Raw genomic sequence first — 461373 nt, 5'->3', positions numbered from 1 at the left:
TCGAAGGCGCCGGCGACGAACATCCGGCTCCGACCGGCCGACAGGCCGCTTCCGTTGTCGACCCAGCCGGTGAACGTGCCGTCAGTGCCGATGGTGAACGTGCCGTTGTGGAAGACGAGGCTTCCGGTCGCCTGCCCGGTGGGGAAGGTGAACCGCATGATCCCGGCGTGGTCGGTGGGCGACACCTCCGCGACCAGGCCGTTCTGGAGCGTGACCCGGTAGAGGTCCGGCTGTGCCGTCTCGTCGTCGTGGCGGAAGGCGACCGCACGGCTGGCCGGCTGACCGGTGAACGGCCCGCCACCGACGACCGGCATGACCGACATCTGGTTGCGGTCACCCATCCACGGGCTCGGCTCGTGCGAGATCGCGAGGCCCTGGAGCATCGGCAGGTTGGCCCCGTTGTTGACCCGGTGGTACTCGTACTCCCACGAGTTGGAGGTCGCGTCGGTCACCGGGGTGAAGAAGTTGAAGCCGTTCGGCACGGCGGTGATCGGCAGGTTGTTGCCGCGCGAGAAACCGCCGGTCGAGTTGGTGCCCCGTCGGGTGTCGACGTAGTTGGTCAGCTTCGAGCCGTCGATCGACGCCGGTGCGGCAGTCAGCTCGATGTCGTCGAGCCAACCCTGGAACCGGGTCGCCCCGGTGGCCTGCGGGTTGTCGTACGCGAGCAGGATGCGGTCGATCGTCTTGCCGCGCGCGACGGTGCCGAGGTCGGCCTGCACCAGGTTCCACTGGTCGGCGAAGAGCACCTTCGAGGCGCCCTGACCCGCGCCCGTGAGCGGGTAGCCGTGCTGGTCGGCGGGTGAGCGGCCACTCAGGTAGCTGCCGTCGGTGAAGTGCAGGTCGACGGCGGCGTAGGTGGACGGGTACCTGCCGTCCCCGTTGGTGAACTCGGGGAAGATCTTGTACGACAGTCGGGTCTTCGGCCCGACCGGGATGGTGACGTCGAACAGCTTGTTGGTCGCGTACGACCGGCCGTCGCCCTCGGCGCCGCCGGAGTAGCGCAGCGCGGCCAGGCCGGTGAACCCGACGTCCGGCTTCGTGGTGTAGCCGCCGTTCGGGCCGGCGGTCGCCACGCTGACCATCGGGGTCGCCGGTGGGCGGACGTCCGAGCCGTCGCTGATGTTCCAGTCGGCGAGCTGCACGAGCGAGTCACCGGAGTTCGCTGTGACGTTGAGCCGGTAGAAGCCGTAGGCGTTCGTGTTGGTGAAGCTGTACGTCTTGGTGGCGAAGCGCCCGCTGAACTTCTCACCGGTGCGCTTGTCCAGGTCGGTCCAGGTGTTGCCGTCGTTCGACCCCTGGACGACGAAGTCCTTCGGGTCACGGGCCGGTGCGTCGTCGGCCGCGGTCAGCGAGTAGCGCAGCACCGTCGCCGGCTTGGCGAGCTGGTAGGTGACCCAGCCGGTGGACGCGAACACGAGCCACTTGGTCGACGGATCGTCGTCCTTGAGGTTCGCGGCGACCTCTCGCGGTGGGTTCTCGGCGCTCGCGGTCACGGCGCTGACCTGGCCGAGCAGGCTGCCGGGCAGCGTGGCGACCTTGCCGCTCAGGTTGGCCTGGACGGGCTTTCCGTTCGCGCCGACCTCGACGGTGCTGGCGGCGGGCTGCGGGTCGGCGGACTCGAACGAGGAGGTGAAGTTGCCGGGTGGTGCGGGGGTGGGGGCGGCGTTCGCCAGGGGCGCGGCGACGAGCAGGCCCAGCGGTAGCAGGGCGGCTGTCGTCGCCGCTGTCAGGCGGCGAGAGTGGGGGCGCGCGAGGGCTATGTGCGACATGGGGGACGGAGCCTTTCGACTCGAACCGGGTCGAGTACGTCGAACGTCTGGGCAGAGTGGAGCGGATGGTGGGGCGCCCTGACATCGTTGTCATAAGAGTTCGTGAGCAACGGGAGTCGGGGCGGTGGACTGTCGCTGATAGTTCCGGGCGCAGCACGGCCGTGTCAACGGGTTGACAGTGCCGAAACGGCCGCCGCCCCACCCGGGCCCGGCGACCGATGTGCCGGGCCTCGACTCCGTCCGACGACGTACGCCGAGGCCCGGCCACGGATCAGCAGTAGAGGTTGGCTCCGGCGGACACGCCGAGAATGCCGACGAACTGCTGGTACCTGGTGACGCGACTCTGCACCTGGGCGGGGTTTCCGCCGTTGCACTCGATCGAGCCGTTGATGCTGCGGATGGTCTGCCCGAACCCGGCGCCGTTGACCATCGCGTTGTGGGCGGTCATGGTGCCCGGCCCGTTCTGGGTCATCCAGTACCAGATGCCGGTCTTCCAGGCCACCGCGGCGTCGGTCTGCACCAGCCACGGGTTGGTCAGCAGTGGCAGGTTGAGGGCGTTACCCGCGGCGTTGTAGTTGAAGTTCCAACTGAGCTGGATCGGCCCCCGCCCGTAGTAGGCGGCCTGCCCCGCGGGGCAGCCGTACGGCTGGCCGGGGTCGCAGTAGTGCGGGTAGTTCGCGGTGTTCTGCTCGACGATGTGCACGAGCCCGCCGGTCTCGTGGTACACGTTCGCCAGGAAGGCCGCGGCCTCCTGCCGCTGGACGGTGGCGCTGCCGCTGCGGGCGAACGCCGGGTAGGCGCTGAGCGCGGCGACGAGTCCGGAGTACGTGTAGAACGAGTTGCGACCCGGGAACATCTGGTTGAACTGGGCCTCGGTGACCACGAAGCCGCCCGGGTTGGTGGGCGGGGTGGTGGGTGGCTGACCGCCACAGGTGTAGGGCTCCCAGTACCAGGTGCTGACGATGGGGTCGTACCCGGGATTGTCGTGCTCGGCGATGTAGTAGAGACCGTTGGTGTATCGCACGATCGCCCCGGTGGCGTACCAGGTCCCGGCGGTCCAGTTCGGGTAGCTACAGGTCCCCCCGGTGGGCGGCGTGGTGCCCCCTCCGCACGCGCCGAGGTCCTCCCAGACGCCTGTCGTGCCCGGCGGCGCCTCGTTCTGGGTCCACCACTTCGCCCGGTAGTTGCGGCCGTTGTGGGACACCTGGGCGTCTCCCCAGTAGACGGCCGACGCCTGCCACGATGCTGAGCAGGCCGCCGCCGAAGCGGACGTGGCCGGGATGACCGCAACCAGTCCACCGGCGACGATCAGTGCCACCAGCGCGACCAGCGCGCGCAGTCTCGTCATGTGATCACTCCTTCCTGGGAATCCAGTGGTCGACACCCGAGTCGGATATCGACAGGAGTGACTGTAACATCATCTGTTCACACTCTTTACTATTCCGTTCGGCCAGCGTGACGGCAGCCCCGGTGATCCACGGTCGATACTTCCGGTGACTTTCCGGATCATGCTGTGGACGGACTCGCCGATCGTCGTGATCGAGACACCTCGAAGACTCCAATCCCACCGAACGCTCCTGGCCAACTCCTGGACAGCCTCCTGACTTGTTACGGGGATGTTCCGGAAGTTGTTGACGCGTTGGAATTCTCGCTGCAATACTCCGATCCATTCAGATCAATGCGATCGGCTTCGTTGCGGTCTCGGCTCCACCACCTAACACTCATCCACACCTGTCCGGACCGTGCTGCCCGCACACCAGGGCGCGTCCGGGCCTGCGCGAAGGGGCACCAGATGAGCAGGCTCTTCCCCCGCACGGCCCTGTGGTCGAGGCGGTTGCGCGCGGCGCTCGCCGTCCTCGCCACAGCAGTCGCCATGTGCGGCGTCGTGCTCGCGGCCACCTCGACCCCGTCGAGCGCCGCCACCTGCAACGGCTACGTCGGCCTCACCTTCGACGACGGGCCGACCGGCAGCACCAGCGCGCTGCTGAACGTGCTGCGCACCAACGGCGTACGGGCCACGATGTTCAACGTCGGACAGAACGTCCAGAACAACAGGTCGGCCGCGCAGGCCCAGGTGGCCGCCGGCATGTGGGTCGCCAACCACAGCTGGAACCACGCCCACATGACCTCGATGTCCCAGGCCCAGATGCAGTCGGACCTGTCCCAGACCAGCTCGGCGATCCAGTCGGCCACCGGCAGTCGGCCGACACTGTTCCGGCCGCCCTACGGCGAGACCAACTCCACCCTGCAGTCCGTCGCGTCGTCACTGGGCATGCGCCAGGTGCTCTGGGACGTGGACTCCCAGGACTGGAACGGCGCCAGCGTCAGCCAGATCGTGGCCAACGCGAGCCGACTCCAGGCCGGCCAGGTCATCCTGATGCACGACGGGATCCAGAACACCCGCGACGCGATCCCCCAGATCGTGGCCAACCTGACCAGCCGCAACCTGTGCCCCGGCATGATCTCGTCGTCCACCGGCCGCGCGGTCGCGCCCGACGGCACGACCCCGCCGCCGAGCAGCCCGCCGCCGAGCACCCCGCCGCCCTCCGGCGGCACCTGCACCGCGACCGCCACGACCCCCAACGTCTGGGGCGACAGGTACAACACGTCGGTGACGGTCAGCGGCGCCAGCACGTGGACGGTGGTCGTGGCCATCACCTCGCCGCAGCGGGTCTCCACCATCTGGAACGGCACCGCCACCTGGGACAGCAGCGGCACCGTCATGACCATGCGATCCAACGGCAGCGGCAACACCTTCGGCTTCACCACGATGACCAACGGCAACAGCAGCGCCCGCCCGCAGATCCGTTCCTGCACCTCGGGCTGACACCGCCGAGGTTGAGTCGTGCGCGGTGGGTGCGCCCGGCACCCACCGCGCACCTGCGGCCCGGCGCGCGGACCAGACCGCACTAGCCTGCACTGATGCGACACACCCTCACCCCTGGGGACGACAGCCTGCACGGCCACTTCTCCCCCGATCTCCCACCGGTGCTCACCATCGACCCGGGCGACACGGTCACCTATCGCACCCTGGACTGCTGGTGGTCCGCCGGCCCGTACCCCGGCGGAGCGAACCGGGACCGGCCGCGGGTCGCGCAGCACCGACCCGACCACGGCCACGCGTTGGTCGGTCCGGTCAAGGTCCGCGGTGCTCGCCCCGGTCAGACCCTCGCGGTACGCGTCGACGCGGTCATCCCGGCCACCTGGGGAACCACGGTGGCCGGCGGCTGGCCCAGCGGGTTCAACGAGCGCTATGGCGTGCAGGACCAACAGGTGGTGCACGCCTGGACGCTGGACCCGGTGACGATGACCGGACGCAACCAGCATGGCCACACGGTGGCGCTGCGGCCCTTCATGGGGGTGCTCGGCATGCCACCCGTGGAGCCGGGACGGCACTCGACGATCCCACCGCGCCCCTGGGGCGGCAACCTGGACTGCCGGGACCTCACCGCCGGCAGCACCCTCCTGCTGCCGATCCCGGTGGACGGCGCACTGTTCTCCGTCGGCGACGGGCACGCGGCACAGGGCGACGGCGAGGTCGGCGGCACGGCGATCGAGTGTCCGATGGACGAGGTGACGCTGACGTTCGACGTCCGCGACGACTTCCCGGTCACCGGCCCGGTGGCCCGTACCCCGGACGCGTGGCTGACCCTCGGCGTCGGCGCGTCCCTCGACGACGCCACGTTCACAGCCCTGGACGCGATGCTGACCCTGATGCAGCGCCTGCACGGGCTCAGCCGCGCGGACGCGGCGGCACTGGCCAGCATCGCGGTCGACGTGCGGGTGACGCAGATCGTCAACCAGACCGTCGGCGCGCACGCGGTGCTCCGCGACGACGCGCTGCGCTGGCCGGACGCCGGTTCTGTCGGGGGTAGCCGTTAGCGTGTGGTCACTGTCGCCGCGCCGGCCGGATCGCGCCGCTCGCTGACCCTCGGAGGCCCCCCATGTCCCAGGAGACGACCTACCTCGAACTGTCCGAAGTGGACGGTGCGCACAAGTTCTACGAGGTCATCGTCGACAACGCCACACTGACGGTGCGCTACGGCCGGATCGGCGACCAGGGGCAGGTCAAGGCGAGCGCCTATCCGGACAACGCCCGCGCCCGGGCCGCCGCGGCGAAGAAGATCGGGGAGAAGGTCCGCAAGGGCTATGCGCCGGCGGTCCCCGGCGTCCGCCAGAAGCGCACCGTGTCGCGGCGGCAGATCGTGAGCACCCGTTCCACCGCCCACACCGCCCCGGTGCTCTGGCGCTACGACTCCGGCGCCCCCGCCTTCGGCATCTTCGTCGACGGGCAGCACTGCATGGTCGGCAACGAGCACGGCGTCATCACGACGCTCGACCACGACGCGCGGGTGCGCAGCCAGGTCCGCCTTCCCGACGGAGTGAAGTGCATCGTCGCCGACGACGCCTGGATCTACGCCGGCTGCGACGACGGCAACGTCTACGACCTGTCCGGCAAGGTGCCCCGGGTGGCGTACGCGATCGCCCCGGAGATCGACATCTACTGGCTGGACATCCACGACGGCGTCCTCGGCGTCTCGGACGCCGACGGCGGGATCACCGCCGTCGACCACGAGGACGAGTTCCTGTGGCGTCGCCCCGGGCGGGGGCGTTCGGCCTGGATGGTGCGGTGCGACGACGACGCCATCTACCACGGTCATTCGCAGGGCGTGACCGGCTACGAGTGGCGTACCGGCGGCGAGCTGTGGCACACCCGTACCGGTTCGGTGCTCTTCGGCTGGCAGGAGCACGGCAGTGTGTTCGCCGGGACGGGCACCCACGAGGTGGTGCGTCTGTCCAAGTCGGGTCGACTCGAACGCACCTACCGCTGCGACGCACCGGTCTTCTCCTGCGCCACCGCCGAGGGCGGCCGGTACGTCTTCGCCGGCGACAGCCAGTCCTCGATCTACTGCTTCGACGCGGCGGGCACCCGGCTGTGGAAGCTCGGCACCGGCTGCGGCTCGGCGTACTCCATGCAGTACCACGACGACCGGCTCTACGTCGTCACCACCGGCGGCCACCTGGCCTGCATCGACGCGAGCGAGCCGGCGATCCGCGCGGCGCAGGCCGGGGACGTGCCGCAGGTACGCGACATCAAGGCCCCACGCCAGGCACCCCAGCCGGCGCAACCGACGATCGTCGAGGTGACGAGCGACTCGGGCGGGGGCGTCATCGTGCAGTGCCTGGACGACCGGGGAAGGTTGCGGGTCCAGGTGCTGTCCGACGGCTACCGGCGCGACTGGTCGGTGCAGTTCCCCAAGGGAATTCGCGAGCCGGGCGCCCGCTATCTGGTGACCGAGGTGCGGGAGTCCAGCCGCGGTGGTTACTACCGCGCGTACGGCGACATCCGTCGCCTGCGCTGAGGGCGGCGCACCGCCTGTACCCGACGGGTCTCCTGTCGCGTAAGTCCGTGTCGTAGGGTGCCGGCATGGCGCACCCCGTCCGGGCCATCGGCGACGCCGACAGTGCCTGGTGGGCCGGCCCGCCGACGCGGCGGGTGAGTCACCTGCCGGGCGTCGACCCGGAGCTGCTGCGGGTGGCGCTACGAGTGGCATGTCCTGGGCGCGGCGTGCCGGCTGGATCTGTTTTGGCCCGCGGAGGGTCTTGCGGTCGAGGTGGACGGCCCGGAGCATCGTGGGCGAATCGCTTTCACCAACGATCGGCGGAGAGACGTGCAGCTGCGACTCCTCGGGCTGGACGTGCTCCGCTTCACCAACGAGCAGGTGCTGACCGACGCGCCGGCGGTGGTCGACGGGATCCGTCGGCTGCTGGCCCGGCGACGTGCGGACGGCACGCACCCCCACGGAGATGAGACATCATGACGAGCCCGGCGGACGTCCCGCACCTGACACCGAACCAGATCAACGCCCTCGTGGTGCTGATGGTCGAGGCGCGCCGACTCAGCAACGTCGAGCTGCGTGAGCTGGCCGGTTTCACACTCACCGGCCAGGACAACAAGAAGCTCGTCGACCTGGGCCTGGTGGACACCGACCGGACGCACCGGCCGTTCGCGCACGAGCTGACCGAGGAGGGCTGGCGGGTGGCACGCCAGCTGCACACCGCCACGCCGCCGAAGCAGGGCGGCTCGACGACCCGGTCGCTGTTCGTCGTCCTGTCCAACCTGCACCGTTCGCTGGACCGGCTGCGGGTCAGCCACGGCGACTTCTTCAAGCAGACCGGGGCAACGGCGCCGGCGGCCAGCGCGCCACCGCAGGAGGCACCGGCGACCCCGGCGGCGGCACCCGTGTCCGCGGCGGAGGTGGAGGCGCTGGTTCGTTCGGCGTACCGGGATCTGGCCACCGCGCCGGGCGCCTGGGTCGGCCTCGCCGACGTCCGGGACCGGCTCGCCGACACCGACCGGGCCGCCCTGGACGCGGCGTTGCGGGCGATGGTCGGCCGGGAGGACGTCCGCATCATCCCGGTGGCGAACACCAAGTCACTGACCGCACGGGACCGGGCCGCCGCCGTCCGGATCGGGAACGAGGACAACCACGCCCTGGCGATCGGCCCGGCATGATCTCCGACGACCAGCGGGCCGCGCTGGAAGCGGTGAGTCTCAACCCGGCGGTCACCCCGGACGACGTGTGGCGACCCAGTCCACACAACGTGCCGGAGCTGCACGAGAAGGTGGCCGCGGAGATCCTGCGCGGGGTGGCGCGGGCCCGCACCGACGACACGAGCATGCCGCTCGGCGTGGCCATGCAGGGCCGCGCGGGCGCCGGCAAGACGCACCTGCTCGGGGCTGTCCGCGAACAGATCCAGCGCGACGGCGGGTACTTCTTCCTTGTCGACATGGTCAGTGGCAAGACGTTCTGGGAGAGCGTGGCCCTGGCCCTGGTGGAGGGGATGGGCCGCGCCCACGTCGGCTGGGGCACCCAGCTGAAGACCTTCCTGCGTCGACTCACCACCCAGCTCGGCCTGCCGTTGGAGGTCCGCGACGCGGTCGCCGGCACCCGACCGGTGACCCGGGCGCAGCTCGACACCTTCATCTGGGCGCTGCGTGAGCGCGATCGGGAGGTCGGGCGGGACGCTCAGGACACCGCTCGGGCGCTCGTCCTGCACGGCGCCGTCGACTTCGAGGCGCAGGACGTCGGTTACGCCCACCTGATCTCCGAGCCCGGTGACCCGGCCGCGCGGGCGGCGTGGGGGCTGAGTGCGGCGATCCGCACCCCGCAGCAGGTCGTGCAGGACATCTCCCGGCTGATGGCCCTTGCCCTGGACCCCACTGTCATCGCCGTGGACCAGCTCGACACGCTGTTCGCCCAGACCAGCACCTCACTGCTCAACCATCATCAGGGGCTGGAGGACGCCCAGGCCAAGGTGCTCGGCCCGATCGCCGACGGCCTGCTCAAGCTCCGCGACATCACCCGCCGCACGCTCGTCGTCGTCTCGTGCCTGCCGGACACCTGGGTGCTGATGACCCGCACCGCGCCCACCCCGGTCGGCGACCGCTTCCGTACCTCGACCCTGCCGGACCGGATCCCCACCCCGGAGATCGGGCAGGCGATCGTGGCGAAGCGCCTCTCCGCCGCGTTCGCGGGTATGTACTTCGGGCCACCGCACCCCACCTGGCCGATCGCCCCCGCCGCCTTCGCCGACGCACCCACCCTGACGCCGCGCGCCCTGCTCCGCCGGGTGGACCGCCACATCGCGTGGTGCCGTGACCGCGACGAGGTGGTCGAGCTCGACCGGCTCATCGAGGGCGCCGACTCGACGCCGACGGTGAGCACCGCCCGTGGCGCCTCCGGTGACCCGACGACGGACGAGCGCCGCCTGCGCGAGTTGGACGCACGGTTCGCCGAGCTGGTCGAGGCGGCGGACGTGTCGGGCGCCGTCGACCCGGCGGGCGAGGACGAGCACATGCCGCCGCTGCTCGCCGCCGGCCTGGCCGCCTGGATCGCCGAGCAGGCGCCGACCGGCGCCACCTACAAGTACGATCCGCCGCCCGGGCGCAAGCCCGCGCTGCACGGGCGGCTGATCGAGGTGCTCGACGAGGCCACCGAGAACGAGGCGCACTGGTGTTTCCGGGCCATCGCGCACCCCAACGCCGTCGCCGTCACCGCCCGGGTCAAGGCCGCGTGCACACTGGCCGGGTTGGACCGGGACCTGCCACAACGGCGGTTGATCCTGCTGCGCAACGGTCCGTGGCCGACCGGGAAGCGTACGACCGAGGTGTTGACCGGCTTCGACGCGGCCGGCGGCCTGCGGTGTGCCGTGTCGGAGGCGGACCTGCGGGTCTTCGCGGCGCTGCGGGTGATGGCGACCGAGCCGTCCACCGCCCTGCAGGAGTGGCTGGTGGCCCGTCGTCCGGCCAGCGGCACCGAGCTGTTCCGCGCGGTCCTGCCGGGGCCCGACGGGACGGGCGGCGGTGCCCCGCCGACGACGCCTGACGACGGCGAGCCACCGTCGGTCGGCCCCGAATCCGACCCGACAGACGTGCCGGTCGCCGACGTGGCGGATGGTCCGTCGACCGGGCCGGGACCCGCTGACCCGGTCGACCACACGGTCGACGCCGGCGGTCGGGCCGTCAGGCTGGGGCGGACCGTCGGCGGCGGTCACCAGTTCACGGTGCCCCTGGAGTCGCTGCGCCGCCACGCCGTCGTGTTCGCCGGGTCCGGCTCGGGCAAGACCGTGCTCATCCGTCGGCTGGTCGAGGAGTGCGCCCGCGAGGGGGTCTCCGCGATCGTGCTCGACCCCAACAACGACCTGGCCCGGCTCGGCGACGCGTGGCCCGAGCCGCCGAGCGGCTGGGGCCCCGGCGACGCCGAACGCGCCGCCGACTACCTCGCACACACCGAGGTGGTGGTGTGGACGCCACGGGTCACCGCCGGTCGGCCGCTGAGCTTCCAGCCGCTGCCCGACTTCACCTCACTGCGGGACTGGCCCGACGAGTTCGACCAGGCGGTCCGCTCCGCCGTGGAGGCGCTCGCGCCACGGGCCAGTGTCGACAGGTCGAGCAGGCTCGCCCAGCAGGGCAAGGCCGTCCTCACCGAGGCCCTCCAGGCGTACGCCCGCAGCGGAATGGTGGGCCTGCCCGGCTTCACCGAGTTCCTCGCCGACCTGCCCGAGGGGGTCAGCCGGCTGGCCCGCGCCGGGAAGCTCGCCGAGGAGCTGGCCGAGGCGCTCAAGGCGGCGATGGTCACCGATCCGCTCTTCGGCGGGGTCGGCGCGCCGGCCGACCCGGGGCTGCTGCTGACGCCGTCGCCGGGTCGGCGGGCTCGGGTGTCGGTGATCAGCTTCGTCGGCCTCACCTCGGATCAGGAGCGACAGAGCTTCGTCAACCAGTTGCAGATGGCGCTCTTCGCGTGGATCAAGCGGCACCCCGCCGGTGACCGACCGCTGGGTGGGCTGTTCGTGATGGACGAGGCGCAGACGCTCGCGCCGTCGACAGGCACCACGGCCTGCACCGCCAGCTCGATCGCGCTGGCCTCGCAGGCCCGCAAGTACGGGCTCGGGCTGGTCTTCGCCACCCAGGCGCCCAAGGGTCTGCACAACCAGATCTCCGGCAACGCGACCACGCAGTTCTTCGGTCTGCTCAACGCGCCGGCGCAGATCGACGCGGCCCGGCAGCTCGCCGAGGCCAAGGGCGGGCGGCTGCCGGACATCGGCCTGCTCAACAGCGGTGAGTTCTACGCCGCCGGGGAGGGATTCTCGTTCGTCAAGGTCCGCACCCCGCTGTGCCTGACGCACCACCCGAAGGCGCCGTTGACCCCCGAGGAGGTCGTCGCCCGCGCCCGCCCGGCTGGGTAGCCTGGGGCCATGATCTTCATTACCGCCAAGTTCCGGATCCTCGCCGAGCACGCCGACAGGTGGCCGCAGATCGCCGCCGAGTTCACCGAGGCGACCCGGGCGGAGCCGGGCTGCCTGTGGTTCGACTGGTCCCGCAGTCTGGACGATCCGACCGAGTACGTGCTGGTCGAGGCATTCCGCGACGACCAGGCCGGCGCTGCCCACGTCCAGTCCGCCCACTTCCGCACCGCCCAGGAGACCCTGCCGCCGCACCTGGCCGAGACGCCGCGCATCGTGAACGCCACAGTGCCGCAGGCAGACTGGTCGCTGCTCGGCGAGATGGCCGTCCCCGAGGGCCGCTGACCACCGCCGCCCCGCGGCACGAGACCCGTCGGTCAGCGCCGCCGGTCCCCGGTCCGCAACCCGCCGTCAGCGCAGCCGGCGGGCGGTGAAACGGGCCGGCGGGTCGGCGATCACGTCCTGCGCCGCGATCAGCTGGATCTCCCGGGTGCCCGCCGCGAGAGTCGCCTCGAGCACGGCGTAGACGGAGGCGATGGTGCGTTCCAGCGCGGTCGCGGGTGAGCCGGTCGTCCACAGGTGCGCGAGGTACAGCGCCGCGGTGACGTCGCCCCCACCGTTCGGGTTGATCGGCAGCAGCGGCGTGGTCACCGCCCAGGCGCCCTCGTCGGAGACCGCCACCACCTCCAGCGAGTCCGGCGGCAGGTCGCCGTGCAACACGCTCGTCACCAGGACGTGCCGCGGCCCGGTCGCGCGCACCACGTCGACCGCGTCGAGCACCTCGGCCAGCGAGTTCGTCGTACGGCCGGCGAGGAAGTCCAGCTCGAAGTGGTTCGGCGTGATGATGTCGGCGCGGGGCACGACGGTGTCCCGGAGGTACTCCGGAATTCCCGGCCGGACGAACATGCCCCGACCGGCGTCGCCCATCACCGGGTCGCAGCAGTACACCGCGGCCGGGTTGCTCGCCTTCACCGTCGCCACCGCGTCCAGGATCACCGCGCCCATGGCCGGGTCGCCCTGGTAGCCGGAGAGCACCGCGTCGGCACCGCCGAGGACCCCACGGTCCTCGATGCCGGCGATCACCTCCGCCACGTCCGCCGCCGGGAGCATCGGGCCCCGCCACGCGCCGTACCCGGTGTGGTTGGAGAAGTGCACAGTCAGGACCGGCCAGACCTCGTGCCCGAGGCGTTGCAGAGGAAAGGCCGCCGCCGAGTTGCCGACGTGGCCGTAGGCGACCGACGACTGGATGGACAGGATCTTCACCGGCCCATCATCGCCGCTGCGGCCGGCGCGGCAGGGACGGCCCACCGAATCTGTCGGGTGGCCCACTCGCCGGCGACCCCTCGGGACGGTACGAACGGGCGGCCCGGACCGTGCCGTCCGGGCCGCCCGAGTTTCTCGTACGGTCAGCCGCCGAGGCTCGCCGCGGCCGAGGCGATCGACGAGGCGAAGTAGCTCACCTGGGTGTAGACACCCGGGTAGTTGGGCCGGGCGCAGCCGTTGCCCCAGCTGACGATGCCGACCTGGATCCAGGCGTTGCCGGCGTCGCGGCGGAACATCGGGCCACCCGAGTCACCCTGGCAGGTGTCAGTGCCCCCACTGGCGTAGCCGGCGCAGATCTCCTGGGCCGGGATGAGGTCCCCGCCGTAGTTGGCGTTGCAGGTGGAGTCACTGACGAACGGAACTGTCGCCTTGAGCAGGTACCGCTGCTGGCCGCCGCCCTCGCGCGCGGCGCCCCAGCCGGCGACGGTGAAGGTGCCGCTGTCGTACGCGGTCGTGCTGGCGATCGGCAGCGTGCTCAGCCCGGTGACCGGGCTGGCCAACCGGATCAACGCCCAGTCGCGACCGGCGCCGTTGTAGCCGGGGGCACGGTAGACGTAGTTGGACCGGACGGTGATCCGGCTGGACGACTGGAGGTCGACCGCCCCGAGCGTCGCGGTGATGCTGGTGTTGGTGCCGGTCGACCCCACGCAGTGGGCCGCGGTGAGCACCAGGCGGGGGCTGTACAGCGCCCCGCCGCAGCCCATCGAGAGACGCACCATGAACGGGAACTCGCCCTGAGCGGCGCGGGTGCCGCCGACGACGTTCGGCGTCACGGGGTTGTCGGCCGCGGCGGCCGGCGCGGTGAGGGTGAGGCTGGCCGCGGTCACCGCGGCCAACGCGGTGGCCAGCAGGCCAGTGAGGGTACGCCAGCGAACCATGCATTCCTCCGCATCAGGATGGCACGCCTCGTGAGCGCACCCCAGTCGAGATAGCGGTCATCATATTGAGATATATGGATCTAGCGGGTCATCCTCTCTGGGTCGTACCACGAAGGTTATGGATCTCGCCGACGGGCGGACGACCAGTCGTCAGGCGTCCGGCGTACCGGTGCTCTCCCGGCGGATCAGCTGGAACGGCGTCTGCACGGTCAGCGGCCCCGCGACCTCGGCGCCCTCGATGCGAGCGACGAGGCGACGCACCGCGAGTCGGCCGATCTCCCTCTTGTCCGGGGCGATCGTGGTGAGGGTCGGGGCACTGAACCTCCCCTCCTCGATGTCGTCGATCCCGACCACCGCGACGTCCTCGGGCACGCGGTGGCCGGCCTCGGCCAGCGCCCGCAGCGCACCGATGGCGACCAGGTCGTTGTAACCGAACACCGCGTCCGGCGGGTCACCGAGGGCGAGCAGGTCCCGCATGGCCCGCTTGCCGTCGAGCCGACCGAACGCGTCGGTGCGGGCGACCAACCGCGGTCGGTACGGCAGGCCGGCGGCCGCCAGGGCCTCCCGGTAACCCCGGACCCGCAGGTGCGCCGACTGCCGGTCACCGCCCGGGGTGGCGCCGATGAACGCTATCCGGCGACGGCCGATCGCCACGAGATGCCGGATCGCCGCGTGGCTGGCGGCCACGTTGTCGATGGCGATGTGGTCGTGCGGTACGTCGTAGACGCCCTCGCCGATCAGCACGAGTGGGCTGTCGGCGGTGCGGGCCAGCACCTCCTCCCGGCCGATGCGCACCGGACTGAGGATCAGGCCGTCGATGATGCGTTGCCGGGAGCCGTCCAGCAGCGCCAGCTCCGCGTCCCGGTTCGCGGCGGTGTTCTCCATGACGAGCGTGTAGCCGAGCGCGGCGGCCTCGGAGATGGCGATCTCGGCGAGCTCGGCGAAGTAGGGGTTGGTCAGTTCCGGGACGGCCAGGGCGATCAGGCCGGTACGACCCCGGCGGAGATGCCGGGCCCCGAGGTTGGGGCTGTAGCCGAGTTCGTCGATCGCCTGTTGCACCCGTTGTCGGGTCCGCTCCCCCACCGGCCGGTACCCGTTCACCACATTCGAGACGGTGGCCAGCGAGACACCGGCGCGCCTGGCGATGTCCTTCAGGTTGACGCCCATCCCCCAACCCTTTCGCGAATTCGACCGGCGGGCCGACAAGGCATTGATGAACAAGCATTGACGGGATGCCCGTCGCGGCTCTATAACGTTATACAGGCGACGATGGATGTCAATATGCCGGTCGCCGTTGGCGTGTGGAAATCCCACCGACATCCGTCGCTGACGCCCGTCCCCCCGTCAATGAGCACCCGATGCCCACCACCCACGCGCCTCGGGCCTGGCTGCACCGCCCGCGGCGACTCGTCCCCCCGGAGACGGCATGACACGTCACGTCCCCATCCGCCCCGCCCTGCCCCTGCTGCTCATCCTCGCCCTGGTCGCCGGCGTTCTCGCCGCGCCAGCCCCGTCGGCGTACGCCGCACCGGCCAAGACGCCGCCACTGACCACCCCCTGGACCAGCCAGGCCCTGGCCGGCACACCACTGCCCGAGTACCCGCGACCCCAGATGACGCGGCCGGACTGGCTCAACCTCAACGGCGAGTGGCAGCTACGCCAGTCGACGACCGACGACGCCCCGCAGTTCGGCACCAACCTGCCCGAGCGGGTCAACGTGCCCTTCCCGGTGGAGAGCGCCCTGTCCGGCATCCAACGGGCGGCCAACGACAACCGCAACTACCTGTTCTACCGACGCACCGTCACCGTCCCGGCGAACTGGTCGGGTCGGCGAACCCTGCTGCACTTCGGCGCCGTCGACTGGCAGAGCACCGTCTGGGTCAACGGAGTCCGGGTCGGTGCGCACACCGGCGGCTACGACGCCTTCACCTTCGACGTCACCCCCCAGCTCACCGCTGGGACGAACGAGATCGTCGTCAAGGTCTGGGATCCCACCGACACCCGGCAGAACGGCAGCCTGCCCGCCATCGGCAAGCAGACCAAGACACCCAGCGGGATCTTCTACACCCCCAGCTCCGGCATCTGGCAGACGGTGTGGTTGGAGCCGGTACCCGCCGCCTCGATCAGCAGCGTGGACGTCTACCCGAACCTGAGCAACAACACCCTGCGGGTCCGGGTCTTCACCCGAGGCGACGTGAGCGGGCACAGCGTGCTCGCCGAGGCGCTGAACGGAGGATCCGTGGTCGGCTCGACCACCGGCGGCTTCACCGACTTCAGCGTGCCGGTGCCCAACGCCCGCCGCTGGTCACCCGACGACCCGTTCCTCTACAACCTCCGGGTGACCCTGCGCAACGCCGCGGGCGCCACAGTGGACCGGACGACGCACTACTTCGGCATGCGGGAGATCACCACCGGCCTCGTCAACGGGGTGCTGCGCCCCAAGCTCAACGGCCAGTTCGTGTTCCAGGTGGGCACGCTCGACCAGGGCTTCTGGCCGGACGGGCTGTACACCGCGCCGACCGACGCCGCCCTCGCGTTCGACCTGCAGAAGCACAAGGATCTGGGCTTCAACATGGTGCGCAAGCACATCAAGGTCGAACCGCAGCGCTGGTTCTATCACGCCGACCGGCTCGGCCTGCTGGTGTGGCAGGACATCCCGTCGCTGACCGCGCAGAACGTCGACCCCACCGACGCCCAGCAGGCGCAGTTCGAGGCCGAGGCACGCGAGATCGTCGACGAGCACCGCAGCTCACCCGCGGTGATCGCCTACACGCCGTACAACGAGGGCTGGGGCGAGCGGTCCCTCGCCGACACCCGGCGGGTCGCGCAGAACATCAAGAACCAGGACCCGACACGCCTGGTCAACCCGCACAGCGGCCACAACTGCTGCCAGTCCCTCGGCAACCCCGGCAACGGCGACATCGACGACTGGCACGTCTACCTCGGACCTGACTCCCCCGTACCGTCGAGCAGCCGGATCGCGGTGCTCGGTGAGTTCGGCGGCCTGGGCCTGCACACGCCGGGCCACGAGTACAGCCCGAGCGGCAGCTTCTTCGCGTACGAGTGGCAGTCCAACTCGACCGCCCTCACCGACAGGTACGTGGGGTTGGTGCAGGGCAGCCAGAACCTGATGATCGGCAAGGGGCTCAGCGCCTCGATCTACACCGAGATCACCGACCTGGAGGGTGAGCTGAACGGCTTCCTCACCTACGACCGGCAGGTGATCAAGATGGACCAGGCGCGGGTGCGCGCCGCCAACACCGCCCTGATCAACGCCTCGAAGAGCATCGGCAGTTCAGCGCCCGTCGCCCTGCCGGTCAACACCCGACGGTCGTTGCAGGTGACCACGCCCGGCTTCACCAACCGATACCTGCGCCACCAGGACAGCCTCGCCTACACCGAGGTGGTGGACGCCGCGAGCCCCAGCCTGCTCAAGGCCGACGCCACGTACACCATCCGACCCGGCCTGGCCGGCACCGGTTGCTACTCGTTCGAGTCGGTCAACTTCCCCGGGCAGTACCTGCGTCACCAGAACTCCCGGGTCCGCAACTCGCCGGACGACGGCTCCGCGTTGCTGCGGGCCGATGCCACCTGGTGCGCCCGCACCGGGCTGACCGGCACCGGCGTGTCGCTGGAGTCGTACAACTTCCGAGGCAAGTACCTGCGGCACTACAACGCGGAGGTCTGGCTCAGCAACGGCGTCGGCGGCGACGCGTACAACACGCCGACGTCGTGGACCGCGGACAGCACCTGGGGCATCGCCGCCCCGTGGGCGCCGTGACCACTGCACGCTGACCGGGTCGTCACGACCCGACGGCGCGCGGGGGGTTCCCGCCTCGGCTGGGACCCCCCGCGACGCGCGGACGGTGCCGCGGGGCCGGCTCCCGCCGTCAGCGTCGGCCCCTCTCCGTCGGGGTCGACTCCTTGCGCCGCAGTCGGTGACCGGACTCCCGCGTCACCCGTCGTCCCGGGGGTCGTTTCCCCGGTCATGAGAGAAAGCGGCGAGTCGATTCCACCGCCCGGCGGGGTCGACTCCACGGCAAGGACCGCGCCGCAACTTGCATCTGGCCAGGTTCACTCGTCTGTTGCAACACGCAATTATGCCGAGCAATAAATAGACGAAAACCAATCTTGACTTGTGCGGCCGGCCAGCGCACCGTAAAGAGCCAGAGGCAGATGCACACCATTATCGGCCCGGCTGAAGTGGATCGCCAAATGGGGCGCTGCCGGTTTCGCGCCGCGTGCACCAGGAGGCTTTTCATGCGGTTGAATCCGTTCACCGGGGTCTATCTCACCGACCCGGCAAGCATGTGGCGACGCATTCTCGACGATCCCGACGGGGTGCACTACGCCGAGGATCTGGGCCTGTGGTTGGTCAGCAGGCACGCACACGTCCGGCGGGCCCTCGCCGATGCCACGACATTCGCCAACGCCCTCACCCTCGCCCCGGTCTACGAGGTGTGCCCGGCGGCACTGAACGTGATCATGCAGATCGACGCGCCACCCACGACGGCCGCCGCTGACCCACCCGCGCACCCGCGCACCCGCCGGGCCCTGCGGGCGACCTTCGCGAACACCGCCGAGCGGGTCGAGGCCGAGTACGGCGCGATCGTCCGACGCCGGGTCGACCAGCTGGTGTCCCGTCTCGCCGCCCGCCAGGGCGACCAGGTCGACCTGATCCCGGAGTTCGCGACCGAGCTTCCCCTGCTGGTCGTCCTGGACATCCTCGGGGTGCCCGACGCTGACATCGGGCGGATCCGGAACTGGGCCGACGGCCAGATCGCCCTCATCTGGGGGCAGCCGGACCCGGCCGAGCAGGTACGCCTGGCGCAGGGCCTGCTGGAGTTCTGGCACTACTGCGAAGATCTGGTCCGCCAGCGGGTGGACAGTGGACACCGGGGCGACGACTTCATCAGTCGCGCCCTGGCCTACCGGGACGACGACGACAGCGTGCTGACGGTGCCCGAGGTGGCGAGCCTGGCCTTCAACCTCCTGGTCGCCGGCCACGAGACCACCGCCGGGTTGCTCGCGCACGCCCTCGACCAGGCCCTGTCCACGCCCCAACGCTGGTCGGCGATCGCCGCGGACCCGGGGCTCGTCCCCGCCTTCGTGGGGGAGACGCTCCGGTTCGCGCCCGCCATCGACGGTTGGCTGCGGGTGACCACCCGAGATGTCACAGTGGGAGCGGTGACGATCCCCGCCGGGGCGCGCTGCCTGCTGTTGATCGGAGCGGCGAACCGGGACCCCGCGGCGTTCCACGACCCGGACCGGTTCGACCCACACCGGGCCGATGTGGGCAATCACCTGTCGTTCGGCCATGGTCCGCATTTCTGCATCGGTGCGGGATTGGCGCGACTTGAGGCCGGGATCGCCCTCAGCCGGCTCGCCGACGCCATTCCCGGCCTACGGCTGTCACCGGAGCAACATCGCTCGTACAAACCCAATGTCGCGTTTCGTGCGCACCGCACACTGCTCGCGATAATCGATATCCCGGAGCCCGCGGACGCGCCGGGGGCACGGGACGGGGCGACGGCCGAAGTGCACGCCGCCTGAGAAACCGCCAGCACCAGCGGTGCTGACCTGCGTACGGGTCGAGGATGGGGTGGGGCGGCGTTGCCGGCCCCACCCGGCGCACCTCGGCGCCGGCACCGGGCCCGGCAGGCACCTTTCACGCTTTGCCCGACGATCCATGCCGGTGAACGTCTTCACACCCCACACGTCCTGGGTTAAGAATTGCCCTCTGTGAATGTTCAGCTCATCGGCCAATCTCAATCTGGCGTCCGCTGCTGAATGTCCGTTCCACGAAGGTGAGCGCATGGAGCACACGTCCTCGTCGAGCTCGGCTCACTCTGCGGCCAGTGAGCGGTTCCGATGGGAGTTGCGCAACTGTCGCGTCCAACGGGGCCTGACCCAGCGTGCCCTGGCGGATCTGGTGCGGTTCAGCCGGGAGACGGTCGCGGCGGTCGAGTCGGGTCGCCGGTTCGGCAGTCACGAGTTCGCGCTGCGCTGCGACGACGTGCTCGGCACCGGCGGCAGGCTGGCCGGCCTCTGGCCGCAGGTCGCCGCCGAGCAGTTGGCTGCCGACGGTCGCCGGGGCCCACGCGCTCCGGAACCGGCCCGGCTGGACCGGCCGGTGCCACGTCAGCGTGGGCGGCGTGACGCGCGCGACCCGGGCGCCGTGGTGGACGCGATCGATGAGCTGCGTGAACTGATCGGCCAGGTGCTCAACGGCCAACCCGAACCGGACGACCCGGAGCGGCGGCACCCCTCGGCCGGACCCCTCGACAACCAGCGCTGACCCGTCTGATCCGGGACGATCTCGCGGCGTCACCGGTCGCTGACTTTGGGTACAGATGCTGGTACGGGCAGTTTGTACCACGGCCAGGTCTGGTCTACGAGCGCGGCTTCCGGCCGAATGGGACTTGCATTCGGCAACGTGCGGATAGACCGTCATCGACGAGTCGTGGGAGTCAATCTTGGCGTCGAGCACCCGGTCCCACGCGGCCAGACCCTACCCGACGCGCCGACGCGGTTGGAAGATAGCCGGCCGGATGCGCCTCATCGTCGCGGCCCCACTCGTCGCCGTGATCGGCTTCGCCGGTCTCGCGCTGACCGAGAGCGCACGCCAGACGGCCCGTGCCAGCGACCTGCGGATCCTGGCGCAGGTCGGTGCCGAGGCCGGCGACCTGGCCTACCGGCTGCAACGCGAGCGCATCGCCGCCGCCGACCTGCTCACCTATGCCCGACCGGAGCAGCAGGACGCGTTCAGCGCGGAGATGGCCGCCACCGACGACGCCGTCGCCCGCTACCGCGGACAGCGGGACCGGCTGTCCTCCGCCAACGACGCCAACCCGGCTCTCCTGCGGCGCATCGACGAGGCTCTGGACGGCCTCGCTCCCCTGCGTACCCAGGTGCGCACCGCCACGCACGCGTCGGTGTCGGCGATGACCTTCAGCTACCGCATCGCGATCGCCGACCTCATCAACTTCCGGGAGAACGTCTCACACGGCGTGGTGAACGCCCAACTCGCCGACGGGATCCGGGCCTCGGCGGCGCTGTCGAAGACGGCCGAGGCGATCGGTCAGCAGCAGGTGGCCGTGCTGCGCGCCGTCGCGGGCGGCGAGCTGACCCCGGCCATGCAGCAGGACATCACGGCGGCCCGCACCAGCTACACCGAGTCGAGCCTGTCGTTCCTGGCCCTGGCCCCGCCCGAGTGGAGCCTCTGGTGGGAGCAGGCCGGCACCGGCAAGGAGGCGCTTGCCCTGCAACGGATGCAGGACGACGTGTCCCGGGCCCAGCCGGGGTCACGGCTGCAACTGGAGACCGGCGCGTGGGTGTCCACCACGCAGACGCGCGCCGCCCGTCTGGCCGACCTGCGCGCCCGGGTCGACGACGCGGTCAGCGACGACGTTCGGGCCGCGCACGCCGACCAGCGCCGCCGGGCCGTGGCCGAGGCCGCCAGCGTCCTCCTCGCCCTGGTCCTCACCGCGTTGGTGACGTGGGCCGTCGCGCGGCAGATCACCCGACGGCTGCGCCGCCTACGGGACGCGGCCAACGCCGTGGCGTTCGAACAGCTCCCCGCCGTGGTGGCCCAGCTCCAGCAACCCGGCAGCGCCACCGTCGACCCACAGAAGCTCGCCCGCCAGCAGTCCAGCGCCGCCCTCGAACCGTCGAGCGACGACGAGATCGGCGAGTTGGGTCAGGCGTTCAGCGCCGTACACCAGGCCGCCGTGCGGACCGCCGCCGAACAGGCATTCATGCGCGCCAACACCGCCGACATCTTCATCCACCTGAGTCGCCGCGAACAGCGACTGGTCGACGCGGTGCTGGCCCAGGTCGACCTGGTCGAGCGGGACGAGACCGACCCCGACCGGCTCGACCAGCTCTACACACTGGACAACCTGGCGACCCGGATGGGCCGGATCAACGCCAGCCTGCTCGTGCTCGGCGGCGTCGGCGTCGGTCGCGTACGCCAGCGGGACGTCCCCCTGCAACAGGTGCTCCAAGCGGCGCTGTCCCAGATCGAGCACTACGCGCGGGTCCGGCTCGGCATGATCGACGGCGACGTCGCCGTGGCCGCCAAGACCGTCGACGAGGTCGTGCACCTGCTCGCCGAACTCATGGACAACGCCACGACGTACTCGCCACCGGGCAGTGAGACCTGGGTGAGCGGCCGGAGCCTGGGTGACCGCGTCATCGTCCAGATCAGCGACGAGGGTGTGGGGCTGTCCGCGCAGCGGATGCAGCAGCTCAACGAGCTGCTGGCCCGACCACCGGCCATCGACGTGGCCGCCGTACGGGCGATGGGCCTGGTCGTCGTGGGCCAGCTCGCGGCCCGGCTGGGTGCCAGCGTCCAACTGCGACGCGGGCCCCGACGCGGCATCCTCGCCGAGGCGACACTGCCCGCGGCGATCATCCGGTCTCTGCCACCGGAGGAGTACCTGCTCGCACCCGGCCGGCTGTCGCGGCGGGCGGCGCGGACGACCAACCCTCCACCGCCGTACCAGCCGCGCCCCGAACCCACAGTCGGACGCCCCGCGGCCGAACGGACCCTGCCGGCGGCGCCGGTCTTCCGGCCGGCTCCCCCACCCCCGGACCGGGGTGACGCGCCCACCGAGGAGCTCCTCATCTTCGAACAGGTCAACCACTGGTTCCAGAACGACGTCGTCGACGGCCAGAACGGCCAGAGCGGCCAGCAGTGGTCCAGCCCCGCCGACGACGCCTGGCGTGCCGCCGCGCAGGTGCACACCCCCGAGGTCGCCACCACCACCAACTCCGGCCTGCCCAAACGGCAGCCGCAACGGCACCTCGTGCCCGGCGGTGTGACAGTGCCCCAGCAGCAGCAACGCTCCGAGTACCGCGACCCGGCGCAGGTGGCGACGGCGATGGCCGCGTACGCGCGGGGTGTGGCGAACCGACGGCGGACCCCGATCAACCTCGGCAACAAATGACGCGACAGGAGAGCACGTGACCGACCAACAGGATCTCGGCTGGCTGCTGGACAACTTCGCCGCGCGCGCGACCGAGGTCAGCCACGCGATCGCCATCTCCAGCGACGGCCTGATGGTGGCCGCCACCCGCGACCTGCCACCGGACCGGGCCGACCAGTTGGCCGCCACCGGTAGCGGGCTCGTCAGCCTGCTGCGGGGGGCGGCGGCCTTCTTCGACGCGGGCGCGGTGATCTCCAATGTCACGCAGCTCGAGGGCGGCTTCATGTTCTCGATGGCCTTCAACGACGGCGCCTCGCTGCTGGTGCTCGCCGCCCCCGAGTGCGACGTGGGCAAGGTCTCCTACGAGATGACCGAGCTGGCCAACCGCATCGGGGACGCACTGACCCCCGCTGCCCGAGCGGCGCTCGCCCGCAGCCGCTGACAACCCCGGCGCCCCCACGCCGGAGACCCCTTCCCCTTCCTCTGGAGTTAGACATGCCTCTCACCAAGCCTTGGCGCAGCCGTGCCCTGACCGCCGCGCTGCTCGCGGCCGTGCTGACCACCAGTACGGCCTGCGGTGACGACGCCCCGGGCACGAGCGCCGGCGGCTCGATAAAGATCGGTCTGCTCGCGTCGCTGTCCGGGACGTACCAGGCGGTCGGTACGGAGATCCGCGACGGCTTCCAGCTCTACCTGGACACCCACGACGGCAAGCTCGGCGGCCGGCAGGTCGACCTCATCGTCGCGGACGAGGGCAACGGCGCCCAGACCGCGGTCCCGGCGGCGACCAAACTGCTCAAGCAGGACCGGGTGTCCGCGCTGACCGGCATCGTCGGCGGCGGTTCGGTCGCCGGAGTCACCCCTCTGCTCAACGAGACAAAGGTGCCCCTTGTCGGCTCCAACGGCCGGCCGGAGCTCAAGGACGTCTCCCGGGTCTGGCACACCTCGTACCTCTCGGACGAGCCCGGGGAGGCGATCGCCCAGCACGTCCGCGACAACGTGAAGGGTTCCGTCTACGCGATCGGCCCGGACTACCAGGGCGGTTGGGACGAGCTGCGCGGTTTCACCGACACGTTCGGGAAGATCGGCGGGAAGCTCGCGAACGCCGACGGCAAGACGACCTTCACGCCGTTCCCGGCCACCACGAACTTCCTCCCGTACTTCGCCCGCATCAAGGCCTCGGGCGCGGCGGCCGTCTACACCTTCTACGCCGGCAGCGCCGCCGTCGACTTCGTCAAGCAGTACGCGCAGTCCGAGATCAAGGACGTCCCGCTGTACGCGGCCGGGTTCCTCACCGAGGGCGGGGTACTCAACGCTCAGGGCGACGCGGCCCGGGACATCTACTCGGTGCTCAACTACTCGCCCGACCTCGACAACGCGGAGAACCGCGCCTTTGTGGCCGCCTGGAAGGCGAAGCACGACGGGTCCCCGACGACCTACGCGCTCGCCTCGTACGACGCGGCTGCGGTCCTGGACCGGGCGATCGGCGCCGCCGGCAGCGACCCGACCCCCGAGGCCATCAACACGGCCATCGGCCAACTCGGCCAGATCGCCAGCCCGCGCGGCACCTGGCAGTTCTCCACCACCACGCACTCCCCCGTACAGAAGTGGTACCTGCGGCAGGTCCGCCAGGACGGCCGGGCGCTGTCCAACACCGTCGTGGGCGACCTCGCGACCGTCGGCCGGTGATAGCGGTGGCGGCCGGCACGAACCGGATCGACCCGTACCTGATCCCGGCGCTGGACGGAGTCGCCTACGGGCTGCTCGTGTTCGTCGCCGCGTCGGGCCTGGTCTTCTGTTTCGGCGTCGCCAACATCCTCAACCTGGCGCACGGCCTGCTCTACGCGATCGGCGGGTACACCGCCGCGGCGCTGCTCGACGGCGGTTGGGCGAGCCTGGCGTTGGCGCTGGCTGTCGGTGTGCTGGCCGCCGCCGCGGCGGGGGTGCTCCTGGCCGGCCTGCTCACACCGGTCGCCACCGGCAATCACCTGAGTCAGGCGCTGCTCACGTTCGGGGTGGCGTTGGCCGGCGGCAGCCTGCTCGTCGCCGGCTTCGGACCCGACGACCCGCAGGTCCAGGTGCCCGCCGCCCTGGAGGGTTCGGTGGTGGTCGCCGGTCACCGCTACGCCGCGTACCGGCTGGTGTTCATCGTCGTCGCCGCGCTGCTCGCCGCCGCGCTCTACCTGGTGGTACGACGCACCAGGGCCGGGATGCTGGTCCGGGCGGCCGTCGACGACCCGGAGATGGTCGCCTGCCTCGGCGTGAGTCCGGCGCGGATCCGGGCCGGCGTGCTCGCCGCCGCCGGTGCGCTGGCCGGCGCGGCCGGGGTCCTCGGCGCGCCCATCATCGGCCCCGGCACGGACACCGCCGACACCGTGCTGCTGCTCTCCCTGGTGGTCGTCGTCCTCGGTGGTCTCGGGTCGATGGCGGGCACCCTGCTGGCCGCGCTCGCGATCGGCGAGATCCAGACGCTGGGAGTGGCGCTGCTGCCGTCCGCCGCGCCGTTCCTGCTGTTCGCCGCCATGGCGGCAGTGCTGGCCGTGCGGGCGCGCGGCCTGGCCGGCAGATGGAGGGCGGCGACGTGAGGGGCGAGGTGATCCGGCGGGCACGGGGCGGGATCGCCGCGCTCGTCCTGGTCGGCCTGGTCGTGGCGCCCTGGGTGGTCGACGACTACACCACGGCGATCCTCGCCCGGACGCTGGCGCTGGCTGTGGTCGGGGTGAGCGTGGCCCTGCTCACCGGCGTCGCCGGCATGCCCACCCTCGGGCAGACCGCACCGTACGCGGCGGGCGCCTACGCCTGCGCCGTGGTGGGCAGCCGGATCTCCGACATCGGCGTCGTGCAGCTCGTCGTCGCGGCGGGCGCCGGGGCGCTGCTGGCCGCGCTCACCGTGCCGCTCGTCGTGCACGCCCGAGGGGTGGTCGTCCTGATGATCACCCTGGCCATCGGCGAACTCGTCGTTCTCGTCCTCGGGCGGTGGCGGTCGGTGACCGGCGGCACGGACGGGCTGGCCGGCATCCCCGCGGTCCGACCGTTCTGGGGGCTGCCGGCTCTGGCCAGCGATCAGGCCCGGTACCTGTACGCCCTGGTCGTCGTGGCCACGCTTGTCGGCGCGGTGCTGGTGCTGCTGCGTACCCGGGCCGGGCTGGTGCTGCGTGCCGGCCGCGACGACGAGACGCGGCTGCGCGCCAGCGGTCACCGGGTGGCGCTGCACCTGTCCGGCGCGCACATCGCCGCCGGGGCGATCGCCGGTGCCGGCGGCTCGCTCCTGGTCGTCGCCCAGCAGTACATCTCCCCGGCCGATTTCGGCTTCGACACGTCCGCCCTGCTGCTGCTCGGTGTCGTCATCGGTGGCACCGCCTCGGTGGGCGGCGCCCTGGTCGGCGCGGCGTTGGTCATCGCCGTCCGGGACTGGCTGTTCGGGGTGCTGCCCGGCCACGCGCCGCTGGTGCTGGGCGCGCTGTTCGTGGCGACGGTCTACCTGCTGCCCACCGGTGTGAACCGGGCACGGGGCCGGCTGCGCCCGCCGGGCGAGCCGGCGCACCAGCCGGACCCGCCATCCGCCCAGGAGCAGGCCACCGTCCCGGAGCTACGCCGATGACCAGCCTGCTCGACGCCCAGAAGATCAGCGTGCGGTACGGCTCGCTCGCCGCGCTCGACGGCGTGGACCTGTGCATCCACGACGGCCAGCGGCACGCGCTGATCGGTCCGAACGGGGCCGGCAAGACGACACTGCTCAACGTGATCGGCGGGTCCACGAAACCGCAGCGCGGCACCGTCCGGTTCGACGGACGGAACGTCGGTCGGCTCGGGCCGGCGGCCCGGGCGCGGCGGGGCATCAACCGCATCCACCAACGACCCGCGGTCTTCCCCACGCTCACCGCGACGGAGAACGTCGTGGTGGCCGCGCTGCCCCGGGTCATCCCACGCCGCCGCTGGTGGCCGGGCGGACGCCGACGCGCCGCGCAGCACCTGGCCGGTCCCCTGCTGGATCAGATGGGGCTCACCACCGTCGCGGCGGTGCCCGCCGGGCACCTCGCGCACGGGCAACGACGCCAGTTGGAGATCGCGATGGCCCTGGCCGGTCGCCCTCGCCTGCTGCTCCTCGACGAACCGGCGGCCGGGCTGTCCGCCATCGAGGTCGGCCGGCTGGTCGAGTTGCTCCAAGCGCTGCCCAGAGCGGTCGCGGTGCTGCTTGTCGAACATCGACTGGACCTGGTGTACGCCCTCTCCGACACGGTCACGGTGCTGCGTGACGGTCAGACCCTGGCCGCCGGAACGCCTGACGAGATCCGTACCTCGCCGCTGGTGCGGCAGGCCTACGCCGACGGGGTGGCCTGATGCTCACTGTGGATCGTCTCTGCGCCGGCTACGGCGGGGGAATCGTCCTGCACGAGGTCAGCCTGCGGGTACGCCCGGGCAGCATCCAGGCGGTGGTGGGCCGCAACGGGGCGGGCAAGAGCACGCTCGTGCACACCATCGCCGGGCTGGTCCGAGCGTCCAGCGGTCGCATCGAGATCGGCGGTGTGCACGTCGCCGGCCGACAACCGCATCGCATCGCCCAGTCCGGCGTCGGTCTCGTGCCGCAGGGCCGACGGGTCTTCTCGAGGTTGACCGTGGCCGAGCATCTGCACCTGGCGGCCGCGCCGTGGCGGGCCCCCGCCTCCGGCGGCGAGGGCTGGACTGTCGCCCGGACCCTGGAACTGCTGCCGAGGCTTGCGGTGCGGCTGCGCCACCGTGGCTGCGAACTCTCCGGCGGCGAGCAGCAGATGCTGGCGATAGCCCGCGCGCTGCTCGGCCAACCCCGGGTGCTGCTGCTCGACGAACCGTGTGAGGGTCTCTCGCCCGATCTCGCGGCGCGGGTCCGCGAGCTGGTCAACGGTCTCGCCGCCGACGGCTTGACCGTGCTGCTCGTGGAGCAGCAACTCCAGCACGCCATCGAGGTCGCGGACCGGGTGGCGGTGCTGGAGTACGGCCGGGTGGTCTATGACCGGCCGACCGCCGAGGCCCGCCGCGATCCGGCCCCACTGGCGGCGATGTTGAGCGTCGCCGCCGTTGCGCCACCGCCGGCCAACCGATCGACCCCTCGGCTCTGGGCCGACACCCCGTAGTCACCCGACCCTTCTCGAGTCACCCGACCCTTCACGGAGAGGTAGACACCGATGACAACCGCTACGAGCGATGACACGTACACGTTCGACAACGGCGCACCGGACGCCGTTCCCCAGATGCACGCGCTGGAGTCCTTCCTGGACCCGATCACGACGCGTCGCCTGGCCCGCCCGGTGCTGCGACCGGGCGCGACCTGCTGGGAGGTCGGGGCGGGTGGCGGCTCGATGGCCCGGCGGATCGCCCGCGCGGTCGGCGACGACGGTCAGGTGGTGGCCACCGACATCGACCCCACACACCTGGTGGCCGAGGGCAACCTGCACGTACGCCAGCACGACGTGCGCACCGAACCGCCACCCGGGGACGCGTTCGACCTGATCCACGCCCGGCTGGTGCTGCTGCACCTCCCCGATCGACGACGGGTCCTGCGCACCCTCACCGGCGCGCTGGCGCCCGGCGGGTGGCTGGTGGTCGAGGAGTTCGACTGCACCGCGCCGCAGCGGGTGCTGACCGCGCCCAGCGACGACGCCGCGAAGCTCTTCGCGCAGGTCATGGACGCCATGATGGGTGTCCTTGAGGACCATGGCGCCGACCTGGGCTGGGCACAGGACGTGCACACCGAGATGGCCCTCGCCGGTCTGACCGACCTGGACACCATCACCCACTCGCAGAGCTGGGCCGGCGGGTCGACCGGAACGTCGCTCTACGAGACCAACTCCCGCCAGTTGGAACCGGGCCTGCTGGCCGCGGGGCTGTCGTCCAACCAACTGAACGCCTTCCGCCGGCTGCTCCGTGATCCAGGGTTCGCCGTCATGTCCTACCACTTCGTCTCCACGCGGGGCCGCCTGCCGAGCTGAGCAGGTGAACCACCGCGCGGAGCGCGGTCGTGCCGTCCGTACCTCTCCCGCCCGCAGCACGCCCCCGCTGCGCTCCGGACAGCGCTACGACGGTTGTCGACCGCACCGGCCGGGCTCCCCGCAGGGGAGCCCGGCCGGTCCGCGCCCGAGGCCCTCGCCCCGTCCCCGCGATCTTGCACATACTGTCCCGACAAAAGGTGCATCCAGCTCTTTTCGACGACTCAAAGCGCAAGATCGGCGCAGGCAGGGCCGGGCGTGGGCTCGGCGCGGCGGTGTGTCAGGGCGTGTCGGTGGCGTGTCGGGGCGGTGTCAGCGCGCCCGCGCAGACTGTTGGACATGACAGCTGACCTGGTGATCGAGGCCGAGGGCCTCGTGAAGACGTTCGGGAAGACGAGGGCGCTACAGGGCGTGGACCTCGCCGTTCCCCGCGGGACGGTGCTCGGGGTGCTCGGCCCCAACGGCGCCGGCAAGACCACCGCCGTGCGCATCCTCTCCACCCTGCTCACCCCGGACGGCGGGACCGCCCGAATCGGCGGTTTCGACGTGGTTCGGGACGCCGAGCGCGTTCGGCAGAGCATCGGCCTCACCGGCCAGTACGCCTCGGTCGACGAGGACCTGACCGGGCGGCAGAACCTGGAGCTGTTCGGCACCCTGCTGGAGCTGGGGCGCGCCGGCGCCCGGCGGCGGGCCGCCGAGCTGCTCGACTGGTTCGACCTGACCGATGCCGCGAACCGGCCGGCCAAGACCTACTCCGGCGGCATGCGGCGACGGCTGGACCTGGCCGCCAGCCTCGTCGGCTCCCCCGCCGTGATCTTCCTGGACGAGCCGACGACCGGGCTCGACCCGGCCAAGCGCGAGGACATGTGGGACGTGGTCCGCTCGCTTGTGAACAACGGCTCGACGGTGCTGCTCACCACGCAGTACCTGGAGGAGGCCGACGCGCTCGCCGACGCGATCACGGTGATCGACCATGGCCGGGTCATCGCGCACGACACCCCCGAAGGGCTCAAGCGGGTGGTCGGTGGGCAGACCCTGGAGGTCCGGCCCTCCGACCCGGCGCAGCTGCCCCGCACCGCGGAGATCCTGACCCAGGTCGGTTCCGGCGCCCAGGCCGACGAGATCCGCAAGGGCGTGCTCGCGGTGCCGGTCAGCGACGACGCGGCCCTGACCGAGAGCGTCGCCCGGTTCGCCACCGCCGGCATCGCGGTCACCGAACTCTCCCTGCACCTGCCGAGCCTCGACGAGGTGTTCTTCACCCTCACCGGGCGTACGGCTTCCGTTGACGACACCACCCGCCCCACGGAGGTCGCGGCATGAGCACTCTGACCGACACAGCGCCCACGAGAAGCCGCGTGCTCTCGAACTCCGCGCCGAACCCGCGGCCGTTCCGGCTGGTCCGGCACTCGTTGGCGCTCGCCAAGCGCAGCCTCATCAAGACCTGGCGTACGCCCGAGGCACTCATCGACGTGACCCTGCAGCCGGTGCTGTTCCTCATCATCTTCGTGTACGTCTTCGGCGGCGCCGTGGCCGGATCGACCCACGACTACCTGCAGTTCCTGTTGCCCGGCATCCTGGCGCAGACGATCGCGACGGGCGCCATCGCGATCGGCGTCAACCTCAACACCGACATCGCCAAGGGCATCTTCGACCGGTTCCGGTCGTTGCCGATCCCCCGCTCCGCACCACTTGTCGGCGCGGTCCTCGGCGACGTCGTCCGGTACGTCATCGTCACCGTGTCGACCCTCGCGATCGGCTACGTGATGGGTTTCCGGATCGAGACCGACCTGTTCCGGGCGGTCGCTGGCTGTCTGCTCGCGGTGCTGTTCGCGCTCTGCCTGAGCTGGCTGCCGGTGCTCGTGTCGATGAAGGTGCGGACCGCGGGCGCCGTGCAGGGTGTGATGTTCGCGCTGATCATGCCGCTGAGCTTCGCGTCCAACGTGTTCGTCGGCGCCGACACCCTGCCCGGCTGGATGCAGGCGTTCGTGGACGTCAACCCGATGACGCACCTGGTGGCGTCGGTACGCGGGCTGTTCCTCGGCACCCCACTGGGCAACCACGTGTGGTGGACGCTCGCCTGGTGCGCCGGCTTCGTGGCGGTGTTCATGCCGCTCGCGCTACGGGCGTACCGCAAGAAGATCTGAGTCAGGCGAGCAGGTCGTCCATCAGCTCGCGGATCCGGCTGACGGCCGCGGCGGGCGGCCGTTCGCGCCACGCGGCCAGTAACGGCTCACGCTGCTCCTCGTCCCCGAGGATGGCGTTGAGCCGTTCGCCGTTCTCAAAGGGGAAGAACATCTCGATCTGGGTGCCGATCCGCTTCGCGAGGACGAACAGCTCGCGGGCGGTGTCGAGGTCGTCCCGGTACGCCGCGAGTTCCGCGCCGCCCGACGCCCACGCCCCGATCACCGGCAGGTCCCGTGAGGTCAGCGCGTCCTCGCGGGCGAGCGACAGCATCGTGGCCGCCTGGACGGTGGCGTCCGTGCCCGTTGCCCACCCGGTCTGGGCGACCCGCAGGTAGATGATCGCCACCGTGGCCCGGAGCATCACCCGCGGCTGCGGCTGCGGCCCGGTCCAGCCGGCGAGGATGCGACTCGCCTCGTCGGCGTGGGTGAGCGCCTCGTCGTACCGCTGGCGCTGCCAGGCGAGGTGCGCCAGGCCGAGAAGCGCCTGCCCGGCGTCCATCTGCTCGGCCTGGCCCAGTGCCGCCGTCTCGCCCAGTCGCCGCTCCGCGTCCGCATCACCGGTGAGGGCGAGTTGCACGTCCAGCCGGACCCGGATCGACCTGGCGTCCTGCGCGGCACCGACGAGTTCCATGTGCTGAACGCTGCGAGTCAGCCACTCGGCCGACCGGGCATCCCCGCCCGGGACCAGGAACTGCCCGACGGCACCCGCCGCCATCGCCATTCCCCAGTGGTCACCGGCGGCCTCAAAGCGGTGGTACGCCTGCTCGGCGTCGCTGATCGACGCCTCCGGCAGGCCACCGTTCTCCCGTACCGCCGCGCGCGCGAACAGCCCGAGCCCCTGCACGTACGGGTCCGGGTGCGCGATCATCTCCGTCGCGCTCTTCAGGCTCTGCTCCAGATCGGACGCGTCGAAGCCGGGCAGCGCCGACGCGAGGGCGGCCAGCCGGGGCGACACCTCGGCGGGACGTTCGGCCTGGAGCGTCCGTAGGGCACGCCGGGCGAGCACGGCGGGCCGCAGATCGGCGCTGACGCCGGCGTTCACGCTGATCACCAGGCACGTCCAGGCCAGCCGGTCGGCGTTGGGCAGTGGCCGGCCGCTGGCCGCGCCGCGCAGGATCGCCGACCGCAGCCGCCGCTGCGGGTTGTCGATGTGCAGCAGCCCGCGCGCCCAGGCGAGGACCTCAAGGTGCAGGCCGCGCACCGACCAGAGGTGGAACAGCGCGGTGGCGACGTCGACCGAGGCCGGCTCGTCGTCCTCTCCCATTGCCCACCGCAGGCCCGCGACCAGGTTGTCCTGCTCGGCGGCACAACGGTGCAGCGCCTCGACCTGACCGGGGCCGATGAAGCGGCCGGCGAGCGCGACGGCCTGCTCCCGCGCCCACCTGACCAGGCCGGCCATGGCCTGATCCCGGCCGTCGACGGCGTCCAGCCGGGCCTCGCCGTACTCACGGACCGTCTCGAGCATCCGGTAGCGCGGCGGACCGTCCCCCTCGACCAGGGTCAACAGGGACTGTTCCACGAGTGTCGCCAGGCCCCGACGCACGTCCGGGGCCTGTGCGACGGCGGCGGCGAGGTCGGCGGTGAACGGAGCGGGAATGACAGCGACCCGCTGCAGCAAATCGCGGTCCTCCTCGGCGAGGAGTTCCCTGCTCCAGTCGACAAGCGCCCACAGGCTCGCGTGCCGCTCGGGCAGGCCGCGCAGGGCGTCGTCGAGCAGCGCGAACCGGTCGGTCAGCCCGGCGAGCACGTCGTCGATCGGCATGTGCCGCAGTCGCGCGGCGGCCAGTTCGAGCGCCAACGGCAGGTTGTCGAGCCGGTGGCACAGGGCGAGCGCCCGCTCGGTGTCCCAGGTCGGCACGGCACCGCCGGCCCGTGCCCGGGACTCGACAAGCGCGAGCGCGTCGGCGTCCGGCAACGCGGTCAGCCGGTGCACCAGTTCGCCGACCAGGCCCAGTGGGGCGCGGCTCGTCGCGAGCACCGCGACCTCCGACGAGGCCACCGCGACCAGGTCCGCGACGACGACGGCCACCGCGTCGAGCACGTGCTCGCAGTTGTCCAGCACGATCAGCCCGTCCAGGTCCGGTGCCACGGCGCGCAGCCGCTCCTCGGGGCTGAGGACCCGCCGTTCCAGACCCAGGTTGCCGCCTGTCGCCGTCGAGTCCGCACCGCCGAGCGCGGCGAGCACAGTGGGCAGCACCTCGTCGGGCGAGCGCAGGCCGGCCAGTTCGATCACGCGTACCGCCTGCCCGGCCGCCGCCGTTCGCCTGGCCACCTCGGCGGCGAGGCGGGTCTTACCCGCACCGCCGGTCGCCACGATCGTCACGACAGGTGTCTCGGTGAGCGCGTCGGTGACGGCCTCGACGTCCCGCTCCCGCCCGACGAGGGCGGCCATGGGACGGCGCCACGCCGCGGGCAGCGTGATCCGCGCCGGTTGCCGGGGCGGCGCCACGACGGGCGGGGCGGTGAGTTCACCGCGCAGCAGCGCCAGATGGACGCTCGTGATCACCGGCGACGGGTCAGCGCCGTACCGGTCGGCCAGGTCAGCGCGCAGCCGCTCGACCACCTCCAGCGCCTCCGCCTCCCGCCCCTGCGCGGCAAGCACCCGGACGAGCAGGGCGGCGGACGGCTCGTCCGGCGGCGTACGCGCGACGAGGCGGCCCAGGTCGACCTCGTCGAACGGGCCCACACCGGCGAGTGCCGCCTGCGCCCGCAGCGCGGCGACCTCCGCGAACAGGCGGGTCTCCTCGGCGCTGACCAGATCCGGCACCTCGGGGAACAGGGCACGCGCCTGATCGGCCAAGCCCCGGGCGGCACTGATGTCACCGCAGCGGAGCACGTCGCGCGCCTGGTCGACGAACGCGCGCGCCTCGGCCTCGTCGACGGTGATCTCCTCGGCGGGCAGACGGTATCCGCCCGGCACCGCGACCACGGGCAGCCCGAGACGGCGCACCCTGGACACGAGCGCCTGGACGGCGCCTGTCGCGTCGTCCGGCGGCGCGCCGTCCCAGACGGCGTCCACCAGCAGGCTCACGGAGACCGCCCGCCCACGCGCGTCGACGAGCGCGCGGAGCACAGCCGCGAGCCGTTCACCCCGAACGGGCTGGCCGTCGACGGCGAGTGGGCCGAGGGTCGCGATGTGCACGGACCCAGCATCCCCCACGCGCGCACGGACCCGACGACCGCCGGTCCGCCAGGCTGATCACGGCCTCGCGACCGGCTTGACAGGTCGTCATTCCGTTAGGTTAGCCTAACCTCATGCAGAACGAGTTGGCGTCGGCCAACGGGGGGCGCAGCCTGTCCGGCGCCGACCTCCGTCTGGGCTATCACGGTGTGCCGGTCGTGCACGGTGCCGTGATCGACCTCCGCGCTGGTGCCGTGACCGCACTCGTGGGACCCAACGGCAGCGGCAAGTCCACGCTGCTGCGGGCCCTGGCCCGGCTGCACCCGATCGAGGCCGGCACGGTGCACCTCGCCGACGGCGTCGTGGCCGCCAGCCTCGCGGCCCGGGAGTTCGCCAGGCGGGTCACCCTGCTCGCCCAGAGCCGGCCGGTGCCCAGTGGGGTCACCGTCCGCGACGTCGTCGGCTACGGCCGCCACCCCTACCGGGGGCGGTGGCGCACGGAGGACCCGCAGGGCCCCTCCGCCATCGCACGCGCCATGGACGTCACCGGCGTCGCCGCGATGGCCGACCGCCCTGTCGACGAACTCTCCGGAGGCGAGTTGCAGCGGGTGTGGTTGGCCACCTGCCTCGCCCAGGACACCCCGGTTCTGCTCCTCGACGAGCCCACCACGTTCCTCGACCTGCGATATCAGGTGGAGATCCTCGACCTGGTCCGTGACCTCGCGGACGATCACGGCGTCGCCGTGGGCGTCGTGCTGCACGACCTCAACCAGGCAGCCGCCGTGGCGGACGAGGTGGTCCTGTTGCACCAGGGCCGGGTCCGCGCCACCGGCACCCCGGCGGCGGTGTTCACCGAGAACGCCCTCACCGAGACCTACGGGATCCGCATCGAGGTGACCACCGATCCGGTCAGCGGACTGGTCACCACCCGCCCCGTCGGGCGGCACCAGATCCGCGCCCTGGTCTGAGCACCCCCATCCCCAGCAGAGAAAGTCCGTCATGACCCGTACCCGTTTCACAGCCCTCATCGCCGTCGTGGCCGCGCTGACGCTCGGCGCCTGCGGCACCACCGAGAAGGCCGCGGCCCCCGAGACCTCCCCCTCGGCGGCCGGCGGCCCGGTCACCCTCACCGACAGCCGGGGCAAGCAGATCACCCTCAAGGCCCCGGCGACCAAGGTCGTCGGGCTCGAGTGGGGCGAGGTCGAGATGCTTGTCAGCCTCGGCGTCATGCCCGTCGGTGTCGCCGACCCCAAGGGCTACGGCACCTGGGTCACCTCCGCGAAGCTCGACCCGGGCGTCAAGGACGTCGGCACCCGCGGCGAGCCCAGCGTCGACTCGATCGTCGCCCTCCAGCCCGACCTCATCGTGATGGAGGACGACCGGGGCGCCAACATGGTCAGCCAGTTGGAGAAGTACGCCCCCGTCGTGGTCGCCAAGGGCAGCGACGCCACCGACAACCTCGGCCGGATGCGCACCGACCTCAACATGATCGCGAAGGCGGTCGGCAAGACCACCGAGGCGGAGAAGCTGCTCGCCGACTTCGACGCGGCCCTCGCCGACGGCAAGAAGAAGCTCGCCGACGCCGGTGCCGCCGGCCGACCGTTCGCCATCGCCGACGGCTGGAAGGAGGGCAGCACCGTCAGCATCCGGATGTTCGGCAAGGGCGCGCTGGTCTCCCAGCTCGGCATCCAGCTCGGCCTCACCAACGCCTGGACCGGCAAGACCGATGAGGTGTGGGGCCTCGGCCAGACCGACGTCGAGGGCATGACGGTCCTCAAGGACCCGAACATGCACCTCTTCTACAACGCCTCCGACGGCGACGACGTGTTCGCCGACGGTCTCGCCAGCAACGCCATCTGGAAGTCGCTGCCCTTCGTGCGGCAGGGCAACCTGCACAAGATGCCCAACGGCATCTGGACCTTCGGTGGTCCGCTCTCCGCCAAGCAGTACATCGACGAACTCGTCAAGACGTACACGGTGTGAGTGTGCTGAACGCACCCCCACGCCCGGAGTCGGCCACCCGGCCGGCTCCGGGCGGACGCCTGGCCGTGCCCCGCGTCGCCGGTGTCTTCGTCGTCGCGATCCTGCTGCTGCTCGTGGTCGGCGCGGTGCACCTCACCCAGGGCACCTCGAACGTCGGCGCCCTCGACCTGCTGCGGCTCGCGACCGGCGCCGACGACGAGGCGGCCCGCGTCCTGATCGCCTCCCGGCTGCCCCGGCTGCTCGCCGGGCTGGCCATCGGCGTGGCGCTCGGCTTCGCCGCGGCGGCGTTGCAGTCGATCGCCCGCAACCCGCTCGCCTCCCCCGACACCCTCGCTGTCAACGCGGGCGCCCACCTGGCGATCGTCGCGGTCGCCGCGTTCGGCGTCTCGCTGCCCGCGCTGCCCGCCGGCGGCCTCGCCTTCTGCGGCGGGCTGGCCGCCGCCGGCCTGGTGATGGCGATGTCCTCGGGTGGGCAGGCCGGCACCACCCGGCTGATCCTCGCCGGCTCGGCGACCGCGCTGGCGCTCGGGTCGGTGACCACGCTGCTGCTGCTCCTGTTCGAGCAGGCCACCATCGGGCTGTTCGCCTGGGGGAACGGCTCGCTGGTGCAGAGCGACCTGACCGCGCTGACCCAACTCGCCCCGGTGATCGTCGGCGCCGTCATCGTGCTCGTGCTGCTCGGACACCGCCTCGACATCCTCGCCCTCGGCGACGACACCGCCACCGTGCTCGGCCTCGACGTGCGGCGCACCCGGCTCATCGTCATGGTGCTGGCCGTGCTGCTCTCCGCCGCTGCCGTCACCCTCACCGGCCCGGTCGGCTTCGTCGGCCTGTGCGCCCCGGTGATCGTCCGGCTGCTCGCACCAGTGGTGCCGGGGGTGCACCGGCACCGCATCCTGCTGCCGTTGTCCGGCATCGCCGGGGTCATCATCGTGCTCGGCTCCGACGTGCTGCTGCGGGCGGTGATGGGCGGGCAGGCCGGCGTCGACATTCCCACCGGCGTGGTCACCACCCTGTTCGGCGCGGCGATCCTCATCTGGTTGGCCCGCCGGCACCGCGACGCCGGTCCCACCCGCCGTCCGCCCGGCGGGCACGCCGCCGTTCGTTCCGCCGCCTTCCACCGGGGCGTCGTCGCCGTCACCGCCGTCGTGACCGTCTGCGCCGTGGCGGTCGGCATGCTCGCCGGGGACACGTGGGTGCTGCTCGGCGACGTCGCCAACTGGGTCAACGGCAGCACCGGACCCGCGTACACATTCGTGCTGGACCAGCGGTGGCCGCGCGTCGCCGCGGCGGTCCTGGCCGGCGCGGCGCTCGCGGTCGCCGGCACCACAGTGCAGGCGGTCTGCCGCAATCCGCTGGCCGAACCCGGCATCCTCGGCATCACCGCCGGCGCCGGGCTCGGGGCCGTCTCGCTGCTCACGTTCGTGCCGCTGGCCGGGGTGTGGGCCGTCTCGGGCGTCGCCGGGCTCGGCGCGATGCTGGCGTTCGCCCTGGTCTACGGCCTGGCCTGGCGCGGCGGGCTGAGCTCCGACCGACTGGTGCTGATCGGCTTCGGCGCCTGGCAGGGCGGCATGGCGGTCATCACCTACCTGGTCGTCGCCTTCGACCCGTGGAACACCGGGAAGGCGTTGACCTGGCTGTCCGGCTCCACCTACGGGCGCATGCCGAGCCAGGTGCTGCCGGTGCTGATCGCCCTGCTGGTGCTCACCCCGGCCGTGGTCGCCGCCCGCCGGGAACTCGACCTGATGGCGCTGGACGACGACACCCCCCGGGTGCTGGGCGTCCGCCTGGAACGCACCCGGTTGATCGCGCTCGGCGCGGCGGCGCTGCTCACCTCCACCGCCGTCTCGGCCGTCGGGGTCATCGGCTTCGTCGGCCTGGTCGCCCCGCACGCCGCGCGGGCCCTCGTCGGCGGGCGGCACTCCCGGGTGCTCCCGGTGGCCGCCCTGCTCGGCGCGGCGCTGGTCAGCATCGCCGACACCCTCGGCCGGACGGTCATCGCTCCGGCCCAGGTCCCCGCCGGTCTGGTCACCGCCATGATCGGCGCCCCGTACTTCGTCTGGCTGCTGTGGCGATCCCGCGCCGTGGCGAGCACCACCCGGTAAACGCCCGCCCCCGAGTCGAGAGAGGCCCCCATGACCGAGACCCTGCCGATCGCCCCGTGGCGCGTGTTCGCCGTCACCGTCCGCGCGGTACGCCGGCTCAGCCCGTCCTTCACCCGGGTGACCTTCACCGGGGCGGACCTGGACCGCTTCGCCGACAACGGTTACGACCAGCGGATCAAGCTGGCGCTGCCGCTGCCCGGCCAGCACGGGGTGACCCTGCCGGACGGGGCGGACTGGTACGCGCAGTGGCGGGCCCTGCCGGAGAACCTGCGCAACCCGATCCGTACCTACACGGTGCGGGCGGTGCGACCGCACCTCGCCGAGGTCGACGTCGACCTCGTGCTGCACGGCGACAGTGGCCCGGCGACGCGCTGGGCTCGGCGGGCCAGCGTCGGCGACGAGATCGCCCTCGTCGGTCCGGACGCCGGCTACGACGGCAACCACGGCGGGGTCGAGTTTCGACAGTCGACAGGCGGCACCCTGCTGCTGGCCGGGGACGAGACCGCGGTGCCGGCGATCGGCAGCATCTGCGAGCGGCTCCCCCTGGACGCCCGCGGCACCGTCGTGCTGGAGGTCCCCGACGCCGCCGACGTGCTACCGCTGGTCGCGCCCCCCGGCGTCGAGGTCCGCTGGCTGGCCCGGGGCGCCGACGGGTACGGCAGCCGGCTGGTGCCCGCCGTCGTCGCCGCGGCCGGGGAACTGCTGACCCCCGGCGCGTCGAAGGCCGCCCAGCCCGTGCCGGACGTGGACCTGAACACCGAGATCCTGTGGGAGGTGCCCGAGGAGGTGGCCTCGGCGCCGCTGTACGCGTGGCTGGCCGGGGAGGCCGGCGTCATCCGTACCCTGCGCCGGCACCTGGTCGCCGAGCGCGGTCTGGACCGGCGATCGGTGGCCTTCATGGGCTACTGGCGTCTCGGCCACGTCGACGCCGACTGACAGATCTGCGAGCCGCACAACACGGACAGCCGCGAAGTGCGTCGAAGGCCGTGAGGCGCGTACCGTTTCGGGTCGGACTTGGGGCGGGCCGGCTGGAGCCGGCACGGGATACGGGACGAGACAACGACGCATGACGGTGGACAACATTACCGAAAACGGTCAAGAAGGTATTGACCGAAGCCGGCTGGAGGCCTGCCTCAGCGTCTTCGAGGCGTTGGAGGCGCTGCCACCCGACCACCCCGACGTGGTGCGGGTGCAGCGGGCCACCGCCCGGCTCTACAAGGTGATCAAGCAGCGGCGGCGGGAGGAGCGGCGGGACGCCATCCTCGCCGCCGACCGGGCGGTGACGGAGGCCACCGCCACCGGCGCTCCGGGGCGGATCGACGACGAGACGCAGGGCATTCCGCTCGCCACCTCCGTCGCGGGTGAGACGGCGGGCTTCCTGCACAACCCGCGCGGCTGCTACGTCTGCAAGCAGCGCTATCGCCAGGTGGACGCGTTCTACCACCAGCTCTGCCCGTCCTGCGCCGCACTCAACCGGGAACGCCGCGACGCCCGTACCGACCTGACCGGCCGGCGCGCGCTGCTCACCGGCGGCCGGGCCAAGATCGGCATGTACATCGCGCTGCGGCTGCTGCGCGACGGCGCGCACACGACGGTGACGACCCGGTTCCCGCACGACGCGGTCCGCCGGTTCGCCGCGATGCCCGACAGCGGGGACTGGCTGCACCGGCTGCGCATCGTCGGGATCGACCTGCGCGACCCCGCCCAGGTGATCGCTCTCGCCGACTCGGTGAGCAGCCAGGGCCCCCTCGACATCCTGATCAACAACGCGGCGCAGACCGTCCGCCGGTCCCCCGGGGCGTACGCGCAGCTCATCGCCGCCGAGGCCGCGGCCCTGCCGGACGGCCCGCTGCCGGAGCTGCTCACGTTCGCCAAGCCGGACGGCCAGGGCGGCCCGGTCGGCAGCCTGACCGCCGGGCCACAGTCGACCGCACTCACCCCGCACGCGCTCACCGCACTGGCACTGACCAGCGGCTCGGCCTCGCCGGAACGGATCGCGGCGTCCACGGCCATCGACGCCGGGGGTCTCGTGCCCGACCTCGACTCGGTCAACAGCTGGGTCCAGCGGGTGCAGGAGGTGGACCCGGTCGAGCTGCTCGAAGTGCAGCTGTGCAACGTCACCGCGCCGTTCGTGCTGGTCAGCCGGCTGCGCCCGGCGATGGCCGCCGCGTCGGCCCGCCGCAAGTACGTGGTGAACGTGTCGGCGATGGAGGGCCAGTTCGGCCGCGGTTACAAGGGGCCCGGGCACCCGCACACCAACATGGCCAAGGCGGCGCTGAACATGCTCACCCGCACCAGCGCCGAGGAGATGTTGACCGACGGCATCCTGATGACCAGCGTCGACACCGGCTGGATCACCGACGAACGCCCCCACCCGACGAAGATGCGCCTGGCCGACGAGGGCTTCCACGCCCCCCTGGACCTGGTCGACGGCGCGGCCCGGGTGTACGACCCGATCGTCCGCGGCGAGCTGGGCGAGGACCTGTACGGCTGCTTCCTGAAGGACTACGCGCCCTGCGCCTGGTGATCGCCCCGCATGAGGATGATCGCCCGCCACCACAAGGAGAAGAAACATGTCAGCTGACCGTGAATCGTGGCCGACGCTGGACGAGCTGCTGCACGAGGAGAACGAGCTGGAGCTCGCGGGCCTGTCCGAGACCGACGCGTACGAGCTGGGGATGCTCGCCGTCGCCGCCGCGACCGAGCAGCGGCTGCCGGTCTCGGTGGGCGTCTGGCGGGCCGGGCGGCAGCTGTTCCACTGTGGCCTGCCGGGGTCGACGGCGGACAACGACGCGTGGCTGCGCCGCAAGGGTCGGGTGGTGATGCGGTTCGAGCACTCCTCGCTCTACATGGCCCGGTTGTGCCAGGACAAGCAGGTGACGCTGGCCGAGCGGTTCGGCCTGCCGGCCTCGCGGTACGCGGCGGCCGGGGGCGCGGTGCCGCTGCGGGTGCGCGGCACCGGTGTGGTGGGCTGGGTCGGTGTCTCCGGGCTGCCGCAGCTGGACGACCACCGTTTCGTGGTCGACATCCTGCGCAAGCTCCCCCGCTAGGGCGTTCCCGGCGGCCTCCTGACGAGGCCGCCGGGTCACCCGATCAGTGTGCGCGTCGGTTGGCGCGCAGGGCGTCCAGGAGGACGCGGGGCCGGGCCAGCGAGCCCGGATGCGCGCGCATGGAGACGACGTCGTTGAACCGCCGCGCGGTCGTCACGTCCGTGACCGTCGCGGTGATGATCTGCCTGCTGGCCCAGCTGGAGAGCCGGTAGCCGCGCGGGTAGGGGCCGTCGACGTGGGGCAACGCCAGGTCCGCCGAGGTTGAGAGTGACCAGGCGGCGTCGACCACGACCTTCTGCAGTGCGAGGTAGTGGCGCGCGGGCGCCCGCAGATCCGGGCCGGACCGGAGGTACGTCGAGAGGCAGGCCGCGTGCAGGGCTGCCGCCGTCATGCCCTGCCCGTACACCGGGTTGAACGACGCGACGGCGTCACCGACGCTGACCAGGCCGGCCGGGAACCGCTTCAGCGCGTGGAAGTCCCGTCGCCGACTGTCGGCGTGGTGGTAGGTCTGGACGTCGCCGAGCATCTCCTGGTCGGCGACGTCGCCGAACTCCGGTGGGAACTGCTCCCGCAGGCGGCGGACGAAGTCCTCGGCGGTGCGCCCCGGGCGGTCGTTGCCGTAACCGGCCATCATGGCCATCCACCGGCCGTCCTCAATGGCGAAGAACGCGGCCCCGGCCACGTCCACCGCCGTCTTCGGCGTGTTCAGCGCCAGCACGACAGTCGAGGCCGGGTCGACCTCCGGACGGCGGAAGAGGGCTGTCGCGTAGTTGAGGTGCACGGTCATCCGCCGGGTGACCGGCCGGTCCCAGTCCGCCCGCTCCAGCCAGTCCGACAGTTTGCTGGACCGCCCCATGGCGTCCACCACGAGGTCAGCGCGCTCGACACCGGGCACCCCGCCGACGTCGCAGCGGACCCCGGTGACCACTGTGCCGTCGAACACGAGGCCGGTGGCGCGGGCGGTGATCGTCTTGACGTTCGGCAGTCGAAGCACCTGCTGGCGGATCAGGCCCTCCAGGAGCGGCCGACTGCCCGCCAGGCTGTCGGCGTCGTCAGGGACGACGACCTTCGGACGGCCGTCGAGGTAGTTGCGCCGGGCCGGGGGCGGCGCCTCGACCGCTCCGCGCGCCAGTGCCTCGTCGCGGAAGCCGGGAAACATCCGCTCCAGCTGGAAGAGGCCGCCGGGCAGCAGCGCGTGCAGCTGTGTCCCCTGGGGTACGCCGGGCCGCGCGCCGGTCACCTGCGGGTCGTCCCGGTCGATGATGAGGACGGTGTCGGCGTGGTCGGACAGCACCCGGGCGGCCAGCAGACCGGCGACACTGCCGCCGACCACGACGGCCGTACCCATGATCGGGGAGGGCTGGTCAGGGGGTCGCGCCGCGTTCAGCTCAGCGAAGACCCGGGACGGGGAGAGGGACATCGTGCTCTCCAAGGGGGTAACGAGGTGTGTGCCCTCCCCGGTGACTGTCCGTGCCCGTGCGCGGACAGACCGGTGGACGGTCGTTCGACGTGATGCCCGCCGATCGTCGCACAACCGCCCGAACGTCAACCGGCTGTGTCCGGCAGATGACCACCTGTTGGCCGACGGGCCGGACGGGGTCGACGTTCGGACGGGTGAGGTGGCGCGCCAGCGGGCCGCCTGCCACGATCTCCGGCATGCCCGTTGCGCGTCGCACTCTGCTCGGGGCCGGCCTGGCCGCCGCGACCTCCGCCCTCACCGGCTGCGGTGACAACAGCGCGCCGGACCCCGGCCCGGCCGGTCCCGGCGACGCGGTGGCCGGAACGGACGCGGCCGGGAACCGGGTCGGGTTCGGTTCGGCGGGGAACCCCAGGTCGCCGTCCGCCGCACCTGCTGCGCCGAGCGACGACACCCCACCAGCCGGTCAGGCCCGCTACGCGCAGGACGTGACAGCCCTGCTCCGGCGACACCTGCCCGCCACACCGCAGACCGTCGAGCACAAGGGCTTCCCCGGTGCGGTCGCGCTCGTGCTCGTGGACGGGAAAATGACGGTGCACACCGCGGTCGGTGAGGCAGTGCGTTACGGGGCGGGCCCGAAGCTGCTCGCGGCGAGCCAACGCGTCCCGATGCGGCCCAACGCCATCTTCGACCTCGCCTCGGTCACCAAGGTGTACACGGCCATCCTGCTGTTGCAGCAGGTCGACAAGGGGCGGGTCGACCTCGGCGCTCCGGTGCGCGACTACCTGCCCGCCTTCACCGGCACTGGCAAGGAGCAGATCACCGTCGAGATGCTCCTGACCCACACCAGCGGCCTTCCGGTCGGCGCCAAGGTCACCGGTCTGCCCGACAACGCGGCCCGGTGGAACGCCGTGCTCACCACGCCGCTGGTCTCCGGCGCCGTGCCCGGGAACACGTTCCGCTATTCCAGCGTCGGGCTCATGGTCGCCGGCAAGATCGTTGAGAAGGTCACCGGCCAGCGGCTCGACCAGGCGCTCCGGACCAACCTCACCACCCCGCTCCGCCTGCGCGACACCGGCTTCAACCCCAACAGTTGGGTGTCCACCACCTCCAGTGCCCACCGCCTGGTCGCCACCGACGCCCGCTCCTCCCGGGGTCTGCTGCGTGGCACCGTCCACGACGACGTCGCCAACCACCTCGGTGGCATCGCCGGTCACGCGGGCATCTTCGCCTCCGCGAGCGATCTCGCGGCCATCGGTCAGATGCTCCTCGACGAAGGCACCTACCAGGGCAAGCGGATCCTCGCCGCGGCGACAGTGCGGCGGATGCTCAGCAACCACAACGCCGGCAAACCCGCCATCGACCCCGAGCGACCCAACCGGACCTCGGCGCACGGCCTCGGGGTCGTCCTCAACCAGAGCTGGTTCATGGGGAAGCTCGCCTCGGCCCGGACCTTCGGCCACACCGGGTTCGCCGGCCCCTCCCTCCTGGTCGCGCCCGACCGCAAACTCGTCCTGGCGCTGCTCACCAACCGCGCCCACCCCAACTGGAGTTGGTCGAACCCCGACCCGGTCCGCGCCGCCGTCGGCGACCTGCTCGCTGCGAAGGTCAGCTGACCGGTTGCTGTGGACCATCGCGCCGCACCCTGACACGATACTTGCGCTAGTAGTGCAAATACTTCGTCCGTCAAGGTGGAGGATCGATGCACACATCTCGCCGAAGGCTGCTCTCCGCGCTGGCCGGGGTCGCGCTCGCGGCCAGCCTGTCCGCCGTCGCCGTTCCACACGCCGCCGAAGCCGCCGCCACATCGACGTACCGTCCAGTCATCTTCGTGCACGGCAGTGCGGGATCGGCGGCGCAGTTCGAGACCCAGGCCAAGCGGTTGGCCAGCAACGGGTACCCGATCGACATCATCGAAGCCCACGAGTACGACTCCCCGAACATCGCGGCGATCCTGCCTCAGGTGCACGCCGGGCTCGACGCGCGGATCTCCCGCCTGCTGGCGGCCACCGGCGCGGACCGGGTCGACCTCGTCGCGCACTCGCTGGGCACCTTCGTCACGCAGGGCTATCTCAGCAGCTCGCCGGAGCGGGCCGCCCGGGTCGCGCACTACGTCAACCTGGACGGGCGCACCGCAGCCACCCCGCCGGGCGCGGTGCCCACTCTCGCCATCTGGGGCGAGGGCGATCCGGCTCGCGCCATCGCCGGCGCGACGAACGTGCACCTGCCGGACCAGTCGCACACCCAGACCGTGTCATCGGCGGAGTCGTTCGCCGAGATCTTCGGTTTCCTCCAGGGCCGCGCGCCCCACACGACGCGGATCGTGCCCCAACTCTTCGGCACCGCCCAGGTCTCTGGCCGCGCCGTGCTCTTCCCGAGCAACGTCGGCGTCACCGGTGCGACTCTCGAGGTCTACCCGGTCAACCCGCTGACCGGCGGCCGACTGTCCCACCGGCCCGCGCACCGGCTGTCGCTGGGCGGCGACGGCTCGTTCGGCCCCATCGCGGTGCTCGCCACGGCCCGCTACGAGTTCGCCATCGTGCGTCCGGGCGCCGCGACGCACCACTTCTACGTCCAGCCGTTTCTCCGCTCGGACTCCTTCGTACGCCTCGCGACCAGCGTGCCGGGCGAGGGCCTCAGCGGCCTGGTCGACACCAGTGACAGGCACACGGCGCTCACGATCCAACGGCAGAAGGAGTGGTGGGGCGACCAGGGTGACGCCGGCGACCACCTGTGGATCAACGGCAGGGACGTCCTGAACGCGGCGAACACACCGCGCGCCAAGAGGACGATCGGCATCTTCGCCTTCGACGACGGCAGCGACGGCGTCACGGACCTGACGACCCCGTTGCCGGAGTTCTTCAGCCAGACCTTCATCACCGGCATGGACGTCTTCATCCCGGCCACACCAGCGCGGCTCGGCCTGGTACGGATCACCGTGGGCCAACGGGGCGGCGGCTACGAGGTGATCAACGTGCCCAACTGGAGATCGAGCACCGACCGGGTGACGGTCAGCGTGGACGACTTCTGACCGCGTCTCTCGCGGGCGGCCCGGCCACCTCAGGTCCAGACGGTGGCCGGGACAGCGGTCAGACGGTGGCCGGGACCCGCTCGCGCACTCGTCGTCCGACGGCGAAGCTGACCAGGCCCAGGATCAACCCGACGACCGCCAGGACGACGCCCACCCGGGCCGGCGCGAGGTAACCGAGTCCAGCGGCGATGGCGACGCTGCCCAGGGCGGCGCCCAGACTGTTCGCGATGTTCATGGCCGACTGGTTGATCGCCGCGCCCATCAGCTGCGCTCCCGGGGCGACGGTGATCAGACGCGCCTGCAGGACCGGACCGAGATAGAGGCTTGTCGCTCCGACCAGGAACGCGCCCACGAACAGGCCGACGTGAGTCGACGCCACGAGGCTGAACACGGCGATGCTCACGATCATCGCCACGAAGCCGATGACCATGCTCCGCTGCAGGTCACGGTCCGCCAGCCAGCCGCCCAGGGCGTTGCCGACCGTCATCCCGAGACCCACCGCGACCAACGCCCACGGCACCGTCGCGGCGGCGAGGCCGGTGACATCGGTGGTGACCGGCGCGATGTAGGTGTTCACCGCGAAGAACCCGGCGAAACCGACAGCGCCGGTCGCGGCGACCAGCCAGACCTGCGAGGTCCGCAGGGACCGCAACTCGGCGGCCGGCGAGCCGTCGACGGCTGCGGCGACCTCCGGAACGACCGCCAGCACCGCCAACAGGGTGAGCAGGAAGAAGCCGGCGATGACCAGGTACGCGACACGCCAGTCAACCGCCTGCCCGAGCCGCGTGATGAGGGGTACGCCGACCAGGTTGCTCACGGTCAGACCGCCGAGCACTGTGGCGAAGCCACGGGCCTCGTTACCGGGGCCCATCAGGGTCGCCGCGAGCAGACCGGCCGCACCGAAGTACGCGCCATGCGGCAGCGCCGCCACGAACCGGGCCACCAGCACCAGCTCGAAGGTGGGGGCGATCGCGGATGCGACGGTGCCGACGGCGAACAGCACGAGCAGCCCGAGGACGAGCTTCTTGCGGGGCAGGCGGGCGCTCAAGGCGGCGATCAGCGGCGCGCCGACGACCACGCCGAGCGCGTACGCGGTGATCATCCAACCGGCACGGGCGACCGCGTCCGAGGACGACTGCGCGTACTCCTGTGGGAGCAGATTGCGGGCGATGTCGGGCAGCAGCCCCATCGCCACGAACTCGGTCAGGCCGACCGCGACGCCACCCAGTGCCAGAGCGGCCAGCGCCGCCAGCCGTCGCCCTCTACTCAACTCGATCACCGAAAAAATTTAGCAACAGCGTTGCGTAATAGGGTGGTGAGATGACTCGCGTCACTGCCGACGTCACCTTCCTGCGCGGCTACAACCAGGCGATGGTCATGGCCGTGGGGCGTACCGCCCGCACCTTCGAGCGCGCGACAGTGGTCGAGGCCACCGGCCTGACACCACAGGCGGTCTCCAAGGTCATCGCTCGGCTGACCGCCGACGGCCTGATCCGCCCCGCCGGTGTCCGGCGTCCGGGCATCGGCAAGCCCGCTGTCGTCTACGAACTCGTACCGGACAGCCGGTACGCGATCGGCGCCCACGTGGCCCGGCGCACGCTGCGGCTGGTCCTGGTCGACCTGGCCGGCACCGTGCACCACTCGGCGGTCAGCCCGCTGGCCCGCGACTTCACCCCGGGGCAGCTCCTCGACGCCCTGAGCGCTGGCATCGACACGATGGCCGGCATCGACGACCTGCGGGGCCGGCTCACCGGGCTGGGCATCGGCATGATCGGCCCACTCGACCACGCCAACGGCCTGGTCCGGGACGCCCACGGCCTGCGGCACTGGCACGACGTACCGCTGCGCGAGATCGCCGAGAAGCACCTCGGCCTCCCCGTCCACCTGGACAAGGACGTCACCGCGGGGATCACGGCGGAGGCCTGGCGGCACGGCGCCGCGTTCGGCGACGCGGCTCTCATCATGGTCGAGTCCGGCATCGGCGGGGGCTTCTGGCTGGGCGGCGCGGCCCACCGGGGGGCGCACACCAACGCGGGCGAGTTCGGCCACACGGTCGTCGACCTGACCGGACCCCTCTGCGTCTGCGGCCGCCACGGATGCCTGGAGATCGTGCACCACCACGCCGCCGAGGCCGGGGACGTCGCACACGCCGCCCGCGTGCTGGCCGTGGGCGTCGTCAACCTGCTTCAGACCCTCGACCTCGCCCACGTGGTGCTGGCGGGCGCGGACCTCCTCCGGCACCCGCAGACCTATCTCGCGGCGGTCACCGAGGCCGTCCAGGCGGACGCACGGCGCGCGACCTGGCTCAGGACGAGGGTGGCCCTGTCCAGCCTGGGCGCGGACGTGATCGCCGCGGGCGCCGCCATGCAGGTCCTCGACCAGCACTACGGCATCCCGGAGCTGGCCCACTCCCTGGTCGTTGACGGCTGAGCAGTTCGACACGCCGAGCGCTGCCCTGCTGGGCTGCCACCGACCGTCGCGGTGTCAGACGGCGGCGGGTGGTGACAGCGTCATCTTCTGCCAGTTGCGGAACACGAAGCGGTGCACCGATTTCAGCCCGACCCAGAGTGCCGGCTCCAACGCGACGCGGCCGTACCCACGGACCGTCACCGTCGTGGTCCGGGTGACCCGCGTGCGACCGTCCACCTCGGACAACTCGAACAGGTCCCCGAGATGGTCGACGAAACGGTGGAAGTGCAGGTCCGTCGACTCCATGTGGAACGCCAGCCGGCTCGGTGGCTCCCACACGGTGATCCGCTGTCGCACCACGCCCTGTTCCGAGACGCACTGCCGGGTGGCACCGATCTCGCCGGGGCCGTCCGGCAGTCGACACGATGTGGGTCGCGGCGTACCCAGGTAGAACACCGGGCAGCGCGGCTGCAACTCGAGGCGCGAGTCGCAGAGCGCCGGCCACAACACGTCGGGCGGGTGTGGCATCGTCCATCCGGTCCGCACGATCATGCCCACACTGTAGGTCGGGCACCGCGGACGGCACATCGGCAGACCGGGTCGGTACCCACGCGTCCCTGGCCGACGACCCGAGCGCCTTCTACGCCGCGACGGCTCGGTGGCTCACTGGCAGACGCGCCACTCGCCGTCCTCCTTGACGAGCGCCATCCCCTGCGTGAACGTCGCGCCCGTCGCCTCCTGGACCATCTGGACAGTGACGGTCCCGGTGACCTGCCCGTTGTGGTTGTTGACATTCACACCGGTGATCTCGTAGCTGCTGATTTTGAGCTGCGCGGCCTGGACCCGGGCGAAGTCCTCCTGCGTCATGGTGTCGCGCACCCGGTCGCACAGCCGCCCGTACGCGCTCGGGTAGTTGCCGGCCTGCACATCGTCGATGTACGCCGACGCGGCCGCCCGGGTCGGCTCGACGGCGTCCTTGACACCGCGGTAGAGCCAGAACCCGACGCAGACGCCAACCACGCAGCACACCGTCAGCAACGCGCCGACGACGATCAGGACCGTACGAAGCGTCCGGTTGGGACTCGGCTGGGGAACCATTATCGGCTCGTACGTCATGGCCCGGAGGGTAGGGACGTCGGGCAAGCGGCGAGGGCTTGCCCGACACCCGGTGGTTCAGCCTCCGGAGACGGACGGACCAGGCGTCGGCGAGGCGCCGACGACCGCGCGGGCGGGCGGCGCCGACGCCGGGGCCGGGCGGAGATCCGCGGGTACGGGCAGCGCGCTGCCCCTGACGAACTGGCCCCAACTGGTGTTCCAGGCCGTCCAGCCGTTGCCCGGCTGGAGCCGGACCTCGGTGCCGGTGAAGGTGACGAGGTCGCCTACCCGGGTGACGCCCATCAGCCAGTCGGCGTTGGCCGCCGAGATGTTCGTGCAGCCGTGCGAGACGTTGCGGTGTCCCTGATCCGACACCGACCAGGGCGCCCCGTGGATGAACTCGCCGCCCCAGGTGAGCCGTTGCGCGTCCTGGACGTTCACCACGTAGCCGCCGTTCGGCTCGCCGCGCGTGTCGAACGTGGTGTGCTGGTGCTTCTCCATGATCACCATCTTGCCGCTGGACGTGGGGGTGCTGCGCTTGCCGAGGCTGACCGGGATCTTGCGGATCAGCTTGCCGTCCCGCAGCACACGCATCTGCTTGGTGGCGTTGTCGACCTCGAGCGCCACCTGCCGTCCGATCCTGGACGTCGCGGTGCGGTCGGCGTCACCGATGTGGCTCTTGCCGATCGGCAGGCCCTCCAGACCGGCGCGGACACTGATTGTCGTGCCCGGTCGCCAGAAGTCGGGAGCCCGGTAGTAGACCTGGCTGCCGTCGTCCACCCAGGACCAGGCACCCGGCTGGGGCGGGTTCGTCGTGACGAACAACCGACGCTGCACGTCGGCGCGGGCCGCCCTGGCGATGGGCGGGTCGAAGCCGACGGTCACCGGCATGGCCGTGCCGTACGTCTGCTTGTCGGCGAAGTACAGCGTGCTGGTCACCTGCGGCCTCGTCGATGTCGCCGCGGTGGTGAAGGTGGTGGTGCGGGTGGTGGTCCTCCCGGAGTCGCCGGTGGCGGTCACCGCCGCGGTGTAGGTGTGCTGCGGCCGCAACGGAGCGGCCGGCACCCAGGCCGAGCCGTCCTCCCGTGGCTCCGCCCTGACCAGGGCGCCGTTGTCGTCGAGGAGGCGCACAGCGGTGATCTTCCCGCCCCGGACGAGCGGCACGACCTCGGCGCTGAGTGGCACGTTCCGGGACAGGTCGGCGGGCGTGAGGGTCAACTCCGGCGAAGGCACCACCCGCTCGACGGGCCGCGCGGCGGGCTTCCGCTCGGCGGTACACCCGCCGAGGACCAGGGGTGTCGCCGCGACGGCCACCGCCACGAGCGCCATTCGCCTTCGCAACCTCATCCAAACGCCCCCGGCTCCCGTGTGCTCCGTGGCGGCAATTCTCTCCACGCCTGCGGCACCGTGCGCTGTTTCCGGGAATCACGCCGCGAAGGAGGGATCAGGACAGCCCGACCGGCACCCGGGCGGCCATCGGTCGGCCCACCAGCCGACGCAGGGCAAGGTATCCGACGCAGCCGAGGCAGAGGTCGAACGCCGCGTTGAGGAACGCGGCGGCCAGTGCCGCACCTGTCGCGGCGAGACCGAGCGCCGGCACACCAGCCAGGTTTCCGGTCGCCGCTGCCACCACGAAGATCAGGCCGACGAGCTGCGCGAACCGTACCGGAGCCGCCGGTTCGAGCTCGGTGGGCGGCGCGACCCGCGGCGCGACGACTGTGCGGTAGAGCATCCCGTACGGACCGATACGGGGGTTGGCGGCGGTCACCGCGAAGATCGCCGCCTGGACGATCAGCAGCAGGTTCGAGCCGGTGACGAGGGCGACGGCGAGGACTGCCGTGGTGATGGCGGCGGCGAACCGGGGCGCGCGAGGGTCGAGCAGCATGTCTGGAGTTCCGTTCGGCGAGGACGCCGGGCGCAGGAGGGTGGGTGGGGCCCGGCGGAGTCGGAAGAGGGCTCAGGCGCAGTGAAGCGCCGTACAGAGGCTCGCCGAGAGCCGGCCGTGGTCCACGGTCCGCCTACGGATCAGGACGGTGCTGGTCAACGCCGCGCCGGTCATCGCGCGGCTCCGGCGACCAGCGGGCGGAGCGCCGCCATCAGCTCGTCGCGGCCCGGCACCCCGGAGACGCGTTGGACGATTCGACCCTCGGCGTCGACCACCAGCACCGTCGGCGAACGCCAGATCGCGAGCGCACGGACCTCGTCGAGGTGCCGTTCCGCGTCGATCTCCATGACCGTGATCCCGTCGACGCGGCCCTCGACCTCGGACAGGAGGCGGCGGGTGGCCCGGCAGGGGGCGCAGATCGCGGACGAGAACTGGACGAGGGTGACCAGCCCGGGGCGTACCCCGAGTGCGGCGAGCGGCACCGAGTCGGGGTCGACGTCGCCGGGCCGGTCGTCGCCCGAGACCGGGTGGATCCGGCCGTCGCGTCGGCGCCACCACCAGCCGAGGACAGTCGCGAGGGTGAGCACGCCGATGACCACCAGGAGGCCGGTCAGGTCGAAGTGCCGCACCGCCCAAGCCTGCCACAGCCCGCGGCCGGTGACCCTCCGCCGGTGGGATGAGCCGCGCCACGTCGATCTGCCGAGCGGTCTCGCCCCGGGAATGTGTCATTCAGCCAACCACTCAAGAATGTGGAGTGCCGCCGCAGCCGTCGATTACAGTTTTTGGAGAAAAAACAGAGAATTGAGATTGAGACGACATCGTGGCGGCTCCGCGCAGCTGACCAGGCAATCGCTGAGCGATATTTAAGGGAGAATTAATCGTTTCAGTTGGAAACGAGCAGGGGGTCAACTCGTATTCTTCGTTCTCGGAAGAAAGGTGCACCCCCGTTGATAAATCTCCGATCCACCCCTCGACACCGTCGTTCCGTCACCGCCCTGCTGCTGGTGAGCGTGGCGCTCGCCGGCGGATGCAAGGAGGCGCCGGGCACCCCCGGTGCATCCGGCCCGTCCAGCGACACCGGCATCGGCTCGTCCGGCCCGGATGCGCCGACGGCCACCGCCCCCGGCGACCCGTCGGCCACGCCGAGCGCCCCGGGCACGTCGGCCACCCCGTCCGCGCCGGGCAAACCGGCGACCCCGGCGACCAGCGCCGCCCCGCCCACCGCGTCCGGTGGCTGGATCACCATCGACGCCGCCGCGCAGGCCGCGGCGACGAAGGCGTTCTTCGCGCGCAAGCCCAAGCCGGTGACCGGCAACCCGGTCAAGGTGCCCGAGTTCAACGTCGGCTGTACGACCAGTCACCACAACAGCGACGACCCGATCGTGCTGCCCAAGCTGGTGGGCGGATCGCACAACCACACGTTCTGGGGCAACAAGTCGACCGACGCCAACTCGACAGCCGAATCCCTGCGGGCGTCGAAGGCGACCACCTGCAACTCGCCGGACGACCAGTCCGCCTACTGGGTGCCGACGATGTACCAGAACGGCAAGGTCGTGGACCCGAAGGAGGTGACCGTCTACTACGGTTCCCGACTGAAGGACCCGAGCAAGACGCAGCCCTTCCCGTTCGGCCTGCGAATGATCACCGGTAACGCCAAGAACCAGGTCGACACCCCGGACAAGCAGGGCAACCACTTCTGGTGCGCCGGCATCGGCGGCGAGATCGGCCGCAGCGCCGACAAGACCTTCCCGGTCTGCGCCAAGACGGCGAACATCGTCCGGCAGATCACCTTCCCGGACTGCTGGGACGGCAAGCACCTCGACAGCCCCGATCACAAGGCGCACATGGCCAACGGTGACCACACCGGGGCGTGCCCGAAGAGCCACCCGGTGCCCGTCCCGTCGGTGTCCTTCGTGATCTCGTACCCGTTGAGCGCGAACACGGACGGCATCACCCTCGCGTCCGGCACGTCGTTCTCCATGCACGCGGACTTCTTCAACGCGTGGAAGGACGAGGCGCTCGCCGCACGGGTGCGCAACTGCCTCGACCAGGGCGTGAAGTGCAACTCGGCAGGCAACTTCTAGCCGACCCGGTACGACGGCGGCGGCCGGTCACCCCCACGGGTGACCGGCCGCCGTCGCGTCGATCGGCTAGAGCCGGGCCGCGCCCGCCTCGGTGGCCTCCTGCACCGCCGAGGTACGACGGACCTCGGCCCGCTGGTCGCCGGCGTCCTCCCGGTCCGGAGCGGCCACCCGGGCCGACCGGTTGGTGGTCGCGGCCGCCTGGTCACCGGTCACGCCGCCCCGGATCCGGTTGTTCGCGGCCACCTGGGCGGCCGGATCGTTGGACGTGACAGTCAACTGGCCGTTGATGATGTTGTCGTCGACGGTGACGCCACCAGTGGTGCTGGTGACGCTCACGTCCCCACCCCAGTAGCCGCCGGAGGGGCAGCTGTCGAGGGCGCCGTTCGGGCCGAGTTGCACACCGCCCAGGTTGCCGGCGAAGGTGGCCCGGCCCTGGACCGCACTGCCACACACCACACTGCCGGTGGCGCTGTTGAGCACCGACAGCGTGCCGTCGACGAACGAGTCGTGCAGGTCGGTGTAGTAGGTGCCGGTGCTGCTGAGATTGCGCTGCACCTGGGTGCCCCGGTCGAGCCGGACCTCACCGGCACTGACGTTGACGTGCCCGGTGACCGTCGACGCCTCGGCGAACAGGAAGCTGTCGATGGTCGTGGTGCCCTTCGGTCGTACGGTCACGGTGCCGGTGCGGGCGTCCTTCAGGAAGATCCCGTACCCACCGGCCGCGAGCACCACCTGGCCGTCGACTGTCGTCTCGGTCGCGTCGAGGTAGCCGTCGGCGGCGACCCGTACCTCACCGCTGACCCGGCCACCGGTCACCACCAGGTTGCCGCCGGCGGCGACGGTGACGTTGCCGGTGATCGTGGTGCCGGTCAGCGCGCAGGACTCGCCGGCGGGCACGAGCAGATCGTTGGGTACGGTCACCGCGCCGCCGGTGCCGATGCAGTGGGTGACCAGGTCGGCGTGTGCGGTGGGCGCCACGGCCAGCACCGAGGCCGCGATGACGGCGCTCACGGTGGCCAGCTTGGCGACGGTACGTCCGGGCATCGTTGTACTCCCTGTCGATGAGGTTCGAGGACTCATGCGCCGACGTCCGATCGGGCCGCGGCCCGGACGATGGCGCCCTGCTGCCGCCTGTCGAGCGTGCCGCCGGTCACGAGCGCGGCGGTGACCGCTTCGACGTGCCTGACGAATTCGGCGTGGCCGGGGTAGTCGGCGTGTTCGTCGATCAGATCGTTGATGGTGCAGCCGTCGCCGGTGTCCACGTTGGCCACCCCGGTGTCACCGCCGTCGATGATCACGGTGGCCCGGGTGTCCGAGTCGGGGCAGCGGTCGGTGCCGTCGGCCACCACCGTGAACGTCGCGGACTGCTCGGTGGAGGAGTTCCCCGCCGTGTCGGTGGCCCGGTACCGCACTGTGTGCGCGCCCGGCGTGCGGACGGCGACCGGAGCCGCGTACGCCGTCCAGCCTGCGGCGTCGAGCGCGTACTCGATGGTCGCCACACCCGACTCGGCGTCGGTGGCCGTGACGGTCACGGTCGCGCCGCCGACGTACGCGCCGTCGTCGTTCCGGTCCCCGGCCACCGTGGCGGCGACAGTGGGTGGCGTGGTGTCCTCGGCCTGCGGCTCGACGACGGTGAAGTGGGACATCTGCTCGGCCGACGTGTTGCCGGCGGTGTCGGTCGCCCGGTAGTGCAGCATGTGCATCCCGGCCGTGCTCACCACGATCGGGTTCGTGTACGCGGTGAAGGCCGCCCCGTCCAGCGCGTACTCGATGGTGGCGACACCGGATCCGCTGTCGGTGGCGGTCAGCGTGGCGGTGGCCGTACCGATGTAGTTGCCGTCGCCGTCGCGGTCGCCGGTCAGTGCGGCCGCGACCACCGGCGCGGTGGTGTCCTGCTCCCCCGGCTCGACGATCCGGAACGACACCGAGCCGACGGCGCTGGTGTTGCCGGCCTGGTCGGTGGCGCGGAACTGCACCGCGTGGTCCCCGATCGCGGTCACCCGCACCGGCTCGGTGTACGGCTGGTAGCTGGTGTCGTCGACCTGGTACTCGACGGTCTGGACCCCCGAGCCGGCGTCGGTGGCCGTGACGGTCACCGTGGCCGCGCCGAGGTAGTTGCCGTCCTGGTCCTGGTCGCCCGTCACCGCGGCGGTCACGGTCGGGGCGGTGGTGTCGCCGCCACCGCCGCCCTCGGTGACCACCAGCTCACCGACCATGGAGCTGTGGCCGGGGATCGAGCAGAAGTACCGGTACCGGCCCGGGGTCAGCGTCACTGTCGCCTGGTGCCGACCGTCGTTGGCGTCGAACGGGCTGGCCAGGATGTTGACTGTGACGTCGTGGTTGTAGCCCTCGGTGCTGGTGTCGAAGGTCAGGGTGTGCGGCATTCCGGTGGTGTTGCCGGTGGCCGCGCTGTTCTCCCAGATGATCGTGGTCGCCCCGGCCACCGCGGTGGTCGGCGCGGACTTGTAGCGGGTGATGCTGTCGTCGGCGGTCCAGGTCAACACCTGATCCGCGGCACGGGGGGCGGCGGAGGCGGGCGCCACCGCCCACGGGATCACCGTGAGCAGGAGCGCCGCCAGCGCGGCCGTCAGTCGTCGGGTCATCGTCACTCCTAGAGTTCCCGCGCGCGGACGTTGCGGAACTCGGCCAGGTCGTTGTCACCGTGGTTCTGCAGACCGATGAAGCCGCGGAGGAACTGCCGCAGGTCGGTCGGCGGGTCGCCGGCACGCGAGGACTGCTTGCCGGGCGTGTTGTCGAACTCGTTGATCACCACGCCGTTGCGGATCATCGTGTAGTGCTGCCCGACGGCGCGGATCTCGTAGTCGTTCCACTCGTTCTTCGGCGTCACGCCGGCCTGGGCCAGCGGCACCGGGTCGAAGTTGTAGACCGAGCCGGTCTTCTGCGGCTCACCGGTCTCACCGTCGTAGATCTGGATCTCGTGTCCGCAGTAGATCGCCATCCAGGCGGTCGAGGTGCGGGCCGACCCGATCGTGCCGCAGCTGCCCGGTGGTCGCTGGTCGAGGGGAGTTCGCAGGTCCGGGAACCGGATGAACACTCCGGTGTTGGCCCTGCCGGTGCCCGGCGCGATGTCCCGGAACTGCAGCTTCAGCGAGAAGTCGCCCAGCTCCTTGGTATGCCAGAGCATCCCCAGACCACCGCTGGGCCGCAGCGACCCGTCCGGCTGGATCGCGAACGACCCCGTCGGCGCCTGCTGCCAACCGCGCAGCGACTCGGCGGTGCCGTCGAAGAGCGGCTCGTACCCGGTGTGGCCCTCTCGGCCGATCTCCGACGCGGCGGCCAGGCGGGTGAGGGTGCCCGCTTCGCGGCTGCTGAGCAGGTCGTCGTCCTGCAACGCGCGGGCCACGGCGGTCACGTGCCGGACGAAACCATTGTGGTCGGCCCAGGTGCTCTCGTCGTCGATCAGGTCGTTGGCCGTGCAGCCCTGCCCGACCGTACGACTGGGCACCCCGGTGTCCGTGTCGCCGAGCCACACCGTCGACCTGTCGTCGGGCACCGCGCAACCCACAGTCACAGTGGTCTGCACCGTCTCCTTCTGACCGTCGGCGTACGTGACGGTGAGCTTCGCGGTGTAGGTGCCGACCGTGGCGTACGTGTGCCGGGGGTCCGCCTCGGTCGACGTGGCGCCGTCGCCGAACTCCCAGCGGTGGCTGACGCCGCCGGAGCGGGAGCCGGTGAAGGCGATGGTCAGCGGCTTGTTCTGCACGGCGACCGAGTTCGCCGTCGGCGCCGGGGTGGGGGCCCCGCCGGTGTAGGTGACCCGGATCAGCTTCTGGTTGGCGTGCAGGCTGAAGAACCCGCCGCCGTAGTCGAGCAGGTAGAGCGCGCCGTCCGGGCCGAACTTCGCGTCCATCCAGCTCTGCAACCGGGTGTCACCGTTGCCACCCGGGATGATGGCCCGCAGCGACTCGGCGTACACCGGTGGGGCGGCCTGCGGCACGCCGGCCGGGTCGACGGTGACCGCTACCCGGTTGGCGGCGTTCGACTGGTCGCCGATGAACCACTTGCCGTCCCAGTGCTCCGGCCAGGCCACGCCGCTCTTGGTGTCGACGAGGCTGCGGTGGTACGTCGGGCCGGACATGATGGCCTGCCCGCCGCCGCGCAGGTACGGCTGGGTGTAGGTGGCGTCGGCCGCCACGTAGGTCGGGAGGCCGCTGCCGTCGGTCCGCTTCGGGAACACCGGGCCGCCGCCGTCCGGCGAGTACCAGATCATGTTGTCCCGGGCCGCCGGGATGTCCACCAGTCCGGTGTTACGCGGCGATTCGTTCTTCAGGTTGTCGCAGTCGTACCAGCCGGTCAGCACTGTCGCGTCGGTGGTGCTGCGGTCGCGGTACGGCTGCCGGTTGCCCATGCAGTACGGCCAGCCCTGGTTGCCGGCCGAGGTGATGATGGTGGCCGTCTCGTACTTCGCCGGGCCCAGGGTGGGGCTGGGCGACGAGGCGTCCGGGCCGACCCAGCCGGCGGTCAGCCACTGGTGCACCGGGTCGATCTGGAGGCGGGCGATGTTGCGCACGCCCATCACGTAGATCTCCGGCCGGGTCTTCTCGGTGCCCGGTGGGAACAGGTTGCCCTCCGGGATGGTGTACGTGCCGTCCGGCTCCGGGTGAATCCGGATGATCTTGCCGGCGAGGTCGTTGGTGTTACCTGACGTGCGGCGGGCGTCCTGGAACGAGATCCCCTGGTACTCCTGGGTCCAGTTGTTGCCGGCGTAGCCCTGCGACCCCTCGGAGGAGTTGTTGTCGCCGGAGCCGACGTAGAGGTTGCCCTTGGCGTCGAACGCCATGCCGCCGCCCGCGTGGCAGCAGCTGTGGATCTGCACGGGGAACTGCAACAGGTCCTTGCGGGTGGCCTGGTCGATGGTCTGCGCCTGACTGTCGTAGGTGAACCGGGAGACGGTCCGCTGACCGACCCGCTTCACCCGGTCGACCGAGTCGTGCGGCATCCAGTAGACGTAGAGCCACCCGTTGTCGGCGAACGCGGGGTCGGGCACGATGCCGAGCAGGCCCTCCTCGTTCTTGACCAACTCGGAGCCGCTGCCCCGGTTGCCCATCACCTCCAGGGTGGTGAGCAGCTTGACCTGCTTGGTACGCGGGTCCCAGGAGTGGATGGTGCCGCAGCCCAGGCCGACCTTCGGGTTGTTCCAGTCCGCGATCGGGCCGCTCGGGCAGGCCGCCTTGCCGACGTAGAAGACAGTGCCGTCCGGCGCGATGGTGAGCCCGTGCGGCTCGCCGATCTGGTCCAGCTGCCCGGTCTGGTTGGCGGCGGTGAGTCGCTCCACCTTGTAGTTCGCCGCGATGGTGGCCTGGCAGTCGCCGCGTACGCGACCGGTGGTCCAGTTGAGGGCGCCGGCGAGGTGGGTGCGGAACGCCTCCTCACCGTAGCTGCCCTCGGTGTGGCCCATGCCGGTGTAGAACGACCGGCCGCCGTCGTAGTCGCGGCACCAGGACACCGGGTGGAAGGCGCCGTTGGCGGCCGCCCCCGCGTTGTAGTGCCGTTCCTCGACCTGGGCGAGAGTGTGCACGGTGCCGATCGGGTTCGGGTCCCAGTTCTCCCAGCGGTCGGACCGGGTGAGGGTCATCGGCAGCGACGCCGTGGCCGGGTGCTTGCGGTCCAGGATGTTCACCACTGCGCGGTTCACCGCGGGCGGCTCCGGTGCGGTGGTGCTGCCGGTGAACAGGCGCAGGTCGGCGAGCTGGACCAGCGGCTCACCGCTGTTGGCGGTGACGTTCAGCCGGTACCGCGTGAACTCCTGCGGCGTGGCGATGTCGAACCGGCGGGTCTGGAACCGGTCCGGGAAGGTCTGCCCGGTGCGGCGGTCCAGGTCGGTCCAGCTCTGCCCGTCGGTGGAGCCCTGCAGGGTCCAGTCCTTCGGGTCTCGGCCGGCGGAGTCGTTGGCCGACGTGAGCGCGTACCCGGTGATCCGCTTCGGTGCGCTCAACTCGTACGCCACCCAGGCGGTCGGGGTGCGGACGAGCCACTTCGTGTTGGCGTCGCCGTCGGTCAGCTTCTCCTTGGTCTCGTTGGGCGGGTTCTCGCCGCTGGCGGTTACCCGGGCCACCGGCTCGGCCACCGGGATGGCGCCGGCCGGGCGGGTGCCGATCAGCCCGGTGAACCAGGTGGAGTCGACCTGGGCGCGGGCGGCGTCGGCGATGCCGACGAAGCCGCCGCCGGCCTTGACGTAGCTCTGCAGCGCCGACTCCTGGTCGCGGTTCAGCGCGGCGCCCGTCGCGGAGAGGAAGACCACGCTGCGGTACGCGGACAGCCCGGCCGTGGTGAAGGCACCCGGGTCCGTGGTGGCCGTGACATCGATGTCATGAACGGCACCAAGCTGTTTGATGGTGTCCACCGCGCGAGAAACCGGGTCCTGTTGCTCGGCCACCGGGCCGTGGAACACCAGGACCGCGGTCTTCTGCGGCTGCGCCGCCTGTGGGGCGGCCGCCGTTCGGGGTGCGGCCGCGGCCGCCGTCGTCGTCGCCGGGATCAGTGTCGCGAACGCCGCTACCGCGGCGAGGGTTCGTCGTAAGTTTCTGGTCATGCCCGTCCCCACTTTCGGTTCGGTCAGCTTCCGTGCGTGTGGGTGTGGCCCTGGAACCGGTGGATCGCCTCCTCGGCGCCCGGCGGCATGCTGCCGTCGGCGTTGCGTACCAGGAAGATTCCGGCCATGCCGCCGTCGGAGTGCGTCTGCACGTGGCAGTGGTACATCCACGCGCCGGGTCCGACGCCCTCCCCGGCCAGCACCTGGAAACCGAACGAGCTGCCGGGATTGAGGTCCTTGTTGTCGACCACCAGGCTCGGGTCGCTCGGCCCCTCCAGCATCCCGGTGCGGTTGTCCGCCCAGCGATGCGCGTGCAGGTGGAAGGTGTGGAACAGGTTGCCGTGGCCGATGGCGATCCACTCGACACGCTCGCCCAGGTTCGCCTCGAACATCGGCGTCGCCGGGGCCATCTTGTTGTTGATCATCATGTCGTGGAACACGGCCGTGAACTGCTTCGACGGCAGGATGTCGCCCCGCCGCCGCACGATCAGCGCCCCGTACAGTCCCTTCGCGACACCGCCGGTGCCGTGGTCGGTGCCCATCGCGTGATCGTGGTAGTGCCAGTAGCCGGCGCTGCCCGGCATGTACCGCCGGCCTGCGGCGGCCACCATCTCGTGGGAGCGCCAGACGTACGTCCGCGTCTCGCCGGGATTGTTGAACGAGGCGTTGAACGGGCTGCCGTCGGATTCGGTGCTGTAGTCCACCCCGTGCGGGTGGATGGAGAGCCGCTGGCTTGTGGTGTTGACCAGGGTGATCTCCAGGGTGTCGCCCTCGTACATCTCCAGGATCGGACCCGGAACGGTGGCCTGGCCGGGTGCCAGGCCGTACCCGAACAGGTTGCCGGGCAGCTGCTCAGCGTAGATAGTGATCTTCTTGGTGACGCCCGCGGCGGCCCGCGCGGGGCTGCCTCCGAACGCGGCGCCGATCGCCGGGGCGGACGCGCCCAGCGCTCCGGCGGCGAGCGCTCCGCTGGCGATCAGCGATCTGCGGGACAGGTGGCGGTGGGGGCCGCCAGCGTGATCGTCCATGGGTCTCCGTTCCCAACCGGACGAAGACGCGACGAGGACAGGGTGCATCGACCCGAGCACGGGGGCGGTAGCACGACTGAGGGTGAGGCTCGTCGCGAACTTTGCTCGGAAGGCTCAGAACTTTCGGTGGATGACAGCAACTTATGTAATCCATCGACGAAAGTACAGGTCTGATTGCAAAAAGATTACCTTGACATCACGACGTCCGTCGATTGACATGAAGCTGACACGCAGGCCGTCGACCGACAGGTCCTCGACCGGATCAATCGCGGGCGGACGCCGCCGCGCCGGCATCGGAGCAGCGCACAGAATGACGCCGGGCTGCCGTCGATGAGGCAACCCGGCGCACAGGACGTACCGGAGCGGCCGTCAGAGGTTGTGGCGGTCGTCCGCCGGCAGGATGGGGGCCGGCGGCGGCGCGGGCGACTGGTCCGGCTGACCGAGCTGGGCGACCCGGGTCGGATCGAGGACCCGGGCGAGGAACGCGCGGGTCCGCTCGTGCTTCGGCGCGCCGAGCACCTCCTGCGGCGGCCCCTGCTCGACCACCACCCCACCGTCCATGAAGACGACCCGGTCGGCGACGTCACGGGCGAAGGCCATCTCGTGCGTCACCACCATCATCGTCATGCCGTCCTCGGCCAGTTTGCGCATGACGGTGAGCACGTCGCCGACGAGTTCCGGGTCGAGCGCGGAGGTCGGCTCGTCGAAGAGCATCAGCTTCGGCTCCATCGACAGCGACCTGGCGATCGCCGCCCGTTGCTGCTGACCACCGGAGAGCTGCGCCGGAAAGGCGTCGGCCTTGTCGGTCAGCCCGACCCGCTCCAGGTTGGCCCGCGCGATCCGCTCGGCCTCGGCCCGACCTCGCCGGAGCACTCGCCGCTGGGCGATGGTGAGGTTGTTCAGGACGGTCAGGTGCGGAAACAGGTTGAACGACTGGAAGACCATGCCGATGCCGCGGCGGACCGCGTCGATCTCGACGTCCGGGTCGGTCATCTCGACCCCGTTCACCCAGATCTTGCCGGCCGTCGGCTGCTCCAGCAGGTCGACGCAGCGCAGCAGCGTCGACTTGCCGGAGCCGGACGGCCCGATGACGCAGACCACCTCGCCCTGGCCGACCTCGAAGTCGATGCCCTTGAGCACCTCGAGCGGCCCGAAGGACTTGTGCAGGTCGCGGATCTCGACGGCGGGGCGGGATGGGGTGGTCGTCATGGAGGTCACCGAGCCTTGGCGTAGCGGAGTTCGAGGCGTCGTACCACCTGCGACAGCGGCAGGGTGATCACCAGGTACGCGAGGCCGGCCACCAGCAGCGGTGTCGCGTTCACCCGGTCGTTGAGCATGTCCCGACCGAACTTGGTGATCTCGATGGTCTGCGCCGTCACACCCAGCACGTAGGCGAGCGACGAGTCCTTGGTGAGCAGGATGAGCTCGTTCGTCAGCGGTGGGATCACGATCCGGAACGCCTGCGGGATGACGATCGTGCGCATGGCGGTGAAGTGCGACATGCCGAGGGTCCGCGCCGCCTCCATCTGCCCCTTCGGCACGGCCTGGATGCCGGCCCGGATGGTCTCCGCCATGTACGCCGCGGCGGTCAACCCGAGGCCGATCGCGATCGAACCGAACACCCCTCCCGGAATCTCACGCTCCGGAAAGGCGATCGGGATGCCGTACCCGACGAGGAAGAGCACCAGCAGCGCGGGCAGACCCCGGAACAGCTCGATGTACGCCGTCGCCACCCAGCGGTACGGGGCCACCCGGGACAGCCGCATCAGCGCCAGGATGGTGCCGAACACGAGGCCGAAGGCGAACGCGCCAAGCGTGTAGAGGACTGTGTTGCGCAGCGCGACCGTGATGATCGTCGGGAACATCGACTTGATGATGTCGACGCGGAAGAACGCGTCGGCCAGCCTGTCCCAGTCCGCGGCGACGAGCACCGTGGCGATGATGGCGATGAAGACCAGGTACTGGAGCCCGAGGGACAGCCGCTCCCGCTGGCGGCGTCGCAGCTTCACGTTCGCTCGTTGCCTTCCCGGAGGTTACCGACGTCGGAGGGCGCGCGGGACGCGCGCCCTCCGGTACTGCGCGGTGTTCAGGCGCTCGGCCGCTTGCCGATCCACTTCTCGTAGATCGTGTTGTAGGTGCCGTCCTGCTTGGCCTTGGCCAGCACCTCGTTGATCTTCTTGAGCAGCTCCGGGTTGGCGTCCTTCTTCACGGGGAAGCCGTACTGCTCGCCGGTGTCGAACTCGGCGGCCACCTCGAACCCGCCCGGGTTCTTCTTCAGGTACTCGGTCCAGACCGGCAGGTCGTTGATGGCGGCCTCGACCTGGCCGTTGGCGACGGCCTGCTGCAGGGCGGCGAGGTCCTCGAACTCGACGAGCTTCAGGCCCTTCTCCGCCTCGAGCTTCTTGGCGTAGTCACGACCCGTGGTGGCCGCCTGGACGCCGAGCTTCTTGCCCTTGAGGTCGTCGAGCGACTTGTACGTCTTGCCGGTCTTCACCAGCATCGCCTGGGTGGCGTCGAAGTAGGGATCGGAGAAGTCGATCACCTTCTTCCGCTCGTCGGTGATCGTCATGCCGGCGGCGGCCGCGTCGCACTTGCCGGTGTTGAGGTCCTGGCCGGACTTGATCCCCTCGAACGGGGTGTCGATGATCGTCTGCTCGACGCCCAGCTCCTTGGCGACCAGATCCATGATCTCGACGTCGAAGCCGGTCACCTTGCCGCTGGCGTCCTTGGACTGGAACGGCGGGTACGGCAGGTGGGTGCAGACGGTCAGCTTGCCCGCCGCGACCAGCTTGACGCCGCTCGCCTGGACCTCACTGTCGTCCTTCTTCGCGCAACCCGCGGTCAGCGCGAGGGCGGCGACGGCCACGACGAGGCCGGCCTGACGGACGGCGCTTGGGAACCTCACGGCTGTGTCCCTCCGATTCGGCTTCCATTGCATAGAAAGCCAATCTGGTTCATAGACTTTGCGATAAGCGACCGTACCCGATTCGGCGCGCCGTCCCCAGATCACGCCGCGACCGCTCGACCGACACGGCACACCGGCCCCTGACGGCAAACCCGACACAAGCGCAGCAAAGGTTCTCAGCCACCGGTTCCCTCGGCCGCCCCGTCCGGGGTGAGGGCCCCTCCGTGCGGGTCTGTGTCCAGGAACACGTGTTGGTGGCCCTGGCCGGCGTCGACGCTGATCTGGTCGAGCTGGGTCGCCGCGACCGACCAGATCGTCGCGGCCTCGGCCGCCTGCCGCGCGGTGACGTCCAGCAGGGCCGCACGCTGCGCGGCCGGCACGCCGGCGGCCAGCGCGTAGGCGTCGACGGCCAGCGACGCCTGCTGGACCGCTCCGCGCAGACCTCCGCGGGCCACGTTGGTGGCGGTGGTTCCCGAGGGCGGGTCGGCGAACGGCTCGGCCGCCTGCCGCATGACCTCCTGCCACTGGCGCGCCTTCGCCGCGTCCGGCGCACCTCCGCCGGTCGTCTCCGTCTTGATGGCGGCCAGGACCGGGGCGACCTGGTCGCGAACACGGCGGGCCGTCCCGATCAGCTCCGTGATCTGCTGGGCGTCCCGCTTCGCGTCCGCCTCCTTGATGTTGGCGATGGCCGCCTCGGTGGCGTCCGGACGGCCCAGCTGGTAACCGACCAACCCACCCAGCAGCGCGGTGACCAGTGCGATGGCGCCCGCCACGGCCGCGAAACGCGCTGTACGGCCACGCCGCACATCGGCCTTGTCCAACAGGTAGGAGGGTCGGCCGGTGCGGCGCGCCATCGCATCTCCTCACATCGATGGTCTGGGGGCCACAGGGTAGCTGTCCTTCCGGACGTCCGTCGATAGTTCCGACCGGCTCACCAGCTGCCGGCCTCGCCCGCTCCTCCGGTGGCGACTTATACGCTTTGAGCGTTTTGTCCGCTTTTGGTGCTTATCGTGTTCCTTGCGCCGCTGGCACCGGCCCACGACAACCAACCGCGTTGCACCGAGGAGGACAAGTTGAGTGAACCGACAGGGATGGCAATGGAGAGATCGAGCAGTCGAGGCCGCCGACGCAAGCTGAAGGCCATCCTGGCCGGAGGGATCGTCCTCGGCCTCGGAGCGACGATCACCCTCGCCGCCTGGAACGACTCGGAGTACGCCACGGGCACGTTCACGGCGGGCACGTTCAGCATGGAGGGCAGCACGAACGGCACCACCTACGCCGAGCACCCCACCGCCGGCACGGCGGCCGCGTTGACCTTCAGCACCGGCTTCGACGACATCAGCCCGGGTGACGTGGTCGCGGCACCATTCGCCGTTCGCCTGACCGCGGCCACGACGTACGACGCGACGGTCACGGTGGCGTCGGCGACCCCCGCTCCGCCCGCCTTCGTCGGCCTCACCTACGGGATCGCGACCGTCCCGGCCTTCGCCGACTGCAGTGCGACACCCACCACCCCGACCTGGATCGTGGCGCAGGGCACCCCGCTCAACTCGGTGGCCGGTGCCGTGCCGTTCAACCTCACGCAGGGCACCCCTCCCACGACGCCTGGCGCTGCGGTGAACCTCTGCTTCGTCGTGACGGCGGGCGGCACTCTGGTGCAGGGCACGTCGGTCACGGAAACCTGGCAGCTCCTGGCCGAGTCCGTCTAGGTGGTGGCCGTGGTCAACCGTCGGAAGCCGGCCGGGACACCACGGCTTCGCCGGACCCGTGCCGTACTCGCTGGCGCCCTCGTTCTCGGCCTGGGAACGACGTCCACGCTCGCCGCGTGGACCGACAGCGAGTACGGCACCGGGTCGTTCGGCGCAAGCGTCTTCGGCACCGAGTCGCAGACCGCCTCCAGTAGTTGGGCCAGCCACACCCCGGTGGCGAACGCCGCGACGCTGGCGTTCAACGCGACGGCGATGTCCCCAACGGTGTCGTTCTTCGCCTTCATCGACATCCGCACGACCTCGACGACGAACGTCGGTGGGACGGTCGCGCTGACGAGTTCGTCGAACAACTCCGGTGCCCTGCTGCCCGCCCTCGAATACCGGGCGGTGCGGACCGCCACCACCAGCACCACGTGTGCCGCCGCCGCCTTCACCGGTTCACCCACCTGGATCGTCGGGCCCAGTTACTCGGCCGTCACCGCGGTTCCCGGCTCGCCGGTCTCGTCGACCATCACCGTGCCGGCCGGCGCGACGCCGCAGCTGCGGTTCTGCTTCGAGGTCCGGGTCCAGTCCGGCGCCAGCAACGCGTACCAGGGCACGACCGGGGTCGTCACCTGGGAATTCACTGCCACATCTACGTAAGGATCTTCAGATGGCGGGACGCGCACGTCGACGGCAAGGCACTCTCGCCCGGGTCGGCGACCTCGTGCTGACAGTGCTCGCCATCGGTGGGACGGCGTGCGTTGTCCTCGTCCCGCTGGCGTTCTTCTTCGACATCTCGCTCATCCTGTTCAAGACCGGGTCGATGAGTCCGACCATTCCCGCCGGGTCACTGGCCGTGGTGCGGGAGATCCCCGCGTCCGAGGTCGATGTGGGAGACGTCGTCACCGTCGACCGCACGCCGCTGCCACCGATCACCCACCGGGTCGTCGACATCGCCAACGGCGGCGGTCCCTATCGCCTGCTCACCCTGCGGGGGGACGCGAACGAGTCCAACGACGCCGCACCACACGCGGTGAGCCACGTACGGCTCGTGGAGTGGTCGGTGCCCAGGCTCGGGTACGCGGTGCGGGCCGTGTCGAACGTGTACGCCACGAGCCTGATCACGATCGGGGCCGCCGCGATCGTCACCTGGGCGTTCTGGCCGCGCGGGGGCGAGCCGCGGTCGCGACGCAGGACGTGGCGCGGTCGGCGGCCGGGCTTGCCCGCGCCGGACGAAGCGGGGACAGAGCCTGAGGTCGACACTCAGCCGAGCCGCTCCGGAGCGGGTGGCGACTCGACCCTGGGGCGCATGTTCGTCGTGTTGGCGGTGCTGCCGGGCGTCGCCGCCGGGGTGCTGGCGACGCCCGGCCAGGCACGCGCGGACACCACCGAGGAGGTCGTTCGAAGCAGATACCTCACCCTGGTCTCGATCGGCGACACCGATCGCATGACGAACCTGGCGCCGGACCAGCCCGTGCCCTGGGAGGTGGGTGTCTCGGCACATGCGAAGCAGCCCGGGGTGGTCACCATCTCGCTGTCGGCGCTGGGCCCCCTCACCGTCCGTCCGGACGGACTGCAGGTGATGGTCGCCATCTGCGCCATGCGGTGGGTGCGGGGTGCCTGCCCCACCGGCCAGGGTGAGCAGGTTCTCGCCGACGGTCCGGCCACCAGACTGGCCGCACACCCGATCACCATCAGCTCGATGCGCTCCGACCAGCAGCGTTGGGTGCTCGTCACCGCGAGCCTGCTCGCCAACTCGGTGGCCTCGGGATCGGCGGACCTGATCGTCACGGCGACCGGATTCGGCGACAGCGCATCGGCGGGCGGCACGGTCGGCCCGCTCCCGAGCACCGGAACCAACCTGTGGACACCTGTGCTCGCCGGTGGCGGTGCGCTCTTCACCGGCCTGCTGCTCATGCTCGCCACGCGCCGGCACCGGATCAGAGTGCGGCAGCCGTGAGGCGTCCGCGGCTCACGGCCCTGCCAGCCGGCGAGCTGGCCCGGGGCGTTCGGCGGCGCTGGCTCGCGAGCGCTGTCGCCCTGCTGCTCGTCAGCACCGTCGTGCTCGCACCACCACAGTCGACACTGGCCGCCTGGACCGACACCGAGTACGGCAGAGGTTCCCTCCAGGCCGGCACGGTCAACCCACCGACCAACCTGCAGTGCACCGCGGGCTTGGCCACCCCGCCGACCTTCACCTGGACCCTGCCGGTCGGCGGCCTGACCCGCAGCGGCTTCACGTGGTCGCTGTCCGGGGGCTTCACCGGTGGCGGAACTCTCGGCGCCAGCGCCACGTCGGTCACCATCGCCGGCGGTTTGCTGGGCATCGGAACCGGCACCTTCAGCCTGGTGGCGAACGGCCCTGGCGGCTGGACGTCGACGCCCGTCACCGGCACGGTGGGCATGCTGACGGCAGTGATCTACACCTGCAGCGTGCCCTAGACGGGGTAACTCCACTCGGCCAGCGGCTTCTCCAGCACCCGTTCGATCGCGGCGAGCTGCGCCGGGCTGAGTTCGTACCGGTAGGCCTCCGCCCGACCCACTGTGAAGTCGTACCGCGAGAAGCCCTTCTCGAAGGCGCTCGACCAGCTCAGGCCGAGGAAGTCGAGCATCCGTCCGACCTGCTCGCGCGGCTGCTCGACCAGGTCCTCGTAGCGTACGTCCAGCCACTGGTCGGCCGGGTGCCGCAGCCGAGCCTGCGCGAAGGCGTCCATCAGCATCTTCCAGCCCAGCGCGGCGAGCACCGGGAACGAGCGAGCGGACTCGACCCACTCCTCCCGCAGATCGGTGGGGAGCGGCCCGTAGATCCAGTTCTCCGGCCCGCGCCAGCCGTCCCACCAACCCATCTGGAGCCACGAGTTGGCCACCGCCCGGCCGTCACGCACCACGTTGACCACCCGCAGATCCGGGTACGCGGCGTGCAGCAGACCGGTCCGTGGCCACCCGGTCACGTGCTGCACCAACTGCTGACAGCCCTGCCGCGCGATCCGCTCGTCGAAGAAGGTCCGCAGCCGTCGGGCCACGAACGGCGTCAGGTCCTCGGCCACCAGGTCCCGGCACGGTCGGGAGAAGCCGGCCAGCACCTGACGGTCGAGCAGGTGGTACGCCTCCGACGGCGCCACCCGGAGCCGGCCCCGCTCCAGCAACCGTCGACTGTGTCGCAGCGAGGTCATCCCCGCCGGGCGCGGCGCCGAGCGTCGGTAGAGGGCGCCGTTGAACCTGCCCTTGGGGTTGAGCCGCGCGAGTTTGTCGTCCAGGCCGGAGACGAAGCCGACTGCGGGGTGCCGGGAGAGCAGTTCCTGGACCAGGGTCGAACCGCAGCGACCGGTGCCCACCACCAGTGAGAGCATCGTTCAGCCTTCCTGCCGGGTGGCGGGTGACGGGGCGACGACCGGGTCCGCGGCGAGGCGGGCGGCCGGAGGGGTGGCCGCCGGGCGGCGCATCGGGTAACCGAACCGGGTCAGGGCCACGGCGGTCAGCCCGGTCACCACGGCGTACGCGCGGGTGGGGAGCCCGGTCAGCCACTCGGTGTCGGCGACCACGTCGACCAGCCCGGTGCGGTGCCGCGACGGATTGCCTGCCACCGAGTGGGTGGGGGTGAGCCGCACCGTGGCGGGTGTCGGGAACGGAAGCTCGTCGGGTGTCGCGCCGACGAAGCCGGCGATCCGGGCGGTGGTGCCGGCCGGGTCGGCCACGAAGTCCTCGTACCGCACCCGCAGGTAGCGGCCCGGCGTGCGACGGCGGCCACCCCACAGTCGAACGGTCGCACTGTTCCAGACCAGCCAGAGCAGCGCGGCCTTGCCGACGGGTGGGCGGCTCATCAGCCGGTCGTCGGCGCGCCCGTCCAGCGGGCGTCGGCGACGCCAGGAGTACGCGGTCGCGCGCGGGTCGCGCACCACGTGCAGGACGTACAGGTCGATGCCGGGCAGGCTGCCGAGCAGGGCGCCGTACAGCGGCAGCTTGGAGGAGTCGACGATGATGCCGTCCGACCGGCCGGCCAGGGCGTGTTCGGCGATCGAGGCGTAGAGCCGGGCCAGGTGCGTGTCGTCGGGGTGGCCCACGACCGGCGGCTGCCCCCGACGCTGGCGGCGCAGCAGTGCGGGCAGCCCCCGCAGCCGCAGCCGTCCGGCCAACCGGGCGGCGATCCCGGCCGGGTCGGCGTCGGTCAGGTCGGCGCGTACGCGGGTCCAGAGCGAACAGTCCGTCACCGGGGAACCGCAGCCGCAGGGCCGGTTCTCCAGGATGCCGCGCCGCCACAGGTACCGCAGCTCGCCCGCCGCGAAGAAGCCCGGCAACTGTCCCAGGACCGTGGTCACCAGCGTGCTGCCGCTGCGACCACTGCCGGCGAGGTAGAGCACCCGCACCTGGCTCACCGGGCCGCTCCCCCACCGGCTGCGGCCCGGTCGGCCCGCCGCGGCGACGCCAGCGCCTCGGCGGCCTCCGCGTACAACCCGCGGATCCGGTCCAGGTGCCCCTCCGGAGCGAACTGAGCGGCGATCTTCGCCCGGCCGGACCGGCCCATCAGGTACGCCCGCTGAGGGTCGGCCAGGATGTCGTTCAGCGCGTCGCCGAGGGCCGTGGGCTGGTCGGCGGCGACGATGCGGCCGTCCACCTCGGGCTCGACCAGCTCGGGCAGCCCACCCAGGTCGGTGGCGACCACCGGCACACCGCAGGCGAACGCCTCCAGCACCGCCATCGGTTGGTTCTCGTGCCAGCGTGACGGGACGGCGACCACCGCCGCCGACCGGATCAGCTCGTGCAGGCGCGGCTTGTCGAGACGTCCGTGGAACCGGACCCGGCCGGGCACCCGCCGCGCGGCGAGCGCCTCCAGCTCCGGGCGGGCCGGGCCGTCTCCGGCGACGTCCACGCTGACCCCGTGCGGCAGCGCGGCGGCCGCCTCGATCAGCACGTCGACACCCTTCTCCGCCGCCAGCCGGCCGGCGAAGACGACACCGCCGCCGGGCGTCTGCTTGGCCGCGACGCCGGTCAGGTCGACGAAGTGGTTGACCACCCGCAACCGGTCCGGGTAGACGCCCGCGCGGCGCATCACGTCGGCCAGGAAGTTGCTCGGGCTGACGAAGAGCTGCACCGGGTCGTACGCGTTGAGCTGTCGGTGCAACCAGGACTCGACCGCGAGCAGTCCGCTGCGGGACAGCGATCCGTCCTTGCAGCGGCGGCGCGCCGCCTGCAAGGGACCACCTGTGACGCACGCCTGGCAGGGACGGCCCCGGTCCAGCAGTTGGTAGCTGGGGCAGGCGAGCTTGTAGTCGTGCATGGTCAGCACACACGGCACACCGGCCGCGCGGGCCGCGGCGAGCACCGACGGGGAGAGCTGGTGGTAGACGTTGTGCAGGTGCAGCACGTCCGGCCGAAAGTCGTCGATCACCCGGGCCAGCCCGCGGCGGCTCGTCGGTGACCACAGCATTCGGCCGACGGCCACCGCACGGGGCCGCAGCCCGCTCGGCGCCGGCTCCAACTCCACTTCGGACGGGAACCGCGCGGCGTACGGCAGTGGCGACTCGTTCTCCGGGTGGCTCATCCCGAAGTAGGCGACCGTGTCGCCGGCAGCCCGTTGCAGGTCGGCGAGGTCGAGCAGATACCCCTCGGCGCCGCCACGGCGGTAGAGGAACTTGTTCACATGCAGCACGCGCATCGACTCGGCCTGCTCACGTCGATCGGGCGAACCGGGCCCGGAGGTGATGACCGGGGTCTGCCCGCCCCGGCCACGGCTCACGGTATGCAGGGCTGGTCGGCGAGTCCAGCTCACGTTTGGCATGTGGCTGAACGGGTGATCTTCGTCTGCCCGTGCGGTCCGTGGCCTGGCTTCCCGCCATGATCTCCCGATAGCCTGGCTGCCGCCGGTCGCACCCGCTCTCCACTGGGCCGGGCCGGTGCCCGACGAGGAGGACCCGTGGCAGCCGACGACGAGGTCTCCGCGCTCGCGTACACCGCCCGCAGGGTCGGGCGGCATCTGCGCTGGGCGCGTACCGAGGGAATCGGACGGTTGATCGAGGAGGACCGCCTCAACCCGGTCGACCGGATCGGCACGGCCCTGGCGAAGCGACGCTGGCGACGGCGGGCCGGCCGGGCGCCCGGCTCGGCGGTGCCGGTCTACCTCGTCGGTCTGCAACGCTCCGGCACGAACATGCTGGTCCGGGGCCTGGACGCCGCACCCGAGGTCGAGGTCCGCAACGAGAACGACAGCACCCTCTTCCACCGCTTCCAGCTCCGCCCGGACGCCGTGCTCACCGCCACCGTGCAGCGCAGCCGTCACGCGTACGTCCTGGTCAAGCCGCTCTGCGAGAGCCACCGCGTGGACGAGTTGCTGGCCCTGCCGGGGCTGACGCCCGGGCGGGCGCTCTGGGTCCACCGTGATGTCGACGACCGGGCCCGTTCCGAGGTCGCCAAGTTCGGCGACGCCAACCTCCAGGCCCTGCGGGCGATCGCCGACGGCAGCATCGGCCGACGGTGGCAGGGGCAGCGCCTCGACGCCGACACCGTCGAGCTGATCCGGGCCCACGACCCGCAGCGGTTGGATCCGCACAGCGGCGCGGCGCTGTTCTGGTACGTCCGCAACTCGCTGGTCTTCCAGCTCGGCCTGGACCGGCGGGCCGACGTGCTGCTCTGCCGCTACGACAGCCTGGTCGCGGACCCCGCCGCGCAGCTCCGGCGGCTCTGCGCCTTTCTCGACTTCCCCTACCATCCCCGGCTGCACGCGCACATCGCCAGGCGCGAGTCGCACGGCGCGGTGGGCCACCGGCGGCTACCGATCGATCCGCGCGTCCGGGCTCGCTGCGACGACCTGACCGACCGACTCGACCGCGCAGCGGCCGACGCCCGATCCGAGACGACGAAGGCGGTCGACAGTGGCTGAGACCGGAACCCGTACCGCGCCGATCTTCCTGGTCGGGTGCCAGCGGTCCGGCACCACGATGGTGCGTCTCGTCCTGGACTCGCACTCACGGATCAGCTGCGGCCCGGAGACCCGGTTCCTGCCCGACCTGCGACGGATCGTCGGCCGGGACTGGGAACGGCTGGCCCGCTTCGGCTTTCCCCGGGAGGACTGGCTGCGCCGGATCCGGGACTTCTTCGGTGGCGTGCACGCCGACTACGCCGCGGCGCGGGGCAAGACCCGGTGGGCCGACAAGACCCCGCTGTACGCGATGTCGCTCGACTTCGTCACCGAGGTCTTCCCGGACGCCCAGATCGTGCACCTCATCCGGGACGGACGCGACGTGGTGGTGTCCCACCGCAAACGGTTCGGCTACTGGTCCGCGGTGAAGTGCGTGGTGAAATGGCCGCGCTACATCCGCGCCGCGCGGGCGGTCGGCGCCACCCTGCCGGCGGACCGCTACTACGAGCTGCGGTACGAACAGGCGGTCGGCGAGCCGGAGAAGGCGATGCGGGGCCTCTTCGAGTTCCTCGGCGAGCCGTGGGAGGACGGCATCCTCGACTACGACAGCAAGCAGCACGACGTGGCGCAGAAGTACACCACCGAGGCGGAGCGACGACGGGCGGCGGTGGGCGACACCGCGCCGATCTACGGCTCCCGGGTGGGCAGCTACCGTCGCGAGCTCGACCCGTTCCTGCGCCTTCTGGTCTGGGTCTTCTCCGGGCCGACCCTGCGCGCCCTGGGCTACCGGTGACCCGCCCGTTCCGGCTGCGCGCGGTCGCCGCCGCCGTCGCCGCCACGCTCCTGCTCACCGCCGGCTGCACCGCCCGCGACGACGACCCGCCGCCGGCCGCCACCCCCTCCGCGACGACGACACCCGCAGCCACCGGCACCGTCGGCGGGGCGCGCAACCCGTTCGGCGCGCACTGGGACTGGTCGCGGTACCAGCAGTTCTCGCCGTACCTGCGCCAACTCGCCGGTTCGGCGACGTACGAGGAGATCTCCTGGTGCGAGATCGAACGGGCACCGGGGCAGACGGACTGGGCCGGGTTGGACGAGATCGCCACCCGCAGCCGGGAGCTGGGCATCACCCTGCACCTGAAGATCCGTACCGGGGTGTGCTGGGCGACCGGTGGCACCGCCCGCCACACCCGGGGCGCGGCGAACAAGACCGAGTCGGCGATGCCCACCGACCTCGCCGCGTACCAGCGGTTCGTCCGCTCGGTGGTGCAGCGCTACGGGCCGTACGGGGTGCGGGAGTACGCCATCGAGAACGAGGTCAACGCGCCGAGTTACTGGGCCGGCAGCCCCGAGGAGTACGCGCGGCTGGTCCGGGCCGCCGCCGAGACGATCCGCGCGACCGACCCGAAGGCGCTGGTCGTCGACTCCGGCATCAGCAGCGTCGCGTACGGCATGGGTGTCGCCGACCGGCTGGTGCGCGCCGGTCGGGTGCCCGAGGCCCTCGCCGCCTACCAGGCGTACTTCCAACGCCGGGTCGGCACCCGGGGGCAGCAGATCCCGGTGGTGACCGGGGAGGCGCAGCTCCGCAGGGCGCTCGGCACCGAGACCAACAGTCGAAGCCTGCGCTTCCTGGCGGTGACCGAGTCGCTGCTGACCGACCGCACCGTCGACGTCCGGCAGGTGCACTTCTACGAGCACTTCAGCGGGGTGGCGTCGCTGCTGGACTACCTCCGCGCGACCACACCGGCGGGCACCCCGATCCAGGCGTGGGAGGTCGGGCAGTTCTGGCGCGACGGCGAAGGTGACCCGGCCAGCCGGGCGGCGGAGATGGTCAAGACGGTCACCCTGCTGGCCGCCGGCGGGATCGGCGAGGTCAGTTGGCTGCCGTTGGCGTACAACCCGAACAACGCGGCCGGCAGCGAGGTCCGCTACGGCCTGCTCGACCCGGACGGCACCGAACGCGAGGCCGGCCGGATGCTGGCCGCCCTGGCCGACGCGGCCCGGGACGCCACGGTCACCCCGTTGCCCGCCTCGGTGGCCGCCAGGCTGAACGGGGTCGCGTTCGTCAGCGGTGGGCAGAGCACGCTTGTGCTCTGGTCGGCGTCGAACACGCCGGTGACCGTGCCGGCGGCCCCCGGCGGGCGGACCGGCGCGGTGGGTTCCCCGCTGCGCGCGGCCGGTGGCGGCACCACAGTGACCGACGTCCCCGTGCTGCTCCGCGCCGACCAGCCGGTGGACCGGATCCTCGCCGCCGTCGGCTAACGAACCGACCAGGGATCGGGCCAGTCGAGCAGGGTGGCCAGGCGGGCGTTGTGTGGCGCGAAGTGCGCGCGCAGACGCTCCCGCAGGGCCGGGGTGAGCTGCGAGACGCCGTGGTCGACGCGACGGGTGTGCCGGGTGAACGCCTCGGGCGTGAAGGCCGGCAGACCGACGAAGCGCAGGATGTCGCCGTACGTGCCCGCCGGGTCGGCGTGCAGGTCTTCGGTACGGGCGACGTGGATCCGCTCACGCGGAACCTGCGCGAACCACCTGTCCAGCTGCTCGGCGTAGCGGCCCCGGGCCGCGTACGAGTGGTTGCGTAACGCCCGGTGGGCGGCGCTGGTGTCCGGGCCGCCGCGCGTCGCCCGGGCCAGCCGCTCCTCCTCCGCGTCGAGGGCGTCGGCGAAGGAGAGCGGCTCGGCGCCGTACGAGCGGGTGTGCAGGTAGTGCGAGTACGCCCGCTGCACCGGGTCACGCAGCAGGACGACGAAGCGGGCCTGCGGCAGGGTCGCCGCGACCCGGGCCGGCACGCTCGGATGGAACAGGTAGTAGGGGCTCGCCTCGAACGTCCGCTCGCCCGGGGCGAGACGCGGGAAGTGCCCTCGGTACCACCGCGCTCCCCGACCGTGGTGGACGCTGAAGTACTGCAACTCCTTGCCGCTGGCCGTCCGTACCCGGGGATGCGCGGCGAGGTGGTGGTACAGCGACGTGGTGCCGCAGCGCTGCCCACCGATCACCAGGAAGTCGGGCAGCGGACCGGGCTCGCCCGGTCGCGCCGCGCGCCCCCACGCCCGCGCCGCGCGTACCCCACGGCGCAGCCGGTCGGTGACCTGACGCCGCGCGACGCCGGTCACGAGCGCACCCCGCTGCCCACGACGACATCGGCTCCGCCGTCGGCGGCGGCGCGTCGACCACCTCGGCGGGTCACCGAGCGCAACACCATGACGTCCTCCCGACTGAGCCCGAGGGCGAGCACGGCGGCGAGGTACGCCGCCCCGATCGCGGCCAGACCGACCACGAGCTGCGCGGTCCAGCCCTCGACCAGCCAGCGCACCCCGAACCCGACGCCCAACGCGACCAGCGCGGCGACCAGGCCCTTGACCATGCCCACCGTGACCGGCACGGTGTGCACCCGCGCGCGCACCTGCCAGACCCGGGCGATGTTCACCGCCGCCAACGAGACCGCCCAGGCCACCGCCGCGCCGAGGATGCCGTACGCCGGGATGAGCCAGAGGTTGAGCAGGACGTTGAGCAGCAGGGCGGCGAGGTTGTCCGCCATGTTGACCGAGACCCGGCCGGACATGTTCAGCAACGTCCCGCAGGGCCCGGTCGCGGCGTTGACGAGCTGACCGAGCGCCAGCACGACAGTCACCGCCGCGCCGCCGGCCAGACCCGGCCCGCCGACCAGCCGCAGCAACTGCTCCGGGAAGACCAGCAACGCCACGAAGGCCGGCAGCGACAGCCGGAGCACCCAACCGGTCGCGACCCGGTAGATCCGGCGTACCTCGTCGAGTCGGCCCTGGTGGTAGAGGTGTGCCAGGTGCGGACCGAACGACGCGTTGACAGGTGCCAGCACGAACACCGCGATAGTGACCAGCCGGGTCGCCACGTGGTAGACGCCGATCGCGTCGGGACCGTAGTCGAAGAAGCCGAGCAGCAGCGCGTCCACCCAGATCAGCCCGGTGGACGACAGCGAGGAGACCCAGCTGACAGTGGAGAACCGGAACAGCTCGCCGGGCCGGTACGCGGGCCGGGCGGCGGGCACCCGGCGCACCATCCGGGCGAGCGCCACCAGGGCGAACGCGGCGGCGCTCCAACTCGCCGCCACCAGCGCCCAGAACGCGCCGGTCAGGCCCGTCCCGAGGGCGAGCGCCAGCGCGGTGAGCACCAGCCGGGCGGCCGGCTCGTAGACCTGACCGATGAGCGCGTACGCCCGTTGCGTGCGCCAACCCCGGGTGGCCGCGAGCGCGGCCTCGCAGACGGTGGCGGCGGGCAGACACAGCGCCACCAACCGCAGCCCGATGGTGAGCTGCGGGTCGTGCAGGGCGTCGGCGAGCCACGGCGCGCCGACCGCCAGACCGAGGGCGATCACTGTGGACGCCACGGCCGAGATGCCGACCCCGAGCCGGATCGCGCCCCGGAGGGCGGCCGGCTCGTCGTCGGCGAGATGCACCGCCACGAACCGGGTCAGCCCGGCCCGGAAGCCGGAGAGCGAGAGCAGCCCCAGCAGCGACAGGACGGCGTAGACCTGGGCGTACCGGCCGAGTTCGCGTACCCCCAGGGCCCGGGCCAGCAACAGCATGACCAGGAAGAGCGCCACCTGGCTGAGCACGGCGCTGGCCAGGTTCAGCACACCGCCGCGTGCCATGCCGCGTACCTGCTGGTCGCCGGCCTCCGGCGCGGCCGGCGACCGGCCGGTCACCCCGCCCACCCGGCAGCCCGCTCTCCGACGGTCACGGCCGTGCCGCGGTCACGGTCTCCGCCGGCACCGAGGGGGCCGCGGTGGTCGCCGCCGGGGTCGCCGGGCGGGCGGCGGCACGACCCCGCGAGAGCAGTTCGAGTACGCCCACCAGCAGCACGCCGAGCAGCAGACCCGCGCCGCCCACCGGCAGGGCGGTGCGCACCAGCTCCGTCATCCGGCTCACCTCGTGCGCCTCGCCGATGCTTGTCACCTGCTTCGGGTCGGCCGCCTGGGCCTGCGCCCGCGCCGCCTGCAACCCCTCCCGGGCCTGGGACAGGGCGTTGGTAGCCGCGTCCCGCTGGGCGATCAGGGCCTGGTAGTCGGGGAGCTTCGGCCCCAGATCGTCGAGCTTCTTCTGAGCGGCGGTGATCGCGGCGGTCGCCGCGTCGACACCTCGGCCGTTGCCGACCGCCTGCATGGAGAGCTGCTGCTGGCGAAGGCTGGTCAGCTCGCCCAGCGTCGCCTGGTAGATCCGGTCCGGCTGGGAGACCTTGTTCGCCTTCTCCCACTCCCCGATCGCCCTGGTCGCCGCGGTGACGTCGGCGTTGGCCGCCTCGACCTCGCCGGTGGCGATGCCCACCTGGGAGGAGAAGAGGAAGGCCAACGCCCGGGTGGTGGTCGCGGTCAGCACCGGCCCGACAGTCGCCCGGTCACCGGCGGTGTACGTCACCTCCAACTGGCTGCTGGCGCCGACCTGGGTGATGGCGAGCCCGTCGCGCAGCCGCTCCGGCGACACCCCGGTGTCACCTGCCACGTCGGCGAGGACCCGGGGCGAGGTGACCGCCGCGCCGAACGCCGCGACGAACTGGTTCGCCGCCTGCGTGCCCGTGTACTGCGTTCCGGCCGCACCGCCCACCAGCGCCGGCGCGGCCACGTACGCGGTTCCGCTGAACTGCTGTGGCGCGAGCAGGACGATGGCGGCCGCGGCGCCGGTGGCGAGCACCGGCACGCCCACGAGTACCCAGAGGCGCCGCCGGGCGACCCGCAGGTAGTCGACGATCTCCACTTTTTCCCCAATGCTGTCGTTCAGTCAAACCGGGACGGACGTGCGTCGTGGCTGCTCGCCGGTCAGGTTCGGGGCCGGTTGGCGGGCGATCGCGCTGGCCGCCGCGGCGAACGCGACGAAGTACCAGAGGGTGACCACGTTGGAAATGACGTTGGAGGCGGCGCTGACCGCCACGAAGGCTGCGGCGCAGCCGGTGAACCCGACCGCGACACCACGTTCGAAGCTGCCCGGAGGCGCCCGCCGCAGCGCGGTCCGCGCGGTGTGCAGGAAGGCGACGAGCATCAGCAGGTACGCCCCGAGGCCGAGCAGACCGGTCTCCACGTACGCCCGCAGGAAGTCGTTGTGCGGCTTCTTCGCCTCGTCGGTCTCGCGCTGGGTCATGTTCGGGCCGATGCCGGTCACCGGGTTCCGGTCGGCGAGCGTGACGATCTCGGTCCAGTAGCCGATCCGCCACGCCAGGGTGTTTCCGGTCGGGTCGCCGCCCACCGCGCGCGACGTACCGAGTTGGGCGAACCGCTCACCGACGGCGGGCACCAGGGCCACCCCGGCGACCGCCACCACGCAGAGGGTGACGAGCATCCGCTTGCTGCGATGCAGCGCCGCGACCACCACCAGGCCGATCGCCGCGCCGAGCAGGGCGCTGCGGGTATTGGTGAGCAGCAGGAACAGCAGCGAGAGCGCGAGCAGCACCCCGAGTGACGCCCGCAGTCGACGGCCCAGGAAGCGGTACACCGCGAACCCGAAGATCACCATGAACATCAGGTAGCGACCGAACGTGGTCGACTGACTGAACGTGCCGCTGATCCGGGTGAAGTCACCCTTCACCTCGGCCGGCGGGCTGCCCAGCAGCGACAGGACGACCGTGTAGCCCAGCGCCAGCACCAGCGAGGCGTAGCAGGCGAGCAGGACCCGACGGATCGCCGCGGTGTCCGGCATGAGCTGTTCCAGCACCACGAACATCACCACCACGGTGAGGATCCGCAACGCCTCCAACAGGCTGTTCGCCGGCCGGCTGGCACCGAGGGCGCTGACCACGCTGCTGGCGCCGACGAGCAGCATGGCCCAGCTCAGCGGGGAGCCGCGCAGTCGCCCGTGCCGGCTGAGCTGTGCGGCCAGCCAGAGCCCGGCGGCGAGGAGGAACAGCACCGCGAGCAGGGTGGACGGATCCACCGCCCGGGCCGATCCGGCGGAGTCGGCCTGGCCGGCGCTCGGGCCGGTCAGCTTGAACAGGTCGACGCACGAGCGCACCGCGAGCATCAGCAGCACGTACCCCGCGAACCGGGTCAGCGCGAGAACGGCCACCGCGATCCCCGCGACCGCCGCCAGCGGCAGCACCATGCCCCGACGGTCACCGGCCGCCATCGAGACACCCGCGACCACCGCCACGACCGCGGCGGCCAGCGCCGCGCCGCCGGTGAGGAGGCGGGTCGGGTCGAGCCGCCTGGTCCTGAGCGGAGTGACCTGCTGCGTGTGTTGTTCCACTGATCCCACTGAACTGAATCGGCGCTGCCCGGCCGCTGCCGGGCGCGGCCAACCGATGTCCTCCCGGCACAAGATCGGTTCAATCTAGTCCTGTCACCCTGACGGCAGAAGGGGCCGTTGCGCCGACTGCCGCGTCCTCCGCGGGGCCGACCCGACGCTCCCCCGGCGAACGCCGCCCGGTCAGTCGGCGGCCACCGCGAGTCGTGCCCTGGCCCGTCGGCCCGGCGCCGGGGCCAGGCGCAGGTAGAGGCGCTCCAACTCGCGGGCGGCGGTGTCCCAGCTGTACCTCCCGGTGACCCGCTCACCCAGTGCCACGGCGCCGGCCCGTTCGCCAGGCAGGTCGGCGAGCAGCGACGTCAGCACCCGGACCAGGTCGTCCTCGTCGCCGTCGCGGAACAACCGCCCTCCGGCGGCGTCGGACCTCAGCACCTCGACATGCGGTGCGATATCACTCGCGACCACCGGCAGCCCGTACGCGGCCGCCTCCAGCAGCGTCAACGGCAGTCCCTCCAACCGGGACGGTTGAACGAAGCCGGCGGCCCCGGAGTACAGCTCGGCGAGCAGGTCGCCGTAGGCGAACCCGGTGAAGACGATGCGGTCGTCCGCCCCGGCTTCCCGGCGCAGCCGGTCCACGAAGTCGTCGGTGAACGACGACCCGCCGACGATCGCCAGGCGCATCGGGGTCTCGGTGCGGCGGAAGGCCCGGATCAGCAGGTCGGCCGCCTTCTCCGGGACCAGTCGACCGACAAGCAGCAGGTAGCCGCCGGGAGTCAGCCCGAACCGTTCCTCGATCTGACGGGTCCGCGCCGGTCGGGCCGGGTTCACGCCGTTCGGGATATAGGTCGTCGGGCTGCCGAACCGGGTGCCGTAGTGGGCGGCGAGCCCCTGGGAGACCGCCACCCGCTGGTGCGGGACGTACCCGCTGAGCCAGTGTGCGCTGCCCAGCACCGCCCGCGCGGCGAGCCCCCACTTGCCCCGCTGGTTGTCCAGCCCGTGCACGGTCAGCACCACGCGTGCGCGGGACAGGGCGCGCGGGAGGGGGGCGACCAGGGCCGGCCCGAGCCCGTGGTAGTGCACGATGTCGGGCCGCGCGGTCATCGCCGCGATGGTCGAGGTCGCGGCGTGCACGATGGCGTCGAGGTGCTTGCTCGCGATCGTGTGGGTCTGGCGCAGCCGTACGCCCCGGTAGCCGTCGGCGGGTGTCTCGCCGTAGCTCCGGCGGCAGTAGACGGTGACCTCGTGCCCGTAGCCGGCGAGCCGACTGGCCATCTCCTCCACGTGCCGTTCGATCCCGCCGTAGGTCGCCGGTATCCCCTTCTGGCCGATCATCGCGATCCGCAGCGGACGCCAGGCCGTACCGGTGTCGGCGACGTCCGCTCCGGACGACCGACTGGAGACCACCCGCTGTCGGGGGATCGCAGGGCTTCCGGCGTGCTGGTCCACTTCCTCGGCCTGCAGGTCGGGATGGGCCACGTTGACTCCCTGCGTGACTAGGTCCGCGCCCGCCGCCCGGGCAGGGTCAACACCTTGCCATGGATGGGCCCGTCCGCCAGCTGATCAATAAGACAGGAAAATCATCCATGGGATTCATTGCGGAGGGAATGGCACCGGGGTGACATCGAGGTGGACGGTGCCGGGGCCGCGTCGAACGGCACGCAGAGGGCGACGAGCCCCGGTCGATCAATGCTGGATCGGCCGGGGCTCGTCGGTGGTACCTGTCAGGCGAGATCGAACCTGTCGAGCTCCATGACCTTGGTCCAGGCGGCAGCGAAGTCCGCCACGAACTTGTCGCGGGCGTCCTGGCTGGCGTAGACCTCCGCGAGGGCGCGCAGCTGCGAGTTGGACCCGAAGATGAGGTCGACCGCGGTGGCGGTCCACTTCACCTCATCGGTGGCCAGGTCGCGGATCTCGTACACGTGCTCGTCGGACTTCGACGCGCTCCACCGGGTACCCGGCGAGAGCAGGTTGGCGAAGAAGTCGTTGGTGAGCACGCCCGGCCGGTCGGTGAGGACACCGTGCTGGCTGCCGCCGACGTTGGCGCCGAGGGAGCGCAGACCGCCGATGAGGACCGTCATCTCCGGCGCGGTGAGGTTGAGCATGTAGGCACGGTCGATGAGCAGCACCTCCGGCTGGGTCTTCTCGCCGGCGCGCAGGTAGTTACGGAAACCGTCGGCGCGCGGCTCCATGACCCGGAACGAGTCGGTGTCGGTCTGCTCCTGGGTCGCGTCGGTGCGGCCCGGACGGAACGGCACTGTCACCTCGACGCCGGCGTCCCGCGCGGCCTTCTCCACGGCCGCCGAACCGGCGAGCACGATCAGGTCGGCGAGCGAGATGCGCGCTCCACCAGCGGCGTTGAACTCCTGCTGGATGCCCTCAAGGGCGGTCAGGACGGTCGCCAGCTGCTCGGGTTGGTTGACCTCCCAGCTGCGCTGCGGCTCGAGGCGGATGCGCGCCCCGTTGGCACCGCCGCGCTTGTCGGTGTGCCGGAAGCTCGCTGCGGAGGCCCAGGCGGTGGAGACCAGCTGGTCGACAGTGAGACCGGACTCCAGAACCTTCGCCTTCAGGGTGGCGACGTCGGCGTCACCCACCAGCTCGTGGTCGACGGCCGGCACCGGGTCCTGCCACAGCTGCGGCTCGGCCACCCACGGCCCGAGGAAGCGCTCGATCGGGCCCATGTCGCGGTGCAGCAGCTTGTACCACGCCTTGGCGAAGGCCAGCGCGAACTGGTCGGGGTTCTCCAGGAAGCGGCGGGAGATCTTCTCGTACGCCGGGTCGACGCGCAGCGACAGGTCGGTCGTGAGCATCGTGGGCCGGTGCTTCTTCGCGGGGTCGAAGGCGTCCGGAATGATCGCCTCGGCGTCCTTGGCGACCCACTGCTTCGCGCCACCGGGGCTGGTGGTGAGCTCCCACTCGTAGCCGAAGAGGATCTCGAAGAAGCGGTTGCTCCACTGCGTCGGCACGTCGGTCCACGTCACCTCGAGACCACTGGTGATCGTGTCGCCGCCCTTGCCGCTGCCGTGGTTGCTCAGCCAGCCCAGGCCCTGCGCCTCAAGCGGGGCACCCTCGGGCTCCGGGCCCACGTGGCTGTCGGCGACGCCGGCACCGTGGGTCTTGCCGAAGGTGTGACCACCGGCGATGAGGGCAACGGTCTCCTCGTCGTTCATCGCCATCCGGCCGAAGGTCTCGCGGATGAAGTGCGCCGCCGCGGCCGGGTCCGCGTTACCGCGCGGGCCCTCCGGGTTGACGTAGATGAGCCCCATCTCGGTCGCGCCGACGCCGGCGGCCATCTCCTTCTCGGAGGCGTAGCGCTCGTCGCCCAGCCAGGTGTCCTCCGGACCCCAGAAGATCTCCTCGGGCTCCCAGACGTCCTCGCGACCGAAGCCGAAGCCGAAGGTCTTGAAGCCCATCGACTCCAGGGCGACGTTGCCGGCGAGCACGAGCAGGTCGGCCCAGGAGATCTGCTGGCCGTACTTCTGCTTGACCGGCCAGAGCAGCCGGCGGGCCTTGTCCAGGTTGGCGTTGTCCGGCCAGCTGTTGAGCGGCGCGAACCGCTGACCGCCGTCGCCGGCGCCACCCCGACCGTCCTCGATGCGGTACGTGCCGGCGGCGTGCCAGCTCATCCGGATCATCAGACCGCCGTAGTGGCCGAAGTCGGCCGGCCACCAGTCCTGCGAGGTGGTGAGCACCTCGACGATGTCGCGCTTGAGGGCCTCGACATCGAGCTTCGCGAACTCCTTGGCGTAGCTGAAGTCCGCGCCCAGCGGGTTGCCCTTGGACGAGTGGGCGTGCAGCACCGAGAGGTCGAGTTGGTTGGGCCACCAGTCCCGGTTGGTTCGCGGACGACCGCCGGTCTTCGGGGTCGGCGAGTCGATCGCCGGGTTCTCACTCTCGCTGCCGTGCGCGGTCACCGAGTCGTGCGCGACCGGGCAGCCGGCCGCTGCCTTCTGGTCCACGCCCTGCGCACTGGTGGGGCCGTTGTCCTGGGTGTCGCTCATGTGCTTCCTTCCGAGCTTGCGGATCTCTGGGGCGTGCGTTCGGTCGCGCAGTCGGGGCAGGTGCCCCAGTAGACGACCTCCGCCTCGTCGACCACGAAGCCGTGGTCGCCCGAGGCGGTGAGACAGGGGGCGTGGCCGACGGCACAGTCGACGTCGGCGATGGCGCCGCAGGAGCGGCACACGACATGGTGGTGATTGTCCGAAACCCGGGACTCGTAGCGGGCGGTCGCCCCGGCGGGCTGGATGCGCCGCACCAGACCGGCGTCGGTAAGCACCCGCAGCACGTCGTAGACCGCCTGGTGGGAGACCGTGGGATGATCCGCGCGGACCAGCCCGATCACCGCGTCGGTGCCGATGTGCGGGTGGTCGCGCAGCGCCGCGAGCACCGCCAACCGGGGCCGGGTCACGCGCAACGAGACAGCACGTAGCTGTGCCTCGAAGTCGGACATCACGGGTACGAACACTAGCTCACTATTTTGGAACGAATCAAGTTTTGCGCCACCCGAGGTACCCCAACGGTGGACGATTCACCCGAGGTTAACCTGCTGGAGGAAAAAAACCGGACAGCCATGTCGAGAAGTGCTGACCAGCTTCGTCCCCGAAGTGAACGCGACCACGACGGGTCGCAGCCAGCACCAAGGAGCATCACGATGGCCAAGTACCTGCTGCTCAAGCACTACCGGGGCGCCCCGGCCGCGGTGAACGACGTGCCCATGGCCCAGTGGACGCCGGCGGAGATCACGGCCCACGTGCAGTACATGCGCGATTTCGCGGCCCGACTCGAGGGGACAGGCGAGTTCGTCGACGCCCAGGCACTCGCCGCCGAGGGGACGTTCGTCCGGTACGACGGCGAGGGCCGCCCGCCGGTCACCGACGGCCCGTTCGCCGAGACCAAGGATCTCATTGCCGGCTGGATGGTGATCGACGTCGACAGCCACGACCGGGCCGTCGAGCTGGCCGGGGAGCTGTCGGCCGCCCCCGGGGCAGGCGGGAAGCCGATCCACGAGTGGCTCGAGCTGCGCCCGTTCCTGAGCGAGCCGCCCACCATCACGGAGTGACGACTCCGATGGATGAGACGCTGCTGCGGAACCTCACGCCGAGCGTCATCGGGATCCTCGTCCGCCGCGGAATCGACTTCGCGGCGGCCGAGGACGCCGTGCAGGACGCGCTGGTCGAGGCGGTCCGCGTCTGGCCGGCCGACCCGCCGCGCGACCCGAAGGGCTGGCTGACCACTGTGGCGTGGCGACGGTTCCTCGACACGGCCCGCGCCGACGCCGCCCGCCGTCGGCGTGAGGATCTGCTCGACGAGGAGCCGGCGCCCGGGCCCGGGCCCACGCTCGACGACACCCTTCAGCTCTACTTCCTGTGCGCCCACCCGTCGCTGACGCCGTCGTCCGCTGTCGCGCTCACGCTGCGCGCCGTCGGCGGGCTGACGACCCGTCAGATCGCCCAGGCCTACCTGGTGCCCGAGGCGACCATGGCGCAGCGGATCAGCCGGGCGAAGCGCACCGTCTCCGGGACGCGGTTCGACCGACCCGGGGACGTCGCCACCGTGCTGCGCGTCCTCTACCTGGTCTTCAACGAGGGTTACTCCGGCGACGTGGACCTCGCCGCCGAGGCCATCCGGCTCACCCGGCAGCTCGCAGCCGCGATCGACCACCCTGAGGTGGCGGGGCTGCTCGCCCTCATGCTCCTGCACCACGCCCGGCGCGCCGCCCGGACCGCGCCCGACGGCGCCCTGGTGCCGCTCGCCGAGCAGGACCGCAGCCGCTGGAACACCCTGTCGATCGCCGAGGGCGTCGAGATCCTGCAGGCGGCCCTCGCCCGCGACCAACTGGGTGAGTTCCAGGCCCAGGCCGCCATCGCGGCGCTGCACGCGGACGCGCCGACCGCCGCCGAGACCGACTGGGTGCAGATCGTGGAGTGGTACGACGAACTCGCGCGCCTGACCGAGAACCCGGTCGTCCGGCTCAACCGCGCCGTGGCGGTCGGTGCGGCCGACGGACCCCGGGCCGGCCTGCGGGCGCTCGCGGCGGTGGACGACGCGCTGCCCCGGTACACGGCGGTGGCGGCGTACCTGCACGAGCGCGACGGCGACCTGACAACGGCGGCGCGCCTGTACGCCGAGGCGGCTCGGCAGGCTCCCAACCTCGCCGAACGCGAGCACCTGACCCGCCAGGCCAGCCGGCTCAACACCCTCGGGCACGGCTGACCCGTCGCGCATCGGGGGGCGCCCGCTCCACTCCGCTCGCACTCCCGGTAACCGTGGCCGGAAGTCTCCGGAAATTTCGGCGGCCTTCACCCGGACCCCGATCGGCCATCGAGAGTCCGCGATGACCGCCCTGACCTCTGATCGACTACTGACCTGTATGGATGCCGCTCGGCGATGACAGCGGCGTTGCAGCCCTGTTTCCGAAAATTGTTGACAAGTGGACGGCCGGGTTAATACGGTCCCCATCGACGACACTCGATTGTCGTCGGCGCCAGCCACCACGACCCACTTCTCCGGTTGTCGTGCAGGACGACCGGCCCACCACCACCGAGCGGTACGACGCCGTGGCCGACACCTGACCACCGGCAGCCTGCCGAGGCGTACCGCGCCGCTGGCCCCCGCCAGCCGTCACGAGGAGGCAACAGTTCCATGACCGACACCAGCTTCACCAAGCCGAGAAGGCGCGGCCGCATGCGGTTGCTCCTGGGTGCCGCCTGTGCCGCCGTCGTGGCGGTCGCCGGCACGATGACCGCCACCAACGCGTACGCCGAGGCCGACCGGACCCTCACCTCGAACCTCACCGGCACGCACAACGGGTACTACTTCTCGTTCTGGAAGGACAGCGGCAACGCCAGCATGACGCTGCGCGCCGACGGCCGATACACCAGCAGCTGGGACAGGAGCACCAACAACTGGGTCGGCGGCAAGGGTTGGGCCACCGGCAACCGGCGGACGGTCAGCTACTCGGGCAGTTACAACCCGGGCAACAACAACACCTACCTCGCCCTGTACGGATGGACGCGCAACCCGCTCATCGAGTACTACGTGGTGGAGAACTTCGGCACCTACAACCCGAGCAGCGGCGCGCAGCGGATGGGCACGGTCACCACCGACGGCGGCACCTACGACATCCTCCGCAGCCAGCGGGTCAACGCCCCGTCGATCGACGGCAACCAGACGTTCTACCAGTTCTGGAGCGTCCGCCAGCAGAAGCGCTCGAGTGGCACCATCACCACCGCCAACCACTTCGACGCCTGGGCCCGCGCCGGCCTGAACCTCGGCAGCAACCACAGCTACCAGGTCATGGCCACCGAGGGCTACCAGAGCAGCGGCAGCTCCGACATCACCGTCCGCGAGGGCGGTGGCAGCAACCCGACGTCCGGGCCCACCACCGGCAATCCGGGGACCGGCAGCTGCAACGCGACGATCTCCGCCGGTCAGCAGTGGGGTGACCGGTTCAACCTCAACGTCGCGGTCAGCGGCACCAACAACTGGGTCGTCAGCCTCGGCCTCGGCGGCGGCCAGAGCATTCAGAACAGCTGGAACGCCTCTGTCAGCGGCAGCAGTGGCACCGTCACCGCGACGCCGAACGGCAATGGCAACAACTTCGGCATAACGGTCATGGCCAACGGTAACTGGACCTGGCCGACGATCAGCTGCCGTACCAGTTGACAGTGCGCAACTCCTGACACCACCTCTGGCGTGGCGGCCGAGGCCGCCACGCCAGACTGGTGTCGCTAGACCTCCGGTGCCGCAGTCTGCTCCGCTGCCGGCGCTCCCGGAGACGGCTTCTTCGTCTCCTCCGCCGCCGGCTCCTCCTCGGGCTCCTCCGACGCCGTCCCGGTCGGTGCCGGCGTCGTTCCACCCGTCGGGGCCGTGGTCGGGTCCGCCTGGGGGCTCTCGGACGAGGTGGGCTCGGACGCACCCCCGCTGCTGTCGCCGGGCGGCGTCGACTGGCCGACCGGCCCCGTACCCGCCGAAGCACTGGCCGTCGGAGTCGGGGAGCCGGACGCCCGGACCGGCAGGCCCGCGGAGTTGCGGGTAGCGGGTTCTCCGCCACCGACGCCGGGGCCGGGCCCGCGCTGCGACGGGCCCGTCGGCGACACCGCCGGTGGCGTCGACGATCGCCCGCTCGGGCCCGTCATCATCCCGATGGGATCGGCTAACACCAGGACCGCCGCCGCGGCGGCCATCGACCCGAGAACCACTGCGAGCACCTTCGGCCCGGGGCTACCCGGACGCTTCGCCGCGCCGCCGACGACCGAGCCCTGGACGTCCGTGCGGTCGACCGGCGCGCCGACAGCCGTCCGGACCAGTTGCAGGGACGGATCCGCGAGCATCTGGGCCGCGGTCGCCATGGTCGCCGCCGTCGCGAAGCGGCGGGTGGGTTCCTTGGCCATCGCGGTGGCGACCAACCGCTGGACCGCCTCCGGAACGTCCTCGGGCAGCGGCGGCGGCTCCTCTTCCAGATGCCGCAGCGCCACCGCGACCGCGTTCTCGCCCTGGTGCGGAGGCCTGCCGGCAAGACAGTGGTAGACCACCGCACCGAGCGCGTAGATGTCGATCGCCGGGGTGGTCTCGCTCCTGGTGACCTGCTCGGGTGCCATGTAGAGGGCGGTCCCGACGACCTGGTTCGTGCCGGTCAGGCTCGCCGCCTCCTGGGTCACCGCGACGCCGAAGTCGACGAGGACCACGTGCCCGTCCGGCTCGATGATCAGGTTGTTGGGCTTGACGTCCCGGTGCACGACGCCGGCGTCGTGTGCGGCCTGAAGCGCACTGGCGGTCTGCGCGGCGATCGACATCGTCTCGGCCACACCCAGCCGGCCCACCTCGGCGATCCGCTCCGACAGGGGTTGCCCCTGCACACACTCCATGACGATGTACGCGAGGACCGGCGCGTCGGACCGGGACACCTCACCGTAGTCGTAGACCTGCGCGACACCCGGGTGACGCAGGGCCGCCATCGCCCGGGCCTCGCGACGGAACCGTTCACCGAAGCCGGGATCGGTGACCAGCCGAGGTCGCAGCATCTTGATCGCGACGCCGCGGCCCAGGGTTTCGTCGACCGCGCGCCAGACGTCACCCATTCCACCGCTGGCGATGCTCTCGACCAGACGGTAACGGTTTCCGACGACTTCCCCCACAATCGGCATGACACCGTCGGTACCCCGGACTCCTCGATCTCAAGCACCGCGACGCCGGCCGAGCTCCTCATCGCCGTCCGCGGCAGCTGGCCCCGCCGCTTCCGACGGGGCCAGGTCGACCGATCGCGGGTCCGGTCAGCTGTTCAGCCTGGCCAGCAGGGCGGTGGCCATGCCCTGCTCACCTCGGGCGTTGGGGTGGAACGGCGCGGCCGAGTTCTGCGGCACCAGGCCCTCGATCCAGCGGGTGCCGCTGCCCTTGCACGCGTCGCGGCCGATCGACGGGGTGTAGACGTCGGCGTAGGTGGCGCCGTTGGCGCTCGCGGCGCTGGCCAGCATCGCGTTCAGTGACTTCTCGATGGCGCGCAGGTACGGCACGTCCTGGTAGGCGATCGGAACGACGGGCCAGCAGCCGTAACCGGTGTCCGGCAGGATCGCCGGATAGCCGAGCACCACGACCCGCGCGCCCGGAGCGGCCTGGCGGACCGCCTGCAGCACCGCGGTGACCTTCGGTGTGGCGGCGACGATCCGCGCCTGCAACTGGTCGACGCCTCCGGCGGTGTACCGGTTCTTGCACGGAGATCCGAGCGGGCTGCTGACGCTGGCCTCCGCACAGTCGCCGATGATGCCGGAGAAGCCGATGTCGTTGCCGCCGATCTGCACCGTCACCAGCGCGGTGTTCGACGTGACCGCGTTGAGCTGCGGCGGCAGCGTGATGCCCAGTTGGCCGCTACCGCCGTAGAGGATGTCGTCAGTGGTGGCGCCGGAGCAGCTCACGTCGGCAAACGACGACGAGCCGGCGGACGCCGCCACCAGCGACGGGTAGTTGCGGTTGGACCGCAGGCAGTTGAGGTCGACCTGGGTGGGGATCAGCGGGCCGGCGGTGTACGAGTCGCCCAGCGCGACGTAGCGGCCGGTGGGCACAGCGGCGCTGGCGGGTGTGGCGACGGTGAGCAGCACGCCGGCGGTGGCGAGGGCGAGTGCGGCCAACCGGGTGGCTGCCCGCAGGAGGGGCAGGCGGGGACGGGTCATGGCGCCTCCCAGGAGGGATCACAGGGGTGGTGGTGCCCGAGATCCTGTCGCCGCCGAGGTCAGACGTCAATATCGATGAGCCTCACTAAATGCCTGCCCGAAGTGTGGGATGAATCGGTGGCGGTCAATCAAGCGGCGCATACCACCGGGCGCCGGTGACCCGGATCCGCCGGGACTGCTTGCGATTCCACTCCACCCGCATGCCGTGCTTGCGGAGCACCGGGAACGCGATCTCGTCCAGCAGTCGTTCCAGGTCGGCCTGGTAGCCGGCCTGCTGCTCGGCCTCCGACAGGGCGGCGTAGGCAACCTCGTCGAAGTCCGCCGGGGGGTAGGCGCCGTAGCCGAGATACACCTCGCCGTCCTCGCTGGCGAGCAGCGACTCGGTGTCCTGCTGGTGGTACCAGAGAAAACCGTGCCAGTGCCGGGAGTCGTCCCGCTCGTCGTGGATCTCGGCGTTCGCGCAGGTGCCACAGCAGCTGAAGTTCTCCCGGGCCAACACCCCCAGCTCGTTGAGCTCGACGAAGGCACGGGTGAGGTTGCCGCGCACCTCACCCCACTCGCGCTGCTGCCCCCGCCGAACAGCCAACGCCGACTCGTACGCCGCCCTGAGCTCGTCGTCCGTGGCGCCACAGCGCTCGTCGGCGTCGTCGAAGAAGTCGACGAACTCGTCCGCGTCGGCCTCACCCCGCACGACCCAGGCCCACAGCTCGCCCTCGATGGCGGCGCGGCCCGGCTCGGGGATCCGGTCGGTGAGGAAGCTGACGCCGGCAGGGCGATCGTTGTACGTCCACTCAGTCACGACGAGATCTTCACATGGGCGTACGACGAGACCGGTCCGAGAACGACAGGCGCGGCGAAGGTCCCGAAACGCGCACTAGTTTCCGGCCGGCACCTGGTCCCTGACCTCGTCGTAGCCGACCGGCTTCGGCGCCGCGGTCGGCGCGTAGATCACGCGAAGAACACCCGTCGGGAAGGCCTCCGAAGCCACGAGTCGCAGGTGATACGCCGGGTCGCCCTCGTCGAACAGCTTGCGGCCCTTCCGCGCGGCCACCGGATGCACCAGCAGGCGCAGCTCGTCGAGCAGGCCCGCGGCCAGCAGTTGCTGCACCACGGAGATCGACCCGGGGATGAGGATTCCCTTGACGCCGGCGTCGGCCTTGAGCGCGGCGACGGCGTCGAGGAGGTCCCCGTTGATCAGCTCCGAGTTGCGCCAGGAGAACTCCAGCGGCTGACGCGAGACGACGACCTTGCGTACGTCGCCGAGTCGCTTGGCGAGCGGCGCGTCGTCCTCACCCGCGGCCTCACGGTCGGGCCAGGCCCCGGCGAAGCTGTCGTACGTCTCGCGGCCGATGAGCAGCACATCGGCGGTGTCATAGTCCTCGGTGACGGCGCGGCCCATGTTCTCGTCGAAGTACGGGAAGTGCCAGTCAGGATCGATCTCGGCCACGCCGTCGGCCGAGATGAACAGGGTGGAGATGACAGTTGCCATCGCGGAGGCCCCTTCGAGTCGGGTGATGTCGGTGGATCGACCGGCGCATCATCCCAAACTCGTCGGCCACAGGCCCGTCCCGATGACGCATGTCGTATTCCGTCTTCGCCAGCCGTACGCGTCTGACTAGGGGAGCACGAACAGCGCGGGCCGTGGAAGACCTGCCATGAGCGGCCACGCACCCCCTGCCGATCACCGAAGACGGATTGCCGTTTCCACGGGAGAGCTCCGCTTGACACGACGTGGACATACTGAGGGCGTCAGTCAGTTCGCAGATAGCTGCTGACCCTCGTGGCGATTCAACGGTGGGGGGTACGAGATGCGATGGCTCATCGTCCTGATTGCAGTATTGGTGGTCATCTCGGCAGTCTGGCTGTGGCGCCGATCCCGCAGCATGTCACCCGACGCCGACAGCCGAATCCGTGATCTCCGGGCATCGGCTGACGCCCGGACGCGGCTTGATGAACACCGCAATCCCTCCCCGGGCAGCGCCGGAAGCGGCAGCGGCGGCGTGGGTGGCGCCATCGGTTGACCTCACCCTGCCTCAGACGACCGTGAGGGTGAGGACACCGAACTGGTCGCCCCGCTGCACGAAATGCGGCAGATAGAACTTCCACGTCACCGTCAGCTCGCGCCCGGCACGCATCGAGGCCGGCACCTCGGCGACCATCTCGAACACGGCGCTGCCGCCGGCGGGGATCTGCGTGAGCGGTCGACAGTTCAACCGGTACAGCTGGGCCGAGTTCACCGCGTCGTTGGTCGCGTCGCCGAGAGAGAACCGCTCCATCAGGTAAGCCGGACAGGGATCCAGCGCGAGGGGCCCATCGGTCGGATTGCCGAGCGTCACCCGGAAGGTGGCCCGCGATCCGGCCACTGCGGTTGACGGCCCCTGCACGGCGACGGTGAGCTGGTCGAGCGGCGAGGACGGCGGCCTCGACACCACCGCCGGCTCGGTGAACCCGCTCGCCGACAGCGTCCCCCGCGCCCGGGGGTTGACCCCCTCCCCCTGCGGACAGGCCGGACGCTCCTTTGCGGTGACAGGTGCGCGCAACGTGCCGCCGTCGTGCGGCAGCTCGATCGCGAGCTCCAACGGCCCGCCGGTCGGCCGACAGAATGGCCCGGACCAGTCCAGGCGCAGGCTGGCGTGGCCGCCGGCAGGCACGGCGACCACCCGGGTCTGGCCCTCCTCGTTGATGCCGTGGGTGTAGAGCATCGGGATCTCGCGGCCGCCGGTGCGCATGGTGGTGGGCACCTCGCCCTGCAGGGTGCACTCCACCGTCGACGAGTTCCGCACGTCCACCTCGCCGATCAGTTTGCCGATGGCGCTGTCGAAGCCCCGGGGCGTCTCACCGCCGGTGCCGGGCCGCGTCCACTTGGTGAGCCGGCCGGTCAGTTGCTCCGCGCGGCACGGCTCACTGCCGGCGGCCGGCTTCCTCGGCTCGGCGGGGCGGCCGTTGAAGTCCTCATCCGTGATTTTCAGGTCGGCCCAGGGGACGCTGCCGTCGGCGAGCAGTTCGGTGGGCACCGGCTCCGCGACCGTCGGGGCCGGGCGACCCGGCTGGGCGTTCGGCTCGGCGCACGCCACAGCCACGGCGAGGACGATCAGCAGTGGCACCATTAGTCGACGCATGCCGTCACCCTCACACGAACGGACGGCACCTGACCTGAGTAGCCGTGCTCAGCGATGATCGGTCTCCGCTGGGCCGGGGGCGTCGGCGATCGACACGGGAGTGCCGAGCTCGACGGTACGAGAGACGGTGCACAACCTGTCGTGCGACTGCTGCAGCGACCGGGGCAGCGCCGCACGGGCCTGGTCGCCGTCCGCGCCGTCGGGGAACGTCACGGTGAACTCGACCCGCAGGTTGCGCATCCGGTTTCCGCCGGCCTCGTCGCGGATCTTGTCACCGGTGACGGCGACGGTGAACTCGGTCGGCTCGGCGCGACGGCTGGTGATGTGGTCCACGTCCACCGCGGTGCAGCCGCCGATGGCGGCCAGCAGCAGCTCCACCGGCGTGAAACTGCCGTCCTCACCCGTGCCCAACGACACCGACCCGCCACGGACATTGCGCACGACGTAGTTGCCCAGGCTGGTGCGCTCGATCTCCACCGAGCGGAAGGTGTCGTCAGTCATGACAGGAAACTACCGGTATCCGCGATCAGGAGTACATGAGATGCAGGGTCATCCCGGCGTCAGCGTGCGCCAGGTTGTGGCAGTGGTTGGCCCACATTCCCGGGTTGTCGGCCCGGAACGCCACCTTCCACACCTCGCCCGGACGGACGTCGAACGAGTCCAGCCACAGCGGGCTTCCGCCCGCCGGCTTCCCGTCGCGGGCCAGCACCAGGACGTGGTGGCCGTGCAGGTGCCACGGGTGCACGGTCTGCGACCGGTTGACGATCGTGAACAGCACGACGTCGCCCCGGCGTACGACCTGTGGAGGGATGTCCGGGTCGGCCGCGCCGTTGACGGTGTGGGCGTACCTCGGCAGCAGTTTGCGGAGGTCGAGGCCGCGGTCGAGGACGAGGGTGAACGTCTTGTCGAACCGGGACCAGGGCACCGGGGCGGTCGCGCCGTAGTCGAGCGGATCGAGCACCGGCCAGCCGCCTGTCGCCGTCGACACCGGGCCGGTCGAGTAGACGGCCCGTCCATCGACGAACAGCGCCACCGGGGTCGCCGGCGCGTCGAAGACCAGGTCGTAGCGGCCTCCGGCCGGGATCAGCACGGCGGTGTCGACGAGCGGGGTCGGGCCCCGTAGATCGACGCCGTCGATCGCGGCCACCCGGAACGGGGTCCCGGCCAGGGCATAGCGGTGCGTGGTGCTGTCGGTGTTGATCAAACGCAACCGCACAGGTACGCCGGCCTCGACCTGTTCCACTCTCGCCGCCGGCAACGGGCGGCCCGCCAGGGTGTGCACCGGCACTGTGACGTCGTGGCCGGTCACCGGCCCCGGCCGCACCACCAGCACACCGTAGAGACCCATCCGCACGCCGACATCGGAGGCCGAGTGCGTGTGGTACCAGTACGTCCCGGCCTGATCGGCGCGGAACCGGTAGACGAACTCCTGCCCGGGCCGCACCGCTGCCTGCGTCACCCCGGGCACCCCGTCCTGGTCGTTCGGTACGTCGTACCCGTGCCAGTGCAGCGTGACGCCGCGCTTGATGTCGTGGTTGCGCAGCGTCACCTCCAGGACGTCGCCGACGGTGGCGGTCAGCTCCGGTCCCGGTACCTGCGCGTTGAACGCCCACGCCGCGACGTCCCGGCCGCCCGCGTTCACCGTGGCGGTTCCGGCGGTCAGGGTGAACCGCCGGGTGGGTTCGTCGGAGATCCGGGCCACCGGAAAACCATGATCATGCGGTGTGGTGGGCGCGGTGCCCGGGGCGGCGGTCAGCCCGACTCCGGTCACCAGCGCCGCGACCGCCACCACGAGGGCCAGCCGGGACACCGTCCGGGACGGGCGCGCGCCGAGAGCGCGCCCCGAGATCACCGTCGCCGCGACGACCCCGGCGACAGCGAGCAGCCCCGCGCCCGCAGCCGCCGGATAGCCGTGCAGGATTGTCACGAGCAGGGCACTACTCGTTGCGTACCCGGCGAAGAGCAGCGGGACCGCGGCGGCCCGGATGTCGCCCGGGGCCCGCAGCAGCCGCGGACCGGCGACGCCCACCGCCGCGAGCGACAGGGGCCCGGCGATGAGGACCTTCTCCGCGGCGAACCACCAACCGGCGCGGGCGAGGGCGGTGATCGTGATCGCGCGGGCGAGCGTGGCGAGCAGCGCGACGGCTGCCAGCGCCAGTGCGAGCGGGCGACGTCGGGTGGCGGACGCCGCGCCACCACCCAGCCAGGCGGCGGCCGCGAGGACCGCGATCACGAGGTCGACCACGAGCAGCGATCCGGTGGTCATGCCGGCTCCGTTTCCCGGACGGCCACCCGGGCGTCGGTCGGCGCCAGGCCGGCCAGTTTCCGCGCCGCCCGATGGACGCCGACCACGACGTGCACCGCGATGATGCCGTTGAGCGCGTGCAACCCACCGATGGTCAGGCCGAGCGGAGTGCTGACGCCCGACGCGTCGGTGGACGCCTCGGCGAGCATGGCGATGAGCGGCTGGAGGACGACGAGGCCGATCGGCAGGATCGCCAGTGCGATGAGCCGGCCCGGCGCCTTCGCCAGCGCGGCGAACAGGGCGGTGACCACTGTGAGAATCGGGATGACCACCATGCCGTTGACGCTGTGCAGCGCGTACGCGTCATCGCCGGTGGGTCTCGTGAACCCGCCCACGGCGGCGAGCACGAACTGCAGGGCGAACACGACGAGCAACAACAGGCTGATGACGACGAATGCCTTGCGCATCGGTTACCTCCTAGCGGTGCGCCGAGGCGAGGGCCCGGGCGACGTGGTCGGTGGCGGTGATCGCCCCGTAGGCGACCAACCGCACGAGGTCGGCGTCGGCCGGGTGGGAGAGCCGCCAGAGGGCGACGTCGCCCGGGCTGATCGCGCTGGGCGCGAACGCCGCCAGCAACGAGATCCGCGTACCGATGCGGTCCACGCCCGGCACGTCCCGGACCAGGTCGACGGCCCAGTCCGCGGGCCGGACCGGGACCCGCCCGTCCTCCCAGCGCACGGTGGCCTCGACGGTCTGGCGGGCCACGTCGCCCAGCAGCTCCCCACCCCGGCCGGCGGCGATCCGCAACGACGCGTAGGCGACGCCCACCGGGCTGTCCCCCGCCCAGGCCGGTGCTGCCGTCACGTCGGCGTCGAGGAGCGGGAGGCTTCGGCCGGGCTCCTTGCGCTCCCGGGCCGCCCTGGCGTAGAGCCGACTCCCGACCGAGCGCACCAGTGGGGAGCGTTGCAGGCCGCCGGGGAGCAGATCGGGGCCGAGTAACGCTGACACGACCCGGTTGATGAAGTGGAAGGCGAGCAGGGTGCCGGTGATCTCCACGCCGTACGGGCTGGTCCAGTCGGTGGCTCTGGGGCTGCGGCTCGCCTGTGCCCAGCGGACGATCTGGGCGTGCCTCGGCTCGGGCGGCGTCTCGCCCCGGGCGACGGCCTCGGCCAGCTTCGGTGCGCCCAGCGCCTGCAGCAGCAGCACGTGGGCGTCGACGCAGAACTGACAGCGGTTGGCCCGGGACAGCGCAGCCGCGACGAGTTCGCGTTCCACCCGGGGCGCGTCCCCGGCGAGCAACGCCTCCCGCATCAGCGCCCAGGTCGCGGCCAGCACCTCCGGCACGGCCGAGAGCGCCTGAAAGGTCGGCAACGGCCCGAGAAAGTCCTCGCGCATCTGTTGGTAGACCGCCGCGGTAGGGCCGGTGGCGGCCCTCGGCGTGGTGGGGGTGAAGAAGCGGTATGTCATGGGCTCGATGCTGGTGGCGACGGGCCGGGAAAACGTCGTTCCACCGCAGACACTTGGCGCGCCACCGATACCGCGCCCGCAGTACGCCCAGGTACCACGCGCGCCGGATGCTCCACTGACGACCGCCGTTCTACAGTGCGACCATGCGCCGCGACCTCCCGTACGCCCTCGGCGGCCTCGCCCTCGGCGTCCTCCTGCTCGGCAACGCCGTGCTCACCCCGGACGCGGCGACTGTCGAGGTGCTCGACGTCGCCCTGGTCCTGGCCATGGTGGTGGCCCTGGCGGCGTGCCGGCGCTACCCGGTGGTGGCGCTCGGCGTGGTCACCGTCGCCATGCTGGCCGTTCACGTCCGCGTACACCCGGGGGTGTCCGCCGCGTTCCCCGTCCTCGGCGCGGTCTACGTCACCGCCTGGCAGGGGCGCCGATGGGCTGCCGCTGTGGCCAGCCTCGCCTTCCTCGGAAGCTTCCTGGCCCGCGACATCTCGATGGCGCCGGCCGGCCGGCCCGGCCAGTTGGTCGCCGAGCGGACGGCCCTGCTGCTGGGCTGGTTCGTGGCCGCCAACGTCGCCGGGCTTGTCGCGCGGCAGCACCGGGCGTACCTGGAGCAGGTCGAGCAGCGAGCGATCGAGGCCGAACGCACCCGCGAGGAGATGGCGTTGCGGCGCGCCGGGGACGAACGCCTGCGCATCGCCCGCGACCTGCACGACTCCCTGACCCACAGCATCTCGGTGATCAAGGTGCAGGCAGGGATCGCCCTGCACCTGGCCCGCAAACACGGCGAGGAACCGTCGGCCACGCTGCTGGCGATCCAGGAGGCCAGCGGCGCCGCGATGCGGGAACTACGCACGACCCTCGACGTTCTGCGCGCACCCACCGACGTCGATCGTGTCGGGCTGGCCCGGGTGGACGAGTTGGCCGAGCGGACCCGGGCGGTCGGCGTACCGGTGCAGGTGACAGTCAGCGGTCAGAGCCGGGACCTGCCCGACGAGGTCGACCAGGCCGGGTACCGGGTCATCCAGGAGGCCCTCACCAACGTGGCCCGCCACGCCGGGCCGGCGACCGCGCACATCCAGGTGGAGTACGCCCCGGCGGGGCTGACCGTCGCGGTCACCGACGACGGTCAGGCGTCGCCGGCTGAGCCGCTGACCCCGGGCGTGGGCCTGCGTGGCATGCGGGAGCGGGTCAGCGCACTGGGCGGCACGCTGCGGGCCGCCGCGCACGACGACCACGGCTTCACGGTGCGGGCCACCTTCCCGCTGGACGACCCGCGATGACCGTCCGCCGTGGGGAGGCGCCGGGATGATCCGAGTGCTGATCGCCGACGACCAGGCGCTGATGCGGGCCGGGTTCCGGGCGCTGCTCGACGCCGAGGAGGACCTGGAGGTCGTCGGTGAGGCGACCGACGGCACCTCGGCGGTCCACCTGTCGCGGTGTCTGCGCCCGGACGTCGTCCTGATGGATGTGCAGATGCCGGGTCTCGACGGCATCGAGGCCACCCGACGCATCGCCGCCGATGCCGACCTCGCCGCCGTCCGCGTTCTCATCCTCACCAACTACGGGCTCGACTCCTACGTCTTCACCGCACTCCGCGCGGGCGCCAGCGGCTTCCTCCTCAAGGACGCCGACCCCGCCGACCTGCTGCACGCCATCTCGGTCGTCGCGCGCGGCGACGCGCTCCTCGCGCCGACCGTCACCCGCACGCTGATCAGCGAGTTCGTGGCCGGCCCGCCGCCCGCGGTGCCGACGGCAGGACGCGACGTGCTGACCCCACGGGAACAGGAGATCGTCGAACTGGTCGCGCGTGGGCTGACCAACGAGGAGATCGCCGGACGCATGGTGATCAGTCCGCTGACCGCCAAGACACACGTCAACCGGGCGATGACGAAGCTGCACTGCCGCGACCGGGCCCAACTTGTGGTGTGGGCGTACGAGTCGGGGCTGATCACGCCACGTCGTCGGTGATCGCCGTCCCCGGGAGCGGAGTCGATCGGCCCCCTTGGGAACATGAGGGAGGGACGACGCACTAGCATTGCCGCCGTCCGCGACGGCTCTGCTGAATCGAGGCGACATGCGTTGGCTCCGTCGGTTGCTGGGCGGTAGGCGGGTCCAGCTCGACCCGGGACGCCAGCAGGCGCTGCTGCACGACGTCCAGTCCCGGTACGGCCCCCACGCGCGGATCCGGTTCAACGAGCAGGTCGAGGCGCTCACCGGTTCGCTCGACAGCGACGACGGCCTGGTGGTGGCGACCCGGATCGTGAGTCAGGTCGCCGATGAGGCCCACGTGGACCTCCAGGCCCAGGCCCAGGAGATCCACCGACGGACGGGCCGGCGTCTGCTGGTGCACCGCCGCAACTACCGGCCGCTGTGGAAGGAGGCGGGCCCGGCCCTGCGCTGGCCGCTGTTCGCGTTGCCGTGCGGCTTCCACCCGTACGCGCAGGTGGCCGCCGCGGTCACTGTGGTCGGCAACCGGGCACCCCGGCTCGACCGGGTGACCGACCCGAACCCGTTGGTGACCCGCGTGTTCGAGGTGCTCGACCTCACCACCTCCGGTTGGGAGTACGGCCGGGTGCGGGTGGACACCGACGCCGCCACCCTGGCCAATCGACTGATCGTCAGTGCCGGGCAGGTCCTCGCGGCCATGGACGACCCGCCGCGACTGCCGCCCGCCGTCCGTGAGCTGATGCGTCGCAACAACACCGTCGCCGTGCACGACCCGGCCAGCGCACGGGCGGTCGGCGGGATCAACCTGGGCGCGCGGATGCGTGAGGAGTTCCTGGTCTGACAGTGGCCGAGCGCCACGACGACAACTGCGCGCAACCGCTTGCCGGCCCGCCGAAGACCGCTCGACCATCTGTGGATGGGGCCGGAGCGTCGGGTGATCATCGGAGTCGACGTGGGCACCACCGCCGTGCGGGCAGCCGCGTTCGCGCTGGACGGCAGCGCACGGCACGTCGTGACGCGGAAGTACCCGCTGCTCGAGCCGATTCCCGGCTGGCAGGTACAGGAGCCGGACGTGCTCGTGGCGGCCACCCTGGCCGCGGTGTCCGCGTGTGTGGCCGGCACCGCCGGGGCGGAGGTGGTCGCCCTCGCGTTGAGTTCCGCCAGGTACGGCCTGATCGGGCTGGACGCGGCGATGACGCCGGTGACGCCACTGCTGACCCGCCGCGACACCCGGTCGTCGGAGGCGGCCCGCGAGTTGCGGTTGTCCGGCCAGAGCCGGGAGCTGCACCGGTTGACGGGCACGCCCGTGCACCCGATGAACCCGCTCTGCAAGCTCCTGTGGTTCGCCCGCCACGAGCCGTACCTGTGCACGGCGACGCGGTGGTGGATCGGCCTCAAGGACTACCTGGTCCATCGGCTCACCGGGATGCTGGTGACCGAGTTGTCCTCGGCATCCGGCACCGGGATGTTCGACCTCCGCCGTCGGCTGTGGAGTGCCGCCGTACTCGATCTCGCCGGGGTGTCCGAGAGTCAGCTCCCCCCGGTCCTGCCCACGACGGCGGTGTTGCGGCTGTCGCCGACGGCCGGGCGCGCGGTCGGCCTGCCCTCCGGCACACCTGTCGTCGTCGGCGCGGGCGACGGTCCGTTGCGGAGTCTCGGCGCGGCGGCTATCGACCACACCGTCGGTGGCCTGACGCTCGGGGCCACCGGCGCCCTGCGGACGGTCGTCAAGGCCCCCCTCACCGACCCGGCCGAAACCTTCTCCTGTGCTGCGCTGACCGACGACGCGTGGGTGGTCGGCGGGGCGGTCAGCAACGGCGCCAACGTTGTGCGGTGGGCGGGACGCGCCCTCGGCGCGGATCGTGCCACGCCCGCGCTCCTGGACCTCGCCGAGCGGATCGCACCGGGCAGCGACGGTCTCGTGATGCTCCCCTATCTGCGGGCCGACGAGGCTCCGCCGGAGGGCTGCGCCCCGCCGGGCGCGTTCCTGGGACTACGCAGCGAGCACTCGCGCGGGCACCTGATCCGGGCCGCCGTGGAGGGCGTCTGCCTGCAACTCGGCGGTGTACGTGACCGGCTGGCCGAGCTGACGCCGATCGGTAGCGTCCGCCTGACCGGCGGCGCCTTCCGGTCACCGCTCTGGCGCGAGGTGATGGCGGCGGTCCTGGACTGTCCGGTGCAGGTGGCGGTGACGGCCGACCACGTCACCCTCGGCGCGGCGGCCCTCGGGCTCTTCGCGATCGGCCACACCTCCGATCTCACGGAGGCGGTCACCCAGCTCGACTCCGGGGTCGTCGGCGGCGAACCCGTCGCGGTCGACCCGGCTCTCGCCGCGGCCTATCGCGGTCTGCGGACGAGGCTGCCCGCGCTCATCACTGTCGCGGGTCGCCTCGGCGAGATCCTCGACGCCGGCGCCGGCCTCAGTGCTCCGGCTCGTCCCTGACCCGCGCCACGAGCTGGGTCGGGTTGACGTAGCGCAGCGCGACGACGAGCAGGACCAGCATCATCGAGGTGTAGATGACCGCCATGGCGTCGACCGACTGCTGGGCCCTGATCCCGGACGCGGACATCGAGTAGTAGAGCGCCACCACGAGGGTCTGCGAGTCGGGCCCGGCGGTGAGGAAGGTGAGCTCGAACATGCCAACGGTCCGGACGAGCACGAGGATCGCGGAGGCGAGGATGCCCGGCACGAGCAGCGGGGTGAGGACCCGGAGGAACACCGTCCGCAGGCCCGCTCCGCACATGCGCGCGGCGCTCTCGATCCGCGGGTCGATCTGCTCGATGAACGGGGTCATGGTCAGGATGACGAAGGGCACCGACGGTACGAGGTTGGCGAGCACCACCCCGGACATGTGCCCGGCCAGGCCGAACTTGTACAGGACCGTCGCCAGCGGGATGCCGTACGTGATCGGGGGCATGAGGATGGGCAGCAGGAACACGAGGAAGATCAGTCGTTTGCCGGGGAACGAACGCCGCGCGAGGGCGTAGGCGGCCGGCACGCCGATCACCAGCGAGAGGCCCACGACGAGTACGGAGACCTCAAGCGTCACGACGATGACCTGCAGGAGCGCGAACTCGTCCCAGGCTCGGGCGTACCAGCTGGTGGTGTAGCCGTCCGGGAGCCAGGTGTCGAACCAGCGCTGGCCGAACGAGCTGACCAGCACGGACGCCACCACGCCCAGCAGGTTGAGGAAGAAGAAGATGACGACGCCCCACACGACCCAGGCGGCCGGTCGCGCGGCGATGCGCCGCCGCCGGTCGGTGCTGGTGGCGGGGGGCCGCGCCGGTGGCGCCTGGGTGGTCGTTGCCATCAGCCCTTGCCTCCGGTGGAGCCGGTGTAGAAACGGCTGCGAGCGGCCAGCACCACAGCGATGATGACCAGCTCGACGAAGCCCATGATCATGGCGATCGCCGACGCGTACGGGTAGTCGTACTGCTCGTAGGCCGCCTGGTAGGCGGCGAGGGAGATGACCCGGGTCTCACCGGCCGGGTTGCCGACCAGGACCGCCGACGGGAACACACTGAACGCCAGGACGAACGTCAGGCAGAAGGTCGTGGCGAGGCCGGGCATCAGCAGCGGCAGCGTGATCCGGGTGAACCGACGACGCCAGTCCGCGCCGAGCGTCGCGGCCGCCCGCTCCAGGGTCGGGTCGATGCCGGACAGGTACGACAGCACCAGCAGGAACGCGAACGGGAAACCGGTGATCACCAGCGAGAAGAACACACCCCAGTAGTTGTGGGTCAGCCGCACCGGCTCGTCGACCAGGCTCGTGGCCAGCAGGATCCGGTTGAACCAGCCGGTCGGGCCGAGGAAGTTCAGCAACCCCTGCGCGGTCAGGACCGTACCGAGCGTGATCGGCACGACCAGCAGCGTGGTGACCAGCCGCTTGCCCCGGAACCGGCCGCGCATCCGGTAGGCGATCGGCACCGCGGCGAGGACGTTCAGGAGCGCGGCGGGCAACGCGATCCGTAGCGTGATCCAGATCGTGCCGCGCTCGTAGGAGTCGGAGAAAAAGCGGGCGTAGTCGCTGAACGGCCCTCCCCTGGTCGGCTGGAACGAGAGCGTCAGCCCGTAGAAGAACGGGTAGAGGAACAGGGCGATGACGAAGACCAGCGCGGGCACCAGCAACCAGAGCTGACGATCGACGCCCCGCTCGGCGAGACGGTGCTGCCAGTGCGTCAGCGGCCTTCCCTGCCCGCTCACCGCGTCGTCCCCGAGGCCTCCGCGAGGCGGTCGGTCTGCGCCGGCGCGTCGGCGGGATAGACGAGCAGCCGCTGCGGGTCGACGGCGAGCTTGACCTGGTCGCCCGGGGCGATCCGCTGCTCGGTCCGCAGGTGCAGCAGCAGCCCGTTGTCGGTGCGGGCCTCGGCCGCCAGCTCGCGGCCCTGGTACTCCACCACCTCGACGGTCGCCGACATGGCGTTGCTGGCCTCGCCGGGCCCGTCGACGCGGATGTCCTCGGGGCGTACCGCGACCACGGCGTCCGCCCGGATCTGGAGATCTCCCACCACCTCGCCGAGCAGGCGGTGGCCGGACGACTCGACGGTGGCCCGGCCGCCGTCGAGCTGTTCCACCCGCCCACGCCACAGGTTGCGGTACCCCATGAAGTCGGCGACGTGCCAGTTCGCCGGCCGGGTGTGCAGCTCACGCGGCGAGCCGATCTGCTGCACCCGCCCCTCCCGAAGCACCACCAGCCGGTCGGCCAGGGAGAGCGCCTCCTCCTGGTCGTGGGTCACGTAGACGGTGGTGAGCCCCAGCGACTGGTGCAGCCGGCGGATCTCGGTACGCATCTCCAGGCGCAGCTTCGCGTCGAGGTTGCTCAACGGCTCGTCCATCAACACCAGGGACGGCTCGAACACGACGGCGCGGGCGATGGCGACGCGCTGCTGCTGACCACCCGAGAGCTGACCGGGCAGCTTGTCGACGTGGTCCTCCAGTCGCACCAGCCGCACCGCCTCCTCCGTACGCCGGCGCGTCTCCTCCTTGGGCAGCCGCCGCATCCGCAGCCCGAAGGCGATGTTCGCCCGGACCGTCAGGTGCGGGAAGAGGGCGTAGCTCTGGAACACCATGCCGAAGCCGCGCCGCTCCGGAGGCAGCGTGTCGATGCGGCGCTCGTCCTGCCAGATACTCCCTGCCGTCAGCGGCAGGAGCCCGGCGAGGCAGTTCAACGCCGTCGACTTGCCGCAGCCGGACGGGCCGAGCAGGGCGATGAACTCCCCCGACTCGATCGTCAGGTCCAGCTCGGTGAGGGCGGCTTGGCCGCCGAACCGGCGGGACACCCCGTCCAACCGCAGTTGGGAGAAGGCGCTCATCCCTGCTTGACCTTCCCGCCGCCGATCTCGCGGTCCCACCGGCTGAACGCCGCCACCAGACTCTTCGCGTCGAGCGGCACCTCGGTGGGGTTCCCGGCGATCAGCGCGTCGTACTCGGGGCGACCGAACTCCCGGATCGCGTCCTGGCTCTTCTGCGGCGCCGAGGAGAGCTGGACCTCCTTGATGGCCGGGCCCGGGTAGAAGTAGCCCTCGTCGTACGCCTTCGCCTGCTGTTCAGGAGTGAGTATGAACGCCAGCAGGGCCAGCACCGCGGCCTGGGTGTCGGTCGACACGCCCTTGGGCATGACGGCGTAGTGCGCGTCGGTGACCCAGTGGAAGCCGTCGATCGGGGTGATCCTGGCCTCCTTGGGCACCGTGCCGAGCACCCGCGGGTTGATGTCCCAACCGGTGGTGCTGACGATCAGGTGCGCGGTGCCGTTGGCGAGGTTCTTCATCGTCTCGGTGGTGCCGGACGGGTAGTAGTCGACGTACTGGCCCAACTCCTTGAGGAAAGCCCACGTCTTGTCCCAGCCCGCGGTGGGGTCCTTCGGGTTCGTGTCGCCCAGGATGTAGGGCAGCCCCATCAGGAACGTCCGGCCGGGGCCGGAGTTGGCCGGCCGGGCGTACTGGAATTTCCTGGGGTTGGCCTTGGCCCACGCGAGCAGCGCTTCCGCGTTGGTCGGCGGGGTCGCGAGGCGCGACGGTAGGTATTCCAGCAGCGGACCCGACGGGTAGTAGGTGACGGTGACACCCGCGTTGCCGGCGAGCTTCTGCATCGCGGCGGCCGGCTCCAGGTAGTCGCGCATGCCGCCGAGACGGTCCTGGAAGGTCGGCAACACGTCGATCCAAAGCCCCTGCTCGATCCCGGCGGCCAGGCCGTCGACGCCGGTCAGCACGAGACCGATGTCCACCCGGTCCGCACCCTGCTGGGCCTTGATCTTCCCGGCCAGCTCGGGCGCCGGTGCCTTCGAATAGGTCACCCGGGAGATCACGTCGGGGTTCTTCGAGACGAACTCGTCGATCATCCCCTGGGTCAGCTGGAGGTTGCCCGCCACGTCGAGGACGTTGAGCGTGACGGCCTTGCCCGGCCGCTGTGGCACCTCGCCGGTGGCGTCGCCAGTGGTGTCCCCGGGAGCCTCGGGTGCCCCACACCCGACCGCGCCCACCAGGAGCGACGATGCCGTGACCAGGAGAGCGCCGCGCCGCGAGATACCCATGAGCCGTTCCCTCCGCCAGGTGTCGTCCCCGCTGATTGAGACAGCCGGCGCGCCACGGCGGCAACGGGTTGCCATGTATTGCCTCGCGCGAATGCGACAGGGCAGCCGGATTGTTGCGAGGGCATTGCCGAGTATTCACGGCCGCCATACCATGATCACGGCGCGTAGCCGGGAGGAGCATGAAGATGCCCGACCACACCAGGCCGCCGGACAAGAGGGTCACGATCTACGACGTCGCTGCCGAGGCCGACGTCTCACCGTCCACGGTGTCCCGCGCCTTCTCCCGACCGAGTCGCGTCAACTCCGAGACCGCCGAACGGATCCGGCAGGTCGCCGGGCGGTTGGGCTACCGGACCAACCCCCTCGCCCGCGCCCTCACCACGTCCCGCACGCAGATGATCGCGCTGGTCATCGCCGACATCACCAACCCGGTGTACGCGGAGATCGTGCGCGGCGCGCAGGAGGCGGCGACCGACGGCGAGTACACCACGGTGCTGATCGACGCCCAGGAGTCCGACCGGCTGGAACGGGCGGCGGTAGAACGCACCATGTCGACGGTCGACGGCATCGTGCTGGCGAGCAGCCGGATGTCCGACTCGGCCATCCGGATGGTCGCCAAGCAGCGGCCGGTGGTGGTCCTCAACCGTGCTCTCGCCGACGTGCCCTGCGTCGTCACCGACGATCCCCGTGGGGTGCGGCGGGCCGCCGAGCACCTCGGCGAGCTGGGGCACGACCACATCACCTACGTCGCGGGGCCACAGGCGTCCTGGCCCAACGGCATCCGTTGGCGGTCGCTGCTCGAAGCGGGCATGGAGCTGGAGATCAAGGTTCGCCAGATCGGGCCGTTCAGTCCCACCATGGCGGGCGGTGAGCGGGCCGCGCAGGAGCTGCGCGCCCGTCCCGCGACGGCGGTCCTCGCCTTCAACGACCAGATGGCCATCGGGATCATCCGCGGCCTCAGCCGGATGGGCGTCAACGTTCCGGGCGACGTCAGCGTCGTGGGTTTCGACAACATCCTCGCGGCCGACATCGTCACACCGGGGCTCACCACTGTCGCGGCGCCGCTCTACGCGGAGGGCACGGCCGCGACCCGACACCTGCTCACGATGATCGAGGGGGCACCCGGGCACACCGGCCGGCCGATGGTCCTGCCGGTACGCCTCGTGGTCCGCGACTCGACGGCCGCACGCAACCCTCGCCCCGGTCGGGCCCGAGCACAGTGGGCACGGCAGCGACCCGCGAACGACCCGGCAGCCCACCTGCCGTGAGGCGGCAGGACCCCGCGACAAGAAACGACAACTCGTTGCCGAGGCCGATCCGCGCCGGACAGGATCGACGCGCATCCATCGATCAACGCCGTTGCGCTCGCGGGACGGGCCGAACGGCGCCCCAGCGGACGAACGAGGAGATGGCGATGAACCGAGCTTCGGTGCCCCGGCTACGGCGAACCCTCATCGCGCTGGGCGCGGCGCTCGCCACGGTCGCGGCCACCCTCACGGTCGCCACCACCACGCCGGCCGCCGCGGCGCCGTCGCCCGACGACTACAGCGGCTCCGACCTGTGGCTGCGGTACGTGCCTGTCGACGACGCGAAGCTGCTACGCGACTACCGCCGGGCGGCCACGGCGATCGTTGTCGAGAACGCCGACGCCACGAAGGTCCACCGGCACACGACGGACCTCGCCATGGCGCCCGGTTCGAGCGAGAAGCTTGCCGAGACCACGCTGGGCGCCGCTCGGGACGAACTGGTGCGCGGCCTGGGCGGACTGCTCGGTCAGCCGACACCCGTGGCGACGGCCGCCGGCGGCACGGTCCCGGACGGCGCGATCGTGGTGGGCACGCCGGCGAGCTCACCGCTGGTGCGCCGCACCATTGCGACAGGCGACCTGGCCACGGTGGGCGACGAGGGCTACCTCGTCCGCTCGGTCTCGAAGGGCAGGGCACGGTTCACCGTCATCGCCGGCAACACCGACCTCGGCGCGTTGTACGGCACCTTCGCCTTCCTCCGGCTCCTGCAGACCCAGAAACCCGTCGACCACCTCCGCGTCGCGGAGTCACCGAGGATCAAGCATCGGTTGCTGAACAACTGGGAGACCGAGCGGCTCTACGCCGGCAACAACGCCTCCGGCATCGGCGGGCTGAACGGGGAGAGCGGGGCGATCTTCAACTTCGCCGCGACCGGTGCCAACGCCGGCCGGAACCTGCCCGTCATCCTCGACCGCTACCTCGTCATGGCCCGCGCGTTGGCGTCGCTGGGCATCAACGGCATCACCATCAACAACGTCAACGCCGACAACGCGTACCTGACGAGCGCCCGCATCGCGCAGGAGGCCGCCCTGGCCGACGCGCTGCGTCCGTACGGCATCAGGCTGGGCCTGTCGATCCGCTACACCGCGCCCACCGACAGCCGGTTCGCGCCGGACACGCTCACCAACAGCCAACTCGACCCGTACGGCGCCGATTTCCGGGGCTGGTGGCACCGCCGGGCCCAGCAGATCCAGAGCGCCATCCCGGACTTCATGGGGCTCACCGTCAAGGCCAACTCCGAGGGCCAGCCGGGGCCACAGGACTTCGGGTACGACCACGGTGACGGCGCCAACGCCATCGCCGCCGCGGTGGCACCGCTCGGGATGACGGTGCACTGGCGCACGTTCGTCTACAACGCCGAGGTCGACAACGACCGGCTCAAGCGGGCCTACCTGGAGTTCGGGCCGATCGACGACGAGGTCCAGCCGGACGGCAGCCGGGGACGCTTCGCCGACAACGTGTTCCTGCAGACCAAGAACGGGCCACTGGACTTCCAGGCCCGGGAGCCCATCCACCCGATGTTCGGCCGGATGGAGAACACCAACCAGGCCCTGGAACTCCAGATCACGCAGGAGTACACCGGCCAGAACTGGATGCTGGCCTACCTCGGCCCGATGTACGAGGAGATTCTCAAGACCGACACGTACGCGACCGACGCGAACGGGAAGCTGCTCAAGAAGCGCCTGGTCGGCAACATCGTCGACGGGACCGCCCAGCACCACCCGGACACCGCCATCGTGGGTGTCGCGAACCTCGGCAACGCCGACAACCTGACCGGGCACCATTTCGCCCAGGCGAACCTCTTCGCCTTCGGCCGCCAGGCGTGGGACTGGACGCTCGACTCGACGGACATCGCGACCGACTGGACGCGGATGACCTGGAGCAACGACCGGCGCGTCGTGGACACCATCCGCACCATGATGATGGGGTCGTGGGAGTCGCTGGTCAGCTATCAGACGCCGCTGGGCATCGGCCACCAGTTCGCTGAGGGCGTCCACTACCGTCCCGACCCCGCCGACTGGGCGGGCCGCGACGACTGGAGCCCGGTCTACTACAACAAGGCCGACAGCGTCGGTCTGGGCTTCGACCGCTCCCCCACCGGCAGCAACCTGGCCGCCCAGTACTTCCCCCGGTTGCAGCAGCGCTACGGGAACATCGACTCGGTCCCGGAGAACCTGCTGATGTGGTTCCACCACGTGCCGTGGGGCCACCGGATGGACAGCGGCCGCACGTTCTGGGACGAGCTGGTCTACCGCTACCAGATGGGCGTGCAGTACGTGACCTGGATGCGGGAGACCTGGGACGCGCTCCAGCCCGACATCGACGCGCGCCGGTTCGCCGAGGTACGCGCCAAGCTGGCGGTCCACGAGGCGGACGCCGCCGACTGGCGGGACACCTCGGTGAACTACTGGAAGGAGTTCAGCGGGCGGGACATCCCGGTCGACGACGCGCCACTGTCGGCGACGATCGTGGTGAACGGCAGGACGTTCGGCGGCTTCAACCTGTCGGACACCTCGTACGCCATCCCGCTGCCGGCCGGGGCGTCGCCGACCATCACGAAGGTGCGGACGACCGACCGGAAGGCCCGCTACGAGATCATCTCCCAGGCGGCCGGCGTACCCGGTCAGGCGGTCGTCAAGGTCACGACGGAGAGCTTCTTCGGCCCCCTCGTGAAGAACTACGTCTTCAACCTGGTGCCCGACACGACGCTGACGGCCCTGCGCGTCGACGGTAAGCGCCTGGCGTCCTTCACGCCGACGGTGCTGCGGTACAACGCCCTCGCCCCGGCCGGCACCACGGCCGTGCCGACGGTCACCGCCAGCGCCGCCGACCCCGCGGCCTCGGTCGCCGTCGAGCAGGCGACCAGCCCCACCGGGCAGGCTCGGGTCACCGTCACCAACGGCGGAGCGTCGTCGGTGTACACGGTGGACCTGAACACCACCATCACCGGCGGCGACGAGTTCGACTCGACCCAGCTCGGCCCGCAGTGGCAGTGGGTCCGGCCGGACGAGAGCAGGTGGCGTCTGGCCGACGGATCCCTGGTGATCACCGCGCAGCAGGGCGACCTCCAGGGCAACGCCAACACCGCGAGGAACCTGGCCCTGCAGGACGTCGACGGCGACTGGACCGCAGAGTCCGCTGTCGTCTTCTCCCGCCCACTCGCCACCAACAACGAGCAGGGTGGTGTTCTCGGGTACGCGGACGACGACAACTACGTGAAGCTCGCCTGGGAGATGGGCAACGCGACAGCGGCGGTCAACAAGGCCCGGATCGTCTTCCTGCGCGAACAGAACGGCACGGCGTCGACTCTGGAGATCACCGGTGCCGACGCCCAGCGGATCGTCGGGGCCGACGGCGCCATCTGGCTGCGACTGACCAAGATCGGGGACAGCTACCGCGCCTACTACTCCACCGACGGACGCGTCTACCGCTACATCGGCTCCCAGACGCTGAACGCCGAGCCGACGAAGGCCGGGCTGCTGGCCTTCAACCGGGCTGGCACCTCTACCGACCTCGACGTGGCCTTCGACCATTTCCGGATCGAGAGCCGCGGGGAGCGCATCCGCTAGCACCAACGGTGGCCGGGTCCGGTTGTCACCGGACCCGGCACGGCGTACGGCTCGATGGGTGCGGACCTCGCGGTTGTCGACGACTCAGGTTAGGGTGGCGCCATGCCGGCGGTGCCGAGGGGATACACACCCGGACGGAGCGCGCTGACCGGGGCGGGCAACGACGCCGGGCCACGTCAGGTGGATCTTCCCGCCGGTGGATTCCAACGACTGGTGCTCCGGTTTCTGGGTCTGCCGCTGCTACTGCTGATCGGCCCGTCCATGGTGTTCGCGGCGGCTCTCCTCGCGACCAGTGAGCCCGTCCTGAACCGTTGGATCCTGGGGGTCGCCGGGGTTGGGGTCACGTTCTCCTGCGTCAAGCTGGCCCGACACGAGTCGCGGTCGCACGAACGGGCCCGGCGGGACCTGCGGCGGCTGGAGGCGACCGGGGTGACCGGGACCGCCGAGATCCACGCCGTACGGCCCACCTCGCTGGGCGAGGAGAGCGGGGTCGAGCTGGACCTGCTGGTCAGCGGGCCCGGGTTCGATCCGTTCGAATCCACCTCGCGGTGCAGGGACCACCACGCCCTGACAGTCGGGACACGACTCAACGTCGTTGTCGATCCGACCGACCGGCTGTACGCGATCGTGCCCTGACGCCGCGCCCTCCACACCAGTGGGACCCGCCCCGCAGCCACAGCGGCGACGAAAGCCGCGTCCGGGCCCGTCCCCGGTTGGGACGGGCCCGGACGCGCTCCCCCGAGGCGGGATCGGTTGGCGTCAGCCCCCGATGGCGATGGCGAAGATGTGCATGGTCGGCACGTTCGTCGCCGGCCCGGCGCTGATGTTGGGCAGCACGACCGACGCGACCGCCTTGCTCTGCAACGCGACACCCACGTAGTAGATGCAGGCCGCGGTGGCCTGGCGGACGTTGTTGGGCCGGTTCTGGTACGCGGACACGATGGCCGCGGTCCCACCGGAGTGCGGCCCGCCGTACCAGTCGGGCGTGCTCAGCGTGAACGTCTGGCGGGTGCCGTCGGCGTAGACCACAGTGCCGGTCCCGGACACCGCGCCGTAGGTGCCGGTCAGCAGGAAGCCGAGCGTGGCGCCCGTGCCGGTCACCCCGATGGTCTGGCCCGAGGCGATGGCGTTGTCGGCGACCCCCGAGCTGACATTGGGCCAGCGGAAGGTGACCCCGTTGCGGCTCACCGTGCCGCCCGGGCTGGCACCAGCCTGCGCCAGGGCCTGCGCGGAGAGCGACGCCCCGCCGCCGTCGAAGTTTCCGACGTTGGTGTTGCTGTCGCTGGTGATGCCGACGTTGGTGAAGCTCTGCTCCAACGTCGGTGTGGTGGCACCGGAACTGGTGACCCGGTAGGTGCGTCCGGCCTGCACTGTGACGTCGATCAGGTCGGAGTCGATCCGGGTGGTCCGGGCCGCCGTACCGTCGGCGGTGTCGACCACCGTGACGGTGCCGGTCAGGATCCGGGAGCGCAGGCGGACGGTGCCGGCCCGGTCCGGTCGGACGAGGATCTCCGTGGCCAGGCCGCTGGCCCACGTGATGCCGACCGTGTGCCCGCCCCGACCGCGCAGGCCGGTCACCCGCCCGCTCGGCCAGGCCGGCGGCAGCGCGGGCAGGACGTGCAGTTCGCCGGTGTGGCTCTGCAACAGCATCTCGGCGATGCCGGCGGTGGCGCCGAAGTTACCGTCGATCTGGAAGGGCGGGTGCAGGTCGAACATGTTGGGCGCGAGTCGCGCGGTGGTGGCGAGGTAGCGGATCAGGTCGTGGGCCCGCTTGCCCTCCTCCATCCGAGCCCAGAAGTTGATTTTCCAGGCCAGCGACCAGCCCGTCCCGTCGTCGCCGCGCAGCGCCAGGGTCCGCCGGGCCGCCTCGAACAACTGCGGGGTGCCACGCTTGGTGATCTGGTTGCTGGGCGCCAGCCCGTACAGGTGGGAGATGTGCCGGTGGTTGGGCTCGGTCTCCACCCAGTCGTAGAGCCACTCCATGATGTTGCCGCGGGAGCCGATCTTCATGGGCGCGAGCCGGTCCCGGGTGGCGCGAACCTGCGCCCGGAAGGTGCTGTCCACGTCGAGGATCTCGCTCGCGCGGGCGACGCCGTCGAACAGGTCCCGCAGGATCTGGTTGTCCATCGTGGGGCCCGCGCACACGCTGGCGTTCGAGTGGTGGCTGAGCTCCGGCGAGTTCGACGGGTTGGTCACCAGGTAACCGAGGGTCGGCTCGGTCACCAGGGTGTTGAGGAAGAACTGCGCCGCGCCCTTCATGGCCGGGTAGTTGGTCCGCAGGAACTCGATGTCGCCGTTGAACAGGTAGTGGTCCCAGATCAACGTGGACAGCCAGGCGCCGCCGGTCTGCCACATGCCCCAGAACGCGCCGTCCACCACAGCGGTGGCCCGCCACGCGTCGGTGTTGTGGTGGGTGACCCAGCCGCCGGCGCCGTACTGCACCTGGGCGGTCCGCGCTCCGGTGACGGCGAGATCTCTGACCATGTCGAAGACCGGGCCGTGGCACTCGGCCAGGTTTGTGGTGTTGGCCGGCCAGTAGTTCATCGGCAGGTTGGCGTTGATCGTGTACTTCGAGTCCCACGCCGGCGCCAGCGAGTCGTTCCAGATGCCCTGGAGGTTGGCCGGCTGCGTGCCCGGCCGCGACGACGAGATCAGCAGGTACCTGCCGTACTGGAACAGCAGCGTGGAGAACTGCGGGTCGTTGACGCTGTTGTGCTGGGCGATCCGGACGTCCGTCGTCTGGTCGGCCGCGGACGTGCGGCCGAGATCGAGAGTGACCCGACCGAACAGCGCCTGGTAGTCGGCCACGTGCCGGCTACGCAGCTGGTCGTAGCTGCTGGCCCGCGCGGCGCTGAGGCGCTGTCGGGCGATGCCCTGGTAGTCGCCGCCGACGTTGCGGTAGTTGACGTAGCTGGAGCCGATGGAGATCAGCAGGGTCACGCTGTTGGCGTTGGTCACCCGCAGGGTGCCACCGGAGCTGGACACGCTGCCGCCGCTGACTGTGGCGTTGGCCAGGGCGAGGAAGCGGACCGCGCCGGTGATGCCCTCCATGCTTCCGGAGATGCCGTCCAGGCCGATCGTGGTGCCGTCCGGGCTGGACACTGTGGTGCGCTGCGGGCTGTCGAAGGTGGCGGTGAAGCTGATCGAGCCGGTCCGGTCGGCGGTCAGTCGCACCGCGATGACCTGGTCGGGCGCGCTGGCGAACACCTCCCGCTGGTGACGCACACCGTTCAGCACGTACGTCGTCGTCACGGTGGCGGTGGTGAGGTCGAGCGTCCGGTCGTACTGGGAGGCTCCGCTGGCGGAACCGAAGGCGAGCCGGAGATTGCCGACGGTCTGGTAGGCCAGCTGGCCGCCGGGGTTGCCCATCATGGTCTGGTTGATCAGATCCTGGGCCTGGGTCCACTGGTTCGCGTTGACCAGCCGCCGGATCTCCGCAAGCGCCCCCGCCCCTCTGGTGTTGCTGGGGTCGTGCGGCCCACCGGCCCAGACGGTGTCCTCATTGAGCTGAAGTCGCTCGGTGTCGACGTTGCCGAAGACCATGGCGCCGAGCCGGCCGTTACCGATCGGCAGCGCCCGCAACCAGTCGGTGCCAGCACCTTCGTCGTACCAGAGGGCGAGGTTCCCGGCGGCCAACACCTGCGGCGGCGCCGCCGGGTCCGCCTGGGCCACGGCGGTCCAGGGCACCGGCAGGAGAGCGCCGCCCGCACCGGCTGCGCCGATTTTGAGGGCTTGCCGTCGGGTCAGGTCTGACATCGATCCTCCAAACGGTGACCAGTCCGGCCACCCCGAAGCGTGACAACTATGGGACTCGACATGGGGATCCGCGAGCCAGACATCTGATGTGTTTCGGGAAGGTTACTCCGGGGCCACCGAATAGGCAACGGTCGATAGGTGGTGGATGCCGCGCCTCTCTGGCCGGTCAGCAACACGCACGGGCCGGTGAGCAGCGGCGGACCGACGCGGCACAGCACGCGGATTCGGCAGAACGACGCCGCCGACGACCAATCCGGATGGACATACATCAGATGTACGGAGGCAGGCAGCCGACCTCACCGTGCACCGGCTCCGACCTGCACCCGCCGTCCGGTGTTCGCGATGATCAGCAGACCAGGGATGGCGCCGAGCAACCAGACCACGATCAGCGGCCAGTGGATCAGCGCGCTCGCCGCCACCCGCCAGGTCGCCGCGTTCATCCACCGATCATCGGGCACCACGCAAACCGAGCACAGCGCCTCAGGTACGCAATCGGGTTGTTCTCCGCCGGCGCGCGGGTGACCATGGGCGGCATGGCGGGAGCTCGGAGGTGAGATCGCCTCTTCAGGGCGGACTGCCGCCGGGCGGCGCGGTGGTGGTCGGGGCCGTCGTGGAGATCGCTTGCGACGAGTCGGGATTCTCGGGCACGAACCTGCTGCACTCGACCGCCCCGGTGATCACACACGCGAGCGTCGACCTGGTCCTCGACGAGGCGGTAGCGCTCATCACCGCCCTGCGGTCCGGGTTCCGGTTCGCACCGCACGAGCTCAAGTCCGGGCGGTTCCTGCGCGGCTCGGGTGCGGAGGAGGCCCTGGAGTGGTTCCTGGCGGCGCTGGCCGGCCGCGCGCACGTCCACCTCATCGACAAGGAGTTCTTCCTCGTCACCCGGATCGTGGACTTCCTGCTGGCCGAGCCGTCGTACGCGGCGGGCACCCGCCTTGCTTCCGAGCACCATCCGGCCGCTCTCGCCCTGCACGAGGCCGGACGCTCGGCCGGAGGCGACTGGGGCGCGTTCCTGTCCGCGTTCGTCGATCTGGTCCGAATGAAGCGGCGACTTCCGGTCGACCAGACGGTACAACGGTTCTTCCAGGCCCGTGACGCGCTGCGGCGGCACGGGCTCGGCGCGGCGGCCGATGCCGTCCTCGACGGGCTCAGCCCGAGCCATGTGCGGGCCGTGGTGGCCCGGCTCGACAGCGACGACCGCACGGTCCCTCCCCCGCTGGAACCGCTGCTGCCGGCGCTGGCCGAGACGGTCCTGTCCTGGAGCGGCGGCCGGCGGCAGGTGCTCGTCACCCACGACGAGCAGAGCGCCCTGACGGCCGACCGGCTGACCCGCCTCCAGCGGGTGTTGGCCGACGGCGACGCGTCGGCGTCCGGCGCCGGCCGGGCTGGGGCGCTGCCGAACGGGGTGTCGCCTCTGGCGGGGCTGGTGGTGGTCGACTCCCGCGACGATCCGCGCGTCCAGGTCGCGGATCTCCTCGCGGGCGTGGCCCGGCGGATGCCCGGCATCATCGACGACACGCTACGTCAGCCACCGCCGACTCCCGCAGGGTGACGGGCAGCAGCCGAGTCACGACCCGGCACGTGCTCGGAGAGCTTCGGCGGTCGCCGAGTCAGCAGGAAAGAACGCCTCGACGGCCAACCCGGCAACCGTGACATCCAGCGGCGTACCGAAGAGGGTCGTGGTGCTGACGAAGGACAGCTCCTGGTCACCGTGCCGGTATCGCAGCGGGACGAGAACACGGGAGAGGGCGTCGCTGACCGGGGTCGTGTCGACCTCGCCACCGGGATAGCCGCGAAGCTCCTCGTGCAGGTCGTACAGGATCGGGTCGTTAGTCGTCGCGGCCTGCTGGTGCAGCCGTTTCAGCAGGTGGGAGCGCCACTCGGGCAGATTGACGATGCGCGGGGCCAGGCCGTCGGGGTGCAGGCTGAGGCGCAGCACGTTGATCGGTGGGGTGAGCAGGTGGGGCTGCGCGTCCACGGTGAACAGGGCAACGGCCGGGTTCGCGTCGGCGAGGTGCCAGTGCCTGTCGACGAGCAGCGCAGGGTACGGGCTGTGACCGTCGAGGATCTGTCGTACGGCGGCACGTACCGGTGCCAGCTCGGGGTCCCCCAGTTCGTGGCGGGGGTAGGCGGGCGCGTAGCCGCCGGCCAGCAGCATCGTGTTGCGCTCGGCCAGCGGCATGTCCAGGTGTTCGGCCAGCCGCAGGATGAGGTCCGGGCTCGGCCGGGATCGCCCGGTCTCGACGAAACTCAGATGCCGGGCCGACACTCCCGCCTCGATCGACAGGTCGAGCTGGCTCATGCCGCGAGTCCGGCGCCAGTCGCGCAGCAGCTCCCCCACTCGTCGCCCCGGCCGAGTCGAGATCATCACTCACCGACCCTAGTTCCGCACCGGCACACAGGCCATTACCTGCGACGTAATCGACAGCCGACCACGACACCGGAAAGATCTCCTCCAGGTCAGGTCAGAAAAACCAGAGGTAGAGGACGGACAATCATGACCGCGTACGCGCTCGCACACCTCCGCACGGCACCCGTACACGCCGACGTGCTGACGTACCTGGAGCGAATCGACGCCACGCTCGCACCGTTCGCGGGCCGGTTCATCGTCCACGGCGGCGCCATCGACGCCCTGGAGGGTGACTGGCCCGGCGACGTGATCGTCATCGAGTTTCCCGACCTGAACCAGGCCCGCTCCTGGTACCAGTCCGGCGACTATCAGGAGATCAAGCCCTTGCGGACGAGGCACCTCACCGGCGAGGTGATTCTCGTCGACGGAGTCGAACCCGGCCACGACTCGTCGCAGATGGCCGCGAGCATCCGCCGCGCCGCTGACCGCCAGCGCACCCCGGGACGGGCCGGCCGGTCGTAGTCTCGTCGAATGCAGGACATCCAGACGCACACCCTGGTCATACCCGGCGTCGACCTGGTCTACGACGTCCGTGGCCCGCTACCTCCCGCCGGCGCCCATCGTGCGCTGCTCATGATCGGCCAACCGATGGCGGCGGAGGGCTTCGTAGCGCTCGCTCCGCACTTCACGGACCGCACGGTCCTCACCTACGACCCGCGTGGTCTGGGCCGCAGCGTGCGCAAGGACGGTCGGGCCGATCACACGCCGCAGCAGCAGGCCGCCGACCTGCACGCGCTCATCGGGGCGCTCGACGTCGGTCCGGTCGACGTGTTCGCCAGCAGCGGCGGTGCGGTGACCGCGCTCGAACTGGTCGCCGCCCACCCCGGCGACGTCGCCACCCTGGTGGCGCACGAACCACCGATCAACGCCGTGCTCCCCGACGCCACGGCCGCCGACCGAGCCCGAGCCGGCTTCTACGAGGCGTACCAGGCGAAGGGCTCGGGTGCCGGGATGGCCGCGTTCATCGCGATGACGTCCTGGCAGGGCGAGTTCACCGACGCCTACTTCGCCCAGCCCACTCCCGACCCGGCGATGTTCGGCATGGCCGCCGACGACGACGGCAGCCGCGACGATCCGCTGCTGTCGCAGAACTCGTGGGCGATCACCGACTACCGCCCCGACGCGAGTGTGCTCACCGCGGCGCCCACCCGCATCGTGGTCGCGGTCGGCGAGGAGTCGGCCGGTACGTACACCGCCCGCACCGCCCTGGGCCTCGCGGCGCTGCTCGGCCAGGAGGCCGTGGTGTTCCCGAGCCACCACGGCGGATTCCTCGGCGGCGAGTTCGGCTACGCGGGCAAGCCCGAGGAGTTCGCCGTGCGGCTGCGGGAGGTGCTGGACGCCGGCTGACGTCCGCTCACCCTGCGGACGTCGGATCTCGTGCGGACAGCCCGACCAGCCGTATCGTGAGACGGGGAGACGACGATCCGCCGTCTTCGATCAAACGTCACTCGCGGCGGTCGAGGAGAACGAGATGATTGGCGTGACGATCGTCGGCGCAATCGTGGGCGTCCTGCTCGTCGGTCTCGTGGTCCTGGTCCGTAAGCCGGCCGACACCCGGTCGGTGCTCAGGTGGTCGGCCCTGGCGATCACCGTGCTGGTGGCGGCCGCGCTGACTCCTTTCACAGTGGACGACTCGGGCGCCGCGGCCAGCTTCCTGCTCGGCGTTCCGGTTGTCGCCGTGATGCTGCCCGTCCTCGCCCAGCGGGTCGGGCGGCTGACGCTGGTCGCCGATCTGGTGGCCGCGCTCGTCATCACCGGGTGGGGCCTGCTGCTCGGGCTGGGCATCGGTTTCGCGTTCCTGCCAGCGGCGATACTCCTGATCGCCAGCGCCGTGGGCACCAGGGCACCGCGACCGTCCACCACCACGTGACCCGGTGGCACGGTCCGACTGCTCGTCGCGCCGCGTCGGCCGGCCCGGCAAGCCGCTGCGGTGGAGTTCGGTGAGCCGCTCAGCGTCTGCACCGCCACACCAGCGGCCGATACGCCTGGTTCTCGTAGACCGCCCCGACCACCGTCAGACCGTCGGCGCTGATCGCCTCGGCCGTGTACGTGCCCGCCTCGGGCGCCCGGACCTCGGGTAGGCCCGGCAAGCGGCTGGCGGTTCCGTCCGGGGCGACGACCAGCGGCGCACCGTCGGCGACCAGCACCTCACCACTGCCGGCGATGCCGCTCGCCCCCGGGAACGGCAACAGGCTCACCGCCCCGGTGGCGAGATTCCACAGCACCGGCAGCATCTGCACGGCACCGCCCGTTTGAGCGCCGGGAACCGTGCCGATCGCCCACTCGCCCTGCGCCGAGTCGACCGACGCGCGCGGGTAGCCGTTGGGCAGCGCCAGCGCCGCCCCGACACCCTGCGGCGTCCACCGGTAGGGCTGCTCGCCCATCATGCCGACGATCGTGCCGTCCTCGGTGATCCCGGTCGCGGCCGATCCCCGCTTGCCGACCAGCCGGAACTTCTCCGGGTCGTCAGTCGACCAGAGCACTGCGTGGTGCGAGTCGTCGGACCTGCGGGCGGTGCCGACGATGTCGCCCCGACCGTTGACGGCGTGCACGAGCACCGCGTCGTAGCCGGGCGGGGTGGACAGAAAACGCAACTTCCCATTCCGGTATACCCAGCCGGTGCCGTCGGCGTTGGTGCCGACCACATGGCCCTTGGAGTTGACCGCTGCCGCGTACCGCGCGGCAGCCGGCAGGACGACCGGCCGGCCATCGGTCCACAGCACCACCCGCCCATCCTCCTGCCCGGTTCCGATGTCACCGACGATGTACCGCCCGGTGGGGTCGACTCCGTTGGCCACCGCGACCGGACCGTCGATCGGCTGCGACAACCACGACGCCTGGCAGGTGACCGGCGGGCGCGCGGCGGGCGACCCGGTCTCGGTCGGCGACGCCGCGAGCGCCGGCGTGGTCGGAGCCGGCGGGCCGGCGTTCCCGCCGACCTGAACGGCACCCACGACGCCGATCCCGGCCAGCACCGTCAGCGCGGCTATCCCGCCGACGCGGCGACGCCGGTGGCGCCGCCGGCCGTCGCGGAGCGCCCGGTTCACGTCCACCCGGGGCTCGGGAACCGGCACCGATCGCAGCAGTGCGGCGATCCGCTGATCGTCCACCGTGGTCATCTCGGACTCCTCACTGACATCTCGGTGACGTCGAGCACCTGGCGAACGGCTGCCAGCGCCCGAGCCGTCTGCGACTTCACGTTGCCTTCGGAGCAGCCCATCGCGGCGGCCGTGTCGGCCAGCGACAGGTCGCACAGGAACCGCAGGACCAGCACGGTGCGCTGGCCGCGCGGGAGGCGGGCGAGCGCGGCGAGCACGCTGTCCCGCTCGGCCACGTCGTCATGCGGCGTCACCGGCGAGCGCTCCGGCTCCGGCACCGACCCGAGCAGCCGGACCTTCGACCAGCTCAACCGCTTCTCATCGACGAGCTTGTGCACCAGCATCCGATGTACGTACGCGTCGACGTTGTCGGCCCGGCTGACCCGACGCCAGTTCACGTAGAGCGCCGTGATCGTCTGCTGCACCACGTCATCGGCCAGATGGGCGTCGCCGCACATCAGGAACGCGGTTCGATGCAGGCTCGGCAGTCGCGCGGAGACGTACTCCACGAACTCACCTTCGGCATCCACCATCGAGGCTCCCTCCTCCGCAAGCTCGACGGGACCGGACGACCGTCAGGTTGCGTCCCCGGCGAAGTACTCCAGAAAGGCGGACCACTCGGCCGGGCCGGGAATGTCCCAGCCCGGCCGCGGTACGGAAGGATCAGCGGGTCAGGCGGCCAGCACGGTGGCGAGCCTGCGTGCCTCGGTCACCAACCGAGTCGTACCGCCGCGGGCCACCACGTCGGCAAGCCCCGGCACCTCGATTCGCACACCGGTGGCCCTGGCCGTCTCGGCCCCCAGGGCCAGCAGGTCAGGCGTCCCGCGAGGCGGGGTCGACGCCGCCAGCAACTGTGGCAACGCGGCGGCGAGCAACCGCCAGACGCTCAGCCGGGCGCCGGCGGCGATCGCGTCGCGCAGCGGTGTGACCACCCGGGTCAGCGTCACCTGGCCGTCGGCCGCCAGCGCGCCCAGTTGGCGACCGACGCCCGGAGGATCGAGGTCACCCGCGGCTGCCAGCATCAGCAGAGCGTCGACGGCGGCCACCCGGTCCACCTCGTGCCGGGCAGACAGCCCGTAGGCCAGTGCCAGGTCGAGCGCCGGGCCGCCCGCGCCGGCGCACTCGGCGAGGACCGGCAGGATCGTGGCGGCCTCGTGGGCGTCCTCCTGTGCCGCGCCGGCGAACTCGGGCAGCAGGTGGGCGGCGACCAGCCCCCGGTGCCCGGGCAGCAGCGCCGGCCACAGGTTGCTCGAGTCACCCGGCTGCCCTCGTCCGATCGGGTGCGCCTGCACGGTGAGCAGCCCGAGCGGGTCCGCCACGCCCTCGGGCGGGGAAGTGGCAACGAGGGTGCGCCGAACGGGTAGCCCCTCGTAGCCGAAGTCGAAGTTGTGCCTGTGCTCGCGCCGGCCGACCGTGACCACCTGGTGGACCGTTGCCGGTAGGGCGTCGCCGCGCAGCCAGCGAGCCAGTTCGTCGCCGGCCATGGTGCCGAGCCCGGCGGCGCGAGCGGCCAGCGCCTCGTCCACGTCGACGGGCAGCCGCAGCAGGGCCTGGGTCAGGTCCCATCGCCACACCGGGCGGTCGCCGAGCGCGGCCAGCCGTTCGTAGAGCGCGGTCGGGTCGAGGGCTCCGGTGGAGCAGGTCGGGGCGGCCAGCAGCCCAGGGTCGTCCCGGCCGTCCAGGCGTTGCCCGATCTCCGCGAGCCGGCCGCAGTAGACAAGCGTGAGCGCGGACTGGCGCGGCAGCTCGACGGCCGACCGGCCCCGGAACGGGCGCAACGGCCGGGTCAGTAACTGACTGAGGATGCTGGACCACTGGTCGCGGCGGCTGGCCGCCTCGGGCAGCGCGGCGGCGGCCAGCAGGACGCCGTTCAGTTGAACCGGCACGGTGAACTGGGACCAGATGTGATCCCAGGCACCCACCTGACCCCGCCGCAGCACCGGCAGCAGGGCGGTTCCCAGCCGCTCCCGGTCGGTGGTGGTCAACCGGACCAGCCCGTCGAGGACCCGCTCCAGGGTCGCCGCGGGCGAGCGCGGGGTGAGCAGCCCGAAGACCTCCTCCACCAGCTCGTCCACCTCGGTGATCGGCGGCGCGGCGAGCGCGGGCGACACCGCCGGGGGCAGGTCGTCGCCGGCCACCGCCACGGTGACCGTGGCGACCAGCCGGTGGCCGTGCCGCTGCGCCAACACCGTCGCGCGATCGCGCAGGTCGGCGGCCGGGTGATCGGCAGCCGAGGCGAGGACCTCCGCGACGTGGGCCGCCCGCTCGGGGCTCTGCCGGGCCAGTCGGTCCAGCCAGGACAGCTGCGCCCGCACCAGCGCCTTCTCCGGCCGACCCAGTACGACTCGCGAGGTCTCCAGCAACGACTCGAAATCCACCTGCCCGTCCGCGTCGCGTAGTGCTCGCTGCGCGACGCCGGCCACCGGCCCGGGCCCGTCGGCGAGCAACCGCAGGTACCCGCTTGCCCGCGCGGCCACCTCGTCCGGGCCGGGTCGGAGCTGTTCGTGCAGGGCGAGGAACGGACGCAGCGCTCCCGGCCGGTCCCCGCGCAGCAGCCGGCCCAGAACCCCGTCCAACAGCACGGCCCGGTCGAGCCGCCCCTCCACTGCCAACGCGGCCAACGCGGCGGGCACCGGCCGCCCGCCACCGCTGAACCCCAGGTCGATGCCGACCCCGTCGACCTCGAACAGGCGCGGCAGCAGCACGTCGAGGAACGGGTCGGCGCGCAACTGGTCCAGTAGCGGCGCCTGCCGGTGTCCGTCGGACGACCGCTGCCACCACATCGACTGCGCCCAGCCGGCGACGAACGCGTCCCCGGTCGGCGGCGGCACCTTCTCCGCCAGCAGCAGCGCGGTGACGAAGTGCCAACCGTCCCACGGTCGGCTGCGGGTCAGCCGCTCGGCCAGCCGGTACCCAAGGTCGGCCAGCCAGGGCAGGCCCCGCTGTCGCGCCGTGGCGACCACCAGTTCGGGGTCGGCGTCCGTCAACATGATCGACCGCCGGCCGAGCAGTGCCGCTGCCTTCGTCGCGGTGCTCAGCGTGCCCACAGCGGCCACGGCCAGCGCGGTCGCCGTGCTCCCCCACGACACGTCGTCCCGCCGACGGACGTGGGCGATCAACTCGTCGCCGAGCGCCCGCCGAGCAGGGTCGTCCAGGGTGTGCAGCATCGAGCCGACGGTCGTCACATCACCGCGGTCCAGTGCCCTGAAGAAGTCCGTCACACCGTCACCTCCGCGACCATGGACACCGCCAGGGCATGCTTGCACGGGCCGCGTTGTCCCCGGTACTTCGCCCACCACTGACAGGTGCACGTGAGGTTTCCGTCGGAGAGCCGGCGGACGCGGTAGTCGTCGTCGCCGCCGCGTACCGTTGCATGATCGCCGTCCCGGCGGACCGCGCCCTGCTCGACAAGCGTGCGCGCGCCGACCAGCCGGGGATTGTCGCGCTCGGCCCGGCCGGCGTCGTGCGGCATCACCCGGTGGAAGTACCCGGCGTCGGCGACGTCGTAGCCGACCCGTCCGGCGGTGCCGAGCTGGGCCAGGGCCGCGCGGACCCGATCGTCGGACAGGCCCGCGGCGTCGGCAAGCGCGGCGACGTCGATCGTCGGGTCCCAGGAGAGCAGGGCACCGACCAGCTCAGCGTCGTCGATCACCTCGTCGCCGGCGAGCGCGAGCAACGCGGCCCCCTCGCCGGAGAAGCCCCGGTATGGCTCGGGAGAGAGGGTCAGCGACAGCCGCAGCGACCCGGTGTCCAGTTCCCACGTGCTCGGCACGGCCGGCGAGCCGGCACGCACCGCCGGCCCGTACACCCGCAGGGTGCGGGCGTGCCGGAGCAGCCCACGCAGCGCCGCGAGCCGCCCCGCGCCGGCCAGACAGACCGCCCCCGGCGTCGGGCGCGAGGTCAGCCGGAGGGTACGCCCGGCCGGCACCGCCCACAGCACCGAGCGATCGCTGCTCCCGGGCAGCCGGCGCAGGAACGCCGTGGCCTCGGCGGCGGGGACCTCGGCGCGCGGCTCGAAACCGGCGGTGAGCACGTGCACCTCGGCGAAGCCGCGCATCCAACGCCCCGGCAGCGGGACCTTCCGCTCCACCACCGCACCCTCCATGGTGGAGACGGTGAGGTCGTCCGGGCCGACGGCCAGGTGCAGCGGCTCGATCCCGCCCACCCGGGCGAGGGCTTCGCGCAACGGTGCGTTGACGTCGACGTTTGTGGTGCCGTGCCCGGCGATCTCACCGTCGAAGCCGGCCGGGACCACGTCCATCCGGGCGTACACCCCGCAGCAGCCGGAGAAGGACTCGAATCGCAGCCGCTCCCGGCTGCCGGTCACCACCGGGTCGAGGCTCGCCGGGCTGACCGGCTGGTGGTAACGGGTGCGGGCCACCTCGGCCACGGCGAGCAGCCCGGCCGCCGCCGCTGCCGGGGTGGTGAGAAACCCGGAGAAGAACCGCGGATTGGCCGTCGGGCCACCGCTGGTCTGCAGGTCGAGGCCAGCGGTACGCAGAGCGGACGGCTGGAGATATCGGTACGTCTGAACGGCGTTCACGGGCACACCGTAGAACCACCTGCCGACATCCGCGCCGGCCTCAGCCGACGGCGACGGTCATCCGGCGTACCGCCTCGGTGATCAGCTCCGGTGCGGTGGCGAGGTTCAGCCGGACGTGCCCACCGCCGCCGGTGCCGAACGCCAGCCCGGAGTTGAGCGCCACCCTGCCACTGTCGAGGAACACGGCGGCCGGGTCGTCACCGAGGCCCAGGGCGCGGCAGTCGAGCCAGGCCAGATAGGTGGCCTGGCCGGGTTGGTAACGGATGGCCGGCAGGTGTTCGGCGAGCAGCGCGGCAAGCAGCCGGCGGTTGTCGTCCAGGCCGGTCAACAGGGCGTCGAGCCACTCGCCGCCGTCGCGGAAGGCAGCGGTGTGGGCGATCACGCCGAGGTGGCTGGTGCTGACGCTGACCTCGAACGGGACGCGGGCGAGGTCCCCGGCCGCGGCCGGGCCGGCGACGAGGAGCCCACCGCGCAGGCCGGCCAGGTTCCACCCCTTGGAGGCGGACATCAGCGACAGGCCGTTCTCCGCGCCGGGCACCGAGAGGTACGGCACGAACCGTGCTCCCCCAGCCACCACCGGCGCGTGGATCTCGTCGGCGACCACCCGCACCCCGTGCCGCTCGGCCACCGCGGCGACGGCGGTCAGCTCGGCCGCGCTGTGGACCACGCCCGTCGGGTTGTGCGGGCTGCAGAGCAGGTACGCCGCCGGCCGTCCACCGGCGCGAGCCCGCCGGAACGCCTCCTCCAGCGTGTCGAGGTCGATCCGCAGGTCCTCGCCGAGCGGCGCCTCCACGATCCGGCGGCCGGCGTGCGCCACGAAATCGTAGAACGGCGGGTAGACCGGGCAGTTGACGACCACCGCGCCCCCCGGCTCGGTGAGCAGTCGCAGCGCCTCGACGACGCCGTGCATCACGTCGGGCACCAGCACGGTGCGCTCCACGGCCAGCCCGTCCCAACCCCACCGTTGCCGGGCGAACTCGGCCAACGCCTGCGGGTACGCCGTGCCGGCGGTGTAGCCGGTGTCGCCGCGCGCGACGGCGTCGGTGATCGCCCGCGCGACCGGCTCGGCCAGGGCCACGTCCATCTCGGCCACCCAGAGCGGCAGCACGTCGTCGGGGTACTCCCGCCACTTGAGGCTCGTCCGTCGGCGGAGCTGGTCGATCGTGAGCTGGCGGAGGGGATTCACCACGGTCCGGGCACCACTGAGCACACCACTCATGGCCCAAGCCTATTCGCTGCGTCCCGGCCGGGCGGCCCGGACCATCGCCGGTCCGTCCACTGTGGTCGTACCGGAAGTATTTTCGGACACCTTTTGGCATTGAGCAGCGTCTTTGTGGTGTTATCCCGATCGCTGCCGAGGTCAGCGCCGAAAATTGCTGCGGGTCTCTCGTTCATAACCTAGGCTCCCGGATACCCACATCGACGGCCCGCCCTCACGCCGTGCCAGCCACCGACCTCGCACGCCGGCCATCGCAACCCTCGACGCCGATTGGAGTTCTCGATGACCTGGCGTCCCACCATCGCCGTACTGGCCGGCCTGTGCCTCGCGGTCAGCGCCACCTCACTGCCCGCCGCTGCTGCGGCCGACGCTGAGCAGGTCAGCGCTCACGCCGCGCTCGCCGGGCCGCCCGGCGCACCGACCGGAGCCTGCCCGACGGGTGCCAGTTACGGCCCACCGTTGCCGGCGAGCACCGTGACGGCCCCGCGGATCCAGGGCGGGTTCACCTTCCTCGAAGGGCCGGTCTGGGTCGCCGACGGCGCCTACCTGCTGTTGTCCGACATGGCCGCTGGCACCGGGCCGTACAACGTCCAGCCGTCGACGATCCGCCGGTTCACCCCGCCGTCGACCTTCGACACGTTCCTCGCCAACTCCGGCAGCAACGGCCTGGCGCTCAGCGCCGACGCCCGGCAGCTCGTCGCGGCCACCCACGACCAGCGCAGCGTGTCCCAGTACCGACTGAGCGACCGGACCCGCAGCACCGTAGCGGCGGGCTACCAGGGTCGGGCGTTCAACTCGCCGAACGACGTCGCGGTCCGCTCGGACGGTGTCGTCTACTTCACCGACCCGAACTTCCAACGCGGCAACCGCCCGGACCAGATGAGCGGACGCACCAGCGTCTTCCGCGTCTCCAACGGGCAGGTGTCGCTGGTCGACGACCAGTTGCGCCAACCCAACGGCATCTCGCTCTCACCGGACGGGACCGCGCTGTACGTGGGCGCCTACTCCGAAAACAAGATCTACAAGTACGCCGTCCAGCCCGACGGCAGCATCGGCGCGCGCAGCGTCTTCGTGAGCTACATCGGCGGCCCGGACGGCGGCACGATCGACTGTGCCGGCAACGTGTACTGGGCCTCGGGCGGGGACTCCCTGGTCCACGTCTACTCCCCCGCGGGCACCCAGCTCGGCACGATCCGGTCCGGCAACTCCGGCACGACCAACGTGGCATTCGGCGGCCCCGACCGGCAGACCCTCTTCGTCACCTCGGGTCGGTGGGGCGACTCCGGCCTGTACAGCGTGCGACTCAACATCCCCGGATATCCGTACTGAGCAACGCCACTGACCGGCTGCAGCTGCCGCCTCGACTGCTCCACCCAGTAGCCGGGTAGGCACCCGTCGGCGACCGTGGACGTCGCGCCGCCGGCGGCCGTCGGGAGGAGCAGGACCTTCAGCCGGGGCAGCTCGGTCGCGGCGAACACGGTGCCGACGATCAGCACGGCCAGCACCGGCAGGAGCCGGCGGGCGCGTACACGGGCGGCGCCCTGCCGGTCGGCGGGCGGTGCAGCTTCTTCTGGTGAGGGTTGTCCAGGCCGCCGCGCCCGCCATACCGTGCCGGTCGCGGCGGCGAGCAGCGCGACCGGCACCGCCACGCAACCCGCCAGCCACCGTAGCGACTGTCGGGCCGCAACCCAGAGCTTGGGAGTGTCCAATTAATGGCTGTCACGCAGGAAAAACAATTCACCCACGTGATTGGAATTCGCTTTGATGGCGAACCGCCTGCGGCACCCGGGTCGACAGACCGATGAGGGCGTCGGCCGCAGAGACCGTGATCTTCGATTTCGACGGTGTCCTGCTGCGCGGGGACGCATTCGGGCTGTTCCTGCGACGCACTGCTTTCGCGGGCGCTCGGCTGCCGCTCGCCATCGTCCTGCTCGTTCTCCTCGCGCCCGTCGCCGCTATTCCCGCCCTCCGCCCCTGGGCTGCGCGGCGGGTGAGCCGGGTCGGCCTGCTGGGCCGGAGCGCGGACGACCTGCGGGCAGAACTGGAACGCTTCGGCGCAGCCCTCGCTGCGGAGCCAGGGCGGATCATCGGCCCCGGCCTGCGGAAGATCCGCGCCCACCTGGCAGCAGGCGACCGGGTCATCGTGGTGACCGCGTGCGAGCACACCCTGGCACGCGCGGTGCTCGACGCGATCGACCTCGCCGGGGTCGAGCTCGTGGCCTCCCGCATTCGCGGGCCGAGGCTGATCGTGCACAACCACGGGGCGACCAAGATGGCGCAGCTCGCCGCCGAGGGGGTGACGCCGCCGTGGCGGGTGGCCTACAGCGACTCGCTGTCGGATCTGCCCGTCCTCAGTGCTGCTGAGCGGCCCGTGCTGGTCAACGCGAACGCCCGTCAGGTCGCCAGGGCGCGTCGGTTACTCGGCGACCGGCTGACCACCGTCAGGTGGCCGGGTGGCCATGTCCCGGGGGATGAGTCAGACACCGTGGGCCGCCTGCCGGGCTGAGTCCGACGCCACTGTCGCTGGGCCGCTGGCAGACAACTGCCGTCTGCCTGGGCGGCCCAGCGACCCCCCACCAACAAGCGGCGGCCGGGCAGAGGCGGTCTGCCGCCATCGACCGGCGCGCGAGCCAATGCCGCGGGAGGAGCCCCCGTTGCGCTCCTCGCGGAGCCGACCCCTCCCACCGGTTCGGCCGGCCGGACCACGCTCTGATCCGGCGCGCAACGGGCGTTGAGCCGATTGAGTTCGCACTCAACGTACGTTGCTCCAAACAGGAGCGAGCATACGCTCACGTTGCGTGCACGTGTCAACATCTGTTTTGCCGCTCCGCGCATCTGCGACACTGTCGTTTAGGCGGCTGGAGGGTGAAGGATCATGGTTGACGACCGGCACGCAGAGCACGAGCTGCCGCCCCTCGACACGCTGGCCGCCAGGCTGGAATACCTCTTCGACAAGATCCGCCCGACGCCCGACGAGCTCAGCGACTCCGACGAGTCGGGGCGCAGGTACACCAACAAGGAAATCGCCGACAAGATCAACGAGGTGGCGGCGGAGACGGGCGTGACGATCAGCGCGGCCTACATCGGCGAGTTGCGCCGCGGCGTGGCAAGCGATCCCCGTACCTCACACGTCCGCGCCCTGGCCGCCGCCTTCGGGGTCAACTCGGGCTACTTCGTCGACGATGCGGCAGCACGACGAATTCAGGACCAGATAACACTGCTCAACGAGCTGCGCCGGATGGACGTCAAACAGGTGGCGCTGCGCCAGGTGCTGGCCGACAACGGGCTCTCCGCGACGGACACGCGGCTCGTCGAGCAGATGGTGGCCCGACTGCGGGCCGTGGCGGCAGGCACTGGTGCTGGCACGACCAGTTCCACGCCGGCCGAACGCGGCTAGTGCGGTGCAGATCCTTCGGTGGCAGTACACCGACGAGCGGGAGAACGCTGACGTGAAGTTGCACCGACTACGCAGGCGCTGCGAGCAGCTCGTTGCCGAGCTTGAGGTGCCCGAGCCTTTCGACATCCAGAAGCTGTGCGACGTCCTCGCCGAACGGCGTGGCCGGCCCATCCACCTGGTGCCGATCAAGCTGCCGGCACACACGGTGTGCGGGATGTGCGTGCCGACCGGCGACTTCGACGCCATCTTCTTCGAGCAGGACACCTCACCGCTGCACCAGATGTTGATCATCGGTCACGAGCTGGGTCACCTGCTCGCCGGCCACCAGGCGACCGAGGTGCTGGACGCGGACGCCTCCCGGCTGTTGCTACCGGACCTCGACCCGCAGCTTGTCCAACGCAGCCTCGGTCGCAGCAACTACGCCGCAGCCGAGGAACGCGAAGCCGAACTGATCGGTTCCCTGCTCCTCCGGCGGGTCCGCGACAACCGCGGCGACGGGGACGACGCGCCGTTGAGCGGCCAGGACGTCGAGCTGTACGGCCGGCTGCGACACTCACTCGAACATCCCCACTGGTAGCGCGATGGACACCGTCCTCTACGGCGTGTGCGCCGCGGCCGGCTGGATCGCCCTCGGCTACATGGTGCGACTACAGCGTCGGCATCCCAGTTACGCCCGCCGCGCGATCTGCTGGGGTCTCGGGGCGTTCGCCGCCGGGATCACGGTCGCCATCCCGCCCATCGCGGCCGCGATCGACCAGGTGTCGGGGCTGCCCAACCTGGCCAAGGTCATGGCCCACGCCGGCGCTCTGACCATCTCGGCGAATGCCGAGATCATGCTCCTGCACTTCGCACTGCCCCACGCGACGGCCGCCGCCCGGGCCCGTAAGTGGATCTGGGTCACCGCGTGCGCGTTCCTCGTGATGGTCGCCCTGTTCGCCTACACCCTCACGTACGACGACCCGGTGCTCCTGACCGTCGAGTACGCGACCGACCCGGTCGTGACCGCCTACCTGCTGATCTTCCTGCTGCTCGGCTTCTTCGCCTACTGCTTCGACATCACCCGGCTGTGCTGGGGCTTCGCGAAGATCTGCGGGCGACCCTGGCTGCGCCGTGGGCTGCGCATCACCGCAGTCGGCGCCGCCTTCGCACTGCTCTACAGCACCAACAAGATCGGATATCTCGTCGCCTACTGGGCCGGCTACCAACCGGCCGGCGAGCGACAGATCGCCGCGGTCCTCGTGACCATCGGCGCTCTCCTCATCACGATCGGCCTCACCATGCCGGCGTGGGGGCCCACCCTCAACATCACACGACGGTGGGAGGACTACCACTCCTACCGACGACTCGAACCACTCTGGCGCGACCTCATCGCCGCTCTTCCCGAACTCGAACTCGACCCCACCCTGCGCCGACGCCGGGCAGCCGCCCGCGACACCGACTACGCGCTGACCCGCCGGGTGGCCGAGATCCGCGACGGCCGCCTGGCGCTGCGCCCGTACATGGAGATGAGTGTGACGGCGCTGGCCGCACAGTTCGCCGAGCGGGCCGGGCTGACCGCCGAGGAGCGGCAGGCGTCCATCGAAGCGGCCCACCTGGCCTGCGCTCTGCGTCGCCACAGCGCCGGTCTGTTGGCCGTGGTCGCGCAGCCCGCCGACGAGCTGCACCGCCCGGACGGCGGCTACGCCGGTGAGGTCGCCTGGCTGACGCTCGTCACCGAGGTCTACGCCCGCTCGCCGGTGGTGGCGCAGACGATCGCCGCGACCCGAGACCTCGCCGCCCCGGGCACCCCGCATCCGAGCGCTGGAGACGCCCGCCGATGAGAGACCGCTACGACAATCTGACCCGTACCCGCGCTCTCGACCCGGAGCGCGACTACCTCGACATCTACCAGACCATGCTGCGCTACGAGTTTCCGTGGGACATGAAGCTCGGGCTCAACCTCGCCTTCAACCGTTCCTTCTCCGTCCCCGCCATCGCCCAGGTGCACACCGCCACGGGCGAGCTGACCGAACGCACGCAGAAGCGGATCGACGACACCGGCCTGCTGATGTACGAGATGGTGCTCAACGGCTTCGAACAGCCCCGGGGCCGGGACGCGTTGCGGCGCGTCAACCAGATCCACCGTCCGTACGACATCAGCAACGACGACTTCCGCTACGTCCTCGGCTGCCTGGTCGTGATCCCCACCCGGTGGTTGCAGGAGTACGGCTGGCGCCCGCCCTGCTGCCACGAACGTCAGGCCACGTACCTGTTCTACCGGGAGCTCGGTCGACGGATGGGCATCACCGACATTCCCGGGTCGTACGACGAGTTCGAGACCTGGTTCGACGCGCACGACGCGGCTCACCTGCAACCCAACGACGACGCGGCAGCCATCGAACGTGCCACCCGCATGCTGATGCTCAACCGGATCCCCCGGACGCTCGCGCCACTGGGAAACGCACTTGTCAGCGCCCTGTACGACGCGCCGCTGCGGCGCGCGACGCGGGTCGACAGGCCGGCCTGGCCCGTCCGGGCGGGGCTGCACGTGGCCTTGAAGACGCGCTCGCGGTTGCAGCGGTGGTTCGGAGCACCGCGGACGACGGCGTTGTTCGCCGACGGGATCAAGGCCAGGAGCTACCCCGACGGGTACGAGATCAGCCGGCTCGGCCCGCACCACGACCGCGTGCACGAGTAACACGTCGGCCCCGCGGCCGGTCCGCCGACTGTCCCTCGGGACGGTCGACGGACCGGATCTCAGCGGATGTCGGTGGTGGTCCAGCGTGGCGAGGCGTTGGTCACCTCGATGGTGTCGCCGACCAGCGTGGTCACCGCCTCGGTGTCCCGCTGCGCGCTGGTGCCGACCCAGATTTCGACGTCGCCGGGCTCCACGACGCGGGTGAACGTGCGGTCGGAGAAGGCCAGGCGGGTGGTGGGGACGGTCAGCTCGACCGTGACGGACTCACCCGGCTCCAGGTGCACCCGCCGGTAGCCGAGGAGCTGGGCCACCGGCCGGGTCACCGAAGCGACCAGGTCGCGACCGTAGAGCTGGACCACGTCGTCGCCAGCGACAGCGCCGGTGTTCGTCACCCGCACGGTCACTCCCACCGCCCCGTCGGTGGGCACCGTCGTCGGCACCGTGAGATCGTTGTACGCGAATGTCGTGTAGGACAGGCCGTGGCCGAACGGCGCCACGGGCGTCGCCGGCAGGTTGGTCACCTCGTTGCCCGCACCGAGGGTGGGGTGCAGGTAGGAGTACGGCTGCGCACCGGCCGACCCGGGCAGGGTGACCGGCAGCCTGCCCGACGGGTTGACCCGCCCGGAGAGCACCCCCGCGATCGCCCCGGCGCCCTCCTCGCCCGGGAAGAACGCCTGCACCACCGCCGCGCAACGCGAGAGCGCCCAGCCGACCGTGTACGGCCGGCCGGTGACCAGCACGAGGACGACAGGTGTGCCGGTAGCCAGCACCGCCTCGACCAGTTCGCGTTGGACGCCGGGCAGCTCCAGATCGTCCCGGTCACAGCCCTCGCCGACAGTGCCGCGTCCGAAGAGGCCGGCGTGGTCGCCGACGACCAGGACGGCCACCTCGGCGTCGGAGGCCGTGGCGACGGCCTCGTCGAAGCCGGATCGGTCGTCGGTGTCCACGTCGCAGCCGCGTGCCCAGGTGACGAGATCGTCGCCGAACTCGGCCCGCACGGCGTCGAGCACGGTCGGCACCTCGATACCGGTCGGCACGTCGGGATGCTGGACGAGGACGTGGTTGAGGAACGAGTAGCACCCGAAGAGCGCACCCTGGCGGTCGGCGTTCGGGCCAATGAGGGCCACCCGTCGACCGGTCGGCAACGGCAGCGCGTCCCGGTTGGCGACCAGGACGATCGATTCCTCGGCGAGCCGGCGGGCGATCGACCGGTGCTCGGGCGAATCGAGGTCGATCGTCTGGGGCGGCTCGTCGTCGAAGGTCGCGTCGAGCAGCCCCAGGTCCTGCTTCTGGCGCAGCACCCGCAGCACCGCGCGGTCGATGAGCGCCTCGTCGATCTTGCCTGCCCGGACCGACTCCCGCAGGGTCAGATAGGCGTCGCCGGTCGGCAGTTCGACGTCGACACCCGCAGCCAACGCCTGCCCGGCCGCCTCCGCGTGATCGCCCGCCACGTGGTGCAGCAGGTTCAGGAACGCGACCCCGTAGTAGTCGGCGACCACCGTGCCGTCGAAGCCCCACTGGTCCCGCAGGATGCCTGTCAGCATCGTCGGGTCGGCGGCGACGGGCACTCCGTCGATTTCGGCGTACGAGTGCATGACGCTGCGTGCGTCACCGTCGATGATCGCCATTTCGAACGGGGGGAGCAGCACGTCGGCCAGTTCCCGGCGGCCGACGTGCACCGGGGCGAAGTTGCGCCCGGCGCGCGAGGCGGAGTAGCCGGCGAAGTGCTTGAGGGTGGCGTGCACCCCCTGCGACTGCAGTCCGCGCACGTACGACGTGCCGATGGTGCCGACCACGTACGGGTCCTCGGAGATGCACTCGTCCACCCGACCCCAACGGGGGTCACGGATCACGTCGAGCACCGGCGAGAGCCCCTGGTGGATGCCCAGGGCCCGCATCGAGGCGCCGATCGCCGCGGCCATCTCGGTGACCAGCTCGGGGTCGAACGCGGCACCCCAGGCCAGCGGAGTGGGGAAGGTGGCCGCCTTCCACGCGGACAGCCCGGTGAGGCACTCCTCGTGGACGATCGCCGGGATGCCGAGCCGGGTACCGGTGACCAGGTCCCGCTGGAACTTCCACAGCCAGGACGCGCGTTCGGCCGCGTCCAGGGGGCGGGTGCCGTAGGCGCGGGTGAGGTGACCGAGCCCGTGCCGGGAGAAGTCTTCGAGCTTGAACGCGTCGCCGAACTCCCCCTGCAGCGGTGCGACCGCCTCGCCGTCCTCCTTCTCCCAGAAGCCGACGAGCTGGGCGATCTTCTCCTCGATCGTCATCCGGTCGAGGAGATCACGTAGGCGTGCGCCGCCGTCGTGCCTGCCCGGCCGGCCGTTCTCCGGACCTGCCTGAGCCGGCACCGGCCCGTCCACCAACGCGTGGACCTCAGTCATGCTGTGCCTTCCTGTGGTTGTGCTCGTACCGCTGTCGCTCAGCCCTTGACCGCGCCCTGCAGGCCACCGACGATCTGCTTCTCGGCGAGCGTGAAGAAGAGCAGTGCCGGCAGCATCGCCAGCGAGGTGAAGGCGAGAACGCCTGCCGTGTCGGTGGTGTACTGGCTGGAGAAGTTCTGCACGCCCAGCGGCAGGGTGTGCAGGCCGACGTCGCTGAGGACGAGCAGCGGCAGCAGGAACGAGTTCCAGCTCGCCACGAACGCCAGGACGCCAACGGTGACGAGCGCGGGCCGCGACAGCGGCATCGCGACGCGCCAGAGGAAGCCCAGCCGACTCGCCCCGTCGATGGCCGCGGCGTCCTCCAACTCTCTCGGGATGGCCGACAGGAAGGGGCGCAGGATCACGATCGTCAGTGGCAGTGAGAAGGCGACCTGCGGGAGGATCACCGCATAGTAGGAGTTGATCAGGTTCAGGTCACGCAGCATGAGGTAGAGCGGCAGGATCGCCGCCCCGGCCGGAAACAGCAGGCCGAGTGTGAAGAAGGTGTAGAGCCCCTCCCGCCCACGGAAGGAGTAGCGGGCGAGCACGAACGCGGCGGCCATCCCGAGTACGACGACGGCGAGCGTGGTCCCGAGGGCGATGACCGCACTGTTGAACGCCTGTTGCCAGAAGTTGCTCTGGGTCAGCACCCTTGAGTAGTTGTCCCAGACGAACGGGTCGGGCAGGCCGGCCGGGTCGGCGACGATCTGCGGAGTGGTCCGGAAACCGCCGATGACCACGTAGATGACCGGGGCGATCGACACGGCCGCGATCGCGAGGGCGAGCGCGTAGGTGAGCGGCGTGCCCCAGGAGACCTGACGGCGCCCGGAGGACGGGGAGGACACGGAGTTCACGGCCATCGTCACTTCGCCCTTCCGGTGATGGCGCCCTGGATGTCGCGGCGGAGCAGGAACCGCTGGAACAGCAGCGCCGCCACGAAGGAGATGGCGAACAGGATGACCGCCACCGCGTTGCCGTAGCCCCACAGCCGGGCGAAGAACCCGTTGTCGACCATGTAGGTCGCCATGGTGGCCGATGCGCCGAGGGACCGCACCGCGGGCACCGAGGTCACCCAGATCATGTCGAAGATCTGCAGTGAGCCGATCATGGACAGGAACATCCAGATCCGGATCGTCGGGCCGAGCAGCGGGATCGTGACGTGTCGTTGGATCTGCCACCAGCTCGCGCCGTCGATGGCCGCTGCCTCGGTCAGCTCGTCGGGCACATTGGACAGCCCGGCGAGGAGCAGGATGATGGCGAAACCGACGTACTTCCAGGTGAGGACGGCCAGCAGGGTCCAGATGACCACATCCAGGTCCGCGAGCCAGGCCTGCACCAGGCCGCCCATCCCCAGGGACCGCATCAGCGCGTCGACAGTGCCCTGATCGGTCAGGAGCAGCTTCCACATGATGCCGACGGTGACCTCGGCGAGCACGTACGGCACGAACACCAGCAGGCGGAACACGGCCCGCCCGCGGAAGCGACGGTTGAGCAGCAGTGCGACGCCCAGGGCGATCGGGCCCTGGATCAGCAGCGACCCGAACACGATGATGGCGTTGTTGCGCAACGCGTCCAGGAAGATCGGGTCCTGGAAGGCGAGGGTGTAGTTCCTGAGGCCGACGAACTCGGTGGGAGGCCCGACCCCGCGCCACCGGAACAGGCTGTAGTAGACCGCGAAGCCCATCGGCACCAGCACGAACATCACGTAGATGACGACGGCCGGCGTGGTGAGCCCGATGATCTCGTACCACTTGCGGCGATTGTCGGCTCGGCGGGCGGACGCTTGCTCGGCCCGGCGGGGGCCCGCCGGCGACGCGGAAGCGCCGCCGGCGGGCATACGAAGCTGGTTGGCGGAGGTCACTTGCTTGCGGCCGCCTTCATTGCCGAGACGACCTTCTCAGGCGTCCCGTTGCCGGCGAAGATGGCGACGATCGCGTCGTTCATCGCGTTGCCGACGGTGCTGCCGTAAGCCGTGTCCAGCCAGAGCTGGACGTAGCTCGCCCCGGAGGTCGCCTCCAGGATGGACTTCAGCGCGGGGTCCTTGACGCCGGCCTCCGCACCCTTGGCGACAGGCAGGCCCGTGCCGGTCTCGGCATAGCCCTTCTGCACCTCGGGGCTCACGATGTACTTGAGGAACTCGACGCACTCAGCCGGGGCGTTCTTGGCACAGGAGAACCCGTCGCCGCCGCCGAGGGCCGCCTTCGGGTCACCCGGGGAGCCGGCGATCGCCGGCACCGGGAACCAGCCGAGGAACGAGGCCACCTTCGCCTTGTCCGTGGCGACGGTGTCGAGCGTGCCGCGGTTCCAGTCACCCATGAGCTCCATCGCGGCCTTGCCGTTGGCGAGCATGCCGTTGGCGCTGGTCGGGTCGTTCTGGCCCGGAGTGGCGATGAAGTTGGGCTGGAACGGCTTGGTGTCGATGAACGTCTTCAGGTCCTGGCCGGCCTTCACGAAGCACGGATCGTCGAAGTTCTTCTCCGCCGATGCCTTCTTGAGGACGTCGACCGAACAGGCGCGCAGCGCCATGTTGTACCACCAGTGCGCGGCCGGCCACTTGTCACCGGCGCCCACGGCGATCGGAATGACATTTGTCGCCTTGAGCTTGGTGACCGCGGCGTTGAGTTCTTCGAAGGTGGTTGGCGGAGCCGAGATGCCCGCCGCGGCGAACATGTCCTTGTTGTACCAGATGCCCTCGATGCCCATCCGGAACGGCAGGCCGTACTGCTTGCCCTTCACCTGCCAGATCTCCGCGGCGCTGCCGATGTTGCCGACCTCGGCCTTGGTCTGGTCGGTGACGTCCTTGAGGTAGTCGGCCTCCACCTGCTCGGTCATCTCACCGCCGCCCCAGGCCTGGAAGATGTCCGGCGGGTCGCTGCTCAGCAGTGCGGCGGGGAGCCGGGTGCGCTGGAGCTGGTTTGTCTCGATCGCCTCAATCTCGATCTTGACGGTGGAGTGGAGTGCGGAGAAGTCCTTGGCGACCTTCTCCCAGTAGGTCTTGCCGGGCCCGTCCTGTGACGCGTTGTGCCACCAGGTCAGGGTCACCGGGTTCTTGTACAGCTCGCTCTGAGGGGCCGCCTCTTCGCCGCCGCCGCTGCACCCGGCGACAACGAGAACACTTGTCATTAACAGTGCCAGAACGGCACCTTTGCGCTGCTTCGTTGCCATCGATGTCTCCTCGACTAGTCAGTCGCGGTACTCGGCCTGCGGCGAAGTTTTACAGTCATGTAACTTGATGTCAATCGGTATCGATAACGTTTTCGAGTCGGCGGCGACGCACCCCCGGCGGCAGCCCTATCATCATCGGCGTGGTGTTTCAGCAGCGTGTCAAGATGTCGGATGTCGCACGCACCGCCGGCGTCTCGGTTGCGACCGTCTCGAAGGTCGTCAATGGCCGGTACGGCGTGGCCCAGGCGACCGTCGAGCGTGTCCAGCGGGTCATCCACGAGCTCGGCTACGAGGCGAGCCTGGGGGCGCAGAGCCTGCGCAGTCACCGCACCAACGTGCTCGGCATTCTGGTCGCCGAGTTCGAGCCGTTCTCGACCGAGCTGCTCAAGGGGGCGTCCCAGGAGGTCGCGGGCAGCGGATACCAGCTGCTGGCCTACTCCAGCGGGGACGGCGAGGGCGCAGCCGTGGGGTGGGAGCGGCGCTCGCTCGCCCGTCTCTCCGGCACTCTCATCGACGGTGCCGTGATCGTCACGCCGACCGTGGTCGAGACCGAACACAGCTTCCACGTCGTGGCCGTCGACCCGCACACCGGGCCGTCCGACCTGCCCACCGTCGATTCGGACAACTTCGCCGGCGCCGTGCTGGCGACCAACTACCTGCTGTCCCTCGGCCACACGCGGATCGGGCACATCAGCGGACGCACCGACCTGAAGTCGGCGCAGCTGCGCGAGGCCGGCTTCCGCAGTGCGATGGCCGACGCCGGCGTGCCGGTGGACGAGCGGCTCGTCCGCGTCGGCGGGTTCCGGATCGAGAGCGCCGCCGGCACGGCCGCGGAGCTTCTCTCCCTCACCGACCGGCCGAGCGCGATCTTCGCGGGTAACGACCTCTCCGCGATATCCACTATGACAGTGGCCCGCGACATGGGCCTCTCGGTGCCCGACGACCTGTCGGTGATCGGCTTCGACAACGTACCGGAGTCGGCGCTGGTCAACCCACCGTTGACCACCATCATGCAACCGCTGCAGCGGATGGGCGCCGAGGCGTTGCGCCTGCTCATCGACCTGATCGCCGGCGTCGAGCGCGACACCCACATCCGGCTGCCCACCGAGCTGGTCATCCGTTCCTCCTGCCGCCCGTTGCGCTGACGCCCGGCGTCAGGCGCAGGACCGCGCCGCGCGCCCTCCGGCCTCCGCCAGCGCTACTCCGGGTAGGAGTCGTCGATCACCATCTCCCGGATCTCGACGATGCCGGGCCAGTACCGGGAGACCGGGTCGGTACCGCGGCGCAGCCAGAGGGTCGTACCGTCGGCGGCCGTCGCGGTCTCGATGACGTGGTCGGCGTCCGCCTCGATGCGGCCGACCTCGACCGCCCCCAGGCCGAGCCTCTCCCCCTCGGTACGCAGGTCGGCGCGGGCGAGGAACAACAGGGCCGCGCGGCCCGGGTCCACAGCGACCGCGGCGGGTTCGACGCGGGCCAGCCACGGCTCCAGCGCCTCCACGGTCGCGGCGATAGTGGTCGCCGGGGCGGCGACGAAGAGCCGGGCGACGACCTCGACCTCGGCCGGATCGATCTCCAGGGCGCGGTCGGGGGTGTGGCCGGTGCCGTGGGTCGCACCCTCCCAGCCCAGCTCCTGGTTGGCCCGGTTGATCACCAGGAAGGTGGCCGGCGGGTCGGACGGCGGGTCGAGGGTTTCGGCGTAGCGGACGTTCGGCGCGTAGAGGAAGTCCCGCTCGCGCCATCCGAAGCGGTGCAGCAGCGGGCGCGCCATGGCGTGCATGGCGCGTTCCTCGCTGGCCGCGACGAGGCAACCCGACAGCAGCACGTCCGCGCGCTCGACGTCGACATCCATCCCGTCGGCGCCGAGCTCGTCGGCGAGCGGGGCGTATCGGCGCAGAGTGGCGGCGGCGCTCGCGGTGCCGCGTTCCAGCCTGAGCATCGCCTTCATCGCGAACGGCGGCTTGCCCTTGGTCACAACTGCCTCTCATTCCGGTGCGAGCGGTTACGCGACGAGCAGGAACACGGCGATGCCGACGGTGGCCGAGTCCGATGATCTTCGCAGGGCCCGGGACCCCCCGCGACAGTCAGTCCGTTCTCGTCCGGGCGAGGTGACCCACCGGGCGGTCGAGCCAGGCTGGGGGCACGCGACAGGGTGGCGGAACGTGAATCTCACCTAAGTCGACAATTCTCCCCCTAGGTTCGATGCGCAGGACGCAGCCGAACCGGGGAGAGACGTGGACAGCTATCCGGCGATCGAGGATCACGGACTCATCGGCGACCTGCAGACCGCCGCGCTGGTGACGTGTGACGGGACTGTCGACTGGTTCTGTGCGCCGCGATTCGACTCGCCGAGTATCTTCGCCGCGCTGCTCGACAAGGACAAGGGCGGCTACTTCCGTATCGCGCCGCACGACGTGCGGTACGTGACCAAGCAGCTCTACCTCCCCGGCACACCCATCCTGATCACCCGGTTCATCAGCGCCGACGGTGTGGCCGAGGTGATGGACTTCATGCCGGTCACCGGCGAGCGGGCCACCGACGCGCACCGGCTGGTCCGCACCGTCACCATGGTCCGTGGCAGCATGCGCTTCAAGGTGGAGTGCCGGCCGCGGTTCGACTACGCCCGCGAAGAACATCAGCTGGAGCGCCACCACAACGGCTATGTCTTCCGCAGCCGATCGGCTGCGCTGACGTTCAACCCGGTCGACCCCGTGCGGCGGTTGATCTCCGAACAGGGTGACATCCACCTTGAGGGCGGCGACCTGGTCGCGTACGGCACGCTGAACGAAGGCGACACCGGCGGGGTGGTCCTGGAGACGGGCGGTACCGAGCCGCGCATCATCTCGCCGGAAGAGATCCAGGGCATGTTCGAGTGGACCCGGGACTACTGGCGGCGGTGGCTTGAACGCTCCCGCTACACCGGCCGCTGGCGGGAGATGGTCGAACGCTCCGCCATCACGCTGAAGCTCATGACGTACGCGCCGACTGGCGCGATGATCGCCGCGCCCACGGCCGCGCTGCCCGAACTGGTCGGCGGAACCCGCAACTGGGACTACCGCTACACCTGGGTACGCGACACGTCGTTCTCGGTGCACGCGCTGCTCGGCCTCGGCTTCACCGAGGAGGTCAGCAGGTACATGAACTGGCTGGACGAGCGGATCCGCGAGGCCGGCGACCACCAGGATCCACTCAAGATCATGTATCGGGTGGACGGCTCCTCCGACCTGCACGAGGAGGTGCTGGACCACCTGGAGGGCTACCGCGGCTCGCGGCCGGTGCGGATCGGCAACGGCGCCGCCGACCAGCTCCAACTCGACATCCACGGCGAGGCGCTCTACGCCATGCACCTCGCCGACGAGCAGGGCATCCGCGTGTCGCACCAGGTGTGGAAGAGCACCGTCCGGCTGGTCGACTGGCTCTGCCAGAACTGGGACCAGCCCGACGCCGGCATCTGGGAGAGCCGCCATCACCCCCGCAACTACACCTTCGGCCGGGTGATGTCCTGGGTCGCGCTGGACCGGGCCATCCGGCTGGCCACCCGCACCGGCCGCCCCGGGGACATGACCTGCTGGACCGAGCAACGCAACCGCATCTACGACCAGGTCATGGCCCGCGGATACGACCGGGGCCGCGGCACCTTCGTGCAGGCGTACGACGAGGCCGTGCTGGACGCGGCGCTGCTCGCCATGCCGGCGGTCGGTTTCGTCACGCCGAGCGACCCGCTGTGGCAGTCCACCCTGCACGCGATCGAGCGCGAACTGGTCTCCGACAGCCTGGTCCACCGGTACGACCCGGTCCACTCCCCCGACGGTCTCCCCGGCCACGAGGGCACCTTCAACATGTGCACCTTCTGGTATGTGGAGGCGCTGGCCCGTTCCGGTCGCCTCGACGACGCCCGACTCACGTTCGAGAAGATGTTCACCTTCAGCAACCACCTCGGCCTCTATGCCGAGGAGATCGCCGCGACCGGGGAGCAGATCGGCAACTATCCCCAGGCGTTCAGCCACCTCTCGTTGATCAATTCCGCGCTGACGCTCAACGACCTGCTCGACGCCGAGGCCGACGCCCGCCGCCGCCAGTAAGGCCGCACGCTGCGGTCAGCCGCCGTCAGGTGGCCCGCGTCGGGAAGGGCTTGACGCGCCCACGTCCATCGCGCATGGTCAATACGTATCGACAATCTCAAATGTATTGACGCGGGGAGAACTGATGAAGGCCTTCGTCACCACCGCCTCGGCCGCGGCCCTACTGCTCCTGTCCACGGGCAGCGCATCCCATGGCCAGCCAGCGGCCGACCCGCCCTGCACCGGACAGATCCACGCGAACCCGGGGTTCGAGCGCGGCACGACCGACTGGACCGCCGGCCCCCGCATCGTCGTGTTCGGTGACGCGACCCGGCCCGCACACACCGGCCACGCCTACGCCGCCTTCGCCGGGCTGGACGTGACGCGTACCGATTTGCTGCGCACCACAGTCACAGTGCCAGCCAACTGCGACCTGACGGTCCGCTTCTGGGTCCGGACCACCACGACCGAGACCAGCCGCGGTGACTACCTGAACGTCGGACTGGCGGTCACCGGGATACCCCCGAAGACGAGGTTCTCGCTGGCCTTCGACGGCGGGGCGCAGTGGCGGCAGTACGGCATGTCGAGCGGAACCGCGACGACCGCGCGCACCGCGACTGTCAGCTTCCTCGCCAGCGAGACGGCCGGCAACGGCGCCACGGCCTTCGACGTCGACGATGCGACCTTCACGTTGAGCTGACCTGAGCGGGGACCATCTCGGCAGCCCCGCCGCCGCAGTGACTCTCCTCGCGCCGCGCCCGCGCGCACTGGTCGGAACGCGCCCGCAGAACAGATAGAGACCGAACTGTCAATAAGCGAATCGGGATTGGTAGGCCACATACGGCCCGGGACCTGCAATGCATTGAGATACCCATCTCTGCCGGCGGAATTCCTGGCAGGCGAGGAAAACCAACCCTATGCTTGCCGCCGAATGCACTGCGGCTCATCCGGGGCCGAGGGGAACACCGATACAAGGATTTGCGAATGCGCCGGAAGTCTGCTCTGCACAACGGCACTGCTGGCGTCAGCGACGTAACACCGGACGGCGAACGACCCACCCCTACCGCTGAAGGCGTCGCGCTCCGATCCGCGGTCGCCGAGGAACAGGCGTTTCTGGACGTGGCCACGGCACGACGTGACAGGCTGGCCGACCACCTACAGGCCGAGCTGTCGTCAGAGGCCCTGGACGCGTTGGAGCAGGCCCGGCACCGCATGCTTCGCCAGCAGTACGAGGAGCTACGGCGAGCGCGGGAAGGGCTGGTCTTCGGCCGCCTCGACGGCCTTGACGGCACCGTGCGACACGTCGGCCGTGTCGGTCTCCGCAACGACGGCGAGGACGGTGAGCCACTGCTGGTGGACTGGCGCGCTCCCGCAGCCCGGCCGTTCTACACCGCGACGGCCGTCGACCCGCAGGGGCAGGCACGGCGCCGGCACATCCGTACCACGGGATCGACAGTCGTCGGCGTGGACGACGAGCCGCTGGACGGGACCATGACCGCGGAACTCGTCGGCGAGGGCGCTCTCCTGGCCGCCCTCGACCAACGGCGCACCGGTCACATGTCGACGGCGATCTCCACCCTGCAACGCGAACAGGACGACATCATCCGGGCTGAGGCGACCGGCCCACTGATCGTCCAGGGTGGTCCCGGCACAGGCAAGACAGTTGTCGCCCTGCACCGGGTCGCGTACCTGCTGTTCACCCACCGGAAGATGGCCGACCAGGCGGTCCTGGTCCTCGGCCCCTCACCGCGGTTCCTCCAGTACATCGCCCAGGTGCTGCCCGCGCTCGGCGAGACCGCCGTCGTCTCGGCGACCTGCGACACCCTGCTTGCCGACATCCGCGTGGGCCGCGACGAGAGCCGTCCTCTCGCCGAGATCAAGGGCCGCGCCCTGTGGCGGCCCGCGCTCGAAAGCTACGTCGCGTCGCTGCTCCCCCGACCCCGCGAGCTGAAGTTGCGCTGGGAGGGCGATTTCTACGCCATTCCGGCCGCAACGGTGGCACAGGCGCTCGCCTCGGCGGTGCAGGGACGCCCGTACCACCGCGCCCGCACAACGTTCGCCGAGCAGTTGCACCACCTCCTCGCCGATGTCGTCGCCGAGCAGCGCGAGGCGCTGATGGACGAGATGGAGGAGGGCTTCGAGGACATCCTCGCCCGCGTCGACAAGAGCATGGGAGATGACCGCCACTCCACCCGGACGTCCACCGGCAGCGACATCAACGGACTGCTCTCCGAGGAGGAGATCGAGCACCTCCGTAGTCGTATCGCCGAAGACGCCGCCATCGCCCGGTTCGTCGAGGCATGGTGGCCCACCCTCGACGCCGAAACGCTGCTGGGTGATCTCCTGACCGACCGCGCCCTACTGGCCCGGTTCGCCCCTCAGCTGTCCCCCGAGGAGATCACCGCCGTCGCAGCCGAGCCCGCCCCGTGGGCGTCGAGCGACATCCCGCTGCTCGACGCCCTCGCCGACCTGCTCGGCGAGGGCGGTGCCCCGCACCCGCAGGGCGAGTTCGTCGCCGACCGTGCTCGCCGACAGCGCGGCTGGGTGTACGGCCACGTCGTCATCGACGAGGCGCAGGAGCTGTCCGAGATGCAGTGGCAGATGGTCCTCCGGCGTTGCCCTAGTCGCTCCATCACCGCCGTCGGCGACATCGACCAGGCCGAGGCAGCACACCGGCACACCAGCTGGGCGCAGGCGGTGCAGGCTGCCTTCGGAGACCGCTGGACGGCCGCGGAACTCACCATCTGCTACCGGACCCCCCGCGAGGTCATGGACCTCACCGAACCGGTCCTGAAGAAGGCTGGCAGCCACAACACGCCGCCACGAGCGGTCCGCTCCTCCGGCATCGTCCCCTGGGAACTCCCCGTCACACCCGCTGAGCTTGCCGGCGCCGCCGCCGAAGCCGTGCGGGAGTTGCGACAGCGGTGGCACGGCGGCATGGTTGGCGTCATCGCCCCCGCCGGCCGCATCGCCGAACTCCTAGCCGTGCTGACTGAGGTGCCAGTACTCACCGCGACGCAGTCCAAGGGACTGGAGTGGGACGCGACGCTCCTCGTCGACCCGGAGGGCATCGCCGCCGAACCGCGCGGCTGGAACGGCCTCTACGTCGCGCTCACCCGATGCACTCAGGAACTCGGACAACTGATACTCACGCAGCATTCGCCACACCCATGACTTTCACGGAGGCTGCGAGCACCGCTGCCGACCGTCCGGGACGCACGCTGTTGTGCTGGACCAGGAACCGTCGTCTTCGGCCCTGTTCCGCTGCGGAGGCTCCTGGCCATCGGTTCACCATCGCACAAAGTGCCCTTCTCACGGTTCCACCTGGTGACGCACGACAGTCGCGTCCAGCGCCTCGACGAGGAGATCCAGCGCATCGCTGATGACCTTGAGGTAGTCGGCGGCCAGTCCACGCGTGTACGGCGTCAGGGCGTCGGACCTCGCGTGCGTGATCAGGTAGCTCGCCAGACCGTTGGCCCGGTCAGCGCCATCGAGAGCGCGGATGACAGTGGCCCACTGGGGCATCCCCGTCCGGGTGGCCAGCTGGCCGGCGCTGCCCCGCGTCAGGGGCCCGAACGCCTCCTCGACGTTGTCCATTGCAGTCGCGAGAGCGTCCCGCGCCTGGCGGAGATCAGCGACTTCAATCATGGCGACTCCCGCGGAACGGTTCGGCGGCCAGCGCCAGGAAGGAACACCGGCGAGTGCCTTTTGCGCCGCCGCCGCAACGGACGGCTCCCGTTCAAGTCCAACCGGCAGACGAGTCGGCAACGTCCCGGATGCCCCCTCCGCGCCAGGTGAATGAGCTGCCGCCAGCGCCTCGCGGGCCGCCCCCACGGACTGGGCGAATTCGATACTCGCGCCGAAGGCGTCGACCTTGTTCATCCGCTCGAAGAGATGGTGGACCCGGGAGCGGAACATAACCGCCAAGGCAACGACGAGCAGCGGCCACACCAACACCCGGACGTACGCGAGGACAAGCTCCGCCACACGCATGTCTCCATCGTGAACGGCCACCGCAAGGCCTACCAGCTCCGGTGCGTTTTCGTGGGCCGTACCGCCACTGTTTCCGTGCGCGGGCGGTGGACGGCGAGTCTCGTCCCGGCACCACTGGCGCCGGGACGAGTGCTCGGTTCCCCGTCAGCGGCCGTATGCCTCCAACAGCCGCAGCCACACCTCGCTGACTGTCGGGTACGCCGGAACCGCGTGCCACAACCGGTCCAGCGGGACCTCACCGACGACGGCGATGGTCGCGGCGTGGATCAGTTCCGCCACGTCCGGACCGGCGAGGGTGAAGCCGACGATCACCTTCCGGTCCTCGTCGACGACCATCCGGGCGTGCCCCTTGTAGCCATCGGCGTGCAGGGAAGCTCCGGCGACGGCACCGAGGTCGTAGTCCACGACCCGGATCCGCAGCCCAGCCGCCTCGGCCGCAGCCGCGGTCAAGCCCACCGACGCGATCTCCGGGTCGGTGAAGACCACCTGCGGCACCGCACGCTCGTCCGCCGTCGCCACATGCCGGCCCCAACGGCCGTCCTCGACCGCCGCGCCCTTCGCCCGGGCCACGATCACGTCGCCCACCGCCCGCGCCTGGTACTTGCCCTGATGGGTCAGCAGCACCCGCCGGTTCACATCGCCGGCGGCGTACAACCACTCCCCGCCACCCACGACGCGCAGCGTGTCGTCGACCGCCAGCCACGCGCCGGGCGCCAGCCCAATGCCGTCGAGGCCGATCTCCTGGGTGTTAGGGGTACGACCGATCGCCACCAGCACCTCGTCGGCCTCAACCTGCTCGCCGGAGGCGGTGCTGATGTGGACGGTGCCGCTGTCGTCGCGGCTGACGGCGACGGCCTCCGCACCGAGGCGTACCGACACACCCGCCTCGCGCAACGAATCGGTGACCAGTTCACCGGCGAACGGCTCCGCCGACGGCAACACCCCGTCGCGGGCCAGCACCGTCACCGACGACCCCAGAGCGGCGAACGCGGTCGCCATCTCGGCCGCCACCACACCACCACCGATGATGGCGAGCCGACGGGGAACCGACCTGGCCGCGGCGGCCTCGCGGCTGGACCACGGCGCCGCCTCCCGCAGCCCCGGGATGTCCGGCAACAGAGCGCTGCTGCCGGTCGCGACGACCACCGCGTGCCGCGCGGTCAGCCTCGTCGTGACACCGTCGGTGCCGGTCACCTCGACAACCCGGGCGGAGCTGATCCGGCCGTGACCACGGTGCAGCGCGATGCCAGCCGACTCCAGCCACGAGACCTGCCCGTCGTCCTGCCAGTGCGACGCGAAGGAGTCCCGCCGGGCCAGCACCGCGGCCTGGTCCAGGTCTCCGGTCACTGCCTCACGCGCACCCGGCAGTTGGCGGGCCGCCCGCAACGCCGAAGCGCTGCGCAGCAACGCCTTGGTCGGCATACACGCCCAGTACGAGCACTCACCACCGACCAACTCCCGCTCAACGATCGCGGCGGTCAGCCCACCCCGCACGACCCGGTCGGCGACGTTCTCTCCGACCGGACCGGCCCCGATCACGACGACGTCGTACTCGATGGTGGTCATATCAGTTGCCCTTTGCGGCGCGGCCGAGGCGGACAGCCGCGATGAGGAAGAAGATGGCGCCGGGAATGGCGTAGCCGGCCGCGTTGGTCAGCGACGGGTGATCCGCGGAAGCACCGACGATGAAGGACCCACCGGCCAGAACCGAGATGCCGCCGCTGATGATCATCGGCCACTGCCCGCCCATCCTCCGACGGGTGACACCGACGATCAACTGGACCAGTCCGGCGATGATCGCCCAGGCGCCCCACACCCGCAGGACGGCGGGAATACCGGACGCGCCCGCGACACCCAGTCCGACCGCCGTGATCAGACTCACCGCGATGTTCACGTACAGCAGGGCCGGCGAGCCGGTGGTCCGTGACGAACGGAGGTCGTAGATGGCGGCACCCACGTCGAACAACGGATAGAGCACGAACAGCGTCACCGCGAGCGGACCGATCTCCTTGGCGGTGGCGATCGTCACGAGTGCCCACACGATGGCGAACGCGAAGCGGACGAAGTACAGCCGCCGCAGTGCGGACGCGGTCTGGGAAATGCCGGTCGGGGCAGCAATGGTGGTCACGGGTGACCCTTTCAGCGGAGAGGTAGGGAGACCGAACGTTCTACCTACCCAGCATGGCAGGCTCAACCCCTATCGTCAAGACCGAACGTTCTATCCACCTTGGCGCCGCCGAACCTGACGCCGCTCGCGTCCATCAGACCGAACGTTCTATCCGCTAAGGTGGGTGGTATGACGCACGGCAAACCCGACACTCGGCCCTCTGAGGCGCGTCTGCGGCTGCTCACGACGGCAACCAGGATCTTCTACTCGGAAGGCATCCATTCCGTCGGCATCGACCGGATCATTTCCGAGGCGAAGGTGACCCGGGCGACGTTCTACCGGCACTTCCCCAGCAAGGACGATCTCATCCTCGCCTACCTGCGTGAGGTCCATGAGATGGAGCGCGACACGGTCGAGGCGGCCATCGCCACCAACTCATCGCCTGTCGAACCACTCCGGGCCATTGCCGGCTCCATCGCGCAGAACATCCAGTCCCCCGGGTTCCGTGGGTGCGCCTTCCTGAACGCCGCGGCGGAGTACCCCGGCGCGGACCATCCCGTACGCCAGGAGATCATCGCCCACCGGCAGTGGTTCCTGGACACCCTCAGCACGTTGATGGCGCAGGTGCACCAGGAGACCGCGGATCCCGCCGCGCGCCACTTCGTCATGCTCCGCGACGGCGCCATGGCCGCCGGATGCCTCTTCGACCCCGCGCTGGTGTCCGAGACCTTCCTCCGCGGCGTCGAAGGCCTTCTTCTGATCAATACCGAACGCCAGTCGACCGAATCCGCCGACTAGCTGCCCGTGGCGTCTCCACGTGGTCGCAGGTCGGCCACAGCACGCTGTCACGCCTCGGAATCGCGAACGTCGGATGCCTCCCCCCGCCCGATCGGCGAGGCGGGAAGCTCCAGCGACTGTCCCGAGCTGCGCCGCGCGTCGAGCAGCGCGACCAGGGCCAGCACTCCGGCCACCACGCTCAGCCCGACCATCGGCCTCCAGTAGACCAAGGCCGGCGTGGACAACAGCAGAGCCACCAGTCCGATCAGGCGGGAACGGGAGATCCGGCCAAAGATCTCATACTCCAGCCGCATACCGGCGACGAGAAAGAGCAGTGGACCGCCCACCACGAACAGGAGCCAACTGGGCCGCGGCGCCCCGAACGGATGGTCGATCACCAGTTCGTAGCCGACCGCCGTGACGAGCACGCTGAGCACGATCAGCAGATGCGTCCGTTCCGAGGCCGTGCCCAGCCGGCCGGGCATGACCACCCGTTCCAACGCATCGGTCAACAGCAGACCGGCGCGGTGGAAGTAGATCCGCCAGAGCAGGGCGCTGGTGGTGAACGCGACCGCGAAGGCGGCTGCCCGCTCGGCGGAATAGTCCGCGCCGCTGAAAACCACGCCGATGACCAGGATCGACTCACCTAGTGCGATGAGAAACATCTGCTGGTAACGATCGGCGAGGTGCGTCCCCGCGATCCGCCAGCGACTCACCTTCGAGACCCCGAGCCACGGCAGCGGCCAGCCCAGGGCCCAGGCGAGGTAGTCGACGGCGAGGGCGGCAGCCCACAACGGCAGACGAAGTCGGTCCGGACCCAACGCGCCGGCCAGCCACAGAGGCGCGCTCACCACAGCCCACACGGCAAGCCGGAACGGCACCAACCGTCGCGGGTGGCCACGCAGCGCGGCGGCGATCACCAGCGGCCGCACCACCATCACCATCAGGTACGCCACCGCGAACGGCAACGCACGCTCCTCCATGGCACGCGGCAACGTCACCGCCATGATCAAGCCGGAGAACATGGTGCCGATCACGACGGCCTGGATGATCGGCTGCTCCGGTTCGTAGCGACTGGTGATCCAGGCGGTGTGCGACCAGATCAACCAGAGCGCCAGAAAGAGCAGCAGGGTACGTCCGAACCCCGTGACGAGCGCCCAGCCAGTGTCATCGCTCAGGTCGGCGAATCGTTGCGAGACCCGGGTGAGGGCCACAACGAAGGCCAGGTCGAAGAAGAGCTCCAGGAACGTCGCCCGACCCGAACTGGTGGGAGGACGCAGCAGTTCGGCACCCCGCCCCGCTGCCATCGTCCGCCTCCGTCCGCCCCTGTCCCCAACGAGCCGGCAGCCGGACGAGTTGCGTCACTCCTCATCCGGCCGCAACGACACCTGGTGCAGCCGCTCGCGGGAGATCAGCGACGCCGCCTCTGTGTCAGGGCCTGGGTGACGGACGGGAGGCGGCATGACATCGGTTGGATATTGATCCAAGCCGATGTACCGTGGGAACGCTCCCAGAATAAATCCACCACCTACTTACTCGAGGAGCTGCACATGTCACGACCGCGTTATCGCCCGGCCACCATGCTGGCCGGGCTGCTCGTGCTGGCCCTGGCTGCGTCCCTGATGCCACCGGCGGCGGTGGCCGGCACCGCCGCGGCCAGCAAATCCCTCCCCCGCGCTGCGCCACTCGCTGAGCTGACCGTGGTGTCCGAACGGGTGGCTTTCGGTCTGCAGCGTCCCATCGCGATCACCGGGCTGCCGGATGGCCGGATGCTGATCGCGGAGAAGAACGGCACCGTCCGCGCCTACCACCCCGACACCGGGTTGGCGGCCGAGCCGGTGCTCGACCTGTCCGCCCGCATCGACACGTCGGACAACGAGCGCGGTCTGCTCGGCATCACGCCTGCGCCGAACTTCGCGCGGACCGGGATCCTCTACGTGGCGTACACGAGCCTTCCGGCCGGCGCGCTGACCCTGGCGCGAGTGCCTCTCGGCGCTCCCAGTCGGGTGCAGGTGCTGCTGACGCAGGAGCACGCCGAGTACGGCAACCACAACGGCGGACAGGTAGCCTTCGGCCGCGACGGCTACCTGTACTGGTCCCTCGGCGACGGCGGCTACGCGAACGACCCGTTCAAGAGCGGTCAGAACCTCGGCACCCTGCTCGGCAAGATCCTGCGGATCGACGTCAACCGCACCTGCGGGGGCAAGCCCTACTGCGTACCCTTCGACAACCCGTTCGTCCGCACGGCGGGCGCGCGACCGGAGATCTGGGTCTACGGGCTGCGCAACCCGTGGAAGTTCTCCGTCGATCCGGTCGACGGCTCGCTGTGGATCGGTGATGTCGGCCAGGGCCTGATCGAGGAGATCAACCACATTCGCCCGTCCCAGCGTGGGGCGAACCTCGGTTGGTCCTGCCGAGAGGGCACGCCGGTCTTCGACGAGACGCAGTGCCGGCCGGGTGTGCGGCTCACCGACCCGGTCGTCGAGTACGACCACTACATGACGGAGAACTGCTCCATAATCGGCGGCCTGGTGTACCGGGGGTCGGTCACCCCGGAGGCGCGGGGGACCTACATCGCGAGCGACTACTGCTCGACCCGCGCTTTCGCCGTGCGTCCCAAGTCCACGGGTGGTTACGAGTCCGCTGAGATCGGCACCTTCCCCACCCAGCCGACGGCGTTCGGCGCCGATGTGAACGGCGAGGTGTACGTGCTCAGTGACCTCCCGGGGTGGCTGAGCAAGGTGCGGTTCGAGCGGGTCCAGCCCGCCTCGGTCCGCTGACCCTCGGAACCATCCGCAGTACCCGTGGGGACGGCCGCCGTTCGGGCGGCCGTCCCCCGGTCAGCCGGTCAGAGACCGGCGGCGTGCGCGGCGGCGGTGCCGCCGACCACAGGTAGGACGATGTTGCTGCTCTTCAGCGCGACCTTCAGGTTCGCGGCGGTGGTGTCCGCCTGGCTGGAGTACTGCGGGTAGCTGGCGACGATGATCACGCCGATCCGGTGGCCGGGCTTGAAGACATAGTCCTCCGGCAGCAGCGGGAAGCTGAAGTTGTACGACTCCCCCGGCACCAGCGGCACGCCGACGCGGATCGACTGCCGGTTCTGGGCGTCCATGATGCCCTTGGTGACCAGCTCGTAGTCGGCGGTGGCCACCCGCTTCGTCGTCTGCTTGTAGCAGCCGTCGTCGGTCGGGCTGGTCTGGCCCCAGCAGTCCTCGGTGGTCAGGGTGATGATTCCCTCGCCGGAGGCCCGGTGGGCGACCCGCTCGTCGGTGCCGTAGTCGACCAGGATCGCCCCGAGGTTGGTGTCGGCCTGGTCGGCGGAGGCGCGCAGTTGCACGGTGGGGGTGCCGGAGATGTGCAGCGGCGCGGTGAGTGGCGCGGAGAGGAAGGCCAGCCGGTTGGGCTGCACCACGTCCGGGTTGAGGATCATGGTGTTCTGGCTCTGCGTACGGCTGTCCTGGAACGCCCCGGTCGCCGGCTTCGCGGTGGGCACCAGCCCGAGACCGCCTGCGCCGGTCGTGCCGGGCTGGAGGAACACCTCCGTGTCGGCCTTGCCCGGGACCGGCCAGTCGGCGTGGGTCTCCCACACGTCGGCGGACCGCTCCAGGTCCACCCGCGGCTCATCCATGATGCCGTTGGCGACGTTCTGCAGCCAGAAGTCGAACCACCGGTGCAGCGTCGACACCCACACCGCGCGGCGCGAGTCGAACGGGTCGACGTGGCCCTCCTGCGACAGCCACAGCTTGCGCGGCACGTTGTTCTCCGCCAGGGCGTACCAGAACTTGCTGAAGTGGTCCGGCCGGACGTTGTCGTCGTTGAGGCCGTGGTAGAGCAGCACGCTGGCGGTGACGTTGGGGACCTTCTTGACGTAGCTGCGCTCGTTCCAGAACGACGTGTAGTCGCCGTGCTCGTCGCCGTCGGCGGCCCCGATCGCGTCGCGCACCGGTTTGCAGTAGTCCCGGCGCTCGGGGTTGGTGACCGTGTTGGCCAGCGACGACACGTAGCTGTTGCCGCGGGTGATCACACCGTTGCTGCGCACGTAGTCGTAGTACTCGGTCGGTCCGCTGATGGGCACGACAGTGGTCAGGCCCTTCACGCCGGTCACCGCCGTGGCCATGGCCAGCGAGCCGTCGTACGACTTGCCGATCATCCCGGTCTTGCCGTTGTGCCAGTCCGCCGTGACGATCTCACCGGCGGCGTTACGGGCGGTGGCCCGGCCGTTGAGCCAGTTGATGGCCTGCTTGGCGCTCAGGTTGTCCTGGTTGGCGTTGGTGGTCGGGCAGCCGGTGGAGTTGTTGGTGCCGACCATGTCCAGCAGGATGACCGCGTAGCCGCGCGGCACGAAGTAGTTGTCGTAGAACAACGGCCACTTGTCCAGCAGCCCGTCGCCGTCGAGGTCCGCCTTGCACTCGGACTCGTTGCCCCGGCAGACCGTCGAGTAGTAGGGGCTGGCGTCCATCACCACCGGGGCCTTGAGCCCTTGTGCGGTGGCCGCCGGGCGCATCAGGTCGAACGCGATGATGTCGCGCAGACCGTCGTTGTCGCTGTCGAAGGTGGAGTCGATGAAGAGGCGTTCCCGAATGGCGTCGGCGTAGCCGAACACCGGCTGGGTGACACCGTCCTGGACGACGATCGACGGCGGGCTGTCCGCCGCCAGCGCCTGCGGCGCCGCGCCGAGGGCGGCGAGCACCGCCGCGGACAGTACGGCCACGCCTCTACGCCAGCGCGTTCCCACTGTAGCCATGCAGTCTCCTTGATATGTCCGAGGCTGCCGACGCTACGAGCCGGTGGCCGGTGCCACCACCTGCACGTGTAGGAACTTCGTCGGGTGTGGTTCGACGGGGTGCGGGCGACGGACTACGACTGGCCGGCCAGCACCAGTTCCCGCAGCCGCCGGTCGAGTGTCGGGGCGTCCAGGCCACCGGGCCAGCCGCGGAGCAGGGCGCCACCCTTGGCCACCAGCACGACGGCCGGGGGCTCCCGGACCGCGTACGAACGCCAGATCGTCTGCCCCTCGTCCAGGACGACCGGATACTCCACCCGGTGCGCGCGGAGGTAGTCCTGGACCTCGTCGGCCTGGTCCGCGCCGGCCACTCCGACGAAGACCACCCGGTCCCGGTAGCTGCGGGCAAGCTCACTGAGGGCGGCCTGGCGGCTGGCGCAGGTGGTGCACCAGGAGCTGAAGAAGGTGAAAACGACGGGGCGCTGCGCCCACAGCTCGGCGGCGGCGAACGGTGTGCCGTCGGTCAGCGCGCCGGTGAACGCCGGGGCGGCCGGGGCGCCGCCGGGCGCCGGGCGCAACGCCAGGTCGGCGGGGACCGGCCCGGGCAGCGCCGCCGCCCCTCCGACGGGCGCCGGCGTGGGCTCGGGCTCGGGCGTGCTGCATCCGCCCAGCAGCGCCACCGCCAGCACCAGCGGCAGGAGTGCCCGCCTCATGACGGGACCACCGCGACCAGCGCCGGGCCCTCGCTGCTGTCCGGTGTCAGGTCGAGCGCCGGCCGCCCGTCCACCTCCAGCCGGTAGGAGGCCCGCTGCGGCACGCGCACTCCGACGGCGAACTCACAGTAGGTGGGTAGCCGCTCGACCCCCAGGTCCTCGGCGAAGGCGGCCACCGAGGTCCCCGCCGGCAGCTGCCCGGTGGCCAGCGCCGCACCGTCCGGGTCGAGCACGCGGAACGGCGCCCGGTTGTGGAAGTGCTGGTAGGGACCGGTACCGGCGCAGTCCACGCCCGCGGCCCGGATGTTGATGTCGCGAACCAGGACCCGGACGGTCGTCGGGGAGACCGCCTCCTCGGCGGCGCCGACGGCACCGCAGCCGGTCGCGCCGGCCAGCAACAGGGGCAGCAGAGTCATGGCGCTTCGCCGCACATCATCCTCCTCTCACCCGCCTGCCCGGGTCCGCGGCGGCAAGCCGCCGCGGACCCGGCAGGAACGGGGTCAACCTCGGGCGCCGGTCAGGACTTCTCGACCCGGCATTGCTTGGTCACCGTCTTCGTCGGGTCGCTCTCCGAGGTCGCGGTGAGCTTCACGAAACCGGTGGCCGCGGCGGCGGCGGTGGCACCCACCGACACCTCGACCGTGGTGGCCTTGCCGAACTGCGCGGTCGCGAGCTGGTTCGGCAGCCAGGTCCGCCAGCCCTTGCCGGCCACCTCCGCCGACAGGCGGTAGACGTCCGACTTCAGGTACGCGCTGACGTTCTCCGGGTGCTGCTGCCCGCCGGCCGAGTACGAACCGGTGTTGGTCAGCTCGAACGAGCAGGTCACCCCGCGGTTGGTCGGCTTGCCGCCGCCGGTCACCTCGCCCTTGCCCAGCGCCACGTCGTGGCTGCTCGGCCCGCCGGTGCCGTCCAGCGAACGCACCGCCACCGTGTAGGAGAGCGAGCCGGCCGAGTCCCGCTTGAGGTTGATGATGTAGAAGTGCAGCCGGTTGGCCTCGTCGACGTACTCGTACTGGCTGCCGGTGTCCGCGCCGGCGTGGAACAGCGCGTCGGAGAGCTGCCGGTAGTCACCCATGGTGATCTTCTGCGGGGTGCCGTCCGGCCGATAGAAGTCGATCATGTCGATGTCCTGCGGGTTGGCGTCCACCACCCACTGGAACGGCGCGCTGTCGGCGTTCTTCGTCTTGCTCAGCAGCACGCCACTGTCCGGGGTGAAGGAGTCCGCGCCCATCCGGTCGACGACCTCGACGGTGTAGTTGTTGAAGTTGCCACCGTCGCACAGAGGGTCGGTGCTGACACCACACGCGGGCGACAGATCCTTGTTCAGCGCGATGTTCACACCGGTCAGGCCCTTCGGACCGGCGTCGACCGCACGCGCCGTGACCTGCGCGACCACCATGCCCGTGGAGGCCAGCGACTCCCGCGACAGCCGCAGCACGTGCTCCTCACCGAGCAGGCCGATCTTGAGCTTGTCCCGCACGGTGTGCAGCGAGCCCATCGAGCCGCCGTTGGTCGGCGGAATCTGCCAGCGGGTGTGCGGACCGCCCGGGCCGTTGAACGACCCGCGCGACATCATGCTCCAGATCCCCGTGTACGCCCTGCGCAGCGGCTCGCCGTACGGGTTGTTGTAGTTGTCGCCGATGCCCAGCAGGTGGGTCAACTCGTGGGCGTAGACGCCCATGCCGGAGCTCTCCCCCTGCGTCGAGGAGCCGCCGCCGGCGTTCGGCCACAGTGCCGCCGCCGCCTTCCACGAGGTCCAGTCCACGTAGCGGGTCTTCGCCCAGTTCGGCAGGTTGGGGTCCGGCGGGCCCCAGGCGTCCGGCACGTCCTCCTTGTTCTGGAAGATCATCTGCCCGAACTCCTGCCAGGTCGACGACTCGTCCTGGCCGGCGCTGAGGATGAACACCAGCTCGTACTGGTTGGCGACCTCCTCGCCGACGGCCGCCCGCCAGGCGCCCAGGCCGTCGGTGCGGATGTTCTTGCTGCACACGTCCCCGCTCGGACAAGCGCCCGGGTTGAACCCGTTGTCCAGCCCGTACTGGTAGGACTTCGCCGGCATCTGGTACGGCCCGAACCCGGCGAGGTCGACGCCGTAGCGGCCGTTGGAGTCCTGCATCCAGTACTCGTGCAGGGTGTGGCCCTTGTTGAGGGTGTTCGGGGTGTTCAGGAAGTCCTGGTAGAACTTCGGCACGTCCGCCCGGGGAATGTTGGTCGCGACGGACTGGGGGTTGCCGAAGACCGTCGAGCGGGCCCGCTGGGAGACCGCGAACGTCTCGTCAGGATAGTCGAGCGCCACCAGGGCGATCTTGAAGTTGCGGACCGAACCCGACACGCTCGGGTCGGCCCAGTTCTTGCCGGGCACGGCCTTGTAGTCGTTCCAGGTCATCGTGTCCGGGTTCTGCCAGGCCTGCGGGTCCAGGACCTGGAACGGCGCGGTGCCGCCGGCCGGGTTGGCCGGGGCCGCGGCGGCCTGCGCCGCCCCGGTCGCCACGAGCGTGGTAGCCACGGCTGCGGCCAGCACGGCCCGCCTCAGCCGGGTTCGGTGGGGGGTAGCACGGTGCACGGAACCACCTCTCGTCGGAGGGAACGCGGTGCCGGCGTCCCGGTGGGGGCTTGTCGCGGAACACCTGTCAGCAGGCCGCGCAGCGAATCTAGGAGGGCGGGCCGGTGCCGGTCACCGTGCAGATGTCGGCAGGTGGGCCGGCGACTTCCGACACCTGAAGGACCGGCGCCCACCGGCGGATCAGCCAGGGCCGGCCCCGGAAGCCGGTTCGGCCGTTGCCGCGAGGGCCCGCAGCACGTCCCGGCGCACCCGGTCGGTGGCGGGCCCGGGCAGGGGCCCACGCGGTGGACGGCACCGCCCGCCGAACCGCCCGGCGCACTCCATGGCGAACTTGACGGCCTGCACGGCTTCCGGCCGGGAGGCCCAGCCGAGGATCGGGTGCAGCTCGGCGTAGAGCGGCAGCGCCCGGCCCAGGTCGCGGGCGACGCACAACTCGTACAGGCGCACGGCCTGGCGGGGCAGCGCGTTGGGCAGTGTGGCGACCCACCCCGTGGCGCCGCACAGCACCAGTTCGAGCACCACGTCGTCGGCGCCGACCAGCACGTCGACGTGCGGGCAGAGGTCCCGCAGACGATGCAACCTGCGTACGTCGCCGGTGACCTCCTTGACCGCGACGATCCCGTCGATCTCGGCGACGGTGGCCAACAGGTCCGGCGTGAGGTCCAACCGGGTGTCGTACGGCTCGTTGTGGGCGACCACCGGCAGGCCGACCGCCGCCACCTCCCGATAGTGGGCGACCACGTCGGCGGCGCGGGCGGCGGGCCCGTCGGGTGGCCGCGCGAGCACGCCGTGGGCGCCGGCCTCGGCGGCCTGCTCCGCCCAGCGGCAGGCCTGCCTGCTGCCGTAGCCGCCGACGCCGGGCACCACCGCGCAGCCGGACGGCGCGGCCTGCACCGTCGCCTTCACCACGGCCGCCCGCTCGTCGTCGGAGAGGGCCCGGTACTCCCCCATCGACACGCACGGCGCGACGCCGTGACAGCCCTCGGCGGCGAGCCAGCTGACGTGTTCCTGGAGCCTGTCGAAGTCGACCGACAGGTCGGCGCGGAACGGCGTGGTGACGGCGACCAGCACGCCCCGCCAGGGCCGACCAGTTCCCACTCGGAACTCCCCTTTCCGCGCCGGCACCGCCCACCATCCCACCCGCACCGTGCGCGGCGGCGCTGGTGCGGTCCGTACCGGAACCCTAGGAACGTCTGTCGCCCGGGGTCTTCGGACAGATGCCGGAACCGTCACGTCGCCGCCCGTCATTTTTGTCGCGACTTCGACAGTGGACCTTGCGCGATGACCCACCCGCACCGGAGGGTAAGGACTGGCGGTCGCGCGATCCCTGTCACGCAGCGCAACCTGGGGAGTTACATGCACGGTGAGCTCCAGCGAATCGTCGACGCCGTCGCCGCCCGGGTGGGGCGACCCGCCCTCATCGAGGACCGGCGACAGCGGGTGGTCGCCTACAGCGAGCACGACGGCCCGATGGACGACGTCCGCCGGACGTCGATCCTGCGCCGGCAGACGACGCCAGAGGTGATCGCCTGGTTCCGAGCCATGGGCGTGATCACGGCGCACGCTCCGGTCCGCACCCCTGCGTGCGCCGAGCTGGACCTGCTGGCGAGGGTCTGCGTGCCGATCCGGCACGACGACCTGCTGCTCGGGTTCGTCTGGTTCATCGACGCGGACGGTTCGATGACCGACGCCGACATCGCCACCGCGACCGGCCCCTTCGCCGACCTGTCGCTGGCCCTGTACCGGGAGAACCTGCTCGGCGAGCTGGCCGCGCAGCGGGAGACGGAGGCCACCCGCACCCTGCTGGTGGAGAGCCGGCAGGCGCGCGAGCACGCGGCGCGGGCGCTGCTGGAGGAGGGCGTGGTGGTCGCCGACGGGTCGACAGTCGCACTCGTCGCCCAGCTCGTGCCGGCCGGCGGGCGGCAGCCCGACGAGGTGGCCCGGATCGCCCTGGAACAGGCCCTGGTCAACACCCGCCGGTGGATCGGGGTACGGGAGACGCTGCACCTCGTGTGGCACGACCACGGAGTGCTGCTAGTCTGCGGCGACCGGGTCGCCGGCCGCCCCTCGCCCGAAGCCTCCGCCGGGCACCTCGACGAGGCGCTGAGCACCGCGACCCGGGGCCTGGCCTCGGTGGAACGCACCGTGACCGGGATCGGCCAGCCGCGCGCCGGGCTCTCCAGCGCTGTCGAGTCCTATCAGGAGGCCGCGCAGGCCGCCCGGGTCGGTACGCAACTGCCCGCACTGGGTCGAGTGGTCTCCTGGGCCGGTCTGGGCATCTACCGGGTGTTGTCGCAACTGGACAGTCAGCACCTCGACGTCGCGGGCGTCCATCCCGGGCTGGAGCGGCTGTTACGCGACGATGCCCACCAGGTGCTGCTGGAGACCCTGGAGGCCTACCTCGACCTGGCGGGCAACGCGCATGCCACCGCCGAGAAGCTCCGATTGCACCGGACCACCCTCTACTACCGGCTGCAACGGGTGGAACAGCTCGCCGGGACCGATCTCAAGGACGGCAACGAACGGCTGTGCCTGCACCTGGCCATGAAACTCGGACGGCTCAGCGGCCACTACCGCACGGCGTGACCCCGCCGGCCGGCAGGCGGGGCCGACCGGCGCGGCGGGAGTCACGCGAGGTATTTCGACCAGAGGTTGTGAGTCGGCCAGCTGGTCACCGCGCGGGAGGCGGCCCAGAGTGCGGGGTCGATGTCGCCGTAGGTCAGCCCGGAGGGGTCGTCGCGCCGATTGAACACAGCCGCCCAGCTCAGTCCGTGGTAGGTGCGGGCCACGATGCTGTACGTGCCCGGCAGGCTGCCGACGTGCCAGGTGTTCCGTCCGGTGCCGCCGGTCGTGACCGGACGTACCTGCCATCCGAGGCCGTAGTACCAGCCGTTGGCGTTCACACCTGTCGGGTTCGGCACCGCCCAGGCCCGGCCCAGCGAGGTGCTGTTCAGGATGGGGCTGCCGCTGTCGAAGGCCGACGCCCAGCGCACCAGGTCCACGGCCGAGGCGATCCACCCGCCGTTGGCGTCGTGCAGTCGCATGTTGAACGTGCCGTACGGGGCGTCGACGATGGCGCCGGAGTTGTCCAGCACAGTGGTGCCGTCGTACTGCGACGCGTACCCGACCTCACCGGTGTGCCGGGCGATCGAGTCACCGGTCACCATCCGGGTGATGCCCATCGGGGCCAGCAGTTTCTGCCGGACGTAGGTCTCGTAGGGCTGCCCGGTCACCGCCTCGATCACCCGGCCGGCCAGGAGGTAGCCGTAGTTGCTGTAGGCCACGTACGAGCCGGGGTCGTGCAGGAGTGGCTGGCCGGACATGAACCGGATGACGTCGGCGTGGGTCAGCCCCAGCGGCACGCCGAGCGACCGGGCGATGATCAGGTCCTTGAAGAGGGGGTCGAAGTTGGTCGCGTCCCGGTCCCAGCCGCCGGTGTGCTGCAGGATTCGCCACAGGGTGACGTTGGCCAGCCGCGGGTCCACCGCCTGGCCGGCCGGTGGGGTCAGGTCGACGTACTTGCCGACCGGGTCGCCGAGGCTGAGCTTGCCGTCCTGTACGAGCCGGAGCAGCGCCGCCGCGGTCAGGGATTTCGACAGACTGGCCACCCGGAACAGCGACGTCGGCTGGATCAACGCGGATTGGTCGCTGTAGCCGCAGGCCAGCACCAGCCGACCCTTGTAGGTCACGGCGAGCTGCCCGGCGGAGATGTGCCTGGCCTGCATGTAGGTCTTCATGGCGCTGTCGAAGGGCGACAGAGAGGCCGCCGTCGTTCCGGTGGTCACCATGATGGGCGGCGGTGCCGCCCGGCCGGGCGAGCCGCCCAGTGCGGCGCCGGTAAGGGTTCCCGCGCTCGCCGCGCCCACCAGTTTGCCGAAGGCGCGCCTGCTGACAGTCGTCCCGTTCATGCCTTGCCCTCCAAAAGATCACGATCAGCGGCAGGCTACGCGACGTGATCTTCCAACGGTGTCCCGTGAAGAACAGTGGCGCAGCCTGTAGAGCAGGACACGGCTCAGAAGTTGAAGCTCCGGATCGCCGCGCCACCCGAGGTCGCCGTCGCCTCGACGAACGTCACCAGCGCCTCGTAGCCGTCCCGTAGGAATTTGTGCTCGTCGTCGTCCCAGAACCGCCCGTTGGGGTAGACCTCCTCCTCGCTCAGTTTCTCCGGGTCGTAGTGGCCGGCCAACGCCTCGAACGGAAGCGCACTCAGGGTTCGGGCCACGTGGGCGACCATGTCGTCGTTCCAGCCGACGATGCTCAGGCCGTCGTCGCCATTGGCGATGACGCAGGTGGCGTCCTGGTAGATATCGACATCCGCCCCCGCGGCGTCCAACAGGAACTGGATACCGGCCCAGGCCTTGCCGAGATAGCAACACGGTCGGTCGTCATCGAGCAGGCACTCCCTGGCCCACCTCGGGTCCACGATCGCCCGGTTCAGCTCCTCGGCGGTCACCTGGGTGAACCACAGGGTCATGCTCATGACTTCACCACTTCCCCGTCGTTCGGTCGTATCGGCGGCTCTCGTGGGCCCGATGGACGCTCGTTACCGGGGTGACCGGCGAGAAGAGCACGGCGAGATCGTCGAGACGGACGACGATGAGCGCGCCCACCACCCCGAGCGGCACGGCCAGCACTGCCGTCCGGGTGGTCACCGCGGGGTCGCCGAGTGACGCGTACGCGCCGACCCCGGCGACCACTGTCAGCACGATGTTGCGGGCGAGGTGATGTCGACCGAACGGGGCTGCGGCGGTTTCGCCGAAGCACCGGCAGGACGCCGGCGTACCGCGGTGGAGAACCGCAGCGACTGCCACCGTGAAGGTCGCCAACAACGCCGCCGCGACCAGGAAGGCGACAGTGGTCAGTGCGGCGACGGGCAGCGGCACCAGCAGCAGGGGCACCGTCGCCTCGGCCACCGCCACCGCCGCCGCGACCGGAACGACCACCCGTTCCGGCAGCAGGCGCATGCTCCGCAGCGAGTCGGCGAACGCCCGGAACGCGATTCGCCCCCGGAGCTTGCTCGCGGCCGAGGCCAGGAAGACCAGGGCGAGCAGGCAACCGCAGAACACCAACAGGTACGACATGTCTTCTCCTCTCTGCCGCTCGGCGTCGCCGTGCGGGCCCGGACGGCGGGCTGCTCACTCCGCTACGGTGGTGCCGTGCATGGACCAGCTCTGCTGATCACCGCAGGCTCGTTGGTGGCGCTCGGGGTCGCCGTGGTGGTTGCCCGCGCCCTGCTGCAGGTGGTGGGGGTCAACGGCGACAGCATGACCCCGACGTACCGGGAAGGTGACCAACTCCTCGTGCTCCGGCGGGCGTTCCGGCGTCGTCTGCGGGTCGGTGCCGTCGTCGTCTGCCTGCCACCACCGGGCATCAGGATCACCGCGGGCGACGCCGACGCCGCCACCCAGCTGATGGTCAAGCGGGTCGCGGCTCTGCCGGCGGGACAGGTGTACGTCCTCGGTGACGCTCCCCGGCACAGCCTCGACTCGCGGGCCTTCGGCGCGCTCCCGTCGGAGCTGGTGCGGGGCGTGGTCATCCGACGGCTGCGAGCCGCCCTGACGTCATCGCCCGGCGGACACGACGTCGCGCCCCGAGGTCATGCTGGATAGCTGGCTGGCGCTGTTGCTGACCCCGGCCACCCGACCGTCCACATCGACGAGGTAGAACGCCGGGAACGCGGCGACCTGGAAGGCCGACTGGAGCGGCCCGTCCAGCGGCTCGTGGACGATGGCCGCCCGACTGTCGAGGACGCCCAACGCCGCGATCAGCTCGGCGCGTTCGTGGTCGTCGCGATCGGGTGCCGGGCGCAGTCGGGTGAGCACGATGAGCACCGCCGTCGGGGTGTCGAGCGCCTCGGCGAGCGCCGCCCGCACCGAGGGCAGCTGTTCCTGGCACCCGGAACAGTCCGGAGCGAGGAAGGCCACCAGGCCGCCCGACGCGCGCATCGAGGCGAGGGACACGACGTCGCCGCCGGCGGTCGGTGCGGTGAAGGCCGGCACCTGCGCACCGACCGCGAGGGTCACCGGTGGGCGCGAGCCGGCCAGTTCCTGCGTGTGCTCGCGCAGCTTCCGCAGGATGCCGAAGATGAGCAGCAGGTTCAGCAGCGTGAGAGTGGTGAGGACGACGAGGACGGCGACGACTATCGGCATGGGTTTTCGCTCCTGGTGGGATGGGGCAGCAGCACGTCGCGGCCGGGCATCACCCGGCCGCGACGCTCTCACAGGACGTTGCTCAGCACTCCGTACTCCACCAGCACTCACACGAGCTGTTGCAGGTGCGCCACTTGAACCGGGTGTTGGTGAACCGGCAGCACATCGGGGTGTTCGTGCAGGACGGCTGGCAGACGGCCGAGGCGGTGGTCTTGGGCAGCATCAGCGCCAAGAACCGGTCCGCCAGTGCACCGACGTGACGGGTCATGGATCCCTCCATTCATGATCTAGATTGATGCTGGACGGTAGGCGGACCTCCTACACGGCGACCTACAGCTTCGATACAACCGTCGCGCGTGAAATCCTGCGGATCGTCGTACGTCGTTTCTAAGGTGGCGCCCGTGCTGGACCGAACCATGGCCGTGACGCCGTGAACCTGCGATTTCAGCTGCTCGGCCCACTGCGAATCGCCGCCGCCGGGCGTGTCGTCCCGGTGGGCCCGCAGAAGCAGCGGGCGTTGCTGGCCGCCCTGTTGCTGTCCGCCAACGAGCGCGTGTCGCTGGACCGCCTCACCGGCGAGCTGTGGGACCAACCACCGGACTCGGCCGTGGCGAACCTGCGCACCTACGCCAGTGGGCTACGCCGGCTGCTGAGCGAACTGGACGGTGGGTCGGCCGGCGGTGATCGTCTGGTCAGCAGCGCTGCCGGGTACCAGCTACGGGTCGACCCGGGCGAACTGGACCTGCACCGCTTCCAGACCGCGACCGAGCAGGGCCGCGCGGCCCTCGTCGGCGGTGACCACGAGACCGCCACGGTGCGGTTCCGCGAGGCGCTGGACCTGTGGCGGGGCCGGCCGGCCGAAGACGTCCGCGCGGGGCCTGAACTCGCCGCCCGGATCACTTTGCTGGAGGAACAGCACCTGTCGCTGGTCGAGGAGCTGATCCAGGCGCGCCTCGCGCTCGGCGAGCACGCCGCGGTGACCGGCGAGCTGCGGCTGCTGCTCGCCACACACCCGTACCGGGAGCGTCTGCGGCACCAGCTCATGCTGGCGCTGTACCGCTCGGGCGACGTACCGGCGGCCCTGTCCACGTACGCGGAGACCAGGGCGGTCTTCGCCGACCAGCTCGGCCTGGAACCCGGAGCGGACCTGTCCCGGCTGCACCAGGCGATCCTGCGCCGCGCCCCGGAACTGTCCTTACCCGACACCGGAAGCAATCCGGTTGATGAGCAACCCGCCCCCGGGCCCGGTAACCAGCCCAGTCCAGTCGAACCACCACGTCAGCTGCCGCCCGACCCGGCAGCGTTCGTCGGCCGTGCTGATGAGCTGCGTGACATCGAGCGAGCCTGCGTCCCGGCGACCCGGTCGCGGACCGGTCCGGCGGTGGTCGTGCTGCACGGCCCGGGCGGGGTGGGCAAGACGACCCTGGCGGTGCGCGCCGCGCACCGGCTCGCGAGCCACTACCCCGACGGGCAGCTCTACCTGGACCTGCACGGCGGAGCTCCCGGCGTGCCCAGCGTCGAACCGCTGGCGGCGCTCGGTCAGCTGCTGCGCGCGCTCGGCGTACCGGCCAGAGACGTGCCGCTCGAGCTGGCCGAGGCCACCGCGCGGCTCCGGTCGGAGACCGCCGCCCGGCGGCTGCTCATCGTCCTGGACGGCGCGGACGGCGCCCAGCAGATCCGGCCCCTGCTACCGGCCGGCCCGCACTGCGCGGTCCTCATCACCAGCCGCCGGCCGACGAGCACCCTGGACGCGCTCCGGCTCCGGCTGGACCGGCTCAGCGACGCTGAGGCCCGCCAGCTCCTCGACACGCTCAGCGGCGACGGACGGGCGGCGGCGGATCCCGCTGCGGCGGCCCGCCTCGTGCTGCTGTGCGACGGGTATCCGCTGGCACTGCGCATCGCCGGCGCCCGGCTGGCGGCCCGCCCCGACTGGTCCGTCGGCGTCCTGGCGGATCGGCTGGACAACGAGCGGGAACGCCTCGACGAACTACGCGCGGACGACCTCGCCATCCGATCCAGCTTCTGGCACACCTACCGCCAACTGCTCGACAGCGCCGATCCGGACGACCGCGCGGCCGCTGCGGCCTTCCGGACACTGTCGCTGCTGCGAGTGCCGGAGATACCGGCGCGGCTCGCCGCGGTCACGATCGGGGAACCGGAACGACGCGCACTGACACTGCTGGACCGGCTCACCGACATGCATCTGATGCACGCGATCGGGCCGACCCGGTTCCGGTTCCACGACCTGCTCCGGGTGTACGGCGCGGAGCTGGCCGAGGAGACGGACCCGGCCGCCGAGCGTCAGCACGCGGTACACCTCGGACTCGCCGCCTTCCTGACCACGGTGCTGCGCGCGGGCCAGCTGTTGCGCCCGCAGCGGGCGGCCGATCTCGCCACCGGATCCACAGTCGTGGAGTTGTGTACGCTCGACGACGCCGTCGGCTGGGTCGACGGCGAGCTGGCCGGCATCCTCGCGGCGGCGAGCCAGGCCTGCGACGCCGCACCGCAGCTGAGCCGGCTGTGCGTGGAGGCGATCCCGTCGCTGGCGGTGTGGCTGCAGAAGCACAACCGGTGGGTGGAGGCCGCTGCCCTGGTCGCGGTCTGTGAACGGGCGGCGAGCGCCATCGACGATAGCGCCGCCCGGGCCGCGGTGCTCGCGCTGCGGGCGACGCTGCACTGGCGTACGGGATCGCCGGAGGCGGCGTGCGGTGCGTTGGAGTCAGCGCTGGAGCTGTGGCGCCGGCTCGGCGATCGCGAGGGTGAGGGGCGGGCGCTGCAGAACCTCGGCTGGTTTCATCAGCGTACGGGCTCCCCGCGTCAGGCCGCCGACCTCGTCCGGGCGGCGGTCGGGCTCCTCGCCGACGCGAAACCGGTGTGGCTCGCGATGGCCCTGCACAACCTGGCCGAGATCGAGTTCGAGTTGGGCAACTTCCCGGCCGCCGACGAACACCTGACCCGTTGCCTGACGATGCGGCGCGAGCACGAGGATGCCGTCGGGGAGGCGATCACGCTGGTCGCCCTCGGCCGGACGCACAGCCAGCTCGGGCGGCACCGGGAGGCCCTGCTGGCGCTCAGCGCCGGCCTGCGGCTGTGCCGGCGGACCGGCAACCGGGAGGACGAGTGGGAGGCGCTGCTCAGCCGCTCGGAGGTGCACCTGCGGCTCGGCGACGTGGCGTCGGCCCATCGGGACGGCGAGGAGGTGCTGGCCCTGGTCCGCGCGGCCGGCGAACGGTACGGCGAGGCAGCCGCTCTGCGCCAGCTCGGCCGGATCCACGGCGTCCATGCCGAGCGCGCGGCGGCGGACTGGCACGCGCGGCGCGCGGACCGGATCTTCGCCGACCTGTCCGGCCGGCGCGACGGCGTACTGGAGAGGTTCCTCGCCGGCGCGGATCAGCCGGCCGGCGCTGCCGTCTCGGCCGGGACGTAGCCGGCCGCCTGCATCCGGAACAGCGTGGCGTAGACGCCGTTGTTGGTCAGCAGGTCCTCGTGCCGGCCCGTCTCGACGACCCGCCCGCCCGACAGCGCCACGATCTGGTCGGCGTCCCGCAGCGTACCCAGCCGGTGCGAGATGAGGACGCTGGTCCGGGTGCCCCGATACTCGCGCAGCCGCAGCTGGATGTCGCGCTCGGCCTCGGCGTCCAGGCCGGCACTCGGCTCGTCGAGGATGAGCAGGTCCCGTGTCGCGGGCAGCACCGACCGGGCGATCGCCACCCGCTGCCACTGCCCGCCGGAGAGCAGTACGCCGGCATCCGCCGGGTCACCGTCGAGTTCGAACGTCCGCGACAGCATCGTGTCGTACCCGCGCGGCAGGCCCTCGATGGTCTCGTGGATACCGGCCCGGCGCGCGGCGTCGGCGATCCGGTCCGCGTCCTCGGCGCGTACGTGGTCCGGGCTCGCCGGGTCGACATCGCCGAGCCAGATGTTCTCCGCCGCCGTCAGGTCGTACGTCATGTAGTCCTGGAACACCGCGCCGATCCGGGCCCGCAGATCGTCGACGGGCAGCTCGCGGAGGTCGACGCCGTCCCACAGGACCGCGCCCCGGGTCGGGTCGTAGAACCGGCACAGCAACTTGACCAGTGTGCTCTTGCCGGCGCCGTTGTGGCCGACCAGGGCCACCGCCTGTCCACAGGGGATGAACAGGTCAACTCCCCGCAACACCCACGGGTGATCTGGACCGTAGCGGAACCAGACGTCGCGGAACTCGATACCCCGTCTCAGCGGGGCGACCGCCCGTGGCTCGGCCGGCTCCGGCAGATCCGGTGGGCAGGTGACGACCTGCTCGTAGTGCGCCAGCAGCAGCATCGCCTGGTGGATGCCGGCGAGATGGTCGATCAGGGTGGCCAGGCTGGTCTGCACCCCGGCGACCGCGCCGATGAAGATGGCCACGTCGCCTACCGTGAGCCCGCCGGACCGGGCCGTGGCGACGACCCACACCAGGCCGCCGCCGGACAGCGCCGCGCTCAGCACGGCGAGGAGTCCCTGGGCGCGTACCTCCCGGCGCTCCTGGGCCCGTCGTGCCGCACCTGCCGTGCCCAGTTCGGTGAGCATCCGGCGGCGAAACAGCCCGCCCAGCCGCAGCAGGCGTACCTCCTTCGCCGCGGACAAGCTGGTCAACAGGCTGGCGTAGAACATCTCGCGCCGCTCGCCCGGCCCGATCTCCCACAGCATCTTCGCCCGTCGTCGGCTCAGCCGGAGCTCAGCGACCAGCACCGGCACGCCGCCTGCGGCCACCAGCGCAGCCATCACCGGGCTGATCACCACAAGGGTGCCGAGGAAGCCGGTCAGCAGAACCGCCCCCTGCACCAGGCCGATCAGGCCGTCGACGCAGCGGCCAGGTCCATCCCGCCCAGCCTGCTCGGCCATCCGCAGCGTGTCCTGGAACGCCGGCTCCTCCAGCCGGCGCAGGCCGGCGAGGCGGTCGGTCGCCGCGTACAGCTGATCGAGCGCGACCACCGCGGATGAGCGCCCGAGGTCCGCCCGCAGATAGTTCGTGAGGTGCGGTACGAGGGCAAGGCCGACGGAGACCCCCGCCAGCATGGACGTCACCCCGAGAATCCCGCCGCCCGAGGCGTTCACCAACCGGTCGAGGACGAGCTTGGTGAGCCAGGCCGCCAGCACCGGAAGGACGCCCGCGATCGGCGCGAGCACGACGTATGCCACCAGGTTGGCCCGCCCACCCCGCCAGACCACCGCGACGGCCCGCGTTGCCCGCGCAATGCTGATCATGGCGAGAGGGTACGGACGTCACCTCCAGAAGCAGCTACAGCGGCGGTACAGCCGAGTAGTGGTGACCGCGGCTCGTCGAAGAGCGGCAGACCGCGTCGAGGCCGTTCAGCCGCAGCACGCTCCCTCCGCGCAGGTGCGCCAGATCCGCACTGCCGTCCCCCGTGTATCTGACAAAAGTCGCCTGTTCCGTCCATTCCAGGCGGGTTCCATCTGTCTCGGCGTCGAGCCGGACGGTGACCAGCGAGGTCCATCGCAGTTCGCCGTCGACGATGGCCTCGTAGCCGTAGACGATCCGGTGGGTGCCCGCGATGTCGATGTACCGCGATCGGTACTCCAGCAGTTCCGGCGCGGTGTCCGGCCCGGTGAAGGTGCTGCGCGCCGTCTCGCCACCGCCCACCCGGAAGTCGTGCTCATACGAGGCCCCGCGGCCGGGGAGAACGAACCACCGCCGCCTGATCGCGGTGTCGGCGAATGCCGCGAATACCTCGCCCGGCGGCACGTCGAGGTGCCGCGAGATCGTGAACGTGTCGTGCCGGACCATTGCGCCCTCCCGCTGTCCCGGCCACACAGAGGGTGACCGCATCTCAGTTACTATTAGTAAGAATCGTTTGTCCTGCAGTTCTAATCCGGCTCTCCCACACGCACTTTGAAGTCAGCTACTGACGTATGAGGAACAAAAGCCATGACAAGCCCTCTTGGTGGCGAACTCGCGCAGCGCGGGGTCGCGCCGGACTGCGTCCAGACGATCGAGCTCGTCCGCGACGTGCTGACGCGGGTGGGCGACAAGTGGACGCTGCTGACCGTCACGGTCCTGGCGTCCGGCCCCCTGCGCTTCACCGCGCTGCACGAGCGGGTCGCCGGCATCTCCCAGCGGATGCTCAGCCAAACGCTGCGTGCCCTCACCCGCGATGGGTTGGTGACCAGGACCGCATACCCGGAAGTACCCCCGAGGGTGGAGTACGCCCTGACGCCACTTGGCCGCTCACTGAGCGAGGCCGTGGACGGACTCGTGCACTGGATCCGTGACCACCAGAGCGACATCGCCCGAAACCGCGACGAGTTCGACCAGGGGCCCACCGCGAACACGGCGATCCTGCCCCATGCATAGCCCCGCTACGATTCGCGGCTGCCCCATCGCGACCTGAGCTGGGACGGTCACTCGGCCATCAACGGAGCTTGTCCGGGTCGAGGACCATGTCGATGGCGACGATGCGTTCGTCGTGGACGGTGAAGCCGACGACGGCGACGGGCCTGCCGCGCCGGTCGCGGGCGACGACCCCGGCGGCTCCATTGACCACCGCGGGAGCGCAGAGGCGCGCGAATTGTGGCCCGGCGTCGGCCGCGCGGGTGGCCACGGCACGGGCACCGGTGAGCACTGCCGGTGCGAGCCGTGCCCGGCGCCCGTGGTCGGAGCGGAACACCACGTCGGGGTCCAGCAGGGTCAGCAGGGCGTCGAAGTCGCCGGCGCGGGCAGCGGCCAGAAACGCGTCGACGACACGTCGCTGGGCGGGCAGGCCGGCCCGGGGCTGCGGAGCGCCCTCGCGCAGTCGCCGCCGGGCTCGGCTGGCAAGCTGCCTGGTGGCCGCCGGTGTACGTCCCACGACGGCGGCCACCTGCTCGAACGGCATGCCGAACATGTCGTGCAGCACGACCGCGAGTCGTTCGGCGGGCTCGAGGCTGTCCAGCACCACGAGCAACGCGATGCCGACCGCATCTGTGTGCAGGCTGGCTTCCTCCGGATCCCCGTACTCACTGACCAGCGGCTCCCAGGTTGCGCTCAACTGCTCGCGGCGCGCCTGTCGGGCCCGCAGCATGTCGATGCACACCCGCCCGACGAGCGTGGTCAGCCATGCCGCGGGGTTGATGATCGCGGTCGGGTCGACGCGCGTCGTGCGCAGCCACGCCTCCTGCAGCGCGTCGTCGACCTCGGTCTGCGATCCCAGCAGTCGATAGGCAACGGCCCGCAGATGCGGGCGGTGCTGCGCCAACTGCTCGGCGAACCACTGCTGGTCGTCCATGTCCCTATTTCCCGAACGCTTCCCGCCGCAGCATCGCCAGCAGCGTCGGAGTGCCCTCGGCGGTGGTGACGGCCACGGTCCGCTTGACCCAGGCGGTGTCGGTGGCCTGGGCCAGCAGACAGGCCGCCAGGTCGGCGCGGCTGGTGAAGATGCCGTCGGAGCGACTCTCGGAGAGCCGGTAGCGGGTGATGCTGTCGCTGTCGAACAACCCCGACGGGCGCACGATCGTCCAGTCGAGGTTGCTCTCCCGCACCAGCTTCTCCATGGCGCGCATGTCGTCATAGGTGGACTTGCCGATCGTGGCGGTGACCAACGGCTGGATGACGCGGTTGAGCAGGAATCCGCCCTCGGCATGGTGATGCGGCTCGGTGGCGCTGGAACTGACGACGACGAGCCGCCGCACACCCTCGCGGCGCATCGCGGCCAGGACCGTCGCGGTGCTGTGGCTGTAGAGCCGCACCGGTCGGCGACTGAACGGCGTTCCGAGCGTCGACAGCACCACGGCGGCACCACTCACCGGGACCCCCACTGTGGCATCGGCGGCCACCACCTCCAGGCCGGGGCCTCTGACCGGGAACGACTGCGGCTGCCGGGTCACCGCCCGTACGTCATGGCCGGCGTCCAGCGCCTGCTGTACCAGGCGACGGCCCGTGCCCCCGTTCGCGCCGAGAACGACGATACGCATCCGGTGTGCTCCCTTCCGAGGTGGCTTCGGAAGGGACGTCGATCCGCGCGGTTGGTTTGTGACAAACCACAGGCCAGGTCGAGGCAGATCACCGCTCAGCGCGGCAGCCCCGGCTCGGGGAGTGATGTCGGATCTCGATCGAGCCGGGCGAGCTTGGCTTCGAGCTGGCCGGCGTCGGCGTGCCCGATGTCGTGGAAGATGCGCAGGTCGGCCAGGAAATCGGGGGCGACCACGAGACGCTGCGTTCGCTCCGCTCTCCACTTCATCCATTTCAAATACCGATACCTGCCGAATTTTGTCGTGATCACCTCGGTGCATTGAACTGCGTTGTCATCGCTGCGATGGAACCCGTGCGGATTCCTGCTTAATGCCGCACTCGGTGCCGGGGCGTTGGCCGCCCCAAATGTGGCACCCGCAGGCCCCGACCCGTGCTGAGCTGCTACGACTGTGGCACCGGAACAGCCGGTACATCGCCGCCGGAATCCTGACCAGAGGTATCGCACAAGCGTCGATCGCTCGGTGGCCCGAGCTGATCGGCGTACCAGTTTCGGACAGTCGGTAGCAGCGCGTACCCATACCTCGCAGGCCGACCACCATGGAGCCGACAGTTCCCCTGGATAGCGCCGTACGTTCATCGGGGCTTTGATTTGCAATAGTGGCTCTCGGATTGCCGACGGGCATGATGTTCGAGGCAGTCACGGCCGTGCGACTGCCGAAAAGGGCGCAGTCCGTGCCGGCCGAACGCCGTATCGGCGTAGAAGGAGGAAGTGTGCGAATCTCGGTTGCCCGAACAGCTGCGCTACTCGCGGCGTCCACGACGCTGCTCGCCATTGCCGCTTGCTCCCCCCCGACCAAGGAGGGCGCGGGGTCGAACAGCGACGCCGCCAAGGCCCTCAGCGTGGCCGACCTCGGCGGGCTGGACAAGCTCGTTGCCGAGGCCAAGAAGGAGGGGCAGCTGAACGTGATCGCGCTGCCGCCGGACTGGGCCAACTACGGCGAGATCATCAAGGGCTTCACCGCGAAGTACGGGGTCAAGGTCAACTCCGCCCAGCCGGACGCGTCGAGTCAGGACGAGATCAACGCGGCGAACCAGCTGAAGGGTCAGGACACCGCGCCTGACGTGTTCGACCTCAGCGGAGCCGTGGCCTCGGCCAACCTGCCGATGTTCGCCCCCTACAAGGTGGCGACCTGGGACGACGTGCCGGCGGCGCTCAAGGACGCCAACGGCACCTGGGTCAACGACTACGGCGGCTACATGTCGATCGGCTACGACAGCAGCAAGGTGCCGGCGCCGCAGAGCGTTGCCGACCTGCTCAAGCCGGAGTTCAAGGGCAAGGTGGCGCTCAACGGTGACCCGACCCAGGCCGGCGCGGCGTTCAGCGGCGTGGTCATGGCGGCCCTGGGCAGCGGTGGCTCGGCTGACGACGTCAGCAAGGGAGTCGACTTCTTCGGCGCGCTGAAGAAGGCCGGCAACTTCCTGCCGGTGGACCCGACCCCGGCCACCATCGAGTCCGGCCAGACGCCTGTCGTCATCGACTGGGACTACCTGAACGTGGCCCAGGGGGCGAAGCTCCAGGGCAAGGTCGACTGGAAGACTGTCGTACCGGCGAACGCCGTTGTCGGCTCGTACTACGTGCAGGCGATCAGCAAGGACGCCCCGCACCCCGCCGCGGCTCGGTTGTGGCAGGAGTACCTCTACTCCGACGAGGGCCAGAACCTGTGGCTCGGCGGGGGCGCGCGTCCGGTCCGGGCCGACGCCATGGCGAAGGCCGGGACGATCGACCAGGCTGCGTACGGCAAGCTGCCGACCACCAGCGGCGGGCCGGTGTTCCTCACCGACGCGCAGACTGCGAAGGCCAAGGAGAGCCTGGCGACGAACTGGGCGAAGGCAGTGGGCTGAGGCGACGATGAGCGTCGTAACGTCACACCCGGACCCCGTGGCGCCCGCGCCCGGGGTCCGGCCCGCCCCGGCCGCCCGGCGCCGGATCAGCCTGCCGGGGCGTGACCTGCTCGGCGTCGTCCCCTTCTTCGCATTCATCGTGCTGTTCCTGGCGATCCCCACCCTGGTGGTGGTGATCGGGGCGTTCACCGATGACAGCGGCGGCTTCACCCTCGACAACCTGTCGGCGGTGGGCACCTCGTACATTCTCGAGGCATTCGGACGCAGCATCGTGCTCTCCGCCGTCACCGCGCTGGTCGGCGCGGTGCTCGGCGCGCTACTCGCCTACGCCCTGGTCACCGCGAAACCGGATGGCCGGCTGCGCCGGGTCGTCACCGCGGCCGCTGGCGTGCTCGCCCAGTTCGGCGGGGTCACCCTCGCCTTCGCGTTCATCGCCACGATCGGACTGAGCGGCTTCGTCACGGTGTTCCTCCGCGATCATCTCGGCATCGACATCTACTCGCACGGAGTGTGGCTGTTCGAGCTGCCCGGCCTGCTGCTCGTGTACACGTACTTCCAGGTGCCGTTGATGGTCATCGTCTTCCTGCCCGCGCTCGACGGCGTCCGGCCACAGTGGCGGGAAGCGGCGGAGAGCCTGGGCGGCTCGACCTGGCAGTACTGGCGGATGGTGGCCATGCCGCTGCTCGCACCGCCATTCCTCGGCGCGACGCTGCTGCTGTTCGCCAACGCCTTCTCGGCGTACGCCACCGCAGCCGCGCTGGTCAGCCAGGGCAGCCCGATCGTCCCGCTGCAGATCCGGGGTGCGCTCACCAGCGAGGTGATCCTCGGCCAGCAGAACCTCGGCAAGGCCATGGCGCTCGGCATGATCGTGGTGGTCGCAGTGGTGATGTGGCTCTACGCGGTGCTACAGCGAAGGAGTTCACGATGGCTGGGGTGACCCGACGCCGCGCCCGGCGCCAGCGCGCACTCCGCTGGACGATCATCGCCCTGCTCGGCATCTTCTTCCTGCTGCCGCTGCTGGCCATGCTCGAGTTCACCACGCGTGGCCCGAACGGCAGGATCTCGCTGGAGACCTGGAAGCTGCTGCTCGACTGGGGCCAGCTCGGCGAGACCTACCCGGACCTGTGGGCCGGCATCACCGCCTCGTTCGGGCTGGTCGTGCTCACCGTGCTGCTCACCCTGCTGCTGCTGGTCCCCACGGTCATCTGGGTACGGCTCCGGCTGCCCCGGCTGCGTCGGCTGGTGGAGTTCCTCTGCCTGCTGCCACTGACCATTCCGGCGATCGTGCTGGTGGTCGGGCTCGCGCCGGTGTACGCCTGGGTGACGTACTTCCTCGGCGGCTCGGCACTCACGCTCACCTTCGCGTACACGATCCTGGTGCTCCCCTACGCCTACCGGTCGATCGACGCCGGGCTCTCCGCGATCGACGTACGGACCCTGGCCGAGGCGTCGCGGAGTCTGGGCGCCACCTGGGCCACGGTGATCTGGCGGGTGGTGCTGCCGAACATCCACTCGGCGGTGCTGTCGGCCGCGTTCCTCACCGTGGCGCTGGTGCTGGGCGAGTTCACCATCGCCTCCCTGCTCAACCGCAGCAATCTGCAGGTCGCCATCAATCTGCTCGGCAAGAGCAGCGCCACGATGTCGGTCGCGGTCTCGTTGACGGCACTGGTGCTCGCCTTCGTCCTGCTGATGCTCTTGTCCCTCGTCGGCGGAGGTCGCCGTCGAACGTCCCTGAAGGAGACCCGGTGACCGGTACGAGCGTCGTCACCTCGCCCGGCGCGCGCAGCGTCGCCCGGCAGGGCGTCACGGTACGACTCGAAGGGCTGCGCCGCAGCTTCGGCAACACCCGGGCGCTGGACGGGCTCGACCTCGAACTCACCCCCGGCGAGATGGTCGCGCTGCTCGGCCCGTCCGGCTGCGGCAAGACCACCGCGCTGCGGGTGCTCGCCGGACTGGAAGAGGCTGACTCGGGCCGGGTCCTGGTCGACGGCGAGGACATCACCGATCGCCCGGTCAACCGCCGCGACATGGGAATGGTGTTCCAGGCGTACAGCCTGTTCCCGCACCTGACCGCCCAGGAGAACGTGGAGTTCGGACTGCGGCTGCGGGGCCGCCCCGCCACCGAGCGTCGCGAACGGGCCGGCAACATGCTCGAGCTGGTCGGCATCACCGCCCATGCCAACCGGTACCCGCACCAGCTCTCCGGTGGCCAGCAGCAACGGGTCGCGCTGGCCCGCGCGCTCGCCATCCAGCCTCGGGTGCTGCTGCTCGACGAACCGCTCTCCGCGCTCGACGCCAAGGTCCGGGTCCAGTTGCGGGACGAGATCCGCCGGATCCAGATCGAGGTCGGCACCACCACCCTGTTCGTCACACACGACCAGGAGGAGGCGCTGGCAGTCGCCGACCGGGTCGGCGTGATGCGCGGCGGGCGGCTTGAGCAGTTGGGGCCGCCGGCGGAGATCTACCTGCGTCCGGCGAGCACCTTCGTGGCCGACTTCGTCGGGCTCAGCAACCGGCTGCCCGGCCGGGTCATTGGCGACACCGTTGAGGTGCTCGGTGCCACACTGCCGCTGGTGGAACTGGGTAGCGCGCCGTCGGACCCGAGCGCGCCGGTGACCGCACTGGTCCGCCCGGAGGCGGTCGACGTGGTGGCCGACCCGGACGGCGCCGGACGGGTACTCGCGGCGAGCTTCCTCGGCCCGATCAGCCGGGTGACTGTCGCGATGCCGGACGAGACGCTGGTTGTCGCGCAGGTGTCCAGCTCCCGGCTGGCGGAGTTCGCCCCGGGTACGGCGGTCCGGGTCGAACTGCAACCGGCACCGGTGGCACTGGCCAGCTGAACGGCCGACACCAGCGCCGGGTCAGCGGGCGCCCAGCGACGCCGCCCTGTAGCCGCCGCGCCCGTCGCCACGGCACCGTTGGCGCGCGTCCCATCGGCGCGCCCTCGTGTGGAGAGGTGCCGGCGCGATCTCGCCGGCGCAGAAACCCGGAACGCATCGAGACATCTGGCTGTCCCAACGGATAGAACTCCTACTTGACAGGTAGGATTACTCGGATACTGTCGGTGCATGGCCAGCCACCAGATCCCGCTCGACGGCACCGCGGTCGCGGTGTCGCGGGGATGTTGCCGTGGCTGGACCGCCTCGTGCGGCTGCTGCCGCTGAGCGCGCACATCTGACTCCTCCCCCGCTGCGACCCTGCCGACTCGACGACGATCGGCAGCCGTCTCCGCGCCCCGAATCCTTGGCCGCTCGACGCGCGCCGCGCCGACCCCTGCCCGGGTGCTGCCTGCACGTCGTTCTCGATCAGGAGGACCGTCATGACCGTCATCGACAAACCGCCCACACCTGTCGAACCGACCATGTTCCGAGCCCTGCTGCGCCGACAGGCCGCATCGGTCGCGGTCATCACCGCCGCTGGCGAGCCCCCGGTGGGATTCACCGCCACCTCGTTCACGTCGGTGTCGCTACGACCGCCGTTGGTGTCGTTCTGCCTGGCCCGGTCCTCGTCGAGCTGGTCGACAGTCAAGGGCGCGGAGCACATCGCTGTGCACCTGCTCGGTGAGGACCAACAGGACGTGGCACGAACCTTCGCCACCAGCGGCATCGACCGGTTCGCCGCGCACTCCGGCTGGCGGTACGGCCCCTACGGCGTGCCGCTGCTGCACGAGCCGGTCGCCTGGCTGCTGTGCCGGGTGACCCAGCGGGTTCTCGCCGGCGACCACGCGATCGTGCTGGCCGAGCCGCTGACCGGGAGCCACGGCGAGGGCGCACCCCTGCTGTACCACATGGGGCGGTACGCCGCCCTTAACCCCACCACGAAGGAGCCGTAGGTGAAGTCGCCAATCATCCTGGACCGACGGGCGTTCCTGACCGCCACTCTGGGCGCGGTCACCCTGGGCGCGACCGCGTGCGCCGGCGACGACGCACCTCGGGCGGCGCTGGCCGCGGGCGCGCCGCTGCCGGAGTCGATACCGAAGGGCACCAAGCTCGTCGTGGGCGACAAGGAGCACCAGAAGGCGATCGAGTTCTCCGGCGAGGCCGACAAGTTCACGTTTGACGTGGAGTGGGCCAACATCAGCGGCGGACCGCAGACCCTCGAGGCGTTCCGGGCCGACGCCCTCGATGTCGGGGCTGTCGCCGACATCCCACCCATCCACTCCCAGTGGACGAACATCCCCACCAAGATCGTCGCCTCCAAGTACCGCCAGGACCCGCTGAACCACGCCATCTACCGGCTCGGCATCGCGCCCGGCGTCTCGGTCGCCACCCTCGCCGACCTCCGCGGCAAAAAGATCGCGTACAGCCCGGGGCAGGCACAGGGTGCGCTGGTGCTCCGCGTCCTGAAGAAGGCCGGCCTGACCAAGAAGGACGTCCGGCTGGTCGAACTGCCGAGCACCGGCGACGTGTACGCGACAGCGCTCGCCAGCCGCCAGGTCGAGGTCGCCCCGATCGGCGGCGTGCAGATCAAGCGCTACGAGACCAAGTACGCCCGTGACGGCGCCACCACGATCGCGCACAGCCTGCGGGACGACCCCGGACACCTGTACGTGCCGATCACCGTCCTGTCCGATCCGGCGAAGGCGGCCGCGATCCGCGAGTACGTGCAGGCGTGGGCGCGGGCCTGGCGGTGGCGCGAGGCCAACCCGGACGAGTGGATCGAGCGCTACTACGTCAAGGACCAGGGCCTGACCACCGAGGACGGCAGGTGGCTGGTCGAGAACGGTGGTGTGGCCGACATCCCGGCGAGCTGGACCGAGGCCATCGCCCGGCACCAGGAGACCATCGACCTACTGGCGAAGGAGACCAACAACAAGCCCCTCAAGGCCGAGGACCTGTACGACCGGCGGTACGAATCCGTCGCCGCGGACGCGCTCGTCGCAGGAGGGACCCAGTGACCGCCTCCTCCGTCCTCACCCGGGCCCGACCCAGTGCGAACGTCGCCGCCGGCAGGCCGAGGCGTCGTCTGCGGCCCGGCCGTCCCATCCCGTTCGGCGCGGCGATCGGCCCGATCCTGCTCCTGGCTGTCTGGGCGACCGGCTCGGCGGCCGGATGGATCGACCCTCGCACCCTGTCGGCGCCCTGGACCGTGGTCACCACAGCGGGCGATCTCATCGCCGACGGCCGCCTACAGGACAACCTGGCCATCTCGGCCCGACGGGCCGGCCTGGGCCTCACCATCGGCACCGTCATCGGCACGGTGCTGGCGTTGCTCGCCGGTCTGAGTCGGTGGGGCGAGGCCATCCTCGACGGCCCGATCCAGATCAAACGGGCCATCCCGGCGCTCGCGCTGCTACCGCTGCTCGTCCTCTGGTTCGGCATCGGCGAACAGATGAAGGTCATCACCATCACGCTCGGCGTGTTCGTCCCCGTCTACATACATACGCACAACGGGCTGCGCACCATCGACAGCCGGTACGTCGAGCTGGGCGAGTCGCTGCGACTACGCAGGACGGCGTTCATCCGCCGGATCGTGCTGCCCGGCGCGCTGCCCGGCTTCCTGCTCGGCATGCGGTTCGCGGTCGTGGGAGCGTGGCTGTCCCTGGTGGTCGTCGAGCAGATCAACTCGACAAGCGGCATCGGCTACATGATGGAGCTGGCCCGGGAGTACGGCCAGACCGACGTGATCATCGTTGGACTCGTGCTGTACGGGCTGCTCGGGCTGCTGTCCGACGGCGCCGTCCGGCTCGCGCAGAGGAGGGCGCTGTCGTGGCGACGCACGCTGGCGGACTGACCGCATCCCGCACGGTACGTATGCAGGGCCTGGCGCGAGGGTTCGGGGACCGGGTGGTCCTGGACGGATTCGACCTGGAGATCGGCACGGGCGAGTTCGTCGCGCTGCTGGGCCGCAGCGGTTCGGGCAAGAGCACGCTGCTGCGGGCGCTCGCCGGCCTGGACGGCGACGCGACGGGCTCGGGCCTGGTCGACGTACCGGAGAACTCCTCGGTCGTCTTTCAGGACGCCCGGCTCCTGCCGTGGCAACGCGTCCTGGACAACGTCGTCCTCGGTCTGCGCGGGCCGGACGCCACCGAACGCGGCCGTGCGGCGCTCGCCGAGGTGGGTCTGGCCGGACGCGAGCGGGCCTGGCCCAACGAGCTGTCCGGCGGCGAACAGCAGCGGGTGGCGCTGGCCCGGGCTCTGGTGTCCGAGCCGGAACTGCTGCTGGCCGACGAACCGTTCGGCGCGCTGGACGCGCTGACCCGGCTGCGTATGCACGCCCTGCTACGCGTGCTGCATGCCCGGCACCGGCCCACGGTGCTGCTCGTCACGCACGACGTCGACGAGGCCATCACGCTGGCCAACCGCGTCCTGCTGCTGGACAGCGGCCGGATCGCCGTCGACCTCGCCATCGACCTGCCAGCACCGCGGTCGTACCGGCAGCCGCAGTTCCTCGCGTACCGCGAAACCCTCCTGCGGGCGCTCGGCGTCGACCAGACGGAAGGATGACCATGCTGCACCTCAACGCGTTCCTCATGGGCGTCGGCCACCACGAGGCCGCTTGGCGCCTGCCCGACAGCGACCCGTTCGCGCAGACCGACGTGGAACATTTCAAGCACCTGGCCCGCATCGCCGAACGCGGCAAGCTCGACTCGCTGTTCCTGGCCGACAGCCCGGTGCTGTGGAACAGCATCGGCCGACGGCCGGGCGGCACCCTGGAGCCGACCGTACTGCTCACCGCCCTGGCCGGTGCGACGAGCCACATCGGACTGATCGCGACGGCGTCGACGACGTACAACGAGCCGTTCAACCTGGCCCGCCGGTTCGCGTCGCTCGACCACATCAGCGGCGGCCGGGCGGGCTGGAACATCGTCACCACGGCCGGCGAGAAGGCGGCCCGCAACTTCAACCTGGACGACCTGCCGGCCCACCGGGACCGGTACGAGCGGGCAGCCGAGTTCATCGAGGTGTCCCTGAAGCTCTGGGACAGTTGGGACGACGCGGCGCCGCTCGGGGACAAGGACGGCGGGCAGTGGGGCGACGACGATCTGCTCTACCCGCCGGCGCACTCCGGGCGGCACTTCCGGGTGGCCGGCCCACTCAACGTTCCCCGCCCCCCGCAGGGCTACCCGCTGCTGGTGCAGGCCGGGTCGTCCGAGGACGGCAAGGACCTGGCCGCCCGGTACGCGGAAGCCGTCTTCACCGCCCAGCAGACGCTCGCCGAGGCGCAGGCGTTCTATCGCGACCTCAAGCAGCGTGCCGCCCAGGCCGGCCGCGACCCGGACACCATCAAGATCCTGCCGGGCATCGTGCCGGCGATCGGCTCCACCGAGGCCGAGGCCCGCGCGCTGGAGGACGAGCTGGACCGGTTAATCAAACCTGAGTACGCCCGGCAGCAGCTCGCCACGACGCTGCGGGTCGCCCCGGAAGACCTCGACCTGGACAAGGAACTGCCCGCCGACCTGCCGAGCGAGGACGAGATCGAGGGTGCGAAGAGCCGGTATACGCTGATCGTCACGCTGGCCCGGCGGGAACGGCTGACCGTCCGGCAACTCATCGGCCGGCTCGGCGGCGGGCGCGGGCACCGCACCTTCGCCGGTACGCCGGAGCAGGTCGCCGACGCCATCGAGGAGTGGTACCGCAGCGGCGCGGCCGACGGCTTCAACATCATGCCTCCCGTGCTGCCGTCCGGGCTGGAGGCGTTCGTCGACCACGTCGTGCCGATCCTGCAACGCCGCGGGCTGTTCCGTACCGAGTACACCGGGACCACCCTGCGCGAGCACTACGGGCTACCCCGCCCGGCCAACCAGTTCACGCAGCAGCTCGCGGCCGCGACCCGCTGATTCACGAGGACAGGAGACCAGTGGTTACCTACCGACCCTTCGGACAGACCGGCGTACGCATCAGCTCCCTGACCCTGGGCGCGATGAACTTCGGGCAACGGGGCAACCCGGACCACGAGGACGGCGTCCGGATCATCCACCGTGCCCTCGACGAGGGCATCAACGCCATCGACACCGCGGACGTCTACTCCGGCGGCGAGTCGGAGGAGATCGTCGGGAAGGCCCTCGCCGGTGGGCGGCGCGACGACGTCTTCCTGGCCACGAAGTTCCACGGCCAGGTCGGTGACAACCCGCAGCACCGCGGCAACTCGCGCCGCTGGATCGTCCGGGCCGTGGAGAACAGCCTGCGCCGGCTGGGCACCGACTGGATCGACCTCTACCAGGCACACCGGCCGGAGCCGGACACCGACTTCGACGAAACCCTCGGTGCGCTCACCGACCTGGTACGCCAAGGCAAGATCCGTTACATCGGCACGTCCACGTTCGACCCGTCGGCGATCGTGGAGGGGCAGTGGATCGCGCAGCGGCGCGGCAGGGAACGGGTGGTCAGCGAGCAGCCGCCGTACTCGATCCTGGCCCGCGGCATCGAGCGTGAGGTGCTACCGGTGGCCCAACGGTACGGGCTGGCGGTGATCCCGTGGAGCCCTCTGGCCGGCGGATGGTTGTCCGGTCGCTACCACTCCGGGCTCACGGCGCCGATCTCCGGACGCGCCGACCGACTTCCGGCCCGGTTCGACCCGACCCTGCCCGCCAACGCCGCCAAGCTGACCGCCGTGGACGAACTGGCCGCACTCGCCGACGAGGCCGGGCTCTCGCTCATCCACCTGGCGATCGCGTTCGTGCTGGAACACCCTGCGGTCACGTCGGCGATCATCGGACCGCGCACCCTGGCGCACCTGGAGTCGCAACTCGGCGCCGCCAAGGTGACGCTGTCCGAGGACGTGCTCGCCCGCATCGACGCCATCGTCCCGCCCGGCACCACACTGAACCCCGCCGACGCCGGCTACCAGCCACAGTGGCTGACCGACCCGGCGTACCGCCGTGGCGGCGGGTCATCGGCGCGGCGAATCGGGGTGGCCTCATGAGCGACAGACTCCCGTCCACCCCGGACGTCGTCGTGCTGGTGGGGAACCCTCGTGCCGGGTCGCGTACCCGCGGCGTCGCCAACACGGTGGCCGAGGCACTGCTGGATCGGCTGGGAGAACCGCCGGGCAGGTTCCTGGTGCTGGAGCTGGCCGAGGTCGTCGGCGTGTCGTTCGGGCCGGAACCGGCGTACGGGGCGAAGACCGACCTTGATCCGTTCGCGGCGGTGCGGTCAGCGCGGCTGCTGGTCGTCGCGACGCCTGCCTACAAGGGCAGCTACACCGGGCTGTTGAAGGTGTTCCTGGACCAGTTCGGGCACCGGGAGCTGGCCGAGGTGGTCGCGGTGCCGGTAGCGGTGGCCGCCTCGCCGGCGCACGCGGACGCGACGGCTTCGGCACTGCGCGACGTGCTTGTCGAACTGGGCGCACATGTCCCAGCGCCACCGCTGGCCGTGCTCGAGTCGCAACTGACGGACGCGCACGGGATCGCGGCACAGTGGGCCGACCAGCACAGCGCCGCGATCGGGTCGCACCGCGCCGGCCTGGCACCGGAAGGCCTCCAGCGATGAGTTCCGAGTTCCTGTGGTACATCCCGAACCAGGTCCAGCCCGGACACCGCGGCGACGACGTGATCGACAACCACAACAGCCTGGAGACACTCACCAGCCACGCCCGGGTTCTCGAGGAGCACGGGTGGGGCGGCGCGCTCATCGGGACCGGCTGGGGACGGCCCGACACCTTCACGGTGGCCACCGCACTCGCCGCCCGCACCACCACGTTCCAGCCGCTGATCGCGATCCGACCCGGCTACTGGCGACCCGCCAACTTCGCCTCCGCCGCCGCGACCCTCGACCACCTCAGCGACGGCCGAACGCTGATCAACATCGTCTCGGGCAAGGACGACCTGGCCGCCTACGGCGACGGCGAGGCCAAGCCGGCCCACCGCTACGCCCGCACCAGAGAGTTCCTCCAGATCGTGCGGAAGCTGTGGACCGAGGAGAACGTCACCTACCAGGGCGAACACTTCACCGTCACCGGCTCCACCCTGGCTCTCCGACCGGTCGTCCGTGGCGAACGCCGACACCCCCGGCTCTACTTCGGCGGCGCCTCCCCCGCCGCCGAAGAGGTGGCCGCCACCGAGGCCGACGTCCAGCTCTTCTGGGGGGAGCCACTCGACGGCGTGGCCGATCGGATCGAGCGGCTCAAGCAGCTCAGCGAGAAACTGGGACGCGAGCACGCTCCGCTGGAGTTCGGGCTGCGGGTCACCACACTGGTGCGAGACACCACCGAACAGGCCTGGGCCGATGCCGAAGCCAAGGTCGCCGACATGGCCAAGGGCAAAGGCGCAGCGCGCGACCAGAACTGGCAGACCGCCGTCGGGCAGCGGCGGCTACTCGACCTCGCCGCACGCGGAGAGGTCCTCGACGACAACCTCTACACCACCCCGGGCAGATTTGGTGGCGGCGGGGCGGGCACGACCTGGCTGGTCGGCTCCGCCGAGGACGTGGCGAACTCGCTGCGCAAGTACCAGCGGCTGGGCATCACCCACTTCGTGCTCTCCGACACGCCCTACCTTCCCGAGATCAGGCGTCAGGGTGACCAACTGCTGCCGCTGCTGCGCAGCACGGTTGCGGTGTGACGAGGCCCGGCAGGGCACCGGGCTCCCGGAGCGTTCTTCGTCTGCGCTGTTCCTCTGAGAGCGCCGGTCAGCCCGTTTGCCCACCGAAGCGCGCCCGGATGTCGCTCGGGTAGGACCCCTTCTGCCAGATCACCGAGAACCGGCCGGTCGGGCTGGACGCCGGCTGCGCGTAACGCCCGTCGGGGGCGAGGATCTCGGCCACCCCGAACGCGCCGTCCTGCCCGATCGTCCTGGCGTGCACCCGGCTGGTCGAGAAATCCGGGCTGGGCGCCTGCCAGGTGATGAGGCCGTCGCCGTCGTCGTCCAGAGTGACCTTCGGCCAATCGCCGGCACCGAGCCTGGTGACCGTGCCGAGGGTGCCGGTGCTGGAGATCGAGCGGGCAAAGACCTGCGTGCCGTCGGAGGTCCAGCGGCCCCAGGTCAACACCGCGTCACCATCGAGGTCGCCGGCGAGTTCGTCGAAGAGGGTCAGCTCGTGGGCTGCCGGCGACACGCTGATGACGCTGCCCAACGTGTCGGTATGGCTGTAGTGCCGCACGCGCAGGCGCGGCGGCTCACCCGCCTTCGACCACCGGTAGCTGATCACCGCGTCGCCGTCCCGGTCCAGGGCGACCGAGACGCTCGCGTACCTGACATCCGTGGCCGCACCGGCGATGGCGCGCAGGGCGGCGACCCCGTCCGGGCGGACCCGGCGCGCGACGACCCGCTCGTAGTTTTCCGTCCAGGCGACGAGGGCGGTTCCGGTGCGGTCGACGGCGACGACCGGCTGGTCCGGACCGACGCCAAGGGTCAACTCCGGGCCGAGTGAGCTGTCCGCGCCGAAGTAACGGGCCTTCGTCGTGTACGCGCCGTCGCGGGTCTCGGTCCAGGTGACCAGCGCCAGACCCGAGGGGTCCACAGCGACCGCCGGACTGATCGCGCTCCACGTCGCGATCGTGCGCAGCGGGCCCAGTTCGCCGGTGGCGGACACCCGACGGCCCGCCACGAGACCGTCCTGTATCCATACCACCGCGGAGTCGCCGTCGTCGTCGGACGCGACCTTGGGCCAGGACGCGGACGCGCCGAGCGGCGAGAGCGTCTGGACCGGCCCAAGCACGCCGTCGGCCGACGCGGTCTGCGCCTTCACCTGGTCGTAGCAGCCGCTCGCGTTGCTGTCGCAGCCAGCCCACGCGAGAAGCGAGTCGCCCTGCCGGTCGACCGCGACGAAGGGCTGGTCCTGCCCGCTCCAACCGGCCTCCGACACGACCTGGATCGGGGACCACGTGGCCGCCCGCGCGGGTGCCGGAACGGCGGCCAGTACGGCCAGGGCGCCAACCAATCCGGCGATGACCTGTCGCACACGCTGTCGCGTCACCGATTTGTCCGCTCCGCGCACCGTCGCCCCCTCGATCGATGAACATCCCTGATCCAGGGCATGATGCCATTGACTCGGCTGAGTCGCCTGCCGGAAGCGGGCATGCTGCGCCTCGAATACGGTTGCAGCGCCCCCTAAGATTCCGAGCATGAGTTGCTTCGCTGCTTGGCGTACCCGCCACTGAGGGTCGGCTCGCCGCCGTTGCGGCCGCTGGCTGGCCATCTGATGCCCGATTTGCTGGCTTTCAGAACCTCAGCTGGAAAGGCACACTCACATGCGTATCCGCTCGTTTCTTCAGAATGACCTGGCCCGGCTCACCGAACTGACCATCGAGACGTTCGGGCCGTTCTACGAGGAATCCTTCCGCCCTCTCGTGGGCGAGATCGTTTTCGCCAACCAGCACGGCAGGTGGCGCGACGACTACGTCAAGCAGGTTGCCGGGCTCCACGACCCCGCCGAGCACCGGTACGTCGCGGTCGCTGAGATCGACCGCGCCATCGCCGGCTACGTGGCCTGGGCAGTAGACCCCGAGCGCCGAGATGCCAAGGTCACGATCCTCGCCGTGTCCACGGAGCACCGCCGGCTCGGCGCGGCCACCGTGCTGTGCGAACACGCGTTCGCCGCGATGCGGGACCTCGGCGCCGAGGTCGTCACGATCGGCACGGGCGGGGACGGATTCCATGCGCCCGCCCGCGCCCTGTACGAAGCACTGGGTTGCACGCCGTTGCCGATCGCCGTCTACTACCGCGAACTCTGATCTGATCCGGGGCGGGGCGGTCACCTGCCCCGCCCCGGGTCGCACCAGTTCGATGAGCGCGGTCCAGTTGGTCTGATCGGTCTCGGGGTGGCCCGAGTGACAGCGACGTCATCAGGACGTGCCCGAGAGGTAGACCCCGAGACCAGCCAGCAACAGGCTGATCAGGCTGGCGCCGGCGCGTACCGAGTTCCACCACGTCCAGGCGGACGAGTAGGAGGCCCACACCCGCGCCGCCTCCGCAGGATCGGTCGGCACGCCTGCGGCGTCGAGCGTCTCGTTCATCGGCACGTTGATGACCACCGTCGGGATGAACGCGCCCAGCAGGTACACCCCCGCTGCTACCAGGAACAGCACACCCGCCGACCGCTTCCCGAGGATCAGCAGGAGCACACCGGTCACCGTGGCGGCGACGAGCGGGCCGAAGAACGTGACGAAGAACAGCGGATTCTGGATCCGCTGGTTGATGCTCGTCATGGCGCGGATCGCGGTGCCGGCGTCGGCGGCGTTCAGACCGGGCATCACCGCCACCGAGAAGGCGTAGTAGACACCGGTGATCGCACCCGTCACCGCCAGGGTCACCGCCGCCGACCAGGCAGCCACTGTGGCGTTCATGCCCGGTCTCCACGGGGTGACGTGTCCCATGCACCAGCGGCGGCGGCGTCCCGGGCGTAGTCGGTGAAGTCGCGCGGTCTACGGCCCAGCGCCCGCTGCACACCGTCGGCGAGCTGTGCATTGCGGCCGTCCAACACCCTGCCGAACAGCTCGGTCAGCACCGCCGCGAGCTCTGCCGGCACGTCGTACCCGGCCATCACGGCGGCGTACTCCTCGGGCGAGACCGATCGGTAGCGGATCTCCCGCCCGAGCGCGTTGCCGATCTCCGAGGTCGCCTCCGCGAAGGTGAGAAGCCGCGGGCCGGTCACCTCGTAGAGCTGCCCCGCGTGCCCGTCGTCGGTGAGCGCCGCGACCACGATGTCGGCGATGTCGCGGGCGTCGACGAACGGCTCCGGCACGTTCCCGGCCGGAAGTGTGACCTCGCCGCCGCGTATCGAGTCGGTCAGGAAGTCCTCGCTGAAGTTCTGGCTGAACCAGCTCGCCCGCACGATCGTCCAGGCCACTCCAGAATCCTGGACCACCCGCTCGCTGAGTTTGGCCTCCTCCTCGCCCCGGCCGGAAAGCAGAACCAACCGTTCGATCCCGCCGGACACCGCCTGTTCGGTGAACGAGCGGATCGTCGCGAGGGCGTCCGGCGCGACCAGGTCCGGGTAGTACACCAGGTAGACCGACGAAACCCCGTCCAGTACGGGTGCCCAGGTGCGTTGGTCGGTCCAGTCGAACGGCGGCTCGCCGGAGCGGGAGCCGACCCGTACCGGCCGGTCGAGTTTGGCGAGCCGGTCCACCACCCGGCGGCCGGTCTTGCCGGTGCCGCCCAGTACGAGGATTGGCTGCTCATCAACGGTCTTCGTCATGCCAGCCAGTCAAGTCGAGGTCGGGCGCACCGGGAATGGGCGAGGCTCTCGATCGCATGTCCCGGCGTCTCGACCGCCCACGTAGCAGGGCTAACCTGAGCGCATGGATGCGCTCGCGGGGCTGCTGGACGGGCCGAGAGCGCGCGGTGCGTTCCTGATGCGGTCGGTGTTCGACCCGCCCTGGTCGGTACGGATCCAGGATCGCGCGCCCCTCACCCTGGTCACCATGCTGCGCGACACGGCGTTTGTGGTGCCGGACCAGGGTGCTCCGGTGCCGCTACGCCCCGGCGATGTCGCGATCATCCGTGGCCCGGAGCCGTACACGATCGCCGACGACCCGGCCACGGCGCCGCAGGCAGTGATTCATCCCGGTGAGCGCAGCACCACGCCCACCGGGGACGAGTTGTGCGACGTGATGGACCTGGGTATCAGGACCTGGGGCGAACGCGCTGACGGAACGGCGGTGCTGCTCAGTGGCACGTACCAGTTGCAGGGCGAGGTCAGCCAACGGCTGCTGAGGGTCCTGCCCCATCTCCTGGTACTGCCCGCCGGAGCACTGGACAGCCCGCTCATCGCGTTGCTCGGCGACGAGATGACCAAGGACGAGCCGGGGCAGGATGTGGTGCTGGACCGGCTGCTCGACCTACTGCTCATCGCCGTACTCCGGGCCTGGTTCTCCCGGCCGGAGGCGGCGGCGCCCGCCTGGTACCGGGCGCACGGCGATCCGGTGGTCGGCAGGGCGCTGCGGCTGCTGCATGACCACCCGGCAAAACCCTGGACGGTGGCCACCCTCGCGGCCGGCACCGGTATCTCGCGGGCGGTGCTGGCCCGCCGGTTCACCGAACTGGTCGGCGAGCCTCCGATGGCGTACCTCACCAACTGGCGGCTCGCGCTGGCCGCCGACCTGTTGCGCGAACCGGACGCCACCGTCGGCGCGGTGGCCCGCCAGGTCGGCTACGGCAGCTCATTCGCACTCAGCGCGGCCTTCAAACGGGTACGGGGTCTCAGCCCGGCCGAACACCGGCAGGCGATCGGGTCGCCTGATTTCACGCCAGCGGGATGACAGTGCCGAGGCTGGCCGTGGCATCCGTTCCAGCCGGGCGAGCCCTTCGCTACGGTGAGCCCTTCGCTACGGTGAGCCCTTCGCTACGGTGAGCACTTCGCCGCCCTGCACCAAAAACGCCTCCACCGCAAGCTGCGGTTACCGCACCTGGTCGTTACGCCCTTGACCTGAGGTCTCGTGATCGGGCCGGCCTCCGACGCCCTTCCCAACGACTCCGCGCGTGCCCTACCCTCCCCTCGGCCTTCTCGCGACTGCCACGATGTGTGTAGCACCTACGCTCTTGTGCCGGGAGGAACGCAGACCATGGACCACGCATCTCAGCTCATTCAGGAGCGGAGTGCCCCACCTGCCACGCTGGTTATCTTCGGCGCCTCCGGCGACCTGACCCGGCGTAAGCTGCTGCCCGCAATCGAGAGCCTGGCTCGGCACGAACGGCTACCGGACCAGTTCGCGCTGGTCGGCGTCGCGCGCACGTCGATGACCGACGAGCAGTTCGCCGAGAGTGCCCTCGGCGAACGCACCCTCGCCAGCAAGCGCCAACTCCAGGGCAGCGTGCGGTACGTGGCCGGCGGCTACGACGACCCGGAGACCTACAAGCGGCTCGTGGAGACCCTCGACGAGTTGGACGCGCAGCGGGGCACGTCCGGCAACCGGCTCTTTTATCTATCCACCCCGGCCGGGGCCTTCGAGCCGGTGATCAAGGGACTGGCCGGTGTCGGGCTCAACCAGCCCCGCGAAGGCTCCTTCTCCCGCCTGGTCATCGAGAAGCCGTACGGGCGCGACCTGGTCACGGCCCGCGAGCTCGACGGCGTGGTGCACAGCGCGTTCGACGAGCACCAGGTCTTTCGTATCGATCACTATCTGGGCAAGGACACCGTCCAGAACGTGCTGGCGCTGCGCTTCGCGAACTCGATCTTCCAGCCCATCTGGGATCGCTCCTGGGTCGACCACGTGCAGATCACCGTCGCCGAGACCCTCGGCGTCGGCGGCCGCGGTGGCTTCTACGAGGACGCCGGCGCGATGCGGGACATCGTGCAGAACCACGTGCTGCAGGTTCTCGCGCTGGCACTGATGGAACCACCGGCCTCATTCGAGGCTGAGGGCCTGCGCAACGAGAAGGTGAAGCTGCTGCAGGCGATCCGGCTCCCCACCGACCGGGACATCGCCGAGGCAGCGGTCCGGGGACAGTACACCCGGGGCGGCACTCGCGAGGAGCTGATGGCTGGCTACCGCGAGGAGGCCGGCGTCGACCCCCTGTCGCGGACCGAGACCTACGCCGCGATGCGGCTCAATGTGGACAACTGGCGCTGGGCCGGGGTGCCGTTCTACGTACGCACCGGCAAGCGCCTGCCGGCCCGGCTCACCGAGGTGGCACTGCAGTTCCAGCGACCGCCGCACCTGCCGATCCCGACCGACCAGCTCACCGGCCTCGATGCTGACGCGCTGATCCTGCGGATCCAGCCGAACGAGGGCATCTCGCTGCGTTTCGGTGCCAAAGTGCCGGGCCACTCCTTCCGGGTCCGCACCGCCACGATGGAGTTCTCCTACGACCAGACGTTCACCGAGGAGTCCCCGGAGGCGTACGAGCGTCTGCTCCTGGACGCGCTGATCGGTGACGCGTCGCTGTTCATCCGCAGCGACGAGGTGCAGCAGTGCTGGCGGATCGTCGACCCGATCATCGACAACTGGGAGAAGGACAAGTCGCCGATCCCCACCTACGAGGCCGCCTCCTGGGGCCCGACCGACGCCGACCGGCTCATCGGCCGGCACGGCCGCAAGTGGCGCAACTCCGCGTGACCCTGCCACAACCACTGTGACCGGCCGGATAGATTTTCGGCCGTGACAGCAGTTCCGGAACCAACAAGTCCGTTCCGCTGGGACCTTGTCTCTCCCGCCCAACTCGGCGCTCTCCTCGACGCCGTCCCCGAGCCCGATCTATGGTTCCTACCCGACCTGCTCGAGTGCGCCGGCAAGGTCCTTGCCCGCAGCGCCGACGCGGACCTCTACTTTGTCGGCCGCTCCCCCGACAGCATCTTCGACCTGCTCAGCGGCGCGCTCGCCGGCACCACGTGGCGCGACCGCTGCCACCGGCTTCCGCTGTCACTGTGGAGCGACCCGGATGCGCTGACCCCGGCGCAGGTCACCCAGTTCCGCAGCAACCTCAGCCACCTGGGAATCACCCCGCACGGGCTGGCCCACCGCCAGCGTCCGGTGGCATTCGTTGACCTCGTCCACGGCGGCCGCACCTATGAGAACCTGCTCTACCTGCTCCGACGCTGGGTCGGCGACGAGAGAGCAGCCTGGTCGGTGATCCGTACGAAGGTGCGCTTCATCGGCATCACCGCCCGCACAAAGACCAGCCCGAACACCTGGCGCTGGTACCAGGCCGCCCTATGGGCCACTCACCTCCCGCGCAGCGCCCTGGTCGGCGTGTCCCTGCGCAGATGGCTCTGGGAGTATTTCGGCGACCACCAGCACAAGATCACCCGCTCATTCCCGGTCATACGGTGGCTCGACCAGGACACGCACGTCCCGGCACGCGATCCCAACGCGTTGGCCGCCCTCGCCGAAGCCGTGGCCATCGTCGCCTACGGCCGCTCGCCAGAAGGGCGAGCCGGGCTTGCCGCCGCGATAGCCGGCGAACCCACCATGCGCGATCCGTGGGTGCGGTCGCTGGTAACCGAACTACGCCCTAGAGGACCAGGTGCTCGCGGAAACAAGGAGTCTTGAACCGGAACGACGTCCGCCTTACCTTCGCGTGGTGACATCACCAGGACGCCTTCCGCACTCCGGGCATCTCGCCACTCAGGGCTAGTTCGCGGAAGCGCACCCGGGACAGCCCGAATCGGGTGAGCACTCCGCGCGGGCGCCCGTCGATCTGGTCGCGCGAGCGCAGCCGCACCGGGCTGGAATCCCGGGGCAGCCGGCTGAGCCGGCGCACCGCCTCGGCGCGTACCTCCGGGTCGGTCTCGGGATGGGTGACCAACCGCTTCAGCTCCGCGCGCCCCTCGGCGTGCCGGGCTACCAGTTCCTCGCGGCGAGCCTGCCGATTGACCAGGCCCCTTTTCGCCATCAGCGGGCCTCGCGGAACTCGACGTGCCGACGTACGACCGGGTCGTACTTGCGCAGGACCAGCCGGTCCGGGTCGTTGCGACGGTTCTTGCGCGTGACGTACGTGTAGCCGGTGCCGGCAGTGCTGCGTAGCCGCACGATCGGTCGTACGTCGGTCTGCCGGGCCATCAGAGCTTCACCCCCCGGGCGCGCAGCTCGGCGACGACCTTCTCAATGCCCTTGCGGTCCACGGTCCTCAGCGCCTTCGTCGTCAGGGTCAGGCTGACCCATCGCCGCTCCGACGGCAGCCAGTAGCGGTGGTTCTGCAGGTTGGGGTTCCACCGGCGGCGGGTGCGCCGGTGGGAGTGGGACACGGCGTTGCCGAAGCTCGGCTTCGCGCCGGTGACGTCACAACGTCGGGACACAGTGAACGCTCCCTTGCTCAGGTTGCACGATAACGACAATGGTTTTCAGTTCTACATCATCCGTTCGGCCAGCCCCACCCCGGGTCGCCGTCAACGACCTCTGCCGGGGCTCGCTCGCACCCCTCGGACCGCCATTCGCCACGCCAGCCCCCGTGTGCTTAGAATGACAATCGTTTTCACTAAGCGTCGAGAGGAGTGCGATGTCGTCGTCACCACAGGCCCCGACCCACGTCGTGACAACGGACGCGGATACCCGCCCCTCGTTGACGGTGCTGTCCGGGTTCTGGCCAGCGGCGACCTTCGCCGTCGCCCGAGCGCTGCTCGCCGCCGACGAGTCACTGCTGCTGGTGCGGCACGACCTCACCGGGATCCGCGAGGGCGTCGTGCGCCGGGTGGTGCGCTCCAGCGCAGGCATGATCGAGGACGAGCAGGTCGACCTGAGACACGGCTGCATTTCGTGCACCCTGCGCGAAGACGTGCTGCCCACACTCGTCCGACTTGCCCGCAATTATCCCGGCCGAGACCTGGTGCTGATGCTGCCCGAAGTGGTGGAACCGGAGGCGGTCGCCGCCGCCTGCGCCCACTGCCTCGTTGACGGCGCTCCCATCACCGAGCTCATCCGCGTCGACTCCTACGTCACCGTCCTCGACGCCGAACACCTACTCGACGGCCTCGCCAGCACCGACAACCTCACCGCACTCGGCATCCAGGCCGCGGAGGACGACGACCGCGCGCTCGCCGACGTCGTGGTCCGCCAGATCGAGTACGCCGACACCCTGCTGCTCTGGGGGCAGTCCCGAGAAGGCGCCTTCGACACCAGCCGGCTGTCGGTCCTGCTGCAGCGAATGGCGCCCTGGGCGGTCCACATCCGCGTCGACGGCGACCTCGTCGACGCCAGCACTCTGACCCGCCAGCTGCGCCACACCCATCGGCACCGACCGGAGACCCCCGGACTGCTCGCCCGAGGCCTGCAGGGCTACACGCTGGGCACCCACGAGCCGGAATCCGACTGTGGTGTGATCTCCGCCGTTTTCCGCGCCCGCCGCCCGTTCCACCCACAACGCCTGCACGACGTCCTGGAAGACGTCAACGCCGAGATGATCCGCTCCCGAGGTCACCTCTGGCTGGCCAGCCAACCCGACACCGTGGTGGCCTGGGAATTCGCCGGCGGCGGTCTGGCCATGGGCTCCCTCGGACACTGGCTGGTGAGCCTGCCCGAGGACCGCTGGGAGCACGTCGAAGACCAACGCCGCCTCGCCGCCGCCCTGGACTGGGACCCCTACTACGGCGACCGCCACCAGCACCTGGTCTTCATCGGCCTCGACGTCGACCCCGTCGAGCTGCACCGCACCCTCGCCCGCTGCCTACTCACCGACGCCGAACTCGCCGACGGCGAAGAAGCCTGGCGCACCTATCACGACCCGTTCACCGGCTGTTTTCCCCTGCACGCCGAGGAACTGGCGGACCTCGACACCGACACAGAAGGAGCGCAACTCCCATGAAGCCCGGAATCCACCCCGACTACCGACCCGTCGTCTACCGCGACAAGAGCGCCGACTTCGCCTTCCTCACCCGCTCCACCGCCACCAGCGACCAGAGCATCGAGTGGACCGACGGCAACACCTACCCCGTCATCGACGTCCAGATCTCCTCCGCCAGCCACCCCTTCTGGACCGGCAGGCAACGCCTCCTCGACACCGCGGGCCGAGTCGAGAAGTTCCGCCAGAAGTACGCCCGCCGCGGACCCCAGAGCACCTGACCATCTGCGGTGCCCATCGACTGGACGACCGGCACCGCAGATGGTGGGAGCCGCTCGGCACGACAGGGCCTGGCACCTGGCGGCCGCCCGCCAGCTGGATGCCTCGGCAACCGGCTCTCGGGCGTCCGCCGGGCATCGCCGACGCGGACAGTGATGTGGGCAGGCCAACGTTGGTGGACGTCCTCTTTGGTCAGCGCCACCATGGCCAGTACGAGGTCGATGCCGGTGACGTGGCGGTCGGCCCGGTGGCCCCCGCCGCTGGGAACAGGACGGCACCCCGGCCGCAGCCGACGTCGCGCCGTCGAACGCCCGCTGGGGCAGGTGTCCGCGTGCTGTCTCGTCGCCGACGCGACCGGCGGCCAGAACGCGCGCTGCCGGCCAGATTCGTAGTGGGTGACCTGGCTCCCGATCGTGCCGCTACCGGGCGACATCGTCCGAGGTCAGGGTGGCTGACATGGTCAGACCTGAACCGGCTCGACATGGTCGTGTTCGTGCAGGTCGCTGAGGTCCCAGGTGGGGAACGGGTCGGGCAGCGCCCGCCAGGCATCCTCGCCGGCGGCGATCTCGGTGTCGGTGAGCAGGCAGGCGACCAGTGCGGCCCGTAGACCCTCACCGTCCAGGTCGATACCGATGAGGACGAGTTCCTGCTGCCTGTCCCCGAAGACCGGATGCCAGCGAGACTCCAGCTCGATCCGCTCCTCGGGATCCTCCGGCCACTCCCCCGAGACCACGACGGGCACACCGATCGGATCACACCGGCCCGAAGGACCGGCCTGCGACCACAGTGCCTGCACGTCCGGGCGGCTGGCCAGCCACAGGAATCCCTTCGACCGCACGACGCCGAACACGTCCAGGCCGCCGGCCAGCAGGTCCCACAGTCGCTGCGGGTGCATCGGCCGGTGGTCGCGCAGAACGATGCTGGAGACGCCGTACTCCTCGGTTTCCGGCACGTGCCCGCCGTTGAGCTCGGCGACCCAGCCGGGTGCCGTCTCGGCCCGCTCCAGGTCGAACCGGCCCGTGTGCAGGATCTCCGCCGGGGCCACTCGGCCGTACACGGCACGGACCTGTCGGGCGGCCGGATTCAGGCGGGTCAGCAGCGCCTCGACCACCGCCAGATCCTCCGGGGCGACCAGGTCGGTCTTGTTGACCACCAGCACGTCGGCGAACTCGATCTGGTCGACCAGCAGGTCGGAGATGCTCCGGTCGTCCCCCTCGTAGGCGGCCAGCGCACGCGCCTCGAGGGTCTCCCCCGCCTCGAGGCGGGCCCGCAGGCCCGCCGCGTCGACCACCGTCACCGTGGTGTCCAGCCGAGCCAGGTCGTCGAGGACCTGCCCGCCGTCCACGCCGAAGGCGAACGTCGCGGCCACCGGCATCGGCTCCGAGATGCCGCTGGACTCGATCAGCAGGTAGTCGAACCTGCCCTGCCGGGCCAACCGGGTCACCTCGTCGAGCAGATCGTCGCGCAACGTGCAGCAGATGCAGCCGTTGGTCAGCTCGACCAGCCGCTCCTCCGTCCGCGACAATGCCGCACCGTCTCGCACCAGGGCGGCGTCAATGTTGATCTCGCTCATGTCGTTGACGATCACCGCCACCCGCAGCCCGTCCCGATTGGCCAGCACGTGGTTGAGCAGGCTGGTCTTGCCCGCGCCGAGGAACCCGGACAGCACCGTCACCGGCAGCCGGCCCGTCACGGCTGATCCACCACCTGACGCCCCTTGTACAGGCCGCAGTGCGCACAGGCACGGTGCGGCACCACCATCTCCTTGCGCGGACACGGGCAGGGCGTCAACTGCGGCACACTCGCCTTCCACTGCGCGCGACGGTGGCGGGTGTTGGACCGGGACATCTTGCGCTTGGGCACGGCCATGAAGGATCTCCTCAGCGGGGGGGTCAGCTAGATGCTAATGGTTCCCGTTTTCGTTTACGAGCTCGGGTGCCTGAGGACTGACCCGGCATGACCTTCTGGCTGCGACCCGGCGACCCGGCCGACGTTGCCGAGAGCGCTATCCGGCGACGCGACAGCTGCATCACGTCCACCAGACAGCGAGCGATCCACCACTACCGACGGCAGGTCTGAATCCTCGTTGCGGGCCTGCGGGACCTGCCACATGAACCGGTAGCCGATCCCGAGTGTGCTGGCGAAACCGATCACCACGGCATATGACCAGGCGCCCCCACCGCCGCTCAGCTCCCCGAACTCGTTGGCCAGGAACCCGACGAACGTGGCCACGGCCAAACCGGTGACCGCGACCACCGCGCACAGGTCAGGCACCATCGCGGCAAAGACGCCGGCCGCCACAGCGACAATCAGCACCCTCCCCGGCATCTCCGACCGCGAAAACAGCGTTGCTGCCACGAGGGATGCGGCGATCATCACCGTCCAGCCGATCGCGACGCTGACACCCGTCGGTGTCTGCTCTACGCCCGCGCCTCTCGACGGATTGCGATACACAGCCATGGCATGCCTCCGGCGACCGGGCGGACCCCACGCCGAGTCCACCTGGCGCCATTTCAGGCCGCCCAGCCGACCATCGTCGACGGCTTTCACGCAGCCGTTACGACTGCGGGCCGATTCTTGACACGGCCATAACGACAGCCACCCGGTCACGCAAGCCCGCTGAAAGCTGCACGACCCGCTGTGGCGGTTGGCCGCGAACGCCGAGAAGCCTGATCGGTACGACTCCTCAGCGACGGAGCAGACGTCGCAGCCCTCGCCCAGCGGTTTCGGGTGCCATGGACCGGCAGCTCCTGAGGCAAGGTGGCGTATCGGCGCCGTCAATTCAAGGCCGGCTCTCGTATCAGCGGCGTGAAGAGCCTTGTGATACGTACCCCTGTCGGATGTGCTTGTCGTCATCAGGAGGACGACTCCTGACCGAGGTGGAAGGAACGACGTGGCCAGATTGACGCGGCGCACCCCGGCGGGCCTGTACGGGCCCTGCCGCAGGGGTTGGGCGGCTGGTGCGGTCCAGACAGGGCATGGCCGTCCTTCACGTTCGGGCAGCGGCTGTCGCTGACTGGTTCCGGCGCTTCCACCCCGTCGCGCGGCGGGTTCGGGCCGGTTCGGCTTCGAGCCCGCCGTCGCGTTCTTTTGGCAGAAGGATTGGCGTCCGGTGCTCGCTCGCAACCTGTCACCACATGGGATCGAAGTAGAGGGTGCCGATCACGGGCTCCGCGTCCCGGGGCTACTTGCCAGGTCTGCCGCGGCGCTCGGTGAGATGGCATGGCTACGCGGATAGAGGAGTTCCTTGACCGGGTTCTCTGGCCGGCGCCATCCCACGTCCGTTGACCGGTGATCCGGTCACCTGCGCAAGAGAGTCCTACCAGGCGAAAGGGCCGAACCGACTTCCGGATCAGCCCTCTGACCTGCGTCGTGACGGATCGGTATCACGACGTGCGCGACACTCCGCGTCCTGTCGTTGGCCTCCGTCTCTGCGGTCGGTCACGACCGGTCATCGAGGTCAGGGCGTCGCAGTGATCGCCCGGCTGGAAGCATGGGCGGATGAGGTCGAGGCTACGCAAGCTACACATCGACGGCCGGGAGTTCACCTGGAAGGCCGACATCCGATCCGCATCTGGCCCGGACGGTCGTCTACACCGCTGCATAAGGCTCCGCGTGTGGGGTTCAGGAAAAAACGGTCGTGTCCTACAGGTCGACTTGACCGAGCTGCCCTCGTCAAATCCCACCGTGGCCTCTGGCGACCGGTACGTCGAGACCGACGTGCATGGCAGTGGGGAAACATACCCGTTCCCGACAGCTGCGGACGTACGCGTTCTTGTCTCTTACGGGCTGCGCGCTGGTTGGACACCGGAGGCGTCGGGTGGGACGTTCCAAGTCCCCCCGGCGGCTGAGCTTGCGCTACCGGGACTTGTCATCACTGATCTTCTGTGGGCCGTCAACCAGCACCGCTAGTGCTGGGCACAGACCGACGCCGTCAGGTGCCCGCACGACAACCATGACCGACTGCGAGAGCTGGTCGAACATGTCCTGAGACCCGATATCGACAGCCGGCGGCCCTGCTCGCGGAATCGCTGCTCAGGCTGCGTAAACGACGGTGGCGTCGTCGCTGCGCTTGTTATGTGCCCACCTCATGCAGGACGGGTCGGCGGCCTCGATGGCGCGGACTCGGCTGATCAGCTCGGTCGGACCATCCTGCGCTAGGACTTCGAGCACGTCGGGCCGGTCGAGCAGGGCGACCAAACGTGCTGCTCCGTCCGTCAGCACGGCAACTCACCGGACGCTGCCGAGTGGGACCTCTCCGATGATCGCTTGACGGGCGGCGATCGGATCGGCCGCTGCCACCCCATACCCGCCGGGCTGGTTACGAGCGGCCAACTCGACGTGCTTCAGCCGCAGCAGTGCCGACTGCTTCTCGGCCGATCCGAACGGGTGCCGGTCGGCCTCGTCACGTTCTTCGCGGGCGGTCTTGCCCACCCGGTCATCGGTGATGACCCGGCTGCTGACCGGCGCTCGCACCGAGGAACTGCGAGCCCTCGCCTGGTCACGCGTCGACCTCGCCGGCAAGCCGGACAACAATCCCCCCGTGCCGCCATCCATTCAGGTCTGGCGCTCGGTCCGCGCCGACGGAGACACCACCAAGACCAAGAAGTCGCGTCGCACCCTGGCTCTGCCGGCCCGGTGCGTCACCGCGCTCACCACCCACCACGAGCGCCAAGGCCAACCTGTCGCTGACCGCCTCGCTGCGGTCCCGGTTCCCGAGGCAGTGCCTCGTTCGGCCGGCACCCTTGGCCTGATGACCTTTGGAGGACACAATGCCTTCCGTGAACAGGCAAAGCCTAACGACGGAGAAGGTACATGCGTGGCCCCGTGCTCTGGCCGTGGCCGCGCTCCTAACCTCCACTCTCACCGCTGGCTGGTCGCACCTCGCGCAGGGCAACGTATCAGGCGTTTGGGTGGGGTGGCTTCCGGCCGTGATTACGGCGATCCCCCTGTTCACTGTGCGTCGTAAACCGTTCGAATACGCCTGCCTGGCAGCTGGAGTCCTGGTGCTTTGCCTGGCGGTCGTGGGCGCGTTCCTCGTGATGCTCTTCCCGGCCGCGCTGATTTTCTTGGCTGCGGTTGCGGATCCACGGCGGGCACCGCGTCGGGCACGGGCGTCGGTGCTCGTCGGCGTATTGCTGGCAATCGTTGCCGGTGTGGCGCTGTCCGGGGGAATCTACACGGCGCTGACGTCCCCGCCGGTTGGGTTCATTGTCCACACCAGTTCCGATATCACGGTGACCGCGCCGACGTTTGAACGCGTCGTCCAACGTGCCCGCACCGGTTACGGCGTGGAAGGTGGCGTGCGCGTCAACGCTGCGGGCGACGATGAAGGCCCCACCATCACCATCCAATTCCGCTCCAACCTTCCCGCGGACGGGCAGGAGCGGCTCCGGCAACACCTGGCGGAGGTGCCCGGTGTAACAAAGGTCTGCCCGTGGTATCGAGACAACCACCTACGCTCCCGGTGCTAGCTGCAGCCAACGCACACGCTCGTGACCCACAATGGGCCCGGGTTGTCTGGGACCTCTGCAAACGCCATAGGGCCCAGGAGCAAAAACGACAGCAGCGGACCAAGATCAGCATCATGATCGTAATGACCAAGCGCCTGGACTGGGTTATAGCGCTACGTCGTCGGTGAACAAGAGCTGGCCCGGCATGCTATCGCGGCAGCTTGGCGGCCGTGTCCGTGACCCAGCCTTCGTCCTCAGGCACGGCCGATGCCCGACCTCGCGCGGCGCTGGCCGTTCACTTGTCGGCGAGCGCCCCAGTGGCCCTAGGGTCAGAGCGCGGAGATGTGCAGGCCGAGCGCCAACCTGGGCAACGCGTCCGACAGGTCGGCGGCCCATTCGACGATCTCCACGACGCGGCTCGATCCCGAAACCACCGCCGCGATCGCGAGCAGTCCCGGCAGCGGATGGATCCGGCCGCCAGCGTCCCGTGGGTCCGGAACCCGGGCGAGGGCCTGCAGCAACCCTGGCGTGTCCTGTTCCGACAGCGGCAAAATTCGCCGCTGCACCGATCGCGCGACTCCTGCGTGACAGGCACCTTTGATAGACAGCGTAAGGCCCGGCTACCGGAACGACATTGGTCGATGCCTTGACTCTATGCGCCGCCCTGCTCATGATTTACTGCGGCGGTTCAACAGTGAGGGTCAATGTGATGACGCAGGTAGAACCACCGGCAGGAGGCCCCACATCAGCCGTCACTCTCAGCGAGCATGGACAAAATGGCCGACTCTCGCGTGCCAGTTCAGGCACGAGGGATTGGCTGACACGTGGGGCCCATCGGCGGGAACTGAGCATCGCGGGCCTCGGTTCAGTGCTACTCGCCGTCGCGATGATCTGGCTGATTCCGCCGTACGCGATTCGCGTGATGACTGCCGGCGCCAAGACTGTGCCGATCGCCGACCCGGCCCACACCATCGTCGGTGACGCGGGTGACCCGACGGCCCAAGCATGGCTGGTGGGATGGGGTGGCCACGCTCTCACCCACGGTCTGCGTGGCCTGTGGGACACCAACGCCTTTTATCCCGACAAGTACGGCCTGGCCCTGAACGACACCCTGCTCGGCTATGCCCCGGCAGGGCTGATCGGCAGCGGTGTAGTCGGCGCCGTGCTTCGCTACAACATCCTGTTCGTGCTGGCTTTCGCGCTCGCCTTCCTCGGCGGCTACGCGCTCCTGCGCCAACTTGGCGCGAACAAGGTCGCCGCCGCGGTAGCCGGGGCCGCACTCGCCTACGCGCCCTGGCGCTACGGACACGACGGCCATTTGAATATTCTCTCCACCGGTGGCATCACTCTGGCCCTGGCGATGCTGGCGCGCGGCCACGGACTCTCGTTCACCCGCGGCTACCTTGCCGAACGAGTCCGGCCGGGCTGGGCGTTCGCTGGCTGGCTGGTCGCGGCCTGGCAGGTCAGCCTTGGCTTCGGCGTGGGGCTGGGATTCGTATACGTCCTCGCCGCCCTCTGCCTGATCACACTGATAGCCTGGCTGATCCACCGCCCACGCCTAAGCCGCCGGCTGATCGTCGGTGATCTGATCGGCGGGCTGGTCTTCACCGCGGTGACCGGATACTTCGCATACGCGTACCAACACGTGCGCGAACTCAACCCACATGTCACCCGGGACTGGGACTACGTCGCGTTTTTCTCCCCGACACTGCGCGGACTTCTCGTGGCGCCGCAGTCCTCGCTGCCCTGGGGCACCCTACACAACGACGCCCGCACCGCTCTTGGTGGCGCACCGACTGAGAAAGTGCTGCTATGCGGGTATGCACTGTATCTACTGGCCTTCGCCGGCCTGTTCCTATCCCGCTGGTCACCTGCGCAACGGCTTCTGCTGCTGTCTGGGGCGGTCGTTGGAGTGTTGCTCGCGCTAGGCACGAACGGGCCGATCTACCGCCTGCTCTATCTTTACGTGCCCGGGTTCGATGGATCCCGTACACCAGGACGGTTGATCTTGTGGCCCACTCTCTGCCTGGCCATCCTCGCGGCCGGCCTGGTTACCCAACTCGCCGAGGTGGCTCGCAGGAGCGCCAAGCCGAAGTGGTCTGTGGAAGCGGCACGGCTACTGACCGTTCCGTTGCTGGTCCTCGTGCTAGCTGAGGGCCTGCCTGACCTGCAACACCCCCAAACCCCAGCCAAACCGGCCGCGATGGCGCTAGCCTCCGCGCACGCTCCGACCATGGTATTGCCGTCCGACGACGGCATCGACCTCCACGTCCTACTTTGGTCGACCGACGGTTTTCCCGCCGTCGTCAACGGTGCGGCCAGCTACACCACACCCAACCGTCAGGCGATCCGCGACGTCATGGCGACCTTCCCCAGCCAACCGGCCCTGGACCGGTTGCACCAGCTCGGCATCCGCAGCGTCGTCCTGCTGCGCAACCGGGTCCACGGCACCCCATACGAACCACTGCTTAACATCCCTGACGTACCCGGCATCACCCGCCACGACGTCGGGCCAGACGTGGTTTACACGATCGACGCCAACACGAAGTGATGTTGGGCGTTTCCTCGCCGTTGTGCTTCGGCCTGGCCTGACCTGCCGAGGCCATCCCCCATCGTCCATCGTTGTCCGCCCACGTCCGCCCTGATCGTCACTCAGTTAGTCACTCAGGGGGAAGAACACCGTTCGCCGTATACCGCTCGCCGTCGTCGCCTTGGAGATTGGCCTGCAAGTCCTCGGCGAACGTTCCGAACTCGCGGTAGGGGTCGCCATCGAAATGACCCTTGATGTTGATGGCACCTTCGAACCAGGTCAGCGAAACCGGGCTTCCGTCCGCGCAGGTGTATTCGTAGATGGGCTGGCGGTCCTCATCCCAACCAAGCCATCCGCCTACGCTGAGCGCGGGATTGCCATCCGCGTAGGACTGCCATTCGGGCAGGGTGATCGGCTGCCCTTCGCTCTCGTAGTACTCCTCGGCTCGGCTGATATGAATCTCGTATCCCATGCTTCCTCCATGCAATCAGCTCTCTTGCCAGGAAGGGACGCAGGATACAGGGCAGACGGATGCTGGCCGGAGGTCGTCAGCCATCCCCTCAAGCCGCGCCTGCCATCCCGTCTGCCGCCGACCCGCCCACCGGGGAGCGGGCCGCCGCCCGGTCCGCCACGTCAAGCGGACCTTGACACACGTACGGACGCTGGCGGGCCGGGCGGTGGTCTGCTCGGCTCGCCCGGGTCGACGGCTGACGGGATGGCCCAGCTCAACCACCCACGGACCGCGATCCGCCGACGGACCCCCGACCATCTCGGAGCCGGTGCGCCCCCGCCGGAGGCGCGGCAACTGCAATAAGCTTGCCGCCGCAACCGCCGCTCGGACCCGGCGTGCCCTGCCTGCGCCGCGCCGATCGGGCGCGGCCCGGCCGGCTGCCGGCCCACCAACCTCAACCACCCTCGGCACAACCGTCGGCGGCGGCCCCGGGCTTCCCGCTTTCCGCGCCAGTCGCCGGGCGTTCCGCGTGGCCGGAGTCGGAGCGCCAGCGGAGCGACGGACGCGCGCCCAGGCGGCGGCGCGTGCGGCCCGTCTCGGGCCGCCTTGAAGACGTACAGAAAATTCTCACCACTTTGCCGGCAGCCGGCGTGTCCTTCGTCGGCTGATCTGCGACACCCTCAGCGCGCCGATCGCGGCAGACCCAGACATACGGTCAAGGGCTGCCCGTCGTGCTGTGTTGCCTCCGGGCACACTGAGGACCTTGGAAACGCGGCGCGTGCCAGGCTGCGGAGGTCGCGGAACTACATCGAGCGTGGGCTGAATGACAAACATCTGGTGGAGCGGCTCCACTGATCACCTCGCGGTCTGCTCGCGCAGTGCCCTGGTGGAGTTGGCGGCGGTGCTACCGGCAACGGGCAGGTTTGTCGTTGCCCGGCTTGACGGAAGGAGGATGACGGATGCGGACCACGTCTTCTACGAGTTCTCCGACGCGCTGCTCTTCCCCGGCTACTTCGGCTGGAACTGGGACGCGTTGTCCGACTGTCTCCGTGATCTCAACTGGTTGCCCGCGGACGGGTATCTGATCATTGTCGAGAACGCCCCCTGGTTGGGGTCGAGCAGTGCCGAGGATCGGCACACGCTGTTCCGGATCCTGTCGCGGGCCGTTCACTACTGGGCGAGCCCGCTCGGCCAGCCGGACGGCAAGGGCGTCCCGTTCAAGGTGCTGCTGCTGTGCGACCGCGACGAGGAAGCGGCGCTGTTGCGACAAGAGGTCGCCCGCGCAGTCCACAACATGCGGTGAAATCGGCGGCGAACCTGCCGCCCTAGATCGCTGGAACTGTCGTACGTCAGTTGGCGGACATTCGTTGCACATCAGTTGTCGGATCACACTCCGGCAGCCGGCGGCCCTGCTCGTGGATCTGCTGCTCAGGCCGCGTACACGGCGCGCCGGTTGCCCGGAGGACATCCAGCCGGAAATGACTGAGTTGATCCTTGGCCGCGTTGCGGCGACCGTATCGGTGCAAGGACTGGATGTACGCCTGCCTGGTCCGCCACCTCGACGACCCGTTGTTCTTCCACGGGGTGGAGATGCTGGCTTCGGCCGATGACCCCTCGGTCCGGATCCCAGCGCAGTTTGTTCTGCAGGTGGCCACACACCGCGAGCAACGGACCACCCGCACGAGTTGGCGACGTTGGCTCAAGGCAGCCGGCTGACCGCCTGGCTGTTGATACGGACAAATCGAGGGTACGGGCGTCCGCACCCTCCAGCCTGCGCCGCACCGCCAGCCATCCTGATTGCCCGACGCCGAATTGTTCAGGTAAGCAACACGGCGCCGTCTTCGAGGCGCACCATGGTGCGCGAAGATTGGTGCTGGTGGGTGGCTGCGGTCCGCCGGTGTTCGGGGTGGATCGTGATGGGGTTCGTCGTGGTCAACCCCGAATCCTCTGTGGTGCTGACGAGCCTGTAGGTCAGCATGGTGGTGGAGGGCACCAATCCACGGGAACCGTGGACTGGTGCCCTTGAGCCCGAGCGTCAGACTTCGAATCTCCCTGCCCTCCCCACGACGGACGCCGTGGTCCGCATATGAGGGGGGCTGGTTATGAAAGTCGTTCACTCCCGGTCGGCCGCCGGGTTCGTCACCGGCCTCCTCTCCGACCTCGAAGTCAAGACATGCTGGCAGTTGGCCGAGCAGGCCGGGCATGGTCGTCCGGACGCGATGCAGCGGCTGCTCTACCGGGCGAAGTGGGACGCCGACGCGGTACGTGACGATGTGCGCAAGGTCGTCGTCGACCGGTTCGGTGACTGTCGGGCTCGGAAACGGGCTTCGGCTACGCCGCCGGCGAATACTGGTTGATCAGGCCACCGAGGATTGGGCGTCGCTGGACCCGGGCGGTGGTCAGGTCTACGACCTTCGGCGGCCGACTCGGTGGCTGCTGGTCCAATGAGCCCCTTTTCATCGTGACGGGGCTGGTCACGGCGGTGGGGTGTGGGCAGGGATCGACGTAGGGCGAGGCTCCCGGTAAGGCAGCAGTCGACCAAGATCCGATGCCCCAACCGGAAGCCTCGCTGTTGTCCTACCCTGCCGCGATTCCCCTGTCCGACCGCACCCTCATTTGCCTCGCTGACCTGATCCGCAACCACCGAACACAGGTGGAGAATCGCGCAGCGCTTGGCTGGCGGTTCAACAAGTTTGACCCGAGTACCAGGCGTTGGATACGGCGTTGGCGCCGCCGATGTCCCACGTTCCCGGGCCGATGCACCAGGTCCAGTCGTCGCGGGGCCACGTCGCGTCGACGTAGATGATCACATGGGTGTTCCCGCAGTGGTTGTACCAGGCCGTCACCGCGTCTTCGTAGTAGCCGCAAACCTGCGCGGCGACGTCCTCGCTGCCGGGCTTGGCCTGCTCCGAAACCGCGGTGGTTTCGGGTTGGGACAGGCGGGAGCCGGCGCCCGGACTTGCCTGTGCCACGGTCCCGGACAGGGTGAGTGCGCCGAGGATCGCGGTCACTGCCGAGATCCGAAACGCCGTTCTGTACCACATTTTCACAATGGTCTCCTGTCAGCCGCCGCTGCGGCCTAGATGATGCTGGCTGCATGAAGTGATCGATGTACTTCCTCGCGCTCCTTCCATCGCGAAAACACGGACCGATGTAACACGCTCAAGTGAACCTTCTTCCGTAAGGCGGAATCAGATTCAACCCTGACTGAGCGGACTTCCTAAGATAAGAGTGCACGCCACAGCCGGGTCTGTCGTTACTGGTAAGCGCACAAGTCTTTAGTCTGCGCGTACTCTCGCGCACTGCTCGCGGTACTGGCGTGGCGAAAGGCCGTAGGCGCTGCGGAACGCCTGGCTGAAGTGCGCCGGGCTGGTGAACCCCCACTGGGCGGCGATCGTGTGGATCGGGCGCGCGCCTAGTTGGGGGTTGGCGAGGTCGCGTCGGCACTGCTCCAGGCGACGCTCGCGGACCCAGCCGGCGACCGTGTGCCCTTCCTCGTGGAACAGCTTGTGCAGGTATCGCAACGAGATGTGATGCGCTACGGCGATCGCGTCCGGTGTCAGGCGCGGATCGCCCAGATTCTCTCGGACGAAGGCGTGGATCTGAGCCATCAACGCTCGCCGTTGGGTGTGGGAGGGCACCGCGCTTTGGACGTCCAGCGCGTTGGCCAGTGCCGCTGTCAACACGTCAATGGTGAGGGTGGACAGCCGGGCGGCGTCCAACGGACTGAGTTCGTCCATGTGCCGGGCAAGGCGCAGCAGGAATTGTGAAGATAACGCGCCGATGCCGTGGGCGCCAGGGATGCGAACTGCGCTCAGGCGCCGCAACTCCCGAGGGGGCAACGGCAGTAACGAGCGCGGGAAGCGCAGGAGCAGCAGCTGACTAACTGGCGCATCCCGGGTGAATTCGGCCACGTAGGGCCGGGAGGTGTCATACAGAATCAGGTCCCCCACGCCGAAATCTGTGCGCTGGCCGTCTTGCGTGATCATGCCGCCACCGCGCACAAGGCAACCCAGCTTGAACACCTCGGGATCGGCCTGCCGAATGAGCTTGGGAGTACGGTGGACCGAGTGCGGCATCGTGGTCATTAATGTCGCCTGCACGGGACCGAACTCGCTGATTCCGACCTGAGCCCGAAATCCGGGCTCCCACTGCGATTCACAGCGTAAATCGTAGGGCACCCAGAGCTTCGAGTTTACCTCGCGCCAGAAGGCGAACCCGTCTTCAACCGGGACCTCGGTGGTGCTGACTACGTCCATGACTCACCTTCGCGCTGTCGCTGCAGGGGTCAGACCACGATAGCTTGGCGTCGATATAGTGGCGTTCGACCGAGTCGCGGACCAGCGGCCGTACTACTCCGGCAAGCACAAGCGCCACGGAGTCAACGTGCAGGTCATCGCGGACTGCAAGGGACGCCTCATCTGGGCCTCGCCGGCCCTGCCCGGCGCCGTGCACCCAGCGCTCGGCGAACGCGTTTGCCCGCGGTGCCTACGGCGGAGTCTTGGTCACGTCGATGCCCGCGGCGGTGACCACCGCGTCGAAGGCCGCCGTAAATTTTGTGTCCCGGTCGCGGAGCAGGAACCGCAGTTCGGCCACCCGCTGGTCGAGGTTCATCAGCAGGTAGCGCGCCTGCTGCGCTACCCAGGCGCCGTTCGGATGGGCGGTCACCCCGACGACGTGGACCTGGCGGGTGGCGATCTCGACGAAGAACAGCACGTAGACCCGCTTGAACAGCACGATGTCGACCGTGAAGAAGTCACATGCCAGCATCGTGTGGGCCTGGGCGGTCAGGAACTGTCGCCAGGTAGGCCCGGACCGCCGCGGCGCGGGGTCGATGCCGGCCTGGTGGAGGATCTTCCACACGGTGCTGGCCACCACCTGATAGCCCAGGCCGACCAGCTCACCTTGGATGCGCCGGTGCCCCCAGGCCGGGTTCTCCGCCGCCAAGCGCAGCACCAGCCCACGGACCCGGTTGTCGACGGGCGGCCGGCCCGGCCGGGCATGCGGGTAGGTCCATCGTCGGGCGACCAACTCCCGATGCCACCGAAGCAGTGTCGCTGGGGTGACGAAGAACGCCGACCAACGCGGGCGGGGCAGCAGCCGCGACAACACCGCCAACACCACCCGGTCGGCGGGTTGAAGATCTGGGGCGGTGCACCTGTCGGCGCAGCAACGCCACCTGATGCCGGAGTACCAGAACTTCCACGTCCTTGGCCCCACCATCGCAGGCGAGCTGGGACAACATCTGTAGAACCTGGCGAAGCAGCAGGTACATCAGCGATGTGCTCATGGCCTTCATCGTGTCGGCCAGGTCGATGTCGAGCGAACTGCAGCTCAACCGGCGTAACCCAATTCTCGAGCCCCACAGGCCCGTCCGGCATGATCAGCTCGCTGCAGGTTTCGATGCGTCTCGGTAACAAGCTGAGCTACATCAGTATGAAGAACATGGAGCTCACCCGGCTGCTGATCTAGCCGGCGAGGATCCGGGCGACGGCGGTGCTCAGCACGCGTACGCCGCGGGTCGAGCCCGCCTCCAGCCCGGTCAGGTCGCGCACCCGGGTCAGCCGGTAGTCGAGCGTGCGCGGGTGGATGCACAGCGCGGCCGCGGTGTCGAGCCGGTTCATGTCGTGCTGGTAGTAGGCGTCCAGCGTGGCGACCAGGTCGGGGCCGGCGTCGAGTTGCGCCGCCACCACCTGGAGCCACTGCCCGACCTCCGCCAGCCGGGCGGCGCCCAGCTCGGCGAAGACGTCGGTGACCGTGTACGCGTGGCGCGGCACGGCCCGCACCGGTGCGACCTCGCTGACCTGCCGGGCCAGCGCCACGGCGTCGCCGAACGCGCGCACCCGCCCGGGCGCGGTGCCGGCCGCGCACGGCCGGCCGGTCATCGAGGCCACGTCGCGGGCCAGCGCGAGCCCGCGCTCGACCGCCGGCTGCCGGCCGCCCGGCGAACTGGGGATCAGCGCGACCACCTCGTGCGGCTCCGGCCAGCTCAGCGGCATCCAGTGCGTCTTCAGCAGCGCGCCGGCGAACTCGTCCCGCGCCGCCTGGTCCGGCCCGGACGACCCGCCGGCCACCCGGACCACCGTCGCGACGACGTGGTCGGGGACCGGCATGTGCAGGCCGCGCGCCAGGTCGGTCGCGCTGTCGTCGCCGGCCAGCAGCATCACCGTCAGCAGCCGCACCTGGGCGGCGGTCGCCAGCGCGCGCCGCTGCCCCTCGATCCAGCCCCGGGTGTACGCGCCCTGGGCGGCCAGTCCCGCAGGAGCCAGCCAGGCGAGCGTGTGCATCGTCGCGGCGATGTCGTTCGGGCCGGCCGCCTCGTACACCTCGCGCAGCGTCAGCCGGGTGTGCACGAGCAGCACCTGCCGCTGCGCGGTCAGGGTGAGTCCCTTCTCGCCGCGCTGGCGGCCCATCGCGGCCATCAGGTCCAGATCCTGCACGCGGAACGGCGCGCTGTCCGCCGCGAGGTCGACCGTGCGCTGACGGAGGAAGACCGCGAAATCGAGCATCTCCGACCGCACCCGCGGCGTGGCCGCGAGGTTGCGGTATTCCAGCAGCTCCTCCTGGTAGGCGTCCACCGCCCGGCGGGCGTTGTCGGCCACTCGCTGCCGCCACAGGCTGAACAGACCGCCCATGCCGGTCAACGGTAATCGATGCGTTTCGGCCACTCCGCCCGGTTGACGCGGACCGGACAGCCTTGCGGACATTCGCAAGAACCGGGGTACGCCGGCGACCCGGTTCTCGCAATATCACGAAGACCCCGCCACCGGCACCCTGGAACGCTTCGCCATGGACGTCAGACGACGGCCCGGCCGGGTCGGGCGCGACCAGGTACGCGCCCCGGCATCCGCAGATCCCACAGCAATCGAGAGGTGGTTCTGGTTATGACATGGCGTAGTCGACCCTCCGCCGGAGCACGATCCAGCATTCTCCGCGCATCCAGTCTGCTGTTGGCCGCGACGGCGATGCTCGCCGCGTTCATGGCCGCACCGTCCGCGGCGGTCGCGGCACCCGCGCCGAGCGGCGATGCGGCTGTCGCCGCCATCGGAGCCGTGCGGGCATCGGCGAGCTCCGCCGGCACGTTGAGCGTCAGGACGTCGACGGCGGCCGCCGCCTCACCGGCGAAGGGCGGCGGTTTCTCGGTGATGTCGGGCTCCTGCCCGTACGCCGGGCAGTACATCGACCCGTGGCTGATCGTGTTCCAGGGCTGCACCCTCACCGGCCAGCCGACGACCGCGGTCAGCGCCCGGTGCTCCAACGGGGCCACCCTGGGCCCCGTGCACGTGCCGCCCGGCGTCTACGACATCTATGTCGACTGCTACCCGGCGTTCTTCAGCTCGCTCACGTTCATCTGATCGGCCCACCCGGCACGGATCCCGTTGCGGGATCCGTGCCGGCGGTGCCGGTCTCACGGCAGCGCGTCCAGGTGCGGCCCGACCGTGTTGGCGAAGCGGTTGCCGTTCGTCACGTCCCAGTTGACCGACCAGGTCATCGCGCCGCGGATGCCCGGGTAGGTGCGCGGCGGCTTGAACGAGCCGCAGTTGGTACCGCGCGGGCCAGGCAGTCCAGCGCCGCGTTGACCACGCTCGGCGACACCACGCCGCCGCCCGCGGCCCCGGCACCGGCACCGGCCGGCAGACCGAGCGCGGCCTGGCCCGGCCGCAGCCCGTTCTCCAGCTGGATGCAGGCGAGCGCGACGATGAAGTTGACCGTCCCTGGGTGTACGCCGCGTTCTGGTCACAGCCCTTGTGCTGCGGTAAGAAGCCGCCCGGACGGGCAGGTCATCCGCTGGTGCTCGCCTGCCAGCTCTGCAGCAACTCCCTTACCTACTGGCGCAGAGACGAGATCGACGGGACGCAGTCCAGCACCCACGTGTGATCGGGCGGACCAGACCGGGAAGGGCTGGGAAGAGTGAGCCTGGGCTGCGAGTCTGCACCCCTGCAGACCTTTCGATCGCTGAATGTCGTACGCCGCCGCTACCTTGTCGCGTCATGCGCTGGTCGAAGTTCGCCGGAGCCAACAGTCGGTACACCCCCAGGTGCGAGGACGGGGTGTGCGCCCTTACCGGTAACGCGTCGGATCCGGCAGCCAGTAGGACCTCGTAGGCCAGGCGCGACATGGATTCGGTCGCGTCTGCGCAGCCTTCGTCCGCACGGAGCAGTTTCGGCAGCCGCCGTTCGGCGCCTGTCGGCGCGGCAGGCCCCGCCATCCCGTGTGGTCTCCAGCTCGTCCAGGTCCGGGGCGGCAGCGCGATCATCGGATTCGGCTCGACGGTCGCCTCGCGTCGGGCGACGCTTGCCTCTCGGGCGGCTGCGGCCGCCGTACGGCGGGCTTCGTCGAGCGTCTGTTGGGCTTGTGCTAGCAGCTCGTCTGCGTCTCGTTGGGCTTGCTTGACGATCTCCGCGGCTCGGCGTAGCGCGCCGTCGCGGTAGCGCTCCGCGTCAGCCACAGCGCCCGATTGCCCGGCTCCACCAACACGTTGGGCCGTCGATGAACGGCCACGCCGTCTCGGAATGGCAGCCAGACCCCCTCCTGACCATCGACGACGTCGCCGCTTGGCTGGGCAAGCCCAAGAAACACCCAGCGCCGCAGCACAGCTTGGACACTCCCGCGGGGAGGTCACCGCCACGTACTACATCGCCAAACCCGCCCAAGCCCCCGACGTCTCGGACATCCTCGATTGCCCAACGATGCGCAGGGATGACGAACCTGGTTGCCCACCACAGTAAATGGGGGGTTTTCGGGGGGCGGTTCAAAACCCCATAGACAAACTTGAAGCCCTGACCAGCGTTTCCGCTGGTCAGGGCTTCTTCTCTGTCGGGACGGCCGGATTCGAACCGACGACCCCTTGACCCCCAGGACGCTTCGCCACACGTCCACGCACGTCACACACGCTATCCCCGAGGTCAGGCCGTGCGGTCCGACGTCGTGCCGCGCACCATCGCGCAGGCCGTTTGGTCCCCGCTTGGTCCCCGGGACGTTGACACGCTCGATGACCGCAGCGCATGGTCTAGGCGGCGTGGACATGGGCGAAAGCCACTCGGCGATGACTTGACTTGACCTGCGCCGCCCTACCGTCCGGCACGTCCAGGAACTGACGGCCGCCGACCGTCGCCTTCCATCCATCGCAACTGGCACGCCAAGGGCACGCGGACCGTCCGGGTCCCCTAGATGTCGGCCCAAGCCCGTAACCTTGCCCGGTGACCGAAGGCCCAACCTTCCAACGGCTAAGTGATCGGCTGGCGGGCCGATCGACCGACTCTGCGCTTCACGATGGTGTCCCGGCGTGGCTAGAAGGACCCATCAGACAGTGGCTGCGCAACGCGCTAAAGGACGAGGAAGCCGCAGCCCGCCGGGTCTGCCTCCGTCTCCGCCTCAAAGTCAGGACGCAGGAAAGCTTTGCATCGCGGCTGGCGAACGCCGAGCAGGACGAGTTGCTAGACGTTGTCGACGCCGTCCTGCAAACTCACCCAGGCTGGGACCGGCCTGCCAATGACTACAACGCCCACCGCGTACGGGGCAGCTTCGAATTCTGGGTTGACCGACTCGTTGAGCTTGACGAAATGCTGGACGACAGTGGATCTCTCTACCGGATTGAGACAAGGCAACTCGTTCGTAGAGTGGATCAAACCGTGGAGACCGCCTTGGACACTGTTACCTCAACTGCTCCCGGTGGATCTTCCGAGCATTTGCGCTCCGCATGGGTCGCCGCGTATGGCCGTGATCCCGATCCCGACAAAGCGTTCAACGAAGCGATCCGGGCGGTCGAAGAGGTCGCCTGCCCCTTGGTGGAGGAGAAGAAAGCCGGGAGCAACAGATCGACCCTCGGCACCGTGATCGGTGAATTGAAGAACGCGGCACAAAAGTGGAGACTCGTTCTTCCCGACAAGGACGGCAATCCTCGTACCGCCGAGGGCATCGTGACTGCGATGGAGACACTCTGGAACGCCCAACACTCCCGTCACGGCGGAGGACCAAATTCTCGCCGCCAGAACCAGGACGAGGCAGAGGCCGCTGTGAGCCTGGCGGTGTTCTTGGTTCAGTGGCTGTCGACGGGTGTGCTGCGGAAGGCATAGTCGAAGCGCTACGGGATCACCTCGTCGGGCAGTGGCAGGCAGTCCAGCCCGGCGAGGTGATCCTCCATGGCTGATCTCTGAAGAGGGCGGGGTGGAGCAGAGCCACCCGAGGTCTTCGAATCCGGCCATTCAGATATTGCGGCAGTCCGGCTCGGCCGACGCCGGCCGCAGGTCGGCCGGACCGGCCCGCCCAAGACGCGCGCCATGCGCGTGCAACTTGCGGTCACGTGCCATCATCGGCGGGATGGACCCGCTTTCGCCACTAGGCCGCAACGAGCTATGTTGGTGCGGCTCGGCCCGCAAGTACAAGAACTGCCACGGCGGCTTGCGTGCCAGGTCTACACCGGGTGAGGCTGTACCGCCCGATACTGATGAAGTTTTCTGGCTGGCCCCGCACACTGCGCTGGCGAAGTCTGCCTTAACGATGCCGCATGGGGGCGCACCGATCACCCTTCCCACAGGCCAGCCCGAAGCACGACCCGTGGCGGTAGCGGAATCCGTCGCGACGCTTCTTGGCACTCCACCGCCAGACCACCCATTTACAGCGACCTCGTTGGGCGTGCATCGCTTCGAGGTATTCGCGCATAACGGCTACGAGGCAGGCGCGAGGATCCAAGACCGCGACGGACTTAGCTACGGGATTCGCGACCTTGCTTTGGCCGCTTTACGCCTCTTAATCGAGTTGTCGCAACGAGGTGAGGATCGCCCGATGATCCTTTGGGCGGAAGATGCGGAGCCCGTGCGACTGCTAGGCCAGACACTCCTATGGTCCGACCACGTTTGCGTATCGGATGATGTATTCGATGCAATCATGAGCGATCGACCCGAGGAAGAGTTACGGCGAGCCATTGCCGCGCAATACCGATTACGGCCTCTAATCGAGGCCGGAGTAGTCATACCTGTACCAACCGAACTTGCATTGGCGGCACGGGGTCAAGCTGTCCAACGAACGACGGCCGGCGATCTATCCAATACCGATATCACAGAATGGGTTCGGAGTCAGCTTATTTTCGAAGGGCCGACGGCGCGTGAGGCGCTGTTCGTAACCGCCCGTGATGACATCGAACAATTCCCCAAGTTCTGGCTATACTCCCACATCGACCGATCCGGCCCTGAGGTTGTAGACGCGAACGGCAGATTTCGCACACAGCTGTTGAAGAAGTACGACCCGGATCACGACTATCGGCCCTGGATGAAGCTAGTATCCGACCAAGCGACTGCCTACTACGTGCAGCGACTGAACGAACGATTATTAACCGGCGACCTTTTTGCTGCGGATTACCTCACCCGATCTCCTTTTGAAGCGCGGCTCTTGCGCCTCAAAGGGGGAGAGATGACGAGCCCAGCCCACGCAGCGCTATGGGCAAACGTACCCGTTCTACCCGAAGCCGACCCCAGGGTACTAGCACGAGCTGCCGCCGAGGATGAGGCGGTAGAAGATTTACGTGTCCAGATTCGCAGTGCTTTACACGCGGCACGAACAATCGGCGAAAAAGCTGACGCGCTAAGTAATCTCGCTGATCAGCTTGCCCACGCGGGGAGACAGCTAGACCGCGCTGTCCGAACAGAACGACGATGGCAAGTAATCGGTCCGGCGATCGCGGGGGCGGGAGCCCTTGCCCTAGGGGCGGCCGGCGGCCTGCCTGGCATTGCCGCAGGGGCTCTTAGCATGGCCGGATCCTTGCTGCCATACATCGCTGCCCGTCGAAACCGCCAGCATCGAGCCGCCTTTCTCTTTTACTCGACGCAGCGGCGACGGTAGAAGCAACGAGGTGCCATCTGGTCATCCGACGTCGCGAGGAAATAAACCAGCAGTTGCGTTACCACTGCCAGAGAGATAGTTGGAGGCCCTTGTGAGAATCGTTGTTTCACCCGGCGGACCACGGCAGGACGGCGATGGAAACAAGCGGTATCGGCCGGTGATGATGGACTTCGACGCCCGCGCTAACATTTTGGCGACCGAGGTCCAGGATGACTGGGAGCCGAGCATACGTGAGCAGATGTATGAAAATCAGGCGAAGATCCGACGAGAGTTGATTGCGCAGTTCGGTGAGCAGGGATTCGACGCGAAGCTACAGAACTTTATCGACCTTGGCGCCAAGCCTTTCTCTATCCTCGCGTACCATAATCAGTTCCTAGAGCAGGCACGCTTCGCGTTCATTATTGGCGCCTATTATCCTGCACTCGTAGGTGCCTGCACCCTAGGCGAACGCATTCTCAATCACCTTGTCATAAATCTACGCCAGGAATTCACGACTTCTCCTCACTACAAGCATCTCTACAAGAAGAGGTCTTTCGACAACTGGCCGAAAATGATAGATGCGCTACGCGATTGGGAGGTGCTGCTGCCGCCGGTGGTCAACGACCTTATCGCATTGAACTCCATCCGAAATAATTCAGTACACTTCCGCCATGAACTCGACAAAGACGCACGAGAACCGGCCCTAGAGGCCATCCGCCTACTTGAGCGGATAATTGATGGGCAGTTTTCGGCCTTCGGAACCAATCAATGGTTCATTCCTAACATCACCGGGGCATCGTTCCTTCGCCGAGAGGCGGAGATCCTGCCGTTCATTCGACTCGTCTTTATTCCGAACTGCTTTTTGATATCGAATCGACATCAGATGCACTTCACGTATGACGGCGTGATGATCACCGATGAGTTTTCGGATTCTCGACGTGAACTTACCGACGAAGAGTTTGCTTCGGGCGAGTTCTAGACGCTCCGCCGGTCCCGCAATGATGAGCGCTGGTCGTTGTGCGCGCGGGCTCCGTCGATCCACCATTCTCGTGGTAGGCGCCACAGCAGTCCGTCGCAGTAGTCGAGGGGGCCGCCTGGTTCGGAGGACTGCCGCGACAGGACTGGGCCTCTAGCGCCAGGGCCCACAACCACCAATCTGGCGACACTGGGATTGGCGACAACCAGGGTTGTCGTCGCGCACGCCAGCTCGGCGAGCACGGCCACGCGCCCCATGACGCCCGCTCGTCTCCACCTCGTCACCGATCGTGGACGATCTGCCCAAACCCACGCACCCTCCCGCCAGGTTGCTGCGTCGACGCCCCGCCGCGATGTGCCGGTCAGTTACAGCGGGCGGCAGGGACTAGCCTCGCGGCCAGGCCTCCCAAGCGTCCGCAAGGATCTCACTCAGCTTTGACCTTGCAGGGGTCCAATCAAGAACAGTGCGAGCGCGGCTGACGTCGGCGATCAGGTTCGGCGGTTCGGGCTTAGGCGGTTGACGGTGGACGGTGACCGGATGGCCGGTGACCTGTTCAGCGGTGGCTACCACGGTGGCCATGCTCGTCCCGATGCCTGAGCCGAGGTTGATGGTCTGGCTGGCGCCCGGCGTGCAGACGGTCAGGGCGAGCCGGACTCCGGTAGCGACGTCGGCGACGTGCACGAAGTCCCGCACCGCCGCACCGTCGCCGTTCAGGGTTACGTGGTCGAGTTCTCCGGTGATCGCGCGGAAGACGTTCGGGATAATCCGTGCGGGGTCGGTGTCGGTGACGCTGTCGACGGCTCCGGCGATGTTGAAGGGCCGGAGGATGACCGCGCCGATTGCTCCGGTCGCCGCATACGCCGCGACCATGTACTCAGCCGCGACCTTAGAGGCCGCGTACGGGCTCTCAGGGTGTGGGCCGAGATTCTCGGACAGTGCGCCGTGCTGCTGCGACCCGTAGACGATGTTGGTGGAGGCGAAGACCAGCGAGGCCGGCGCAGTTGTCGTCCGCGCGGCGTCTAGGGCCATGAGCAGGTTCAGGGTGCCCGTCGCGTTGACGTCGAAGTAACCCAGCGGGTCAGCGAACGAGTCCCGCCCGCTGGTCGACGCCGCAAGGTGTACGACTCCGTCGTACCCGCCCTCCTGAACGATCTCAGCGACCCGCGCACGGTCCCGAATGTCTCCCTCTACCAGCTGCACGCCCCTAGGCGGGGTGCGGTCACCGCGGGCCCGACTCAAGACCGTGACCTGGTGCCCGGAGGTAAGCAGGTCGCGGGCAACGGCGCGGCCGAGGAATCCGAGGCCGCCGGTTACCAGTACGTGCACGACATGCGGGAATGGGGCAACAAGCTCTCCGGCGCAACGCTGCGCCTGGCCGGGTTGCTGCACGTCGCGCACCACCCCGCCGACGCGTGGCGACGCCCGATCGATGCCGACCGGATGGCCGACGCGGTGAGGCTCGCCGAGTTCTTCGCCGCGCACTACCGGGCCGCACTCACCACCATCGGCAGCGACAGCGCCATAGAGAACGCCCGGTACCTGCTCGGCGTCCTCACCACCAGAGGCATGACCACCTTCACTCGACGCGAGGCACACCGCCGGGTAGCCCACAAGTTCGCCAAGTCCGATGAAGTCGCCGCCGTACTGGCCGAACTGACCGCCCTCGGCTGGGTCCGCTCCGGGCCGGACGGCCGCTACGAACTGCATCCTCGCGCCACCGGCCAAAGACCGGAAAGTGCTGACAGCCTGACAACGCCCATGACCGGCGACGTTTCCACATCTCAAAGCACACGGGAGGCTGTCAGCACCCCCACCTGACGGCACCTGACAGGTGCTGACAGCACCCCGCCGGCACCCACCGGTGTCAGCAACTGTCAGCACCTGTCAGGTGGCACAACTGACGGGTCGACACCCCTATCAACCTGCGGAAACGATGCCCGGAGGCGTGATTGTCAGGCTGTCAGCACCCGGCCCGACTCTTCCCAGCCACCCGCGCCATCCGCATGGTCACGACACTCCGAGAAACGGCCCGCTGAGAGCCACACAGGCGGTACGGCCCTACGCCGTACACCAGCCCCGTCCGAATCTTACGCCTACGGCGCTCTCAGCGGGCCGTTCTACGCCCTTCTGCCGCACCACCACACCGACCCTCCGCAAGCGACCAGCGTCAACCGAAAGGCTCTCACCGTGCGACTCGTGACGCAGAACCCTACGCCGGAAAGGCACGCCGCACCGGAAGCGGGCGGCACCATCCGGCTTTCGCCCAAGCTGTTCATGTCCACCGAGGACCTTGCCGAGCTGCTCGACGTCGACCCGTCGACCATCCGGCGGTGGCGTACCGTTCCGCCCTTGCAGGGTCCGCCGTTCATCCAGATTTCCGACCGCGTGGTGAAGTACGCGACGGCCGACGTCGAACGGTGGCTTTCCGCCCGCCGAGTCCAGCCGAAGGCAGCCTGATGGCACCTCCGCAGCAACCGCCGATCGGCGTGCAGCTCGCCTCCGACGTCGAGATGCGAGCAGGTCGGGATCGTCCCTACCGGGCGCGGGTCCGGTGGGTCGACCCAACGACCAAGCGCCGGCTGTCCAAGTCAACCTCGGTCGCGACACCGGAAGAGGCGCAAGCGTGGATCGACGCAATGGTCAGCGCGGCTCAAGGAGGCGTCGACCCGCTCGCCGCGACAAAGCGACTGGCCGAGTACGGCGAGAGCGTGATGACGCTGGCGCTGCGCGGCCTGGAACGGAAGACGTTAGACCCGTACCTTGCCGGGTGGCGTAAGCGGGTGGTGCCGGCCCTCGGCCACATCCCGATCCGAATGATTACCAACGGTGCGGTAGACCGGGCCGTGCACGGCTGGATTGCCGACGAGTGCAGCCGGTCGACGGTCAAAAACAGCCTTGCCGTGCTGGTCCGAGTGATGCAACAGGCCGTGCGGGACGGCATCATTGCGCGAAATCCTGCTCAGGTCACCGGGTGGCAGCGCGAATACCAGCGGGCAGAAGACGAGTTGGACAACCCGCGCACGCTGGCGCTGCCCCACTGGGAAGCCCTGACACGACTCGCCGCCGCACTGGTCGAACGGTCCACCAACGGGTTTCCCGGTTGGGGCGACGTGACGATTTTCGCCGCGTGCACGGCCGCGCGGATCGGCGAGGTTTCCGGCGTCCGCGCCGAGGACATCGACCGGGAAACGTGGATGTGGACCGTGCGCCGGCAGACCACGCCCGGCCCCGGTGGCCTCATCGACAAGGGCACCAAGGGAAAGCGCGCCCGCATGGTGCCGCTGATTGAAGAGGTGCGACCGATCGTCGCTCGCCGCCTGGACTCGGTTGCCGAGCCGCACTCTCGGCTGTTCACCGGGCCGCGTGGCGGACGGATCAGCACTGCCGTCCTGCGGCACGCGACCCACTGGGATGAGGTGGTAACGAAGCTGGGCTACGAACACCTGCGCCGGCACGACCTGCGGCACACCGGGCTGACCTGGATGGCCGACGCCGGGGTCCCGGTGCACGTGCTGAGGAAGATCGCCGGGCACGGGTCACTCACGACAACACAGCGGTATCTGCACCCCGACCGGCAGTCGATCACAGACGCTGGAACAGCCCTCAGCGCTCACTTGAAGGCCCGCCGGTCCCCAAGTGGTCCCCAGCTACGCGCCGTCTAGATCAGCAATCCCCTACTGTTCCAGTACGAATTAGAGGCCGTTGACCAGGGAGAATATCCCGGTCGACGGCCTCTTTTCGTACTGTCGGGACGGCCGGATTCGAACCGACGACCCCTTGACCCCCAGTCAAGTGCGCTACCAAGCTGCGCCACGTCCCGCCCCCGCGCGGTTTCCCCCGCGGCAGCCGGTACAGCTTAGCGCAGCAGCTCCGGGTCGTCCGCACAGGCCCCACCGGCGTCGCGAAGCAGCCGAACCACCGCACAACCCCTAGAGCGTCCTAGGAGGGTGGGGTTGGGGAGGGAAATGCCGGATGGGCAGGGGCGCCCATCCGGCATTTGGCAGAACTGGACTGGACTGGGTCAGCCGTGCGCCTTGCCTCGGCCGCCGGGGCCGAGCTTCTTGCGCGGGCGGACCGAGATCTCGATGGGGCTGCCCTCGTACCCGAATTCCTCGCGGAGCTTGCGCTCCACGAAGCGCTGGTAACCGGCGTCCAGCGGGCCCGTGGTGAAGAGCACGAACCGCGGCGGCGCCACACCGGCCTGCGTCGCGAACAGGATCCGCGGCGCCCGCCCACCACGCACCGGGTGGGGGGTGGCCTGCACCAGCGCGGTCAGCCACTGGTTGAGGTGCGCGGTCGGCACGCGGGTTTCCCAGCTGGCCAACGCCTTGTTCAGGGCCGGGGCAAGCTTGTCCACGGCACGTCCGGTCATCGCCGACAGGTTCAGCCGGATCGCCCAGGGGATGCGGCGCAGCTCCCGGTCGATTTCCTTGTCCAGGTAGTACCGACGGTCGGCGTCGACCAGGTCCCACTTGTTGAACGCGATGACCAGCGCCCGGCCCGACTCGGTCACCATCGACAGGATCCGCTGGTCCTGCTCGCTGATCGGTTCGCTGGAGTCCAGCAGCACGACGGCCACCTCGGCGGCCTCGATCGCGCCGGCGGTACGCAGGCTGGCGTAGTACTCGGTGCCGCTGGCCTTGCCGACCCGCTTACGCAGCCCGGCCGTGTCGACCAGCTGCCAGGTCTGACCGCCGATCTCGACCAGGCTGTCCACCGGGTCCACAGTGGTGCCCGCCACCGAGTCGACGACCGCCCGCTCCTCGCCGGAGAACCGGTTGAGCAGGCTGGACTTGCCCACGTTCGGCCGCCCGACCAGCGCCACCCGGCGCGGCCCGCGCGGACGGTTCTCCACGATCGCCGGTGCCTCCGGCAGCGCGGCGAGGATGGCGTCCAGCAGATCACCGGAGCCGCGTCCGTGCAGCGCGGACACCGGGAACGGCTCACCGAGGCCGAGCGACCACAGCGACGTGGCCTCCATCTCGATGGAGTTGTTGTCGGCCTTGTTCGCCACCAGGATCACCGGCTTGGCGCTGCGCCGCAGCATCTTCACCGCGGCCTCGTCCACGTCGGTGGAGCCCACCATCGCGTCGACCACGAAGAGCACCACGTCGGCGGTGACGACCGCCGTCTCGGCCTGCGCCGCGATGGCCGCGGCCCGGTCCTTCGCGTCCGGCTCCCAGCCGCCGGTGTCCACGACTGTGAATGCCCGGCCGTTCCACTGCGCGTCGTACGGGACCCGGTCGCGGGTCACACCGGGTACGTCCTCGACGACCGCCTGCCGGCGGCCGATGATCCGGTTGACAAGCGTTGACTTGCCCACGTTCGGGCGGCCGACCACGGCCACCACCGGCTGCGGGCCGCTCGGTTCCTCGACGGCGACGTCGGGCTCACGAAGCTCGACCCACCCCACACCCTCGCTCATGCCGCTCCTCCGCTTCGCTGCGGACCGTCATGAGACACAACCGCACTGAACCCGATGATTCGCTCGCTACGCTCGCTCATGCCACGCCCCGCTCGGTGAGCAGGTCGCGCATCCGCGCCACTACCTCGTCGATGCCCAGCTCGGTGGTGTCCAGCACCACCGCGTCGGGCGCCTGGGCCAGCGGGTTGACCTTGCGGGTCGAGTCGAGACGGTCCCGCCGGGCCAGGTCGGCGGCGGTGGCCGCCACGTCGGCGGCGTCCTCGGCGCTGCGCCGGGCCGCACGGGCCGCCTCAGAGGCGGTCAGGAAGACCTTCAGGTCGGCGTCCGGCGCCACGACCGAGCCGATGTCGCGGCCCTCGACCACCATCCGACCAGCGTTGGCAATCATTTCGCGCTGCCGGCGGACGAGCAGCTCACGGACAGCCGGCACGGCGGCGACGGCGGAGACCGCTCCGGTCACCTCGGCGCCACGGATCTCCGCGTCCACGCCCACACCGTCGACGGTCACGCCGTACCCCTGCGGGTCGGTGCCGATGCGCAGATCGACCTCGCCGGCGACCTTCGCCACCGACGCGGCGTCGGTGAGGTCCACGCCGGAGCGCAGCACGGCCCACGTGATCGCCCGGTACATCGCTCCGGTGTCCAGGTAGCGCGCACCGATGCTGGCGGCGAGCCGCCGCGACACGGTGGACTTACCCGAACCGGACGGCCCGTCCACGGCGACCACACATCGCCCGAACCGTACGTTTTCCTCCACCGTGTCCTCCTCAGCCCGTACCTCACGGATCGCCCGGTGAGCTGGCGCCGCAAGCGGTTGTCAATCGTCATCAATCATGCCCGGGTCCCTCAGCGAACCCGCGCGCGACGCCGCCGGAGGCGACCCACGCCACCCGGGCGACCGCGTCCCGGCCGTCGGTGGAGCCTACCGGCTGCCGTACCCCGAACTCGGGGGTCAGTCACCCACAGCGTTGAACAGGGCGGCGACCTCGGCGTTGGTCAACCGGCGGAGCCGTCCGGTCCGCAGTTCACCAAGCCTGATAGGACCGATCGAGGTACGCACCAGCCGGGTGACCGGGTGTCCGACCTCCTCCATCAGGCGTCGGACGATGTGCTTGCGGCCCTCGTGCAGGCTCAGCTCCACCTGGGCGCTTTTGCCCAGAGTGTCCACCACCTTGAACGAGTCGACCTTGACCGGCCCGTCCTCCAGCTCGACGCCGGCCAACAGCCGCTTGCTCAGGTTGCGCGGAATCGGCCCGACCACCTCGGCGAGGTAGGTCTTCAGCACCTCGTACGAGGGGTGCATGAGCTTGTGCGCGAGAGTGCCGTCGTTGGTGAGCAGCAGCAGCCCCTCGCTGTCCGCGTCGAGCCGCCCGACGTGGTAGACCCGCTGCTCCAGCCGGGCGCCGATGAAGTCAGCCAGCTCGTTGCGGCCCTTGTCGTCCGCCATGGAGGTGACCACCCCACGCGGCTTGTTCATCGCCACGTAGACCAGCCGGACGTCGACCTGGAGGCGCTCCCCGTCCACGTGGATCACGGCGACGGCCGGGTCGACCTTGTCGCCGAGCTTGGCCACCCGCCCGTCCACGGTGACCCGGCGGCGGAAGATCAGATCCTCGCAGGCGCGCCGGGAACCCACGCCGGCGGCGGCGAGCACCTTCTGCAGGCGCTCAGCCCCCTCGAAGACGGGTGCGTCGGGTTTCGGGGAACGGTTATCGGGTCGCATCAGCAAGCTCTTCTACGTCGTCGGGCAGGAAGGGTGCGAGGGGCGGCAGCTCGTCGACGGTGTTCAGCCCGAGCTTCTCCAGGAACAACGTGGTGGTCCGGTAGAGGAACGCCCCGCTGTCCTGTTCGGTGCCGCACTCCTCGACGAGGCCACGGGTGACCAGCGTACGGATGACACCGTCGCAGTTCACACCCCGGATGGCTGAGATTCGCGAGCGGGTCACCGGCTGCTTGTAGGCGACCACGGCGAGCGTCTCCAGCGCCGCCTGGGTCAGCCGCACGGACTGCCCGTCCAACACGAACCGCTCAACGTACGTAGCGTATTCCGGCCGGGTGTACAGCCGCCACCCACCGGCCGCCCGGCGCAGCTCGAACCCGTGCCCGGCCGCGGTGTACCCGGCGGCGATCTCGTCGAGCATCGGACCGACCCGCTCGGGGGACTGCTCCAGCACCTGGGCCAGCACCAGCTCGCTGACCGGCTCGTCGACGACCAGCAGGATCGCCTCCAACGCGCCGCGCAGCTCGGTGTCGGACAGCTCGGGCGTGGGCTCCGGCGCGGCCGTCACCCGCCGCCGTCCCGCCAGCTGCCTCCGGGGTACGTCCCCAGCACCACCCGACTCCCCCGCCGTGCCCTCCGTCACTCCACCGGGAGCCGGCCCCGCCGTGCTCTCCGTCACCGCACCGGGAGCCGGTCCTGCCGTGTCGCCCGTCACTGCACCAAGAGCCGGCCCCGCCGTGTCCTGCGCGGCGGAGACAGCTACGGACTCGGGCTCCGGTCGGGGTGGCGCCACCTCAGGTTCTTCGACGACGGGCGGCGCGGCCGGCTCGTCCGGGGTGGAGGTGTCCTCGGCGGCGGGCGGGCGGGGGCGGTCCCACGGGGGAACCCAGGCGGCAGCCTGGTCGGCCAGTGAGTCCTGGCGTTCCTCGTCACTCATCCCGCTCACCCTCCGTCGTTCCCGTCCCGTCCGGCCCGTCGGCCTCCCCCACCGGCGCAGACCCAGCCGCCGCCAGCGCAGGCCCAGACCCGACCGGCTCGGGCCCGGGCGACTCCGGCTCGGCCCCCACCGACTCCGGGTCGGCCGGGGTGCCGGCGTACTCGTCAACGTGCAGCTCGGTGTCGCCGTCGGCCGGGCCGGTCCAGCGCACTGTCAACTCCTCCAGCGCCTGCTCCTGCACGAAGGACACCAGGCCCTCCCGGTACAGCTCCAGCAGCGCGAGGAACCGGGCCACCACCTCAAGGGTGGCCTCGCAGTCGGCGCAGAGCAGTGAGAACGCGGCCGTGCCGGCCCGGCGCAGCCGGGCGGCGAGGATGGCCGCGTGTTCTCGGACACTCACCCGGACCATGTGCACGTGGGCGATGGAAACCTCCGGCACCGGCTTCGGAGTCATCGCCTTCACGGCCAGCTTCAGCAGCCGCTGGGGGCCGATGCCGAGCACCAGGTCGGGCAGCGCCTCGGCGTAGCGGGGTTCCAGGCTGACCGCGCGCGGATACCGTCGGCCGCCAACGGCCTCCAGCTCGGCGATGTGCGCCGCCGCCTCCTTGTACGCCTTGTACTGCAACAGCCGGGCGAAGAGCAGGTCCCGTGCCTCCAGCAGGGCGAGGTCGGCCTCGTCCTCCACCTCGGCGGCGGGGAGCAGCCGCGCCGCCTTCAGGTCGAGCAGGGTCGCGGCGATCAGCAGGAACTCGCTGGCCTCGTCCAGATCCCAGTCGTCGCCCATCGCCCTGATGTAGGCGATGAACTCGTCGGTGACCGTGTGCAGGGCCACCTCGGTGACGTCGAGCTTGTGCTTGCCGATCAGTTGCAGCAGCAGGTCGAACGGGCCGGTGAAGTTGGCCAGCCGGACCGTGAACCCGGCGGGCTGCACACCGTCGACCACTGCCGCAGCGGCGGTCTCGGGCGGGTCGAGGGGTGGCGCGGTCACCGGACGACCGTAGTCCACGAGGCGGGCACCGGGCGTTCCGGCTACCGCTCCGACTGGGCGGCGATCACCTCGCGGGCCAGCTGACGGTAGTTCCGTGCCCCGGAGGAGGCCGGGTCCATCGTCGTGATGGGGGCACCGGCCACGGTGGACTCGGGGAACTTCACCGTCTTGGTGATGACCGTCTGGTAGACCTTGTCGCCGAACGCCTCCACCACCCGCTGCAGGACCTGGCGGCAGTGCGTGGTGCGGCTGTCGTACATGGTGGCGAGGATGCCTTCGAGCTCCAGGTCGAAGTTGAGCCGCTCGCGCACCTTGTCGATGGTGTCCAGCAGCAGTGCCACACCGCGCAGGCTGAAGAACTCGCACTCCAGCGGGATGAGCACACCGTGCGCGACGGTCAGCGCGTTGATCGCCAGCAGGCCGAGCGACGGCTGGCAGTCGATCAGGATGTAGTCGTACTCCTTGCGGACCGTGCGCAGCACCCGGGCCAGGGCCATCTCCCGGGCGACCTCGTTGACGAGCTGGATCTCGGCGGCGGAGAGGTCGATGTTGGCCGGCAGCAGGTGCAGGCCCGCCACGTCGGTCTTGATGAGGACGTCCTCGGCGATCACGTCGTCCTGCATGAGCAGGTTGTAGACGGACAGGTCGAGGTTGTGCGGGTTGACGCCCAGCCCCACCGAGAGGGCGCCCTGCGGGTCGAAGTCGACGAGCAGCACCTTGCGGCCGTATTCGGCGAGGGCGGCACCCAGATTGATGGTGGTGGTGGTCTTGCCGACGCCACCCTTCTGGTTGGCCATCGCGATGATGCGCGCGGGGCCGTGCCGGTCGGTGGGCATCGGTTCGGGAATGGGCTTACGCATCGTGTAGGCAGCCGGGTCCGCAGGACCCAGGTCCGCGCCGAGCGTGGCCTGCTGCTCGCGGAGCTCCGACGTCCAGGTCTCGGCACGGTCACCGTTGCCAGCCATGTGCTCGTTGCCCCCTCCCGACGACCCACCCGGCGTCGGAGCCGTCCGACGTCCTTCGCGGCGCCGCTGCGCACCCCGGTCGTGTCGCTCCAGGAGGTCCGCGCCGATGCCGACTGTACGCCACCGACCAGCAGGGGGTTCGGCACCGGCCCGGCGTGTCGGCGCCGACCGCGACCGGTTCAGCCCTGGGCGCGTGGATGGGCGGTGGCGTACACCTCGCGCAGCCGCTCCACGGTGACCAACGTGTAGACCTGGGTGGTGGTCACCGAGGCGTGGCCGAGCAGTTCCTGGACCACCCGGACGTCGGCGCCGCCGTCGAGCAGGTGGGTGGCGTACGAGTGGCGCAGGGTGTGCGGGGAGACCGCGGCGGGCCCGTCGACGGGCAGCCCGGCCCGGTCGGCGGCGCGGCGCAGGATGCCCCAGGCGCCCTGGCGGGACAGCGCGCCGCCGCGGGCGTTGAGGAACACCGCCGGGGTGCCCCGGCCGGTGGCGGCGAGCCCGGGTCGGGCCCGGACCAGGTAGGCGCGGACCGCGTCGACGGCGTACCCACCGATGGGTACCAGCCGCACCCGGCCGCCCTTGCCGCGCAGCAGCACCGTGCCCTCGTCGGTGTCGAGGTCGTCCACTGCGGCGCCTACCGCTTCGGAGATGCGCGCGCCGGTGCCGTACAGGAACTCCAGCAGCGCCCGGTCGCGCAGCGCGAGGGGGGCGTCGTCGCCGGTCGCGGTGATCGGGCCGGCGGTTTCCAGCAGCCGGACCACGTCGTCGACCGGAAGCGCCCGGGGCAGCCGCCGGGGCGGCGTGGGTGGGCGGACGTCGCGGCTCGGGTCGGCGCCGGCCAGGCCCTCGCGCAGCGCGAAGCGGTGCAGGCCGCGTACCGCGCTGGCGGCGCGGGCGGAGGAGGAGACCGCAAGCGGCGGGTGCGCGTCGTCGCCGGCGCGCAGCCGCGCCAGGTGCGACTCGACGAGGCCGGCGCCGACCGACGCGAGGTCGGCGACGCCGGCATCGGCCAGGGTCGCGAGATAGCGGTCCAGATCCCGGCGGTACGAGGCGAGCGTGTTCGCGGAGAGGCCACGTTCGACGGTCAGGTGGTCGAGGTAGCCGCGAACGGCACGGCGCAGCGCCGGCGTGGGCGCGGTGCCCACGCCGGCGGAGTCCGTACCGCCGGTCAGCCCGCCACCGTTCAGGCCAGCGCGTCGGCCAGCGGGAGCACGTCCATGCCGTGCGCCTCGGCGACCGGGCCGTAGGTGATCTGACCGGCGTGGGTGTTGAGGCCCAGGGCCAGCGCCGGGTCGTTGCGCAGCGCCTCGCGCCAGCCCTGGTTCGCCAGCTCCAGGGCGTACGGCAGGGTGACGTTGGTCAGCGCGTACGTGCTGGTGTTCGGCACCGCGCCGGGCATGTTCGCCACGCAGTAGAAGATCGACTCGTGGACCTTGTAGACCGGGTCGGCGTGCGTGGTGGGGCGGGAGTCCTCGAAGCAGCCGCCCTGGTCGATGGCGATGTCGACGAGCACGCTGCCCGGCTTCATCCGGGAGACCAGCTCGTTGGAGATCAGCGTCGGGGCCTTCGCGCCGGGCACCAGCACCGCGCCGATGACCAGGTCGGCGTCGAGCACGGCCCGCTCGACCTCGTACGCGTTGGAGGCGACGGTCTGCAGGTGGCCCCGGTAGATCGCGTCGGCCTGCCGCAGCCGTGCGACGTTCTTGTCCAGCAGCAGCACCTCGGACTGCAGACCCAGCGCGATCGCGGCGGCGTTCATGCCGGAGACGCCGGCGCCGATGACCACGGTCTTGGCCGCGTACACGCCGGAGACGCCGCCGGGCAGCACACCGCGCCCACCGCCGGTACGCATCATGTAGAAGGCGCCCACCTGCGGGGCGAGGCGGCCGGCCACCTCGGACATCGGGGCGAGCAGCGGCAGCGACCGGTCGGGCAGCTCGACGGTCTCGTACGCGATGCCGGTGACCCCGCGGTCGATCAGCGCGTCGGTGCACTCCTTGGAGGCGGCCAGGTGCAGGTAGGTGAAGAGCACCTGCCCCTCGCGCATCCGGTGGTACTCCTCGGCGATCGGCTCCTTGACCTTGAGCACCAGCTCGGCGGTCGCCCACACCTCGTCGGCGGTGGCGAGGATCTTCGCGCCGGCGGCGGCGAACTCCTCGTCGGTGATGCTGGAGCCAACCCCGGCGCCGGACTCGACGAAGACCTGGTGGCCGCTGCGGGTGAACTCGTTGACGCCCGCTGGCGTGATCGCCACGCGGTACTCGTGGTTCTTGACCTCGCGTGGGATTCCGACCTTCACGATGCAGACACCTCTCTTCGGGGCTGCTCTCCCCCGACTGCTCGGTGCCGCGACGGCCCCTTTGCCACCGCGGTACACCGGTCCCGCGGCGGCAGTCTAGGCGCGCCCGGCGCCGCCGCGAGCCAGCACAGTGGCATCCGCTGCCCGGGTGTCCTGACGATGTGTCAGGGCCCCGCCAGGATTCAGCGGTCGAGCGTCACCTCAGCCGACAGGACAGTGTTTCACCATTATCGTCCCATCTGCCGGGCGGCGGTGCGGACAGCCGGCGAGTGGATCACTAAGGTGTCCGCCCATGACCACTCCTCCTTACCAGCCCGGGTACCCCCAGCCGGGGTACCCCCAGGGCGTCTCCGACAAGAGCAAGATCGTCGCGGGCATCCTCGGCATCCTGCTCGGCACCTTCGGTGCTGGTCGGTTCTACACCGGACACACCAAGATCGCCGTTCTCCAGCTCGTCGTGAGCCTGGTGACCTGCGGCCTCGGCGCCCTCTGGGGCGTCATCGACGGCATCCTCATCCTGGTCAACGGCGGCACGGACGCGCAGGGCCGTCCGCTGCGCGACTCCTAGACCAGACAGCGAAAGGGGCCCCGCGGCTGACCGCGGGGCCCCTTTGGCGCGTACTCCCTCGCCGGCTGGACCGGCGGCGACGCTCAGCGCGGCAGCGGCGCGTCCGCCCGGCGCAGAGACGTGAAGCCGGCGTCCCGGGCGCGGGCCGCGGCCAGCAGCCCGGCCACCGCGGCCGCGTTGGTGATCTCACCGGCCAGGACCATGGCGACCGCCTCGTCCAGGTCGATCCGGACAACCTGGAGGTCGGCCTCCTCGTCGTGGCGCTCGTGCCGCTCGTCGGCCGGCACGTCGGCGAGGTCCCGGGCCAGGAACACCCGGACGATCTCGTTGGTGAACCCCGGCGAGCTGTGCAGGTCGACAAGCACGTCGACCCGCCCGGCGGTGAGGTCAGCCTCCTCGGCCAGCTCCCGCAGCGCCGCCACCGGCAACTCCTCGCCGGAGACGTCCATCAGACCGGCCGGCAGCTCCCACAGGTGCCGCCCGACCGGGTGCCGGTACTGCCGGATCAACACCACCTGGCCGGCGTCGTCGAGCGCCACCACGGCCACCGCCCCGACGTGCCGGACGAGGTCACGCAGCCCGGTCCCACCGCCCGGCATGGTCACCTCCTCGGTGACCACGTCGAAGATCCGCCCCCGGTACCGCTCCTCCCGGGAACGCACCTCATACCGGTGCTCCAACTCGCTCACGAGGCTGATGACGCCTTCGTCGCGGCGCCGTTGCGGGCGGCCTTGCGGGTCGTCGGGGCCTCCGCCGCCGCGTCCAGGTCGACAGGCAACTGGTCGGCCTGCGAGTACGCCACCGCGGCCTTGACGAACGAGGCGAACAGCGGGTGCGGGCGGGTCGGCCGGCTCTTCAGCTCGGGGTGCGCCTGGGTGGCCACGAAGAACGGGTGCAGGCTGCGGTCCAGTTCGATGAACTCGACAAGCCGGCCGTCCGGCGAGGTGCCGGAGATGTGCAGGCCCGCCTTGGTCAACGCGTCCCGGTAGGCGTTGTTCACCTCGTACCGGTGGCGGTGCCGCTCGCTGATCTCGGTGCTGCCGTACGCCTCGGCGACGATCGAGCCCTCGGTCAGCGTCGCCGGGTACGCGCCCAGTCGCATGGTGCCGCCCAGGTCTCCCCGGCCGGCGACGATGTCCTCCTGGTCGGCCATCGTGGCGATGACCGGGTGGATCGCCTGCTCGTCGAACTCCAACGAGTTGGCGCCGTCCAGGTCGGCCAGGTGCCGGGCCACCTCGATGGTCATGCACTGCAGGCCGAGGCAGAGGCCGAGCAGCGGGATGCCGGCCTCGCGGGCGTACCGGGCGGTGCCGATCTTGCCCTCGATGCCGCGTACGCCGAAGCCGCCGGGGATGAGGATGCCGTCCACGCCGGCCAACGCCGCTGCCGCACCGGCGGGGGTGACGCACTCGTCGCTGGGCACCCACTTGAGCTGCACCCGGGCCCGGTGGCCGAAGCCCGCCGCCCGGATCGCCTCACTGACCGACAGGTACGCGTCGGGCAGGTCGACGTACTTGCCGACCACCGCGACGGTGACCGTGTGCCGGGGCCGGTGCACCCGCTCCAGCAGGTCGTCCCAGCTGGCCCAGTCCACGTCCCGGAAGGAGAGGCCGAGCCGGCGCACCACGTACGCGTCGAGCCCCTCCCGGTGCAGCACCTTCGGGATGTCGTAGATGCTCGGGGCGTCCGGGGCGGCGACGACCGCCTCGGCGTCCACGTCGCAGTAGAGCGACAGCTTCTCCTTGAGCTTCACCGGGATCTCCCGGTCACAGCGCAGCACGATCGCGTCCGGCTGGATACCGATGTTGCGCAGCTGCGCCACCGAGTGCTGGGTCGGCTTGGTCTTCAGCTCACCCGAGGGCGCCAGGTACGGCACCAGCGAGACGTGCAGGTAGAAGCAGTTGTCACGGCCCAGGTCGTGGCGGACCTGGCGGATCGCCTCCAGGAACGGCAGCGACTCGATGTCGCCGACCGTGCCACCGACCTCGGTGATCACCACGTCGGGGAGCTGGCCGTCCTCGTCCGGGTCGGCCATCGCCAGGATCCTGGACTTGATCTCGTTGGTGATGTGCGGGATGACCTGGACGGTGTCGCCCAGGTACTCGCCGCGCCGCTCCTTGGCGATCACGTCGGAGTAGATCTGGCCGGTGGTCACGTTCGCCTTGCCGGACAGCGCCCGGTCGAGGAACCGCTCGTAGTGCCCGACGTCGAGGTCGGTCTCGGCGCCGTCCTCGGTGACGAAGACCTCACCGTGCTGGAACGGGTTCATCGTCCCCGGGTCGACGTTCAGGTAGGGGTCGAGCTTCTGCATCACCACGCGCAGCCCGCGCGCGGTCAGCAGGTTGCCGAGGCTGGAGGCGGTGAGGCCCTTACCCAGCGAGGAGGCGACGCCCCCGGTGACGAAAATGTGCCTGGTCGTCCGTGCTGATGGGGCCAAGGCCTGCTCCCGTGTCGTCTGTCGCGGTCATGCAGACCGCCGTGCTTGATCAGCAAAGTGATCACGCGATCCACGGGATTCGACGGTAACACCTCCCGGGCGGGTACCCGCAGGCCGCACCCCGGCTGCGACACCTCCGGGCCATCCGGACGAGGCCCGGCGCTCAGGACGCGGCAACCTCCGTCGATGACCGGGACACCTGCCGGGGCGGTACCGGCACCGTCGGAGCGGCGTCCGGCGCCGACCCGCTCGCGGTCGGCTCGGCCGGTTCGTCGGCGTCCCCACGGCGGTCACCCGGAGCGTCCGACGCCCGTTGCGTGACCTTCGCCGGTGCGCTCGCGGGCGGGCCGCTGATCGGACGGGGATGCACCGCGCCCAGGGCCCACCGCCGCCGGTCGGGCCGTCACCCCCACCAGCCGGGCCGACCCCGCCGGGCCCCGAGTCGTCGTCGGCCCCGTTGGCGCGGGAACGGCCCGCTGCCGGGCGGGTCCGGTCCGCGGCATGCCCGAGCACCCTCAGCGACGCCAGGGCGGCCATCGGCACCACCAGGGCGGCGGCAGCGCCCATCACGTCCAGGGCCGCGCCGTCGAGCACACCGCCGAGCACCGCGGCGACCACCGTGCCGGCCAACGCGGCCCGGACCGCCGGGTAGATGCCGAACAGCCGCATCAGCCCACCCCACGGCTGCAACAGGGCGAACCACACGAGCAACCCGCCGGCCAGCGCCAGCACCGTCAGCGGGCTGTTGACCAACGTCTCGAAATTCTCCGTGCTGGACCGGTGCACGGCGAACCCGCCGGTGCCGTCGCCGAGCGCGGAGAGGAACCGGCCGAGGCTGCCCCGCTCCGCCGGAGAACGCCGCAGGTCCACCACGGCGAACCCGATACCGACCGCCAGCGCGGCCATCGTGGCCCAGGCCAGCCGGCTGATCGTCAACCAGCCGCCGGCGCTGATCACGGCGGCGACGCTCACCCCGGCGGTGAGCGCGATCGCGCCGACCGGGTCGGCACCCAGATACGGGCTGCCGACCACCACCACGGCGAGGCCACCCACCGCCACCATCACCGCCGGACGCCAGCCCCGGTGCACCCGCTGGGCGAACCAACCGCCGGTGACCAGCGCGCCGGCGAGGAAAACTCCCAGGCCCACAGTGCTCAGCCCGGCGTACCGGCCGCCCTGCAACGCGGAGTAGCCGACCACGCTGTTGAGCTGCAGGCGGGCCCCGGTGAGCACGTCCAGCCCGACCACGAGCGTGGCGAGGCCGGCCACCGCGCCGACCGGTCCGAGGGTGCCCGCGTACCCGGGCGCGAACCGCACCGCCGCGGTGCCGGCGGCCACCAGCAGCCCGGTCACCCCGGCGAAGATCCACCCGGGGTTCTCGCCACGCCACCAGGGCACCGCGTCGGCCAGCAGCGCCGCCGGCACCGTCAACGCCGCGGCGACCAGCAGCAGCTCCACCACCGCCACGATCCGCTTGGAGACGGGCGTCGGGCCGGTCGGGCCGGCGTGCGGACGGGCCCGGCGCAGCAGCGGCAGGATCGCGAGCGCCAGCAGCACCTGCACACCGGCGAGCAGCGCGAAGAACCCACCCGAGACGGAGCGCTGCGCAGCCGCCTCCCGGTCGGCGTTCGCCGGGGCGTTGATGGCCTCGGTCAGGTCGGTCGGCCGGCCGCCGGTGCTGATCGCCGGCCGGCCGAGGAAGAGCCGCTCCGGCATCGGCCGGCCCAACGCGGCGAGGGCGGTCGGCGCGAGGTCGACAAGTTGCAGGTACCCGTCGCGGCCGGTGCTGGCCGAGGTGAGCCACCCCGCTCCCAGCCCGGCCCGTCGGCGACCGCCACGTGCAGCCGCGACGGCTGGGTGGTGTCGGAGATCCCCGCCACCAGCACCAACGACCGCGGGGTCGCGCCGCCAGCACCCGGGCCAGCTCGGCGTCCGCTGCGCGGGCCTCCGCGGCGCGGGTCGCCGGGTCGGCCCCCTCGACCGTGCCGAGGTCGACGATGCTCAGCACACGAGCCGAGCAGCGGCCGCGGGTCGGCCGGCAGCCCCGAGGCGTACCTGTCGACGCGGCCGAACGGTCGGGCGGCGGCCACCGCCGCGCCCGGGCCCACCGCGACGGAGCACCGCACCGACTCGGACAACGAGCCGGGCAGGGCACCCCAGGGCAGCCGCTGCTGGTTGTACTGGACCACGCCTTCCTGGTCGGGCAGGTTCGCGCCGATGCCGTCCGGCTGCTCCACAGTCACCGCTGCCGACGGGCAACCATCGACCGACCGGCTGCCGTTCCACGCGGCGAAGCTGCCCGCACCGAGGGTCAACCAGCCGTCCACCGGGCAGGTGGGCCGGTGCGCGGAACGCACCGACAGTGAGCCGATCGACCCGTCCTGGGCCATCCGCCACAGCGTCGGGGTGCTCCGCGGGTCCACGTCCTCCCAGCGCAGCCCGGCGATCCCGGCGAGCACCACGAAATCGGCGGTGCGTTGCGGGGTGCCCTGGGGTGGGCGGGCGGCGAGCGCGGTGACGCCGAGCGCCACCACGAGCACTGTCAACAGGGCGGGCGCGATTCGGCGCAGCATCACCGGTGTCCCGTTCTCGGGGCGTCGGAGTCCGGGGCGGCCGCCGGACCGCCGGGATCCCCGGCCAGCTCGGCGTAGAGGGCGACAAGCGTGGCGACGGTGTCCTCCTCGGTCGGCCACGTCGCCGCCCGTTCGGCACCACGCCGACCCAACTCGGCCCGCGCCGCCGGGTCGTCGAGCAACGCGCGGACGGCCGCGTCGACAGCGTCCACGTCGCCGGCGGGAACCAGCGTGGCGGCGTCGCCGACCAGGTCCGGGAGCCCGCCGACCGCGGTGGCCACCAGCGGCACGCCGGCGCGCAGCGCTTCCTGGGCGAAGAGCTGCCGCGCCTCCCAGTCGCTGGTCACCACCGCCAGGTCGGCGCCGGCGAGCAGGTCGGCCACGTCGGTGCGGTGCCCCAGCAGGGTCACCGGCGCGCGGGCGGCGGAGGTCCGTGCGGCGAGCGGCAGATACGCCGGCCCGCTGCCCGCGATCACCACCACCGGCGGCGGGGTACGCGTACGCCAGCGGGCGGCCGCGTCGATCAGCACGTCGTAGCGCTTCTGGGGGTGCAACCGACCGACCGAGACGATCAACGGCTGGTCCGGGCGGACGCCGAACTCGGCGCGTACCGCCGCCGGGCGTCGACGCGGCGCGGGCAACGTCGGCGCGGCGACCGGGGCGAGCCGGGCGTCGGCGGCGCCCACCTCGGCGGCCCGTCGCACCAGGTCGTCGGAGGCGCCGAGCGCCACCCGGACGCCCCGGGCCACCACCCGCTCGACGAGCCGGGACACCCCGCCCCGCAGTCCCCCGGCGAGCACCGCGTTGTGCCAGGTGACGATCAGCGGGGCGGCCGGACGGGCCAGCACGGCCACCAACCCGGCCCGCAGGCCGTGCGCGTGCACCACGTCGACCCCTGCGGCGGCGAGCACCCGACGCAGGGCGAGCACCGCCCGCGCGTCGGCCGGAGTCGGGCTGGCCGGGATCTCCACCGGCGCGAACCGCGCACCGACACCTGTGAAGTCGAACTGCTCCTGAGTGGCGGCGGGCCCGCAGACCAGGACGCTGACGCCACCCGCGACGAGGCCACGAGCCACCGAACGGACGTGCTGACCGACGCCGCCGGTGCTGGACGCGAGCACCAACGCCACGGTGCCCGACCAGTCGGCAGGCAGAGCTGGCTCAGTCATCGCGTCGCCGTCTCCTTCCCGTCGCCCCGCTGCGCGGAGCCCGCGCCCGGTGTCGGCGCACCGCCGGACGGCCCCCGCCGGCCCAGACGCCGCAGCACCCCGGCGAGCAGTGGCTGTACGTCCCGCCGGTCGACGAACCAGACCACGGCGAGGAACACAACCCCAACCAGAACCCCGGACAGCATGCCCTGACCGAGCGCCGCCGCCATCGTCGGGGTGCCGCCGTCCGACTGGTCGAGCCAACGGATGAGGAGCAAACCGGCAAGCCCGGCGAGCACACCGGCGAGGCCGCCGGCCGCCCCGGCCCGTGCCGCGCCCGCCAGGGCGGAACGCCCAGCGCTGCGCAGCACCGCCACGAGCAGCAGGGCGCCGAGCACCAGCATCCCCACCGAGTTCGCGGACGTCACCGCGAGCACCCGGTCGGCGGTGGGGAGCAGCACCGTCAACGGCAGCGCCACGGCCGGAACGACCAACCAGCCGAGGGTGATCGCCACCGTCGCCGAACGGGTGTCGCCGCGCGCGTAGAGCGCGCGGGACAGGACCGCGAACAAGCCGTAGCCGAGCAGACCCGGCGCGAAGCCGCTGATGGCCGCCGCGGTGGACGCCGGATTGTCCGGATAGAAGAGGGCGGCGATCGGCTGCGCGGTGCCGATCAACGCCGCGACGCCCAGGCAACTGAAGAGCAGCACGCCCCGCACCGCGCCGGAGAGGGTCCGCCGATAACCGTCCTCGTCACCGGCGGCGCTGGCGGTGGCCAGCGTGGGATAGGACGCCACCGCCAGCGGCACGGCGAGGACCGCCCACGGCAGCAGGTAGATCGCCTGGGCCAGGTTGAACACCTGGGGTGAGCCGGTGGGGCCGCCGGAGACCCGGTTCAGGACCACCAGGAGCGCGACCTGCTGTGCCGCCACCGTCACCGCGCCGGCCGTGGCGAGCCCGCCGATCCGGGCCCGCGCGTCAGGGGTGAAGGCGTACCCGAACCGGGGCCGTACCCGCAGCCGCCGCAGCGGGATCAGCAGCGAGAGCGACAGCACGACCACGCCCACTGTGGTGCCGCCGGAGAGGAGCAGTTCGCCGCTGCGGCCGACCTGGGCCACTGACACGCCCCGACCCTGAGCGGCCCCGAAGGCCACGTAGACGACGACAACGGTGAGGCTGGACAGCAGCGGCGCGATGACCGGCCAGGCGAAGCGTCGGTGTGCCTGCAGGACGCCGGTGAGCACGATGCCGATCCCGTAGAGCGGCAACTGCGGGGCGAACACGCGCAGCATCCGCGCGCCGGCGGCGAGTTCCGACGCCGATCGTCCCTCGCTGATCAGCGAGATGATCGGGTCGGCGAACAGGACGACGAGCACGGCGAGCGGAACCAGCAGGCTCACCGTCCAGGTGAGCAGGGCGCCGGTGGTCGCCGCCACCGCCCGCCGGTCCTCCGCCGCGACCGCCCCGGCCAGCAACGGCACGACCAGGCTGGCCAACGCCCCGCCCGCGACGATCTCGAAGACGATGTTCGGCACCGTGTTGGCGATGACGTACATGCCGCCGAGGTCGCTCTGCTCGACCACCCAGGTGAACACGGCGGTGCGACCGAAGCCGGCGAGTCGGCTGGCCACGGTGAGGACGGCGATGAGCGCGGCTGCCCCGGCCAGCCGGCCGGCGCCGGCGAGGGGTGCCGGTCTGGTCACGTCAGTCGGCGCGTCGGCCCAGTGCGTCGAGTTCCCGCAGCCCCGGAGTCCGCTGGATCACCGCAGTGAAGCTGACCTTCTCGCTGGCGGCGGTGAGCCCGGCGAGGACGGCGAGCAGACCGGCCCGGCCGAGCGGGCCGGTACGGGCGGCAAGAGCGACGCCGAGCACCGCCCCGAGCGCGTTCGCGCCACTGTCACCGAGCATCACGTCCTCGGCCAGGTCCTCGCGGAGCAGACCGGCGGCGGCACCGGCCGCACCCGCGGCGATACCACCCTGCGGGCCACCGGTCAGCGGCACGGCGAGCAGCAGCCCGGACTTGATCGCCCGACCCGGCCGGAGGTCGAGCAGGTTCAGCAGGTTGGCCGTGCCGGCGATCACACCGGCGCCGAGCAGCACGTCGACACCCCTGCCGAACGCACGATGCCGCTGCCGGCGCGGGTGCGCGGCGACCCGGGGATCGGCGGCGAGCAGCGCGGCGGCACCCAGCCCGGCGGCACCCACCCCGACGACCTTGACCAGGCCCGCGGTGATCCGCCCTTCGCGCAGCGCGGCGAGGTGCCCGGCGAAGCCCTTGGCCGCCTTCTGCTCCGGCCGCGCGCCGACCACGTCGTCGTACAACCCGACGCCGCCCGCGCCGAGACCGGCGACCAGGGCGGCCCCACCGGCCGCACCGCCGGTGGCACCGAACGCGCCGGCGGCGGCCGCACCGGCGGCGAGCGCCGGCCCGGCGGCCAGGCTCACCGTGCGGCCACGGAAGTTGGTGCGGTCCAACGCGGGCCCGGCCGGCGAGGTACGCGCCTCCCGCAGCGCGTAACGGGCCGCCGCGGCACCAGCGCCGGCGATCAACAGCCGGCCCAGCGCGCTCACGCCGCCACCTCGCTGCGGTCCCTGAGGCGCTGTCGCTCACACGCCGCCTCGGCGATTACGGACACGGGGGTACGTCGTTCGCTCACTGGGGCAGTTTAGGCAGCAGGGACGGAGCGTTGTCGCCGACGCCGTACTGCCCGGCCTTCTTCTCGGTGAGTTGCTGCACCAGGGCGAGGGTGGTGACCACCTGACCCTGCACGGTGTTGGCGTTGTCGACCGTGGAGATGGTCTGGGCGAGCACCGGGTCGCCGCGCACCACGCCGACCAGGTTGCCCCCGACCGAACCGTTGCCGGCCACCACGATCGACCCGGTGCGGTCGAACTGCTCGGCGATGTTGACGACCGACTCGTCCCGCTTGTCGGAGTCCTTGTCGACGTACGGCTGGCCGCTGACCACGACGACCGCCTCCGCCGACGCGGTGACCTTGTTGCTGTCGGTGGTCAGGTAACCGGCGTTGTTGTAGGCGGCGAGCACCGCCCGCCGGTCCGCGTCGCTGACCGGCACGACGCCCTGGGCCCGGTCCAACAGGACGCTGGCCAGCAACGCGCTGGAGGTCTCCACGCCGTGCCCGTTGCCCGGCAGGCCGGTGGTCTGCGCGGTCGGCCGGGCCGCGGTGACGGCCAACTCCAGCAGGTTGGAGTTGTTGTCCGGGTTGATGAACTTGTCCTGCAGGTCGACCTGACCGGTGATGCTCGCCCCGGCGAGCTGGAGCTTCTTGAGCACACCCTCGGTGTGGTCACGCCCGTTGGGCAGGCTGAGCACCACGACCCGACGCCCGGCGAGGGTGCCGGGCAGGACGACCTGGGAGATCTCCTCGGCGAACTCCTCCTCCAGCGCGAGTTGCTTCTCCATGTTGCTGACCGTCTGGCGCCAGTGCTGGTTGTCCTTGCGCAGCCCGGTGACCTGCCCCTCGAGCGAGTCGGCGACCGGACCGTTGAGGGCGGCTGTGCCGACCACCAGGCCGATCGCCAGAGCCAGGAAGACCGCGGTGAGGGACACCACGTGGTAGCGGAAGTTGATCACGCTTGCAGCCTCTTGATCGGTCGGGAACTAGAAGAGCCGGTACAGCTGGAACACGAAATTGTCCCACCACTCGGCGACCACGCCCAGGTACGCCTTCCCGACTGTCGACACAGCCACCGCGGACGCCATCGCCGCGATGGCCGACAGCACCAGCAGCAGCAGCGACGACCCGGAGATGCTCTGCCGGTAGAGCCGGCTCACCCCCTTGGCGTCGACAAGCTTGCCGCCGACCTTCAGCCGGGTCAGGAACGTCGAGGCCATCCCGCCGCGGCCCTTGTCGAGGAACTCGACAAGGGTGGCGTGGGTGCCGACCGCGACCAGCAGCGAGGCGCCCTTCTCGTCGGCGAGCAGCATGGCCAGGTCCTCGCTGGTCGCCGCGGCCGGGAAGGTGATCGCCGGCACGCCGAGGCCGTTGACCCGGGGCAGGCCGGGCGCACGCCCGTCCGGGTACGCGTGCACGATCACCTCGGCGCCGCAGCGCAGCACGTCGTCGGTGACCGAATCCATGTCCCCGATGATCATGTCGGGGGTGTAGCCCGCCTCGACCAGCGCGTCCGCGCCGCCGTCGACGCCGATCAGCACCGGCTTGAACTCCCGGATGTACGGGCGCAGCACGTCCAGGTCGGCCTTGTAGTCGTAGCCGCGCACCACGATCAGGCAGTGCCGCCCCTGGATCTGGGTCTCGATGTCCGGCACACCGACACCGTCGAGCAGCAGGTCGCGTTCCTGGCGCAGGTAGTCCATCGTGTTGGCGGCGAACGCCTCCAACTGCACCGACAGACCCTCCCGGGCGTCCGCCATCGCCTTGCCGACCGTCTCGGCGTCCTGCAGGCTGCCGTGGGCCACCGGCTCGTCACCGGCGAAGACCGTGTTGCCCTCGATGCGCACCTGGTCGCCCTCACGGATGCGCTCGAAGACGCCCTCCCCCAGGTCGTCGAGGAGCGGAATGCCGGCGGCGATCAACACCTCCGGGCCGAGGTTCGGATAACGACCGGAGACCGAGGGCTTGGCGTTGAGCACCGCCGCGACCCCGACGGCGACGAGCGAGTCGGCCGCCACCCGGTCCAGGTCGACGTGGTCGATGACCGCGATGTCACCGGGGCGCAGCCGACCGACCAGGCGTTTCGTCCGGCGATCAAGGCGCGCGGTGCCGAGGACTCTGCCCGGTTCGGAGTTCCGGTTCCGGCGCAACGTGGGTAGACGCATCGTGACCATCCTGGCATGTGAGGCAGGCTTTTCTGTCGCGACATGCCTGAGCAGGGCCGCCTACCCAGGGAAGCACACGTCGGCACAAGCCGGTGTGCTTGCGCTCACAATACGCGGCGTCACAACCGCCTTTCCTTGGCGGCCACGGCCAGAAGCTCCTCGGCGTGAGCGATACCCAGATCTGAATCGGGCAAACCCGCCAGCATGCGCGCCAACTCCCGGGCCCGCTCGGTGTCCTCCACCACGCGCACCCCGCTGGTCGTCACCGCGCCGCCGGTGTCCTTCGCCACCACCAGGTGCCGGTCGGCGAACGCGGCCACCTGCGGCAGGTGCGTGACGACAAGCACCTGGTGGCTGCGGGCCAACCGGGCCAACCGCCGGCCGATCTCCACCGCCGCCTGCCCGCCGACCCCCGCGTCGACCTCGTCGAACACCAACGTGGGCGGACCGCCCGAGCCGGCGAACACGACCTCGATGGCGAGCATCACCCGCGACAGCTCACCGCCGGATGCGCCGCGCTGCAACGGCAGCGACGGCGCGCCCGGGTGGGCCAGCAACCGCAGCTCCACCTCGTCACCGCCGTCCGGGGTGACACCCACCTCGACGCCGTTGACCGCAAGCGTCGGCTCGGCACGCCCGGCTGGACGGGGCAGCACCGCCACCTCGATACGCGCGTGCGGCATGGCCAGACCGGCCAGCTCGACGGTGACCTGGTCGGCGAAGCGGACCGCCGCCTCCTGGCGGGAGGTGGACACCCGCCCGGCGAGGTCGGCCACCTCGACGGCGAGCCGCTGACCCTCCCGCTCCAACTCGTCGAGCAGGTCGTCGGACATGTCCAGGTCGGACAGTCGGGTGCGCGCCCGATCGGCCCAGGCGATCACCCCGTCGACGTCGTCGGCGTACTTGCGGGTCAACGCACGCAGCGCCGCCCGCCGCTCGTAGACGTGCTGCAACCGGGCCGGGTCCGCGTCCAGCGTCGCCAGGTACGCCGACAGCTCCGCTGACACGTCGGTGACGAGCGTCGCCGCCTCCTCCAGGCGGGCCGCCAGCTCACCGAGCGCCGGATCGGTGCCCGACTGCGCCTCCAGGGTCCGCCGGGCGGTGCCGAGCAGCGCCGCCGCGTCCGGGGTCTCGTCGGCGGCCTCCGCGCCACCGGCCACGCACTGCTGGGCGATCTGCGCGGCCGTCCGCAGCCCCTCGGCGTGCTCCAGCCGCTGCGCCTCGGTCTTCAGCTCGTCGTCCTCGCCGGGCTGCGGATCGACCCGGGTGATCTCGTCGAGGCCCAGCCGCAGCAGGTCGGCCTCCTGGTTGCGCTCGCGGGCGTTGCGCCGCCGGTCGGCCAGGTCGTCGACCACCCGACGCCACCCCACGTACGACTCGCGCAGCGCGTCGAGCAGCTTCTCGTGCGCGGGGCCGGCGAACCGGTCCAACGCGGCCCGCTGCTCGGCCGGGCGCAGCAGCCGCAGCTGGTCGGACTGGCCGTGCACGGCGACCGCCTGCTCGCCGACCTCACCGAGCATCGACACCGGCATGCTCCGGCCGCCGACGTGGGCGCGCGAGCGCCCCTCCACCGTCACCGTGCGGCTCAGCAGCACCGAGCCGTCCTCGTCGGGCTCGCCACCGGCCTCGGTGATCCGCGTGTGCACGGCGTCGGCGACCCGCCCGTGCAGTCGCAGCCGCCCCTCCACCACCGCCCGGCCGGGTTGGGCACGGACCCGCCCGGCGTCGGCCCGGCCGCCGAAGAGCAGGCCGAGGCCGGTGACCACCATCGTCTTGCCCGCACCGGTCTCGCCGGTGATGACGTTCATGCCGCCGGTCAACGGCAGCGTGGTGTCTTCGATGACGCCCAGCCCGGTGATGCGCAGCTCTTCCAGCACAGCCACCGACAGTAGACGCGAGGCCCGACAATTGACCAGCCGACGGGCCCGGGTATCGCCCGTACCCGGCCGACGTACAGTTCTGCCCCGTGTTGGACGTGATCGGCCTGACCTCGGCTGAGGAGGAGCTCTACCGCTGCCTGCTCCAGCTCACCACGGCCCGCATCGACGAGTTGGTCCGTCGCCTGCACCGACCCCGTGAGCAGGTCGTCGCCCAGGTCGAGGCGCTGCGCGCCAAGGGCCTCGTGCAGCCCACCGACAACGACCCGGACGCACCACTGCGCCCGACCGCCCCGGACGTCGCGCTCGGCGCGACGCTGCTGCGCCGCCAGGAGGACCTGGAGACGGCCCGTCGACTGGTCACCCAACTGGCCGAGGAGTACCGCTCCGGGCTGCGCCGACACCACGTCGAGCACCTGGTGGAGGTGATCACCGGTGCCCGGGTTCTCCGGGACCGTCTGCGCGACCTGCAGAACTCGGCGCGTACCGAGGTGCTCTGGTTCTGCCGGGCGAATCCCCTCGCCATGGCGGGCCCGGAGAATGTCGAGGAGTTCGACGCGCTGGCCCGTGGCGTCACCTACCGGGCCATCTACGAACGTGACCTGCTGCTGGAGCCGGGCGCGTTGGCCGACCTGGCCAAGGGGGTCGCCGCCGGTGAGCAGGCCCGTGTCCTGGACCGGCTGCCGGTCCGACTGGCCATCGTGGACGCCCGCACGGCCATCTGCCCGCTGGTGCCGGACCTCGACGGCGGCGAACCGAGCGCCGCCGTGATCGGCCGCAGTCAACTGCTCGACGCGCTGCTCGCCCTCTTCGAGAGCCACTGGCGGGTGGCCACCCGGCTGCGGCTCGACGATCCCCTCGCCGTCGCGGCGCCGGAGGGCCGACGGCCGGAGCCCGAGGAGCATCCGGGCGACAGTTACCAGCCCGACGCCGACGAGGCACGACTGTTGTCGCTGTTCGTGGCGGGCGTACCTGACAAGTCCATCGCCTCCCAGCTCGGCGTGAGCCGACGGACCGTACAACGGCGGATCGCCGACCTGATGGCCGCCGCCGGCGTGGACACCCGACCCGGGCTGGCGTTCCAGGTGGCCCGACGCGGCTGGCTCTGACGCCGAGAGGGTCCGCCGTCGACCGACGGCGGACCCTCAAACCGCAAGGGCGGGACGGCCAGGCCGCCCCGCCCTCCCCGATCAGCGCAACCCGTACGCCTGCAGCACCGTCTGATCGACGGAGTTCCCGGCCCGGTCGGTGGCGCGCACCCGCAGCGACACCGTTCCGCGCCCCGCCGGCACTGTCGCGGTGTACCGGGTGCCCGACCCGGTGGTCGGCGCGTTGCGCCAGGTGACGCCACCGTCGAAGGAGACCTGCACCCGGACGCTGGTGCCGGTCGGCGCGGGCACCCCGGCCGGCTGGCGCAGGGTCAACCCCAGCTGGTGCGGACGGTTGCCCCGTACCGTGCCGAGCAGGTCGGCCGGCACCCGGTAGTCCACCTGCAACAGCGACAACGGCCTGGCCTTGTCGCCCGCCGGCCGGGCCGAGGTGAACTCCCAGGCCGTGTCGGTGCGCGTACCGTAGCGCCACTCGGCCGAGGAGCGCTGGGTGGTCACGTCCAGGCGGTAACGGGCGGCCCCGGCGGTCGTGGGCACCGGAGCCCAGCCGTCGGAGAGGTCAGCGATCTGCTGCCCGTTACGGCTGACCCGTGCCGCGACGGTGTCCGACTCCTCGCTCTCGCCGGCCACGCTGTAGTGCCCCTGCGCGTCGACGAACTCGGGCACCCGCAGATCCAGGTTGTCACCGGTGCGGGTGGGCACCGGCGCCCCGCTGGCCGGCACGGCCGGGCGGATCACCGGCGCGTGCCAGGTCTCGCTCACCCGGTCGTCGGCGGCGTAGCGCCGGGGCTGCTCGGTCAGACCACCTGTCAACTGCCCCCACTGCATGAACATCTGCTTGTGCAGCACCCGGTGCTGCCACCAGGAGTCCCCGGCGCTGACGAACTCCTGCCGGGTGGTGCCGTTGCGGACCAGGCGCTGGTCGTCGTTCCAGGCGTACTCCTGCCACGGACGCCAACCGAACCGCTCCTCGGTGGCCCAGCCCGCACCCGTGTCGCCGTAGCTCGCGGTCACCTCGGCGGTGTTCCTCGGGGTCACCGTGTGTACGACACGCTCCGGCACCCGCCCCTTCGACACCTGCCACACGTCGTACAGGTAGGGGCTGTCCACTGTCAACGTCAGGTCCAGCGTCGCCCGGCCCTTGCGCGCCGCGGCGATCAGCCGCTGCCCGTCGTCGTAGGCCACCACCATCGACGGGATCGGCAGCCGGTCCCCGATCGGGCGCCAGACCGTCCAGGCGGAACGGTCCTCCGGCCGGACGATCAGCACGGCGGTGGCGCCGGCTGCCGCCGCGGCGGCCACCTGCTCCTCCTCCGAGCGGTCCGGGTCGGTGGCGAGCAGCGCGGCGGCGCCCCGCACCCGGGTCAACTCGGCGGCGGTTCCGGTGCCGGCCCAGACCAATGGCAGCTTCCGCCGACCGGCCGGCGCCGGCGACGTGCCCAGCAGGTTGATGTCCGACGGACCGGACACCCCGCTGACCGTCGCGTCCACCATGGGCGCGACGAGCTGCCAGCGCGAGGCGAACTCGAAGTCGCCCTGTCGCACCTGGCGGGTCGGCGTGACGTTGACCTGCTGGACGGTGCTGTAGGCCATCACACCGTGGTCGATCTGCCGGCCGTTGCCCAACACCCGGTGCACGTAGTAGCTGAGCGTGGCCCGCTGCTCGCTGGGCTTCGGCGTCTCGATCCGCACCGGCGTGGCCTTGCGCGCGTCGAGGACCACGGTCAGGTCCCGGTCGACGACCAGCTCCGGGTCGACAGCCTGGGTCAACTGCTCGTCCAGCGGCGCGCCATGCTCGACCATCGCGGTCAGCACGTACGTGCCCTCCTCGACCTGCAGGGTGCCCTCGCCCGGCCACCAGCCCCAGTAGTCCGACTCGGGCTGCTCCCCGAAGAGGGTCAACCCGGGCGAGAGGGTCAGCTGACCCTGCCGGTCCAGCACCTTCACGGTTACCTGGTGCAACGGACCGCTCAGGGTGAGCCCGACCGGGGTACGCACGGCGACGCCGTTCGCACCGGTCGCCACCAACCAGCCTCCGTGCGGGCCCCGGGCCAGCTTCGCCGGGTCGGCCCGCAACGGCACTGCCACGCTGCCGCCCGCCGGAACGGTCACCTCCGCGCCGACGGTGACCCCGTCGGCCTCGACGGCACCGGTGTCCAGGTTGCGGAACTCCAGGGCCAGCCGCAGGGTCTGCGCGGCGGTCGTGCCGTTGGTGTACGTCGCGCTCCGCTCGACCGCCGTCCCGCCCGTGGTGATCCGACCGAAGTCCACGGTGGCCGAGGCGTACACCCGCTGCCCCAGCGCCCGCGCCACGTCGACCCGACCGCCACCCTGCTCGAACACGGTCAGCGCCGGGTTCGCCTTCGTGGTGCTGACCAGGGCGTCCTTGAGCTTCGCAGCCGGCCAGTCGGGGTGTTCCTGGGCGAGGATCGCCGCCGCTCCGGCCACGTGCGGGGTGGCCATCGAGGTGCCGGACGCGGTCGTGTACGCGTCGTCCACCGGCGTACCCATTGTGGTGCCGGCGGCCCGCGCGGCGACGATGCCGACGCCCGGCGCGGTGATCTCCGGCTTGAGTCCGTTGTCGCCGACGCGCGGGCCCCGGCTGGAAAAGTCCGCGAGGTTGTCGTCGCGGTCCACCGCGCCGACGGTGAGCGCCGCCGTGGCCGCGCCCGGCGCGCCCACGGTACGCGCGGCGCCCGAGTTGCCGGCGGCGACCACGAACAGCGCGCCGGTCTCGGCGGTCAGGTCGTTCACGGCCTGGCTCATCGGGTCGGTGCCGTCGGTCGGGTCGCCACCGAGGCTCATGCTGACCACCTTCGCGCCGGAGTGGGCGGCCCACTCCATGCCCGCGATGATGGACGAGCTGTAGCCGGAGCCACCGTCGTCGAGCACCTTGCCGACCAGCAGCCGCGCGCCCGGGGCCACGCCCTTGCGCAGCCCGTCGGACGCCGCACCGCTGCCGGCGATGGTGGCGGCCACGTGGGTGCCGTGCCCGTGCCCATCGCGGGCGCTGCCGCTGCCGGAGAAGTCCTGCTGCTCGGCGATCCGACCGGCCAGGTCCGGGTGGGTGGCGTCGACGCCGGTGTCGAGCACCGCCACCTTCACGCCGGCACCGTCGCGCCCGGCCGCCCAGGCCGTCGGAGCGCCGATCTGCGGCACGGAGTGCTCCAGCGCCGGGCGGACCCGCCCGTCCAGCCAGATACGGGCGATGCCAGCACCCAGCCGGGGCGCGGCGGCAGCAGTGGTCCGGCTGGCCGGCGTACCGGCGAGCGTGGTCCACAGGTTGCCGAGGGCGCCCTTGCCGACCCGCAGCGCCGCGCCGTTGATGCTCTCCAGCGGCCGGGCGTCGGTGGCGCCGGCGAGCGGCCTGACCCGCCCGGCCGCCTGCTCCTGGTAGCGCACGATCAGTGGCAGCGCGCCCTGTGCGGCGTCGCCGTAGCCGTCGGCGGCCAACTCCTGCACGTCGAACAGGTTGGCGTCGAGGACCCCACTCGAGACGTAGGGCAGGGCGTCGCTGGGCAGCACCCGCAGCCGGCCGTCGACCTCCAGGGTCTGGAAGATGACCTTCTCGCGCCCGGGTCCCGGGCGGACGGTGGCGGCGACCCGGCCCGGCGCCGCGGGCGCGAGCTCGACCTGGTCGCCGGTGATCAGGGTGATGCGGACGGGTGCGGTGTGCGGGGCGGGCGTGCCCGACGTCGGGCCGGTGGGCCGGGCGGGCGGGTCAGCGGACGCCGGTGCGGCGACGCCGACCACCAACGCGCCGACCGCGCCGACGGCGAGCCAGCGTGGGGACCAGTGCATGCGATGGACTCCTCTACTCCTCCAGGCCCGCCATCCGTAGATGAGGGCCGATCGGAGTCTGCGACGGAGCCCGTCACCAGGTCACTAGTCGCCCGCCGCCGCAGCGGCGACATGTCGTCAGGTGGACAACCCACGTCCACCGACGGTATGCGCCACGGTCACCGGCGGCTGCCGCGCCAACCGTGCACGGGCAGACCGAACTTCGCCACCAGCCGGTCGGTGAACGGTCGGGGGCGCAGCCGCACGATGCGTACCGGCAGGGCGCCCCGGCGCACCGTCACCCGCGCGCCGGGTGGCAGGTCATAGACCCGCCGCCCGTCGCAGGAGAGCACCGCGAGGGTGGTGAACGGGTCGACGGTGATCACGAAGGTGGACGTCGGAGCCGTGACCAACGGGCGACTGAACAACGCGTGCGCGCTGATCGGCACCAACAGCAGCGCCTCCACCTCCGGCCAGACCACCGGGCCACCACCGGAGAACGCGTACGCGGTCGAGCCGGTGGGCGTGGCGCAGACGACACCGTCGCAGCCGTAGCGGGACAGCGGCCGGCCGTCCACGTCGACGAGCAGCTCAAGCATCTGAGCCCGCTCGCCCTTCTCGATGCTGATCTCGTTGAGCGCCCAGGACTCGATGGTCGGCCCACCGTCGAACTCGGCCGTGACGTCCAGGGTGAGCCGCTCGTCGACCGTGTAGTTGCGGCCGACGACGTCCCGGACCGCAGTGTCCAGGTCGTCGATCTCCGCCTCCGCCAGGAAGCCGACCTTGCCGAGGTTGATGCCGAGCAGTGGCGCCTTCGCGGGCCGGGCCAGCTCGGCGGCGCGCAGGAACGTGCCGTCCCCGCCGAGCGCGAAGACGATCTCGGCGCCCTCGGCGGCCTGCGGGCCGGCGACCGGCACCACACCGGGCAGGTCGAGGTCGTCGGCCTCGTCGGCGACCACCCGTACCTCGAAACCCGCGTCGATCAGGTCGGCGGCGACCGACCGGGCGTGCTCCGTGCTGCGTCGACGGCCGGTGTGGGTCACCAGCAGCGCGGTCCGGCTCATCGGGCCACCCGCCCACGCCGGCGGCGTCGCGCCACCGGCGCCGTCGCCTCGACACGACCGCGTGTCACCGCGCGGCCCGTTCCGGCGCCCTCGCTGCGCGCGTTCACCCTGCGACCTCCTCCGCCGCCACGTCCGGCAGGTCGCCGGTCGTCGTCGAGCCGTCCGGCCCGGCCGCCACCACGGCCCGCACCCGTTCCGGGTCGGCCGCTGGTGCGCCCCGGCGCAACCATACGAAGAACTCCACATTGCCGCTCGGCCCGGGCAGCGGGCTGGCCGCCACGTCGGCCAACCCGAGGCCGAGCCGCGCGGCCGACGCGGCCACGTCCAGCACCGCCTCGGCGCGCAACTCCGGATCGCGGACCACCCCGCCGGCGCCGACCCGGTCCTTGCCGACCTCGAACTGCGGCTTGACCATCAACGCCAGGTCACCGTCGTCGCGGGTGCAGCCGGCCAGCGCCGGCAGCACCAGCCGCAGCGAGATGAACGACAGGTCGGCCACCGTGAGGTCGACCTGGCCACCGATGGCGTCGGCATCGAGGGTACGGACATTTGTGCGCTCCAGAACGCGGACCCGCTCGTTCGTGCGCAGCGGCCAGGCGAGCTGCCCGTAGCCGACGTCCACGGCCACCACCTCGGCCGCGTCGGCGCGCAGCAGCACGTCGGTGAACCCACCTGTCGACGCTCCCGCGTCCAGGCACCGCCGCCCCGCGACGTGCAGCCCACCGGGGGCGAACGCGGCCAGCGCCCCGGCGAGCTTGTGACCGCCCCGGGAGACGTACTCCTCGGCCGGGTCCGCACCGGTCACCAGGAGCGGGTCGGCGGGGTCGACCATCGCGGCCGCCTTGCGGGCGACCACCCCCCGCAATTGGACCCGGCCGGCCTCCACCAACGCGGCGGCCTGCTCACGGGAGCGGGCCAGACCGCGGCGGACGAGTTCGGCGTCCAGCCGGTTACGACGTGCCATGGGTGGTTCTCTCCGGTCTGCTCAGGCCTGGTCGTCGCGCTCAGGTCTGGTCGATGGTGGCGAGGGTTTCCCGCAGCGTCTCGTAGGCCGCCTCGTACTGGGCGATCTGGTCCGCGGGAGCGAGCGATGCCGCGTTGGCCAGGGACTGCACGGCGGCGTCCACCGCCGGATGCCGCGTCTCATCGTCCCCGAGGTCCGGCGGCGGCCCGGGTCGGGCACCCACCGGCGGACCGGGCCGGGCCGGGAAAGAGCTGCCGGGCGGTGGGCCGGGCCGGGCCGGGAAGGACCCGCCGGGCGGTGGACCGGGCTGACTCATTCGGCGTCGTCCGGCCGCTGCTTGCGGACCGCCTTCTTGGCGGGCATCACGGCCGGCGTCGGGACATCCTCGTCGGCGCTCCGGCTGATCGTCGCCGGCGGCTTCTTGGCGATGGCCTTCTTGGCGACCGCCTTCTTCGCCAGGGCCTTCTTCGCGACGGCCTTCTTCACCGGCGCGGAGACCGGGGCACCGGCCGCGGCGTCGGACGGCACGAGCGCGGTGCCGGGCTGCGCGGCGACGGTCGGGTCGGGTTGCGGCGTGGGGCCGGCGGCGCCGGCCGGCTCGGCGGACCGCGCCTCCCGTAGCTGTCGTTCCAGGTCGTGCACCCGCCGGGTCAGCTCGGCCACCTCGTCGGCGGTGGCCAGACCGACCGCGCCGAGGGCCCGGTCGACCTCGAAGCGAACCAGTTTGGTCAGCGCCTCCCGGTTGGCGGCGCCGGTGGTGACCAGCTCCTCGCCGAGGGCCTGGAGTTGGGCGGCGGTCGCGCCGCCGGAGCCGACGAGGCGACGCGCCACGTCCTGGGCTTTCTTCCGGGGCGCCTCCGCAAGGCCCATGGCCAGCTCGAGGTAGGCGCGCCACGCGTCCTGCATGCCTCAGTCCTTCCACGGGGCGGGGTGTGCAGGTGTCACGCTACCGGGCACCCGGGACTGACCCGTGCGGTACGGTGCCGAGGACGGCGTGGCGATCACCGAGGGGGAGATGTGGCCAGCGTGGACGAGTGCCGGCAGGCGTTGCAGGAGCTGGCCGCCCGGTTGGATCGCAACGCCGAGACGGTACGCGAACGGATCGACCTGGACCGGACGCTGGCCTGCCGGATCACCGACCTGGACACCGCGTTCCACGGCCGGATCACCGGCGGTCGGCTGGTCGAGCTGACCGACGGCGACGACCCCAAGGCCAAGATCGCGCTGAGCACGTCCAGCGACGACCTGCTCGCCCTGGTCCGTGGCGACCTCGACGTCACCAGCGCGGTGACCTCCCGCCGAGTGTCGATCAAGGCCAACCCGTTCGACCTGCTCAAGTTGCGCAAGCTGCTCTGACGACCGCCCGGCTCACGCCGCCGAGGTCAGGCCGAAGCTCTCCACCGCGTGGGCCGCGTCCGGGCTCACCGGGCGGATCTTCGGCAGCGCCGGCACCGGCGTCGACCAGGCCACCGCGCAGAGCGCGGCCAGGGCATCCAGCTGTCGACCGGTCCCAGCCAGCTCCAGTGTGCCGTCCCGGTCGGTCACGGACCAGCCGCCGGCGTCCGCCGGGCCTGGGACCCGCACGACGGCAGCCGGGTCGAAGAGCCCCGCCAGGTCCTTCGCGACGTACGTGGGACGGCGCTGCGGCTCGGCCGCCAGCAGATCCGGTACGCCGCTGACCCCGGTGAGCACGAGCAGGCTGTCCAGCCCAGCCCGGCGGGCGCCCTCGATGTCGGTGTCCAGCCGGTCGCCCACCACCAGGCTCTGCCCACCGCCACTGCGCCGGGCGGCGGTTTCGAACAGCGCCGGCTCCGGTTTGCCGACCACCACGTCAGGGTCACGCTCCAGTGCCGTACGCAGCACGGCGACCAGCGAACCGTTGCCGGGCAGTGGCCCCCGCCCACTGGGCAGGGTCCGGTCGGTGTTGGTGGCGATCCAGATGGCGCCTGCCCGCACCGCGATCGACGCCTCGGCCAGCTCTGCCCAGCCGACCTGCGGGCCGTACCCCTGCACCACCGCCGCCGGCTTCTCGTCGGCCTGGGTGACCGGGTTCAGACCGACCGCACGCAGCTCCGCGCGCAGCGCCTCCGCGCCGACCACCAGCACCGACGCGCCCACGGGCAGCCGGTCGCGCAGCAACTCGGCCGAGGCGGCGGCGGAGGTGAGGACCTCCTCCGGCCGGGCCGGCACACCCATCCCGGTCAGCAGGGCCGCGACCTCGCTGGACCGGCGGGACGCGTTGTTGGTGGCGTACGCCACCGCCCGTCCCTCGGCGTGCAGCCGGGCCACCGTCTCGACGGCGCCGGGGATCGGCCGGTCGATCAGGTAGATCACCCCGTCCAGGTCGAAGACGACAAGGGTGTACCCGTCGACCAGCCGCTCCCCCACGCCCGCGCTCACCGCTGCGTCGACCCTGACTCGTCGTCCCGGGCCGGCACGGTCCCGTCACCGTTCGACGCGTCCGCGTCCGCGTTCGCCGCGTCGCCGGAGGTCACGCCGCTGTCGCCAGCGGTGTCCGTGTCGGCGTTGCCGCTCTCGGTGGGGTGACGGTCCTCGTCCTCGTCGTCGAAGCCTTCGTCGTCGCCGGGACGGCCGACAGCAGCGTCGTCCTCGTCGTCGTCGAAGTCCTCATCGTCGTCGTCTTCGTCGTCGTCGTCTTCGTCGTCGTCGTCTTCGTCGTCGTCGTCTTCGTCGTCTTCGTCGTCGTCGTCTTCGTCGTCGTCGTCTTCGTCGTCGTCGTCTTCGTCGTCGTCGTCTTCGTCGTCGTCGTCTTCGTCGTCGTCGTCTTCGTCGTCGTCGTCTTCGTCGTCGTCGTCTTCGTCGTCGTCTTCGTCGTCGTCGTCTTCGTCGTCGTCGTCTTCGTCGTCGTCGTCTTCGTCGTCGTCGTCGTCTTCGTCGTTCTCGTCGCCGGCCAGGTCAGCGTCGGGACGGGCCGGCACCGCGCCGGGAGCGCCCGGGCCTGCGGCGATCTCCTCGGCGGCCTCGTCCTCGTCGTCACCCTCGATGGTCACGCCGTCGAGTTCGAGCAGCCGCTCGGCGGCGTCGGTCTCGCCCTCGGTGTCCACGTCGGCGGCGCGGGAGAACCATTCGCGGGCCTCCTCGCGCCGACCCACCGCGAGCAGCGCGTCGGCGTACGCGTACCGCAGCCGGGCCGTCCACGGCACTGTGGCCTCGCTGGTCAGGTCCGGGACCTGGAGCATCGCGACCGCGGCGTCCTTCTGCCCGAGATCGCCCCGCGCCCCGGCGGCCACGATCAGCAGCTCGATCGCCACGGCCTGGTCCAGCTTCTCCCGGTCCGCGCCACGGAACAGGTCGATGGCCCGCTCCGGCCGGCCGAGAGCCCGCTCGCAGTCCGCGAGTACGGCCAGGTGGCTCTGCAACCCGCTCATCCGGTGGTACGTGCGCAGCTCGGCGATCGCCGACTGCCACTCCCCCGCGTGGTACGCGGCCAGGCCGACCGCCTCACGGACAGCGGAGATGCGCGACGCGAGCCGCCGGGCGGCCAGCGCGTGCGCCAACGCCTCGGCCGGGTCCTCGTCGATCAGCTGTCCGGTGGCGACCAGGTGTCGGGCCACCGTCTCGGCGACCGGCTTGTTCAGCGAGAGCAGCTCAGCGCGGACGTCCTTGTCGAGGTCGGTCGCGACAATGTCGTCCGGCAGCGCCGGGGCCGAACTACGCCCGCCCTCGAACGACTCGGAGCCACCCGCGCGGTCATCGCGACGGAACTCCCCCTCGCGACGCGGCCGCTCGTCGGCCCGGGAACCCCCGGTACGCTCTCCGCCCCGGTAGCCGCCCTCGCGGTCACCGCCACGGAAGCCACCCTCACGCGGCGGGCCGGAGCGAGTGCGGTCGCCACCCTGATAACCGCCCTCACGACGGTCACCGCCACGGAAGCCACCCTCACGCGGTGGGCCGGAGCGAGTGCGGTCGCCACCCTGATAACCGCCCTCACGACGGTCGCCGCCACGGAAGCCGCCCTCGCGGGGAGCACTGGAACGCGAGCTGTCCCGATCGCCACCGCGGAAGCCGCCCTCGCGGGGAGCGCTGGAACGCGAACCGTCCCGGTCGCCACCGCGGAAACCACCTTCGCGACGGTCGCCGCCACGGAAGCCGCCCTCGCGGTCACCACCACGGAAGCCGCCCTCGCGGCGGTCACCACCACGGAAGCCACCCTCGCGCGGGGCGCTGGAACGCGAAGCGTCCCGATCGCCACCACGGAAGCCACCCTCGCGCGGGGCGCTGGAACGCGAAGCGTCCCGATCGCCACCACGGAAGCCGCCCTCACGGGGAGCGCTGGAACGCGAACCGTCCCGGTCACCACCACGGAAACCACCCTCGCGGCGGTCGCCGCCACGGAAGCCGCCGTCGCGGTCACCGCCACGGAAGCCACCCTCACGCGGTGGGCCGGAGCGAGTGCGGTCGCCACCCTGATAACCGCCCTCACGACGGTCACCACCGCGGAAGCCACCCTCGCGGGGAGCACTGGAACGCGAGCTGTCCCGATCGCCACCGCGGAAGCCGCCCTCACGGGGGGCGCTGGAACGCGAAGCGTCCCGGTCGCCACCACGGAAGCCGCCCTCGCGACGGTCGCCGCCACGGAAACCACCGTCGCGGTCGCCACCGCGGAAGCCGCCCTCACGGGGAGCGCTGGAACGCGAACCGTCCCGGTCGCCACCACGGAAGCCGCCCTCGCGACGGTCGCCGCCACGGAAACCACCGTCGCGGTCACCGCCGCGGAAGCCACCCTCACGCGGGGCGCTGGAACGCGAACCGTCCCGGTCCCCACCACGGAAGCCACCCTCGCGACGGTCGCCGCCACGGAAACCACCGTCGCGGTCACCACCACGGAAACCGCCCTCGCGGTCGCCGCCGCGGAAGCCGCCCTCGCGCGGCGGGCCGGAGCGAGTGCGGTCGCCACCCTGATAACCGCCCTCACGACGGTCACCACCGCGGAAGCCACCCTCACGGGGAGCACTGGAACGCGAGCTGTCCCGATCGCCGCCACGGTAGCCGCCCTCACGGGGGGCGCTGGAACGCGAAGCGTCCCGGTCACCACCACGGAAACCACCCTCGCGACGGTCGCCGCCACGGAAACCACCGTCGCGGTCACCACCGCGGAAGCCACCCTCACGGGGAGCGCCCGAACGGGAACCGTCCCGGTCCCCACCACGGAAGCCACCCTCACGGGGTGCGCCGGACCGGAAACCGCCCTCACGGGGTGCACTGGAACGTGATCCATCACGGTCGCCGCCACGGTAGCCGCCCTCACGCGGGGCGCTGGAACGCGAACCGTCCCGGTCGCCGCCACGGAAGCCACCCTCACGGCGGTCTCCGCCGCGGTAGCCGCCCTCGCGGGGAGCGCTGGAGCGCGAGCTGTCCCGGTCACCACCACGGGAGCCAGAGTCGCGGCCGCCGGCGTATCCGCCTCGGGCGCCGCCGCCACTGTCACGGTCTCCCCGGTACGGGGGCCGGTCTCGGTCATCGCGGCGCGGGCCGCGGTCGCGTCCGCCCGCACCGTCAGTACGGTCTTCGTATCGACGGGGACGGTCTCCGCCCTGCGGTCCTGAACTCACAGGTACATCCTTCCTGATTGCGCCACCAATGGCGCTACGCAGTCGAGGGCCGACCCGGATGGGGCGGCCCTCGACTGGAAGATTGTCCGGCGGCGTCCTACTCTCCCACACCCTCACGAGTGCAGTACCATCGGCGCTGGAGGGCTTAGCTTCCGGGTTCGGAATGTGACCGGGCGTTTCCCCTCCGCCATGACCGCCGTAACTCTATGAACATATCAAACAACACCGGCACACACTCACGGGTGTTCGCTTGTTCAGAGTTGCACAGTGGACGCGTAGCAGCTTAGTAGTCAAGTCCTCGGCCTATTAGTACCGGTCAACTGAACCCGTTACCGGGCTTACATTTCCGGCCTATCAACCCAGTCGTCTAGCTGGGGGCCTTACCCCACAAAGTGGGTGGGATACCTCATCTTGAAGCAGGCTTCCCGCTTAGATGCTTTCAGCGGTTATCCCTTCCGAACGTAGCTAACCAGCCGTGCCCTTGGCAGGACAACTGGCACACCAGAGGTTCGTCCGTCCCGGTCCTCTCGTACTAGGGACAGCCCTTCTCAAGTATCCTACGCGCACGGCGGATAGGGACCGAACTGTCTCACGACGTTCTAAACCCAGCTCGCGTACCGCTTTAATGGGCGAACAGCCCAACCCTTGGGACCTGCTACAGCCCCAGGATGCGACGAGCCGACATCGAGGTGCCAAACCATCCCGTCGATATGGACTCTTGGGGAAGATCAGCCTGTTATCCCCGGGGTACCTTTTATCCGTTGAGCGACACCGCTTCCACTCGCAAGTGCCGGATCACTAGTCCCGACTTTCGTCCCTGCTCGACCTGTCAGTCTCACAGTCAAGCTCCCTTGTGTACTTGCACTCAACACCTGATTGCCAACCAGGCTGAGGGAACCTTTGGGCGCCTCCGTTACCTTTTAGGAGGCAACCGCCCCAGTTAAACTACCCACCAGACACTGTCCCTGAACCGGATAACGGTCCGAAGTTAGATACCCAAATCAACCAGAGTGGTATTTCAAGATTGCCTCCACCCATACTGGCGTATGGACTTCACCGGCTCCCACCTATCCTACACAAGCTAATTCGAGTACCAATGTCAAGCTATAGTAAAGGTCCCGGGGTCTTTCCGTCCTGCCGCGCGTAACGAGCATCTTTACTCGTACTGCAATTTCGCCGGGCCTGTGGTTGAGACAGTGGGGAAGTCGTTACGCCATTCGTGCAGGTCGGAACTTACCCGACAAGGAATTTCGCTACCTTAGGATGGTTATAGTTACCACCGCCGTTTACTGGCGCTTAAGTTCTCCGCTTCGCCCCGAAGAGCTAACAGGTCCCCTTAACGTTCCAGCACCGGGCAGGCGTCAGTCCATATACATCGAATTACTTCTTCGCATGGACCTGTGTTTTTAGTAAACAGTCGCTTCCCCCTGCTCTCTGCGGCCATACAACGCTCCACCCGCGCGGGGCTTCACGTCTCCGGCCCCCCTTCTCCCTAAGTTACGGGGGCAATTTGCCGAGTTCCTTAACCACAGTTCGCCCGATCGCCTCGGTATTCTCTACCTGACCACCTGTGTCGGTTTGGGGTACGGGCCGCTAAGAACTCGCTAGAGGCTTTTCTCGGCAGCATAGGATCACTGACTTCACCTGAATCGGCTCGGCATCACGTCTCAGCCTTCATGTGTTGCGGATTTGCCTACAACACGGCCTACACGCTTACCCCGGCACAACCACCGGCCGGGCTCAGCTACCTTCCTGCGTCACCCCATCGCTTGACTACTACCCATCAGGTTCCCACGCTCCCTCAGCTCAGTCCGAAGACCTCACCAAGTTCGGGTGGTTAGCACAACGAGGTTCATCAGGGACGCTCTTTCGCGGGTACGGGAATATCAACCCGTTGTCCATCGACTACGCCTCTCGGCCTCGCCTTAGGTCCCGACTCACCCAGGGCGGATTAGCCTGGCCCTGGAACCCTTGGTCATCCGGCGGAAGGGTTTCTCACCCTTCTTTCGCTACTCATGCCTGCATTCTCACTCGTGCCGCGTCCACAACTGGGTCACCCCGCTGCTTCACTCGCGGCACGACGCTCCCCTACCCATCCACACACCTGCACAAGGAATCAAGTCCAAGCGAGGATAAAATGTGAATGCCACAGCTTCGGCGGTGTGCTTGAGCCCCGCTACATTGTCGGCGCGGAACCACTTGACCAGTGAGCTATTACGCACTCTTTAAAGGGTGGCTGCTTCTAAGCCAACCTCCTGGTTGTCTATGCGACCCCACATCCTTTTCCACTTAGCACACGCTTAGGGGCCTTAGCTGGTGATCTGGGCTGTTTCCCTCTCGACTACGAAGCTTATCCCCCGCAGTCTCACTGCCGCGCTCTCACTTACCGGCATTCGGAGTTTGGCTGATTTCGGTAAGCTTGTGGGCCCCCTAGACCATCCAGTGCTCTACCTCCGGCAAGAAACACGCGACGCTGCACCTAAATGCATTTCGGGGAGAACCAGCTATCACGGAGTTTGATTGGCCTTTCACCCCTAACCACAGGTCATCCCCCAATTTTTCAACATTGGTGGGTTCGGCCCTCCACGCGGTCTTACCCGCGCTTCAGCCTGCCCATGGCTAGATCACTCCGCTTCGGGTCTAGGACACGCGACTGAATCGCCCTATTCAGACTCGCTTTCGCTACGGCTCCCCCACACGGGTTAACCTCGCCACATGCCACTAACTCGCAGGCTCATTCTTCAAAAGGCACGCCGTCACCCCGCAAGGCTCCGACGGATTGTAGGCGAACGGTTTCAGGTACTATTTCACTCCCCTCCCGGGGTACTTTTCACCATTCCCTCACGGTACTTGTCCGCTATCGGTCACCAGGAAGTATTTAGGCTTACCAGGTGGTCCTGGCAGATTCACGGCAGATTTCAGGGGTCCGCCGCTACTCGGGAACACCCACAGAAGGTCAGCAACTTTCACCTACCGGACTCTCACCGTCTACGGTCAGCCATTCCAGACTGTTCGACTAGCCACTGACTTTGTAACTCCTCGAACAAGTGTCAGCTTGTTCAGCGGGGTCCCACAACCCCGACCACGCAACCCCTGACAGGTATCACACGCAGCCGGTTTAGCCTCGATCCGCTTTCGCTCGCCACTACTCACGGAATCACTAAATTGTTTTCTCTTCCTACGGGTACTGAGATGTTTCACTTCCCCGCGTTCCCTCCACACACCCTATGTGTTCAGGTGTGGGTGACACCACATGACTGGTGCCAGGTTTCCCCATTCGGACACCCTGGGATCACAGCTTGGTTGACAGCTCCCCCAGGCCTATCGCGGCCTCCCACGTCCTTCATCGGCTCCTGGTGCCAAGGCATTCACCGTTCGCCCTTGACAACTTGACCACAAAGATGCTCGCGTCCACTGTGCAATTCTCAACAAACGACCAACCCACAACCCGATCCGCCCCACACCAAACCCGGTCCTCAGACCAGCGGTATGTGGGGCCAGGCCATGCCTGGCAACCTCACGAACCCACAGGCTCGCTACGGCTCCGAAAGAAACAACCTGAGGTTGTTCTTTCAGGACCCAACAGGGTGCTCACATTTCTTCTCAGCCGCACCAGGGCTTCGTTCCCACCAACCCGAAGGAAGGCTGTACTAGAAGGAACCCGGCCGTTGCCGAGGAAAAACTTGCCAGTGTCTCCGCCATTCGAGCACCCCACCACCACATTCGGGCGGTGCGGGCTCCTTACCGACTTTCGTCGGAAGGTGCTCCTTAGAAAGGAGGTGATCCAGCCGCACCTTCCGGTACGGCTACCTTGTTACGACTTCGTCCCAATCGCCAGCCCCACCTTCGACGGCTCCCTCCACAAGGGTTGGGCCACCGGCTTCGGGTGTTGCCGACTTTCGTGACGTGACGGGCGGTGTGTACAAGGCCCGGGAACGTATTCACCGCAGCGTTGCTGATCTGCGATTACTAGCGACTCCGACTTCACGGGGTCGAGTTGCAGACCCCGATCCGAACTGAGACCGGCTTTTTGGGATTCGCTCCACCTCGCGGTATCGCAGCCCATTGTACCGGCCATTGTAGCATGCGTGAAGCCCTGGACATAAGGGGCATGATGACTTGACGTCATCCCCACCTTCCTCCGAGTTGACCCCGGCAGTCTTCGATGAGTCCCCGCCATAACGCGCTGGCAACATCGAACGAGGGTTGCGCTCGTTGCGGGACTTAACCCAACATCTCACGACACGAGCTGACGACAGCCATGCACCACCTGTGACCGCCCCCGAAGGACCCCCCATCTCTGGAGGTTTTGCGGCCATGTCAAACCCAGGTAAGGTTCTTCGCGTTGCATCGAATTAATCCGCATGCTCCGCCGCTTGTGCGGGCCCCCGTCAATTCCTTTGAGTTTTAGCCTTGCGGCCGTACTCCCCAGGCGGGGCGCTTAATGCGTTAGCTGCGGCACAGGGAACCGGAGAGGCCCCCCACACCTAGCGCCCAACGTTTACAGCGTGGACTACCAGGGTATCTAATCCTGTTCGCTCCCCACGCTTTCGCTCCTCAGCGTCAGTATCGGCCCAGAGACCCGCCTTCGCCACCGGTGTTCCTCCTGATATCTGCGCATTTCACCGCTACACCAGGAATTCCAGTCTCCCCTACCGAACTCTAGCCTGCCCGTATCGACCGCAGGCTTGGGGTTGAGCCCCAAGTTTTCACGGTCGACGCGACAAGCCGCCTACGAGCTCTTTACGCCCAATAAATCCGGACAACGCTCGCACCCTACGTCTTACCGCGGCTGCTGGCACGTAGTTGGCCGGTGCTTCTTCTGCAGGTACCGTCACTCTCGCTTCGTCCCTGCTGAAAGAGGTTTACAACCCGAAGGCCGTCATCCCTCACGCGGCGTCGCTGCATCAGGCTTCCGCCCATTGTGCAATATTCCCCACTGCTGCCTCCCGTAGGAGTCTGGGCCGTGTCTCAGTCCCAGTGTGGCCGGTCGCCCTCTCAGGCCGGCTACCCGTCGTCGCCTTGGTAGGCCATCACCCCACCAACAAGCTGATAGGCCGCGAGCCCATCCCAAGCCGAAAAACTTTCCACCACCAGCCATGCGGCCAGAAGTCCTATTCGGTATTAGCCCCCGTTTCCGAGGGTTATCCCAAAGCTTGGGGCAGGTTGCTCACGTGTTACTCACCCGTTCGCCGCTCGAGTACCCCGAAGGGCCTTTCCGCTCGACTTGCATGTGTTAAGCACGCCGCCAGCGTTCGTCCTGAGCCAGGATCAAACTCTCCAACAAAAATTAGTTGAACAGCATCCTGACAACAAACAAATGTTGCCAAAGGAATCCCAACCAGCCAGTTACAAGAACCGACCAGTCCGGGGTATAAATCATAATTGGCACTGGCTTTACAAGCACCCTGTTGAGTTCTCAAAGAACAACCACACACCAGCCAGAAGCCCCACCACAGTGGAACCCCAACCGGGGCTTTTCACTACTCAGTGTCCGGCACTTTCAGCGCCAGGCACTTTTACTACGTTACCCGCTCGTTTCCGCCGTGTCAAACCGATATTTCGCGGTTCGTCGTGCTTCACCCGAGAATGCGGGCACCATGTCGCAACCGGCTCGCGCCGCTCTCGTCATGGATTCGGCAGACCGGCCGTCGCGATTTCCCGCGACCCGCCCGGTGCCCTGCCGGTTCGTAACCATACCCGGTCGGTTTCGCCGCGCCAAATCCGCCTCGCGGCGTTTCTGGTGGCACCTCCCGGTCGGGGCTCCGGTGGGCAATGCCCGCCCGACCCCCAGGCCGTTGGCCGGCGCTCCGGCCGCCTCAGGCTTTCGCCTGTTTCGTCCGTTCCGCGCTGGCAGAGAGAAAGTTACGCGTCCGGCGGGATGATCGTCAAATCCGCCGGACGCGTCCCCCGTCACATCGTCGACAGACGACTATTCACCCAGCTCAACGCCTGCGAACGAACGTTTTCCGCGGCGCAGGACCAGGTATCGCCCGTGCAGCAGATCGGCCGGCGACACCGTGGCGTCCACCTCGGTCACCCGGTTGTTGTTGACGTAGGCACCGCCCTCAGCGATCACCCGCCGGGCCTCCTTGAGGCCACTCACGAGCCCGGAGTCCCGCAACAGACCCGCCACATCCGGCAATTCGCCGGAGAGACGCACCAGCCCGGCCTCGGTCAGCGCCGCGCGCAGGGTCTCCGGCGCCAACTCGTCCAACGATCCACGGCCGAAGAGCGCCTGACTTGCGGCGACCGCCTGCCGCGCCTCGTCGGCGCCGTGCACCAGGGTGGTCAGCTCCTCCGCGAGCGCCCGCTGCGCCAGACGGGCCGCCGGCCGCTCGGCGGTGGCCTTCGCCAGCTCTTCCAACTCGTCGCGGGTCCGGAAGCTGAAGTACCGCAGGTAGCGGTCAACCTCCTGGTCCTCGACGTTGAGCCAGAACTGGTAGAAGGCGTACGGGCTGGTCATCGCGGGGTCCAGCCAGACCGCGCCGCCCTCGCTCTTGCCGAACTTCGTGCCGTCGGACTTGGTTACCAGGGGCGTCGTGAACGCCTGCACCGGGCCGGCGCCTCGCCGGCGGACGTAGTCGACGCCAGCGGTGATGTTGCCCCACTGGTCGGAGCCGCCGAACTGGAGCTGACAGCCGTGCCGGCGGTGCAGCTCGAAGAAGTCGTTAGCCTGCAACAGCTGGTAGCTGAACTCGGTGTAGCTGATGCCGGTCTCAAGCCGGGCCCGCACCACCTCCCGCGCCAGCATCTTGTTCACCGGGAAGTGTTTGCCCACGTCGCGGAGGAACTCGACGATCGACATCTCGCCGGTCCAGTCCAGGTTGTTGACCAGCTGCGCCGCGTTGTCCCCGGTGTACGACACGAAGGGCGCGAGCTGCTCGCGAATCCGCTCGACCCAACCGGCGATCACGTCGAGGGGGTTGAGTGCCCGTTCGGCGCTCTCCTTCGGGTCACCGATCTGCCCGGTGGCTCCGCCGACCAGCAGCAACGGGCGATGGCCGGCGAGTTGCAGCCGGCGGGCCATGAGGACCTGCATGAGGTTGCCGACGTGCAGGCTTGGCGCGGTGGGGTCGAAGCCCACGTAGTACGTGGCGGCGTTCCCACCGTCGAGCAGCTGGCGCAGCTCGTCGAGGCCGGTCGAGTCCTGTATGAGGCCACGCCAGAGCAGGTCGTCGGTCAGGGAGTCCCGCCCGGTCGGCGGGGGGTTGCTGTCGGTCACGGTCACCGATTCTCCCCCATCGCCGGCACCGACCCGTACCGGGTTTGGCGCAACCCGCCCCGGCTAGGCTTGCGCCGCGTTGATCGAGGAGGGCTTTGCCATGGAGATTCCGGATCTGACGGGTGGTTTCGTCGCCCTGCTCGGCCTCAAGATCGAGGAGGCGAGCGCCGACCGGGTGGTCATCAGTTGGCAGGTCCGCCCGGAGCTGCACCAGCCGTTCGGCATCCAGCACGGCGGGGTGTACTGCGCCGTCGTGGAGTCCGCGGCCAGCATGGGCGGCGCCCTCTGGCTGGCCGACCGGGGCACGGTGGTCGGGGTGTCGAACCAGACCGACTTCCTGCGGGCCGTGCGGGACGGCGAGCTGACCGCGGTCGGCACCCCGGTGCACCGGGGCCGCAGTCAGCAGCTCTGGCAGGTGGAGATCACCGACGCCGACGGGCAGTTGGTCGCCCGCGGTCAGGTCCGGCTGCAGAACCTCTCGCCCTCCTGAGCGACGGCGTCCGCCGGACAGGTCAACTGCGGGCGTCGTCCAGCACCGGCTCCGCGGCCTGGTCGGTGTCGGTGTCGGCCTCGTCGGGTACGCGGCTGATCCGCACCTCGGTGATCGCCCGGTGGTCGATGCCGGCCACGACCAGCACCCAGCCGTCCAGCGTGACGTCCTCCCCGGCGACGGTGGGGATGTGCCCGAGCCGGGCCAGCACCAGCCCCGCGACGGTGGTGTAGTCACCCGCCGGGCGCGACGGCAGCTCCACGCCGATGTCCGGGAGGTCGTGCACCGGGAACGTGCCGGGCAGCAGCAGCGCACCGTCGGGGTCGCGACGCACCGAGCGCACATCCCGGTCGGTCTCGTCGTAGATCTCGCCGACGATCTCCTCCAGGATGTCCTCCAGCGTCACGATGCCGTCGACGGCGCCGCGCTCGTCCACGACGAGCGCGATGTGCTGACGCTCGGCCTTGAACTGACGCAGCGCGTCGACCACCGGCAGCGAGTCGGGCAGCAGCATCGGCGGTCGGGCGATCTCGTCGACCGGGCGGTCGTCGGGCACCCCGACCAAGTCACGCAGGTGGATCACTCCGGCTGTGTCGTCCAGACCGCCGTGGCGCACGACCGGAGCCCGGGAGTGCCCGGTGGCGGCCAGCACGAGCCGCGCGGCCTCCGCGGTGGTCCCGCTGTCGAGCGTGAAGACCTGCAACCGGGGTACGAGGACAGCCCGCAACCGCCGGTCGGCGATCTCCACGGCGCCCGCGATGATGGTGCGCTGCTCCTTGGTGAAGCCGTGGTTGCCGGCGACGATGTCGCGCAGCTCGTCCGGGCCGATCTCCTCCGGCTGGTGCTTGGGGTTGAGCCCGACCAGGCGGACCACCACGTCGCTGGTGGCGCCGAGCGCCCAGACGGCCGGCCGGGTGAGGCTGGCGAGCAGGTCGAGTGGGCGGGCCACCAGCAGGGCCCACCGCTCGGCGGACTGCATGGCGATCCGTTTGGGCGCCAGCTCGCCGAAGACCAGGGTGACGAAGGTCAGCGCGAGGGTGACCACCACGATCGCCACCGTCTCGGCGGCCCCGCCGAACACCCCGAGCAGGGGCACCAGGGGTTTGGCGAGCGAGACCGCCGCGGCGGCGGAGGCCAGGAAACCGGCGAGGGTGATGCCGATCTGGATGGTGGCCAGGAAACGGTTCGGGTCCTTGGCGAGCCGGGCCAGCACCCGCCCGGCCCGGCTGGTGCGTTCCAACCGCTGGATCTGGCTGTCCCGCAGCGACACCAACGCCATCTCGCTGCCCGCGAAGAGCGCGTTGATCACGACCAGGACTCCGACCAGGGCCAGTTGGCTCCCGTAGCTCTGCACGCCCGGTTCGCTCCCTCGTGGTGGTGGCACCGGCCGGTACGCGCGGCACCCGCCGGTCGGCGAGCCCGCCCGGCGTAGGCGTTGTCTTTGCCCCGTCCGGCGTCGACCGAATCCTGCCCCGGTGAAGCTACGCCGAATCGGGTGACGGTGACGCTAGGCCGACTGAGAGGTCGTTGACGCCGGCAGGTCGAGGACGTACGAGTCGCCCTCCGGGCGGAAGCCGAGCCGGTGGTAGTAGGGGGCGACCATCCGGGGCGGGCTGACCACCCGGTGGAAACCGCGCTCGGTGAACAGGTGGCTGCGCCGGTAGACGAACTCGCCGGGGGTGAAGTCACGGAACTTCGGGGTGACGTAGTCCAGGTCGATCTGGGCGACGCCGGGTGCCTCGGCGTGCGACAGCACCACCCCGACCACCTCGTCGGCAGTGACCACGAGGAACGCCGAGCGCCCCGACGCGTCCGGAGCCCAGTGGAAGTCGGGGTTGAACCGGGTGATGTCGGCGGCGTGCACCCGCAGCGTGTGCGCGAGGAACTGGTCGCCGACACCGACCTCCACCACCTGGTAGGTCTTCTCGTCGTGCCGGGTGACGAGCATCCCGCGCAGGTACCAGATGTTGATCACCGCGAGCACCACGTTGAGCCCGACCCCGGGCCAGACCTCGATCGCGGCGTTGTAGCCGATCAGCACGAAGCAGCCGACGAGGTTGAACGCCCGCAGTCGCAGGATGCGCGACTGCAGCAGCGACCAGACCAGCACCGCGGAGCCGGCCCAGCCGACGAGATCCAACCAGTTCACCCCGCGAGACTAGTGCCCGCCCAGGTCAGCGGCGTCGGCGGGCAGCTCCAGCAGCCACTCCTCGACGTCTTCGCCGCGGCCGTTGGCGTACCCCGAGTCTTCACCGATCACGACGAACCCGCACTTGCGGAGCACCGCGAGGGAGGCGGCGTTGTCTTTGGCGGCGCGGGCGTGCACCGGTCGGGGCAGCTCGCTCAGCAGGGCGGCCAGGGCCGCGGTGGCGTGACCCCGGCCCCAGCGGGCCGGGTCGATCCAGTAGCTGACCTCGGTCTGGTCGCCGGCCGGGAAGGCGCTCACGTACCCGACCACCTCGCCGTCGACCTCGACCGTGCGGACCCGGTTCGCCGGGTTGGTGAGCACCCGTGCCCAGTGTGCGGCGAACTCCCGACGGTCGGACGGGTCCTTGGCGACGAAGGCGGCCATCCGGTTGGCCTCCGGGTCCTGCTGGTGCAGGAAGAACTCGACGAGGTCGTCCTCCAGGACCGGACGCAACCGCAGATCAGAAGTCATCGGACGAGGGTACGCAACAGGGCTGACAGGAGAGGGGGCCGCGGGTTCAGCCGGCGACGGCCGTGACCGCCAACACGGCCGCGACCACGGAACTCGCCACCGAGAGCAGTCGACGCCACGGCACCCGCGCGTCGACCACCGGCAGAGCACGCCACCGGGTCGCCGCGAGGGCCACCCCCGCCGCGGAGAGCCCGGCCCCGAGCGGCCACAGCCAGGCCGGGACCACCGACCAGTCCCCCATGCGGTGCGCCAAGCCGAGATAGGCGAACGCCCACACCGCCGCCGCCAGCAGCGTCACCCGGTCCAGTTCGCGGCGCCGGGCGGTGCCGAGCAGCGACAGGCCGCCGAGGAAGGTGAAGGCCAGTGCGAGACCGGCACCGATCCACACCGGCGTCACCGGCGCCGCCTCTCCGGCCTCCGTCTCTGGCAAGCCGAGCAGCCGCAGACCGATCGGCTCGACGCCCCGGTCGGTGTTGCCGAGCACCACCACCGCCCTGCCGGTGGCCCGTTCGAAGCCGAGGTAGGACCGGAACCCGCTGGTCGCGCCGTTGTGCCAGACCACCTCGCGGTCGCCGTACCGGGTGGTGAACCAGCCGTACCCGATGCGGGTGTCGTCGTTCTCGCGGAATCGGGCGGTGGTGGCGTCGGCGCCGGGCGCGGTGCCGGCGAGGATCACGGCGAGCAACGTGCCCAGGTCCTCCACGGTCGACCAGGGGCCGGCGCCGGCCGGGGCGTAACCGGCTCCCATCCAGGGGTCGAGTGGTCGGCCGCTGGCCCGGCTGCCCTGGGCGCGACCGGCCGGCAGGTCGTCGTCGCGGGTGACGATGACGGTGGCGGTCATGCCGAGCGGCCGTAGCAGCCGTGCGTGCAGCAGCTCGGGGTACGGGACGCCGGCCTTCGCGGCGAGCGCGTGGCCGAGCACGGACGGCCCGAGGTTGGAGTAGTGGACCTCGCCGCGCCCGTCGTCGGGGCTGACCCGGTTGGCGGCGCTGCGTATGGTGTCGACGCCCTGCCCGGCGTACGGGTTGCCGCCGGAGACGTTGGCCCAGAGGATGCGTGCCCAGCCCAGTACGGAGGTCGGGGCGAGTCGGGGCAGGCCGGCGCGGTGGCTGGCCAACTCGGCGAGCGTGCTGTCGCTGGCCGGGCCGGTCACCTGGGGCCAGGTGGCGCCGAGCCGGTCGTCGGGGTCGACGACGCCGGCGGCGACCTGGTCGGCGAGGAGCATGCCGGTGAGCGCCTTGGTGATCGAGCCGATCTCGAACGGAGTGCCGGGCTCGACGGGCCGACCGGCGAGGTCCCGGTCGCCCAGGCCGGCGGTGCGGATCCGGCCGTCCTCGAACAGGGCGACGGCGAGCCCGCGGTGCCCCGACGGGTCGGGCGTGACCGACCGTGTGGCGGCGGCCAGGTTCGGATCGCCGGTGGTGTGCGCGCCGAGTCGGGGCACCCGAGGCATCAGCGCCACCCCGACCAGGCCGGCGATCAGCGCGACGACGAGGGCGATGACGGTCGTCCGGCGCATGGTGGCTCCTCTGTGGGGGTCGTCGGATGAGCGGCCGAGCCGTGGGGTTTGGTCAGCGGCCAGCGGCGGTGAGGATGGCCAGCAGCGGCACCACGCGTTCGGCCGGGATCGCGTACCGACCTCGGCCGGCGCTGCGCAGCCAACCGGCGGCGGTGATCTGGCGCAGGTGGTGGTGCAGTTGGCCGGTGGTGCCCAACTCCTCGATCTCGGCCAGCTCGCTGGTGCTCTGCCGACCGCCGAGGACCTCCCGCAGCAGCCGCAGCCGCACCGGGTGGGCCAACGCGGAGAGGGCGCTGGCCAGCTCCGTCCAGTCGGCGGCGAGCAGGTCGTCGACGGTGCGGCCGTACTGCCAGTCGTAGTGCTGGTCGGCGACGCGGACGGTGCCGGTGTAGAGGACCGCACCCGGCCCGTCGGGTGGCAGGCGTTGTTTGAGGCCGTCGAGGGCCCAGAAGGCGCCCTCGGGCGCGGGCGGCGTCGGCGGTGCGACGGCGAGACGTTCGCTCAGCGCGGCAACCTGTGCCTCCAGCGCGGCGAGCCGATCTTCCACAGTGCTCACACGTCGATATTACGAACATACGTAGTTACGTGCAAGTGCCGAACGAGGTGCCGCCGGGGACGCCGGGACCGGCGCGTCCGGCCCTGCCGGCGCAGCCGAGCGGTCGACAATGACCTGACCGACCCAGGGAGCGCCGATGAACCGACCTGTCGTGGTGGGCGTGGACGGATCGCCGTCCAGCCTCGTCGCCGCCGAGCACGCGGCGCGGGCCGCACTGCTCCGGTCCCGACCGCTGCTCCTGGTGCACGGCTACCTGCATCCGTTCGGCTACGGCGTGCCGCTCAACCCGTACGACCTCGGGGTGCCGGTGCCCTCCGAGGAGGCGCAGAAGATGTTGGAGCGCACGGCGGCCGAGCTGACCGGGCGGTGGCCCGGCCTCGCCGTCGAGGTGCGTCAGGTAGCCGGCGGTCCGGGAGCCACCATGGTCGAGGAGTCCCGCCGGGCGGAGCTGGTCGTGGTGGGCAGCCGTGGCCTGGGCGGGTTCGCCGGGCTGCTGCTCGGCTCGGTCGGCGCGCAGGTGGCCGCGCACGCGCACTGCCCGGTGCTGGTGGTCCGCCCGGACGAGCAGCCGATCCCGGTGGACGGCCCGGTGCTGGTCGGCGTCGACGGATCCGAGTCGTCAGGACTCGCCGTGGGCCTCGGCGCCGACGAGGCGGCGCTGCGGGACGTGCCGCTGGTGCTGGTGCACGTCAGTCCGCCGGACGGGGACCGGACGGTGCCGGAGGAGATCGAGGAGTCGCAGGCCGCGTACCAGGCCGATGCGGTGCGGCTCCTGGCCGACGCCTCCAGCGTGGTGCGCGCCGAGCACCCCGGCCTGGTGGTGCGGGAGCATCCGGTCCGGGCGACCGGCGCGGCCCAGGGGCTCATCGAGGCCAGCGGCGCGGCGTCGCTGCTGGTCGTGGGCACCCGGGGCCGGGCCGGGTTCGCCGGGCTGCTGCTCGGGTCGGTCAGTCAGGCGGTGATCCAGCACGCGCACTGCCCGGTGCTGGTCGCCCACCCGGTCAGCTGACCGGCGCGCCGTCACCTCGGCCGAGCATCTGCAGGAAGTCGGTGGTGAGGGCGAACGGGTCGGCCGGCCCGGTGGCGGGTGGCCGGTGGTCGATCTGGTCGGCCAGCTCCCCGGCGGCGCGCCGGATCCGACCGCGCAACGCGCCGTCGGCGGTGCCGTCGGACCAGTCCTCCGGGGCGGCGAAGACCGCGGTCGGGACCACCACCGACCGGAGGTAGGCGAACATCGGGCGGACGGCGTGCTCCAGGGCGAGGGAGTGCCGGGCGGTGCCGCCGGTGGCGCCGATCAGCACCGGCCGGTCGACGAGCGACTCGGAATCCAGCACGTCGAAGAAGGACTTGAACAGCCCGTTGTACGAGGCGCTGAAGATCGGGGTGACGGCGATGAGCCCGTCCGCCCCGGTCACCGTGTCGATGACCTCGCGCAACGCTGCCGGTGCGAATCCGGTGAGCATGTTGTTGACCACGTCGTGGGCGTACTCCCGCAGGTCGACGACGTGCACCTGCACTTCGGAGCCGCGCCGGACCAACTCGTCGCGGGTGGCCGCGGCGAGCTGGTCGGCGAGCAGCCGGGTCGACGAGGGCTGGCTCAGCCCCGCCGAGACCACGGCCAGGGTGCGTCGGGTCATCGGGTCGCCCCCTCCGGGGCCTTGCCGGTCACGTCGTCGACGGCGTGCACGGTGCTGTCCTTGGCGCCTCCGGCCGCGGCGACCAGCGAGGCGTGCGTCGGCGCGGCCGGCACGTGCGCCGGACGCAGCGCGGCGAACTCCTTGCGCAGCACCGGCACGACCTCCTCGCCGAGCAGGTCGAGCTGCTCCAGCACGGTCTTGAGCGGCAGACCCGCGTGGTCCATCAGGAACAGCTGCCGCTGGTAGTCACCGACGTACTCCCGGAAGCCGAGCGTGCGGTCGATGACCTGCTGTGGGCTGCCCACGGTCAGTGGGGTCTCCCGGGTGAACTCCTCCAGCGACGGCCCGTGACCGTAGACCGGGGCGTTGTCGAAGTAGGGCCGGAACTCCCGGACCGCGTCCTGCGAGTTGCGGCGCATGAAGACCTGCCCGCCGAGGCCGACGATCGCCTGGTCGGCGGAGCCGTGGCCGTAGTGCGCGTAGCGCTGGCGGTACAGCCCGACCATCCGCTGGGTGTGCTCCTTGGGCCAGAAGATGTGGTTGGCGAAGAAGCCGTCGCCGTAGTACGCGGCCTGCTCGGCGATCTCCGGGCTGCGGATCGAGCCGTGCCAGACGAACGGGGGCACGCCGTCGAGCGGTCGCGGCGTCGAGGTGAACGACTGCAACGGGGTGCGGTGCTTGCCCTTCCAGTCGACCACGTCCTCGCGCCACAGCCGGTGCAGCAGGTCGTAGTTCTCGATGGCCAGGGGGATGCCGGCGCGGATGTCCTTGCCGAACCACGGATAGACCGGGCCGGTGTTGCCGCGGCCCATCATGAGGTCCACCCGGCCGTCGGACAGGTGCTGGAGCATCGCGTAGTCCTCGGCGATCTTCACCGGGTCGTTGGTGGTGATCAGCGTGGTGGCGGTGGACAGCAGCAGCCGCTCGGTGCGCGCCGCGATGTGGCCGAGCATGGTGGTCGGTGACGACGGCACGAACGGCGGGTTGTGGTGCTCGCCGGTGGCGAAGACGTCCAGGCCGACCTCCTCGGCCTTCAACGCGATCGCGACCATCGCCTTGATCCGCTCATGCTCGGTCGGCTCCCGACCGGTGGTCGGATCGACCGTGACGTCACCGACGGTGAAGATTCCGAACTGCATGACCAGCTCCTCGCGTGTCAACCGGGTGCCGTCGTGGTACCCGGACGCAGCTCTCAACTTATTTGACGACGCAACTATTCCGTCGGCGGGACGCCTCGCAGTGGCGCCGGTCACGCCTCACAACACGACATCCGGATCGAAACCTCCCCTCGGTGTCGGCTCGGTCAGCCGCCCGCCACCGACGGCAACACCTGCACCTGCGCGCCGTCCTTGACCGGGGTCTCCAGACCACCGGAGTGCCGGCAGTCCTCCCCGTCGACGAAGACGTTGACGTAACGGCGCAGCTCGCCGCGCTCGTCGCGGATGCGCCGGGCCAGCCGGGGATGCGCGACGGCCATCTCGTCGAGGACCGCCCGCAGCGTCCCGGCGGCCGTGACGTTCAGCCGACTCGCGCCCCCGGCCTCGCCACGCAGCGGGCCGGGCAGCAGCACGGTGACCACGCTCAGACCTCCGCGGCGCGAACGCAGAGCACGTCGGGCAGGTGTGCCGCGACAGTCGACCAGGAGTCGCCCTCGTCGCGGCTGGCGAAGACCGAGCCGGACCGGGTGCCGAAGTAGACGCCACCGGGCGTGGCGTCGTCGGCGCACATCGCGTCCCGCAGCACCGCCGGATAGAACGGCCCCTCGGGCAGCCCGACCGACAGCGGCTCCCATTTGCCGCCCGCGTCGGCGGACCGGAACACCCGGCAGCGGTGATCGGTCGGGAACCGCTCGCCGTCGGCCACCAACGGGAAGGTCCACACCGTGCCGCCGCGCCCGGGGTGGGCCACCATCGGGAAGCCGAAGTCGCTGGGCAGCCCGTCGGCGATCGAGGACCAGGTGCGGCCGTCGTCGTCGGAGCGGTAGACACCGTGGTGGTTCTGCGCGTACAGCCGCTCGGGGTTGCCGGCGTCCCGGGCGACCTTGTGCACGCACTGACCGAACTCCGGCCACTCGTCGGGCATGAAGTAGGCGCGGATGCCGGTGTTGCCCGGCGCCCAACTCACCCCGGCGTCCTCCGAGCGGTAGACCCCGCCGGTGGACATGGCGACCAGCAACCGAGCCGGGTCACGCGGGTGGGGCAGCACGGTGTGCACGGCCTGACCACCGAAGCCGGCCTCCCACTGAGGGCGGTGCGGGTGGTCCCAGAGGGAACGGACCAGCTCGAAGCTGCGGCCACCGTCGGTGGATCTGAACAGCGCCGAGGGCTCGGTGCCGGCCCAGACCACGTCCGGCTCGTCGGGGCCGGCCGGCATCAACTGCCAGACCCGCCCGAGCGAGACGCCGGTGTCGGCCGGGAACGCGACAGGCGCCTGGTCGGGCTCGTCCCAGGAGGCGCCGAGGTCGTCACTGGTGGCGACACTGGGGCCGAAGTGTGAGCTGGTCATGCCGGCGAGCAGCCGCGGGGTGGAACGACGGGTGTCGACAGCGACCGCGTAGACACCTGTCATCGGAAAGTGCGGACCGGTGATCTCCCAACTGCGCCGGTCGTCGGTGCTGGTGGCGAGGAACAATCCCTTGGCTGTGCCGATCGCGAGCAGCGTTGTCATGACGTCCTCCAAACCGTCGGTGAGCAGGTCCGGTGATTATGGCCACACCCGCCGACAGACTTCGCCGCACACACGCCGGACGGCGCGCTCAGCGCCGGATGCGGGGCACGTGCCGGCGGTACGCGCTGACCGTGGGATCGCCGTCGAGCCAGAACCGCCAGGGCAGGTCGTGCGCGCCGGTCACGCCGACCCGTGGACCCGCCACCACCGCCTCCGGTGGCACCGGCCGGGCCGGGGGCCGCAGGCGGACCGGGCCGTCGCCGAGCAGGTACGCCCCGTACGCCTCGCGGTCGATGCCGAGCGCGGAGCAGAGCCGGGCGGGACCGCGGGCCAGGTCCACGTCCCGCCGGATGGCCGGCCGGCGCTCCCGTGCCGTGGCCAGCCCGTCGACCACCTCACCGGCGCGCAGCAGCACGGCGGAGGCCTCCCCCTCAACCCCGGTGACCACGTTGACGCACCAGTGCATCCCGTAGGTGAAGTAGACGTAGGCGTACCCGGCGGGGCCGAACATCACGGCGTTGCGCGGGGTGCGACCCCGATGGGCGTGCGACGCCGGGTCACCGCCACTTCCCGCGTACGCCTCGACCTCGGTGATCCGGACGGTGACTCCGCCGGCGTGCAGCCGGCAGCCCAGCAGCCCGCTCGCCGCCGGCAGCACTGGACCGGCAAGTAGGTCCGCCAGCGCCGCCAGGTCGGCGGCGGTGCTCCGGTCACCGGACGACAGGGCCATGTCCCCGACGGTACCCATCCCGCCGCCCCGGCACCCGGCCGGGACGCAGACCTCCCGGCACCGGCCCGAACAGGACTCACGTCGCACATCAGACAGCCGGCCGGACAGTGAAACCCGACCGCCGGCTCGGGAGTGTTCCCGATGTCGTCGCAGGGAGCGACGACACACGGGAGGAGTCACCATGACCGTACGGAGCATCCGGCGACCACTGATCGCCACCGGCCTCGTCGCGGCGGCCGCGACCCTGGCCTTCACCCCGTCGGCCAGCGCGAGTGTTCCGTTGCGGGCCGCGGCGCAGGCCGACAACGCGGCGCTGCCCACGATCGCGGTCGGCGCCACGGGCAAGATCGAGGCGAAGGGCGCGGCGGCGATCGTGCCGGTCACCGTGACCTGCTCGAAGGCCCTCGAGTTCGACGTCACGGTCAAGGTCGCGCAGGCGGTCGGCCAGACGATGCGCGCGGGCACGACGGTTCGGCGGGTCACCTGCGCGGAGGGCACGCAGCAGGTGCGGATCGCGGTGATCCCGGTCGAGCGTCCGTTCGCGGCGGGCGTCGCGTTCGGCGTGGTGAACGCGAGCCCCTGTGACCCGTACTGCACACCCATCGTCGACGAGCGCCAGTTCAACCTGGCGCTCTGAGGCATCGCCTGGCGGCACGGCAGGTCCGTGCCGCCAGGCTTCAACATCTCGTTGACAATCAAGCGTTCATAAGGTGTGCTCGGGGTATGACGACCGAGGACATCTTCACCGCGCCGGACCCGGGCCGGGCCCGCGCCCACCGGACGTACGAGGCGTTGCAGCGGATCAGCGAGCGGCACGCCAGCACCGACACCCAGCGGGGCCGTTGGGCCCACCCGTACGTGCTCGACCCGTGGGAGGCGGTCGCCCTGGTCACCGCGCTCGCCGCCGGTGGGGCCGAGCGCGAGCCCGCGGAGGAGCCGATCGACTCGGCCGACCTCACCGCCGCGTTGACCCTGCTGCCACACGTCCGCGCCGAGCTGGACGCCCTGGAGGCCGGGCTGTTGACGCTGGCCCGTGACCGGGGGCTGACCTGGCAGGCGATCGCGTACGGGCTGGGGCTGGGCAGCGCGCAGGCCGCCCGACAGCGCTACGAGCGGGTCGCCGCCCGGTCGTCCGAGCAGACCACCTGATCCGGCGCGCCCCGAGCCGACACCCGGATCGGCACGCCGCGCGTGCGACGGCTGTCGGGCGGGCACACTGTGCGCACGACGAGGAGGCACCCATGGAGCGCGCGGAGATGCTGGCGTACTGCCTGGCCAAGCCGGGAGCGTGGCTGGACCAACCGTGGGAGGGCGACGAGGTGGTGAAGGTGGGCGGCCGGATCTTCGCGTTCCTCGGCAGCGACGGGGGCAAACCGACTGTCGGCATCAAGTGCGGGCCGACCCGCGAGGTGGCCGACGAGTGGCTGCACCGGCACCCCGACGACGCCAGCGTGATGGCCTACATCGGCCGGTCCGGGTGGAACACGCTGCGCCTGGACGGCGGGATCGACGACGAGGAGCTGACCGAGGCTGTCGACTCGTCGTACGACATGGTGGTGGCCAAACTCCCCAAGCGGGAGCGCCCGACGGCCTGAACCGCCGCGGCGCCGGCGGCCAGCGCCGACGCCACGGCACAGCTCAGCGCGGAACGACCCGCTCGGTGGCCCACTCCCGCCAGCCGGCCAGCCGGTCCGCCGCGTCGGCGAGCTGGTCGGCGACCGGGCCGGGGCCTGTGGAACCGGGGGTGGTCCGGGCGGCGAGAGCCGAACGGACCGAGAGCACGTCGCGCACCGACGGGTCGAGGTGCCCGCTGATCGTGGCCAGGTCGTCGTCGGAGACGTCGTTGAGCTCGCACTCCCGTGCCGCGCAGAGCGCCACCAGCTGACCGGTGATCTCGTGCGCGTCGCGGAACGGCACGTTGCGCCGGACCAGCCAGTCGGCGACCTCGGTGGCGAGGGAGAAGCCGACCGGGGCGGCGGCGACGAGGCGGTCCACCCGGACCGTCATCGTGGAGATCATCCCCCCTAGGGCCGGGAGCAGCAGCTCCAGGGTGTCGACCGCGTCGAAGGCCGGCTCCTTGTCCTCCTGCATGTCCCGGTCGTAGGTCATCGGCAGGCCCTTGAGCATGGTGAGCACTGTCATCAGGCCGCCGACCAGACGCCCGGACTTGCCCCGGGCCAGCTCGGCGATGTCCGCGTTCTTCTTCTGCGGCATGATCGACGAGCCGGTGGCGAACGAGTCGTCCAGCTCCACCCAGCCGAACTCGTGCGACGTCCAGAGCACCACCTCCTCGCCGAGGCGGGACAGGTGCACCCCGATCAGGGCGGTGGTGAAGAGGAACTCGGCCACGAAGTCCCGGTCGGCGACGGCGTCCATCGAGTTGGCGAACGACGTACGGAAGCCCAGCTCCTTGGCCACTGCCACCGGGTCCAGTGGGAGCCCGGAACCGGCCAGGGCGCCCGCGCCGAGCGGGCTGATCGCCGCCCGGTGGTCCCAGTCGCGCAGCCGCTCCAGATCGCGCAGCAGCGGCTGCACGTGGGCCAGCAGCCAGTGCCCGAAGGTGACCGGCTGGGCGTGCTGGAGGTGCGTCATGCCCGGCGCGGCGGTGTCGATGTGCCGCTCGGCCTGCTCGACGAGCGCCTCCGCCAGCTCGACCAGGCGGCTGGCCACGCCCCGGGCGTGGTCGCGCAGGTAGAGCCGCAGGTCGGTGGCGACCTGGTCGTTGCGCGACCGGCCGGCGCGCAGCTTGCCACCGAGGCTGCCGAGGCGCTCCAGCAGACCACGCTCCAGCGCGGTGTGCACGTCCTCGTCGTCGATGGTGGGGCGGAACGTTCCGGAGGCGCAGGCAGCCTCCAGATCGTCCAGCGCGGCCAGCATCCGGCCCAGCTCCTCGGGATCGAGCAGGCCGGCGCCGGCGAGGACCCGGGCGTGCGCCCGGGAACCGGCGATGTCGTACGGGGCCAGGCGCCAGTCGAACTGCACGCTCACCGACAGTCGGGCGAGCGCCTCGGCGGGGCCACCCGCGAACCGGCCACCCCAGAGGCTCGTCCGGTTGGTGGCGGCGCTGTTCTCGGTCAGGCTCTTGTCGTCCACGTCGCCCATCATTGCTCTGGTTGCCTTTCGCTCGCGACTGCGGGGCGCACTCGCCGCGCTCGCTCGGTCTTCGCGCTCACACGTGTCACCGTCCGCCACCGCCCAGCCGGGCGTCCCGGGCGGCGGCCATCCGACTCGGCAGCCCCCAGAGCTGCACGAAACCCTTCGCCAGGGACTGGTCGAAGGTGTCGCCGCTGTCGTAGGTGGCCATCCCGAAGTCGTAGAGGCTCGCCTCGGAGCGCCGGCCGGTCACCGTGGCCCGGCCGCCGTGCAGGACCATCCGTACCTCGCCGCTCACGTGCCGCTGCGCGTCGTCGATGAACGCGTCCAGCGAGTCCTTCAGCGGCGAGAACCACAGCCCGTCGTAGACGAGCTCGCCCCAGCGTTGGTCGACGCCCTTCTTGAACCGGGCCAGGTCGCGCTCGACGGTCACCGCCTCCAACTCCTGGTGGGCGGTGATCAGCGCGATCGCGCCGGGCGCCTCGTACACCTCACGGCTCTTGATGCCGACCAGGCGGTCCTCGACCATGTCGAGCCGGCCCACGCCCTGGGCGCCGGCGCGTCGGTTGAGCTCCAGGATCGCCTGGTACGGGGTGACCGTCTCACCGTCGATCGCCACCGGCACGCCGCCGTCGAAGGTGATCACCACCTCGTCGGGGTCGCGGTCCTGGGTCGGGTCGGAGGTGTACGAGTAGAGGTCCTCGACGGGGGCGTGCCAGATGTCCTCCAGGAAGCCGGTCTCCACCGCGCGTCCCCACAGGTTCTGGTCGATGGAGTACGGGGACCTGGCCGACACGTCGATCGGCAGCCCCTTCTCCTCGGCGAAGGCGATCGCCTTGTCCCGGGTCCAGGCGTAGTCCCGGGCCGGCGCGATGATCTTCAGGTCGGGGGCGAGCGCGTTGAGGCCCACCTCGAACCGGACCTGGTCGTTGCCCTTGCCGGTGCAGCCGTGCGACACGATCGTGCCGCCGTGCCTGCGCGCCGCGCTCACCAGGTGCTTGACGATCAGCGGCCGGGACAGCGCCGACACCAGCGGGTAGCGGTCCATGTAGAGGGCGTTGGCCCGGATCGCCGGCAGGCAGTAGTCGGCGGCGAACTCGTCACGCGCGTCCACCACCTCGGACTCGGCGGCGCCGCAGTCCAGAGCCCGCTGCCGGATGGCGTCGAGGTCCTCACCGCCCTGCCCGACGTCGACCGCGACCGCGATCACCTCGGCGCCGGTCTGCTCGGCCAGGTACGGAATGGCGACGGAGGTGTCCAACCCCCCGGAGTACGCGAGCACGACCCGCTCGGTCATGACGTGGTGTTCCCTTCACCTGTGTCGTCCCGGCGGGCCCAGCCGGCGAGCGTTTCCCCGAGTGCCGCCCCGCCGACGGCCTCTCGGGCCACGACGAGGATGGTGTCGTCGCCGGCGATGGTGCCGACGATCTCGGGCAGGCCCGCTCGGTCCAACGCGCTGGCCAGGTACTGGGCTGCACCCGGCGGTGTCCGCAGCACGGCGATGTTGCCACTGGAGTCGACACCGTTGAGCAGTTCGCGCAGCAGCCGTACCAGCCGGGCCGGCGCGGCCTCGGCGTCGCGCAGCGGCCGCTGCCCGTCCTCGGGGATCAGGTAGACGGCCGGACCGTCGCCACCGCGCACCTTCACCGCGCCCAGCTCCTCCAGGTCCCGCGAGAGGGTGGCCTGCGTGACGCCCACGCCGTCGGCGGCGAGCAGGTCGGCCAGCTCGGTCTGCGACCGGATCGCCCCGTCGCGGATCAGCTCCACGATCCGGGCGTGCCGGGCCGCGCGGGTCAGCGGCGCGGTCATCGCGGCCCGCCGGTGGCGATCTCGGCTGTCTCGGCGCCCACGGTCGCGGCGCCCACCGTCGCGGGGTCCACCGTCGCGGGGTCCAGCAGGAACGTCAGCAGCGCCTTCTGGGCGTGCAGCCGGTTCTCCGCCTGGTCGAAGACCGCGCTCTGCGGGCCGTCGAGCACCTCGTCGGTGATCTCCTCGCCGCGGTGTGCGGGCAGGCAGTGCAGCACGATGGCGTCGGGTGCGGCCTGGCCGAGCAGTTCCTTGTTGACCTGGTACGGCAGGAACGGGGTGATCCGGTCCAGGCCGTCGGACTCCTGCCCCATCGACGTCCAGGTGTCGGTGGCCAGCACGTCCGCGTCGCGTACCGCCTGGGCCGGGTCGGTCAGCACCCGCACCGACCCGCCGGTCTGCACGGCGATCTGGGCCGCCCGCTCCACCACTGCCGCGTCCGGGGCGAACCCGGCCGGGCCGGCGATCCGGACGTGCATCCCGGCCGTCGCCCCGGCCAGCAGGTACGACTGCGCCATGTTGTTCGCGCCGTCCCCCACGTACGCCAGGGTGCGCCCGGCCGTGCCACCGCACCGCTCCCGGATGGTGAGCAGGTCGGCGAGCAGCTGGCACGGGTGAAAGCCGTCGGTGAGCGCGTTGACCACCGGCACGCTGGAGCCCGCCGCCACCTCGGCGATCCGCTCGTCCCCGTGGGTCCGCAGCACGATGGCCGCGACGTAGCGCGACAGCACGCGCCCCGCGTCCGCGAGCGACTCGCCGCGGCCGAAGTGGGTGACCTGCGTGTCCACGACGAGGGGGTGCCCGCCCAGCTCGGCGATACCGGCGTCGAACGAGATCCTGGTCCGCAGGCTCTGCTTGTCGAAGAGCACCGCCACCGAGCGGGGGCCCACCAGCGGCCGGTGGCCGAACCGGTCCGCCTTCATCCGCGCGGCCAGGTCGAGGACCGTGGACTGCTCGGCGGGCGAGAGGTCGTCGTCACGCAGGAAGTGCCGGGTCATCGAGTCGTTCCCGTCGTGGTGGTCAGGGTGGCTGGTGCGATCTGCGCGCCGGCGGCGGCCGGCGCGGTCGCGTCCAGTGCGGCGGGCAGCGCCGCGAGGAAGGCGTCCGCCTGGGCGGCGGTGAGGATCAGCGGCGGAGCCAGCCGCAGCGCACCCGGCTGCACCGGGTTGACCAGGAAGCCGGCCTCCCGCAGGGCCTCGGCCAGCACCGGCGCCACCGGCGCGGTGAGCGCCACGCCGAGCAGTAGCCCGGCACCGCGCACTTCGGCGATCAGCGGGTGATCCAGCGCCTCGATGCCGCGACGCAGCCGCTCGCCGACCCGCTTGACGTTGTCGAGCAGGCCCTCGTTGGCGATGGTCGCCACCACGGCGAGCGCTGCCGCGCAGCTGACCGGGTTGCCGCCGAACGTGGTGCCGTGCGAGCCGGGGGTGAGCAGTTCCGCAGCCCTGCCGAAGGCCAGCGTGGCGCCGATGGGCAGCCCGCCACCGAGCCCTTTGGCCAGGGTGACCACGTCCGGCTCCACGCCCTCGGCCTGGTGCGCGAACCAGTGCCCGGTGCGCCCGATGCCGGTCTGCACCTCGTCGAGGACCAGCAGCGCCCCGTGCCGGGCGGTGATCCGGCGCGCCGCGGTGAGGTAACCGGGCGGCGGGACGAGGACGCCGTTCTCACCCTGGATGGGTTCCAGGATCACCATGGCGGTGGCGTCGGAGACTGCCGCGTCGAGGGCTGCCACATCGCCGTAGTCGACGTGGGTCACCTCGCCGGGCAGCGGCCGGAACGGGTCGGCCTTCGCCGGTTGGCCGGTCAACGCGAGGGCACCCATGGTGCGGCCGTGGAAGCCGCCCCTGGTCGCCACCACGTGGGTGCGGCCGGTGCGCCGGGAGAGCTTGAACGCCGCCTCGTTCGCCTCCGCGCCCGAATTGGCGAAGAAGACCCGGCCGGGTCGGCCGGCGAGCGCCAACAGCAGCTCGGCGAGGGCGACCGGCGGCTCGGCCACATAGAGGTTGGAGACGTGCCCGAGGGTCGCGACCTGCTTCGACACCGCCGCCACCACCGCCGGATGGGCGTGACCGAGGGCGTTGACAGCGATGCCGCCCACCAGGTCGAGGTACTCCCGACCGGCGTCGTCGACCACGACGGCACCGGCGCCGGAGACCAACGCCAACGGCGGTGTGCCGTAGTTGTCCATCATGGACTGCTTCCACCGCTGCGCCAACGTGCTCATGTCGCGTCCGTCCCGTCTCCCGGCACCACCATCGTTCCGAACCCTTCCGAGGTGAACACCTCAAGCAACGTCGAGTGCGCCACCCGCCCGTCGACGACGTGCGCGGCGGGCACTCCCCCACGCACCGCCCGCAGGCAGGCTTCCATCTTCGGCACCATCCCCGACTCGAGGCTGGGCAGCAGCTTGGCCAGGTCGTCCGCGGTGATCTCGGAGATCAGGCTCGTGGTGTCCGGCCAGTCGGCGTACAGACCGGCCACGTCGGTGAGCACTACCAGCTTGCGGGCCTGCAACGCGATGGCCAGCGCCGCGGCGGCGGTGTCCGCGTTGAGGTTGTGCAGCACCCCCTCCACGTCCGGAGCCACCGTGGAGATCACCGGAATCCGACCGGCCTCGATCAGGTCGGTCACCGCTGACACGTCGACCGACTCGACGTCGCCGACCTGGCCCACGTCGACGGGCAACCCGTCCACGTACGCCGGACGTCGCACCGCAGTGAACAGCCGGGCGTCCTCGCCGGAGAGGCCGACGGCGTACGGACCGTGCGAGTTGATCAGACCCACCAGTTCCCGGCCCACCTGACCGACAAGCACCATCCGGACCACGTCCATCGCCTCGGCGGTGGTCACCCGCAGACCACCCCGGAACTCGCTGGTGATGCCGAGACGCCCCAGCATCGCGGAGATCTGCGGCCCACCGCCGTGCACCACCACGGGCTTCAGGCCGGCGTAGCGCAGGAAGACCATGTCGGCCGCGAACGCCCGTTGCAACTCGGGATCGGTCATCGCGTTGCCGCCGTACTTCACCACGACCGTCGAGCCGGAGAAGCGCGCCAGCCAGGGCAGCGCCTCGATCAGCGTCTCCGCCTTGACCTGAGCGCGAGCCAGGTCGCTGGTGAGATTCACCCGTGCCGGCCTTTCGTTCGCGACTGCGGGACTCCGCTGCGCTGCGTTCCGCGCGCTCATGTGGAATACGCCGAGTTCTCGTGGACATACGCGTGGGACAGGTCGTTGGTCCAGATCGTGGCGGCCGCCGTGCCCGCGTGCAGGTCGATCCGGATGGTCACGTCCCGCCCGGTCAGATCGACCTTCGAGCGGTCCTCGGCGGCAGCCCCGCCCCGGCACACCCACACCCCGTTGACCGCCACGTCCACCTCGTCCGGCTCGAACGCGGCGGCGGTGGTGCCGACGGCGGCGAGGATCCGACCCCAGTTGGGGTCGTTGCCGAACAGCGCCGTCTTGACCAGGTTGTTGCGGGCCACCGTTCGGCCCACCTCGACCGCCTCGTCCTCGTCCGCCGCGCCGACCACGTCGATGGCGACCTGCTTGGTGGCGCCCTCGGCGTCGGCCACCAACTGCTGGGCCAGGTCGTGACAGGCCGCGGTGACGGCGGCGGCCAGCTCGGCCGGCGTCGGCTCGATGCCGCTCGCGCCGCTGGCCAGCAGCAGCACCGTGTCATTTGTGGACATGCAGCCGTCGGAGTCGACCCGGTCGAAGCTGACCCGGGTGGCCGCCCGCAACGCCTCGTCCAGCGTCGCCGGCCCGGCCACCGCGTCGGTGGTCAGCACGCAGAGCATGGTGGCCATCCCCGGCGCGAGCATCCCGGCGCCCTTGGCCATGCCACCGACCGTCCACCCGCTCCCCCGGGCCACAGTGGTCTTCGGCCGGGTGTCCGTGGTCATGATCGCCTCGGCGGCGGCCGGGCCACCGTCTCGGGACAGCCCGCGGATCGCCGAGCGGACGCCCGGCAGCAGCTTCGGCATCGGCAGCCGCTCACCGATCAGGCCGGTCGAGCAGACCGCGACCTCACCGGCACCGAGGATCAACCGTGGGCTGACCGAGGTCAGCGCTGCGGCGGTGTGCTCGGCGGTGGCGTGCGTGTCCTGAAAACCGGCCGGACCGGTGCAGGCGTTGGCGCCGCCGGAGTTGAGCACCACGGCACGGACCACACCGCCCTGCACTACCTGCTGGGTCCAGAGCACCGGCGCCGCCTTGACCCGGTTGGTGGTGAAGACACCTGCCACTCCGGCGTCCGGGCCGTCGTTGACCACCAGGGCGACGTCCGCGCCGCCGCTGGCCTTGAGGCCGGCGGCCACACCGGCCGCCCGGAACCCCCGAGGGGTGGTGACACTCACGGTGCGGTCCCCCAGATGGAAAGGCCAGTCGTCTCCGGCAGGCCGAGCATCAGGTTGGCGTTCTGGACAGCCTGACCGGCAGCGCCCTTACCCAGGTTGTCCAACGCGCTCAGCACGATCAGACGACCCGAGTCGACGTCGACGGTGGCCTGCAGGTGACAGGAGTTGGAGCCCAGGGTGGCCGCTGTGTGCGGCCAGCGGCCCTCCGGCAGCACGTGCACGAACGGCGCGTCCGCGTATGCCCGCGCCAGCACCTCCTGCGGGTCGACACCGCGCGCCGGCACCGCGGTGACGGTGGCCAGGATGCCACGCGGCATCGGTGCCAGGACCGGGGTGAACGACAGGCCGGTCGCGCCGGTGGCCTGCTTGATCTCCGGGACGTGCTGGTGGGTTCCCACCCGGTACGGCGACAGGTCGCCGAGCACCTCGCTGGCCAACAGGTGCGGCTTGGCCGCCCGGCCGGCGCCGGAGGTGCCGGAGGCGGCGACCACCACCACGTCTGCGGGGCTGGCCGCGCCGTCAGCGATCAGCGGCGCGAGCGCCAGGGTGATCGCAGCGGCGTAGCAGCCGGTGTTCGCGACCCGGGTGGAGTCGGCGATCAGCTCGCGCTGACCGGGCAGCTCGGGCAGGCCGTAGGTCCACTGCCCGGCGTGCGTGCCGCCGTAGTACTGCGCCCACGCGTACGGGTCGGCCAGCCGGTGGTCGGCGCCCAGGTCGACGATCCGCACCTCGGCCGGCAGTTGGGCCGCGAGGGCCGCCGACTGGCCGTGCGGCAGGGCCAGGAAGACCAGGTCCGAGTCGGCCAGGATCGTCGGGGCAGTCTCGCCGAGCACCAGATCGAGCCCGGTGAGCTGCGGGTGCACCGCGTCGACGCGGTGCCCGGCCTGGCTGTGCGCGGTGGCGGCGACCAGGTCGAACTCCGGGTGCCCGGCGATCAGGCGCAGCAGCTCACCCCCGGCGTACCCGCTCGCTCCGGCGACCGCGACTCGGATCCCCATACCCACCTCCGCATGACTATGCAGCGAAGATTAACAAGCGCGACTCAGGAGTGCAAGTTCATGCAGCCCAGTGCATGGTAATGAATAGGGGATCGCCTTGCCCACGCGCTGGGTGTCCTCGGCCGGAGCATCCCGGCCGAGGACACCCCTTGTCAGTTCACCCGCTCGGACAGCCCGTGCTGACGCTCATACGTCCTCAGGGCCGCATCCCAGGCCTCCGTGTATTCACTCGGCCCCATACCAAGATCGCCATGTCCACGCACCGCCTCACGGAGCAGTTTGACAAGCTCGGGAACGGTTTCCCGACGTTCCTCCACGTACCGGCGGAACACCTCGGCGAACTGCTCACCGGTCAACCGCGCCGCATGCGAGGTCACCGGATCGTCCTCAAGATTCTGCAGCACCGCACACCAGCGACGAGTCAGCTCGTCCGCCTGGGTCGCCCTGATTTTCTGCAGCTCGTGATCACACTCGAGCCTGATCCGATCCTCCCAGTACGGCCGAAGCCGCTCCCGGACCCGCTCGTCCGGGCTGACGCGGACGAGTACACCGAAGTGCGGCACCGTGCCCTCGCGCGGCCAGCGCTGGCCACCGAGACGGTCGTTCAGCGCACGCTCGAGATCATGCGAGCGGTGAGGTTCGTGCTCGCGTGCCAGATCTACTGCCCGTTCCCGGACAATCCCGGCAGCCCACCCCAGGTAGCGTTCGGCGCGGAGCCGAAGCTCCTCGTAGACCATGTTCTGCGCGGTCCAGTTGTAGACGACGTGCAGCCGGAAGTCGAACGCGTCTCCCTTGGCCGGCACCAGGATCGGCACCGGTACCTCCTGACGGAACGTCGCCGTGGTGGGGACGACTGGCAGGGGCGGGGGCGGAGGAAGGGGGAGCTCAGCTGGAGGAAAGAGCACATGCCACCAACGACGACGTTCCACCTGCCTGGGTACTGATGGTCTGGTGCCCGGACCGCCAGCGGGGTTCATGATCATCGCGTCTCCTCGTCGATCAGTCGTTCTACGTCGTCAAGCAGGTCGTTGTGGGGCAGCACGGGACGCCATACGTGGCGGAGCTGATGGTCCAGGCGATGACGCAGTGCGGGCTGTCCGGCGATCACCTGGCGCACGAGTTCGAGACAGTGACTGGCAACGGCCGGCTGCCGGTCCGCCCGGTCCAACCAGAAGCCGAGGGTCCGCCACGAGCGGTAGGCCGTCCGCGGCAGGCTGAGAGCGGTTGCCCAGAGCATGGCCAGGTCGGCCAGGCGGATCGTTTGCTTGTCGACCAGGTACAGCAGCTCCGGCCAGTGCTCTCTGGGCGCTTCCGCCCAGCGGTCCGCGAGGACCCGCAGGGTCCGCGCGGCGTGGAGTTGCACCTCAGGATCGGCGGACGTGGTCCAGTCCACCAGCGCCGGCACGAGATTCGCCGCGTGACCGTTTCGGTACACCTCGACCAGACCTCGCACGACGGAGTTGTTGCGCCGCTGCATCCGGGCATGTGCCACCTGACGCAACTGCACCAACGCCGTCTCCGGCCAGAGTCGGGCTAGTCCGATGCTGTACGCACGCGCCACGGTGTCCCGTAGATGAGCTGCCGGACCGGCCGCCCAGTGACCCAGCTCAACCTGGACGCGTTGGCGCAACGCGGGCTGCATGGCCATGGCGACCAGCACGATCGCTGCGGCCTGCCGAACCCCTGCCCGCCGCTCTCGGGCCAACTCCCCCACCGTGGCGAGCGCCGCCTGCACGTCGCGGGTCGCCGACCAGCCGATGGCCCCGGCGGCGGCCTGTCGGACCGCCGGAATCTCCCCGCGGATCAGGTCTGCCAGCCAGCCGAGAAGCTGTCCGGGCGACCACCACTCGGTCCACGCGACTTCCAGTAGCACCGACCTGAGTGGCTCCCCGGTCGCCGAGAAGTCGATCCGGCACCCGCCGGACACGTGTGCGTCGTTCAGTCGGGTGACGGCTTGGCTCAGCGTCGATCCCAACAATGCGTCGATCGCCGCACCGCGGAGCGGTGCACCGGTCGATGCCAAGTCCTGGAAGCCGAAACGGGCCAGACGTTGAGCTGCCTGGTGTATCTCGGCCACGGGCTGTCCGGCGAGCACGGCACAGGAGAGGCGGAAGGCCCGCACCTCCTCGATGGTGAACCCGTCGTTCTCCTCTCCACCGCGTCGAACGTCGAGAATCTCGACCGCGCGCTCCCGAAGTTGAAGCGGCAGGAACTGCTCCAGGCGCTCGGCCAGGGCGCCCGCCCTGGGAACGGTCCGAGCAATCGTTGCGACGACGTCGAGGACTTCGCTGGGTCGAGGTTCTCCGGCCAGGTACGCCGACAACAGTGGGTGTTCGACGCAGTCCACGTCCACATACCGGTCCACACAACGCCCGTCGCAGGTGTCCACACACCAGCCGGCGCACTGCCCGACCAGCCGGTGGCGAAGGTGCGCCCGAAACACCTCGACCGCCGGGGCCGCGCGGTGTTCCACGACGTGGCCGATGAAGTCGTGCTTCCGCTGGGAGAAGTCCCCGACCAGGACCATTGTCGAGCCCGAGGTGGTGGCCCTGGCCGCCAGCGCCACGAGTGTGAAGCCGTCGACCTCGCGGAGAACCACCTCGCTCAGCCGAAGCACGTAGCCGTACCCGGCGGCCAACGGTGCCTCCACACCGAGCAGATCGGACAGCTGCTCGGCACCGAGCACGCGGACCCGGTCGAGCCCGTGTCTCCGAGCCACTGCCAGTGTGGCCGAGGTGAACAGGCCACTTCCCGCCGGACCGGAGAGGCACACCAGGTCGTGATGCTGGAGGTGGTGGTCGAGTCTCTGGTCACTCGGCGCGTACGCATAGGTGGTCGCGAGCTCACGGACGCTGGCCTCGACCAGGGTCTCGAACCACACGCGCCCGGCGCCGTCGGATCGGCCCGCCGTGACGTTGACCGTCCCGATGGCGACGGCGCCATGCCCGGTGGCGTTCTGCCCCTGAACCCGAACATCGCCGACATCGATGGTCGAGCCACCCAGGAGGCCCGCCAGGCGACGCAGCACGTCGGCCGGATCGAGGAGATCTTCAGGTTCGTCCGCCACCTCCTCCTCCGGTGGCTCCTCGGATGGTTCCTCCGCCGAGGCCGGCTCGTCCTCCGCAGCGATGGGGCGAGCAGTTGGTGGTCCATCCCCGGTTCCGCGGATCGCACCATCGTCGACGTCGCGGGGAAGGTCACCGCGAGAGGTTCCGTCCGACACGTCGTGCCAGAAATCGTCCACGTCCCGCTCGGCGTCGGTGGGGGTGGGAGCGTACCGACCGGTCATCGGGAGGTGCCTCGCCTCGGGCCGAAGTTCGCGTCACGACCGACCGAGCCGATCGCCGTCGCACCGCTGCCGATTGCGTTCTGCCCCACCACGCGAACGTCACCGGTGCGAATTGGGCCCTGATCGGATGCGTTGTCGGCCGTCTTCTCCTCGGCGCTGTCGATCGGCTCCTTCGCAGCGCCACCAGCGGCTTGCGGTGCGGTCGGCGGGATACCCGGGGTCGTGGCGGCGGTGAGATCCTCGTCCACCACACAGAGCCAGGCGTACTCGCGGAATTCCTTGTCCGGATGGTCCACCTCGATCCGCACAAACCGCTCCGGTCGCATCTCTTCCGGATACTCGGTGACCACGTCCCGGAAGATCTCCGTCGAGACAACGAGCGCCACTCCGGCCTCGGGAAAGGCGGCCAGGGCCTTCTTGACCGGATCGGCCTCGCACAGGCGACAGACGAAGACGACGGCGTTGCCGGGGAAGCCATTCGCACCGTCCAGATGCACCAACCCCTGGTGCACAGCGACCCTGAGTCGGATTCGGGCCACGGGGAGACGGCTGCTGTTGTGGTTGCGCAGCCGCCGGTTCAGCTCCGGCACGAACTTGCCGATGACACGAGACTCGGACACCTCGCGGGGCACGATTGCCAGCTCGCCGTCGCCCGCCTGCTGAGTGGTCCAGGCCACGCGGTCCAGGCCGACAGCGCCAGCGGCCTCGTGCAGCAGCTCTCGAAATTGCCGTTGCGCCTCATACTGCTGCAGGTTGCTCCGTCGGCTGTACCGTTCCATATCCACAGAGATCAACAGTCGCCGCTCGGGATGTTGCATCAAGCTCCCGCCCTTCGTCACCCGGCTCGCCCAACGGGCAAGCACCGCAGGAGCCATCGAACCGTCGGGGACTGATCGGGATCCCGTAGAAGTACGGCATCGTCTCGGGCTGTCGAAAAACGGTCATCCCGTCCTGTTCGGGAGTCAGCTACACACGCGGACGGTGTCCTTGTCCCATGAGGACGAATCTGTTTGAGCTGCTACTAGCCCTCGAATGGTCACCGATGGCTGTGCTGGTGTTGATAGTCGTCCGCCTGCTGGTCGAAATCGCCGTCAGATCAGGGGCATCGCGCTGCGCACAGGAACGGCTACGCTTCGGCAGCTATTGGTGGAGAAGGGGGCTGAGGCCGCAGATGCGACGACCACGCGAGCTATCCGGCGGCGAGTGGCCCTACGGCACGTTCCTGCAACGGCTCGCGCCGCCAGTTCGGATGACGCTACTGGGGTTGGGCGTCCGTCGTCAGGTTCCCGCCGGGCAGATTGTGATCCATGAGGGCATACGGGAGTCTCACCTGGTGCTCCTCGAAGAGGGCCTGACCAAGGTCACCGCCACGCTGCCGGATGGCCGTTCCGCCCTGCTGTCGCTCCGGATCGGTGGTGATCTTGTGGGCGAGATGTCCGCGCTGAACAACGCACCCCGCTCCGCCACCGTCACGACCTGTGGGCCCGCCAGATACAGCGTGATCCAGCCAGACCGGTTCAAGCGGTTCCTGAAGGAACATCCCGACGCCGCCCTCGAACTCGCCGCAATGGTGTCCGACCGGCTGCGCTGGTCCAATCGACGGCGAATCGACTTCACCTCGTACCCGGTGAAACTGCGTGTCGCCCGAGTGGTCGCGGAACTTTGCCGGACCCACGGTCGACAGGGGCCCGACGGCGTCATCATCGACGTCCGGCTCACACAGCCCGATCTGGCCACCATCTGCGGCGCCTCCGAGACCTCCATTCAGAAGGCGCTGCGGGAGCTGCGGACAGAGGGACTGGTTGACACCGATTACCGCCGAATCACCGTCCGCGATCTGCCAAGCCTGCGGAAGCTCGGCAACCTGGACTCCAGCGACAACTGAGGGCCTCCTCCTGCCGTCCGCAGGAGGAGGCCCGTCGACTGCGTCAGGCGCCGCGCAGGGTGGCGCCGAGGCGCTCCGTGGCGACGGCGACCGCAGCGTCCCGTGCCGCGACCGCCTCCTCGACGGTCAGCGTCCGGTCCGGTGCCCGGAACGTGAGCTTGTACGCCAGCGACCGGCGGCCTTCGCCGAGCTGCGCGCCGGAGTACACGTCGAACAGCCGCACGTCCTCCAGCAGCTCACCGGCGCCCGCCTCCAGCGCCCGGCGCACCTGCTCCGCCGGCACCGAGTCGTCCACCACCAGTGCCACGTCGATGAGCGCCGGCGGGAAGCCGGAGACCGTCGGCGCGGGCGTCACCGGGGTCGGCGGCAGCGCGTCGAGGTTCAGCTCCATCGCGCTGGTGCGGCGGGGCAGCTCCAACGCCGCGACCACCACCGGGTGCAGCTCACCGGCGTGTCCGATGACCGAGCCGTCGACCCGCAGCTCGGCGCAGCGGCCCGGGTGCCACGGGGCGTACTCGGCGGCGCGCACCTCGACCAGCTCGTGGGGATCCCGGCGGCGGCCAGCACGTCACGGGCCGCCTCGATCGCGTCCGCCCAGCCGGCCTGTCGACCCGGACCCCACCAGCCGGCCGGGTCCAGGTCGCCGGAGAGCACGGCCGCGACGTGCACCGGCTGCGCCGGCACCACCGCGTCGGCGGCGGCGAACTCCGCATCGGTGGGACGCCGGTCCACGCCCATCGCCGGTGGGCTGCCGGCACCGATGCGCGGGTGGAAGACCGCGCCGATCTCGTAGAGGGCGAGGTCGCGGTGACCGCGGCCCAGGTTGCGCTTGAGGATGCCGAGCAGCGGGCCGAGCAGCGTGGTGCGCAGCAGCGGCTCCTCATCGGACAGCGGGTTGGCGAGCCGCACCGCGGGCCGACGCGCGTCGTCGGCCGGCAGGCCGAGCTGGTCGGCCAGCTCCGGCGACACGAACGGGTGCGCGAGCACCTCCACGTACCCCCGCTCGGCCAGCGACCCGGCGACCGCCCGGCGCCGACGCTGCCGCGGGGTCAGACCGCGGCCCGGAGGCGCGGTCGGCAGCACCGACGGCACCCGGTCGTACCCGTCGAGGCGGACCACCTCCTCGACCAGGTCGGCCGGGTCGGTCAGATCGGGCCGCCAGGTCGGCGGGGTGACACTCAGCACCGTCCCGACGCCGCTGGCCACGCCCACCGCGCCCGGGTCCTCGGACAACCGGTCCGCGCCCTGCGCGACAGTGCAGCCGACCCGCTCCAGCAGGGCGACCACCCGCGCCGGCGGGTACTCGACGCCGACCCGCCGGGTCGGCAGATCCGCCGGAAGGCTGATCGGGGTACGCGGCCGGACGTGGTCGATGTCCAGGATCTCCGCGCTCGGCGTGCCCCCGCCGTGCTCGGTGAGCAGCCGCACGGCACGCTCCAGCGCGACGAGCGCCACTGCCGGGTCGACGCCCCGCTCCCAGCGCTTCGCAGCCTCGCTGAACAGCTTGTGCCGGCGGGCGGTGCGCCCGACCATCGCCGGGTCCCAGTGCGCCGCCTCGAAGAGCACTGTGGTGGTGCCGGCGACGACCTCGCTGGTCTCGCCGCCCATCACCGCGGCCAGGGAGATCGGGCCGGTGTCGTCGCAGATGACCATGTCGTCGGCGGTGAGCACCCGGTGGACGCCGTCGAGAGTGGTCAGCTTCTCCCCCGCGTCGGCGCGACGGACCACGAGCGGCCCGGCGATCCGGTCGGCGTCGAACGCGTGCATCGGCTGGCCCAGCTCCACCATCACGTAGTTGGTGATGTCGACGGGCAACGAGATGCTGCGGATGCCGGCGGTGACGAGCCGCTGCTGCATCCAGGACGGCGTGGGCGCGGTCGGGTCGACGCCGCGGACCAGGCGGGCCGTGAACCTGTCACAGCCGACCGTGTCGCGCACCTCCACCGGGTACGCCGGCGTGTCGGTGCCGCCCGGAGCCGGCGCCAGGGCCGGGTCGCGCAGCGGCACGTCGAACGCGTGCGACAGCTCCCGGGCCAGGCCGCGCAGGCTCAGCGCGTACCCCCGGTCGGGGGTGATCTCCAGATCGAGCACGACGTCGTCGAGGCCGACCACCGGGCGCGCGTCGTCGCCCGGCTTGGCCGTGACGTCCGGCCCGAGCACGATGATGCCGGAGTGGTCGTCACCCAGGCCCAGCTCCTTGGCCGAGCAGATCATGCCCGCCGAGTTGTGCCCGTACGTCTTGCGAGCGCCGATGGCGAAGCCGCCGGGCAGCACACCGCCGGGCAGGATCACCACCACCCGATCGCCAGGGGCGAAGTTACGGGCCCCACAGACGATCTCCTGCGGCTCGCCGGTGCCGTTGGCGGCACCCACGTCGACCCGGCAGAACCGGATCGGCTTCTTGAAGCCGGTGAGCTCCTCGATCTCGCGGACCTCACCGACGACCAGTTGGCCGGTGACGGTCCCGGCCAGGTCCACCACGGACTCGACCTCGATGCCGAGGTCGACCAGGGCCTGCTCCAGGTCACCGGTGGGCAGGTCGGCGGGGAGGTCGACGTACTCTCGCAGCCAACTGACAGAAACTCGCATGACTTCAGACCACCGTTCCCGTGTCTCGTACCCGCATCGCCTACGCCCCGGTCCCGAGCGCGCGGCTGAACCGCACGTCGCCTTCGAAGAGATGGCGGATGTCGCTGACCCCGTGCCGGACCATCAGGGTCCGGTCGATGCCCATGCCGAAGGCGAATCCGGAGTAGACCTCCGGGTCGACGCCGCAGGCGCGCAGCACCCGCGGGTTGACCATGCCGCAGCCACCCCACTCGACCCACTGCGGGCCGTCCCGGTGCTCCGGGAACCACACGTCGAACTCCGCCGACGGCTCGGTGAACGGGAAGTAGTGCGGCCGCCACCGGGTCTTCGCCTCCGGGCCGAACATCGCGCGCGCGAAGTGGTCGAGCGTGCCCCGCAGGTGCGCCATCGTGATGCCCTTGTCGACAACCAGGCCCTCGGCCTGGTGGAACACCGGGCTGTGGGTGGCGTCGATCTCGTCGGTGCGGTAGACGCGGCCCGGCACGATCACGTAGATCGGCGGCTTGCGGCTGAGCATCGTGCGGGTCTGCACCGTCGAGGTGTGCGTCCGTAGCACGAGGCCCGAGCCCTCGGGTGCGATGTGGAACGTGTCCATCAACCCGCGTGCCGGGTGGTCGGCGGGGATGTTCAACGCGTCGAAGTTGACCCACTCCAGGTCGACCTCGGGCCCCTCGGCCACCTCGTAGCCCATCCCCACGAAGAGGTCGCTGATCGACTCCATCAGGGTGCTCAACGGGTGCCGGGCGCCACGCGGACGCCTGTCGTAGGGCAGGGTGACGTCCACCCGCTCCTCGACCAGCACCCGCTCGGCCTGCTCGCGCTCCACCACCTCGGCGCGCTCGGCGTACGCGGACTCGATCGCCCGGCGGGCCTCGTTGACCCGCTTCCCGGCGTCGGACTTCGCGGCCGGCGGCAGCGCGCCGATCTCCCGGCGCGCCAGGGAGACCGGTGACCGGTCACCCAGGTGCACCGAGCGCAGCGCGGTCAGCGCGTCCGGGTCGGCGGCGGCCTCGAACGCCTTCGTGGCGTCCGCGACGGCCTCGGCCAGGGCGGCGGGGTCGAGCAGGGCGACCTGCTTCGGGTCGTACGGATCGTTGCGGTAGCTCATGGCGTACGGGCACTCCCTCACGGCGGCGCCAGCCCTCACCGGGGCGGCTAGGCGAGTCTACGGACGCGCGGCTGTGCCGCAGCCCGCCGGTAGGAGTTGCGCAGGGAGCAGGTCAGGCCCGCCGCCCGCCGACACCGGCGGGCTGGCTAAACGAACGCCGTGTCGCGTTCATGGACGGACGCTCTCCCCTGCTGTCAGTCGCGCCGGAGGCGGATCGCCCTCAGCGCTGCGCTCTCGCTGAAGCGTACAGGCAGACCGCGGCGGCGGCAGCCAGGTTGAGGCTCTCCGCGCGCCCGTACAACGGCACCCGCACCCGGGCGTCGGCGGCGGCGGTCAACTCCTCGGGCAGGCCGTGCGCCTCGGAGCCGAACAACCAGGCGGTGGGCCCGACCAGCCGACCGTAGTCGGTCAGGTCGTCCAGGTCGCTGTCGCCGTACCCGGTGGTGGCGAAGATCGACAGCCCGGCGGCGCGCAGCGCGTCGACCACCGCGACCGGGTCGGTGGCGCGCACCACGTCGACGTGGAAGAGGCTCCCGGCCGAGGCCCGCACACACTTGCCGTTGTACGGGTCGACGGCGTCGCCGGCGAAGACCACCGCACCCGCACCGGCCGCGTCGGCGGTACGCAGCACCGTGCCGGCGTTGCCCGGGTCGCGGATCTCGGCGAGCACCGCCACCAGCCGGGGCGCACCCGCGAGGGCCTGCTCCAACGACACGTCCAGGTGCCGGCAGACGGCCACCAGCCCCTGCGGGGCGACGGTCTCGGCCAACGCCGCGAGGGCGTCGTCGGTCACCTCGGAGACCGGCACGTCGGCGCGGGCCGCCGTGGCGGCCAACTCCGGATACCTGTCGAGCGCGGTGGTCGTACCGAACAGCTCGGTGACCACCCCCGGCCGCGCGAGGGCCTCGCGGACCGCCTGCGGGCCCTCGGCCAGGAAACGGCCGGTGGTGTCGCGGTCCCGGCGGCGTTGCAGGCGGCGGGCGGCGACAACCCTTGGGGTACGCGGGGTGAAGGCCATGGTGTGCGTTCCTCCGACACGATTGAGGCGCCCCCCGGACGGCGGTGCCGACACGGGAGACGCCTCGCTCTGGTGCGTGGGGATCAGGCGGCCTGAGCCGCCGCGCCGCCGGTGCCCTCGGCCGTGACCGCGGCCCGGGCCAGCTCGACGATCGCCGCGAAGGAGGCGGCGTCGTTGACAGCCATGTCGGCCAGGATCTTGCGGTCGACCTCGATGCCGGCCAGACGCAGGCCCTGGATCAGACGGTTGTAGGTCATCCCGTTGGCCCGGGCGCCCGCGTTGATCCGCTGAATCCACAGCTGCCGGAAGTCGCCCTTGCGGTCGCGACGGTCCCGGTAGGCGTACTGCATCGAGTGCAGCACCTGCTCCTTGGCCTTGCGGTACAGGCGGGAGCGCTGACCACGGTAACCGCTCGCGGTCTCCAGCAGGGTACGACGCTTCTTCTGGGCGTTTACAGCCCGCTTGACGCGTGCCATCTCAACTCCTTATTACGTAAAGGTGGCGCGCGTCAGCGGCCGAGCAGCTTCTTGATGCGCTTGACGTCGGCCTTGGCCAGCACGACCGTGCCGGTCAGCCGGCGGGTCTGGGTGGAGGGCTTCTTCTCCAGGTTGTGGCGGAGGCCGGCCTGCTGGGCAACGATCTTGCCCTTGCCGGTCACCTTGACCCGCTTACCCATACCCGTGTGGCTCTTCATCTTCGGCATGTGGAACGTCTTCTCCCCTGTTACTCGCCGCTGGTGTCGGCGGCGAGGCCGGTGTCACCGGCTGTTGCGGTCTCGCCAACCGCCGCGGTCTCATCGGCTGCCGGAGCGGACTCGTCCGCTGCCCGGTCCCGAGGTGCACCGCGAGACGCCGTAGCGGCGACCGCGGAGGCCTTGACGGCCCGATGCGGAGCGAGAACCATAATCATGTTTCGGCCGTCCTGCTTCGGAGCGGCCTCGACGTATCCCAGGTCCGTGATCTCGGACTCGAGCCGGCGCAGGAGCCGGTAACCCAGCTCCGGGCGGCTCTGCTCGCGACCGCGGAACATGATCGTCACCTTGACCTTGTCGCCCGCCTTGAGGAACCGCACCACGTGACCCTTCTTGGTCTCGTAGTCGTGCGGGTCGATCTTCGGCCGAAGCTTCATTTCCTTGATGACGGTCTGCTGCTGATTACGCCGCGCTTCGCGCGCCTTGAGTGCGCTCTCGTACTTGAACTTGCCGAAGTCCATGAGCTTGCACACCGGCGGGCGCGCCATCGGCGCAACCTCGACCAGGTCCAGATCGACGTCCGCGGCCAGCTGAAGAGCGCGCTCCAGCGGGACGATGCCCACCTGCTCACCCTCTGGGCCGACCAGTCGGACCTCACGTGCCCGGATCTGCTCGTTCACGCGTGGTTCGACGCTGATGGGGCCTCCTCGAGTCGTTTCTGCTCTGTCGCCGACCCCCGCGGCTCCCAGGAGGGAACCGACCCGAAAAGCAGAAGGCCCCGGCGCATGCCAGGGCCCGCTCGACCGGTCAGCACGATCACAAGGATCGCGCATCCGGTGCCGGGACATGCCCGGAACCGGTGACCGGACCCGGCCACCGTAGCGGTGACTCGGGTGGGAGCAGGCGCCCCACTTTCAAGGCTGCCTGCTCGCACGCGGAGACAGCCTGGTCGACTTGATAACACTACACCGGCGCCCCGGCCACCCCCAAACCGGGCACGACCTGCGGCCAGCGCCCTTTGCCAAGATCCGCGCACTCTCCCTGAACCTGCTGCCTCGGGGCGCTCTGAGGCAGCAGGTTCAGGGAAGTTGTCCAGATCTTGGCGAGGGGGCGCGGCCGGACGGGCGACGATGGGGGCCGGCGGGTGATTCCGCCGGGTGCCGACGGTGGGCGATTCCTTGGCGCGATGACGGCGACGGTGACGGTTCGGCGGCGAGCCCGTGATCGGGTGATGCGGCAGGGTCAGCGACCGACGGCGCGTTCGGCGAGGCGGGCCTGGTGGGCCTCGTGGAGCCGGCGCAGCGCGCGGACCCCGTCGACGGCCAACTCCTTGTCGGCGGCCTGCAGCGCGACCATCGGCAGCAGGTCGTCGTCGTGCAGCTCCAGGCTGGCCCACGGCGCGCCCCGGTCGAAGCGGACGCCCCGGACAACCTCCCAGGGCAGCTCGTAGGAGCTGATGACGTTACGCACCCGGATGGCCCGCGCGTCCGCCTCCACCCGGGGACGGGTGAACAGCAGGAAGCCCAACGCACCGAAGATGCCCAGGCCGATCATGGCGATCTGGTCACCGCGCTGGAAGCTGCCGTAACCATCGCCGGTCGGGCCACTCAACGATGTGGCAACCAGACCGAACACCACCACCAGGGCAGCCGCCGCCGACCAGCAGACCACGCGAATGCGGCGGGGCTTCAGGCGGACCAGCTCGGTTTCACTCACCCCACCAGTCTGCCACCCGCACTCGCCCATCAAACGCACCACCCGCCGAGCCACCACCCCAGGGCCGCTCGGCGGGCGGAAACGGTCAGAGGCGACAGGCGTGGATGTTGGTGACGAGGATGGCGCGGGCGCCCAACTCGTACAGCTCGTCCATGATGCGGTGCACGTCGTCGCGGAGCACCATCGCCTGCACCGCCACCCAGCCCTCGCGGTGCAGCGGCGACACGGTGGGCGACTCGATGCCCGGGGTGAGCCCGCTCGCCCGGTCCAGCAGACCGGCCGGCACGTCGTAGGCGAGCATCACGTAGCGGCGGGCCACCAGCACCCCGTGCAGGCGGCGCAGCAACTGCTCGGCCTGCGGTTGGGCGGGCGCGCCGGCGCGCCGGACCAGCACCGCCGACGAGCGCAGCAGCGGCTCGCCGAAGACCACCAGGCCCGCCTGGCGCAGGGTCGCGCCGGTCTCCACCACGTCCGCGATCACGTCGGCGACACCGAGGCGTACGGCGTTCTCCACGGCGCCGTCGAGGCGGATCACGTCGGCCTTGACCCCCACCTCGCCGAGGTGCCGCTCGACCAGCCCCGGGTACGCGGTGGCGATCCGGTGACCGCCCAGCTCCTGGACGGAGGCGATGTCGTCGGGGCGGGCGGCGAAGCGGAAGGTGGCCCGGCCGAAGGCGAGGTCGACGACCTCCTCGGCCGGCGCGGCCGAGTCGATCAGCAGGTCCCGGCCGGTGATCCCGAGGTCGAGGTCACCGGAGCCGACGTAGGTGGCGATGTCCTTCGGGCGCAGGTAGAAGAATTCGACGTCGTTGGCCTCGTCGCGGCAGACGAGGTCCTTGGGGTCGGTGCGCTGGCGGTAGCCCGCCTCGCGCAGCATCTGGGCGGCCGGTTCGGCCAGGGTGCCCTTGTTGGGAATGGCGACACGCAGCATGACGGAGTGCTCCTTCGATCCGGATGGCGATCAACGGGGTGGGGGCACTCACAGATGTCGGTAGACGTCCTTGAGGTCGAGACCGCTGGCGAGCATCAGCACCTGGACCTGGTAGAGCAGCTGGGAGATCTCCTCGGCGGTACGCTCCGGCCCCTCGTGCTCGGCGGCCATCCACGACTCGGCCGCCTCCTCGACGACCTTCTTGCCGATGAAGTGCACGCCCTTGTCCAACGCGGCGACGGTGCCCGAGCCCGGGGTGCCGGCGGCGGCCTTGGCCTGCAGCTCGGCGAACAACTCCTCGAACGTCTTCACGGGGAACGATTCTTCCAGCCACCCGGGCGGCGCCGCGCGTCCGGGTCCGTCGGAATCCAGTAAGCGGACAATTCCCTACCAACATGGTGGGACAATTGCCGATCGATGCCCATGGAGCTCTACGCTGTCCGCCATGGCCAGCAGCTCACGTCTCCTCGCGCTCACCGTCGCCGGTGCCGTCGTCGTAGCCACCGCCGGATGCGCGCCACAGGTGGAGAAACCCACACCCATCGTCACCGCGCCGCCGTCCTGCGCCAAGGACAGCCTGCCCACGCGTACGCCGGGCAAGCTGACCATCGCCACCGACCAGCCGGCGTACGAGCCGTGGTTCGCCAAGGACAAGCCGGACAGCGGTGAGGGCTTCGAGTCCGCTGTCGCGTACGCGGTGGCCGAAAAGCTCGGCTACGCGCGCGCCGACGTCACCTGGATCCGGGTCAAGTTCGACACCGCGATCGCGCCGGGGCCGAAGGACTTCGACTTCGACATCAACCAGTTCTCCATCACCGAGGAGCGCAAGCGGGCTGTCGACTTCTCCGCGCCGTACTACCTGGTGCGGCAGACAGTCATCGCGTTGAAGTCCTCGAAGATCGCCGGCAGGAAATCGCTGGCCGAGCTCCGCGACGCTCGGCTCGGCGCGCAGGTCGGCACCACCAGCTACCAGGCGATCACCGACGTGATCAAGCCGACCGCCAAGCCGCAGGTCTACAACAGCAACGACGACGCCAAGAAGGCTCTGCAGAACGGGCAGCTGGACGGTCTCGTGGTGGACCTTCCCACCGCCTTCTACATCACCGGCGCGGAGATCACCGACGCGACGATCGTCGGGCAGGTGCCGCAGGTCGGTTCGCCCGAGGCGTTCGGGTTGCTGCTGGACAAGAACTCCCCACTGACCTCCTGCGTGACCGGCGCGGTCGGTCAGCTCACCGAGGCGGGCACGCTGAAGGAGTTGGAGCAGAAGTGGCTCGCGCAGGTGGCGGGGGCGGCCGAGCTGCGGTGACGCTTCTGGATCATGTGCCGTCCGAGGCGCAGCTGCGGCGGTCGGCGTACCGGCGTCGGCAGACCGTCTACAGCGTGCTCGTCGCGGCATCCTCGACGGCGGCGCTCGGCACGCTGCTGGTGATCGCGGTGACCGGTGCGCCGGGCTGGGACCGGGTTCGACTGTCGTTCCTGGATCCGGAGATCGCCCGCGACGCCCTGCCGACGGTGCTGAGCGGGCTCTGGCTCAACGTACGGCTGCTGGTGTGCTGTGCGGTCGGCGCGCTGTTGCTCGGGCTGGTGATCGCCGTGCTGCGGACGCTGCGCGGGCCGATCTTCTTCCCGGTCCGCGCGCTGGCCGCCGGTTACACCTACACCTTCCGCGGCCTACCGCTGATCATCGTGCTCTACCTGCTCACCCTCGGCGTGCCGGGGCTGCGGTTGCAGGGCATGCCGCCGGTGCTGGTGCTGGGTGGGATCGCGCTGGTCCTCACCTACGGCGGTTACCTCGCCGAGGTGTTCCGGGCCGGCATCGAGTCGGTGCACCCGAGCCAGCTCGCCGCGGCCCGCTCGTTGGGCCTGACCTACCGGCAGACGATGCGGCACGTGGTCCTGCCGCAGGCCGTCCGCCGGGTGGCGCCACCCCTGCTCAACGACGTGGTGGCGTTGCAGAAGGACGTGGGTCTGGTCTCGCTCGCCGGGCCGATCGACGCGGTCCGCGCCGCCCAGATCGCCACCGCACAGACCTTCAACTACACGCCGTACGTCGTGGCGGGGGTGCTCTTCGTGCTGCTCGCGATCCCGCTGATCGCGGTCACCGACTGGGTCACGCTGCGGGCGGCCCGCCGACAGTCAGGGGGCTGACCATGGCGTTGTTGCGTTGTCGGGGCCTACGCAAGGAGTTCGGCGGGCACGTCGTGCTCGACGACCTCGATCTGACCGTCGCCGAGCACCAGGTCGTGGCCCTGATCGGCGCGTCCGGGTCCGGCAAGTCGACACTGCTGCGCTGCGTCAACCTGCTCGACGAACTCGACGACGGCACCATCGAGTTGGACGGCGAGGACATCTCCGATCCACGGGTGGACCCGGACCGGGTCCGGCGGCGGATCGGCATGGTGTTCCAGGCGTACAACCTGTTTCCGCACCTGAGCGTGTTGGACAACATCACCCTCGCGCCGCGTCGCGTACACCGGCGGGGTCGGGCGGAGGCGGAGGCGCAGGCCCGGGAGCTGCTCGACCGGGTGGGCCTCGGCGCCAAGGCGGACGCCTACCCGGACCGGCTCTCCGGCGGGCAGCAGCAGCGGGTGGCGATCGTCCGGGCGCTGGCCAACTCACCTCGACTGATGCTGCTCGACGAGGTCACCTCCGCGCTGGACCCGGAGCTCGTCGGCGAGGTGCTGGCGATGATCCGCGACCTGAAGGCCGACGGCATGACCATGGTGCTGGCCACCCATGAGATGGGCTTCGCCCGGGAGGTAGCCGACGAGGTGTGCTTCCTCGACGCCGGGCGGGTCGTCGAGAGCGGCCCGCCCGAGCAGGTGCTCGGCGAGCCGACGCAGCCTCGTACCCGGCAGTTCCTGCGCCGGATCATCGAGGCCGGCCGTCTCTGAAGGCCCGCCTTCAGAGACGGCCGGGACGTCAGCCGCCGAAGCCGACCCGCTGGGCGTTGCCCGCCGCCACGGTCCGCACGGCCAGCGCCGCGTCGAGCGCCGCGACGGTGGCGGCCCAGCCCTTGTCCTCCGCCGAGCCGGGCAGACCGGCGCGGTCGCGGGCCTGCTCGATGGTCTCCACTGTCAACACCCCGTGCGCCACCGGCTTGCCCTCGTCCAGCGCCACCCGGGTCAGCCCGTCGGTGACCGAGCGGCAGACGTAGTCGAAGTGGGCTGTGGAACCGCGGACCACCACGCCGAGGGCGACCACCACGTCGCAGCGGCGGGCGAGGGCCTGCGCCACCACCGGCAGCTCGACCGAGCCGGCGACCCGGGCGACCACGGAACGGGCGCCGCACGCCTCGGCGGCGGCAACCGCACGCTCCAGCATGTGGTCGGTCAGCTCGCCGTGCCAGCGGGCGGCCACGACCCCGACGGTCAGCCCCGCGGCGTCGACCGCCTCGACTCCCGGCTCACCGAAACCCGCCATCGTCATGCTCCGATCTCGTCGTTGGCGACCGGACGCCCCATCGGCGCCTCGGACACCTCGTCCAACTCGTCCAGCAGGTGACCCATCCGGTCCCGCTTGGTGCGCAGGTAGCGCATGTTCTCCGGGTGTGCGCCGACCGGCAGCCCCTCGCGGCCGGTGATGGTCAACCCGTACCCCTCCAGCCCGGCCCGCTTGGCCGGGTTGTTGGTCAGCAACCGCATCGACCGCACGCCCAGGTCGTAGAGGATCTGCGCGCCGGTGCCGTAGTCGCGGGCGTCGGCCGGCAGGCCGAGGTCGAGGTTGGCGTCGACGGTGTCGCGGCCCAGATCCTGCAACTGGTACGCCTGAAGCTTGTGCAGCAGCCCGATGCCGCGCCCCTCGTGCCCACGGACGTAGAGCACCACGCCCCGGCCCTCCTGCCCGACCCGAGCCAGCGCGGCCTCCAACTGCGGCCCACAGTCGCAGCGCAGCGAACCGAACACGTCCCCGGTCAGGCACTCGGAGTGCACCCGGACCAACACGTCCTGGCCGTCACCGAGGTCACCCAGCACCATCGCGACGTGCTCGGCCGGGTCGTGCTCGGCGCGGTAGCCGAGCGCCCGGAACACCCCGTGCCGCGTCGGCATGCGGGCGTCGGCGACCAGCTCGACCTGCTTCTCGGTACGCCGCCGGTAGGCGATCAGGTCGGCGATGGTGATCAGCATGAGGCCGTGCTCGGCGGAGAACTTCTCCAGGTCCGGCAGGCGCATCATCGTGCCGTCGTCGTTGACCAGCTCGCAGAGCACGCCGGCCGGACGCAGCCCGGCCAGGCGGGTCAGGTCGATCCCGGCCTCGGTGTGCCCCGGGCGGCGCAGCACCCCGCCCTCGCGAGCGCGCAACGGCACCACGTGCCCGGGTCGGGCCAGGTCGGTCGGGTCGGTCGCCGCGCCGGCGAGCAGCCGGCTGGTGTGCGCGCGGTCGGCCGCCGAGATGCCGGTGCTGACCCCCTCGCGGGCGTCCACGGTCACCGTGTACGCGGTGCCGCGCCGGTCCTGGTTGGTGTGGTGCATCGGCGGCAGGTCGAGCCGGTCGGCTTCGCTCTCGGTCAGCGCCACGCAGACGTACCCCGAGGTGTAGCGCACCATGAACGCCATCAGCTCCGGCGTGGCCAACTCGGCCGCGAAGATCAGGTCGCCCTCGTTCTCCCGGTCCGCGTCGTCGACCACGACGACCGGCCGGCCAGCCGCGATGTCCGCGATCGCCTGCTCAATATCCCCAAAGCTGGTCACGCTACGGCCTCCCGGTAAATGGGCGTACGGACGGCGGCTGTGGCGCGCGAGGTGCGCCACCAGGCGGCGAAGCCCCAGACGCAGAGGGCGCCGTAGATCAGGTACATGACGGCCGACGGGTAGAACCCGCCGCGCAGCAGCAGCGGCACGCCGACCGCGTCCACCGCGATCCAGAGCAGCCAGAACTCCACCCAGCCGCGCGCCATGCCGTAGGTGGCCAGCAGGCTGCCGGTGAGGATCCAGGCGTCGGGCAGCGGGCCCCACGAGCCCAGGGCCTTGAGCAGCGGGTACGCCGCGGCGGTGCCGATCACGGCGGCCACCAGCAGCAGCAGTCGCTCCCGTCCGGTGGCCCAGCGCGGGACGACAGCGGCCTGCCCGGCGTCGCCGCGACGGTTGCGCTGCCAGCGCCACCAGCCGTAGACGCTGACCGCGAAGAAGAACACCTGTCGGCCGGCCTGCCCGTACAGGTCGTGCGCCTGCGGGGTGGCGAACACCCCGCCGAGGAAGACGGTGAGCAGCAGCGCGTTACCGATCATGCCGACCGGCCACGCCCAGACCAGCCGGCGCAGCCCGAGCATCGCCGAGACCAGCCCGAACGCGTTGCCGACGATCTCCCGGGCCAGCACCGGCGAGCCGGCGACCTGCACCTGCGCGTCCAGCAGCCAACTGAGCGGGCCCATCAGGCCACCCCGCCCGGGTTCGAGGCCGCCCCGCGAGCGTCGGCGCCGGTGAGCCGGTCGCCGAGCAGGCGCTCGACGTACTTGGCCAGCACGTCGACCTCCAGGTTCACCGGGTCGCCGATGCCCATCGCGCCGAGGGTGGTCAGTTTGAGCGTGGTCGGGATCAGCCCGACGGCGAACTCGTCAGCGCCGACGGAGGCCACCGTCAACGAGACACCGTCGATGGTGATCGAGCCCTTCTCCACCACGTACCGGGACAGGGCGGCGGGCAGTCGGAACCGGACGGTCTCCCACTGCTCGGCCGGCTCCCGAGAGATCAGTTCACCGACGCCGTCGACGTGGCCCTGCACCAGGTGCCCGCCGAGCCGACTACCGAGCGCGGCGGCCCGCTCCAGGTTGACCGGGTCGCCGGGACGCAGCGCGCCCAGCGCGGAGCGGCGCAGAGTCTCCCCCATCACGTCGGCGGTGAAGACCCCGTCGGCCACCTCCACGACGGTCAGGCAGACACCGTTGACGGCGATCGAGTCGCCGTGCCGGGCGTCGGACGTGACGAGCGGGCCGCGTACGCCGAGCAGCGCCGAATCGCCCGCCGTCGGCGCGACCCGGACGATCTCGCCCAATTCCTCGATGATGCCGGTGAACATCTCAGCCCTCCCTTTTGCGGGGCAAAGCGGTGATCCGGAGATCCGGACCGATCTGCGTAACGTCAACGAACTCGAGATCGATGGCCTCAGCGATGGTGGTCACTCCCGCGTCGACCAGGGCGGTCGGGCCGGCGCCGAGCAACCGCGGCGCGACGTACCCGACGATCTTGTCGACCAGGCCGGCCCGCAGGAACGCTCCGGCCAGCCGGGGGCCACCCTCCAGCAGCACCGCGCGGACCCCGCGCTGGTGCAGCGCCGCGAGCAGCGCCGGCAGGTCGACCCGGCCGTCCGGGTCGGCGCCGACCTCCTCGGCGGTCGCGATCCACGTCCGTGCGGCGCCGTCGCGGACCCGGGCGTCAGCCGGGGTACGCCCCGAGCTGTCCACCACCACCCGCAGCGGCTGCCGGATGGCCAGGCTGCCGTCGCGCAGGTTGCGGGCGGTCAACCGGGGGTCGTCGGCGAGCACGGTGCCCACCCCGGCGATGACCGCGTCGACGGTGCCGCGCAGCGCGTGCACGTCGATCCGGGCCGCCTCCGAGGTGATCCACATGCTGGTGCCGTCCGCCGCGGCGGAGCGCCCGTCGAGCGTGGCGGCGTACTTCCAGATCACGTACGGCCAGCCCCGGCGCATCGAGGTCAGCCATGCGACGTTGCCGGCCTCGGCCTCGTCGCCGCGTACCCCCAGATCGACACGGACCCCGGCGGCGCGCAGGGTGGCGGCGCCGCCGGAGGCGACCGGGTTGGGATCGGGTACGGCGATGACCACCCGGCCCACCCCCGCCTGGACCAGCGCGGAACTACAGGGGCCGGTGCGGCCGGTGTGATCGCAGGGTTCCAGAGTGACGACAGCGGTGCCGCCCTTGGCCCGCCGCCCGGCCTGCGCCAGGGCGACGATCTCGGCGTGCGGCCCGCCGGCGTACGCGTGGAAGCCCTCGCCCACGACCTCGCCGTCCTCGTCGAGCAGCACGCACCCGACCACCGGGTTGGGGCTGGTGGTGCCGAGCCCGCGTGCCGCCAACTCGATCGCACGCCGCATCGCCTCATCAACGGAGACGCTGGCCATCGCCCTGCCCCTGCCCTCTCACTCGCCGGTCCGCGCGCTGGCGGTCAGGGAGGCGGTGGCCATGGGGCCACGGGCAGGCGGTGGCGGATTCCGGGAACGGCACAGCCGCCCCGGGGGGTCGGCACGGCACGCTGAAGCCAGCGGCCGGCTCGGACCCGTCCGTCCCGCGCGCTGTCTCCCATCCGGACTGTCTGGGCGCGGACGAACCGCCCCCAACCGTCGGCCCCGGATTTTCACCAGGTCCACCGGGCAGCAGAGCCGTCCGGGTCGCGGGCTGACCACGGTTGGACCGTGGATCACCGCCGGTTCGGAATTTCACCGAGTCCCGCCAGCGCGTGGTGGGTACACGGGAAGTCTTACACGCCGATGCGACTCCGCCGCCACCTAGGCGAGCTACTTCACAGCGGTATCACGCTCAGGTGACGCCGCGACGCCGGTCCACCGCCACGTACGAGCCCGGTTGGCTCTTGGCGACCGTCTTCATCTCCGAGGCCATCGCGATCGCCTCGAGAGGGTCGGAGAACCGCTTGCCGGCGTCGGAGAGGGAGACCCCGATGGAGAGGGTGACCAGGGCCGCGCGCCGGATGTTGCCCCGCCGGTCCTTCAACTCGACGAAGCCGCGCTCACGGTCGGTCGGGTCGTAGAGCGTGTCGGCGGCGTTCTCGAAGTCGACCACCGCCTGGGACGTCAGCGGGCGCACCTGGTCCGGGGCGCAGACGATGACGAAGTCGTCACCGCCGACGTGACCCAGGAAGGCCGGCGGCAGCCCGACGCCCACCACCGCCCGGTGCAGGCTGCGGGCCAGCGCGGAGATGAAGTCGTCGCCACGGACGAAGCCGTACCGGTCGTTGACGCTCTTGAACCGGTCGATGTCGACGTAGCCGACCGCGTAGTCCACGCCCTGCCGGACCCGGTCGCTGATCTCCCGACGGATCCGGCTGTTGCCGGGCAGCCCGGTCAGCGGGGAGACCTCCCGGAACTCCTTGTTGCGGCGCAGCGTGGACGAGACCCGGGCCACCAACTCGGCGGTGTCGAACGGCTTGACCAGGTAGTCGTCCGCGCCGGCGCTGAGCCCGTGCACCTTGTCGACGGTCATGCCCTTGGCCGTCAGCATGATCACCGGGAGGGCGGAGGTCATCGGGTCGGCGCGCAGCCGCCGGGTCAGCTCCAGCCCGTCGATCCGGGGCATCATGAGATCGACCACCGCCAGGTCCGGCCGCTGGCGCTCGATGACCTCCAGGGCCTCCTGGCCGTCGCTGGCGTGGATCACCTCGAAGCCGTGCAACCGCAGGTTGAACTCGACGAAACGAGCGATGTCCTCGTCGTCGTCCACGACGAGGATGATGTCCTTGCGGTCGGCCTCGGGCTCCACCTCAGGCCCCGGGAGCCGCGCGTTCCGCCAGTGCCCGCAGGTGCCGTACCGCCTCCGCCGGGTCGGCGGCCCCGTACACGGCGGTTCCGGCCACGAACGCGTCGGCGCCCGCGGCGGCCGCCTGCTCGATGGTGTCGGCGGCGATCCCACCGTCCACCTCGATGCGCAGCTCCAGGTGCCCGGACGACACGTGCCGCCGGGCCGTCCGCACCTTCTCCAGCAGCTGCGGAATGAACCGCTGCCCACCGAAGCCCGCCTTGATCGTCATGATCAGCAGGGTGTCGAAGCTGGGCAGCAGGTCCAGGTAGGGCTCGATCGGGGTGTCCCGGTCGATGGCCAGGCCCGCCTTCGCACCGGCCGAGCGCAGGTCCTTGGCCAACGCCACCGGGTCGTCGGACGCCTCCGCGTGGAAGGTGACGTTGTACGCCCCGGCATCGGCGTACCCGGGGGCCCACCGGCGCGGGTCCTCGATCATCAGGTGCACGTCGAAGGGCATCGCCGTGACAGCCCGCAGGCTCTGCACCACGGGCAGCCCAATAGTCAGGTTCGGCACGAAGTGGTTGTCCATCACGTCGACGTGCAACCAGTCCGCGGCGTCCTCGACGGCACGGACCTCTTCGGCGAGGCGGGCGAAATCGGCGGCCAGGATGCTCGGCGCGACGATCGGCGGCGGTACGGTCACGGGGCCAGTGTACGAACGTGGTGCCCCGCCACCCGCATCGCGCCACCTACGGGGACGCGCTGTGACCCAGCAGTGACCAGTGGTGCAGAATTGGACGCTCCGGACCCCCGAATCCGGACGAACAGACATCAGCGGCTGGCCGATCGACCGAAACGCGACGACACTCCAACCGGGACGGTGCCGTAGGCTGCACGCCCGCCGGGGTCTCGCCGCGGGGCGCGGTGACCGGCCGCCAGCTCCCGGGAGGGCGGACGATGCGACGGTGGCTTCCAGCGCTGGTGCTGGCGTGCGTCACGACGATGCTGCTGCCCGGCTGCGCGCCGGCGCGCGGCGCGGACGGTGATCTCACCGACGACTGGCCGACGATGCGGGTTCCGAAGCCGTTCACCCCCGCCACCGACACCTGCCTGCCACGGATCACCGCTGTCGTGCAGGCCAGCACCTACGAGACGGTGGACTGCGCGCGTAACCACCTGGCCGAGACCATCCACGTCGGCACCTTCGTCGGGCCCGACGCGCTGACCGAGGCCCGACCCGAACCCGGGTCGCCGGCGCTGCGCACCGCCCGCGCCGAGTGCGACCAGCGGGCCCGTCAGGTGCTCGGCGGTGACTGGCACACGGCCCGACTCGCGCTGACCCTCGCGCTGCCCTCCGCGCCCGCCTGGGCCGGTGGCGCCCGCTGGTTCCGCTGCGACCTCAGCGAGACCGGCAGCATCGACAACACCCGCCCGGTGAACCGCACCGGCAGCCTGCGCGGGGCGTTGATCGGCGACACGCCCCTGACGCACCGCTGCTTCGACCCCAAACTGATCGGCGACAACCTCAACTACATGGCGCCGGTGCTCTGCTCCGAGCCGCACCGCGCCGAGTTCGTGGGCGTCTACGAGGAGCGGGACATGAGCTGGGCGGAGTTCGCCAAGTCCGCCGAGCAGGCGCACCGGCGCTGCATGGCGCTGATCGCCGAGTACGCGGCGGTGCCCAACAACAGCGAGCTGCCGTACCGGGCCGGGTCCATCTACTACCCACCGTCGCAGCGGGAGTGGGAGGAGGGCGACCGTGGAGTGCGCTGTTTCCTGTGGAGCGACGACCGCAAACTCACCCGCTCGATGCGGGGCGCCGGCCCCGAGGGACTGCCCGCGATCTGAACATCGGTGCCGTATGCTGCTGCGCCGTGGCGCTACCGACCGGCCGGGTCGGGCCGGAGGCCACCAGCGGCGGGAGGTCGGGATGCGACGGTGGTTGGCGGCGTTCGCCGGGGGTGGGGCCCTGGCCCTGGCGCTGTCCGGGTGCGGCGCACCCGCCGGACTCGACCGTGACCTCATCGACGACTGGCCGGCGCCCGTCGCGGCACAGCAGTTCGTCCCCGCCGCCGACGTCTGCCACCAATCCTCCCAGCAGGTCGGCTTCCTGAGCGGCTACAACCCGTTGGCCTGCACGGAGTCGCACCGGGTGGAGACCATGCACGTCGGCACGCTCACCGGCGCGAGCGCCGAGGGCGGCACGCCCCCGCAACCCGGCTCGGCAGGCATGCGGGCCGCGCAGACCGGGTGCGACACGGCGGTCAACAAGGCGGTGGGCGCCGACTGGCGTTCCGGGCGGCTCGGCCTGACAGTCGTGCTGCCGTCGCCGCCGGCGTGGTCGGGCGGGGCCCGCTGGTACCGGTGCGACGTCACCGAGATCGCCAGCATCGACGACACCGCTGTCGACCTGCGCACCGGCAGCCTCCGGGGCGCGCTGTCCGGCGCGGCGCCGCTGGCGTACCGCTGCTTCAACCCGAAGGTGGTCAAGGACGACATCGACGAGATGGTGCCGATCTCCTGCACGGCCAAGCACCATGCCGAGTTCGTCGGCGTCTGGCAGTCGCCCGACGTCAGCTACGCCGAGTTCACCCGCAGCGTCAAGCGGACCCACCGGGCCTGCCAGACGATGATCGCCAAGTACGCCAAGGTTCCGGACAACTCCCAGCTCGACTTCCGCGCCGGCACGATCTACTACCAGCCGTACGAGGAGGAGTGGCGCAACGGCAACCGGGGCGTGCAGTGCTTCCTCTGGATCTCCGACCGGAACCTGACCCGCTCGATGAGGAACGCCGGCACCAAGGGTCTCCCGGTCACCTGAGCGCCGCGTCCGGCCAGCCTGGTCACCGACCGGCCGGACCGCGTGGGTCGGGTCAGCCTCGGCGCAGGACGGCGAGGAACATCGCGTCGGTGCCGTGGCGGTGTGGCCAGAGCTGCACTGTCGGCCCGTCACCGAGACCGGGCATGCCGGCCGGCAGCAACGGCCGGGCGTCCACGAAGTCCACCGGAACCCCGCTGCGGCGGGCCGCCTCGGTCACCGTCACGTGCGTCTCGACCGTGTGCGGCGAGCAGGTGACATAGGCGACCAGGCCGCCCGGTCGGACCGCCCGCAGCGCCGCGCCGAGCAACTCCCGTTGCAGCCGGGTCAGCGGCGGCAGGTCGGACGGCTGGCGACGCCAGCGCGACTCCGGCCGACGGCGCAGCGAGCCCAGACCGGTGCACGGTGCGTCGACAAGCACCCGGTCGAAGTGCTGCTCCGGCAGCTTCGGGTCGCCGCCTACCTCACGGCCGTCCATGGTCAGCACGGTCACCGGCAGGTCCCGGGTCGCCAGGGAGACCAGCCGGGCCCGGTGCTCGGCCACCTCGACGGCGGTCACCCGGGCACCCCGCTGCGCGGCCAGTGCGCCGAGCAGGCCGGCCTTGCCGCCCGGGCCGGCGCACAGATCAAGCCAACGCCCGTCCGGGCCGTCCAGCGGCGCATCGGCGAGCGCGGCGGCCACCAACTGGGAGCCCTCGTCCTGGACGTGGGCACGGCCGTCGACCACCGCCGGGATGTCGCCCGGCGCGCCACCGGGCAGATAGACGGCGTACGGCGAGAAGGCACCGGGCTCGCCGCCGACCTGGTCGGCCAGCTCGACCGGGTCGATCAGGCCGGGCCGGGCGCACAGGTGCACCGGCGGGCGCTCATTGTCCTCGATCAGGAGGCGCTCCGTCTCACCCAGATCGCCGCCGAGCGCCTCCGAGAAGGCCCGCACGATCCACTGCGGGTGGCTGTACGCCAACGCGAGGTGCCCGACCGGGTCGGTCTCCATCGGTGGGGCGAGCTTCGTCACCCAGGCGTCCGCGTCACGGGTGGACACCTCGCGCAGCACCGCGTTGGCGAAGCCGGTAGCGCCCGGTGCGACCGAACGGACCAGGTCCACCGTCGACGAGACCGCGGCGTGCGCCGGCACCCGGGTGTGCAGCAGTTGGTACGCCCCGAGCCGCAACGCGTCGCGGACCGGCGGGTCGATCCGGGCCACGTCCCGGCCGGCCGCGTCGGTCAGGATCGCGTCCAACGTGCCCAGGTGGCGCAGGGTGCCGTAGGTCAGTTCGGTGGCGAAGGCCGCGTCCCGACCGAACAGCCCCTCCTCCCGCAGGATGATCGGCAGCACCAGGTTGGCGAACGCGTCGTCACGGTGCACCGCCGCCACCGCCTCGTACGCGGCGCGGCGCGGTCGGTCCAGTGGTGGCCGGGCCGGACGACGATCTCCGCCGCGATCGGCCCACGAGCCGGAGCGCGTCGGGCGGGTTCCCTCCGGTGCCGTCACGCGAATTCCTCTCCAGTGCCGACCCGGACGCCGCGCGCCCAGTCGGTCGCGCCCATGGCCCGCTTGCCCGCGGCGCGAACCTCGCCGAGACGCACCGGCACTGTCGCCGTGCCGGCCAGCACCCGGGACTTCTCCACAAGCAGCTCCCCCGGTTTCAACTCGGGGCCGTCGGGCGCCGCCACGACCGGGCCGAGCTTCACCCGCTCGCCCCGGAACGTGGTCCAACCGCCAGGCGCGGGCGTGCAGGCCCGGATCCGCCGGTCCACGGCGAAGGCCGGGTCGTTCCAGCGCACCCGCGCGTCGTCCACTGTCAGCTTCGGCGCCAGCGACACCCCGTCGGCGGGCTGCGGCTCGGCCCGGGCGGTGCCGTCGGCGATCGCGTCGAGCACCGCCACCAGCAGCCCCGCGCCGGAATCGGCGAGCCGCTCCAGCAGGTCACCGGAGGTGTCCCCGGCGCGGATCTCGTCGGTCAGGGTGCCGTAGACCGGGCCGGTGTCCAGGCCCGCCTCCAGTTGGAAGACGCTGGCCCCGGTCAACTCGTCACCGTGCAGCACGGCGTGCTGCACGGGCGCGGCGCCACGCCACGCGGGCAGCAGCGAGAAGTGCAGGTTGATCCACCCGTGCCGGGGGATCTCCAGCGCCGCCGGCGGCACCAGCGCCCCGTAGGCGACGACCGGCACGCAGGCCGGCTCCAGCTCGCGCAGCCGGTCGAGGAACTCCGGGTCGCGGGGACGGGCCGGGGTGAGCACCTCGACGCCGTGCTCGTCGGCCCACGCGCCGACCGGGGAGCGGGACAGACCCCGCCCACGCCCGGCGGGCGCGTCGGGCCGGGTGACCACGGCCACCAGCTCGTGTCGGGAAGCGGCGACGGCGGCCAGGGCGGGCACGGCGACGGCCGGCGTACCGGCGAAGATCACGCGCATCCGGGTCAGCGCCCCAGACCGAAGGGGTCGCTGATGTGCGGGCTGAGCTTGACAGTGGGCGGGGCCGCCGCGTCGTACCACTCGGCCTGGCGGATCGCCTTCATGGCCTCCTTGCGCCCCTCCGTGTCCAGTCGGTCCAGGAAGAGCACACCGTCGAGGTGGTCGGTCTCGTGCTGCACACAGCGCGCCATCAGACCGCTGCCGACGATCTGCATCGGGTCGCCGAACGAGCTGAAGCCCTTGGCGACGACGTTCTGTCGACGCTTGGTGTCGAAGTAGAGCCCGGGGATCGACAGGCAGCCCTCCGGGCCGTCCTGCTCCTCCTCGTCGGGGAACTCCAGCACCGGGTTGATCAGGTGCCCGAGGACGTCGTCGACGTCGAAGGTGAACACCCGCAGGCTCACACCGAGCTGCGGCGCGGCCAGGCCGGCGCCGTTCTGCTCACGCATCGTGTCGGTGAGGTCGGCGACGAGCCGACGTAGCTCGGCGTCGAAGTCGACCACCGGATCGGCCGGCGTGCGCAGCACCGGATCCCCAAACAGACGGATGGGCTGGACGGTCACGCGGGACGGCTCCTTCTTCGGGTGGACGAGCGGTGCTGTACCAGTCTACGGAGTGCCCGGCTGCACGCCGGGCGGCGCACCTCGATCAACCACCGCCGGTGTGCCCAGCGTCACCGACGGGCGGCCCTGGCCAACAGGTCACGCACCCGCTCGGCGCCCGGGTGGCCGAGGTCGTCGAGGATGTCCAGGGCACGCCGCCAGGTACGCGCGGCACCTGCCGCGTCCCCCACCGCCTGCCGGCTCTCGCCGAGCCGGGACAGGGTGTCCGCCTCGTCGTAGCGGTCGCTGACCCGCCGGTACAGCGCGAGCGCCCGCTGGAAACAGCGGATCGCCGCGGCGTGGTCACCCAGCCGGGCGTGGATGAAGCCGAGGCTGTCCCAGGTGTTCGCCTCGCCGTGCCGGTCGCCCGTCGTCCGCAGCAGCGCCAACGCCTCCCGGCAGTGCGCGAGCGCCGGCTCGTACTGGCCGAGCTGGGCGTACGCCCAACCCACCGCGTTGCGGGCACTGGCCTCCCCGGCGAGGTGCCCGGCGGCACGGTACAGCGCCAGGGCGCGCTCGTTCTCGTCAAGCGACTCCGCGTGCCGGCCGAGCCCGTCGAGCATCGCGCCGAACGCCCGGTGGGTACGCGCCTGCCCGGTGTGGTCACCCAGCTCCTCGAAGATCATCAGGGCCTGGCGGTAGTTCCCCGCCGCCTCGTCCACCCGACCCAGCCGGGACAGCACCCGGGCGAGGTCGCGGTGGGCGTTCGCCTGCCCGAGTCGGTCGCCCGCCCGCTGCGCGCCGGCCAGGGCGTTCCGCTGGGCCACGGCCAGGTCCGGCCAGCGTCCCCGGCGTTGCAGGAAGTCCACAAGTGTCCAGGCCAACTGCCACGCGTGGCGGTCGAACCCGGTCCGCCCCGCGTGGGCGACCGCCGCCAGCAGCACCGGGTACTCGATGGTGAACCAGGCGAGCGCCTGGCCGAGGTCGGCGATCTCCTCGGGCACCACCCCCGGCGCGGCGGCGGCGAGAGTGACCGGATCCCGGCCCGGCTGCAGCAGCAGCGCCGCCGCGTGCGCGGTGTGCAGGTAGTGGTCCAGCCCACGCCGGATCGCGACCCGCCGGGCCTGCGCCGGTTCGAGACGTTCGACCTGTTCGGCCGCGTACGCCCGGAGTAGGTCGTGCGCGCCGAACCGGCCGGGGGCGTGCTCGGTGACGAGGTGCGCGTGGGCCAACTCCGCCAGCAGTCGGGGCACCTGGGCCCGGGGCAGCCCGGCCAGACTGGCCGCCGCGGCGAACCCGATGTCCGGACCGGGATGGCAGCCGAAGAGCCGGAACAGGCGTGCCGCCTCCGGGGTCAGGTTCCGGTACGACCAGGAGAAGACGGCCTGCACGTCGGTCCCGGCGTCCCCGCCGTCGAACGAGTCGAGTGGTCGCGGCGCCGCCCGCAGTTCGGCCGCGAGGGTGGCCAGTGGGAACGCCGGCTTCTCCGCACCTCTCGCGGCGAGCACGGCCAGCGCCAGCGGCAGCCGTGCACAGCGCTCGATGATCTCGTCCACCGCCTGCGGCTCGGCCGCCAACCGGTCCAGGCCGAGCCGCCGGGCCAGCAGTTGCCACGCCTCGGCGGTGCTGAGCAGGTCGACGCCGATCGGCCGTGCGCCCTCGGCGGTGATCAGGCCGGCGAGCCGGTTGCGGCTGGTGACCAGGACCAGGCAGTTCGGGCTGCCGACCAGCAGGGGCCGGACCTGGTCGGCGTCGCGGGCGTTGTCCAGCAGCACCAGCATCCGGCGGCCGGCGAGCAGGCTGCGATAGAGGCCCACCTGCGCGGGCAGATGGGTGGGGATGCGTTCGGGTGGCACCTCGAGGGCCTCCAGGAAGCCCCGGACCGCCTCGACGGCCGTCACCACCGTTCCGGTGGGGTCGAACCCGCGCAGGTCGACGTAGAGCTGGCCGTCCGGGAACCGATCGGCGACCCGGTGGGCCCAGTTGACGGCGAGGGTCGTCTTACCGACCCCGGCCGTACCGGACAACGTCATGACGGTGACCGACGCCACCTCGTCGTCCTCGGACACCACGGGGCCGGCGCATGCGGCATCGAGCTGCGCGAGTTGGGCCGCGCGTCCGACGAACCCGGGCAGCGCCGGGGGCAGTTGGCGGGGCACCGGGAATCGGGGAGACGTCGTGCCGGTGCGCGGGGCGCCGGCCCTGGCCCGAACGACCGCCCGCCCGGTGCTCACGTGGTCCCGGTTCGGGCGTCGACGACGCTCCTCGACCCGGTCCCGCGCGGTGGCCAGCACCCCCTGCTCGACGGGGGTGGCCCCGAGCAGTCGGATGAGGGCGTCGAACCGCTCCGGCGGCGGCAGGATGTTGCCGGCGAAGTACTCCCCGATGATTCCGCGCGACCAGCCGGTCTTCGCGGCCAACTGCCGGTACGTCAGCAGGGTCTCGCCCTGCTGACGGGCCTCACGGCGGCGCAGCTGGCGCAGCAACCCGGCCAGCTCCGGCAGTGTCTGCGCCTCGGAGCCGGCGCGGGCCAGCTCGAACGCCCCGGGCGACCCATCTGACGTCTGATGAGTGCCGGAAGGTACCCACTGGTCGGACATGCGGCCCCCACCCCCGGTCATCCGGCCCCCCGGATGCGCACGGGCAGGGTAATTCCGACCCCTCGCGGATCGATAGACACTTGCCAATCTATGACAGTTCCACCGCGGACCACTTCCCCGTCCGGCGGTGTCCAACGGTGTCCAGCGCCGTCCAGGATCCGCCCCGCGGAACCGACGCCCCTGCCACCGTCCTGAGGCGGGCTCAGCCCGCTCCACGACACCTGGGGGAAGAGGTACCCGATGATCCGTCCACACCCGACCACCCGGCGCCCCGTGGCGATGCTGCGTCGCGTCGCCGTCACCGCGGTCGGTCTCGCGCTGCTCGCCGCCGGCGTGACCGCCACACCGGCCGCCGCCGCACCGGGCGGCAAGGCCGCCACCACCGGCTCCTTTGTCGACAGCACGCCGGTCCCCGGCGGCTTCGCCTCCTGGTCGGAACTGCTCCGGTTGCAGCAGCGCATGAACACCGCCGCCGCCCGGATCACGAACGCGGCACAGCGCAGCGCGAACTCCGGCTTCGCCGGCATCGTCGCCGACCCCACCACCCGCCAGCTCCAGGTCTACTGGAAGGGTGAGCCGCCCGCCAACCTGGTGGCCACCGCACGGGCCACCGTCGCCACCAAGGTGCTGCCCGCCGCGTACTCACAGCGGGAACTCATCGTCGCGGCCGACCGACTGCGGGCCGCGGCCGGCGACAAGATCACCACGGTCGGGCCGCGCGCCGACGGCGCCGGCCTGCTCGTCGGCACGCAGGACGGGCTGCTCGGCGCGACGGCTCTCGCCGGCGTACCGGTGACCGTGCAGACCGGGGTCGCCGCCGCGCCCGCGACCCGGTGGGACGACACGGCGCCCTGGTGGGGCGGCGCCGCCTGGCGCAACGCCACCACCGGCGGCGGCTGCTCGACCGGCTTCGGTGTCTTCCAGGGCGGGGCCGCGCGGATCCTCTCCGCCGCGCACTGCGGCAACATCAACAACGCCGCGACCGACCCGACCGGGCAGTCGATGGGCATCGTCGGCACCCGCAACGCCGGCACCGACACCCTGCTGTTGTCGGGCAGCTCGGGCGGCCGGGTCTTCAACAACAGCACCGACGCGGCCGGCAACGTGGTCAGTGAGTTCAGCAACCAGGTGATCGGCGCGTCGGCCAGCCAGGTCGGCAACTGGGTGTGCTCCTCCGGCGCGTACTCCGGCACCCGCTGCTCGATCCAGGTGAAGGCGCGCAACCTGTGCATCAACGTGCGCAACTTCGGCCAGGTCTGCGGGCAGGTCCAGGCGGAGAACACCACACGCACCAACGCCGTCGGTCAGGGGGACAGCGGTGGCCCGGTGGAGATCGTGAACGCGGCGAACACGCTCCAGGTCTGGGCGACCGGCACCAACACCGCCATCGACGACACCAACACGTCGACTGCCTGTACCGGCTACGTCACCACCGGCCGGGTCTGCGCCTGGCGGTTCTACTACGAGGACATCTTCTCCGGCATGGCCGGCGTCGGCGCCTCCGGCGTCGTCCTCGGCTGAGACGTCTCGGCGACCGCCGTACGGCTCGGTGGCCGGGCCGGCGCGCGTACCCCGCGCGTCGGCCCGGCCGCACGCCAAGTTCAGACGCTGGCGCCCGGGTCCCCCGCGAGCACCGCGTCGCCACGGAGCAACGCGGGCTCGGGCAGCGGCAGTTGGATCTTGTGAGCCGCCTCCCAGTCGTAGATCAGGCCGGGACGCACCTGGGCGGCGAAGTAGTCGATCGCTGTCATCCCACCCACGACGGGCTCGTCGACCTCGGCGACCAGTTGGGCGGGGACCAGGGAGAACCCGTTCTGCAGAGCGGCGCTGAGGCGGCGGTGCCCGTCGACGACGAAGAAGTACTCGCCGGTGAACCCGATCTTCAGCGGTTCGAGGGCCTCGTCGCCGGCCTCGGCCACCCCACCGACGAAGTCGGTGTCCCAGAGACCACGCAGGGTGGCGATGTCCTCGGTCGGGTAGACCCGGGCCGGGTCCAGCAGCAGCAGCGGCGGCGCGTCGCGCAGCACCTCGGCGCCGAGCGTGCCCTCGTACGCGGCCACGATGTGCTCGATCACCTCGGTGGCGGACGCCCGGGTGGTGTCGCAGATCAGGTCATAGTTGCGCAGACGGGCCTTGTCGACCCCGTAACGGATGATGAACCGGCTGCGCTCGCTCGCGCTGCGCTCACGCAGCTTGGCCTTGGCCTCGTCCAGGGAGGCGTAGCTCTCCGCCGGCCCGGACGGTCGGGCGAGCACGCGGCGGGCCGCCTCACCCGGCTCGGTGATCATGTGCACCTTGAGCGCGTCGGTGAAGAAGTGCCAGGCCAGCCGGGAGTCCATGATGAGGCGCTCACCGGAGGCGGCGATGTCCCGCTGGAGCTGGTCGACGTAGCCGTCGACGGCCTGGTCGAGTTCGGCGTGCAGGTTGAGCTGCAGCGCGGTCATCTGCCGCTGCTGAGCCATCTCCCGGTAGAGGTCCCCCACGCTGACCCGGCGCATACCGAGCCGCTTGGCGATCTCGACCGACACGGTGCTCTTGCCGCTGCCGAGGTCGCCGTTGAAGACGATCGATTGTCCAACGGTCACGACTGGTCCACCCCTGATCACCGGCTCATTGACATCATCGACCTCGCGCCCGACCGACGCGTTCCCGCCATCGCCGCGCCATCTCGCGGCGGCTCCAGCTCGGCGCGTCTGACGCTCCCTCGCGACCTGGAACCCGTCGTACGCCTTGGCATGACGGGCGATGCTACCACTCGGACGCCACCGCTCTGCCGGACGCGGTGTGCGAGGGCGACCTCGGCGGGAGACGTCCGCCACCCCCGGCACCGGCCGAAACTCCTCAGAACAGGCTCAGCGGATCGACCTGGAGACGAACCGGATCGGCGGCCTTGCGGGCGGCCCGAACGCCGGCGGCCGAGTGCAACGCCTCGGCGAGCGCGCCAGCCCGGGCCCGGGGCACCCGGACCAACATCCGCTCCCGCCCCTCCTCGGCCGGCACCGGCCCGAGCACCTCGGCGTCGTCGGGCAGCCGGGCCGCGGCCAGCAGGTCCGCCACCGCCTCGGCCGGGCCGGTGACGCTCGCCATCCGCACGGCCGGCGGGAAACCCAGCTCGCGACGCTCGGCCAGCTCCCGGCCGGCGAACCAGCCGGCGTCCCAGCGCAGCAGCGCCTGCACGGGGGCGAGCGCGCCGTCGGCGACCACCACCACCCGACCGGCCGGCGCCGGGCGGGCCAGAGCCGCCGCCGCCAGCCAGCGGCGCAGCGCCTCCTCGCCGGCGCGCAGGTCGGCCCGGGTCAGCAGGGCCCACGAGTCGAGCAGCAGCACCGCGCCGTAGCCGCCCTCGGCGACCGGCTCGGCGCCCGGGGTGGCCACCACCAGGGCCGCGCCGCCGGGCACGTCGGTCAGCACCTCCTCGCGCCCCGAGGTCCGCACCGGGACGCCGGGGAACGCCCGGCCCAGCTCCTCGGCGGTCCGCCGGGCGCCGGTCACCGCGGCCCGCAGCCGCCGCCCACCGCACTCCGGGCAGGCGTACGCGGCCGCCACGCGGGCGCACCACCGGCAGGCCGGAGTGCCACCCGCCGAGGGCAGCGCGAGCGGGCCGGCACAGTGCGCGCAGCGCGCCGGGGTACGGCACTCGGCGCAGGAAATCGACGGCAGGTAGCCGCGTCGGGGCACCTGCACCAGCACCGGCAGGTCCTGCCGGAGCGCGTCCCGGGCGGCCGTCCAGGCCAGGCTGGGCAGCCGGGCGGTGGCGGCCCCGGGGTCACGGGCCAGTTGGGGATCGTCTCCGGTCGGCGCGATCGCCGGGATCCGCGCCCGCACGGTGGCCCGGTCGGCGACCACCTCCGGGGCCCAGCCGGTCTCCACGAGCAGTTGCGCCTCGGCCGTGCGGGCGTACCCGCCGACCAGCGCGGCGGCCTCGGCGAGGTGGGCGCGGGTGAGCAGCACGTCACGGGCGTGCGGGTAGGGCGCGCGGGGCTCGGAGTGCAGGTCGTCACCGTCGTCCCAGACGGCGACGAGGCCGAGCCGGGCCACCGGGGCGAACATCGCCGCCCGGGTGCCGATCACCACCGGCACCTGCCCACGGCGCGCGGCGAGGAACGCCCGGTAGCGCCGGGCCGGGCCGAGCGCGGCGGAGAGGCTGACGTGTCGCCCCGGGCCGAGCACTCCGGTGAGCGCGGCGTCGAGGCGGTCGAGGTCACGCGCGTCGGGCACCACGACCACCGCGCCGCGCCCGCCCGCGACGGTGGCCGCCACCGCGTCGGCGTAGCGGGCCGCCCAGTTCTCACCGGGCAACGCCGACCAGACCGCGCGGGGCGCGCGGCCGTCGGTGAGCGCCCGCAGCAGGGCCGGGCCGGTCGGGTAGTCGCGCCACCCACGCGGGTCGACCGCCTCGGTGGGGGCCGCCGGGGTGGGCTGATCGTCGCGGGGCTCCTTCTCCACGCGCGCGTGCCGGGGTGGCACCGCGAGCCGGAGCACGTCGGCGAGGCTGCCCGCGTACCTGTCGGCGACCGCCCGGGCCAGCCGGGCGACCTCGGGGGCCAGCACCGGCTCCGGCGAGACCACCTTCTCCAGGTACGCGAGGCGGCCGGTGTGCCCGGAGTCGTCGGCGCGTGACAGCAACCACCCGTCGACGAGTTGCCCGGCGAAGCGCACCTTCACCCGGGTACCGGGCAGCGCCACCTCGTCCAGCTCCGCCGGCACCAGGTAGTCGAACGGCCGGTCCAGGTGCGCCAGTCCGACGTCCACGCAGACGCGCGCGACCGGCGACCCGTCCGCGGGTCGCCGGTCGCTGTGCTTGGTGGCGGTCAGGCTCCCGCGGCCGACTTGAGGTCGGCGGCCCGGTCGGTGCTCTCCCAGGTCAGGTCCGGCAGTTCCCGGCCGAAGTGGCCGTACGCGGCGGTCTGCTGGTAGATCGGGCGGAGCAGGTTGAGGTCCCGGATGATCGCGGCGGGACGCAGGTCGAACACCTCGGCGACGGCCTTCTCGATCGAGGTGACGGGCACGGTCTCGGTGCCGAACGTCTCGATGAACAGGCTCACCGGGTGCGCCTTGCCGATGGCGTAGGCGACCTGCGCTTCGCACCGCTCGGCCAGACCGGCGGCGACCACGTTCTTGGCCACCCAGCGCATCGCGTACGCGGCCGAGCGGTCCACCTTGGACGGGTCCTTGCCGGAGAACGCGCCGCCACCGTGCCGGGCGTACCCGCCGTAGGTGTCGACGATGATCTTGCGACCGGTCAGCCCGGCGTCGCCCATCGGGCCGCCGATCTCGAACCGGCCGGTCGGGTTGACCAGCAGCCGGTAGCCGTCGGTGTCCAGGCCCAGGCTCTCCAGCTCCGGGGCGATCACGTGGTCGCGCACGTCCGGGGTGAGCAGTGAGTCCAGTGAGATGTCGGCGGCGTGCTGGCTGGACACGACAACGGTGTTCAGCCGGACCGGGCGCAGCCCCTCGTACTCGATGGTGACCTGGGTCTTGCCGTCCGGCCGCAGGTACGGGATCGTGCCGTCCTTGCGCACCGCCGAGAGGCGGCGGGCCAGCCGGTGGGCGAGCGCGATCGGCAGCGGCATCAGCTCGGGCGTCTCCGAGCAGGCGAAGCCGAACATCATGCCCTGGTCGCCGGCGCCCTGCGCGTCCAGCGCGCTCTCCGACGCACCGGTCCGCAGCTCGAAGGCGTTGTCCACACCCTGGGCGATGTCCTCGGACTGGGCGCCGATGGAGACGCTGACCCCGCAGGAGGCGCCGTCGAAGCCCTTCTTCGACGAGTCGTAGCCGATGTCGAGGATGGTCCGGCGGACGATCGTCGGGATGTCGGCGTACGCCTTGGTGGTCACCTCACCCGCGATGTGCACCTGGCCGGTGGTGATCATGGTCTCCACCGCCACGCGGCTGTGGGGGTCCTCGGCCAGCAGCGCGTCGAGGATGCCATCGCTGATCTGATCAGCGATCTTGTCCGGGTGGCCTTCCGTGACCGATTCGGACGTGAAGAGACGGCGTGTCACGGCACTCCTAAGCGTGTGAAGTCGTTCCGCGGAAGTCTAATCACCACTGCGGCCGGTGTCGGGTTCGGTTGTGCTCTGTTCCACCCGTCAGGAGCGGCCGGGCAGCCGCGCCACGACGAGATCCCAGACGGCGTCGGCCACAGCTTCCTTGGCCTGCTCGGGCAGCCGGCTCATCGAACCGTCCGCGCCGATCACCGTCACCGTGTTGGTGTCGGCGCCGAAGACCAGGTCCGGACCGACCTCGTTGACCACGATCAGGTCGGCCCTCTTGCGGGCCAGTTTCGCCCTCCCGTTGGCCTCGGCATCGCCGGTCTCGGCGGCGAACACCACCAGCACCTGCCCTGGTCGTTTGCGCTGGCCGAGCTCCGCCGCGATGTCCGGGTTCGTGACGAGCTCGATGGTGGGCGCGACGCCGTCGTCCGACTTCTTGATTTTGCCGGTCGCGTACGTCGCGGGCCGGAAATCGGCCGGCGCCGCCGCCATCACCACCGCGTCGGCCTCGACGGCGGCCTTGACTGTCGCCTCCCGCAACTCGGCGGTGGTGCCCACCCGGATCAGGTCCACGCCGGCCGGGTCGGCGAGGTCGACGTTGGCCGCGATCACTGTGACCCGGGCGCCCCGGGCGACCGCCGCGCGGGCGAACGCGTACCCCTGCTTGCCCGACGAGCGGTTGCCCAGGAAGCGGACCGGGTCCAGCGGTTCGCGGGTGCCACCGGCGGTGACGACCACCCGGCGGCCGGCCAGGTCGGCAGGGGTGGAGCCGCCGCGGGCCAGGAGCCGACCGGCGACGGCGAAGATCTCCGCCGGGTCGGGCAGCCGACCCTTGCCGGTGTCGGCGCCGGTGAGCCGGCCGACGGCGGGCTCGATGACCCGCACACCCCGGGAGCGCAGCGTGGCGACGTTGGCCACGGTGGCGGGGTGCTCCCACATCTCGGTGTGCATGGCCGGGGCCAGCAGGACCGGGCAGCGGGCGGTCAGCAGGGTGTTGGTCAGCAGGTCGTCGGCGAGGCCGTGCGCGGCCTTGGCGAGCAGGTCGGTGGTGGTCGGCGCGACCACCACCAGGTCGGCCTGCTTACCGAGCCGGACGTGCGGCACCTCGTGGACGTCGGTCCACACGTCGTCGGCGACCGGTTGACCGGAGAGCGCGGCCCAGGTCGGCGCTCCAACGAAGCGGAGCGCCGACGCGGTCGGCACGACCCGAACCCGGTGACCCGATTCGGTGAAGAGTCGCAGCAGCTCGCACGCCTTGTAGGCGGCGATGCCGCCACCGACCCCGAGGACGATCGAGGCGGACATCGGCCAGCGGGGGCTTACGGCTGGTCGGTCGGCTCGGCGGTGAGCAGGCCCGAGTTGATCTCGCGCATGGCGATCGAGAGGGGCTTCTCCTGCGGAGTGGTCTCGACGAGCGGGCCGACGTACTCCAGCAGGCCCTCACCGAGCTGGCTGTAGTAGGCGTTGACCTGGCGCGCGCGCTTGGCGGCGAAGATGACCAGCGCGTACTTCGACGTCGTCTTCTCGAGGAGCTCGTCGATCGGCGGGTTGGTGATGCCTTCGGGGTTGGCGATGGATCCCACGAATTAACCTCTGCGTCTTTCGAGCCGCGCGGACGCGGTGCTGAGTCTCAACGGCGGCCGACCGTCAGCCACGCACACGTGACCAGGCCGGATCCGGATAAGAAGAACCGAGTAAGCCTACCAGCTCGTCGACCACCCGTTCGGTGTGGTCGTGCGTCAGGGTGTGCTCGACGGTGGCGGCAACCGCGGCGGGGGGCGCGTACCCGGGTGGGCTCAGCAGCACCAGCCGGGCATCGGGCAGGCGCGCACGGACCAGTGGCGCGCCGCGCAGGTCGAGCGACAGCAGGACCGGCTGCCCGGCGTCGAGCCGGGCGCGCAGCGGCGGGTACGGGGTGCCCCGGCGGTGCGAACCGATCCGGGACCACTCCAGCAGCTCGCCGTCGACGATCCAGCGATCGAACTCGGCGGGGGCGAGGAAGACGCGGTCCACCCCGTCGATCTCCGACTCCCGGCGCGGCCTGGTGGTTGCCGCAACCGGGATCCACACGGACGGAGAACGCGCCCGGACGAGCTCGACGACACTCTCCCTGCCGGACCCCGAAGGTCCAGCCAGGACAGTGAGCCGAGCCGCCGGGCGCGCCTCGTCATCCGTGCTCACTGCTTGTTTCTACACGCTGCCAGGTTCAGTTGGCGGCGAACTCTCCAAGCAGTGCCTTGCGCTGCTGCTCGCCGAGGCCACGCAGGCGACGGCTGTCGGCGATCTTGAGCTTCTCCATGATCTGGGTAGCCCGGATCTTGCCGATGCCCGGCATGGCCTGCAGGACGGCCGACACCTTGAGCTTGCCTACGACGTCGTCGCTCTCGGCCCGCTCGAGGACGGCACCGAGGGTGGTCTTGCCCTGCTTGAGCTGCTCCTTCAGCTGAGCACGGGCCTTGCGGATCTCCGCGGCCTTCTCGAGCGCGGCAGCGCGTTGTTCGGGGGTCAGTGACGGGAGCGGCACCAGTTCTCCTCAGGTCCCTATCGCGGCGGGCGGGGCGCACCGCCGCATCTGTGAAACGTGGTGTCGCTGTGAACCAAGGGGTCCATGGTTCCCAGCGCGGGGAAAACTAGCGGCCAACGGAGCTTTCGGCAACGTGGGGGCCGCATGATCACCGTAGAGTGACCGACCCGTCAGTCAGTCACCGGGCAGGCAGGACGGCCCGGCAGTCGACCAACACGCGGTCCGCGGCGGCCCGCAGCGCGGCCACATCGGGGCCCGCCGAGAGCACTTCCCGGGAGTACGACGGGAGCACCGAGGCGAGGCTCGAACCGAAGACGGTACGCAGATCGGCTGCGCCGGCACCCTGCGCGCCGAGCCCCGGAGCGAGCAGTGGGCCGCCCACACCGGAGAGGTCGTGACCGGTGTCACCGATGGTCGCCCCGACCACCAGTCCGAAGCTCCCGAGTGGGGACGCACCCCTGTTGAGCTGGGAAATCTCGTCGATCACGGTCTGCGCCACGGTGCGGCCGTCGGCCGTGACGGCCCGCTGCACGGCCGCGCCCTCGGGGTTTGAGGTGAGGGCCAGCACGAACACGCCGCCGCCGTGCTCGGCTGCCAGCTCGAACATCGGCGCCAGCGAACCGACCCCGAGGTAGGGGCTCGCGGTGACCGCGTCGACATACACGGGGCTGGATGGATCAAGGTACGCGGCGGCGTACGCGCTCACCGTCGAGCCGATGTCGCCGCGCTTGACGTCCAGCAGAACGAGCGAGCCGGCATCTCGTAACTGTCGGATAGTTGACTCAAGAATCGCCACACCTCGGGACCCGAACCGCTCGAAAAAGGCCGACTGAGGCTTGACTACCGCAACCCGGTCACCGAGGGCTTCCACGACGGTCCGGCTGAACCGGTCGAGCCCCGCGACGTCGTCCGGGAGGCCCCACTGAGCCAGCAGACCGGGATGCGGGTCGATGCCCACACAGAGTGGGCCCCGCTCGGTGATCGCCCGGTGCAGCCGGGTACCGAAGCTCTCCATCGGAGTGTTCCCCTCTTCTCGTCCGGGCGGCTGCCCCGCCCGGGTAACCCGTCGACCCGGTGACCGGACCGACTCAGCCAGCCGCCACCGCTGCCGCCACCCCGCTGGCGATGCGGGCCAGGTCGACGTCGTCGGTGACGTACGGCGGCATCGTGTAGATCAGGTCGCGGAACGGGCGCAGCCACACCCCCTGGTCGACCGCCGCAGCGGTCGCCGCGCCGAGGTCGACCTCGTGATCGAGCTGGACCACACCGATCGCGCCGAGCACCCGTACGTCGGTCACGCCCGGCGTGCCGCGCAGGGGCTCCAGGCCGGCGCGCAGGCCGGCGCCGACCCTGGCGACCTGGCCGGCCCAGTCTCCGGCCCGCAGCAGCCCGATGGAGGCGTTCGCCACCGCGCAGGCCAGGGGGTTGCCCATGAACGTGGGCCCGTGCGCCAGCACACCGGACGCCGAGATGCCCCGGGCGACCTCCGGGGTGCACAGGGTCGCCGCGAGGGTCAGGTACCCGCCGGTCAGCGCCTTGCCCACGCACAGCACGTCCGGCGTCACCCCCGCGTGCCCGGCGGCGAACATCTCGCCGGTACGGCCGAACCCGGTGGCGATCTCGTCGAAGATCAGCAGGATCCCGTGCGCGCGGGTCACCTCGCGCAGCACCCGCAGGTAACCCGGGTGATGGAAGCGCATCCCGCCCGCGCCCTGGACGACGGGCTCGACGATCACGGCAGCCAACTCGTCGGCGTGCCGCTCGACCGTCTCCACCAGTGCCGCCACGTACGCGTCGTCGGGCGGGTCGGTGAAACCACCCGGCGGGACCGGGGCGAACACCTGCCGGGGCAGCACGTCGCCCCACAGGTGGTGCATCCCGCCCTCCGGGTCGCAGACGCTCATCGGGTGGAACGTGTCCCCGTGGTAGCCACCCCGCCAGGTCGCCAGCCGGCGTCGCTGCGGTTGTCCGACGGCCCGCTGGTACTGCAGGCACATCTTCACCGCCACCTCGACGCTCACCGAACCGGAGTCGGCCAGGAACACGTGCTCCAGGCCGTCCGGTGTCAGCTCGACCAGGGTCCGGGCGAGCTGCACGGCCGGCTCGTGGGTGAGCCCGCCGAACATCACGTGGCTCATCCGGCCGAGCTGGTCGGTCACCGCCGCGTCCAGCACCGGGTGCCGGTACCCGTGGATCGCCGCCCACCAGGACGACATGCCGTCCACCAGTTCCCGGCCGTCGGCCAGGGTCAGCCGCACCCCCTCGGCGCCGCGCACCACGTACGGCGCGTTGGCCGGCGGCAACGCGGCGTACGGGTGCCAGACGTGCGCCCGGTCGGCGGCCAGGATCTCCTCGGGCGTCACGCGCGCTCCTTCGGGGCGTTCAGGGGTGTGGCGACGGGCAGGCCGGTCACCGCCCGGCGGACGGGACCGGGGCCGGGCGCGCCGCGCGGGCGGCGGCGCGGACCAGGGCCGGTCCTCGGTAGATGAAGCCGGTGTAGAGCTGTACCAGGGCGGCGCCGGCATCGAACATCCGCGCCGCGTCGTCCGGGTCCAGAACACCGCCGACGCCGATGATCGGCAGCCGGCCGCCGGTCTCCCGGTGCACGAAGGCGACCACGTCCCGGGCCCGCCCGGTGAGCGGCCGACCGGAGAGGCCGCCGGCCTGCGCGCCACGTTCGACGTCGACGCCGGCAAGCCCGTCCCGGGACAGGGTGGTGTTGGTGGCGATCACCCCGGCGGCGCCCCGGGCCAGGCAGACCTCCAGCAGCTCGGCGATCGCCGCCTCGGTCAGGTCTGGTGCGATCTTGACCAGCACCGGCTTCTCCCCCACCAGCGCGCCGAGCAGCGCGTCGAGGTGGGCGCGGTCCTGCAACGACCGCAGGCCCGGGGTGTTCGGTGAGGACACGTTCACCGCGAAGTAGTCGCCGTGCCCCCGCAGCGCCCGGTACGAGGCGAGGTAGTCCTCGACCGCCTCGTCGAGCGGAGTCACCTTGGACTTGCCCAGCGAGATGCCCAGCGGCACCCCGAGCGGGCGCGGCAGCGCCGCCAGCCGGGTGGCCAGCGCGGCGGCCCCGGCGTTGTTGAAGCCCATCCGGTTGACCACCGCCTCGCTGGCCGGCAGCCGGAACAGCCGCGGCCGGGGGTTGCCCGGCTGGGCGTGCGCGGTGACCGTGCCGACCTCCACGAAACCGAAGCCGAGCGCCGGCCAGGCCGGCAGCGCCGCGCCGTCCTTGTCCATGCCGGCGGCCAACCCGACCGGGTTGGGGAACCGCACCCCGAACACCGTGCGCGGCGTGTTCACCGCGTACCGGGCCCGCAGCGCGGCGAGCGCGGCCGGCCACCGCGACAGCGCCGTCAACCGCCGCAGTGTCCACTCGTGCGCCGCCTCGGCGTCCCCGCCCCCGAGCCGGAACAACCACGGCCGTACCGCCTGCTCGAACACTGTCACTGGGCAGCCCGGAGGATGGCGTGCAGGTCCTGCAGGGGGCGGACCTGCATGTCGCCGCGGATCCGCGCCTCGATGCCCATCACCGCCGCCGCGGCGCCGGGGACAGTGGTGATGCAGGGGATGTCCGCGGTGACGGCCGCGCTGCGGATCTCGTAGCCGTCGGAGCGGGCGCTGGCACCCGAGCCCTGCGGCGTGTTGATCACCAGCGCCACGTGGCCGCCGCCGATCAGCGACACCGCGTCGTCGCCCTCACCCGCCTGGTAGTGCTTGCGGATCTGCTCGCAGGCGATGCCGTGCCGGCGCAGCACCTCGGCCGTGCCGGTGGTGGCGACGATCTCGAAACCCAGGTCGGCCAACCGCTTGATCGGAAAGATCATGCCGCGCTTGTCCCGGTTGGCCACCGAGACGAAGATCTTCCCGGCGGTCGGCAGCGACCCGTACGCGGCCGACTGGCTCTTCGCGAAGGCGTGCCCGAAGTTGGTGTCGATGCCCATCACCTCGCCCGTCGACTTCATCTCCGGCCCGAGCAGCGAGTCGATCCCCTTGCCCGCGCGGGTCCGGAAGCGCTTGAACGGCAGCACCGCCTCCTTGACCGCGACCGGCGCGTCGGCGGGCATCGTGCCCCCGTCCCCGGTCGCCGGCAGCAGCCCCTCGGCGCGCAGCTCGGCGATGCTCGCCCCGAGCGCGATCCGGGCCGCCGCCTTGGCCAGCGGCACCGCCGTGGCCTTGGAGACGAACGGGACGGTCCGCGACGCGCGCGGGTTGGCCTCCAGCACGTAGAGCACGTCGTCCTTGAGGGCGTACTGCACGTTGAGCAGCCCCCGGACGCCGACGCCACGGGCGATGGCCTCGGTGTAGCGGCGGACCTCGACCAGGTGCGAGCCCGCGAGGGTGATCGGCGGCAGCGCGCAGGACGAGTCGCCGGAGTGGATGCCCGCCTCCTCGATGTGCTCCATCACGCCGCCGATGTAGACCTCGCCGTCGGCGTCGCACAGCGCGTCCACGTCGATCTCGATGGCATCGTCGAGGAACCGGTCCACCAGCACCGGATGGTCCGGGGAGATGTCGGTGGCCCGGCCGATGTAGTCGCGCAGCGTCGGGTCGTCGTAGACGATCTCCATGCCCCGCCCGCCCAGCACGTACGACGGCCGGACCAGCACCGGGTAACCGATCTCGTCGGCGATCGTCTTGGCCTCGTCGTACGAGGTGGCCATGCCGTGCGCCGGCGCGCGCAGCCCGGCCCGGGCCAGCACCGCCCCGAACGCGCCGCGCTCCTCGGCCAGGTGGATCGACTCCGGGGACGTGCCGACGATCGGCACGCCGGCGTTCTTGAGCCGCTGCGCCAGCCCCAGCGGGGTCTGCCCGCCGAGCTGCACCACCACCCCGACCACGCCCGGCCCGCCGGCCGCCCGGCCGGACGAGTCCTCGGCGTGCCAGACCTCCAGAACGTCCTCGAAGGTCAACGGCTCGAAGTAGAGCCGGTCGGCGGTGTCGTAGTCGGTGGAGACCGTCTCCGGGTTGCAGTTGACCATGACGGTCTCGTAACCGGCAGCCCGCAGCGCCTGGACGGCGTGCACGCAGGAGTAGTCGAACTCGATGCCCTGCCCGATCCGGTTCGGGCCGGAGCCCAGGATCAGCACCTTCGGCTGGTTCGACGGCACGACCTCGGTCTCCAGGTCGTACGTCGAGTAGTGGTACGGCGTGGTCGCCTCGAACTCGGCCGCGCAGGTGTCCACGGTCTTGTAGACCGGGCGCACGTCGAGGCGGTGCCGCAGGGTCCGTACGCCGTCCTCGGCGGCCAGCTCCGGGCGCAGCGCGGCGAGCTGCCGGTCGGACAGACCGGCCCGCTTGGCGCGGCGCAGCAGGTCGGCGTCGAGCACCGGCGCGTCGACGATCTCGGCGCGCAGCTCGATGAGCGCGGCGATCTGGTCCAGGAACCACGGGTCGATCCCGCCGGACGCCTCGGCGACCTCGGCGATCGACGCGCCGAGGCGCAGCGCCCGCTCCACCGTGTACAGCCGGCCGTCGTGCGGGATCCGCAGCGCGGCGAGGGTGTCCGCCACTGTCACACCCGCCGGGTCCGGCACACTCCAGAAACCGGCCGACTTGGTTTCCATCGAGCGCATCGCCTTGTTCAGCGCCTCGGTGAAGTTGCGCCCGAGGCTCATCGCCTCGCCCACCGACTTCATCGTGGTGGTCAGCTCCGGGTCCGCGCCGGGGAACTTCTCGAACGCGAACCGCGGGATCTTCACCACCACGTAGTCGAGGGACGGCTCGAACGCCGCCGGCGTCTTCAGGGTGATGTCGTTGGGGATCTCGTCGAGGGTGTAGCCGATGGCCAGCTTCGCGGCGATCTTCGCGATCGGGAAGCCTGTCGCCTTCGAGGCCAGCGCCGAGGACCGCGACACCCGGGGGTTCATCTCGATCACGACGATCCGGCCGTCGACCGGGTTGACCGCGAACTGGATGTTGCAGCCGCCGGTGTCCACCCCGACCTCGCGCAGCACGGCGATGCCCAGGTCACGCAACCGCTGGTACTCCCGGTCGGTGAGCGTCATGGCCGGGGCCACGGTGACGCTGTCGCCCGTGTGCACACCCATCGGGTCGATGTTCTCGATCGAGCAGACCACCACCACGTTGTCGTGCCGGTCGCGCATCAGCTCGAGCTCGTACTCCTTCCAGCCGAGCACGCTCTCCTCGATGAGCACCTCGTGCACCGGGCTGGCGGACAGGCCGTCACCGGCGATGCGGGCCAGGTCCTCCGGGGTGTGCGCCATGCCGGAACCCAGGCCACCCATGGTGAACGACGGCCGGATCACCACCGGCAGGCCCAGCTCGGCGACTGTCGCCTCGACCTCGTCCATGGAGTGGCAGACCCGCGAGCGGGGCACCAGACCCGTCGGGTCGTCGACGCCCAGCCGTACGCCGGCCTTCGCCACGATCTCCTTGAACAGCTGCCGGTCCTCACCCCGGTTGATGGCGTCGATGTTCGCGCCGATCAGCTCCACGCCGTACTTCTCCAGGACGCCGCCCTCGTGCAGGGCGACGGCCGTGTTCAGCGCGGTCTGCCCGCCGAGGGTCGCGAGGATCGCGTCCGGGCGCTCCTTGGCGATGACCAGCTCCACGAACTCCGGGGTGATCGGCTCGACGTAGGTCGCGTCGGCGAACTCCGGGTCCGTCATGATCGTCGCCGGGTTGGAGTTGACCAGGCTGACCCGGATCCCCTCGCTGCGCAGGACCCGGCAGGCCTGGGTGCCGGAGTAGTCGAACTCGCAGGCCTGCCCGATGACGATCGGCCCGGAGCCGATCACGAGGATGTGCTTGAGATCGGTCCGCTTAGGCATTGCTGCGCCCCTTGCTGTGGTTCCGGCCCTCGATGAGATCGGCGAATCGGTCGAAGAGGTAGTCCGCGTCGTGCGGGCCGGCCGCCGCCTCCGGGTGGTACTGGACGGTGAACGCGGGCAGGTCCACGGCCCGCAGCCCCTCGACCACGTTGTCATTGAGGCAGACGTGCGACACCCGCACCCCACCGAAGTCGGTGTCGATCACCTGGTCGGGGACCACCGCGCCGGCACCCGCACCGGGCACCTCGACCGCGAAGCCGTGGTTGTGGCTGGTCACCTCGACCTTGCCGGTGACCCGGTCGAGCACCGGCTGGTTGATCCCCCGGTGGCCGTAGCCCAGCTTGTAGGTGCCGAAGCCGAGCGCCCGACCGAGGATCTGACTGCCGAAGCAGATGCCGAACAGCGGCACCTGACGCCGCAGCGCCTCCCGGGCCAACTCCACCGGAGCGTCGGCGGTGGCCGGGTCGCCCGGGCCGGGCGACAGGAAGATCGCGTCGGCGCCGGTGGCGAGCATCTGGTCGATGCTCGACGACGCCGGCAGCACGTGGGTGGTCACCCCGCGGGTGGCCAGCCGACGCGGCACGTTGCGCTTGATGCCCAGGTCCAGGGCCGCCACGGTGAACCGGTGCTCGCCCAGTGCCTCGACGACGTACGGCTCGGTGGTGCTCACCTCGGCGGACAGGTCCGCCCCGACCATCTGCGGCGCCTGGCGGACCCGGGTCAGCAGGCTCTGCGGGTCGTTGTCGATGCTGGAGATGCCCACCCGCATGGCGCCCCGCTCACGCAGGTGCCGGGTCAGCGCCCGGGTGTCCACCCCGCTGATGCCCACCACACCCTCGGTGGCGAGGCGGTCTTCGAGACCACCGGTGGCCCGCCAGTTCGAGCCGATCCGGGCCGGGTCACGCACGACGTAGCCCGCCACCCAGATCCGACCGGACTCGTCGTCCTCGCCGTTGACGCCGGTGTTGCCGATGTGCGGGGCGGTCTGCACCACCACCTGACGGTGGTAGGACGGATCGGTCAGGGTCTCCTGGTAACCGGTCATGCCGGTGTTGAAGACCGCCTCGCCGAAGGTCTCCCCGACGCTGCCGTACGCCTCACCGGGGAACGTGCGCCCGTCCTCCAGCACCAGGATTGCGGATCTGCGCTTGACCATTACTTGACAGCCTTTCCGTCCAGGACCGTCGGCTCGCCGCGCAGGAAGGTCGCCACGATGCGACCTGGCAGCGTCATGCGGGCGTACGGGGTGTTGCGACTGCGACTGGCCAGCTCCGCCGGCTCGATGGTGCGGCGGGCGGCCGGGTCGATCAGGGTCAGGTTGGCCGGCACACCCGGCGCGGGGTCGACGCCGTGCCCGGTGAGGCCGGCGATCCGTGCGGGGGTGCGCGACATCCGCTCGGCAATCAGATCCCACTCGGGGCCGAGCACCTCCAGCGCGATGGAGAGGGCCGTCTCCAGACCGAGCATCCCCGGCCGGGCGTACGCCCACTCGCACTCCTTGTCCTCCACCGCGTGCGGGGCGTGGTCGGTGGCGATCACGTCGATCACCCCGTCGGCGAGGGCGGCGCGCAGCGCGGCGACGTCCGCGGCGGTGCGCAGCGGCGGATTCACCTTGAAGACAGGGTCATAGCTCTCGGCGCGCTCGTCGGTGAGCAGCAGGTGGTGCGGGGTCACCTCGGCGGTGACGCGTACACCGCGTGACTTTGCCTGGCGCAGCACCTCGACGCTGCCGGCGGTGGAGACGTGGCAGACGTGCAGTCGGCTGCCCACGTGCTCGGCGAGCAGCACGTCCCGGGCGATGATCGCCTCCTCGGCGACCGCCGGCCAGCCGATCAGGCCGAGCCGGGTGGAGACCTCACCCTCGTGCATCTGGGCGCCCTCGGTGAGCCGGGGCTCCTCGGCGTGCTGGGCGATGATCCCGTCGAACGCCTTGACGTACTCCAGGGCTCGGCGCATCAACTTCGGGTCGGCGACGCAGTGCCCGTCGTCGGAGAAGATCCGCACCCGGGCCGCCGAGTCGGCCATCGCGCCCAGCTCGGCCAGCCGCTCGCCGGCCAACCCGACGGTGACCGCGCCGATCGGCTGCACGTCGACCAGGCTGGCCTCCCGGCCGAGCCGCCAGACCTGCTCGACCACCCCGGCGGTGTCCGCCACCGGGGAGGTGTTGGCCATCGCGCAGACCGCCGTGTAGCCGCCCAGCGCCGCCGCCCGGGAACCGGACTCGACGGTCTCGGCGTCCTCCCGACCGGGCTCGCGCAGGTGGGTGTGCAGGTCGACGAGGCCGGGCAGGGCGACCAGGCCGGTGCCGTCGACGACAGTGGCGTCCGGCGCGGTCAGGCCGGGACCGACCTCGGCGATCACGCCGTCGCGGATCAGCAGGTCGGTCGGCGCTGCGCCGACGACACTCACGCTGGTGATCAGGTACGCGGTCACCGGTTGTTCCCTCCGAGCAGCAGGTAAAGGACAGCCATCCGCACGGAGACCCCGTTGGTGACCTGTTCGACGATGGTGGAGCGGGGTGAGTCGGCGACCTCGGGGGTGATCTCCATTCCCCGGTTCATCGGGCCGGGGTGCATGACGATCGCGTGCTCGGGCAGCCGGCGCATCCGCGGCCCGTCCAGCCCGTAGCGGCGGGCGTACTCGCGCGCGGAGGGGAAGTAGGAGTCGTTCATCCGCTCCCGCTGCACCCGCAGCATCATCACCACGTCCACGTTCGGCAGGACGGAGTCGAGGTCGTAGGACACGTCGGTGCCGGGGGCGAGGGCGCCCGCGATGTCGACCGGGATGAGGGTCGGCGGACCGACCAGGGTGATCTTGGCGCCGAGGGTGGAGAGCAGCAGCACGTTGGAGCGGGCCACCCGGGAGTGCAGCACGTCCCCGACCACCGCGACCGACAGCCCGGCGAGTCGGCCCAGCCGGGCCCGCATGGTGTACGCGTCCAGCAGCGCCTGGGTGGGGTGCTCGTGGGTGCCGTCGCCGGCGTTGACCACCGACCCGTCCACCCAGTTGGCCAGGCGGTGCGGCGCGCCGGAGGCGGGGTGCCGGACGACAACTGCGTCCGCGCCCATCGCCTGCAGGGTCAACGCGGTGTCCTTCAGGCTCTCACCCTTGGTGACGCTGGACCCCTTCGCGGAAAAGTTGATCACGTCGGCGCTGAGTCGCTTCGCCGCCGCCTCGAACGAGATCCGGGTACGCGTGGAGTCCTCGTAGAAGAGGTTGACAACGGTCCGTCCGCGCAGCGCGGGAAGCTTCTTGATCTCCCGGCCGGCGACGGTGGCCATCTCCGCGGCGGTGTCCAGGATCTCGGTGGCGGTGTCGGCGTCCAGATCTCCGCCGGAGAGCAGATGTTTGATCATGACTGGGTACCCCCGAACAGCTTGACCTCGTCCGACCCGTCGATCTCGGCGAGCGTCACCTTGACGCTCTCGGCGAGCGAGGTCGGGATGTTCTTGCCGACGTAGTCGGCGCGGATCGGCAGCTCCCGGTGGCCCCGGTCGACCAGGACGGCGAGCTGCACCGACGCCGGGCGGCCCACGTCGTTGAGCGCGTCGAGCGCGGCCCGGACGGTGCGGCCGGAGAAGAGCACGTCGTCGACCAGGATGACCCGTTTGCCGTCGATCCCGCCGGACGGCAGCTCGGTCGGACCCACCGCGCGGGTCGCGTGCCGGCGGAGGTCGTCGCGGTACAGGGTGATGTCGAGCACACCGACCGGGACGGCGACGTCCTCGAAGGTGCTGATCCGGTCGGCGAGCCGCCGGGCGAGGGGGGTGCCCCGGGTGGGAATCCCCAGAAGCACCGTGTTGGCGGCGCCCTGGGTCTTTTCCAGGATCTGGTGGGCGATGCGGTCGACCACGCGTTGCACGTCGGCGCTGGCGAGGATCACCTTCACCGTGGGTTGTCGCGGTGGTGACGAGCGGGCAGCCGGTGGGTATGCCACGGCGGACCTCCTTCCCCGCCTCACTGGACGGGTCGTTAAAGGATGTCGGGCACCTCCGGCCGGACCGCTGAGCAGACCTGGGCCGGGGCTTCCGCCACGTTACCAGTGGTCACCGGGCCGAGGGACGGCGGCTGCTGACCACCGGATCAGGCGCCGGAATAGGGGATAACTTCCCGGACGCTCCTCAACGGTAGGGTCACGACCACTTGACCACGTGTCGCATTCCCCGTACCGTCACGCTCCGTAGCGATCGACGGGAGAACCCCGAGCAGCACTGGGAGTGTCCGAATGCCCTCTGAATACGCCAAGTCTCTGGGCGCCCGCCTGCGCTCCATCCGCCAGCAGCAGGGTCTCTCCCTGCAGGGTGTGGAGGAGAAGTCGAACGGGCGGTGGAAGGCCGTGGTGGTCGGCTCGTACGAGCGTGGCGACCGGGCCGTGACGGTGTCCCGTCTGGCCGAGTTGGCCGAGTTCTACCGCGTACCCGTCTCGGAGCTGCTGCCTGACGGCAGTGGCGTCCGTCACGAGCCCACCAGCAAGATTGTTCTGGACCTGGAGCGGCTCTACGACGAGGCCTCCGAGGACCTGGCCTACGTCGCCCGCTACGCCCGCGCCATCCAGCAGCAGCGCGGCGACTACAACGGCCGGGTGCTCTCCATCCGCGCCGACGACCTGCGGGCGCTCGCGATCGTCTACGACGCCTCACCGTCGGGCCTGATCGAGCGGCTCACCGAGCACGGTGTGCTGGTGGCCGACCCCCGGGCGTTCTTCGCCTCCTGATCTGCCGCAACACCTGATCTGCCGCTTCACCGAAAGGGCCCGTGCCGGTTGGCACGGGCCCTTTCGTGTCGCGTCGTCCGGTGGGGACGCTCAGCGGGTGGCGTACTCGGCGATCCGGCCGAGCACCCCGTTGAGGAAGCGCGGCGAATCGTCCGTCGACATCTGCCGGGCCAGCTCCACGGCCTCGCTGATCGCCACCGCGTCGTCGATCTCGTCGACGTAGAGCAGCTCGTAGACGGCGATCCGGGCCAGATTACGGTCGACGACAGGCATCCGCTCCAGCGTCCAACCCTCGGCGTAGCTGGCGATCAGCTCGTCGATCCGGTTGAGGTGCTCGGCAACACCCTCGACCAGGCCCACCGCGTAGCCCAGATGCTCCGGTCGGGGCTGCTCGATCCGCTGCACGTAGCCGGCGAGCACCTCCACCGGAGGCTTGTCCCGTAGGTCGGCCTCGTAGAGGACATCCAGCGCCCGCTTGCGCGCCTTGCGGCGCGCCGGCATCTGCTGCTTGGAACCCTCAGCCATCAGGCGCGGCCGAGGTAACGGCCGTCGCGGGTGTCGACCTTGATCTTCTCGCCGGTGGTGATGAACAGCGGAACCGGAACGGTGGCGCCGGTCTCCACTGTCGCCGGCTTGGTGCCGCCGGTCGAACGGTCGCCCTGCAGGCCCGGCTCGGTGTAGGTGACCTCCAGCACGACGCTGGTGGGCAGCTCGATGTAGAGCGGCACACCCTCGTGCTGGGCGACTGTCGCCTCCGCCTCGGGCAGCAGGTAGTTGGCTGCCTCACCGACGGTGCCACCGGGCACGCTGATCTGGTCGAAGGTCTCCAGATCCATGAAGACGAAGTCCTCACCGTCGGCGTACAGGTACTGCATCGTGCGCTTGTCAACGGTCGCGGTTTCGACCTTGGTGCCCGCGTTGAAGGTCTTGTCGACCACCTTCCCGGACAGCACGTTCTTCAGCGTGGTGCGCACGAAGGCACCACCCTTACCGGGCTTGACGTGCTGGAACTCGACGACGGCCCAGAGCTCGCCGTCCAGGTTGAGTACCAGGCCGTTTTTGAGGTCGTTGGTGGAGGCCATTTCCTGCCTTGATCATCAATTGGCGGACAGACCCTACGAGTCTACTAGCTGCGTCGAATCGCCCGGTCCCCGCTCGGGGGCGGCCTCTCAGCGGGTGGTCAGATGGTGCAGAGCGAGACGATAGCCGTCGATGCCCAGCCCGCAGATCACCCCGGTCGCCACCGCCGACACCACCGAGTGGTGCCGGAACTCCTCACGGGTGTGGATGTTGGAGATGTGCACCTCCACCAGCGGCCCCCGCAGCATGGCGCAGGCGTCCCGCACGGCGTACGAGTAGTGCGACCAGGCGGCCGGGTTGAGCACCACCGCGGCGCCCTCGTCGGCCGCCGCGTGCAGCCAGCCGAGCAGCTCGTGCTCCGCGTCGGTCTGCCGGACCGTCACGTCCAGCCCCAGCTCCCGACCGGTGCTCTCGCAGAGCGCCACCAGGTCCGCGTAGGTGGTCGCGCCGTACACGTCGGGCTGGCGGGTGCCCAGCCGACCCAGGTTCGGCCCGTTGAGGACGTAGACCTTCACGGGGTCGCCACCTCGCGGTAGGCGGCCTCCAGCAACGCGTCGTCCGGACCCTCGAGCATCGCCGGGCGGGCCAGCCCGTCGAGCACCACGAAGCGCAGCCGGCTGCCCCGGGTCTTCTTGTCCACCCGCATCGCGGCCAACAGTTGCGGCCAGGCGTCGGCCGGGTAGCTCACCGGCAGACCGAGCGCGCTCAACGTGACCCGGTGCCGGTCGGCGGTCGGCGCGTCCAGCCGCCCGGCGAGCCGGGCCAGCGTGGCCGCGTACACCAGGCCGACGGCGACGGCGTGGCCGTGCCGCCAGCGGTAGCCCTCGTTCTGCTCGATGGCGTGGGCCAGGGTGTGACCGTAGTTGAGCACCTCCCGCACACCCGACTCGCGCAGGTCGCCGGCGACCACGTCGGCCTTGACCCGGATCGCCCGCTCGATCAGCTCCCGGCTCACCGGCCCACGGCTGTCGGTCGCGGCCGCCGGGTCATTCTCGACGAGATCCAGGATCGTCGGGTCGGCGATGAAACCGCACTTGACCACCTCGGCCAGCCCGGCCGCCAGGTCGACCGCGGGCAGGCTGTCCAGCGTGGCCAGGTCGGCCAACACCCCGACCGGCGGGTGGAACGCACCCACCAGGTTCTTGCCGGCGGCCGTGTTGATGCCCGTCTTGCCACCCACCGCGGCGTCGACCATGCCCAGCAGCGAGGTTGCCACCGGCACCCAGCGCACCCCACGCAACCAGCAGGCCGCGACGAAGCCGGCCAGGTCGGTCACCGCGCCGCCGCCCACCCCGACCACCGCGTCGGTACGGGTGAAACCCGCCGCGCCGAGCCGGTCCCAGCAGGCGGAGGCCACGTCGATGTGCTTGCCGGACTCGGCGTCGGGCACCTCGATCGGCAGTGGCTCGACGCCGGCGGCGCGCAGGCGCTCGCCGAGCGCGTCCGCGAGGGTCTTGAGCGGGGCGCGTGCAGCACCGCCGCCCGCGTCGCGCCGGGCAGCAGGCCAGGCAGCGCACCCAGCAGGTCACGTCCCACCAAGACGTCGTACGGCCGCTCGCCGCCGACCGGAATCCGGGTCACCTCGTCCATCGCCGGCAGCCTAGTCCAGCGGGCGGCGCGGCGAGGGCGGCTGTCCACCTGCTGGCCGGGCTGCCCACTCCGCCAAGCGGCGCGCGTGCTCGGCGACCGCGGCGCGCAGCGCGTCCGGATGTCGCACGGTGAACGGAGAGCCCAGCCCGGCGAGCAGCGCCGCCATGCCGGGCAGGCTCTCCGCTCGGGCCCGCAGCAGCACCCCGTCGGTGGTGGCGGTCAACTCGGCCACGCTGGGCGGGATGCGGCGGCGGGCGGCGACCAGGTCGGTCTCCAGCAGGACCTCCACCTCGTGGGTGTAGGGCACGCCGGCCAGCGACCGGGTCACCCAGGCCACCGCCTCGAAGCCGTCCGGCACGGTGAACGTCGCCGCGCCGGGCGTCACCGCGCCGGGCGTCACCGCGCCGATCCGGTCGAGTCGGAAGGTACGGATCTCCCCGCGCCGGTGGTCGTGGCCTGTGACGTACCAACGGCCGGCGTGGAAGACCAACCCGTACGGGTCGAGCTCGCGGTGCGACTGCTCCCCCCGCCAGGAGCGGTAGTCCAGTGCCACCCGCTGACGGTGCCGGGTGGCCGAGGCCAGCGCGAGCAGGGTGCCCGACGCCGGTCCACGCTCCTGCTCCGGGCGACGCAGAGTGAAGCCCAGATGCTCCTGGACGGCGGCGAGCCGGTCGGCGAGCGCCGCCGGCAGCACCCGGCGGATCTTCGCCAGCGCGGTGGCGGTGGCGGGCTGCTCGGTGGCGAGCCCGACCCGTTCGGCGACGACGAGGCCGAGCAGCACGGCCACCGCCTCGTCGTCGGTGAGCATCAGCGGCGGCAGCTTGTAACCGGAGTGCAGCCGGTAGCCGCCGTAGCGGCCCCGGTCGGCGGTCACGGGGATGCCCAGCTCGACGAGCGTGGTCGCGTACCGACGCACGGTCCGCTCGTCCACCCCGAGCCGGCCGGCGAGGTCGGCGGCCGTGGACCGGTGCCGGGTCTGCAGCAGTTCGAGCAGGGCCAGCACGCGCCCGGCGGGATGTGACACGGGCCACTCCTTCAAACCGGGCGGATTCTGTCCGGATTCGATCGTACGGTCTGTCGGTAACCGAGAGAAGGAGCGACAGATGGCGACATTCGTGCTGGTGCCGGGGTTCTGGCTGGGTGCCTGGGCGTGGCGGGACGTGACCGCCGCGCTGCGGTCGCAGGGGCACGAGGTCCATCCGATGACGCTGACCGGGGTGGCCGAGCGCGACCACCTCGCCGGGCCGGAGGTCAGCCTGGACACGCACACCACCGACATCGTCCGGCTGATCGAGGTCGAGGACCTGCGCGACGTGCTGCTGGTCGGGCACTCCGGCGGCGGGATGCCGGCCGCCCTGGCGGCGGACCGCGTGCCGGACCGGATCGCCCGGGTCGTGTACGTGGAGAGTGGGCCGTTGCCGGACGGCACGGCGCAGTTCGACACGATGCCGCCGGAGGAGCAGCAGCGGCTGCGCGCCGCGATCGGCACCGGGCACCTGCTGCCGCCGCCGGCCTGGGACCCGGCCGCCGACCCGACCAACCTGGCCGGCCTGGACGAGCCGACGCTCGCGCTGCTGCGCGCCCGGGCCACCCCGCAGCCGCTGCGGGCCGCCACCGACCCGGTGCGACGCACTGGTGGGCGGCAGGTGCCGACCGCGCTCGTCGCGAGCACCTTCCCGCTCAGCGTGGTGCAGCAGATGATCCGTGAGCAGCATCCGTTCTTCACCGGCCTGGCCGGCGGCCAACTGCACGAGCTGCCCACCGGGCACTGGCCGATGCTCAGCGAGCCGAAGGCTCTGGCCGACGTCCTCGACCTGATCGCCCGCGGCTGACCGACGCACCCCATCACGCCGATCTTGCAGTTGCGGTTGCCGAGATGCGGGGAATGCCCCTACGTCGGGACAGCAGGTGCAAGATCGGCGAGGGAGGTCGGGCTCGGTGAGGGAGGTTGGCGTCAGCGGGGCAGCAGGGCGGCGACCTCGGCGACGACCTGCGCCGGGGCCCGGCCGTCGGTGACCACCGTCTCGGTGGCCACCTCGGCGTAGAGCGGCCGGCGCTGGTCCAGCAGGTGCTTGAGGGTGGCCCGGGGGTTGATCGCCAGCAGCGGGCGGCCGGCGCCGAGCCCGACCCGCCGCACCGCGTCGGGCAGCTCGACCGAGAGGTGCACCACCCGGTGCCCGATCAGGGCCGCCCGGGTCTCCTCGGCCAGCACCGCGCCGCCGCCGAGGGCGAGCACGCCCGTGCCGGCGGCCAGCGCCGCGGCCACGGCGGCCCGTTCCAGGGTACGGAAGTGCGCCTCACCCTCGTCGATGAAGATCTCCGGGATCGGTTTCCCGGCCATCTGCTCGATGTCGGTGTCGGTGTCGCGGAACTCCACGCCGAGGGTGGCGGCGAGCGCCCGCCCGACTGTGGTCTTGCCGCAGCCGGGCGCGCCGACCAGCACGACGACAGGTGCCATCAGCGGATGATCAGAGCGTCGAGGTACCCGGCCAGGTTGCGACGGATCTCGGCGACCGAGTCCCCGCCGAACTTCTCGGTGGCCGCCTCCGCGAGCACCAGCGCCACCATCGCCTCGGCGACCACCGCCGCGGCGGGCACCGCGCAGACGTCGGAACGTTGGTTGATCGCCGTGGCCGGCTCGCCGGTGGTGACGTCCACGGTGGAGAGGGCCCGGTTCAGCGAGGAGATCGGCTTCATCGCTGCGCGGACCCGCAGCGGCTCGCCGGTGGTGATGCCACCCTCCAGCCCGCCGGCCCGGTCGGTGACCCGGCGGACGCCGGTGGCCGACGGGATGATCTCGTCGTGCGCCTCGGAGCCTCGGGACCGGGCCTGCTGCCAGCCGTCGCCGATCTCCACGCCCTTGATCGCCTGGATGGACATCAGCGCGGTGGCCAGACGGGCGTCGAGCTTGCGGTCCCACTGCACGTGGCTGCCCAACCCCGGTGGCACCCCGTACGCCAGCACCTCGACCACGCCGCCGAGCGTGTCGGCGGCCTTCTTCGCGGCGTCGACCTCGGCGACCATCAGGGCGCTGGCCTCCGGGTCGAGGCAGCGCAGCGGGTCGGCGTCGATCCGGGCGGCGTCGGACGGCGTGGGACGCAGCCCGGGCTTCGCGGCCACCGGCCCCAGCTCGACGACGTGCGAGACGATCTCGATGCCGAGCGCCTGCCGGATCAGCGCCTTGGCGACAGTGCCGACGGCCACCCGGGCGGCGGTCTCCCGGGCGCTGGCGCGTTCCAGGATCGGCCGGGCGTCGGTGTGGCCGTACTTCTGCATGCCAGCCAGGTCGGCGTGGCCCGGCCGGGGTCGGGTCAGCGGGGCGTTCCGGGCTTGCCGGGCCAGCTCGTCGGGGTCGACCGGGTCGGCGGCCATCACGGTCTGCCACTTCGGCCACTCGGAGTTGCCGACCCGGATCGCCACCGGGCTGCCCAGGGTCACGCCGTGCCGCAGGCCGCCGAGCAGCTCGACCTCGTCCCGCTCGAACGACATCCGGGCACCCCGGCCGTAGCCCAGCCGCCGGCGGGCCAGCTCGTCGGCGATCACGGTGGTGGTCACCTCGATGCCGGCCGGCACCCCCTCCATCATCGCGACGAGGGCGGGACCGTGCGATTCACCTGCAGTCAACCAGCGCAACACAGCGGTCAGTCTGTCACGGCGGGCCACCGACGCGGCGCGCTCCCCGGGGCGTCCCGCCCACCGGACGGCGCCGCCCGCTCGCGCGGGCGGCGGCTCAGATCCCCGACCGCGCTTGTGCAGGGTGCGCAGCACCGCGTCTGCCCGGACCACCCGACCGGCGACGGCGAGGGCCAGGTAGGCGCGCGGCTCGCGGGGTTGCTCCGCAGGGTGCGCCGTGCCCAGCGCAGCGCGCCCCGGCGGTCGCCGGAGGCGGCCTGGGCGAACGCGATCTGCCCGGCCACCCGGGCCTCGCCGGCCGGTTGGCTGGCGAACTCCGGGTAGCGCTGGAGCAACCACTGCAACGCCTCGGAGATGGTGTCCCAGCGCTGCGCGAAGTACGAGCGCTTGTGCCAGCGGACCAGCACCGACGGCGTCCGCAGGTTGATCAATGGCGCGCTGCGCGCGGCCCGCAGCAGGAACTCGTAGTCCTCCGCGTAGCTGCCCGGGATCTCCTCGTCGACCAGCCCGAACCCGTCGCGCAGCGCGCTGGCGCGGATCAGGAAGGTCGACGGGTGCAGCTCCGTCATCCGGTCGCGCAGCAGGTCGTCCAGGGTGATCCGGTCCTTGTCGAGCACCCGGTCGACGGTGTGCCCGTCGTAGTTGACACGGATGCCGCAGCAGACGAACTCGGCGGCCGGAACACCGGCCAACGCGTCGACCTGGGCCGCCAGCTTGCCGGGCAGCCACTCGTCGTCGTCGTCGCAGAACGCGACGAGCTCACCCTCGGCCGCGAGCGTGCCGCTGTTGCGCGCACCGGCCAACCCGGGGGTACGGGAGTTGCCGATCACCCGTACCGCGCGGGCCGGGCCGCTCCCCAGCTCGGTCAGCGAGTCGTCCGGCGCGGACTGGTCGAACACCACGACGACCTCGACCAGGCCGGGGTAGTCCTGTGCCAGGATCGCGCGCACCGCGGCCCGCAGCAGCTCGGGGCGGTCCCGGGTGGGCACCACGACGCTGACGCTCGGCTGCTGGGTCATCGAGTCTCCTCCGTACCCGGGCGTGGCCGGGACCAGGCCCGCCACCGGGGTGGGCGCGGGGTCGAGCGGGCCACCAGGTCGTCGACGATCTGCCCGACCCGGGCCACTGCCGCCCGTCGTGCCTCGTGCGCGTCCGGGTCGGCGGCCACGGTGTACCGGGACGGGTCGGCGACACCGGCGGCCAGCGCGTCGTGCAGCGCCTCGCGGGTTTCGCAGAGCGCCACCAGCCCGGCGGCGCCGAGCCGGCGGGCGAAGAGAAGCTGGTGGTTGTCGACGTGCTCGCCGCGAGCCGGATCGCGGGGCACCACGATGGGCAGGTGGCCGTGCCGGCGGGCCTCCAGGATGGTCGCTGGACCACCGTGGCAGACCACCAGGTCAGCATCGATCATCGCCTGTTGCAGGGCGTCGTGGCCGAGGAACGGCACCGCGCCGGGCAGCTGGGGAGCGCTCGTGTGGCCGTGCTGCACGGTCAGCCCGATCGGGCCGGCGGCCTGCGCGTGCCACTGCGCCAACCAGCCGACGAGCCGGTCGAAGGGGTGCTTGTCGGTGCCCACCGCGACCAGCAGTCGGAGCTGGGCGACCGCCGAGCTGTCGCGCTGGCGGGGCAGGCGGGCCGCCTCGGCGGTCGGCCGGGGTTGCGGACGCCGGGTCGTGCCCGTCTCCCCGGTCACAGCAGTGTCCCCACGACTGTCGCCTCGGGGTACTGCCGGCGCTGCTCGTTCCACTGCACGAGCATCGCGGACAGGAACGGCCGGCAGAGCCGAGCGGTCAACGTCGGGGTGTCGATCCGGTCGTACACCTCGATGTAGACGGTCGGGATGCGCCGCAGCCGGGCCAGCACCACGAACGGCACCGCCACCCCGGCGCCGGTGGTGACCACGGCGGCGACCCGCCGTGCCCGCAGCACCCGCCAGGCCAGCAGCGCGTTGCGCAGCAGGTTCGGCACGTTGCGGGTGGTCGGGTGGTGCGCCGGCACCAGGTCCTCACCGGCCAGCAGCGACACCGCCTCCGGGGTGTCGAAGGTGACCCAGCAGCGCCGCCGCTGTTCGTACCAGGGCCGCAGGGCCAGTAGTTGGGCCAGATGGCCGCCGCTGGAGCCGACCAGCAGCAGCACCGGCGCCCCACTGTCGTCGTTGTTCGTGTCCACGCGACTCCCCACAAGTTCGCTTGGAATTTCAGTTCACGCCACGCAGAAGCAGATCACACGATCCCCGGTCGCTGAATAGCGCGACCGGCCGAGATGACGATCTCCGCAGCGGGTGGCTCGGCACACCGAACGTCCGAGGTCCATCGATCGTCATCACCACCTGCGATTTTGTTGTTACTCTGCGGCGCGCCTTCGCCGCCGTGATTCCTCCAGATCAGCCGCTATGTCTTTTCTCGATGACGTCCAGGAGTGCGGGATGCAGCGCGGCGTTCCAGCCCGCGCCCGCGTCGGCCAACCGCCAGGTCCGCAACCACATCTCCACCAGGTACGCGTCGGCCACGAGCCGGCGCTGCGCCGCGTCGAGGCCGAGCCGCTCGCCGTGCCGGCTCAGATACCCGTCGACCGCCGAAGCGGCGGCGTCGGCCGGCTCCCCCCGCAGCACGAGTGCCCGCTGGAACGCGTCGTGCGCCAGGTCGAAACCGAGCGGCACGTCCGGCCCGCTGTGCTCCCAGTCCCAGGCGACCAACCGGCCGGCGTGCCAGCCCAGGTTCCAGGGCACCCAGTCACCATGCCAGTGACCGAACTCGACACTGGTGTCGCCATGCCGGCGGGCCAGCGCGGAGACCGCGGCGACCGCCCGCGCACCGGCCGGCTCGGTCGCGGCGGCCCGGGCAGCCTGATCGGCCAGCCGGTGCAGGAAGCGCGAGTCACCGAGCGGTCGAGGTGTGCCCGCCGGGCCGCCACGCCGGGCGACCGCGAGCAACGCGGCGATCCGTGGTGGGTCGTCCACCGGCACACCGCGTACCGCCGGGGGCAACGGCTCGATCACCGCGACCACCTGGCCCGCCCACGACGTCTCGGTGAGCAGCCTCGGCGGCGTCGGGTGGTCGGCGACGTCGACCACCGCGCGCAACGCCCGCAGCGCCGCCGCCTCCGCGCTGACCAGCGCACGGGTCGCGTCGTTCCAGCCGATCTTCGCGTAGCCACGCGGACGCCCGTCGGCGCTGAAGAGTTGCAGGGTGGGCTTGCCGTTCGGGTCGGGTGGGCGGACCCCGAACGCGGCCAGCAGCGGCGTGTCACCCAGGTCGGCGGAGAGCCGCGCGCTCAGCAGCAGCTCCGCGGCCGGCACCCCGGCCGGCACCGAGACGGTCAACGTCGGAAAGGGCGCGAGCCCCACCCGACCGAACCGGGCCAGCCCGCCGAGCACCGCCCGCAGCGCGCGCACCTTCGGTGGTCGCAGGGCGTTGTACGCCAACAGGGACGCCGCCCCGGCCCGGGGCGCGCCCAACGGCACCAGGAACCGGGCCCGGGCGACCGACGGCACCACCGCGTACCGGGCCACCGCCTGGTGACCGGCCGGCGGAGCGCCAGCCACGGTCAGGCCGACCCGGTCGTCCGGGAAGACCGCACGGCTCACCCAACCCAGGCCGTCCACCCGGGACCGCGGGTCGGTGGCCGGGCCCACCCGCGTCGTCACGCCGCCCGGTCCGCCCAGTCGAGGTCCAGCCCGAGCCGCTGGCGCAACGCGTCGTTGTACGGCCGGTAGTAGTCGGTCAGCTCAGCGCGCACTGTCGGCTCCAGCGGTGCCGAGCGCCGATCGTTGTAGACCTTGAAGTTGGGCAGGTCGTACGCCGGCAGACCGAGGAAGTCCAGGGTGCGACGGTAGGTCGCGCGCGAGTCGCGGTACAGGTCCTCGCTGGGCAGGAAGAGGATCTGCTGGCCGTCGAAGCGCTCCAGCCACGGCTCCAGATGCTCCAGGTAGCGCCCCCGGGCCCGGTACGTGTACCAGTCGTACGGCTCGCTGAACGACTCCGGCTCGGCGATCAACCGCTCCCGCTCGCCCGCCGTGCGCTCCGGCTCGGCCGCCAGCGCTGCGGCGAAGTCCAGTGGTTCGATGCCGTGGGTGCGGCGTTCCTTCCAGTGCGAGTACGCCCGCTCCACCGGATCCCGCAACAGCACGATGAGCTTCACCGTCGGCATCAGCGCGGCGACCCGCTGCGCGGCGAGCGGGTGGAACATGTACAGCGGGGCGGCCTCACCGACCCGGACCGGCCCGCCGTGCCGCTTGGCCAGGGCCTCGCGCTGCCGCTCGGTCGGGAAATGCGAGCGGTACCAGGCTTCGCCGCGCCCCCAGTGCTCCTCGAAGTAGTGCGCGGACTTGGTGTTCCACGCGGGGAAGAGCCGGGGCACCAACGGGTGCTGGATGAGGTAGTTCCACAGGGAGGTGGTGCCACCCCGCTTGGTCCCGATGATCAGGAAGTCCGGCAGCGGCCGACGATCGCTCGTGCGAACGCCGTAGTCGACGAGCGACTCCTTCACCCGGGTGGTCACCTGGGTCGGAACCAACTGCTTGACCCGGTCACGGATGGACGCCACGACGGACCTCACCTGCCTCTCGTCGATGCCGGGGTGGGCTCGGCGGCCGCGGCCGCGTCGTCCCCTCCACGGATCTGCCTCATGGTCCCCCGGATGCCGGCGCGCACCCGGGGCAACGTCAACATGCCGACGCAGCCGGCCAGCAGCACCGCAAGCGCCACCGCGAGGCCGGGCAGGCCGCGACCGCCCACCAGCACGCCGACGCCGGCGGCCAGGCCCACACCGGTGATCGTGGCCACCGCGGCCCGCACCATCGCGGCGTCGAACAGCGGCTCCCGGACCACCGACCGGGCGAACCAGGCGGCGGTGAGGTTCTCGGTGGCGATGCCGGCCGCCCAGGCCACCGCCGCGCCCGTCGCGCCCTGGTGGGGGATCAGCCAGAGACCCAGCGAGACGGTCACCGTCAAGCCGGCCACGGTCGCGACCAGGTGCAGCCCGCTGCGCCCGCCCATCAGGAGCAGGCTCTGCACGTTGCCCACACCGGTGTTGACGAGCATCGCCAGCGCGAGCACCGTCATCGCCGGCACACCGGCGGTGAACTCCGGCCCGAACAACCGGAGGAAGGCCAGCGCGAACACCGCCAGCAGCAGGTACACCGGCCAGGACAGCACCAGCCCCCAGGTGGTCAACTGCCGGTGCACCGCCGCCGCCGCGGCCCGTTCGCCCCGCCCGAGCAGCCGGGACAGCTGCGGAGACACCGCCACCCGCAACCCCTGCATGGCCAACTGACCGGCCAGCACGTACCGGCCGACAGCGCCGAACACGCCCGCGTCCGCCGGCCCGGCCAACACCGAGGTGAGCAGCACGCCCACCCACATGCTGCCGGCGTCGATGGCCGCCGAGGCTGCCCGGGGCAGCGCGAAGCGCCAGAACGTCGACCAGTCGGCGCGGCGCGGACGCAGCGTCGCGCCCCGGCCCAGCCCGAGCGGGCCCGCGACGAGGGTGAGGCAGGCCAGCAGCGCCAACGCCGCCGGCACCAACCAGCCGGTCATGCCGGCGAGCAGACCGCCACCCGCCAGCGCAGCGGCGCCCACCAGCACCGGGCGGGCGACCGGCAGCAGCAGGAACTGCACCCCGACGTACGCCCGGATGGGCCGCACGCAGCGCAGCGCGGCCAGCAGCAGGGTCATCGCGACCACCACCGGCACCGCGGCGAACGTGACGGTGAGCAGCACGTCGCCGCTCGCGCCGGAGCCGCGCAGCAGCCGGGGGCGAGCGCGTCGGCGGCCAGCACGCCCGCGCCGGCGACCAGGAGCCCGGTCAGCAGCGGCGGGATCAGCGCCACCGGGAGCACCCGGGCCGCGTCACCGCGCACGCCGGTGCTGCGGCGGGGCAGCGCCCACATGAGACCGGTCTCCGCGCCGAGGGTGCAGATCGCGGTGGCCACTGTGACGACCCCGATCGCGGCGAAGAACGCGCCCGCGCCGGCCGTGCCGTACCCCCGGGTGATCACGACGGCCAGCACGAACCCGAACAACCCGCTGGTGGCCGCGCCGAGCAGTCCGGCCACGCCGCTACGCGCGCTGCGGCGGGTCTCGGCCGAGCCGGTGTCACCGGCGGGCGACGGCGTGGCCGGGCCCCCGCCGGGGGTGGACGTCGGCCGGCCCTCGTCGGCGTCGGCCGGCGGTCGGGTGGCGGCGGTCACGCGGGCACCGGCGCGTTCCGCGCGGCCGTCGGCGGCGACCCGACCAACCGGGCCAGCCGTTCGCGTTCGGTGAGCGCCATCGCGAAGGCGACCGCGAAGAACGCGACAGCCAGGTTCTGGTTCGCCATGCCGTAGAACGGGATCTGCACGAGGCAGACCACCGGCACCACCGCCAGCCACTGCCCGGCCGCCGACGTCGCCCGCGCGCAGATCACCGCGGCGGCGACGAACCACGCCAGGAAACAGAGGAGCGCGGGTACGCCATGGCTGAACAGCACCATCCACAGCTGCCCCTGGGTGCCGATCGGCGCGGCGGCCGACACGGTGTCGACGTTCACCGGGGCGCCGTAGCCCAACCACGGCGACTCCTGCACCCGGCGGATCACCTCGGTGTAGAGCGAGAGCCGATCGGTGTTGGTGTCGCTGGAGTCGACCCGTCTGCTGATCAGCTCGGTGATCGGAATGAACAGCGTGGCCAACCCGCCGATCACCACCACCCCGACGATGGACGCGGCCACCCGGACGTTGCCGCGCAGACTGGCCCGCACCCCGAGCACCGCCAGCCCGGCGCCGAGGCTGAGGAACATCGCCCGGTTGAGGGTGAGGAACGCCGGGGCCAGCGACAGCGGCAGCGACCCCAGCAGCACCCAGCGCAGCAGCCCCTGCCGGCGCAGCATCGCGAACGCCACCACGCAGGGCAGCGTCATGGCGTACGCGCTGCCGTAGTTGTTGGTGTACGCGAACGGCGCGGCCGGCCGATAGATCGGGTTGAGCGAACGGGCACTGTACTCAGCGGTGGTGAGGTGCACCATGTCCTGGATGAACGGGGTGTTGGCCACCCCGCCGGGCAGCAGCACCTCCATCGGGGTCGCCATCGCCAGCCGGGGCACCAGCACCCCGAGCCAGCCCAGCGCCACCAGCCCGAACCAGAACGCGCAGAGCGGGGTGAGCACCGCCACCAGGCTGGCGCGTTCCCGGGCGGCGGCGTAGACGTAGACGCCGACCACCAGCGCGGTCAGGTAGAAGGCCAGTCGCAGGGCGAACGTGAGCAGCGAGGCGGGTGACGACAGCTGGGTGGCGCTGACCACCACGATGGCGAGGAAGAGCAGCCAGATGCCGGCCGCCGGTGGCAGCGGCACGCGCCCCCGGGTGAGCAGCAACGCGAACAGCAGCGCACCCAGCAGCGGCCAGCCGAGGTAGAACGCACCGAGCAGCCACCAGAGCGGCACCAGGCCGAACATCATCGACAGCGGCCAGAGCGGCAGTTGCGGCGGCGCGGACGGCGGCACCGGCGCAGCCTCCTCGGGTGCGCCTCCGGGCGGTGGTTCGGTCGCCGGGGCGCGGGTCACCGACACGCTCAGGCCCGGCCGTTTCGGGTGAGCACGAAGCCCAAGGGGGTGACTCCGGCGGCGCGCAGCCGCTCCACCAGGCGTCGCAGGTCGCTCTGCCGGGTGCGGTCCCGCTCGACGACCACCACCGCGCAACCCTGCCGGGCCACTGCCACGCCACGCTCGTCGGACTCGGCCGGCGGGGCGTTGAACAGGACCAGGCCGTGGTCGGCGCCCTGCCGCCAGGTGCCGAACCGGACGCTGCCCACACCGACGGCAACCTCGTCCGGGGCGACGACGCGACCGTTCTCGGGGCGGGCGGACGACACCCGCGGCAGCGTCAGCGTGGCGTCCGGGTCGGTGGACGGGCGGGCGCCGGGCGGGTGCGGGGAGGGTCGGCGGGCGGGTGTGCTGTCCGTGGCGGCAGCAGCGGCCGGTGTGCTGCCGGCAGGCCGGGGCTTGGGCACCAGCGGTCGGGACGGGTCGATGGGCAGCCGCCCCCGGTCGGCGAGCACGCTGGCCCGTAGCCGCTCGATCCGTCCGCTGTCGTCGGCGACGAAGACCTCCCGGCCGTCCACGGCGAGCGCCACCGCGAGCCCGGCGGTGAGCGCTGTGGCGTCCTCCCTGGCGGTGACCAGCGCGACCCGGGCCGGTTGCCGGACCCGTTCGGCGACCGCCATCGCCACGTACCGGACGTCGGCGTCGACCGCCCGGGGGCTCCCCCGGAACGCCGGTCGGCGCACCGTGCCGAGCAGCGGAAGGCCGGAGGCCTCCCGGCCGTCCGCGACCGAGCGGACCCGCCGGTCGGTCGACTCCCAGAGGTACGCCAGCACGACGCCGACCAGCGCGCCACCGAGCAGGCCCGCGACCAGGTAGAGCGGCCGGTGCCCGGCGGTGGTGACAAGCGCCTTCTCGGCGGTCTGGGTGACCCAGCCGGGGTTGACGTCGACCGCCGCGATCTCCGTACGGGCGGCGTTGAGCTGGGTGAGCTGGTTGTTGATCCCGGCAAGCTCGGCCACCAGCGCGTCACCGGCGGCGGTGTCCTTGGCGGTGTTCGCCCGCTTCTGCAACGCGGTCTGCTGAGCGGCGACCTTGGTGATGCTGGCGTCGTAGGAGCGCAGCATCTCGGCGCGCTGCTGCTCGTACATGGTCCGGCGCACGCTCAGGTAGGCCTCGGCGGCCATGTTGGCGCTCTGCACGGCCTGCTGCGCGTCGCGCGCCTGGTAGGTGAAGCGCAGGATCTGCCCGCCGGTGGGGACCTCGACCTCGAGCGCGTCGCGGATGTCACGCGGGTCGCCGCCGGCCGATTCGGCGAGCCGCTGCACCACCTCGGTGCCGGTGGCGATGCCGCTCTCCACGTTCATGTTGACCGCGCGGTCGGCGCCCGCGCCGCTGGGGGTGAAGGCGTCGGTCACCACCGGCCGGACCGCGACCACTGCGCTCGCGGTGAGCGCCGCCGGCACGAGCAGCACGTAGCCGAGCGCGGCGAGCAGACCGACCATGGCGACCGCCGCCACCAAGCGCAACCGGTGCATCGGCACCCGCAGCAGGTCGGTCAGTGTCACGGCACGCGAGGTGCCGGAGGACTGGCCGTCCGTGGGCCAGGGGGCGGGCGCTGCATCAGTCATGGAACTTCTTCACCGTCTGTTGAGGATTGCCGACGACCACGACGCCGGGTGGTACGTCGGTACGGACCACCGTCGCCGCGCCGACGACGCTGTCCCGGCCGACCCGCACGCCCTTGAGGACCAGGGCGTGGGCACCGACCCAGACGTTGTCCTCAAGGACGATCGGGGCACGGGTGAGCGGGGTGGGCGGAGCGTGCCGCTGCTCGGGGGGCAGGTTGTGGAAGTCGTTGTCGAGCAGCTCGCAGTCCGACAGGAGGCACCGGTCCCCCACCGTCACCGAGGTCCAGGTGCCGATCCAGGTGGCATTGAGCAGACAGTCCGCGCCGACGCGAACCTCGCCGGGGCCCGCGAAGCGGACGAGCTTGTTCAACCGGGTGCGGTCACCGATGGTCACCCGCACGCCGCGCCGCAACCGGATCCGGCCACGGATCTCGACGTCCCGACCGAGTGTCAACCGTCGGTAACGGAGCTGATACCAGCCGCGTTTGACCGCGAAGACCAGACGCACCACGCGCCTCGTTCGGATGCCAGCGGCGCCGAGCAACGACCCTCCCCCACCGTCGCGGGCCGGCGGCGGTGGTACCCGCCACCGGCCCAACGTGAACAATCTACCGATGCTCCGTTACGAACGGTTGACCCTTACTGTACGGAGAAGAACGTCGATGGGGTAGACCAGGACAACTCGGGCGTTGCGCTGCTGATGACTGTCGCCGTGGTGCCGTTGACCACCGCGCTCGGCGCGGCCGTCGGGTCGAACGGCACACTCCGCAGAGCGCCGTCGGTGGAGCCGTAGACGATCCGGCCGCCCACCCAGGCCATGCCCCGCACGGCGGACCAGGTGACACCCGTGGTCGGCAGGGCGAACTCGGTGGCACCGAGGTAGTTGCCGTCGATCTCGAAGTAGCGGTAGTAGAGGCTGTTGGCCCCGGTACGGGTGTAGTAGAGCCGGCCGTCGAGGAAGAAGGCGCCGGTCAGCAACGCCGGGTTGTACCAGTCGTTGTAGCCGGACGCCTCCCACGGCGAGCCGATCGCGCCCCCGTTGAAGAGCGAGACGTCGATCCGACTGCCGGTGGGCGTGCCGGCCACCGTGTGCGACCAGTAGATCCGGTCGTCCACCCGCCAGGTCGCGCCGGCCGCCGTGTACGCGGGCTGGCTGACGCTTGTCGCGGTGCCCAGCGCGGTGCCGTCGAACGGCACCTTCGCCACGGTGCCCGAGGCGGTGCCCAGGTAGAGGTTGCCGGTGGTCGCCGACGGCGGGTTCTTCGGGGTGAAGGTCCGCCCACCGGCGAGCGGGAACATGCCGAGCCGGCCGTGGTACTCCTCGCCCATGCCATCGGAGTTGTGCCCGAAGTAGAGGCCGTCCGAGCCGCGCCAGAGCACCGGCACCGACGAACCCCAGTTGCTGGTGCCCGACGGCATTGAGGCGCTGCCGCTACGGCGCGGGTTCCAGTTCACCGGCATGCCTGTCGCCGGAGTGACGGCGGCGATGCCGAGCCGGTCCACAGCGCCCGGGCCGGCGTTGTCGCTGGCGTTCGGGTTGTTGACCCAGCGGAAGTGCCCACCCAGGTAGATGACGTTGTCCGCCACCTCGACAGCGGTGATGGTGTCGTTGCCGGTGTAGTCGACCCAGGTGGCGAGCAGGCCGGTGCCCCGCGCGGCGGTCTCGAAGCGGACCAGGGCGTCGCAGTACGCGGCCGGCCAGCCGGCGCCGCCGTTGGTGCCGACCACGAACCAGCCTCCGTCGCCACCGAACTTCACGTCCTGCACGTAGTGCACGAAGGTCGTCGGCGCCGCGCACGGCGGGACGAACTTGTCGGTGCTCCAGTCGAGCACCGTGGGGGTTCCGGAGACGTCCACCAACGCCATCTGGTTGCGCGGCAGGTCGTTGACGAGCGTGAAGTTGCCGCCGACGACAAGGGTGCCGCCGTCCGGCGCGACGTCGATGGTCCAGACGTACGACGTGGTGCTGTGCCGTCCCACCGTGGCGTTGATGTTGAAGCTCGGGTCGATCGCGCCGGTGGTCGCGTTGAGCCGGCCGAGACCGGCGTGCGCGGTGCCGTTGAGCCAGTTGAACGCGCCGGCCACGTACAGCTGGTTGCCGTGCAGCGCCAGGTCACGGACCGTGCCGCCGTCGGAGCGCCCGACCCAGCTGTCGATGATCGCGCCAGTGGACGGGTTGAGCGCCACCAGGTTCTTCCGGGAGACGCCGTTGACGTTCTTGAAGGCGCCGCCGACGATCAGCGTGCCGCCGGGGCCGGCGAGGAGCGTGTTGACCGCACCGTCGAGCACCGGCAGGAAGGTCGTCGACATGGTGCCGGTGGTCCGGTCGTACGCGAAGAGGTAGCGCTGCGTGATCCACGCGGAACTGGCGGTCTGCCGGAGCTGGGTGAAGCTGCCACCGACGAACACCGTGTTGCCCACCTGCGCGAAGGCACGGGTCTCGCCGTCTCGCGCGTGCGGGGTCGCGTCAGCGGGGTTCGCCGACACCAGGGTCGCCGTCGCCGGGACCGGTACCACAGCGGCTGACGCGGTCGTGGGCACGCCCAGAGCTGCGGCGATGATCGCCAACGCGACCATCCCCGCCCGAGTACGACGACGTCCTGCGGAACGCCACAAGTGCGAGAGTTTGGGCACGCTGCGCCTCCAGATTGGATGAGAACCCGAGGTAGCGTGCCTCGTCCAGCCTGGTTAACAAAATCCGCCGATTGGGCGGTGCATGAATCCGCAAGCCGACAGAACGCCGGAGGATCGGGTGTCCGACCCCCGGCGAACGCCGTCCGGTTCAGTTCAGGCAGCTCGTCAGCGGCTACCTCCGGTGGGTTGCCGCAGGTACGGGTCCTTGCCGGCCTGCGCGAAGCCGGCCACCGCCGAAGCGTCGTGGTTCATCGTCATGTCGCAGGTCGACGTCCGGCTGGTCATGCCTGCCGAGTTGAAGTAGATGGCTGCCTTGATCTTCGGGTGCGCCTTCAACGCCGCCGGGAACTCCTGGAACCAGCGCTGCTTGGCGCCCAGGTCGGCGGAGTTGAAGTTGGTGCCGAACTCGGCGAGCATCCGGGGCTTGCCGGCGCCGATGCCGTTGTCGTCCAGCCACCGGTAGAAGCCACCGACAGTCGTGCTCGGGCTCTTCCACACCGTGCTGCCGTTGCAGACGTGGAAGTTGTACGGGTCGTACGCGACCCAGTCGACGTACCTGTCGCCCGGGTACAGGCCGGCGTACCGGGAGTAGTGCCCGGACCAGCCCATCATCGTCCAGACCCAGACCGCGTTGGTCGCGCCGGCACTGGCGAACCGCTCGTGGACGTAGCGCCAGGCCCGGACGAAGTCGGCGTCGCTGCCCTTGTTCGGCTCGTCCTCCGGCTCGTGGTCGAACCCGATGAACACCGGCACGCCGGCCGCCCGGATCCGGCCCGCCACCGCGTCGATGGTGCCGTCCTGCTTGCCGCCGTACACATCCGACCACTTGAGGGTGGTGCCGGCGGAGAAGTCACGGGACTCCCAGGCGAAGAACATCAACCGGCCTTCGCGCATCTGCTGCTGCTCGTACATGTCGGGGAAGGCGCCGTTACTGCCGGCGTTGGAGAAGTCGTGGTAGCGGTGCACGATGTCGAACTTGCGCCCGACCTGCGTCTCCACGTCGGTGACGGCCTTGCCGTGGTCCCAGCCGCCGGCCGCCCCGGCGGGCGAGTACATGCCCCACCAGGCGCCACAGGACGGAACGAGCTTGTCCGAGACGGACCCGCACCTGCCGGACGGAAGGGTGCCGCTGGGGCTCGGCGTCGCCGTCCGGGTCGGGGCGACGGTCGGCGACGGCGTCGGCGCGGCGGTGGTCGGCGACGCGCTCGGCGACGGCGGCGGCGCCGGCCGGGTGGTCGTCACCGGCGACGGCCGGGCTCCGAGGTCGTAGCTGATCAGCAGGCTGGGCCGCAGGTCCGGGTTGCGGTTCTCGACCGACGCCCAGTAGATCCGGCTCTCCAGGCCGCTCTGCGCGAGCGAGACCGTCCAGGTGCCGTTGCCGGTGACCAGTGTGGACACGTCCCACTCGTTGAGGCCCTTGGACACACTTGTCACGCTGTCCAGCACGGCACCGGCCGGCGTCACGGGAGGCCGTGACTCGCGGGCGCTCAGCGGCGAGGCGTGCGCCGTCACCGTGGCGGCGAACTGCTGCCAGGCATGCACCCGAAGCGTCGCCCGGATGTTGACCGCGGCGGCCGGCACCGTCGTCACCGCGAACTCGATGACCGCCTCGCGGCCACCGCGCGGGTTGCCGTCGCAGCGCGCCGCGCAGGTGGCGAGCGTCGTCTTCGCCGCGTTGTCGCCGTCCTGCGACACCGTGGTCGCGGTGGTGTCCGCCGCCGCCCGGATCGACAGGTCGTCACTGGCCAACAGCGGCATCATGGTCGCCACGATGCCGGCCACCACCGAGCCGCCGACCACGCCGATGGCAATCGCCTTACGCCGGGGTCCGGAACGGAACCGGGTGATGCGGTGCAGTCCGTGCCTGGTCAAGGAAACTCCCTGTGTCTGCGTCCGTAACGGTGAGCAGCGTATCGATGACCAGGACAGGTCGGGGGTAGGACAGTTTTCCGTAAGCGCGTCTTAACCGTCAGCTAAGGTGTGGGCGCTTCAGCCGGCGCGAGCGGCTGCCAGCGCGGCGGCCATCGCCGCGCGAGGGGCGGCCACGCCGGTGAACTGCTCGAACTGTCCGAGCGCCTGGGCCAGCAGCAGATCCAGGCCGGAGACGATCCGGCAGCCGGCCGCGTCGGCGGCCGTCGCCAGCGGCGTCGGCCACGGGTCGTAGAGCGCGTCGAAGAACACCGCGCCCGGTCGCCAGGCCACCGCGCCGGCAAGCGGGTCGGCGACCCCCTTCGGCACCGTGGAGACGACCAGGTCGGCGGTGGAGAACCGCCGGGGCGCATCGGCCCATCGCGCGGGGGTCAGCACGACACCCAGCGCGCCGGCCACCGGACGCAGCTCGTCGACAGCCTCCGGCCGGCGGGCCACCACCGTCACCGACGGGCAGGCCAGCTGCGCGGCGGCGGCGAGGACGGCGCGGGCCGTCCCACCGGCGCCGAGCACGGTCACGGCGGCACCGGCCGCCACGCCCGCGTCGGTGAGCACCCGCACCATGCCGGCGACGTCGGTGTTGTCGGCGTACCAGGAGCCGTCCGGACGGCGTACCAACGTGTTGGCCGCGCCGACGGCGGCGGCGACGGGCGACGCGGCATCGGCCACGGCCAGCGCCGCCTCCTTGCCCGGCATGGTCACCGACAACCCGGCCCACTCCGGGCCCAGGCCGGCGACCAGATCCGGCAGCTCCGCCGCCGCGCACTCGATCCGGGTGTACGACCACCCGGTGAGCCCGGCGGCGACGTAACCCGCGGTGTGGATCACCGGGGAGAGGGAGTGCGCGATCGGCTTGCCCAGCACCGCGGCCCTACGGGTCGACACGATCACCGCCGGTCGCTGCCGGAGGCCCGGTCACTGTCGACATCACTCCCCCGCTCTCCCCCGCACGTCGGGATCGACCCTACCCAGCGCCCCGGTCCGGCCACCAGAGAACCACGCTGCGGCCACCCTGGGCGACCGGGTTATCGCTTGACGCTCATCGATGTTGGTGAAAGCATTCCCGGGACGGTAGCGCCGATCGAAAAAAGGGGAAACCTTGAACAAAAGCATTCTCCGTGCCCTTATCGCGATTGCCGCGGTTTTCAGTCTTTCACTGATGACCGCAGCGCCCGCGCGGGCGGACGCCGCGGCGGGCAGCTGGTCCGACAACCACGAGCTGTGCCAGTCCAGCTCCTGCGTTCGCAGCGGCAACATCGTGCGGCTCTGGCAGGCAATCGTCTGGGCCGACGATCTGAGCGGCACCGTCGGCACCAGCTTCATCGACGGGGAGTTCGGCTCCAACACCGCTGCCAAGACCAGGACCTGGCAGGACGTGATGAACATCGGCATCGACGGGTCGGTCGGGCCGCAGACCTGGGGCGAGGCGTACGGCGCGGTCAACCGCAACACGGGGTTCGACACGAGCACCCAGACCGGCTACTTCTACTACGGCTACAACCGCACGTTCGGCCTGCGGAAGCAGAACAGCAACGGCGTGTGGACGTTCCTCAACCCGCGCACCGGCGCATGGACCGGAACGAGTCACTGACAATGACGCAGTAATTGCGCGTCAAGGCTGACCGATAAAGGCTCCCTTCCCGACAGCGACCGTAAATGCGGTCGCAATGGGAAGGGAGCCTTTATGGCGTGACCCGGCCGGTCAGATGATGCCGGCCTCCCGAGCCTTGTTCTCGTTGCGCTGGTGCTGCTCGTACGTCTCGGCGAACTCCGAGTGGCCCTGCTTGTCGATCGCCACGAAGTAGAGCCACTTTCCGGGCGGCGGGTCCATCGCGCCCTCAAGGGCCTGCTTGCCCGGGCTGTTGATCGGGGTGGGGATCATGCCCCGCAGCTTGCGGTTGTACGGGTTCTTCTGGTCGTCCAGCTCGGCCGCCGTCATCTGCTTGGACGACTTGGTCGGCTTGCCGATCGACTCCAGGTAGTAGTTGACAGTGACGTCCATCTCCAGGCAGTTGCAGTTGAACTCGCCGTACGCCCGGTTGTAGGCCACCCGGGCGACCTTGCCCAGATCGTCCTTGTTGCCCGCCTCGGCCTGGGCCAGCGAGGCCACGATCAGCGCCTCGTACGGGCTGACGCCGCCCCGCTCCTCCTGCACCCGGTCGGCGAACTTCATCTCCCCGGTCACCGAGAGGAAACGGTTCACCATCAGCTTGAGGATGCTCTCGGCAGTGGACTTCGGCGGGATCTCGTAGGTGTCCGGGAAGAGGAAACCCTCGATGGACTTGACGCTCTTCTTGCCGTCGGCGCGCTTGAACCACCAGTCCGGGACGCCGAGCCCCTCCGGGTCCTTCGCGGCGGCCTGGAAGTCCTTGACCGGGATCTTGGTCTTCTCGGAGAGCAGCTTGTAGATGTTGAAGCTCGTGCGGCCCTCGGGGATGGTCAAGCCGTTCACGATCTTGTTCTTCAGGTCGAGCATCGCGGTGACGGCGTTCGCGCCGCTCATCTGCTTGCGCAGTTTGTACGTGCCCGGCTGGATGTTCTTGCTGCGCGAGTTGGCCTCGGCCGCCTCGATGAAGGCCTTCTGGCTCTTCACCACATCGGCCGCCACCAGGGCGTCGGCCATGTCGGCGAGCAGCGCACCGCTCTTGATCTCGACGGTGATCTCACCGGCCCCGCTGCCGTCGTAGTCGGGGGTGACGAAGTAGTTCTGGATGCGCTCGAAGCCGTAGAACGCGCCGCCGCCGATGCCGCCCAGGAGGAGCAGGGCCATCAGCAGAGCCAGGAATGTCTTGCCCCGGCCGCCGCCGGACCCGCTCTTGCGCTTGCGGAAGCCGCGCCGGTGCCGACCCTTCTCCCCCCGCTCCGGCTCGTCGAACCCAAGGTCCAGATCGTCGATCATTACGTCCGCCTCCGCTGCGCATCCAGCCAGCTCTGCAGGATCTCCACCGCGGCCGCCTGATCGACAACCGCACGTTGACGTTTACCTCGGACGCCACGCTCGGCAAGCCTACGAGAAGCGACCACGGTCGACATCCTCTCGTCAGTGAGCGTTACCGGGACAGGCGCTATCACATCGACCAGTCGGTCAGCGTACGCCTTCACATGGACGGCCGCAGGGCCGTGCTTGCCGGCGAGATTGACCGGAAGGCCGACGACAACTCCGACAGCCTCGTGCTCGGCCACCAACGCGGCCAGCTCGGCCAGGTCGCTCGGCACCGCGTCCGGCGCCGCCGTGAGGTCGCGGGCCAGGGTGACCAGCGGCGTCGCCAAGATCCCGTCCGGATCCGAGCGGGAGACACCGACCCGCACCTGACCGACATCCACGCCGATCCGCACGCCGCGCGTCAGCTCAGCCACCGACGGTCACCGCCCGCCGGGTACGAACCAGGGCGGACCAAATGGCCCGCCCTGGCTGACAGTGATGGTGTATCACGCCTCAGTGATCGCCTTCTCGACGGTGAGCAGCAGGTTCGGCGCCTCGGCCGCCGGCAGACCGCCGCCCTGGGCCAGGTCGGGGCTGCCGCCGCCGCGCCCGGAGAACGCCGCCTTCACCAGATCCGACGCGGCCAGGCCCCGGCTCCGCGCCGCCGCGTTGACCGCCACCACCAGGGACGCCTTGCCGTTCGACCGAGCCGCCACCGCGACGACCGCCGGCCGCGCCGGGTCGATCTTGCCGCGGATCTCCTGTGCCAGGGTGCGCACATCGTTGCCGGCCGCGCCCTCCGGCGCCTCGGTGCCCACGTACGCGACCCCGCGCACGTCCTTGGCCTGCGCCGCGAGCGCCGCCGCGCCACCCAGCACCAGCTGGGCGCGCAGCTTCTCCAGCTCCTTCTCGGCGTCCCGAAGCTGCGTGACGGTCTGCTCCACCCGGTCGGCGACCTGGTCGTTGGGCACCCGGTACAGCTCGGCCAGCCGGGAGACCAGCAGGTGCTCCTTGGCCAGGAAGCCGAAGGCGTCCATGCCGACGAGCGCCTCGACCCGGCGGACACCGGAACCGATCGACGACTCGGAGAGGATCTTCACGAGGCCGAGCTGGGCCGAGCGGGCCACGTGCGTGCCGCCGCACAGCTCCCGGGCGTAGTCACCCACCTCGACGACCCGCACCTCCTCGCCGTACTTCTCGCCGAAGAGCGCCATCGCGCCGATCCGCCGCGCCTCGTCCAGCGAGGTGATGAAGGCGTGCACCTCGAGGTCGGCCAGGAGCACCTCGTTGACCTGCTGCTCCACGTCCCGCAGGACGCTCGGCGACACCCCGGTCGGGGTGTTGAAGTCGAACCGCAGCCGACCCGGGGCGTTCAGCGAACCGGCCTGCGTGGCCGACTCACCGAGGAAGTTCCGCATGGTCTGGTGCACCAGGTGCGTGGCGGTGTGCGACCGGGAGATCGCCCGACGCCGGGTCGTGTCGATCTCGGCGAAGCCGGCCTCACCGGCGCGCACCTCACCCCGGATCACCCGGGCGCGGTGCACGATCAGACCGGGCACCGGCTGCTGCACGTCGAGCACCTCGACCTGCCCGCCACCAACCGTGATCATGCCCTGGTCGGGCTGCTGGCCACCGCCCTCGGCGTAGAACGGGGTGGTGTCCAGCACCAGCTCGATGGTGTCGCCCTCGGTCGCCGCCTGACGCGGACCGTCGGCGCCGAGCAGCGCCCGCACCGTCGACTCGCGGGACACCTCGCTGTACCCGGTGAACGTCACAGGCCCACCCGCGTCGAGCACCGACCGGTACGCCGACAGGTCGACGTGGCCGGTCTTGCGGGCCTGCGCGTCCGCCTTCGCCCGGGTCCGCTGGTCGGCCATCAGCCGCCGGAAACCCTCGTCGTCGACAGTGAGGCCCTGCTCCGCGGCGATCTCCAGGGTCAGGTCGATCGGGAAGCCGTACGTGTCGTGCAGCTGGAACGCCTTCGCCCCGGACAGCGCGGAGCCACCCGCCGTGCGGGTCTCCGCGATCGCCGTGTCCAGGATCGTGGTGCCGGCACGCAGGGTGGACAGGAACGCCTCCTCCTCCGCGTACGCGTAATCCGCGATCCGGTCGAAGTCGGTCGCCAGCTCCGGGTACGACGGCGCCATGCAGTCCCGGGCCACCGGCAGCAGCTCGGGCAGCGCCCGGTCCTGCCAGCCCAGCAGCCGGATCGACCGGATCGCCCGGCGCATGATCCGGCGCAGCACGTACCCGCGACCCTCGTTGCTCGGGGTCACCCCGTCGCCGATCAGCATCAACGCGGTCCGCACGTGATCCGCGATCACCCGCAGCCGGACGTCGTCCGGGTGCGACTCGCTCGCCACATGCCCGGAGTGCGCGCCGTAGCGCTTACCGGTCAGCTCGGCCGCCCGCGCCAGGATCGGCCGGACCTCGTCGATCTCGTACAGGTTGTCCACGCCCTGCAGGATCGAGGCCATCCGCTCCAGGCCCATGCCGGTGTCGATGTTCTTCGCCGGCAGGTCACCCAGGATCGGGTAGTCGTCCTTGGTCGTGCCCGGACCCCGCTCGAACTGCATGAACACGAGGTTCCAGAACTCCATGTAGCGGTCCTCGTCGACCGCCGGGCCGCCCTCCCGGCCGTACTCCGGGCCCCGGTCGTAGAACAGCTCGGAGCACGGACCGCACGGCCCGGGAATGCCCATCGACCAGAAGTTGTCGGCCTTGCCCCGGCGCACGATCCGCTCGGCGGGCACCCCCACCGACCGCCAGATCTCGTACGCCTCGTCGTCGTCCAGGTACACCGTCGGCCAGACCCGCTCCGCGTCCAGCCCGAACCCACCGTCGGCCTGCGACTTGGTGACCAGGTCCCACGCGAGCGGGATCGCGCCGGCCTTGAAGTAGTCACCGAAGGAGAAGTTGCCGTTCATCTGGAAGAACGTGCCGTGCCGGCTGGTCTTGCCGACCTCGTCGATGTCCGGGGTGCGCAGGCACTTCTGCACGCTGACCGCCCGCTGGTACGCGGGAGTCTGCTGACCCAGGAAATACGGCACGAACTGCACCATGCCGGCGTTGACGAACAGCAGGTTCGGGTCGCTGATGGCGGGCAGCGGAGCGGACGGCACCACGGTGTGGCCATTCGCCTCGAAGTGCGCGAGGTACCGCCGCTTGATCTCCGCCGTCTTCATCGCTGGTGTTCCTCCGGAAAGATTTCTCGATCGCCGATCCGCGGGTCTTCCCGCAGGTCGGCGAACTGATCGTCGAACGCCTCACCCTGGGCGAACGCATGGTGGATCTCCTGCTCGCGTTCGGCCATCCCGACCCGGACGTCCTCCACGAAACTACGCAGCGACTCGACGAGCCCGCCAGCGGATTCCGTCAGCGAGCTGGCGATGCCCGCCGGGGTGTACGCCTGCGCGGTCCGGGTCGCCTTGCGGACCACGATCACACCGACGGCCACCCCGATGCCGAGCCAGAACAAGCGCCTCATGTCTCGCTACCTCCTGGTGCGCCGGCCGGTCAGCTGTTGCCGCGTCGCGCGGCCCGTCGCTGCTGCTTGATCGTGTCGCGTACCTCACGCTCGGTCTCGGCGTGCCGGCGGCCGGCGGCTGCCTTACGCACGCCGTAGCCGAACGCGGCCACCTTGACCAGCGGGTTGGCGGCCGCGGCGGAGACGACGGTGGCCAGGTTGGCGATGTTGGCGGTGACGTTCTGTGCGTGGCTGGTCATGGTGTCGACCTTCGCCAGCTGGAGGTTCACACCGTCGAGCGAGGTCTGCACCTGCTCCAGCGCGGTGTTGACGTTCTTCACGGTGGTGTTCACGTCACCGAGCAGCGGCGCGGTCCGATCGTTGAGGTCGTTGATCATGCGAGTGGTGGCGTCAACCGTGTGCCGCAGCCGCAGGATGGGCAGCGTCAGGATGAGCACCAGCACCGCGAACGCGGATGCCGCGATCAGCGCCGCGATCGCTCCAATGTCGCCCACGCCTGTCCTCCTCAAGCAGAGTTCCGCAGGACCCGACGTCCCCGGAACGCACAACCATGGCACCCGTACCGGCCGCCGAGCCGCCGACGGTCACCGGTAGCGGGCGTGCCCGCCAGCCCCAGACCCTACCGTCCGTGATGGAGACCGGCTCACGACGGTGAGGGTGTCAGCTCACCCAGCGGGTCCGCACTGACCGTCGGGAACGGATCCTCACCGGTCAGTGACGGGTCGGTGGTCGGCTGCGGCCTGGTCCGCTCGTCGTCGATCGCATTGCGTACCTTCACCGACACCAACGAGCCGGTGCACTCGGTCGCAGCGGCCGACGGGTCGGCCGACGGGTCGACGGACGGTACGACCGCCGGCTCGCCGTCCACCGGCGGCGGCACACAGGTCGGCTCGCGTACCCACAGGTCGAGGGTCAGCTCGTCGCGACGCCAGCAGGTGTAGCTGCCCTTCGTCTGCTGCTCCGGGCAGCGGCTCACCTTCCACGGCTGCCACCCCTCCTGACGCAGCGCGTCCTCGTAGACCTGCGCCGTCTCCTTGGGCGCCTTCTCCGAGGTCACCGTGCGCTCACGCAGCCGGCAGTCGAGCAGGCACCACCGGCTGCCGCTGACGTCGTCGACAGTCGTCGCGGCTGCCCATGCGGGCACGCTGAGCTGGTCCAGGTTGTCGAAGACCGGGTCCCGGCTCAGCGTCCGGATGCCGAAGAAGAGCGGCACCGCACCGAGCAGCACGACGCTGACCAGCACCAACACCGCCGCGCGCAGGCGGCGTCGTTCACGGCTCTGCCGGCGTTCCTCGGAACGGGCGCCCGATGCGGCGTCGTCGTCCGGCGCGTCCTGACCGGCCGAACGCAGTGCCGGCGCGTCGGAGGACTCCGGTGCCGGCCGGTCCACCGGGCCGGACGCGGAGGGCACCACTGCGGCGGCACGGGCCACGCCGACGGGCTCGCCTGCGCGTCCCGGCGGCGGCACCGGCGCGACACCGCTCGGCTCGGCACGACCTGGCTCCCGATGCGGAGGCAGGGCACGTCCGGCGGCACGGTCGGCCGGCGCGGGTCGTCCGATCGGCGCACCACCACGGGCCGGCCCGGCCGGCCCCGGTTCACCCGGCATCCGGTCGTCGGTGGGCGGCGGCGCGCCGGGTGGGCGGACGGCGGCGCGAGCCGGCCCGTCCGGACGCGAACGCGGCGGACCATCCACACCCGGTGGCACCGCAGCGCGAGCCGGACCGTCCGGACGGGTCGCGTCGCGGGGTGCCCCCTCGACACCCGGGCCGGGGCGTAGCGGACCGTCAGCGCCACCGCGCCCGGTGCCGGGTGCCGGGGTGTCGCCGGGGACGGGGCGGGCCCGGCCGGGTGGGGCGGAGCGGGCGGCGCCCCGAGCCGCGGGACCCGCGCCGGGGGCGGGTCGCCCACCGGCGTAGGGGTCGTCGACGTGGTCGCTGGCGGACCCGGGTCGACCGGGGCCAGCCGTACCGTCGGGGCCGAGCTCGGCTGGTGGACGACGTCGTCGGCCGGTCGGGTCCGGGGCGGGCGGTGCGTCCGGGCCGGGCCCCGCCACGGCACGGCCGCGCCGGCCGGTGGGGTCCGGGTGGGTATCGCCGCCGCGCCCCGCCCACGGGCGGGCCGTTCACCGGGCGCCGGCGGATAGGGCAGTGCCTGCTCCCCGGTGGATCCCGACGCGTCGGGCCGGACGCCACGACGACCTGTCGGCGCGTCCGCGCCCGGGTCGACCGGCGGGCCGGCGGGCCGGCGGGCGGCGGTGCGCTCCGCGGCCGGGTCCGGCACGGCGAGCCGACCGGACGCCTGGTCGGCGAGGTCTCCCGGTCCGGTGGGCGGCGCCGCACGACGCCCCCGGTCGGCGGGCCGCCGTCTCGGCGGTTGACCACCGGCAGCCCAGGGTCGGTGTGCGGCAGGCGGCCGGCCTGGCGGAGCCAGTCCGCGGGTCGCTCCGGGCGGTCCAGGCGAGGTTCACCGCCGGGTGGCGTTCGGCGTTCCTGCTCGTCGGAGACGACCCGGCGGCGGCCGGTGCCGTCGGCGGGGCCGACGGTGGGCAGTGCGCCGCTGTGCGCGCCGGTGGTGGGCAGTGCGCCGCTGTGCGCGCCGGTGGTGGGCAGTGCGCCGCTGTGCGCGCCGGTCGCCTCGGGCACCGCCGACGCGTTGCCCGAGCGGGGCACGGGTGGCGCGTTGCCCGAGCGCGGCACCACCGGCTCGTCGGGTTCCGCGGCGCGGCGACGCCCGCCGGCGGCCGGACGGGGACGCTCGGCGGCGCGCCGCCCGGTGGGCTCGGCGGCACCTGGGTCGGCCGGGCCCGGGCGACGCCGGGCGGTACGCGGGTCACGGTCGATGGCGGGGTCGGGCCGCGGGCCGTCCGCCGTCGGTGGAACGACGCCAGCCGGCGCGCCGTCGAAGCGGGCCGGCCCGGGGGCGGCGGGCGCTCCGGGGCCCGCGCCGGGTCGGGTGTCGGGCCGGTGACGCGTCGACCGGCGGGCGCGCCGTCGGCGGGCGGCCGGGCACGGCCGGGCTCGACCGGCTGCTCCGGGCCGGGGCGTCGACCGGGTGCGCCAGCGTCCGGACGGCGCAGCGGCGGCATCGCGTCGGGATGACCGCCGGGTGCGGCCGGGTCCTGATGACGGCCCGGCGGAACAGCGGCGTCCGGGCGACGACCGGCTGCGGGCCCTGAGGTCGGTGGGCCCACGGGTGGGCCGGGAGGGGCTGCCGCGCCGCGCGAACGGGCGGGGCCGCCGGGCGCGTCGGGTGCCGGGCGAGGCCCCTGCGGGCCGGTCGGGTCGCCCCCGCCCGTGCGGGCGGTGGGTGGCGGCGGTGGTACGGCAGCGCGGGCGCCGGGCACCGGCTGCACGCCTCGGCGCGGCGGCTGCCCCGGGGCGCCGGGGCCGGCGGCGGGTGGGCGGTCATCGGGGCGGCGGCCCCCGGGGGCGTCTCCCGGGCCAGGGGCCGTCGACCGGGCGGCGGGCGGCGGTGGCCGGGTCGTTCTGGCGCGGGGCCGGCGGCACCGGGGATTCCGGCCCACTGCCGCGGGCGCCGGCCGGCTCAGCCGGCGTACGCGGGGCGGGTTGTGCCGGCGGCCCGGCAGGGTCTGCCGGCGGCCTGCCTCCGCGGGGCCGGTTCGGCTCCGCCGGCGCGCCGTCCGGGCCCAGCTCGGTGCGTTGCTGCTTGGCCGAGCGCAGGTCGTCGATCCAGCCGAACTCCTCGCCGGCGACCGGCTCCTGCGGCTCGGGCTCAGCGGCCCGGCCGCGACCCCAACGGCGGGTCTTGGCGCGGGGATCGCGCCGCTCGTCCGGGCCCTCGTCCGGCCGGTCCCCACCACGCGACTTCACTGTTGACCCTCTCCTGCGGCGTCGGTGCCGCTGTCCTGCATCGTGCCGGGGGCACCCGTGCCCGTCGTTGGACGGGCGGCCCCCGGGGATAGCGCTGGCGCGGTCTGCGCCGTTACGGACGGCTCGGATGTCGGCGTCTCCGGGCGGGCGGCCGGGGCCGGCAGACCACGAACGATCCGCCGCAGCAGCGGCAGCCGGGTTGCCACCGACCGCTCCGCGCCGTGCGGGCTGGGCTGGTAGTAGTCGGTGCCCACCAGGTCGTCCGGGACGTACTGCTGGGTGACCACGCCGCGCTGGTCGTCGTGCGGGTAGCGGTAGCCGGTCCCGTGGCCCAGCCCTCGGGCGCCGGCGTAGTGCGCGTCCCGCAGCCCGCGCGGCACCGGGCCACCGCGACCGGCCCGGACGTCGGCGATCGCAGCGCCGATGGCGGTGGTGGCCGAGTTCGACTTGGGTGCCGTGGCCAGGTGGATCACCGCCTGGGCGAGGTTCAGCTGCGCTTCGGGCAGACCGACGTACTCGACCGCGTGCGCGGCGGCGGTCGCGACGCTCAGCGCCCCGGGATCGGCCATGCCCACGTCCTCGCTGGCGAAGATGACCAGCCGACGGGCGATGAACCGGGCGTCCTCACCGGCGACAAGCATGCGGGCCAGCCAGTGCACCGCAGCGTCCACGTCCGAGCCGCGCATGCTCTTGATGAAGGCGCTGACCACGTCGTAGTGGGCGTCGCCGTCGCGGTCGTAGCGCACCGCCGCCACGTCGACCGCCTGCTCGGCGGTGGCGAGGTCGATCCGCCCGCCGCCGAGGGCCGTCGCGGAGGCCGCCGCCGCCTCCAGGGCGGTGAGCGCCTTGCGGACGTCGCCGGCGGCCAGCCGGACCAGGTGGTCCTCGGCCTCGGTGGTCACTGTGAGTGCGCCGTCCAGGCCACGTTTGTCGGCGACCGCGCGGCGCAGCAGGCCCCGCACCGCCTCGTCGTCCAACGGTTGCAGGGTGAGCAGCACGCACCGCGACAGCAGCGGTGAGATGACCGAGAAGTACGGGTTCTCGGTGGTCGCCGCCAGCAGAGTGACAGTGCGGTCCTCGACGGCGGCGAGCAGCGAGTCCTGTTGGGTCTTGCTGAACCGGTGCACCTCGTCGATGAAGAGCACAGTCTGCGGGCCGCCGGAACGGCGCTGGCGGCGAGCCGCCTCGATCACCGCCCGGACGTCCTTCACGCCTGCGGAGAGCGCCGACATGGCCACGAAGCGGCGGTCGGTCGCGCCGGCCACCAGGTGCGCGATTGTGGTCTTGCCGCTGCCCGGCGGGCCCCAGAGAATCACCGACATCGGAGCGCCGCCGGAGACCAGTTGCCGCAGGGGTGCGCCGGGGGCGAGCAGGTGCTCCTGACCGACCAACTCGTCGAGGGTCACCGGGCGCATCCGGACGGGCAGGGGCGAATCGTCGGCCACCGCGGTGAAGGCGTCGACACCGGCGGGACCGTCGGGCGCGCTGCGCGACCCGGCGGGTTCACCGAGGGAGAAGAGGGCGTCGGACTCCATCACGAAGACAGTACCGGGCCGGGCCCACGACGCCGGAATCGCGCCGCGGGCCCGCCACCGGTGATCGGTTCCGGTCAGCCACGCCCGGGGCGCCGGCCCCGGTACCAGCGGCCGCCGCCACCGCCGCGCGGGCCGTTGCCGACGCCGCCCAGGTAGAGCGAGAGCAGGAGTAGTCCGATGAGCACGAGAGTGTTCCAGTTGAACAGGTCCGGCGCTCCGAAGTCGGTGCCGAGCAGGTCGAGCAGCAGGGCAAAGCCAAAGACGATGGCCGCGAGAATGGCGAGCATGTCGGTCCTCCGGTGGGGGTTCCCAGTAGGTCGGCGCGTGATGTACCCAATCGGTCGACTCGCCAATCTCCACCGTGGAGGTGACCACGCCGCGAGGCCCGGCGCGGGCGCTCCACCCCCGGCTTCTAGGCTGAACTCCATGATCATCGACGACCAGGTGCTTGAGGACCGGAGCGCCATCCTGGCCACCGTCGGCCATCACCCGTTCGCCCGGCACGCGCTCGGGCGGGCCGCTGCGGCGCGCGCGTACCGGCGCGATGGTGCCGTGCTGTGGATGGTCCCGCCCGAGCACGGCCCGGCCGGCTGCGCGATCGGCCCGGCCGAGGCGGCGCTGGAGATCTGCGTCGCGCTCGCCGCCGACGGGATGCTCCAGCCCGGACAGCGCCTGCACCTGCCCAGACACGACCGCAATCTTCTGGTCGACCGGCTGGCCGTGGCCGAGCACAGCGACTGGGACTTCCACTGGACCGACACGTCGCCGCCGTCGCGGCCGGACGAGCAGCCGGTGGTACGCCTCACCGACACCGACCAGCCGGCGCTGGCGGCGCTCGTCGAGGAGTCGTTCCCCAGCAGCACCTCCCGCCCGGGCGACCCACGGGTGGTGGACTGGTACGGCATCCGGGCCGGTGACCGGTTGGTGGCCTGCGGCGCGGACCGCAGCCAGGGAGACATCGGCTTCCTCGCCGGCCTGACCGTCGCCCCCGACCAGCGGGGTCGGGGGCTGGGCGCGTCCCTGACCGCCGGGATGACCCGGGCGCTGCTGGCGCGCCACGACATGGTGGGACTCGGCGTCTACACGCACAATGTCGGCGCGGCGCGGCTCTACCGTCGGCTCGGCTTCACCAACGCTCTCCCGCTCAGCTCCATCCGGCTCGCCTGAGAGCGCCCCCTCAGCGCTCGGCGGCGGCCACCGGGACCGCTGTCGGCTCGACGACCGGGGCGGCCCGACGACCGGCCAGCCAGGCGGGCAGGTAGAGCGGAGCGGCGACGGCCAACACCACAGCGCCGACCACCATCGCGGTGCTGACGCTGGTGGCGGCGGCCAGCGCGGTGAGCACCACCCCGCCGAGCGCGCCGGCCGGCTGCGCCATCATCGAGTTCAGCGAGAGCACGCTGGTCCGGTACGGGCCGTCGACCTGCCGGTGCAGCAGCCCACTGTGCAACGGATTGGACGCGCCGTGCACGGCGTAGCAGGTCAGATAGGCCACCAGCACGCCGACCGGCCCGGCGAACAACCCCATCCCGACCACCGTCACACCCTGGAGGATGCGCAGCAGGGCCGCGCCCGGAGCGGCGCCGAACCAGCGCAGCAGCAGTGGGGTCAGTGCCGCGCCAGCGGCCGAGGCGAGCCAGGCCGCCGAGTTCGCAGGCCCGAGCAGCGCGGCGGCGCGTTCCGGGTTGCCGATCACCTCGGCGAGCCGGACCGGCAGCAGCGACTCGAAGGTGATCATGCCGAAGCCCCAGAACAGCTCGACGGCCACCAACGCCAGCAACACCCGGGAGCGGCGCAGCAGCCCGACGGCCTGACCGATCATCCGGGGCGCCTCGACCACCGAGGCCCGCAGCGCCGCGACCCCGGTGGCGGGACGCTCTTCGACAAGCAGCACGACCAGCGCGACGAGCGCCGCCGCCTGCGCGACGATGGCGGCCAGCACAGGCACCGTGAGCGCGGTGACCGGCCCGATCGGGCCGAGCGCGATGAGACCGCCGCTGACCAGCGCGCCACCAGCGATGGAGCCGCCGACGACAGTGCCGGCGTAGCCGAGGCCACGCTCGTACTCGGCCTTCGGGTCGGCGGCCAGGGTGGCGTCGACGTACCAGGATTCCAACGGGCCGCTGTCCAGCGCCCGGTAGATGCCCTGCAGGGCCCAGACCACGAAGAACAGCACGAACGAGTCGGCCACCGCGAACAGCGCCAGCGAGGCGAGGTTGAGCACTCCGGCGGCGAGCAGCACGGGTCGACGACCGAGGGCGTCGGCGAGCCCGCCGGTGGGCAACTCCAGCGCCAGCACCAGCAACCCCTGCGCCGTGCCGACCAGACCGATCTGCGGCAACGACAGGCCGCGCTCCTGCATCAGCAGGACCATCACCGGGATCATCAGACCCGTGGGCAGCCAGCGCAGGCCGTAGAGCGTGAGGTAACGACCCCGGACCTGGCGTACGGTCAGCGCGCTCATAGCAGACCCTCGCGCAACGGATAGGCGGCCAGGAACACCTGCACCGGCCGGGCCTCCGGGTCGGCGGAGGCATCGGGCTCGGCCTCACGGTGGTAGCGCTCCAGCACCTGCCACACCTCCGCCTTCAGCTCCTCCAGCCGGTCCGGCGGGATGGTCATGAAGATGTCGCTCATCCCGAAGCCGTCCCGCCAGGCGGGGGACCACTCGTGCTGGGTGGCGAACCAGCGGTCGGCGGTCTCGGCGAGGAGACGCACCTGGTCGCCCTGGATCCACTCGATCGCGGCCCGGGCGTCGGGGTCGTCGTCGAAGTCGGTCGGCTCCCAGTTGGTGACGTCGTGTGCCGCCTGCCACCAGCGCTGCCGCCCGCTGCCCCGGTCGGGATCCTCGATGACCAACCCGACCTCGGCGAGTTGGCGCAGGTGGTAGCTGGTCGCGCCGGTGTTGGTGCCGAGCAGCTCGGCGAGGGTGGTGGCGGTGGAGGGGCCCTTCACGCGCAGTGCTCCGACCAGCCGCATCCGCAGCGGGTGCGCCAGCACCCGAACCTGCCGTTTGTCGATGCGTACCTCACGCGGCGCCGGCCGCGGGGCGTCTTCGTCGTTCGCCATGACCGCACACTATCTCTGCACACTTCCTGTGCACAAGAGTTGTGCACAGGAAGTGTGCAAGTTCAGCCGGCGAGGACTTCGCGTACTCCGCGCAGCCGGGTGCGCAGCAGACCGGCGGCGCGGGTGGAGTCGAGGCGGACGTCCAGGGGGCGGACCAGGCCGGTGGCCGCGCTGGTGGTGGTCTTCAACCCGGCCACGTCCAGGCCGTACCGCTCGGCGACCAGGAGGCCCAACTCGGCCCGGCTGACCGCGTCCGGGCCGGCCACGTTGAGCAGACCGGCGTACGACGAGGCGACCAACTCCAGTACGGCGTCGGCCAGGTCGGCGACGTCGACCGGGCAGCGCAGTTCGTCGCTGAACAGGGTGGCCCGGCCGGCGAGCGCGTCCCGGCAGAGCTGGATCTGCTTGCTGCCCTCCCCCACGATCAGTGAGGTCCGCACCACTGCCGCGCCCGGGTCGATCGCCCGTACGGCGGTCTCGGCCGCGGCCTTCGCGGCACCGTACGCGTGCACCGGCGTGGGTGGTTCATCGTCGGCGTACGGCACGGGTCGTCCCGCGTGCAGCGCGTCGCTGGACACGTGCACCAGCCGGGCACCCGCCTCGGCCGCGGCGAGCGCCACGTGCGCGGCCCCGTCGGCGGTGACCGTCCAGTCCCCGTACCGATAGGGGGTGCCGACCACGGCGTCCGGCCGCACCTCGGCGACCAGCGCGCGCACGGCGGCCCGATCGGTCACGTCCAGCCGCCGTGCCGCGACACCCGGCACGGAGATCTCCCCGGAGTGGAACGTCCCGACGACCGCGAACCCGGCGCTGACCGCCCGCCGGCAGACCTCCCGCCCCAGCAACCCGCTACCGCCGGCAACAAGCACCCGCATCCCAGCCCACTCCCCCACTAATGATCAAGAGGTTTGCGTCATCTCGCGGGGCGATGATGACGCAAACCTCTTGATCAACCAAGCAGGGCGCGGAGGGTGGTCAGACCGGGTCTGCCACCGGGGCCGCCGGGCCGGCGGTGCCGGTGTGGGCCGTTGCGGCGGGCTTGGGCTTGGCGTCGATGCCGGCCTCGGTGCGCTGCTGGGCGGTGATCGGGGTGGGGGCGCTGGTCAGCGGGTCGAAGCCGCCCCGGGTCTTCGGGAAGGCGATGACCTCACGGATGGAGTCCGCGCCGGCGAGCAGCATGCAGACCCGGTCCCAGCCGAAGGCGATGCCGCCGTGCGGCGGCGCGCCGTACTTGAACGCCTCCAGCAGGAAGCCGAACTTGTCCTGCGCCTCCTCGGGAGTGATGCCGAGCAGGTCGAAGACCCGCTTCTGCACGTCACCCCGGTGGATACGGATCGACCCGCCGCCGATCTCGTTGCCGTTGCAGACGATGTCGTACGCGTACGCCAGGGCCCGGTCCGGAGCCTCCTCGAACCGGTCGACCCACTCGGAGTTCGGTGAGGTGAACGGGTGGTGCACGGCCGTCCAACCGCCCTCGTCCGTGCGCTCGAACATCGGCGCGTCGACCACCCAGCAGAACGCCCAGGCGCTCTCGTCGATCAGGCCGGACCGCTTGGCGATCTCGACGCGGGCCGCCCCGAGCAGCTCCTGCGCCTCCCGGGTGGTGGCGCTCGCCGCGAAGAAGACCGCGTCGCCCGGCTTGGCGCCGACCGCGTCGGCGAGCCCGCCCAGGTGCTCGGCGGAGAGGTTCTTCGCCACCGGGCCGCGCGCCTCGCCGGTCTCGGCGTCGAGCACCACGTACGCCAGGCCGCGGGCGCCCCGCGCCTTGGCCCAGTCCTGCCAGCCGTCCAGCTCCTTGCGGCTCTGCGCCGCGCCGCCCGGCATCACCACAGCGCCGACGTACCCGCCCGCGTCGATCGCCCCGGCGAAGACCCGGAACTCGGTGCCGCGCAGGTACTCCGTCAGCTCGGTCAGCTCGACGCCGTAGCGCAGGTCCGGCTTGTCCGAGCCGTACCGGGCCATCGCGTCGTGCCAGGTGATCCGTGGGATCGGTCGGGTGATCTCGTGCCCGGCCAGGTCCTTCCAGAGTGACGAGACGATCGCCTCGCCGAGGTCGATCACGTCGTCCTCGGTGACGAACGACATCTCGATGTCGAGCTGGGTGAACTCCGGCTGCCGGTCGGCGCGGAAGTCCTCGTCGCGGTAGCAGCGGGCGATCTGGTAATACCGCTCCATGCCGCCGACCATCAGCAGCTGCTTGAACAGCTGCGGCGACTGCGGCAGCGCGTACCAGCTGCCCGGCTGCAGGCGCACCGGCACCAGGAAGTCCCGGGCGCCCTCCGGCGTCGACCGGGTCAGCGTCGGCGTCTCGATCTCCAGGAAGTCCCGGTCGTGCAGCACCCCCCGGGCGAGCTGGCTGGCGCGCGAGCGCAGCCGCAGCGCGTTCGCCGGGCCACTGCGGCGCAGGTCCAGGTAGCGGTACCGCAGTCGGATGTCGTCGCCGGCCTCGATCTGGTCGTCCACCGGCAGCGGCAGCGGCGCCGCCTCGGAGAGCACCTCCAGCTCGACGGCGGTCACCTCGACCTCACCGGTGGGCAGCTCCGGGTTCTCGTTGCCGGCCGGACGGCGGGTCACCTCGCCGACGACCTTCACGCAGAACTCGTTGCGCAGCGCGTGCGCGTCCTCCTCGCGGAACACCACCTGGACAACACCGGAACCGTCGCGCAGGTCGACGAAGATGACCCCGCCGTGGTCGCGGCGGCGGGCCACCCAGCCGGCGAGCGTCACCGTCGAGCCGGCGTCCGCGGCGCGCAGGCTTCCGGCATTGTGGGTACGGATCACGGCTGGCAACTCCTCATCGTGGAACAGTCCTCACCGGCATTCTGTCAGGGGTGGCCGCCCCGCCTCCGGGCACCCGTCGGGTCGGCCGCACTGGGCGAACCAGACTCAATCGGCCGTCTTGCCGGTTAACGTGGCGAAATGCGGCAGGTACCGAACTGGGCCGTCGCCACGGCGGCGGCGGCGCCCGTGCTGCTGGTGGCCGGTTGGACGGTGGCGGAGGCCCGACAGCCCGTCGGGTACGACCCGGTCCGGGACACCATCAGCGAGCTGGCGGGGCAGGACGCCACCGACGCCTGGATCATGGTGGTGGCCCTGGTGCTGCTCGGCTGTTGTTACCTGTCGGTCGCCGCCGTCCTGCACGCGGCCGGACTGCCCAGCCGCTTCCTGCTCGCGATCGGAGGCGTGGCCACCATCGCGCTCGTCGCCTTTCCACGGCCGCCGGTCGGCGGCTCGCTCAGCCACGGCATCGCGGCGACGGTGGCCGTCCTCGCCCTGGTGCTCTGGCCGGCCGGCTCGGCGCTGCGGCTGCCGCGTGGCCACGACACTGAGCACTCCGCCCGACCGGAGCCGCCCTGGGCGTTCCGCCGCGCGGTGGGGCTGAGCGCCACGCTCGTGCTGCTCGCGCTCTTCGGCTGGTGCGCGTTCGAGGTGACAAGCGGGTCCCGCACCGGACTGGCCGAGCGGGTGACGGCGGTGGCGGTCTCCCTCTGGCCGCTGCTGGCGGTCCTCTCCGCCCGCCGGGCGCACCTCGCCTGGGCGGCCGGCGGCACCGTACGCGTCGGCCCGGACCTGCCGACCATCGGCGTCGTACCCCCTGATCCACTCGGACCACCGAGCGGGCCCGGTGCCGGGCGACCCGACCGGCTGCCCTGAGCCGTCTCCCCGCCGGCCGCTGGTGCGGCCCGGACGTTCCGCCTGTCGCACCGCTACCATCGCCCGATGTCCGCCGTTCCCCGTTGGGCCCTGCTGTCGGCAGGTGGCGCACCGTTGTTCCTCGTCGGCGGCTGGACAGTGGCGCAGGCCGCCCAGGCCGACGGATTCGACCCGGTGCGGCAGACCATCAGCGCGCTCGCCGCCACGGGGGCGGACCATCGCTGGATCATGACGATCGCGCTGGCCCTGCTGGCCCTCTGTCACCTGACGACCGCGCTCGGCCTGGTCAGCGCTGCGCCGGCGGGCCGAGGGCTGCTCGCGCTGGGCGGGTTGGCGACAGTTGTGGTGGCCGCGTTCCCGCAGAACCCGACCGGCGACTCGACGACGCACGCCGTGGCCGCCGGTGTGTCGTTCGGGGCGTTGGCCGTCTGGCCGGCCCTGGCGGTGCCCCGTCGAGCAGCGCCGTCCCGCGACCGGGAGCACCGCCACCCGTCGGCTCGCGTACGCGGGGTGGCGCTCGCGGCGGCGGCTGTCCTGCTCGGGCTGGTCGGCTGGTTCGCCGTCGAGTTCTTCAGCGACGGAGCATGGATCGGGCTGACGGAGCGGCTGGCGGCGGCCGCGGAGGCGGGCGTACCGCTCGCCGCCGTGCTGGTCTCCCGACGACGGCCGGGACCCTTCCAACCCGGCTGACCGCCGCCGCGTTCGCCGGTGTGGTTGGGTTTCGGCGGCCGTGCACGCGACGCGGGCCGCCGGAGTGTTCCGACGGCCCGCGACCGGTGCGTGGATCAGAAGACGCTGACGCCGTAGCGGCTGAGCGCCTCGGTGACCGGCTGGAAGAAGGTCGTACCACCGGTGCGGCAGTTGCCGCTACCACCGGAGGTCAGACCCAGGGCGGTGCCGCCGGCGAAGAGCGAGCCGCCGCTGTCGCCCGGCTCGGCGCAGACGTTGGTGCGGATCAGACCGGAGACCGAGCCCTCGGCGTAGTTCACCGTGGCGTTGGTCGCGTTGACCGTGCCGCTGCGCAGGCCGGTGGTGCTGCCGGAGCGCTGCACCGACTGGCCGACGGAGGCGTTACCGGCGCCGGTGATGTCGCGGAAGCTGCCGTTGTAGAGGGAGACGTTGCCGGCGGCGTTGGCCGAGTTGTTGTGCCGCACGATGCCGTAGTCGTTGCCCGGGAAGCTGGTGCCGGTACGGGTGCCGAGCAGCGCCGTCTGGGCGGAGTTCGAGTACCAGCTGGCCGAGATGTTGGTGCAGTGCCCGGCCGTCAGGAAGTAGTAGGTGCTGCCACTGCGCACGTTGAAGCCGAGCGAGCAACGCCCGCCCCCGCCGGCGTAGATGGCCTGGCCACCCGAGATCCGGGTGCTCAGCACGCCGGCCTCGGCCTCGACCCGGACCGCGCCGTTGGCCCGCGCGGCGGCGGCCTTGACCCGCTCCAGCTTGGCCCCGGTGACGGTGCTGTCGACGGAGACGACGACCTGGTTGGTGACCGGGTCGCTCCACCAGGCGGTGCCCGGGATCTTGGCGGAGCGCTCCAGGTCGGCCGTGGCCCGGTTGAGCTCGGCGGCACCGCGGGTGACGTAGCGGACAACGGCGCCGGCCTTGCTCGCCTTGCTGGCGGCGGCCGCGTCGGTCACCGTGACGACCGACTTGCCGCTGGCGTCGATGTACGAGCCGGCGGAGCGGTCGCCGAGTTCCGCGGAGATCGCGGCGGCGGTGTCGGGCGACGCGGCAGGGGCGGCCTGGGCGGGCGCGCCGATGAGCGAGCCGACGACCAGGGTTCCGGAAACGGCGACTGTGGCCGCAACACGGAATGAGGACCTCGTGGGTCGCATGTAACAAACCTCCTGGGCGGGGGAGCGGGTCTCGCCGGGGGCGGCTGACCCGAGGGCAACCCGGCCGATCTGGGGAAACTGGCCGGATGAGACTGAAGTATTCACATACTTAAGATCATTGACAAGGCTTGGATTCGCCCGGATTTGCCGATCTTGGACGGCCACACGGCCGCAACACCACTGACACGCTGGTGAACAGCCACCGTCACACCCGACCGACATCCGAACCACTGTGGCCGCGTACGATCATCGATGTGTTGCCGCGCTCGGCGACGCGCGCCGGGACGACACGGCGAGGGCCCCGCGCGCCAGAGGGCGGGGAGGGCGTCGGGCCAGAGGGTGCTGAGGGCGTCGGGCCAGAGGGTGCGGAGAGCGCCGCGTCAGGGGGTGCGGCGACGGGCGCCGGGACCCGGACTGGGCACCACGTCGCGTGGCCGACCCACGTCGTGCCCGTCGGCGCAGCGCAGTTCGGCGCGCACCTCGGCGCCGCAGTCGCGGTGCCTGACGCTGAGTGGCGGGCCCTGCGCGTCGGCGAGGTACCTGTCGCCCCACCCGAGGACGGCGACCAGCACCGGCCACAGATCCAGGCCCTTCTCCGTCAGTCGGTACTCGTGGCGCAGCCGACTGCCGGGCTCCCGGTACGGCTCGCGACTCAGCACGCCCTGCTCCACCAGGCTGGCGAGCCGGTTGGTCAGCACCTGGCGCGGAATGCCGGTGCGCACCCGCATGTCGTCGAAACGGCGTACGCCGGTGAACACCTCGCGGAGAACCACAAGCGTCCACCGCTCACCGAGGACCTCCATGGCGCGGGCGATTGTGCAGTTCTCCACTGACCAGTCCAGAGCCGCGGGTCGCATTCGCCCAGGCTAGATCTCGTTGACAGACTCAGCAACCTGCTGCCAGGCTGCGTCCATGACGCAGACGCAGGAACCAGTGCGCAGCCGCACCTTCACCTGGGCGGACCCGTCGGCCAACGCCGCCCAGGTCGGTCGACGTAGCGGTCTGGACATGGTCCGGGCGATGATTGCCGGCGAACTGGCCGCGCCGCCGGTGATGCACCTTCTCGACATGAACCGGATGGAAGCCGACGAGGGTCGGGTCGCCGTCTGGCTGACGCCGCAGGAGTTCCACTACAACCCGCTCGGCAGCGTCCACGGTGGCGTGCTCTCCACCCTACTGGACACCGCCGCGGGGTGCGCCGTGCACACCACCCTGCCCGCCGGCGTCGGCTACACCTCGCTGGACCTCAACGTGAAGTTCCTCCGCCCGGTCACAGTGGACAGCGGCACCCTGCGCTGTGAGGGCACGGTGCTGCAACGCGGCCGCCGCACGGCCCTGGCCGAGGCGCGCATCACCGACGCAGAAGCCCGCCTGATAGCCCACGCAACAAGCACCTGCCTGATGCTCCCCCTCCCCTAACCCAACCCAACCCCACCCCACCCTCCCGCCCACCGCTGTGTTGATCATGAAGTTATTGCCCCGACACGCCGACGCGAGTGGCAATAACTTCATGATCAACGGTCCGGGTGGGGGGTGGTGGGGAGGGGGTGGGTTGGGCGTGGGTGGGGTTTAGCGGAGGGCTAGGCGGGCGGCTCGGGCGTCGCGCTTCTCCTCGAAGCGGCTCGCGGCGCGGTCCAGGCCCTCCAGCTGGGTGGCGAGCTGCTCGCGGGCGGCTTCGCCGTCGGCGTTGAGGCCCGTCACGTTGAAGACGTCCCACTGACGCAGGACCGGCTGCAGCACCTCGTCGCGGTGCTGGCGCAGGTCGTAGATGCCGGCCAGGGCGATCGCCACCGACTTGCGGGCGAAGCCCTCGATGCCGCTACCCGGCATCTGGAAATCGGCGACCACGTCGGCGACGGCCCGCATTGCCTGGCTCGGGGCCAGCTCGAACGCGGCCGCCAGCAGGTTGCGGTAGAAGACCATGTGCAGGTTCTCGTCGGCGGCCACCCGGGCCAGCAGCGCCTCGCAGGCGGGGTCGCCGGTGGCCTTGCCGGTGTTGCGGTGCGAGATTCGGGTGGCCAGCTCCTGGAACGAGACGTACGCCAGTGAGTGCAGCACCTCGTCGCCGTGGGCGTTGGTGTAGCCCTCCGACATGTGCGTCATCCGGGCCCGCTCCAACGCCACCGGGTCGACCGCCCGGGTGACGGTCAGGTAGTCGCGGATCGCGACTCCGTGCCGCCCCTCCTCGGCGGTCCACCTGTGCACCCAGGTGCCCCACGCGCCGTCGCGGCCGAACAGGGTGGCGATCTCGTGGTGGTACGAGGGCAGGTTGTCCTCGGTCAGCAGGTTCACGATGAGCGCGGTGCGGGCCACGTCCGGGATGGTGGAGTCGGTAGGCGACCACGCCTCGCCGCCGAGCGGCCCGTCGAAGGTCCGCCCTTCGCTCCACGGCACGTACTCGTGGGGGAACCACTCCTTGGCGAGCGAGAGGTGGCGGTCCAGGTTGCGCGCGACCACCGGCTCCAATTCGACGAGCAGCGCGGTCTGGCTCACTGTGGTGCTGACGGTCACGAGAAACTCCCTACGGTGGCGTAACTTACGCTACCGTAGGTCGCCGCGGCCGATAGCGCCAGTGGGGACACTCAACCGACAGTCGGTTTGAGGTCCGCCGGCTGTGGCATCCACTCCTGGGCGCTGGCCGTGACCTGCTCACCAGAGCGGATGTCCTTCACCTCGTCCGGCGCTTCCTCGGCCCCGGGGAACCAGACGTACGGGATGCCACGCCGCTCGGCGTAGCGGATCTGCTTGCCGAACTTCGCCGCGCTCGGCGACACCTCGGTCGGCACCCCGCGCCGCCGCAACGCCTCGGCCACCCGGTTGCTGGCCGTACGCTGCTCCTCGCTGGTCACCGCGACGAGCACGGCGGTGGGCACCTCCCGCGAGACCGACAGCTCCCCCGCGCCGAAGAGCAGCCCGAGCAGCCGGGTCACGCCAATCGAGATCCCCACCCCCGGGTACGAGACAGCGCCGGCGCTGGCCAGGTTGTCGTACCGGCCGCCGGAGCAGATCGAGCCGAAGCGCTCGTAGCCGCGTAGCTGGGTCTCGTAGACGGTGCCCGTGTAGTAATCCAGGCCGCGGGCGATGCGCAGGTCCGCCACGCAGAGGCCGGGCGAGTGCTCGGCGGCGGTCTCCACCACCCGGACCAGCTCCTCGATGCCCTCGTCGAGCAGCGGGTCGCTGACCCCGAGCGCCCGGACGGCGTCGGCGAACGACGCGTCCGGGGCGGAGATCTCGGCCAGCGCCAGGCACGCCTTGGCCTGTGCCTCGCTCGCCCCGGCGGTCTGGGCCAGCAGCTCGGCCACCTTCGCCGGGCCGATCTTGTCGAGCTTGTCGACGGCGCGCAGCGTCGCCTCGGGGTCGGTCAGCCCGATGCCCCGGTAGAAACCCTCGCAGATCTTGCGGTTGTTGACCTGGATCGTCACCGGCGGGATCGGCAACGAGCGCAGCGCGTCGCCGATGACGAGGGGCATCTCCGCCTCGTGGTGCGGGGCCAGGGTGTCCCGGTCGACGATGTCGATGTCGGCCTGGACGAACTCCCGGTAGCGGCCCTCCTGCGGCCGCTCACCCCGCCACACCTTCTGGATCTGGTACCGGCGGAACGGGAAGCTCAGCTTGCCGGCGTTCTCCAGCACGTACCGGGCGAACGGCACGGTCAGGTCGAAGTGCAGGCCGAGCTGGTCGTCCGTACCGGCGCCCTCGGCGTCGGCGTGCAGCCGCCCGATCACGTAGACCTCCTTCGAGGTCTCACCCTTGCGCAGCAGCTGGTCCAGCGGCTCCACGGCGCGGGTCTCCAGCGGCGCGAACCCGTACAACTCGAAGGTGGCCCGGATCTTGTCGAGCACGAACTGCTCGATCATCCGCTGGCCGGGGGTCCACTCCGGGAAGCCGGAGATGGGCGTGGGCTTGCTCATCGGCGTACTCCTTGCGGTTCCGCGCCGGTGGCGCGGTGGTGTCGTGGGTCCGCGCGCGGCGCGGACAAAGATCTAGAGGCCCCGGGTGGGCGCGGCGGGCGACGTGCCAGCCACCTCGATGAGGTGCGGGTTGCTGGCGCGCTCGCGGCCGATGGTGGTGCTGGGGCCGTGGCCGGGCAGCACGACGGTGTCGTCGGCCAGCGGAAGGATCTTGTCGCGCAGGCTGGTGAGCATGGCCGGCATGCTCCCGCCGGGCAGGTCGGTGCGGCCGATCGACCCGGCGAAGAGGACGTCGCCGGAGAGGCACAGCTCGTCGGCCTCCCAGCTCGACCCCGCGCCCGGCAGCCGGAACAGCACCGACCCGCCGGTATGGCCCGGGGCATGGTCGACGGCGATCTCCAGGCCGGCGAGCGTGAGGGTGGCGCCGTCGGTCAGCTCCGCCACGTCCTCCGGCTCGGTGTAGCTGAGCCGGCCGCCGAAGAGCGACGTCAGGTCGGCCGAGAGGCCCTTGGCCGGGTCGGCGAGCATCTCCCGGTCACCGGGGTGCACGTACGCGGTGATGCCGCGCGCACCGCAGACCGGCGCGACCGAGAAGGTGTGGTCGAGGTGGCCGTGGGTGAGCAGCACGGCGGCCGGATGCAGGCGGTGCTCGGCGAGCAGCGCGTCGAGTTGGTCGAGCACCCCGATGCCGGGGTCGACCACCACGCACTGCTCCCCCGGCGCGGTGGCAACCACGTAGCAGTTGGTGCCGAAGGCGTCCGCGGGAAAGCCGGCCACGAGCACGGGCGCTGTCCTTTCCGTCGAGCAGCTGTCGTCCTGCACAGCAGCCTATCGGGCGCGCCGAGCGAGTTTGCCGCGTCCGTCCCACGCGCCCCGTACGGCACAGTGACAACCTCCGATAAGCGCTGCTCGGGACGGGGTGGACCTCGTACACCACATTCCCAGTCACTAGCCGTACACTCTGGCGGGCGTGTGGCGCGGCACACGTGACGCCCGGACGGGCCGGGGCGACCGGCCGCCGGCGACGACCAGGTAGAGGAAAGGGGAGCACGGGTGGCTTCCAGCAGGGACCGGCAGCGCAAACTGGCGCGGGCCAAGCTCGACCGGCAGTTGGTTCGCCGGGCCGCCGCTACACGGCGCCGACGGCAGATCCAGGCCGGTGTCGGCGCCGCTCTGATCCTCGTGCTGGTAGTGGCCGGCTCAGCCTGGGCGCTCGGGGCGTTCGACTCCGACCCGAAGCAGAACACGGCCGCGACGGACACCTGCCTCTGGACGCCGCAGGACGCGACGGCCAACACCAATCTCAAGGACGTCGGCACGCCGGCCACCAAGGATCTGCCCACCGACGGCACCCGGGCGATGACCGTGACCACCAACCAGGGCGCGCCGATCACCGCCGAGCTGAACCTGACCAACTCCCCGTGCGCGGCGGCGAGCGTCGCGCACCTGGCGAGCCGGTCGTTCTACGACAACACCAAGTGCCACGAGATCACCGCCGAGGGCGCGCTGCGCTGCGGCGACCCCAGCGGCACGGGTCTCGGTGGGCCCACCTACTCGTTCTACGACGAGGAGCTGCCGACCGTGCCGTCGGCGTCGCCGTCGGCCAGCCCGGCCCCCGGCCAGCCGCCGACGTACCCGAAGGGCACGGTGGCGATGGTCTCCAACCCGCCGGGCAGCAACGGCAGCCAGTTCCTGATCTTCTTCAAGGACTTCACCACCGCCGACCCGAAGTACCCGGTCATCGGCCGGGTGACCGGTGGACTGGACGTGGTGGAGAAGATCGGCGCCCTCCCGACCGTGGACAATGGGACCGGGGCGAAGGTCAAGCCCAGCACCGACGTGACGATCCAGAGCCTCACGGTCGGTGAGCCGGTCAGCGGCGCGGCACCGGCGCCGTCGGCCTCCGGCACCCCGGCCAGCAGCCCGAGCGCCGGCTGACCGGGCGCCACCACCCACCCAAGCGGCACTCAGCAGCACACAGCCAGGAGGAATCAGGCGTGACGTCCACCAGAGAACGGCAGCAAGCGGCGGCACGACGCGCCCGGCTCGAGAAGGAGATGGCCGAGCGCTCGGCCAAGGCCCGCAAGCGCCGGCAGACGACGGCGATCGTCAGCGCGGGTGCCGCGCTGGTGCTCGTGGTCGCCGGCACCGTCTGGCTGGCGGTGAGCCTCGGCGGTGACGACGACAAGCCCGACACCACCACTGCGGCGCCCGGCGCCTCCGAGTGCGTGTACAACGCGCTGCCCACCGAGCAGCGGCCCCCGCAGATCAAGGACGTGGGCGTGCCGAGCAACCAGCAGTCCGGCACCGGCGTGCAGACGATGACGATCGACACCAACCTCGGCCCGATCACCGCCAAGATCGACCGGTCGCTGGTGCCGTGCACGGCGGGCAGCTTCACCCACCTCGCCGAGAAGAACTTCTTCGACAACACCAAGTGCCACCGTCTCGTGACCGAGGGCATCAAGGTGCTGCAGTGCGGCGACCCCAGCGCCACCGGCAACGGCTGGCGGGACACCGACGGCCAGGGCGGCCCGAGCTACCGCCTGCCCGAGGAGAACCTGCCCACCGACAAGCGCCCGCCGTACCCGGAGGGTGTCATCGCGATGGCCAACTCCGGCCAGCCGGGCAGCACCGGCAGCCAGTTCTTCATCGTCTACGGCGATTCTCCGCTGGACCCGGCGTACACCGTGCTGGGGTCCATCACCGGCGGCCTGGACCTGGTGAAGGATGTGGCCAAGGCCGGCGACGACGGGGCGTTCGCCCAGCAGGCCGGCGGCGGCCACCCGAAGAAGGAGGTCATCATCAAGGACCTCACGATGAGCGCTCCGCAGGGCTGACGCCCGCGCAGACGACACAGCGCCCGCCGGCTGAGCCGGCGGGCGCTGTCGTGTTCGGGGTACGCGTCGGGCCCCGGAATCGGTCCGGTGGGCGTCAGGCCCCGGAGGTGACCCGGTAGGCGTCGAAGACGCCGTCGACCTTGCGGACCGTGGCCAGCAGGTGGCCCAGGTGCTTCGGGTCGGCCATCTCGAAGCTGAACCGGCTCACCGCCACCCGGTCGCGGGTGGTGGTGACGGTGGCGGAGAGGATGTTGACCCGCTCGTCGGAGAGCACCCGGGTGACGTCGGCCAGCAGCTTGTGCCGGTCCAGGGCCTCGACCTGGATGGCGACCAGGAACGTCGAGGCGGAGGTGAGCTTCCAACTCACCTCGACGACCCGCTCGCTCTGCGCGCGCAGGTCCTCGGCGTTGGCGCAGTCGTCGCGGTGCACGCTCACGCCGCCGGAGCGGGTGACGAAGCCGAACACCGAGTCCGGTGGGACCGGGGTGCAGCACCGGGCCAGCTTGATCCAGACGTCGCTGACGCCCCGGACCACCACGCCCGGGTCGCTGCTGCTCTGCCGGCTGCGCGGCGGCCGGGTGGCGACGGCGGTCTCGGCGATGTCCTCCGCCGCGCCCTCCTCGCCGCCGTACGCGGCCATCAGCTTCTGCACCACCGACTGCGCGGAGACCTGGCTGTCGCCGACCGCCGCGTAGAGCGAGGCCACGTCGGCCAGGTGCAGGTCCCGGGCGATCGACATGAGCGCGTCGGAGGTGAGCATCCGCTGCAGGGGCATGCCCTGCTTGCGCATCGCCTTGACGATCGCGTCCTTGCCGGCCTCGATCGCCTCCTCGCGCCGCTCCTTGTTGAAGTACTGGCGGATCTTCGTGCGGGCGCGCGGGCTCTTGACGAAGCCGAGCCAGTCCTGCGTCGGGCCGGCCGTCTCGGACTTCGACGTGAAGATCTCGATCACGTCGCCGTTGGACAGGGTCGACTCCAACGGCACCAACTTGCCGTTGACCCGCGCCCCGATGCACTTGTGCCCCACCTCGGTGTGCACCGCGTACGCGAAGTCCACAGGCGTCGACCCGGTCGGCAGCGGGATGACGTCACCCTTCGGGGTGAAGACGTACACCTCCTGGCTGGACAGGTCGAAGCGCAGCGCGTCCAGGAACTCGCTCGGGTCGGCCGCCTCGCGCTGCCAGTCGAGCAACTGCCGCAGCCAGGTCATCTCGTCGATGTGCGCCGGCGGGCCGACGATCTGGGTGCCCTTGTGCTCCTTGTACTTCCAGTGCGCGGCGATGCCGAACTCCGCGGTGCGGTGCATCGCGTACGTGCGGATCTGCATCTCCACCGGCTTGCCGGTGGGCCCGATGACCGTCGTGTGCAACGACTGGTACATGTTGAACTTGGGCATCGCGATGTAGTCCTTGAAGCGGCCCGGCACCGGCTGCCAGTTGGCGTGGATCACACCCAGCGCCGCGTAGCAGTCGCGAACCGTGTCGACAAGGATGCGCACGCCGACCAGGTCGTAGATGTCGTTGAAGTCGCGACCCCGCACGATCATCTTCTGGTAGATCGAGTAGAGGTGCTTCGGCCGCCCGGTGGTCTCCGCCTTGATCTTGGCGGCCTTCAGGTCGGTCTGCACCTTCTGCGTCACCTGCCGCAGCAGCGCCTCACGCTGCGGCTGGTGCTCCCCGATCAGCCGGTTGATCTCCTCGTAGCGCTTCGGGAACAGCGTGCCGAAGGACAGGTCCTCCAGCTCCCACTTGATCGTGTTCATACCGAGGCGGTGCGCCAGCGGCGCCAGGATCTCCAGCGTCTCCTTGGCCTTCTGCTCCTGCTTGGGGCGGGGCAGGAAGGTCAGGGTACGCATGTTGTGCAGCCGGTCGGCCAGCTTGATCACCAGCACCCGCGGGTCCTTGGCCATGGCCACGACCATCTTGCGGATCGTCTCGGCCTTGGCCGCGTCGCCCAGCTTGACCTTGTCCAGCTTGGTGACGCCGTCGACCAGCAGGGCGACCTCGCCACCGAAGTCGGCACGCATCTGGTCGAGGGTGTACTCGGTGTCCTCGATGGTGTCGTGCAGCAGCGCGGCCACAAGCGTGGTGGTGTCCATCCCCAGGTTGCCGAGGATCGTCGCCACCGCGAGCGGGTGGGTGATGTAGGGGTCACCGGACTTGCGGTACTGACCGGAGTGCCACCGCGCGGCCGTGTCGAAGGCGCGCTGGAGCAGCCGGGCGTCCGCCTTGGGGTGGTTGTCCCGGTGGCTGGCGATGAGCGGCTCGAGCACCTCGCTGACCTGAGAGGTCTGCCAGGGCGCGTTGAACCGGGCCAGCCGGGCCCGGACCCGCCGGCCGGTGGGCGCGTTGGACAGCCCGAAGCCACCACTGGGCGACGGATCGATGCCGGCGTCGGTCGGGAACGGCACCACGACGCCGTCGGCGCCGGGAGACGCCTCGGCGCTCGGCGGGCCGCTGGTCGGACGCACCGCGCTCGCGCCGGGAGCCCTGCCGGAGCCGTTGCCGGTGCCCGTCACCCGGGCCGGCGCGTCGCCTGTCCGGTCAGTCACCGAGCCGTCAGCGTCGCCTGTCGGGTGCACCGTGCCCTCCGCCGGAGGGACGACATCGTGGGACACCGGCCTCCTCACCGCTCGCCGGAAACACGCCGGCCGAACATCGGCCGACCTGGTCTCGCCCGCCGGACGGGTTACCGCCGGCGTCAGCAAAGGGCAATGCTACCCGCACGGACGGTCCCCTGCCGCTCCGCCGGACGGTCGGCGCCGGGTCCATCCGACGGGTCCGGGATCAAACGGTCAGCAGAGTACCGACCGGCTCAAACGGTCAGCAGGGCGTGGACGGGACGCGGTGCCAGTCGCTCACGCCCACCCAGGAAACCGAGCTCCAGCAGCACTGTGAAACCGGTGACGGTGCCGCCGGCCCGCTCGACCAGGTCCAGCGTCGCCTCGGCGGTGCCACCGGTGGCCAGCACGTCGTCGACCACCAGCACCCGGTGCCCGGCGGTGAAGGCGTCCTCGTGCACTTCGAGGGTGGCCTCGCCGTACTCCAACTCGTAGGAGACCGAGTGCGCCGGGCGGGGCAGCTTGCCGGCCTTGCGCACCGGCACCACGCCCACCCCGGTGGCGTACGCGATGGCCGCCGCGACGACGAACCCGCGCGCCTCGATGCCGACCACCACGTCGAAGGCGTCCCGCCCGTGGTACGAGACGATCCCGTCGATCACCTCACGGAAGACCTTGCCGTCGGCGAACAGTGGCATCAGGTCCTTGAACATGACGCCGGGCTTGGGGAAGTCGGGCACGTCCAGCACCCGACTGGCGACCAGTCGGGCGACCTCCGGGCCACTGTCCCCGCGCGCTGCGGCGCTGTGGGTCTCCGTCACGGCTGTTTCGCTCCCCTTCGACGACGAACGGCGTCCGGCAACAGCATGCCGGACGCCGTTCGGGTGTTTCCTGTCGGGTCAGCGCCGCTTGGCGCCACCCGGCCGGTTGCCGCCGCCACCCGGGCGACCGCCCCGGGCACCGGTCGGCCGCTTGCCCGCCGGCCGAGCGCCCACCTTGGGGGCGGCACCGGCCAGCGCGGCGGCGTCCTGGTCGACCGGCTCGTCGGTCGCGTCGGCCTGGGCTGCCGGACTCGCGGCAGCACCCTTACCGGTGACCTCGCCGCGGCTGACCGCGCCCCGCCGGGTCAGGACGCGCTTGTTGTGCGCCTGGATCCGCGGGTCGTAGTTCTTCAGCAGCGCCAGCAGCGGGGTGGCCACCAGGATGGACGTCAGGAACGCCACCGCCATACCGACGAACAGCACCAGACCGAGGTCCTTCAGCGTGCCGGCGCCGAGCAGGCCGGCACCGATGAAGAGCAGACCGCCGACCGGCAGCAGGGCGACGACGGAGGTGTTCAACGACCGCATCAGGCTCTGGTTGACGGCCAGGTTGGACGCCTCGCCGTACGTCTGGTTGTTGTTGGCGGTGATGCCCCGGGTGTTCTCCTGGACCTTGTCGAAGACCACCACCACGTCGTAGAGCGCGAAGCCCAGAATGGTGAGGAAGCCGATGATGGTCGACGGAGTGACCTCGAAGCCGACGAGCGAGTAGATGCCGGCGGTGAGGATCAGGTTCGTGATCAGCGAGGCGACAGCGGCGACGGCCATCCGCCACTCGAAGCGCAGGATCAGGTAGACCATCACCAGCGCGATGAAGATGACCAGACCGAGCACGGCCCGCTCGGTGACCTGGCTGCCCCACGCCTCACTGACCTGGTTGCCGCTGATCTGGTCGACGTTGATGCCGAGATCCTCGGCGATCTGCGCCTTGACCGCGGTGGCCTGCTCGACGGTGAGCTGCGGCGTGCGCAGCTCGTAGGAGTCGCCGCCCGGGCCGCCGACCTTCTGCGTGGTGGCCACCTCGACGCCGGTGTTCTCCGAGGCGAGGGCCGAGTTGACCTCCCGCTCGGCGTCGTCCAGGGTGCCGACGCTGGCCGGCACCTGGAACGAGTTGCCGCCGGCGAACTCGATGCCGAGGCTGAACCCACGGATCGAGAAGCTGAGGATCGCGATCAGGACCAGGACCCCGGCGACGCCGAACCAGAGCTTGCGCCGGCCGACGATGTTGAGACCGGCCTCGCCGTTGTAGAGGCGGCTCGCCAGACCGTTTTCAGCCATCTCAGGCCTCCTTGGCGCGCGGGTTGCGGGGCTGAGTCGGCTGGTTGCGGGCCGGGAGTGCCCGGCCCAGACCGCTGACCCGCGGGGACAGGAACGCCCGGGTCCGGGCGAACATCGTCATGATCGGGTGTCGGAAGAGGAACACCACCACCAGGTCCAGCACGGTGGCCAGCCCCAGCGCGAACGCGAAGCCCTTGACCGTGCCGACCGAGACCACGTAGAGCACCACAGCGGAGAGCAGGGTGATCGCGTTGGCCGAGATGATCGTGCGGCGCGCCCGGATCCAGGCGCGCGGCACCGCGCTACGCGGGCTGCGCCCCTCCCGGATCTCGTCTTTCAGTCGTTCGAAGTAGATGACGAACGAGTCCGCCGCCACACCGAGCGAGACGATCATGCCGGCGATGCCGGCGAGGGTGAGCGTGAAGCCGATCTGCCGGCCGAGCACCACCAACGCGCCGAAGACCAGCAGCGCGGAGAGGATGAGGCTCAGGAAGATCACCGAGCCGAGCAGCCGGTAGTAGAAGAACGCGTAGATGATGACCAGCAGCATGCCGATGCCGGCCGCGAGCAGACCGGCGCGCAGGTGGCTGGCACCCAGCGTGGCGGTGACGTTCTGCGCCTCCTGCTGCTCGAAGGTCACCGGCAGCGCGCCGTAGCGGAGCTGACCGGCGAGGGTGCTGGCGTCCTTCTGGGTGAAGGTGCCGGTGATCTGGGAGTTGCCGGTCAGCACGGCCTGGATCTCCGGGGAGGAGACGATCTCGTTGTCCAGCACGACGGCCACGCGGCACTTGCCGTCCTGGCCCAGCGCGGTGGCGTCGCAGGCCTGGCCCTCGTTGTTGAACGCCTCACGGGTCAGGGAGGTCCACTTGCCCTGGCCGTCGCCGGTGAAGTCCAGGCTGACGACCCAGGCGTTGGTCTGGTCGAGCACCGCGTCGGCGTCGGACACGTCGGTGCCCAGCACCTTGGCCTGGTCGAGCAGGTACTTCGACGCGCCGTCCTCGCAGGAGACCACCTGCTGCTTCGGGTCGGAGATCGACGCCGGGGGACGCTGGTCGAGCTGCGCACAGCCGATCGTCGGCACGTTGAACTGCATCTGCGCCGGCAGCACCGCGACCTCCTGGGGAGACAGCGTGCCGAACGGCTTGAGCTTCTCGGCCAGCGATGGGTCCGCGGTCAGGTCGGCCGGGGCCTGCAGCCCGTTGGCGGCCTGCCACGCGGCGGCGCCGACCTTCTGCTCGACGGCCTTGCGCTGCTGCTCGATGCTCGCCGGCACCGGCTCGGCGCTGGCGCTGGGCGCGGCGGCGCTCGGCGAGGCCGTGGCGGACGCGGAGGGCGTGGCGCTCGGCGACGCCGGGGCCATTCCACCCTGACCGCCGCTGGGCGACGAGGTCACCTTCGGCGAGGCGCTGCCCGTCGGGGTCGGGGTCGCGGCGCCGGACGGGGTCGCGCTGCCGGTCGGGGCGGCGCTGCCGGACGGGGCCGGAGTGGCGGCGGGCGGCGCCTCGGCCACACCACTGCCGGAGGCGGCCTTGAGCACCTTGCGGAAGCGCAGCTCGGCTGCCTCGCCCACGTCGTCGAGGTTCCGGTTCTCACCGGGCAGGGAGATGACGATGTTGCGGTTGCCCTCGGTGACCACCTCGGCCTCGGCCACGCCGAACGCGTTGACCCGGCTCTCGATGATCTCGCGGGCCTCCTCGAGGTTCTCCGCCGTCGGGGGCTTGCCGTCGACGCTGTTGGTCGCCTCCAGTGTCACCCGCGTGCCGCCGATGAGGTCCAGGCCGAGCTTGGGCTCGAGCCGGTCCTTCCAACTGCCGCTGGCTCCGGCGAAGAACACCAAAAGATAGAGGACCACGAAGATGAACCCGAGCACGGCGAGCTGCCGCCCGGGGCGCATCTGTCCCTGAGGTGGTGCCACGGCTGTCCTGTCTCCCTGTACGGTCGCGCCGCTGTCGCAGCGGCGGCGGTGTCGGGCCGGGGGTCCCGCCCGACGGGTCTGCCTTGAGCCGACGAAGATGCCGACACGAGGACCGGGCACCCCGGCGCGGAACGCCGACGGTCACGGGAACGTGCCGACGCCCGGCGTCGACCCAACTATCCAGTTTTCACGTCTCGTCCGCTGCCCCGTCGGGCGCCACGACCCGGAAGCCGGCCGACCGGCCGTACGCCGGACTCACCGCTCCCGGGGGGTGGGGGTCAGTCCTTGGCGGTGTCCGCGTCCTCGGTGACCGGCTCGCTCGGCAGCTCCGCGCGGGTGACCACCCGCGCGATGGCCGGACGGGCGTAGCGGGTCTGCACGCCCGGTGCGACCTCGATCAGGACAGTGTCGTCCTCGATGCCGGTGACCGTGCCGTAGAGCCCACCGATGGTCACGACCTCGTCGCCGGGGCCGAGATTGGACTGCATCGACTCCGCCTCTTTGCGGCGCTTCTGCTGGGGCCGGATCATCATGAAGTACATGACACCGAAGAGCAGGGCGATCATCAGGATCGGCGTGAAACCGCCGGCCCCGCCACCCGCTGCTGCGTAATGCACGGTTACTGACCTTCCCATTGGCCACCTGCCCGGCACCGTGGGTGCCGGAGCGGAGGCGGATTCTCACGTCCTGTACAGACCGCGGCGAAGTCTAAACCCTGCACCTGGGAACGCCGAATGCGGCACAGATCACGTTCACATCACGGCTGATCGGCATCCAACGAGAACAGATCGGGCACAGGTGGACTATCTGCACCAAATGTACCATTCGGCGGCGTCCGCCCCAGATGCCGCCAGGCGGCCTCGGTCGCCACCCGACCCCGAGGCGTACGGGCCAACAGCCCAGCTCGCACCAGGAACGGCTCGCAGACCTCCTCGACCGTGTCCGGCTGCTCCCCCACCGCAACGGCGAGGGTGGACAACCCGACCGGCCCACCCCGGAACGAGTCGACCAACGCGGTCAGCACCGCACGGTCGAGCCGGTCCAGACCGAGCGCGTCCACGTCGTACACGATCAGGGCCGCACGGGCGGTGTCGAGATCGACCACCCCGCCCGCTCGAACCTCGGCGTAGTCACGGACCCGGCGCAGCAGCCGGTTCGCGATCCGCGGGGTACCCCGGGACCGACCCGCGATCTCGGTCGCGCCCTCGGCGGTGATCGGCACACCCAGGATCCGCGCCGAACGGTGCAGCAGCGTCTCCAGATCCGCCGGAGCGTAGAAGTCGAGGTGCGCGACGAAGCCGAACCGGTCCCGCATCGGCCCGGTCAACAACCCCGAGCGGGTCGTCGCGCCGACCAGGGTGAACGGCTCGACGTCCAGCGGAATCGCCGTCGCTCCCGGCCCCTTGCCCACCACCACGTCGACCCGGAAGTCCTCCATCGCGCTGTACAGCAGCTCCTCGGCCGGCCGCGCGATCCGATGGATCTCGTCGATGAAGAGCACGTCACCCTCGGCGAGGCTGGTCAGGATCGCCGCCAGATCACCGGAACGCTCGATCGCCGGGCCGCTGGTCACCCGAATGCCCGCGCCCAGCTCGGCGGCGACGATGTTCGCCAGACTCGTCTTACCCAACCCGGGTGGGCCGGAGAGCAGGATGTGGTCCGGCGGCGACCCCCGCCGCATGGCGCCCTGCAACAACAGGTCGAGCTGGTCGCGTACCCGGTCCTGGGCGATGAACTCGGCCAGCCGCCTCGGCCGTACCGTGGCCTCCGCGTCCCGGTCGGCGTCGCTGACGTACGCCGAGACGAGCCCCTCGGTCTCGCTCATCGTGCGGCCCGTGCGGCCCGTGCGGTCATCGGGTGCGGCCCAGCAGTCGGATGGCCTGCTTGAGCAGGACCGGCACCGGCGGGGTCTCGCCCTCGATCGACTCCGCCACCGCGGCCACCGCCTGATCGGCCTGACCGGCCGACCAGCCCAGTCCCACGAGGGCCTGCCGGACCTGGTCGGGCCAGCTGCCGCGGGTCACCCCGGCCACCCCGTCGGCGCCGATCGGCACCGGGCCGATCCGGTCGCGCAGCTCCAGCACCAGACGTTCCGCACCCTTCTTACCAATCCCGGGTACGCGGGTCAGGGCGGCCGTGTCGGCATTGGCGATCGCCTTGCGTACCGCGTCCGGGGTGTGCACCGCCAGCACCGCCTGGGCCAGTCGCGGTCCGACCCCACTGGCGGTCTGGAGCAGCTCGAACAGCGACTTCGCGTCGTCGTCGGCGAAGCCGTAGAGGGTCAGCGAATCCTCCCGCACGATCAGGCTGGTGGCGAGCCGGGCGACCTGGCCGACCCGCAGCTCCGCGAGGGTCCCCGGGGCGCAGTGCACGGCGAGCCCGACACCGCCGACCTCGATCACGGCCTGGTCCGGACCCGTCGCGGTCACCGTGCCGCGCACGCTGGCGATCATCGCGCTCCTCCTCGTCGTGCCCGGTCGGCGGCGGCGGCCAGCTTCGAGCGGGTCCCGCCGCGCCACACGTGGCAGATGGCCAGGGCCAGCGCGTCGGCGGCGTCGGCCGGCTTCGGCGGCTCGGCCAGCCGCAACAGCCGGGTCACCATCGCTGTCATCTGCGCCTTGTCAGCCTGACCGGACCCGGTCACGGCCGCCTTCACCTCGCTCGGTGTGTACGTCTGCACCGGCAGCCCGGCGCGCGCCCCGGCCAGCACGGCGATGCCACTGGCCTGCGCGGTGCCCATGACGGTGCGCACGTTGTGCTGGCTGAACACCCGCTCGACGGCGACGCTCTCCGGTTCGTGCTTGGCCACCAGCTCGGTCAGCGACCGGTCCAGGTGCAACAGGCGCAGCGCCAGATCGTCGGCCGGATCGGTGTAGACCACGTAGTAGGCGACAAGTGTGCAGGGCCGGCCGGGCACACCCTCGACCACGCCCACCCCACACCGGGTCAACCCCGGGTCCACACCGAGCACGCGCACGCCGCCCCCTCCCCAGCCGTCAGCAGTACGTGTGTTCGACACCCTAACCGGCGCCCTTCCCACCAGCCCCACGGGACACGCCCTCCCGCGCCCCGCCCAGCGCCCAGCGCCCCACGCCCCGCGCCCCGCGCCCCGCGCCCCGCGCCCCGCGCCCCGCGCCAAGATCCGCGCAACTTCCCGGATGTTGCTGCTCCCGACGCACCACGGGCAGCAACATCCCTGATGTTGCGCGGATCTTGACGACAAACACCGCTTCCCAGCACCGGAGGCAGGGTCCGGAACGCCGACCGCCGCCAAGGTCACGCTCGAACCAGGATGCAGTGGCCACAAAACGCCGGGAAGCCACTACTTCCTGGATGTTGTGCGATCTTGGGGCGCAAGGCGCGGTGGGGAGGGGTGCGGCGGGGCGAGAGAGGGCTGCGAGGGCGGCACGCGGCGCGGCGCGGCGGTGACCGGCGGGCGAGTAGGTGGGTGGAAGCGCGGGCGGCCTCAGGTGGCACGGTCGGGTGGAGCGAGGACGGCCTCAGGTGGCACGGGCGGGTGGGAGCGCGGACGGCCCCAGGTGGCGGGAGCGGGCGGACGCGGGGCGAGAGGGGGCGGTGGGGCCACACAGCTTTGGTACGGAGTATGTGTCGCTGGCCCATGTGCCGGGGAGCACACAGCTCGTAACTTCTTGCGCCATGACGGCAGAACCCGTGGTGGTCCCCCACGTCGTACAGGTCGACCTCTCCGGTCGGACCGCCCTGGTCACCGGGGGCGGCGGCGGCATCGGTCGGGCGTGTGCCCTGCGGCTGGGCGCGGCCGGCGCCAAGGTGCTCGTGGTGGACCGCAACCTGGAGGCCGCCAAGGCGGTGGCCGCCGAGGCCGGTGGCCGGGCCGAGGGCGTCGACCTCTCCGACGCCGCGGCGGTGGACTCACTCGACGTGGACGTGGACATCGTGGTGAACAACGCCGGACTCCAGCACGTGGCGCCGCTGCAGGACTTCCCCGTCGAGCGCTTCGAGTACATCCAGCGGGTGATGGTGGAGGCGCCGTTCCTGCTGATCCGCCGGGCGCTGCCGCACATGTACGCGCGGGGCTGGGGGCGGATCATCAACATCTCCTCGGTGCACGGGTTGCGGGCCTCGCCGTACAAGGCGGCCTACGTCTCGGCGAAGCACGCCCTGGAGGGGTTGTCGAAGGTGGTCGCGCTGGAGGGCGCCGCGCACGGGGTCACCGCCAACTGCATCAACCCGGCGTACGTGCGGACCGCGCTGGTGGAGAGCCAGATCGCCGACCAGGCGGCCAGTCACGGCATCGACGAGACCGAGGTGATTGAGAAGATCATGCTGGCCCGGGCCGCGATCAAGCGGCTGATCGAGCCGGAGGAGGTCGCCGAACTGCTGGCGTACCTCTGCTCGCCGCCGGCGGCGTTCATCACCGGCGCGTCGATCGCCCTCGACGGGGGCTGGACGGCCAACTAGTGGGGCTGAGCACAATGTCGACCATGTCATCGCCGGTGGAGTTCCTGGAGCTGCTCGCCCGAGAGGCCGCGGCGGTCGAGTTCGAGGGACCGCTGGTGGCCGCGCGGGCCGCCGGGCTGCCGCCGGACCGGCTGGCCGAGCTGGAGCAGGCGAAGTCGGTGGCGCTGCGGGTCCGCGCGCTGCTGGAGCGTCGGCGCCGCCGGGAGAGCGAGCTGTCCGGTCTGTACGACACGGTCAGCGACCTGGCCGGGCTACGCGACCTGGACGATGTCCTGCGGGCGATCGTGCACCGGGCCCGGCACCTGCTCGGCGCCGACGTGGCGTACATGACGCTGAACGACGACGAACGCGGCGACACCTACATGCGGGTGACCGACGGGTCGGTCTCGGCCCGTTTCCAGCGGCTGCGCCTGCCGATGGGCGCCGGTCTCGGTGGCCTGGTGGCCCAGTCCGGTGCCCCGTACGTCACCGCGAACTACGGCGAGGACGCGCGCTTCCACCACACCGGCGAGATCGACGCCGGTGTGGGCGAGGAGGGTCTGGTGGCGATCCTCGGGGTGCCGCTGCGGCTCGGCTCGACCTCGATCGGTGTGCTCTACGCGGCCAACCGTTCGGCCCGGCCGTTCGTCCGGGAGGAGGTGGCGCTGCTGGTGTCGCTGGCCGCGCACGCCGCGGTGGCGATCGACACCGCCCGGCTGCTGACCGAGACCCGTTCGGCGTTGGCCGAGTTGTCGGCGGCGAACACCACCATCAGGGCGCACAGCAGCTCGGTGGAGCGGGCGGCGGCGGCACACGACCGGATGACCGCGCTGGTGCTGCGCGGCGGCGGCGTGGAGGACGTGGCGGCGGCGGTGACCGAGGTGCTGGGCGGCGCGCTGCTGGCGCTGGACGCCGAGGGTCGCCTGCTGGCCCGGGTGGGTGAGATCGAGGAGCCGGACCGCGCGGACATCGTCGAGGCGGTGGCCGCTTCCCGGACCGAGGGGCGCAGCGTACGCCGGGGTCCGCTCTGGTACGCGGCAGTGGTGGCCGGCGCGGAGAACCTGGGCGCCCTGGTGCTGCGCCCGGACGACGAGTTGGTCGACGCCGACCAGCGCATCCTGGAACGGGCCGCGTTGGTGACGGCGTTGCTGCTGCTGTTCCGCCGGACCGTCGCGGAGGCGGAGGGGCGGGTGCGTGGCGAGTTGCTGGACGACCTGATCGCCCGCCCGCTGCGCGACACCGACGCGCTGCGCAGTCGGGCCCGTCGGCTCGGTGTGGACCTGGACGCGCCGCACGTGCTGGTGGCGGTGGGCGACGACGCGATCGCCGCGACCGGCTCGGCTCGGCAGCGGGTGCTCTCCTGGGCCACCACGTACGCCTCGGCGCGCGGCGGCCTGGCCGCGGCGCGCGACGGCCGGGTGGTGCTGATGCTGCCGGGGTTGGACGCGGGCGGCAGCGCCCGCGCGGTGGCCCGGGACCTGTCCCGGGTGACAGGTCGACCGGTGACCGCCGGGGCGAGTGGCCCGTCGAACACGCCCTCGGCGCTGGCCGGGACGTTCCAGGAGGCGGACCGGTGCCTGACGGCGCTGGGCGCGCTGGGCCGCGCCGGGCAGGGCGCGAGCACTGTGGAGCTGGGCTTCGTCGGGCTGTTGCTGGGCACGGTCGGTGACCGGGGCGAGAAGGACGTGACCGAGTTCCTCAGCGCCACCGTCGGGCCGGTGCTCGACTACGACGCCCGGCGCGGCACGGCCCTGGTGAAGACGCTGGAGGCGTACTTCGGGGTGGGTGGCAGCCTGGCTCGCGCCGCCGAGCAGCTGCACGTGCACGTCAACACGGTGACTCAGCGGTTGGAGCGGGTCGGGCAGTTGCTCGGCGTCGACTGGCAGCGGCCCGAGCGGGCTCTGGAGGTGCAGCTCGCGCTGCGCCTGCACCGGCTGCGCGCGCCGGCCGGCTGACCGCAGCCGGCCGGCGGACACGACCACCACCGACCGAACGCCCGGCGTCAGCGGGCCCGGATGCCCTCCAGCACGGCGTCGACGACCCGTTCGGGCAGGGACTGTTCGTCCAGGTCGGGGTTCCACTGCAGCACCCGCTGGATCAGCATCGGCCCGGTGAGCAGCGCCATCGTCACCTCGACGTCGATGTCGGCGCGGAGCACTCCCTCGTCGATGCCGCGCCGCAGCACCTCGCGCATGAGCTGCCGCCGGGGCGCGATGATGTTCTGGTAGAGCTGGAACTGGTCCGCGCTGCGGTTCACGGCGGGTGCCAGGCAAGGCATGATCTTGGCCGCCCGCGGGTCGACGTTCTTGCCGATCGCGCCGACCAGCAGCACCAGGTCGTCGCGGACGGAGTGGCCCGCCGGCTGGGCCATGACGCCCTTGAGTCGCCGCAGCGCGTCCAGCAGCAACGCGTCCTTGCCGGCCCAGCGGCGGTAGATGGTGGCCTTGCCGACCCCGGCGCGGGTGGCGATCGCCTCGATCGAGAGCGCCTCGATGGTGCTGCCCTCGGCGAGCAGGTCGAGGGTGGCCTCGATGATCGCCTCATCGGCGCGGATGCTCCGCGGTCGCCCGGGCGACCGCGGAGCATCGGCAGTGGACGTCATGTCCGCCATTCTCCCCGAACCTATGCCGTACCGGCCAATTCAGGCTCGGCGACCGGAGCCGCCGGGGCGACGCTCGTGTCCTCCTTGCCCGGCATCCAGCGCAGCACCACGATGATCCCGAGCGCGGCGATCACCGCGGAGAGCCCGGCCGCCCAGTGCATGGCGGTGACGAAGGCGTCGTTGGCCGCCGAGATCAGTCCCGGCGCCGCCGGGCCGAGCTGACCCGCCGCCGCGTACGCACCGGAGATCGACTCGTTCGCCGCGTCCTGGGCCTGCGTGGGCAGACCGGTCAGCGCGTCACCGATGTCGCTGCGGTAGACAGCGGAGAGCACCGAGCCGAGGACGGCCACGCCGAGCGCGCCGGCCACCTGGCGGATGGTGTTGCTGACCGCGGAGCCGACACCGGCCTTCTCCCGGGGCAGCGCCGACATGATCGACTCGGTGGCCGGCGGCATGATGTTGGCCATCCCGGCGCCCTGGATGAGGAAGACGAGCAGCACGATCCAGATCGGGGTGGAGTCGCCGATGAAGACGAACGCGCCGAGGGACACCACTGTCAGCGCCAACCCGACGGTGGCGACGGCCTTACCGCCGTAGCGGCGGACCATCGCGGCGCTGCGCGGCGCGAAGATCAGCTGGGCGCCGGCGAAGGGCAGGAAGAGCAGACCGGTCTGCAGCGGGCTGTAGTCGCGCACGAGTTGCAGGTAGAACGAGCCGAAGAACATCGAGCCCATCGCGGCGAAGAACACCAGGCCGACGATGGCGACCGGCGCGGCGAAGCGCGGCACCCTGAACAGTCGGACGTCCAGCGACGGGTGGTCGCTGCGCCGCTCGTGCTGCACGAACCAGCCCAGCACCGCGATGCCGACCAGGATCGAGCCCCAGGCCACCGGGCGGTCGAAGCCGTGCTCGCCGCCGTCGATGATGCCGTAGGAGAGGGCGACCAGGCCGACCACGGAGAGCAGGACGCCGAGCACGTCGACCCGGCCCGGGCGCGGGTCACGCGACTCGGGCACCAGCAGCGCCACCAGGACCACGCCGGCGGCGACCACCGGCACGTTGATCAGGAAGACCGAGCCCCACCAGAAGTGCTCCAGCAGAGCGCCGCCGAGGATCGGGCCGATCGCCACGGCGAGACCGACAGCGCCGGCCCAGACACCGATGGCCCGACCGCGCTCGCGCGGGTCGAAGACGTTGGAGATGATCGACAGCGTCACCGGCATGATGGCCGCGCCGCCGACCCCCATCAGGGCGCGGGCCGCGATGAGCTGTCCGGGGCTCTGGGCGTACGCGGAGAGCAGCGACGCCAGGCCGAACAGCACCAGGCCGATCATCAGGAAGCGCTTGCGGCCGGCGCGGTCGCCGAGCACTCCGAAGGTGAACAGCAGCCCGGCGAAGACGAGCGTGTAGGAGTTGATGGACCACTCCAGCTCGCCCTGGCTGGCGCCGAGGCCGTGCACCGGGTCGGCCAGGGTGCGCAGGGCGACGTTGAGGATCGTGTTGTCGAGGACGACCACGAGGAGGCTGATCACCAGCACCCCCAGGATCGCCCACCGCCTCGGGTGTCCCGTGTTGTTGTGCAGCTCCATGCCGTGCTTTCCCCCCACGCTGGTCACCCGAAATACGATACGGGTCAGACTCGTAACGCGGGTCAGCCTACGACGCCCATTAACGATACGGTACCGATCCGTATCGTATGTGGTGGGCATCACGCCTCGGCCCGACCGCCAGGCAGGCGGCGACGGCGTCCGGCAGCGTGCCGAGACGGATCGCCGGAGGGCCGAACGGCTCGATCCAGCCCGGCCCCGCGGCGTACACCCGAAGGAGCGGGAAGTCCCGGGCGAAGCGCACCAGGCGGTACGCGCGGCCGGTGAGCGGCGTCTGCGACCAGAGCACGACGGTGCGCGGACGCGCCCGGTACACCGCGCTCGTGAGTGCGGACCAGGGCAGCGCGGGGCCGAGGTTCAGACAGCCGCGACCCTGCTCACGCAACGCGGCGGCGAGCGCGAGCAGACCCAGGCCGTGCCCCTCCTTCTCGGCGCCGGCCAGCAGCACCCCGCCGGCGGGCAGTGACCGGCCCGGCTCCCGGCGGTACGCGTCCAACCCGACCCGGACGCCCTCGAAGAGGGCGTGCTCGATGACGACCTCGGCGGCGGTACGCCCCGACAGCCGGGCCAGCAGCGGACGGCAGACCTGCTCCCAGAGCGCCGGCACGCCCCACGCCTCGACAGACTCCAGCAGCACCGAGGCGACGCGGTTGGCGTCCAGGTCCTCGGCCGCCAGCGACAGTTGCTTGTGCGCGATCTCCACGGCCTCCGCCGGCATCGGATCGGTCAGCACCAGACGTACCCCCGGGTAGACGTTCTCTACCCGGGGGTTCGCTCGGAGGGCGCCCGGCGGATGCGCCGCCGCGTGATTTCAGCGGCGACGGGCCGCCAGCCGGTGGGCCAGCGCGGCCAGGCTGCCCCAGATGCCGCGCCGGAACAGCACCACGACGAGGACGAAGATGCCGCCGGTCACCAGGCCGATCGCCTCGAACCCGGAGAACGACAACCAGTCCTCCAGCCGGACCACGAGGGCCGCGCCGAGCACCCCACCCCACAGGGTGCCGATCCCGCCCAGCACCACCACGATGACCGCCTTGCCGGAGGTGGTCCAGTGCAGCACGTCCAGCGAGACGAACCGGTGGCCGACCGCGAACAACCCGCCGCCGAGGCCGGCGATGAAGCCGGAGAGCACGAACGCGGTGAGTTTGTAGCGGTGCACCGGGTAGCCCAGGGCCCGAGCCCGGGCGGGGTTGTCCCGGATGCCGACAAGCACCCGACCGAACGGTGAGTGCACGATCCGCCAGGCGGCGGCGAGCCCGAGCAGCACGATCGGCAGGATCGCGTAGTAGAAGAAGTAGTCGTCGGTGAGGTCGACGCCGAACAGCTCGCGGGGCACCCCCTGGAGACCGTTCTCGCCCTGGGTCACCGAGCGCCACTCGTTGGCCACGTAGTAGACCATCTGCGCGAAGGCCAGGGTCACCATGGCGAAGTAGATGCCGGTCCGCTTGACCGCCAGGTACCCGATCGGCACCGCCAGCACGGCCGCGGCGAGGGCCCCGGCCAGCACCGCGAGGGGGAACGGCAGGCCGGCGTGGATGGCCACCAGCCCGGTGACGTACGCGGAGGTGCCCCAGAAGGCGGCGTGCCCGAAGGACATCAGCCCGGTGAAGCCGAGCAGCAGGTCCACCGCCACGGCGAACAGCGCCCAGCAGAGGATGTCCACCGCGACCGCCGGGTAGAGGCCGTTGGGCAGCCACGCCGCGACGGCCAGGCCGACGGCGAGCAGCGCGTACCGCACCCAGCCGGGGGCCCGGGCCACGGCGATCAGCCCGGACGGCGGCGTCGAGCGGGACGCGTCGGTGGGAGTGTCCACGGTGTTGGTCATGCGGGGGCCTCCTCCCGACCGAACAGGCCGGCCGGGCGCCAGAGCAGCACACCGGCCATCACGACGAAGACGATCGTCTGCGAGACGAGCGGGAAGTTGGAGAGGTACGCCTCACCCCACGCCTGCACCAGCCCGATGCCGAAGCCGGCGGCGACCGACCCGAAGATCGAGCCCAGCCCGCCGATCACCACCACGGCGAACACCACGATGATCAGGTCGGCGCCCATCAACGGGTTGACGGCGCGCATCGGCGCGGCCAGCACGCCGGCGAGGCCGGCCAGCCCGATGCCGAAGCCGAAGACCGGGGTCACCCACCGTCCGACGTCGATGCCGAACGCGCGGGTCAGGTCCGGCCGCTCGGTGGACGCGCGGACCACCATGCCGATCCGGGTCCGGGTCAGCACCCACCACACGGCGACGCAGAGCAGCACCGTGAAGCCGAGGATGAACACCCGGTACGTGGGGAAGTCGAACAGCCCGAAGTCGACCGACCCGCTCAACAGCGACGGCGTCTGGTACGGGCTGGACTGCACGCCGTAGCGCAGTTTCACCAGGTCCTGCAGGATCAGCGTCAGACCGAAGGTGAGCAGGAAGTTGTAGAGCGGGTCCAGTGTGGTCAGCCGGTGGATCACCGCGCGTTCCAGCGCCATGCCGAGCAGCCCCAGCCCCACCGGCATGATCACCAGGGCGGCCCAGAACGGCACGCCCGCCTCGGTGAGCAGCACGTACGCCCCGAACGCGCCGAGCATGTAGAACGCGCCATGGGCGAAGTTGACCACCCGCAGCATGCCGAAGATGACAGCGAGCCCGAGGGCGAGCAGGGCGTAGAACGCCCCGCTCACCAACCCGTTGAACGTGTTCTGCGCGAATCCGCTCATAGCTTGCAGTCCGCGGAGGGCGCGCGGAACGCCTCCGCGGCGGGGATCGTCTTGAGCACCTTCACGTAGTCCCACGGCTCGCTGACCTCGGACTGCGGCTTCACCTGGGCCAGGTACGCGTCGTGCACCACCCGGTGGTCCTCGGCGCGGATCTTCCCGTTGCGCAGGAAGACGTCCTCGACCGTCTTGCCCTCCAGGCCCTTGACCACGGCGTCCGCGTCGTCGGTGCCGGCCGCCTGCACGGCCTCCAGGTACTGCAACGCGGCGGAGTAGTTGGCGGCGTGCGCGAAGGTCGGCCGGGTGCCGGCCTTCTGCTGGAAGCGATCGGCGAACTCCCGGTTCTTGGCGTCGAAGTTCCAGTACCAGGCGTCGGTGTACGTGGTGCCGGCCAGCGCGGCCGGGGTGAGCGAGTGGATGTCGGTGAGGAACATCAGCCCCACCGCCAGGCCGACGCCCTTGTCCCGCAGCTTGAACTCGTTGTACTGCTTCACCACATTCACCAGCTCCGCGCCGGCCTGCATGGTGCCCAGCACGTCCGGCTTCGGGTTCAGGCCCGGCGCCTTGAGCAGGAAGGTGGAGAAGTCACCGCTGGTGTTCGGGAAGGGCGCCCCGTCCTTGCCGACGACAGTGCCGCCGGCCGCCGTGATCGCTGTGGAGAAGCTCTTCTCCATGTCCTGACCGAAGGCGTAGTTCGGGTAGAGGATGTACCAGTTCTTGCCGATCTGCTCGGTGGTGGTCTTCCCGGTGCCGTTGGCCAGCATGTACGTGTCGTACGCGTAGTGGAAGGTGTACTTGTTGCAGCTCTTGCCGGTCAGGTCGGTGGTCGCCGCACCGATGTTGAAGTAGAGCTTCTTCTTCTCCTTCGCCACGTCGGCGACCTTCAGCGCGGCCGACGAGGTGGGCACGTCCAGGATCAGGTCGACGCCCTTGCGGTCGTACATCTCCTGGGCCTTGGAGTTGGCCACGTCCGGCTTGTTCTGGTGGTCGGCGGTCTCCACGGTGATGTCACGGGTCACCGCCTTGTCGCCGTACTTCGCGGTGAAGTCGGCGATGGCCATCTCCACCGCCGCCACCGAGTTCTTCCCGGACAACTCCGAGTACGCCCCGGACTGGTCGTTGAGCACGCCCAGCACGATCTTGTCGCCGGTCAGCTTCTGGTCGCCACTCGACTGAGGGCCACCGCCGCCGCATCCGGCGACCAGCACCACCACGGCCGACGCCGCGGCCACACCCATCGTCCTGCGCATGCCCACTCCATCCATCCCGTGCGTCGTCGCGCGGGTCGTCGTTGAGAAAATTCAGATCCCGAGGTACGCGAGCAGTTCGCGTTCGCGCGAACGCACCTCGGAGTTGTCCATCGCCTCGGCGACACGGCCCTCGGCGAGCAGGTAGTGCCGGTCGGCGACACCTGTGGCGAAGTGCAGGTTCTGTTCGACGAGCAGCACTGTCACCCCGTGCCGCTTGGCCTCGCGCAGCAGGTCGCCGACCTGCTGCACCAGCAGTGGCGACAGCCCCTCGGTGGGCTCGTCGCAGAGCAGTAGCCGAGCGCCCATCCGCAGCACCCGGGCCAGCGCGAGCATCTGCTGCTCGCCGCCGGAGAGCATGGTGGCCGCGGAGTCGCGCCGGGTGTACAGGGCCGGGAACGCCTCGTACACCCGCTCCAGCGACCACGGGTCGGGGCCGACAGTGGGTGGCAGCGTGAGGTTCTCGGTGACCGTCAACGTGGCGTAGCTGCCCCTGTCGTCGGGCACCCAGCCCAGCCCCAGGCGGGCCCGTTTGTGCGCCGGCAACCTCGTGATGTCCCGCCCGTCCAGTTCCACGGTGCCGCGCTGACCGGGGTGCAGCCCCATCACGCAGCGCAGCAGGGTGGACTTGCCGGCACCGTTGCGGCCGACCAGGGTGACCACCTCGCCGGCGGAGACCTCGAGGCTGACGTCGCGCAACACCTGCGCCTCGCCGTAGAAGGCGGACAGGTTCTCAATGCGCAGCATCGGCGGCTCCCAGGTAGGCGGTGATCACGCGCTCGTCGGCGCGCACCTGCTCGTACGGGCCCTCGACGAGGACCTTGCCGGCCTGGAGCACTGTCACGGTGTCGGCGAGACGGCCGACCACGCTCATGTTGTGCTCGACCATCACCACTGTCCGGCCCTGGCGGACCCGGCCGATCAGCTCGACGGTGCGGTCGACGTCCTCCAGGCCCATGCCCGCGGTCGGCTCGTCGAGCAACAGCACCTTCGGGTCCAACGCCAGGGCGATGGCCAACTCCAGGGCGCGTTTGCGGCCGTACGCCAGGGCCGCGGAGGGGGCGTGCGCCAGCTCGGCCAGCCCCACCATGGCCAGCAGTTCGTCGGCCCGTTCGGTGTAGCGGCCCATCAGCTTCGCCGACCGCCAGAACCGCCAGCCCAGGCCGCTCGGCGACTGCAACGCCAGGGCGACGTGCTCGCGCGCCGACAGCTGGGGAAAGAGGCTGGTGATCTGGAACGAGCGGGCCACGCCGAGTCGTGCCACCTGCTCCGGAGGCAGCCCGGTGATGTCCCGCCCGGCCAGCTCGATTTGTCCACCACTGGGTCGCAGGAAGCCGGTGAGCAGGTTGAACAAAGTGGTCTTGCCCGCGCCGTTCGGGCCGACCAGCGCGTGCACACTGTCCGACGCCACGTCGAGGTCGACGTCGTCGACCGCCCGGAAGCCCCGGAAGTCGCGGGTCAGCCCACGGGCCGACAGGAGCGCTTGCCCGGCCATCGCCTCATCCTCCGCACGTCGCGGCGACGGTCGGTTCGGTGACCGTGGTCACAGGCCCGTCGCGTGGACGAAACCTACGGCGGGCCGGCGGAGTCGAACCATGTCGATGGGCTCCATATTCGACCCGCAATTGACGTGCGTGAACGCCACTCCCCAGTGCCGTCGACTTGACCGGACCCCCTAGGTTGATGATCCACACAGCCCATCGGAAGGTCCTCACCCCATGCCCGTCGGCTTCACCATGGCGATCGTCTTCGCCGTCGCCCTGGCGGTCAGCGCCGTCGTCGCCCTCGTCGCCCCCGCACGGTCGCTGAAGCGGATGGCCGCCCTCGCGGCGCTCGGCTTCCTCGCTCTCACCCTGGTGGTCGGCGTCGCCTCCAGCGCCCACTCGGTGCCCATCCGCTCGGTCGGCATCGTCACCAGCTTCGGCAAGCCCACCGGCGAGGTGACCGGCTCCGGCCTGAAGTGGGTGGCGCCCTGGCAGAAGGTCGGCGAGTGGGACGCGGGCCGACAGAAGTACGACCACATCGGCGGCAACAACTGCGTACGCGTGCGCACCGGCACCCTCGCCGACGCCTGTGTCGAGGTGCTCGTCGAGTGGCAGGTCAAGCCGGAGAACGCCCCGAAGCAGTTCATGGACTACAAGGGCGACTTCGGCAGCTTCCGGGGTCAGCGGGTCGGCGTGCAGCTCGACAGCGCGGTCAACGACGCCTTCGCCGCGTACAACCCGCTGGAGAAGATCGACGCCCAGACCGGTGACCTCAACGTCGACCTGAAGCCGTTCGCCGCGAACATCAAGACCAGCGCGGAGACCCGCCTCGCCACCGACGTGGACATCCTTTCGGTGACCATCACCCGGGTTAACCACGACGACAAGACCGAGGGCAACATCAAGGCGTTCCAGGACAAGCTGGCGCAGACCCGCAACCTGGAGCAGGACCGCAAGAACGCCGAGATCTCCAAGCAGATCACCGAGACCAACGCAAAGGTCGACAAGGTGACCCGCTGTCTGGAGATCGCGGAGAAGAACGGCGCCAACCCGGGGCTCTGCATCAACCCGGGCATCGTCACCGGCAAGTGACCGGTTGCCGGCCCACCCGCCGCGGGTGGGCCGGCTCCGCGTTGACTTCGGCGGCTAGGCGTAGCTGAACAGCGGCGGGAAGACGAGGACCACGATCCAGGCCCAGGCGGCGTACACCGGCAGGTAGCCGGTCTGCCACCGTTCCAGCGCCGCGAACGGCGTGCGCCGGCGGATGAAGGTCAGCAGGAGCCACGCCGACCAGGCGAGGTTGACCAGGAGGATCACGTTCTCGCCGAGCGCGGCCGCCCGGTTGGGCGTACCGCCGTAGTCGTCGGTGATGCGCCCGGTGATCTCCACCAACACCAGCACGTCGATGGCCAACGCGCTGACCACGAGCGCGAGCTGGAGTTTGTCGAACGGGCCGGGCGGGGCCAGCGGGTCGCGGGCCGAGAGCGAGTAGAGCAGCAACCCCAGCACCACCACCAGCAGGAGGTCGAACAGGATCAGCGCCTCGCGCTCGACGTCGATGCCGTGGCTGGTCCAGACGACAGCGACGAGGAAGGCGAGCAGGGCGGCCGTGAAGAGCGGGGTGAACAGCCGGGTGAGGACCGGCGCGATGTTCTCGACGACACTCTGCTTGGCCTCGACGAGCCACCCGGCCACGACGACCGCGGCCGCGGCGCCGCAGGGCAGGAGCCACTGCGAGATGAACTCCTCCGGGACGATTCCGATGGCCGCGAAGGTGTTGAACAGGAACGCGGAGAGCACGCCGCCGCCGAGGGCCATCAACACGAGGTAGATGAACCACTCGCCGGTGAACCGGATGAAGTCCATTCGTCGACGCGACGAGCGCCAGTCGTCGGCGACGTAGGCCAGACCGACAACGAGCCACAGGGCGATGGGGAGGTGGACGCTTGTGACGACCACGGACTGCGAGTCGTCCGCCAGGGGGTAGGCGTTGGCCGCCACGGCGCCGAGGACGAAGAGCAGCGCCAGTGCCGCGATCACCGGCCGTCGGGCTCCCCGGCGCCAGGCCAGGTAGACCGCCAGCCAGGGCAGCGCGAACAGGGTGAAGTTCCGGGCGTAGAACGAGCCGTCGTCGGCGAAGCTCAGCCCGAACAGCGCCGGCACCTTGACGGACGCCAGCGCACCCGCCGCGCAGCCGAGCATGACCCACAGCTCCCGCCGGGGGCGGGTGCCGCCGACCGGGCTGGCGGAGTCGCCGGTCAGCACCAACTGCTTCCAGAGCCGCTCGGAATGTTCCCGGGCGAACTCGCGGGAGAGTTCGTCGAGGCTGCCCATCCGTTTCACCGCGACCAGGAACGCCTCGTCCGGGCTCAGGCCGGCGGCGACCAGTTCGTCGACGGAGCCGCGAAGGTGGTCTTCCAGCTCGTCGGCGTCCACCGCCTGCAACTCCCGGCGGCGGAGCACGTACTGGCGCCACTGCTCGAACTGCGCCTCCAACTCCTCCGACCCGTCGTGCGCCGTCATGCGAGGCCCTCCAACGGGTGCACGGTCAGCGGCGCGCGGTCGTGCCAGATCTCCTTGAGCGCGCCCACGACGGTGTCCCACTGCCGGCGCTGTTCGGCCAGCTCAGCCAGGCCCCGGTCGGTGACGCGGTAGTACTTGCGCTTGCGCTCGCCGGCGACCGACTGCCAGCTCGACTCCAGATAGCCGAGGCGCTCGAGCCGGTGCAGCAGCGGGTAGAGCAGCCCTTCGGTCCAGTCCAGCTCGCCCCCGGACAACTCGTTGATCCGCCTGAGGATGGCGTAGCCGTAACTCTCGCCCTCGGCCAGGATGCCGAGCACCATCGGTGTCGCCGAGGCGGCGACCAGATCCTTGGCGACCTTCACGAAGCCTCCCGTTCCTAGACCTAGAAGTACGATGCATAATACTGCTAGGTATAGCCCCCGACGCAACGACTGGGGGCGGGATGTCGACCGAATCGCCGTCACGGGCAGCTGTGGTGCCCGGAATGGGCACGGTCCGGGTTAGCCTTGGCGCATATGGCTACCTTTCGCAGCGCCTCAGTGCTCCTTTCGTCGGACGGCACCAGGACCCCCGGCACCGCCGCACTCTTCGCCGAGCCGGCCCGTAGGGGCGGGGTTCCGCCGTGGGCGGGCGACTTCCGACCCGCCAACAGCGCCGGCAACGGCCCCAAGAACGCGGTCGGGAAGACCTTCACCCTGGAGCTGCCCGACGGCAGCACCGGCAAGGTAGTGGTCCAGGGCCTCAAGAGCGGCAAGGGCGGCGTCGTGCTGGCGCTGATGGGCGAGGACGCACCGCCCTTCTGACCTGTCGCACGACTCCCGTCACCCGGGTGCCCCGGGTTGGCCCTTCCTGGGTCAGCCCCGGGCACCCGACCACGCAGGCCTGTCGTCCCCGACAGGCCCGTCGAGCACGGCTTCGACCGCCCGCACCGGGCTGCGGGGTCGACGTGCTGCGATCACGGCGGTGACGAGCGTCAGGCCAGGGTGACCACCCAGCGGGCGCCCTCGCCCCGCGCCAGCCGGTCGAACGCCGCGGGCGCCTCGTCCAACGGAATCGTTCCGCTGACCAGCACACCCAGATCCAGTGCGCGGTCGGCGAGCTCGGCAGCCAGCACCGGCACCTCCCGGTCCGGATCGGACGAGCCGTACACCGAGGAACGCAACGTGCGCGCGGAGTGGAAGATGTCCAACGCGCCGAGGCTGACCATGTCGTCCTTCGCGCCCATGCCGACCACCGTCACCGCTCCCCCACGTCGGGTGAGCCGCCAGGCGGCGCGGATGGTGGCGGCCCGACCGACGCACTCGAAGGCGTGGTCGACGCCGCGACTCTCGGTGCGCGCCCGTACCTCCTTGGAGAGCCGGTCGTCGGAGAGCAGGAAGTCGGTCGCCCCGGCGGCGAGCGCCAGGTCCCGTTTCGCCTCCGCGACGTCGATGGCGAGGATCGTCGTGGCACCGGCCCGGCGGGCCGCGCTCAGCACGGCGAGCCCGACCCCACCGAGACCGACGACCGCGACCGACTCGCCGGGCGCCACCCGGGCGGTGTTGCGGACCGCGCCGACGCCGGTGAGCACCGCGCAGCCGAGCAGTGCGGCCTGCTCGGGCGGCAGCCCGGCGGGGATCGGGATGACAGCGCGCTCGGGTACCACCACCGCCTCGGCGAGCGCGCCGAGGCCGAGGGTCAGGTGCAGCGGGACCCCGTCGTCGGTCTCGCCGCGCGGCACGGTCGGGGCCGTGGTGTCGGCGCAGAGCCACGGCTCGCCGCGTCGGCACCACCAGCAGGCCCGGCAGGCAGGTGCCCAGTTGAGTACGACCGGTGTGCCGACGGCCAGGTCCACGCCCGGCCCGGTCTCGGCCACCACTCCGGTCGCCTCGTGCCCGAGGACCAGCGGGAACCTCGCGGCGAGGGTGCCGTTGACCATGGACAGGTCGGAGTGGCAGACACCTGCCGCCCGGATCGTCACCCGCACCTCGCCGGGGCCGGGCGCGGGCAGGCGTACCCGCTCGACCCGCAGCTCGGCGCCGGACCCACGCGCGACCAGCGCGCGGACGATGACCGGCGCGGACGCCGGCTCGGTGCCGCCCCCCGGCGCGGCCGGGGACAGCTCGGGGTCGGTCATCGCTGGATCGCCTTCAGCTCGCAGAACTCGGCCAGCCCGTGCACGCCCAGCTCCCGGCCGAGGCCGGACTGCTTGTAGCCACCGAACGGGGCGAGCGGGTTGAACGGGGCGCCGTTGATGTCGACAGCGCCGGTACGCAGGCGCCGGGCCACCGCGAGCGCCGCGTCGGTGTCGGCGGACCAGACCGCGCCGGCCAGCCCGTACTTCGAGTTGTTGGCGATGGTGACCGCCTCGTCGGTGTCGGCGAACGGGATGACGGCGAGCACCGGGCCGAAGACCTCCTCCTGGGCGAGCGCGCTGTCGGGGTGCACGTCGGCGAAGACGGTCGGGGCGACGAAGTGCCCCCGGGTCGGCACCGGAGTGTCCGGCCCGCCGGCGACAAGCCGGGCACCGTCGGCGAGGGCCCGGTCGACGTGGCCGCGCACGCGTTCGGCCTGAGCGGCGGAGACCAGCGGGCCGAGCCGGGTCGCCGGGTCGAACGGGTCCCCGAGTCGATAGCCGGCCACCGCCGTGGCGATCAGGTGGAGGGCTTCGTCGTACCTGTCGCGGTGCACCAACATCCGGGTCCACGCGGTGCAGGTCTGCCCGGAATTGAGCAGGGCGTTGCCGACGCCCACCTTGACGGCCTTGGCCAGGTCGGCGTCGGGGAGGATCACGTTGGCGGACTTGCCGCCCAGCTCCAGCGCGACCCGGGCGATCCGGTCGGCGGCGAGCCGCATGATCCGCGCGCCGGTGGCGGTGGAGCCGGTGAAGGAGACCAGGTCGACGTCGGGGTGCCCGGCGAGAGCCTCGCCGACCACCGGCCCGGTGCCGGGGACCAGGTTGAGCACCCCTGGCGGCAACCCGGCTTCGGTGACCGCGTCGAAGAGCAGGTACGCGGTCAACGGGGTCAGCTCGCTGGGCTTGAGCACCACAGTGCAGCCGGCGGCCAGGGCGGACGCGAGCTTCGCCATCACCTGGTGCAGCGGGTAGTTCCACGGGGTGATCGCGCCGACCACGCCGATCGGCTCGCGGACGACGAGCGAGTTGCCGATGCTCTCCTCGACCGGCGCGCGGGCGGCGAGCGCCACGTGGTCACGCAGCACTGTCAACGGGAGCCCGACCTGCACCCGGGTGGCGAACTTGAGCGGCGAGCCCTGCTCCACGGCGATCGTGCGGGCGAGGTCGTCGGCGCGGGTGGTGAGCGCCGTGTGCAGCCGGTCGAGGTGGGCGGAGCGCTCGGCGGGAGTGGCGGACGACCAGCCGGGGAACGCGGCGCGGGCCGCGGCCACGGCGCGATCCACGTCGGCCGGGGTGCCGGCCGGCACCTGCCCGACCAGCTCCCCGGTGCTCGGGTTCTCCACGTCGATCGAATCGGCGTCGGCGGGAGACGTCCACTCCCCACCGATGTGCAGGTGACGCCGGAGGCGCAGGGAGTCGGGCAACTGCGACGGCGGGGCGGCGAGGTCCATGTCGTCCCTTCGGGGGTGGGCGATGGGCGGTGGTGACGGGGTCGCGACGGGCGATGAAACTAGCGCTGGGAGTTTGGACGCTACCCGTTGGGCCGGCCGGACTCCACCGTGTCGACGGTGCGGGTGTACTCGGCGGCCAGACCGTGCAGCAGGGCGTCCAGGCCGAGGGCGAAGGCGCCCTCGTCCACGCTCTGCTGGTGCTCGGCGAGCCGGTGGGCCTGGCGCAGGTGCGGGTAGTGCGCCGCGTACAGCTCCGGGTCCTCGACGAAACCGCGGGCGAAGGAGCCGAGCGCCGACCCGGCCACGAAGTAGCGCAGCGCCGCACCGATGTGGGTGGCGCGGGCCGGCGGCCAGCCGGCCCGGACCAGGCTGCCGTAGACCGCGTCGGCCATGGCGAGGGCGGCCGGTCGACGACCCGGGCCCTGCGCCAGGTACGGCACGATGTTCGGGTGCGCGGTGAGCGCCCGTCGGTACGACCAGGCCCATTCCCGCAGCGCGGCGAGCCAGTCCCGACTGGCGAAGCCACCGGTGTCGACGGCGCCGGTGATCGTGTCGGCGACGGCGTCGAGAATCTCGTCCTTGGTCGCGAAGTGGTTGTAGAGCGAGGGGCCCTGCACGCCGAGCGCGGCGGCGAGTCGGCGGGTGGAGAGCGCGCCGAGCCCGTCGGCGTCGATGAGCGCGAGCGCCGTCTCGACGATCCGGTCGCGGGTGAGCAGGGGCCGTCGAGGTCGGGGCACGTCAGAGCTCCTCGGTCTGCGGTGTCCCTCCCCGTGGGAACCACCTGTTCACGCACCCTATCCGGGACCGTCCGCGCGCGGGCGTCACCGCGTCGGCCGGAGAACGGGTCTGGACGAATGAAAACTTACACCGCTAGTTTATGAAGGACCGCTGCGGCCCGCAGCGGCGCACAAGCCACGCCGACCGAGGGGGAACCGTGGACTTCGCACTGTCCGACGAGGAACGCGCCGTCCGAGACACCGTGCGCGCGTTCATCACCCGCGAGGTGATGCCCCTGGAAGCGGAGGTGCTCCGCCGGGAACGGGCGCACCAGCCGGGCCTCGACCACTCCGAGGTGCGCGAACTGCAACTCAAGGCGCGCAAGTTCGGCTTCTGGGGCCTGGCCACCCCGGAGGAGTACGGCGGAATGAACCTGCCGGCCGTACTCCAGTCGTTGATCTGGACCGAGCTGGGCCGCACGTTCGTGCCGTTCCGCTTCGGCGGCGAGGCGGACAACATCCTGTTCCACGCCACCGAGGAGCAGAAGCGGGAGTTCCTCATCCCGACCATCGAGGGCGAGCGACGCTCCTGCTTCGCGATCACCGAACCGGGCGCCGGATCGGACGCGGCCAACATCCGGCTGTCCGCCCGCCGCGACGGCGACGACTGGATCCTCGACGGCGAGAAGACCTTCATCACCGGCGGTCACGACGCCGACTTCGCCATCGTGGTCGCGGTGACCGACCGGGAGAAGGGCGCCCGCAACGGCGGAGCGACAGCGTTCCTGGTGGACCGGTCGATGGGTTGGCGCTCGGAGTTCATCCAGACGATGGGCGAGGGCGGGCCCGCGTCGCTCATCTTCGACGGCGTACGCGTGCCGCACCGCAACATCCTCGGCGAGATCGGGCAGGGCTTCACGCTCGGCATGGAGTGGATCGGCAAGGGGCGCTACACCATCCCGTCGCACGCCATCGGCATCGCCGAGCGGGTGTTGCAGATGGCCATCGAGTACGCCAACACCCGGGAGACGTTCGGCGCGAAGATCGGCACCAACCAGGCCATCCAGTGGATGATCGCCGACTCGGAGACGGAGCTGGAGGCGGCCCGCTGGCTGGTGCTGCGCTCGGCGTGGACGGTCGACGCGGGCCTGGACCCCCGGCACGCCTCGTCGATGGGCAAGCTCTACGGCGCCGGCATGGTCAACCGGGTGGTCGACCGGGTGCTCCAGATCCACGGCGGCATGGGCTACACCCGGGAGCTGCCGATCGAACGCTGGTACCGGCAGGTCCGGCTCTACCGGATCTTCGAGGGCACCGACGAGATGCAGCGCCTGATCATCTCGCGGGACCTGCTGCGCGGCTACACGAAGATCGGCGGCCACCTGGCCTGAGCCGGGTGCCTGCTGCCGTCGGGGACGGCCGGTCACGACCCGCCGTCCCCGACGCCGGGTTCAGCCGGTCAACGCGGTCAGCGCGGCGTCCACATCCGCCTCGGTGGAGTAGACGTGGAAGGAGGCCCGCACCCGCCCGGCGCGCACCGCCGCCCGGATGCCGGCCGCCGCGAGACGCTGCTCCGCGCCGGGCACGTCCACGCTGACGATGGCGCTCTCCCCCGGCGGTCGGCCCAGCCCGGTCAGGAACCGGTTGGCCAGCGCCACGTTGTGCGCCCCGATCGCCGACACGCCGATCTCGGCGACCACCTCCAGGGCGGGCGCCGCGCCGACCCAGCTGAACCAGGCAGGTGAGATGTCGAACCGGCGGGCGTCGTCCGCCAGCCGCAGCGGCGGCCCGTAGTAGGAGGCGTGCGGGTCGCGGCCCGCGTACCAGCCGGCGGCGTCGGGGCGCAGCCGCTCGCGCACCGCCGGGGCCAGATAGGCGTACGCGGTCCCGCGCGGATTCATCAGCCACTTGTAGCCGCCCACCGCCACCACGTCGGCCCGGCTGCCGTCGAACGGCAGCCAGCCGCACCCCTGGGTCGCGTCCACCACCACCAGCGCGTCGTGCGCGCGGGCCGCGGCCACGATCTCGTCGTACGCCGCGACCGCCCCGTCGGCCGACTGCACCAGGCTGAACGCGACCAGGTCGGTATCGGCGTCGATGGCGTCGACAAGCGACTCCAGCGGCACCGCGCGGACCGTGACGCCACGCTCCTCCTGCACCAGCCAGGGGAAGAGATTCGAGGTGAACTCGACCTCGGGGACGACCACCGTGGCACCGGCCGGCAGCGCCGCCGCGACCGGCGCGAGGATCTGGGACACGGCCGCGCCGACCGCCACGTCACCGACCGGCACCCCGATGAGGCCGGCGAGGGCGACCCGGGCCCGGTGCGTCGACTCCCCCCAGCCCTCCCACGACGTACGACCAACCCGCCAGGCGGCGAGGGCCTCCTGCACCGCCGCCCACGCCGGCTCCGGCGGCAACCCGTAGCTGGCGGTGTTCAACCAGCCCGGCTCCGGCTGCCACAGCTTCTGCGCCTGCTCGATCTCCATGCCGTCGACGCTAGGCCGAGCGGCCCGCGACGGGCACGGCCAATCGGCGACCGGCGGCCTGTCAGCTCCGGCCCTTCTCCCGTGACGGGTTGGCGCGGGCGAGGCTGTCGGCGAGGCCGGCGAGCCACCTGTCCACCTCCACCAGGTGCCGGACCGACTGGAGGTCGGCCGCGCCGAGGAGGGGACGGATCCGGTCCACCTGGTCGACGCAGGTGGTCGAGACCCGCGTCGGGCCGGAGGTCCGGTCGTGGGCGACCTCGTCGGCGAGGGCGTCGTACGCCGAACGCAGGTGCCCGGCGGAGTCCCGCAGCAGCGCCGCCGCCTCGGGCCAGCCGGCGAGGCAGCCGGGCGGGTTGCGCCGCAGCAGTGACTCCGCGCCGGGCACGACGTGGTGTCCGGCGCTCAGCACGGCATCCCAGTTCACCTGCTGACGGTGTGGATCGTGCCGCTCCGAGTGGTACTGGCAGTACGACGAGTCGATCAGGACCATCCGCCGACGGACCCGGTTGAGGGCATCCTCGGGTGGCGGCGCGTCGCCGAGCATCGCCCGGACCGTCTGTTCGACAGCGTCCGCGGTGGCCGCCAGGTAGCGGGTGGCGTTGTACCGCAGGTCGTGGCCCGCGCCGCGCGGCCACATCGCCACACCGGCGAGTACGCCGATCACCGCGCCGAGCAGCACGTCGACGAGGCGGGCCTCGGCGAGCCGCCATCCTCCCGGGCTGAGCTGGGCGAAGACGACGGTCAGCAGCACCGTGAACAACGCCTGCTGCCACACCGGGCCGAGCAGGCGACCGACGCCGAAGGCCAGCAGCAGGGTGATCGGCAGGATGATGGCGTACACGATCGGCTCGTCGACGACGAGCATCACCGCGCCGCTGACGACCGCGCCGGCGATCGTGCCGAGCACGGCCGGCCGCAGCGCGGTGCGGGTGTCGGCGGCCGAGGTACGCAGGACAGTGAGGGTGGCCAGCAGCACCCAGAAACCGTGGTTCAGCTGCAACAATCCGGCGGCCACCCGGGCGATGGCGAGCGCCACGGCCAGCCGCAGTGAGCTGTGCAGGTGGGCCGAGCTCGGCGCCAGGTGGGAGCGGAACTGCCACCAGTACAGCGTCCACGGGCTGCGCCGGGCGTACTCGAACAGCCCCGAGGAGGCGTCGTCGCCCTCAAGCGACGCCCCGGTGGCCACCCGGCAACCGACGGCGAAGACCCGCACCTGGTCCGCGAGGGCCAGTGCGGTCGCGTCCCGGCACAACCGGGGCACGTCCGGCGCGTCGCGGACCTGGCCCGCTCCGACGGGGTACGCCGCCTCGGCTCGTCCGACGGCCACGTCCAGGTCGGCGGGGTCGCCGCCGGGGCGCCCGGCGACAGGCTCCGGCCGGCGGCGCGGGTCGTGTCCGCGCACGAGCGCAGCAGACGTGCCGCCGCCAGGTCCGGGATCGGCTCCGGTGGGGCGTCCGCCGCCAGCCGGTCCGCCTCGGCGAGCACCTCCCGTAACGCGGCCGCGCAGATCCGCAACGCCCGGCCCTGAGCGCCCGCCGCGGTGGGTGCCCACGCCGGCGGGTTGCGGTTCAGCGCGATCGCCGCCACCACGTCGTACGCCCGCTGGCGCCGCGTGTCCCGGTCACCCGCCACGGCGTGCGGGTCGGTCAACCTCTCGACGGTGGCGTCGAGGAAGGCGGCGACGCCGTCCGCCGCCTCGGCGAGGCGCTGCCGGTAGGACACCGGCACCGGGTCGGGCCAGAGGAGAACCTCGGCCGCGGCGAGCAGCACGACGGCGAGCGTCACCCCACCGAGTCGCTCCGGCAGGGTGCCCGGCTGGTACGGCGGAAACGACGCCAGGATGTAGAAGAGCTGGAACGCGCTCGCCAACCCCACCAGGCGCGGGTTGCCGACCCCGGCGAACGCCACGACGAACCCGACGACCAGCATGCCACCGGCGGCCGCCCACGTGCTCCACGCCAGGAGCGAGCCCACCGCGATCAACGCCCACACCGCCGGCAGCGACAGCACGAGGATCCGCGCCCGCTGCGGCGCCGGACCCGGCAGCTGCGCGAACGACCCGGCGGCGATCGTGCCGAACAACCCGTACGTGGCGAGCGTCGGGCTGCCCGCGCCGTACCGGCAGCCGTAGAAGACGACGGACGCGACGAGCGTCAGTCGTGCCGCGCGTCGCAGGATGGCGTCACCCGGGTCACGGCGGCGAAGCCGGCCGAGGAGGCTGGTTCCGAGCACGACCGCTCCCCCCGGTTCGTCGCAGCACCCCTCCCCGGCCCACCATTCTCCACCGCAGCCCCACGAGGGGCGGCGGGTTTGGCGGTGAACCACGCCGCGACGCCCTCGTCAGCGCTCAGCTGGCCCGCCACTTCTGGTTGGCGTTGCCGTTGCACTGCCAGATCTGCAGCCGGGCGCCGTTGTCCGGGTTCGAGTCGAGCACGTCGACGCACCTGTCCGCCCTGGTGTTGACCAGGTCGTACGCCTTGTTGAGGGTGAACCTCTGCGAGGCCGCGCCGGAGCAGTCGGCCAGTTGGACGGCTGCCCCGTCCTCGGTGGAGTGGCCGGCGACGTCCAGGCACTTGCCCATCGACCGGACCGTGCCGTCCGCCGGGAAGGTCCACAGCTGCTTCGCGGTCCGCCGGCAGTCCCAGATCTGCAGCCGCGCACCAGCGACGGCGTTGCCGTCCGGGATGTCGATGCAGCGGTCGCTGGCGAAGCTGGAGATCTGCTTGCCGGCGGGCGTGCTGCCCTGCGTCGGAGACGGCGGCGGGGCGGCCGGCTGCTGCACCGGCGTCCCGGGGCTGGTCGTCGTCCCGCTGCCCGTCCCGGGCGTCGGTGGCCCCGCGCTCGCCGACGGTGGCGCGCTGGCGGCTCGCGACGGCGCGACACCCACGACCGGTAGGCCCTGGAAACCATCAGTGATCAGCGCGAGGACGGCCCCGCTCGCGGACCACTCGGCGTCGGAGGTGGTCCAGTCGATCGAGTACGCGTGCCCGTTGTGGCCGACGAACACGCGGCTCAGCCTGTGCATCGGCGTGCCGTCCTCGTCGGTGTACGTCCACTCCCATTCGGCGGCCCGCACCTGGTAGCTCAGCGCGTCGAGCCGGACCTGCCGGTAGTCGGCGTACCGCCCGCGGTGCGCCCCCTCGCGCTCCCGCAGCTCGGCGAGCAGGTCCGCCGGGATGGACCGGAGCTCGTCGAGGACGAGCACGCGGCTGCCGTCCGGCTCACGGAACGAGGCGCGCTCACCGTCGCGCCGCGCCTGCCAGCCGTCCGGCACCGGTACGAGGAAGCGGGGATCGTCACGGTAGTAGCGCCAGCCCGCGGGCGCCGGTGGCAGCACCCGGGACACCGGCGACTCGGCGATCGGCGACGGGTGCACTGCCGGCGCCGCCGCTCCGCCGTCACCCGCGCCACCGAACAGCCCGCCGTTCAGCACTGACGCGGTTACCAGCAGGACGACCAGCAACGCGGCGGCCCCGATCGACCCGATCAGCCGGGCCCGACGCCTGCGGCCCGTCCCGGACCACGGCCCAGCGGGGACAGCCGGCGCGGCGGAGACAGCCGGCGACGCGGGGGCAGCCGGCGACGCGGGGGCAGCCGGCGACGCGGGCGGACCGGGCTCGGCGGTGACGAACTCGGGCACGATCGTCGGACGGGGCCCGTCGCCGGTGGCAGCAGCAGCGGTGGTGGTGGTGGTGGTGGTGGCCGCCGTGGCGGTGATCCGGGTCGACGGCCCGCCGCCGGCGCTGCTCACCTCGGCCGCTGGCACGTCCACGGCGGCGGCCCGACGCAGGAGACGATCCGCCTCATCGGCGCTGATCCGTTGATCCGGCTCGCGGCGCAGCAGTCCGTCCAGGAGCGGGGTCAGCCGACCGGCTCGGTGCGCCTGCGGTGGCGGCTCGGTGGCGAGGGCCGCGAGCGTGGCGATCGGAGACGAGCGGTGGTACGGGGTGCGCCCCTCGACCGCCGCGTAGAGGGTGGCGCCGAGCGACCACAGGTCGGCCGCCGGCCCCACGTCGCCGTCGGTGGCCCGCTCGGGCGCGAGGAACGCCGGCGAGCCGAGCACCATCCCGGTCTGCGTCATCCGTGGGTCGCCGGGGAGGGTGGCCAGACCGAAGTCGGTGAGCACCACCCTGCCGTCGTCGCCGAGCAGCACGTTGGCCGGCTTGACGTCCCGGTGCAGCACGCCGGCCCGGTGTGCGGCGCGCAGCGCACCCAGAATGCCCAGCCCGATCCGCGCGGCGCGGTCCGCCGGCATCGACCCCTCGGCTTCGAGCACCTGTTGCAGGGACCGGGACGGCACGAGTTCCATCACGATCCAGGGGTCGCCGCCCGCGTGCAGCACGTCGAAGACGCGTACCACGTTGGGGTGGCCCAGTCGGGCGACGGCCCGCGCCTCGCGCATGGACCGTTCGCGCATCTCCCGGCGCTCGTCGTCGCGCAGGCCGGGCGGTGCCACCAACTCCTTGATGGCGACGTCACGCTGGAGCATCTCGTCGCGGGCCTGCCACACCCGGCCCATCCCGCCCTGACCGAGCGGACGGACCAGCCGATAGCGATCGGCAATCAACTGTCGAGAAGCGTCTGGCACGACAGGAAGGTACCCGGCGAGGTTTACGCGCCCAATTCTTGTGGCAGCTGGAAAAGCGACAGTTGGATATGTCACATGCAAGATCGACTACTGACCGATCGTTCATTTAGACATAACTCCACTATCGGCACGAGCGCTGTCGCCCACCGCAATGTTACCAACGCGTATATCGGTAACCTGCTATGAATATCGAATGAATTCGAATTCCGCGGAACGCCGGACCGGCCACGCCACGGCCCGGTGGGGCCTCCTGTGCCTGACGGTGACCCTGTCCGCCTGCACGCCGGCGGGTGGCCCGCGCCAGCACACCACGCCGCAGGCCGACCGCGCAGCGCCGTCGACGGGCGCCAGTGTTGGTGGGCCGCCGTGCACGCCATCGGTCGACACGCTGTCGGCGCTCCCGGCGGGCTACCGGTTGGTGGGGAACGACGTGGCGGTGCCCGACGCCCCCGTGCTGTCGGCGCAAGAGTCCGGGGAGGCCGATCCGGCAGCGCGGCTGTTCGCCAAGTGGGGGCTCGTCGTCCGCGCCGGCAAGGTCGTCGACCTCCGGGCGGCACCAGGCTGGCAGGACAGGGCCCGGCTCGGGTGGGGCGGCACCGGCACCCCCGCGGCCACCGTCACGGTGCACGCCTGCGGGCCGGAGGGTGGGCAGGCCCGGTGGATGGCCTTCGTCGGCGGCACCTGGGTCGCGCGGGCCGCCTGCGTACCGCTGATAGTGACGTCGAACGGCCAGGAGGATCGCGTCAACCTCGGCATCGGCGCCCCCTGCGACAGGACCACCGCTCCGTAGACCCGCACACCCCACCCCACCCAACGGTTGATCAAGAGGTTTGCGTCATCCGGTGCGGCGTGTGGTGACGCAAACCTCCTGATCGACGCCAGCGGAGACGGGATCGGCATTTGCTGCGGGCGGTTGGGGTGGACCGCGGCGTCTACTGTCTACACAGCCTGCGTACCGACTGCTCACCCCGCCGACGCCCTGGACGTTTCGTCGAGAGGTCAACGACATGCTGAAGGCCGAGGATCTTCCCCCGTTTCAGCGCGCCGTGTCCTACGAGTCGCAGCGCGGCCAACGCGTGTACACGACAGTGATCGCGCTGCGGCTGTCCCTGCTCCTGGTGGCCGCGGTCGCGGGAGTGGTCACCTGGAAACTCGACAGTTTTGCCCTCGGCCCGGCCCTGGCGGCGGGCGCCTTCGCCGCCACCTCGATCGTCGAGGTCTTCCTCCTCACCAATCGTCCCAATGAGCGGTGGTACGTCGGAAGAGCCCTCTCCGAATCCATCAAGTCCCTCACGTGGCGATTCACCACCGGGGCGGATCCGTTTCCCCGATCGCAGAGCGACTCGGACAGTTTCGACGAATTCACCAACCGACTGCTGGGCCTCACCCGGGACATGTCAGCCGCCGGGTTGGCCGCCCCCGCGGTGGCGGGGCAACAAATCACGGAAGGAATGCGGACGCTACGTGCCGCGCCTATTGAGGACCGCCGCGCCGCGTACCTGACCGGCCGCCTCGAGGGCCAGCGAGCCTGGTACGCCGAGCGTTCGCTGTCGAACCGCGCGCGGGCGACCCGCTGGTCGGTCAGCATGCTCGTCCTGGAGATAGCCGGGGTGACCCTGGCCGTGTCGCGGGCGGCCGGGCTGACCGACCTCGACCTGCTCGGAGTGGCCGCCGCAGCGGTCGCGGCCGGGGCGGCGTGGACGCAGACACGGCAACACAGCGCGGTGGCGACCGCCTACGCCCTGGCAAGTCAGGAGCTTGCCGCCATGGGGTCGCTCGCCACCCGGATCAACTCGGAAGCCGAACTGTCGCGCTTCGTGAATGACACCGAGACGGCGATCTCCAGGGAACACACGATGTGGCGCGCACGCCGACGCTGACGCCAGACGGTCGACGCACGGCGCTTCCCGCGAACCCGGGGTCGCGGCGGCACCCGGCCACCGCGACCCCGGTCCACGCCGTGACTCAGGCAGACGCTCCGGCCGGCACGGCCTCCTTCTCGTCGGGGCGGGCGGCAGCCCCGTCGTCGTCGTGCTCGTCGAGCATGGTGGCCTCGTCGAACGGGTCGTCGCCGCTCAGGACTCCGGCCGCCCGCTCCCGGTCGAACTCTCCGGTCCAGGTGCCCACCAGCACGGTCGCCACCGCGTTGCCGGCGAAGTTGGTGAGCGCCCGAGCCTCCGACATGAACCTGTCGATGCCGACGATCAGCCCGACCCCGTCGACGAGGTCCGGCCGGTGCGACTGGAGGCCGCCGGCCAGCGTGGCCAGCCCGGCGCCGGTGACCCCGGCGGCGCCCTTCGACGCGATGATCATGAACAGCAGCAGCGAGACCTGTTCGCCGATCGCGAGCGGCTTGCCCAGCGCGTCGGCGATGAACAGCGACGCCATGGTCAGGTAGATCGCCGTACCGTCCAGGTTGAACGAGTAGCCGGTCGGCACCGTGATGCCGACGACCGGCTTGCTGACGCCGAAGTGCTCCATCTTGGCGATCAGCCGCGGCAGCGCCGACTCCGACGACGAGGTCGACAGGATCAGCAGGAACTCCCGGCCCAGGTAACGCAGCAGCGAGAAGATCGAGACCCGGGCCACGAACCACAGCAGCGCGCCCAGGAAGACCAGCACGAAGATCAGACAGGTGACGTAGAAGCCCACCATGATCTGGGCGAGGCTCTTGAGGGCATCCACGCCGGTCGCGCCGACAACGGCGGCCATCGCGCCGAACGCGCCGATCGGCGCCAGCCACATGATCATGGCGAGGACCTTGAAGACGACCCGTTGGATGACGGTGATGGCGCTGAGCACCGGCTCACCCCGCCGGCCCATGGCCTGGACGGCGAACCCGACCAGCAGGGCGACGAGCAGCGTCTGGAGCACCTTGCCCTCGGTGAGCGAGGAGAGCAGCGTCGTCGGGATGATCCCGAGCAGGAAGTCCGCCGTACCGGCGGCCTCGTCACCGGCGGCGGCCTTGCCGGAGCCGGCGAGGTCGGGGCCGAGGTTCAGGCCGGAGCCGGGGTGGATGAGGTTGCCGACGACCAGGCCGATGGCGAGCGCGACTGTCGACATGGTGAGGAAGTAGCCGAGGGCCAGGCCGCCGACCTTGCCGACCTTCGCGGCCTGCCGGACGGAGCCGACGCCGAGCACGATGGTGCAGAAGATGACCGGGCTGATCATCATCTTGATCAGGTTGACGAAGCCGGTGCCGATCGGCTTGAGTTCCTTGCCGAAATCGGGGGCGACCAGGCCGACCACGATGCCGGCGAACACGGCAACGATGACGGCCAGGTACAGGTAACGGGTACGGTCCCGGCGGACCGCCGGTGCCGGGGTGGTGGCGGATGCGGTGGTGTCCATGTCGACAATGTGAAGCGCGTCTCACCCGTTGACAGCCTTGCGGTCATTCTGTTCACCGCAGTGGCACAACGGCGGCGCGACGAGGAGGTGGTGGAGGTGGCCCGACGCCAGTGGAGCATCGCGGGGCAACTCTTCGCCCTCCAGGCGATGGTGGTGACGCTGCTCGTCCTGGCCGGCGCGGCGGGCGCCGTCTGGCTGGCCCGCAGCGACTCCCGCCAGGCCGCGCAGGAGGAGGTGCTCGCTGTGGCGCAGACCGTCGCCGGCTCCCCCGACGTCCGCGCGGCCCTCACGACCGCCGACCCCGCGCGGGTCCTCCAGCCGTACGCCGAATCGACCCGGCATGCCACGGGCACCGACTTCGTGGTGGTGATGGCCCCCGACCGCACCCGTTTCTCGCACCCGACCCGGGAGCGGATCGGCGAGCCGTTCGTCGGTGAGATCGGGCCCGCCCTGGCGGGCCGCCCGTTCACCACCACAAACGTCGGGACGCTCGGCGAGTCGGTGCGCGCTGTCGTTCCGGTGTACGACGAGCAGCGACGCCTCGTCGGTCTGGTGTCGGTGGGCATCACCACCCGCGCGATCGACCGTAAGCTGCTCGGCCAGTTGCCTGTGCTCTTCGGTGTGGTCGCACCGGCTCTGGCGCTCGCCGCGACGGGTTCCTGGCTGCTCAGCCGCCGGCTCCGTCGCCAGACGCACGGTCTGGGGCCGGCGCAGATGACCCGGATGTACGAGTACTACGACGCCGTTCTGCATTCGGTGCGTGAAGGTCTCGTGGTGCTGACCACCGATCGTCGGGTGGCGCTCGTGAACGACGAGGGCCGCCGGCTGCTGGGGCTCGACGCGGACGCGCCGGTGATCGATCAGCCGGTGGCCGGGATCGACCTGCCGCCGGCCGCGGCCGAGCTGCTCGACTCCGGGCGCGACGCCCGCGACGAGCCGATCGTCGCTGGCGACCGGGTGCTCGTCGCCAACCAGCGGACCACCCGTTTCGAGGGCGCGGTGCTCGGCACCGTGCTGACCCTGCGCGACCAGACCGAGCTGCGCACGCTGGCCAGCGAGCTGGATTCGGTGCGGGCGTTGACCGAGGCGTTGCAGGCGCAGACCCACGAGTCGGCCAACCGGCTGCACACCGTGCTGACCCTGGTCGAGTTGGGCCGCGCGGGCGAAGCGGTCCGACTCGCCACCCGGGACCTGGCCCTCGCCCAGCAGCTCACCGACCGGGTGGTGGGCGCGGTGACCGAGCCGGCGTTGGCCGCCCTGCTGCTCGGCAAGTCCGCACAGGCGGGTGAGCGCGGGGTGGATCTGGTCATCGAGCCGGACTGCCGCCTCGACGACAGCCCCCTGCCGACAGGTGACCTGCTCACCGTGGTCGGCAACCTGGTCGACAACGCCCTGGAGGCGGTGGCCGGCACGCCGGCGCCGCGGCGGGTGCGGGTTTTCGTCGGTACGTCCGACGACGAGTTGGTGGTCCGGGTCGCCGACAGCGGCCCCGGCCTGGCCCCGGAGCGGGTCGCCGACGCGTTCCGGCGCGGCTGGTCCACCAAGAGCACCGGCCGGGGCCTCGGCCTGGCGCTGGTCGGGCAGGTGGTCCGCCGGCACGGCGGTAGCACCGAGGTGTGTCGCTCGGACGACGGCGGCAGCCTGTTCACCGTCCGGCTGCCGGGCAGGGTCGAGCAGTCATGACCGACATCCGGGTGCTGGTCGTCGAGGACGAGCCGCTGCTGGCCGAGGCGCACAGCGCGTACACCGAGCGGGTTCCCGGTTTCGTGGTGGTCGGGGTGGCGCACACCGCGCGGGCGGCGATGGCGGCCCTGCGCGCCAACGACGGCGGCGACGTGGACCTCGTACTCCTTGATTTTCGGCTGCCCGACCTGCACGGCCTGGAGGTCTGCCGGGCGCTGCGCGCGGCCGGCAGCAGCGTCGACGTGCTCGCGGTGACGTCCGCGCGGGACCTGGCGGTGGTGCGCACCGCCGTGTCGCTCGGGGTGACCCACTACCTGCTCAAGCCGTTCACGTTCGCGGCGTTCCGCGACAAGCTGGAGCGGTACGCCGACTACCGCGCCCAGGCGCTCGCCGACGGCGAGGTCGCCGCCCAGCACGAGGTGGACCAGATGTTCGCCACCCTGCGCGGCACCGCCGGGCACAGCCTGCCCAAAGGGCTCGACGCGCAGACCCTCAATCGGGTACGCGCCGCCCTCACCGACGGCACCCGCGCGGAGGTCGGCTTGTCCGCGACCGAGGTGAGCGCACTGACCGGCATCTCCCGAGTGACCGCCCGCCGCTACCTGGAGTACCTGGTAACCGTCGACCGCGCCGCCCGCACCCCCCGCTACGGCACCCCCGGCCGCCCCGAGGTCGAGTACCGCCCCCGCTGACGCCTCGTCGAGATCTCGCCACCAGCACGTGCAAGATCGACGGTGGAGCGGCGTGGACGGGAACCCGGTGGCGGGGCGGAGATTCGTTGTTAAGGTTGGCGGGTTGGGTTAGCGGTACGACCAGGGAGACCAGACATGGCGGGTGACGACGACATCTCCGGGTGAGACCGGATGTGTTCGGCCATCGGTTCGGCGCGCGTCCGCGCAGCCGCCGGGGCCATGTTGTCGTTCCACCGGTCCCCGTTGTCGTCGGGCGGCTCTCGCGCGCCCACCCCACCCTTTGAGGTCACTCGCATGTCTGATGCGTTCATTGTCTGCTCGAACCTGTCCTTCTCCTGGCCGGACGACACCCCGGTCTTCTCGGAGCTGTCCTTCACCGTCCCGGGCGGTCGCACCGGCCTGGTCGCGCCCAACGGCGCCGGCAAGAGCACCCTGCTGCGGCTGATCGCCGGGGAGTTGCGGCCCAGCGAGGGCAGCGTCAGCGTGGACGGCCTGCTCGGTTACCTCCCGCAGACGCTGCCGCTGGCCGGTGACCTGAGCGTGGCGCAGGTGCTGGGCGTGGCCGAGCGGATCGCCGCGCTGCACGCCATCGAGGCCGGCGACGCCAGCGAGGAACACTTCGCCACGATCGGCGACGACTGGGACATCGAGGAGCGCACCCGCTCGGAGTTGGACCGGCTCGGCCTGGGTGAGCTGTCGCTCGACCGGCGGCTGCACACCCTCAGCGGCGGTCAGGTGGTCTCCCTCGGCCTGGCGGCGCAACTGCTGCGCCGCCCGAACGTGCTGCTGCTCGACGAGCCGACGAACAACCTGGACGTGGAGGCCCGACACAAGCTCTACGACGTCCTCACCGACTGGTCCGGGTGCCTGCTGCTGGTCAGCCACGACCGGGAGCTGCTGGACCGGATGGACCGCATCGCCGAACTGGACCAGGGTGAGATCCGCTGGTACGGGGGCAACTTCACCGCGTACACCGAGGCGGTGCAGGCGGCGCGGGAGGTGGCCGAGAGCAACCTGCGCAACGCCGAGCAGGAGGTCAAGCGGGAGAAGCGGGAGATGCAGCAGGCCCGGGAGCGCGCCGACCGGCGGGCCAGCAACGCCTCCAAGAACCTGAAGAACGCCGGCCTGGCCCGGATCGTGGCCGGCGGGCTCAAGCGCAGCGCGCAGGAGTCGGCGGGCAGGGCGCAGGAGACGCACTCCTCCCGGCTCGGACAGGCCAAGGCCCGACTCGACGAGGCGGGGCGGGCGGTACGCGACGAGGACCGGATCGTCGTGGACCTGCCGGACACCAGCGTCCCGGGCGGGCGCACTGTCTTCTCCGGTCAGGGGATGCGGGCCCGCTTCGACGACCGCGACCTGTTCGGCGACGACGGCGCGGACCTGGTGATCCGGGGACCGGAACGGATCGCGCTCACCGGGGCGAACGGCGTCGGCAAGTCGACCCTGCTACGCCTCGTCAACGGCGACCTGGACCCGGCCGGCGGTGAGATCCGGCGGGCCGACGGGCGGATCGCGTACCTGTCGCAGCGGCTGGACCTGCTGGACCTCGACCGCACGGTGGCGGAGAACTTCGCCGCGTACGCGCCGAACCTGCCGGACGCCAAACGGATGAACCTGCTCGCCCGGTTCCTGTTCCGGGGCGCCCGGGTCAACCTGCCGGTCGGGGTGCTCTCCGGCGGTGAGCGGCTACGCGCCACCCTCGCCTGCGTGCTCTGCGCCGAACCTGCGCCGCAACTGCTGCTGCTCGACGAGCCGACGAACAACCTGGACCTGGTCAGCGTCGGCCAGTTGGAGAGCGCGCTCTCCGCGTACCAGGGGGCGTTCGTCGTGGTCAGCCACGACGAGCGGTTCCTCGCCGAGATCGGTGTGCAGCGCTGGTTGCGGCTGGCCGACGGCCAGCTACGGGAGATCAGCGCCCCCGACCGGGGCTGAGCAGGGCCGTCCTCGGTCCGGCCGGTCCTACGCCGGCCGGACCGGGGCCCGGTCGCTCACGCGCCCGGTCAGCTCACGTTGGCCGGGCCGAGGACGCTCTTCAGGTCACCCATCAGCGCGGTCGTCGCCGCCACCCGGAACGGACCCAGCCGCAGGGTTGTCGTGCGCCCGCCGTTCTGGAGTTTGACGTGCACCTCGGTGTCGCCGGGGTGCAGCACCAGGGTCTCCTTGAGTTTCTCCACAAGCGGTGGTGTGCACCGGTGCACCGGGATGGTGAGGGTGACCGGCTTGTTCGTGGCGCTGGTGCTGACGTCCGGCATGGACATGTCCATCGCCATGATCCGTGGGGTGTCGTCGCGGCGGTCCACCCGGCCCTTGACCACCACGATGGCGTCTTCGGCGATGTACTGCCCGATCACCTCGTAGGTGTTGGGGAAGAACAGCGCCTCCACCCCACCGGCCAGGTCCTCCAGGGTGGCCGACGCCCAGGCCCGGCCCTGCTTGGTGACCCGGCGCTGCACCCCGGACAGGATGCCGGCGAGGGTGACGACCGCCCCGTCGGGCACCGCGCCCTCCTCGGCCAGGGAGGCGATGGTGGTGTCGGCTGCCGCGTTGAGAATGTGCTCCAGGCCGAACAGCGGGTGGTCGGAGACGTACAGGCCGAGCATCTCCCGCTCGAAGGCCAGCTTGTCGCGCTTGTCCCACTCGCTCTCGCCGATGGTCGGCATCACCGTGGTGCTGCCGGTGTCGGCGTCACCGAACCCGGCGCCGAACAGGTCGTACTGGCCGACGGCCTCCTTGCGCTTGACGTCGGCGTACGCGTCGATCGCGTCGGCGTGCACCGCGAGCAGGCCCTTGCGGGGGTGTTCGAGGGAGTCGAACGCGCCCGCCTTGATCAGCGATTCGATCGTCTTCTTGTTGCAGACCACCGCGTCCACCTTGGACAGGAAGTCGTAGAAGTCGCCGTACTCGCCCTTCTCCTCCCGGCAGCGCATGATCGAGGCGACCACGTTCGCCCCGACGTTGCGGACGGCGGCCAGGCCGAAGCGGATGTCCTTGCCGACCGGGGTGAACGGCCCGGCCGAAGTGTTCACGTCCGGCGGCAGCACCTGGATGCGCATCCGGCGACACTCGGCCAGGTAGAGCGCCATCTTGTCCTTGTCGTCGCCGACGCTTGTCAGCAGCCCGGCCATGTACTCGGCCGGGTAGTGCGCCTTCAGGTACGCGGTCCAGTAGGAGACCAGGCCGTACGCGGCGGAGTGCGCCTTGTTGAAGGCGTACCCGGCGAACGGCACCAGGACGTCCCACACCGCCTGGATCGCCTCGTCGGAGTAGCCGCGTTCGCGGCAGCCGTCCCGGAACGGGATGAACTCCTTGTCGAGGATCTCCTTTTTCTTCTTACCCATGGCCCGGCGCAGCAGGTCCGCCTGACCGAGGGTGTAGCCGGCGAGGATCTGCGCGGCGCGCTGCACCTGCTCCTGGTAGACGATCAGGCCGTGGGTGGGCTCCAGGATCTCCCGCAGCGGCTCCTCCAGCTCCGGGTGGATCGGCGTGATCTCCTGGAGGCCGTTCTTGCGCAGCGCGTAGTTGGTGTGCGAGTCGACGCCCATCGGGCCGGGTCGGTACAGGGCCAGGACGGCCGAGATGTCCTCGAAGTTGTCAGGCTTCATCAGCCGCAGCAGTGACCGCATCGGCCCACCGTCGAGCTGGAACACGCCCAGGGTGTCACCGCGGGCCAGCAGCTCGTACGCGGCCTTGTCGTCGAGTGGCAGGGCCAGCAGGTCGAGCTTCAGGCCGTGGTTCAGCTCGATGTTCTTGACCGCGTCGTCGATGATCGTCAGGTTGCGCAGGCCGAGGAAGTCCATCTTCAGCAGCCCGAGCGACTCGCACGTCGGGTAGTCGAACTGCGTGATGATCGCCCCGTCGGCGTCGCGGCGCGTCAACGGGATGTGCTCGATGATCGGCTCGGCGGACATGATGACGCCGGCGGCGTGCACACCGGTCTGCCGGATCAGCCCCTCGATGCCCTTGGCCGTGTCGATCACCTTACGGACGTCCGGGTCGGAGTCGTACAGGCCGCGGATCTCGCCCGCCTCGGCGTAGCGGGGGTGCTTGTTGTCGAAGATGCCGGTGAGCGGGATGTCCTTACCCATGACCGCCGGTGGCATGGCCTTGGTGATCCGGTCGCCGACCGCGTACGGAAAACCGAGGACCCGGGCCGAGTCCTTGATCGCGGCCTTCGCCTTGATCGTGCCGAAGGTGGCGATCTGGGCGACCTTGTCGTCACCCCACTTGTCGGTGACGTACTTGATCACTTCTCCGCGCCGACGCTCGTCGAAGTCGATGTCGACATCCGGCATCGAGACCCGCTCGGGGTTGAGGAACCGCTCGAAGATCAGGCCGTGCTGGATCGGGTCCAGGTCGGTGATGCCCAGCGCGTACGCGACGAGCGACCCGGCGGCCGAACCACGACCCGGGCCCACCGCGATGCCCTGGTTTTTCGCCCACTGGATGAAGTCGGCGACCACGAGGAAGTAGGACGGGAAGCCCATCTGGTTGATGACGCCCAGCTCGTACTCCGCCTGGACGACGTGCCCCTCCGGGATGCCGCCCGGGTAGCGGCGGGCCAGGCCGGCGAAGGTCTCCTTGCGGAACCAGGACTCCTCGGTCTCACCCTCGGGCACCGGGAAGCGCGGCATCAGGTTGTGGAACTCGAACATTCCGGTCGGGTCGACCTTCTCGGCGACCAGCAGGGTGTTGCGGCAGCCCTCCTGCCACAGCTCGGACGAGTCCACCGCGCGCATCTGGTCGGCGCTCTTGATGAAGTAGCCACCACCCTCGAACCGGAACCGGTTGGGGTCGTCGATGTTGCTGCCGGTCTGCACGCAGAGCAGCACGTCGTGGGCGGTGGCCTGCGCCTCGTGGGTGTAGTGGGAGTCGTTCGTGACCACCGGCGGGATGTCCAGCTTGCGGGCGATCTCGGTGAGCCCCTCACGGACCCGGCTCTCGATGGAGAGGCCGTGATCCATGATCTCCAGGAAGTAGTTGTCCTTACCGAAGATGTCCTGGTAGCTGGCGGCGACCTTGAGGGCCTCGTCGAACTGGCCCAGCCGCAGCCGGGTCTGCACCGCACCTGAGGGGCAGCCGGTGGTGGCCATGATCCCCTCGGCGTGCTCGGCGATCAGCTCCATGTCCATCCGGGGCCACTTGACGTAGTGCCCCTCCATGGAAGCGCGCGAGTTGAGGGTGAAGAGGTTCTTCAGGCCCTGCGCGTTCTTCGCCCACATGGTCTTGTGGGTGATCGCGCCGTTACCGGAGATGTCGTCGCTCTTCTGCTCCGGGCGACCCCACTTGACCCGTGCCTTGTGATAGCGCGACTCCGGCGCCACGTACGCCTCGACGCCCAGGATCGGGGTGATCCCGGCGGCCATCGCCTGGTTGTAGAAGTCGTTCGCGCCGTGCATGTTGCCGTGGTCGGTGATCGCCACAGCGGACATGCCCAGCCGCTTGGCCTCGGCGAACAGGTCCTTCAGTCGGGCCGCTCCGTCGAGCATCGAGTACTCGGTGTGCACGTGCAGATGCGCGAACGAATCGGCCATGCGGGCGCCCCCCGGCGGTGTGGATCTTGTTGGTCGGAGCCGACCGGGACCTACCCTACCGAGGTGATCTCAGCGGCTCCACCGTCCGCGCCGAGGGTGGCCCTCGTCTCCTGATCGTCCCCGCTTGGGCCTAGGCTCGGAGGATGGCGAGGTACTACGACGTACACCCGGAGAACCCACAGCCCCGGGTCATCGGGCAGGTCGCCGACCTGATCCGCGGTGGTGGGCTGGTCGCCTACCCGACGGACTCCTGCTACGCGCTCGGCGTCCAACTGGGCAACCAGGACGGGCTGGACCGGATCCGGCAGATCCGGCATCTCGACGACCGGCACCACTTCACGCTCGTCTGCCACGACTTCGCGCAGCTCGGTCAGTTCGTCCAGATCAGCAACGCGGTCTTTCGCCTGGTGAAGGCGTCCACCCCGGGCAGCTACACCTTCATCCTGCCGGCCACCCGCGAGGTGCCCCGCCGGATGCTGCACCCGAAGAAGCGGACCGTTGGCGTGCGGGTCCCCCGGCACACCGTCACCCAGGCGCTGCTGGCCGAGCTGGCCGAACCGTTGGTGTCCAGCACGCTGGTCCTGCCCGGCGACGAGGAGCCGATGACCCAGGGCTGGGAGATCAAGGAACGGCTCGACCACCAGCTCGACGCGGTGCTCGACGCCGGCGACTGCGGCAAGGAGCCGACGACAGTGATCGACCTGTCCGGGTCCGAGCCGGAGATCCTGCGCCGGGGCGCCGGGGACGTCTCCCGCTTCGAGTAGGCACCGGTTCGGGTCGGGTGGCGGACGCTACGGGGCCGCTCCGGCGGCACCTGTCCTACGCTCAGGGATCGGCACCGGCGAGCATTGGACACCCGGCATGCCCGACGCGGACGACATCGACGCCCTGGCCCGGTCCGCCGCGCACGGCGACCCGGCCGCGCTGAACGCCCTGCTGGTCGCGGTACGCCCGGAGGTGCTGCGGCTGTGCGCCCGGTTCCTGCCCAGCCGGGAGGACGCCGAGGAGGCCTGCCAGGACACGTTGCTGGCGCTGGCCGGCGGCATCACCCGGTTCGAGGGGCGCTCCTCGTTCCGCACCTGGCTGCACCGGCTGACCGCCAACCGGGCCCGCTCCACGTACCGCACGCTGCGCCGCCGCTGCCGGCTGGAGGCCGGCGGCGTACCGGTGCCCGACCAGGCCGACCCCCGACGGACCAGCGTGGTGGCGGGCACCCGCCTCGACCTGCTCGACGCCTTCGACTCGGTCCACCCCGACCTCGCCGAGGTGGTCGCCCTGCGCGATGTCCTGGGGCTGAGCTACCCCGAGATCGCCGCCCTGCTCGACGTGCCGGTGGGCACCGTGAAGTCCCGGTTGCACCTGGCCCGACGGCAGGTCCGGCAACGGCTCGGCACCGAATGAACCAGGCCTCGTTCCGCCGGCTCGTCGTCGTCCTCGCGGCCACAGTGGGGGTCGCCGCCTGCGGCGCCGACGCCGTCTCGCCACTGCCCGTGCAACCGCCCGGCCCGAGCCGCTCGACGCCGACACCCTCCGCGACCTCCTCGATCTCCGCGATTCCCACGCCCACCGGGTCGCCGTCCCGCCCGCCGCCGACAAGCGCGCGGCCGGTCGCGGCACCGCCCGCACCCACCAGGACGAGGGGTACGCCCCGAACGACTCCCCCGTCGAGCGACGCGACGCCGGCCTGTCAGGGAGCGGTCCGCTACGACCTGCCGCTCGCCGAGACCGAGGTCGAGCTGCTGAAATCGCTCTGCTTCGCCACCGGTGCGGTGCTGCGTATCCAGGGCATCGGGCCGGGGCTCGTCACCGTGGACCGCCCGGAGCTGGTCTCCCAGCAGTACGAGGCGGGCGTGGTGGACATCCGCTTCGTCCGCACCGGCACCGTCGACGTGACGATCCCGAAGGACGGCCGGGAGCACACCATCACCGTGGTGGTCCGCTAGCCGCTGGATCGGTGCCGGGCCCGGAGGAACTCGGCGGCGGCGACCCCCGCCAGCACCAGACCGGCGGCGACGCTCACCGCCAGACCGGGCAGGTGCGGCGCGACCGGGGCAAGAACGACCGTCACGACGACGCCGACGACGTGCGACAACGGCAACCGCTCGTAGACCTCGTACTCGAGCATCGCCCGACCGCACAGCACCAACGCGGCACCGCCCAGGATGAGCGCGGTCATCGGCCCGCCCGGCCGCTCGCCGGGCTGCTCGATGATTCGTTCGACACCGGCGGCCGTGCCGACCACCCCGGCGATCATCAGCCAGTGCGCGTACGGGTTGGTCTGCACCAGCCGGGCCGGGTGGGGCGACGACTCGATGGCGGCGCGCAGCGTCGCGCCGGCTCCCCGGGCGTAGCTCCACCAGAGCACCGCGGCCGTGAGGAAGGCGATCCCGAAGGTGGCCACCCGATCCGCGGTGAACGGTTGGTGGCCCAGGCTGAGGACGCTGACCAGGACCAGCTCACCCAGGGACAGGATGTAGATCTGCTGGTAGCGCTCGGCAAGGTGCTCGGGCACCACCTTGTAGCGCGGCAGAGGTGCCCGACCGGGGAGCGGAAAGCGCAGACCGAACGCGGTGTAGTCAGCCGTCAGCGCGGCCAGCCACAGCCCGAACCGCCAGCCGGGGTCGGCCACCAGGCCGCCGACCACCCAGAGGGTCCCCGTGCCGATGTCCCAGATCAGGGCGCGTACCGGACGCTCCTGCTCCGGCCGGCCCCGCAGGGACCAGGCGAGCACCAGCCCACGGACCAGGAAGATCGCGACCCAGGTACCGCTGAAGATCAACCCGTGGTCACCGAACGCCGTGGGCAGCGCGGCGGACATCAGCATCAGGCCGAACATGCTGCCCAGGATCAGCAGCGGGACCGGCTGCTTCCGGGGGCTGTAGCTGTCGGTGATCAGCGTGGTGGTCACCCAGACCGCGAACAGCGTCGACAGCAGGAGCAGCGCCTGGGCGATGCCGATCCAGCTCTGGTCGGCGGCCATCTTCCGTGAGGTCATCGCCAGGCCGGCGACCAGGGCGAGGTCGAAGAACAGCTCCAGCAGATCCGTACGCGCTGACCCGTTCGGCGTGCGGATCGGCGCCCGGCGCGTGCCGCCGCTCACCGGCTCGGCTCCTGGGCCACGATGACAGCTTCACACCCTGCTGGCCGCCGCCGGGCAGGTTCGGCCGCACCTACCGCAGGCGTACGCCGGCGAGCAGGGTGTCCACGAAGTCGGGTCCGCTGTCCGCCGGCGGGGTGATCTGCACGTACACCAGGGCGGGTCGGCCCGGGTGCAGGGCCGCCGTCTCGATGATCTGCGGCCGACCCCGGTCGCAGCGGTACGCCACCACGGTCCACTCGACGCCGGCCTGCCGGGTGACGCGCGTCGGCGCGGGCGTGCAGTCGCCGTGCGTGCGCTCGGCCAGGAACCCGGTGGGCGTGGCGCGTGCCGCCGTGCTGGCGGAGAGGCCGACGAACGCGCCAGGCAGGCGCGGGTCGGCGGCCCAGCGGCGGGGTTGCGGCGACATCACCAGCGCCGGTTCCGGTTCGCCGTCGGCACCGTACTGACCGGCCCAGGTGGCACCCGTGGCGGACCAGCCGGGCGGCAACGCCACGGTCAGCGGCCCTGTCGTGTACGTACCGCCGACCGGCCGAGCCGAGCCGGCGCCACCCGGCTCGGCGCCCACCCCACCCACCGCGGCGATGGTCACGACGGCGGCCCCGGCCAGCCGCCACCGGTGCGGTCGGCGGGCCCCTGCCCGAGGTGGCGGCCGTCCCGCCGTGCCGCTCGCGCTGGTCAACGCGGAGTGCAGGGCTGCGGCGTCGGGATAACGGTCGGCCGGGCGGTGGGCGGTGGCCCGGACGAGCACCGCCGCGACCGCTGGCGGCACGTCGTCCCGTAGCCGGATCTCCGGGGCGCGCCGGGGCGGATCGGGTCCGGTCGGGTTCGCGTCCGACGGGTCGCAGGCCAGCAGCCGGATCCCGAGCCGGCCGAGCCCGTACACGTCGGCGCGCGTGTCGACCACCGCGCCCGGGTCGTCCTGCTCGGGGGCCATGTAACCGGGGGTGCCGGCCCGGGCGGTCAGGCCGGAGGCGGCGGCGAGCGCCTTGGCGAGGCCGAGATCGGCGATCAGCACCTGTTCGGCACCGTCAGGACCGGCGGAGCGGAACAGGATGTTGCCCGGGGTGAGATCGCGGTGCACGACGCCGTGCCGGTGCAGCACGGCGACACCGGCGCAGACCTCGCCGAGCAGCCGCAGCGCCGCTGGCGCGGGGATCTCGCCAACGGCCAGCCGGTCGCGCAGGCTGCCCCCGTCCGCCCAGGCCAGGACGGCGTACGGTCGGCCGTCGGGCAACTCGCCGACGGCGTGCACCCGGATCAGCCGTTCGTGCTGCAGCCGGCGCAGCAACCGAGCCTCGTCGAGGAAGCGTTCCCGGACGCGCAGGTCGTGGCTCCAGTTCTCGGCCAGCACCTTGATCGCCACGTGCGCGTCGAGCACCCGGTCGTAGCCCAGCCAGACCGTGGCGAACGAACCCACGCCGAGCAGTCGCTCGATGGCGTAGGGCCCGATCCGCAGTGGAGCCGTCACCGTGTATCACCCCCGGCCGGCGCTTCTCTGCACAGTAGACCGCGCCGGTCGGAATCCCGACGAACCGTTGGCCCCGGCGCGGTGACTAACAGGGCAGGAGACCCATCACCGAAGGAGCCACCATGAACCGTCCCGCGATCCTCCTCACCACTGCCGCGTTGGCGCTCGGCACGCTCCTGCCGGCGACCGTCGCCGGCCCGGCGTCGGCGGCGCTCCTGGCCGGCGGCACTGCGCCCGCCTCGGCGCGTGGTCCGCTCGCCGTAGCCGTCGGGCACAGCCACCCGCAGGTGCTCAGCGTCGGCGGCGCCGGCGTGTACCGCATCGGCGCCAGCCTGGCGTCGCTCACCACCAACGGACACATCGACTGGACCGCGCCGGCCTGCGGCGGGGTGGTGCACGCCGGCGCGACCGGCTCCTGGGCGGGCGTGCTCCTGCTGGCCTTCCGCGACGGGCGACTGGTGGAGGTCGGTACGGCCACCGCGCCGCCGCGATCTCCGGCGGGCGCCACGGTCGGCATGTCCTTCGACGAGCTGGAGGCCATCTACGGCCGGCGGGGCTCGCTGATCCGCAACGACGCGGGGGACGCCGAGGCGTACCTGGTCCGTGTCGGTTCGCGGGTGGAGCTGTTCACCGGGCACCCGATCCGGCCCGGGGTGGGCTACTTCCAGATCGGCCCGGCGAGCTTCGTCGAGCGGAACTTCCGGCAGGGCGTGTCCTGCTGACTTTTCCCAGGTGCGGGGCGTCCGGTGTCGACCGGGCGCCCCGCCTGTCGTGTCAGGCCCGACGGAGGTTGGGCGGACACGATGATGTCGGCCTAGACAACAGTGTGTGCCACACAGTATGGTGTGACACATGGTTAGCGAGGACGTTCTACGGACGCACCTACAGGAGTTGCGTCGAGGCACCGTCGTGGTGGCCAGCCTGGTCGCGCTACGCCTACCGGACTACGGCTACGCACTGCTGCAACGGCTCACCGACCACGGCTTCCCGGTCGACGCCAACACCCTCTATCCGCTGCTGCGCCGCCTGGAGGACCAGGGGCTGCTGACCAGCGAGTGGAACACCGAAGAGAGCCGACCGCGCAAGTTCTACCGGACCAGCGACGAGGGCGAGTCGATGCTGAACCGGCTCCTCGACGACCTCGCCACCGTGCAGACCTCCATCACCGGCCTGATCCAAGGAGTGGACCGATGAACACCCTGACCGACCGCTACCTCGCCGCCACCCTGCGCTCGGTGCCCACCCAGCGCCGCGACGAGATCGCCACGGAGCTGCGTGCCTCCATCGACGACATGATCGAGGGTCGGACCGATGGAGGGCAGGACGCGACCACCGCCGAGCGGGAGGTGCTCACCGAGCTGGGCAACCCGGACGTGCTGGCCGCCCGGTACGCCGACCGCCGGCTGCAGCTCATCGGCCCGACCTACTACCTGCTCTGGCTGCGACTGCTGAAGCTGCTGCTCAGCTTCATCCCGGCGCTCGTCGGCACGATCGTCACAGTGGTCGAGGCGGCCGAAGGAAAGGGATTCGGAGCCATCGGGCCGGGCATCGTCGCGGCCATGCAGGTGGCCGTGCAGATCGCCTTCTGGCTCACCCTGACCTTCGCCATCATCGAGCGCACCCAGACGGCCGTGGACCTGCCGAAGTGGACGGTCGACCAGCTGCCCGACGCACCGGTGCGACGAGGCATCCCCCTCGCCGACACCATCGCATCCGTGATCATGCTGCTGCTGACCATCGCGTACCTGCCGCTTCAGCACTACCACTCCTGGGTGCGCGGCACCGACGGCGAGAACATCGCGGTCCTCGACCCGGCTCTGTGGTCGTTCTGGCTGCCGGCGTTGATCGGGGTGCTGGCGCTCAGCGTGATCTTCGAGATCGTCAAGTACCGGATCGACCGCTGGACCTGGGCCCTGTTCGGCGCGAAGGCGCTGCTCAACCTGGCGTTCGCGGTGCCGCTGGCGTGGCTGGCGCTCTCCGACCGACTGCTCAACCCGGCCCTGGCCGAGCGCCTGAGCTGGGTGGCGGAGGCGGACAACCGGGACTCCCTCGGCCTGGCCATCGCGGTGGGCGCGGCCGCGATCGTGGTCTGGGACCTGGTCGACACAGCCCGGAAGACCCGCCAGCAGACGACCGCGTGAGCGACACCAGAGTAGGCGGCCCGGCGCGTACCCCGCGCCGGGCCGCCGCCCGTCGGCGTGACCGCGCAGGAACCGGCGTGCCCGGTCGGCAAGCCGGGCGGGTGGCGTGGCATCGTTCCGGGATGACCGTGGCACCGCGAGAGGAATGGCGCCGGCCGGGTCCGACCACGGAACAGCGCCGGTTCGACCTGTGGATCGGGCTGGCGGTGACCGGGCTGGCGCTGGTGAGCCTCACCCTGGCCCGCAGCGCCGGGGCGTTCCTGCTGGGCCCACCACCATCCGGGCCGGAACAGCTGTTCTGGACCGTCGCGGTGACGCTACCGCTGATCTGGCGACGACGCTGGCCGCTGGCGACCCTGCTGATCGTCTCGGTGGTGTTCATCGGCGCCCAGGCACGATCGGCCCCGGAGACCCAGTTCTCCGCCTGGGCCCTGTTCTGCGTCATCTACACCGCTGGCGCCTGGGGGCAGGACCATCGGCTGGCCCGCCGGCTGCGGATCGGCGTGATCGTCACCATGTTCACCTGGCTGGGCGTCTATTACGCCGTGACCATCGACCACATCCCCGCTGATTCCTTCGATGACGCGGTTGGGCCGGTGCCACCCGTGCTCGCGGCGATGGTCACCGGGGTGCTGGTCAACGTGCTGACTCTCGGGTTCGCCTACTTCTTCGGTGAGACCGCCTGGGTGGCCGCGCGCCGCGAGCACGAGCTGCGCGCGCAGGCCGAGGATCTGCGCCGGTCGCAGGCCGAGGCCCGGGAGCGGGCGGTACTCGGCGAACGGGTCCGGATCGCCCGGGAGCTGCACGACGTGGTCGCCCACCACGTGTCGGTGATGGGCGTGCAGGCGTCCGCCTGCCGCCGGGTGTTCGACCGCGACCCGGACAAGGCCCGCACCGCACTGAGCGCCATCGAGCAGAGTGCCCGCACCGCCGTCGACGAGCTGCGTCGGATGCTCGGCGTGCTGCGGACCTCCGCCGGCACCGACGCCGCGCCGCCGACAGCCGGCGGCGTCGAGCGGATCGACGAGCTGGTCGCTCGGGCTCGGGCCGCCGGGCTGACGGCCACCCTCGGGGTGTACGGCGACCCGGTCGCGCTGCCCGAATCGGTCTCCCAGACGGCCTACCGGGTGACGCAGGAAGCGGTGACCAACACCCTGAAGCACGCCGAGGCGGCCCTACTGGACGTGCGGGTCAGGTACCTGGCCCGGGAGGTGGAGGTCGACGTGACCGACGACGGGCGGACCAGCGGCCGGGCCAATCCGGCGGGGTTGGGCCTGATCGGGATGCGCGAACGGGTCAGCGCCCACGACGGCGACCTGGAGGTCGGGCCGAGGGCCGGCGGCGGTTGGCGGGTACGCGCCCGCTTCCCCCTCGCGGCGTCGGCGGAGCTTCCGGTGGGCCCGCAGCGGGAATCGGGCGACAGGCACCAGGCGGCGGCCGGCGCGGAGCCTTCGGCATGAGCGCGGCGACCCACCACGCAACCGACACCGGCCCGACGGTCCGGGTGCTGCTCGCCGACGACCAGCATCTCGTCCGTACCGGCTTCCGGGTCATCCTCGAGGTGGAGGACGACATCGAGGTGGTCGGTGAGGCCGCCGACGGCGAGCGGGCCGTCAGCATGACCCGGGCCACCCGCCCCGACGTCGTACTCATGGATGTGGAGATGCCCGGGATGGACGGCCTGGAGGCCACCCGGCAGATCGTCGCCGACGGCCCCGGCGCACCCGCGGTGCTGATCCTCACGACCTTCGACCGCGACGACTACCTGTTCGCCGCGCTACGGGCCGGGGCCAGCGGCTTCCTGCTCAAGAACGGCACGCCGGAGGAGCTGGTCGAGGCGATCCGGGTGCTGGCCAGGGGCGACGGCCTGCTCGCCCCGGAGATCACCCGCCGGGTGATCTCCACCTTCGCCCGACCCGGCGACCCGGCGGGCACCGCCCACCGAGGCCCCGACGCCGACGCCGCGCTGGCCGAGCTGACCCCGCGCGAACGGGAGGTGCTGATGCTGCTCGCCGCCGGGTCGAGCAACGCGGAGATCGCCGCGACCATCCACCTGGGCGAGGCGACGGTGAAGACGCACGTGAGTCGGGTGCTTGCCAAACTCGGCCTGCGCGACCGGGTACAGGCCGTGGTGTTCGCATACGAGAACGGGGTCGTCCGGCCCGGCGGGTGACAGCCGTCCACCGCGAGGTGGACCCGCCCGCTCACCCGGCGGGCGGACGGCGCAGCGGCGTAATCGATCTAGCGTGAGTGCGTGACCAGAACGCTTCGCCTCGACGGCGTCGACCGCAGCTTCGGCGACCGTCAGGTGCTCAGGAACGTGTCCTTCGAGGTGTCCGCCGGCCGGATGACCGGTTTCGTGGGCGCCAACGGCGCCGGCAAGACCACCACCATGCGGATCATCCTGGGCGTCCTCGCCCCCGACGCCGGCGAGGTGAGCTGGGGCGGCACCACGCTGACCCGGCAGGACCGTCGGCGCTTCGGCTACATGCCGGAGGAGCGGGGCCTCTACCCCAAGATGACCACCCGCGAGCAGGTGACCTACCTGGGCCGGCTGCACGGGTTGGACGCCGCCGCGGCACGGCGTTCCACCGACGCGCTGCTGGACCGGGTCGGGCTCGGTGAGCGCGGCGACGACCTGCTGGAGACGCTGTCGCTGGGCAACCAGCAGCGCGCCCAGATCGCCGCCGCGCTGGTGCACGACCCCGAGGTGCTGGTGCTCGACGAACCGTTCTCCGGCCTCGACCCGCTGGCCGTGGAGACCGTCGTGGCCGTGCTGCGGGAGCGTGCCTCGGCCGGCGCGCCGGTGCTGTTCTCCAGTCACCAGCTCGACGTCGTGGAGCGCCTCTGCGACGACCTGGTGATCATCGGGGACGGGGTGATCCGGGCCGCCGGCAGCCGGCAGCAGTTGCGCGACTCGTACACAGTGCCCCGTTTCGAGCTGGTCGTGGAGCACGACGCCGGCTGGGTACGCGACCACCCCGCTGTGACAGTGGTCGAGCTGGACGGCGCTCGCGTGGTCTTCGACCTGCCGGCCGGCACCGACGAACAGCCCGTGCTGCAGGCGGCCCTCGCGCGCGGCCCGGTCCGCGCCTTCCGCCCGGTCAGCCCCTCGCTCACCGAGATCTTCCGAGAGGTCACCCAGTGAACGTCACCCAGGCCACCCGGCTGGTCGCCGAACGCGAGATCCGGGTCAAGCTCCGCGACCGTACCTTCCTGTTCGGCACGCTGTTCTTCCTGCTGATCGCCGCGGCGGGCACCATCCTGCCGCCGCTGTTCTCCGGCGGGCCGTCCACTGTGGCGGCCACCGAGAGCGTGGCCGCGCCACTGCGCGCCGCCGGGCTGGAGGTCCGGGTCGTCGCCGACGACCGGGCCGCCGAGCAGGCCGTCCGCGACGACGACGTGGACGCCGCTGTGGTCGCCGGACCGGCCGTCCTCGCGATGGATGACGCCCCCGACGACGTGGTGAAGGCCCTGAGCACCCAGCCGACCGTCCGCCTGCTCGACCCGGACGCGGTCGACCCGGTGGTGGCGTTCCTGGTGCCGTTCGTCTTCGCGTTCGTCTTCTTCCTCACCTCGCAGACGTTCGGTGTGCAGATCGCGCAGAGCGTCATCGAGGAGAAGCAGACCCGGATCGTGGAGATCCTGGTCGCCGCCGTGCCGGTGCGGGCCCTGCTGGCCGGGAAAGTGGTGGCGGGCGCCATCCTGGCGTTCGCGCAGATCGCGTTGATCGCGGTGGTGGCGGTGATCGGGCTGCAGATGGGCGACAGCGGCGGGCTGCTCACCCTGCTCGCCCCGGCGATCGGCTGGTTCGTGCCGTTCTTCCTGGTCGGTTTCGTGCTGCTCGCCGCCATGTGGGCGGCGGCCGGCGCGCTGGCCAACCGGCAGGAGGACATCGCCGCCGTGTCGACGCCCGTGCAGCTCGCCGTCATGCTGCCGTTCTTCGCGGTGATCTTCCTGAACGACAACGCCACCGCGATGCGAGTGCTGTCCTACCTGCCGTTCTCGTCGCCCACGGCCATGCCGTTGCGGCTGTTCACCGGCGACGCGGCGCCGTGGGAGCCGATCGTCTCGCTGGTCATCCTGCTGCTCGCCGCCGGCGCGTTCCTCCTCGCCGGGGCCCGGGTGTACGAGGGGTCGCTCCTGCGCACCAACGGCCGGACCTCGCTGCGTACCGCCTGGCGGGAGCGGGAGACGATCGGCTGAGCCGACGGTTCGCCCGTGCGGGCGTCGGTGTCCTGATCGGATGCCGGCGCCCGTTGCCGTACGGCACCGTTCCGCGCGTTGTTCGGTGGCTGCGAACAGCGCGAACGCTCCTACGGTGAGCCGATCCTCACGGCAACGACCTGGTCGTCGCCGGTCCCCGGACCGGAAAGGCTCTCGATGTCCCCACCGATCGACGCGCGGAAACTCCGAGGTCTGCTCAGCGTGGTGCTCGCGGTCGCCCTCGCCGGCACCCTCACGGCCCTCGTCCGCCCCACGCCGGCCGCCGCCGCCCCGGGCGACCTCATCCTCAACGGCACATTCGACAACGGCAGCACCCAGCCCTGGTGGACCCGGCTCGCCTCGACCAGCACGACGGTCAACGCCGGGCAACTGCGCGTCCGCACCAGCGCGACGGTCGGCAAACCCGTCTGGGAGGACCTGGTCGGCCACTTCGAGTTCGGCGTGACGGCCGCGCAGCCGTACCGGTTGCAGTTCGACGCCTCCGCCGACGTCAGCCGACCCGTGCGCGTCTCGGTCTCCCGTGCCGACACGCCCTTCACCTCCGCCGTCGACCAGAGCGTCACGCTCACGCCCACGACGCGCCGGTTCACCTTCGACTTCGCGTCCCCGTTCGCAGACCCGAAGGCGGTGCTGCTGTTCCACTTCGGCGGCCAGGCCGCCTCGACGGTCCGGTTGGACAACATCTCGCTCACCCCGCTGGCCGTGAACCCGGCCACCGACCCGATCCTGTACTGGAACGGCGTCCTGTTGAGCACGTACAAGGCGCTGGACCTGCCGCCCACCTCCTCCTCGCGGGAGGCCGCGATCCTGCACGCGGCGATGCACGACGCCGCCGTCTCGGTCACCGGTGTCGGAAGTCCCTACCGGGTACGGGTTCCGGTCAGTTACCCGGGCACCATGGACAACGTCGTCGCACCGTCACTGCACGCGGCCATCGACCGTGCCGCGTACGACGTGCTGAGCGCCCTCTACGGCGGCCAGGGCCAGTCCTACTCCCAGGCCCTCGCCGGCGCTGTCGCCCTCCGGCCCTCCGGGGTGAACGCCGCCGAGGTCGCCCGCGGTGACACCGTCGGCGCGGCGGCGGCAGCCGCCAACCTCCAGGCCCGCGCCAACGACGGCTCCGGCAACAACACCCCGTACCAACTGGACGGCGTGCCCGGGTCGTGGCGGCCGACGAACGGCAAGGCGGCGATCAGCCCGAACTGGGGACTGGTCACCCCGTTCGCGCTCACCTCCGGCCGGCAGTTCCGGCCCGGTCTACCGGCCGGCGCCACCGGCTATGCCGACCTGCTCAACAAGCAGGAGTACCGCACCCAGGTGCAGGAGATCCGCGACTACGGCGGTCGGACGTCGTCGCTGCGGACCGCCGAGCAGACGCAGATCGCGTTCTTCTGGGCCAACGACCTCGGGGGCACGTACAAGCCGCCGGGTCAACTCTTCGCGCACACCCGGATCGTGTCGGAGCAGCGTCAGCTCGGCATCCTGGCCAACGCCCGGCTCTTCGGGCTTGTCGCCCTCTCCCTCGCCGACGCCGCCATCGCCGCCTGGGACGCGAAGTACCAGACGCCCATCGACCTGTGGCGGCCGGTGAGCGCCATCGAGGCGACGGAGGGCCCCGGTTGGCAGCCGCTGTCGAAAAACCGCGCGGGGGAGCCGTACACGCCGGCATTCCCGGCCTACATCTCCGGGCACGCCACCTTCGCTGGGGCCTGGTCGGCGGTGATGAAGGGCTTCTTCGGCACCGATGCGATCGCCTTCGACGCCACCACTGACGATCCGCACGCCGTGGGCGTGGTCCGGCACATGACCGGCTTCGACAAGGCCGCCGAGGAGAACGCGATGAGCCGGATCTACCTCGGCGTGCACTACCGGTTCGACGCGGACGCCGGGCTCGCCACCGGACGGTCCGTGGGCGCGTACGTGGTCGCCAACCGGCTGCGGCCGTGAGTGGTCAGACGGAATAACGGGGGGATGCTCCCCGTCCGGTTCGTGGACCGGGCGGGGAGCATCATTACGCGTGACCGCTACGCCGCGCACTTCCAGTGGCCGAAGTCGCCGGTACGGGACCAGACCTCCCGTGCCGTCCCGATGTTCCAGGCCGGATCCAGCACCGTCCGGCGGTCGACGCCGAACCGGGACACCTCCGTGTCGCTGAACTGGAACAACCCCCAGCGTCGCGACCCGTCCTCGACCATCTCCACCCGGTACGGGTCCAGTCCGGACAGGCAGTGCGCCACCTGCACCGCTCCGGTCGGGTCCTCCGGGAACATCCATCGCAGGTGCTTGCGGATCCGGTCCTCCGTCCAGGCGGCGGGCACCCTCCGAGGACCCGCCAACTCGTCGAACAACCGCTCGTCCACGGTGCCACTGACCGGCAGGTCACCAAACGCCTGGAACACCATCACCCGGCTGGTGGTGTCCGGGCCGAACCAACCGTCGACAGGCACGGTGAGTCCGTCGGCCACCAGGTTCTCCTGGAGGGTCAGCACGCAGGGGCCGTACATGCCCTGGCGCAGCACCGCCGGGCAGCCAGCGGTCGGCGAGCTGTCCGCTGTGGGAGTGGGGTGGGGTGGCAGCGCCCCGGACGCCCCGACCGTCAGGACGCCGAGCATCGCCAGCAACGCCAGCCGGAGCCAGCGACGGGCCGGCCAGGGCGCCTCGGGTCGCGTCGGCACCACGCCGACGCTCGGGCGGACGGTCGCCGGAATGATCGTGGACGGGGCGGCAGGGGGCCGTACCGCACCGCTCTCCCTTCGACCCTGCTCGCCGAGGCGGACCTCGAGGTCCCGCCGTGTCTCCAACCACCGCTCGACCTCGACCGCAGGGGTGTCGCAGGCGGCCAGCAGCGCGATGACTGTGCGCTCCCGGGGCAGCGTCGTCCGCCCCAGCATCGTCGCGAGGGTGCTCGGCGGCAGCCAGTGTCCGGCCGCCGAGGCGCGCCGAGCAAGCTCCCGATAGGTCAGGCCGGACCGCCACCGCACGTCCCTGAGCGACGATACGTACTCCCCCGCCGTGGCCGGCTGCGGCACCGGATCCCGGGCAGCGTCATCCATCGAATCTCCCCGTGTCGTTGAGGTGGTCGAGCCCGGACCATTGCCGGCGCGAGCCCGCGGCCGCCACCTGTCAGCGGCGCGGCCATCGAGAAAAGACGCTAGATAAGCCGGTGGGCGAGGACAATGCCCTGGTCGCCGCGCTGCGCTGTCCGGGCAGCTCACGGGCCCATGTCCGGATCTTGTCCGACCATCTCGGACAGTCACCGGGACCCGGTTTGCCCGCGCGTCCACGGTGTCTGCAGAATCGTGCGATGACCACGGGGGAGCTACGCCCGGACGACGCGTCCGACCCGGCCGAGTTCGTCGAGATGCTGCGCCAGCTCAAGGACCGGTCGGGGCTGACATACCGGCAACTGGAGCAGCGCGCCGCGTCGACGGGTGACGTGCTGGCCCGTAGCACCGCCGCCGACATCCTGCGCCGGTCCAGCCTGCCGCGCCCCGAGGTGGTGGCCGCGTTCGTGCGGGCCTGCGGTGCGGAAGATCAGGTCGAGACGTGGCTACGGGCTCGGCACCGCCTCGCGGCAGGTCAGTTCGCCCCGCCGTCGCCGGCAGCGGACCTGCCGCCGGTCGACGCGGTCACGACCGTGGCCCCGGAACGCGCCGGCCCGGCCCGCCCACGCTGGTTCGCCCGGCCCGCGCCGCTGGCGCTCCTCGTCGTCGCCGCCCTGCTGGCCGCGCTCGGCGTGGGCTTCTGGATCGAGCGGCGCGACGATGAGCAGGGGAAGGCCGCGCAACTCACCGATCCGACCGCCTCGGCGAGTGGCGGCGCCCGTGCGCCGAGCGCGGGACGCAGCCAGATCCGCCCTGTCGGCAACCCGCACCTCTGCCTCACCGAGGGCCGCGATCGCACCGGCCAGTACACCAAGGAGATAGCGGTCCAGCGTCCCTGCGCGGAGGCCACCCCGCCGGACACCGCGTTGGTACCGGTGGCCGACGGTATGTACTTCATTCAGTGGGTCCACCCGGTGCACGGAAAGGGCTGCCTCACCGTCCGCGAGGAGGACCCCGGCCGAAACCTGCTCGAACCCTGGAACGAGAAGGATTGCAGCGCCAGCAGGTCGAAGCAGGTGTTCCGCTTCGAACCGACCGGAGCGGCGCCCGACGCGTACCGCATCCGGCCCGACCGCAGCGAGCTGTGCGTCGGCCTGCGCGACGACGACGGCGACGTGTCGGCCGCGGCGCTTGTCGAGCCGTGCACCGGCGGCCCGGATCAGGTGTTCCTGGTCAACGCGCTGCCGGGGAACTGACGACGCCGCCGCTCAGCGGGCGGGTGGCACCCGGTCCCAGCCGGCGGGCAGCGGGGTCGCCGTCCAGGCGGGGTCGGGCTGCCAGGTGGCCCACGCCGGGTCCCACCAATGCTCGCCCTCGTCGAGCAGGGCGGCGATCCGGTCGCCCTCGGCCTGGATGGCGTCGGCCATGCCCGGGTAGCGCCCCTCGACGAGGCGCTGGGCGAACATCTCGACGTCCTTCCAGACGTACCGGTCGGCGTCCGCGGCCCACCACAGGTCCAGTTCGTGGTCCAGGGTGTCCACCCCGATCGGCGTACGCCGCACCGGGTCCTGGAGGTTGAAGTACCAGCCGGCGAAGTCGCGCCCCGGCCCCGTCCAGAACACGTCGATCGAGTGCGCCTCACCGGGGCGTTGCAGCATCAGCTTGCCGTGCCCCGACCAGGAACGGTGCCCGGCAGCCTCCCACGGGTGCCGCCCGCACGGGAAGACGCCGGTCTCCGGGAAGCCGAACTCGGCCCCTGGTGGGAGGTAGAGGGCGAGCAGGTCGGGCGAATCCTCGACACAGATCGTCGGGCAGCCGAACCAGACCTCGTCGCGCAACACCTCACGCCGCACGACGGTGTCGCCGGTAGAGAACCGCTCCACCACGACCCCAACACCTCCTCGCTCGCCACCCGAAGCGCAACCCTGCCGCGATCTTGCACTTTCTGTTGACAATATGCCGGTGTATGGCCCGGTCTGTCGGGACAGAAAGTGCAAGATCGCGGCGAGGTGGGGATGGGTCGGGTCAGGCGTCGACTGCCGCCATCACGTCGTCGGAGATGTCGAAGTTGGCGTAGACGTTCTGCACGTCGTCGCAGTCTTCCAGGACGTCGATCAGCTTGAAGATCTTGCGCGCGCCCTCTTCGTCCAGTGGCACGTTGACGCTCGGGATCAGGGAGGACTCGGCCGACTCGTACTCGATGCCGGCGTCCTGCAGCGCCGTCCGCACCGGGATCAGGTCGGTCGGCTCGGAGACCACCTCGTACGCCTCGCCGATGTCGTTGACCTCTTCGGCGCCGGCGTCCAGGACGGCAAGCATCACGTCGTCCTCGCTGGCGCCCTCCTTGGGGACGATCACCACGCCCTTGCGGGAGAACATGTACGACACCGATCCGGCGTCGGCGAGCGAGCCGCCGTTGCGGGTCAGCGCGGTCCGTACCTCGGTCGCCGCGCGGTTGCGGTTGTCCGTGAGGCACTCGATGAGCATGGCCACGCCGCTCGGGCCGTACCCCTCATACATGATCGTCTGCCAGTCGGCGCCGCCGGCCTCCAGGCCGGAGCCGCGCTTGACGGCGCGATCGATGTTGTCGTTCGGCACCGAGCTCTTCTTCGCCTTCTGGATGGCGTCGAAGAGCGTCGGGTTGCCGGACGGGTCACCGCCGCCGGTCCGCGCAGCCACCTCGACGTTCTTGATCAGCTTGGCGAACATCTTGCCGCGCTTGGCGTCGATGACGGCCTTCTTGTGCTTGGTCGTCGCCCACTTTGAGTGGCCGGACATCTTCTACCTCCGTTGCTACCCGCCGTCTGCATCGACCGCACCGCTCACGCCCCGCTCCCGCCGGCGCACGCGGAGGTGCCGGTCAGCCCTGGTGGAAGCCGTGGCGGGCAGATGGCCCTGCCGAATCTCCGCAATCCTACCGACGTACCCCGGGTCGCTGTCATGCACCGCGCGCGGCGGGGCCGCCCGGTCCCCACGGACCAGGGCAGACGGGACATAAAACCCCGGGCCCGGCCACGGCAGCGGCGAGCATCATGGACAGCCCGCCGCGGTCGCCCGCTCATCAGGACGCGGCGCGGACCAGGTCCACGAAGTACGCGTGCACCCGCAGGTCACCGGTCAGCTCCGGGTGGAACGAGGTGGCCACCAGGTTGCCCTGTCGGACCGCCACGATCCGGTCGACGGCCGGACCGTCGGACACCACCCCGATGACCTGGACACCGGCACCGACCCGCTCGACCCACGGCGCGCGGATGAACACCGCGTGGAACGGCTCGCCCGGCACCCCGGCGACGGTCACCGGCGCCTCGAACGAGTCGACCTGCCGGCCGAACGCGTTGCGCCGGACGGTCATGTCGATGCCGGAGAAACCCCGCTGATCGGGTCGGCCGTCGAGCACCTCGGTCGCCAGCATGATCATGCCGGCGCAGGAGCCGTAGACCGGCATGCCGTCGGCGATCCGCTTGTCGATCGGCTCGCGCATCTCGAAGATGTCGGCGAGCTTGCTCATGGTGGTGGACTCGCCGCCGGGGATGACCAGGCCGTCGACCGCGTCCAGCTCCGCCGGACGGCGGACCGGGCGGGCGTCCGCGCCCGCCGCGGCCAGCGCCGCCACGTGCTCGCGGACGTCGCCCTGGAGCGCGAGCACACCGATCACGGGTGCCGTCACCGTCGCACCGTTCCTCTCCCCGTCACGCTGCCCCTCCCCGTCACGCTGCCCGGACGACCGTCACCAACCGCGCTCGGCCAGGCGGTGCGGCTGCGGGATCTCGTCGACGTTGATGCCGACCATCGCCTCGCCGAGACCCCGGGAGACCTTGGCCAGCACGTCCGGGTCGTCGTGGAAGGTGGTCGCCTTGACGATCGCGGCAGCCCGCTGAGCCGGGTTTCCCGCCTTGAAGATGCCGGAACCGACAAAGACGCCCTCCGCGCCGAGCTGCATCATCATCGCCGCGTCGGCCGGAGTGGCGATCCCGCCTGCGGTGAACAGCACCACCGGCAGCTTGCCGCTCTCGGCGACCTCCTTGACCAGCTCGTACGGGGCCTGCAGCTCCTTGGCCGCGACGTACAGCTCGTCGGCCGGCAGCGAGGAGAGCCGGCTGATCTCCTGGCGGATCTTTCGCATGTGCGTGGTGGCGTTGGAGACGTCACCGGTGCCCGCCTCGCCCTTGGAGCGGATCATCGCCGCGCCCTCGGTGATCCGGCGCAGCGCCTCGCCCAGGTTCGTCGCGCCACAGACGAAGGGCACGGTGAACGCCCACTTGTCGATGTGGTTCGCGTAGTCGGCGGGGGTCAGCACCTCGGACTCGTCGACGTAGTCCACGCCGAGCGACTGGAGGATCCGCGCCTCCACGAAGTGGCCGATGCGGGCCTTGGCCATCACCGGGATGGAGACGGCCTCGATGATTCCGTCGATCATGTCGGGGTCGCTCATCCGGGACACCCCGCCCTGCGCGCGGATGTCGGCGGGCACCCGCTCCAGGGCCATCACGGCGACGGCGCCGGCGTCCTCGGCGATCTTGGCCTGCTCGGCGTTGACGACATCCATGATCACGCCGCCCTTGAGCATCTCGGCCATGCCACGCTTCACGCGGGCGGTGCCGACGACGGGGGCGGTACCGGTGTTCGAGACGGTGTTTTCGGGCACGGGTCATCGCTCCTTGGTCGTGCTCTGGGGGTGGCAGCGAAAATGCTACGCGCGGTGCAACGCCGTACCGACAGCCAATCAGACCCCCGGTGGCCTGCACTGTGGCCCTGGTCACCGGGCTGCCGGTGCCGGTCCGGGGGCAGGCGGCGGCCGTCGGAGATCAGGCGGCGGGGACGTCCGCCGGCACGACGAGGGTCGGATCGTCGATGTCGAAGTAGCGCGGCCACTGCCGGCCCCGCCCCATCCGCAACAGGCGCACCAGCGGCCGGCTGCGCGCCGAGCGGGCGTCCCGGACCAGGTCGGTGTGCACCTGCCGGGACAACGCGAGCCGACGACTGGCGGCGATGACCGCCGCGCAGTCCGGGTCGCCCGGGTCCAACTGGACGCCGCGCAACTGCCGGGTGAGGTCGTTCTCGGCCGCCTCCCGCTCGTCCGGGCTGGCGTCCAGGGCGATCCGGGCCGCCGCGTACAGCTCGACGCCGAAACGCCGCTCAGCCAGGACCGCGGCTGCCGCCGCGCGGCGCAGCAGGTGGGCGTCGAGGGCCCGGGCCGCCAGCTCCGCGCGGCCCTGCAGCCGCTCGACCCGGCCGGCGGTCCAGATGAGGTACGCCGCGACCAGCCCCACGACCACGCTCGCGGCCACCACCCACCACATGTGCGGCATCGTAGTGCTGCTCCGTTTCGTCCGATTGGGCGCGGCCGGACCGGTTCCGCCGGTCACCGCCGCACCATCCGTCACACCGGCTCAGCTCAGCCCCACCCATTCCTGGTCGATGACCCGCCCGTCGGTTGCCTCGATCGCGGCTGCGTATACCTCCAGAACACGGCGAGCAACCACCGGCCAGTCGAAATTCGCGACCACCTGATCGCCGCAGGCACTCAGCGTGGCCCGCCCGGCCGGGTCGTCCAGCAGCTCGCTCAGCACGTCACGCAGCCCCACCGGGTCGCCCGTGGGAAAGAGCCGACCGGCCCGCCCGCCGTCGAGCACCCGGCGGAACGCGTCGAGGTCACTGGCGACCACGGTCGTACCCGCCGCCAGGGCCTCGGTGAGGATCATGCCGAACGACTCGCCGCCGGTGTTCGGTGCGACGTAGAGGTGCACACTGCGCAGCATTCGCGCCTTGTCCGCTTCGCTGACCAGGCCGAGGAACGTGATCCGCTCGTGCAGTTCGGCAGGAAACTGGTCATACAGGTCGTCGGGGTCACCCGGGCCGGCGACGAGCAGCCGCAGCCCGGGTCGGGTGGCGGCCAACGCCACGAACGCGTCGCGCAGCACCGGGAAACCCTTGCGAGCCTCGGTGAACCGGCCCAGGAAGCCGAGCGTGCCACCGGTGCCGGCCGCGCACTCCCCCGGCCAGCCCGGCAACGGCTCGGCGTCGGCGAACTTGGCCACCGCCACCCCGTTGGGGATCTCCACCGCGCCGCCGTCCATGTGCTCGACCTGCACCTTGCGGGCCAGCGCGCTCACCGCGATCCGGGCCGTGATCCGCTCCAACACGATCTGGAGCACCCCCTGCGCGGCGGCGAGGACCCGCGAACGGGTCATCGCGGTGTGGAACGTGGCCACCACCGGGCCGCGGGCGGAGAGCACGGCCAGCAGCGACAGACTCAGCGTGAGCGGCTCGTGCACGTGCAGCACGTCGAAGTCACCGTTGGTGATCCACCGCCGCACCCGGGCGGTCGACACCGGGCCGAACGCGATCCGGGCCACCGACCCGTTGTACGGCAGCGGCACGGCCCGCCCGGCGGACACCACGTACTCCGGCAACGGCGAATCCTCGTCGGCCGGGGCGAGCACGCTGACCTCGTGACCGAGCGTGATCAGCGCCTCGGCCAGGTCCATGACGTGGTTCTGCACCCCACCGGGCACGTCGAAGGAGTACGGGCACACGATGCCGATCCGCATGTGTCAGCCCACCTCCTCAGGCCTGGCCGGGGGCCGACGAGGGCAGCGCCGCGCCCTCCCCCGCCCTCCCCTGGTCCAGCCACATCCGCTGCAACATGTGCCAGTCTTCCGGATGCCGGGCGATACCCGCCGCCAGACGGTCGGCGATCAGCTGGGTCAGCGAACGGACCCGCTGGTCCAGGGGGCCAATCTCGGGCCCCGGCACCGGCAGCGGGCCAGCGAGCGACGCACACGCGGCGTCCGGTTCGTACCACATCGAGGCCACGTAGAGCGGCGCACCCGTGTGCAGCGCGAGCAGCGCCGGCCCGGCCGGCATCCGGGTCTTCGCACCGAAGAAGTCCACCTCCACCCCGCGGGCGGAGAGGTCACGGTCGGCCAGCAACGGCACCACCGCGCCGGCACGGACCCGGTCCAGCAGCACGTCGAACGCCGGGCGCGACCCCCCGCGAGTCGGCAGGATCTCCATCCCCAGGCCCTCCCGGAAGGCCAGGAAACGCTTGTACACGCCGTCCGGCAGCCGCTCCGCGACAGTGGTGATCGGCCAGCCGCTGGCCGCCACCCAGGCGCCAGCGGCGTCCCAGTTGCCTGCGTGCGGCAGCGCCACCACCGCGCCCCGGCCGGCCGCCACGTCGGCGGCGAGCAACTCCGCGCCGTCGAGCCGGAACCCGGACAGGATCTGCGACCGGCTCAGGGCGGGCAGCCGGAACGCCTCCATCCAGTACCGGGCGTACGAGCGCAGCCCGCGCTTGACGAGATCGTCCAACTCGGCGTCGGGTAGCTCCGGGCCGACCACCCGGCGCAGGTTCGCGCGCAGTCGGGCCGTACCCCCGCCGCCGGCGCGGTGGGCGCGGTCCGCGCCCGCCTGGAACGCCGCCGCCACCAACGGCCGGGGTAGCGCGCGGACCACCCGCCACCCGGCGACGAAGCCCAGCTCGGTGAGGTTCACGCGGCTCGGCCGCCGGTCGTCCGACGCCTGGTCGCCGGCACGCCACTCACGCCTGGCCGTCCGGCTGGAGCTGCTGGGCCTGGCGGTAGACGTGCGTCATCCGCTGCCCCACCGTGAAGATCGACACGGCGGCCAGCAGCCAGAGCGCGATCTCGAGGGCCGGATCGACACCGACACCGGTGAGGATTCCGCCGACCCCGACGATCAGCAGCCGCTCGGTGCGTTCGGCGATGCCCACGTTGCAGGTCATGCCCAGCCCCTCGGCGCGGGCCTTCACGTAGGAGACCAGGCTGCCGGCGGCAAGGCAGACCAACGCGGCGGCCACCCCGGAATGGTTGCCCTCCGTGGCCAGCCAGTACGCGACAGCGCCGAAGACGGCGCTGTCGGCGACCCGGTCCATGCTTGAGTCGAGGAACGCGCCGAACTTGGTGGAGCCACCGCTCATCCGGGCCATCGTCCCGTCGAGCAGGTCGGTGAGCGCGAACAGGGTGACGATCAACGCGCCCGCGACCAGGTGGCCGCGAGCACCGAAGCCGAGCGCGCCGACGAGCACACCAACGGTGCCCGCGACGGTGACGGCATTGGGGGTGACGCCCGCGCGCAGCAGGGCGCGGGCAATCGGCTCGACGACGCGGGTCATCCCCGCGCGGGCCGACACTTGGAAGATCTTCGCCATGGCGGTCCCCACGATAACGGTCCGCCCAGCTCCGGCGATACGGACGGTCCCGCCGACCCGCCCGGGGGAGGCTTGTGCCTACCCGGCAACGGGTGTGAGATCGAGCCGGGAGGTGAGCCAGCTCACCCGTCCGCCCGTCCCGTTCCCGCTGTGCAGCAGACCACCGGAGGATATCGCCGCGCACTCGCCCCGGGCCGCTTCCCGTCGCGCGGCGGTCGCCACCACCACCGGCTGAGGGAGGTGCGCCCCATGGCGCATAAGAGTCAAGAGAAGGGTTCCACCGGCGGCACGCCGGTGGTGACCGAGCCCGAGCGGGTTCGCAACGTGGTGCTCGTCGGGCACTCCGGGTCGGGCAAGACCACCCTGGTCGAGGCCCTGCTCGCGGCGACCGGCACGATCAGCCGCGCCGGCACGGTCGTCGACGGCACCACGGTCGGCGACCACGACCCGGCTGCCGTACGCCAGCAGCGCTCGGTGAGCCTGTCCTGCGCGCCGCTGCTGCACAACGGCATCAAGGTCAACCTGCTGGACACCCCCGGGTACGCCGACTTCGTCGGCGAGCTGCGCGCCGGGCTGCGGGCCGCCGACGCCGCGCTCTTCGTGGTCTCCGCGGCGGGCGGCATGGACGCGGCCACCGTCGCGCTGTGGGAGGAGTGCGCCGCGGTCGACATGCCCCGCGCGGTCGCGGTGGCCCGACTGGACCAGCCCCGCGCCGACGTCGACGAGACGGTGGCGCTCTGCCAGCGCCTCTTCGGCGACAACGTGATGCCGCTCTACCTGCCGATGCTCGGCGACGACGGGGTGTCCACCGAGGGTCTGCTCGGCCTGATCACCCGCCGGGTCTTCGACTACAGCGCCGGGCTGCCCGCCGACGTCCGCGACCCGGACCCGGAGCACCAGCGGGCCATCGACGAGTCCCGCGACGAGCTGATCGAGGGGATCATCGCCGAGAGCGAGGACGAGACCCTCATGGACCGCTACCTCGACGGCGAGGAGATCACCGACGAGGTGCTCATCGACGACCTGGAGAAGGCGGTCGCCCGGGGCCACTTCTACCCGGTGGTGCCGGTCTGCGCCCAGACCGGTGTCGGGCTGGACGTCCTGCTGGAGGTGCTGACCGCCGCGTTCCCGTCGCCGCTGGAGCACGAGCTGCCGGCGGTGACCGGCGTGGACGGCTCGCCCCGTCCGCCGTTGAGCTGCGACCCGGCCGGGCCGCTCGTCGCCGAGGTCGTCAAGACCACCGTCGACCGCCACGTCGGTCGGGTCTCGCTGGTCCGGGTCTTCTCCGGCACGCTGCGCCCCGACCAGACCGTGCACGTCTCCGGGCACGGCATGGCCGAACGCGGGCACCCCGACCACGACGCCGACGAACGGGTCGGGCACATCTACACCCCGCTCGGCGCAACCCTTCGTGAGGTGTCGCTCTGCGTGGCCGGCGACATCTGCGCGATCACCAAGTCGGGCAGCGCCGAGACCGGCGACACCATCTCGACCAGGGACGACCCACTGCTGATCGCCCCCTGGGAGATGCCGGAACCGCTGCTGCCGGTGGCGATCGTCGCCCGCAGCCGCGCCGACGAGGACGCCCTGGCCCGCAACCTCGCCCGCCTGGTCGCCGGCGACCCCACGCTGCGGCTTGAGCGCAACCCGGAGACCCACCAACTGGTGCTCTGGTGCATGGGCGAGGCGCACGCCGACGTGGTGCTCGACCGGCTGCGCGCCGGCGGCGTCGAGCTGGACACCGAGCCGGTCAAGGTGTCACTGCGCGAGACGCTGACAGTGCCCGCGAAGGGGCACGGCCGCCACGTCAAGCAGTCCGGCGGCCACGGCCAGTACGCGGTCTGCGACATCGAGGTCGAGCCGCTGCCCCGCGGCAGTGGCTTCGAGTTCGTCGACCGGGTGGTCGGCGGCGCGGTGCCGCACAACTACATCCCGTCGGTGGAGAAGGGCGTCCGCGCCCAACTGGAGCGCGGGCTGGTCGCCGGCCACCCGGTGGTGGACCTGCGGGTGACCCTGGTCGACGGCAAGTCGCACAGCGTCGACTCCTCCGACGCGGCCTTCCAGACCGCCGGCGCGCTGGCGCTGCGCGACGCCGCCGAGCGTGGCCAGCCGGCCCTCCTGGAGCCGATCGACGAGGTCACCATCCGGATTCCGGACGGCTCGGTCGGCACGGTGATGGGCGACCTGTCCGGCCGACGCGGCCGGGTGCTCGGCACCGAACCGGACCCGGACACCGAGGGCCGCACCCTCGTCCGCGCCGAGGTGCCGGCCACCGAACTGCTTCGGTACGCCGTCGAGCTGCGCTCCATGACGGCCGGCACCGGCACCTTCCGCCGCCACTTCGTCCGCCACGACCCCATGCCCGCCCACCTGGCCGACCAGACCCGCAAAGAACAACTCCCCTAACCCGCCCCGCCGGGTGGGTTACGGGTGGACTGTGGGGCGGGTGGGTGAGGGCCGGTGGGGACGGTCGGCGTCGCGGAGGGCTGCGGTGCGGACAGCGGCCAGCTGACGCTCCACCTCGACGAACTGGTCCGCCGGCAGCGGGCCCAGGCGCAGCGCGGCGGCGTTCTCCTCGACCTGGGCGACCGTACGGCAGCCCGGGATCGGGATGGTGCGACCGCTGCGCGCCCAGATCCAGCCCAACGCGCCCTGGGCCAGGGTGCGCCCGTCGGCGGTGAGCGCGGCACGGACCGCGCCGACCCGGCGCAGCCACTCCGGGGCCGGCCGGCCACCCCGGAACCACTCCAGCCAGCCCGGGGCCAGCCCGCGTACGTCGTCGCGGGGCAGTGTCGACCCGGCCGAGTACTTGCCGGTGAGCAGCCCCATCCCGAGTGGACCCCGGTTGACGCTGGCCAGGTCGTACTTGTCGCAGACGGCGAGCAGTTCGGGGGTGTCGCGCAGCACCGACAGCGTGTGCTGCACAGCGGTGGCACCGGCCGCGGCGTGCCCGAACGCGGCGGCCCGGTCGGGGCGGTCGGTGCTCCACCCGTACGCGCGGATCAGGCCCTCAGCCATCAGGTCCTCGCAGGTCCCGATCAGCGCCTGCGCCCTCGGCACCGGCAGGTCGGCCAGGTGCAGCTGGTAGAGGTCGATCCGGTCGGTGTCCAACCGGCGCAGCGAGGCGGTCACGGCACTGCGCAGGTACGCGGGCGACGCGTCCTCGCCGGTGGCCTGCCGGGCGGCCTCGTCGAAGGTGTAACCCCACTTGGTGGCGATCACGGCGTCGTCGCGGCGACCGGCGAGCGCGCGACCGAGCACCCGTTCACCGTGCCCGGCCCCGTACGTGTCGGCGGTGTCGAAGAGGGTGATGCCCACCTCGAGCGCCCGGCGTACCGCCCGCACCGACTCGTCGTCGTCGACCGCGCCCCAGCCCAGCGGCTGGGTGCCCTCCGCCCAGGGCCCGCCGATCGCCCAGCACCCCATGCCGAGGGCGCTGACCTCGATGCCGCTGCGCCCCAACAACCGTGTCGTGACTGCCATCGGCCGATCGTGCCACCTCCGGTGGGCCGGGCGTAGCAGATCCGACGGGCGGACACGCGGGTGCACGAGACGGTCACCGTGCGGCATGATCAACGCCATGCGACGGCTCGGTGTGGACATCGGCGGAGTGCTCATCGAGCCGGCCGACGACGATGCGGACACATCGTTCTTCGGCGCGCACTACCTGCGTACCCCGGCCGTCGTCGGGGCGTTCGACGCGCTCGCGGCGGTCGGCCCGGCGTTCGACGAGGTGCATCTGGTGTCCAAGTGCGGTGAGGCCACCGAGCGGCGTACCCGGGAGTGGTTGGCCCACCACGACTTTCCGACGCGCACCGGCATCCCGGTCGAGCGGGTGCACTTCTGCCGCACCCGACCGGACAAGGCGCCGATCGCTCGACGCCTCGGCCTGACCCACTTCGTGGACGACAAGCTCGAGGTGCTCGGCTATCTCGAATCGGTGCCGTACCGCTTCCTGTTCCGGCCCCGCCGTGCCGAGGTCGCCGCACACGCCGCGCTGCTGCCCCGCGTACACCGGGTGGAGAGCTGGTCGGAGCTGAGCCCGCTGCTGCGCGCCGACTAGCCGGACCGGTGCGGACGCCGCCCCGCCGGCGCGGCGCGGCCGGCGGCGGTCAGGACGGCCAGGCGCGGACGAACAGGTCGCGGGTGTCGCCCAGCAGCTGCGGCAGGACCTTGGTGCGGCCGATCACCGGCATGAAGTTCGCGTCGCCACCCCAGCGCGGCACCACGTGCTGGTGCAGGTGCGCGGCGATGCCGGCGCCGGCCACCCCACCCTGGTTCATGCCCAGGTTGAAGCCGTGGGCGTTGCTGACCTTGCGGACCACCCGCATCGCGGTCTGGGTGTACGACGCCAGCTCGGTGGTCTCCGGCACGTCCAGGTCGGTGTAGTCGGCGACGTGCCGGTAGGGGCAGACCAGCAGGTGCCCCGGGTTGTACGGGTAGAGGTTGAGCACCACGAACACGTGCTCGCCACGGGCCACCACCAGGCTCTCCTCCGGGGGCAGCTTGGGCCCTCGGCAGAAGGGACAGCCGGTGGGCTTCTCGTAGCCCTCGGCCGGGCGGTCCTCGCCGGAGATGTAGGTCATCCGGTGTGGCGTCCAGAGCCGCTCCAGGCCGTCCGCCATGCCGTCGATGTCCGTGTGCCGTTCCGCCCCTGTCACGAGCCGATCCTACGGAGCCGCGCGGGCAGGCCGCGACACCCGTCGCCAGGAAACCCGGCCTTGCAAGTTCTTGACGGATCAAAGCCGAGGCCTGAAACTTCCATGCATCCACGTACTTCCATGCATTGATGGAGGGTTCCATGTACCGACGGCTCGGCAGGTTCCTCGCGGCACTTGCGCTGACCGCCGCCACCACAGTGGCCGGCGTCACCCTCACCGCCGGCGCGGCCCAGGCGGACGGCTGCTACACCTGGGGACGCACCCTGGCCCAGGGTGCGTCCGGCGAAGACGTCCGGCAACTCCAGATCCGGGTCGCCGGCTACCCCGGCTACGGCGCGGTGCTCACCCTCGACGGCGCGTACGGCCCGGCCACCCGATCGGCGGTGATCCGCTTCCAGCAGGCGTACGGGCTGCCCGCGGACGGCATCGCCGGCCCGCAGACGTTCAACCGGCTCTACGCCCTCCAGGACGACGACTGCACCCCGGCCAACTTCAGCTACCCCGAACTGAACAAGTGCAACAGCGACTGGTCCGGCGGCGCGGTCTCGGCGAGCACCGCCCGGTTCAACGCGCTCGTCTCGATGTGGAAACTCCAGGCCATGCGGCACGCCCTCGGCGACGTGGCCATCGCGATCAGCAGCAGTTTCCGCAGCTACGCCTGCAACAGCGCGGTCGGCGGAGCATCGAACAGCCGCCATCTGTACGGCGACGGGGTGGACCTGGTCGGGTCGCCGTCGTTCTGCCGACTGGCGCAGCAGGCCCGCAACCACGGCTTCGGGCAGATCCTCGGCCCCGGCTACCCCGACCACAACGACCACACCCACGTGGCGGCGGTCGGAGGCTGGTCAGCACCCAACTGCGGCATCTGACACCCGGCGCCGCCCGCCTCGCGACGCCCCGCACCGGCCGTTGAGCGCGGCCGCCGGGCGATGATCGCGCTCGAACATGGAAGTAGTGGCCTCCCGCACGGGGGAGGCCACTACTTCCTGGATCGGGCACGATCATGCGGCGGGCAGGCGTGCGCCGCGCGGGCCGCAACAGGCCGCGCGGGCGGCTACTCCGCGGCTGCGGACGGGCCGATGTTGGTCCGCGAGCTGACCACGTCCAGCACGTGGGTCACCGCCTCGGCGATCGGGACCCCGTTGCGCTGGGAGCCGTCGCGGTAGCGGAAGGAGACCGTGCCGGCGGCCACGTCGTCGTCACCGGCGATCACCATGAACGGGATCTTCTGCTGCTGGGCCGTCCGGATCTTCTTCTGCATCCGGTCGTCACCCGCGTCCACCTGGGCCCGGATGCCCTCGGCGCGCAGCGCGGCGACGAAGCCGTGCAGGTAGTCGGTGTGGTCCTCGCGGATCGGGATGCCCACCACCTGCACCGGCGCCAGCCAGGCCGGGAAGGCACCCGCGTAGTGCTCGGTGAGCACCCCGAAGAACCGCTCGATCGACCCGAACAGCGCACGGTGGATCATGACGGGCCGCTGCCGGCTACCGTCGGCGGCCTGGTACTCCAACGCGAACCGCTCGGGCTGGTTGAAGTCGACCTGGATGGTGGACATCTGCCAGGTCCGGCCGATCGCGTCCCGCGCCTGCACGGAGATCTTCGGCCCGTAGAACGCCGCGCCGCCCGGGTCGGGCACCAGGTCCAGGCCGGAGGTCTGCGCGGCGGTCCGCAGCGCCTCGGTCGCCTCCTCCCAGTCGGCGTCGTCACCGATGAACTTGGGCGAGTCGTCCCGGGTCGACAGCTCCAGGTAGAAGTCGTCCAGGCCGTAGTCGCGCAGCAGGTCGAGCACGAAGCTGAGCAGCGTGGACAGCTCGCCGGCCATCTGCTCGCGGGTGCAGTAGATGTGCGAGTCGTCCTGGGTCAGGCCACGGACCCGGGTCAGGCCGTGCACCACGCCGGACTTCTCGTACCGGTAGACCGTGCCGAACTCGAACATCCGCAGCGGCAGCTCCCGGTACGACCGCCCGCGCGACCTGAAGATCAGGTTGTGCATCGGGCAGTTCATCGCCTTGAGGTAGTAGTCCGCGCCCTCCAACTGCATGGGCGGGAACATGGTGTCCGCGTAGTACGGCAGGTGACCGGAGGTCTGGAACAGCTGCGCCTTGGTGATGTGCGGGGTGTTGACGAACTCGTACCCCGCCTCCTCGTGCCGCCGCCGCGAGTAGTGCTCCATCTCGCGGCGGATGATGCCGCCCTTGGGGTGGAAGACCGCCAGGCCGGAGCCGATCTCGTCGGGGAAGCTGAACAGGTCGAGGTCCGCGCCGAGCTTGCGGTGGTCGCGCCGGGCGGCCTCCTCCAACAGCTTCAGGTACGCCTTGAGCTCATCGCGGGTCGGCCACGCGGTGCCGTACACCCGCTGTAGTTGGGGGTTCTTCTCCGACCCACGCCAGTACGCGGCGGCCGAGCGCATCAGCTTGAACGCGCCGATCAGTCGGGTGGTCGGCAGGTGCGGGCCCCGGCACAGGTCCGACCAGCAGACCTTGTCCTCCTTGGCGTCGAGGTTGTCGTAGATGGTCAGCTCGCCGCCGCCCACCTCCATGACCTCGTCGGTGTCCAGACCCTCGCCCTTGACCTCGATCAACTCCAGCTTGAACGGCTCGTCGGCCAGCTCGGAGCGCGCCTCGTCCAGGCTGCCGAAGCGGCGGCGACGGAACCGCTGCCCGGACTTGATGATCTCCTGCATGCGCTTCTCGAGCTTGCTGAGGTCGTCCGGCTGGAACGGCTTGTCGACGTCGAAGTCGTAGTAGAAGCCGTTCTCGATGGGCGGGCCGATGCCCAGCTTGGCCTCGGGGAAGATGTCCTGCACGGCCTGGGCGAGGACGTGCGCGGTGGAGTGGCGCAGCACGGTGAGCCCGTCCGGCGAGTCCAGGCTGACCGGCTCGACCACGGTCTCCTCGGTCGGCGCCCAGTCCAGGTCACGCAACTGACCCTGCGGGTCGCGGACCACGACGATCGCCTTGGGGCCGTTCGCGGGCAGTCCGGCCGCGGCCACCGCGTCGGCCGCCGTCGTCCCGGCGGCGACGACGACGGGGTCGGCCACGGCGGGGGTACGGGGTGCGGACACGGTGACTCCTCCAAGTGGTACGAAACGGTGCCGATCCTCGGCTCCTGCCGATGCTATCGGTCGCCCCGCCCGCGACCGGGAAGGGCACCTTCCTTACCGCCGACGTTGAACCTTTCGCGCCCCGCAGCCGAACTAGAGGGTGTGGCCGGAAACCGGTGCCGGCCGCGTCGACACGGATGGGGGCACGAGATGGCGAGCACGTACGGCGGTGGCCGTCGGCGGCGGATCGCGGCGGCGACCGCGGTGACCGCCGCCGGGCTGCTGCTCTGGCCTGGCACGGCGTACGCGGCGGACGTGACGACCACCCCGACCGAGGCCCGGCAGGGCGACGCGGTGCGGCTGGAGTTCAGCGTTCCGGAGGAGCGGGCCGGCACGAAGACCAACCAGATCGAGATCCGGCTGCCGGCGGACGCGCCGGTCGCCGAGGTCTACCCCATGTCGGTGAACGGCTGGGCGCCCCGGATCAGCTCCCGCACCCTGGACAAGCCGGTGGCCGGTATCCACTCTTCCGGGGTGAGCACCGTCACGACCGCGGTGACCTGGGTCCGGGTCGGTGCGAGCGACCCCGGGCCGGCCCGGTTGGCGCTCTCCATGGGGCCGATGCCGCAGGCCGAGCGGCTCACCTTCGAGGTCGTCCAGACGTACGCCGATGGCACTGTGGTCCGGTGGGCGGACGCGACCGGCCCGCATCGCGCCCCGGCGCTCACCCTGTTGCCGGCGGCGCCCGGGGCGGCGGGTCCGGTCGCACACGGTGGCCACGGCGGCCCGGCGGCCGGCGCTCCGGCCGCTCCGGACAGCGGTGTGGACGCCGCGCCGCCGGCCCGGGCGGGCGACGCCGACAAGGAGTCCGGCAACGCCGACGGGATGCTCGCCGCGGGCCTGCTGGCCGGGCTGGGCGGTGGCGCGGCGATCGGCTGGCTGGTCAGCCGGTGGCGCCGACGCAATCCGGACGAGGCCGCCGCGCTCGCCGAGGTGACCGGCGACCCGGACGAGGCCGCAACGCCGGACGCTGCGCGCGACGAGGCCGCGACCCTGGCCGAGATCACCGGCCGCGCGGACAGGAAGGCCACGCCGACCGCGGCTACCGGCGACCAGACGCCGACCGAGCCGCAGCCCGCCGACCCGACGCCCGCCGACCCGCAGCCCGCCGACCCGCAGCCCGCCGTTTCCGCGGCATCGCGGTGATCCACTCGGGTTCCCGGAAAGCGCGGTGTCCCCGCTGACCGGACGGCCCGATCTGCAGGAAGCCGAGTTGATCACGAACGAGGCCGAGCAGTCAGCGCCGCCCGGATGGTCAGGGGAGCCAGGTAGGTAGCGGCTCGCGGGCGGCCAGCCACGCCTCGGGCACCCCGCCCGCTGTACCGACGCCGGTGTACGCCGCCACCACCGCCCCCGCGATGGCGGACGTGGTGTCCACGTCACCACCGGCCCGTACGCATGTCTCGATGGCCGCCGGATAGTCGCCGAGGTGGGTGGCGGCCACCCAGAGGGTGAACCCGACGGTGTCCTGGGCGGTCACCCGGGCGCCGTTGCCGAGCGCCGCCACCACCAGGGGCAGTGGCCGGCCGAGCAGCCCGGCCGCCCGGTGTACGCCCCGATGCACAGCGGTGCCCGGATCGAGCGCGGCGGCGATCTCGGCGAGCAGCCGCTCCGGGGCGGGCCGGTGACCGTCGAGGCGGGCCCGGGCGGCCAGCGCGGCGGCAACGGCGACGGCGACCGCGCCGGCGATCCCCTCCGGGTGCGCGTGCGTCACCTCGGCGGAGGCCCGGGCCTGCGCCGCGGCGCGCACGGTCGAGTCGGCGAAGTACGCGCCCAGCGGGCCGACCCGCATCGCCGCGCCGTTGCCGCAGGAGCCCTGCCCGTCGAAGGCGGAGGCGGCGGCCAGCGGCCACGGGGTGCCGGTGCGGATCAGCTCCAGGATGAGCATCGCGCCCGCGCCGTAGCCTCGGCGCGGAGCGCACCGCTCGGCGAAGGACAGGGCCAGCCGGTCCCGGTCGATGCCGCCCGAGGCGGCCAACTCGGCGAGGACCGAGCAGGCCATCTCGGTGTCGTCGGTCCATTCCCAGGGCGCCGGGGGCAGGGCGTCGACGGCGAGATCCACGGCTGCCGGCTCCGGCAGGAAGTACTGCGCGCCGAGCGCGTCGCCGGTGGAGAGACCGGCGAGGCTGTCCCGGGCGAGCGCCAGGCGGGCATCGGCGAACAGGGTGAACGACATTGTCGTACCAGCTTGCCCGGTCGCCAGGCCCGTCGCAACGCGATCAACTTGCCAGGCCAAGTACGGTCTTGTCGTGGCCTCCGTGCTCCTGGTCGAAGACGATCACGTCGTACGCGGCGCGATGCTGCGGTCCCTCACCGACCGGGGGCATGCCGTGCACGCCGTGGGTACGGCGTTGGACGCGCTGCGTCGGGTCGCCGCGGAGACACCCGACCTGGTGGTGCTCGACCTCGGTCTGCCCGACCTGGACGGCTCGGACGCGCTGCGGATGCTGCGCGGCATCACCGACGTTCCGATCATCATCGCCACCGCCCGCGACGACGAGCAGTCGGTGGTCAAGCTGCTGCGCGCCGGCGCCGACGACTACATGGTCAAGCCGTTCACCGGGGCGCACCTGGACGCGCGGATCACCACAGTGCTGCGCCGCGCCGGCCGGGCCAGTCGCTCGGTGCAGCCCGCTGTGCACAGCGTCGGTGGGCTGCGGGTGGACGTGGGCGAGCGCAGCGCCCAGCTCGACGGGGAGCCGCTGGCGCTGACCCGTAAGGAATTCGACCTGCTGGCGTATCTCGCCGCACGACCTGGGCGGGTAGTGTCCCGCCGGGAACTCTTGGAGGAGGTATGGCGGCAGCCATCGGTCGGCGAGGATCAGACCATCGACGTTCACCTGTACTGGCTCCGCAGAAAGATGGGCGAGTCCGCGGCGAAGCCGCGCTACCTGCGCACCGTGCGGGGGGTCGGGTTCCGGCTGGTGGCACCGGACTGAGGACGGCGCTGGCCCTGCTCACGGCCGGCATGTGCAGTCTCGTGGCGCTCGCGTTCCTGATCCCCCTCGGGCTCAGCCTGCGGGAGCAGAGCCGGGACGAGGCGGTCGCCGACGCGGCGCGGCGCAGCGCGCTGGTGACCGGCGCGCTCGCGGTGAGCACCGACCCGGCGGTGGTCGAGCGTGCCGTGGTAGCCAGCGCCGAGGGCGCACCGACCCGGCCCGTGGTGCACGGGTTGGGGCTGGACGAGTCCGCCGGTCGGGCCAGCGGCAGCGACCTGGACCGGGCCCGCTCCGAGCGCCAGTCGTTGGTCGTCGACGTCGACGGGGGTGTGGCCCGGCTCGATCCGGTGGTCCTCGGTGACCGGACGGCAGTGGTCGAGGTGTTCCTTCCGGAGTCGACGCTCGGCGAGGGCGCCGGCGGCACCTGGCTGCTGCTGTTCGCTGTCGGTGCGGCGATGGCCGGGGCGGCGGTGCTGGTGGTCGACCGGGTCGCTGCCCGCGCGGTGGACTCGACCCGCGGTCTGGTCAAGGCCGCGCTCTCCATCGGCGACGGCGACCTCGGCGTACGCGTCGAGCCGACAGGTCCCCGCGAGCTGGCCGAGGCCGGGTACGCCTTCAACCGGATGGCGGACCGGCTGGACGCCGCCCGCACCGACGAGCGGGAGTTGGTTGCCGACCTGTCGCATCGTCTGCGTACCCCGTTGACGGTGCTGCGGTTGGACGCGGAGGCGTTGGAGTCCGACGACACGAGCGTGGGCTCGTTCAGCCCGGCGGAGTTGGACCGGCTGCGCGGGATCCGGCGGATCCGGCAGGCGATCGTCACCCTGGAGGGTGAGATCGACGTATTGATCAAGACCACCCGTAAGGCCGTGGCGCACGAGGCCGGGCCGGCGATGTGCGACGTCAGCGAGGTGGTCCGGGACCGGATGGTGTTCTGGGCGGCGTTGGCCGGCGACCAGAACCGGCCGCAACGGGTCAACGGCGCGCAACTGCGCATCCCGGCGCCGGTGCCGCGGGCCGAGCTGGCCGCCGCGCTGGACGCGGTGATCGGCAACGTCTTCCGCTACACCCCGCAGGGCACGGCGTTCGAGGTGGCCGTGTCCCGGCGTGACGGTTACGTGGCCATTCGGATCGACGATGCCGGCCCCGGCATCGCCAACCCGGACCGGGCACTACGCCGGGGCGCAAGTGACCAGGGCTCGACCGGGCTCGGCCTGGACATCGCCAAGCGGGTGGCGCTGCAGGCCAACGGCTCGGTGAGCATCGACCGCGCCCGGCTGGGCGGGGCCAGCGTGGTGATGTTGCTCGCCGACCCGGAGGCGACGCCCCGGCAGGTCAGCCGCTTCGGTCTGGTCGGTCGGATGGCGCGCGACGCCCGGGACACGAAAACCACCGGACGTCGCTGGCCCCGCCAGCGCCCCACCGACGACTGAGCGGGTCGGAGCCCCGGGGCTGTGCGCCGGCGCAAGTCTTCCTTAGATCGCGGTTAATGACCGCATTGGATCGGCCGCGCACTGACAGGATCACAGCACGAACCCACCAGTTCCACCGGTCGAGCGCACCACGCAATCGCGGCCGGTGGAGCCGCGCGCGCGGCGGGAGTCACAGGTCCCCCCACACCCACGCTCCCGCCGCGCGCCCTGCTCGCAACCGGCCCGACCGGCACCCGAGCGGCCGAACGGCTCAGCCGGCGCTGGCGACGTACGCGTCGATCTCGCCGAGGATCCGCTGCTTGCCCGCGGAGTCGAGGAAGGACGCGGTCACCGCGTTGCGGGCCAGCCCGGCCAGACCCTCCGCGCCGACGCCGAGCAGGCGGGCCGCCACGGCGTACTCGTCGTTGAGGGTGGTGCCGAACATCGGCGGGTCGTCGGAGTTGATGGTGACCAGCAGCCCGGCCTCGACCAGCCGGGGCAGCGGGTGCTCGTCGAGGCTGGCCACCGCCCGGGTGCGGACGTTGGACGTCGGGCAGATCTCCATCCCGATCTGCCGCTCGGCCAGGTACGCGAGCAGCTGCGGGTCCTGCGCGGCGGAGATCCCGTGCCCGATCCGCTCGGCGCCCAGCTCGTTCAGCGCGTCCCAGACGGTCTGCGGCCCGGTGGTCTCCCCGGCGTGCGGCACCGAGCGCAGCCCGGCCGCGCGGGCCTGGTCGAAGTAGGGCCGGAACTGCGGTCGGGGCACGCCGATCTCCGGACCGCCCAGACCGAAACTGACAAGCCCGTCCGGGCGCTCGTCCAGCGCGATCCGCAGCGTCTCCTCGGCTGCCGGCAGTCCGGCCTCGCCGGGGATGTCGAAGCACCAGCGCAGCTCGATGCCGAAGTCGGCGAGGGCGCGCTTGCGGGCGTCCTCGATGGCCTCGCAGAACGCCGGCGCGGGGATGCCCCGTCGGACGTGCGAGTAGGGGGTGATGGTCAGCTCCGCGTACCGGACCCGTTGGCGGGCCAGCTCCCGGGCCACCTCGTGGGTGAGGATCCAGACGTCCTCCGGGTCGCGGATGAGGTCCACGACGCTCAGGTAGACCTCGATGAAGTGCGCGAAGTCGCGGAACTCGAAGTAGCTGGCCAGCGCGTCCGGGTCGGCCGGCACGGGGGTGTGTCCCTCGTGGCGGGCGGCCAACTCGGCGACGATCCGGGGCGAGGCGGAGCCGACGTGGTGCACGTGCAGCTCCACCTTTGGCAGGCCGGCGATGAAGGTGGGCAGGTCGGTCACAGGTTCTCCTGGGCATGGTCGCCGGTACGGGCGACGACGAAGACGCGGCGGAACGGGAAGTACACCTGACCCTGCCGCACCGGGTACGCCGCGGTGAGCCGTACTCCCAGCTCGGCCCGGAAGGCGGACCAGCCGGCGGCGTCCAGCGCGGCCCGGACCGGGCGCAGCGCGGTGCCCTCCATCCAGGCCAGCACCGGGTGCTCGGCGGCGGGTCGAGCCGGCAGCAGATGCACGTAGGTAGTCTCCCAGGCGTCCACCGCGCAGCCGGCGGCGGTCAGCAGCGCCGCGTAGTCGGCCGGGTCGTCGACCGGGTCCGCGCGCAGCAGCGGGGCGACGTCGGCCCGCCAGGTCGGCCGGTCAGCGACCTCCCGGAGGGCGCGGTGCGAGTCGGCGGCGAAGTTGCCGGGGACCTGCATGGCGAGCCAGGCGCCGGCGGGCAGCTCGGCGGCCCAGCGGCGCAGCAGCTCCTGGTGGCCGGGGACCCACTGCAGCGCCGCGTTGCTGACCACCACGTCCTCGTCACCGGCCGGACGCCAGTCGCGCAGGTCGGCGACAGTGAAGTCGACACGCGCGCCGAGCGCCTCGGCCCGCGCGATCATGTCGGGCGACGAGTCGAGGCCGAGCACCCGGCTCGTCGGCCAGCGCTCGGCGAGGGTGGCGGTGAGCTGGCCGGGGCCGCAGCCCAGATCGACCACCGTCCGGGGTCGCTCGGCCGGGATCCGTGCGACGAGGTCGTGGAACGGCCGGGACCGCTCGTCGCCGAAGCGCAGGTAGGTCGTCGGATCCCACATGATCGCCTCCAAAACCGTACGCTCGTACTGCTGACGGTACGGCTCGCGTGGCAGGCTGGCAACCCGATCACTAGGCTCGGGGCATGGAACAGCGCAGCTTCAACCGGCTCGGCCGGACCGTTGGCGCGGTCGGCCTGGGCGCGTGGCAACTCGGCGCCGACTGGGGCACCGTCAGCGAGGACGACGCGATGGCGGTGCTCGCCGCCGCCGTGGACACCGGGGTCACCTTCCTCGACACCGCCGACGTGTACGGCGACGGCCGCAGCGAGCAGCTCATCGGCCGTTTCCTGCGCACCCGACCCGACGCCGGGCTGACCGTCGCCACCAAGATGGGCCGCCGCGTCGAGCAGCGGCCGGAGGCGTACACCCTGGCCAACTTCCGGCAGTGGACCGACCGCTCCCGGGCCAACCTGGGCATGGACACCCTGGACCTGGTCCAGTTGCACTGCCCGCCCACCGCCGTCTTCTCCTCCGACGAGGTCTTCGACGGCCTGGACACCCTCGTCGCCGAGAAGGCCATCGCCGGGTACGGGGTCAGTGTCGAGACCTGCGACCAGGCCCTCACCGCGATCGCCCGACCGGGGGTGGCGAGCGTCCAGATCATCCTCAACGCGGTCCGCCACAAGCCCCTGGAGCGTGTCCTGCCGGCCGCTGCGGCAGCCGGCATCGGCATCATCGCCCGAGTGCCGCTCGCCAGCGGCCTGCTCTCCGGCCGCTACGACGAGCACACCGAGTTCCCCGCCGACGACCACCGCAACTACAACCGGCACGGCGCCGCGTTCGACGTCGGGGAGACGTTCTCCGGAGTCGACTTCGATCGAGGTCTGGCCGCCGTACGCCGGTTGGCCCCGCTCGTCGACGCGGACCGCACGATGGCGCAGTTCGCCCTGCGCTGGGTGTTGGACCAGGCGGGCGTCACAGTGGTCATTCCCGGTGCGCGCGACGCGGACCAGGCCCGACGCAACGCCGCCGCGGCGGCCCTGTCCCCGCTCACCGACGAGCAGTTGGCAGCCGTACGCGAGACCTACGACGAGCTGATCCGCCCGCAGGTGCACGACAGGTGGTGACCCGCGCGCCCGGGGTGCTCGCGTCGCGCCGCCCGGCCGGCGATGCTGGACGTCGGCGCGCCGCCCCGGGCGGCGGAGAGGGGACGCGATGAGGGGCTGGCTTCCGCTCACCCTCGGCCTACTGGCCGTGGTGATCGGTGCGGTGTGGACGGTCCAGGGCCTCGGCTACGTCAGCGGCAGCGTGATGACCGACCAGAAGATCTGGGCGGTGCTCGGCCCGATCGTGGCGCTGGCCGGGCTGGTGGTGCTCTGGCTCGGCCTGCGCTCGCGTCGCCGCTGAGCGGTTGCTGCACCGGGGAACCTGAGCACTGGCAAAGCCCCGCATCCCAGCCGGGATGCGGGGCTTCACAACGACCCTCGGGCCGGATCGTCCCACTGGCCGGCGGGGGCCGGCCGTCCTACTCAGATGGGACGGACCTGCTCAGCCTGCGGGCCCTTCTGACCCTGAGCAATCTCGAACTCCACCCGCTGGTTCTCCTCCAGCGAGCGGTAGCCGCTGGTCTGGATGGCCGAGAAGTGGACGAACACGTCAGCACCCCCACCATCGACGGTGATGAAGCCGAAGCCCTTGTCAGCGTTGAACCACTTCACGGTTCCCTGAGCCATGTGTATCTCCCTCTAAAAACTGGCGGCCGTGCACGCCGTCCGGCCGATTGGCCGTTTTTGAGCAGCGGCGCCTGAGGCGGCCCCACGAAGGAGACTTCTCTCAACCCACGCCATCTCGCAACAGCGGGGACCAGCAAATCACGGACGCAAAAAGTCTGTCACGACCTCTCCGACGAATTTCTCCGACATGTGACCTGACGGATGCCTCAGGCGCGCTGGGCGGCGTCCGATGCCATGCGAAAGCCCCCTTCCCATCGATGCGGGAAGGGGGCTGAAATCGCTGCCTGGTCAGTCCGGCCAGCTGCCGGTCATCCGGCGTACGCCGACCGCGCCGCCCCGGTCCACTGCGGCCCGGACGACAGCGAAGATGGCGCCCTGCAACGCCGCGGCGGCCAGGATCTCACCCCAGCCGCGATCCTCGTCCGTCGCGTTGGGCGCCTCACCGTCGCCCGCGGTGACCTTCCAGACCTGCCGGAAGATCGCCCCGGCCACCGCGCCCGCGGCGATACCCATCAACACGCCGACCGGCCGGTACGCGACCCTGCCGATGCTCTTGCTCACCTACGCCTCCCCCGCACGATCATCAGCACCACCACGGTGGCCACCGCACCGGCCGCGATGGCCGCCCACGGCACCGGGTTGCGGCGCACCAACTCACCCTTGTCGTACGCCTGTGCGCGTACCAGCTCGCCCTTCTCGTACGCCCGCGCCCGCGCCATCCCGGCGCCACGCGCGGCCTGCCCGCGGACCCGAGCGACGGTCTGCGCCGCCTGCTCACGCATCCGCTCCTTGGCCTGCTCGGCGGACTCCTTGAGACGCGCCTTGACGTCGGCCTTGGCGGCCAACGCCTCCATCGTCTCGCCCAACTCGACCCGGGTGCGACGGATCTCCTCGCGGAGGGCCTCCGTGTCGCCGGTCCCGTTGCCGGTCATTGCCGCCCCCTGTCCTTCACCGCGGCGGTGACGGTGTCCATGTCTGCCCGGAGGCTACGGACCGTGGCCGCCGGCACCGGCGGGACGGCGCGGCTGACCTGCTTCTTTCCCACCAGGGCGAGGATGCCGGCCACCAGGAAGCAGGCCACCGCCACGATCAGCGCCGCGGCCCAGGCGGGCAGCACCAGGTCGAGCAGCAGGATCGCCGTGGCGACCAGCGCACCCAGGCCGAAGAACGCGAGCGCGCCACCGCCGCCGAACAGGCCGATCCCGATGCCCGCGTGCTTACCCTTCTGGGTCAACTCCGCTCGGGCCAGCGTCAGTTCGTCCCGCACGAGGCGGGAGATCTGCTCGGTGGCCCGCTGCACCAACTCGGCGGTGGAGGGCTCGCTCCCGTTCTGGGATGTGCGGGCTTTCGCCACGTCAGCCATGCTGTCCTCCTTTCCTCATCACCGCGCTGTATGCCCGGAGTCGCCGCTCGTCAATCCTAAAGCGCGCCGAGCGGCTCACCGTCCCCGTTGTCCGGACGCCGCGCCGCCGATGCACGGGCCAGCCGCCGCGATCACGCCAGAGACGTCCGGCAGCACATCCCCCACCCAACCGCAACCAAACCTCCCGCAAGGGACCCCTCTCCCCCGGCCTCCTCCCCCACCCCGCAGCGGCGATCATGAGGTTGGCGGGGACAAAGCGGGCATCCCCGCCCGCCAATCCCATGATCGTCGCGGCCGAGGGGTGGGTGGGGTGGGTGGGTGGGGTGGGTGGGGTGGGGGG

The 461373-nt window shown here is 71.1% G+C and carries 402 protein-coding genes, 1 tRNA gene, 3 rRNA genes, 14 pseudogenes and 1 riboswitch (1 of these 421 only partly in view); of the genes and pseudogenes, 154 read left to right on the top strand and 266 right to left on the bottom strand.

Annotation, left to right across the window (positions count from 1 at the left end):
* Positions 1-1769, bottom strand: the beginning of a protein-coding gene (locus tag ACQP0U_RS12835; RefSeq protein WP_433318733.1) for a GH92 family glycosyl hydrolase. It extends 3847 nt beyond the left edge of the window; 1769 of the gene's 5616 nt are visible here — the first part of the coding sequence; the start codon lies at positions 1767-1769; its stop codon lies beyond the left edge, outside the window.
* Between the two features lie 271 nt (positions 1770-2040).
* Positions 2041-3117, bottom strand: a complete 1077-nt coding sequence (locus tag ACQP0U_RS12830; RefSeq protein ID WP_433318730.1) for a glycoside hydrolase family 19 protein — start codon at positions 3115-3117, stop codon at positions 2041-2043.
* 444 nt (positions 3118-3561) lie between these two features.
* On the opposite strand from ACQP0U_RS12830, the gene ACQP0U_RS12825 reads away from it, so the two are divergent.
* The 7 genes from ACQP0U_RS12825 (at position 3562) to ACQP0U_RS12795 (ending at position 11861) form a co-directional block, all read left to right on the top strand.
* Positions 3562-4596, top strand: a complete 1035-nt coding sequence (locus ACQP0U_RS12825; protein ID WP_433318727.1) for a polysaccharide deacetylase family protein — start codon at positions 3562-3564, stop codon at positions 4594-4596.
* Positions 4597-4691: 95 nt separating this feature from the next.
* Entirely contained in the window at positions 4692-5651 is a 960-nt protein-coding gene (locus tag ACQP0U_RS12820) for an acetamidase/formamidase family protein (RefSeq protein ID WP_433318724.1), read from the top strand.
* A 62-nt stretch (positions 5652-5713) separates the two neighbouring features.
* Positions 5714-7132 (top strand): PQQ-binding-like beta-propeller repeat protein, encoded by a 1419-nt coding sequence (locus ACQP0U_RS12815; RefSeq protein WP_433318721.1) that lies wholly within the window; start codon positions 5714-5716, stop codon positions 7130-7132.
* A 252-nt stretch (positions 7133-7384) separates the two neighbouring features.
* Positions 7385-7591 carry a DUF559 domain-containing protein gene (locus tag ACQP0U_RS12810; protein ID WP_433318718.1) on the top strand — a complete coding sequence of 69 codons (207 nt, stop codon included), beginning with the start codon at positions 7385-7387 and terminating at the stop codon, positions 7589-7591.
* On the top strand, positions 7588-8286 hold the full coding sequence (locus ACQP0U_RS12805; RefSeq protein ID WP_433318715.1) for a hypothetical protein: 699 nt from the start codon (positions 7588-7590) through the stop codon (positions 8284-8286). Before ACQP0U_RS12810 ends, ACQP0U_RS12805 begins: the two co-directional genes overlap by 4 nt.
* On the top strand, positions 8283-11519 hold the full coding sequence (locus ACQP0U_RS12800; RefSeq protein WP_433318712.1) for an ATP-binding protein: 3237 nt from the start codon (positions 8283-8285) through the stop codon (positions 11517-11519). The genes ACQP0U_RS12805 and ACQP0U_RS12800 overlap by 4 nt, the downstream gene beginning before the upstream one ends.
* 9 nt (positions 11520-11528) lie before the next feature.
* Positions 11529-11861 carry a putative quinol monooxygenase gene (locus ACQP0U_RS12795; protein WP_433318709.1) on the top strand — a complete coding sequence of 111 codons (333 nt, stop codon included), beginning with the start codon at positions 11529-11531 and terminating at the stop codon, positions 11859-11861.
* Positions 11862-11927: 66 nt separating this feature from the next.
* Here ACQP0U_RS12795 and pdxY read toward each other — a convergent pair whose 3' ends face one another.
* The 3 genes from pdxY to ACQP0U_RS12780 all read right to left on the bottom strand — a co-directional run bounded on the left by pdxY (position 11928) and on the right by ACQP0U_RS12780 (position 14884).
* Positions 11928-12779: a pyridoxal kinase PdxY gene (gene pdxY, locus ACQP0U_RS12790; protein WP_433318706.1), complete on the bottom strand. Its 852-nt coding sequence runs from the start codon at positions 12777-12779 to the stop codon at positions 11928-11930.
* Positions 12780-12922: 143 nt separating this feature from the next.
* Complete coding sequence (locus tag ACQP0U_RS12785) at positions 12923-13717, bottom strand: S1 family peptidase (RefSeq protein ID WP_433318703.1); 795 nt, start codon at positions 13715-13717, stop codon at positions 12923-12925.
* A gap of 150 nt (positions 13718-13867) precedes the next feature.
* Positions 13868-14884, bottom strand: a complete 1017-nt coding sequence (locus ACQP0U_RS12780; protein WP_433318700.1) for a LacI family DNA-binding transcriptional regulator — start codon at positions 14882-14884, stop codon at positions 13868-13870.
* A 259-nt stretch (positions 14885-15143) separates the two neighbouring features.
* Between ACQP0U_RS12780 and ACQP0U_RS12775 the strand changes: the two genes are divergently transcribed.
* From ACQP0U_RS12775 to ACQP0U_RS12715, 13 genes and pseudogenes are all read left to right on the top strand, one after another.
* Entirely contained in the window at positions 15144-17498 is a 2355-nt protein-coding gene (locus ACQP0U_RS12775) for an AbfB domain-containing protein (protein WP_433318697.1), read from the top strand.
* Between the two features lie 479 nt (positions 17499-17977).
* Positions 17978-19270, top strand: coding sequence for a cytochrome P450 (locus tag ACQP0U_RS12770; protein ID WP_433318694.1), 1293 nt, complete (start codon positions 17978-17980; stop codon positions 19268-19270).
* 262 nt (positions 19271-19532) lie between these two features.
* Entirely contained in the window at positions 19533-20015 is a 483-nt protein-coding gene (locus tag ACQP0U_RS12765; RefSeq protein ID WP_433318691.1) for a helix-turn-helix transcriptional regulator, read from the top strand.
* 253 nt (positions 20016-20268) lie between these two features.
* A complete protein-coding gene (locus ACQP0U_RS12760) occupies positions 20269-22668 on the top strand; it encodes a sensor histidine kinase (RefSeq protein ID WP_433318688.1) in 2400 nt (799 codons plus the stop codon).
* Between the two features lie 16 nt (positions 22669-22684).
* The gene (locus ACQP0U_RS12755; protein WP_030490280.1) at positions 22685-23089 is read left to right on the top strand and encodes a roadblock/LC7 domain-containing protein; all 405 of its coding nucleotides are present in this window, start codon (positions 22685-22687) and stop codon (positions 23087-23089) included.
* Between the two features lie 53 nt (positions 23090-23142).
* The gene (locus ACQP0U_RS12750; protein WP_433318685.1) at positions 23143-24336 is read left to right on the top strand and encodes an ABC transporter substrate-binding protein; all 1194 of its coding nucleotides are present in this window, start codon (positions 23143-23145) and stop codon (positions 24334-24336) included.
* Positions 24333-25232, top strand: a complete 900-nt coding sequence (locus ACQP0U_RS12745) for a branched-chain amino acid ABC transporter permease (RefSeq protein WP_433318682.1) — start codon at positions 24333-24335, stop codon at positions 25230-25232. The genes ACQP0U_RS12750 and ACQP0U_RS12745 overlap by 4 nt, the downstream gene beginning before the upstream one ends.
* On the top strand, positions 25229-26248 hold the full coding sequence (locus ACQP0U_RS12740; protein ID WP_433318679.1) for an ABC transporter permease subunit: 1020 nt from the start codon (positions 25229-25231) through the stop codon (positions 26246-26248). Before ACQP0U_RS12745 ends, ACQP0U_RS12740 begins: the two co-directional genes overlap by 4 nt.
* Complete coding sequence (locus ACQP0U_RS12735; RefSeq protein WP_433318676.1) at positions 26245-26988, top strand: ABC transporter ATP-binding protein; 744 nt, start codon at positions 26245-26247, stop codon at positions 26986-26988. The genes ACQP0U_RS12740 and ACQP0U_RS12735 overlap by 4 nt, the downstream gene beginning before the upstream one ends.
* Positions 26988-27758, top strand: a complete 771-nt coding sequence (locus tag ACQP0U_RS12730; RefSeq protein ID WP_433318673.1) for an ABC transporter ATP-binding protein — start codon at positions 26988-26990, stop codon at positions 27756-27758. The genes ACQP0U_RS12735 and ACQP0U_RS12730 overlap by 1 nt, the downstream gene beginning before the upstream one ends.
* 51 nt (positions 27759-27809) lie before the next feature.
* Entirely contained in the window at positions 27810-28613 is an 804-nt protein-coding gene (locus tag ACQP0U_RS12725) for a class I SAM-dependent methyltransferase (RefSeq protein ID WP_433318670.1), read from the top strand.
* Between the two features lie 435 nt (positions 28614-29048).
* A pseudogene (locus ACQP0U_RS12720) lies at positions 29049-29930 on the top strand (ATP-binding cassette domain-containing protein); the annotation flags it as partial.
* Positions 29927-30754, top strand: coding sequence for an ABC transporter permease (locus ACQP0U_RS12715; RefSeq protein WP_433318667.1), 828 nt, complete (start codon positions 29927-29929; stop codon positions 30752-30754). The pseudogene ACQP0U_RS12720 and the gene ACQP0U_RS12715, both read left to right, overlap by 4 nt.
* Position 30755: 1 nt before the next feature.
* Here ACQP0U_RS12715 and ACQP0U_RS12710 read toward each other — a convergent pair whose 3' ends face one another.
* Positions 30756-33935: a BTAD domain-containing putative transcriptional regulator gene (locus tag ACQP0U_RS12710; RefSeq protein ID WP_433318664.1), complete on the bottom strand. Its 3180-nt coding sequence runs from the start codon at positions 33933-33935 to the stop codon at positions 30756-30758.
* A 113-nt stretch (positions 33936-34048) separates the two neighbouring features.
* Between ACQP0U_RS12710 and ACQP0U_RS12705 the strand changes: the two genes are divergently transcribed.
* The 6 genes from ACQP0U_RS12705 to ACQP0U_RS12680 all read left to right on the top strand — a co-directional run bounded on the left by ACQP0U_RS12705 (position 34049) and on the right by ACQP0U_RS12680 (position 41052).
* Positions 34049-34882 (top strand): ABC transporter ATP-binding protein, encoded by an 834-nt coding sequence (locus ACQP0U_RS12705; protein WP_433318661.1) that lies wholly within the window; start codon positions 34049-34051, stop codon positions 34880-34882.
* A gap of 31 nt (positions 34883-34913) precedes the next feature.
* Positions 34914-35897 carry an ABC transporter substrate-binding protein gene (locus ACQP0U_RS12700; protein WP_433318658.1) on the top strand — a complete coding sequence of 328 codons (984 nt, stop codon included), beginning with the start codon at positions 34914-34916 and terminating at the stop codon, positions 35895-35897.
* A gap of 5 nt (positions 35898-35902) precedes the next feature.
* Positions 35903-38002, top strand: a complete 2100-nt coding sequence (locus ACQP0U_RS12695) for an iron ABC transporter permease (RefSeq protein ID WP_433320791.1) — start codon at positions 35903-35905, stop codon at positions 38000-38002.
* 30 nt (positions 38003-38032) lie between these two features.
* Positions 38033-38938, top strand: a complete 906-nt coding sequence (locus ACQP0U_RS12690) for a siderophore-interacting protein (protein WP_433318655.1) — start codon at positions 38033-38035, stop codon at positions 38936-38938.
* Between the two features lie 130 nt (positions 38939-39068).
* Positions 39069-40529: an SDR family NAD(P)-dependent oxidoreductase gene (locus ACQP0U_RS12685; protein WP_433318652.1), complete on the top strand. Its 1461-nt coding sequence runs from the start codon at positions 39069-39071 to the stop codon at positions 40527-40529.
* A 46-nt stretch (positions 40530-40575) separates the two neighbouring features.
* Positions 40576-41052, top strand: coding sequence for a heme-degrading domain-containing protein (locus ACQP0U_RS12680; RefSeq protein ID WP_433318649.1), 477 nt, complete (start codon positions 40576-40578; stop codon positions 41050-41052).
* A 43-nt stretch (positions 41053-41095) separates the two neighbouring features.
* Here the strand turns inward: ACQP0U_RS12680 and ACQP0U_RS12675 are convergent, their stop codons facing one another.
* Positions 41096-42472: an FAD-dependent oxidoreductase gene (locus ACQP0U_RS12675; RefSeq protein ID WP_433318646.1), complete on the bottom strand. Its 1377-nt coding sequence runs from the start codon at positions 42470-42472 to the stop codon at positions 41096-41098.
* A gap of 236 nt (positions 42473-42708) precedes the next feature.
* On the opposite strand from ACQP0U_RS12675, the gene ACQP0U_RS12670 reads away from it, so the two are divergent.
* Both ACQP0U_RS12670 and ACQP0U_RS12665 read left to right on the top strand, forming a co-directional pair.
* Complete coding sequence (locus ACQP0U_RS12670; protein WP_433318643.1) at positions 42709-44085, top strand: serine hydrolase domain-containing protein; 1377 nt, start codon at positions 42709-42711, stop codon at positions 44083-44085.
* 86 nt (positions 44086-44171) lie between these two features.
* Entirely contained in the window at positions 44172-45500 is a 1329-nt protein-coding gene (locus ACQP0U_RS12665) for an alpha/beta fold hydrolase (protein WP_433318640.1), read from the top strand.
* A gap of 58 nt (positions 45501-45558) precedes the next feature.
* On the opposite strand, the gene ACQP0U_RS12660 is transcribed toward ACQP0U_RS12665, so the two are convergent.
* The gene (locus ACQP0U_RS12660; protein ID WP_433318637.1) at positions 45559-46779 is read right to left on the bottom strand and encodes an MFS transporter; all 1221 of its coding nucleotides are present in this window, start codon (positions 46777-46779) and stop codon (positions 45559-45561) included.
* Between the two features lie 41 nt (positions 46780-46820).
* On the opposite strand from ACQP0U_RS12660, the gene ACQP0U_RS12655 reads away from it, so the two are divergent.
* The gene (locus tag ACQP0U_RS12655) at positions 46821-47930 is read left to right on the top strand and encodes an ROK family protein (RefSeq protein WP_433318634.1); all 1110 of its coding nucleotides are present in this window, start codon (positions 46821-46823) and stop codon (positions 47928-47930) included.
* A 54-nt stretch (positions 47931-47984) separates the two neighbouring features.
* Here ACQP0U_RS12655 and ACQP0U_RS12650 read toward each other — a convergent pair whose 3' ends face one another.
* The 5 genes from ACQP0U_RS12650 to ACQP0U_RS12630 form a co-directional block, all read right to left on the bottom strand.
* Positions 47985-48461: a hypothetical protein gene (locus tag ACQP0U_RS12650; protein WP_433318632.1), complete on the bottom strand. Its 477-nt coding sequence runs from the start codon at positions 48459-48461 to the stop codon at positions 47985-47987.
* Between the two features lie 111 nt (positions 48462-48572).
* Entirely contained in the window at positions 48573-49025 is a 453-nt protein-coding gene (locus tag ACQP0U_RS12645; RefSeq protein WP_433318629.1) for an Rv0361 family membrane protein, read from the bottom strand.
* Positions 49026-49082: 57 nt separating this feature from the next.
* On the bottom strand, positions 49083-50333 hold the full coding sequence (locus ACQP0U_RS12640) for an Ig-like domain-containing protein (RefSeq protein ID WP_433318626.1): 1251 nt from the start codon (positions 50331-50333) through the stop codon (positions 49083-49085).
* 115 nt (positions 50334-50448) lie between these two features.
* On the bottom strand, positions 50449-50889 hold the full coding sequence (locus tag ACQP0U_RS12635; protein ID WP_433318623.1) for a DUF4395 domain-containing protein: 441 nt from the start codon (positions 50887-50889) through the stop codon (positions 50449-50451).
* 170 nt (positions 50890-51059) lie between these two features.
* Positions 51060-51518, bottom strand: coding sequence for a TlpA family protein disulfide reductase (locus ACQP0U_RS12630; RefSeq protein WP_433318621.1), 459 nt, complete (start codon positions 51516-51518; stop codon positions 51060-51062).
* A gap of 318 nt (positions 51519-51836) precedes the next feature.
* On the opposite strand from ACQP0U_RS12630, the gene ACQP0U_RS12625 reads away from it, so the two are divergent.
* The gene (locus ACQP0U_RS12625; RefSeq protein ID WP_433318618.1) at positions 51837-52973 is read left to right on the top strand and encodes a DUF1996 domain-containing protein; all 1137 of its coding nucleotides are present in this window, start codon (positions 51837-51839) and stop codon (positions 52971-52973) included.
* 66 nt (positions 52974-53039) lie between these two features.
* Here the strand turns inward: ACQP0U_RS12625 and ACQP0U_RS12620 are convergent, their stop codons facing one another.
* The 8 genes from ACQP0U_RS12620 to ACQP0U_RS12585 all read right to left on the bottom strand — a co-directional run bounded on the left by ACQP0U_RS12620 (position 53040) and on the right by ACQP0U_RS12585 (position 64313).
* Positions 53040-54017 carry a hypothetical protein gene (locus ACQP0U_RS12620; protein ID WP_433318616.1) on the bottom strand — a complete coding sequence of 326 codons (978 nt, stop codon included), beginning with the start codon at positions 54015-54017 and terminating at the stop codon, positions 53040-53042.
* 32 nt (positions 54018-54049) lie between these two features.
* Positions 54050-55576, bottom strand: coding sequence for a cupredoxin domain-containing protein (locus tag ACQP0U_RS12615; protein ID WP_433318613.1), 1527 nt, complete (start codon positions 55574-55576; stop codon positions 54050-54052).
* Positions 55577-55584: 8 nt separating this feature from the next.
* The gene (locus tag ACQP0U_RS12610) at positions 55585-59526 is read right to left on the bottom strand and encodes a ThuA domain-containing protein (RefSeq protein WP_433318610.1); all 3942 of its coding nucleotides are present in this window, start codon (positions 59524-59526) and stop codon (positions 55585-55587) included.
* Positions 59527-59549: 23 nt separating this feature from the next.
* Entirely contained in the window at positions 59550-60554 is a 1005-nt protein-coding gene (locus tag ACQP0U_RS12605) for a multicopper oxidase domain-containing protein (RefSeq protein WP_433318608.1), read from the bottom strand.
* 369 nt (positions 60555-60923) lie between these two features.
* Positions 60924-61763, bottom strand: a complete 840-nt coding sequence (locus ACQP0U_RS12600) for an amino acid ABC transporter ATP-binding protein (RefSeq protein ID WP_433318605.1) — start codon at positions 61761-61763, stop codon at positions 60924-60926.
* A 5-nt stretch (positions 61764-61768) separates the two neighbouring features.
* The gene (locus tag ACQP0U_RS12595; RefSeq protein WP_030490316.1) at positions 61769-62563 is read right to left on the bottom strand and encodes an amino acid ABC transporter permease; all 795 of its coding nucleotides are present in this window, start codon (positions 62561-62563) and stop codon (positions 61769-61771) included.
* Between the two features lie 77 nt (positions 62564-62640).
* The gene (locus tag ACQP0U_RS12590; RefSeq protein ID WP_433318602.1) at positions 62641-63459 is read right to left on the bottom strand and encodes a basic amino acid ABC transporter substrate-binding protein; all 819 of its coding nucleotides are present in this window, start codon (positions 63457-63459) and stop codon (positions 62641-62643) included.
* A 176-nt stretch (positions 63460-63635) separates the two neighbouring features.
* Positions 63636-64313, bottom strand: coding sequence for a hypothetical protein (locus ACQP0U_RS12585; protein ID WP_433318599.1), 678 nt, complete (start codon positions 64311-64313; stop codon positions 63636-63638).
* A gap of 219 nt (positions 64314-64532) precedes the next feature.
* Here ACQP0U_RS12585 and ACQP0U_RS12580 point away from each other — a divergent pair, with 219 nt between their 5' ends.
* From ACQP0U_RS12580 to ACQP0U_RS12565, 4 genes are read left to right on the top strand one after another with little or no spacing between them, the layout of a single operon-like run.
* A complete protein-coding gene (locus tag ACQP0U_RS12580) occupies positions 64533-65168 on the top strand; it encodes a SipW-dependent-type signal peptide-containing protein (protein ID WP_433318596.1) in 636 nt (211 codons plus the stop codon).
* A gap of 9 nt (positions 65169-65177) precedes the next feature.
* The gene (locus tag ACQP0U_RS12575; protein ID WP_433318593.1) at positions 65178-65810 is read left to right on the top strand and encodes a SipW-dependent-type signal peptide-containing protein; all 633 of its coding nucleotides are present in this window, start codon (positions 65178-65180) and stop codon (positions 65808-65810) included.
* 10 nt (positions 65811-65820) lie between these two features.
* Positions 65821-67110 carry a signal peptidase I gene (locus ACQP0U_RS12570; RefSeq protein WP_433318591.1) on the top strand — a complete coding sequence of 430 codons (1290 nt, stop codon included), beginning with the start codon at positions 65821-65823 and terminating at the stop codon, positions 67108-67110.
* Positions 67107-67592 (top strand): hypothetical protein, encoded by a 486-nt coding sequence (locus ACQP0U_RS12565; protein WP_433318588.1) that lies wholly within the window; start codon positions 67107-67109, stop codon positions 67590-67592. Before ACQP0U_RS12570 ends, ACQP0U_RS12565 begins: the two co-directional genes overlap by 4 nt.
* Here ACQP0U_RS12565 and ACQP0U_RS12560 read toward each other — a convergent pair.
* Genes ACQP0U_RS12560 through ACQP0U_RS12550 form a run of 3 tightly spaced genes read right to left on the bottom strand, consistent with a single transcriptional unit; the run spans position 67589 to position 70803 of the window.
* On the bottom strand, positions 67589-68500 hold the full coding sequence (locus ACQP0U_RS12560) for a sulfotransferase family protein (RefSeq protein ID WP_433318585.1): 912 nt from the start codon (positions 68498-68500) through the stop codon (positions 67589-67591). The two genes, ACQP0U_RS12565 and ACQP0U_RS12560, sit on opposite strands and share 4 nt — an antisense overlap.
* Before the next feature lie 3 nt (positions 68501-68503).
* Positions 68504-69523 (bottom strand): sulfotransferase, encoded by a 1020-nt coding sequence (locus ACQP0U_RS12555; protein WP_433318583.1) that lies wholly within the window; start codon positions 69521-69523, stop codon positions 68504-68506.
* Positions 69520-70803 carry a glycosyltransferase gene (locus ACQP0U_RS12550; RefSeq protein WP_433318580.1) on the bottom strand — a complete coding sequence of 428 codons (1284 nt, stop codon included), beginning with the start codon at positions 70801-70803 and terminating at the stop codon, positions 69520-69522. The genes ACQP0U_RS12555 and ACQP0U_RS12550 overlap by 4 nt, the downstream gene beginning before the upstream one ends.
* A 258-nt stretch (positions 70804-71061) precedes the next feature.
* Between ACQP0U_RS12550 and ACQP0U_RS12545 the strand changes: the two genes are divergently transcribed.
* Genes ACQP0U_RS12545 through ACQP0U_RS12535 form a run of 3 tightly spaced genes read left to right on the top strand, consistent with a single transcriptional unit; the run spans position 71062 to position 74265 of the window.
* On the top strand, positions 71062-72024 hold the full coding sequence (locus tag ACQP0U_RS12545; RefSeq protein WP_433318577.1) for a hypothetical protein: 963 nt from the start codon (positions 71062-71064) through the stop codon (positions 72022-72024).
* Positions 72017-72796 (top strand): sulfotransferase family protein, encoded by a 780-nt coding sequence (locus ACQP0U_RS12540; protein WP_433318574.1) that lies wholly within the window; start codon positions 72017-72019, stop codon positions 72794-72796. Before ACQP0U_RS12545 ends, ACQP0U_RS12540 begins: the two co-directional genes overlap by 8 nt.
* Positions 72793-74265, top strand: a complete 1473-nt coding sequence (locus tag ACQP0U_RS12535; protein WP_433318571.1) for a hypothetical protein — start codon at positions 72793-72795, stop codon at positions 74263-74265. Before ACQP0U_RS12540 ends, ACQP0U_RS12535 begins: the two co-directional genes overlap by 4 nt.
* On the opposite strand, the gene ACQP0U_RS12530 is transcribed toward ACQP0U_RS12535, so the two are convergent.
* The 7 genes from ACQP0U_RS12530 to ACQP0U_RS12500 all read right to left on the bottom strand — a co-directional run bounded on the left by ACQP0U_RS12530 (position 74262) and on the right by ACQP0U_RS12500 (position 83658).
* A complete protein-coding gene (locus ACQP0U_RS12530) occupies positions 74262-75116 on the bottom strand; it encodes a sulfotransferase family protein (RefSeq protein ID WP_433318568.1) in 855 nt (284 codons plus the stop codon). The genes ACQP0U_RS12535 and ACQP0U_RS12530 overlap by 4 nt on opposite strands.
* Positions 75113-76684 carry an oligosaccharide flippase family protein gene (locus ACQP0U_RS12525; protein WP_433318565.1) on the bottom strand — a complete coding sequence of 524 codons (1572 nt, stop codon included), beginning with the start codon at positions 76682-76684 and terminating at the stop codon, positions 75113-75115. The genes ACQP0U_RS12530 and ACQP0U_RS12525 overlap by 4 nt, the downstream gene beginning before the upstream one ends.
* A gap of 31 nt (positions 76685-76715) precedes the next feature.
* Positions 76716-77729: a Wzz/FepE/Etk N-terminal domain-containing protein gene (locus tag ACQP0U_RS12520; RefSeq protein WP_433318562.1), complete on the bottom strand. Its 1014-nt coding sequence runs from the start codon at positions 77727-77729 to the stop codon at positions 76716-76718.
* Between the two features lie 24 nt (positions 77730-77753).
* Entirely contained in the window at positions 77754-79211 is a 1458-nt protein-coding gene (locus ACQP0U_RS12515; RefSeq protein ID WP_433318559.1) for an O-antigen ligase family protein, read from the bottom strand.
* A gap of 180 nt (positions 79212-79391) precedes the next feature.
* Positions 79392-80684, bottom strand: a complete 1293-nt coding sequence (locus ACQP0U_RS12510; protein WP_433318556.1) for a glycosyltransferase family 4 protein — start codon at positions 80682-80684, stop codon at positions 79392-79394.
* Between the two features lie 245 nt (positions 80685-80929).
* Positions 80930-83206 (bottom strand): catalase/peroxidase HPI, encoded by a 2277-nt coding sequence (gene katG, locus ACQP0U_RS12505; protein ID WP_433318553.1) that lies wholly within the window; start codon positions 83204-83206, stop codon positions 80930-80932.
* On the bottom strand, positions 83203-83658 hold the full coding sequence (locus ACQP0U_RS12500; protein ID WP_433318550.1) for a Fur family transcriptional regulator: 456 nt from the start codon (positions 83656-83658) through the stop codon (positions 83203-83205). The genes katG and ACQP0U_RS12500 overlap by 4 nt, the downstream gene beginning before the upstream one ends.
* 198 nt (positions 83659-83856) lie before the next feature.
* On the opposite strand from ACQP0U_RS12500, the gene ACQP0U_RS12495 reads away from it, so the two are divergent.
* From ACQP0U_RS12495 to ACQP0U_RS12485, 3 genes are all read left to right on the top strand, one after another.
* On the top strand, positions 83857-84264 hold the full coding sequence (locus ACQP0U_RS12495; protein ID WP_433318547.1) for a YciI family protein: 408 nt from the start codon (positions 83857-83859) through the stop codon (positions 84262-84264).
* Between the two features lie 8 nt (positions 84265-84272).
* On the top strand, positions 84273-85418 hold the full coding sequence (locus ACQP0U_RS12490; protein WP_433320788.1) for an RNA polymerase sigma factor: 1146 nt from the start codon (positions 84273-84275) through the stop codon (positions 85416-85418).
* Positions 85419-85847: 429 nt separating this feature from the next.
* Positions 85848-86870: a glycoside hydrolase family 11 protein gene (locus ACQP0U_RS12485; RefSeq protein WP_433318544.1), complete on the top strand. Its 1023-nt coding sequence runs from the start codon at positions 85848-85850 to the stop codon at positions 86868-86870.
* Positions 86871-86935: 65 nt separating this feature from the next.
* On the opposite strand, the gene ACQP0U_RS12480 is transcribed toward ACQP0U_RS12485, so the two are convergent.
* The 9 genes from ACQP0U_RS12480 to ACQP0U_RS12440 all read right to left on the bottom strand — a co-directional run bounded on the left by ACQP0U_RS12480 (position 86936) and on the right by ACQP0U_RS12440 (position 96202).
* Positions 86936-88351: a serine/threonine-protein kinase gene (locus tag ACQP0U_RS12480; RefSeq protein ID WP_433318542.1), complete on the bottom strand. Its 1416-nt coding sequence runs from the start codon at positions 88349-88351 to the stop codon at positions 86936-86938.
* Between the two features lie 126 nt (positions 88352-88477).
* The gene (locus tag ACQP0U_RS12475; RefSeq protein WP_433318540.1) at positions 88478-89371 is read right to left on the bottom strand and encodes an SGNH/GDSL hydrolase family protein; all 894 of its coding nucleotides are present in this window, start codon (positions 89369-89371) and stop codon (positions 88478-88480) included.
* 124 nt (positions 89372-89495) lie between these two features.
* The gene (locus ACQP0U_RS12470) at positions 89496-90170 is read right to left on the bottom strand and encodes a DUF6891 domain-containing protein (protein WP_433318538.1); all 675 of its coding nucleotides are present in this window, start codon (positions 90168-90170) and stop codon (positions 89496-89498) included.
* Positions 90171-90245: 75 nt separating this feature from the next.
* Positions 90246-90860 (bottom strand): dihydrofolate reductase family protein, encoded by a 615-nt coding sequence (locus ACQP0U_RS12465; protein ID WP_433318536.1) that lies wholly within the window; start codon positions 90858-90860, stop codon positions 90246-90248.
* A gap of 544 nt (positions 90861-91404) precedes the next feature.
* A complete protein-coding gene (locus tag ACQP0U_RS12460; protein WP_433318534.1) occupies positions 91405-92490 on the bottom strand; it encodes a hypothetical protein in 1086 nt (361 codons plus the stop codon).
* Between the two features lie 48 nt (positions 92491-92538).
* Complete coding sequence (locus tag ACQP0U_RS12455; protein WP_433318532.1) at positions 92539-92991, bottom strand: OsmC family protein; 453 nt, start codon at positions 92989-92991, stop codon at positions 92539-92541.
* Between the two features lie 25 nt (positions 92992-93016).
* Positions 93017-94756 (bottom strand): multicopper oxidase family protein, encoded by a 1740-nt coding sequence (locus ACQP0U_RS12450; protein WP_433318530.1) that lies wholly within the window; start codon positions 94754-94756, stop codon positions 93017-93019.
* Positions 94753-95202 (bottom strand): DUF6220 domain-containing protein, encoded by a 450-nt coding sequence (locus ACQP0U_RS12445; protein ID WP_433318528.1) that lies wholly within the window; start codon positions 95200-95202, stop codon positions 94753-94755. The genes ACQP0U_RS12450 and ACQP0U_RS12445 overlap by 4 nt, the downstream gene beginning before the upstream one ends.
* A 10-nt stretch (positions 95203-95212) precedes the next feature.
* Positions 95213-96202 carry a carboxymuconolactone decarboxylase family protein gene (locus ACQP0U_RS12440; RefSeq protein WP_433318526.1) on the bottom strand — a complete coding sequence of 330 codons (990 nt, stop codon included), beginning with the start codon at positions 96200-96202 and terminating at the stop codon, positions 95213-95215.
* Positions 96203-96345: 143 nt separating this feature from the next.
* Between ACQP0U_RS12440 and ACQP0U_RS12435 the strand changes: the two genes are divergently transcribed.
* The 4 genes from ACQP0U_RS12435 to ACQP0U_RS12420 all read left to right on the top strand — a co-directional run bounded on the left by ACQP0U_RS12435 (position 96346) and on the right by ACQP0U_RS12420 (position 100586).
* The gene (locus ACQP0U_RS12435; protein ID WP_433318524.1) at positions 96346-97476 is read left to right on the top strand and encodes a sensor histidine kinase; all 1131 of its coding nucleotides are present in this window, start codon (positions 96346-96348) and stop codon (positions 97474-97476) included.
* Between the two features lie 25 nt (positions 97477-97501).
* A complete protein-coding gene (locus ACQP0U_RS12430) occupies positions 97502-98164 on the top strand; it encodes a response regulator (RefSeq protein ID WP_433318522.1) in 663 nt (220 codons plus the stop codon).
* Between the two features lie 106 nt (positions 98165-98270).
* Positions 98271-98984, top strand: a complete 714-nt coding sequence (locus ACQP0U_RS12425; protein ID WP_433318520.1) for a hypothetical protein — start codon at positions 98271-98273, stop codon at positions 98982-98984.
* Positions 98985-99059: 75 nt separating this feature from the next.
* Positions 99060-100586, top strand: coding sequence for a gluconokinase (locus tag ACQP0U_RS12420; protein ID WP_433318518.1), 1527 nt, complete (start codon positions 99060-99062; stop codon positions 100584-100586).
* Here the strand turns inward: ACQP0U_RS12420 and ACQP0U_RS12415 are convergent.
* The 4 genes from ACQP0U_RS12415 to ACQP0U_RS12400 are packed head-to-tail and all read right to left on the bottom strand — an operon-like array spanning position 100564 to position 104673.
* Complete coding sequence (locus tag ACQP0U_RS12415) at positions 100564-101454, bottom strand: ABC transporter permease (protein ID WP_433318516.1); 891 nt, start codon at positions 101452-101454, stop codon at positions 100564-100566. The genes ACQP0U_RS12420 and ACQP0U_RS12415 overlap by 23 nt on opposite strands.
* Entirely contained in the window at positions 101454-102347 is an 894-nt protein-coding gene (locus ACQP0U_RS12410; protein ID WP_433318514.1) for an ABC transporter permease, read from the bottom strand. Before ACQP0U_RS12410 ends, ACQP0U_RS12415 begins: the two co-directional genes overlap by 1 nt.
* A complete protein-coding gene (locus tag ACQP0U_RS12405) occupies positions 102344-103456 on the bottom strand; it encodes an ABC transporter ATP-binding protein (protein ID WP_433318512.1) in 1113 nt (370 codons plus the stop codon). Before ACQP0U_RS12405 ends, ACQP0U_RS12410 begins: the two co-directional genes overlap by 4 nt.
* Complete coding sequence (locus tag ACQP0U_RS12400; RefSeq protein ID WP_433318510.1) at positions 103453-104673, bottom strand: ABC transporter substrate-binding protein; 1221 nt, start codon at positions 104671-104673, stop codon at positions 103453-103455. The genes ACQP0U_RS12405 and ACQP0U_RS12400 overlap by 4 nt, the downstream gene beginning before the upstream one ends.
* Positions 104674-104858: 185 nt before the next feature.
* Between ACQP0U_RS12400 and ACQP0U_RS12395 the strand changes: the two genes are divergently transcribed.
* The 3 genes from ACQP0U_RS12395 to ACQP0U_RS12385 all read left to right on the top strand — a co-directional run bounded on the left by ACQP0U_RS12395 (position 104859) and on the right by ACQP0U_RS12385 (position 110185).
* Positions 104859-105941: a LacI family DNA-binding transcriptional regulator gene (locus ACQP0U_RS12395; protein ID WP_433318509.1), complete on the top strand. Its 1083-nt coding sequence runs from the start codon at positions 104859-104861 to the stop codon at positions 105939-105941.
* A gap of 146 nt (positions 105942-106087) precedes the next feature.
* Positions 106088-109549 (top strand): alpha-glucuronidase family glycosyl hydrolase, encoded by a 3462-nt coding sequence (locus ACQP0U_RS12390; protein ID WP_433318507.1) that lies wholly within the window; start codon positions 106088-106090, stop codon positions 109547-109549.
* 102 nt (positions 109550-109651) lie between these two features.
* A complete protein-coding gene (locus ACQP0U_RS12385) occupies positions 109652-110185 on the top strand; it encodes a hypothetical protein (RefSeq protein WP_433318505.1) in 534 nt (177 codons plus the stop codon).
* 123 nt (positions 110186-110308) lie between these two features.
* Here ACQP0U_RS12385 and ACQP0U_RS12380 read toward each other — a convergent pair whose 3' ends face one another.
* Positions 110309-113305, bottom strand: coding sequence for a glycoside hydrolase family 95 protein (locus ACQP0U_RS12380; RefSeq protein ID WP_433318503.1), 2997 nt, complete (start codon positions 113303-113305; stop codon positions 110309-110311).
* Between the two features lie 296 nt (positions 113306-113601).
* On the bottom strand, positions 113602-113745 hold the full coding sequence (locus ACQP0U_RS12375) for a hypothetical protein (RefSeq protein ID WP_433318502.1): 144 nt from the start codon (positions 113743-113745) through the stop codon (positions 113602-113604).
* A 110-nt stretch (positions 113746-113855) separates the two neighbouring features.
* Here ACQP0U_RS12375 and ACQP0U_RS12370 point away from each other — a divergent pair, with 110 nt between their 5' ends.
* Positions 113856-114860: a DUF3800 domain-containing protein gene (locus tag ACQP0U_RS12370; protein ID WP_433318500.1), complete on the top strand. Its 1005-nt coding sequence runs from the start codon at positions 113856-113858 to the stop codon at positions 114858-114860.
* A gap of 15 nt (positions 114861-114875) precedes the next feature.
* Here the strand turns inward: ACQP0U_RS12370 and ACQP0U_RS12365 are convergent, their stop codons facing one another.
* The gene (locus ACQP0U_RS12365) at positions 114876-115676 is read right to left on the bottom strand and encodes a helix-turn-helix domain-containing protein (protein WP_433320785.1); all 801 of its coding nucleotides are present in this window, start codon (positions 115674-115676) and stop codon (positions 114876-114878) included.
* Between the two features lie 129 nt (positions 115677-115805).
* Here ACQP0U_RS12365 and ACQP0U_RS12360 point away from each other — a divergent pair, with 129 nt between their 5' ends.
* The 3 genes from ACQP0U_RS12360 to ACQP0U_RS12350 all read left to right on the top strand — a co-directional run bounded on the left by ACQP0U_RS12360 (position 115806) and on the right by ACQP0U_RS12350 (position 117588).
* Positions 115806-116180 (top strand): DUF1330 domain-containing protein, encoded by a 375-nt coding sequence (locus ACQP0U_RS12360; protein ID WP_433318498.1) that lies wholly within the window; start codon positions 115806-115808, stop codon positions 116178-116180.
* Between the two features lie 9 nt (positions 116181-116189).
* Positions 116190-117065, top strand: a complete 876-nt coding sequence (locus ACQP0U_RS12355; RefSeq protein ID WP_433318496.1) for an alpha/beta fold hydrolase — start codon at positions 116190-116192, stop codon at positions 117063-117065.
* Between the two features lie 124 nt (positions 117066-117189).
* Positions 117190-117588: a hypothetical protein gene (locus ACQP0U_RS12350; protein WP_433318494.1), complete on the top strand. Its 399-nt coding sequence runs from the start codon at positions 117190-117192 to the stop codon at positions 117586-117588.
* A gap of 79 nt (positions 117589-117667) precedes the next feature.
* Here the strand turns inward: ACQP0U_RS12350 and ACQP0U_RS12345 are convergent, their stop codons facing one another.
* The 5 genes from ACQP0U_RS12345 to ACQP0U_RS12325 form a co-directional block, all read right to left on the bottom strand.
* A complete protein-coding gene (locus tag ACQP0U_RS12345) occupies positions 117668-118837 on the bottom strand; it encodes a hypothetical protein (RefSeq protein WP_433318493.1) in 1170 nt (389 codons plus the stop codon).
* Positions 118834-119349: a SigE family RNA polymerase sigma factor gene (locus tag ACQP0U_RS12340; RefSeq protein WP_433318491.1), complete on the bottom strand. Its 516-nt coding sequence runs from the start codon at positions 119347-119349 to the stop codon at positions 118834-118836. Before ACQP0U_RS12340 ends, ACQP0U_RS12345 begins: the two co-directional genes overlap by 4 nt.
* Before the next feature lie 138 nt (positions 119350-119487).
* Positions 119488-122037: a hypothetical protein gene (locus ACQP0U_RS12335; RefSeq protein ID WP_433318489.1), complete on the bottom strand. Its 2550-nt coding sequence runs from the start codon at positions 122035-122037 to the stop codon at positions 119488-119490.
* Positions 122034-123359 (bottom strand): SWIM zinc finger family protein, encoded by a 1326-nt coding sequence (locus ACQP0U_RS12330; RefSeq protein WP_433318487.1) that lies wholly within the window; start codon positions 123357-123359, stop codon positions 122034-122036. The genes ACQP0U_RS12335 and ACQP0U_RS12330 overlap by 4 nt, the downstream gene beginning before the upstream one ends.
* A 40-nt stretch (positions 123360-123399) precedes the next feature.
* Entirely contained in the window at positions 123400-124578 is a 1179-nt protein-coding gene (locus ACQP0U_RS12325; RefSeq protein WP_433318485.1) for a MalY/PatB family protein, read from the bottom strand.
* A gap of 282 nt (positions 124579-124860) precedes the next feature.
* Between ACQP0U_RS12325 and ACQP0U_RS12320 the strand changes: the two genes are divergently transcribed.
* The 6 genes from ACQP0U_RS12320 to ACQP0U_RS12295 all read left to right on the top strand — a co-directional run bounded on the left by ACQP0U_RS12320 (position 124861) and on the right by ACQP0U_RS12295 (position 130652).
* Positions 124861-125907 carry an SMP-30/gluconolactonase/LRE family protein gene (locus ACQP0U_RS12320; protein ID WP_433318483.1) on the top strand — a complete coding sequence of 349 codons (1047 nt, stop codon included), beginning with the start codon at positions 124861-124863 and terminating at the stop codon, positions 125905-125907.
* A 472-nt stretch (positions 125908-126379) separates the two neighbouring features.
* Positions 126380-127084 carry a haloacid dehalogenase-like hydrolase gene (locus ACQP0U_RS12315; RefSeq protein ID WP_433318481.1) on the top strand — a complete coding sequence of 235 codons (705 nt, stop codon included), beginning with the start codon at positions 126380-126382 and terminating at the stop codon, positions 127082-127084.
* Between the two features lie 369 nt (positions 127085-127453).
* Positions 127454-127975, top strand: coding sequence for a hypothetical protein (locus ACQP0U_RS12310; RefSeq protein WP_433318479.1), 522 nt, complete (start codon positions 127454-127456; stop codon positions 127973-127975).
* Positions 127976-127979: 4 nt separating this feature from the next.
* Positions 127980-128552, top strand: coding sequence for a hypothetical protein (locus ACQP0U_RS12305; RefSeq protein WP_433318477.1), 573 nt, complete (start codon positions 127980-127982; stop codon positions 128550-128552).
* Positions 128553-128556: 4 nt separating this feature from the next.
* A complete protein-coding gene (locus ACQP0U_RS12300) occupies positions 128557-129795 on the top strand; it encodes an MAB_1171c family putative transporter (RefSeq protein ID WP_433318475.1) in 1239 nt (412 codons plus the stop codon).
* Complete coding sequence (locus ACQP0U_RS12295; RefSeq protein WP_433318473.1) at positions 129792-130652, top strand: oxygenase MpaB family protein; 861 nt, start codon at positions 129792-129794, stop codon at positions 130650-130652. Before ACQP0U_RS12300 ends, ACQP0U_RS12295 begins: the two co-directional genes overlap by 4 nt.
* Positions 130653-130711: 59 nt before the next feature.
* On the opposite strand, the gene ACQP0U_RS12290 is transcribed toward ACQP0U_RS12295, so the two are convergent.
* The 4 genes from ACQP0U_RS12290 to ACQP0U_RS12275 are packed head-to-tail and all read right to left on the bottom strand — an operon-like array spanning position 130712 to position 136240.
* Entirely contained in the window at positions 130712-133036 is a 2325-nt protein-coding gene (locus tag ACQP0U_RS12290; protein ID WP_433318471.1) for a glycoside hydrolase family 3 N-terminal domain-containing protein, read from the bottom strand.
* A gap of 38 nt (positions 133037-133074) precedes the next feature.
* Positions 133075-133941, bottom strand: a complete 867-nt coding sequence (locus ACQP0U_RS12285; protein WP_433318469.1) for a carbohydrate ABC transporter permease — start codon at positions 133939-133941, stop codon at positions 133075-133077.
* Positions 133938-134936, bottom strand: a complete 999-nt coding sequence (locus tag ACQP0U_RS12280) for a carbohydrate ABC transporter permease (RefSeq protein ID WP_433318467.1) — start codon at positions 134934-134936, stop codon at positions 133938-133940. The genes ACQP0U_RS12285 and ACQP0U_RS12280 overlap by 4 nt, the downstream gene beginning before the upstream one ends.
* The gene (locus ACQP0U_RS12275; protein ID WP_433318465.1) at positions 134933-136240 is read right to left on the bottom strand and encodes an ABC transporter substrate-binding protein; all 1308 of its coding nucleotides are present in this window, start codon (positions 136238-136240) and stop codon (positions 134933-134935) included. Before ACQP0U_RS12275 ends, ACQP0U_RS12280 begins: the two co-directional genes overlap by 4 nt.
* A gap of 164 nt (positions 136241-136404) precedes the next feature.
* Between ACQP0U_RS12275 and ACQP0U_RS12270 the strand changes: the two genes are divergently transcribed.
* Complete coding sequence (locus ACQP0U_RS12270; RefSeq protein WP_433318464.1) at positions 136405-137385, top strand: LacI family DNA-binding transcriptional regulator; 981 nt, start codon at positions 136405-136407, stop codon at positions 137383-137385.
* A 53-nt stretch (positions 137386-137438) separates the two neighbouring features.
* On the opposite strand, the gene ACQP0U_RS12265 is transcribed toward ACQP0U_RS12270, so the two are convergent.
* Positions 137439-138212 (bottom strand): hypothetical protein, encoded by a 774-nt coding sequence (locus ACQP0U_RS12265; RefSeq protein ID WP_433318463.1) that lies wholly within the window; start codon positions 138210-138212, stop codon positions 137439-137441.
* Between the two features lie 259 nt (positions 138213-138471).
* Between ACQP0U_RS12265 and ACQP0U_RS12260 the strand changes: the two genes are divergently transcribed.
* From ACQP0U_RS12260 to ACQP0U_RS12250, 3 genes are all read left to right on the top strand, one after another.
* Positions 138472-140319, top strand: a complete 1848-nt coding sequence (locus ACQP0U_RS12260) for a glycoside hydrolase family 15 protein (protein ID WP_433318461.1) — start codon at positions 138472-138474, stop codon at positions 140317-140319.
* 124 nt (positions 140320-140443) lie between these two features.
* Positions 140444-140998, top strand: a complete 555-nt coding sequence (locus ACQP0U_RS12255) for a hypothetical protein (protein WP_433318459.1) — start codon at positions 140444-140446, stop codon at positions 140996-140998.
* Between the two features lie 284 nt (positions 140999-141282).
* Positions 141283-143472 (top strand): HelD family protein, encoded by a 2190-nt coding sequence (locus ACQP0U_RS12250; RefSeq protein WP_433318457.1) that lies wholly within the window; start codon positions 141283-141285, stop codon positions 143470-143472.
* A 138-nt stretch (positions 143473-143610) separates the two neighbouring features.
* On the opposite strand, the gene ACQP0U_RS12245 is transcribed toward ACQP0U_RS12250, so the two are convergent.
* From ACQP0U_RS12245 to ACQP0U_RS12235, 3 genes are all read right to left on the bottom strand, one after another.
* Positions 143611-144291 (bottom strand): hypothetical protein, encoded by a 681-nt coding sequence (locus ACQP0U_RS12245; protein WP_433318455.1) that lies wholly within the window; start codon positions 144289-144291, stop codon positions 143611-143613.
* Between the two features lie 144 nt (positions 144292-144435).
* The gene (locus ACQP0U_RS12240; RefSeq protein ID WP_433318453.1) at positions 144436-145857 is read right to left on the bottom strand and encodes a dihydrolipoyl dehydrogenase family protein; all 1422 of its coding nucleotides are present in this window, start codon (positions 145855-145857) and stop codon (positions 144436-144438) included.
* 1 nt (position 145858) lies between these two features.
* Complete coding sequence (locus tag ACQP0U_RS12235) at positions 145859-146419, bottom strand: hypothetical protein (protein ID WP_433318451.1); 561 nt, start codon at positions 146417-146419, stop codon at positions 145859-145861.
* Positions 146420-146587: 168 nt separating this feature from the next.
* Here ACQP0U_RS12235 and ACQP0U_RS12230 point away from each other — a divergent pair, with 168 nt between their 5' ends.
* Positions 146588-147196 (top strand): TetR/AcrR family transcriptional regulator, encoded by a 609-nt coding sequence (locus ACQP0U_RS12230; protein ID WP_433318450.1) that lies wholly within the window; start codon positions 146588-146590, stop codon positions 147194-147196.
* A gap of 47 nt (positions 147197-147243) precedes the next feature.
* Here the strand turns inward: ACQP0U_RS12230 and ACQP0U_RS12225 are convergent, their stop codons facing one another.
* Entirely contained in the window at positions 147244-148482 is a 1239-nt protein-coding gene (locus tag ACQP0U_RS12225; RefSeq protein ID WP_433318449.1) for a low temperature requirement protein A, read from the bottom strand.
* Between the two features lie 243 nt (positions 148483-148725).
* On the opposite strand from ACQP0U_RS12225, the gene ACQP0U_RS12220 reads away from it, so the two are divergent.
* Positions 148726-149955 carry a PQQ-dependent sugar dehydrogenase gene (locus tag ACQP0U_RS12220; protein WP_433318447.1) on the top strand — a complete coding sequence of 410 codons (1230 nt, stop codon included), beginning with the start codon at positions 148726-148728 and terminating at the stop codon, positions 149953-149955.
* 68 nt (positions 149956-150023) lie between these two features.
* Here ACQP0U_RS12220 and ACQP0U_RS12215 read toward each other — a convergent pair whose 3' ends face one another.
* From ACQP0U_RS12215 to ACQP0U_RS12195, 5 genes are all read right to left on the bottom strand, one after another.
* Complete coding sequence (locus tag ACQP0U_RS12215) at positions 150024-151919, bottom strand: CocE/NonD family hydrolase (protein ID WP_433318445.1); 1896 nt, start codon at positions 151917-151919, stop codon at positions 150024-150026.
* A 113-nt stretch (positions 151920-152032) separates the two neighbouring features.
* The gene (locus ACQP0U_RS12210) at positions 152033-152611 is read right to left on the bottom strand and encodes a TlpA family protein disulfide reductase (protein ID WP_433318443.1); all 579 of its coding nucleotides are present in this window, start codon (positions 152609-152611) and stop codon (positions 152033-152035) included.
* On the bottom strand, positions 152608-153027 hold the full coding sequence (locus ACQP0U_RS12205; protein ID WP_433318441.1) for a hypothetical protein: 420 nt from the start codon (positions 153025-153027) through the stop codon (positions 152608-152610). Before ACQP0U_RS12205 ends, ACQP0U_RS12210 begins: the two co-directional genes overlap by 4 nt.
* Positions 153028-153128: 101 nt before the next feature.
* The gene (locus tag ACQP0U_RS12200; RefSeq protein WP_433318439.1) at positions 153129-155174 is read right to left on the bottom strand and encodes a M6 family metalloprotease domain-containing protein; all 2046 of its coding nucleotides are present in this window, start codon (positions 155172-155174) and stop codon (positions 153129-153131) included.
* 180 nt (positions 155175-155354) lie between these two features.
* Positions 155355-156272 carry a dihydrodipicolinate synthase family protein gene (locus tag ACQP0U_RS12195; protein ID WP_433318437.1) on the bottom strand — a complete coding sequence of 306 codons (918 nt, stop codon included), beginning with the start codon at positions 156270-156272 and terminating at the stop codon, positions 155355-155357.
* A gap of 258 nt (positions 156273-156530) precedes the next feature.
* On the opposite strand from ACQP0U_RS12195, the gene ACQP0U_RS12190 reads away from it, so the two are divergent.
* Positions 156531-157760, top strand: coding sequence for a PucR family transcriptional regulator (locus ACQP0U_RS12190; RefSeq protein WP_433318435.1), 1230 nt, complete (start codon positions 156531-156533; stop codon positions 157758-157760).
* A gap of 41 nt (positions 157761-157801) precedes the next feature.
* Here ACQP0U_RS12190 and ACQP0U_RS12185 read toward each other — a convergent pair whose 3' ends face one another.
* From ACQP0U_RS12185 to ACQP0U_RS12175, 3 genes are all read right to left on the bottom strand, one after another.
* Complete coding sequence (locus tag ACQP0U_RS12185; protein ID WP_433318434.1) at positions 157802-159082, bottom strand: serine hydrolase domain-containing protein; 1281 nt, start codon at positions 159080-159082, stop codon at positions 157802-157804.
* A gap of 104 nt (positions 159083-159186) precedes the next feature.
* Positions 159187-159654, bottom strand: coding sequence for a DUF1877 family protein (locus ACQP0U_RS12180; protein WP_433318432.1), 468 nt, complete (start codon positions 159652-159654; stop codon positions 159187-159189).
* Between the two features lie 4 nt (positions 159655-159658).
* On the bottom strand, positions 159659-160255 hold the full coding sequence (locus tag ACQP0U_RS12175; protein ID WP_433318430.1) for a MauE/DoxX family redox-associated membrane protein: 597 nt from the start codon (positions 160253-160255) through the stop codon (positions 159659-159661).
* Positions 160256-160330: 75 nt separating this feature from the next.
* On the opposite strand from ACQP0U_RS12175, the gene ACQP0U_RS12170 reads away from it, so the two are divergent.
* A complete protein-coding gene (locus tag ACQP0U_RS12170) occupies positions 160331-160783 on the top strand; it encodes a S26 family signal peptidase (RefSeq protein WP_433318428.1) in 453 nt (150 codons plus the stop codon).
* Here the strand turns inward: ACQP0U_RS12170 and ACQP0U_RS12165 are convergent.
* Entirely contained in the window at positions 160736-161323 is a 588-nt protein-coding gene (locus ACQP0U_RS12165) for a peroxiredoxin family protein (RefSeq protein ID WP_433318426.1), read from the bottom strand. The two genes, ACQP0U_RS12170 and ACQP0U_RS12165, sit on opposite strands and share 48 nt — an antisense overlap.
* 82 nt (positions 161324-161405) lie before the next feature.
* A complete protein-coding gene (locus ACQP0U_RS12160) occupies positions 161406-161591 on the bottom strand; it encodes a hypothetical protein (protein WP_433318425.1) in 186 nt (61 codons plus the stop codon).
* A 162-nt stretch (positions 161592-161753) separates the two neighbouring features.
* On the opposite strand from ACQP0U_RS12160, the gene ACQP0U_RS12155 reads away from it, so the two are divergent.
* Positions 161754-164750, top strand: a complete 2997-nt coding sequence (locus tag ACQP0U_RS12155; RefSeq protein WP_433318424.1) for an AfsR/SARP family transcriptional regulator — start codon at positions 161754-161756, stop codon at positions 164748-164750.
* Here ACQP0U_RS12155 and ACQP0U_RS12150 read toward each other — a convergent pair.
* Together ACQP0U_RS12150 and ACQP0U_RS12145 are read right to left on the bottom strand one after the other, a co-directional pair.
* Positions 164714-166549, bottom strand: coding sequence for an ABC transporter ATP-binding protein (locus ACQP0U_RS12150; protein WP_433318422.1), 1836 nt, complete (start codon positions 166547-166549; stop codon positions 164714-164716). The genes ACQP0U_RS12155 and ACQP0U_RS12150 overlap by 37 nt on opposite strands.
* Positions 166550-166583: 34 nt before the next feature.
* Positions 166584-167090, bottom strand: coding sequence for an SRPBCC domain-containing protein (locus ACQP0U_RS12145; protein WP_433318420.1), 507 nt, complete (start codon positions 167088-167090; stop codon positions 166584-166586).
* Between the two features lie 141 nt (positions 167091-167231).
* On the opposite strand from ACQP0U_RS12145, the gene ACQP0U_RS12140 reads away from it, so the two are divergent.
* Positions 167232-167657: a winged helix-turn-helix transcriptional regulator gene (locus tag ACQP0U_RS12140; protein WP_433318418.1), complete on the top strand. Its 426-nt coding sequence runs from the start codon at positions 167232-167234 to the stop codon at positions 167655-167657.
* A gap of 58 nt (positions 167658-167715) precedes the next feature.
* Here the strand turns inward: ACQP0U_RS12140 and ACQP0U_RS12135 are convergent, their stop codons facing one another.
* The 3 genes from ACQP0U_RS12135 to ACQP0U_RS12125 all read right to left on the bottom strand — a co-directional run bounded on the left by ACQP0U_RS12135 (position 167716) and on the right by ACQP0U_RS12125 (position 169560).
* Positions 167716-168567 carry a sigma-70 family RNA polymerase sigma factor gene (locus tag ACQP0U_RS12135; RefSeq protein WP_433318416.1) on the bottom strand — a complete coding sequence of 284 codons (852 nt, stop codon included), beginning with the start codon at positions 168565-168567 and terminating at the stop codon, positions 167716-167718.
* A 4-nt stretch (positions 168568-168571) separates the two neighbouring features.
* Entirely contained in the window at positions 168572-169252 is a 681-nt protein-coding gene (locus ACQP0U_RS12130; protein ID WP_433318414.1) for an NAD(P)-dependent oxidoreductase, read from the bottom strand.
* A gap of 95 nt (positions 169253-169347) precedes the next feature.
* Positions 169348-169560 (bottom strand): hypothetical protein, encoded by a 213-nt coding sequence (locus ACQP0U_RS12125; protein ID WP_433318412.1) that lies wholly within the window; start codon positions 169558-169560, stop codon positions 169348-169350.
* Between the two features lie 461 nt (positions 169561-170021).
* Here ACQP0U_RS12125 and ACQP0U_RS12120 point away from each other — a divergent pair, with 461 nt between their 5' ends.
* The 12 genes from ACQP0U_RS12120 to ACQP0U_RS12065 all read left to right on the top strand — a co-directional run bounded on the left by ACQP0U_RS12120 (position 170022) and on the right by ACQP0U_RS12065 (position 181653).
* On the top strand, positions 170022-171152 hold the full coding sequence (locus ACQP0U_RS12120) for an ABC transporter substrate-binding protein (RefSeq protein ID WP_433318411.1): 1131 nt from the start codon (positions 170022-170024) through the stop codon (positions 171150-171152).
* Between the two features lie 7 nt (positions 171153-171159).
* Positions 171160-172089, top strand: a complete 930-nt coding sequence (locus ACQP0U_RS12115; protein ID WP_433318409.1) for an ABC transporter permease — start codon at positions 171160-171162, stop codon at positions 172087-172089.
* Positions 172077-172901, top strand: coding sequence for an ABC transporter permease (locus ACQP0U_RS12110; protein WP_433318407.1), 825 nt, complete (start codon positions 172077-172079; stop codon positions 172899-172901). Before ACQP0U_RS12115 ends, ACQP0U_RS12110 begins: the two co-directional genes overlap by 13 nt.
* Positions 172898-173992, top strand: a complete 1095-nt coding sequence (locus ACQP0U_RS12105) for an ABC transporter ATP-binding protein (RefSeq protein ID WP_433318405.1) — start codon at positions 172898-172900, stop codon at positions 173990-173992. The genes ACQP0U_RS12110 and ACQP0U_RS12105 overlap by 4 nt, the downstream gene beginning before the upstream one ends.
* Positions 173993-174471: 479 nt before the next feature.
* Positions 174472-174984, top strand: a complete 513-nt coding sequence (locus ACQP0U_RS12100) for a flavin reductase family protein (RefSeq protein WP_433318404.1) — start codon at positions 174472-174474, stop codon at positions 174982-174984.
* On the top strand, positions 174985-176049 hold the full coding sequence (locus ACQP0U_RS12095) for an ABC transporter substrate-binding protein (RefSeq protein WP_433318402.1): 1065 nt from the start codon (positions 174985-174987) through the stop codon (positions 176047-176049). It abuts the gene before it with no gap.
* On the top strand, positions 176046-176885 hold the full coding sequence (locus ACQP0U_RS12090; protein ID WP_433318400.1) for an ABC transporter permease: 840 nt from the start codon (positions 176046-176048) through the stop codon (positions 176883-176885). The genes ACQP0U_RS12095 and ACQP0U_RS12090 overlap by 4 nt, the downstream gene beginning before the upstream one ends.
* Positions 176861-177598 carry an ABC transporter ATP-binding protein gene (locus tag ACQP0U_RS12085; protein WP_433318398.1) on the top strand — a complete coding sequence of 246 codons (738 nt, stop codon included), beginning with the start codon at positions 176861-176863 and terminating at the stop codon, positions 177596-177598. The genes ACQP0U_RS12090 and ACQP0U_RS12085 overlap by 25 nt, the downstream gene beginning before the upstream one ends.
* A complete protein-coding gene (locus ACQP0U_RS12080; RefSeq protein WP_433318396.1) occupies positions 177595-178932 on the top strand; it encodes an LLM class flavin-dependent oxidoreductase in 1338 nt (445 codons plus the stop codon). The genes ACQP0U_RS12085 and ACQP0U_RS12080 overlap by 4 nt, the downstream gene beginning before the upstream one ends.
* A gap of 20 nt (positions 178933-178952) precedes the next feature.
* Positions 178953-180017, top strand: coding sequence for an aldo/keto reductase (locus ACQP0U_RS12075; RefSeq protein ID WP_433318394.1), 1065 nt, complete (start codon positions 178953-178955; stop codon positions 180015-180017).
* Entirely contained in the window at positions 180014-180583 is a 570-nt protein-coding gene (locus tag ACQP0U_RS12070; protein WP_433318392.1) for an NADPH-dependent FMN reductase, read from the top strand. Before ACQP0U_RS12075 ends, ACQP0U_RS12070 begins: the two co-directional genes overlap by 4 nt.
* On the top strand, positions 180580-181653 hold the full coding sequence (locus ACQP0U_RS12065) for an LLM class flavin-dependent oxidoreductase (RefSeq protein ID WP_433318390.1): 1074 nt from the start codon (positions 180580-180582) through the stop codon (positions 181651-181653). Before ACQP0U_RS12070 ends, ACQP0U_RS12065 begins: the two co-directional genes overlap by 4 nt.
* Before the next feature lie 67 nt (positions 181654-181720).
* Here ACQP0U_RS12065 and ACQP0U_RS12060 read toward each other — a convergent pair whose 3' ends face one another.
* A complete protein-coding gene (locus tag ACQP0U_RS12060; RefSeq protein WP_433318388.1) occupies positions 181721-183007 on the bottom strand; it encodes a hypothetical protein in 1287 nt (428 codons plus the stop codon).
* A gap of 274 nt (positions 183008-183281) precedes the next feature.
* Here ACQP0U_RS12060 and ACQP0U_RS12055 point away from each other — a divergent pair, with 274 nt between their 5' ends.
* Positions 183282-183764: a GNAT family N-acetyltransferase gene (locus ACQP0U_RS12055; protein ID WP_433318386.1), complete on the top strand. Its 483-nt coding sequence runs from the start codon at positions 183282-183284 to the stop codon at positions 183762-183764.
* 111 nt (positions 183765-183875) lie between these two features.
* Here the strand turns inward: ACQP0U_RS12055 and ACQP0U_RS12050 are convergent, their stop codons facing one another.
* Both ACQP0U_RS12050 and ACQP0U_RS12045 read right to left on the bottom strand, forming a co-directional pair.
* Complete coding sequence (locus ACQP0U_RS12050) at positions 183876-184376, bottom strand: DUF1772 domain-containing protein (protein WP_433318385.1); 501 nt, start codon at positions 184374-184376, stop codon at positions 183876-183878.
* Complete coding sequence (locus ACQP0U_RS12045; protein WP_433318383.1) at positions 184373-185230, bottom strand: NmrA family NAD(P)-binding protein; 858 nt, start codon at positions 185228-185230, stop codon at positions 184373-184375. The genes ACQP0U_RS12050 and ACQP0U_RS12045 overlap by 4 nt, the downstream gene beginning before the upstream one ends.
* Before the next feature lie 103 nt (positions 185231-185333).
* Here ACQP0U_RS12045 and ACQP0U_RS12040 point away from each other — a divergent pair, with 103 nt between their 5' ends.
* The 3 genes from ACQP0U_RS12040 to ACQP0U_RS12030 all read left to right on the top strand — a co-directional run bounded on the left by ACQP0U_RS12040 (position 185334) and on the right by ACQP0U_RS12030 (position 189023).
* A complete protein-coding gene (locus ACQP0U_RS12040; RefSeq protein ID WP_433318381.1) occupies positions 185334-186293 on the top strand; it encodes an AraC family transcriptional regulator in 960 nt (319 codons plus the stop codon).
* Between the two features lie 303 nt (positions 186294-186596).
* Positions 186597-188090, top strand: coding sequence for a glucose-6-phosphate dehydrogenase (gene zwf / locus ACQP0U_RS12035; protein ID WP_433318379.1), 1494 nt, complete (start codon positions 186597-186599; stop codon positions 188088-188090).
* Positions 188091-188132: 42 nt separating this feature from the next.
* Positions 188133-189023 carry a hypothetical protein gene (locus ACQP0U_RS12030; protein ID WP_433318377.1) on the top strand — a complete coding sequence of 297 codons (891 nt, stop codon included), beginning with the start codon at positions 188133-188135 and terminating at the stop codon, positions 189021-189023.
* Positions 189024-189060: 37 nt separating this feature from the next.
* Here the strand turns inward: ACQP0U_RS12030 and rpsN are convergent, their stop codons facing one another.
* From rpsN to rpmB, 3 genes are read right to left on the bottom strand one after another with little or no spacing between them, the layout of a single operon-like run.
* The gene (gene rpsN, locus ACQP0U_RS12025; protein WP_433318375.1) at positions 189061-189366 is read right to left on the bottom strand and encodes a 30S ribosomal protein S14; all 306 of its coding nucleotides are present in this window, start codon (positions 189364-189366) and stop codon (positions 189061-189063) included.
* A complete protein-coding gene (rpmG, locus tag ACQP0U_RS12020) occupies positions 189366-189533 on the bottom strand; it encodes a 50S ribosomal protein L33 (protein ID WP_013287204.1) in 168 nt (55 codons plus the stop codon). Before rpmG ends, rpsN begins: the two co-directional genes overlap by 1 nt.
* A complete protein-coding gene (gene rpmB / locus ACQP0U_RS12015; protein WP_433318373.1) occupies positions 189533-189769 on the bottom strand; it encodes a 50S ribosomal protein L28 in 237 nt (78 codons plus the stop codon). Before rpmB ends, rpmG begins: the two co-directional genes overlap by 1 nt.
* Before the next feature lie 200 nt (positions 189770-189969).
* Here rpmB and ACQP0U_RS12010 point away from each other — a divergent pair, with 200 nt between their 5' ends.
* Together ACQP0U_RS12010 and ACQP0U_RS12005 are read left to right on the top strand one after the other, a co-directional pair.
* On the top strand, positions 189970-191271 hold the full coding sequence (locus tag ACQP0U_RS12010) for a CobW family GTP-binding protein (RefSeq protein ID WP_433318371.1): 1302 nt from the start codon (positions 189970-189972) through the stop codon (positions 191269-191271).
* Positions 191268-191528: a type B 50S ribosomal protein L31 gene (locus ACQP0U_RS12005; RefSeq protein ID WP_433318370.1), complete on the top strand. Its 261-nt coding sequence runs from the start codon at positions 191268-191270 to the stop codon at positions 191526-191528. Before ACQP0U_RS12010 ends, ACQP0U_RS12005 begins: the two co-directional genes overlap by 4 nt.
* Before the next feature lie 125 nt (positions 191529-191653).
* Here ACQP0U_RS12005 and ACQP0U_RS12000 read toward each other — a convergent pair.
* The 5 genes and pseudogenes from ACQP0U_RS12000 to ACQP0U_RS11980 form a co-directional block, all read right to left on the bottom strand.
* A pseudogene (locus ACQP0U_RS12000) lies at positions 191654-191823 on the bottom strand (class I SAM-dependent methyltransferase); the annotation flags it as partial.
* A 163-nt stretch (positions 191824-191986) separates the two neighbouring features.
* Complete coding sequence (locus ACQP0U_RS11995; RefSeq protein WP_433318368.1) at positions 191987-193219, bottom strand: GTP-binding protein; 1233 nt, start codon at positions 193217-193219, stop codon at positions 191987-191989.
* Positions 193216-193395 (bottom strand): 50S ribosomal protein L32, encoded by a 180-nt coding sequence (rpmF, locus tag ACQP0U_RS11990; RefSeq protein ID WP_132340382.1) that lies wholly within the window; start codon positions 193393-193395, stop codon positions 193216-193218. Before rpmF ends, ACQP0U_RS11995 begins: the two co-directional genes overlap by 4 nt.
* 54 nt (positions 193396-193449) lie before the next feature.
* A complete protein-coding gene (locus ACQP0U_RS11985) occupies positions 193450-193986 on the bottom strand; it encodes a hypothetical protein (RefSeq protein WP_433318366.1) in 537 nt (178 codons plus the stop codon).
* A 1770-nt stretch (positions 193987-195756) separates the two neighbouring features.
* Entirely contained in the window at positions 195757-196002 is a 246-nt protein-coding gene (locus ACQP0U_RS11980) for a hypothetical protein (RefSeq protein ID WP_433321386.1), read from the bottom strand.
* On the opposite strand from ACQP0U_RS11980, the pseudogene ACQP0U_RS11975 reads away from it, so the two are divergent.
* Positions 195971-196225, top strand: a pseudogene (locus ACQP0U_RS11975) (site-specific integrase); the annotation flags it as partial. The gene ACQP0U_RS11980 and the pseudogene ACQP0U_RS11975 overlap by 32 nt on opposite strands.
* A 232-nt stretch (positions 196226-196457) precedes the next feature.
* The gene (locus tag ACQP0U_RS11970) at positions 196458-197000 is read left to right on the top strand and encodes a hypothetical protein (RefSeq protein ID WP_433318364.1); all 543 of its coding nucleotides are present in this window, start codon (positions 196458-196460) and stop codon (positions 196998-197000) included.
* A gap of 308 nt (positions 197001-197308) precedes the next feature.
* Here the strand turns inward: ACQP0U_RS11970 and ACQP0U_RS11965 are convergent, their stop codons facing one another.
* Positions 197309-197545 (bottom strand): transposase family protein, encoded by a 237-nt coding sequence (locus ACQP0U_RS11965; RefSeq protein WP_433318362.1) that lies wholly within the window; start codon positions 197543-197545, stop codon positions 197309-197311.
* A 320-nt stretch (positions 197546-197865) separates the two neighbouring features.
* Between ACQP0U_RS11965 and ACQP0U_RS11960 the strand changes: the two genes are divergently transcribed.
* Positions 197866-199530, top strand: a complete 1665-nt coding sequence (locus ACQP0U_RS11960; protein ID WP_433318360.1) for a hypothetical protein — start codon at positions 197866-197868, stop codon at positions 199528-199530.
* Positions 199531-199639: 109 nt separating this feature from the next.
* Here the strand turns inward: ACQP0U_RS11960 and ACQP0U_RS11955 are convergent, their stop codons facing one another.
* Positions 199640-199981: a hypothetical protein gene (locus tag ACQP0U_RS11955; protein ID WP_433318358.1), complete on the bottom strand. Its 342-nt coding sequence runs from the start codon at positions 199979-199981 to the stop codon at positions 199640-199642.
* A 931-nt stretch (positions 199982-200912) separates the two neighbouring features.
* Between ACQP0U_RS11955 and ACQP0U_RS11950 the strand changes: the two genes are divergently transcribed.
* Positions 200913-201263, top strand: a complete 351-nt coding sequence (locus tag ACQP0U_RS11950) for a barstar family protein (RefSeq protein ID WP_433318356.1) — start codon at positions 200913-200915, stop codon at positions 201261-201263.
* A gap of 513 nt (positions 201264-201776) precedes the next feature.
* Here the strand turns inward: ACQP0U_RS11950 and ACQP0U_RS11945 are convergent.
* Positions 201777-201953: a hypothetical protein gene (locus tag ACQP0U_RS11945; protein WP_433318354.1), complete on the bottom strand. Its 177-nt coding sequence runs from the start codon at positions 201951-201953 to the stop codon at positions 201777-201779.
* A gap of 109 nt (positions 201954-202062) precedes the next feature.
* On the opposite strand from ACQP0U_RS11945, the pseudogene ACQP0U_RS11940 reads away from it, so the two are divergent.
* Positions 202063-202266: pseudogene (locus tag ACQP0U_RS11940) on the top strand (transposase); the annotation flags it as partial.
* Between the two features lie 378 nt (positions 202267-202644).
* On the opposite strand, the gene ACQP0U_RS11935 reads toward ACQP0U_RS11940, so the two are convergent.
* On the bottom strand, positions 202645-202971 hold the full coding sequence (locus tag ACQP0U_RS11935) for a DUF6355 family natural product biosynthesis protein (RefSeq protein WP_433318352.1): 327 nt from the start codon (positions 202969-202971) through the stop codon (positions 202645-202647).
* Positions 202972-203238: 267 nt separating this feature from the next.
* Positions 203239-204219, bottom strand: a complete 981-nt coding sequence (locus ACQP0U_RS11930) for a helix-turn-helix domain-containing protein (RefSeq protein ID WP_433318351.1) — start codon at positions 204217-204219, stop codon at positions 203239-203241.
* 67 nt (positions 204220-204286) lie between these two features.
* Between ACQP0U_RS11930 and ACQP0U_RS11925 the strand changes: the two are divergent.
* A pseudogene (locus tag ACQP0U_RS11925) lies at positions 204287-204433 on the top strand (transposase family protein); the annotation flags it as partial.
* A gap of 15 nt (positions 204434-204448) precedes the next feature.
* Here the strand turns inward: ACQP0U_RS11925 and ACQP0U_RS11920 are convergent.
* A complete protein-coding gene (locus ACQP0U_RS11920) occupies positions 204449-205180 on the bottom strand; it encodes a helix-turn-helix domain-containing protein (RefSeq protein ID WP_433321383.1) in 732 nt (243 codons plus the stop codon).
* Between the two features lie 248 nt (positions 205181-205428).
* Positions 205429-206595: a PucR family transcriptional regulator gene (locus ACQP0U_RS11915; RefSeq protein WP_433318349.1), complete on the bottom strand. Its 1167-nt coding sequence runs from the start codon at positions 206593-206595 to the stop codon at positions 205429-205431.
* A 315-nt stretch (positions 206596-206910) separates the two neighbouring features.
* On the opposite strand from ACQP0U_RS11915, the gene ACQP0U_RS11910 reads away from it, so the two are divergent.
* Positions 206911-207315, top strand: a complete 405-nt coding sequence (locus tag ACQP0U_RS11910) for a hypothetical protein (protein ID WP_433318347.1) — start codon at positions 206911-206913, stop codon at positions 207313-207315.
* Positions 207316-207368: 53 nt separating this feature from the next.
* On the opposite strand, the pseudogene ACQP0U_RS11905 reads toward ACQP0U_RS11910, so the two are convergent.
* Positions 207369-207705: pseudogene (locus ACQP0U_RS11905) on the bottom strand (cellulose-binding protein); the annotation flags it as partial.
* Positions 207706-209160: 1455 nt separating this feature from the next.
* On the opposite strand from ACQP0U_RS11905, the gene ACQP0U_RS11900 reads away from it, so the two are divergent.
* The 4 genes and pseudogenes from ACQP0U_RS11900 (at position 209161) to ACQP0U_RS11885 (ending at position 212756) form a co-directional block, all read left to right on the top strand.
* The gene (locus ACQP0U_RS11900) at positions 209161-210036 is read left to right on the top strand and encodes a hypothetical protein (protein WP_433318345.1); all 876 of its coding nucleotides are present in this window, start codon (positions 209161-209163) and stop codon (positions 210034-210036) included.
* Positions 210037-210280: 244 nt separating this feature from the next.
* Positions 210281-210334 (top strand): annotated as a pseudogene (locus ACQP0U_RS11895) (SEC-C metal-binding domain-containing protein); the annotation flags it as partial.
* A gap of 513 nt (positions 210335-210847) precedes the next feature.
* The gene (locus tag ACQP0U_RS11890; RefSeq protein WP_433321381.1) at positions 210848-211798 is read left to right on the top strand and encodes a hypothetical protein; all 951 of its coding nucleotides are present in this window, start codon (positions 210848-210850) and stop codon (positions 211796-211798) included.
* A 91-nt stretch (positions 211799-211889) separates the two neighbouring features.
* The gene (locus ACQP0U_RS11885; RefSeq protein ID WP_433318343.1) at positions 211890-212756 is read left to right on the top strand and encodes a hypothetical protein; all 867 of its coding nucleotides are present in this window, start codon (positions 211890-211892) and stop codon (positions 212754-212756) included.
* 381 nt (positions 212757-213137) lie between these two features.
* On the opposite strand, the gene ACQP0U_RS11880 is transcribed toward ACQP0U_RS11885, so the two are convergent.
* Positions 213138-214079, bottom strand: coding sequence for an NAD-dependent epimerase/dehydratase family protein (locus tag ACQP0U_RS11880; protein ID WP_433318341.1), 942 nt, complete (start codon positions 214077-214079; stop codon positions 213138-213140).
* On the opposite strand from ACQP0U_RS11880, the gene ACQP0U_RS11875 reads away from it, so the two are divergent.
* From ACQP0U_RS11875 to ACQP0U_RS11865, 3 genes are all read left to right on the top strand, one after another.
* On the top strand, positions 214005-214571 hold the full coding sequence (locus tag ACQP0U_RS11875; RefSeq protein ID WP_433318340.1) for a DUF3987 domain-containing protein: 567 nt from the start codon (positions 214005-214007) through the stop codon (positions 214569-214571). The genes ACQP0U_RS11880 and ACQP0U_RS11875 overlap by 75 nt on opposite strands.
* 456 nt (positions 214572-215027) lie before the next feature.
* Complete coding sequence (locus ACQP0U_RS11870; protein WP_433320783.1) at positions 215028-215210, top strand: helix-turn-helix transcriptional regulator; 183 nt, start codon at positions 215028-215030, stop codon at positions 215208-215210.
* On the top strand, positions 215210-216415 hold the full coding sequence (locus tag ACQP0U_RS11865; protein WP_433318338.1) for a tyrosine-type recombinase/integrase: 1206 nt from the start codon (positions 215210-215212) through the stop codon (positions 216413-216415). Before ACQP0U_RS11870 ends, ACQP0U_RS11865 begins: the two co-directional genes overlap by 1 nt.
* Before the next feature lie 84 nt (positions 216416-216499).
* Here the strand turns inward: ACQP0U_RS11865 and ACQP0U_RS11860 are convergent.
* The 9 genes from ACQP0U_RS11860 to ald form a co-directional block, all read right to left on the bottom strand.
* Positions 216500-216573, bottom strand: a tRNA-Pro gene (locus tag ACQP0U_RS11860).
* 201 nt (positions 216574-216774) lie between these two features.
* Positions 216775-218178: a ribosome biogenesis GTPase Der gene (gene der, locus ACQP0U_RS11855; RefSeq protein ID WP_433318336.1), complete on the bottom strand. Its 1404-nt coding sequence runs from the start codon at positions 218176-218178 to the stop codon at positions 216775-216777.
* Positions 218179-218254: 76 nt separating this feature from the next.
* Positions 218255-218935, bottom strand: coding sequence for a (d)CMP kinase (cmk, locus tag ACQP0U_RS11850; protein ID WP_433318334.1), 681 nt, complete (start codon positions 218933-218935; stop codon positions 218255-218257).
* 195 nt (positions 218936-219130) lie between these two features.
* A complete protein-coding gene (locus ACQP0U_RS11845; protein WP_433318332.1) occupies positions 219131-219901 on the bottom strand; it encodes a pseudouridine synthase in 771 nt (256 codons plus the stop codon).
* Positions 219888-220835 carry an SMC-Scp complex subunit ScpB gene (gene scpB, locus ACQP0U_RS11840; RefSeq protein ID WP_433318331.1) on the bottom strand — a complete coding sequence of 316 codons (948 nt, stop codon included), beginning with the start codon at positions 220833-220835 and terminating at the stop codon, positions 219888-219890. Before scpB ends, ACQP0U_RS11845 begins: the two co-directional genes overlap by 14 nt.
* Positions 220828-221823 (bottom strand): segregation and condensation protein A, encoded by a 996-nt coding sequence (locus ACQP0U_RS11835; protein WP_433318329.1) that lies wholly within the window; start codon positions 221821-221823, stop codon positions 220828-220830. Before ACQP0U_RS11835 ends, scpB begins: the two co-directional genes overlap by 8 nt.
* A 41-nt stretch (positions 221824-221864) precedes the next feature.
* Positions 221865-222788, bottom strand: coding sequence for a ParA family protein (locus tag ACQP0U_RS11830; protein ID WP_124862901.1), 924 nt, complete (start codon positions 222786-222788; stop codon positions 221865-221867).
* A 179-nt stretch (positions 222789-222967) separates the two neighbouring features.
* Entirely contained in the window at positions 222968-223933 is a 966-nt protein-coding gene (locus ACQP0U_RS11825) for a site-specific tyrosine recombinase XerD (RefSeq protein WP_433318327.1), read from the bottom strand.
* Between the two features lie 38 nt (positions 223934-223971).
* Entirely contained in the window at positions 223972-225087 is a 1116-nt protein-coding gene (gene ald / locus ACQP0U_RS11820) for an alanine dehydrogenase (RefSeq protein ID WP_433318325.1), read from the bottom strand.
* 292 nt (positions 225088-225379) lie between these two features.
* On the opposite strand from ald, the gene ACQP0U_RS11815 reads away from it, so the two are divergent.
* Positions 225380-225655: a TM2 domain-containing protein gene (locus tag ACQP0U_RS11815; protein WP_433318323.1), complete on the top strand. Its 276-nt coding sequence runs from the start codon at positions 225380-225382 to the stop codon at positions 225653-225655.
* 83 nt (positions 225656-225738) lie between these two features.
* Here ACQP0U_RS11815 and ACQP0U_RS11810 read toward each other — a convergent pair whose 3' ends face one another.
* The 9 genes and pseudogenes from ACQP0U_RS11810 to recN form a co-directional block, all read right to left on the bottom strand.
* Positions 225739-226344 (bottom strand): NUDIX domain-containing protein, encoded by a 606-nt coding sequence (locus tag ACQP0U_RS11810; protein WP_433318321.1) that lies wholly within the window; start codon positions 226342-226344, stop codon positions 225739-225741.
* A complete protein-coding gene (locus ACQP0U_RS11805; protein ID WP_433318319.1) occupies positions 226341-228092 on the bottom strand; it encodes a CTP synthase in 1752 nt (583 codons plus the stop codon). Before ACQP0U_RS11805 ends, ACQP0U_RS11810 begins: the two co-directional genes overlap by 4 nt.
* Before the next feature lie 308 nt (positions 228093-228400).
* Positions 228401-230665 (bottom strand): annotated as a pseudogene (locus tag ACQP0U_RS11800) (hypothetical protein); the annotation flags it as partial.
* Positions 230665-231834, bottom strand: coding sequence for a glycosyltransferase family 4 protein (locus ACQP0U_RS11795; RefSeq protein WP_433318317.1), 1170 nt, complete (start codon positions 231832-231834; stop codon positions 230665-230667). The gene ACQP0U_RS11795 and the pseudogene ACQP0U_RS11800, both read right to left, overlap by 1 nt.
* A complete protein-coding gene (gene murJ / locus ACQP0U_RS11790; RefSeq protein WP_433318316.1) occupies positions 231831-233516 on the bottom strand; it encodes a murein biosynthesis integral membrane protein MurJ in 1686 nt (561 codons plus the stop codon). Before murJ ends, ACQP0U_RS11795 begins: the two co-directional genes overlap by 4 nt.
* Position 233517: 1 nt before the next feature.
* The gene (locus ACQP0U_RS11785) at positions 233518-234384 is read right to left on the bottom strand and encodes a hypothetical protein (protein ID WP_433318314.1); all 867 of its coding nucleotides are present in this window, start codon (positions 234382-234384) and stop codon (positions 233518-233520) included.
* 82 nt (positions 234385-234466) lie between these two features.
* Entirely contained in the window at positions 234467-235408 is a 942-nt protein-coding gene (locus ACQP0U_RS11780; RefSeq protein WP_433318313.1) for a copper transporter, read from the bottom strand.
* A gap of 27 nt (positions 235409-235435) precedes the next feature.
* Complete coding sequence (steA, locus tag ACQP0U_RS11775) at positions 235436-236614, bottom strand: putative cytokinetic ring protein SteA (protein WP_433318311.1); 1179 nt, start codon at positions 236612-236614, stop codon at positions 235436-235438.
* A 119-nt stretch (positions 236615-236733) separates the two neighbouring features.
* Positions 236734-238491 (bottom strand): DNA repair protein RecN, encoded by a 1758-nt coding sequence (gene recN, locus ACQP0U_RS11770; protein WP_433320780.1) that lies wholly within the window; start codon positions 238489-238491, stop codon positions 236734-236736.
* Between the two features lie 89 nt (positions 238492-238580).
* Here recN and ACQP0U_RS11765 point away from each other — a divergent pair, with 89 nt between their 5' ends.
* Positions 238581-239600 (top strand): helix-turn-helix domain-containing protein, encoded by a 1020-nt coding sequence (locus tag ACQP0U_RS11765; RefSeq protein WP_433318309.1) that lies wholly within the window; start codon positions 238581-238583, stop codon positions 239598-239600.
* An 81-nt stretch (positions 239601-239681) separates the two neighbouring features.
* Here ACQP0U_RS11765 and ACQP0U_RS11760 read toward each other — a convergent pair whose 3' ends face one another.
* The 5 genes from ACQP0U_RS11760 to ACQP0U_RS11740 all read right to left on the bottom strand — a co-directional run bounded on the left by ACQP0U_RS11760 (position 239682) and on the right by ACQP0U_RS11740 (position 246314).
* On the bottom strand, positions 239682-243401 hold the full coding sequence (locus tag ACQP0U_RS11760; protein ID WP_433318307.1) for a S8 family serine peptidase: 3720 nt from the start codon (positions 243399-243401) through the stop codon (positions 239682-239684).
* Between the two features lie 158 nt (positions 243402-243559).
* Positions 243560-244444 carry an NAD kinase gene (locus ACQP0U_RS11755; protein WP_091407282.1) on the bottom strand — a complete coding sequence of 295 codons (885 nt, stop codon included), beginning with the start codon at positions 244442-244444 and terminating at the stop codon, positions 243560-243562.
* A 103-nt stretch (positions 244445-244547) separates the two neighbouring features.
* On the bottom strand, positions 244548-245408 hold the full coding sequence (locus ACQP0U_RS11750) for a TlyA family RNA methyltransferase (RefSeq protein WP_433318305.1): 861 nt from the start codon (positions 245406-245408) through the stop codon (positions 244548-244550).
* A 40-nt stretch (positions 245409-245448) separates the two neighbouring features.
* The gene (locus ACQP0U_RS11745) at positions 245449-245724 is read right to left on the bottom strand and encodes a hypothetical protein (RefSeq protein WP_433318303.1); all 276 of its coding nucleotides are present in this window, start codon (positions 245722-245724) and stop codon (positions 245449-245451) included.
* Complete coding sequence (locus ACQP0U_RS11740; RefSeq protein WP_433318301.1) at positions 245721-246314, bottom strand: hypothetical protein; 594 nt, start codon at positions 246312-246314, stop codon at positions 245721-245723. The genes ACQP0U_RS11745 and ACQP0U_RS11740 overlap by 4 nt, the downstream gene beginning before the upstream one ends.
* Positions 246315-246425: 111 nt before the next feature.
* Between ACQP0U_RS11740 and ACQP0U_RS11735 the strand changes: the two genes are divergently transcribed.
* Positions 246426-246764 carry an SCP2 sterol-binding domain-containing protein gene (locus tag ACQP0U_RS11735; RefSeq protein ID WP_088947517.1) on the top strand — a complete coding sequence of 113 codons (339 nt, stop codon included), beginning with the start codon at positions 246426-246428 and terminating at the stop codon, positions 246762-246764.
* Positions 246765-246776: 12 nt separating this feature from the next.
* Here the strand turns inward: ACQP0U_RS11735 and ACQP0U_RS11730 are convergent, their stop codons facing one another.
* Together ACQP0U_RS11730 and ACQP0U_RS11725 are read right to left on the bottom strand one after the other, a co-directional pair.
* Positions 246777-247808, bottom strand: a complete 1032-nt coding sequence (locus ACQP0U_RS11730; RefSeq protein ID WP_433318298.1) for an HAD-IIA family hydrolase — start codon at positions 247806-247808, stop codon at positions 246777-246779.
* Positions 247809-248307: 499 nt separating this feature from the next.
* Positions 248308-248983, bottom strand: a pseudogene (locus ACQP0U_RS11725) (hypothetical protein); the annotation flags it as partial.
* Here ACQP0U_RS11725 and ACQP0U_RS11720 point away from each other — a divergent pair.
* Positions 248918-250642 carry a hypothetical protein gene (locus tag ACQP0U_RS11720; RefSeq protein WP_433321378.1) on the top strand — a complete coding sequence of 575 codons (1725 nt, stop codon included), beginning with the start codon at positions 248918-248920 and terminating at the stop codon, positions 250640-250642. The pseudogene ACQP0U_RS11725 and the gene ACQP0U_RS11720 sit on opposite strands and share 66 nt — an antisense overlap.
* A gap of 423 nt (positions 250643-251065) precedes the next feature.
* On the opposite strand, the gene rrf is transcribed toward ACQP0U_RS11720, so the two are convergent.
* The 4 genes from rrf to tyrS form a co-directional block, all read right to left on the bottom strand.
* Positions 251066-251182 (bottom strand): 5S ribosomal RNA (rrf, locus tag ACQP0U_RS11715).
* 85 nt (positions 251183-251267) lie between these two features.
* A 23S ribosomal RNA gene (locus ACQP0U_RS11710) occupies positions 251268-254376 on the bottom strand.
* A 377-nt stretch (positions 254377-254753) separates the two neighbouring features.
* Positions 254754-256268: ribosomal RNA gene (locus ACQP0U_RS11705) — 16S ribosomal RNA — on the bottom strand.
* Together the 16S, 23S and 5S rRNA genes form the textbook arrangement of a ribosomal RNA operon.
* Before the next feature lie 645 nt (positions 256269-256913).
* Positions 256914-258206, bottom strand: a complete 1293-nt coding sequence (gene tyrS, locus ACQP0U_RS11700; RefSeq protein WP_433320777.1) for a tyrosine--tRNA ligase — start codon at positions 258204-258206, stop codon at positions 256914-256916.
* Between the two features lie 100 nt (positions 258207-258306).
* Between tyrS and ACQP0U_RS11695 the strand changes: the two genes are divergently transcribed.
* A complete protein-coding gene (locus ACQP0U_RS11695) occupies positions 258307-258696 on the top strand; it encodes a PaaI family thioesterase (protein WP_433318296.1) in 390 nt (129 codons plus the stop codon).
* Between the two features lie 22 nt (positions 258697-258718).
* Here the strand turns inward: ACQP0U_RS11695 and ACQP0U_RS11690 are convergent, their stop codons facing one another.
* The 5 genes from ACQP0U_RS11690 to ACQP0U_RS11670 all read right to left on the bottom strand — a co-directional run bounded on the left by ACQP0U_RS11690 (position 258719) and on the right by ACQP0U_RS11670 (position 263430).
* On the bottom strand, positions 258719-260050 hold the full coding sequence (locus ACQP0U_RS11690) for a hemolysin family protein (protein WP_433318294.1): 1332 nt from the start codon (positions 260048-260050) through the stop codon (positions 258719-258721).
* A 153-nt stretch (positions 260051-260203) separates the two neighbouring features.
* Positions 260204-260845, bottom strand: coding sequence for a hypothetical protein (locus ACQP0U_RS11685; RefSeq protein ID WP_433318293.1), 642 nt, complete (start codon positions 260843-260845; stop codon positions 260204-260206).
* Positions 260846-260854: 9 nt separating this feature from the next.
* Positions 260855-261355 (bottom strand): GNAT family N-acetyltransferase, encoded by a 501-nt coding sequence (locus ACQP0U_RS11680; RefSeq protein WP_433318291.1) that lies wholly within the window; start codon positions 261353-261355, stop codon positions 260855-260857.
* Between the two features lie 46 nt (positions 261356-261401).
* Entirely contained in the window at positions 261402-262874 is a 1473-nt protein-coding gene (locus ACQP0U_RS11675) for a serine hydrolase domain-containing protein (protein ID WP_433318289.1), read from the bottom strand.
* Between the two features lie 52 nt (positions 262875-262926).
* Entirely contained in the window at positions 262927-263430 is a 504-nt protein-coding gene (locus tag ACQP0U_RS11670; RefSeq protein ID WP_433318288.1) for an ArsR/SmtB family transcription factor, read from the bottom strand.
* A 136-nt stretch (positions 263431-263566) separates the two neighbouring features.
* On the opposite strand from ACQP0U_RS11670, the gene ACQP0U_RS11665 reads away from it, so the two are divergent.
* Positions 263567-264439 (top strand): universal stress protein, encoded by an 873-nt coding sequence (locus ACQP0U_RS11665; RefSeq protein ID WP_433318286.1) that lies wholly within the window; start codon positions 263567-263569, stop codon positions 264437-264439.
* Here the strand turns inward: ACQP0U_RS11665 and ACQP0U_RS11660 are convergent.
* From ACQP0U_RS11660 to ACQP0U_RS11640, 5 genes are all read right to left on the bottom strand, one after another.
* The gene (locus ACQP0U_RS11660) at positions 264432-265067 is read right to left on the bottom strand and encodes an FMN reductase (protein ID WP_433318284.1); all 636 of its coding nucleotides are present in this window, start codon (positions 265065-265067) and stop codon (positions 264432-264434) included. The two genes, ACQP0U_RS11665 and ACQP0U_RS11660, sit on opposite strands and share 8 nt — an antisense overlap.
* The gene (locus ACQP0U_RS11655) at positions 265064-266206 is read right to left on the bottom strand and encodes an LLM class flavin-dependent oxidoreductase (protein WP_433318282.1); all 1143 of its coding nucleotides are present in this window, start codon (positions 266204-266206) and stop codon (positions 265064-265066) included. The genes ACQP0U_RS11660 and ACQP0U_RS11655 overlap by 4 nt, the downstream gene beginning before the upstream one ends.
* 164 nt (positions 266207-266370) lie before the next feature.
* Positions 266371-266646, bottom strand: coding sequence for a ubiquitin-like small modifier protein 1 (locus ACQP0U_RS11650; protein ID WP_433318280.1), 276 nt, complete (start codon positions 266644-266646; stop codon positions 266371-266373).
* A 2-nt stretch (positions 266647-266648) separates the two neighbouring features.
* On the bottom strand, positions 266649-267734 hold the full coding sequence (locus tag ACQP0U_RS11645; protein WP_433318278.1) for a WD40/YVTN/BNR-like repeat-containing protein: 1086 nt from the start codon (positions 267732-267734) through the stop codon (positions 266649-266651).
* A gap of 88 nt (positions 267735-267822) precedes the next feature.
* The gene (locus ACQP0U_RS11640) at positions 267823-268464 is read right to left on the bottom strand and encodes a DNA-3-methyladenine glycosylase (RefSeq protein ID WP_433318277.1); all 642 of its coding nucleotides are present in this window, start codon (positions 268462-268464) and stop codon (positions 267823-267825) included.
* 181 nt (positions 268465-268645) lie between these two features.
* Between ACQP0U_RS11640 and ACQP0U_RS11635 the strand changes: the two genes are divergently transcribed.
* The 3 genes from ACQP0U_RS11635 to ACQP0U_RS11625 all read left to right on the top strand — a co-directional run bounded on the left by ACQP0U_RS11635 (position 268646) and on the right by ACQP0U_RS11625 (position 270059).
* The gene (locus ACQP0U_RS11635; RefSeq protein ID WP_433318275.1) at positions 268646-269101 is read left to right on the top strand and encodes a hypothetical protein; all 456 of its coding nucleotides are present in this window, start codon (positions 268646-268648) and stop codon (positions 269099-269101) included.
* An 86-nt stretch (positions 269102-269187) separates the two neighbouring features.
* Positions 269188-269613 (top strand): DNA-binding protein, encoded by a 426-nt coding sequence (locus tag ACQP0U_RS11630; protein WP_433318273.1) that lies wholly within the window; start codon positions 269188-269190, stop codon positions 269611-269613.
* A gap of 92 nt (positions 269614-269705) precedes the next feature.
* The gene (locus tag ACQP0U_RS11625) at positions 269706-270059 is read left to right on the top strand and encodes an MmcQ/YjbR family DNA-binding protein (RefSeq protein ID WP_433318271.1); all 354 of its coding nucleotides are present in this window, start codon (positions 269706-269708) and stop codon (positions 270057-270059) included.
* A 43-nt stretch (positions 270060-270102) separates the two neighbouring features.
* Here ACQP0U_RS11625 and argH read toward each other — a convergent pair whose 3' ends face one another.
* The 11 genes from argH to ACQP0U_RS11570 form a co-directional block, all read right to left on the bottom strand.
* Positions 270103-271566, bottom strand: coding sequence for an argininosuccinate lyase (gene argH / locus ACQP0U_RS11620; protein WP_433318269.1), 1464 nt, complete (start codon positions 271564-271566; stop codon positions 270103-270105).
* 76 nt (positions 271567-271642) lie between these two features.
* A complete protein-coding gene (locus tag ACQP0U_RS11615; protein ID WP_433318267.1) occupies positions 271643-272854 on the bottom strand; it encodes an argininosuccinate synthase in 1212 nt (403 codons plus the stop codon).
* Entirely contained in the window at positions 272851-273366 is a 516-nt protein-coding gene (locus ACQP0U_RS11610) for an arginine repressor (protein ID WP_433318265.1), read from the bottom strand. Before ACQP0U_RS11610 ends, ACQP0U_RS11615 begins: the two co-directional genes overlap by 4 nt.
* Positions 273363-274361, bottom strand: a complete 999-nt coding sequence (argF, locus tag ACQP0U_RS11605; RefSeq protein WP_433318263.1) for an ornithine carbamoyltransferase — start codon at positions 274359-274361, stop codon at positions 273363-273365. Before argF ends, ACQP0U_RS11610 begins: the two co-directional genes overlap by 4 nt.
* Positions 274358-275587 carry an acetylornithine transaminase gene (locus ACQP0U_RS11600; RefSeq protein WP_433318261.1) on the bottom strand — a complete coding sequence of 410 codons (1230 nt, stop codon included), beginning with the start codon at positions 275585-275587 and terminating at the stop codon, positions 274358-274360. The genes argF and ACQP0U_RS11600 overlap by 4 nt, the downstream gene beginning before the upstream one ends.
* On the bottom strand, positions 275584-276489 hold the full coding sequence (argB, locus tag ACQP0U_RS11595) for an acetylglutamate kinase (RefSeq protein WP_433318259.1): 906 nt from the start codon (positions 276487-276489) through the stop codon (positions 275584-275586). Before argB ends, ACQP0U_RS11600 begins: the two co-directional genes overlap by 4 nt.
* 56 nt (positions 276490-276545) lie before the next feature.
* Positions 276546-277718, bottom strand: coding sequence for a bifunctional glutamate N-acetyltransferase/amino-acid acetyltransferase ArgJ (gene argJ / locus ACQP0U_RS11590; RefSeq protein ID WP_433318257.1), 1173 nt, complete (start codon positions 277716-277718; stop codon positions 276546-276548).
* Entirely contained in the window at positions 277715-278716 is a 1002-nt protein-coding gene (argC, locus tag ACQP0U_RS11585; protein WP_433318255.1) for an N-acetyl-gamma-glutamyl-phosphate reductase, read from the bottom strand. Before argC ends, argJ begins: the two co-directional genes overlap by 4 nt.
* Before the next feature lie 152 nt (positions 278717-278868).
* Positions 278869-279531: a hypothetical protein gene (locus ACQP0U_RS11580; protein WP_433318254.1), complete on the bottom strand. Its 663-nt coding sequence runs from the start codon at positions 279529-279531 to the stop codon at positions 278869-278871.
* Between the two features lie 164 nt (positions 279532-279695).
* Complete coding sequence (locus tag ACQP0U_RS11575; protein WP_433318252.1) at positions 279696-282005, bottom strand: hypothetical protein; 2310 nt, start codon at positions 282003-282005, stop codon at positions 279696-279698.
* Positions 282002-282823, bottom strand: coding sequence for a hypothetical protein (locus ACQP0U_RS11570; RefSeq protein WP_433318250.1), 822 nt, complete (start codon positions 282821-282823; stop codon positions 282002-282004). Before ACQP0U_RS11570 ends, ACQP0U_RS11575 begins: the two co-directional genes overlap by 4 nt.
* A 224-nt stretch (positions 282824-283047) precedes the next feature.
* Between ACQP0U_RS11570 and ACQP0U_RS11565 the strand changes: the two genes are divergently transcribed.
* Positions 283048-283890 carry a Crp/Fnr family transcriptional regulator gene (locus ACQP0U_RS11565; RefSeq protein ID WP_433318248.1) on the top strand — a complete coding sequence of 281 codons (843 nt, stop codon included), beginning with the start codon at positions 283048-283050 and terminating at the stop codon, positions 283888-283890.
* Between the two features lie 43 nt (positions 283891-283933).
* Here the strand turns inward: ACQP0U_RS11565 and pheT are convergent.
* The 9 genes and pseudogenes from pheT to ACQP0U_RS11520 form a co-directional block, all read right to left on the bottom strand.
* Positions 283934-286479 (bottom strand): annotated as a pseudogene (gene pheT, locus ACQP0U_RS11560) (phenylalanine--tRNA ligase subunit beta).
* A gap of 40 nt (positions 286480-286519) precedes the next feature.
* Complete coding sequence (gene pheS / locus ACQP0U_RS11555; protein ID WP_030335722.1) at positions 286520-287587, bottom strand: phenylalanine--tRNA ligase subunit alpha; 1068 nt, start codon at positions 287585-287587, stop codon at positions 286520-286522.
* Between the two features lie 220 nt (positions 287588-287807).
* Positions 287808-288605 carry a TrmH family RNA methyltransferase gene (locus ACQP0U_RS11550; protein WP_433318247.1) on the bottom strand — a complete coding sequence of 266 codons (798 nt, stop codon included), beginning with the start codon at positions 288603-288605 and terminating at the stop codon, positions 287808-287810.
* Positions 288606-288688: 83 nt separating this feature from the next.
* On the bottom strand, positions 288689-289081 hold the full coding sequence (gene rplT, locus ACQP0U_RS11545; RefSeq protein ID WP_007458417.1) for a 50S ribosomal protein L20: 393 nt from the start codon (positions 289079-289081) through the stop codon (positions 288689-288691).
* 32 nt (positions 289082-289113) lie between these two features.
* A complete protein-coding gene (rpmI, locus tag ACQP0U_RS11540) occupies positions 289114-289308 on the bottom strand; it encodes a 50S ribosomal protein L35 (protein ID WP_007458415.1) in 195 nt (64 codons plus the stop codon).
* A 20-nt stretch (positions 289309-289328) separates the two neighbouring features.
* Positions 289329-289976: a translation initiation factor IF-3 gene (gene infC / locus ACQP0U_RS11535; protein WP_433318245.1), complete on the bottom strand. Its 648-nt coding sequence runs from the start codon at positions 289974-289976 to the stop codon at positions 289329-289331.
* 562 nt (positions 289977-290538) lie between these two features.
* The gene (locus ACQP0U_RS11530; RefSeq protein WP_433318243.1) at positions 290539-291012 is read right to left on the bottom strand and encodes a PH domain-containing protein; all 474 of its coding nucleotides are present in this window, start codon (positions 291010-291012) and stop codon (positions 290539-290541) included.
* Positions 291013-291097: 85 nt separating this feature from the next.
* Positions 291098-291943, bottom strand: a complete 846-nt coding sequence (gene hisG, locus ACQP0U_RS11525) for an ATP phosphoribosyltransferase (RefSeq protein WP_030488425.1) — start codon at positions 291941-291943, stop codon at positions 291098-291100.
* Between the two features lie 48 nt (positions 291944-291991).
* On the bottom strand, positions 291992-292255 hold the full coding sequence (locus ACQP0U_RS11520) for a phosphoribosyl-ATP diphosphatase (protein WP_110566078.1): 264 nt from the start codon (positions 292253-292255) through the stop codon (positions 291992-291994).
* A 133-nt stretch (positions 292256-292388) separates the two neighbouring features.
* Between ACQP0U_RS11520 and ACQP0U_RS11515 the strand changes: the two genes are divergently transcribed.
* Genes ACQP0U_RS11515 through ACQP0U_RS11505 form a run of 3 tightly spaced genes read left to right on the top strand, consistent with a single transcriptional unit; the run spans position 292389 to position 294840 of the window.
* Complete coding sequence (locus tag ACQP0U_RS11515) at positions 292389-293252, top strand: ABC transporter substrate-binding protein (RefSeq protein ID WP_433318240.1); 864 nt, start codon at positions 292389-292391, stop codon at positions 293250-293252.
* Positions 293249-294094: an amino acid ABC transporter permease gene (locus ACQP0U_RS11510; RefSeq protein ID WP_433318238.1), complete on the top strand. Its 846-nt coding sequence runs from the start codon at positions 293249-293251 to the stop codon at positions 294092-294094. The genes ACQP0U_RS11515 and ACQP0U_RS11510 overlap by 4 nt, the downstream gene beginning before the upstream one ends.
* A 2-nt stretch (positions 294095-294096) precedes the next feature.
* Positions 294097-294840 carry an amino acid ABC transporter ATP-binding protein gene (locus ACQP0U_RS11505; RefSeq protein WP_433318236.1) on the top strand — a complete coding sequence of 248 codons (744 nt, stop codon included), beginning with the start codon at positions 294097-294099 and terminating at the stop codon, positions 294838-294840.
* Between the two features lie 28 nt (positions 294841-294868).
* On the opposite strand, the gene ribH is transcribed toward ACQP0U_RS11505, so the two are convergent.
* The 7 genes from ribH to rpe all read right to left on the bottom strand — a co-directional run bounded on the left by ribH (position 294869) and on the right by rpe (position 301078).
* Entirely contained in the window at positions 294869-295369 is a 501-nt protein-coding gene (gene ribH / locus ACQP0U_RS11500; RefSeq protein ID WP_091401939.1) for a 6,7-dimethyl-8-ribityllumazine synthase, read from the bottom strand.
* A gap of 2 nt (positions 295370-295371) precedes the next feature.
* A complete protein-coding gene (locus ACQP0U_RS11495) occupies positions 295372-296637 on the bottom strand; it encodes a bifunctional 3,4-dihydroxy-2-butanone-4-phosphate synthase/GTP cyclohydrolase II (protein WP_433318235.1) in 1266 nt (421 codons plus the stop codon).
* On the bottom strand, positions 296634-297317 hold the full coding sequence (gene pnuC, locus ACQP0U_RS11490) for a nicotinamide riboside transporter PnuC (protein WP_433318233.1): 684 nt from the start codon (positions 297315-297317) through the stop codon (positions 296634-296636). The genes ACQP0U_RS11495 and pnuC overlap by 4 nt, the downstream gene beginning before the upstream one ends.
* Positions 297317-297961 carry a riboflavin synthase gene (locus ACQP0U_RS11485; protein ID WP_433318231.1) on the bottom strand — a complete coding sequence of 215 codons (645 nt, stop codon included), beginning with the start codon at positions 297959-297961 and terminating at the stop codon, positions 297317-297319. Before ACQP0U_RS11485 ends, pnuC begins: the two co-directional genes overlap by 1 nt.
* 1 nt (position 297962) lies before the next feature.
* Positions 297963-299024: a bifunctional diaminohydroxyphosphoribosylaminopyrimidine deaminase/5-amino-6-(5-phosphoribosylamino)uracil reductase RibD gene (ribD, locus tag ACQP0U_RS11480; RefSeq protein ID WP_433318229.1), complete on the bottom strand. Its 1062-nt coding sequence runs from the start codon at positions 299022-299024 to the stop codon at positions 297963-297965.
* 166 nt (positions 299025-299190) lie between these two features.
* Positions 299191-299361: riboswitch (FMN riboswitch) on the bottom strand.
* A gap of 78 nt (positions 299362-299439) precedes the next feature.
* Positions 299440-300396, bottom strand: a complete 957-nt coding sequence (locus ACQP0U_RS11475) for a response regulator (RefSeq protein WP_366633461.1) — start codon at positions 300394-300396, stop codon at positions 299440-299442.
* 1 nt (position 300397) lies between these two features.
* Entirely contained in the window at positions 300398-301078 is a 681-nt protein-coding gene (gene rpe / locus ACQP0U_RS11470) for a ribulose-phosphate 3-epimerase (RefSeq protein ID WP_433318227.1), read from the bottom strand.
* 254 nt (positions 301079-301332) lie between these two features.
* Here rpe and ACQP0U_RS11465 point away from each other — a divergent pair, with 254 nt between their 5' ends.
* Both ACQP0U_RS11465 and ACQP0U_RS11460 read left to right on the top strand, forming a co-directional pair.
* Complete coding sequence (locus tag ACQP0U_RS11465; RefSeq protein ID WP_433318225.1) at positions 301333-302223, top strand: septum formation family protein; 891 nt, start codon at positions 301333-301335, stop codon at positions 302221-302223.
* Between the two features lie 82 nt (positions 302224-302305).
* Complete coding sequence (locus ACQP0U_RS11460; RefSeq protein WP_433318223.1) at positions 302306-303196, top strand: septum formation family protein; 891 nt, start codon at positions 302306-302308, stop codon at positions 303194-303196.
* A gap of 52 nt (positions 303197-303248) precedes the next feature.
* On the opposite strand, the gene ACQP0U_RS11455 is transcribed toward ACQP0U_RS11460, so the two are convergent.
* The 4 genes from ACQP0U_RS11455 to ACQP0U_RS11440 all read right to left on the bottom strand — a co-directional run bounded on the left by ACQP0U_RS11455 (position 303249) and on the right by ACQP0U_RS11440 (position 308750).
* Positions 303249-304727 (bottom strand): RsmB/NOP family class I SAM-dependent RNA methyltransferase, encoded by a 1479-nt coding sequence (locus tag ACQP0U_RS11455; RefSeq protein ID WP_433320774.1) that lies wholly within the window; start codon positions 304725-304727, stop codon positions 303249-303251.
* Positions 304682-305608, bottom strand: coding sequence for a methionyl-tRNA formyltransferase (fmt, locus tag ACQP0U_RS11450; RefSeq protein WP_433318221.1), 927 nt, complete (start codon positions 305606-305608; stop codon positions 304682-304684). Before fmt ends, ACQP0U_RS11455 begins: the two co-directional genes overlap by 46 nt.
* 5 nt (positions 305609-305613) lie before the next feature.
* Positions 305614-306171: a peptide deformylase gene (def, locus tag ACQP0U_RS11445; protein WP_433318220.1), complete on the bottom strand. Its 558-nt coding sequence runs from the start codon at positions 306169-306171 to the stop codon at positions 305614-305616.
* 110 nt (positions 306172-306281) lie between these two features.
* Complete coding sequence (locus ACQP0U_RS11440) at positions 306282-308750, bottom strand: ATP-binding protein (RefSeq protein WP_433318218.1); 2469 nt, start codon at positions 308748-308750, stop codon at positions 306282-306284.
* Between the two features lie 240 nt (positions 308751-308990).
* Between ACQP0U_RS11440 and ACQP0U_RS11435 the strand changes: the two genes are divergently transcribed.
* Entirely contained in the window at positions 308991-310271 is a 1281-nt protein-coding gene (locus ACQP0U_RS11435) for a hypothetical protein (RefSeq protein ID WP_433318217.1), read from the top strand.
* A gap of 80 nt (positions 310272-310351) precedes the next feature.
* On the opposite strand, the gene ACQP0U_RS11430 is transcribed toward ACQP0U_RS11435, so the two are convergent.
* The 15 genes from ACQP0U_RS11430 to pyrR form a co-directional block, all read right to left on the bottom strand.
* The gene (locus tag ACQP0U_RS11430) at positions 310352-311335 is read right to left on the bottom strand and encodes an AAA family ATPase (protein WP_433318216.1); all 984 of its coding nucleotides are present in this window, start codon (positions 311333-311335) and stop codon (positions 310352-310354) included.
* 256 nt (positions 311336-311591) lie between these two features.
* Positions 311592-313502 carry a primosomal protein N' gene (locus ACQP0U_RS11425; RefSeq protein ID WP_433318214.1) on the bottom strand — a complete coding sequence of 637 codons (1911 nt, stop codon included), beginning with the start codon at positions 313500-313502 and terminating at the stop codon, positions 311592-311594.
* A 59-nt stretch (positions 313503-313561) separates the two neighbouring features.
* Positions 313562-314755: a methionine adenosyltransferase gene (gene metK / locus ACQP0U_RS11420; protein ID WP_433318212.1), complete on the bottom strand. Its 1194-nt coding sequence runs from the start codon at positions 314753-314755 to the stop codon at positions 313562-313564.
* Between the two features lie 87 nt (positions 314756-314842).
* Entirely contained in the window at positions 314843-316051 is a 1209-nt protein-coding gene (coaBC, locus tag ACQP0U_RS11415) for a bifunctional phosphopantothenoylcysteine decarboxylase/phosphopantothenate--cysteine ligase CoaBC (RefSeq protein WP_433318210.1), read from the bottom strand.
* 14 nt (positions 316052-316065) lie between these two features.
* Positions 316066-316329: a DNA-directed RNA polymerase subunit omega gene (gene rpoZ / locus ACQP0U_RS11410; RefSeq protein WP_030335666.1), complete on the bottom strand. Its 264-nt coding sequence runs from the start codon at positions 316327-316329 to the stop codon at positions 316066-316068.
* Between the two features lie 64 nt (positions 316330-316393).
* Positions 316394-316927, bottom strand: coding sequence for a guanylate kinase (locus ACQP0U_RS11405; RefSeq protein ID WP_433318208.1), 534 nt, complete (start codon positions 316925-316927; stop codon positions 316394-316396).
* Positions 316928-316952: 25 nt separating this feature from the next.
* A complete protein-coding gene (gene mihF / locus ACQP0U_RS11400) occupies positions 316953-317270 on the bottom strand; it encodes an integration host factor, actinobacterial type (RefSeq protein WP_030335662.1) in 318 nt (105 codons plus the stop codon).
* 178 nt (positions 317271-317448) lie between these two features.
* Positions 317449-318285, bottom strand: a complete 837-nt coding sequence (pyrF, locus tag ACQP0U_RS11395; protein ID WP_433318206.1) for an orotidine-5'-phosphate decarboxylase — start codon at positions 318283-318285, stop codon at positions 317449-317451.
* A gap of 73 nt (positions 318286-318358) precedes the next feature.
* Positions 318359-319633, bottom strand: a complete 1275-nt coding sequence (locus tag ACQP0U_RS11390) for an adenosylmethionine--8-amino-7-oxononanoate transaminase (protein ID WP_433318204.1) — start codon at positions 319631-319633, stop codon at positions 318359-318361.
* Between the two features lie 46 nt (positions 319634-319679).
* A complete protein-coding gene (locus ACQP0U_RS11385; RefSeq protein ID WP_433318202.1) occupies positions 319680-320720 on the bottom strand; it encodes a quinone-dependent dihydroorotate dehydrogenase in 1041 nt (346 codons plus the stop codon).
* Positions 320717-324064 (bottom strand): carbamoyl-phosphate synthase large subunit, encoded by a 3348-nt coding sequence (gene carB / locus ACQP0U_RS11380; protein ID WP_433318200.1) that lies wholly within the window; start codon positions 324062-324064, stop codon positions 320717-320719. Before carB ends, ACQP0U_RS11385 begins: the two co-directional genes overlap by 4 nt.
* Positions 324057-325220 (bottom strand): glutamine-hydrolyzing carbamoyl-phosphate synthase small subunit, encoded by a 1164-nt coding sequence (gene carA / locus ACQP0U_RS11375; protein ID WP_433318198.1) that lies wholly within the window; start codon positions 325218-325220, stop codon positions 324057-324059. The genes carB and carA overlap by 8 nt, the downstream gene beginning before the upstream one ends.
* Positions 325220-326497, bottom strand: coding sequence for a dihydroorotase (locus ACQP0U_RS11370; RefSeq protein WP_433318196.1), 1278 nt, complete (start codon positions 326495-326497; stop codon positions 325220-325222). The genes carA and ACQP0U_RS11370 overlap by 1 nt, the downstream gene beginning before the upstream one ends.
* The gene (locus ACQP0U_RS11365) at positions 326494-327420 is read right to left on the bottom strand and encodes an aspartate carbamoyltransferase catalytic subunit (protein ID WP_433318194.1); all 927 of its coding nucleotides are present in this window, start codon (positions 327418-327420) and stop codon (positions 326494-326496) included. The genes ACQP0U_RS11370 and ACQP0U_RS11365 overlap by 4 nt, the downstream gene beginning before the upstream one ends.
* Positions 327417-328001: a bifunctional pyr operon transcriptional regulator/uracil phosphoribosyltransferase PyrR gene (gene pyrR, locus ACQP0U_RS11360; protein WP_433318192.1), complete on the bottom strand. Its 585-nt coding sequence runs from the start codon at positions 327999-328001 to the stop codon at positions 327417-327419. The genes ACQP0U_RS11365 and pyrR overlap by 4 nt, the downstream gene beginning before the upstream one ends.
* 288 nt (positions 328002-328289) lie before the next feature.
* Here pyrR and bldD point away from each other — a divergent pair, with 288 nt between their 5' ends.
* A complete protein-coding gene (bldD, locus tag ACQP0U_RS11355; RefSeq protein ID WP_007458348.1) occupies positions 328290-328778 on the top strand; it encodes a transcriptional regulator BldD in 489 nt (162 codons plus the stop codon).
* Positions 328779-328868: 90 nt separating this feature from the next.
* On the opposite strand, the gene nusB is transcribed toward bldD, so the two are convergent.
* From nusB to ACQP0U_RS11330, 5 genes and pseudogenes are all read right to left on the bottom strand, one after another.
* Positions 328869-329279, bottom strand: a complete 411-nt coding sequence (gene nusB, locus ACQP0U_RS11350; RefSeq protein WP_184188983.1) for a transcription antitermination factor NusB — start codon at positions 329277-329279, stop codon at positions 328869-328871.
* A 23-nt stretch (positions 329280-329302) separates the two neighbouring features.
* Complete coding sequence (gene efp / locus ACQP0U_RS11345; RefSeq protein ID WP_433318190.1) at positions 329303-329860, bottom strand: elongation factor P; 558 nt, start codon at positions 329858-329860, stop codon at positions 329303-329305.
* A gap of 87 nt (positions 329861-329947) precedes the next feature.
* Positions 329948-330373, bottom strand: a complete 426-nt coding sequence (gene aroQ / locus ACQP0U_RS11340) for a type II 3-dehydroquinate dehydratase (protein ID WP_433318188.1) — start codon at positions 330371-330373, stop codon at positions 329948-329950.
* Positions 330370-331448: pseudogene (gene aroB / locus ACQP0U_RS11335) on the bottom strand (3-dehydroquinate synthase). Before aroB ends, aroQ begins: the two are co-directional and overlap by 4 nt.
* Before the next feature lie 10 nt (positions 331449-331458).
* Complete coding sequence (locus ACQP0U_RS11330) at positions 331459-332472, bottom strand: helix-turn-helix transcriptional regulator (protein WP_433318186.1); 1014 nt, start codon at positions 332470-332472, stop codon at positions 331459-331461.
* Between the two features lie 79 nt (positions 332473-332551).
* Here ACQP0U_RS11330 and ACQP0U_RS11325 point away from each other — a divergent pair, with 79 nt between their 5' ends.
* Positions 332552-333280 carry an alpha/beta fold hydrolase gene (locus ACQP0U_RS11325; RefSeq protein WP_433318184.1) on the top strand — a complete coding sequence of 243 codons (729 nt, stop codon included), beginning with the start codon at positions 332552-332554 and terminating at the stop codon, positions 333278-333280.
* A 122-nt stretch (positions 333281-333402) separates the two neighbouring features.
* On the opposite strand, the gene ACQP0U_RS11320 is transcribed toward ACQP0U_RS11325, so the two are convergent.
* The 14 genes and pseudogenes from ACQP0U_RS11320 to ACQP0U_RS11255 all read right to left on the bottom strand — a co-directional run bounded on the left by ACQP0U_RS11320 (position 333403) and on the right by ACQP0U_RS11255 (position 349675).
* Positions 333403-333906 (bottom strand): shikimate kinase, encoded by a 504-nt coding sequence (locus tag ACQP0U_RS11320; protein ID WP_433318182.1) that lies wholly within the window; start codon positions 333904-333906, stop codon positions 333403-333405.
* On the bottom strand, positions 333906-335084 hold the full coding sequence (gene aroC / locus ACQP0U_RS11315; RefSeq protein ID WP_433320771.1) for a chorismate synthase: 1179 nt from the start codon (positions 335082-335084) through the stop codon (positions 333906-333908). The genes ACQP0U_RS11320 and aroC overlap by 1 nt, the downstream gene beginning before the upstream one ends.
* A gap of 99 nt (positions 335085-335183) precedes the next feature.
* A pseudogene (locus ACQP0U_RS11310) lies at positions 335184-336100 on the bottom strand (glycosyltransferase family 2 protein); the annotation flags it as partial.
* On the bottom strand, positions 336097-336771 hold the full coding sequence (locus ACQP0U_RS11305; RefSeq protein WP_433318180.1) for a glycosyltransferase: 675 nt from the start codon (positions 336769-336771) through the stop codon (positions 336097-336099). The pseudogene ACQP0U_RS11310 and the gene ACQP0U_RS11305, both read right to left, overlap by 4 nt.
* A complete protein-coding gene (locus ACQP0U_RS11300; RefSeq protein WP_433318178.1) occupies positions 336768-337247 on the bottom strand; it encodes a UDP-N-acetylglucosamine--LPS N-acetylglucosamine transferase in 480 nt (159 codons plus the stop codon). The genes ACQP0U_RS11305 and ACQP0U_RS11300 overlap by 4 nt, the downstream gene beginning before the upstream one ends.
* Before the next feature lie 214 nt (positions 337248-337461).
* Positions 337462-338724 (bottom strand): hypothetical protein, encoded by a 1263-nt coding sequence (locus ACQP0U_RS11295; RefSeq protein WP_433318177.1) that lies wholly within the window; start codon positions 338722-338724, stop codon positions 337462-337464.
* Complete coding sequence (locus tag ACQP0U_RS11290; RefSeq protein WP_433320768.1) at positions 338721-339623, bottom strand: sulfotransferase domain-containing protein; 903 nt, start codon at positions 339621-339623, stop codon at positions 338721-338723. Before ACQP0U_RS11290 ends, ACQP0U_RS11295 begins: the two co-directional genes overlap by 4 nt.
* 8 nt (positions 339624-339631) lie before the next feature.
* Positions 339632-341268, bottom strand: a pseudogene (locus ACQP0U_RS11285) (lipopolysaccharide biosynthesis protein).
* Positions 341265-342557 carry an O-antigen ligase family protein gene (locus ACQP0U_RS11280; protein ID WP_433318175.1) on the bottom strand — a complete coding sequence of 431 codons (1293 nt, stop codon included), beginning with the start codon at positions 342555-342557 and terminating at the stop codon, positions 341265-341267. The pseudogene ACQP0U_RS11285 and the gene ACQP0U_RS11280 overlap by 4 nt, the downstream one beginning before the upstream one ends.
* 68 nt (positions 342558-342625) lie before the next feature.
* Positions 342626-344224, bottom strand: a complete 1599-nt coding sequence (locus tag ACQP0U_RS11275; protein ID WP_433318174.1) for a lipopolysaccharide biosynthesis protein — start codon at positions 344222-344224, stop codon at positions 342626-342628.
* A complete protein-coding gene (locus ACQP0U_RS11270) occupies positions 344217-344735 on the bottom strand; it encodes an acyltransferase (protein ID WP_433318172.1) in 519 nt (172 codons plus the stop codon). Before ACQP0U_RS11270 ends, ACQP0U_RS11275 begins: the two co-directional genes overlap by 8 nt.
* Positions 344736-344863: 128 nt before the next feature.
* Positions 344864-346801 carry a hypothetical protein gene (locus ACQP0U_RS11265; RefSeq protein ID WP_433318170.1) on the bottom strand — a complete coding sequence of 646 codons (1938 nt, stop codon included), beginning with the start codon at positions 346799-346801 and terminating at the stop codon, positions 344864-344866.
* A 222-nt stretch (positions 346802-347023) separates the two neighbouring features.
* Entirely contained in the window at positions 347024-348730 is a 1707-nt protein-coding gene (locus ACQP0U_RS11260; RefSeq protein WP_433318168.1) for a glycoside hydrolase, read from the bottom strand.
* A 117-nt stretch (positions 348731-348847) separates the two neighbouring features.
* On the bottom strand, positions 348848-349675 hold the full coding sequence (locus ACQP0U_RS11255; RefSeq protein ID WP_433320765.1) for a shikimate dehydrogenase: 828 nt from the start codon (positions 349673-349675) through the stop codon (positions 348848-348850).
* 271 nt (positions 349676-349946) lie between these two features.
* On the opposite strand from ACQP0U_RS11255, the gene ACQP0U_RS11250 reads away from it, so the two are divergent.
* Positions 349947-350378, top strand: a complete 432-nt coding sequence (locus ACQP0U_RS11250) for a peptidoglycan-binding domain-containing protein (protein ID WP_433318166.1) — start codon at positions 349947-349949, stop codon at positions 350376-350378.
* 111 nt (positions 350379-350489) lie between these two features.
* Here ACQP0U_RS11250 and mltG read toward each other — a convergent pair whose 3' ends face one another.
* From mltG to ACQP0U_RS11205, 9 genes are all read right to left on the bottom strand, one after another.
* Positions 350490-351686 (bottom strand): endolytic transglycosylase MltG, encoded by a 1197-nt coding sequence (mltG, locus tag ACQP0U_RS11245; protein WP_433318165.1) that lies wholly within the window; start codon positions 351684-351686, stop codon positions 350490-350492.
* Positions 351686-352144 (bottom strand): Holliday junction resolvase RuvX, encoded by a 459-nt coding sequence (gene ruvX / locus ACQP0U_RS11240; protein WP_112677948.1) that lies wholly within the window; start codon positions 352142-352144, stop codon positions 351686-351688. Before ruvX ends, mltG begins: the two co-directional genes overlap by 1 nt.
* Before the next feature lie 72 nt (positions 352145-352216).
* Entirely contained in the window at positions 352217-354895 is a 2679-nt protein-coding gene (gene alaS / locus ACQP0U_RS11235) for an alanine--tRNA ligase (protein WP_433318162.1), read from the bottom strand.
* Entirely contained in the window at positions 354892-355197 is a 306-nt protein-coding gene (locus tag ACQP0U_RS11230; RefSeq protein WP_357069287.1) for a hypothetical protein, read from the bottom strand. The genes alaS and ACQP0U_RS11230 overlap by 4 nt, the downstream gene beginning before the upstream one ends.
* A 29-nt stretch (positions 355198-355226) precedes the next feature.
* Positions 355227-355691, bottom strand: coding sequence for a DUF948 domain-containing protein (locus ACQP0U_RS11225; protein ID WP_433318160.1), 465 nt, complete (start codon positions 355689-355691; stop codon positions 355227-355229).
* 149 nt (positions 355692-355840) lie between these two features.
* On the bottom strand, positions 355841-356548 hold the full coding sequence (locus ACQP0U_RS11220) for a hypothetical protein (RefSeq protein WP_433320762.1): 708 nt from the start codon (positions 356546-356548) through the stop codon (positions 355841-355843).
* A 2056-nt stretch (positions 356549-358604) separates the two neighbouring features.
* Positions 358605-359030, bottom strand: coding sequence for a hypothetical protein (locus tag ACQP0U_RS11215; RefSeq protein WP_433318158.1), 426 nt, complete (start codon positions 359028-359030; stop codon positions 358605-358607).
* Positions 359027-360565 carry a replication-associated recombination protein A gene (locus tag ACQP0U_RS11210; RefSeq protein ID WP_433318156.1) on the bottom strand — a complete coding sequence of 513 codons (1539 nt, stop codon included), beginning with the start codon at positions 360563-360565 and terminating at the stop codon, positions 359027-359029. The genes ACQP0U_RS11215 and ACQP0U_RS11210 overlap by 4 nt, the downstream gene beginning before the upstream one ends.
* A gap of 74 nt (positions 360566-360639) precedes the next feature.
* A complete protein-coding gene (locus ACQP0U_RS11205) occupies positions 360640-360852 on the bottom strand; it encodes a hypothetical protein (RefSeq protein WP_433318154.1) in 213 nt (70 codons plus the stop codon).
* Positions 360853-360991: 139 nt separating this feature from the next.
* Between ACQP0U_RS11205 and ACQP0U_RS11200 the strand changes: the two genes are divergently transcribed.
* Positions 360992-361732: a GNAT family N-acetyltransferase gene (locus ACQP0U_RS11200; RefSeq protein WP_433318152.1), complete on the top strand. Its 741-nt coding sequence runs from the start codon at positions 360992-360994 to the stop codon at positions 361730-361732.
* 10 nt (positions 361733-361742) lie between these two features.
* Here ACQP0U_RS11200 and ACQP0U_RS11195 read toward each other — a convergent pair whose 3' ends face one another.
* The 4 genes from ACQP0U_RS11195 to aspS all read right to left on the bottom strand — a co-directional run bounded on the left by ACQP0U_RS11195 (position 361743) and on the right by aspS (position 366415).
* The gene (locus ACQP0U_RS11195) at positions 361743-363029 is read right to left on the bottom strand and encodes an MFS transporter (RefSeq protein WP_433318150.1); all 1287 of its coding nucleotides are present in this window, start codon (positions 363027-363029) and stop codon (positions 361743-361745) included.
* The gene (locus tag ACQP0U_RS11190) at positions 363026-363634 is read right to left on the bottom strand and encodes a helix-turn-helix domain-containing protein (protein ID WP_433318148.1); all 609 of its coding nucleotides are present in this window, start codon (positions 363632-363634) and stop codon (positions 363026-363028) included. The genes ACQP0U_RS11195 and ACQP0U_RS11190 overlap by 4 nt, the downstream gene beginning before the upstream one ends.
* Before the next feature lie 62 nt (positions 363635-363696).
* The gene (locus ACQP0U_RS11185) at positions 363697-364509 is read right to left on the bottom strand and encodes an SDR family oxidoreductase (RefSeq protein WP_433318146.1); all 813 of its coding nucleotides are present in this window, start codon (positions 364507-364509) and stop codon (positions 363697-363699) included.
* Between the two features lie 100 nt (positions 364510-364609).
* Entirely contained in the window at positions 364610-366415 is a 1806-nt protein-coding gene (aspS, locus tag ACQP0U_RS11180) for an aspartate--tRNA ligase (protein WP_433318144.1), read from the bottom strand.
* A 138-nt stretch (positions 366416-366553) separates the two neighbouring features.
* Here aspS and ACQP0U_RS11175 point away from each other — a divergent pair, with 138 nt between their 5' ends.
* Positions 366554-367288: a DUF998 domain-containing protein gene (locus tag ACQP0U_RS11175; RefSeq protein ID WP_433318143.1), complete on the top strand. Its 735-nt coding sequence runs from the start codon at positions 366554-366556 to the stop codon at positions 367286-367288.
* 66 nt (positions 367289-367354) lie between these two features.
* Positions 367355-367978, top strand: a complete 624-nt coding sequence (locus ACQP0U_RS11170) for a DUF998 domain-containing protein (RefSeq protein WP_433318141.1) — start codon at positions 367355-367357, stop codon at positions 367976-367978.
* Positions 367979-368073: 95 nt separating this feature from the next.
* Here ACQP0U_RS11170 and ACQP0U_RS11165 read toward each other — a convergent pair whose 3' ends face one another.
* Together ACQP0U_RS11165 and ACQP0U_RS11160 are read right to left on the bottom strand one after the other, a co-directional pair.
* Positions 368074-369120 (bottom strand): S1 family peptidase, encoded by a 1047-nt coding sequence (locus tag ACQP0U_RS11165; protein WP_433318139.1) that lies wholly within the window; start codon positions 369118-369120, stop codon positions 368074-368076.
* Positions 369121-369500: 380 nt separating this feature from the next.
* Positions 369501-369977, bottom strand: coding sequence for a winged helix-turn-helix transcriptional regulator (locus ACQP0U_RS11160; protein ID WP_433318137.1), 477 nt, complete (start codon positions 369975-369977; stop codon positions 369501-369503).
* A 55-nt stretch (positions 369978-370032) separates the two neighbouring features.
* Here ACQP0U_RS11160 and ACQP0U_RS11155 point away from each other — a divergent pair, with 55 nt between their 5' ends.
* On the top strand, positions 370033-370539 hold the full coding sequence (locus tag ACQP0U_RS11155; protein ID WP_433318136.1) for a PaaI family thioesterase: 507 nt from the start codon (positions 370033-370035) through the stop codon (positions 370537-370539).
* Between the two features lie 150 nt (positions 370540-370689).
* Here the strand turns inward: ACQP0U_RS11155 and ACQP0U_RS11150 are convergent, their stop codons facing one another.
* From ACQP0U_RS11150 to ACQP0U_RS11140, 3 genes are all read right to left on the bottom strand, one after another.
* Positions 370690-371631, bottom strand: a complete 942-nt coding sequence (locus ACQP0U_RS11150; RefSeq protein ID WP_433318134.1) for an acyl-ACP desaturase — start codon at positions 371629-371631, stop codon at positions 370690-370692.
* A gap of 71 nt (positions 371632-371702) precedes the next feature.
* The gene (gene hisS, locus ACQP0U_RS11145) at positions 371703-373031 is read right to left on the bottom strand and encodes a histidine--tRNA ligase (RefSeq protein WP_433318132.1); all 1329 of its coding nucleotides are present in this window, start codon (positions 373029-373031) and stop codon (positions 371703-371705) included.
* 72 nt (positions 373032-373103) lie between these two features.
* On the bottom strand, positions 373104-373814 hold the full coding sequence (locus ACQP0U_RS11140; protein WP_433318130.1) for an MBL fold metallo-hydrolase: 711 nt from the start codon (positions 373812-373814) through the stop codon (positions 373104-373106).
* A gap of 270 nt (positions 373815-374084) precedes the next feature.
* On the opposite strand from ACQP0U_RS11140, the gene ACQP0U_RS11135 reads away from it, so the two are divergent.
* Positions 374085-374969 (top strand): peptidylprolyl isomerase, encoded by an 885-nt coding sequence (locus ACQP0U_RS11135; protein WP_433318128.1) that lies wholly within the window; start codon positions 374085-374087, stop codon positions 374967-374969.
* A gap of 59 nt (positions 374970-375028) precedes the next feature.
* A complete protein-coding gene (locus tag ACQP0U_RS11130; RefSeq protein ID WP_433318126.1) occupies positions 375029-375871 on the top strand; it encodes a peptidylprolyl isomerase in 843 nt (280 codons plus the stop codon).
* A gap of 94 nt (positions 375872-375965) precedes the next feature.
* Here the strand turns inward: ACQP0U_RS11130 and ACQP0U_RS11125 are convergent, their stop codons facing one another.
* From ACQP0U_RS11125 to ruvC, 8 genes are all read right to left on the bottom strand, one after another.
* Positions 375966-378488: a RelA/SpoT family protein gene (locus ACQP0U_RS11125; protein ID WP_433318124.1), complete on the bottom strand. Its 2523-nt coding sequence runs from the start codon at positions 378486-378488 to the stop codon at positions 375966-375968.
* 197 nt (positions 378489-378685) lie between these two features.
* Positions 378686-379252, bottom strand: a complete 567-nt coding sequence (locus ACQP0U_RS11120; protein WP_433318122.1) for an adenine phosphoribosyltransferase — start codon at positions 379250-379252, stop codon at positions 378686-378688.
* A 78-nt stretch (positions 379253-379330) separates the two neighbouring features.
* Positions 379331-380530: a protein translocase subunit SecF gene (gene secF / locus ACQP0U_RS11115; protein ID WP_433318120.1), complete on the bottom strand. Its 1200-nt coding sequence runs from the start codon at positions 380528-380530 to the stop codon at positions 379331-379333.
* 1 nt (position 380531) lies between these two features.
* The gene (secD, locus tag ACQP0U_RS11110; protein ID WP_433318118.1) at positions 380532-382445 is read right to left on the bottom strand and encodes a protein translocase subunit SecD; all 1914 of its coding nucleotides are present in this window, start codon (positions 382443-382445) and stop codon (positions 380532-380534) included.
* Positions 382446-382723: 278 nt separating this feature from the next.
* Entirely contained in the window at positions 382724-383080 is a 357-nt protein-coding gene (gene yajC / locus ACQP0U_RS11105) for a preprotein translocase subunit YajC (protein ID WP_433318116.1), read from the bottom strand.
* Positions 383081-383202: 122 nt separating this feature from the next.
* Entirely contained in the window at positions 383203-384270 is a 1068-nt protein-coding gene (ruvB, locus tag ACQP0U_RS11100) for a Holliday junction branch migration DNA helicase RuvB (RefSeq protein WP_433318114.1), read from the bottom strand.
* A 25-nt stretch (positions 384271-384295) separates the two neighbouring features.
* A complete protein-coding gene (gene ruvA / locus ACQP0U_RS11095) occupies positions 384296-384898 on the bottom strand; it encodes a Holliday junction branch migration protein RuvA (protein WP_433318112.1) in 603 nt (200 codons plus the stop codon).
* Positions 384895-385422 (bottom strand): crossover junction endodeoxyribonuclease RuvC, encoded by a 528-nt coding sequence (gene ruvC / locus ACQP0U_RS11090; protein ID WP_210821188.1) that lies wholly within the window; start codon positions 385420-385422, stop codon positions 384895-384897. Before ruvC ends, ruvA begins: the two co-directional genes overlap by 4 nt.
* Positions 385423-386102: 680 nt before the next feature.
* On the opposite strand from ruvC, the gene ACQP0U_RS11085 reads away from it, so the two are divergent.
* Both ACQP0U_RS11085 and ACQP0U_RS11080 read left to right on the top strand, forming a co-directional pair.
* The gene (locus ACQP0U_RS11085; RefSeq protein WP_387175378.1) at positions 386103-386885 is read left to right on the top strand and encodes a 3-hydroxybutyrate dehydrogenase; all 783 of its coding nucleotides are present in this window, start codon (positions 386103-386105) and stop codon (positions 386883-386885) included.
* Positions 386886-386899: 14 nt separating this feature from the next.
* Positions 386900-388819 carry a helix-turn-helix domain-containing protein gene (locus ACQP0U_RS11080; protein ID WP_433318110.1) on the top strand — a complete coding sequence of 640 codons (1920 nt, stop codon included), beginning with the start codon at positions 386900-386902 and terminating at the stop codon, positions 388817-388819.
* A 47-nt stretch (positions 388820-388866) separates the two neighbouring features.
* Here ACQP0U_RS11080 and ACQP0U_RS11075 read toward each other — a convergent pair whose 3' ends face one another.
* The 8 genes from ACQP0U_RS11075 to ACQP0U_RS11040 form a co-directional block, all read right to left on the bottom strand.
* Entirely contained in the window at positions 388867-389475 is a 609-nt protein-coding gene (locus ACQP0U_RS11075; RefSeq protein WP_433318108.1) for a TetR/AcrR family transcriptional regulator, read from the bottom strand.
* Between the two features lie 11 nt (positions 389476-389486).
* Positions 389487-391055 (bottom strand): MFS transporter, encoded by a 1569-nt coding sequence (locus ACQP0U_RS11070; protein ID WP_433320759.1) that lies wholly within the window; start codon positions 391053-391055, stop codon positions 389487-389489.
* 79 nt (positions 391056-391134) lie between these two features.
* Entirely contained in the window at positions 391135-391806 is a 672-nt protein-coding gene (locus tag ACQP0U_RS11065; protein ID WP_433318106.1) for a transcriptional regulator, read from the bottom strand.
* Positions 391807-391884: 78 nt separating this feature from the next.
* A complete protein-coding gene (locus ACQP0U_RS11060) occupies positions 391885-392898 on the bottom strand; it encodes a branched-chain amino acid ABC transporter permease (RefSeq protein ID WP_433318104.1) in 1014 nt (337 codons plus the stop codon).
* Positions 392895-393776: a branched-chain amino acid ABC transporter permease gene (locus ACQP0U_RS11055; RefSeq protein ID WP_433318102.1), complete on the bottom strand. Its 882-nt coding sequence runs from the start codon at positions 393774-393776 to the stop codon at positions 392895-392897. Before ACQP0U_RS11055 ends, ACQP0U_RS11060 begins: the two co-directional genes overlap by 4 nt.
* A complete protein-coding gene (locus tag ACQP0U_RS11050) occupies positions 393773-395023 on the bottom strand; it encodes an ABC transporter substrate-binding protein (RefSeq protein ID WP_433318100.1) in 1251 nt (416 codons plus the stop codon). Before ACQP0U_RS11050 ends, ACQP0U_RS11055 begins: the two co-directional genes overlap by 4 nt.
* Positions 395024-395074: 51 nt before the next feature.
* Positions 395075-395767, bottom strand: a complete 693-nt coding sequence (locus ACQP0U_RS11045) for an ABC transporter ATP-binding protein (RefSeq protein WP_112606145.1) — start codon at positions 395765-395767, stop codon at positions 395075-395077.
* Complete coding sequence (locus ACQP0U_RS11040) at positions 395754-396515, bottom strand: ABC transporter ATP-binding protein (RefSeq protein ID WP_433318098.1); 762 nt, start codon at positions 396513-396515, stop codon at positions 395754-395756. Before ACQP0U_RS11040 ends, ACQP0U_RS11045 begins: the two co-directional genes overlap by 14 nt.
* A 223-nt stretch (positions 396516-396738) precedes the next feature.
* Here ACQP0U_RS11040 and ACQP0U_RS11035 point away from each other — a divergent pair, with 223 nt between their 5' ends.
* Complete coding sequence (locus ACQP0U_RS11035; RefSeq protein WP_366341427.1) at positions 396739-397596, top strand: SPFH domain-containing protein; 858 nt, start codon at positions 396739-396741, stop codon at positions 397594-397596.
* Positions 397597-397650: 54 nt separating this feature from the next.
* On the opposite strand, the gene ACQP0U_RS11030 is transcribed toward ACQP0U_RS11035, so the two are convergent.
* Positions 397651-399027 carry a permease prefix domain 1-containing protein gene (locus ACQP0U_RS11030; protein WP_433318096.1) on the bottom strand — a complete coding sequence of 459 codons (1377 nt, stop codon included), beginning with the start codon at positions 399025-399027 and terminating at the stop codon, positions 397651-397653.
* The gene (locus ACQP0U_RS11025; RefSeq protein ID WP_433318094.1) at positions 399024-399389 is read right to left on the bottom strand and encodes a PadR family transcriptional regulator; all 366 of its coding nucleotides are present in this window, start codon (positions 399387-399389) and stop codon (positions 399024-399026) included. Before ACQP0U_RS11025 ends, ACQP0U_RS11030 begins: the two co-directional genes overlap by 4 nt.
* A 153-nt stretch (positions 399390-399542) precedes the next feature.
* On the opposite strand from ACQP0U_RS11025, the gene ACQP0U_RS11020 reads away from it, so the two are divergent.
* A complete protein-coding gene (locus ACQP0U_RS11020; protein ID WP_357187099.1) occupies positions 399543-399830 on the top strand; it encodes a hypothetical protein in 288 nt (95 codons plus the stop codon).
* A gap of 170 nt (positions 399831-400000) precedes the next feature.
* Here the strand turns inward: ACQP0U_RS11020 and ACQP0U_RS11015 are convergent, their stop codons facing one another.
* From ACQP0U_RS11015 to ACQP0U_RS11005, 3 genes are all read right to left on the bottom strand, one after another.
* Complete coding sequence (locus ACQP0U_RS11015) at positions 400001-401143, bottom strand: alcohol dehydrogenase catalytic domain-containing protein (protein ID WP_433318092.1); 1143 nt, start codon at positions 401141-401143, stop codon at positions 400001-400003.
* Positions 401140-402594 carry an aldehyde dehydrogenase family protein gene (locus tag ACQP0U_RS11010; protein ID WP_433318091.1) on the bottom strand — a complete coding sequence of 485 codons (1455 nt, stop codon included), beginning with the start codon at positions 402592-402594 and terminating at the stop codon, positions 401140-401142. The genes ACQP0U_RS11015 and ACQP0U_RS11010 overlap by 4 nt, the downstream gene beginning before the upstream one ends.
* A gap of 80 nt (positions 402595-402674) precedes the next feature.
* Positions 402675-403331, bottom strand: coding sequence for a TetR/AcrR family transcriptional regulator C-terminal domain-containing protein (locus tag ACQP0U_RS11005; protein WP_433318089.1), 657 nt, complete (start codon positions 403329-403331; stop codon positions 402675-402677).
* A 197-nt stretch (positions 403332-403528) separates the two neighbouring features.
* Between ACQP0U_RS11005 and ACQP0U_RS11000 the strand changes: the two genes are divergently transcribed.
* A complete protein-coding gene (locus tag ACQP0U_RS11000; RefSeq protein ID WP_196922268.1) occupies positions 403529-404701 on the top strand; it encodes an acyl-CoA dehydrogenase family protein in 1173 nt (390 codons plus the stop codon).
* A 60-nt stretch (positions 404702-404761) separates the two neighbouring features.
* On the opposite strand, the gene ACQP0U_RS10995 is transcribed toward ACQP0U_RS11000, so the two are convergent.
* The 4 genes and pseudogenes from ACQP0U_RS10995 to ACQP0U_RS10980 all read right to left on the bottom strand — a co-directional run bounded on the left by ACQP0U_RS10995 (position 404762) and on the right by ACQP0U_RS10980 (position 410387).
* On the bottom strand, positions 404762-405799 hold the full coding sequence (locus ACQP0U_RS10995) for an aminotransferase class V-fold PLP-dependent enzyme (protein ID WP_433318087.1): 1038 nt from the start codon (positions 405797-405799) through the stop codon (positions 404762-404764).
* 61 nt (positions 405800-405860) lie between these two features.
* The gene (locus ACQP0U_RS10990) at positions 405861-406814 is read right to left on the bottom strand and encodes an FUSC family protein (protein ID WP_433318085.1); all 954 of its coding nucleotides are present in this window, start codon (positions 406812-406814) and stop codon (positions 405861-405863) included.
* Positions 406815-407467: 653 nt separating this feature from the next.
* Positions 407468-408031 (bottom strand): annotated as a pseudogene (locus ACQP0U_RS10985) (FUSC family protein); the annotation flags it as partial.
* 115 nt (positions 408032-408146) lie between these two features.
* The gene (locus ACQP0U_RS10980; RefSeq protein ID WP_433318084.1) at positions 408147-410387 is read right to left on the bottom strand and encodes a protein kinase domain-containing protein; all 2241 of its coding nucleotides are present in this window, start codon (positions 410385-410387) and stop codon (positions 408147-408149) included.
* Between the two features lie 193 nt (positions 410388-410580).
* Between ACQP0U_RS10980 and ACQP0U_RS10975 the strand changes: the two genes are divergently transcribed.
* Both ACQP0U_RS10975 and ACQP0U_RS10970 read left to right on the top strand, forming a co-directional pair.
* Positions 410581-411177 (top strand): hypothetical protein, encoded by a 597-nt coding sequence (locus ACQP0U_RS10975; RefSeq protein ID WP_433318082.1) that lies wholly within the window; start codon positions 410581-410583, stop codon positions 411175-411177.
* Between the two features lie 217 nt (positions 411178-411394).
* Complete coding sequence (locus ACQP0U_RS10970; RefSeq protein WP_433318080.1) at positions 411395-412267, top strand: DUF4231 domain-containing protein; 873 nt, start codon at positions 411395-411397, stop codon at positions 412265-412267.
* An 85-nt stretch (positions 412268-412352) separates the two neighbouring features.
* Here the strand turns inward: ACQP0U_RS10970 and ACQP0U_RS10965 are convergent, their stop codons facing one another.
* Positions 412353-413738: a cation:dicarboxylate symporter family transporter gene (locus ACQP0U_RS10965; RefSeq protein WP_433318078.1), complete on the bottom strand. Its 1386-nt coding sequence runs from the start codon at positions 413736-413738 to the stop codon at positions 412353-412355.
* 60 nt (positions 413739-413798) lie between these two features.
* On the opposite strand from ACQP0U_RS10965, the gene ACQP0U_RS10960 reads away from it, so the two are divergent.
* The 3 genes from ACQP0U_RS10960 to abc-f all read left to right on the top strand — a co-directional run bounded on the left by ACQP0U_RS10960 (position 413799) and on the right by abc-f (position 418045).
* Entirely contained in the window at positions 413799-415421 is a 1623-nt protein-coding gene (locus ACQP0U_RS10960; RefSeq protein ID WP_433318077.1) for an ATP-binding protein, read from the top strand.
* Positions 415418-416113, top strand: coding sequence for a response regulator (locus ACQP0U_RS10955; RefSeq protein ID WP_433318075.1), 696 nt, complete (start codon positions 415418-415420; stop codon positions 416111-416113). The genes ACQP0U_RS10960 and ACQP0U_RS10955 overlap by 4 nt, the downstream gene beginning before the upstream one ends.
* Positions 416114-416407: 294 nt before the next feature.
* Positions 416408-418045, top strand: a complete 1638-nt coding sequence (abc-f, locus tag ACQP0U_RS10950; RefSeq protein WP_433318074.1) for a ribosomal protection-like ABC-F family protein — start codon at positions 416408-416410, stop codon at positions 418043-418045.
* Positions 418046-418113: 68 nt separating this feature from the next.
* Here abc-f and dnaE read toward each other — a convergent pair whose 3' ends face one another.
* Complete coding sequence (gene dnaE / locus ACQP0U_RS10945) at positions 418114-421644, bottom strand: DNA polymerase III subunit alpha (RefSeq protein WP_433318072.1); 3531 nt, start codon at positions 421642-421644, stop codon at positions 418114-418116.
* Between the two features lie 143 nt (positions 421645-421787).
* Between dnaE and ACQP0U_RS10940 the strand changes: the two genes are divergently transcribed.
* From ACQP0U_RS10940 to ACQP0U_RS10930, 3 genes are all read left to right on the top strand, one after another.
* Positions 421788-422408, top strand: a complete 621-nt coding sequence (locus tag ACQP0U_RS10940; RefSeq protein ID WP_433318070.1) for an L-threonylcarbamoyladenylate synthase — start codon at positions 421788-421790, stop codon at positions 422406-422408.
* A gap of 97 nt (positions 422409-422505) precedes the next feature.
* Positions 422506-423045, top strand: a complete 540-nt coding sequence (locus tag ACQP0U_RS10935) for an RNA polymerase sigma factor (RefSeq protein WP_355423385.1) — start codon at positions 422506-422508, stop codon at positions 423043-423045.
* Positions 423042-423587, top strand: coding sequence for a hypothetical protein (locus ACQP0U_RS10930; RefSeq protein WP_433318068.1), 546 nt, complete (start codon positions 423042-423044; stop codon positions 423585-423587). Before ACQP0U_RS10935 ends, ACQP0U_RS10930 begins: the two co-directional genes overlap by 4 nt.
* Here ACQP0U_RS10930 and ACQP0U_RS10925 read toward each other — a convergent pair.
* Positions 423584-424744 carry a low temperature requirement protein A gene (locus ACQP0U_RS10925; RefSeq protein WP_433318066.1) on the bottom strand — a complete coding sequence of 387 codons (1161 nt, stop codon included), beginning with the start codon at positions 424742-424744 and terminating at the stop codon, positions 423584-423586. The two genes, ACQP0U_RS10930 and ACQP0U_RS10925, sit on opposite strands and share 4 nt — an antisense overlap.
* A 70-nt stretch (positions 424745-424814) precedes the next feature.
* The gene (locus tag ACQP0U_RS10920; protein ID WP_433318064.1) at positions 424815-426212 is read right to left on the bottom strand and encodes a protein kinase domain-containing protein; all 1398 of its coding nucleotides are present in this window, start codon (positions 426210-426212) and stop codon (positions 424815-424817) included.
* Positions 426213-426334: 122 nt separating this feature from the next.
* On the opposite strand from ACQP0U_RS10920, the gene ACQP0U_RS10915 reads away from it, so the two are divergent.
* The 8 genes from ACQP0U_RS10915 (at position 426335) to ACQP0U_RS10880 (ending at position 434527) form a co-directional block, all read left to right on the top strand.
* Complete coding sequence (locus ACQP0U_RS10915; RefSeq protein WP_433318062.1) at positions 426335-426934, top strand: hypothetical protein; 600 nt, start codon at positions 426335-426337, stop codon at positions 426932-426934.
* A 130-nt stretch (positions 426935-427064) separates the two neighbouring features.
* Positions 427065-427406, top strand: a complete 342-nt coding sequence (locus ACQP0U_RS10910; RefSeq protein ID WP_433318060.1) for a PadR family transcriptional regulator — start codon at positions 427065-427067, stop codon at positions 427404-427406.
* The gene (locus ACQP0U_RS10905) at positions 427403-428353 is read left to right on the top strand and encodes a permease prefix domain 1-containing protein (protein ID WP_433318059.1); all 951 of its coding nucleotides are present in this window, start codon (positions 427403-427405) and stop codon (positions 428351-428353) included. Before ACQP0U_RS10910 ends, ACQP0U_RS10905 begins: the two co-directional genes overlap by 4 nt.
* 122 nt (positions 428354-428475) lie before the next feature.
* Entirely contained in the window at positions 428476-429813 is a 1338-nt protein-coding gene (locus ACQP0U_RS10900) for a sensor histidine kinase (protein ID WP_433318058.1), read from the top strand.
* Positions 429810-430526, top strand: coding sequence for a response regulator (locus ACQP0U_RS10895; RefSeq protein WP_433318056.1), 717 nt, complete (start codon positions 429810-429812; stop codon positions 430524-430526). Before ACQP0U_RS10900 ends, ACQP0U_RS10895 begins: the two co-directional genes overlap by 4 nt.
* A gap of 81 nt (positions 430527-430607) precedes the next feature.
* Positions 430608-431501, top strand: coding sequence for an ABC transporter ATP-binding protein (locus ACQP0U_RS10890; RefSeq protein ID WP_433318054.1), 894 nt, complete (start codon positions 430608-430610; stop codon positions 431499-431501).
* A complete protein-coding gene (locus ACQP0U_RS10885; RefSeq protein ID WP_433318052.1) occupies positions 431498-432559 on the top strand; it encodes an ABC transporter permease in 1062 nt (353 codons plus the stop codon). The genes ACQP0U_RS10890 and ACQP0U_RS10885 overlap by 4 nt, the downstream gene beginning before the upstream one ends.
* A gap of 177 nt (positions 432560-432736) precedes the next feature.
* A complete protein-coding gene (locus ACQP0U_RS10880) occupies positions 432737-434527 on the top strand; it encodes a carbohydrate binding domain-containing protein (protein ID WP_433318050.1) in 1791 nt (596 codons plus the stop codon).
* Between the two features lie 77 nt (positions 434528-434604).
* Here ACQP0U_RS10880 and ACQP0U_RS10875 read toward each other — a convergent pair whose 3' ends face one another.
* A complete protein-coding gene (locus ACQP0U_RS10875) occupies positions 434605-435633 on the bottom strand; it encodes a peptidoglycan-binding protein (protein WP_433318048.1) in 1029 nt (342 codons plus the stop codon).
* Positions 435634-435884: 251 nt separating this feature from the next.
* Between ACQP0U_RS10875 and ACQP0U_RS10870 the strand changes: the two genes are divergently transcribed.
* The gene (locus ACQP0U_RS10870; RefSeq protein WP_433318046.1) at positions 435885-436880 is read left to right on the top strand and encodes a helix-turn-helix domain-containing protein; all 996 of its coding nucleotides are present in this window, start codon (positions 435885-435887) and stop codon (positions 436878-436880) included.
* A gap of 12 nt (positions 436881-436892) precedes the next feature.
* Here ACQP0U_RS10870 and ACQP0U_RS10865 read toward each other — a convergent pair whose 3' ends face one another.
* From ACQP0U_RS10865 to pgsA, 8 genes are all read right to left on the bottom strand, one after another.
* Entirely contained in the window at positions 436893-437507 is a 615-nt protein-coding gene (locus tag ACQP0U_RS10865; RefSeq protein WP_433318044.1) for a DUF402 domain-containing protein, read from the bottom strand.
* A gap of 142 nt (positions 437508-437649) precedes the next feature.
* A complete protein-coding gene (locus ACQP0U_RS10860; RefSeq protein WP_433318043.1) occupies positions 437650-438402 on the bottom strand; it encodes a YebC/PmpR family DNA-binding transcriptional regulator in 753 nt (250 codons plus the stop codon).
* A 283-nt stretch (positions 438403-438685) separates the two neighbouring features.
* Positions 438686-439291 carry a pyridoxal 5'-phosphate synthase glutaminase subunit PdxT gene (pdxT, locus tag ACQP0U_RS10855; protein WP_433318041.1) on the bottom strand — a complete coding sequence of 202 codons (606 nt, stop codon included), beginning with the start codon at positions 439289-439291 and terminating at the stop codon, positions 438686-438688.
* Positions 439292-439351: 60 nt separating this feature from the next.
* On the bottom strand, positions 439352-440200 hold the full coding sequence (gene pdxS, locus ACQP0U_RS10850; protein WP_247684359.1) for a pyridoxal 5'-phosphate synthase lyase subunit PdxS: 849 nt from the start codon (positions 440198-440200) through the stop codon (positions 439352-439354).
* 229 nt (positions 440201-440429) lie between these two features.
* A complete protein-coding gene (locus ACQP0U_RS10845) occupies positions 440430-440933 on the bottom strand; it encodes a hypothetical protein (RefSeq protein WP_433318039.1) in 504 nt (167 codons plus the stop codon).
* Positions 440934-441014: 81 nt separating this feature from the next.
* Positions 441015-442175 carry a glycosyltransferase family 4 protein gene (locus ACQP0U_RS10840; protein WP_433318037.1) on the bottom strand — a complete coding sequence of 387 codons (1161 nt, stop codon included), beginning with the start codon at positions 442173-442175 and terminating at the stop codon, positions 441015-441017.
* Between the two features lie 16 nt (positions 442176-442191).
* Entirely contained in the window at positions 442192-443121 is a 930-nt protein-coding gene (locus ACQP0U_RS10835; RefSeq protein WP_433318035.1) for a phosphatidylinositol mannoside acyltransferase, read from the bottom strand.
* A 46-nt stretch (positions 443122-443167) separates the two neighbouring features.
* Positions 443168-443797: a phosphatidylinositol phosphate synthase gene (gene pgsA / locus ACQP0U_RS10830; RefSeq protein WP_433318034.1), complete on the bottom strand. Its 630-nt coding sequence runs from the start codon at positions 443795-443797 to the stop codon at positions 443168-443170.
* A 249-nt stretch (positions 443798-444046) separates the two neighbouring features.
* Between pgsA and ACQP0U_RS10825 the strand changes: the two genes are divergently transcribed.
* Positions 444047-446203: an elongation factor G-like protein EF-G2 gene (locus tag ACQP0U_RS10825; protein ID WP_433318032.1), complete on the top strand. Its 2157-nt coding sequence runs from the start codon at positions 444047-444049 to the stop codon at positions 446201-446203.
* An 18-nt stretch (positions 446204-446221) separates the two neighbouring features.
* On the opposite strand, the gene ACQP0U_RS10820 is transcribed toward ACQP0U_RS10825, so the two are convergent.
* On the bottom strand, positions 446222-447280 hold the full coding sequence (locus tag ACQP0U_RS10820) for an aldo/keto reductase (RefSeq protein ID WP_433318030.1): 1059 nt from the start codon (positions 447278-447280) through the stop codon (positions 446222-446224).
* A 97-nt stretch (positions 447281-447377) separates the two neighbouring features.
* Between ACQP0U_RS10820 and ACQP0U_RS10815 the strand changes: the two genes are divergently transcribed.
* A complete protein-coding gene (locus ACQP0U_RS10815) occupies positions 447378-447860 on the top strand; it encodes a hypothetical protein (RefSeq protein ID WP_433318028.1) in 483 nt (160 codons plus the stop codon).
* Between the two features lie 49 nt (positions 447861-447909).
* Here ACQP0U_RS10815 and ACQP0U_RS10810 read toward each other — a convergent pair whose 3' ends face one another.
* Positions 447910-448422, bottom strand: coding sequence for an HIT family protein (locus ACQP0U_RS10810; protein WP_433320755.1), 513 nt, complete (start codon positions 448420-448422; stop codon positions 447910-447912).
* A 176-nt stretch (positions 448423-448598) separates the two neighbouring features.
* On the opposite strand from ACQP0U_RS10810, the gene ACQP0U_RS10805 reads away from it, so the two are divergent.
* The gene (locus ACQP0U_RS10805; RefSeq protein WP_433318026.1) at positions 448599-449327 is read left to right on the top strand and encodes a D-Ala-D-Ala carboxypeptidase family metallohydrolase; all 729 of its coding nucleotides are present in this window, start codon (positions 448599-448601) and stop codon (positions 449325-449327) included.
* A 185-nt stretch (positions 449328-449512) separates the two neighbouring features.
* Here ACQP0U_RS10805 and thrS read toward each other — a convergent pair whose 3' ends face one another.
* A complete protein-coding gene (thrS, locus tag ACQP0U_RS10800) occupies positions 449513-451522 on the bottom strand; it encodes a threonine--tRNA ligase (protein ID WP_433318024.1) in 2010 nt (669 codons plus the stop codon).
* A gap of 189 nt (positions 451523-451711) precedes the next feature.
* Here thrS and ACQP0U_RS10795 point away from each other — a divergent pair, with 189 nt between their 5' ends.
* Positions 451712-452707, top strand: a complete 996-nt coding sequence (locus ACQP0U_RS10795; protein WP_433318022.1) for a DUF1775 domain-containing protein — start codon at positions 451712-451714, stop codon at positions 452705-452707.
* 109 nt (positions 452708-452816) lie between these two features.
* Here the strand turns inward: ACQP0U_RS10795 and ACQP0U_RS10790 are convergent, their stop codons facing one another.
* Positions 452817-453737, bottom strand: a complete 921-nt coding sequence (locus tag ACQP0U_RS10790; RefSeq protein WP_433318020.1) for an ADP-ribosylglycohydrolase family protein — start codon at positions 453735-453737, stop codon at positions 452817-452819.
* A gap of 73 nt (positions 453738-453810) precedes the next feature.
* Between ACQP0U_RS10790 and ACQP0U_RS10785 the strand changes: the two genes are divergently transcribed.
* Together ACQP0U_RS10785 and ACQP0U_RS10780 are read left to right on the top strand one after the other, a co-directional pair.
* Positions 453811-454500: a response regulator transcription factor gene (locus tag ACQP0U_RS10785; protein WP_091401712.1), complete on the top strand. Its 690-nt coding sequence runs from the start codon at positions 453811-453813 to the stop codon at positions 454498-454500.
* A gap of 29 nt (positions 454501-454529) precedes the next feature.
* Entirely contained in the window at positions 454530-455933 is a 1404-nt protein-coding gene (locus tag ACQP0U_RS10780; RefSeq protein WP_433318018.1) for a HAMP domain-containing sensor histidine kinase, read from the top strand.
* Between the two features lie 250 nt (positions 455934-456183).
* Here ACQP0U_RS10780 and ACQP0U_RS10775 read toward each other — a convergent pair whose 3' ends face one another.
* Both ACQP0U_RS10775 and ACQP0U_RS10770 read right to left on the bottom strand, forming a co-directional pair.
* Positions 456184-457206, bottom strand: a complete 1023-nt coding sequence (locus ACQP0U_RS10775; protein ID WP_433318016.1) for an adenosine deaminase — start codon at positions 457204-457206, stop codon at positions 456184-456186.
* Positions 457203-457997 (bottom strand): trans-aconitate 2-methyltransferase, encoded by a 795-nt coding sequence (locus ACQP0U_RS10770; protein WP_433318014.1) that lies wholly within the window; start codon positions 457995-457997, stop codon positions 457203-457205. The genes ACQP0U_RS10775 and ACQP0U_RS10770 overlap by 4 nt, the downstream gene beginning before the upstream one ends.
* Before the next feature lie 83 nt (positions 457998-458080).
* Here ACQP0U_RS10770 and ACQP0U_RS10765 point away from each other — a divergent pair, with 83 nt between their 5' ends.
* Both ACQP0U_RS10765 and ACQP0U_RS10760 read left to right on the top strand, forming a co-directional pair.
* Positions 458081-459064: an aldo/keto reductase gene (locus tag ACQP0U_RS10765; protein WP_433318012.1), complete on the top strand. Its 984-nt coding sequence runs from the start codon at positions 458081-458083 to the stop codon at positions 459062-459064.
* Positions 459065-459152: 88 nt separating this feature from the next.
* Positions 459153-459344 (top strand): hypothetical protein, encoded by a 192-nt coding sequence (locus ACQP0U_RS10760; RefSeq protein ID WP_354973339.1) that lies wholly within the window; start codon positions 459153-459155, stop codon positions 459342-459344.
* Positions 459345-459466: 122 nt separating this feature from the next.
* Here the strand turns inward: ACQP0U_RS10760 and ACQP0U_RS10755 are convergent, their stop codons facing one another.
* The 4 genes from ACQP0U_RS10755 to ACQP0U_RS10740 all read right to left on the bottom strand — a co-directional run bounded on the left by ACQP0U_RS10755 (position 459467) and on the right by ACQP0U_RS10740 (position 461033).
* Positions 459467-459670 (bottom strand): cold-shock protein, encoded by a 204-nt coding sequence (locus ACQP0U_RS10755; protein WP_030338233.1) that lies wholly within the window; start codon positions 459668-459670, stop codon positions 459467-459469.
* Between the two features lie 288 nt (positions 459671-459958).
* Entirely contained in the window at positions 459959-460231 is a 273-nt protein-coding gene (locus tag ACQP0U_RS10750) for a DUF4235 domain-containing protein (RefSeq protein WP_030338235.1), read from the bottom strand.
* Positions 460228-460602, bottom strand: a complete 375-nt coding sequence (locus ACQP0U_RS10745) for a DUF3618 domain-containing protein (RefSeq protein WP_433318010.1) — start codon at positions 460600-460602, stop codon at positions 460228-460230. Before ACQP0U_RS10745 ends, ACQP0U_RS10750 begins: the two co-directional genes overlap by 4 nt.
* Positions 460599-461033 (bottom strand): phage holin family protein, encoded by a 435-nt coding sequence (locus ACQP0U_RS10740; RefSeq protein ID WP_030338239.1) that lies wholly within the window; start codon positions 461031-461033, stop codon positions 460599-460601. Before ACQP0U_RS10740 ends, ACQP0U_RS10745 begins: the two co-directional genes overlap by 4 nt.
* Positions 461034-461373 lie beyond the last annotated feature (340 nt).

The organism is Micromonospora sp. CA-269861, assembly GCF_050948505.1.
GTDB lineage: Bacteria > Actinomycetota > Actinomycetes > Mycobacteriales > Micromonosporaceae > Micromonospora.
Note: the sequence above shows the minus strand (reverse complement) of the source record. Positions and strands in the feature narration are given on the sequence as shown.

Bases quoted from the DNA above. Each gene is read 5' to 3' on its own strand.
- ACQP0U_RS12830 (WP_433318730.1), bottom strand. From the start codon at position 3,117: ATGACGAGACTGCGCGCGCTGGTCGCGCTGGTGGCACTGATCGTCGCC.
- ACQP0U_RS12825 (WP_433318727.1), top strand. From the start codon at position 3,562: ATGAGCAGGCTCTTCCCCCGCACGGCCCTGTGGTCGAGGCGGTTGCGC.
- ACQP0U_RS12820 (WP_433318724.1), top strand. From the start codon at position 4,692: ATGCGACACACCCTCACCCCTGGGGACGACAGCCTGCACGGCCACTTC.
- ACQP0U_RS12815 (WP_433318721.1), top strand. From the start codon at position 5,714: ATGTCCCAGGAGACGACCTACCTCGAACTGTCCGAAGTGGACGGTGCG.
- ACQP0U_RS12805 (WP_433318715.1), top strand. From the start codon at position 7,588: ATGACGAGCCCGGCGGACGTCCCGCACCTGACACCGAACCAGATCAAC.
- ACQP0U_RS12800 (WP_433318712.1), top strand. From the start codon at position 8,283: ATGATCTCCGACGACCAGCGGGCCGCGCTGGAAGCGGTGAGTCTCAAC.
- ACQP0U_RS12795 (WP_433318709.1), top strand. From the start codon at position 11,529: ATGATCTTCATTACCGCCAAGTTCCGGATCCTCGCCGAGCACGCCGAC.
- ACQP0U_RS12785 (WP_433318703.1), bottom strand. From the start codon at position 13,717: ATGGTTCGCTGGCGTACCCTCACTGGCCTGCTGGCCACCGCGTTGGCC.
- ACQP0U_RS12780 (WP_433318700.1), bottom strand. From the start codon at position 14,884: ATGGGCGTCAACCTGAAGGACATCGCCAGGCGCGCCGGTGTCTCGCTG.
- ACQP0U_RS12775 (WP_433318697.1), top strand. From the start codon at position 15,144: ATGACACGTCACGTCCCCATCCGCCCCGCCCTGCCCCTGCTGCTCATC.
- ACQP0U_RS12770 (WP_433318694.1), top strand. From the start codon at position 17,978: ATGCGGTTGAATCCGTTCACCGGGGTCTATCTCACCGACCCGGCAAGC.
- ACQP0U_RS12765 (WP_433318691.1), top strand. From the start codon at position 19,533: ATGGAGCACACGTCCTCGTCGAGCTCGGCTCACTCTGCGGCCAGTGAG.
- ACQP0U_RS12760 (WP_433318688.1), top strand. From the start codon at position 20,269: ATGCGCCTCATCGTCGCGGCCCCACTCGTCGCCGTGATCGGCTTCGCC.
- ACQP0U_RS12750 (WP_433318685.1), top strand. From the start codon at position 23,143: ATGCCTCTCACCAAGCCTTGGCGCAGCCGTGCCCTGACCGCCGCGCTG.
- ACQP0U_RS12735 (WP_433318676.1), top strand. From the start codon at position 26,245: ATGACCAGCCTGCTCGACGCCCAGAAGATCAGCGTGCGGTACGGCTCG.
- ACQP0U_RS12730 (WP_433318673.1), top strand. From the start codon at position 26,988: ATGCTCACTGTGGATCGTCTCTGCGCCGGCTACGGCGGGGGAATCGTC.
- ACQP0U_RS12725 (WP_433318670.1), top strand. From the start codon at position 27,810: ATGACAACCGCTACGAGCGATGACACGTACACGTTCGACAACGGCGCA.
- ACQP0U_RS12715 (WP_433318667.1), top strand. From the start codon at position 29,927: ATGAGCACTCTGACCGACACAGCGCCCACGAGAAGCCGCGTGCTCTCG.
- ACQP0U_RS12705 (WP_433318661.1), top strand. From the start codon at position 34,049: ATGCAGAACGAGTTGGCGTCGGCCAACGGGGGGCGCAGCCTGTCCGGC.
- ACQP0U_RS12700 (WP_433318658.1), top strand. From the start codon at position 34,914: ATGACCCGTACCCGTTTCACAGCCCTCATCGCCGTCGTGGCCGCGCTG.
- ACQP0U_RS12690 (WP_433318655.1), top strand. From the start codon at position 38,033: ATGACCGAGACCCTGCCGATCGCCCCGTGGCGCGTGTTCGCCGTCACC.
- ACQP0U_RS12685 (WP_433318652.1), top strand. From the start codon at position 39,069: ATGACGGTGGACAACATTACCGAAAACGGTCAAGAAGGTATTGACCGA.
- ACQP0U_RS12680 (WP_433318649.1), top strand. From the start codon at position 40,576: ATGTCAGCTGACCGTGAATCGTGGCCGACGCTGGACGAGCTGCTGCAC.
- ACQP0U_RS12675 (WP_433318646.1), bottom strand. From the start codon at position 42,472: ATGTCCCTCTCCCCGTCCCGGGTCTTCGCTGAGCTGAACGCGGCGCGA.
- ACQP0U_RS12670 (WP_433318643.1), top strand. From the start codon at position 42,709: ATGCCCGTTGCGCGTCGCACTCTGCTCGGGGCCGGCCTGGCCGCCGCG.
- ACQP0U_RS12665 (WP_433318640.1), top strand. From the start codon at position 44,172: ATGCACACATCTCGCCGAAGGCTGCTCTCCGCGCTGGCCGGGGTCGCG.
- ACQP0U_RS12655 (WP_433318634.1), top strand. From the start codon at position 46,821: ATGACTCGCGTCACTGCCGACGTCACCTTCCTGCGCGGCTACAACCAG.
- ACQP0U_RS12650 (WP_433318632.1), bottom strand. From the start codon at position 48,461: ATGATCGTGCGGACCGGATGGACGATGCCACACCCGCCCGACGTGTTG.
- ACQP0U_RS12645 (WP_433318629.1), bottom strand. From the start codon at position 49,025: ATGACGTACGAGCCGATAATGGTTCCCCAGCCGAGTCCCAACCGGACG.
- ACQP0U_RS12640 (WP_433318626.1), bottom strand. From the start codon at position 50,333: ATGGCGCTCGTGGCGGTGGCCGTCGCGGCGACACCCCTGGTCCTCGGC.
- ACQP0U_RS12635 (WP_433318623.1), bottom strand. From the start codon at position 50,889: ATGCTGCTCGACCCTCGCGCGCCCCGGTTCGCCGCCGCCATCACCACG.
- ACQP0U_RS12620 (WP_433318616.1), bottom strand. From the start codon at position 54,017: ATGCCCGGACGTACCGTCGCCAAGCTGGCCACCGTGAGCGCCGTCATC.
- ACQP0U_RS12615 (WP_433318613.1), bottom strand. From the start codon at position 55,576: ATGACCCGACGACTGACGGCCGCGCTGGCGGCGCTCCTGCTCACGGTG.
- ACQP0U_RS12610 (WP_433318610.1), bottom strand. From the start codon at position 59,526: ATGACCAGAAACTTACGACGAACCCTCGCCGCGGTAGCGGCGTTCGCG.
- ACQP0U_RS12605 (WP_433318608.1), bottom strand. From the start codon at position 60,554: ATGGACGATCACGCTGGCGGCCCCCACCGCCACCTGTCCCGCAGATCG.
- ACQP0U_RS12600 (WP_433318605.1), bottom strand. From the start codon at position 61,763: ATGACGACCACCCCATCCCGCCCCGCCGTCGAGATCCGCGACCTGCAC.
- ACQP0U_RS12585 (WP_433318599.1), bottom strand. From the start codon at position 64,313: ATGGCGCGCCGCACCGGCCGACCCTCCTACCTGTTGGACAAGGCCGAT.
- ACQP0U_RS12570 (WP_433318591.1), top strand. From the start codon at position 65,821: ATGGCGGGACGCGCACGTCGACGGCAAGGCACTCTCGCCCGGGTCGGC.
- ACQP0U_RS12560 (WP_433318585.1), bottom strand. From the start codon at position 68,500: ATGCTCTCACTGGTGGTGGGCACCGGTCGCTGCGGTTCGACCCTGGTC.
- ACQP0U_RS12550 (WP_433318580.1), bottom strand. From the start codon at position 70,803: ATGCGCGTGCTGCATGTGAACAAGTTCCTCTACCGCCGTGGCGGCGCC.
- katG (WP_433318553.1), bottom strand. From the start codon at position 83,206: ATGAGCGACACCCAGGACAACGGCCCCACCAGTGCGCAGGGCGTGGAC.
- ACQP0U_RS12495 (WP_433318547.1), top strand. From the start codon at position 83,857: ATGGCCAAGTACCTGCTGCTCAAGCACTACCGGGGCGCCCCGGCCGCG.
- ACQP0U_RS12490 (WP_433320788.1), top strand. From the start codon at position 84,273: ATGGATGAGACGCTGCTGCGGAACCTCACGCCGAGCGTCATCGGGATC.
- ACQP0U_RS12485 (WP_433318544.1), top strand. From the start codon at position 85,848: ATGACCGACACCAGCTTCACCAAGCCGAGAAGGCGCGGCCGCATGCGG.
- ACQP0U_RS12480 (WP_433318542.1), bottom strand. From the start codon at position 88,351: ATGCCGATTGTGGGGGAAGTCGTCGGAAACCGTTACCGTCTGGTCGAG.
- ACQP0U_RS12475 (WP_433318540.1), bottom strand. From the start codon at position 89,371: ATGACCCGTCCCCGCCTGCCCCTCCTGCGGGCAGCCACCCGGTTGGCC.
- ACQP0U_RS12465 (WP_433318536.1), bottom strand. From the start codon at position 90,860: ATGGCAACTGTCATCTCCACCCTGTTCATCTCGGCCGACGGCGTGGCC.
- ACQP0U_RS12460 (WP_433318534.1), bottom strand. From the start codon at position 92,490: ATGCGTCGACTAATGGTGCCACTGCTGATCGTCCTCGCCGTGGCTGTG.
- ACQP0U_RS12455 (WP_433318532.1), bottom strand. From the start codon at position 92,991: ATGACTGACGACACCTTCCGCTCGGTGGAGATCGAGCGCACCAGCCTG.
- ACQP0U_RS12450 (WP_433318530.1), bottom strand. From the start codon at position 94,756: ATGACCACCGGATCGCTGCTCGTGGTCGACCTCGTGATCGCGGTCCTC.
- ACQP0U_RS12445 (WP_433318528.1), bottom strand. From the start codon at position 95,202: ATGCGCAAGGCATTCGTCGTCATCAGCCTGTTGTTGCTCGTCGTGTTC.
- ACQP0U_RS12440 (WP_433318526.1), bottom strand. From the start codon at position 96,202: ATGACATACCGCTTCTTCACCCCCACCACGCCGAGGGCCGCCACCGGC.
- ACQP0U_RS12435 (WP_433318524.1), top strand. From the start codon at position 96,346: ATGCGCCGCGACCTCCCGTACGCCCTCGGCGGCCTCGCCCTCGGCGTC.
- ACQP0U_RS12430 (WP_433318522.1), top strand. From the start codon at position 97,502: ATGATCCGAGTGCTGATCGCCGACGACCAGGCGCTGATGCGGGCCGGG.
- ACQP0U_RS12425 (WP_433318520.1), top strand. From the start codon at position 98,271: ATGCGTTGGCTCCGTCGGTTGCTGGGCGGTAGGCGGGTCCAGCTCGAC.
- ACQP0U_RS12420 (WP_433318518.1), top strand. From the start codon at position 99,060: ATGGGGCCGGAGCGTCGGGTGATCATCGGAGTCGACGTGGGCACCACC.
- ACQP0U_RS12415 (WP_433318516.1), bottom strand. From the start codon at position 101,454: ATGGCAACGACCACCCAGGCGCCACCGGCGCGGCCCCCCGCCACCAGC.
- ACQP0U_RS12405 (WP_433318512.1), bottom strand. From the start codon at position 103,456: ATGAGCGCCTTCTCCCAACTGCGGTTGGACGGGGTGTCCCGCCGGTTC.
- ACQP0U_RS12400 (WP_433318510.1), bottom strand. From the start codon at position 104,673: ATGGGTATCTCGCGGCGCGGCGCTCTCCTGGTCACGGCATCGTCGCTC.
- ACQP0U_RS12395 (WP_433318509.1), top strand. From the start codon at position 104,859: ATGCCCGACCACACCAGGCCGCCGGACAAGAGGGTCACGATCTACGAC.
- ACQP0U_RS12390 (WP_433318507.1), top strand. From the start codon at position 106,088: ATGAACCGAGCTTCGGTGCCCCGGCTACGGCGAACCCTCATCGCGCTG.
- ACQP0U_RS12385 (WP_433318505.1), top strand. From the start codon at position 109,652: ATGCCGGCGGTGCCGAGGGGATACACACCCGGACGGAGCGCGCTGACC.
- ACQP0U_RS12380 (WP_433318503.1), bottom strand. From the start codon at position 113,305: ATGTCAGACCTGACCCGACGGCAAGCCCTCAAAATCGGCGCAGCCGGT.
- ACQP0U_RS12375 (WP_433318502.1), bottom strand. From the start codon at position 113,745: ATGAACGCGGCGACCTGGCGGGTGGCGGCGAGCGCGCTGATCCACTGG.
- ACQP0U_RS12365 (WP_433320785.1), bottom strand. From the start codon at position 115,676: ATGATCTCGACTCGGCCGGGGCGACGAGTGGGGGAGCTGCTGCGCGAC.
- ACQP0U_RS12360 (WP_433318498.1), top strand. From the start codon at position 115,806: ATGACCGCGTACGCGCTCGCACACCTCCGCACGGCACCCGTACACGCC.
- ACQP0U_RS12355 (WP_433318496.1), top strand. From the start codon at position 116,190: ATGCAGGACATCCAGACGCACACCCTGGTCATACCCGGCGTCGACCTG.
- ACQP0U_RS12350 (WP_433318494.1), top strand. From the start codon at position 117,190: ATGATTGGCGTGACGATCGTCGGCGCAATCGTGGGCGTCCTGCTCGTC.
- ACQP0U_RS12345 (WP_433318493.1), bottom strand. From the start codon at position 118,837: ATGACCACGGTGGACGATCAGCGGATCGCCGCACTGCTGCGATCGGTG.
- ACQP0U_RS12340 (WP_433318491.1), bottom strand. From the start codon at position 119,349: ATGGTGGATGCCGAAGGTGAGTTCGTGGAGTACGTCTCCGCGCGACTG.
- ACQP0U_RS12325 (WP_433318485.1), bottom strand. From the start codon at position 124,578: ATGAGTGGTGTGCTCAGTGGTGCCCGGACCGTGGTGAATCCCCTCCGC.
- ACQP0U_RS12320 (WP_433318483.1), top strand. From the start codon at position 124,861: ATGACCTGGCGTCCCACCATCGCCGTACTGGCCGGCCTGTGCCTCGCG.
- ACQP0U_RS12315 (WP_433318481.1), top strand. From the start codon at position 126,380: ATGAGGGCGTCGGCCGCAGAGACCGTGATCTTCGATTTCGACGGTGTC.
- ACQP0U_RS12310 (WP_433318479.1), top strand. From the start codon at position 127,454: ATGGTTGACGACCGGCACGCAGAGCACGAGCTGCCGCCCCTCGACACG.
- ACQP0U_RS12300 (WP_433318475.1), top strand. From the start codon at position 128,557: ATGGACACCGTCCTCTACGGCGTGTGCGCCGCGGCCGGCTGGATCGCC.
- ACQP0U_RS12295 (WP_433318473.1), top strand. From the start codon at position 129,792: ATGAGAGACCGCTACGACAATCTGACCCGTACCCGCGCTCTCGACCCG.
- ACQP0U_RS12290 (WP_433318471.1), bottom strand. From the start codon at position 133,036: ATGACTGAGGTCCACGCGTTGGTGGACGGGCCGGTGCCGGCTCAGGCA.
- ACQP0U_RS12275 (WP_433318465.1), bottom strand. From the start codon at position 136,240: ATGGCAACGAAGCAGCGCAAAGGTGCCGTTCTGGCACTGTTAATGACA.
- ACQP0U_RS12270 (WP_433318464.1), top strand. From the start codon at position 136,405: ATGTCGGATGTCGCACGCACCGCCGGCGTCTCGGTTGCGACCGTCTCG.
- ACQP0U_RS12255 (WP_433318459.1), top strand. From the start codon at position 140,444: ATGAAGGCCTTCGTCACCACCGCCTCGGCCGCGGCCCTACTGCTCCTG.
- ACQP0U_RS12250 (WP_433318457.1), top strand. From the start codon at position 141,283: ATGCGCCGGAAGTCTGCTCTGCACAACGGCACTGCTGGCGTCAGCGAC.
- ACQP0U_RS12245 (WP_433318455.1), bottom strand. From the start codon at position 144,291: ATGCGTGTGGCGGAGCTTGTCCTCGCGTACGTCCGGGTGTTGGTGTGG.
- ACQP0U_RS12240 (WP_433318453.1), bottom strand. From the start codon at position 145,857: ATGACCACCATCGAGTACGACGTCGTCGTGATCGGGGCCGGTCCGGTC.
- ACQP0U_RS12230 (WP_433318450.1), top strand. From the start codon at position 146,588: ATGACGCACGGCAAACCCGACACTCGGCCCTCTGAGGCGCGTCTGCGG.
- ACQP0U_RS12225 (WP_433318449.1), bottom strand. From the start codon at position 148,482: ATGGCAGCGGGGCGGGGTGCCGAACTGCTGCGTCCTCCCACCAGTTCG.
- ACQP0U_RS12220 (WP_433318447.1), top strand. From the start codon at position 148,726: ATGTCACGACCGCGTTATCGCCCGGCCACCATGCTGGCCGGGCTGCTC.
- ACQP0U_RS12215 (WP_433318445.1), bottom strand. From the start codon at position 151,919: ATGGCTACAGTGGGAACGCGCTGGCGTAGAGGCGTGGCCGTACTGTCC.
- ACQP0U_RS12210 (WP_433318443.1), bottom strand. From the start codon at position 152,611: ATGAGGCGGGCACTCCTGCCGCTGGTGCTGGCGGTGGCGCTGCTGGGC.
- ACQP0U_RS12205 (WP_433318441.1), bottom strand. From the start codon at position 153,027: ATGACTCTGCTGCCCCTGTTGCTGGCCGGCGCGACCGGCTGCGGTGCC.
- ACQP0U_RS12190 (WP_433318435.1), top strand. From the start codon at position 156,531: ATGCACGGTGAGCTCCAGCGAATCGTCGACGCCGTCGCCGCCCGGGTG.
- ACQP0U_RS12185 (WP_433318434.1), bottom strand. From the start codon at position 159,082: ATGAACGGGACGACTGTCAGCAGGCGCGCCTTCGGCAAACTGGTGGGC.
- ACQP0U_RS12180 (WP_433318432.1), bottom strand. From the start codon at position 159,654: ATGAGCATGACCCTGTGGTTCACCCAGGTGACCGCCGAGGAGCTGAAC.
- ACQP0U_RS12175 (WP_433318430.1), bottom strand. From the start codon at position 160,255: ATGTCGTACCTGTTGGTGTTCTGCGGTTGCCTGCTCGCCCTGGTCTTC.
- ACQP0U_RS12165 (WP_433318426.1), bottom strand. From the start codon at position 161,323: ATGCCGATAGTCGTCGCCGTCCTCGTCGTCCTCACCACTCTCACGCTG.
- ACQP0U_RS12160 (WP_433318425.1), bottom strand. From the start codon at position 161,591: ATGACCCGTCACGTCGGTGCACTGGCGGACCGGTTCTTGGCGCTGATG.
- ACQP0U_RS12150 (WP_433318422.1), bottom strand. From the start codon at position 166,549: ATGATCAGCATTGCGCGGGCAACGCGGGCCGTCGCGGTGGTCTGGCGG.
- ACQP0U_RS12145 (WP_433318420.1), bottom strand. From the start codon at position 167,090: ATGGTCCGGCACGACACGTTCACGATCTCGCGGCACCTCGACGTGCCG.
- ACQP0U_RS12140 (WP_433318418.1), top strand. From the start codon at position 167,232: ATGACAAGCCCTCTTGGTGGCGAACTCGCGCAGCGCGGGGTCGCGCCG.
- ACQP0U_RS12135 (WP_433318416.1), bottom strand. From the start codon at position 168,567: ATGGACGACCAGCAGTGGTTCGCCGAGCAGTTGGCGCAGCACCGCCCG.
- ACQP0U_RS12130 (WP_433318414.1), bottom strand. From the start codon at position 169,252: ATGCGTATCGTCGTTCTCGGCGCGAACGGGGGCACGGGCCGTCGCCTG.
- ACQP0U_RS12115 (WP_433318409.1), top strand. From the start codon at position 171,160: ATGAGCGTCGTAACGTCACACCCGGACCCCGTGGCGCCCGCGCCCGGG.
- ACQP0U_RS12110 (WP_433318407.1), top strand. From the start codon at position 172,077: ATGGCTGGGGTGACCCGACGCCGCGCCCGGCGCCAGCGCGCACTCCGC.
- ACQP0U_RS12100 (WP_433318404.1), top strand. From the start codon at position 174,472: ATGACCGTCATCGACAAACCGCCCACACCTGTCGAACCGACCATGTTC.
- ACQP0U_RS12080 (WP_433318396.1), top strand. From the start codon at position 177,595: ATGACCATGCTGCACCTCAACGCGTTCCTCATGGGCGTCGGCCACCAC.
- ACQP0U_RS12070 (WP_433318392.1), top strand. From the start codon at position 180,014: ATGAGCGACAGACTCCCGTCCACCCCGGACGTCGTCGTGCTGGTGGGG.
- ACQP0U_RS12065 (WP_433318390.1), top strand. From the start codon at position 180,580: ATGAGTTCCGAGTTCCTGTGGTACATCCCGAACCAGGTCCAGCCCGGA.
- ACQP0U_RS12055 (WP_433318386.1), top strand. From the start codon at position 183,282: ATGCGTATCCGCTCGTTTCTTCAGAATGACCTGGCCCGGCTCACCGAA.
- ACQP0U_RS12050 (WP_433318385.1), bottom strand. From the start codon at position 184,376: ATGAACGCCACAGTGGCTGCCTGGTCGGCGGCGGTGACCCTGGCGGTG.
- ACQP0U_RS12045 (WP_433318383.1), bottom strand. From the start codon at position 185,230: ATGACGAAGACCGTTGATGAGCAGCCAATCCTCGTACTGGGCGGCACC.
- ACQP0U_RS12040 (WP_433318381.1), top strand. From the start codon at position 185,334: ATGGATGCGCTCGCGGGGCTGCTGGACGGGCCGAGAGCGCGCGGTGCG.
- zwf (WP_433318379.1), top strand. From the start codon at position 186,597: ATGGACCACGCATCTCAGCTCATTCAGGAGCGGAGTGCCCCACCTGCC.
- rpsN (WP_433318375.1), bottom strand. From the start codon at position 189,366: ATGGCGAAAAGGGGCCTGGTCAATCGGCAGGCTCGCCGCGAGGAACTG.
- rpmG (WP_013287204.1), bottom strand. From the start codon at position 189,533: ATGGCCCGGCAGACCGACGTACGACCGATCGTGCGGCTACGCAGCACT.
- ACQP0U_RS12010 (WP_433318371.1), top strand. From the start codon at position 189,970: ATGTCGTCGTCACCACAGGCCCCGACCCACGTCGTGACAACGGACGCG.
- ACQP0U_RS12005 (WP_433318370.1), top strand. From the start codon at position 191,268: ATGAAGCCCGGAATCCACCCCGACTACCGACCCGTCGTCTACCGCGAC.
- rpmF (WP_132340382.1), bottom strand. From the start codon at position 193,395: ATGGCCGTGCCCAAGCGCAAGATGTCCCGGTCCAACACCCGCCACCGT.
- ACQP0U_RS11985 (WP_433318366.1), bottom strand. From the start codon at position 193,986: ATGGCTGTGTATCGCAATCCGTCGAGAGGCGCGGGCGTAGAGCAGACA.
- ACQP0U_RS11960 (WP_433318360.1), top strand. From the start codon at position 197,866: ATGATCTGGCTGATTCCGCCGTACGCGATTCGCGTGATGACTGCCGGC.
- ACQP0U_RS11955 (WP_433318358.1), bottom strand. From the start codon at position 199,981: ATGGGATACGAGATTCATATCAGCCGAGCCGAGGAGTACTACGAGAGC.
- ACQP0U_RS11950 (WP_433318356.1), top strand. From the start codon at position 200,913: ATGACGGATGCGGACCACGTCTTCTACGAGTTCTCCGACGCGCTGCTC.
- ACQP0U_RS11930 (WP_433318351.1), bottom strand. From the start codon at position 204,219: ATGGACGTAGTCAGCACCACCGAGGTCCCGGTTGAAGACGGGTTCGCC.
- ACQP0U_RS11915 (WP_433318349.1), bottom strand. From the start codon at position 206,595: ATGGGCGGTCTGTTCAGCCTGTGGCGGCAGCGAGTGGCCGACAACGCC.
- ACQP0U_RS11890 (WP_433321381.1), top strand. From the start codon at position 210,848: ATGAGCGATCGACCCGAGGAAGAGTTACGGCGAGCCATTGCCGCGCAA.
- ACQP0U_RS11870 (WP_433320783.1), top strand. From the start codon at position 215,028: ATGTCCACCGAGGACCTTGCCGAGCTGCTCGACGTCGACCCGTCGACC.
- ACQP0U_RS11865 (WP_433318338.1), top strand. From the start codon at position 215,210: ATGGCACCTCCGCAGCAACCGCCGATCGGCGTGCAGCTCGCCTCCGAC.
- der (WP_433318336.1), bottom strand. From the start codon at position 218,178: ATGAGCGAGGGTGTGGGGTGGGTCGAGCTTCGTGAGCCCGACGTCGCC.
- ACQP0U_RS11845 (WP_433318332.1), bottom strand. From the start codon at position 219,901: ATGCGACCCGATAACCGTTCCCCGAAACCCGACGCACCCGTCTTCGAG.
- scpB (WP_433318331.1), bottom strand. From the start codon at position 220,835: ATGAGTGACGAGGAACGCCAGGACTCACTGGCCGACCAGGCTGCCGCC.
- ACQP0U_RS11830 (WP_124862901.1), bottom strand. From the start codon at position 222,788: ATGGCTGGCAACGGTGACCGTGCCGAGACCTGGACGTCGGAGCTCCGC.
- ACQP0U_RS11815 (WP_433318323.1), top strand. From the start codon at position 225,380: ATGACCACTCCTCCTTACCAGCCCGGGTACCCCCAGCCGGGGTACCCC.
- ACQP0U_RS11795 (WP_433318317.1), bottom strand. From the start codon at position 231,834: ATGACTGAGCCAGCTCTGCCTGCCGACTGGTCGGGCACCGTGGCGTTG.
- steA (WP_433318311.1), bottom strand. From the start codon at position 236,614: ATGCGTCTACCCACGTTGCGCCGGAACCGGAACTCCGAACCGGGCAGA.
- ACQP0U_RS11760 (WP_433318307.1), bottom strand. From the start codon at position 243,401: ATGCACTGGTCCCCACGCTGGCTCGCCGTCGGCGCGGTCGGCGCGTTG.
- ACQP0U_RS11755 (WP_091407282.1), bottom strand. From the start codon at position 244,444: ATGAGCCGGACCGCGCTGCTGGTGACCCACACCGGCCGTCGACGCAGC.
- ACQP0U_RS11750 (WP_433318305.1), bottom strand. From the start codon at position 245,408: ATGGCACGTCGTAACCGGCTGGACGCCGAACTCGTCCGCCGCGGTCTG.
- ACQP0U_RS11745 (WP_433318303.1), bottom strand. From the start codon at position 245,724: ATGAGTCAGCCCGGTCCACCGCCCGGCGGGTCCTTCCCGGCCCGGCCC.
- ACQP0U_RS11740 (WP_433318301.1), bottom strand. From the start codon at position 246,314: ATGCAGGACGCGTGGCGCGCCTACCTCGAGCTGGCCATGGGCCTTGCG.
- ACQP0U_RS11695 (WP_433318296.1), top strand. From the start codon at position 258,307: ATGGAGATTCCGGATCTGACGGGTGGTTTCGTCGCCCTGCTCGGCCTC.
- ACQP0U_RS11680 (WP_433318291.1), bottom strand. From the start codon at position 261,355: ATGACTTCTGATCTGCGGTTGCGTCCGGTCCTGGAGGACGACCTCGTC.
- ACQP0U_RS11675 (WP_433318289.1), bottom strand. From the start codon at position 262,874: ATGCGCCGGACGACCGTCATCGCCCTCGTCGTCGCGCTGATCGCCGGC.
- ACQP0U_RS11665 (WP_433318286.1), top strand. From the start codon at position 263,567: ATGAACCGACCTGTCGTGGTGGGCGTGGACGGATCGCCGTCCAGCCTC.
- ACQP0U_RS11660 (WP_433318284.1), bottom strand. From the start codon at position 265,067: ATGACCCGACGCACCCTGGCCGTGGTCTCGGCGGGGCTGAGCCAGCCC.
- ACQP0U_RS11655 (WP_433318282.1), bottom strand. From the start codon at position 266,206: ATGCAGTTCGGAATCTTCACCGTCGGTGACGTCACGGTCGATCCGACC.
- ACQP0U_RS11645 (WP_433318278.1), bottom strand. From the start codon at position 267,734: ATGACAACGCTGCTCGCGATCGGCACAGCCAAGGGATTGTTCCTCGCC.
- ACQP0U_RS11640 (WP_433318277.1), bottom strand. From the start codon at position 268,464: ATGGCCCTGTCGTCCGGTGACCGGAGCACCGCCGCCGACCTGGCGGCG.
- ACQP0U_RS11635 (WP_433318275.1), top strand. From the start codon at position 268,646: ATGACCGTACGGAGCATCCGGCGACCACTGATCGCCACCGGCCTCGTC.
- ACQP0U_RS11630 (WP_433318273.1), top strand. From the start codon at position 269,188: ATGACGACCGAGGACATCTTCACCGCGCCGGACCCGGGCCGGGCCCGC.
- ACQP0U_RS11625 (WP_433318271.1), top strand. From the start codon at position 269,706: ATGGAGCGCGCGGAGATGCTGGCGTACTGCCTGGCCAAGCCGGGAGCG.
- argH (WP_433318269.1), bottom strand. From the start codon at position 271,566: ATGGGCGACGTGGACGACAAGAGCCTGACCGAGAACAGCGCCGCCACC.
- ACQP0U_RS11615 (WP_433318267.1), bottom strand. From the start codon at position 272,854: ATGACCGAGCGGGTCGTGCTCGCGTACTCCGGGGGGTTGGACACCTCC.
- ACQP0U_RS11610 (WP_433318265.1), bottom strand. From the start codon at position 273,366: ATGACCGCGCCGCTGACCCGCGCGGCCCGGCACGCCCGGATCGTGGAG.
- argF (WP_433318263.1), bottom strand. From the start codon at position 274,361: ATGACCCGGCACTTCCTGCGTGACGACGACCTCTCGCCCGCCGAGCAG.
- ACQP0U_RS11600 (WP_433318261.1), bottom strand. From the start codon at position 275,587: ATGAGCACGTTGGCGCAGCGGTGGAAGCAGTCCATGATGGACAACTAC.
- argC (WP_433318255.1), bottom strand. From the start codon at position 278,716: ATGGGGATCCGAGTCGCGGTCGCCGGAGCGAGCGGGTACGCCGGGGGT.
- ACQP0U_RS11575 (WP_433318252.1), bottom strand. From the start codon at position 282,005: ATGACCGGTCGGTACGCTCCCACCCCCACCGACGCCGAGCGGGACGTG.
- ACQP0U_RS11570 (WP_433318250.1), bottom strand. From the start codon at position 282,823: ATGCAACATCCCGAGCGGCGACTGTTGATCTCTGTGGATATGGAACGG.
- ACQP0U_RS11565 (WP_433318248.1), top strand. From the start codon at position 283,048: ATGGCTGTGCTGGTGTTGATAGTCGTCCGCCTGCTGGTCGAAATCGCC.
- pheS (WP_030335722.1), bottom strand. From the start codon at position 287,587: ATGAGCTACCGCAACGATCCGTACGACCCGAAGCAGGTCGCCCTGCTC.
- ACQP0U_RS11550 (WP_433318247.1), bottom strand. From the start codon at position 288,605: ATGGCCTTCACCCCGCGTACCCCAAGGGTTGTCGCCGCCCGCCGCCTG.
- rplT (WP_007458417.1), bottom strand. From the start codon at position 289,081: ATGGCACGCGTCAAGCGGGCTGTAAACGCCCAGAAGAAGCGTCGTACC.
- rpmI (WP_007458415.1), bottom strand. From the start codon at position 289,308: ATGCCGAAGATGAAGAGCCACACGGGTATGGGTAAGCGGGTCAAGGTG.
- hisG (WP_030488425.1), bottom strand. From the start codon at position 291,943: ATGCTGCGTGTCGCCATTCCCAACAAGGGCACCCTGGCCGAACCGGCC.
- ACQP0U_RS11515 (WP_433318240.1), top strand. From the start codon at position 292,389: ATGGCCAGCAGCTCACGTCTCCTCGCGCTCACCGTCGCCGGTGCCGTC.
- ACQP0U_RS11505 (WP_433318236.1), top strand. From the start codon at position 294,097: ATGGCGTTGTTGCGTTGTCGGGGCCTACGCAAGGAGTTCGGCGGGCAC.
- ribH (WP_091401939.1), bottom strand. From the start codon at position 295,369: ATGGCGGGTTTCGGTGAGCCGGGAGTCGAGGCGGTCGACGCCGCGGGG.
- pnuC (WP_433318233.1), bottom strand. From the start codon at position 297,317: ATGGGCCCGCTCAGTTGGCTGCTGGACGCGCAGGTGCAGGTCGCCGGC.
- ACQP0U_RS11485 (WP_433318231.1), bottom strand. From the start codon at position 297,961: ATGTTCACCGGCATCATCGAGGAATTGGGCGAGATCGTCCGGGTCGCG.
- ribD (WP_433318229.1), bottom strand. From the start codon at position 299,024: ATGGCCAGCGTCTCCGTTGATGAGGCGATGCGGCGTGCGATCGAGTTG.
- ACQP0U_RS11465 (WP_433318225.1), top strand. From the start codon at position 301,333: ATGCGACGGTGGCTTCCAGCGCTGGTGCTGGCGTGCGTCACGACGATG.
- ACQP0U_RS11460 (WP_433318223.1), top strand. From the start codon at position 302,306: ATGCGACGGTGGTTGGCGGCGTTCGCCGGGGGTGGGGCCCTGGCCCTG.
- fmt (WP_433318221.1), bottom strand. From the start codon at position 305,608: ATGCGCGTGATCTTCGCCGGTACGCCGGCCGTCGCCGTGCCCGCCCTG.
- ACQP0U_RS11440 (WP_433318218.1), bottom strand. From the start codon at position 308,750: ATGTCCGACCAGTGGGTACCTTCCGGCACTCATCAGACGTCAGATGGG.
- ACQP0U_RS11435 (WP_433318217.1), top strand. From the start codon at position 308,991: ATGATCCGTCCACACCCGACCACCCGGCGCCCCGTGGCGATGCTGCGT.
- coaBC (WP_433318210.1), bottom strand. From the start codon at position 316,051: ATGTCCGCCTCGATCGTCCTCGGGGTCGGTGGCGGCATCGCCGCCTAC.
- pyrF (WP_433318206.1), bottom strand. From the start codon at position 318,285: ATGGAGAGCTTCGGTACCCGGCTGCACCGGGCGATCACCGAGCGGGGC.
- carB (WP_433318200.1), bottom strand. From the start codon at position 324,064: ATGCCTAAGCGGACCGATCTCAAGCACATCCTCGTGATCGGCTCCGGG.
- carA (WP_433318198.1), bottom strand. From the start codon at position 325,220: ATGGTCAAGCGCAGATCCGCAATCCTGGTGCTGGAGGACGGGCGCACG.
- ACQP0U_RS11365 (WP_433318194.1), bottom strand. From the start codon at position 327,420: ATGATCAAACATCTGCTCTCCGGCGGAGATCTGGACGCCGACACCGCC.
- bldD (WP_007458348.1), top strand. From the start codon at position 328,290: ATGCCCTCTGAATACGCCAAGTCTCTGGGCGCCCGCCTGCGCTCCATC.
- nusB (WP_184188983.1), bottom strand. From the start codon at position 329,279: ATGCCGGCGCGCCGCAAGGCGCGCAAGCGGGCGCTGGATGTCCTCTAC.
- efp (WP_433318190.1), bottom strand. From the start codon at position 329,860: ATGGCCTCCACCAACGACCTCAAAAACGGCCTGGTACTCAACCTGGAC.
- ACQP0U_RS11325 (WP_433318184.1), top strand. From the start codon at position 332,552: ATGGCGACATTCGTGCTGGTGCCGGGGTTCTGGCTGGGTGCCTGGGCG.
- ACQP0U_RS11320 (WP_433318182.1), bottom strand. From the start codon at position 333,906: ATGGCACCTGTCGTCGTGCTGGTCGGCGCGCCCGGCTGCGGCAAGACC.
- ACQP0U_RS11275 (WP_433318174.1), bottom strand. From the start codon at position 344,224: ATGACTGATGCAGCGCCCGCCCCCTGGCCCACGGACGGCCAGTCCTCC.
- ACQP0U_RS11265 (WP_433318170.1), bottom strand. From the start codon at position 346,801: ATGGTCGCGTTGGCGATCATCGCCGCAGCTCTGGGCGTGCCCACGACC.
- ACQP0U_RS11250 (WP_433318166.1), top strand. From the start codon at position 349,947: ATGACCGCAGCGCCCGCGCGGGCGGACGCCGCGGCGGGCAGCTGGTCC.
- mltG (WP_433318165.1), bottom strand. From the start codon at position 351,686: ATGATCGACGATCTGGACCTTGGGTTCGACGAGCCGGAGCGGGGGGAG.
- alaS (WP_433318162.1), bottom strand. From the start codon at position 354,895: ATGAAGACGGCGGAGATCAAGCGGCGGTACCTCGCGCACTTCGAGGCG.
- ACQP0U_RS11230 (WP_357069287.1), bottom strand. From the start codon at position 355,197: ATGAGGCGCTTGTTCTGGCTCGGCATCGGGGTGGCCGTCGGTGTGATC.
- ACQP0U_RS11210 (WP_433318156.1), bottom strand. From the start codon at position 360,565: ATGGAGTCCGACGCCCTCTTCTCCCTCGGTGAACCCGCCGGGTCGCGC.
- ACQP0U_RS11205 (WP_433318154.1), bottom strand. From the start codon at position 360,852: ATGCTCGCCATTCTCGCGGCCATCGTCTTTGGCTTTGCCCTGCTGCTC.
- ACQP0U_RS11200 (WP_433318152.1), top strand. From the start codon at position 360,992: ATGATCATCGACGACCAGGTGCTTGAGGACCGGAGCGCCATCCTGGCC.
- ACQP0U_RS11195 (WP_433318150.1), bottom strand. From the start codon at position 363,029: ATGAGCGCGCTGACCGTACGCCAGGTCCGGGGTCGTTACCTCACGCTC.
- ACQP0U_RS11190 (WP_433318148.1), bottom strand. From the start codon at position 363,634: ATGGCGAACGACGAAGACGCCCCGCGGCCGGCGCCGCGTGAGGTACGC.
- ACQP0U_RS11185 (WP_433318146.1), bottom strand. From the start codon at position 364,509: ATGCGGGTGCTTGTTGCCGGCGGTAGCGGGTTGCTGGGGCGGGAGGTC.
- ACQP0U_RS11175 (WP_433318143.1), top strand. From the start codon at position 366,554: ATGCGGCAGGTACCGAACTGGGCCGTCGCCACGGCGGCGGCGGCGCCC.
- ACQP0U_RS11170 (WP_433318141.1), top strand. From the start codon at position 367,355: ATGTCCGCCGTTCCCCGTTGGGCCCTGCTGTCGGCAGGTGGCGCACCG.
- ACQP0U_RS11165 (WP_433318139.1), bottom strand. From the start codon at position 369,120: ATGCGACCCACGAGGTCCTCATTCCGTGTTGCGGCCACAGTCGCCGTT.
- ACQP0U_RS11160 (WP_433318137.1), bottom strand. From the start codon at position 369,977: ATGCGACCCGCGGCTCTGGACTGGTCAGTGGAGAACTGCACAATCGCC.
- ACQP0U_RS11155 (WP_433318136.1), top strand. From the start codon at position 370,033: ATGACGCAGACGCAGGAACCAGTGCGCAGCCGCACCTTCACCTGGGCG.
- hisS (WP_433318132.1), bottom strand. From the start codon at position 373,031: ATGAGCAAGCCCACGCCCATCTCCGGCTTCCCGGAGTGGACCCCCGGC.
- secF (WP_433318120.1), bottom strand. From the start codon at position 380,530: ATGGCTGAAAACGGTCTGGCGAGCCGCCTCTACAACGGCGAGGCCGGT.
- yajC (WP_433318116.1), bottom strand. From the start codon at position 383,080: ATGGGAAGGTCAGTAACCGTGCATTACGCAGCAGCGGGTGGCGGGGCC.
- ruvB (WP_433318114.1), bottom strand. From the start codon at position 384,270: ATGAGCGAGACCGAGGGGCTCGTCTCGGCGTACGTCAGCGACGCCGAC.
- ruvA (WP_433318112.1), bottom strand. From the start codon at position 384,898: ATGATCGCCAGCGTGCGCGGCACGGTGACCGCGACGGGTCCGGACCAG.
- ACQP0U_RS11085 (WP_387175378.1), top strand. From the start codon at position 386,103: ATGACGGCAGAACCCGTGGTGGTCCCCCACGTCGTACAGGTCGACCTC.
- ACQP0U_RS11080 (WP_433318110.1), top strand. From the start codon at position 386,900: ATGTCGACCATGTCATCGCCGGTGGAGTTCCTGGAGCTGCTCGCCCGA.
- ACQP0U_RS11075 (WP_433318108.1), bottom strand. From the start codon at position 389,475: ATGGCGGACATGACGTCCACTGCCGATGCTCCGCGGTCGCCCGGGCGA.
- ACQP0U_RS11070 (WP_433320759.1), bottom strand. From the start codon at position 391,055: ATGGAGCTGCACAACAACACGGGACACCCGAGGCGGTGGGCGATCCTG.
- ACQP0U_RS11060 (WP_433318104.1), bottom strand. From the start codon at position 392,898: ATGACCAACACCGTGGACACTCCCACCGACGCGTCCCGCTCGACGCCG.
- ACQP0U_RS11055 (WP_433318102.1), bottom strand. From the start codon at position 393,776: ATGAGCGGATTCGCGCAGAACACGTTCAACGGGTTGGTGAGCGGGGCG.
- ACQP0U_RS11050 (WP_433318100.1), bottom strand. From the start codon at position 395,023: ATGCGCAGGACGATGGGTGTGGCCGCGGCGTCGGCCGTGGTGGTGCTG.
- ACQP0U_RS11045 (WP_112606145.1), bottom strand. From the start codon at position 395,767: ATGCTGCGCATTGAGAACCTGTCCGCCTTCTACGGCGAGGCGCAGGTG.
- ACQP0U_RS11040 (WP_433318098.1), bottom strand. From the start codon at position 396,515: ATGGCCGGGCAAGCGCTCCTGTCGGCCCGTGGGCTGACCCGCGACTTC.
- ACQP0U_RS11035 (WP_366341427.1), top strand. From the start codon at position 396,739: ATGCCCGTCGGCTTCACCATGGCGATCGTCTTCGCCGTCGCCCTGGCG.
- ACQP0U_RS11030 (WP_433318096.1), bottom strand. From the start codon at position 399,027: ATGACGGCGCACGACGGGTCGGAGGAGTTGGAGGCGCAGTTCGAGCAG.
- ACQP0U_RS11020 (WP_357187099.1), top strand. From the start codon at position 399,543: ATGGCTACCTTTCGCAGCGCCTCAGTGCTCCTTTCGTCGGACGGCACC.
- ACQP0U_RS11015 (WP_433318092.1), bottom strand. From the start codon at position 401,143: ATGACCGACCCCGAGCTGTCCCCGGCCGCGCCGGGGGGCGGCACCGAG.
- ACQP0U_RS11010 (WP_433318091.1), bottom strand. From the start codon at position 402,594: ATGGACCTCGCCGCCCCGCCGTCGCAGTTGCCCGACTCCCTGCGCCTC.
- ACQP0U_RS10995 (WP_433318087.1), bottom strand. From the start codon at position 405,799: ATGGAGATCGAGCAGGCGCAGAAGCTGTGGCAGCCGGAGCCGGGCTGG.
- ACQP0U_RS10975 (WP_433318082.1), top strand. From the start codon at position 410,581: ATGAATTCGAATTCCGCGGAACGCCGGACCGGCCACGCCACGGCCCGG.
- ACQP0U_RS10970 (WP_433318080.1), top strand. From the start codon at position 411,395: ATGCTGAAGGCCGAGGATCTTCCCCCGTTTCAGCGCGCCGTGTCCTAC.
- ACQP0U_RS10965 (WP_433318078.1), bottom strand. From the start codon at position 413,738: ATGGACACCACCGCATCCGCCACCACCCCGGCACCGGCGGTCCGCCGG.
- ACQP0U_RS10955 (WP_433318075.1), top strand. From the start codon at position 415,418: ATGACCGACATCCGGGTGCTGGTCGTCGAGGACGAGCCGCTGCTGGCC.
- abc-f (WP_433318074.1), top strand. From the start codon at position 416,408: ATGTCTGATGCGTTCATTGTCTGCTCGAACCTGTCCTTCTCCTGGCCG.
- dnaE (WP_433318072.1), bottom strand. From the start codon at position 421,644: ATGGCCGATTCGTTCGCGCATCTGCACGTGCACACCGAGTACTCGATG.
- ACQP0U_RS10940 (WP_433318070.1), top strand. From the start codon at position 421,788: ATGGCGAGGTACTACGACGTACACCCGGAGAACCCACAGCCCCGGGTC.
- ACQP0U_RS10935 (WP_355423385.1), top strand. From the start codon at position 422,506: ATGCCCGACGCGGACGACATCGACGCCCTGGCCCGGTCCGCCGCGCAC.
- ACQP0U_RS10930 (WP_433318068.1), top strand. From the start codon at position 423,042: ATGAACCAGGCCTCGTTCCGCCGGCTCGTCGTCGTCCTCGCGGCCACA.
- ACQP0U_RS10915 (WP_433318062.1), top strand. From the start codon at position 426,335: ATGAACCGTCCCGCGATCCTCCTCACCACTGCCGCGTTGGCGCTCGGC.
- ACQP0U_RS10910 (WP_433318060.1), top strand. From the start codon at position 427,065: ATGGTTAGCGAGGACGTTCTACGGACGCACCTACAGGAGTTGCGTCGA.
- ACQP0U_RS10905 (WP_433318059.1), top strand. From the start codon at position 427,403: ATGAACACCCTGACCGACCGCTACCTCGCCGCCACCCTGCGCTCGGTG.
- ACQP0U_RS10900 (WP_433318058.1), top strand. From the start codon at position 428,476: ATGACCGTGGCACCGCGAGAGGAATGGCGCCGGCCGGGTCCGACCACG.
- ACQP0U_RS10895 (WP_433318056.1), top strand. From the start codon at position 429,810: ATGAGCGCGGCGACCCACCACGCAACCGACACCGGCCCGACGGTCCGG.
- ACQP0U_RS10880 (WP_433318050.1), top strand. From the start codon at position 432,737: ATGTCCCCACCGATCGACGCGCGGAAACTCCGAGGTCTGCTCAGCGTG.
- ACQP0U_RS10875 (WP_433318048.1), bottom strand. From the start codon at position 435,633: ATGGATGACGCTGCCCGGGATCCGGTGCCGCAGCCGGCCACGGCGGGG.
- ACQP0U_RS10870 (WP_433318046.1), top strand. From the start codon at position 435,885: ATGACCACGGGGGAGCTACGCCCGGACGACGCGTCCGACCCGGCCGAG.
- ACQP0U_RS10860 (WP_433318043.1), bottom strand. From the start codon at position 438,402: ATGTCCGGCCACTCAAAGTGGGCGACGACCAAGCACAAGAAGGCCGTC.
- pdxS (WP_247684359.1), bottom strand. From the start codon at position 440,200: ATGGCCGAGATGCTCAAGGGCGGCGTGATCATGGATGTCGTCAACGCC.
- ACQP0U_RS10845 (WP_433318039.1), bottom strand. From the start codon at position 440,933: ATGCCGCACATGTGGTGGGTGGTGGCCGCGAGCGTGGTCGTGGGGCTG.
- ACQP0U_RS10840 (WP_433318037.1), bottom strand. From the start codon at position 442,175: ATGCGGATCGGCATCGTGTGCCCGTACTCCTTCGACGTGCCCGGTGGG.
- pgsA (WP_433318034.1), bottom strand. From the start codon at position 443,797: ATGGCGAAGATCTTCCAAGTGTCGGCCCGCGCGGGGATGACCCGCGTC.
- ACQP0U_RS10825 (WP_433318032.1), top strand. From the start codon at position 444,047: ATGGCGCATAAGAGTCAAGAGAAGGGTTCCACCGGCGGCACGCCGGTG.
- ACQP0U_RS10820 (WP_433318030.1), bottom strand. From the start codon at position 447,280: ATGGCAGTCACGACACGGTTGTTGGGGCGCAGCGGCATCGAGGTCAGC.
- ACQP0U_RS10815 (WP_433318028.1), top strand. From the start codon at position 447,378: ATGCGACGGCTCGGTGTGGACATCGGCGGAGTGCTCATCGAGCCGGCC.
- ACQP0U_RS10810 (WP_433320755.1), bottom strand. From the start codon at position 448,422: ATGGCGGACGGCCTGGAGCGGCTCTGGACGCCACACCGGATGACCTAC.
- ACQP0U_RS10805 (WP_433318026.1), top strand. From the start codon at position 448,599: ATGTACCGACGGCTCGGCAGGTTCCTCGCGGCACTTGCGCTGACCGCC.
- ACQP0U_RS10795 (WP_433318022.1), top strand. From the start codon at position 451,712: ATGGCGAGCACGTACGGCGGTGGCCGTCGGCGGCGGATCGCGGCGGCG.
- ACQP0U_RS10790 (WP_433318020.1), bottom strand. From the start codon at position 453,737: ATGTCGTTCACCCTGTTCGCCGATGCCCGCCTGGCGCTCGCCCGGGAC.
- ACQP0U_RS10780 (WP_433318018.1), top strand. From the start codon at position 454,530: ATGTGCAGTCTCGTGGCGCTCGCGTTCCTGATCCCCCTCGGGCTCAGC.
- ACQP0U_RS10770 (WP_433318014.1), bottom strand. From the start codon at position 457,997: ATGTGGGATCCGACGACCTACCTGCGCTTCGGCGACGAGCGGTCCCGG.
- ACQP0U_RS10765 (WP_433318012.1), top strand. From the start codon at position 458,081: ATGGAACAGCGCAGCTTCAACCGGCTCGGCCGGACCGTTGGCGCGGTC.
- ACQP0U_RS10760 (WP_354973339.1), top strand. From the start codon at position 459,153: ATGAGGGGCTGGCTTCCGCTCACCCTCGGCCTACTGGCCGTGGTGATC.
- ACQP0U_RS10755 (WP_030338233.1), bottom strand. From the start codon at position 459,670: ATGGCTCAGGGAACCGTGAAGTGGTTCAACGCTGACAAGGGCTTCGGC.
- ACQP0U_RS10745 (WP_433318010.1), bottom strand. From the start codon at position 460,602: ATGACCGGCAACGGGACCGGCGACACGGAGGCCCTCCGCGAGGAGATC.
- ACQP0U_RS10740 (WP_030338239.1), bottom strand. From the start codon at position 461,033: ATGGCTGACGTGGCGAAAGCCCGCACATCCCAGAACGGGAGCGAGCCC.